Annotated in this window: 371 protein-coding genes, 4 tRNA genes, 1 pseudogene and 1 riboswitch (2 of these 377 running past the window's edge); of the genes and pseudogenes, 172 read left to right on the top strand and 204 right to left on the bottom strand. The window is 69.1% G+C overall.

Annotated features, from left to right (window positions below; genetic code table 11):
- From truB to rimP, 8 genes are all read right to left on the bottom strand, one after another.
- Window positions 1-276: the beginning of a tRNA pseudouridine(55) synthase TruB gene (truB, locus tag ABC319_RS14430; protein ID WP_413070891.1), read on the bottom strand. It extends 636 nt beyond the left edge of the window; only the first 276 of its 912 coding nucleotides appear in the window; it begins with the start codon at window positions 274-276; the stop codon falls past the left edge of the window.
- A gap of 1 nt (window position 277) precedes the next feature.
- Window positions 278-877: a thymidine kinase gene (locus ABC319_RS14435; RefSeq protein WP_413070892.1), complete on the bottom strand. Its 600-nt coding sequence runs from the start codon at window positions 875-877 to the stop codon at window positions 278-280.
- A gap of 7 nt (window positions 878-884) precedes the next feature.
- Window positions 885-1,271 carry a 30S ribosome-binding factor RbfA gene (gene rbfA / locus ABC319_RS14440; protein ID WP_413070893.1) on the bottom strand — a complete coding sequence of 129 codons (387 nt, stop codon included), beginning with the start codon at window positions 1,269-1,271 and terminating at the stop codon, window positions 885-887.
- A gap of 106 nt (window positions 1,272-1,377) precedes the next feature.
- Entirely contained in the window at window positions 1,378-4,191 is a 2,814-nt protein-coding gene (gene infB / locus ABC319_RS14445) for a translation initiation factor IF-2 (protein ID WP_413070894.1), read from the bottom strand.
- A complete protein-coding gene (locus ABC319_RS14450; protein ID WP_413070895.1) occupies window positions 4,188-4,964 on the bottom strand; it encodes a DUF448 domain-containing protein in 777 nt (258 codons plus the stop codon). Before ABC319_RS14450 ends, infB begins: the two co-directional genes overlap by 4 nt.
- Window positions 4,965-5,015: 51 nt before the next feature.
- The gene (locus tag ABC319_RS14455) at window positions 5,016-5,258 is read right to left on the bottom strand and encodes a tautomerase family protein (RefSeq protein ID WP_413070896.1); all 243 of its coding nucleotides are present in this window, start codon (window positions 5,256-5,258) and stop codon (window positions 5,016-5,018) included.
- Complete coding sequence (gene nusA, locus ABC319_RS14460) at window positions 5,258-6,919, bottom strand: transcription termination factor NusA (RefSeq protein WP_413070897.1); 1,662 nt, start codon at window positions 6,917-6,919, stop codon at window positions 5,258-5,260. The genes ABC319_RS14455 and nusA overlap by 1 nt, the downstream gene beginning before the upstream one ends.
- The gene (gene rimP, locus ABC319_RS14465) at window positions 6,919-7,545 is read right to left on the bottom strand and encodes a ribosome maturation protein RimP (protein ID WP_413070898.1); all 627 of its coding nucleotides are present in this window, start codon (window positions 7,543-7,545) and stop codon (window positions 6,919-6,921) included. Before rimP ends, nusA begins: the two co-directional genes overlap by 1 nt.
- Window positions 7,546-7,729: 184 nt before the next feature.
- Here rimP and ABC319_RS14470 point away from each other — a divergent pair, with 184 nt between their 5' ends.
- Entirely contained in the window at window positions 7,730-8,887 is a 1,158-nt protein-coding gene (locus tag ABC319_RS14470) for a PQQ-dependent sugar dehydrogenase (protein ID WP_413070899.1), read from the top strand.
- 28 nt (window positions 8,888-8,915) lie between these two features.
- Window positions 8,916-10,073: a PQQ-dependent sugar dehydrogenase gene (locus ABC319_RS14475; protein ID WP_413070900.1), complete on the top strand. Its 1,158-nt coding sequence runs from the start codon at window positions 8,916-8,918 to the stop codon at window positions 10,071-10,073.
- Between the two features lie 8 nt (window positions 10,074-10,081).
- Here the strand turns inward: ABC319_RS14475 and ABC319_RS14480 are convergent, their stop codons facing one another.
- The 5 genes from ABC319_RS14480 to ABC319_RS14500 all read right to left on the bottom strand — a co-directional run bounded on the left by ABC319_RS14480 (window position 10,082) and on the right by ABC319_RS14500 (window position 14,861).
- Window positions 10,082-10,483 carry a PaaI family thioesterase gene (locus ABC319_RS14480; protein ID WP_413070901.1) on the bottom strand — a complete coding sequence of 134 codons (402 nt, stop codon included), beginning with the start codon at window positions 10,481-10,483 and terminating at the stop codon, window positions 10,082-10,084.
- Window positions 10,480-10,932 carry a PaaI family thioesterase gene (locus ABC319_RS14485; RefSeq protein ID WP_413070902.1) on the bottom strand — a complete coding sequence of 151 codons (453 nt, stop codon included), beginning with the start codon at window positions 10,930-10,932 and terminating at the stop codon, window positions 10,480-10,482. The genes ABC319_RS14480 and ABC319_RS14485 overlap by 4 nt, the downstream gene beginning before the upstream one ends.
- Before the next feature lie 3 nt (window positions 10,933-10,935).
- Window positions 10,936-12,054, bottom strand: coding sequence for a serine hydrolase (locus ABC319_RS14490; protein ID WP_413070903.1), 1,119 nt, complete (start codon window positions 12,052-12,054; stop codon window positions 10,936-10,938).
- A gap of 121 nt (window positions 12,055-12,175) precedes the next feature.
- A complete protein-coding gene (gene nadB / locus ABC319_RS14495) occupies window positions 12,176-13,765 on the bottom strand; it encodes an L-aspartate oxidase (protein WP_413070904.1) in 1,590 nt (529 codons plus the stop codon).
- Between the two features lie 169 nt (window positions 13,766-13,934).
- Window positions 13,935-14,861 (bottom strand): ABC transporter ATP-binding protein, encoded by a 927-nt coding sequence (locus ABC319_RS14500; protein ID WP_413070905.1) that lies wholly within the window; start codon window positions 14,859-14,861, stop codon window positions 13,935-13,937.
- A gap of 60 nt (window positions 14,862-14,921) precedes the next feature.
- On the opposite strand from ABC319_RS14500, the gene ABC319_RS14505 reads away from it, so the two are divergent.
- Window positions 14,922-15,155: a zinc-finger domain-containing protein gene (locus ABC319_RS14505; RefSeq protein ID WP_413070906.1), complete on the top strand. Its 234-nt coding sequence runs from the start codon at window positions 14,922-14,924 to the stop codon at window positions 15,153-15,155.
- Between the two features lie 164 nt (window positions 15,156-15,319).
- Window positions 15,320-16,741, top strand: a complete 1,422-nt coding sequence (tldD, locus tag ABC319_RS14510; protein WP_413070907.1) for a metalloprotease TldD — start codon at window positions 15,320-15,322, stop codon at window positions 16,739-16,741.
- A 13-nt stretch (window positions 16,742-16,754) separates the two neighbouring features.
- On the opposite strand, the gene ABC319_RS14515 is transcribed toward tldD, so the two are convergent.
- Both ABC319_RS14515 and ABC319_RS14520 read right to left on the bottom strand, forming a co-directional pair.
- On the bottom strand, window positions 16,755-17,045 hold the full coding sequence (locus tag ABC319_RS14515) for a CcdB family protein (RefSeq protein WP_413070908.1): 291 nt from the start codon (window positions 17,043-17,045) through the stop codon (window positions 16,755-16,757).
- Window positions 17,045-17,326 (bottom strand): type II toxin-antitoxin system CcdA family antitoxin, encoded by a 282-nt coding sequence (locus tag ABC319_RS14520; RefSeq protein WP_413070909.1) that lies wholly within the window; start codon window positions 17,324-17,326, stop codon window positions 17,045-17,047. The genes ABC319_RS14515 and ABC319_RS14520 overlap by 1 nt, the downstream gene beginning before the upstream one ends.
- Window positions 17,327-17,338: 12 nt before the next feature.
- Between ABC319_RS14520 and ABC319_RS14525 the strand changes: the two genes are divergently transcribed.
- The 4 genes from ABC319_RS14525 (at window position 17,339) to ABC319_RS14540 (ending at window position 20,523) form a co-directional block, all read left to right on the top strand.
- Window positions 17,339-17,536 (top strand): putative signal transducing protein, encoded by a 198-nt coding sequence (locus ABC319_RS14525; protein ID WP_413070910.1) that lies wholly within the window; start codon window positions 17,339-17,341, stop codon window positions 17,534-17,536.
- A gap of 135 nt (window positions 17,537-17,671) precedes the next feature.
- Window positions 17,672-18,010, top strand: a complete 339-nt coding sequence (locus ABC319_RS14530) for a P-II family nitrogen regulator (protein ID WP_413070911.1) — start codon at window positions 17,672-17,674, stop codon at window positions 18,008-18,010.
- Window positions 18,011-18,027: 17 nt separating this feature from the next.
- Window positions 18,028-19,452, top strand: coding sequence for an ammonium transporter (locus tag ABC319_RS14535; RefSeq protein ID WP_413070912.1), 1,425 nt, complete (start codon window positions 18,028-18,030; stop codon window positions 19,450-19,452).
- Window positions 19,453-19,608: 156 nt separating this feature from the next.
- Window positions 19,609-20,523, top strand: coding sequence for an alpha/beta fold hydrolase (locus ABC319_RS14540; protein WP_413070913.1), 915 nt, complete (start codon window positions 19,609-19,611; stop codon window positions 20,521-20,523).
- Between the two features lie 152 nt (window positions 20,524-20,675).
- On the opposite strand, the gene ABC319_RS14545 is transcribed toward ABC319_RS14540, so the two are convergent.
- The 4 genes from ABC319_RS14545 to recQ form a co-directional block, all read right to left on the bottom strand.
- Entirely contained in the window at window positions 20,676-21,047 is a 372-nt protein-coding gene (locus tag ABC319_RS14545) for a hypothetical protein (protein WP_413070914.1), read from the bottom strand.
- The gene (locus tag ABC319_RS14550; protein WP_413070915.1) at window positions 21,044-21,457 is read right to left on the bottom strand and encodes a hypothetical protein; all 414 of its coding nucleotides are present in this window, start codon (window positions 21,455-21,457) and stop codon (window positions 21,044-21,046) included. The genes ABC319_RS14545 and ABC319_RS14550 overlap by 4 nt, the downstream gene beginning before the upstream one ends.
- Entirely contained in the window at window positions 21,454-21,882 is a 429-nt protein-coding gene (locus tag ABC319_RS14555) for a protein tyrosine phosphatase family protein (protein WP_413070916.1), read from the bottom strand. The genes ABC319_RS14550 and ABC319_RS14555 overlap by 4 nt, the downstream gene beginning before the upstream one ends.
- A gap of 61 nt (window positions 21,883-21,943) precedes the next feature.
- Window positions 21,944-23,716: a DNA helicase RecQ gene (gene recQ / locus ABC319_RS14560; protein ID WP_413071707.1), complete on the bottom strand. Its 1,773-nt coding sequence runs from the start codon at window positions 23,714-23,716 to the stop codon at window positions 21,944-21,946.
- Window positions 23,717-23,945: 229 nt separating this feature from the next.
- On the opposite strand from recQ, the gene ABC319_RS14565 reads away from it, so the two are divergent.
- Window positions 23,946-24,218: a GNAT family N-acetyltransferase gene (locus ABC319_RS14565; protein WP_413070917.1), complete on the top strand. Its 273-nt coding sequence runs from the start codon at window positions 23,946-23,948 to the stop codon at window positions 24,216-24,218.
- Window positions 24,219-24,224: 6 nt separating this feature from the next.
- On the opposite strand, the gene ABC319_RS14570 is transcribed toward ABC319_RS14565, so the two are convergent.
- A complete protein-coding gene (locus tag ABC319_RS14570; protein WP_413070918.1) occupies window positions 24,225-26,051 on the bottom strand; it encodes an ABCB family ABC transporter ATP-binding protein/permease in 1,827 nt (608 codons plus the stop codon).
- A gap of 133 nt (window positions 26,052-26,184) precedes the next feature.
- On the opposite strand from ABC319_RS14570, the gene ABC319_RS14575 reads away from it, so the two are divergent.
- The gene (locus tag ABC319_RS14575) at window positions 26,185-26,415 is read left to right on the top strand and encodes a hypothetical protein (RefSeq protein ID WP_413070919.1); all 231 of its coding nucleotides are present in this window, start codon (window positions 26,185-26,187) and stop codon (window positions 26,413-26,415) included.
- Between the two features lie 13 nt (window positions 26,416-26,428).
- Here the strand turns inward: ABC319_RS14575 and ABC319_RS14580 are convergent, their stop codons facing one another.
- Both ABC319_RS14580 and ABC319_RS14585 read right to left on the bottom strand, forming a co-directional pair.
- On the bottom strand, window positions 26,429-27,403 hold the full coding sequence (locus ABC319_RS14580) for a phytoene/squalene synthase family protein (protein WP_413070920.1): 975 nt from the start codon (window positions 27,401-27,403) through the stop codon (window positions 26,429-26,431).
- The gene (locus ABC319_RS14585) at window positions 27,400-27,981 is read right to left on the bottom strand and encodes an LOG family protein (protein ID WP_413070921.1); all 582 of its coding nucleotides are present in this window, start codon (window positions 27,979-27,981) and stop codon (window positions 27,400-27,402) included. The genes ABC319_RS14580 and ABC319_RS14585 overlap by 4 nt, the downstream gene beginning before the upstream one ends.
- Before the next feature lie 158 nt (window positions 27,982-28,139).
- Between ABC319_RS14585 and ABC319_RS14590 the strand changes: the two genes are divergently transcribed.
- Window positions 28,140-29,693: a glycosyltransferase 87 family protein gene (locus tag ABC319_RS14590; protein WP_413070922.1), complete on the top strand. Its 1,554-nt coding sequence runs from the start codon at window positions 28,140-28,142 to the stop codon at window positions 29,691-29,693.
- 26 nt (window positions 29,694-29,719) lie between these two features.
- On the opposite strand, the gene ABC319_RS14595 is transcribed toward ABC319_RS14590, so the two are convergent.
- From ABC319_RS14595 to ABC319_RS14605, 3 genes are all read right to left on the bottom strand, one after another.
- On the bottom strand, window positions 29,720-31,195 hold the full coding sequence (locus ABC319_RS14595) for a phytoene desaturase (protein WP_413070923.1): 1,476 nt from the start codon (window positions 31,193-31,195) through the stop codon (window positions 29,720-29,722).
- Window positions 31,192-32,355: a lycopene beta-cyclase CrtY gene (gene crtY, locus ABC319_RS14600; RefSeq protein ID WP_413070924.1), complete on the bottom strand. Its 1,164-nt coding sequence runs from the start codon at window positions 32,353-32,355 to the stop codon at window positions 31,192-31,194. The genes ABC319_RS14595 and crtY overlap by 4 nt, the downstream gene beginning before the upstream one ends.
- A gap of 148 nt (window positions 32,356-32,503) precedes the next feature.
- On the bottom strand, window positions 32,504-35,002 hold the full coding sequence (locus tag ABC319_RS14605; RefSeq protein ID WP_413070925.1) for a PhoX family protein: 2,499 nt from the start codon (window positions 35,000-35,002) through the stop codon (window positions 32,504-32,506).
- Between the two features lie 238 nt (window positions 35,003-35,240).
- On the opposite strand from ABC319_RS14605, the gene ABC319_RS14610 reads away from it, so the two are divergent.
- From ABC319_RS14610 to ABC319_RS14620, 3 genes are all read left to right on the top strand, one after another.
- A complete protein-coding gene (locus ABC319_RS14610) occupies window positions 35,241-37,625 on the top strand; it encodes a TonB-dependent receptor (RefSeq protein WP_413070926.1) in 2,385 nt (794 codons plus the stop codon).
- 74 nt (window positions 37,626-37,699) lie between these two features.
- Window positions 37,700-38,455: a polyphosphate kinase 2 gene (ppk2, locus tag ABC319_RS14615; RefSeq protein ID WP_413070927.1), complete on the top strand. Its 756-nt coding sequence runs from the start codon at window positions 37,700-37,702 to the stop codon at window positions 38,453-38,455.
- A gap of 177 nt (window positions 38,456-38,632) precedes the next feature.
- Window positions 38,633-38,914 (top strand): DUF7957 family protein, encoded by a 282-nt coding sequence (locus ABC319_RS14620; protein WP_413070928.1) that lies wholly within the window; start codon window positions 38,633-38,635, stop codon window positions 38,912-38,914.
- Between the two features lie 493 nt (window positions 38,915-39,407).
- On the opposite strand, the gene ihfB is transcribed toward ABC319_RS14620, so the two are convergent.
- The 5 genes from ihfB to aroA all read right to left on the bottom strand — a co-directional run bounded on the left by ihfB (window position 39,408) and on the right by aroA (window position 44,757).
- On the bottom strand, window positions 39,408-39,686 hold the full coding sequence (ihfB, locus tag ABC319_RS14625) for an integration host factor subunit beta (RefSeq protein ID WP_413071708.1): 279 nt from the start codon (window positions 39,684-39,686) through the stop codon (window positions 39,408-39,410).
- 123 nt (window positions 39,687-39,809) lie between these two features.
- Window positions 39,810-41,531 (bottom strand): 30S ribosomal protein S1, encoded by a 1,722-nt coding sequence (rpsA, locus tag ABC319_RS14630; protein ID WP_413070929.1) that lies wholly within the window; start codon window positions 41,529-41,531, stop codon window positions 39,810-39,812.
- A 323-nt stretch (window positions 41,532-41,854) separates the two neighbouring features.
- Entirely contained in the window at window positions 41,855-42,616 is a 762-nt protein-coding gene (locus tag ABC319_RS14635; protein ID WP_413070930.1) for a PEPxxWA-CTERM sorting domain-containing protein, read from the bottom strand.
- A gap of 180 nt (window positions 42,617-42,796) precedes the next feature.
- A complete protein-coding gene (cmk, locus tag ABC319_RS14640) occupies window positions 42,797-43,423 on the bottom strand; it encodes a (d)CMP kinase (RefSeq protein ID WP_413070931.1) in 627 nt (208 codons plus the stop codon).
- Window positions 43,420-44,757, bottom strand: coding sequence for a 3-phosphoshikimate 1-carboxyvinyltransferase (aroA, locus tag ABC319_RS14645; protein WP_413070932.1), 1,338 nt, complete (start codon window positions 44,755-44,757; stop codon window positions 43,420-43,422). Before aroA ends, cmk begins: the two co-directional genes overlap by 4 nt.
- A gap of 108 nt (window positions 44,758-44,865) precedes the next feature.
- On the opposite strand from aroA, the gene ABC319_RS14650 reads away from it, so the two are divergent.
- Both ABC319_RS14650 and ABC319_RS14655 read left to right on the top strand, forming a co-directional pair.
- Window positions 44,866-45,189 carry a TIGR02300 family protein gene (locus tag ABC319_RS14650; protein WP_413070933.1) on the top strand — a complete coding sequence of 108 codons (324 nt, stop codon included), beginning with the start codon at window positions 44,866-44,868 and terminating at the stop codon, window positions 45,187-45,189.
- 96 nt (window positions 45,190-45,285) lie between these two features.
- A tRNA-Ala gene (locus tag ABC319_RS14655) sits at window positions 45,286-45,361 on the top strand.
- A 642-nt stretch (window positions 45,362-46,003) separates the two neighbouring features.
- On the opposite strand, the gene ABC319_RS14660 is transcribed toward ABC319_RS14655, so the two are convergent.
- Both ABC319_RS14660 and ABC319_RS14665 read right to left on the bottom strand, forming a co-directional pair.
- Window positions 46,004-46,077 (bottom strand) — tRNA-Gly (locus ABC319_RS14660).
- A 47-nt stretch (window positions 46,078-46,124) separates the two neighbouring features.
- Complete coding sequence (locus ABC319_RS14665; RefSeq protein ID WP_413070934.1) at window positions 46,125-46,712, bottom strand: NADPH-dependent FMN reductase; 588 nt, start codon at window positions 46,710-46,712, stop codon at window positions 46,125-46,127.
- Window positions 46,713-46,812: 100 nt separating this feature from the next.
- On the opposite strand from ABC319_RS14665, the gene ABC319_RS14670 reads away from it, so the two are divergent.
- Both ABC319_RS14670 and glpK read left to right on the top strand, forming a co-directional pair.
- On the top strand, window positions 46,813-48,318 hold the full coding sequence (locus ABC319_RS14670; protein WP_413070935.1) for a glycerol-3-phosphate dehydrogenase: 1,506 nt from the start codon (window positions 46,813-46,815) through the stop codon (window positions 48,316-48,318).
- A complete protein-coding gene (gene glpK, locus ABC319_RS14675) occupies window positions 48,315-49,793 on the top strand; it encodes a glycerol kinase GlpK (protein ID WP_413070936.1) in 1,479 nt (492 codons plus the stop codon). Before ABC319_RS14670 ends, glpK begins: the two co-directional genes overlap by 4 nt.
- A gap of 37 nt (window positions 49,794-49,830) precedes the next feature.
- Here the strand turns inward: glpK and ABC319_RS14680 are convergent, their stop codons facing one another.
- The 9 genes from ABC319_RS14680 to ABC319_RS14720 all read right to left on the bottom strand — a co-directional run bounded on the left by ABC319_RS14680 (window position 49,831) and on the right by ABC319_RS14720 (window position 60,075).
- A complete protein-coding gene (locus ABC319_RS14680; RefSeq protein ID WP_413070937.1) occupies window positions 49,831-51,555 on the bottom strand; it encodes a DEAD/DEAH box helicase in 1,725 nt (574 codons plus the stop codon).
- A gap of 67 nt (window positions 51,556-51,622) precedes the next feature.
- Window positions 51,623-52,783, bottom strand: a complete 1,161-nt coding sequence (locus ABC319_RS14685) for a BaiN/RdsA family NAD(P)/FAD-dependent oxidoreductase (protein ID WP_413070938.1) — start codon at window positions 52,781-52,783, stop codon at window positions 51,623-51,625.
- A gap of 811 nt (window positions 52,784-53,594) precedes the next feature.
- Window positions 53,595-53,774 (bottom strand): hypothetical protein, encoded by a 180-nt coding sequence (locus tag ABC319_RS14690; protein WP_413070939.1) that lies wholly within the window; start codon window positions 53,772-53,774, stop codon window positions 53,595-53,597.
- Entirely contained in the window at window positions 53,774-54,229 is a 456-nt protein-coding gene (locus ABC319_RS14695; protein ID WP_413070940.1) for a GreA/GreB family elongation factor, read from the bottom strand. Before ABC319_RS14695 ends, ABC319_RS14690 begins: the two co-directional genes overlap by 1 nt.
- A 309-nt stretch (window positions 54,230-54,538) precedes the next feature.
- Window positions 54,539-55,627, bottom strand: coding sequence for a c-type cytochrome (locus tag ABC319_RS14700; protein ID WP_413070941.1), 1,089 nt, complete (start codon window positions 55,625-55,627; stop codon window positions 54,539-54,541).
- Window positions 55,624-56,220 (bottom strand): cytochrome c oxidase assembly protein, encoded by a 597-nt coding sequence (locus tag ABC319_RS14705; RefSeq protein WP_413070942.1) that lies wholly within the window; start codon window positions 56,218-56,220, stop codon window positions 55,624-55,626. Before ABC319_RS14705 ends, ABC319_RS14700 begins: the two co-directional genes overlap by 4 nt.
- Window positions 56,217-56,597: a hypothetical protein gene (locus ABC319_RS14710; protein WP_413070943.1), complete on the bottom strand. Its 381-nt coding sequence runs from the start codon at window positions 56,595-56,597 to the stop codon at window positions 56,217-56,219. Before ABC319_RS14710 ends, ABC319_RS14705 begins: the two co-directional genes overlap by 4 nt.
- Complete coding sequence (gene ctaD / locus ABC319_RS14715; protein ID WP_413070944.1) at window positions 56,594-59,146, bottom strand: cytochrome c oxidase subunit I; 2,553 nt, start codon at window positions 59,144-59,146, stop codon at window positions 56,594-56,596. The genes ABC319_RS14710 and ctaD (ABC319_RS14715) overlap by 4 nt, the downstream gene beginning before the upstream one ends.
- On the bottom strand, window positions 59,143-60,075 hold the full coding sequence (locus ABC319_RS14720) for a cytochrome c oxidase subunit II (RefSeq protein WP_413071709.1): 933 nt from the start codon (window positions 60,073-60,075) through the stop codon (window positions 59,143-59,145). Before ABC319_RS14720 ends, ctaD (ABC319_RS14715) begins: the two co-directional genes overlap by 4 nt.
- A gap of 242 nt (window positions 60,076-60,317) precedes the next feature.
- Between ABC319_RS14720 and ABC319_RS14725 the strand changes: the two genes are divergently transcribed.
- Window positions 60,318-60,707 carry an acyl-CoA thioesterase gene (locus tag ABC319_RS14725; protein ID WP_413070945.1) on the top strand — a complete coding sequence of 130 codons (390 nt, stop codon included), beginning with the start codon at window positions 60,318-60,320 and terminating at the stop codon, window positions 60,705-60,707.
- A gap of 408 nt (window positions 60,708-61,115) precedes the next feature.
- Here the strand turns inward: ABC319_RS14725 and ABC319_RS14730 are convergent, their stop codons facing one another.
- The 6 genes from ABC319_RS14730 to ABC319_RS14755 all read right to left on the bottom strand — a co-directional run bounded on the left by ABC319_RS14730 (window position 61,116) and on the right by ABC319_RS14755 (window position 68,811).
- Window positions 61,116-61,292 carry a Trm112 family protein gene (locus tag ABC319_RS14730; protein ID WP_413070946.1) on the bottom strand — a complete coding sequence of 59 codons (177 nt, stop codon included), beginning with the start codon at window positions 61,290-61,292 and terminating at the stop codon, window positions 61,116-61,118.
- 10 nt (window positions 61,293-61,302) lie between these two features.
- Window positions 61,303-61,929, bottom strand: coding sequence for an LON peptidase substrate-binding domain-containing protein (locus tag ABC319_RS14735; protein ID WP_413070947.1), 627 nt, complete (start codon window positions 61,927-61,929; stop codon window positions 61,303-61,305).
- A gap of 4 nt (window positions 61,930-61,933) precedes the next feature.
- Window positions 61,934-62,827, bottom strand: a complete 894-nt coding sequence (locus tag ABC319_RS14740; protein ID WP_413071710.1) for a tetratricopeptide repeat protein — start codon at window positions 62,825-62,827, stop codon at window positions 61,934-61,936.
- Window positions 62,828-62,890: 63 nt separating this feature from the next.
- Entirely contained in the window at window positions 62,891-66,292 is a 3,402-nt protein-coding gene (locus ABC319_RS14745) for an error-prone DNA polymerase (protein ID WP_413070948.1), read from the bottom strand.
- A 220-nt stretch (window positions 66,293-66,512) separates the two neighbouring features.
- Window positions 66,513-68,018, bottom strand: coding sequence for a Y-family DNA polymerase (locus ABC319_RS14750; protein ID WP_413071711.1), 1,506 nt, complete (start codon window positions 68,016-68,018; stop codon window positions 66,513-66,515).
- Window positions 67,978-68,811 carry an ImuA family protein gene (locus tag ABC319_RS14755; RefSeq protein ID WP_413070949.1) on the bottom strand — a complete coding sequence of 278 codons (834 nt, stop codon included), beginning with the start codon at window positions 68,809-68,811 and terminating at the stop codon, window positions 67,978-67,980. The genes ABC319_RS14750 and ABC319_RS14755 overlap by 41 nt, the downstream gene beginning before the upstream one ends.
- Before the next feature lie 142 nt (window positions 68,812-68,953).
- On the opposite strand from ABC319_RS14755, the gene ABC319_RS14760 reads away from it, so the two are divergent.
- Both ABC319_RS14760 and ABC319_RS14765 read left to right on the top strand, forming a co-directional pair.
- Window positions 68,954-69,028 (top strand) — tRNA-Gly (locus ABC319_RS14760).
- Window positions 69,029-69,566: 538 nt separating this feature from the next.
- The gene (locus ABC319_RS14765) at window positions 69,567-72,518 is read left to right on the top strand and encodes a TonB-dependent receptor domain-containing protein (RefSeq protein WP_413070950.1); all 2,952 of its coding nucleotides are present in this window, start codon (window positions 69,567-69,569) and stop codon (window positions 72,516-72,518) included.
- 77 nt (window positions 72,519-72,595) lie between these two features.
- Here ABC319_RS14765 and ABC319_RS14770 read toward each other — a convergent pair whose 3' ends face one another.
- The 5 genes from ABC319_RS14770 to ABC319_RS14790 form a co-directional block, all read right to left on the bottom strand.
- Window positions 72,596-72,847: a hypothetical protein gene (locus ABC319_RS14770; RefSeq protein ID WP_413070951.1), complete on the bottom strand. Its 252-nt coding sequence runs from the start codon at window positions 72,845-72,847 to the stop codon at window positions 72,596-72,598.
- Window positions 72,848-73,093: 246 nt separating this feature from the next.
- Window positions 73,094-73,405, bottom strand: coding sequence for a hypothetical protein (locus ABC319_RS14775; protein ID WP_413070952.1), 312 nt, complete (start codon window positions 73,403-73,405; stop codon window positions 73,094-73,096).
- Complete coding sequence (locus ABC319_RS14780) at window positions 73,402-73,626, bottom strand: hypothetical protein (RefSeq protein WP_413070953.1); 225 nt, start codon at window positions 73,624-73,626, stop codon at window positions 73,402-73,404. Before ABC319_RS14780 ends, ABC319_RS14775 begins: the two co-directional genes overlap by 4 nt.
- Window positions 73,601-73,858, bottom strand: coding sequence for an Arm DNA-binding domain-containing protein (locus ABC319_RS14785; protein ID WP_413070954.1), 258 nt, complete (start codon window positions 73,856-73,858; stop codon window positions 73,601-73,603). Before ABC319_RS14785 ends, ABC319_RS14780 begins: the two co-directional genes overlap by 26 nt.
- A gap of 150 nt (window positions 73,859-74,008) precedes the next feature.
- Window positions 74,009-74,084: transfer RNA gene (locus ABC319_RS14790), tRNA-Thr, on the bottom strand.
- Between the two features lie 152 nt (window positions 74,085-74,236).
- Here ABC319_RS14790 and ABC319_RS14795 point away from each other — a divergent pair.
- The 8 genes from ABC319_RS14795 to ABC319_RS14830 all read left to right on the top strand — a co-directional run bounded on the left by ABC319_RS14795 (window position 74,237) and on the right by ABC319_RS14830 (window position 90,901).
- Entirely contained in the window at window positions 74,237-75,469 is a 1,233-nt protein-coding gene (locus ABC319_RS14795; RefSeq protein ID WP_413070955.1) for a PAS domain-containing protein, read from the top strand.
- Between the two features lie 59 nt (window positions 75,470-75,528).
- On the top strand, window positions 75,529-80,121 hold the full coding sequence (locus tag ABC319_RS14800; RefSeq protein WP_413070956.1) for an NAD-glutamate dehydrogenase domain-containing protein: 4,593 nt from the start codon (window positions 75,529-75,531) through the stop codon (window positions 80,119-80,121).
- Between the two features lie 172 nt (window positions 80,122-80,293).
- A riboswitch (cobalamin riboswitch) is annotated at window positions 80,294-80,521 on the top strand.
- A 113-nt stretch (window positions 80,522-80,634) separates the two neighbouring features.
- The gene (gene metE / locus ABC319_RS14805; protein WP_413071712.1) at window positions 80,635-82,938 is read left to right on the top strand and encodes a 5-methyltetrahydropteroyltriglutamate--homocysteine S-methyltransferase; all 2,304 of its coding nucleotides are present in this window, start codon (window positions 80,635-80,637) and stop codon (window positions 82,936-82,938) included.
- Window positions 82,939-82,942: 4 nt separating this feature from the next.
- Window positions 82,943-83,719: an acyl-CoA thioesterase gene (locus ABC319_RS14810; RefSeq protein ID WP_413070957.1), complete on the top strand. Its 777-nt coding sequence runs from the start codon at window positions 82,943-82,945 to the stop codon at window positions 83,717-83,719.
- A gap of 74 nt (window positions 83,720-83,793) precedes the next feature.
- Entirely contained in the window at window positions 83,794-86,937 is a 3,144-nt protein-coding gene (locus ABC319_RS14815) for an autotransporter outer membrane beta-barrel domain-containing protein (RefSeq protein ID WP_413070958.1), read from the top strand.
- A gap of 135 nt (window positions 86,938-87,072) precedes the next feature.
- A complete protein-coding gene (locus ABC319_RS14820) occupies window positions 87,073-87,573 on the top strand; it encodes an RNA polymerase sigma factor (protein WP_413070959.1) in 501 nt (166 codons plus the stop codon).
- A complete protein-coding gene (locus tag ABC319_RS14825) occupies window positions 87,573-88,502 on the top strand; it encodes a FecR family protein (RefSeq protein WP_413070960.1) in 930 nt (309 codons plus the stop codon). The genes ABC319_RS14820 and ABC319_RS14825 overlap by 1 nt, the downstream gene beginning before the upstream one ends.
- Window positions 88,499-90,901, top strand: a complete 2,403-nt coding sequence (locus ABC319_RS14830) for a TonB-dependent receptor (protein WP_413070961.1) — start codon at window positions 88,499-88,501, stop codon at window positions 90,899-90,901. Before ABC319_RS14825 ends, ABC319_RS14830 begins: the two co-directional genes overlap by 4 nt.
- Here ABC319_RS14830 and ABC319_RS14835 read toward each other — a convergent pair.
- The 5 genes from ABC319_RS14835 to ABC319_RS14855 all read right to left on the bottom strand — a co-directional run bounded on the left by ABC319_RS14835 (window position 90,873) and on the right by ABC319_RS14855 (window position 98,794).
- Complete coding sequence (locus ABC319_RS14835) at window positions 90,873-92,273, bottom strand: PepSY-associated TM helix domain-containing protein (RefSeq protein ID WP_413070962.1); 1,401 nt, start codon at window positions 92,271-92,273, stop codon at window positions 90,873-90,875. The genes ABC319_RS14830 and ABC319_RS14835 overlap by 29 nt on opposite strands.
- Window positions 92,274-92,288: 15 nt before the next feature.
- A complete protein-coding gene (locus ABC319_RS14840) occupies window positions 92,289-94,463 on the bottom strand; it encodes a TonB-dependent receptor (RefSeq protein ID WP_413070963.1) in 2,175 nt (724 codons plus the stop codon).
- A 79-nt stretch (window positions 94,464-94,542) separates the two neighbouring features.
- Window positions 94,543-94,971 carry a hypothetical protein gene (locus ABC319_RS14845; RefSeq protein ID WP_413070964.1) on the bottom strand — a complete coding sequence of 143 codons (429 nt, stop codon included), beginning with the start codon at window positions 94,969-94,971 and terminating at the stop codon, window positions 94,543-94,545.
- A gap of 133 nt (window positions 94,972-95,104) precedes the next feature.
- On the bottom strand, window positions 95,105-96,616 hold the full coding sequence (locus ABC319_RS14850; RefSeq protein ID WP_413070965.1) for a cation:proton antiporter: 1,512 nt from the start codon (window positions 96,614-96,616) through the stop codon (window positions 95,105-95,107).
- A 96-nt stretch (window positions 96,617-96,712) separates the two neighbouring features.
- Window positions 96,713-98,794, bottom strand: coding sequence for a TonB-dependent siderophore receptor (locus ABC319_RS14855; RefSeq protein ID WP_413070966.1), 2,082 nt, complete (start codon window positions 98,792-98,794; stop codon window positions 96,713-96,715).
- Window positions 98,795-98,986: 192 nt separating this feature from the next.
- Between ABC319_RS14855 and ABC319_RS14860 the strand changes: the two genes are divergently transcribed.
- The 5 genes from ABC319_RS14860 to ABC319_RS14880 all read left to right on the top strand — a co-directional run bounded on the left by ABC319_RS14860 (window position 98,987) and on the right by ABC319_RS14880 (window position 106,272).
- The gene (locus tag ABC319_RS14860) at window positions 98,987-99,598 is read left to right on the top strand and encodes a TetR/AcrR family transcriptional regulator (RefSeq protein ID WP_413070967.1); all 612 of its coding nucleotides are present in this window, start codon (window positions 98,987-98,989) and stop codon (window positions 99,596-99,598) included.
- A 318-nt stretch (window positions 99,599-99,916) separates the two neighbouring features.
- Window positions 99,917-100,327 (top strand): hypothetical protein, encoded by a 411-nt coding sequence (locus ABC319_RS14865; protein WP_413070968.1) that lies wholly within the window; start codon window positions 99,917-99,919, stop codon window positions 100,325-100,327.
- Window positions 100,324-101,583 (top strand): efflux RND transporter periplasmic adaptor subunit, encoded by a 1,260-nt coding sequence (locus ABC319_RS14870; RefSeq protein WP_413070969.1) that lies wholly within the window; start codon window positions 100,324-100,326, stop codon window positions 101,581-101,583. The genes ABC319_RS14865 and ABC319_RS14870 overlap by 4 nt, the downstream gene beginning before the upstream one ends.
- Before the next feature lie 100 nt (window positions 101,584-101,683).
- On the top strand, window positions 101,684-104,857 hold the full coding sequence (locus tag ABC319_RS14875; protein WP_413070970.1) for an efflux RND transporter permease subunit: 3,174 nt from the start codon (window positions 101,684-101,686) through the stop codon (window positions 104,855-104,857).
- A gap of 11 nt (window positions 104,858-104,868) precedes the next feature.
- Window positions 104,869-106,272, top strand: coding sequence for an efflux transporter outer membrane subunit (locus tag ABC319_RS14880; RefSeq protein WP_413070971.1), 1,404 nt, complete (start codon window positions 104,869-104,871; stop codon window positions 106,270-106,272).
- A gap of 13 nt (window positions 106,273-106,285) precedes the next feature.
- Here the strand turns inward: ABC319_RS14880 and ABC319_RS14885 are convergent, their stop codons facing one another.
- Window positions 106,286-109,360 carry a glycosyl hydrolase family 28-related protein gene (locus ABC319_RS14885; RefSeq protein ID WP_413070972.1) on the bottom strand — a complete coding sequence of 1,025 codons (3,075 nt, stop codon included), beginning with the start codon at window positions 109,358-109,360 and terminating at the stop codon, window positions 106,286-106,288.
- A 256-nt stretch (window positions 109,361-109,616) separates the two neighbouring features.
- Here ABC319_RS14885 and ABC319_RS14890 point away from each other — a divergent pair, with 256 nt between their 5' ends.
- A complete protein-coding gene (locus tag ABC319_RS14890) occupies window positions 109,617-110,114 on the top strand; it encodes a gluconokinase (protein ID WP_413071713.1) in 498 nt (165 codons plus the stop codon).
- Window positions 110,115-110,143: 29 nt separating this feature from the next.
- On the opposite strand, the gene ABC319_RS14895 is transcribed toward ABC319_RS14890, so the two are convergent.
- Window positions 110,144-110,821 (bottom strand): FadR/GntR family transcriptional regulator, encoded by a 678-nt coding sequence (locus tag ABC319_RS14895; protein WP_413070973.1) that lies wholly within the window; start codon window positions 110,819-110,821, stop codon window positions 110,144-110,146.
- Window positions 110,822-111,064: 243 nt separating this feature from the next.
- Between ABC319_RS14895 and ABC319_RS14900 the strand changes: the two genes are divergently transcribed.
- The gene (locus tag ABC319_RS14900; protein ID WP_413071714.1) at window positions 111,065-111,310 is read left to right on the top strand and encodes a helix-turn-helix domain-containing protein; all 246 of its coding nucleotides are present in this window, start codon (window positions 111,065-111,067) and stop codon (window positions 111,308-111,310) included.
- 82 nt (window positions 111,311-111,392) lie between these two features.
- Window positions 111,393-113,702, top strand: coding sequence for a glycoside hydrolase family 31 protein (locus ABC319_RS14905; protein WP_413070974.1), 2,310 nt, complete (start codon window positions 111,393-111,395; stop codon window positions 113,700-113,702).
- Between the two features lie 390 nt (window positions 113,703-114,092).
- On the opposite strand, the gene ABC319_RS14910 is transcribed toward ABC319_RS14905, so the two are convergent.
- From ABC319_RS14910 to ABC319_RS14920, 3 genes are all read right to left on the bottom strand, one after another.
- Window positions 114,093-114,566 (bottom strand): cupin domain-containing protein, encoded by a 474-nt coding sequence (locus tag ABC319_RS14910; RefSeq protein ID WP_413070975.1) that lies wholly within the window; start codon window positions 114,564-114,566, stop codon window positions 114,093-114,095.
- Window positions 114,563-115,672: a Gfo/Idh/MocA family protein gene (locus ABC319_RS14915; protein WP_413070976.1), complete on the bottom strand. Its 1,110-nt coding sequence runs from the start codon at window positions 115,670-115,672 to the stop codon at window positions 114,563-114,565. The genes ABC319_RS14910 and ABC319_RS14915 overlap by 4 nt, the downstream gene beginning before the upstream one ends.
- Window positions 115,673-115,772: 100 nt before the next feature.
- Window positions 115,773-117,104 carry an MFS transporter gene (locus ABC319_RS14920; protein WP_413070977.1) on the bottom strand — a complete coding sequence of 444 codons (1,332 nt, stop codon included), beginning with the start codon at window positions 117,102-117,104 and terminating at the stop codon, window positions 115,773-115,775.
- Between the two features lie 98 nt (window positions 117,105-117,202).
- Between ABC319_RS14920 and cyoA the strand changes: the two genes are divergently transcribed.
- The 7 genes from cyoA to ABC319_RS14955 all read left to right on the top strand — a co-directional run bounded on the left by cyoA (window position 117,203) and on the right by ABC319_RS14955 (window position 124,110).
- Window positions 117,203-118,360 carry a ubiquinol oxidase subunit II gene (gene cyoA, locus ABC319_RS14925; RefSeq protein ID WP_413070978.1) on the top strand — a complete coding sequence of 386 codons (1,158 nt, stop codon included), beginning with the start codon at window positions 117,203-117,205 and terminating at the stop codon, window positions 118,358-118,360.
- Entirely contained in the window at window positions 118,360-120,357 is a 1,998-nt protein-coding gene (gene cyoB / locus ABC319_RS14930; protein WP_413070979.1) for a cytochrome o ubiquinol oxidase subunit I, read from the top strand. Before cyoA ends, cyoB begins: the two co-directional genes overlap by 1 nt.
- A complete protein-coding gene (gene cyoC / locus ABC319_RS14935) occupies window positions 120,354-120,980 on the top strand; it encodes a cytochrome o ubiquinol oxidase subunit III (protein ID WP_413070980.1) in 627 nt (208 codons plus the stop codon). Before cyoB ends, cyoC begins: the two co-directional genes overlap by 4 nt.
- The gene (cyoD, locus tag ABC319_RS14940) at window positions 120,977-121,354 is read left to right on the top strand and encodes a cytochrome o ubiquinol oxidase subunit IV (protein WP_413070981.1); all 378 of its coding nucleotides are present in this window, start codon (window positions 120,977-120,979) and stop codon (window positions 121,352-121,354) included. The genes cyoC and cyoD overlap by 4 nt, the downstream gene beginning before the upstream one ends.
- On the top strand, window positions 121,351-122,052 hold the full coding sequence (locus tag ABC319_RS14945) for an SURF1 family protein (protein ID WP_413070982.1): 702 nt from the start codon (window positions 121,351-121,353) through the stop codon (window positions 122,050-122,052). The genes cyoD and ABC319_RS14945 overlap by 4 nt, the downstream gene beginning before the upstream one ends.
- Before the next feature lie 151 nt (window positions 122,053-122,203).
- The gene (locus ABC319_RS14950; RefSeq protein WP_413070983.1) at window positions 122,204-123,577 is read left to right on the top strand and encodes an ATP-binding protein; all 1,374 of its coding nucleotides are present in this window, start codon (window positions 122,204-122,206) and stop codon (window positions 123,575-123,577) included.
- The gene (locus ABC319_RS14955) at window positions 123,577-124,110 is read left to right on the top strand and encodes a response regulator transcription factor (RefSeq protein WP_413071715.1); all 534 of its coding nucleotides are present in this window, start codon (window positions 123,577-123,579) and stop codon (window positions 124,108-124,110) included. Before ABC319_RS14950 ends, ABC319_RS14955 begins: the two co-directional genes overlap by 1 nt.
- A 96-nt stretch (window positions 124,111-124,206) precedes the next feature.
- On the opposite strand, the gene ABC319_RS14960 is transcribed toward ABC319_RS14955, so the two are convergent.
- Window positions 124,207-124,647 (bottom strand): hypothetical protein, encoded by a 441-nt coding sequence (locus ABC319_RS14960; protein ID WP_413070984.1) that lies wholly within the window; start codon window positions 124,645-124,647, stop codon window positions 124,207-124,209.
- Between the two features lie 127 nt (window positions 124,648-124,774).
- Complete coding sequence (locus ABC319_RS14965; RefSeq protein ID WP_413070985.1) at window positions 124,775-125,278, bottom strand: PilZ domain-containing protein; 504 nt, start codon at window positions 125,276-125,278, stop codon at window positions 124,775-124,777.
- Between the two features lie 197 nt (window positions 125,279-125,475).
- Here ABC319_RS14965 and ABC319_RS14970 point away from each other — a divergent pair, with 197 nt between their 5' ends.
- The gene (locus tag ABC319_RS14970; protein ID WP_413070986.1) at window positions 125,476-126,261 is read left to right on the top strand and encodes an enoyl-CoA hydratase-related protein; all 786 of its coding nucleotides are present in this window, start codon (window positions 125,476-125,478) and stop codon (window positions 126,259-126,261) included.
- A 15-nt stretch (window positions 126,262-126,276) separates the two neighbouring features.
- On the opposite strand, the gene ABC319_RS14975 is transcribed toward ABC319_RS14970, so the two are convergent.
- The 4 genes from ABC319_RS14975 to ABC319_RS14990 form a co-directional block, all read right to left on the bottom strand.
- Window positions 126,277-127,056: a hypothetical protein gene (locus ABC319_RS14975; RefSeq protein ID WP_413070987.1), complete on the bottom strand. Its 780-nt coding sequence runs from the start codon at window positions 127,054-127,056 to the stop codon at window positions 126,277-126,279.
- Window positions 127,053-127,277 (bottom strand): helix-turn-helix domain-containing protein, encoded by a 225-nt coding sequence (locus ABC319_RS14980; RefSeq protein ID WP_413070988.1) that lies wholly within the window; start codon window positions 127,275-127,277, stop codon window positions 127,053-127,055. The genes ABC319_RS14975 and ABC319_RS14980 overlap by 4 nt, the downstream gene beginning before the upstream one ends.
- The gene (locus ABC319_RS14985; protein WP_413070989.1) at window positions 127,277-127,801 is read right to left on the bottom strand and encodes a DUF2975 domain-containing protein; all 525 of its coding nucleotides are present in this window, start codon (window positions 127,799-127,801) and stop codon (window positions 127,277-127,279) included. The genes ABC319_RS14980 and ABC319_RS14985 overlap by 1 nt, the downstream gene beginning before the upstream one ends.
- 193 nt (window positions 127,802-127,994) lie before the next feature.
- A complete protein-coding gene (locus ABC319_RS14990) occupies window positions 127,995-128,720 on the bottom strand; it encodes a PEPxxWA-CTERM sorting domain-containing protein (RefSeq protein ID WP_413070990.1) in 726 nt (241 codons plus the stop codon).
- Window positions 128,721-128,985: 265 nt separating this feature from the next.
- Between ABC319_RS14990 and ABC319_RS14995 the strand changes: the two genes are divergently transcribed.
- The 3 genes from ABC319_RS14995 (at window position 128,986) to ABC319_RS15005 (ending at window position 133,556) form a co-directional block, all read left to right on the top strand.
- Window positions 128,986-130,416: an amidohydrolase gene (locus ABC319_RS14995; RefSeq protein ID WP_413070991.1), complete on the top strand. Its 1,431-nt coding sequence runs from the start codon at window positions 128,986-128,988 to the stop codon at window positions 130,414-130,416.
- Window positions 130,417-130,484: 68 nt separating this feature from the next.
- Window positions 130,485-131,777, top strand: coding sequence for an amidohydrolase family protein (locus ABC319_RS15000; RefSeq protein ID WP_413071716.1), 1,293 nt, complete (start codon window positions 130,485-130,487; stop codon window positions 131,775-131,777).
- A gap of 426 nt (window positions 131,778-132,203) precedes the next feature.
- A complete protein-coding gene (locus ABC319_RS15005) occupies window positions 132,204-133,556 on the top strand; it encodes a chymotrypsin family serine protease (protein ID WP_413070992.1) in 1,353 nt (450 codons plus the stop codon).
- Window positions 133,557-133,631: 75 nt separating this feature from the next.
- Here ABC319_RS15005 and ABC319_RS15010 read toward each other — a convergent pair whose 3' ends face one another.
- Window positions 133,632-135,041 (bottom strand): UdgX family uracil-DNA binding protein, encoded by a 1,410-nt coding sequence (locus ABC319_RS15010; protein WP_413070993.1) that lies wholly within the window; start codon window positions 135,039-135,041, stop codon window positions 133,632-133,634.
- Between the two features lie 181 nt (window positions 135,042-135,222).
- Entirely contained in the window at window positions 135,223-136,470 is a 1,248-nt protein-coding gene (locus ABC319_RS15015; RefSeq protein ID WP_413070994.1) for a putative DNA modification/repair radical SAM protein, read from the bottom strand.
- A gap of 97 nt (window positions 136,471-136,567) precedes the next feature.
- Between ABC319_RS15015 and ABC319_RS15020 the strand changes: the two genes are divergently transcribed.
- Window positions 136,568-137,326 (top strand): outer membrane protein, encoded by a 759-nt coding sequence (locus ABC319_RS15020; protein ID WP_413070995.1) that lies wholly within the window; start codon window positions 136,568-136,570, stop codon window positions 137,324-137,326.
- Window positions 137,327-137,485: 159 nt separating this feature from the next.
- Here ABC319_RS15020 and ABC319_RS15025 read toward each other — a convergent pair whose 3' ends face one another.
- From ABC319_RS15025 to ABC319_RS15035, 3 genes are read right to left on the bottom strand one after another with little or no spacing between them, the layout of a single operon-like run.
- Window positions 137,486-138,223 carry a thioredoxin domain-containing protein gene (locus ABC319_RS15025; protein WP_413070996.1) on the bottom strand — a complete coding sequence of 246 codons (738 nt, stop codon included), beginning with the start codon at window positions 138,221-138,223 and terminating at the stop codon, window positions 137,486-137,488.
- Between the two features lie 20 nt (window positions 138,224-138,243).
- Entirely contained in the window at window positions 138,244-138,921 is a 678-nt protein-coding gene (locus ABC319_RS15030) for a DsbA family protein (protein WP_413070997.1), read from the bottom strand.
- Entirely contained in the window at window positions 138,921-139,490 is a 570-nt protein-coding gene (locus ABC319_RS15035; protein ID WP_413070998.1) for a DUF721 domain-containing protein, read from the bottom strand. Before ABC319_RS15035 ends, ABC319_RS15030 begins: the two co-directional genes overlap by 1 nt.
- A gap of 26 nt (window positions 139,491-139,516) precedes the next feature.
- Between ABC319_RS15035 and ABC319_RS15040 the strand changes: the two genes are divergently transcribed.
- The 3 genes from ABC319_RS15040 to nudC are packed head-to-tail and all read left to right on the top strand — an operon-like array spanning window position 139,517 to window position 142,895.
- Complete coding sequence (locus ABC319_RS15040; protein WP_413070999.1) at window positions 139,517-140,638, top strand: A/G-specific adenine glycosylase; 1,122 nt, start codon at window positions 139,517-139,519, stop codon at window positions 140,636-140,638.
- On the top strand, window positions 140,635-142,017 hold the full coding sequence (locus ABC319_RS15045; protein ID WP_413071000.1) for a serine hydrolase domain-containing protein: 1,383 nt from the start codon (window positions 140,635-140,637) through the stop codon (window positions 142,015-142,017). Before ABC319_RS15040 ends, ABC319_RS15045 begins: the two co-directional genes overlap by 4 nt.
- Before the next feature lie 8 nt (window positions 142,018-142,025).
- A complete protein-coding gene (gene nudC / locus ABC319_RS15050) occupies window positions 142,026-142,895 on the top strand; it encodes an NAD(+) diphosphatase (RefSeq protein ID WP_413071717.1) in 870 nt (289 codons plus the stop codon).
- Window positions 142,896-143,822: 927 nt separating this feature from the next.
- Here the strand turns inward: nudC and ABC319_RS15055 are convergent.
- Window positions 143,823-144,713, bottom strand: a complete 891-nt coding sequence (locus ABC319_RS15055; RefSeq protein WP_413071001.1) for a prephenate dehydratase — start codon at window positions 144,711-144,713, stop codon at window positions 143,823-143,825.
- Between the two features lie 98 nt (window positions 144,714-144,811).
- Between ABC319_RS15055 and ABC319_RS15060 the strand changes: the two genes are divergently transcribed.
- Window positions 144,812-145,525, top strand: coding sequence for a c-type cytochrome (locus tag ABC319_RS15060; protein ID WP_413071002.1), 714 nt, complete (start codon window positions 144,812-144,814; stop codon window positions 145,523-145,525).
- 91 nt (window positions 145,526-145,616) lie between these two features.
- Window positions 145,617-146,147, top strand: a complete 531-nt coding sequence (locus ABC319_RS15065) for a GAF domain-containing protein (protein ID WP_413071003.1) — start codon at window positions 145,617-145,619, stop codon at window positions 146,145-146,147.
- Here ABC319_RS15065 and ABC319_RS15070 read toward each other — a convergent pair.
- Both ABC319_RS15070 and ABC319_RS15075 read right to left on the bottom strand, forming a co-directional pair.
- On the bottom strand, window positions 146,117-146,992 hold the full coding sequence (locus ABC319_RS15070; protein ID WP_413071004.1) for an LOG family protein: 876 nt from the start codon (window positions 146,990-146,992) through the stop codon (window positions 146,117-146,119). The genes ABC319_RS15065 and ABC319_RS15070 overlap by 31 nt on opposite strands.
- A gap of 82 nt (window positions 146,993-147,074) precedes the next feature.
- Window positions 147,075-147,710, bottom strand: coding sequence for an extensin family protein (locus ABC319_RS15075; protein ID WP_413071005.1), 636 nt, complete (start codon window positions 147,708-147,710; stop codon window positions 147,075-147,077).
- 185 nt (window positions 147,711-147,895) lie between these two features.
- On the opposite strand from ABC319_RS15075, the gene ABC319_RS15080 reads away from it, so the two are divergent.
- The 6 genes from ABC319_RS15080 to ABC319_RS15105 all read left to right on the top strand — a co-directional run bounded on the left by ABC319_RS15080 (window position 147,896) and on the right by ABC319_RS15105 (window position 154,775).
- The gene (locus ABC319_RS15080; protein WP_413071006.1) at window positions 147,896-149,053 is read left to right on the top strand and encodes a phosphoserine transaminase; all 1,158 of its coding nucleotides are present in this window, start codon (window positions 147,896-147,898) and stop codon (window positions 149,051-149,053) included.
- A gap of 126 nt (window positions 149,054-149,179) precedes the next feature.
- Complete coding sequence (serA, locus tag ABC319_RS15085; RefSeq protein ID WP_413071007.1) at window positions 149,180-150,757, top strand: phosphoglycerate dehydrogenase; 1,578 nt, start codon at window positions 149,180-149,182, stop codon at window positions 150,755-150,757.
- Between the two features lie 98 nt (window positions 150,758-150,855).
- Window positions 150,856-151,065, top strand: a complete 210-nt coding sequence (locus tag ABC319_RS15090) for a hypothetical protein (RefSeq protein ID WP_413071008.1) — start codon at window positions 150,856-150,858, stop codon at window positions 151,063-151,065.
- Window positions 151,066-151,195: 130 nt separating this feature from the next.
- Complete coding sequence (locus tag ABC319_RS15095; RefSeq protein WP_413071009.1) at window positions 151,196-152,200, top strand: MlaA family lipoprotein; 1,005 nt, start codon at window positions 151,196-151,198, stop codon at window positions 152,198-152,200.
- Between the two features lie 63 nt (window positions 152,201-152,263).
- Entirely contained in the window at window positions 152,264-153,370 is a 1,107-nt protein-coding gene (locus ABC319_RS15100; RefSeq protein WP_413071010.1) for an ATP phosphoribosyltransferase regulatory subunit, read from the top strand.
- 115 nt (window positions 153,371-153,485) lie between these two features.
- Window positions 153,486-154,775, top strand: a complete 1,290-nt coding sequence (locus ABC319_RS15105) for an adenylosuccinate synthase (protein WP_413071011.1) — start codon at window positions 153,486-153,488, stop codon at window positions 154,773-154,775.
- A 57-nt stretch (window positions 154,776-154,832) separates the two neighbouring features.
- Here ABC319_RS15105 and ABC319_RS15110 read toward each other — a convergent pair whose 3' ends face one another.
- The 6 genes from ABC319_RS15110 to ABC319_RS15135 all read right to left on the bottom strand — a co-directional run bounded on the left by ABC319_RS15110 (window position 154,833) and on the right by ABC319_RS15135 (window position 160,050).
- The gene (locus ABC319_RS15110) at window positions 154,833-155,345 is read right to left on the bottom strand and encodes a hypothetical protein (RefSeq protein WP_413071012.1); all 513 of its coding nucleotides are present in this window, start codon (window positions 155,343-155,345) and stop codon (window positions 154,833-154,835) included.
- Between the two features lie 85 nt (window positions 155,346-155,430).
- Entirely contained in the window at window positions 155,431-156,498 is a 1,068-nt protein-coding gene (gene aroC, locus ABC319_RS15115) for a chorismate synthase (RefSeq protein ID WP_413071013.1), read from the bottom strand.
- A 288-nt stretch (window positions 156,499-156,786) separates the two neighbouring features.
- A complete protein-coding gene (locus tag ABC319_RS15120; protein WP_413071014.1) occupies window positions 156,787-157,311 on the bottom strand; it encodes a GNAT family N-acetyltransferase in 525 nt (174 codons plus the stop codon).
- A 5-nt stretch (window positions 157,312-157,316) separates the two neighbouring features.
- Window positions 157,317-158,120 carry an enoyl-ACP reductase FabI gene (gene fabI / locus ABC319_RS15125; RefSeq protein ID WP_413071718.1) on the bottom strand — a complete coding sequence of 268 codons (804 nt, stop codon included), beginning with the start codon at window positions 158,118-158,120 and terminating at the stop codon, window positions 157,317-157,319.
- 12 nt (window positions 158,121-158,132) lie between these two features.
- Window positions 158,133-159,083 carry a YihY/virulence factor BrkB family protein gene (locus ABC319_RS15130; protein ID WP_413071015.1) on the bottom strand — a complete coding sequence of 317 codons (951 nt, stop codon included), beginning with the start codon at window positions 159,081-159,083 and terminating at the stop codon, window positions 158,133-158,135.
- Between the two features lie 7 nt (window positions 159,084-159,090).
- Entirely contained in the window at window positions 159,091-160,050 is a 960-nt protein-coding gene (locus ABC319_RS15135; protein ID WP_413071016.1) for a DnaJ C-terminal domain-containing protein, read from the bottom strand.
- 99 nt (window positions 160,051-160,149) lie between these two features.
- Here ABC319_RS15135 and ABC319_RS15140 point away from each other — a divergent pair, with 99 nt between their 5' ends.
- The gene (locus ABC319_RS15140) at window positions 160,150-160,401 is read left to right on the top strand and encodes a hypothetical protein (protein ID WP_413071017.1); all 252 of its coding nucleotides are present in this window, start codon (window positions 160,150-160,152) and stop codon (window positions 160,399-160,401) included.
- 173 nt (window positions 160,402-160,574) lie between these two features.
- Here ABC319_RS15140 and ABC319_RS15145 read toward each other — a convergent pair whose 3' ends face one another.
- A complete protein-coding gene (locus tag ABC319_RS15145) occupies window positions 160,575-161,480 on the bottom strand; it encodes a transglutaminase family protein (RefSeq protein WP_413071018.1) in 906 nt (301 codons plus the stop codon).
- 153 nt (window positions 161,481-161,633) lie between these two features.
- Window positions 161,634-164,117, bottom strand: a complete 2,484-nt coding sequence (locus tag ABC319_RS15150) for a circularly permuted type 2 ATP-grasp protein (RefSeq protein WP_413071019.1) — start codon at window positions 164,115-164,117, stop codon at window positions 161,634-161,636.
- Window positions 164,118-164,461: 344 nt separating this feature from the next.
- On the opposite strand from ABC319_RS15150, the gene glgX reads away from it, so the two are divergent.
- Genes glgX through treY form a run of 4 tightly spaced genes read left to right on the top strand, consistent with a single transcriptional unit; the run spans window position 164,462 to window position 172,635 of the window.
- Complete coding sequence (gene glgX, locus ABC319_RS15155) at window positions 164,462-166,564, top strand: glycogen debranching protein GlgX (RefSeq protein WP_413071020.1); 2,103 nt, start codon at window positions 164,462-164,464, stop codon at window positions 166,562-166,564.
- Window positions 166,561-168,258, top strand: a complete 1,698-nt coding sequence (gene treZ / locus ABC319_RS15160) for a malto-oligosyltrehalose trehalohydrolase (RefSeq protein WP_413071021.1) — start codon at window positions 166,561-166,563, stop codon at window positions 168,256-168,258. Before glgX ends, treZ begins: the two co-directional genes overlap by 4 nt.
- A 10-nt stretch (window positions 168,259-168,268) precedes the next feature.
- Complete coding sequence (gene malQ / locus ABC319_RS15165; RefSeq protein WP_413071022.1) at window positions 168,269-170,248, top strand: 4-alpha-glucanotransferase; 1,980 nt, start codon at window positions 168,269-168,271, stop codon at window positions 170,246-170,248.
- Complete coding sequence (gene treY, locus ABC319_RS15170; protein WP_413071023.1) at window positions 170,245-172,635, top strand: malto-oligosyltrehalose synthase; 2,391 nt, start codon at window positions 170,245-170,247, stop codon at window positions 172,633-172,635. The genes malQ and treY overlap by 4 nt, the downstream gene beginning before the upstream one ends.
- A gap of 53 nt (window positions 172,636-172,688) precedes the next feature.
- Here the strand turns inward: treY and ABC319_RS15175 are convergent, their stop codons facing one another.
- On the bottom strand, window positions 172,689-174,659 hold the full coding sequence (locus ABC319_RS15175; RefSeq protein WP_413071024.1) for an AI-2E family transporter: 1,971 nt from the start codon (window positions 174,657-174,659) through the stop codon (window positions 172,689-172,691).
- Between the two features lie 109 nt (window positions 174,660-174,768).
- Between ABC319_RS15175 and ABC319_RS15180 the strand changes: the two genes are divergently transcribed.
- Both ABC319_RS15180 and ABC319_RS15185 read left to right on the top strand, forming a co-directional pair.
- Window positions 174,769-175,908, top strand: a complete 1,140-nt coding sequence (locus tag ABC319_RS15180) for a YihY/virulence factor BrkB family protein (RefSeq protein WP_413071025.1) — start codon at window positions 174,769-174,771, stop codon at window positions 175,906-175,908.
- 72 nt (window positions 175,909-175,980) lie between these two features.
- Window positions 175,981-178,443, top strand: coding sequence for a TonB-dependent receptor (locus ABC319_RS15185; RefSeq protein ID WP_413071026.1), 2,463 nt, complete (start codon window positions 175,981-175,983; stop codon window positions 178,441-178,443).
- Window positions 178,444-178,494: 51 nt separating this feature from the next.
- On the opposite strand, the gene ABC319_RS15190 is transcribed toward ABC319_RS15185, so the two are convergent.
- The 15 genes from ABC319_RS15190 to paoA all read right to left on the bottom strand — a co-directional run bounded on the left by ABC319_RS15190 (window position 178,495) and on the right by paoA (window position 192,821).
- Window positions 178,495-178,767, bottom strand: a complete 273-nt coding sequence (locus ABC319_RS15190; RefSeq protein WP_413071027.1) for a hypothetical protein — start codon at window positions 178,765-178,767, stop codon at window positions 178,495-178,497.
- A complete protein-coding gene (locus ABC319_RS15195; protein WP_413071028.1) occupies window positions 178,760-179,779 on the bottom strand; it encodes a chemotaxis protein CheB in 1,020 nt (339 codons plus the stop codon). The genes ABC319_RS15190 and ABC319_RS15195 overlap by 8 nt, the downstream gene beginning before the upstream one ends.
- A 23-nt stretch (window positions 179,780-179,802) precedes the next feature.
- Window positions 179,803-180,237 carry a chemotaxis protein CheW gene (locus ABC319_RS15200; protein ID WP_413071029.1) on the bottom strand — a complete coding sequence of 145 codons (435 nt, stop codon included), beginning with the start codon at window positions 180,235-180,237 and terminating at the stop codon, window positions 179,803-179,805.
- A gap of 10 nt (window positions 180,238-180,247) precedes the next feature.
- Entirely contained in the window at window positions 180,248-180,613 is a 366-nt protein-coding gene (locus ABC319_RS15205) for a response regulator (protein WP_413071030.1), read from the bottom strand.
- An 11-nt stretch (window positions 180,614-180,624) separates the two neighbouring features.
- Window positions 180,625-181,173 (bottom strand): chemotaxis protein CheD, encoded by a 549-nt coding sequence (locus ABC319_RS15210; protein WP_413071719.1) that lies wholly within the window; start codon window positions 181,171-181,173, stop codon window positions 180,625-180,627.
- A gap of 56 nt (window positions 181,174-181,229) precedes the next feature.
- On the bottom strand, window positions 181,230-182,255 hold the full coding sequence (locus ABC319_RS15215) for a protein-glutamate methylesterase/protein-glutamine glutaminase (protein ID WP_413071031.1): 1,026 nt from the start codon (window positions 182,253-182,255) through the stop codon (window positions 181,230-181,232).
- Window positions 182,252-183,100, bottom strand: a complete 849-nt coding sequence (locus tag ABC319_RS15220; protein ID WP_413071032.1) for a CheR family methyltransferase — start codon at window positions 183,098-183,100, stop codon at window positions 182,252-182,254. Before ABC319_RS15220 ends, ABC319_RS15215 begins: the two co-directional genes overlap by 4 nt.
- Window positions 183,097-185,193: a chemotaxis protein CheA gene (locus ABC319_RS15225; RefSeq protein WP_413071033.1), complete on the bottom strand. Its 2,097-nt coding sequence runs from the start codon at window positions 185,191-185,193 to the stop codon at window positions 183,097-183,099. Before ABC319_RS15225 ends, ABC319_RS15220 begins: the two co-directional genes overlap by 4 nt.
- Window positions 185,180-185,458 (bottom strand): STAS domain-containing protein, encoded by a 279-nt coding sequence (locus tag ABC319_RS15230; protein WP_413071034.1) that lies wholly within the window; start codon window positions 185,456-185,458, stop codon window positions 185,180-185,182. The genes ABC319_RS15225 and ABC319_RS15230 overlap by 14 nt, the downstream gene beginning before the upstream one ends.
- A 74-nt stretch (window positions 185,459-185,532) precedes the next feature.
- On the bottom strand, window positions 185,533-186,948 hold the full coding sequence (locus ABC319_RS15235; protein WP_413071035.1) for a methyl-accepting chemotaxis protein: 1,416 nt from the start codon (window positions 186,946-186,948) through the stop codon (window positions 185,533-185,535).
- 142 nt (window positions 186,949-187,090) lie between these two features.
- On the bottom strand, window positions 187,091-187,957 hold the full coding sequence (locus ABC319_RS15240; RefSeq protein WP_413071036.1) for a helix-turn-helix transcriptional regulator: 867 nt from the start codon (window positions 187,955-187,957) through the stop codon (window positions 187,091-187,093).
- 74 nt (window positions 187,958-188,031) lie between these two features.
- Window positions 188,032-188,745 (bottom strand): response regulator transcription factor, encoded by a 714-nt coding sequence (locus ABC319_RS15245; RefSeq protein ID WP_413071037.1) that lies wholly within the window; start codon window positions 188,743-188,745, stop codon window positions 188,032-188,034.
- A 259-nt stretch (window positions 188,746-189,004) separates the two neighbouring features.
- A complete protein-coding gene (paoC, locus tag ABC319_RS15250; RefSeq protein WP_413071038.1) occupies window positions 189,005-191,224 on the bottom strand; it encodes an aldehyde oxidoreductase molybdenum-binding subunit PaoC in 2,220 nt (739 codons plus the stop codon).
- The gene (locus ABC319_RS15255; protein ID WP_413071039.1) at window positions 191,221-192,189 is read right to left on the bottom strand and encodes an FAD binding domain-containing protein; all 969 of its coding nucleotides are present in this window, start codon (window positions 192,187-192,189) and stop codon (window positions 191,221-191,223) included. The genes paoC and ABC319_RS15255 overlap by 4 nt, the downstream gene beginning before the upstream one ends.
- A complete protein-coding gene (gene paoA / locus ABC319_RS15260) occupies window positions 192,186-192,821 on the bottom strand; it encodes an aldehyde dehydrogenase iron-sulfur subunit PaoA (RefSeq protein WP_413071040.1) in 636 nt (211 codons plus the stop codon). Before paoA ends, ABC319_RS15255 begins: the two co-directional genes overlap by 4 nt.
- Before the next feature lie 229 nt (window positions 192,822-193,050).
- Here paoA and ABC319_RS15265 point away from each other — a divergent pair, with 229 nt between their 5' ends.
- Genes ABC319_RS15265 through ABC319_RS15280 form a run of 4 tightly spaced genes read left to right on the top strand, consistent with a single transcriptional unit; the run spans window position 193,051 to window position 197,789 of the window.
- The gene (locus ABC319_RS15265; RefSeq protein WP_413071041.1) at window positions 193,051-193,983 is read left to right on the top strand and encodes a bifunctional riboflavin kinase/FAD synthetase; all 933 of its coding nucleotides are present in this window, start codon (window positions 193,051-193,053) and stop codon (window positions 193,981-193,983) included.
- Window positions 193,980-196,793 (top strand): isoleucine--tRNA ligase, encoded by a 2,814-nt coding sequence (ileS, locus tag ABC319_RS15270; protein WP_413071042.1) that lies wholly within the window; start codon window positions 193,980-193,982, stop codon window positions 196,791-196,793. The genes ABC319_RS15265 and ileS overlap by 4 nt, the downstream gene beginning before the upstream one ends.
- Window positions 196,790-197,347 carry a signal peptidase II gene (gene lspA / locus ABC319_RS15275; RefSeq protein WP_413071043.1) on the top strand — a complete coding sequence of 186 codons (558 nt, stop codon included), beginning with the start codon at window positions 196,790-196,792 and terminating at the stop codon, window positions 197,345-197,347. The genes ileS and lspA overlap by 4 nt, the downstream gene beginning before the upstream one ends.
- Window positions 197,340-197,789, top strand: coding sequence for a DUF3035 domain-containing protein (locus ABC319_RS15280; protein ID WP_413071044.1), 450 nt, complete (start codon window positions 197,340-197,342; stop codon window positions 197,787-197,789). Before lspA ends, ABC319_RS15280 begins: the two co-directional genes overlap by 8 nt.
- A gap of 100 nt (window positions 197,790-197,889) precedes the next feature.
- Here ABC319_RS15280 and ABC319_RS15285 read toward each other — a convergent pair whose 3' ends face one another.
- From ABC319_RS15285 to ABC319_RS15305, 5 genes are all read right to left on the bottom strand, one after another.
- The gene (locus ABC319_RS15285) at window positions 197,890-198,762 is read right to left on the bottom strand and encodes a TorF family putative porin (protein WP_413071045.1); all 873 of its coding nucleotides are present in this window, start codon (window positions 198,760-198,762) and stop codon (window positions 197,890-197,892) included.
- A 211-nt stretch (window positions 198,763-198,973) separates the two neighbouring features.
- On the bottom strand, window positions 198,974-200,182 hold the full coding sequence (locus ABC319_RS15290) for a mechanosensitive ion channel family protein (RefSeq protein WP_413071720.1): 1,209 nt from the start codon (window positions 200,180-200,182) through the stop codon (window positions 198,974-198,976).
- Window positions 200,183-200,238: 56 nt separating this feature from the next.
- Window positions 200,239-201,447 carry a cystathionine beta-lyase gene (metC, locus tag ABC319_RS15295; RefSeq protein WP_413071046.1) on the bottom strand — a complete coding sequence of 403 codons (1,209 nt, stop codon included), beginning with the start codon at window positions 201,445-201,447 and terminating at the stop codon, window positions 200,239-200,241.
- A complete protein-coding gene (locus ABC319_RS15300; protein WP_413071047.1) occupies window positions 201,444-202,286 on the bottom strand; it encodes a sulfurtransferase in 843 nt (280 codons plus the stop codon). Before ABC319_RS15300 ends, metC begins: the two co-directional genes overlap by 4 nt.
- Before the next feature lie 7 nt (window positions 202,287-202,293).
- On the bottom strand, window positions 202,294-203,838 hold the full coding sequence (locus ABC319_RS15305; RefSeq protein WP_413071048.1) for a cryptochrome/photolyase family protein: 1,545 nt from the start codon (window positions 203,836-203,838) through the stop codon (window positions 202,294-202,296).
- Between the two features lie 29 nt (window positions 203,839-203,867).
- On the opposite strand from ABC319_RS15305, the gene queF reads away from it, so the two are divergent.
- The 3 genes from queF to ABC319_RS15320 all read left to right on the top strand — a co-directional run bounded on the left by queF (window position 203,868) and on the right by ABC319_RS15320 (window position 208,063).
- On the top strand, window positions 203,868-204,314 hold the full coding sequence (gene queF / locus ABC319_RS15310; protein ID WP_413071049.1) for a preQ(1) synthase: 447 nt from the start codon (window positions 203,868-203,870) through the stop codon (window positions 204,312-204,314).
- Between the two features lie 140 nt (window positions 204,315-204,454).
- Complete coding sequence (locus ABC319_RS15315) at window positions 204,455-206,725, top strand: glycosyltransferase family 4 protein (protein WP_413071050.1); 2,271 nt, start codon at window positions 204,455-204,457, stop codon at window positions 206,723-206,725.
- Between the two features lie 54 nt (window positions 206,726-206,779).
- Window positions 206,780-208,063 carry a glycoside hydrolase family 130 protein gene (locus tag ABC319_RS15320; protein WP_413071051.1) on the top strand — a complete coding sequence of 428 codons (1,284 nt, stop codon included), beginning with the start codon at window positions 206,780-206,782 and terminating at the stop codon, window positions 208,061-208,063.
- Between the two features lie 722 nt (window positions 208,064-208,785).
- On the opposite strand, the gene ABC319_RS15325 is transcribed toward ABC319_RS15320, so the two are convergent.
- Window positions 208,786-210,741, bottom strand: coding sequence for an OPT family oligopeptide transporter (locus ABC319_RS15325; RefSeq protein ID WP_413071052.1), 1,956 nt, complete (start codon window positions 210,739-210,741; stop codon window positions 208,786-208,788).
- A gap of 154 nt (window positions 210,742-210,895) precedes the next feature.
- On the opposite strand from ABC319_RS15325, the gene ABC319_RS15330 reads away from it, so the two are divergent.
- Window positions 210,896-212,185, top strand: coding sequence for a homoserine dehydrogenase (locus tag ABC319_RS15330; RefSeq protein ID WP_413071053.1), 1,290 nt, complete (start codon window positions 210,896-210,898; stop codon window positions 212,183-212,185).
- Between the two features lie 33 nt (window positions 212,186-212,218).
- Here the strand turns inward: ABC319_RS15330 and ABC319_RS15335 are convergent, their stop codons facing one another.
- From ABC319_RS15335 to ABC319_RS15345, 3 genes are all read right to left on the bottom strand, one after another.
- Entirely contained in the window at window positions 212,219-212,566 is a 348-nt protein-coding gene (locus ABC319_RS15335) for a hypothetical protein (protein WP_413071054.1), read from the bottom strand.
- Between the two features lie 126 nt (window positions 212,567-212,692).
- On the bottom strand, window positions 212,693-213,130 hold the full coding sequence (locus ABC319_RS15340) for a CoA-binding protein (RefSeq protein WP_413071055.1): 438 nt from the start codon (window positions 213,128-213,130) through the stop codon (window positions 212,693-212,695).
- Window positions 213,131-213,182: 52 nt separating this feature from the next.
- Entirely contained in the window at window positions 213,183-214,118 is a 936-nt protein-coding gene (locus ABC319_RS15345; protein ID WP_413071056.1) for an Mrp/NBP35 family ATP-binding protein, read from the bottom strand.
- Between the two features lie 70 nt (window positions 214,119-214,188).
- Here ABC319_RS15345 and hflK point away from each other — a divergent pair, with 70 nt between their 5' ends.
- The 5 genes from hflK (at window position 214,189) to ABC319_RS15370 (ending at window position 220,778) form a co-directional block, all read left to right on the top strand.
- Window positions 214,189-215,301: a protease modulator HflK gene (gene hflK, locus ABC319_RS15350; RefSeq protein ID WP_413071057.1), complete on the top strand. Its 1,113-nt coding sequence runs from the start codon at window positions 214,189-214,191 to the stop codon at window positions 215,299-215,301.
- Window positions 215,298-216,164, top strand: coding sequence for a protease modulator HflC (gene hflC, locus ABC319_RS15355; RefSeq protein WP_413071058.1), 867 nt, complete (start codon window positions 215,298-215,300; stop codon window positions 216,162-216,164). The genes hflK and hflC overlap by 4 nt, the downstream gene beginning before the upstream one ends.
- A 94-nt stretch (window positions 216,165-216,258) precedes the next feature.
- Window positions 216,259-217,791: a Do family serine endopeptidase gene (locus ABC319_RS15360; protein ID WP_413071059.1), complete on the top strand. Its 1,533-nt coding sequence runs from the start codon at window positions 216,259-216,261 to the stop codon at window positions 217,789-217,791.
- Window positions 217,792-217,880: 89 nt separating this feature from the next.
- Window positions 217,881-219,530 carry a helicase HerA-like domain-containing protein gene (locus ABC319_RS15365; RefSeq protein ID WP_413071060.1) on the top strand — a complete coding sequence of 550 codons (1,650 nt, stop codon included), beginning with the start codon at window positions 217,881-217,883 and terminating at the stop codon, window positions 219,528-219,530.
- A gap of 12 nt (window positions 219,531-219,542) precedes the next feature.
- Window positions 219,543-220,778, top strand: coding sequence for a M20 metallopeptidase family protein (locus tag ABC319_RS15370; protein WP_413071061.1), 1,236 nt, complete (start codon window positions 219,543-219,545; stop codon window positions 220,776-220,778).
- A gap of 66 nt (window positions 220,779-220,844) precedes the next feature.
- Here the strand turns inward: ABC319_RS15370 and ABC319_RS15375 are convergent, their stop codons facing one another.
- Window positions 220,845-221,825 carry an isopenicillin N synthase family dioxygenase gene (locus ABC319_RS15375; RefSeq protein ID WP_413071062.1) on the bottom strand — a complete coding sequence of 327 codons (981 nt, stop codon included), beginning with the start codon at window positions 221,823-221,825 and terminating at the stop codon, window positions 220,845-220,847.
- 89 nt (window positions 221,826-221,914) lie between these two features.
- Between ABC319_RS15375 and ABC319_RS15380 the strand changes: the two genes are divergently transcribed.
- From ABC319_RS15380 to ABC319_RS15410, 7 genes are all read left to right on the top strand, one after another.
- Window positions 221,915-223,144 carry a multidrug effflux MFS transporter gene (locus ABC319_RS15380; protein WP_413071721.1) on the top strand — a complete coding sequence of 410 codons (1,230 nt, stop codon included), beginning with the start codon at window positions 221,915-221,917 and terminating at the stop codon, window positions 223,142-223,144.
- Between the two features lie 70 nt (window positions 223,145-223,214).
- Window positions 223,215-223,556 carry a DNA primase gene (locus tag ABC319_RS15385; RefSeq protein WP_413071063.1) on the top strand — a complete coding sequence of 114 codons (342 nt, stop codon included), beginning with the start codon at window positions 223,215-223,217 and terminating at the stop codon, window positions 223,554-223,556.
- Complete coding sequence (locus ABC319_RS15390) at window positions 223,553-224,065, top strand: hypothetical protein (RefSeq protein WP_413071064.1); 513 nt, start codon at window positions 223,553-223,555, stop codon at window positions 224,063-224,065. The genes ABC319_RS15385 and ABC319_RS15390 overlap by 4 nt, the downstream gene beginning before the upstream one ends.
- A gap of 244 nt (window positions 224,066-224,309) precedes the next feature.
- A complete protein-coding gene (locus ABC319_RS15395; protein ID WP_413071065.1) occupies window positions 224,310-224,936 on the top strand; it encodes an opacity protein in 627 nt (208 codons plus the stop codon).
- 635 nt (window positions 224,937-225,571) lie between these two features.
- Window positions 225,572-225,898 carry an HNH endonuclease family protein gene (locus tag ABC319_RS15400; RefSeq protein ID WP_413071066.1) on the top strand — a complete coding sequence of 109 codons (327 nt, stop codon included), beginning with the start codon at window positions 225,572-225,574 and terminating at the stop codon, window positions 225,896-225,898.
- Window position 225,899: 1 nt separating this feature from the next.
- Complete coding sequence (locus tag ABC319_RS15405; RefSeq protein WP_413071067.1) at window positions 225,900-226,118, top strand: hypothetical protein; 219 nt, start codon at window positions 225,900-225,902, stop codon at window positions 226,116-226,118.
- Window positions 226,108-226,395, top strand: coding sequence for a type II toxin-antitoxin system RelE/ParE family toxin (locus ABC319_RS15410; protein WP_413071068.1), 288 nt, complete (start codon window positions 226,108-226,110; stop codon window positions 226,393-226,395). Before ABC319_RS15405 ends, ABC319_RS15410 begins: the two co-directional genes overlap by 11 nt.
- 523 nt (window positions 226,396-226,918) lie before the next feature.
- Here the strand turns inward: ABC319_RS15410 and ABC319_RS15415 are convergent.
- The 3 genes from ABC319_RS15415 to ABC319_RS15425 are packed head-to-tail and all read right to left on the bottom strand — an operon-like array spanning window position 226,919 to window position 229,324.
- Window positions 226,919-227,983: a ribonucleotide-diphosphate reductase subunit beta gene (locus ABC319_RS15415; RefSeq protein ID WP_413071069.1), complete on the bottom strand. Its 1,065-nt coding sequence runs from the start codon at window positions 227,981-227,983 to the stop codon at window positions 226,919-226,921.
- Window positions 227,984-228,008: 25 nt separating this feature from the next.
- A complete protein-coding gene (locus ABC319_RS15420) occupies window positions 228,009-229,118 on the bottom strand; it encodes an acyltransferase family protein (protein WP_413071070.1) in 1,110 nt (369 codons plus the stop codon).
- A gap of 2 nt (window positions 229,119-229,120) precedes the next feature.
- The gene (locus ABC319_RS15425; protein ID WP_413071071.1) at window positions 229,121-229,324 is read right to left on the bottom strand and encodes a hypothetical protein; all 204 of its coding nucleotides are present in this window, start codon (window positions 229,322-229,324) and stop codon (window positions 229,121-229,123) included.
- Window positions 229,325-229,380: 56 nt separating this feature from the next.
- On the opposite strand from ABC319_RS15425, the gene ABC319_RS15430 reads away from it, so the two are divergent.
- Window positions 229,381-229,632 (top strand): DUF2171 domain-containing protein, encoded by a 252-nt coding sequence (locus ABC319_RS15430; protein WP_413071072.1) that lies wholly within the window; start codon window positions 229,381-229,383, stop codon window positions 229,630-229,632.
- 77 nt (window positions 229,633-229,709) lie between these two features.
- Here ABC319_RS15430 and ABC319_RS15435 read toward each other — a convergent pair.
- From ABC319_RS15435 to ABC319_RS15450, 4 genes and pseudogenes are all read right to left on the bottom strand, one after another.
- Window positions 229,710-229,910: pseudogene (locus tag ABC319_RS15435) on the bottom strand (DUF559 domain-containing protein); the annotation flags it as partial.
- Window positions 229,911-230,029: 119 nt separating this feature from the next.
- On the bottom strand, window positions 230,030-231,901 hold the full coding sequence (locus tag ABC319_RS15440) for a ribonucleoside-diphosphate reductase subunit alpha (protein WP_413071722.1): 1,872 nt from the start codon (window positions 231,899-231,901) through the stop codon (window positions 230,030-230,032).
- Window positions 231,902-232,283: 382 nt separating this feature from the next.
- Window positions 232,284-232,721 (bottom strand): HNH endonuclease, encoded by a 438-nt coding sequence (locus tag ABC319_RS15445; RefSeq protein ID WP_413071073.1) that lies wholly within the window; start codon window positions 232,719-232,721, stop codon window positions 232,284-232,286.
- 84 nt (window positions 232,722-232,805) lie between these two features.
- A complete protein-coding gene (locus ABC319_RS15450) occupies window positions 232,806-232,964 on the bottom strand; it encodes a Flp family type IVb pilin (protein ID WP_413071074.1) in 159 nt (52 codons plus the stop codon).
- 267 nt (window positions 232,965-233,231) lie between these two features.
- On the opposite strand from ABC319_RS15450, the gene ABC319_RS15455 reads away from it, so the two are divergent.
- A complete protein-coding gene (locus ABC319_RS15455) occupies window positions 233,232-234,071 on the top strand; it encodes a hypothetical protein (protein WP_413071075.1) in 840 nt (279 codons plus the stop codon).
- Between the two features lie 63 nt (window positions 234,072-234,134).
- On the opposite strand, the gene ABC319_RS15460 is transcribed toward ABC319_RS15455, so the two are convergent.
- Window positions 234,135-234,428 carry a DUF6894 family protein gene (locus ABC319_RS15460; RefSeq protein ID WP_413071076.1) on the bottom strand — a complete coding sequence of 98 codons (294 nt, stop codon included), beginning with the start codon at window positions 234,426-234,428 and terminating at the stop codon, window positions 234,135-234,137.
- Window positions 234,429-234,493: 65 nt separating this feature from the next.
- Window positions 234,494-237,064, bottom strand: a complete 2,571-nt coding sequence (locus ABC319_RS15465; RefSeq protein WP_413071723.1) for an EAL domain-containing protein — start codon at window positions 237,062-237,064, stop codon at window positions 234,494-234,496.
- 192 nt (window positions 237,065-237,256) lie between these two features.
- On the opposite strand from ABC319_RS15465, the gene ABC319_RS15470 reads away from it, so the two are divergent.
- The 4 genes from ABC319_RS15470 (at window position 237,257) to ABC319_RS15485 (ending at window position 240,853) form a co-directional block, all read left to right on the top strand.
- Window positions 237,257-238,777 carry a fumarate hydratase gene (locus ABC319_RS15470; protein WP_413071077.1) on the top strand — a complete coding sequence of 507 codons (1,521 nt, stop codon included), beginning with the start codon at window positions 237,257-237,259 and terminating at the stop codon, window positions 238,775-238,777.
- 28 nt (window positions 238,778-238,805) lie between these two features.
- Window positions 238,806-239,525 carry a hypothetical protein gene (locus tag ABC319_RS15475; protein WP_413071078.1) on the top strand — a complete coding sequence of 240 codons (720 nt, stop codon included), beginning with the start codon at window positions 238,806-238,808 and terminating at the stop codon, window positions 239,523-239,525.
- Between the two features lie 16 nt (window positions 239,526-239,541).
- Window positions 239,542-240,372, top strand: coding sequence for a hypothetical protein (locus ABC319_RS15480; protein ID WP_413071079.1), 831 nt, complete (start codon window positions 239,542-239,544; stop codon window positions 240,370-240,372).
- A 64-nt stretch (window positions 240,373-240,436) separates the two neighbouring features.
- Window positions 240,437-240,853, top strand: coding sequence for a DUF2501 domain-containing protein (locus ABC319_RS15485; RefSeq protein ID WP_413071080.1), 417 nt, complete (start codon window positions 240,437-240,439; stop codon window positions 240,851-240,853).
- A gap of 3 nt (window positions 240,854-240,856) precedes the next feature.
- On the opposite strand, the gene ABC319_RS15490 is transcribed toward ABC319_RS15485, so the two are convergent.
- Complete coding sequence (locus ABC319_RS15490) at window positions 240,857-242,086, bottom strand: ABC transporter permease (protein ID WP_413071081.1); 1,230 nt, start codon at window positions 242,084-242,086, stop codon at window positions 240,857-240,859.
- A gap of 426 nt (window positions 242,087-242,512) precedes the next feature.
- Entirely contained in the window at window positions 242,513-243,076 is a 564-nt protein-coding gene (locus tag ABC319_RS15495) for a hypothetical protein (protein ID WP_413071082.1), read from the bottom strand.
- 101 nt (window positions 243,077-243,177) lie between these two features.
- On the opposite strand from ABC319_RS15495, the gene ABC319_RS15500 reads away from it, so the two are divergent.
- Entirely contained in the window at window positions 243,178-243,549 is a 372-nt protein-coding gene (locus ABC319_RS15500) for a PRC-barrel domain-containing protein (protein ID WP_413071083.1), read from the top strand.
- A gap of 16 nt (window positions 243,550-243,565) precedes the next feature.
- Window positions 243,566-244,027, top strand: coding sequence for a DUF3597 domain-containing protein (locus ABC319_RS15505; RefSeq protein ID WP_413071084.1), 462 nt, complete (start codon window positions 243,566-243,568; stop codon window positions 244,025-244,027).
- Window positions 244,028-244,122: 95 nt separating this feature from the next.
- Here the strand turns inward: ABC319_RS15505 and uvrB are convergent, their stop codons facing one another.
- Window positions 244,123-246,321, bottom strand: a complete 2,199-nt coding sequence (uvrB, locus tag ABC319_RS15510) for an excinuclease ABC subunit UvrB (RefSeq protein ID WP_413071085.1) — start codon at window positions 246,319-246,321, stop codon at window positions 244,123-244,125.
- A gap of 134 nt (window positions 246,322-246,455) precedes the next feature.
- Here uvrB and ABC319_RS15515 point away from each other — a divergent pair, with 134 nt between their 5' ends.
- Window positions 246,456-247,274 (top strand): ferredoxin--NADP reductase, encoded by an 819-nt coding sequence (locus ABC319_RS15515; protein WP_413071086.1) that lies wholly within the window; start codon window positions 246,456-246,458, stop codon window positions 247,272-247,274.
- A gap of 76 nt (window positions 247,275-247,350) precedes the next feature.
- Here ABC319_RS15515 and ABC319_RS15520 read toward each other — a convergent pair whose 3' ends face one another.
- From ABC319_RS15520 to trmB, 4 genes are read right to left on the bottom strand one after another with little or no spacing between them, the layout of a single operon-like run.
- Window positions 247,351-248,616 (bottom strand): MBL fold metallo-hydrolase, encoded by a 1,266-nt coding sequence (locus ABC319_RS15520; protein WP_413071087.1) that lies wholly within the window; start codon window positions 248,614-248,616, stop codon window positions 247,351-247,353.
- A gap of 52 nt (window positions 248,617-248,668) precedes the next feature.
- The gene (locus ABC319_RS15525) at window positions 248,669-249,076 is read right to left on the bottom strand and encodes a DUF4345 domain-containing protein (protein ID WP_413071088.1); all 408 of its coding nucleotides are present in this window, start codon (window positions 249,074-249,076) and stop codon (window positions 248,669-248,671) included.
- The gene (locus ABC319_RS15530) at window positions 249,073-249,525 is read right to left on the bottom strand and encodes a DUF2721 domain-containing protein (RefSeq protein ID WP_413071089.1); all 453 of its coding nucleotides are present in this window, start codon (window positions 249,523-249,525) and stop codon (window positions 249,073-249,075) included. Before ABC319_RS15530 ends, ABC319_RS15525 begins: the two co-directional genes overlap by 4 nt.
- Before the next feature lie 10 nt (window positions 249,526-249,535).
- On the bottom strand, window positions 249,536-250,216 hold the full coding sequence (gene trmB, locus ABC319_RS15535; RefSeq protein WP_413071090.1) for a tRNA (guanosine(46)-N7)-methyltransferase TrmB: 681 nt from the start codon (window positions 250,214-250,216) through the stop codon (window positions 249,536-249,538).
- 62 nt (window positions 250,217-250,278) lie between these two features.
- Between trmB and ABC319_RS15540 the strand changes: the two genes are divergently transcribed.
- Window positions 250,279-251,094: a formate/nitrite transporter family protein gene (locus ABC319_RS15540; protein WP_413071091.1), complete on the top strand. Its 816-nt coding sequence runs from the start codon at window positions 250,279-250,281 to the stop codon at window positions 251,092-251,094.
- The gene (locus tag ABC319_RS15545; protein ID WP_413071092.1) at window positions 251,087-251,701 is read left to right on the top strand and encodes a phosphatase PAP2 family protein; all 615 of its coding nucleotides are present in this window, start codon (window positions 251,087-251,089) and stop codon (window positions 251,699-251,701) included. The genes ABC319_RS15540 and ABC319_RS15545 overlap by 8 nt, the downstream gene beginning before the upstream one ends.
- Here ABC319_RS15545 and ABC319_RS15550 read toward each other — a convergent pair whose 3' ends face one another.
- A complete protein-coding gene (locus ABC319_RS15550) occupies window positions 251,702-252,049 on the bottom strand; it encodes a DUF6481 family protein (protein WP_413071093.1) in 348 nt (115 codons plus the stop codon).
- A gap of 136 nt (window positions 252,050-252,185) precedes the next feature.
- Here ABC319_RS15550 and ABC319_RS15555 point away from each other — a divergent pair, with 136 nt between their 5' ends.
- A complete protein-coding gene (locus ABC319_RS15555; protein WP_413071094.1) occupies window positions 252,186-252,857 on the top strand; it encodes a spermidine synthase in 672 nt (223 codons plus the stop codon).
- A gap of 51 nt (window positions 252,858-252,908) precedes the next feature.
- On the opposite strand, the gene metK is transcribed toward ABC319_RS15555, so the two are convergent.
- Window positions 252,909-254,126 carry a methionine adenosyltransferase gene (gene metK, locus ABC319_RS15560; protein WP_413071095.1) on the bottom strand — a complete coding sequence of 406 codons (1,218 nt, stop codon included), beginning with the start codon at window positions 254,124-254,126 and terminating at the stop codon, window positions 252,909-252,911.
- A 40-nt stretch (window positions 254,127-254,166) separates the two neighbouring features.
- Window positions 254,167-255,705, bottom strand: coding sequence for an apolipoprotein N-acyltransferase (gene lnt / locus ABC319_RS15565; protein WP_413071096.1), 1,539 nt, complete (start codon window positions 255,703-255,705; stop codon window positions 254,167-254,169).
- Between the two features lie 332 nt (window positions 255,706-256,037).
- Between lnt and ABC319_RS15570 the strand changes: the two genes are divergently transcribed.
- The 3 genes from ABC319_RS15570 to ABC319_RS15580 all read left to right on the top strand — a co-directional run bounded on the left by ABC319_RS15570 (window position 256,038) and on the right by ABC319_RS15580 (window position 258,375).
- Complete coding sequence (locus ABC319_RS15570; RefSeq protein WP_413071097.1) at window positions 256,038-257,555, top strand: O-antigen ligase family protein; 1,518 nt, start codon at window positions 256,038-256,040, stop codon at window positions 257,553-257,555.
- An 89-nt stretch (window positions 257,556-257,644) separates the two neighbouring features.
- Complete coding sequence (locus ABC319_RS15575; protein WP_413071724.1) at window positions 257,645-258,067, top strand: VOC family protein; 423 nt, start codon at window positions 257,645-257,647, stop codon at window positions 258,065-258,067.
- Window positions 258,068-258,072: 5 nt separating this feature from the next.
- Window positions 258,073-258,375 (top strand): polyhydroxyalkanoic acid system family protein, encoded by a 303-nt coding sequence (locus tag ABC319_RS15580; RefSeq protein ID WP_413071098.1) that lies wholly within the window; start codon window positions 258,073-258,075, stop codon window positions 258,373-258,375.
- Window positions 258,376-258,381: 6 nt separating this feature from the next.
- Here the strand turns inward: ABC319_RS15580 and ABC319_RS15585 are convergent, their stop codons facing one another.
- Together ABC319_RS15585 and katG are read right to left on the bottom strand one after the other, a co-directional pair.
- Entirely contained in the window at window positions 258,382-259,722 is a 1,341-nt protein-coding gene (locus ABC319_RS15585) for a PQQ-dependent sugar dehydrogenase (protein WP_413071099.1), read from the bottom strand.
- A gap of 337 nt (window positions 259,723-260,059) precedes the next feature.
- The gene (katG, locus tag ABC319_RS15590) at window positions 260,060-262,276 is read right to left on the bottom strand and encodes a catalase/peroxidase HPI (protein ID WP_413071100.1); all 2,217 of its coding nucleotides are present in this window, start codon (window positions 262,274-262,276) and stop codon (window positions 260,060-260,062) included.
- Window positions 262,277-262,379: 103 nt separating this feature from the next.
- Between katG and ABC319_RS15595 the strand changes: the two genes are divergently transcribed.
- Window positions 262,380-262,844 carry a hypothetical protein gene (locus tag ABC319_RS15595; protein WP_413071101.1) on the top strand — a complete coding sequence of 155 codons (465 nt, stop codon included), beginning with the start codon at window positions 262,380-262,382 and terminating at the stop codon, window positions 262,842-262,844.
- A 6-nt stretch (window positions 262,845-262,850) separates the two neighbouring features.
- Here ABC319_RS15595 and ABC319_RS15600 read toward each other — a convergent pair whose 3' ends face one another.
- From ABC319_RS15600 to miaB, 6 genes are all read right to left on the bottom strand, one after another.
- Window positions 262,851-263,750 (bottom strand): hemolysin family protein, encoded by a 900-nt coding sequence (locus ABC319_RS15600; protein WP_413071102.1) that lies wholly within the window; start codon window positions 263,748-263,750, stop codon window positions 262,851-262,853.
- Between the two features lies 1 nt (window position 263,751).
- Entirely contained in the window at window positions 263,752-264,261 is a 510-nt protein-coding gene (gene ybeY / locus ABC319_RS15605) for an rRNA maturation RNase YbeY (RefSeq protein ID WP_413071103.1), read from the bottom strand.
- The gene (locus ABC319_RS15610) at window positions 264,262-264,660 is read right to left on the bottom strand and encodes a type II toxin-antitoxin system VapC family toxin (RefSeq protein WP_413071104.1); all 399 of its coding nucleotides are present in this window, start codon (window positions 264,658-264,660) and stop codon (window positions 264,262-264,264) included.
- The gene (locus ABC319_RS15615) at window positions 264,657-264,911 is read right to left on the bottom strand and encodes a type II toxin-antitoxin system VapB family antitoxin (RefSeq protein ID WP_413071105.1); all 255 of its coding nucleotides are present in this window, start codon (window positions 264,909-264,911) and stop codon (window positions 264,657-264,659) included. The genes ABC319_RS15610 and ABC319_RS15615 overlap by 4 nt, the downstream gene beginning before the upstream one ends.
- A 46-nt stretch (window positions 264,912-264,957) precedes the next feature.
- A complete protein-coding gene (locus ABC319_RS15620) occupies window positions 264,958-265,953 on the bottom strand; it encodes a PhoH family protein (RefSeq protein WP_413071106.1) in 996 nt (331 codons plus the stop codon).
- 66 nt (window positions 265,954-266,019) lie between these two features.
- Window positions 266,020-267,342 (bottom strand): tRNA (N6-isopentenyl adenosine(37)-C2)-methylthiotransferase MiaB, encoded by a 1,323-nt coding sequence (miaB, locus tag ABC319_RS15625; protein ID WP_413071725.1) that lies wholly within the window; start codon window positions 267,340-267,342, stop codon window positions 266,020-266,022.
- Between the two features lie 91 nt (window positions 267,343-267,433).
- Between miaB and ABC319_RS15630 the strand changes: the two genes are divergently transcribed.
- A complete protein-coding gene (locus tag ABC319_RS15630) occupies window positions 267,434-268,237 on the top strand; it encodes a MipA/OmpV family protein (protein ID WP_413071107.1) in 804 nt (267 codons plus the stop codon).
- On the opposite strand, the gene ABC319_RS15635 is transcribed toward ABC319_RS15630, so the two are convergent.
- The 6 genes from ABC319_RS15635 to ABC319_RS15660 all read right to left on the bottom strand — a co-directional run bounded on the left by ABC319_RS15635 (window position 268,219) and on the right by ABC319_RS15660 (window position 271,909).
- Window positions 268,219-268,932 (bottom strand): lysophospholipid acyltransferase family protein, encoded by a 714-nt coding sequence (locus ABC319_RS15635; protein WP_413071108.1) that lies wholly within the window; start codon window positions 268,930-268,932, stop codon window positions 268,219-268,221. The genes ABC319_RS15630 and ABC319_RS15635 overlap by 19 nt on opposite strands.
- A 118-nt stretch (window positions 268,933-269,050) precedes the next feature.
- A complete protein-coding gene (locus ABC319_RS15640; protein ID WP_413071109.1) occupies window positions 269,051-269,473 on the bottom strand; it encodes a Fur family transcriptional regulator in 423 nt (140 codons plus the stop codon).
- A gap of 77 nt (window positions 269,474-269,550) precedes the next feature.
- Window positions 269,551-270,018: a GNAT family N-acetyltransferase gene (locus ABC319_RS15645; protein WP_413071110.1), complete on the bottom strand. Its 468-nt coding sequence runs from the start codon at window positions 270,016-270,018 to the stop codon at window positions 269,551-269,553.
- Window positions 270,015-270,629, bottom strand: coding sequence for a tRNA (adenosine(37)-N6)-threonylcarbamoyltransferase complex dimerization subunit type 1 TsaB (tsaB, locus tag ABC319_RS15650; protein ID WP_413071111.1), 615 nt, complete (start codon window positions 270,627-270,629; stop codon window positions 270,015-270,017). Before tsaB ends, ABC319_RS15645 begins: the two co-directional genes overlap by 4 nt.
- 99 nt (window positions 270,630-270,728) lie before the next feature.
- Window positions 270,729-271,334, bottom strand: coding sequence for a malonic semialdehyde reductase (locus tag ABC319_RS15655; protein ID WP_413071112.1), 606 nt, complete (start codon window positions 271,332-271,334; stop codon window positions 270,729-270,731).
- On the bottom strand, window positions 271,334-271,909 hold the full coding sequence (locus ABC319_RS15660) for a NifU family protein (RefSeq protein WP_413071726.1): 576 nt from the start codon (window positions 271,907-271,909) through the stop codon (window positions 271,334-271,336). Before ABC319_RS15660 ends, ABC319_RS15655 begins: the two co-directional genes overlap by 1 nt.
- Before the next feature lie 139 nt (window positions 271,910-272,048).
- Between ABC319_RS15660 and ABC319_RS15665 the strand changes: the two genes are divergently transcribed.
- Window positions 272,049-274,997: a M16 family metallopeptidase gene (locus ABC319_RS15665; protein ID WP_413071727.1), complete on the top strand. Its 2,949-nt coding sequence runs from the start codon at window positions 272,049-272,051 to the stop codon at window positions 274,995-274,997.
- Between the two features lie 45 nt (window positions 274,998-275,042).
- On the opposite strand, the gene ABC319_RS15670 is transcribed toward ABC319_RS15665, so the two are convergent.
- Genes ABC319_RS15670 through ABC319_RS15680 form a run of 3 tightly spaced genes read right to left on the bottom strand, consistent with a single transcriptional unit; the run spans window position 275,043 to window position 279,685 of the window.
- Entirely contained in the window at window positions 275,043-276,830 is a 1,788-nt protein-coding gene (locus ABC319_RS15670; protein ID WP_413071113.1) for an AMP-dependent synthetase/ligase, read from the bottom strand.
- Window positions 276,831-276,864: 34 nt separating this feature from the next.
- Window positions 276,865-278,604, bottom strand: a complete 1,740-nt coding sequence (ggt, locus tag ABC319_RS15675; RefSeq protein ID WP_413071114.1) for a gamma-glutamyltransferase — start codon at window positions 278,602-278,604, stop codon at window positions 276,865-276,867.
- 37 nt (window positions 278,605-278,641) lie between these two features.
- Entirely contained in the window at window positions 278,642-279,685 is a 1,044-nt protein-coding gene (locus ABC319_RS15680; protein ID WP_413071115.1) for a quinone-dependent dihydroorotate dehydrogenase, read from the bottom strand.
- 319 nt (window positions 279,686-280,004) lie between these two features.
- Between ABC319_RS15680 and ABC319_RS15685 the strand changes: the two genes are divergently transcribed.
- The 8 genes from ABC319_RS15685 to ABC319_RS15720 all read left to right on the top strand — a co-directional run bounded on the left by ABC319_RS15685 (window position 280,005) and on the right by ABC319_RS15720 (window position 287,610).
- The gene (locus ABC319_RS15685; RefSeq protein WP_413071116.1) at window positions 280,005-280,460 is read left to right on the top strand and encodes an SUF system Fe-S cluster assembly regulator; all 456 of its coding nucleotides are present in this window, start codon (window positions 280,005-280,007) and stop codon (window positions 280,458-280,460) included.
- A 2-nt stretch (window positions 280,461-280,462) separates the two neighbouring features.
- Window positions 280,463-281,947 (top strand): Fe-S cluster assembly protein SufB, encoded by a 1,485-nt coding sequence (sufB, locus tag ABC319_RS15690; RefSeq protein ID WP_413071117.1) that lies wholly within the window; start codon window positions 280,463-280,465, stop codon window positions 281,945-281,947.
- A gap of 85 nt (window positions 281,948-282,032) precedes the next feature.
- Window positions 282,033-282,878, top strand: coding sequence for a Fe-S cluster assembly ATPase SufC (sufC, locus tag ABC319_RS15695; protein WP_413071118.1), 846 nt, complete (start codon window positions 282,033-282,035; stop codon window positions 282,876-282,878).
- Window positions 282,875-283,948, top strand: a complete 1,074-nt coding sequence (locus ABC319_RS15700; protein WP_413071119.1) for a SufD family Fe-S cluster assembly protein — start codon at window positions 282,875-282,877, stop codon at window positions 283,946-283,948. Before sufC ends, ABC319_RS15700 begins: the two co-directional genes overlap by 4 nt.
- Window positions 283,949-284,096: 148 nt before the next feature.
- Window positions 284,097-285,308: an aminotransferase class V-fold PLP-dependent enzyme gene (locus tag ABC319_RS15705; protein ID WP_413071120.1), complete on the top strand. Its 1,212-nt coding sequence runs from the start codon at window positions 284,097-284,099 to the stop codon at window positions 285,306-285,308.
- A 13-nt stretch (window positions 285,309-285,321) separates the two neighbouring features.
- Window positions 285,322-285,783, top strand: a complete 462-nt coding sequence (locus ABC319_RS15710) for an SUF system Fe-S cluster assembly protein (RefSeq protein WP_413071121.1) — start codon at window positions 285,322-285,324, stop codon at window positions 285,781-285,783.
- Between the two features lies 1 nt (window position 285,784).
- Window positions 285,785-286,138 (top strand): HesB/IscA family protein, encoded by a 354-nt coding sequence (locus tag ABC319_RS15715; RefSeq protein ID WP_413071122.1) that lies wholly within the window; start codon window positions 285,785-285,787, stop codon window positions 286,136-286,138.
- A gap of 47 nt (window positions 286,139-286,185) precedes the next feature.
- Window positions 286,186-287,610 carry an amino acid permease gene (locus ABC319_RS15720; protein ID WP_413071123.1) on the top strand — a complete coding sequence of 475 codons (1,425 nt, stop codon included), beginning with the start codon at window positions 286,186-286,188 and terminating at the stop codon, window positions 287,608-287,610.
- Between the two features lie 19 nt (window positions 287,611-287,629).
- Here ABC319_RS15720 and ABC319_RS15725 read toward each other — a convergent pair whose 3' ends face one another.
- Together ABC319_RS15725 and acnA are read right to left on the bottom strand one after the other, a co-directional pair.
- Window positions 287,630-288,037, bottom strand: a complete 408-nt coding sequence (locus ABC319_RS15725) for a DUF2147 domain-containing protein (protein ID WP_413071124.1) — start codon at window positions 288,035-288,037, stop codon at window positions 287,630-287,632.
- A complete protein-coding gene (gene acnA / locus ABC319_RS15730) occupies window positions 288,034-290,721 on the bottom strand; it encodes an aconitate hydratase AcnA (protein ID WP_413071125.1) in 2,688 nt (895 codons plus the stop codon). The genes ABC319_RS15725 and acnA overlap by 4 nt, the downstream gene beginning before the upstream one ends.
- A gap of 199 nt (window positions 290,722-290,920) precedes the next feature.
- On the opposite strand from acnA, the gene ABC319_RS15735 reads away from it, so the two are divergent.
- Window positions 290,921-291,190, top strand: coding sequence for a hypothetical protein (locus ABC319_RS15735; RefSeq protein WP_413071126.1), 270 nt, complete (start codon window positions 290,921-290,923; stop codon window positions 291,188-291,190).
- Between the two features lie 47 nt (window positions 291,191-291,237).
- The gene (locus ABC319_RS15740) at window positions 291,238-291,573 is read left to right on the top strand and encodes a phasin family protein (protein WP_413071127.1); all 336 of its coding nucleotides are present in this window, start codon (window positions 291,238-291,240) and stop codon (window positions 291,571-291,573) included.
- 74 nt (window positions 291,574-291,647) lie between these two features.
- Here ABC319_RS15740 and ABC319_RS15745 read toward each other — a convergent pair whose 3' ends face one another.
- Genes ABC319_RS15745 through ABC319_RS15755 form a run of 3 tightly spaced genes read right to left on the bottom strand, consistent with a single transcriptional unit; the run spans window position 291,648 to window position 297,770 of the window.
- Entirely contained in the window at window positions 291,648-293,243 is a 1,596-nt protein-coding gene (locus tag ABC319_RS15745; protein WP_413071728.1) for an efflux transporter outer membrane subunit, read from the bottom strand.
- Window positions 293,244-293,281: 38 nt separating this feature from the next.
- Window positions 293,282-296,536 carry an efflux RND transporter permease subunit gene (locus ABC319_RS15750; RefSeq protein WP_413071128.1) on the bottom strand — a complete coding sequence of 1,085 codons (3,255 nt, stop codon included), beginning with the start codon at window positions 296,534-296,536 and terminating at the stop codon, window positions 293,282-293,284.
- A 4-nt stretch (window positions 296,537-296,540) separates the two neighbouring features.
- Window positions 296,541-297,770 carry an efflux RND transporter periplasmic adaptor subunit gene (locus ABC319_RS15755; protein ID WP_413071129.1) on the bottom strand — a complete coding sequence of 410 codons (1,230 nt, stop codon included), beginning with the start codon at window positions 297,768-297,770 and terminating at the stop codon, window positions 296,541-296,543.
- A gap of 187 nt (window positions 297,771-297,957) precedes the next feature.
- Between ABC319_RS15755 and rpiA the strand changes: the two genes are divergently transcribed.
- The 7 genes from rpiA (at window position 297,958) to ABC319_RS15790 (ending at window position 306,780) form a co-directional block, all read left to right on the top strand.
- A complete protein-coding gene (gene rpiA / locus ABC319_RS15760) occupies window positions 297,958-298,662 on the top strand; it encodes a ribose-5-phosphate isomerase RpiA (protein WP_413071130.1) in 705 nt (234 codons plus the stop codon).
- 56 nt (window positions 298,663-298,718) lie between these two features.
- On the top strand, window positions 298,719-300,824 hold the full coding sequence (gene tkt / locus ABC319_RS15765; protein WP_413071131.1) for a transketolase: 2,106 nt from the start codon (window positions 298,719-298,721) through the stop codon (window positions 300,822-300,824).
- 4 nt (window positions 300,825-300,828) lie between these two features.
- A complete protein-coding gene (gene tal / locus ABC319_RS15770) occupies window positions 300,829-301,956 on the top strand; it encodes a transaldolase (protein WP_413071132.1) in 1,128 nt (375 codons plus the stop codon).
- A gap of 58 nt (window positions 301,957-302,014) precedes the next feature.
- A complete protein-coding gene (gene gnd, locus ABC319_RS15775) occupies window positions 302,015-302,998 on the top strand; it encodes a phosphogluconate dehydrogenase (NAD(+)-dependent, decarboxylating) (RefSeq protein WP_413071133.1) in 984 nt (327 codons plus the stop codon).
- Window positions 302,995-303,816 carry a Cof-type HAD-IIB family hydrolase gene (locus tag ABC319_RS15780; RefSeq protein ID WP_413071134.1) on the top strand — a complete coding sequence of 274 codons (822 nt, stop codon included), beginning with the start codon at window positions 302,995-302,997 and terminating at the stop codon, window positions 303,814-303,816. Before gnd ends, ABC319_RS15780 begins: the two co-directional genes overlap by 4 nt.
- Complete coding sequence (locus ABC319_RS15785) at window positions 303,813-304,559, top strand: HAD-IIB family hydrolase (protein ID WP_413071135.1); 747 nt, start codon at window positions 303,813-303,815, stop codon at window positions 304,557-304,559. Before ABC319_RS15780 ends, ABC319_RS15785 begins: the two co-directional genes overlap by 4 nt.
- Before the next feature lie 82 nt (window positions 304,560-304,641).
- Window positions 304,642-306,780: a histidine kinase dimerization/phosphoacceptor domain -containing protein gene (locus ABC319_RS15790; protein WP_413071136.1), complete on the top strand. Its 2,139-nt coding sequence runs from the start codon at window positions 304,642-304,644 to the stop codon at window positions 306,778-306,780.
- Between the two features lie 171 nt (window positions 306,781-306,951).
- Here the strand turns inward: ABC319_RS15790 and ABC319_RS15795 are convergent, their stop codons facing one another.
- Together ABC319_RS15795 and ABC319_RS15800 are read right to left on the bottom strand one after the other, a co-directional pair.
- Window positions 306,952-307,461 carry a biliverdin-producing heme oxygenase gene (locus ABC319_RS15795; protein ID WP_413071137.1) on the bottom strand — a complete coding sequence of 170 codons (510 nt, stop codon included), beginning with the start codon at window positions 307,459-307,461 and terminating at the stop codon, window positions 306,952-306,954.
- Window positions 307,458-308,765, bottom strand: coding sequence for a dicarboxylate/amino acid:cation symporter (locus ABC319_RS15800; RefSeq protein WP_413071138.1), 1,308 nt, complete (start codon window positions 308,763-308,765; stop codon window positions 307,458-307,460). Before ABC319_RS15800 ends, ABC319_RS15795 begins: the two co-directional genes overlap by 4 nt.
- A 141-nt stretch (window positions 308,766-308,906) precedes the next feature.
- On the opposite strand from ABC319_RS15800, the gene ABC319_RS15805 reads away from it, so the two are divergent.
- From ABC319_RS15805 to ABC319_RS15815, 3 genes are read left to right on the top strand one after another with little or no spacing between them, the layout of a single operon-like run.
- Window positions 308,907-311,444, top strand: coding sequence for a PAS domain-containing protein (locus ABC319_RS15805; RefSeq protein WP_413071139.1), 2,538 nt, complete (start codon window positions 308,907-308,909; stop codon window positions 311,442-311,444).
- A complete protein-coding gene (locus ABC319_RS15810) occupies window positions 311,441-311,905 on the top strand; it encodes an MAPEG family protein (protein ID WP_413071140.1) in 465 nt (154 codons plus the stop codon). The genes ABC319_RS15805 and ABC319_RS15810 overlap by 4 nt, the downstream gene beginning before the upstream one ends.
- Window positions 311,906-311,943: 38 nt before the next feature.
- On the top strand, window positions 311,944-312,264 hold the full coding sequence (locus tag ABC319_RS15815; RefSeq protein WP_413071141.1) for a DUF3140 domain-containing protein: 321 nt from the start codon (window positions 311,944-311,946) through the stop codon (window positions 312,262-312,264).
- 24 nt (window positions 312,265-312,288) lie between these two features.
- Here the strand turns inward: ABC319_RS15815 and ABC319_RS15820 are convergent, their stop codons facing one another.
- The 6 genes from ABC319_RS15820 to ABC319_RS15845 form a co-directional block, all read right to left on the bottom strand.
- Entirely contained in the window at window positions 312,289-314,637 is a 2,349-nt protein-coding gene (locus ABC319_RS15820; RefSeq protein ID WP_413071142.1) for a putative bifunctional diguanylate cyclase/phosphodiesterase, read from the bottom strand.
- 74 nt (window positions 314,638-314,711) lie between these two features.
- On the bottom strand, window positions 314,712-315,311 hold the full coding sequence (locus ABC319_RS15825; RefSeq protein WP_413071143.1) for a nucleotidyltransferase family protein: 600 nt from the start codon (window positions 315,309-315,311) through the stop codon (window positions 314,712-314,714).
- The gene (locus ABC319_RS15830; protein ID WP_413071144.1) at window positions 315,298-316,221 is read right to left on the bottom strand and encodes an XdhC family protein; all 924 of its coding nucleotides are present in this window, start codon (window positions 316,219-316,221) and stop codon (window positions 315,298-315,300) included. Before ABC319_RS15830 ends, ABC319_RS15825 begins: the two co-directional genes overlap by 14 nt.
- Window positions 316,222-316,349: 128 nt before the next feature.
- Entirely contained in the window at window positions 316,350-318,584 is a 2,235-nt protein-coding gene (locus ABC319_RS15835; RefSeq protein WP_413071145.1) for a xanthine dehydrogenase family protein molybdopterin-binding subunit, read from the bottom strand.
- Between the two features lie 4 nt (window positions 318,585-318,588).
- The gene (locus ABC319_RS15840; RefSeq protein ID WP_413071146.1) at window positions 318,589-319,572 is read right to left on the bottom strand and encodes an FAD binding domain-containing protein; all 984 of its coding nucleotides are present in this window, start codon (window positions 319,570-319,572) and stop codon (window positions 318,589-318,591) included.
- Complete coding sequence (locus tag ABC319_RS15845) at window positions 319,569-320,114, bottom strand: 2Fe-2S iron-sulfur cluster-binding protein (RefSeq protein ID WP_413071147.1); 546 nt, start codon at window positions 320,112-320,114, stop codon at window positions 319,569-319,571. Before ABC319_RS15845 ends, ABC319_RS15840 begins: the two co-directional genes overlap by 4 nt.
- Window positions 320,115-320,153: 39 nt before the next feature.
- On the opposite strand from ABC319_RS15845, the gene ABC319_RS15850 reads away from it, so the two are divergent.
- Both ABC319_RS15850 and ABC319_RS15855 read left to right on the top strand, forming a co-directional pair.
- Window positions 320,154-321,194 (top strand): glycerophosphodiester phosphodiesterase, encoded by a 1,041-nt coding sequence (locus ABC319_RS15850; RefSeq protein ID WP_413071148.1) that lies wholly within the window; start codon window positions 320,154-320,156, stop codon window positions 321,192-321,194.
- 2 nt (window positions 321,195-321,196) lie between these two features.
- Window positions 321,197-321,496, top strand: coding sequence for a hypothetical protein (locus ABC319_RS15855; RefSeq protein ID WP_413071149.1), 300 nt, complete (start codon window positions 321,197-321,199; stop codon window positions 321,494-321,496).
- Window positions 321,497-321,604: 108 nt separating this feature from the next.
- Here ABC319_RS15855 and ABC319_RS15860 read toward each other — a convergent pair whose 3' ends face one another.
- Window positions 321,605-322,795 (bottom strand): N-acetylmuramoyl-L-alanine amidase family protein, encoded by a 1,191-nt coding sequence (locus ABC319_RS15860; RefSeq protein WP_459565475.1) that lies wholly within the window; start codon window positions 322,793-322,795, stop codon window positions 321,605-321,607.
- A gap of 578 nt (window positions 322,796-323,373) precedes the next feature.
- On the opposite strand from ABC319_RS15860, the gene ABC319_RS15865 reads away from it, so the two are divergent.
- From ABC319_RS15865 to ABC319_RS15875, 3 genes are all read left to right on the top strand, one after another.
- A complete protein-coding gene (locus tag ABC319_RS15865; protein ID WP_413071151.1) occupies window positions 323,374-326,067 on the top strand; it encodes an Rne/Rng family ribonuclease in 2,694 nt (897 codons plus the stop codon).
- 174 nt (window positions 326,068-326,241) lie between these two features.
- A complete protein-coding gene (locus ABC319_RS15870) occupies window positions 326,242-326,709 on the top strand; it encodes a dihydrofolate reductase (protein ID WP_413071152.1) in 468 nt (155 codons plus the stop codon).
- A 117-nt stretch (window positions 326,710-326,826) separates the two neighbouring features.
- Complete coding sequence (locus ABC319_RS15875; protein ID WP_413071729.1) at window positions 326,827-329,184, top strand: penicillin acylase family protein; 2,358 nt, start codon at window positions 326,827-326,829, stop codon at window positions 329,182-329,184.
- Between the two features lie 141 nt (window positions 329,185-329,325).
- Here the strand turns inward: ABC319_RS15875 and ABC319_RS15880 are convergent, their stop codons facing one another.
- From ABC319_RS15880 to ABC319_RS15900, 5 genes are all read right to left on the bottom strand, one after another.
- Window positions 329,326-330,033, bottom strand: coding sequence for an NTP transferase domain-containing protein (locus ABC319_RS15880; protein ID WP_413071153.1), 708 nt, complete (start codon window positions 330,031-330,033; stop codon window positions 329,326-329,328).
- 1 nt (window position 330,034) lies between these two features.
- A complete protein-coding gene (locus ABC319_RS15885; protein WP_413071154.1) occupies window positions 330,035-331,126 on the bottom strand; it encodes an inositol-3-phosphate synthase in 1,092 nt (363 codons plus the stop codon).
- Complete coding sequence (locus tag ABC319_RS15890; protein ID WP_413071155.1) at window positions 331,126-331,941, bottom strand: CDP-alcohol phosphatidyltransferase family protein; 816 nt, start codon at window positions 331,939-331,941, stop codon at window positions 331,126-331,128. Before ABC319_RS15890 ends, ABC319_RS15885 begins: the two co-directional genes overlap by 1 nt.
- Window positions 331,942-332,123: 182 nt before the next feature.
- On the bottom strand, window positions 332,124-334,178 hold the full coding sequence (locus tag ABC319_RS15895; RefSeq protein WP_413071156.1) for an NAD(+) synthase: 2,055 nt from the start codon (window positions 334,176-334,178) through the stop codon (window positions 332,124-332,126).
- Window positions 334,179-334,313: 135 nt separating this feature from the next.
- Window positions 334,314-334,613: a hypothetical protein gene (locus ABC319_RS15900; protein WP_413071157.1), complete on the bottom strand. Its 300-nt coding sequence runs from the start codon at window positions 334,611-334,613 to the stop codon at window positions 334,314-334,316.
- 314 nt (window positions 334,614-334,927) lie between these two features.
- Between ABC319_RS15900 and ABC319_RS15905 the strand changes: the two genes are divergently transcribed.
- From ABC319_RS15905 to ABC319_RS15930, 6 genes are all read left to right on the top strand, one after another.
- Window positions 334,928-335,275: an arsenate reductase gene (locus tag ABC319_RS15905; protein WP_413071158.1), complete on the top strand. Its 348-nt coding sequence runs from the start codon at window positions 334,928-334,930 to the stop codon at window positions 335,273-335,275.
- A 320-nt stretch (window positions 335,276-335,595) separates the two neighbouring features.
- On the top strand, window positions 335,596-336,468 hold the full coding sequence (panB, locus tag ABC319_RS15910) for a 3-methyl-2-oxobutanoate hydroxymethyltransferase (protein WP_413071159.1): 873 nt from the start codon (window positions 335,596-335,598) through the stop codon (window positions 336,466-336,468).
- An 81-nt stretch (window positions 336,469-336,549) separates the two neighbouring features.
- The gene (locus ABC319_RS15915; protein WP_413071160.1) at window positions 336,550-337,263 is read left to right on the top strand and encodes a tetratricopeptide repeat protein; all 714 of its coding nucleotides are present in this window, start codon (window positions 336,550-336,552) and stop codon (window positions 337,261-337,263) included.
- A complete protein-coding gene (locus ABC319_RS15920; protein ID WP_413071161.1) occupies window positions 337,260-338,591 on the top strand; it encodes an outer membrane protein assembly factor BamB family protein in 1,332 nt (443 codons plus the stop codon). The genes ABC319_RS15915 and ABC319_RS15920 overlap by 4 nt, the downstream gene beginning before the upstream one ends.
- A gap of 47 nt (window positions 338,592-338,638) precedes the next feature.
- Entirely contained in the window at window positions 338,639-340,009 is a 1,371-nt protein-coding gene (der, locus tag ABC319_RS15925) for a ribosome biogenesis GTPase Der (protein ID WP_413071162.1), read from the top strand.
- A 91-nt stretch (window positions 340,010-340,100) separates the two neighbouring features.
- Window positions 340,101-340,538: an Hpt domain-containing protein gene (locus ABC319_RS15930; protein ID WP_413071163.1), complete on the top strand. Its 438-nt coding sequence runs from the start codon at window positions 340,101-340,103 to the stop codon at window positions 340,536-340,538.
- On the opposite strand, the gene ABC319_RS15935 is transcribed toward ABC319_RS15930, so the two are convergent.
- Together ABC319_RS15935 and purL are read right to left on the bottom strand one after the other, a co-directional pair.
- Window positions 340,532-341,746, bottom strand: a complete 1,215-nt coding sequence (locus tag ABC319_RS15935) for a DUF418 domain-containing protein (protein ID WP_413071164.1) — start codon at window positions 341,744-341,746, stop codon at window positions 340,532-340,534. The two genes, ABC319_RS15930 and ABC319_RS15935, sit on opposite strands and share 7 nt — an antisense overlap.
- A complete protein-coding gene (gene purL, locus ABC319_RS15940; protein ID WP_413071165.1) occupies window positions 341,739-343,958 on the bottom strand; it encodes a phosphoribosylformylglycinamidine synthase subunit PurL in 2,220 nt (739 codons plus the stop codon). Before purL ends, ABC319_RS15935 begins: the two co-directional genes overlap by 8 nt.
- A gap of 505 nt (window positions 343,959-344,463) precedes the next feature.
- On the opposite strand from purL, the gene ABC319_RS15945 reads away from it, so the two are divergent.
- Window positions 344,464-345,798, top strand: a complete 1,335-nt coding sequence (locus ABC319_RS15945) for a chloride channel protein (RefSeq protein WP_413071166.1) — start codon at window positions 344,464-344,466, stop codon at window positions 345,796-345,798.
- A 493-nt stretch (window positions 345,799-346,291) separates the two neighbouring features.
- Here ABC319_RS15945 and ahpF read toward each other — a convergent pair whose 3' ends face one another.
- The 3 genes from ahpF to map form a co-directional block, all read right to left on the bottom strand.
- Window positions 346,292-347,872, bottom strand: a complete 1,581-nt coding sequence (ahpF, locus tag ABC319_RS15950; protein WP_413071167.1) for an alkyl hydroperoxide reductase subunit F — start codon at window positions 347,870-347,872, stop codon at window positions 346,292-346,294.
- 69 nt (window positions 347,873-347,941) lie between these two features.
- Complete coding sequence (gene ahpC / locus ABC319_RS15955; protein ID WP_413071168.1) at window positions 347,942-348,505, bottom strand: alkyl hydroperoxide reductase subunit C; 564 nt, start codon at window positions 348,503-348,505, stop codon at window positions 347,942-347,944.
- A gap of 100 nt (window positions 348,506-348,605) precedes the next feature.
- Window positions 348,606-349,433, bottom strand: a complete 828-nt coding sequence (gene map, locus ABC319_RS15960; RefSeq protein WP_413071169.1) for a type I methionyl aminopeptidase — start codon at window positions 349,431-349,433, stop codon at window positions 348,606-348,608.
- Between the two features lie 51 nt (window positions 349,434-349,484).
- On the opposite strand from map, the gene ABC319_RS15965 reads away from it, so the two are divergent.
- Window positions 349,485-350,243: a competence/damage-inducible protein A gene (locus ABC319_RS15965; RefSeq protein ID WP_413071170.1), complete on the top strand. Its 759-nt coding sequence runs from the start codon at window positions 349,485-349,487 to the stop codon at window positions 350,241-350,243.
- Between the two features lie 94 nt (window positions 350,244-350,337).
- Here the strand turns inward: ABC319_RS15965 and mnhG are convergent, their stop codons facing one another.
- The 7 genes from mnhG to ABC319_RS16000 are packed head-to-tail and all read right to left on the bottom strand — an operon-like array spanning window position 350,338 to window position 356,933.
- Entirely contained in the window at window positions 350,338-350,670 is a 333-nt protein-coding gene (gene mnhG / locus ABC319_RS15970; protein ID WP_413071171.1) for a monovalent cation/H(+) antiporter subunit G, read from the bottom strand.
- Window positions 350,667-350,969 carry a monovalent cation/H+ antiporter complex subunit F gene (locus tag ABC319_RS15975; protein ID WP_413071172.1) on the bottom strand — a complete coding sequence of 101 codons (303 nt, stop codon included), beginning with the start codon at window positions 350,967-350,969 and terminating at the stop codon, window positions 350,667-350,669. The genes mnhG and ABC319_RS15975 overlap by 4 nt, the downstream gene beginning before the upstream one ends.
- Window positions 350,966-351,292 (bottom strand): Na+/H+ antiporter subunit E, encoded by a 327-nt coding sequence (locus tag ABC319_RS15980; protein WP_413071173.1) that lies wholly within the window; start codon window positions 351,290-351,292, stop codon window positions 350,966-350,968. The genes ABC319_RS15975 and ABC319_RS15980 overlap by 4 nt, the downstream gene beginning before the upstream one ends.
- On the bottom strand, window positions 351,289-352,734 hold the full coding sequence (locus ABC319_RS15985; protein ID WP_413071174.1) for a proton-conducting transporter transmembrane domain-containing protein: 1,446 nt from the start codon (window positions 352,732-352,734) through the stop codon (window positions 351,289-351,291). The genes ABC319_RS15980 and ABC319_RS15985 overlap by 4 nt, the downstream gene beginning before the upstream one ends.
- A gap of 25 nt (window positions 352,735-352,759) precedes the next feature.
- Complete coding sequence (locus ABC319_RS15990; protein ID WP_413071175.1) at window positions 352,760-353,140, bottom strand: sodium:proton antiporter; 381 nt, start codon at window positions 353,138-353,140, stop codon at window positions 352,760-352,762.
- Window positions 353,137-355,863 (bottom strand): hydrogen gas-evolving membrane-bound hydrogenase subunit E, encoded by a 2,727-nt coding sequence (gene mbhE / locus ABC319_RS15995; RefSeq protein ID WP_413071176.1) that lies wholly within the window; start codon window positions 355,861-355,863, stop codon window positions 353,137-353,139. The genes ABC319_RS15990 and mbhE overlap by 4 nt, the downstream gene beginning before the upstream one ends.
- A gap of 59 nt (window positions 355,864-355,922) precedes the next feature.
- Window positions 355,923-356,933 carry a sensor histidine kinase gene (locus ABC319_RS16000; RefSeq protein ID WP_413071177.1) on the bottom strand — a complete coding sequence of 337 codons (1,011 nt, stop codon included), beginning with the start codon at window positions 356,931-356,933 and terminating at the stop codon, window positions 355,923-355,925.
- 319 nt (window positions 356,934-357,252) lie between these two features.
- Between ABC319_RS16000 and ABC319_RS16005 the strand changes: the two genes are divergently transcribed.
- From ABC319_RS16005 to ABC319_RS16025, 5 genes are all read left to right on the top strand, one after another.
- Entirely contained in the window at window positions 357,253-357,591 is a 339-nt protein-coding gene (locus ABC319_RS16005) for a DUF2934 domain-containing protein (protein WP_413071178.1), read from the top strand.
- 12 nt (window positions 357,592-357,603) lie between these two features.
- Window positions 357,604-359,616 carry an alpha-1,4-glucan--maltose-1-phosphate maltosyltransferase gene (locus ABC319_RS16010; protein WP_413071179.1) on the top strand — a complete coding sequence of 671 codons (2,013 nt, stop codon included), beginning with the start codon at window positions 357,604-357,606 and terminating at the stop codon, window positions 359,614-359,616.
- Window positions 359,613-362,837 carry a maltose alpha-D-glucosyltransferase gene (treS, locus tag ABC319_RS16015; RefSeq protein WP_413071180.1) on the top strand — a complete coding sequence of 1,075 codons (3,225 nt, stop codon included), beginning with the start codon at window positions 359,613-359,615 and terminating at the stop codon, window positions 362,835-362,837. The genes ABC319_RS16010 and treS overlap by 4 nt, the downstream gene beginning before the upstream one ends.
- Window positions 362,838-362,918: 81 nt before the next feature.
- Complete coding sequence (gene glpX / locus ABC319_RS16020; protein WP_413071181.1) at window positions 362,919-363,884, top strand: class II fructose-bisphosphatase; 966 nt, start codon at window positions 362,919-362,921, stop codon at window positions 363,882-363,884.
- A complete protein-coding gene (locus tag ABC319_RS16025; RefSeq protein ID WP_413071182.1) occupies window positions 363,881-364,558 on the top strand; it encodes a CPBP family intramembrane glutamic endopeptidase in 678 nt (225 codons plus the stop codon). Before glpX ends, ABC319_RS16025 begins: the two co-directional genes overlap by 4 nt.
- Before the next feature lie 48 nt (window positions 364,559-364,606).
- On the opposite strand, the gene ABC319_RS16030 is transcribed toward ABC319_RS16025, so the two are convergent.
- Genes ABC319_RS16030 through ABC319_RS16045 form a run of 4 tightly spaced genes read right to left on the bottom strand, consistent with a single transcriptional unit; the run spans window position 364,607 to window position 368,356 of the window.
- Entirely contained in the window at window positions 364,607-365,368 is a 762-nt protein-coding gene (locus ABC319_RS16030) for an ABC transporter permease (RefSeq protein WP_413071183.1), read from the bottom strand.
- Window positions 365,365-366,309, bottom strand: coding sequence for an ABC transporter ATP-binding protein (locus ABC319_RS16035; RefSeq protein ID WP_413071184.1), 945 nt, complete (start codon window positions 366,307-366,309; stop codon window positions 365,365-365,367). The genes ABC319_RS16030 and ABC319_RS16035 overlap by 4 nt, the downstream gene beginning before the upstream one ends.
- Complete coding sequence (locus ABC319_RS16040) at window positions 366,306-367,001, bottom strand: DsbA family protein (RefSeq protein ID WP_413071185.1); 696 nt, start codon at window positions 366,999-367,001, stop codon at window positions 366,306-366,308. The genes ABC319_RS16035 and ABC319_RS16040 overlap by 4 nt, the downstream gene beginning before the upstream one ends.
- Complete coding sequence (locus ABC319_RS16045) at window positions 366,998-368,356, bottom strand: M48 family metalloprotease (protein WP_413071186.1); 1,359 nt, start codon at window positions 368,354-368,356, stop codon at window positions 366,998-367,000. The genes ABC319_RS16040 and ABC319_RS16045 overlap by 4 nt, the downstream gene beginning before the upstream one ends.
- Window positions 368,357-368,514: 158 nt before the next feature.
- Here ABC319_RS16045 and ABC319_RS16050 point away from each other — a divergent pair, with 158 nt between their 5' ends.
- On the top strand, window positions 368,515-368,706 hold the full coding sequence (locus ABC319_RS16050; RefSeq protein WP_413071187.1) for a B-box zinc finger protein: 192 nt from the start codon (window positions 368,515-368,517) through the stop codon (window positions 368,704-368,706).
- Window positions 368,707-368,735: 29 nt separating this feature from the next.
- Here the strand turns inward: ABC319_RS16050 and ABC319_RS16055 are convergent, their stop codons facing one another.
- The 5 genes from ABC319_RS16055 to ABC319_RS16075 form a co-directional block, all read right to left on the bottom strand.
- Complete coding sequence (locus tag ABC319_RS16055) at window positions 368,736-369,530, bottom strand: thymidylate synthase (RefSeq protein WP_413071188.1); 795 nt, start codon at window positions 369,528-369,530, stop codon at window positions 368,736-368,738.
- A gap of 4 nt (window positions 369,531-369,534) precedes the next feature.
- Entirely contained in the window at window positions 369,535-370,233 is a 699-nt protein-coding gene (locus ABC319_RS16060) for a class I SAM-dependent methyltransferase (protein WP_413071730.1), read from the bottom strand.
- A gap of 100 nt (window positions 370,234-370,333) precedes the next feature.
- Entirely contained in the window at window positions 370,334-371,461 is a 1,128-nt protein-coding gene (gene prfB, locus ABC319_RS16065; protein WP_413071189.1) for a peptide chain release factor 2, read from the bottom strand.
- 113 nt (window positions 371,462-371,574) lie between these two features.
- Entirely contained in the window at window positions 371,575-374,064 is a 2,490-nt protein-coding gene (locus ABC319_RS16070; protein WP_413071190.1) for a penicillin-binding protein 1A, read from the bottom strand.
- Between the two features lie 108 nt (window positions 374,065-374,172).
- The gene (locus tag ABC319_RS16075) at window positions 374,173-374,466 is read right to left on the bottom strand and encodes a 4a-hydroxytetrahydrobiopterin dehydratase (RefSeq protein ID WP_413071191.1); all 294 of its coding nucleotides are present in this window, start codon (window positions 374,464-374,466) and stop codon (window positions 374,173-374,175) included.
- A 64-nt stretch (window positions 374,467-374,530) separates the two neighbouring features.
- Here ABC319_RS16075 and ABC319_RS16080 point away from each other — a divergent pair, with 64 nt between their 5' ends.
- From ABC319_RS16080 to ABC319_RS16090, 3 genes are read left to right on the top strand one after another with little or no spacing between them, the layout of a single operon-like run.
- Complete coding sequence (locus ABC319_RS16080) at window positions 374,531-374,953, top strand: metallopeptidase family protein (RefSeq protein ID WP_413071192.1); 423 nt, start codon at window positions 374,531-374,533, stop codon at window positions 374,951-374,953.
- Window positions 374,950-375,525: a heme ABC exporter ATP-binding protein CcmA gene (gene ccmA, locus ABC319_RS16085; protein WP_413071193.1), complete on the top strand. Its 576-nt coding sequence runs from the start codon at window positions 374,950-374,952 to the stop codon at window positions 375,523-375,525. The genes ABC319_RS16080 and ccmA overlap by 4 nt, the downstream gene beginning before the upstream one ends.
- Window positions 375,522-376,166, top strand: a complete 645-nt coding sequence (locus ABC319_RS16090) for a heme exporter protein CcmB (protein WP_413071194.1) — start codon at window positions 375,522-375,524, stop codon at window positions 376,164-376,166. The genes ccmA and ABC319_RS16090 overlap by 4 nt, the downstream gene beginning before the upstream one ends.
- Before the next feature lie 151 nt (window positions 376,167-376,317).
- Here the strand turns inward: ABC319_RS16090 and ABC319_RS16095 are convergent, their stop codons facing one another.
- The 11 genes from ABC319_RS16095 to coxB form a co-directional block, all read right to left on the bottom strand.
- A complete protein-coding gene (locus ABC319_RS16095; RefSeq protein WP_413071195.1) occupies window positions 376,318-377,187 on the bottom strand; it encodes a class I SAM-dependent methyltransferase in 870 nt (289 codons plus the stop codon).
- An 11-nt stretch (window positions 377,188-377,198) separates the two neighbouring features.
- Window positions 377,199-378,593, bottom strand: coding sequence for a threonine synthase (gene thrC / locus ABC319_RS16100; protein ID WP_413071196.1), 1,395 nt, complete (start codon window positions 378,591-378,593; stop codon window positions 377,199-377,201).
- A gap of 11 nt (window positions 378,594-378,604) precedes the next feature.
- On the bottom strand, window positions 378,605-379,189 hold the full coding sequence (locus tag ABC319_RS16105; protein ID WP_413071197.1) for an SURF1 family cytochrome oxidase biogenesis protein: 585 nt from the start codon (window positions 379,187-379,189) through the stop codon (window positions 378,605-378,607).
- Complete coding sequence (locus ABC319_RS16110) at window positions 379,186-379,584, bottom strand: DUF983 domain-containing protein (protein WP_413071731.1); 399 nt, start codon at window positions 379,582-379,584, stop codon at window positions 379,186-379,188. Before ABC319_RS16110 ends, ABC319_RS16105 begins: the two co-directional genes overlap by 4 nt.
- A 63-nt stretch (window positions 379,585-379,647) precedes the next feature.
- A complete protein-coding gene (locus ABC319_RS16115) occupies window positions 379,648-380,559 on the bottom strand; it encodes a cytochrome c oxidase subunit 3 (protein WP_413071198.1) in 912 nt (303 codons plus the stop codon).
- 95 nt (window positions 380,560-380,654) lie between these two features.
- Window positions 380,655-381,230: a cytochrome c oxidase assembly protein gene (locus ABC319_RS16120; protein ID WP_413071199.1), complete on the bottom strand. Its 576-nt coding sequence runs from the start codon at window positions 381,228-381,230 to the stop codon at window positions 380,655-380,657.
- A complete protein-coding gene (locus ABC319_RS16125; RefSeq protein ID WP_413071200.1) occupies window positions 381,227-381,364 on the bottom strand; it encodes a hypothetical protein in 138 nt (45 codons plus the stop codon). The genes ABC319_RS16120 and ABC319_RS16125 overlap by 4 nt, the downstream gene beginning before the upstream one ends.
- On the bottom strand, window positions 381,361-382,263 hold the full coding sequence (locus ABC319_RS16130; protein ID WP_413071201.1) for a heme o synthase: 903 nt from the start codon (window positions 382,261-382,263) through the stop codon (window positions 381,361-381,363). Before ABC319_RS16130 ends, ABC319_RS16125 begins: the two co-directional genes overlap by 4 nt.
- 75 nt (window positions 382,264-382,338) lie before the next feature.
- On the bottom strand, window positions 382,339-383,217 hold the full coding sequence (locus ABC319_RS16135) for a type 1 glutamine amidotransferase (protein WP_413071202.1): 879 nt from the start codon (window positions 383,215-383,217) through the stop codon (window positions 382,339-382,341).
- A 185-nt stretch (window positions 383,218-383,402) separates the two neighbouring features.
- On the bottom strand, window positions 383,403-385,067 hold the full coding sequence (gene ctaD, locus ABC319_RS16140) for a cytochrome c oxidase subunit I (protein ID WP_413071203.1): 1,665 nt from the start codon (window positions 385,065-385,067) through the stop codon (window positions 383,403-383,405).
- 1 nt (window position 385,068) lies between these two features.
- Window positions 385,069-386,244, bottom strand: coding sequence for a cytochrome c oxidase subunit II (gene coxB, locus ABC319_RS16145; RefSeq protein ID WP_413071204.1), 1,176 nt, complete (start codon window positions 386,242-386,244; stop codon window positions 385,069-385,071).
- 275 nt (window positions 386,245-386,519) lie between these two features.
- Between coxB and pyrE the strand changes: the two genes are divergently transcribed.
- The 6 genes from pyrE to ABC319_RS16175 are packed head-to-tail and all read left to right on the top strand — an operon-like array spanning window position 386,520 to window position 391,290.
- Window positions 386,520-387,101, top strand: coding sequence for an orotate phosphoribosyltransferase (pyrE, locus tag ABC319_RS16150; RefSeq protein ID WP_413071205.1), 582 nt, complete (start codon window positions 386,520-386,522; stop codon window positions 387,099-387,101).
- Window positions 387,098-388,138: a serine hydrolase domain-containing protein gene (locus ABC319_RS16155; protein WP_413071206.1), complete on the top strand. Its 1,041-nt coding sequence runs from the start codon at window positions 387,098-387,100 to the stop codon at window positions 388,136-388,138. Before pyrE ends, ABC319_RS16155 begins: the two co-directional genes overlap by 4 nt.
- Window positions 388,135-388,863, top strand: a complete 729-nt coding sequence (locus ABC319_RS16160) for a pyridoxine 5'-phosphate synthase (protein ID WP_413071207.1) — start codon at window positions 388,135-388,137, stop codon at window positions 388,861-388,863. Before ABC319_RS16155 ends, ABC319_RS16160 begins: the two co-directional genes overlap by 4 nt.
- Window positions 388,860-389,270 (top strand): holo-ACP synthase, encoded by a 411-nt coding sequence (gene acpS, locus ABC319_RS16165; protein ID WP_413071208.1) that lies wholly within the window; start codon window positions 388,860-388,862, stop codon window positions 389,268-389,270. The genes ABC319_RS16160 and acpS overlap by 4 nt, the downstream gene beginning before the upstream one ends.
- A complete protein-coding gene (lepB, locus tag ABC319_RS16170) occupies window positions 389,267-390,220 on the top strand; it encodes a signal peptidase I (protein ID WP_413071209.1) in 954 nt (317 codons plus the stop codon). Before acpS ends, lepB begins: the two co-directional genes overlap by 4 nt.
- Complete coding sequence (locus tag ABC319_RS16175; RefSeq protein ID WP_413071210.1) at window positions 390,217-391,290, top strand: AI-2E family transporter; 1,074 nt, start codon at window positions 390,217-390,219, stop codon at window positions 391,288-391,290. Before lepB ends, ABC319_RS16175 begins: the two co-directional genes overlap by 4 nt.
- A 4-nt stretch (window positions 391,291-391,294) precedes the next feature.
- On the opposite strand, the gene ubiG is transcribed toward ABC319_RS16175, so the two are convergent.
- Window positions 391,295-392,023 (bottom strand): bifunctional 2-polyprenyl-6-hydroxyphenol methylase/3-demethylubiquinol 3-O-methyltransferase UbiG, encoded by a 729-nt coding sequence (gene ubiG, locus ABC319_RS16180; RefSeq protein WP_413071211.1) that lies wholly within the window; start codon window positions 392,021-392,023, stop codon window positions 391,295-391,297.
- Between the two features lie 54 nt (window positions 392,024-392,077).
- Here ubiG and ABC319_RS16185 point away from each other — a divergent pair, with 54 nt between their 5' ends.
- Window positions 392,078-393,334 carry an aspartate kinase gene (locus ABC319_RS16185; protein ID WP_413071212.1) on the top strand — a complete coding sequence of 419 codons (1,257 nt, stop codon included), beginning with the start codon at window positions 392,078-392,080 and terminating at the stop codon, window positions 393,332-393,334.
- 3 nt (window positions 393,335-393,337) lie between these two features.
- On the opposite strand, the gene ABC319_RS16190 is transcribed toward ABC319_RS16185, so the two are convergent.
- Window positions 393,338-395,851 carry a putative bifunctional diguanylate cyclase/phosphodiesterase gene (locus ABC319_RS16190; protein WP_413071213.1) on the bottom strand — a complete coding sequence of 838 codons (2,514 nt, stop codon included), beginning with the start codon at window positions 395,849-395,851 and terminating at the stop codon, window positions 393,338-393,340.
- 414 nt (window positions 395,852-396,265) lie between these two features.
- Here ABC319_RS16190 and ABC319_RS16195 point away from each other — a divergent pair, with 414 nt between their 5' ends.
- Both ABC319_RS16195 and ABC319_RS16200 read left to right on the top strand, forming a co-directional pair.
- On the top strand, window positions 396,266-397,252 hold the full coding sequence (locus tag ABC319_RS16195; RefSeq protein ID WP_413071732.1) for an NAD(P)H-dependent flavin oxidoreductase: 987 nt from the start codon (window positions 396,266-396,268) through the stop codon (window positions 397,250-397,252).
- 226 nt (window positions 397,253-397,478) lie between these two features.
- A complete protein-coding gene (locus tag ABC319_RS16200; protein ID WP_413071214.1) occupies window positions 397,479-398,258 on the top strand; it encodes a hypothetical protein in 780 nt (259 codons plus the stop codon).
- A 41-nt stretch (window positions 398,259-398,299) separates the two neighbouring features.
- On the opposite strand, the gene ABC319_RS16205 is transcribed toward ABC319_RS16200, so the two are convergent.
- A complete protein-coding gene (locus tag ABC319_RS16205; protein ID WP_413071215.1) occupies window positions 398,300-398,707 on the bottom strand; it encodes a VOC family protein in 408 nt (135 codons plus the stop codon).
- 123 nt (window positions 398,708-398,830) lie between these two features.
- On the opposite strand from ABC319_RS16205, the gene ybgC reads away from it, so the two are divergent.
- The 8 genes from ybgC to ABC319_RS16245 all read left to right on the top strand — a co-directional run bounded on the left by ybgC (window position 398,831) and on the right by ABC319_RS16245 (window position 404,727).
- On the top strand, window positions 398,831-399,289 hold the full coding sequence (gene ybgC / locus ABC319_RS16210) for a tol-pal system-associated acyl-CoA thioesterase (RefSeq protein ID WP_413071216.1): 459 nt from the start codon (window positions 398,831-398,833) through the stop codon (window positions 399,287-399,289).
- Window positions 399,286-399,978: a protein TolQ gene (gene tolQ, locus ABC319_RS16215; RefSeq protein ID WP_413071217.1), complete on the top strand. Its 693-nt coding sequence runs from the start codon at window positions 399,286-399,288 to the stop codon at window positions 399,976-399,978. The genes ybgC and tolQ overlap by 4 nt, the downstream gene beginning before the upstream one ends.
- A gap of 16 nt (window positions 399,979-399,994) precedes the next feature.
- Entirely contained in the window at window positions 399,995-400,423 is a 429-nt protein-coding gene (tolR, locus tag ABC319_RS16220) for a protein TolR (RefSeq protein ID WP_413071218.1), read from the top strand.
- Complete coding sequence (locus ABC319_RS16225) at window positions 400,423-401,376, top strand: cell envelope biogenesis protein TolA (protein ID WP_413071219.1); 954 nt, start codon at window positions 400,423-400,425, stop codon at window positions 401,374-401,376. The genes tolR and ABC319_RS16225 overlap by 1 nt, the downstream gene beginning before the upstream one ends.
- Before the next feature lies 1 nt (window position 401,377).
- On the top strand, window positions 401,378-402,766 hold the full coding sequence (gene tolB / locus ABC319_RS16230; RefSeq protein WP_413071220.1) for a Tol-Pal system beta propeller repeat protein TolB: 1,389 nt from the start codon (window positions 401,378-401,380) through the stop codon (window positions 402,764-402,766).
- 49 nt (window positions 402,767-402,815) lie between these two features.
- Complete coding sequence (gene pal / locus ABC319_RS16235; RefSeq protein WP_413071221.1) at window positions 402,816-403,334, top strand: peptidoglycan-associated lipoprotein Pal; 519 nt, start codon at window positions 402,816-402,818, stop codon at window positions 403,332-403,334.
- A gap of 371 nt (window positions 403,335-403,705) precedes the next feature.
- Complete coding sequence (locus tag ABC319_RS16240; RefSeq protein WP_413071733.1) at window positions 403,706-404,518, top strand: SPFH domain-containing protein; 813 nt, start codon at window positions 403,706-403,708, stop codon at window positions 404,516-404,518.
- A complete protein-coding gene (locus ABC319_RS16245; protein ID WP_413071222.1) occupies window positions 404,518-404,727 on the top strand; it encodes a type II toxin-antitoxin system antitoxin in 210 nt (69 codons plus the stop codon). The genes ABC319_RS16240 and ABC319_RS16245 overlap by 1 nt, the downstream gene beginning before the upstream one ends.
- Window positions 404,728-404,737: 10 nt before the next feature.
- Here ABC319_RS16245 and ABC319_RS16250 read toward each other — a convergent pair whose 3' ends face one another.
- Together ABC319_RS16250 and ABC319_RS16255 are read right to left on the bottom strand one after the other, a co-directional pair.
- The gene (locus tag ABC319_RS16250; RefSeq protein ID WP_413071223.1) at window positions 404,738-405,592 is read right to left on the bottom strand and encodes a S1/P1 nuclease; all 855 of its coding nucleotides are present in this window, start codon (window positions 405,590-405,592) and stop codon (window positions 404,738-404,740) included.
- A complete protein-coding gene (locus tag ABC319_RS16255; RefSeq protein WP_413071224.1) occupies window positions 405,589-406,530 on the bottom strand; it encodes an isoaspartyl peptidase/L-asparaginase family protein in 942 nt (313 codons plus the stop codon). The genes ABC319_RS16250 and ABC319_RS16255 overlap by 4 nt, the downstream gene beginning before the upstream one ends.
- A gap of 99 nt (window positions 406,531-406,629) precedes the next feature.
- On the opposite strand from ABC319_RS16255, the gene ispG reads away from it, so the two are divergent.
- The 4 genes from ispG to ABC319_RS16275 are packed head-to-tail and all read left to right on the top strand — an operon-like array spanning window position 406,630 to window position 409,480.
- Complete coding sequence (gene ispG, locus ABC319_RS16260; protein ID WP_413071225.1) at window positions 406,630-407,754, top strand: flavodoxin-dependent (E)-4-hydroxy-3-methylbut-2-enyl-diphosphate synthase; 1,125 nt, start codon at window positions 406,630-406,632, stop codon at window positions 407,752-407,754.
- Between the two features lie 15 nt (window positions 407,755-407,769).
- Complete coding sequence (locus tag ABC319_RS16265) at window positions 407,770-408,660, top strand: DMT family transporter (protein ID WP_413071226.1); 891 nt, start codon at window positions 407,770-407,772, stop codon at window positions 408,658-408,660.
- Window positions 408,657-409,127, top strand: coding sequence for a GNAT family N-acetyltransferase (locus ABC319_RS16270; RefSeq protein ID WP_413071227.1), 471 nt, complete (start codon window positions 408,657-408,659; stop codon window positions 409,125-409,127). The genes ABC319_RS16265 and ABC319_RS16270 overlap by 4 nt, the downstream gene beginning before the upstream one ends.
- Window positions 409,124-409,480, top strand: a complete 357-nt coding sequence (locus tag ABC319_RS16275) for a TfoX/Sxy family protein (protein WP_413071228.1) — start codon at window positions 409,124-409,126, stop codon at window positions 409,478-409,480. The genes ABC319_RS16270 and ABC319_RS16275 overlap by 4 nt, the downstream gene beginning before the upstream one ends.
- A 3-nt stretch (window positions 409,481-409,483) precedes the next feature.
- Here ABC319_RS16275 and ppa read toward each other — a convergent pair whose 3' ends face one another.
- Complete coding sequence (gene ppa, locus ABC319_RS16280) at window positions 409,484-410,068, bottom strand: inorganic diphosphatase (protein WP_413071229.1); 585 nt, start codon at window positions 410,066-410,068, stop codon at window positions 409,484-409,486.
- Window positions 410,069-410,238: 170 nt separating this feature from the next.
- Window positions 410,239-410,883 (bottom strand): DUF1345 domain-containing protein, encoded by a 645-nt coding sequence (locus ABC319_RS16285; RefSeq protein WP_413071230.1) that lies wholly within the window; start codon window positions 410,881-410,883, stop codon window positions 410,239-410,241.
- Between the two features lie 51 nt (window positions 410,884-410,934).
- On the opposite strand from ABC319_RS16285, the gene hisS reads away from it, so the two are divergent.
- From hisS to ABC319_RS16305, 4 genes are all read left to right on the top strand, one after another.
- Window positions 410,935-412,212: a histidine--tRNA ligase gene (gene hisS, locus ABC319_RS16290; RefSeq protein WP_413071231.1), complete on the top strand. Its 1,278-nt coding sequence runs from the start codon at window positions 410,935-410,937 to the stop codon at window positions 412,210-412,212.
- On the top strand, window positions 412,209-413,288 hold the full coding sequence (gene prfA, locus ABC319_RS16295) for a peptide chain release factor 1 (RefSeq protein ID WP_413071232.1): 1,080 nt from the start codon (window positions 412,209-412,211) through the stop codon (window positions 413,286-413,288). Before hisS ends, prfA begins: the two co-directional genes overlap by 4 nt.
- Window positions 413,281-414,123 carry a peptide chain release factor N(5)-glutamine methyltransferase gene (gene prmC, locus ABC319_RS16300; protein ID WP_413071233.1) on the top strand — a complete coding sequence of 281 codons (843 nt, stop codon included), beginning with the start codon at window positions 413,281-413,283 and terminating at the stop codon, window positions 414,121-414,123. Before prfA ends, prmC begins: the two co-directional genes overlap by 8 nt.
- 261 nt (window positions 414,124-414,384) lie before the next feature.
- Window positions 414,385-415,325: the 5' portion of a DUF4167 domain-containing protein gene (locus ABC319_RS16305; RefSeq protein WP_413071234.1), read on the top strand. The gene runs 46 nt beyond the window's last position; 941 of the gene's 987 nt are visible here — the first part of the coding sequence; it begins with the start codon at window positions 414,385-414,387; its stop codon lies beyond the right edge, outside the window.

Here is a 415,325-nt window from a genome sequence, read left to right on the forward strand (position 1 = left end):
CGCGATCACCTTGCCTTCGGCGTCGAGCGTATCGGTCTGCTCGCCGAAGCGGATCGTGAAGGCATAGACCTTGTCGCTGTCCAGCAACCGCCCGGCCAGCTTCGTCGCCTCGCCGATCGCGATCGGCAGCACGCCCGTCGCCAGCGGGTCCAGCGTACCGCCGTGGCCGACCTTGAACTTGCCGTAGCCACCGTCGCGCAGCGCCCGCTTGACCGCCGATACGCCCTGCGTCGAGCCGAGCCCCAATGGCTTGTCGAGGATGATCCAGCCGTGCACGTCAGCGGCACGCCGACGAGGGGCCGTCGCCCAGCGCCTCGCTGAAGTGGCGGCGGCACAGCGCCACATAGCGATCGTTGCCGCCGATCTCGGTCTGCTGCCCTTCCGCGATCGCATGGCCGGCAGCGTCGACGCGCAGGTTCATCGTCGCCTTGCGCCCGCACACGCACACCGACTTGATCTCGATGAGCGCATCGGCCAGCGCCAGCAGCCGCGCCGACCCGTCGAACAGCGCGCCGCGAAAGTCGGTGCGCAGCCCGTACGCGACCACCGGGATATCCGACACGTCCGCCAGACAGGCGAGCTGGTCGACCTGCGCTGCCGTCAGGAACTGCGCCTCGTCGACCAGTACGCAGGCGATCGTGTCGCTGCGATGCCGGTCGAGGACGCAGGCGGCGATGTCGGTCGCCGCATCGAACGGCGTGGCCTGTGCCTCCAGCCCGATCCGGGAGGTGATCGTCCCGGCCGCGAACCGCGTGTCGATCGCCGCCGTGAACAGCATCGTCGCCATCCCCCGCTCGCGATAGTTGAAGTCGGCCTGGAGCAGGTTGGTCGACTTTCCGGCGTTCATCGACGCATAGTAGAAATAAAGCTTCGCCACTCGAAGATCAGTCGGTGCCGAGATCGCGCGCGACGGTCGGCTGGCGGAGCAGGGTGTCGATGTGGCTGCCCTCGTCGAAGCTCTCGTCCGCCAGGAACTTCAGCCTGGCCGCATATTTGTTCTGGACGCGGTGGGCGACCTCGCGCTGGAGATAGGCGGTGTTGGTGCGCAACGCCTTCAGCACCGCCGCCTCGTCCTTGCCCAGCAGCGGTTTCACGAACACCGTCGCGTGGCGGAGATCGGGGGACATGCGCACCTCGGTCACCGACACCATGTGGCGGGCCAGCGTCTCGTCGTGAACGTCGCCGCGCTGCAGGATCTCCGACAGCACGTGACGCACCTGCTCGCCGACGCGGAGCGTCCGGACCGACTTTTCCTGGGGTTCTTTGTTCATCGCAGCATTGCCATTGCGTCACCCCGGCACCGGCCGCGGTCTCCCGCCATGACGGCCGATGCCTTCATGGCGGGAGAAGCCGGCATCGGCCGGCACGACGTGGGGATCAGAGGGTCCGCTCGCGCATCTCGACCTCGAAGGTCTCCAGATAGTCGCCCGCCTTGATGTCCACGAAGTTCTGCGTGAACGTCACGCCGCATTCCAGACCGGCCCTGACCTCGGGCACATCGTCCTTGAAGCGACGCAGGGACGCGATCTCGCCCTGGTAGATGATGACGTCGTTGCGCGTGATGCGTGCCTTCAGCGCCTTGCGGATATTGCCCTCGACCACCAGCAGGCCGGCGGCCTTGCCGTGCTTGCCTGCCGAGAAGACCTCGCGGATCTCCGCGCGACCCACGACCGTCTCGAACGCCTCGGGGCCGAGCTCGCCCGCCATGCCGGCGCGGATCTCGTCGACCAGATCGTAGATGACGTCGTAATATTTCAACGCCACCTTCTGCCGATCGGCGATCTCGCGTGCCTTGGCATTGGCGCGAACGTTGAAGCCGATGATCGGCGCGCCGCTGGCACCCGCCAGCGTCACGTCGCTCTCGGTGATGCCGCCGACGCCCGAATGCAGGATGCGTGCCCGGATCAGGTCGGTCGAGATCTTGTTGATCGATCCCACGATCGCCTCGACCGTGCCCTGCGTGTCCGCCTTCACGACCAGCGGATACTCGATCGCCTGCTTGTCCTTCAGCGCGGAGAACATGCTCTCCAGGCTGGCGGGCGCCGTCGTCGTGCGCTTCTGCGTCAGTACGCTCTGGCGATACTCGGCGACTTCGCGGGCGCGCGCCTCGTTCTCGACGACCTGCAGCGGATCGCCCGCCTGCGGCACGCCGGACAGGCCCAGCACCTCGACCGGCATCGACGGACCGGCCTCCTTCATCTGGCGACCCTTGTCGTCGACCAGCGCACGCACCTTGCCGCTCTCCGCACCGACGACGAACACGTCGCCGACCCTGAGCGTGCCGCGATTGACGAGGACGGTCGCGACCGGGCCGCGGCCCTTGTCCAGCTTCGCCTCGATCACCGTGCCTTCGGCCGGACGATCGGGATTGGCGCGCAGTTCGAGCAGGTCGGCCTGAAGCTGAATCTTCTCGATCAGCGTCTCCAGCCCGGTCTTCTTCAGCGCGGATACCTCGACGTCCTGCGTCTCGCCGCCCATTTCCTCGACGACGATCTCATGCTCCAGCAGGCGCTCGCGCACCTTCTGGGCATTGGCCTCGTGCTTGTCGATCTTGTTGATCGCCACGATCATCGGCACGCCGGCCGCCTTGGTGTGGTTGATCGCCTCGATCGTCTGCGGCATCAGCCCGTCGTCCGCCGCCACCGTCAGCACGACGATGTCGGTGACGTTGGCACCGCGCTGGCGCATTTCGGTGAATGCCTCGTGGCCCGGCGTGTCGAGGAACGTCACCTTCGACTTGTCCTTCAGCGTGACCTGATACGCGCCGATGTGCTGGGTGATGCCACCCGCCTCGCCGCGCACCACGTCGGTGCCGCGCAGCGCATCGAGCAGCGACGTCTTGCCGTGGTCGACATGGCCCATGATCGTGACGACCGGCGGACGCGGACGCAGCGACTCCGGCGCGTCCTCGACCGTGTCGATCGCCAGATCGATATCGGAGTCGGACACACGGACGATGTTGTGGCCGAACTCGGTCACCAGCAGTTCGGCCGTATCCTGGTCGATCGTCTGCGTCATGGTGACGGGCATGCCCATCTTGAACAGCGTCTTGACCAGGTCGGCGCCCTTTTCCGCCATGCGGTTGGCGAGTTCCTGGACGGTGATCGCCTCCGGCACCTGCACGTCGCGGATCTGCTTGATCTGCGGCTCGCGCGGGCCGCCGAAGCCACGCTTTTCCTTCTCGCGGGCACGCTTCAGCGCCGCGAGCGAACGGGACCGGGCACTGTCGTCGCCCAGCGCACGATTGACGGTCAGCTTGCCGCCGCGACGCTCGTCACCCTTCCGGTCGCGCTGTTGCGGACGGCTGGGGGGCGCATTGCGCGGGGTCGCGGCACCGGAGGTGAAGCTGCGCGGCTGCGACGCTCCGCCACCGGCCGACGAGGCGGTTGCGGCGGGCGCCGGTGCCGCGGCAGCGGGCTGCTCGACCGGCTTGGGCTGCGGCTTCGGAATCTCGGGCCGGGCGACAGGCGAGAAGCGGCGGGGTGCCGGCATCGACGGATCGCGCGCCAGCTCCACGGTGGGTGCGGGCGTGGGCGCAGGCGCCGCCGCGCGCACCGGTGCTGCGACGGGCGCAGGAGCAGGGGCTGGCTCGGGAGCGGGAGCCGGTGCATCGGCCACTGGCGCCACCGGAGCCGCCTCCGGCTCCGGAGCAGCGACCGGTACCGGCCGCTCGACCGGGCGGAAGCCGCGGCCGGCAGGGGTCGGCACAGTCGGCGTCGCAGGCTCTGCTGCCTGTACGGGAACCGGTGCGGGCTCGGGCTCGGGGGCAGGAGCTGGCGGCGGCGGCGGCGCGGCGGCACGGGCACGCTCTTCCTGCGCCACGCGGGCACGCTCCGCATCCTCACGGCGGCGGGCGTCCTCCAGCGCATGCATGCGCTGTTCCTCGGCTTCCCGCAGCATACGGGACTGGCGCTCCTGCGCGCTCTCGTTCGACGGCGCGGGGCGCGGTGCCGGACGGGGTGCCTCCTGCACGGCGGCGGGAGCGGGGGCTGCCGCTTCCTGCGGCGCCTCGTTCGCGGGCACGGGATCGCCCGGGCGACGGAACGTCCGCGCCTTCTTCGTCTCCACGATCACGGTATTGGAGCGACCGTGGCTGAAGCTCTGCTTGACCTTGCCGGTCTCGACCGTGCGGCGCAGCCCCAGCGGCGCGCGCATGCCCAGCTTCGGCTTGTCGTTGTCGGTGTCGCTCACTCAAATTCCTCGTGCGTAGTCGCGGCCGGTGACGCGTCGTCTTCGTCCATGGCGGGAACGAAGCCGGGCGCCGATGCGCCTTGCGAGGCCGTTTCGCAAGGGGCCGATAGGGTTTCCGGCGTCGTCTGCCGCCGGGCACCCGGAATCTCTCCGGGTCGATGGGGTTCGGGTCCGATGAAGTGCAGCCAGCGGTCGAGCGCCTCGCTCACCCGCTTTGCCGCAGCGCGGTCCGTCAGGGCGATGTGTACCACATTTTCCCGCCCCAGCGCCAACGACAATATGGGGCGGGCTACCGGCAACGCCAAGCCCCTCAGGTCGGAACCTTCGCGGTCGCTGCCGACCCGCCACGCCTGCGCCAGCTTGCGCATCCCGTCGTCGCCGGCGTCGGCGGCGTGGTAGAGCGCATGGAGCTGCCCCGAACGGGCGGCCGTCTCGATCTTGTCGGTACCGGTCAGCAGCATGCCCGACCGCGCCTCGAGGCCCAGCCGGTCGAGCGCGTTGCGCTCCAGTGCCGCCTCGATCATCGCGGGCAGCTCGTCCGACAGCGCGAACTCGCCGGTCTTGAACGCACGCGCCAGCGCGCCGCGCAACCGACCCCTGGCATAGGCGGCGGTCAGCTCGGCACGGTTCACCCCGATCCAGGCGCCGCGCCCGGGCGCCTTGGCGCGCACATCGGGAAAGATGCCGCCATCGGGAGCCAGCGCGAGTCGCACCAGATGGCCCGGCGCGGCGCGATCACGCGTCAGGATGCAGGAGCGGACGGGATCGTTCATCGAGCGACCCCCGTCCGTCCGGCATGACGACGATAGTGGACGTCTAGCGAATCATTGCGAGGGTTCCGCATGCGCGTCCTCCCTCGCTGGCGATGCCGGTTTCCCTGCATCGCGGTCGGCGATCAGCTGGCCGCCGGCGCCGTAATTCTCGGTGTCCACCTCGTCGATCACGATCTGGACGGCGGCCGGGTTCTTGCCCAGCCGCTCGACCAGCGAGCGCGTGACAACGGCGACGATGGCGGACTTCTGGTCCTTCGTCGCCGACCCGGCGAGGCGGATGCTGACGAACGGCATCAGGCCTTGTCGCCCTCCGCATCCATCGCATCGCCGTCGACCGGCTCTGCGACGGCGTCGTCCGCCGCCGCCTCGTCGCCGGCTTCCGCCGACTCGTCCGCGAACCAATGCGCGCGGGCGGCCATGATGATCTCGTTACCCTGCTCGTCCGACAGGCCGTACTGCGCCAGGATGCCGCCCTTCGGCTCGGGCCGCTTGGGCGCGTCCTCGTTGCGGCGGCGCGGTTCGGCGCGCTTCTTCTCGACCAGTTCGTCGGTCGCCAGATCGGCCAGATCGTCGAGCGTCTTGATCCCTGCCTTGCCCAGCGTGACCAACATCGCCTCGGTCAGGTACGGCATGTCGACCAGCGCGTCCTCGACGCCCAGCGCGGTCCGCTCCTCGCGATTGGCCTGCTCGCGACGCTCCAGCGCCTCCTGCGCACGGCTCTGCAGCTCCTGGCCCAGATCCTCGTCGAAGCCCTCGATCGCGGCGATCTCGTCGAGCTCGACATAGGCGACCTCTTCCAGGCTGGTGAAGCCCTCGGCCACCAGCAGCTGCGCCAGCGTCTCGTCGACGTCCAGCTCGTTCTGGAACAGGTCGGAATTCTGGACGAACTCCTTCTGGCGCTTCTCGCTGGCATCCGCCTCGGTCAGGATGTCGATCGCCTTGCCGGTCAGCTGGCTGGCGAGGCGGACGTTCTGGCCGCGGCGGCCGATCGCCAGCGACAGCTGGTCGTCGGGCACCACCACCTCGATACGCTCCTCTTCCTCGTCGATCACGACGCGGCTGACCGATGCCGGCTGCAGCGCGTTGACGACGAAGGTAGCGATGTCGGGGGACCAGGGGATGATGTCGATCTTCTCGCCCTGCATCTCCTGCACGACGGCCTGAACGCGGCTGCCCTTCATGCCGACGCAGGCGCCGACCGGGTCGATCGACGAATCGCGGCTGATCACGCCGATCTTCGCGCGCGAGCCGGGATCGCGCGCGGCCGCCTGGATGGTGATGATGCCGTCGTAGATCTCGGGCACTTCCTGCGCGAACAGCTTCTTCATGAAGTCGGGATGCGCGCGGCTGAGGAAGATCTGCGGGCCGCGATTCTCGCGCACCACCTTCAGGATCAGCGACCGGATGCGGTCGTTGACGCGCACCACCTCGCGCGGAATCTGCGCGTCGCGGCGGATGACGCCCTCGGCACGGCCCAGGTCGACGACGATGTGGCCGAACTCGACGCGCTTGACGACGCCGGTGATGATCTCGCCCTGGCGGTCCTTGAACTCTTCATACTGCCGCTCGCGCTCGGCGTCGCGGACCTTCTGGAAGATGACCTGCTTCGATGCCTGCGCCTGGATGCGGCCGAACTCGATCGGGGGCAGCGGATCGACCAGGAAGTCACCGATGACGGCGCCCGGCTTCAGCTTCTGCGCGTCCTTCAGCGACACCTGCTTGTACAGGTCGTCGACCAGCTCGACGACCTCGACGACGCGCCACAGGCGCAGGTCGCCGGACGTCGCGTCCAGCTTGGCGCGGATGTCCATCTCCTGCCCGTAACGGGTACGGGCGGCACGCTGGATCGCGTCCTCCATCGCCTCGATCACGATCGCGCGATCGATCATCTTCTCGGTCGCGACCGAGTTGGCGATCGCGATCAGTTCGGCGCGGTTGGCGGTGGCCGTGGCCATCAGTGATTATCCTCTGCTGGCGCCGCTGTCGGCGCGTCTTCACTAACCTGCGCCGCTGTCGGCGCGTCCTCATGGTCCTGCGTCTCGCCGGACGCATCCTCTAACTCGTCCGCCCCCTCCATCGACAGGGGGGCCGTGGCGGCGATCAGCCGGTCGGTCATGACCAGCTTGGCATTGTCGATCTGGTCCATGGTCAGCGTGACGGTGCCGTGCTGGCCTATGTCGACCGTGATCCGGTCGCCGTCCACGCCGGCCAGGTCGCCGGTCACCTGCTTGCGTCCGTCGACCGGCGCGGCCAGGCGGATGCGGGCCTCGTGCCCGGCCCAGTCGGCAAAGTCGGCCAGGCGCGTCAGCGGCCGATCTATGCCGGGCGACGACACCTCCAGCCGGTACGCCTCGGGGATCGGATCGCGGCCATCGGCCTCCAGCTCGTCCAGCCGGTCGGAGATGCGGTGCGACAGGGCCGAGCAATCGTCGATCGTCAGCTGGCGCGTGTCGGGTCGCTCCGCCATCACCTGCAGCGTCGGATCCGATTTGCCGCCCGTCATCTTCACGCGCACCAGGGCGAAGCCGAGCGCCTGCGCTTCGGGTTCGATCAGGGCGGTGAGGGCGGCGATGTCGACCAAGCGGAACTCCAGACGGGGCGAACCCCAAGCAGCGATGCCGCCGCGGAGCCGGGCCCCGCGACCTCTTCACCTGACGATGTAGAGAAAGCGAGGCATGATATACGCCGATCGGCACGATCCGACAAGCCTCGCATCCAAAATGGCCGGATCGGCGTTTCCTCATGTCCATGGTTCGGGAGTCATCATGAACAATCGCCTTCTCGCGGCCCTGCCGCTCGCCCTCATCGCGTGCAGCGGCAATGCCCCGGCGCAGGGTGGTGGCACCGCCGGGCCGGCGGCAGCTGCCGCCGACGCCAAGCCCTTTACCGAGACGGTGGTCGCCGACTTCGACTCTCCCTGGGCGATGACGTTCCTGCCGGACGGGCGCATGCTGGTGACCGAGAAGCGCGGCGAGATGCTGCTGGTGTCGGCCGACGGCAAGCAGCGGCAGACGGTGGCGACGATCACCGTCGATTCGGCCGGGCAGGGCGCACTGATGGACGTGGCGCTCGCCCCCGACTTCGCGACCAGCCGGCGCGTCTATTTCAGCTATTCGGCGGCGGGCGAGGGCGGCAAGGGCGTCGTGCTGGCGCGCGGCCGGCTGCGGCCGGACGGCGGCGGCACCGGTGGGGAGCGGCTGGGCGAGATCGAGGCGCTGTTCCGGGCCGGCCCGCTGGTCGAGGGCGACGGCCATTATTCGGGCCGCATCGCCTTCTCGCCCGATCGCCGGCACCTGTTCTTCACCGCGGGTGACCGGCAGAAATTCACCCCGGCCCAGGATCCGAAGGCGACATTGGGCAAGGTGCTGCGCCTGACCCTCGACGGCAAGCCCGCACCCGGCAATCCGCTCGTCTCGAAGGGCTTCGCGCCAGAGGTCTGGTCATATGGCCACCGCAACCTGCTCGGCATCGCGTTCGATGCGCGGGGCAATCTGTGGGAACAGGAGATGGGGCCGAAGGGCGGCGACGAGGTCAACCTGATCCTGCCCGGGCGCAACTATGGCTGGCCCAATGCGTCCAACGGCTCGCACTATGACGGGCGCGACATTCCCGATCATCGGGCCGGCGATGGATACGAGGCGCCGAAGGTCTGGTGGAACCCGGTCATCTCGCCCGGCGGGCTGATGATCTATTCGGGCAAGCTGTTTCCGCAGTGGCGCGGCGACGCGTTCATCGGTGGCCTGTCCAGCCAGTCGCTGGTCCGCGTCGACCTGAACGGGACCACCGCGGCGAAGGGCGATCAATGGCCCATGGGCGCCCGCATCCGCGAGGTGGAGCAGGGGCCGGACGGGGCGATCTGGCTGCTGGAGGATGGCGGCCGTGGCTCCGGCGGGCGCCTGCTGAAACTGACGCCGCAAAGCTGAACGAAAAGGTCCATCGGGAGGACGAGTGATGCGTAGATCGATGCTGAAGGCTTTGTGCCTGCCCATGCTGGCGGTCGGATGCGGTGACGGCGACGGCTCTGTCGAGGGTCCGGCGCCCACCCCCACGCCGACCGCGACCGCCACCCCCACGCCGACCGCCACGACGGCGGCGGTCAGCCGTACCAACGTCGCGATGCTCGACAATGGCTGGGCGATGACCTTCCTGCCCGATGGTCGTCTGCTGGTGACCGAGAAGCCCGGCCGGCTGCGGCTGGTGACGACCGCCGGCGTGGTGACGACGATCGCCGGCACGCCGGCGGTCGATGCGGCGGGGCAGGGCGGCCTGCTCGACGTCGCGCTCGATCCGCAGTTTGCCAGCAACCGCTACGTCTATCTGAGCTTCGCGGAGGCGGGCACCGGCGGCAGCGGGCTGGCGGTGGCGCGGGGCACATTGTCCGCGGACGCGGCATCGCTGGGCGATGTCCGCGTATTGTGGCGACAGGTGCCCAAGATCGGCGGCGGTGAGACCCGCCACTATGGCGGCCGGATCGCCTTCGCCGCCGACAACACGATGTACGTCACCGCCGGCGAGCGGCACCAGGGCGCGCCGGCGCAGGACCTGACGGTCACGCTGGGCAAGATCATCCGCATCAACCGCGACGGCAGCATCCCCGCCGACAATCCCTTCGTCGGCAGCACCGGCGCGCGGACCGAGATCTGGTCGCTCGGTCATCGCAATCCGTACGGCCTCGTCTTCGCCGGCGACGGGCGCCTGTTCGAGAGCGAGATGGGGCCGGAGGGTGGCGACGAGTTCAACCTCATCAACCGCGGCGCCAATTACGGCTGGCGGACCGTGTCGGAGGGCAATGACGGCGAGGTGCTGCCGCGGCATTCGACCAAGCCGGAATTCGCCGCGCCGCTGGTCAGCTGGACGCCGGTGATCGCGCCGGGCGGGATGATCCAGTACCGCGGCTCGCGCTTCCAGGGCTGGGACAACGACTTCGTCCTCGCCGGCCTCACCGCGCAGGGACTGGTCCGTGTCCGCGTCAGCGGCAGCACGGCGACCGAGGTCGGCCGGATCGGCCTCGGCACCCGCATCCGCGAGGTCGAGCAGGGGCCCGACGGCTCGATCTGGGTGCTGGAAGACGGCGCCAACGGCCGGCTCGTGAAGCTCGATCCGGCCTAGCACGGGCGTCAGCCGCCTGTCCGCTCCACCTTGAAGTTCAGCCGGGCGGTGGCGATCGGGCGGGCGGCGTCCTCCTGCCACGCCGCCGCCTCGACATTGGCGATGCGGGTGCCCAGCCGGGTTATCGTGCCCGCCGCGATCGTCGGTCGATCGCGCCCGCCGCGACGATAGTCGATGGTGATCGTGATCGGCTTGATCCGGGTTCCCATCTCCGCCGCCAGCGCATGGCGCAGCGCAGCGATCGCCGCTGCCTCCAGCAAGCCCGCGATCGCGCCGCCATGGAGGAAGCCGGGCCGCCCCAGTACGTCGTCGGCGAACGGCATCACCAGCCGCGGCGCGCCGGCCTCGTCGCACTCCACGGTCGCGCCGAGCAGCCGGACATAGGGCGGCAGTGCCGCCTGTTCCGTCACGTCCAGTCGTCCATCAGCATGAACGTGCCCGCGACGTGCGCGATCGGGTCGGCGGGATCGCCGTCATACGCCTGGCCGCGGACGAAGGCGACCGAGCGGGTCAGCCGGTAACAGTCGCCGTGGCCGATCACCGTCCGCTGCGGCGTCGCCGCGCGCAGGTAGTCGATCCGCAGGTCCAGCGTCGCGTGCGGGCTGAACCGGCCGCGCCGGCTCCACACCGACATGCTCGTCGCCATGTCCATCAGCGCGGCGATCGGCCCCGATGCGATGATGCCGGTCGCGGGATCGCCGACCAGATCGGGCGCATAGGGCAGGGCCAGCTCCACCCACGGATCGTCGCCGCCGGGCCCGTGATCGTGATGGACGATCCCCAGCCGCCCGCCATGCCCCAGCTTCAGCGCGGCGGCGAAGCGGCGGACGTCGAAGCCGCTCCGGTCGCCATCCGCCACCGGTCAGTTGGCCAGGGTGAAGGCGGCGCCCGGTGCGCTGGTCGAATAGTCGGCGACGGCGGCGGCGGCGGCCTGGATCAGCTGCTGCCGCTCGCGGATCGGGCGGCGCGTGTCACCGATCATCACCGCCAGCGCGTAACGCCGTCCGTCCGGTGCGGTCAGCAGCCCGACATCGTTGAAGCCGGCGTTGCGCACGCCCAGATCCTGTCCGGTGCCGGTCTTGTGCGCCAGCTGCCAGCCGGCCGGCAGCGCGGCGCGAAGCCGCGCATGCCCGGTGCGCGAGGCCGCCATCGTGTCGAGCAGGATGCGCGTCGACGTTTCCGACAGCAATTCGCCGCGCGCCAGCCGGGCCAGCGCATCGGCGATCGCCAGCGGCGCCGCGCCGTCGGGCGGATCGGCGACGTAGCGGTCGAGCGCGGCGGTCCGCGCCTCCGCCGACAGGCGCGACCGTGCGATCTGGAATCCGTTGCCCACCGCATAGGCCGGCTGCCACACCAGCCCGGCGGTGCCCGCCTGCAGCTGCCGTTCGCCCGGGCCGAAGCGGATGTCGCCCAGCCGCTTGGCCGTGATCATCCGCCGCACCGCCTCGGGTCCGCCGACATAGGTCAGCAGGCGGTCGTTGGCGGTGTTGTCGCTCTGCGTCAGTGCGCGGGTCAGCAGCCCGCCGACCGTCGTCTGGAACCCCTCGCCCTTCACCAGATAGGCGATCGGCTGGTGGAACAGCGTCAGGTCCTCCTGGCGCACCATGATCGGCTCGTCCAGGCGGGCGCGGCCCTGGTCGCGCAGGTCGAGCAGGGTGATCGCCACCCACAGCTTCGACACCGATTGCTGGGGCAGGCGCTGCCGCCCGCCGGCCTCGACGGTCCAGCCCTCGTCCACCGCGCGCACCGCGATGCCCATCCGGCCCTCGAAGCTGCGGGCGAGCTGCTCGATATTGGCTTGCAGGCGGCGGGGCACGTTCGCGGTCTGGCGCGGGGCGGGCGGCGGGATCGCGATCGAGACCTCGGGCGGCTCCTCGCGCCGCGGCGCCAGGCCGCTGGCGCCCGGCCGCGACGGCGCGCCGCACGACCCCAAGGAGATCGCGATCAGGAAGCCGAGAGCCGCAGCTCGTGGAAAACGCATCGATTTCACCCGCACCGTCCGCGAACCATATCGGCAGACACGCCGCGCGAAACATCGCAGACGCCCCCATGCGGTGAACCGAAACCGCCGCACGGTGAGGCGAGTCGCGGATGCGGATCGATCACGGCACCAGCACCGTATCCTCCGCCTTCGGCAGCAGCTCGGGATAATCGAGCGTATAGTGCAGCCCCCGGCTCTCCTTGCGATGCAGCGCGGAGCGCACGATCAGGTCGGCGGTCTGGAGCAGGTTGCGCAGTTCGATCAGGTCGGGCGTGACGCGGAAATGGCCGTAATAGTCGGCGACCTCGTCGGTCATCAGCCGGATGCGGCTGGCGGCGCGTTGCAGCCGCTTGGTCGTCCGCACGATGCCGACGTAATTCCACATGAAGCGGCGGATCTCGGTCCAGTTCTGCTTGATGACCACCTCCTCGTCCGAATCCGTCACCCGGCTCTCGTCCCAGGCGCGGATCGCCGGCGGCGCGGGCAGCTCGTCCCAGCAGGTCGCGATATGCGCCGCCGCCGCCTCGCCGAACACGAAACATTCCAGCAGCGAGTTGGACGCCAGCCGGTTCGCGCCGTGGAGGCCCGACTGCGTGCACTCGCCGGCCGCGTACAGCCCCGGCAGGTCGGTCCGCCCGTCGCGATCGACGACGATGCCGCCGCAGGTGTAATGCTGCGCGGGCACCACCGGGATCGGCTGCGTCGTCATGTCGATGCCGAGGCCCAGCAGCTTCTCGTGGATGTTCGGGAAGTGCGCCCGCACGAACTCGGGCGGCTGGTGGCTGATGTCGAGATGGACGTAATCCAGGCCGTACCGCTTGATCTCCGCATCGATCGCGCGGGCGACGACGTCGCGCGGGGCCAGCTCGGCCCGCGGGTCCAGATCGGGCATGAAGCGGTGGCCCGTATTGGGGTTCTTCAGCTGCCCGCCCTCGCCGCGCACCGCCTCGGTGATCAGGAAGTTCTTGACGTCCAGATTGTACAGGCAGGTCGGGTGGAACTGCATGAATTCCATGTTCGATACCCGCGCGCCGGCGCGCCATGCCATCGCGATCCCGTCCCCGGTCGCGCCGCGCGGCGCGGTGGAGAACAGATAGGTGCGGCCTGCGCCGCCCGTCGCCAGGATCGTCGCGCGCGCGGTATGCACCGCGACCTTGCCGGTGCGACGGTCCAGCGCATAGACGCCCCAGACCCGGCCCGCACCCGAATAGCGTTCCTCGTGGCGCCCGGTGGCCAGGTCGATCACCACCTGATCGGGCACCAGCGTGATGTTCGGGTGCGCCTCCGCCGCGCGTTGCAGCGCCTCCTGTACCGCCCAGCCGGTGGCGTCGGCGACATGGACGATGCGACGATGCGAGTGCCCGCCCTCACGCGTCAGGTGCAGCGCGCCCCCTTTCTCCGGCCCCTCCTCGGCGAAGGGGACGCCCAGCTTGCGCAGCCGCTCGATCGCGGCGGGCGCCCGCTCGACCACGAATTCGACGATCGCCCGGTCGTTCAGGCCGGCGCCGGCGATCATCGTGTCCTCGATATGGCTGTCGAACGTATCGCCCGGCTCCAGCACCGCCGCGATGCCGCCCTGCGCCCAGGCCGTCGACCCCTCGTTCAGCGCGCCCTTCGCCAGCACCGTGACCCTGAACCGGTCGGCGAGGTTCAGCGCCGCGGTCAGCCCGGCGGCCCCGGACCCGATGATCAGGACATCGCTGCTGGTCATGCCCGGACCTCGCGAATGTTGAGGAAGTTGCGGGATGTGGAGGGTGCATGTGCCGGCGCGCCGGGCGCCTCAACATTCGCAGGCTGCCGGGAAGCATCAAGAGGGGCGGGCGTCATCAGCCTGCTGTGCCATAGGGCTGCGGGGTAGGACAGCGTGGTTTTTCCCGCCCTCAGTTTCCCGCCGATCCTCTGGTCAGGCTGAGGAACACGTCCTCCAGATCGGCTTCGCGGGTCGAGACGTCGACGATGCCCAGGCCGCCGGCTTGCACCGCGGCCAGTACCTCGCCGGCGTTCACCCGGTCCTTCGAATAGGTGATCTCGATCACCCGCGGGCTCTTCAGGGCGATCTTCTCGAAACAGGGCGCGACCGGCGCCTCGGCCAGGTCGCGATCGACGGTGACCGACACGACCTTCTCCTGCGCCCGCCCGACCAGTTCGCGCGTCGGCTCGTCGGCGACGACGCGGCCGTGGTTGATGATCGCGATCCGGTCGCACAGCTGCTCGGCCTCCTCGAGGTAATGGGTGGTCAGCACCACCGTCACCCCGCGCCGGTTCAGCTCGCGGACGTAATCCCACAATTGCTGGCGCAGCTGGATGTCGACGCCGGCCGTCGGCTCGTCCAGCACCAGCACGGGCGGCGAGTGGACCATCGCCTTGGCCACCATCAGCCGCCGCTTCATCCCGCCCGACAGGGTGCGGGCATAGGCGTTGGCCTTGTCCTCCAGGTGCACCGCGCGCAGCAGTTCCATCGAGCGGCGCTGCTTCTTCGGCACGCCGTACAGCCCGGCCTGGATCTCCAGCGTCTCGATCGGGGTGAAGAAGGGATCGAACAGGATCTCCTGGTTGACGATCCCGATCGCCGCCTTGGCGTTGCGCGGATGCGCGTCGATGTCGAAGCCCCAGATCGTGGCGCTCCCCTCGGTCTTGTTGACCAGCCCGGCCAGGATGTTGATCAACGTCGACTTGCCTGCGCCGTTGGGCCCGAGCAAGCCAAAGATCTGGCCGCGCGGTACCGACAGGTTGACGCCGTCCAGCGCGCGCTTGCCGCCCGCATAGGTCTTGCACAGGCTGGTGATGGAGATTGCCGCTTCGCTCATGCACGATCCGATAGGCTGCGGCTTGCCTCGCGACAATGCTCCTTGCTATCTGCCTGCGCCATGCACCCGCCGCTCGAAATCGCCCGCGTCAGCCAACCCCGTGTCGCCTGTGACGGTGCCGCCGACATCCCGGGCGGGGCGGCGCTCGGCCATCCGCGCGTATGGCTGCAGATCGACGAGCATGGCTATGTCGATTGCGGATACTGCGATCGGCGGTTCGTGCTGATCGGCGGGCCGGCCGACGGCAAGGACCAGGCGATCCTGCCCGACATCAGCGAAGGCGCCAGCCTCTAGGCAAGACGCCGGCAATACGGCTCGCCGATCGGCCGACGGCGGGCATCGCCCTGCCGTTCGACGTCACGGCTTTGCCGTGACGCCACCACGTTCTCCTGTTTTCTCCAACGGGCAAACCGACGCTTTCGCTGGCACCCGGCCGCGCGCGCTCTATATTCGCTTTCATGACCTATCAGGACCCCCGCTCGTTCCTCTACCGCGAACTGACGCCCGAATCGGCGCAGTCGCTGACCGCCGACGCGCTCGGCCGCGCCGATGACGGGGAGCTGTTCCTGCAATATCGCCGGACCGAGGCGTTCGGCTTCGACGACGGCCGGCTGAAGACCGCCAGTTACGACACCAATGCCGGCTTCGGCCTGCGCGCGGTATCCGGCGAGACCACCGCCTTCGCGCACGCCAGCGAGCTGACCGAAGCGGCGATCAGGCGCGCCGCGCAGACCATGTCGCTGATCGATCCGTCGACCGCCGTGCGTGCGCCGGCGCCGCAGGGCACCAACGCCCGCCTCTATACCGACACCGATCCGCTCGACCTGATCCCGTTCGCCGACAAGGTGAACCTGTGCCAGACGATCGACGCCGCCGCGCGTGCCCGCGATCCGCGCGTCGCGCAGGTCTCGGTCGGCCTGTCGGGATCGTGGAGCGTGGTCGAGATCGTCCGCCCCGATGGCTTCGTCGCCACCGACGTGCGTCCGCTCGTCCGCCTGAACATCCAGATCGTCGTCGAGCAGAACGGCCGCCGCGAAACGGGTACCTTCGGTATCGGCGGCCGCTATCTCTACGATCGCCTGTTCGAGGAGCCGACATGGCGCCGCGGGATCGAGGAGGCGTTGCAGCAGGCGCTGGTCAATCTGGACTCGGTGCCCGCCCCGGCCGGTGAGATGACGGTGCTGGTCGGCCCCGGCTGGCCCGGCGTGCTCCTGCACGAGGCGATCGGCCACGGGCTGGAGGGCGATTTCAATCGCAAGGGCACCAGCGCCTTTTCGGGCCGGATCGGCGAGCGGGTGGCTGCGCCGGGCATCACAATCGTCGACGACGGCTCGCTGCCCGATCGCCGCGGCTCGTTGACCATCGACGACGAAGGCACGCCGACCCGCGAGACGGTGCTGATCGAGGACGGCATCCTGAAGGGCTATATGCAGGATCGCCTCAACGCGCGCCTGATGGGCATGGCCGCGACCGGCAACGGCCGCCGCGAAAGCTATGCGCATGCACCGATGCCGCGGATGACCAACACCTTCATGAAGGCGGGCCGCGACGATCCCGCCGAACTGCTGTCGCGGGTGAAGCGCGGCATCTTCGCCAAGAGCTTCGGCGGCGGGCAGGTCGACATCGTGTCGGGCAAGTTCGTGTTCAGCTGCACCGAGGCGTACATGGTCGAGAACGGCCGGATCGGCGCCCCGATCAAGGGCGCGACCCTGATCGGCGACGGCCCGACCGTGCTGACCCGCGTGACCGGCATCGGCGACGACTTCGCGCTGGACGAGGGCATCGGCGTCTGCGGCAAGGGCGGGCAGGGCGTTCCCGCCGGCGTCGGCCAGCCGACGCTGCTGGTCGAGGGGCTGACGGTGGGCGGGACGGCGGCATAAGCCCCTTCGGCCTTCAGAAGCCTGTCACCAGCATGTCGAGCGCCGTCTTGATCTCATACTCGTGATCGGAAAGACTCGCCACGACACCGAGAATATCGCGCTTGTCGATGCTTCGGGCGAACGGTGTCACCATGGTCAGCAGATGTCCGTCGACGTCGAACCGTGGAGTCAGTCGAGGCAGGTCGACCTGCTTGGTTGCGCGCAGCGGTACGACGAACCGGGTCGGAAGATCGGCCAGGAAGTTCGACTGGCAGTCGAGCACGATAACCCCGCCGGTGACACGTACCGCATCGAACTGCGCCATCAGAGTGCCGGGAGATGGGCGAGAGGATCGCCGTTTTCCGCATACCACGCGTTGAACTGTTCGATCCCGGCGCGATTGTCTTCACGCCATTGCCGCTCCTGTGCCTCCTTGACTGCCACGCGCAGAGCCGCCTCCGTCACCCGGGACAGATTAATGCCGACCTTGCGCGCCGCCTCGACGATGCCCGTGTCGAGAGACACATTGACCGGTTGCCGGCGATTGGGTGTAATGTCTGCGTGTTTCATGCAGGCAAAACTATGCGCATGCATGATGCGCGTCAATCGGGATAAGCCATGAGCCTCGTCGAACTCGGACGCTACGATCGCAACCTTGCCAACATCCTGGTCGGCCGGCTGGATGCGGAGGGGATCGATGCGATCACCTTCGACGGCGGCGCCAGCATCGCCGATGGCAGCTGGCTGCTGATCCCGGTGCGGGTGATGGTGGACGAGGACGACCTGCCCGCCGCGCAGGCGATCGTCGCTGCCTGAAAAAACGGCAGTGTAACCGAACTGCCTAAAATGTCCGCCGCTAACGTCGGCGACGCCACCTTCCCCTCTCCGCGACGATGCTGGCACGTCTCTTGCGATGCAGCATGCGGACACACATCCGACAAAGGGGGCGGGATGAAGCTGGTCATTGCGGTCATCAAGCCGTTCAAGCTCGACGAGGTGCGCGAAGCCCTCACGACGCTGGGCGTGGCGGGCATGACGGTCACCGAGGTCAAGGGGTTCGGGCGCCAGAAGGGGCAGACCGAGATCTATCGCGGGGCCGAATACAGCACCAACATGGTGCCCAAGATCAAGGTCGAGGTGGTCTGCGCCGCCGGCATCGCGCCCCGTGTGGTCGAGGCGATCCAGCAATCGGCGAACACCGGCGCGATCGGCGACGGCAAGATCTTCGTGCTCGACGTCGGTCAGGCGGTGCGCATCCGCACCGGCGAAACCGACGACGCGGCGCTCTGATGATGAAGGGGGGTTCCATGAAACTAGCGAAGATCGCCGGGGGCCTGGCTCTCGGCGCGGCGGCACTCGCCGCCCTGCCCGCCGGGGCGCAGGAAGCGGCCGCCGCCGCACCGGTCGTGCCGACCGCGGCGATGGTCAGCAAGGGCGACACCGGCTGGATGCTGATCTCGGCCGCACTGGTGCTGATGATGTCGGTACCGGGCCTGGCCCTGTTCTACGGCGGCCTGGTCCGCGCGAAGAACATGCTGTCGGTGCTGATGCAGGTGCTGACCATCGTCTGCGTCGCGGCGCTGGTCTGGGTCTGCTGGGGCTATTCGATGGCCTTCACCAACGGCGGCGGGCTGAACAGCTTCGTCGGCGGCTTTTCCAAGGTGTTCCTGAAGGGCGTCGACGTGAACACGTTTGCGGCGACCTTCTCGAACGGGGTCTATCTGCCCGAATTCGTCTTCGTGATCTTCCAGATGACCTTCGCGTGCATCACGCCCGCGCTGATCGTCGGCGCCTTCGCGGAGCGGGTGAAGTTCACGCCGCTGATCGTCTTCACGGTCCTCTGGCTGACTATCGTCTATTTCCCGATGGCGCACATGGTCTGGTACTGGCCGGGTCCGGACTTCCAGCCGGGCCTGCCCGATGACCATGGCCTGCTGTGGGGCTGGGGCGCGCTCGATTTCGCCGGCGGCACCGTCGTCCACATCAACGCCGGCATCGCGGGCCTGATGGGCTGCCTCGTGATCGGCAAGCGCCGCGGCTACAAGGTCGAGCCGATGCCGCCGCACTCGCTGGTGATGACCATGATCGGCGCCAGCCTGCTGTGGATCGGCTGGTTCGGCTTCAACGCCGGATCGAACCTGGAGGCGAACGCCGTCACCGCCGTCGCCTTCATCAACACGGTCGTCGCCACCGCCGCGGCGGGTGCCGCCTGGGCCATCGTCGAGCAGATCGTCCACAAGAAGCCGTCCCTGCTGGGTGCGGCATCGGGTGTGGTCGCCGGGCTGGTCGCGATCACCCCGGCGGCGGGGTTCGCCCATCCGATGACCTCGATCGTGCTCGGCGCGGTCGCCAGCGTCGTCTGCTTCTTCTTCGTGACGACCGTGAAGAACAAGCTCGGCTATGACGACAGCCTCGACGTGTTCGGCGTCCACTGCATCGGCGGCATCGTCGGCGCGATCGCCACCGGCATCGTCGCCGCACCGTCGCTCGGCGGGCAGGGCGTGTTCGACTACAACGTGCTGCCGGCGGCGTTCGACGCGTCGACCTACAGCATCTCGGCGCAGGTCCTCATCCAGATCAAGGCGGTGGTGTTCACCCTGGTCTGGTCCGGCGTCATCTCGTTCATCCTGTTCTACGCGCTCGACAAGACGATGGGCCTGCGCCCGACCGCCGAGGTCGAGGCCGAGGGTCTCGACATCGCCGAGCATGGCGAGCGCGCCTACAACATGTGACCAGTCCGGGGGCGGTCCGGCAGAAGGCCGCCCCCCACCGACGTTCCTCCTGCGGACGACCTCGAGCCCGGTACGGCAACGTACCGGGCCTTTTTTTGCGGCGTCCGCCCTGTTCTGATATGACCGCGCACGGGGACGGAAATGGGAGGGGCACCCATGCGCAAGTGGCTCTGGCGGATCGGCATCGTCGTGGCGGTGCTGCTGGTCTACCCGCTCTGGAACGCCGGCTATTTCGCGTGGCGCCTCTACTTCCACGGACCCGGCGCGCTTGAGCGACTCCCGGCCAGCGAGCCGGGCTTCACCTATCGCTATGGCCCGGCGGCCAAGCAATATGCCGACCTGCGGATGCCGGCGGGCAGGGGGCCGTTCCCGATCGCGGTGCTGATCCATGGCGGCTGCTGGGATGCGGAATATGGCAGCAGCCGGGGCATGGCGCCGCTGGCCGATGCGCTGACGAAACAGGGTATCGCCACGCTGAACGTCCAGTACCGCGTGGTCGGCGACGCCGGGGGCGGCTGGCCGGGGACGATGCAGGACGTCGGGGCCGCGATCGATGCGGTGCGCGCGCTCGCCACCCGCTATCCGATCGATCCCGCCCGGCTGGTCGTCGCGGGCCACTCGGCGGGCGCGCAGCTCGCCCTGTGGAGCGCGATGCGGAACCGGCTGTCGCCCGGAAGCGAGATCGCGCGTCCCGATCCGCTGATGCCCGCTGCCGTCGTCGCCATCGACGGTCCCGGTGCGCTCGCCGAATTCGTCGGCGAGGACAGCGAGGTATGCGGCAAGCCCGTGATCGTGCCGTTCATGGGCGGCACCCCCACGCGCTATCCGCAGCGATACCGCGATGCATCGCCGCAGGACCACCTGCCGCTGGGCGTCCGCCAGTATCTGGTCCAGGCCGCGCTGGGCGACCTGATGCAGCCCTATGTCGATCGCGCGCGGCGCTCGGGGGATCCGGTCGCGATCTACGAGCCGGCGCAGGGCAAGCATTTCGATATCGTCAATCCGACCGAGGAACAGGGCCGCGGCACGATCGGAATGATCGTGCGCGCCGTCCGCGACGTGTCGCAGTAGCGATCCTGCGGTCCGCCGGTAGCTACCGCCCCCGGCGGCAGTCGATCATCACCGGCCCCGGCGCCGGTCGATCATCACCGCCCCCGGCGGCAGTCGATCATCACCGGCCCCGGCGCCGGTCGATCATCACCGCCCCCGGCGGCAGTCGATCATCACCGCGCCCGGCGGCGGTCGATCATCGGGCGCAGCCGGATGCCGACGCAGATCGCCAGCGGCCAGAACAGCGTGTTGGCGATGTCGCCCAGCGTGTCGGGCCAGCGCCACGAATGATAGATCAGCCGGTCCATCACCTCGTTGAACAACTCGGCCACCACCACCACCGACAGCGGCACCAGGCTGCCCAGCGACCGGCGCGTCACGACGCGCGCGATCATCAGCACCGCCATGCCGGCATGGATGTGCAGGATCGTGTCGGACAGCCCGGTGCCGTCGCCGATCCACTGGATGAACCGCTGGTAGTGGAACGGCGCATGGCTCGCGCCGTTCACCGCCTTGGTGGCGACCGTCGCCGCGTTGATCGTCATTTGAAGCTCCGTGGGGCCAGTCGGCGGATGTCGAGCGCGTCAACGCCTGCCAGCGCCACCTCACCCAGCCGGGGGTCGCCCGTTTCGACCAGGATACCTTGCGCGGTGGAGCGGATGCTGCGCCACGCCACCTCCCGCGCGATCAGCCGTCGCCCGCGCCGCTTCACCGCGGCGACGCGGCCATCCTCCGTCACCGCCAGCGCGCCGATCCCGTCGGCACCGACCACCGCGCCCGACACCCGCGCGCCGACCAGCGTCTGCTCGACGATCGTCGCGGCGTCCTCCGGGCTTTCGATCCGGCTGGTGCCGCGGCGGCGGATCAGCAGCCAGGCCATGCCGGCCAGCACCACCAGGCCCGCCGCGACCGCGGCGAGCACCGCGTGGCCGGTCGCATCGAGCCCCGGGATCATCGTGGTCCCGCGAGCGAATCCAGCATCGGACGGATCCCGCCCAGGTCATAGCCGGCGCCGGCGGCCTGCGCGACCAGCAGCGTCGGATCGCGACCCGACCGCGCGGCGGCGAGCGCCCACAGGTTGCACGACCGTGTACCCGACCGGCAATAGGCCAGCACGGGGCCGTCCGCCGTGGCCAGCGCCGCGGTCATCGCCTCCAGCTGGGGCAGCGAGAAGCCGGACTGGTCGATGGGGATCGCGGTATAGCTCAGCCCGGCGGCCTCGGCCGCGGCGCGGATGTCCTCGCCCGTCGGCTGGCCCGGCTCCTCGCCGTCGGGGCGATTGTTGACGATCGCGACATATCCCGCCGCGGCGATCGCCGCCACATCCTCGGGTGCGATCTGGGGGGCGACGGCGACGCGGTCGTTCAGGGGGCGGATCATGACCCGCGCCTAACCGATCCGGCCGCTCCCGTCAGCCCCGATCATGCGGCGGCGCAAAGGATTACGCCGCCTGACGGATCACCGCCAGGAACGCGTCGCCATAGGCGTCCAGCTTGCGGGCGCCGATCCCCGACAGCAGGGCGAGTTCGGCGCGTCCGGCGGGCCGCTGCGCCGCCATGTCGCGCAGCACCGAATCGTGGAAGATCACGTACGGCGGAACGCCCGCTTCCTGCGCCAGTTCGCGGCGCCGCGTCCGCAGCGCCTCGAACAGTGGATTGTCCGCCGGGTTCGCCGCCGCCGGCGTGCCGCGCTTCCCGCGCCGCTCGCGCTTGGGCGGCAGCGCGACCGACAGCGTCGCCTCGCCCTTCAGCAGCGGCCGTGCCCCCGGCCCGAATTCCAGCCCGCCATGGTCGTTGGCGCGCAGCGCGTCGCGCAGCAGCAGCGCGCGCACCACCGGCTTCACCAGCGCCGCCTCCTCGGGCGGCACGATGTTCCACACCGACAGCGCCTCGTGCCCGTTCATCAGGCTGCGCTCGGTCGACTGGCCGGTCAGCACCTGCTCGATATAGGTCGCGCCGAACAGCTGCCCGGTCCGGAACACCGCCGACAGGAACTTGCGCGCCACCTCGGTCGCATCGACGGCGGTGCCGCTGCCCAGGCAATTGTCGCAATTGCCGCAGGGCTCGACAGGGTTCTCGCCGAAATGGCGCAGCAGGACGTGGCGCCGGCATCCGCCCGTCTCGACCAGCGCGCCCATCGCGGCCAGCCGCTGCCGCTCGCCCGGCTGGCGTGCCGCCTCGACCTCGCCGATGCGCTGGCGGGCGCGGGCGAAATCGTCGGCGCCCCAGAACAGGTGCGCGACCGACGGGTCGCCGTCGCGACCGGCGCGGCCGGTTTCCTGGTAATAGGCCTCAATCGATTTCGGCAGCCCGGCATGCGCGACGAAGCGGACGTCGGGCTTGTCGATCCCCATCCCGAACGCGACCGTGGCGCAGATCACCATGTCCTCGGACGCGACGAAATCCGCCTGGTTCCGCGCCCGCACCGCCGCGTCCAGCCCGGCATGATAGGCGCGCGTCGGCCGCCCGGTCGACCGGCCCAGCGCCTCGGCCAGCTTCTCGGTCTGCGCGCGGGTCTGCGCATAGACGATGCCGGGGCCGGGGGTGGCGGCGATCAGGTCGGCGATCTGCCGCGTCGTCTGGTCGCGCGGGGTGATCGTGTAGCGGATGTTCGGCCGGTCGAACCCCGACACGATCATCCCGTCTTCGGGAATGCCCAGCTGGCGGGCGATATCGGCACGGGTATGCGCATCGGCGGTCGCGGTCAGCGCCAGCCGCGGCACGTCCGGAAACGCATCCATCAGCGGCCCGAGCAGGCGATAGTCGGGGCGGAAGTCGTGCCCCCATTCGCTGACGCAGTGCGCCTCGTCGATCGCGAACAGCGACAGCCGCGTCTCCGCCAGCAGCTCGCGGAAATGCCCGCCGGAGGCGCGTTCGGGCGCGACGTACAGCAGGTCCAGCTCGCCGCCGCGCAGCCGCGCCATCGTCTCCGCCCGGTTCTCGTCGACCGAGGTCAGCGTCGCCGCGCTGATCCCCACCGCGGTGGCCGCGCGCAGCTGGTCGTGCATCAGCGCGATCAACGGCGAGACGACGACACACGTCCCCTCCAGCATGGTCGCCGGCAACTGGTAGCAGAGCGACTTGCCCGCCCCCGTCGGCATCACCGCCAGCGTCCGCTCCCCCGCCAGCACGCGGCCAACGACATCGGCCTGCACGCCGCGAAAACCGGGAAAGCCGAACACGCGTTGCAGGGTGGGGAGCGGGTCGGGGACCATGGCCGGCCATGTAGGGGAGCGGGGCGGCGGGGTCGAGGGCAACATCGGTCCTCTGTCCTACACGCGTCGGTTCGCCTACCACTCTCGCGCACCGCTCTTTCCCACGTTGAACCCCTTCACTGCGCCTGGCTCCGCCGTGCGCCGGAAACATGTTCTTGCCCTTACCTTAGCCTTACCTTCCGCGGTCACAGAGCCGGGAGCCGGACGGGCGGCCACGCGTTGGCGCCCGATGCAACAGGTCCGTAACCTCCGCTCCGAACAGGAATATGTGCTCGACATCGACGGCGAACGTGCCGTCGCGGCCTATCAGCGGGAGGGCGACACGATCGTCTTCACCCACACCGTCGTGCCGCCGGCGATCGAGGGGCGCGGCGTCGGCAGCCGGCTGATCCGCGCCGCGCTCGACGATGCGCGCGACCAGGGGCTGAAGGTCGTGCCCCAATGTCCGTTCGTGGGCGCCTATATCGAACGGCATCCGGAATATCGCGACCTGCTGCGATAGGGTGTTCTACTCCGCCGCGACCGCCTCGTCGCCGCGCGCGCGCTCCGCCGCCTGCCGGTTCCACATCGCCGCATACAGCCCGCCGCGCCGCAGCAGCTCGGCGTGGCGGCCGCTCTCCGCCACCCGCCCCTCGTCGAGCACGACGATGCGGTCGGCGCCGACCACCGTCGACAGCCGGTGCGCGATCACGATGGTGGTGCGGCCGCGCTCCACCGCCTCCAGCGTGTCGAGGATGTCCGCCTCGGTCCGGCTGTCGAGCGCGCTGGTCGCCTCGTCCAGGATCAGGATCGGCGGGTTCTTCAGCAGCGTGCGGGCGATCGCCACGCGCTGCTTCTCGCCGCCGGACAGCTTCAGCCCGCGCTCGCCGACCCGGGTGGCGTATCCGTCGGTCTGGCGCTCGATGAAGCCGGCGATGGCGGCGCCCTCCGCGGCGCGGCGCACCTCGGTCTCGTCGGCCCCCTCGCGACCATAGGCGATGTTGTACCCGATCGTGTCGTTGAACAGCACCGTGTCCTGCGGGACGATGCCGATCCCGGCGCGCAAGGAGGCCTGCGTCACGTCGCGGATATCCTGCCCGTCGATCGTGATGCGCCCGCCGTCGATGTCGTAGAAGCGGTACAGCAGCCGTGCGAGCGTCGACTTGCCCGCCCCCGACGATCCGACCACCGCGACCGTGCTGCCGGCGGGGATGTCGAGGTCCAGCCCCTTCAGGATCGCACGATCGGGGTCGTAGCCGAAGCGGACGCCCTCGAACCGCACATGCCCGCGCGCGATCGCCAGCGGCCGGGCGCCGGGTGCGTCGACCACCTCGGCCGGCGTGTCGATCAGGTCGAACATGCTGCCCATGTCGATCGCTCCCTGCCGGATCGTGCGATAGACCATGCCCAGCAGGTCGAGCGGCCGGAACAGCTGTGCCAGCAGCGTCGACACGAACACCACGTCGCCGGCCGAGAAGGTGCCGCGGCTCCATCCCCACGCCACGAACGCCATGCCGCCGCCCAGCATCAGGTTGGTGATCGCCGCCTGCCCGACGTTCAGCCACGCCAGCGAATTCTCCGACTTGGTGGCGGCGCGGGCATAGGCGTCGACCGCCGCCTCGTACCGCCGCGCCTCGCGCTCCTCCGCCCCGAAATACTTCACCGTCTCGAAGTTCAGGAGCGAATCGACCGCATGCGCGACCGCCCCGGTGTCCAGATCGTTCATTCGCGTGCGCAGCGCGTTGCGCCAGTCGGTGACGATGCGGGTGAACCAGATGTACAGCACCACCATCGCCACGGTCGCACCGACCAGCCACAGCCCGAAGCCGGTCCAGAAGATGCCCAGCACGAGCACCAGTTCCAGAATGGTCGGCGCGATGTTGAACAGCAGGAAGTACAGCATCGTATCGATGCTCTTGGTGCCGCGCTCGACCACCTTGGTCACCGCGCCGGTGCGCCGCTCCAGATGGAATCGCAGCGACAGGCCGTGCAGGTGGCGGAACACGTCGGCCGCCAGCCGCCGGGTCGCGTCCTGCCCGACCCGCTCGAACACCGCGTTGCGCAGATTGTCGAACAGCGTCGTCCCGAACCGCGACGCGGCATAGGCGACGACCAGCAGGATCACGAGCGTCGCTGCCGACCGGTCGCCCACCGCCATCCGGTCGACCGCGTATTTCAGCGTATAGGCGGCGCCGAACACCTGGATAAGCTTCGAACAGACCACCAGCGCCATCGCCCCGGCGATCCGGGCGCGTAGCATCGGCTCCCCCGCCGGCCACAGATAGGGCAGGAAGCGGCGCAGGGTCGGCAGCAACGGCTGGTCGGAGGCGGACGGAGTGGCGGTCTGTGGGGGCATCTGCGCCCCATGTCGGACTGCAGGCCTCGCTGTGCAATGCCCCGCAGCGGGACGGGCGCGTTCGAAAGCGTCAGTCGTCCTGCCGGAACCGTTCGCCGCATCCGGCGGTTCTCATCGCGAAGGGAAATCGACCATGGGCCCGATGTTCTTCGTGATGGCGATTCTGGGATGCGCCGACGGCAGCGAGCAGTGCACCGAGGCACGGCTGGTACCCGTCCGCTACTCCACCATGGCCCAGTGCCGTGCCGCCCTGGCCGACCAGATCGCCCGCAACACCGACGTTCCCTACCCCGTCATCGGCGCCGACTGCCGCCGCATGGGCGCCCAGATCGCGGCCGTCGACGGTCGCAAACCCCGTAGCTGAACGGTCGCACCCGCTACATCGTGGCAGGTCCCGGTCCAGCCTGACGCGGCCGGGTCCAAAGGGTCGGGTCGCGGGGTGCGGGCGGGTATAGCCGGGCGCGGGCGCGTGCCTCGCCGGCGGCGCGGGTGATGAAGGCGATCTTCTGCCATTTGCTGGTGGTGACGCGGCTGTCCCAGGCGCGTTCGCCGCGCGCCGCGACGGTCCGGCCGATCGTTCCATAGATGTGCGCCGCCGCCAGTACCGCCCAGGCCGCGCGGCCGGGCAGGGCGGGGGTACCCAGCCGGGCGCTCGCCTCGTAGCGCGCGGCCCGGTCGGTCAGGCGGCGGGCCAGCACCGCGACTTTGCCACGGTGCGCAGGGTCGAACAGCGTCCCCGGCGCGATCTCCAGCTCCGCCAGCCAGTCGGCGGGCAGGTAGCATCGGCCGGCGCGGTCGTCCTCGTCCAGGTCGCGCGCGATATTGGCCAGCTGGAAGGCGAGGCCCAGGTCGCAGGCCCGGTCGAGCGTCGCATCGTCGTCGGGCGATACCCCCATCACCACCGCCATCATGCAGCCGACGACGCCCGCGACATGATAGCAATATCGGTAAAGGTCGTCCTCGGTCTGCGGGCGCCACTCGTCTGCATCCAGCGCGAAGCCTGCGACCAGATCGCGCGGCCACGCCTGCGGCATCGCCGTCTCCGCCGCGACGATGCGCAGCGCGTCGAACGCCGGATCGCCGACGACCTGGCCGGCCAGCGCCGCCTCCGTCTTCGCCGACAGCTCTGCCAGCCGTTCGGGGGCGCCGGGCAACAGCGTCATGCCATGGCCATGGTCCTGCCCGTCGGCGATGTCGTCGCAGCGCCGGCACCAGGCATAGAGCAGCCACGCCCGCTCGCGCGTCGGCCGGTCGAACAGCGTGCTGGCGGCGGCGAAGCTCTTCGACCCCAGCGCGATCGACTCGCGGGCGGCGGCGACGATCGCCGCGCGGGGGGGTGGGGCGTCCGTCACAGGTCGGCGGCGGACATCCGCACGATCGGTTGGGTCGGGCGATGCGCGGCCATCCGGTCCAGCAGCGTGTCGAGGGTGTCGGCGACGATCAGCAGGTCGCGGTGCTGCGGCCTGAGGAAGCCTACCGTGCCCATCTTCTCCCAGAACGCGATCAGCTCGTCATAATAGCCGGCGACGTTCAGCAGCCCGACCGGGTCGGCATGATAGCCCAGCTGCGCCCAGCTCAGCGCCTCCCACAATTCGTCCATCGTGCCGGTGCCGCCGGGAATGGTGACGAAGCCATCGGCGAGATCGGTGAACGCCTGCTTGCGCTGGTGCATGCCGGCGACGACGTGGAGTTCGGTCAACCCGCGATGCGCGACCTCGGCATCGACCAGCGCCTGCGGGATCACGCCGATCACCTCGCCGCCCGCCGCCAGCGCACCGTCGGCGATCGCACCCATCAGGCCCAGTCGCCCGCCGCCATAGACCACGCCGATACCCCGTTCCGCCAGCGTCCGGCCGACGTCGCGGGCATGGTCGATATAGATGGGGTCGGCGGGCGTGGCGGAGCCGCAATAAATGGCGAGGCGCTTCATCCGGGCAGCGCTAGGCGATGGCGGGGATAGCGGCAAGCGTCTGGCCGTGCGCGAAGCCGGTCGGATTGACGAACGATTGCTGTCAACATGGCCGGTTTGTCCGTACCGCGCGGGATGGGTGCAACATGATGGCAACATGAACCGGTCAGGGCACCACGATGAACGCTGATCCCATGGCGGTCGCGACGTCGATCGGCCGCGTATCGCGCGGTCGGGCAGGTCTCGCGCCGATCGATGTCCGCGGCGCGTGGCTGCCGCTGGCCGTGGCGGCGGTGATCCTGTGGTTCGTCGGCCGCGTGTTCGTCGCGCCGCTGGACCATGACGAATCGCAGTATGTCGCCACCGCGATGCTGGTGCATGGCGCCCTGCCGTACCGCGATTTCGTCTCGCTCCAGCCGCCGCTGCAGAGCTGGTTCTATGCGCCGCTCGGCATGCTGCCGGCGGGCTATATCTTTCCCGGCATGCGGCTGCTGACCGCGGCCCTGGCGATCGCGGCTCTCGCGATCCTCTATGCGGGCCAGCGGGCGGCGGCGATCGATCGCCGGGCGGCGGCGGCGACCACCCTGGCGATGGCGGCGTGTTCGTCGTTCCAGTTCTCGTCGTCGATCGTCCGCAACGACATGCTGCCGCTCGTGCTGCTCGTGGCGGCGACGTTCCCGGCGATGCGGATGGCCGATGCCCGCGGGCGGGACGGCGTATCGCCGGCGTTCGGCTGCGGCGTGTTGCTGGCGCTCGCGGCGGCGACCAAGCTGTCCTATGTGCCGATGATCGTGGCGGTCGGGCTGTGCCAGATCGCGCTCGCCCGGCGGATCGTCGACCGGCGGATCCTCGGCTATGGCGCGGGGCTCGCGATCGGGCTGGTGCCGCTGCTGGTCGCGGCGCGGGTCGCGCCCGGCAACTTCCACTGGGGCGTCTACACCTTCGCGCGCACCGCTCCCTATGACTGGTACGCGACGATCGGCCGGGCTGCGGAACTGGATACGACGGTCAAGCTGGCCATGCTGGCGCGCTACATGGCGACATCGCCGGTCGGGGTGGCGCTGGCGCTGGTCGCGATCGGCTGGTGGCGGTGTCGGGCGGGGCCGAACCGGCCGGCGCTGATGCTGATCGCGATGTGTGCCGCGGGGCTGGCCGGGGCCGCGATGCCGACGCCGGCGCATCGGCAATATCTGCTGCCGCTGCTGCCGCCGCTGTTCGTCCTCCTGGGTCTGATGCTGGCGCGGGGCCGTGCCGGCAGGGGAGCGTGGCTGGCACTGGCGATCACCGCTGCGCTGGGGCTGGTGCCGACCGCGACCGCGCTGGCCCGCCTGCCGGTCGCCGGATCGCCGCTGTTGACCGCGCAGGCGCAGTCCGCTGCCATGCGCTGGATCATCTCGTCGACGGGCACGACGGGCCCGGTCGCGACGCTGTCGCCGGACCGGGCGGTGGACAGCGGCCTGCCGCTCGATCCGCGCTTCGCCGCCGGGCCGTTCGTGTTCCGCAGCGGCGAGCTCCTGTCGCCGCGTCATGCCCGGCGGCTGAACGCGACGACGCCGGATACGCTGGCCCGCGACTTCGGCCGTCACCCGCCCGCCGCCGTCCTCGTCGGGTACGAACGGCAGGTCCGCCACGGCGACATCCAGGTCGATCGCCCATTGGAGGAATGGGCGGTGTCGCACGGCTATGCTGCCTATGCGCTGCCCGATCGGGTCGGGCGGCTATACGTTCGGTAGGGGGCGATCGACCGCCCCCCGTCGTCCTATCGCCCGTCCAGCATCAGCGCGGCGGTCGCCTTGGCGCTGCCGACGACGCCCGGGATGCCGGCACCCGGATGCGTGCCCGCGCCGACGAAGTACAGGTTGGGGATCGCGTCGTCGCGGTTGTGAACCCGGAAATAGGCGCTCTGCTGCAGCACCGGTTCCAGCGAGAAGGCGCTGCCCAGATGCGCCTTCAGGTCGGTGGCGAAATCGGACGGGGCATAGCTGAACTTCGTCACGATCCGCTCGTGGATGTCGGGGATCAGGCGGCGGCCCACCTCGTCCAGGATGCGGCGCTCCAGCACCGGCGCGATCTCGTTCCAGTCGACCGGGAACTTGCCCATATGGGGCACCGGCGCCAGCGCGTAGAAGGTCGAATGCCCCTCCGGCGCCATCGACGGATCGGTGACGGTCGGGTGGTGGAGGTAGAGCGAGAAATCCTCCGACAGCACGCCGTGGTCGTAGATGTCCTCCAGCAGGCCCTTATAGCGCGGGCCGAACAGGATCATGTGGTGCGGAATGCCCGGCCACGCGCCCTTGATCCCGAAATGCACCACGAACAGCGACGGCGAGTAGCGCTTGCGCTCCAGCCGGTTCTTCGTGCGCTGCGCCGATCGCGAGGTGCCCAGCAGGTCGCGATAGGTGTGCATGATGTCGCTGTTCGCGGCCACCATCTCAGCCTCGGCGCGCCAGCCGCTCTCGGTGACGACGCCGGTCGCCCGGTCGCCCAGCGTCTCGATCTGCGCGACCGGATCGCCCAGCCGCAGGCGTCCGCCCAGCCGCTCGAACTGCGCGACCAGCCCGGCGACCAGCCGGTTGGTGCCGCCCTTGGCGAACCACACGCCGCCGTCGCGCTCCAGCTTGTGGATCAGCGCATAGATCGCGCTGGTCGTCATCGGATTGCCGCCCACCAGCAGCGTGTGGAAGCTCAGCGCCTCGCGCAGCTTTTCCGATTTCACGAAGCTCGATACGATCGAATAGACCGATCGCCACGCCTGGTACTTGGCCAGCGCCGGCGCCGCCTTCACCATCGATGCGAAGTCGAGGAACGCGACATGGCCCAGCTTCTCGTACCCCTCGCGGAACACGCCGGCCGAATAGGTCAGGAAGCGCTGGTATCCCTCCCAGTCGCCGGGATGCAGCTTCTCGATCTCGGCGCGCAGCACCGTGTCGTCGTTGGTATAGTCGAAATTGGTCCCGTCGGGCCAGTTCAGCCGATAGAAGGGGCTGACCGGCACCAGCTCGACATCGTCGGCCATGTGCCGCCCGGTCAGTGCCCACAATTCTTCCAGACAGGCGGGATCGGTGATGACGGTGGGCCCGGCATCGAAGGTGAAGCCGTCGCGCTCCCAGTAATAGGCCCGCCCGCCGGGCTTGTCCCGCGCCTCGACGATGGTGGTGTCCACCCCCGCCGACTGCAGCCGGATCGCGAGCGCCAGCCCACCGAAGCCCGATCCGATGACGACCGCGCGCCTCATGCCGCGGCTCCGCCGGCCAGTGCGCGGACGGCGCGGGAAATGGGCACCGGCGGTTTGCCGACCAGCACGCGGGCCTTGTCGCTCATCGTCGATTCACCAGCATAGAAGCGGCCGATCAGGCCGGGAGAGAGGCGATAGAAGCGTTCGAGCACGCGGTAGCGTTCCTCCGGAAAAGCCGCACGGAATAACATCGTGTCCAGCATGCGATAGAAACCGCGCCCGCGCCACGCCTTCGCCGCCAGGTCGCGGGTCACGTCGTGGAGCGCGGCCCCGTCGAAGTCGCGCCGGGCGGCCAGCATCGCGGCGGTCCGCACCGCATCGGGCAGCGAATAGCCGGTGGTCGGGTGGAACAGCCCGGCGCGCATCCCCGCCTTCGCCACCGCCCCCGTTGAGCGCCAATAGGCGTCGAAGTCTCCGCCCAGCGCCACCGGCAGCACGCCGTGCTCCTCGCCCGCCGGCTGCTCCACGGTCCAGCCGCGCGCCGCGGCATAGTCGTGGATGCGATCGGCCAGCAGCGGCCGGTCCAGATCGGGCGTGTCGCTGTAATAGGTGTCCTCGACGAACATGCGCGTGCGCCCCAGCGGCAGGCAGTAGACGAAGCGATAGCCGTCGATCTGCGGCACCGTGGCGTCCATGATGACCGGATCGGTCATCCCGTGCGGCGCCGCCAGCCGCAACTCGCGCCCGACGAACTTCTGCCAGCCCAGCTCCAGCGTCGACAGGTCGCCCGGCCCGCGGGCGTCGATCACCCCGCGCGCCTCGATCCGCTCGCCATCGGCCAGCACCACCGTGGTCGCCGACACCTCTTTCACCGCGCGGCCCAGTACCAGCGCCTCCGCGGGCAGGGCGGCGCGGACCACCGCGTCCAGCCGCTCGCTCTCGATCGAGTGATAGGGCGCGGCGATCGTCCGCGCATGCCCCGGAAAGGCGACGCTGTGATTGGCCCATGCCTGCGTCACCAGCGGCGCCACGATCCAGCGGTCGCGCGCCGCGACATCGGCGCCGAAGAACGACCAGCGATGATTGCCGCCGATCACCGGCGCCGCATCGATCAGCCGGATCGTCATGCCGGGGTGCCGCGCCTGGATCGCCAGCGCCGCCAGCCCGCCGGCCAGCCCGGCACCGACGATCGCGAGGTCGCAAGGAGAGGGGCGGGCCATCGCCCCCTGCTAGGCCAAAGCGCTCGGCGGGGAAATGCCCTTCCGGTCGCCACGGTGATGCGGATCATCTTTGCCGCCCGCGCACGGCATGCGGAACACGACGACGCCCCCCGCCCGCAGGCGGGGGGCGCCGTCCCGTCCGTCGGTCCTACAGCCCCACCACGCCGCCGTCGTCGCGGGTGATGACGATCGTCGCCGACCGCGGCCGGGTCGTCGCCGGGGCGGCCGCGCCACCCTGGTTGGTCGGCCAGTTGCTGGTCGGGCTGCCCGCGCTCGACGCGCCTTCGCCCGGATGCTGGATGTTGACGAAGACCGAGCGGCCATCCGGCGTCGAGTGGATGCCGGTGATCTCGCACTGCTTCGGCCCCACCAGGAACCGGCGCAGCGTCGCGCCCGGCGCCTTGCCGATCCGCGTCGTCGTGGTGCCGGTCGCCCCGTTCAGCGTGCTGGTCACGGTGCGCGTGCCGCCGTCGCCGACCGTGCCGGGGATCGCCGCCAGCATCATGCAGTTGGTGACGTCGGTATAGGCGCCGTCGTCGGTCTGGATCCACATCACCGGGGTGACCTGGCCCGACGGGTTGCTCGGCAGGCCGAACCACAGGCCGTCGGGGGACGACAGGTCGTTGCTGGCGTCCAGCCCCGACAGGTTGATCGTCGCCGGATCCAGGTCCGATCCCGAACCGAAGGCATAGATGTCCCAGGTGAAGCCGGTCGCTTCCGACGTGTCGCCCGTCTCGCGCAGGCGGATGACATGGCCGTTGACGTTGCCCGTGCCCGGCCCGCGTCCGTCGACCTTGGGATCGGTATAGGCGCGCGGATTGGCCGGATCGACCGCGCGGGTGCCGGTCGGCGTGCGGGACGAGTTGTTGGTCAGCGTGCAGTACATCTCGCCCGTCGCCGGGTTCACCGCGGTCCATTCCGGCCGGTCCATCGGCGTCGCGCCCAGCGCGTCGGCGGCCAGACGGGTGTTGATCAGCACGTCCGCCTGGCTCTCGAACGCATAGGTGGCGTTCGCCGAGGTCAGCGGGCCCTGCCCGAACACCAGCGGCAGCCACTGGCCCGATCCGTCCGCATTGAAGCGCGCGACGTACAGCGTGCCGGCGTCCAGATACTTGTCGCCGATCGCCAGCCGGTCGGTCGCGGTCGCGTCCGCCGCGGCCCAGGCGGTGTTCGACACGAACTTGTAGATATACTCGTTCTGCGCGTCGTCACCCATGTAGAAGGCGGGCTTCACCCCCGCCACGGTGCGGCCGATCTGGCAGCCCTCGTGGTTCATCCGGCCAAGCGCCGTACGCTTGCGCGGGGTCGACTGCGGATTGAACGGATCGATCTCGACGATCCAGCCGAACTGGTTGGGCTCGTTGCGGAAGTCGCCGGTGCCGTCGGCCGCCGTGCCGGCGCGCAGCGTGGCGTTCCACCGTGAGAAGATCGTGCTGGTCGCATCCGCCGGCACCACCGACGTCCAGCGATAATTGCCCGCGCGACCCTGGCCGATGCCGTACCGCGCCAGCGCCACGTTCTGGCGCGCCAGCCCCGCGGCCGTGCGCGCCGCGACGTCGCCGGTATCGCGGCGGAAATAGCCGGCCCAGTTCTCCTCCGCGGTCAGATAGGTCTGCCACGGCATGGTGCCGTTCGCGCAGTTGTTGATCGTCCCGCGGCCCGCGGTGCCGTCGGCCGAGAAGGCGGTACGCAGCTGTGCGTTGCCGCGCACCGGCCCGCTGAAGCTCATCGGCGTGTTGGGCGTGATCCGCCGGTTGAAGGTGGAGGTGGGGACATAGGCCCAGGCGGTGCCGGTGCGGGACACCTCGACCACCGATACGCCGTGGCACTCGATCTCCTTGATCACCTCGGCTTCCGGACGGGGGGCGGTCGCGCCGCTCTCCAGCCCGGTCGGGCCGTTCGGGTGCAGGTAGATCTCGGTGATGTTCTCGTGGTTCATCGCCAGCAGGCCGCGCGTGCTGCTGGTCGCATCGGGTGCACCCGCGCCGGACAGTCCGAAATAGCTCATGCCGTCGTGATGGTCGCCGGCGCGCTGGGCGAAGTTCGTGTCGCTGCCGTTATTGGCATAGGCGGGGACGCTGGCGGCGATCGGATCGCCCAGCCGGTACAGCACGGTGACGCTGTAGCCGGTCGGCACCGCAACGGTGTCGGCCAGGCTCTTGGCGACCGCGGTGAAACCCAGCGCGGGGGCGCCGACCGTCACCGCGACTGTGGCGGACGCAGGCGCGCCGCCCTTCAGCGCGGTGAAGCGGAACGTCATCTCGGTGCCGGTCGCGACGGCGGGCGCGATGAAGGTCGCGGTGTTGGTCGCCGCACCCGACAGCGTCACGGTCGGGCCGGATACCTGCGCCCAGCCGGCCGAGTCGGCGGCCCCGGTGACGGTGCCGGTCAGGGTGACCGGGCGACCGGCGGTGGTGGCGGCGGAGGCGGTGGCGCTGACCGTCAGGTCGGCCGCCTCGCTCTCGTCGTCGCCGCACCCGGCCAGCAGCGCGCTGCCGAATACCGCCGTGCTCATCGCAGTCAGGCCGTTCATCAGCGTCTGGCGCCGCGAATAGCGGATCTGCACCAGATCGCCCAGGCTGGGCGCGGTGCTGGTGTTGGTGTCGATATCGCCATCGTCATAGGCGATCAGGTCGTTCGTATTCATGGACAATCCCCCGGTGGCGCGGCGCTGGCGCCGGCGTGGGGGCTATGTGGCCGCGCCGTGCGACGGCACGGTTGCAGTTCGACGACGATGACAAGTCGTTCACGTTACCGATCCGCGACAACGGCTTCCGGGCCGCAACCGAACCGTCGCGGAACCGTCAAGATCGTGACTTGCCGCGCCGCTAGCGGCCGGTGCGCAGGCGGATCCCGACATGGGGCCGTCCCAGGGGGAATCATCGATGAAGACCGTCTATCGCCGCGCGGCCCTGTCCGCCGGCGTCGCCCTGCTCGCGCTGGCGCCGGGCATCGCCGCCGCCGATCCGCTTGCGGCTGCCGCGCCGGCCGATGCTTCCGCCCCCGCCGACGACCAGGCGGCGTCCGCGCCCGAGGATATCGTCGTCACCGGCACCGTCACCCGCTCGGTGACGCAGATCACCGGCGCCGACATGCAGAAGGTGCTGCCCGGCATCAATCCGCTCCAGGCGCTCCAGACGCTGCCCGGCGTCACCTTCCTCACCGCCGATCCGTGGGGCAACAACGAACAGAACATCTCGCTGTTCGTCCACGGCTTCAACGCGCAGCAGCTGGGCTACACGCTCGACGGTGTGCCGCTGGGCGATCAGCAATACGGCAACTATAACGGCCTGTCGCCGCAGCGCGCGATCATCAGCGAGAACGTGTCGCGCGTGTCGCTGGCCTCCGGCGCCGGCGACCTCGCCACCGCGTCGACCAGCAACCTGGGCGGCACCATCTCCACCTATTCCAGCGATCCCCGCGACACCTTCGGGGTACAGCTGAACCAGACGCTGGGCAGCTACGACGCCAGCCGCCTGTACGTGCGCGTCGACAGCGGCGAATTCGGCAACGGCAATTCCGCCTATATCGCCGGCGTGCGGCACAAGGCGCGGGCATGGGATTTCGACGGTATCCAGGGCGGCTATCAGGCCAATGCGAAATTCGTCCATGACGACGCGATGGGGCGACTGACGCTGTATGGCGCCTTCTCGGACAAGATCGAGCCCAACGAGGACGCGACGGTCATCACCCCCGCCAACCGCGCCACCGCACCCTATACCCGGCCCTTCCTCTATCCGGATTTCGGCGCCGCGCTGAACTATCTGGCATCGGGCGCGTACCGCGCGGCGGGCTCGAACTATCGCAACTTCTACTCGGATGCGCAGCGCACCGACTATCTCGGCTATGCCAAGTATGAGTGGCGGGTCGACGAGCGTACCACGTTCGATAACACCGCCTATTTCCACCACGACGACGGCGTCGGCGTGGTGGCGGGGCCGATCGACGTGGCCGGTCTGCCGCGCCTGTTCTCCTTCTATTATCCGGGCCGCGACCTGACCCAGGTGTTCGGTGGATCGGGCTTCGCGACCCGGACGACCGAATACCGCATTGATCGCGGCGGCATCGTCTCGGCGCTGCGCCTCGCGCTCGGCGATCACCGGGTCGAATTCGGTGCGTGGTACGAACATAACAGCTCGTCCGCCTATCGACGCTGGTATCCGCTGCTGCGCAACGATCCGTCGACGCCGTACCAGCGCCCGCGCGACGATCTCGACCCGCTCATCACCCAGTATCACAGCGAGATCCGCGTCGACGTGCTGCAGGCGCACCTGCAGGACAGCTGGCACGTCACCCCCGCGCTGACCGTGCAGGCGGGTTTCAAGAGCACTTTCCAGAATGCGGAGCAGCGCGTGCCGGTGCAGCCGATTCCCGGATCGTTCACCGGATCGGTCGCGCTGCCGGTCGGCCGGCTCAACACGCATCGCTGGTTCCTGCCGCAGGCGGGCGCGCTGTGGGATGCGACCCCGACCGAACAGGTGTTCGTCAACGCGCAGAAGAACATTCGCCAGTTCCAGACCAGCGCCGCCGCCGGCCTGTCGCCCTTCGCGCTCGGCAGCCAGGGCGCGTTCGAGCTGTTCCGTGCCGATGTCGACCCGGAAACCAGCTGGACCTACGAGGCGGGGATCCGCACCCGCCGCACGCTGAACCTGGGTCCGGTCACCGCGATCGAGGGGCAGGTCAGCTACTACCATGTCGACTTCTCGAACCGCCTGCTCGGGATCAGCCCGAATGCGGCGATCAACGCGATCGTCTCGGGCGCGGCGCTGCTCCAGAATGTCGGCGGGGTGAAGACCGACGGCGTCGATCTGGCCGCGACGATCCGGTTCGGCTCGGCCTTCTCCTTCTACGACGCGCTGTCCTACAACAATTCGCGCTATCAGGACGATTACGTCACCGGCACCTCGACCATCGCGACCGCGGGCAAGCAGGTGCCCGGCAGCCCCAAATGGCTCAACAAGTTCGTCGCCTCCGCCAGCCATGGCCCGGTCGAGGCGCAGCTGGTCGGCGACTATATCGGCAAGCGCTATGCCACCTACACGAATGACTTGACGGTCAACGGATACTTGACGCTGGCCGGACGGGTCGCGGTGCGCGTTCCGCTCGCCGACGGGCAGGTCATCCGGACCGCGACGATCAGCCTGAATGTGACCAATATCACCGATAAAAAGGCCGCATCGTCGCTGTCGATCGGCGCCGCATCGGGCACCTTCAACCAGTTCCCGCTCGCCCCGCGCCAGGTGTTCGGTACGATAAGCGTAGGGTTCTGAATGGCTTGGGGAGGGTCGGTGCCGCCGGCCTTCCCCGTGCGTTGTGCCCTGTCGAACCTGATGGGAGCCGACAGATGGGCGACAAGCACGACGACGACCTGGCCGCCCTGCAACTCGCCCTGGTCAAGACCCAGGCCGCCGCCGCCGCTTCCGGCGAACGCATCGTCCTCGTCATGGAAGGCCGCGACGGCGCCGGCAAGGACGGCTCGATCAAGCGCATCGTCGAGCATCTTTCGGTCCGCTCCACCCGCGTCGTCGCCCTCCCGAAACCGTCCGATCGGGAGCGGACGCAATGGTATTTCCAGCGCTATATCAATCATCTGCCATCCGCCGGCGAACTCGTGATCTTCAACCGCTCCTGGTACAACCGCGCCGGGGTGGAGGTGGTGATGGGGTTCTCGACGCCGGCGGAGCAGGCCGAATTCCTCCGCGATGCCCCCGATTTCGAACGCATGCTGGTCGAAAGCGGCATCAAGCTCGTCAAGCTGTGGCTCGACATCTCGAAGGACGAGCAGAAGAAGCGGCTGGAGGCCCGCCGCACCGACCCGTTGAAAATGCTCAAGGTTTCCGACATGGACGCGGTCGCGCAGACCAAATGGGCGGATTACTCGGCCGCTCGCGACACGATGCTCACCCGCACCGATACGCCGCTCGCGCCCTGGTTCTGCGTCCGCGCCGATCACAAGAAGGCGGCCCGCAAGGCGATCATCCGCCACATCCTCCACGCCGTCGCGCCACCCGATATCGCCAGAGACGTCAGGCAGGCTGATCCGGAAATACTCTTCCCCTTCGATCTGCGCGCAACGGAGGACGGTAGACTGGCCCGCTGATCCTGCGCCCGCCAAACCTCCGACATCGAACGAGTGTCCCGAAACAGGTCATTGGGAACGCGGATAATTCCGGCAACCAGTGAACTGCCCGATCGTTGAGACGGGATGAACCGATAGCTACGGGGCGCACGCGACGCATCCGGGGATCGGTCGAGCAGGTGAGGACAAGCGCGGAACATGACGGCAGCGACGAACAGGCCGTACCGGACGGTAAAACTGGCAGACCAGGCGCGGGTCGTTCTGACTTTCTGGGCAACCGCAAAGGAAGACAAGCTTCAGAACATCATGTGCGTCGATCAGGACGGCGCCGTCAGATGGCGCGCTGCCCTGCCCAGTGCTGCCGCGACGCGCGACTGCTTCGTCTCGCTGAAGCAGGTCGGCGAGCGGCTGGTGGCGAAGACATGGAGCGGCTTGGTGGTCGAACTATGCCCAAGCACCGGTGCCCATGTAGCTGCCTGAGCCGGTCTATGTCGTTGGTTTGGTCAGGCGGACGCGACGGTGGTTCAAGCAGGTCGAGACGACTTCCGTTCTGATGTTGCCGTAGATCGCAGTAGCTAGACGCAACTGGGTACGATCCACGCGGCGCGAACTTGGAACTACTTTCTGGGAAAACCTGTCCCTCATTTGGGACCCAAGACGTGTGCGATACGCGTCGTCCCGATAGCTGTCGAACTGGACATTCACGTCTGCAGAAGGGAGCTGTTGGTGGAACGGATCACCTCAGCGATGTCGCACTATTCTCGCATGCCATTTTCGCCACATCACCGATTGCGATAGGGCTGGAACTGACCTATTCGGTTCGGATGCGTGCACGATCGGCGTGCTGAAGGCAAAAGCCACGGGGCGGCATAGTAGGGAACGCTCGGAGTTCACCTCTGGCCGGCGCCTGCCGCGGTGTGCGAGCAACCATCACTGCAAGGCGAGGATCGACCCTCCGCCCAAACGCCTTCGATCAGACGTTCAGCCGGGCGCGCATTTCCTTGCCCGGTTTGAAATAGGGGACGCGCTTGGCGTCGACATCGACCGATTGTCCCGTGCGCGGATTGCGACCGGTGCGGGCCTCACGACTGCGGGTCGAGAAGGCACCGAAGCCACGAATCTCTACCCGGCCACCTTTGGCGAGCCGATCGACGATCTCGTCGAAGAAGGTAGACACAATGGCCTCGACTTCACGCGGACTAAGCGCCGGGTGCTGGCTCGAGATCTGCTGTATCAGTTCTGATCGAATCACGACGGACACTCCCCGTGCCAATCACTGACCCAGAAGTTAATGCAAGTCAACTTGCAAAGGCAAAATCTATACTGGCATTGTAACGAAAAGGCCGGGGTTTTGTACCCCGGCCTTCCGTATCGCTTACTTCTTGGTCTGGTCGCCCTGCGCCTTCAGCGCGGCACCCAGGATGTCGCCCAGCGAGGCGCCCGAGTCGGACGAGCCGTACTGCGCAACGGCCTGCTTCTCCTCGGCAATCTGCATCGCCTTGATCGAGAAGGTGGGCTTCTTCGAACGATCGAAGCCGGTGACCATCGCGTCGAACTTCTGGCCGACCTGGAAACGCTCGGGACGCTGCTCGTCGCGGTCACGACCCAGGTCCGTGCGCTTGATGAAGCCGGTCGCGCCATCGTCGCCCTGCTGCACTTCGAGGCCCGCATCGCGGACTTCGAGGACGGTGACGGTGACGACCTGGCTCTTGCCCAGGCGATCGCCCGCTGCCGCCACGCCGCCGGCCACCGGCCCGCCGCGCTCCAGCTGCTTCATGCCCAGCGAGATGCGCTCCTTCTCGGCATCGATGTCGAGCACGACGGCCTGCACCATCTCACCCTTGCGATGCAGCGCCAGTGCGTCCTCGCCCGACACGCCCCAGGCGATGTCCGACATGTGGACCATGCCGTCGACGTCGTTGTCGAGACCGATGAACAGGCCGAACTCGGTGGCGTTCTTGACTTCGCCCTCGACGGTCGAGCCGACGGGATGCGCGGCCAGGAAGGCCTCCCACGGATTGGCCTGCGCCTGCTTCAGGCCCAGCGAGATGCGGCGCTTCTCCTGATCGACCTCGAGCACGACGACATCGACTTCCTGCGAGGTCGAGACGATCTTGCCCGGATGGACGTTCTTCTTGGTCCAGGACATCTCGGAGACGTGGACCAGGCCCTCGATGCCCGGCTCCAGCTCGACGAACGCACCATATTCGGTGATGTTCGTGACGCGGCCCGACAGCTTGGCGCCAACCGGATACTTCGCGCTCGCGCCGTCCCACGGATCCGACTCGAGCTGCTTCATGCCGAGCGAGATGCGCTGCGTGTCCTTGTTGATGCGGATGATCTGCACCTTCACCGTGTCGCCGATGTTGATCATCTCGGACGGGTGATTGACGCGCTTGTACGACAGGTCGGTGACGTGGAGCAAACCGTCGATGCCGCCCAGGTCGACGAACGCACCGTAATCGGTGATGTTCTTGACGACGCCGTCGATGATCTGGCCTTCATGCAGCGACTGGATCAGGCCCGAACGCTGCTCGGCGCGGGTCTCTTCCAGCACGGCGCGACGCGACACGACGATGTTGCCACGCTTGCGGTCCATCTTCAGGATCTGGAACGGCTGCGGGATGTCCATCAGCGGGGTGACGTCGCGGACCGGGCGGATATCGACCTGCGAACCCGGCAGGAACGCCACGGCGCCCGACAGGTCGACGGTGAAGCCGCCCTTGACGCGGCCGAAGATCGTGCCCTCGACCCGGGCCGACTTGGAGAATTCGAGTTCCAGCTTGTCCCAGGCGGCCTCGCGCCGGGCGCGGTCGCGGCTGAGCATCGCTTCGCCGTGCATGTTCTCGACGCGGTCGACATAGACCTCGACCTCGTCGCCGACCTTCAGTTCGGCCTTCTGGCCGGGGGCGGGGGCGAACTCGCGGAGCGGCACGCGGCCCTCCGACTTCAGGCCGACGTCGATGACGGCCATGTCGTTCTCGATCGCGGTCACGGTGCCGTGGACGACGCGACCCTCGAAGCTGTCGGCGCCGCCGAACATGTCATCGAGCATCGCCGCGAAATCGTCGCGGGTGGGCTGTACCTGGGTAGCCATAAAGAGCGTAGTTCCTCGGTCGTTGTTTCCGGCCAATCGGTTGGTTCCGATGGTCTTGGCCAAAACGCCGCCCCGACCCCATGCCGCGGCGGCATCCATCTTGCAGGCGTGCGGAGGGCAGGACGCAATGCTGTTGGGCTATGCGAAAAGGGCGCGTGAAGACATGCTTCCGCGCCTACCTCTGCGAGCGCCTGCCCGCCGGATGGCGTGGCTATAACGAAAAAGCCGGCGGACCGCAATCGCGCTCCACCGGACTATTCAAGCCGTTCGTCCAGGTTTGCCGGGGCAGCCGACATGACGCCCCGGCAATCGGATGATGATGATCAGGCGATCGCGGCACCCGTCTTGCGACGGCGATAGCGAGCTGCGGCGCCGACCATCGCAAACCCTGTCAGCATCATCGCCCACGTCGCGGGCTCGGGCACCGCGGTCACGGTGAGCCGCGACAGCTTGAACGCGTCGTTCAGACCGTCCGGGCCGTTGATCGATGCGCCGATCAGCCACACGTTGCTGCTGGTGCCGTTGACGTTGAAGTTCACCATGCTGCTGGTCGACGGCCCGTCGTTGCCGACGTTCTTGCTAATGGTGAAATATTCCGACAGATCCATCCCGCTGGTGCTATCCCAGGCAAGGCCGCCGAGCGGCAGATTGGTGTTCCACGCATAGGGGCTGGAGCCGGTAGCGGCGATGAACGCGTCATTATCCAGCGGCTTGCCGCCGTACGAGAACATGTTGAGCTGCGCAGACTGGAGCGTAACGCTGCGGTCGAACTGCAGCACCAGGAATTCCCAGCCGTTCACGTTGTCGATCTGGTGCGAGTTGGACGCGGTTTCGCCGGGAACGAGGGCACCGAGCCCGTCCGAGCCGAAATATCCTACTTCTGCCGCTGCGATCCGGTTGTCGCTGAGCTGACGGTTCCAGGCCGTCACGTGCACGTTCAGCTTCTCGTTACCAACGGTGCTGCCGATGGTGTAGTTGCGCGCATTGCCCGCGCCCGAACCAACCGCCGTGCCATTCGCTTCCGATTTCAGAACGAATTCGGCTGCCTGCGCAGGCAGTGCGGCGAGCGTCGCCGTTGCGGCCATAGCGAGTGGAAGAAACTTGTTCATATCGTGCCCCCGTCTGTCTGCGGTCCTAATCACAAGCATCGATTGCCGACGCAATTGTGAGTTTCGGGTCGGTTTTCCCATCTTGAAACGGCAGAGACTAAAGTGGCTGAATTAACGAAATGCCTTTCGCGACCGGAGGTCATCGCCATCGAGACGCTATTTGCGCGTGCGCTGCGCCTCTACGATCTCGATCGCGCGACGTACCGACGCCTCGATCGACAAGGAGCTGGTATCGAGCGGCGCGGCGTCGGCTGCCTGGACCAGCGGTGCGGCGGACCGTCCCTCATCGCGCGCGTCGCGCGCCCGGATATCGGCGAGCACCCTGTCGAAGCTGAGCGTGGATCCGGCGGTGTGCAGCTCGGCATGCCGCCTTCTGGCACGGATCTGGGAGGTCGCCTTCACGAACAGCTTGGCGTCCGCATCCGGCGCAATGACCGTTCCGATGTCGCGCCCGTCCAGAACCGCGCCGCCCGGTTGCGCGGCGAAGCGCCGCTGCCGCTGGAGCAGTGAGGCACGCACGAGCGGATGGGCCGACACGATCGAGGCAATCTGTCCGACCTCATCCGAGCGCAGCGCCGGATCGGCGAGGGTGCGGTCCTCGAAATCGCAGGCGGCCACCGCATCCGCCTCGATCGCGGGGTCGAGGCCGAGATGCATCACCGTTGCCGCAACGGCGCGGTACAGCAGCCCGGTGTCGAGGTGCGGCAATCCGTAATGCCGCGCCAGCGCGCGCGCGATCGTGCCCTTTCCGCTGGCGGCCGGGCCATCGACCGCGATGATCACTGCGCCTCTCCCGCCAGTTGATCGAGCGAGGTGAAGAAATCCGGGTAGCTGGTCGCGACCGGTGACGCATCGTCGATGGTGACGGGCGCGCGGGCGTGGAGACCGGCGACCGCCATGCTCATCGCAATACGGTGATCCAGTTTCGATGCGATGGTCGCGCCGCCGGCGATCGGGTCGCCACCGCTGCCGGTGACGGTCATGCCATCCTCATGTTCCTCGCATGCGACGCCGCACGCGCCGAGCGCCGCTGCCATCGCGGCGATCCGGTCAGATTCCTTCACGCGCAGCTCGTGTGCGCCACGCGCGACCGTCCGCCCTTCGGCGAAGGCGGCGGCGACGAACAGCACCGGATACTCGTCGATCATGCTCGGCGCCAACTCGGCCGGCACCTCGATCGCGCCCAGGGGTGCGTGGCGGACCCGCAAGTCCGCAACCCGCTCACCGCCGACCACGCGGGCATCCTGCTCGACGATGTCCGCCCCCATCAGTCGCAGCGCCGCGATCAGGCCGGTTCGCGTGGGGTTCAGGCCGACATTGGCGACCAGCACGTCCGATCCCGGAACCACCGAGGCGGCCACCAGCCAGAAGGCGGCCGACGAAGGATCGCCGGGTACCACGATGGACTGCGGCCGCAACTCGGCCTCGCCGTGAATACTGATGACGCGGCCAGCGAGGCCGGGCTCCACCGTCAGCACTGCGCCGAACCCGGCCAGCATCCGTTCCGAATGATCGCGCGTCGCCACCGGCTCGATGACCCGCGTGATACCCGGCGTGTTCAGGCCGGCGAGCAGGATGGCGGACTTCACCTGCGCCGAGGCGACCGGCAGGGCGTATTCGATCGGCACCGCCGGACAGAGCCCGCGCACCATCAGCGGCAGTCGGCCACCCGGCGACGCGGTGAAGTCCGCCCCCATGCGCGACAATGGGTCCATCACGCGCCCCATCGGGCGACCGGACAGCGAGGCATCGCCCGTGAAGGTGGCGGTGATCGGGTGGCTGCTGACCAATCCCATCAGCAACCGGGTCGACGTACCCGAATTGCCCATCTCGAGCGCCTGCGCCGGCTGGAGAAGGCCGCCGACACCGACGCCGTGCACGCGCCAGATGCCGTCGTCGCCGCGCTCGATCGTGGCGCCCATGGCCCGCATCGCGGCTGCGGTGGCGAGGACGTCTTCACCCTCCAGCAGGCCCTCGATCCGGCTTTCGCCGATCGCCAGTGCCGATAGCATCAGCGACCGGTGACTGATCGACTTGTCGCCGGGGACCGCGATCCGTCCGCGCAGCGGACCACGAGCGCCGACGGCCAGGGGACGGGGGGTGGCATGGTGGTTCATCGGGCCGGCGCTTTGACAGCCGGGTTGTCGTATGGCAAGGCGCCCCCACTTTCGGGGGAGGAGCTTGCTTCTCCTCGCGATTCCCAATTCCGAAAGGCACGAGACGGCATGATCAAGCCGGAATGGGGCACGAAGCGTACGTGCCCGAAATGCGCGACGCGTTTCTATGACCTCGAGAAGGACGAGCCGGTCACCTGCATCAACTGCGGTTATGCATGGGAGCCCGAGCCGATCCTGAAGTCGAAGCAGCCGCTGCCGTTCGAGGTGGCCAAGCCCGACCAGCAGAAGCCCGACCAGGATCTGGAGGGCGACGAAGAGGACATCGAGGCGATCACCGGCGAGGACGAAGAGCCCTCCGCCGATGACGAAGTCGATCTGGGCGGCGACGACGATCTGGGCGTGGAAGCGCCGACCAACGACGACGAGCACTGATCGTACGATTGATTTGACGACTTGCGGCAAGCGGCACGAAACGCCGCTTGCCAAGGTCGAGGCGGCCCGCTAGTGGAGCCGCCTTCCCGCGGGATTGGGGCCGTAGCTCAGCTGGGAGAGCGCTGCAATGGCATTGCAGAGGTCAGGGGTTCGATCCCCCTCGGCTCCACCATCCCCCTCCTCGCCAGGCATTTGCCGGCGAGTTTTTCGGCAAACATCGGCTAGCTCGCAGTGCTGCACCGAAGTCCGTCACGGCCTGTTGCGATAGAACGCAGCGGGTAGGTTTTCGGCTGCCTCCTGCCGGACCGGGTAGCCAGTTGACGGCGGGCATTCGCCATTATCAGCAGGTCGATGCGGTTGAACAAGGCATCGCTATCTGCGCGGCATCGCGTCGTGGGGGAGCGACAGTTTCCGGCAACTCGATGCGCGGCTCGCGCTGGTGTCTGGACAGTCTTGCCATGACGGCTTCGCCGCGCCGAAGGATACGTCAGCGGCCATCTAAATGGCGATCGCCGCGTCTCTGAAGAGAGCAGGCTCTGCCGTCATCCTTCCGTCGGGGCGCAACTGAATAAGATTGGGACCGCTCCTTGTGGACGCAGAGCAGAGCGATGCCTGCCGTTGCGGCTACGGCCGTCAGGATCCAAGCCATCGGACCGGCATCACAGGGAAGCCTGCAGAATGGCAAACCCAACCGGTGTAACGATACGAGCACACTCCGGACGCGATCCAGCCTCTACAGCACGGCGGCCTTCGACACAGAAATACTGTGCGGTCGACGCCGGAACGACGGACTGGCGGGGGTTCAGCGCGTATGTGGAGCGGGTGAAGGGAATCGAACCCTCGTCGTAAGCTTGGGAAGCTTCTGCTCTGCCATTGAGCTACACCCGCGTCGGCTGGCCAAGTGCCACGGCGGCCCCGCCGTCGTCAACGATCAATCAGCCTCGTGGTGTCGGGCGGAGGAAGCCGGTCATCTGGTCGGCGATGATGCCGAGCTGGCGCAGGACCGCGGGATCGTTGCAGCCGCCCTCCGCATCGAAGCGGGTCGCCTGGCTGTTGATGGCCGCGGCGAACGGTGTCGGCCACCCGCGCAGTGCATGGGCGATCGAGCGGAGGGCCGCGATCGTGCTGCCCGTCGCCTGCCAGCCATAGGCGGTCGCGATCAGGCCGACGGGCATGCCCGAGAAATAGGGACGGGGGTCGCTCGCGGTTTCCTCGACCAGGTCGAGCGCGTTCTTGACCAGACCGGAGATCGAGCCGTGATAGCCGGGCGAGGCGATCACCACGCCGCTGGCGCGACGGATGGCGGCGACGAACTCCCGCTCCTCGGGCGTACGATCGGCGGCACCCGGGACGTAGAGCGGCAGCGTCGCCAGATAGCTGCCATCGAACATTCGCGTCGGAATGCCTGCCCCTTCGATCACCGACAGGATGTGCATCACCGCCCGCTCGGTCGAGGAGCCGGGCACTGTCGTGCCGCCGATCCCGACGACGAAGTCGCCGTCCGCTGTCTCCGCGCCCGCCATGTATCCGTCTCCATCCATCCCGGCCGTCGCGGCGCAGGGATTGCCTATCGCCCCGCAGCGCCTACGACAATCGTCACGCGACCGACAGTGAGGGAGAGCGATGCCCGGTCCGATCATGGCGACCACGCCGTGCGACCTGCTGGTGATCGGCGGCGGCATCAACGGCGCCGGTATCGCCCGCGATGCGGCAGGACGCGGCCTGACGGTCGTGCTGGTCGAGCGCGACGATCTGGCGGCCCATACCTCGTCCGCGTCCACCAAGCTGATCCATGGCGGCTTGCGCTATCTGGAATATTACGAGCTGCGGCTGGTGCGCGAGGCGCTGATGGAGCGGGAGCGGCTGCTGGCGATCGCGCCGCACATCGCCTGGCCGCTGCGCTTCGTCCTGCCGCAACCACCGGGTGGTCGTCCGGGCTGGCTGATCCGGCTGGGGCTGTTCCTGTACGATCACCTGGGCGGGCGAGGAACGCTGCCGGGATCGGAGTCGGTGCGATTGGCCGGTTCGCCGCTCGGCGCGGGATTGAAGCCCGGTGTGATCCGCGGCTTCGCCTACTCGGACTGCTGGGTCGACGATGCACGGATGGTGGTGCTCAACGCGCTGGATGCGGCGGAGCGGGGGGCGACGATCCTGACGCGGACCAGCATGGTTGCCGCGGCCCATGACGGGGAGCGCTGGAACGCGACGATCGAGGATGCCGCAGGACGCCGGACGATCGCCGCCCGTGCGATCGTGAATGCGGCCGGGCCGTGGGTTCACGGCGTACTCGACCGTGTGACCGGCGCCGCGGCCGAGCCGCCGCCCCGGCTGGTGAAGGGCAGCCACATCGTCGTGCGGCGCCTGTTCGAGGGCGAGCACGCCTATATTCTCCAGAACGTCGATCGCCGGATCGTCTTTGCGATCCCATACGAGCGCGACTTCACGCTGATCGGCACCACCGACATAGCCTGGTCGGAAGAGGCCGGGCCGCCCGCCGCGTCGGCGGCGGAGGTGACGTATCTCTGCGACGCGGTGAATGCCTATCTGGCGAAGCCGATCGGGCCGGGCGATGTCGTCCACAGCTATGCCGGCGTCCGGCCGCTCTACGACGACGGGCGGGCGGATGCGTCCGCGGTGACCCGCGACTATGTGTTGCGGCCGGGCGGCGCCGACGCGCCGGGGTTGCTGTCGGTCTTCGGCGGGAAGATCACGACCTATCGCCGGCTGGCCGAGCATGCGCTGGAGCAACTCGGCGACGTGCTGCCGCCGATGGGCGATCGCTGGACCGATCGCGTGCCGCTGCCCGGGGGTGACCTGCCGGGGCGCGATGCGGATGCGTACATCGACACCACGAGGCGACAATGGCCGTTCCTGAGCGACCATGACGCGCGTCGGCTCGTCCGCAGCTATGGCACGCGGGTCGGGCAGATCCTGGGCGAAGCGCAGGCGTGGGGCCAACTCGGCGAGGACTTCGGCGGCGGGCTGACCGCGGCGGAGGTCGACTATCTGGTCGCCACCGAATGGGCGCGGACGGCCGAGGACATCCTGTGGCGGCGATCGAAGATCGGCCTGCATACCGGTGCCGCGACCGCCGCGGCGCTCGCCACCTATCTGGAGAGACGTGCATGAGCGCCCGGCATATCGTCGCGATCGATCAGGGGACTACCTCCACCCGGGCGATCGTCTTCGACGACCGGGCGAAGCCGCTGGCCATGGCGCAGACCGAATTCGCGCAATCCTATCCGGGCGAAGGCCGGGTCGAGCACGACCCCGACGAGATCTGGCGTGACGTTCGCCGGGTGGTCGCCGCGGCGATCGCGGAAGCCGGACTGGCGGCGCGCGACGTGGCCGCCATCGGCATCACCAATCAGCGCGAGACGGTGGTGGTATGGGACCGGCGCACCGGCGCGCCGATCCATCCCGCGATCGTCTGGCAGGATCGCCGCACCGCCGACCGATGCGCGGCGATGAAGGCGGCCGGACACGAGGCGCTGGTCCGTGCGCGCACCGGACTGCTGCTGGATCCGTATTTCTCTGCGACGAAACTGGCCTGGATCCTCGACAATGTCGACGGCGCGCGCGAACGGGCGGTCGCGGGCGAGCTGGCATTCGGCACCATCGACAGCTTCCTGCTGTGGCGGCTGACCGAGGGCAGGGTGCACGCCACCGACGCGACCAATGCCAGCCGCACCCTGTTGTTCGACATCCATGCGCAGCGCTGGTGTCCCGACCTGCTGGCGCTGTTCGACATTCCCGCCGCGCTGCTTCCGGATGTCATGGATTCGAGTGGCGTCTTCGGCGAGACGACCTTGTTCGGTGCGGCCATCCCGATCGCGGGCATCGCGGGCGACCAGCAGTCGGCATTGGTCGGGCAGGGGTGCTTCGCGGCAGGCGATGCCAAGGCGACGTACGGCACCGGCTGCTTCGTGCTGCTGAACACCGGGACGAGCCCTGTCTCGTCGGACAACCGGCTGATCTCGACGGTCGCGTACCGGCTGGGCGGGCAGGCGACCTATGCGCTGGAAGGATCGATCTTCGTCGCGGGCGCGGCGGTGAAGTGGCTGCGCGATGGCCTCGGCCTGATCACCCACGCCTCGCAGACCGACGACATGGCGACGCGGGTGGCGGACAATGGCGGGGTGTACATGGTGCCGGCCTTTGTCGGGCTGGGCGCGCCGCACTGGCAGCCGGGCGCGCGGGGAGTGATCGCGGGACTGACGCTGGCGACCGAGGCGGCGCATGTCGCGCGCGCGGCGCTGGAGGCGGTGGCGTACCAGACGCTCGACCTGGTCGACGCGATGGATGAGGACGGTGCGCCGATGGGTGCGGCGCTGAGGGTCGATGGCGGAATGGCGGCGAACGACTGGCTGTGCGGGTTCCTGGCGGGGATGCTCGACCGGCCCGTGGAGCGGCCGGCGATGCTGGAGACGACGGCGCTGGGCGCGGCGTTCCTGGCCGGGCTGGGCGTCGGGTTGTGGCCGGACCTGAAGGCGCTGGCCGACCTGAGGGGCGAGCCGGATGTCTTCACGCCGGCGCTGGACGGCCGGGAGCGCGAGCGGTTGCTGACGGGGTGGCGGCAGGCGCTCTCGCTGGCGCTGCGATGACCGTCACCCCAGCGGCGGGCCGGGGTGACGGTTGCGATCAGCGCTTCGGCCGGGTGGGCCGCGCCTGGTAGCGCGGCTTCAGCGGCATCGGCGGGCGCCCGGCGTTCGGGGCGCGGCCGCGCCCACCCGGACTGCGGCTGCCGCCGCCGGCGCTGTTGCCCTGCGCGGGCGGACCGTCGGACTGGGTGATGGTGATCCCGCTCTCCTCGGTATCGGCCGAGCCGGTCCGCTGGACCGCGGCGGCGAACTTTGCGGCGGCGTTGCGGGGGATCTGGACGTAGGTTTCGGCCGGACCGATGCGGATCGCGCCGATCTCGTCGCGGGTCACATGGCCGCGACGGCAGATCAGCGGGAGGAGCCAGCGGGGGTCGGCGTTGTGGCGGCGGCCGATGTCCATGCGGAACCAGACGGTGTCGTCGAAGCCGGGACGGTGGACGCTCTCGCGCCGCTGCGGCTCGGACGAGGCCTCCGCCATCTCCTCGGGCGCGGGCATGCTGGCGCGCAGGGCGCGGACCAGCATCGCGGCGACCTCTTCTGGCGACTTGCTCTCGAGCAGGCGGGTGCCCAGCGCGCGATCCTCGTCGTCCAGCTCGACCGGCTCGGCCAGCTTCGTCAGCAGCCGCTCGCGATCGGCGTTCCGGATGTCCTCGGCCGAGGGGACCGGGCGCCACTCGACGGCGATGCGCGCCGAGCGCAGCATCATGTCGACGCGGCGGCGCTTGGGATAGGGGACGACGAGGATCGCCGTGCCCTTGCGACCGGCGCGGCCGGTACGGCCGGAACGGTGCTGCAGCGTCTCGGCATCACGGGGCAGCTCGACATGGACGACCAGCGACAGGCTGGGCAGATCGATGCCGCGCGCGGCGACGTCGGTGGCGACGCAGACACGCGCACGGCCGTCGCGCAGCGCCTGGAGCGCCTGGTTGCGCTCGTTCTGCGAATGCTCGCCCGACAGCGCGACGGCGGCGAAACCGCGCTCGACCAGGCTGGCGTGGAGGTGGCGGACGTTATCGCGGGTGGCGCAGAACAGCATCGCCGTCTCCGCCTCGTGGAAGCGGAGCAGGTTCACCACCGCATGCTCGATGTCCGACGGGGACACGGCGAGCGCCTGATACTCGATGTCGCCGTGGCCGCGATCCTCGCCCACCGTCGAGATGCGGAGCGCATCGCGCTGGTAGGTGCGGGCGAGGGCGACAATCGGGCGGGGCAGGGTGGCGGAGAAGAGGAGCGTGCGACGCTCGGCCGCAGTGGCGTCGAGCAGCTGCTCCAGATCCTCGCGGAAGCCCATGTCGAGCATCTCGTCGGCCTCGTCCAGCACGGCGGCCTTCAGGTTCGACAGGTCGAGTGCGCCGCGTTCCAGATGGTCGCGCAGGCGGCCGGGGGTGCCGACGACGATGTGCGTCCCCTCGCGCAGCGAGCGGCGTTCGCGCACGGCGTCCATGCCGCCGACGCAGGTGGCGACGCGGGCGCCGGCATAGAGCCAAGCGAGTTCGCGGCTGACCTGCAGCGCCAGTTCGCGGGTGGGGGCGATGACCAGCGCCAGCGGCTTGGCGGGCGGCGGCAGGGTGCCGTCGACGAACAGCTCGCCGGCCATGGCGAGGCCGAAGGCGACCGTCTTGCCGGATCCGGTCTGGGCCGAGACGAGCAGGTCGCGGCCGATCGCCTCTGGCGCGACGACCGAGGCCTGGACGGGAGTGAGGGTGTCGTAGCCGCGCGCGGCCAGCGCCTCGGCAAGCGGGGTGGGGAATTGTTCGGGTAGCATGGCGTTCCAGATGGTGACGGCGCGGCAGTTCAGCCAGCTCGTCCGGCCATTTCACGCGCTATAAGTGTCAGATCGACTGTCCCGTAGCCCATCCGCTCGCCCACGCCCACTGAAAATTATAGCCACCCAGCCAGCCGGTCACGTCCACCGCCTCTCCGATCGCATGGAGACCGGGGACTTTCCGTGCCTCCATCGTACGTTGCGACAATTCCGCGGTGCTGATCCCGCCGACCGTCACCTCCGCCTTGGCATAGCCCTCGGTCCCGCTGGGGCGGAACAGCCACGCCTTCAGCCTGGCAGCGGCGTCGCGCAGGGCGCGGTCGGGGACGTTGCCGAGTTCGGCGGCGATGCCGAGCTTCGCCGCCAGCGCCTCCGACAGGCGATCGGGCAGGTCGAGCATGCGGCGGAGGCCGGCACGGGGGTTGGTACGCTTGGCATCGACCAGCCAGTCGGGCGCGCGGGCGGGGGCGAAATCGATCGCCACCGCCTCGCCGTGGCGCCAGTAGGACGAGGCCTGGAGGATGGCGGGGCCGGACAGGCCGCGATGGGTGAACAGCGCCGCCTCGCGAAAACCGGTGCCGCCCGCAGTCGCCACCACCTCGGTCGCGACGCCCGACAGCTCGCGGAACAGCGCCTCGTCCGGGCCGAGCGTCAGGGGGACGAGCGCGGGGCGCGGCTCGACCAGCTTCAACCCGAAGCAAAGGGCGAGGCGATAGGCATAGTCGGTCGCGCCGAGCTTCGGGATCGAGGGACCACCGGTGGCGATCACCAGCGCCGGCGCGGTGGCGATGCGATCGCCGATCGCGACGCGGAAATGCGTGCCGTCATGCTCGACCTCCGCCGGTCGGCCCAGCGCGAGTTCGACCTGACCCTTCGCGCATTCGTCGAGGAGCATGGCAACGATCTGGCGCGCGCTGCCGTCGCAGAAGAGCTGGCCGAGCGTCTTCTCGTGCCAGGCGATGCCGTAGCTGTCGACCAGCGCGACGAAGTCGGCGGCGGTGTAGCGGCCGAGCGCGGATTTGGCGAAATGCGGGTTGGCCGACAGGTAGCGATCGGCGGTGGCGTCGACGTTGGTGAAGTTGCAGCGGCCGCCGCCGGAGATGACGATCTTCTTCCCCGGCTCGTCGGCATGGTCGACGAGCAGCACCCGCCGCCCGCGCTGGCCGGCAGTGGCGGCGCACATCAGCCCGGCGGCACCGGCGCCGAGGACGATCGCGTCGTGGGTCATGCCGCTCGCGTCCGCGAATGTTGAGGAAGTTTCGGGTTGTGCGGGGTCAAGGCAATGTCGGGGGTGATGGTGGCGCGGGGTGAAAAGGCAGCGATCGCAAGGGGATGTGGCTGCGAAGCCGGACCGGTGGGCGAGTGGATGCGGGTGGCGAAGTTTCGACAGTGGTGCTGACGTAAGATCGGGGAGTTTCGACAGTCATACTGTCGTAACTTCGTCGCAGGCGCGGTGATCGGGTGCGGGGGCATGGGGTTGCTTTACGCCGTCAATGGGATCGTAGGACATCTGAAATGCGGCGGCGGCGAGAGCGTCGGCAGACTGCGGTGTGCGCCGGTGCCTGTTCGCTCTGTGTCCCCGCGAAGGCGGGGACCCAGTACTGGGCTCCCGCCTTCGCGGGAGCACACGGGTAGGGCGGGCGCAGCGTTGTCGTCAGCGGCGTTCCACGACTGGGCCCCGGCCTTCGCCGGGGAGCAGCAAGGGGCGGGGTGACGGGCTTGAAACGGGGTTGTGGTGACTGTGCCTGTCCGTCCCGTGTCCCCGCGAAGGCGGGGACACGGCACTGGGCTCCCGCCTTCGCGGGAGCACACGGATGGGGCGGGCGCAGCATTGTCGTCAGCGGCGTTTCGCGACTGGGCCCCGGCCTTCGCCGGGAAGCAGGAAGGGTCGGGGTGACGGGCTTGAAACGGGGGCGTGGTAACTGTGCCTGTCCGCCCTGTGTCCCCGCGAAGGCGGGGACCCAGCACTGGGTTCCCGCCTTCGCGGGAGCATGCGGGTGGAGCGGAGATGGGGCAACCGCTCGGGCCGCCGGGGAGACTCAGCGCAGCTTGGCGATCGACAGGCCGTCTTCCTTGGCGCGGACCTTGATCGATTCCTCGCTGCGGGTCATCGCCTTGCTGATCGCCTTCAGCGCCATGCCCTTCTTCGCCAGCGTGTGCAGCTTCTGGATCTCGTCCTGCGTCCAGGGCTGGCGGTGACGTTCGAACTTCTCGGCCATCAGTCATTCTCCACGGACAGGACCTCGATCGCGTCGGACCGGCCCTGGAAATCGGCGAGGTCGCCGGCGCCGGTGCCGATCAGCGCGCGGGCGAGGGGCGCGGCGTAGGTGATGCGGGCGTCCGCGTCCGCCTCGTCATGGCCGACGATGGCGATGGTGCGGGTGGCGCCGTTCAGGCGGAAGGTGACGCGACTGCCGATGCCGGCGGTGTCGTCCGCAGGCGGCGCGACGACCTCCGCCGTGGCGGCGCGGGTGTTCCAGTAGCGCAGGTCGCGGCGCAGCGCCTCGCGGTCGTCGTCGCTGGCGGTTTCGACCTGCGCCTCCAGCGCAGCGATGCGCGCGGCGATCAGCGCGGGGCCGGCGGGAGTCATCAGGTTGGGGCCGGTCGGGATCGGAACCTCGAATTTCGGCTCCAGATGTTCCTCGTCGCTCTCGCGGCGGAAGGCGACGCTCATGATGCGGTACTCATGTCAGGGAGATAGGAGGAGGCGGCGGCGGGCGCCATAGGGACGCCCCCGCGGCGGCGTCCCAAAGGGAGCATCAACCACTTCGTCATCCCCGCGCAGGCGGGGATCCATATACGCTGAGACTGGTGGTTAAGTCGCGACGTCGGCGCGTCTGGATCCCCGCCTTCGCGGGGATGACGGGAGGGCGCTCGTCTTTACCCCGGACTTGGTCCCGAGGCGGGCATGCGGTGAGGGGAGGAGCGGGGCCCCGGCTCGAGGCCGGGGCGACGGGGTGTTTGGTGGCAGGCCCGTCGGGCCCTACCGCGCGCTGCCCGCCAGGTAGCGGGCGAGGGGGTCGATCATCTCCTCGGGGATGCGGCGGGCAATGACCGGCATGGTCGCCTGGCTCTTGCGGGCGTCGACGACCTCCTTCTCGCCGCGCCACTGGCGCAGGCGCTGGGCGATGTAGTCGGCGCGCTGGCCGGCGAGGACGGGGTAGGGCTTGCCGGGGGCGTGGCAGCTGGCGCAGGCGGGCAGCTGCTTGTCGGGCAGGCCACGGTCGACGATCGTGCGGGCGGCGGCGGGGCCGGCAGGCGCCGCCGTGCCGATGCCGGGCAGGGCGGCGAAGTGGCGGGCCAGCGCCTGCATCTCGTCCGGGCGGAGCGCGGCGGCGGCGTCGCCCATCACCGCGCTGTGGCGGGTGCCGGTGGCATAGGCCTGGAGGCTGGCGAGGAGATAGGCGGGCCGCTGGCCACCCAGCACCGGGATGTCGGGCTGGCCGCGGCCGCGGCCGTCCGTGCCGTGGCAGCCGGTACAGCCGGCCAGCACGCCGTCGCGGATGCCGGCCGCGCCTGTGGTGCCGGCGCCAAGGGGTGTGCCGGCGACGCCGGCGGGCGCCGCATCCTCGGTCAGGGTGCGATACTCGGCCGGCGTCATGGTCGGCAGGCGGCGGACGAAGGCGGTCATGCGGCGCACCTCGTCCGGGCGATCCTGCACGGCCCAGGCGGGCATGCCGGTATATTTGACGCCGTGCTGGAGGATCCAGAAGATCTGCCTGTCGGTCCACTCGCGCGCGTTCACCGCCAGGTCGGGGGCGGGGGGCGTGGCGCCCTGCATCACGGGCGAGGGACGGCGACCGGGGGCGCCGTGGCACGAGGCGCAGGAAGCGGCGAAGTGGCCGGCGGCGCTGACCAGCTCCTGCCGGGCGGCGGGATCGTCCGGCGCGGAGAAGGCGGCGTGGGTACGGACCGAGTTGCGCATCGTCCAGTGCAGGAACCAGTCGGTGATCGGCCAGTGGCCCGACGAGGCGGCGATGTTGAACACGCCGGACCAGGCGAAGAGCAGGCCGGCGGCGATCAGGCCGGCGAGCGTGGCGGCGGCGCGCGCCCAGGTGATGCGGATCGTCATGCGGTCGCGCCCTTCTGGCGGAGCAGGGTGGCGAGCATGGCGAGCCCGCCGAGGAAGTAGCTGGCCGCGCCGACCATCAGCATGACGACGCCGCCCAGCTGCTGGTCGGCGAGGGCGTGGTCGCCATGGGTGGAGAAATGGCCCGCATAAAGCGGTCTGGGTGCGAGGCCGATCAGCGCGCCCAGAAGGGTCATGTGCATCGAGGTGAGCAGCAGCGCGCCGACCCCGCTCGCGCGGCGTTCGGGCCCGGTGCCGAGAACCGACGCCCAGAGGAGGAGCCCGGCGGCGAGGAACATCGCCTGCTCGACCACCAGCGCCGCGCCGCCGCGATCGGCCAGGGCGCGGGCGGCAGGCAGGTGCCAGCCCCAGACCACCGCCAGCTCGACCACCATCGCCGGCATCGGGCGGGCGAGGCGGGGCAGCCGGTCGGCCAGGTCGAGGCGGGTGCCGACGAGGCCCCAGGCGATGAGCGGCGCGGCGACCGCGACGGCGAGCATGTGCCCGGCCATGTGCCCGGTCATCCCGCCCGTCGCCGCGGCCCACCAGCCGAGCGGGAGCAGCGCCATGCCGGCGATCAGGCAGGCGCGCTTCACCGGCAGTCCGTGAGGAAGACGACGGGGGTGGCGGTGAAGATCACGCCGACGAAGCTGAGCGCGGCGAGCAGCAGCGTGGCGGTGGCGATGAAGCGGAGGCGGTCGATGCGCGTGCCCTGTTCGTGCGGCGGATCGTCACCGGGGGTGCGCTGCTGCACCCAGGCGATGACGCCGGCGGCCGAGATGACGAGCAGCGCCACGACCGTGCCGGCCGCGAACAGGGTGGGGAAGGTGGCGAAGCGGCCGACCTTCGCACAGTTCAGCGCGGCCCACAGGTAGGAGAACAGGAAGTGCACCGCCCACACCGTCGGCGGGACGATCAGCGTCCACAGCGACGCGTCGAGCGTGCGGATGCGGTCGGCCAGCCGCTTCCTCACGAGGCCGCCTCCGGGAACCAGCCGATCGTCGCATAGGTGACGATCGCGGTGAACAGCAGGAAGTGCATGTAGACGGTGATGTTGTGGATGTCGGCGTCGTAGGCGGGGGTCATCTTGCCGGCGATGCTGCGCGCCAGCGTGTAGGACTGGCAGATCGCGCCGATGCCGGCATGCGCCGCGGTCCAGATCGCCAGCGTCCAGACGATCGCTGGATAGACGTGCGCCTTGGGGTCCATGCCGGCCAGCCACGGCCCGGCGAGCCCGGCGAACAGGCTGGCGACGGTCGCCGCGATGCCGATCGCCAGCAGCGTACGGGCGACCGCGACATGGCCGCGGGCGTGGAGCTGGCGGGTGGCGATCGTCAGCGCCCAGCCGATCGAAGTCAGCGCGAGGGCCGCCATCGGCCAGACAGTGCCGGGATCGGGCATGTCGGCGGGCGGAAAGTCGGGATGGATCGTCCAGAAAAAGTAATAGCCGAAGACGAGGCCGGAAAAGGCGGTGGCATCGGCCAGCATGGTGATGAACATCGCCCACCAGCCCGACGCCGCCGGCCCCGACAGATAGAGCGGCACGGTAAGGCCGTGGCCGATCGGCTTTTCGGGCTTTTCCGGGATCTCCGCGGTGCCGGTCCACAGCCAGGTGAGCACGCAGACCAGCGTCGCGGCGGCGCCGGCGAGCGCCCACCAGTAGAGGTGGTAGGTGGTCAGGATGAACACGCTGCCCAGCGCGATCGCGGTCAGCATCGGGATGACGCTCGGCGTGCCGAGCCGCACGACCTGGATGGGCCGCGCGTCGATGACCGAGGTGATGATCGTCTCGCGCCGCATCTCCTCCGCATCGGGCAGGAAGAAGCGGCCCTCGTCGACCTTGCGGACGAAATCGGGCTGGTCCCAGATCGGGTAGCGCGTCTCGATCAGGGGGACCGAGCGGATGCCCCAGTCCTCGTCCTCGGGCTTGGCGAGCCATTCGAGGGTGCCGGCCGCCCAGGGATTGCGCGCCGCCTTCGGCCGGGTCGGCGACAGGCACAGGTCGATGCAGACCATCAGCACGCCGGCGGCGAACAGGAAGGCGCCGATGGTCGAGGCCATGTTGAGCCCGCCGATGCCCAGTTCGGCCGGATAGGTGAAGACGCGGCGCGGCATCCCCTCCAGCCCCGACAGGTGCATCGGGAAGAAGGCGAGATTGGCGCCGACGAACATCACCCAGAAGGCGCTGCGTCCGATCCGGTCGGACAGCTTCTTCCCCGTGACCAGCGGCCAGTAGTAATAGAGGCCGCCGAACAGCGGCAGCAGGGTGCCGCCGATCAGGACGTAGTGGAGATGCGCGACGATGAAATAGGTGTCGTGCGCCTGCCAGTCGAACGGCGCGACTGCGACCATCACCCCCGTCAGGCCGCCGATCGTGAAGATCGCGAGGCTGCCGACCGCGTAGAGGAGCGGCGTCGACCATTTGACCTTGCCCGCCCACAGCGTGGCGATCAAGGCGAAGACCTGGACACCGGTGGGGATCGCCACCGCCTCGGAGGCGGCGGAGAAGAAGGCGAGGCTGATCTTGGGCAGGCCGGTCGCGAACATGTGGTGAACCCACAGGCCGAACGACAGGAACGCGGTGCCGACCGCGGCCAGCACGATCCACGGATAGCCGAGCAGGTGGCGCTGCGCGAAGGTCGGGATCAGCATCGCGAAGAGCGCGATCGACGGCAGGAAGACGATGTAGACCTCCGGATGGCCGAAGATCCAGAACAGGTGCTGCCACAGCAGCGGATCGCCGCCCTTCGACGCGTCGAAGAAGGGCCAGCCGAGCAGGCGCTCCATCTCGAACAGCACGTCGCCCGCGATCAGGGGCGGGAAGGCGAAGAGGATCATCACCGCCACGACCAGAATGTACCAGGCGTAGAGCGGCATCAGGTTCAGCCGCATGCCGGGCGGTCGGCACTTCAGCACGCCGACGATCAGCTCGACCGCGGCGGCGACCGACGACACCTCGATGAAGGAAAGGCCGAGCATCCAGATGTCGGCGCCGAGGCCCGACAGGTCGGTGCGGGTCGTGAGCGGCGGGTACATGAACCAGCCGCCGTCGGGCGCCGCGTCGAAGAAGATCGAGCCGGTGACGAAGACGCCGCCGATCAGGAAGCTCCAGTATCCGAACGCCGACAGCCGCGGAAAGGGCAGGTCGCGCGCGCCGAGCAGCTGGGGCAGCAGGATGATCGACACCGCCTCGAACATCGGGACGGCGAACAGGAACATCATCGTCGAGCCGTGCAGCGTGAACAGCTGGTTGAAGGTGTTCGCGGTGACAAGGTCGTTCTGCGGCACCGCGAGCTGCGCGCGCATGATGAGGGCGAGGATGCCGGCGAACAGCATGAACGCGAACGCGGTCAGCGTGTACCACACGCCGACCCGGTTGTTGTTCACGTCGGTCCAGCGGAAGAAGAGGCCCGATGGCGGCTTCCACACCGCGCGCAGCCGCTCCTCCTGCGCGGCGCGGACCGCGGGATCGTTCTGGTCGGTACGGTCCTGCGCGTAGAGGCCGGGGGCGATGTCGCTCATTTCAGGCCTTCGAGGTAGCGCGCGATCTGCACCGCGTCGGCGTTCGACATATGGGTGAAGGCGGGCATGCGGACGCCCGGCTTGGTCCTGCCCGGATCGCGGATGAAGCCGGCGACATTGGCGGTCGTCATCGGCAGGATGCCGGCGGCCAGCGTGTGACGGCTGCCGAAATGGGTCAGGTCGGGGCCGATATGGCTGGGCGGGCCGGCGCCGCGGATGGCGTGGCACCCGCTGCAGCCATAGCGTGCGAACAGCGCCGCGCCGGGTCCGGCGGCAGGCGAGGCGGGCCGGCGCTGGGCGGCGAGCCACGCGTCGAACGCGGCCGGCTCCATCGCGATCACGTCGAACGCCATCAGCGCGTGGCTGAGCCCGCAGAATTCGGTGCAGATACCGCGGTAGCGGCCGGCCTTTGTCGGGCGGACGACGAGGGTGTTGGTGCGGCCGGGGATCATGTCCATCTTGCCGGCGAGCCCGGGAATCCAGAAGCTGTGGATCACGTCGCCACCGCCCAGTTCGAACAACGTGGTGCGACCGAGGGGCAGCCGGATCTCGTTCGCGCTCATCACCGGCGGCGCATCGGCAGGACGATAGGCGACGCGCCACCAGAACTGCTCCCCCTCCACCTGCACGCGCAGGTCGGCATCGTCGACCGGCGCGGGGCGCATCAACGGCAACGACGAGGCGAGGAGCGCGAACAGGACCAGCGTCGGCACGACCGCACCCGCCCACAGGACCAGCCGCATGCCCTGGCGATGGGTTAGCCGGTCGCCGGGCGTGCGGATCGCGTGCTGCATCAGCGCGGCGACCGCGACCGCGATCACGACCGCGCCGGCCAGCAGGACGATGGTCAGCGTGCGGGTGCTCGACGCCTCTTCGCCGAAGGGCGAGAGCGCGGACTGGTGACGATTGCAGGCGGCCAGCGCCAGCATGGCGGCGCACGCCACGCGCGAACGACTGGCAGATTTCCCTTTTATCGATCGTACTCCCTGGCCGGTCCGTTCGGCGACCGATCCCTCCACCCCCGAACGACGATGGGGTGGCGACGTTCCCGAGGGTCAGGGTTGCTGCCGCGATCGTGACGGACGTGTCATCCGGCGCGCGATCGGTTCGCCGCGTCGGGTTGTTGACATAGGTGTTAGCGCGCCGGGTGCGGGCATGCTATGGCAAGGCCATGACGGCCATACCCCATCAATTCGCGATCGCGGTCGATCCGGCCGACATCGATTTCATGGGGCATGTGAACAATGCCAGTTACCTGAAATGGGTGCAGGACGCGGTGGTCAGCCACTGGCAGAAACTGGCGCCGGCCGAGGCCGTGGCCGAACATCTGTGGGTCGCGCTGAAGCACGAGATCACCTATCGCAAGCCCGCCTTCCTCGACGACGAGGTCATCGCGACGGTGATGCTGGAGAAGGTGCAGGGCGCGCGCGCCTTCTACGAGACGGTGATCCGCCGGGGCGAGGAAGTGCTGGCCGAAGTGAAATCGAGCTGGTGCTGCCTGGACGCCGAGACGCTGCGGCCCGCACGGCTGGCGCGGAGCGTGATCGACCGGTTCTTCTGACGAGGGCGCTGCAGCCGGGATCGATCGCGGTCCGGAGGGCTGGTGGAGTCGTCTTCCCGGACTTTCCGAGGATCATCCCCGGGGCGGATCGACCTCTGGTATAATCGGGCCGTTTCTCGTCACCGCGCAGGCGGGGATTCAGAATCACCGGCGTCGCGGCTCTGCAAGCAGCCTCAGCGTGTCCGGATTCCCGCCTTTGCGGAAATGACGAGGGAAGTTCGGGGCTTGCCTGACCGTCGCGCTCCCCCCGGATTCGATCCGGGATCCCGCTGGACGCGGGACAAGCGGGACCCCGGATCAAGTCCGGGGTGACGATCCTGTCGACCAGACCCGATCAAAATTCAGTCTAGCCTGCGGACAGGCGCCACCCCTGAAGGGAAGGGGGTGCAACTCCGATCGCGTTCGGCTCTACCTGCCGTCCAGCGGGCGGGCTTCCTCGACCAGCATAACGGGAATGCCGTCGCGGATCGGATAGGCAAGGCCTGCGGCGTCGGAGACGAGTTCCTGCGCGGCTTCATCGTAGCGGAGCGGGGTGCGGGTCGCGGGGCAGACCAGCCGGTCGAGGAGCCACGGATCGAGGGTCATGACGGGGCCCTTATTGCAGGGTGACGCGCTCGTCACCGTCGTGACGGCCGAAGAACTGCATCAGCTGGATGGTCAGCTCGGCCCGAGTCTCGATGTCGGGGGCCTCGAGCAGCGCCTGCTTGGCGGCGACATCGAACGGGGCGATCTGGGCGATGCCGTTGACCAGGCTCTGGTCGTCGAGCCGGCCGACCGCCTTCCAGTCGACGGCATAGCCCTGCTGCTCGGCGAAGCGGCGCGATTCCATCTCCAGCGAGGCGCGGCGGCCGAGCGACAGCGTCTCCTCCGCCGGGGCGGGGATCAACTCGGCCTCGATCTGGCGGAACGCGGTCGCGACGTCGAGTTCGCGGATCATCCGGAAGAGCGACAGCCCCTCCAGCACCAGGTTGTAGCGGCCGTCCTCCAGCGCTTCCACCTCGGCGATCCGGCCGACGCAGCCGATCGTGTAGAGCGCCGGTTTCTCGTCCTTGTCGGCCGCCTGCATGCCGCTGGGCTGGATCATCCCGATCCGCCGGTCGCGGGCCATCGCGTCCGACACCATCGCGCGGTAGCGCGGTTCGAAGATGTGGAGCGGCAGGTGCATGCCGGGGAACAGCAGTGCCCCCGGCAGCGGGAAGATCGACAGGCGGGTGACGGTCATCCGATCAGCCGAACAGGACCGCGGACAGGCGGCGGCGCTGGGCCGACACCCACGGATCCATCAGGCCGACCACCTCGAACAGGGTCAGAAGCTGCTGGCGGGCGGCCCCCTCGTTCCACTCGCGGTCGGCGGTGACGATGTGGAGGAGATTGTCGGCGGCACCGTCGCGGTCGCCGACCGCCATCTGCGCGTTGGCGAGGGCGAAGCGCGCGGCGTGATCGTCGGGCGCCGCCTGGACCGCGGACACGAGCGGCGACAGGTCGTCGACCGGCGGTGCTGCACGGGCGAGGGCGAGGGCGGCCTTCGCCCGGTCGATCCCGGCATCCTTCAGGTCGGCGGGGAGCGCATCGATCGCGGCCTGCGCCTGATCGTTCAGGCCGGCGGCGACCAGCGCGCGGATATGGCCGGACAGGACGGCGGGGTGATCCGGCGCCATCTCGACCAGCTGGGCGAAGATGCCGAGCGCGCGTTCGTGGTCGCCCTCTGCCAGCACCTCCTCTCCCATCGCGATCAGCGGTTCCAGCTCCGCCTCCTGTTCGGCACCGGCTCCCTGTACGGGCAACTGGCGGAGCAACTGGTCGAGCATGGTGCGCAGCGCGCTTTCGGTACGGGCCGGCGTAAGATCGGCGACCAGCTGGCCCTGGAACATCGCGTAGACGGTGGGGATCGACTTGATCTGGAATTGGCTGGCGATGAACTGGTTCTTGTCGGTATCGACCTTGGCCAGCACCACGCCCTTGTCGGCATAGGCGGCGGCGACCTTTTCCAGGATCGGGGTCAGCGCCTTGCACGGCCCGCACCATTCGGCCCAGAAATCGATGATGACGAGGCTCGTCATCGACGGCTCGACGACGTCGCGGCGGAAGGCGGCGACCGCGTCCTTCTCGGCAGGCGACATTCCCAAGGTGGCCAAGTGCTGCTCCCGTTTACAAGATGGCGGCTATGTGGGGCGGACGCGCCCTCAATGGAAGTCCCGCGATTTCGGCAGGACGCGCACGTCGCGCGGATGGCCGTGGCGGGGGGTGTCGTGGCGCGTGGGATCGGTGCGCGCCGCGTAGCGCGCCGGCGTCTGTTCGGGCCCGACGTTGCGGCCGCGCGGATGCTGGGGGTGGACGAACTCGTCGGCACGCGACAGCGCGATGGTGGGCTGGTGATCCTCCGACAGGCGGCGCAGCTCGTGGGTGCGATCGTCGACGCGCGCGGTCATCAGGTGGACGACGCCCTCCTCGCTCCGCTGGATCACGCCGTGGAGGACCATCAGCCGCGAGGCCATGATTGCGCGGCGGTTCGCCTCGAAATCGCGAGCCCAGATCAGCGCGTTGGTGATCCCGGTCTCGTCCTCGATCGTGACGAAGATGGCGTTGCCCTTGCCGGGGCGCTGACGGACCAGCACGACACCGGCGACGCTGGCGCGGCGGCCGTCCTTCATGGCGCCGGCCTCTGCGCTGGATTTCACCCCCTCGCCGCGGAACAGCGGGCGCAGGAAGGTCATCGGGTGATCCTTCAGCGACAGGCGGGTCATCTGGTAATCGGCGGCGACCTGTTCGCTCAGCGGCATGGCGGGGAGCGCCACGTCGGGCTCGCGGCCGAGCTCGGGGGCATCGGCGGCGGCGAACAGGGGCAGCTGCGCGGGCGGGGTGCGGCGCACCTCCCACCCCGCGGCGCGGCGGTCCTGCCCCAGCGAGCGGCAGGCATCGGCATCGGCGAGCAGCCGCAGCGCGCGCGGCGGCAGATCGGCGCGGCGGGCGAGATCCTCGATCGAGGCATAGGGGGCGTGGGCGGCGATCTGCGCGCCCCAGGTCTCGCGGAAACCGTCGATCTGGCGGAAGCCCAGGCGGATGGCATGGGGGTGGGGATGCCCAAGGGGAGAGGAGGCCTGCTCCAGCGCATTGTCCCACTGGCTGGCGTTCACGTCGATCGGGCGCACGTCGACATCGTGCTCCACCGCGTCGCGGACCAGCTGGGCCGGGGCGTAGAAGCCCATCGGCTGCGAGTTGAGGATCGCACAGCCGAACACCGCCGGGTGGAAGCATTTGATCCACGACGAGACATAGACCAGCCGGGCGAAGGACAGCGCATGGCTTTCCGGAAAGCCGTAGGAGCCGAACCCCTCGATCTGCTTGTAGCAACGCTCGGCGAACTCGCGTTGATAGCCGCGGCGGACCATGCCCTCGATCAGCTTGTCCTGGAAATTGTGCATGCCCTCCACCCGCTTGAAGGTCTGCATGGCGCGGCGAAGCTGGTTGGCCTCGTCCGGGGTGAAGCCGGCGGCGACGATGGCGAGCTTCATCGCCTGTTCCTGGAACAGCGGCACGCCGTACGTCTCGCCCAGCAGGTCCCGCAACTCGTCGCGGTGGCCGAAGGCGGGTGAAGGCGCCGGATATTCGACCGGCTCCTTGCCGCTGCGCCGGCGTAGATAGGGGTGGACCATGTCGCCCTCGATCGGGCCGGGACGGACGATCGCGACCTGCACGACGAGGTCGTAGAGCCTGTTCGGCTTGAGGCGGGGCAGCATGTTGATCTGTGCCCGGCTCTCGACCTGGAAGACGCCGATGCTGTCGCCCTTCTGCAGCATCTTGTAGACCCGGGCGTCGTCGTCTGCGGCGATGGTGTCCAGTTGCTGTTCGCCCAGGCCGTGCAAGTGCATCAGGTCGAACGCCTTGCGGATGCAGGTCAGCATGCCGAGCGCGAGGATGTCGACCTTCATCAGGCCGAGGATGTCGATATCGTCCTTGTCCCACTCGATGAAGGTACGGTCGGCCATCGCGCCGTTGTGGATCGGCACCATCTCGTCGAGCCGCCCCTGGGTCAGCACGAAGCCGCCGACATGCTGCGACAGGTGGCGCGGGAAGGTGAGCAGCCGGTTCACCAGCCCCGACAGGCGCGTCATCTGGGGATTGGCCGCATCGAAGCCGGTATCGCGGAAGCGCTCCTCGCCGAACCGGTCCGAGAAGCTGCCCCAGACCGTGCTGGTCAGCCGCTGGGTAACATCCTCGCTGAGGCCAAGCGCGCGGCCGACTTCGCGCACGGTGCTGCGCGGGCGGTAATGGATGACGGTCGAGACGATGGCGGCACGATCGCGACCGTAGCGGCCATAGATGTACTGCATGACCTCCTCGCGGCGCTCATGCTCGAAATCGACGTCGATGTCGGGTGGCTCGTCGCGTTCGGCGGACACGAAGCGCGAGAACAGCAGGTCGTGCTTGGCCGGATCGACCGAGGTGACGTGAAGGACGTAGCAGACCACCGAGTTCGCCGCCGACCCGCGGCCCTGGCACAGGATCGGAGGATCGCAGCTGCGGGCAAATCGCACCACGTCGTGCACCGTCAGGAAGTAATGGGCGTACTCACGCTCGCGGATGAGGTCGAACTCCTCGCGCATGCTGGCGCGGATCTTCTCCGGCACGAAGCCGTCGTAACGGTCGATCGCGCATTGCCACGCCAGATGCTCCAGCCACTCCTGCGCCTGCCACCCGGCCGGCACGGGTTCGTGCGGATATTCGTATTTCAGCTGGTCGAGCGAGAAGCCGATGCGGTCGAGGAGGCGCAGGCTTTCCGTCACCGCGTCGGGGCGGTCGCGGAACAGGCGGGCCATCTCGGCCGGGTCCTTCAGGTGGCGCTCGCCGTTCGCCGCCAGCAGCCGGCCGGCATGGTGCACGGTCACGCCCTCGCGGATGCAGGTGACGACGTCGTGCAGGTCGCGGTCCTCCCGGTATGCGTAGAGGGCGTCGCAGGTGGCCAGCAGCGGCACGCCGGCCGTATCGGCGATGGCCGCCAGCGCCGCGAGCTGGCGCCGGTCCCGGCCACCGCGCGGCATGGTGACGCCAAGCCAGACGGCGCCGGGATCCAGCCGCCTGACCGCCGCCAGCGTCGCCGCCAGCTCGGCATCGGCGCGCGGCGGCGGCAGGTCGATGTCCGGCACCGGTGTCGCGGGGCGGGCGGTGGAGGCGGGCAGCACGATCAGCAGCAAGTCACGGTGCAACGCCACCAGATCGCCCAGCCCCAGGATGCAGCCGCCCTTCTCCGCGCGGCGATTGCCGGTCGTCAGCAGCCGCGTCAGCCGGCCCCAGCCGGTGCGGGTGGAGGGATAGGCGACGATGTCCGGCGTACCGTCCGCGAAGACCAGCCGCGCACCGACCGCCAGCTTGAAGGCGAGCGGCGGCAGCTGCGCGCCGAGCAGGCCGGCCCGGGCGCGCTTCATCGCGTCATGGGCGCGGACGACGCCCGCCACGGTGTTGCGGTCGGCGATGCCGATGCCGGCATGACCCAGCTCGACCGCGCGCGCGACCATGTCGCCGGGCTGGCTGGCCCCGTCGAGGAACGAGAAGCCGGTCGCGGCGACCATCTCGGCAAAGCCGGTCATGATAGTGCGGGGACCAGGTAGGCGCGATCGCGCCCGGGCATCACCGTCATCCAGGTGCCGGTGGGAGCTTTGCTGCAATCCGCAGCCCACGCCGGGTGGTGCAAAGCTCCTGCCTTGAGCATCAATCCCGCTTCTACACGATCGAAGAACGCAGCGGGATCCCGGCTCAAGGCCGGGAGGACGGAAGCGTGGGGTGACGTGCGAGGATGCGGTGCCCCCCTCACGCGAACAGGCCGTGGACGTACCAGCGCGGCTGGTCCACCTCCCCGAACAGGCCGTGGCGGAAGATCCAGAAGCGGCGGCCGCGGCGATCCTCGATCCGGTAATAGTCGCGGGTCGGCACGGCGGCGTCGTGGCGGCGCCACCATTCGCCGGCGATCCGCTCCGGCCCCTCGGCACGGGCGACCTCGTGCAGGGTGCGGCGCCAGCGGAAGCGGGCGGGGGGACCGTCCGGCACCTCGGCGACGACATGGTCGATCGGCTGGGGCGGGTCGAACAGGTAGATGGGGCGAAGCGGCGGCTCCCCCGGCTGGGCGACGGGCCAGGCGGGCGCGGCGGCGGGCACCGGCGCGGCGGCGGGCAGCATCAGCTCGGCCTGTTCGGGGATGTGGCTGTCGCGCGCGGCGAAGCGGCGCACCCGGCCGCGGCCCAGCCGGGTCGAGAGGCGATCGACCAGTTCCGCCACATCGTCGGTCGCGCTCCGCTCCCGCGCCTCGCCGCCCTCCAGCCGCAGCTGCGCCGCGTCCAGCCGCTCGGCCAGCACCACGTCGAGCCGGATCAGGTCGTAGCCGAAGCCGGGATCGAGCGGATCGGCGAGCGCGTCGATCCGCTCGCGCAGCAACCGCAGGAGGAGCGCCACGTCGCGCGTCGGCCGGCCGGTCTCGACCCGCAGCAGATGGACCTCGCCATCCGCCCGGAACAGCCGGACCTGCCAGCGGCGGCCGCCCTCGTGCCGTTCGGCGAGCAGCGCGGCCGCCTGTGCCGCCAGTTCGCCGATCACGGTCAGCGCGAACTCGGTGCGGGCGACCGGCTCGGCGAAGCGACGCTCGACCGCGACCGGCGCCTGGGTGCGGCGGGGGATCAGCGGTGCGCCCGCGGTATCGCCCGACAGGCGGCGGACCGCGGTCGCCGCCTCCTCGCCGAAGCGCGCCGCCACCGTCGCCAGCGGGCGCGCCATCACGTCGCCCACCGTCTTCAGCCCGGCACGGACCAGCGCCGCGGCATCCTCCGCCTCCAGCCCCAGCGCGGCGACCGGCAGGCGGCGGACGGCGCCCCGCTCGTCGGGGGCGGGTGCCCCGGCATAGCGGGCGAGCGCATGGGCGATCTCCGCCGTGTCGCCGAAGGCGTGGCGGACCAGCACGCCGCGGCGCGCGAACCGCCCCTCGACATCGGCGGCCAGCGGCCGCTCGCCATCGAACGCGTGGGTGCAGCCGGCGATGTCGAGCAGCAGCGCATCGGGCGGATGCGCCGCGACGACGGGGGTGTAGCGCTGGCAACTGGCGGCCAGCCGGTCGAGCCAGTCGAAATCGGCACTGGCATCGTGCGGGAACACCTCCAGCCCGGGCAACTGCGCGCGGGCATCGGCCAGCGTCATGCCCGGCCGCAGCCCCATCGCGGTCGCCGTCCGGTCCAGCGCGGCCAGGCGCACCGCGTTGCCGATCGTCTCGACCAGCGCGACCGGCGCCTCATCCCGCCCGACGAACAGGTGCGGCCGGTCGCTGCGCAACCGCTCGATCGGCAGCCACGGGAACACCAGCGCCAGGTAGCGGCGCGCTACGGGGCGCGGGGCCGTCCGTGCCGGGGCGATCGGCTGGCGCTCGATCGACTGGCGCCGGGGGGACAAAGCATCGCGCATCACGGTTCCACTCCACTCGCCCGCACGACCCGGCGGGCGCGCCACGACGGCGCAGGCATTCGATTTCGAAGGCGGGCCAGCCGGGCGCGTCGGCGGGCATGACGGTCGACCCGGCCGCGGTGACCCGCCACCGGGTCGCCGCGGCGCTGGGCACCGGTTCGGCATCCAGGCGGATGCTGAGCACGGTCGCACCCGATGCCTCCGCTCCCAGCATCAGCCGGCGCGTCGCCGTCAGGTCCAGCCCCGGCGCCCGGCCCCAGCTCTCGATCAGGACCGTGCCCAGCCCGGCACAGCGGGCGGCGTCGGCGGCGGTGCGAAGCAGGGCGGGCTCGTCCGCGGTCACCACCAGCATCAGCGCATCGGGCGGCAGGCCCAGATCCGCCAGCCCGCCCGCCAGCATCCGGCCGGTGCGGCCCTCGGCCGCCTCCGTGCGGATCCACAGCAGGGGCAGGGCACCCGCGGCGAGCGCCTGCGCCACCGCGAAGCCGATCGCCGCCGCGGCATCCTCCGCCTCGCCGGCATAGACCTCGTGCAGCTGCCCGCGGGCGAGCCCCCGGGCCAGCCATCCGTCCGCCGCGACTGCTCCGGCTTCCCCCCGCGAACGGGTGGCGCCACCGGCGGCGATGCGCCGCAGATCGGCGAGAAGGGCGGACGAGTCGCTCATGCATGTTCTTGTAATGTTCTAATCAGTGAGTCGCCAAGCGCAAAAATCCAAGAAAGGGTGCTTGCGGCCTTGCGAACCTGCTGCTAGTGGCCGCGCCTCACCCAGCCGGTAGCTCTCGCAGCCACCGGAACATGGCGCCAGAGCGGGCGTAGCTCAGGGGTAGAGCACAACCTTGCCAAGGTTGGGGTCGAGGGTTCGAATCCCTTCGCCCGCTCCAGTTTTTCCAGCATGATCGCGTCGCCTAGGGCCTTTCACAGGGAAGGTTGCGTGCCGACGTGGCTGGCCATCGACTTCACTCGAAATCGGCGGCGTGTCTGCCGGCGGCGGCCGGCCGGAGCGCTCATGAAGATGTCGCCTGCGCGTAGCGATCGTCGATGCGCCGCGCGTTCGATCCCGTCTCCGGCGCCATACCGCTGTCATCCTAAAATGGCATGACGAGGAGTGCTGATGCCGCGCGCGCAGTGCGGGATGGGCGATCGTCGAAACGCCAATTCGTACAGCGTCATGGCTGATCGATCGGCATCCAGGTCCGTCCGCTCCGACGGCCGCCGGGCATCGATGAAGATGTGATTTTTCGGACACATGGCAGCATCTTTCGGCGGTAGCCGCCGTGCGGACGCTTTACAGTCCGGAGCCTGCCTCGCATCAACAATGTCATGGTCACTGCACCAATCGTCAGGGCGATTGGCGGGGACGACGCGGCCACCGCATGTCAGCCAGAGCGGCGGCGGTGGCGAAGCTGAGGGATGAATATCATGCAAATTGTGAAGCTTACGCGAGGCCGCTTGCTGATGGGCGCGGCGTTCGTCGCCGCCGCCGCTGCCATGCCGGCGATGGCGCAGACCGAGCCGCAGACCGATCCGCAGACGACGACGGCGTCGGCCGATGCGGCGCAGGACCAGACGGCGGAGACCACGGGCGGCGACATCGTCGTCACCGGCACGCTGATCCGCAACCCGAATCTGGTCTCGTCCAGCCCGGTCAACGTGGTCGGCCAGGCCGAGCTGGCGCTGCGCCAGAGCAACGTCGCGGAGGAGGTGCTGCGCACCCTGCCCGGCGTCGTCGCGAGCATCGGTTCGTCGGTGAACAACGGCAATGGCGGCTCGTCGTTCGTCGATCTGCGCGGCCTGGGCCCGCAGCGCAACCTGGTGCTGCTGGACGGCGCCCGCATCGTGCCGGCCGATTTCAACGGCCAGGTCAACCTGAACATCATTCCGCTCGCGCTCGTCGACCGGGTCGACGTGCTGACCGGCGGCGCGACCACCACCTATGGTGCGGATGCCGTATCGGGCGTCGTCAACTTCATCACGCGCAAGGACTTTTCCGGCCTTGAGCTGACCGCGTCGGAGCAGATCACCGAGCGGGGCGACGGCAACGTGTTCCGTGCCGACCTGACCACCGGTGCCAATTTCGATGGCGGCCGCGGCAACGTGACGGTCAGCGTCGGGTACCAGAAGGCCAAGCCCGTGTTCCAGGGCGACCGCGACTTCTCGGTCGAGCAGATCGATTCGGTCTCGGGCGGGACCAGCGGGTCGGGCACCACGGCACCGATCCGCCTGAACCTGGGCGACGGCAACGGCACGCAGCAGTTCAATCCGGCCACCGGCCAGCTGGTGCCGACCTTCGCGCTGTTCAACTTCAACCCGTACAACGTCTTCCAGACGCCGTTCGAGCGGTACAACCTGTTCGTCAGCGGCCGGTACGAGGTGACCGACGGGATCGAGGCCTATACCCAAGGCCTGTTCTCGAAGACCAAGGTGTCGACGGTGATCGCGCCGTCGGGCACGTTCAACCTGCCGTTCGACATCAACTACGGCAACCCGTACCTGCCGGCGTCGATCCGCAACGCGGCCTGCGCGGCGAACGGCGTGAACTGCGCGACGGTCGACCCCAACGCGACCTTCAACATCCCGGCGGTCGCGCGGCGCTTCGTCGAGGGCGGCTCGCGCATTTCCGAGTATACGACGCAGCTGTTCCAGTTCCGCACCGGCCTGCGCGGCGACATCACCGACAAGCTCAGCTTCGACCTGTCCGGCGCGTATGGCGAGAGCGAGAACAGCAACCGCAGCACCGGCCAGGGCCTGCGCTCGCGCGTGCAGGCGGCGCTGCTCGCCAACAACGTCAACACCTGCACCAACGGCAATTCGGCCTGCGTGCCGCTGAACCTGTTCGGCGCGGCGGGATCGATCACGCCGGAGCAGTTCGCCTATCTGAACGTGCCCACCACGGCCGCGACGAAGACGTCGCTGGCGACGGTGCGCGGCGTCATCTCGGGCGACCTGGGTTTCGCCAGCCCCGGCGCGACCGACGCGGTCGGCATCGCGATCGGCGGCGAATATCGCCGCTACGTCGCGGAAAGCTCGTCGGATCTGCCCAGCCAGACCCCGGACGAGGTGCTGGGCGCCGGTGCGGCCAACCCGGACTCGCGCGGCACCTACAACGTCAAGGAGGCGTTCGCCGAGCTGATCGCGCCGCTGGTCCAGAACAAGCCCTTCATCCACAACCTGACGCTGGAACTGGGTGCGCGCTACTCGGACTATTCGACCGCGGGCAGCAACTGGACGTGGAAGGCCGGCGGTAACTGGGAGCCGACCAACTGGCTGAAGTTCCGCGGCAATTACCAGCGTGCGACCCGTGCGCCGAACATCAACGAGCTGTTCGGCCCGCAGATCACCGGCCTCGACAATTTCGCGACCGATCCGTGCCAGGGCGCAGCCCCGACGACCAATGCGCAGCTGCGGGCGATCTGTCTCGCCCAGGGTGCGCCGGCCTCGTCGATCGGCAGCATCGAGGCGGAACCGGCCGCACAGCCGAACAACCGGACCGGCGGCAACCTGGACCTGGGCGTGGAGCGCGCCACCACCTGGACGGCGGGCATCGTCCTCAATCCCGATTTCGTGCCGGGCCTGACGATCACCGCCGACTATTACAACATCAAGGTGCGCGACGCGATCAGCCAGCCGTCGTTCGGCGATGCGCTGAACGCCTGTTTCCTGGTCGCCAACAATCCCGGACTGGATCCGACCAACCCGGCCTGCACGGCGATCCGCCGCAACGCCGCCACCGGCGCGCTGTTCGGCACCGCCGCCGCCTTCGTGCCGCTGCCCTATTCCAACTCGGGCCGGATCAAGACCGACGGCGTCGACCTGACGGTGAATTACCGCCACGACCTGCAGTTCGCGAAGCTGGACCTGAACTTCAGCGGCAACTGGACCAACTCGTCACGGTTCCAGGCGACACCGGTGTCGGTGGTGCGCGAGTGCGTCGGCTATTACAGCAACAGCTGCGGCAGCCCCGGCGCCGGCTCGGCGTTCCGCGGGTCGATCCAGCCGAAGTACAGCTTCAACCAGCGCACCACGCTCAGCTTCGACAAGATCGATCTGTCGCTGCTGTGGCGCTACATCGACAAGGTGCGGTACGAGCCGATCGCCGTCGACGAGTTGCTGAACGACAACAACGCGGATACCGATCCGCCCGCCGAGCAGTTCCGCACCATCGGCGCGGCGCACTATTTCGATCTGGCGACGCGCTTCGCGGCGACCGACAATTTCGACCTGACGTTCACGGTGACCAATCTGTTCGATCGTCAGCCGCCGATAGTCGGCAACACGATCGGATCGACCTCGTTCAACAGCGGCAACACCTATCCGTCGACCTACGACGCGCTGGGTCGCCGTTATGCGATCGGGGCGAAGCTGACTTTCTGAACGGCGCCATCGGCGACACGACGGACGGGGCGGGCAGCGATGCCCGCCCCGTTTCGCGTCCGGCGCGCCGTGATCGCTCAGCCGACCGGGCGTTGCGAGTTGACGGGGGTGCGGTCGCGCATGCGGTCGAGATCCAGGTCGCTGCGCCCCTGCGCGGCGCGCCATTCCGCATCGGTGCGACAGACGCGCCTGGACCGGGCGAAGGAGCCGGTGGTCTCGATCCGGCGACACCGCAGCTTGGCCGGTGCGGTGGCGGCGGGCGCAGTGGCCGGCGGAGTGGCCGGCGGGGCGGCTGCCTGGACGGCCAGGGACAGGGCAAGGGCGATCACGTGAACCTCCATCGACGCTGCCGCGCAGTGTGGCACCGGATGACCCGCCGCGACAAGGCCTCCGCCACGCGGGCGCGAGCCGCTGCGGGCGATCGACTTCAATGATAGGTCGGCAGCCATGGTGCCCCACCGGAGACAAAGCGGGCACGCGGATGGTGGAGAACTTCCGTCCATCGCTGCTGATGGGTGAGCGTCGACCTTGCGCTTGCGGGACCTTTCGTCTGTCCCGTCCACGCATGTCAGGGTTCAATCCCTCGCGTCGCGCAGTGCCTCCAGCTCGGCCAATCGCACCGGATCATCGGCCGCAAGCACCTCTTCAAGATAGAAGCTATGCGCTATATTGCGCACAACGTCGTGGGCCTCGCCGCTATATCCCGCCGCCACAACCGGAAATGCATCCACCAATTCCCGGAGAAATCCCTTGTCCATCTCTTGGAGATGGCCGGCGAGAGCTTCGGTCATCTTTACGGCAGTGTCGAGATTGAGTTCTTCCTCGTCTGTCAGCGTGAGAAACACGACATACTCCGCGATGAGATCCGCGATCTGCATGGCAATCATGGTTTCACGACCCTTACCTTGATATTGGTGACCTTCATCTTCTTGAGAAGCTTTAGCGCCTTGCCCTTCTGAGTGGGCGTCGGAACGTCCCATGTCCCGATCAGGCGATGTTCCGCCAACACTTCCGACTGCCGCAAAAGCTGGGCGCGCGCGTTGGGTTCATCAACCACCTTCCACTTGCGATCGATAACGTAATCACCTTGGATCCCGTCGAACTTCACGGGCCGCGTCGAGTTCTGCCTTGGCCTCGTCCCGCTTCCTGCGCGCCTGCACCAGGGTGACATCGGGAAAACTGCCCAGCGAAAGTTTCCGCTCGATGCCGCAGCACCGGTAGCGAAAGCGCCAGAGCAGGGCGCCGGACGGCTGCACCAGCAGATACAGTCCATCGACATCGGCGACCTTGTAGGGTCGCTCTGCTGGTTTAAGCGCCCGAGTCTGTACCACCGTAAGCATGGGGCCACGCCTCCTGCACCGTTCGTGGCCCCATGATTCGTGGCCCCTTTTGAGTGGGCCACGGCGGAACAAAGTGAGATTTGGTGGGACCGCCGGGAGGCAGTTTACCGAAGATTTCCGCGGTTTTCTAGGTCTGTTCCCAGTATGTACTGGTGCCGCTTACAGGACTCGAACCTGTGACCCCCGCATTACGAATGCGATGCTCTACCAGCTGAGCTAAAGCGGCGTGCCGGTCCGGCGATGCCGGGTGAGGGGTGGGCGATTATCAGCGGATCGGCGTGCTGACAAGCGGCTGCGTATCTGCGCCGCCGATTTACGGCTCGTTTACCACGGATGGTCCACAAGCGCCTTCTGACAAGGCGGGAAATGACGGGGCCGATGGACATGCGCCAGGAAGCGGAAGTGCTGGAGCTCGACGCCGAGGACGCGATCGATGCGGGGGGCGGCGACGCGCTGTTCGAGCTGGGCGGCGACGAGCGGCGCATGCACGTGCGTGCCTATAATCACTGGGTCTCGCTGTTGAAGGGGCGTCCGTTCCCGACGATCGCCGATCTCGACCCCGCCCACGCCGCCGATTTCGGATCGAACGGCGTGTTGCTCGACTTCGCGCAAGATGTCGACGATCCCGTGATCGTCTATCTGGGCGAGCGGCTGGCCGGGGAGTGTGCGCTGGACGGACCGATCACCCGGGTCGCCGACGTGCCGCCGCGATCGCTGCTGTCGCGGCTGACCGATCACCATCTGCAGATCATCGCGAACCGCGCGCCCGTGGGGTTCGAGGCCGAGTTCGTCAGCATGCGCGGGCGAACGACGTTGTACCGCGGCATCCTGATGCCGTTCTCGTCGACCGAGGCGGGGACGATCGATTTCATCTACGGCGTCATCAACTGGAAGGAGATCGCCGAGCCGGCGATCCAGGCCGGGCTCGATGCCGAACTCGCCGCCGCCGTGCGCGAGACGCCGGCGGTGACCGCACCTGAGGCGCCGGTTTGGGCCGACGGTCCGGGCGCGGAGGCCGATGTCCGGGCGCTGCCCGAGGGGACGCTGGCCGATGCGCTGATGATGGCGCGCGAGACCGCGTCGGCGGTGCGTGCCGCCGACACGCGCAGTCGCGCCACGCTGTACCGCGCACTGGGCCGCGCCCATGATTTCGCGCTGGCCGCCGATGCGGATCGTGACGGATACCAGCGGCTGGTGGCGGAGGCGGGCATCGCGGTACAGCCGCGCGCGCCGATGACGCCGGTGGTGAAGCTGGTCTTCGGCGCCGATTACGACAAGACGCGCCTGGCCGAGTTCGCCGCGGTGCTGGGCCATGCCCGTCGCCATGGCATCGCGGTCGGGCGGCTGCCCAATTTCCTGGAAGGATTCGAGGGCGGCATCAAGGCGATCGTCGCGGCCGAGCGCCAGGCGCGCCGACCTGCACCGGCGGTGCCCGCGCCGTCGATCGCACTGGCCGAACGGCCGGTCCTGGCGCGGCTGCCATTGTCGATGAAAGCGGCTGCCGGCGACGCGGTGATACTGGTGGCGCGAATGGGCGCGGACGGGGTGCTGGATATCGTGGGCAGCGTTGCCGATGCCGGGCTGGCCGAGCGCGTCCTGCGGCGCGGCTGACGACGAGCCGGGCGCCCACAAGCCTTGAGAAGCATGCCCACCCGGCGCATACGCCGGGCATGGAGAAGGATACCAACATCACCGCGCTCGCCAGCCGTCTGACGGCGGGAGCGCTGCCCGGCGAACTGCGCGACTTCGGCCCTGCCGAGGCGGAGGCCGCCGCCCGCTTCCTAGCGAGCACGGCCGAGCGGCGCGTGCCCGGCGAGCCCGCCATCGCGCTGGAGCCGATCGCGACCGACGACGTGCATCGCCGGATGCGCGTCGCGATCGTCAACGACGACATGCCGTTCCTGGTCGATTCGGTCGCCGCCGCGATCACCGGCCACGACATCGCGATCGACCGCATCATCCACCCGGTCGTGCCGGTCGTCCGCGATGCCGATGGCCTGTTGCGATCGGTGGGCGAGGGGCCGACCCGCGAGTCGATGATCTATCTGGAGATGGAACGCGCCGATGCCCGCGAGCGGCGCGACCTGCTGGCCGACCTGGCCGCCGCGCTGGCCGATGTGCGGGCCGCCGTCACCGACTGGGAAGCGCTGAAGCGGACGCTGGCGCAGGATGCCGACGCATTATGGTCGGGCGAGGGCGCCGCGTTGCTCCGCTGGTTTCTCGACGGCAAGCTGACCCTACTCGGCCACGAGACGTGGCATCGCGACAACGGGACGGTCGACGTGCTGGGCATCGCCCGCAACACCCAGCCGCGCCCGATCCTGGCCGATGGGTCGCGCAAGCTGGCGCTGGAATGGTTCGAGCGGGGCGGACAGCCGCCGCTGTTGCTGAAATCGAACCTGATCGCCAGCGTCCACCGCGCCGTGCCGATCGACCTGGTGGTGATGCCGCTGCGCGAGGGCGGGGCGGTGACCGGCCTGTCGATCCATATGGGCCTGTGGACCAGCGCCGCGCTGGCTGCCGAGCCGCGATCGGTGCCGATGCTGCGAGCGCGGCTGACCGCGCTGGAGGAGAAATTCGGCTTCGACCCGCGCGGCCATGCGGGCAAGGCGCTGACCCATGCACTGACGGCATTGCCGCACGACATCGTCGTCGCGCTGGACGCCGACCGGCTGGAGGAACTGGCGCTGACCGCGATGTCGATCGCGGACCGCCCGCGCCCGGCGCTGGTGCTGGTGCCGTCGCCGTTGGGCCGGCATCTGTTCGGGTTCGTCTGGCTGCCGCGCGACGAGGTCACCGCCGGGCGCCGCGTCGCCATCGCGGACATGCTGGCCGAGGCGGCGGGGGCGGACCTGCTCAACTGGTCGATCGCGCTGGAGGACGGCCAGGTCGCACTGATCCGGTACATGCTGGAGCCGGTCGGTCGCGGCCGGCCGTTGCCCGATATAGAGGCGCTCGGCGGCCGGCTGGAGCGGATGGTCCGCGGCTGGGTGCCCGATGTCGAGGCGGCGCTGGCGGAGATCGTCCCGGCGCAGCGCGCCGCGCGGCTGGCACTGCGCTGGGCGGATGCGTTTCCGCCCAATTACCGCAACGTCAGCACCGCCGGGGAGGCGGCGGCGGACGTGCTGCGCCTCGCCGCGCTGGACACCGACGAGGGACGCGGCGTCCGCATCCTGCCCGCCCCCGAGGGCGAGGACCGCCAGCTGAAGGTCTACAAGCTGGGTGGCGCGCTGGCGCTGTCCGATGCGGTGCCGGTGCTGGAGAATTTCGGATTCCGGGTGATCGGCGAGTTGCCGACCCGGCTGCGCGAGGCGAGTGGCGCGTTCGTCCACGACTTCGTGGTCGACGCCGTGGCGGCGCAGGACGGCGACCCGGCCATCCTCGAAGGGGCGATCACCGCGGTGCTGGAGGGTCGCGCCGAGAACGACGAGTTCAACCGGCTGATCGTCGAGGTCGGGCTGGCGCCGGACGCCGTGGTGCTGTTGCGCGCGTGGTTCCGCTATCTCCGCCAGGCCGGCCTGCCCTATGGCCTGACGACGGTGGTCGACGCGCTGCGCCGTGCGCCTGCCGTCGCGCGTGCGCTGATCGAGCGGTTCGCCGCCGCGCATGGCCCGGCCGCGGGCGACACCGACGCGGCCGACGCTGCGCTGGACGCCGGGCTGGACGCGGTATCGGCGATCGACGACGACCGGGTGCTGCGGGCATATCGCAGCTTCGTCGAGGCGTGCCTGCGGACCAACGCCTATGCCGCGGCAGGGCAGGAGGCGCTGGCGTTCAAGCTGGACAGCCGCCTGATCCCCGGTCTGCCCGCGCCGCTGCCCTGGCGCGAGGTATGGGTCTATTCGCCGCGGGTGGAGGGTATCCACCTGCGCGCCGGGCCGGTCGCCCGCGGTGGCTTGCGCTGGTCGGACCGGCGCGACGATTTCCGCACCGAGATTCTGGGCCTGATGAAGGCGCAGCGGGTGAAGAATGCGGTGATCGTGCCGACCGGGGCGAAGGGCGGCTTCTATCCCAAGCTGCTGCCGTCGCCCGCGATCGATCGCGACGCGTGGCTGGCGGAGGGGACCGAGAGTTACCGCGTGTTCATCCGCGCGTTGCTGTCGATCACCGACAACATCGTCGACGGCACGGTGACGCACCCGGCCGATGTGCGCATCCTGGACGGCGAGGACCCGTATTTCGTGGTCGCCGCCGATAAGGGGACCGCAACGTTCAGCGACGTGGCCAACGCCCTGGCGCTGGAGCGCGGCTTCTGGCTGGGCGATGCGTTCGCGTCGGGCGGTTCGCAGGGGTATGACCACAAGGCGATGGGCATCACCGCCAAGGGGGCCTGGGTCTCCGTCCAGCGACATTTCGCCGAGCGCGGGGTGGACGTGCAGTCCGACCCGATCAGCGTCGTCGGCTGCGGCGACATGTCGGGCGACGTGTTCGGCAACGGCATGCTGCTGAGCCGCACGATCAAGCTGGTGGCGGCGTTCGATCACCGCCACATCTTCCTGGATCCGGACCCCGATCCGGCCGTGTCGTTCGAGGAGCGCGCGCGGCTGTTCGCGTTGCCGCGGTCGTCATGGGCGGACTATGCGGCGCCGGTATCGGCCGGTGGCGGGGTGCACAGCCGCGCTGCCAAGTCGATCGCGATCACGCCGGAGGTGGGCGCCGCCCTGGGCATCGATGCCGACAGCCTGGAGCCGACCGCGTTGATCTCTGCAATCCTGCGTGCGCCGGCCGACCTGCTGTGGTTCGGCGGCATCGGCACGTATGTGAAGGCGGCGGCGGAGAACAACGCCGCGGTCGGCGATCCGGCCAACGACCGGCTTCGGGTTGATGCCGAGGAACTGCGGGTCACGGCGATCGGCGAGGGCGCGAACCTGGGCGTGACCCAGGCGGCGCGGATCGCGTTCAGCGCGGCGGGCGGACGCATCAACACCGACTTCATCGACAATTCGGCAGGCGTCGACTGTTCCGACAACGAGGTGAACATCAAGATCGCGCTGAACCGCGAGATGAACGAGGGCCGGCTGGCGGAAGGGGACCGCAACGTCCTGCTCGCCAGCATGACCGACGACGTGGCGCGGCTGGTGCTGGAGGACAATCGCCTGCAGACGCTGGCGCTGTCGATCGCCGAGCGGGGTGGCGCGACGGCGATGCCGCGCTTCGTCCGCGCGATCGAGACGTTCGAGGCGGCAGGCCGGCTGGACCGGCGCGTCGAGGGGCTGGCCGGCAATCAGGAACTGCTCCGGCGCGGGCAGGACGGACGCGGGTTGACCCGGCCGGAGCTTGCCGTGCTGCTCGCCACTGCCAAGCTGTCGTTGCAGGACGCGATCGAGCAGAGCGGACTGGGGCTGGACGAGGCGCTGGCACCGGACCTGCACGCCGCGTTCCCGGCGGCGATGCGCGAGCGGTTCGCCAGGGCGATCGACGAGCATCGCCTGCGCGGCGAGATCGTCGCGACCAAGCTGGCCAACCGGCTGGTCAACCGCCTGGGCATCCTGCTGCCGTTCGAACTGGCGGAAGAGGAGGGCGTCGGGCTGGCCGACGTCGCGGCGATGTTCGTCGCGGCGGAGCGGCTGTTCGGGCTGAACGCGCTGTGGGCGGATATCGAGGCGGCGGCGATGCCCGAGCCGGCGCGCCTGGCGCTGTTCGACGAGGTCGCGTTGGCAGCCCGGTCGCACATCGCGGATCTGGTGCGGATCGGTCGTGCCGAAGGCGGGATCGCCGCGATCGTCGCGCGCGTCGAGCAGGGCATCGCGACGCTCGACCGGCAAACCGAGACGCTGCTGCTGGAAGAGGCACGCGCGGGCAGCGCGCGAATCGCCGCGCAACTGCACGAAACAGGAGCGCCCGACGACATCGCGGCGCGCGTCGTCCGGCTGTTCGAACTGGACGGCGTCGTCGGTCTCGCCGATCTGGGCGTGCAGCTGGGCCTGGGTGAGGAGGCGCTGACCCGCGCCTATACCCGGCTCGGCCAGGCGCTGGGCCTCGACTGGGCGCAGGCGCACGCAGCGCGGCTGGCGCCCGCCGATCCATGGGAGCGCCTGCTGGTGGCGGGATTGGTCCGCGACTTCGAGCAATTGCGGCTCGACTTCCTGTCGCGCCGGGCCGGGGCCGATCCGCAGGCCGCCGTAGAGGCATGGCTGGCCGACAATGCCCCGCGCGTCGGGCAGTTCACGACCATCATCGATCGCGCCCGGCATGCCGCCACGCCCAGCACCGCGATGCTGGCACAGGTGGCGGGGCAGGCCCGTGTGCTGCTGGCGCGCTAGATCGTGACAAGGGATCGATCCACGCCCGCACGCCCCGAGCGAAGTCGAGGGCATGTCGCACGCGATCCGCTGGCGGCCTGTGCTTCGATTGCACTATCACGAACGAAACCGCTTCCCAAGCATCATATAAAGATTTCTTTATATGATGCTTGACCGGTCGGCGCGAAGCTGGGACATGCATCGCCGTCAAGGTTCTTCGGCCGCGTTCGCGCGCCGAAGCTAAGACGGGAAGCCGGTGCGGACCTCCTTTCAGGATCACGGTTCAATGCCGGCGCTGCCCCCGCAACTGTAAGCGGCGAGTGGCGGTCGATACGTGTCACTGGCGGTGCGAATCGCCGGGAAGGCCAGACCGCCATGACGACCCGCGAGCCAGGAGACCTGCCTTCGACGCGATAACGTCCACCGGCGGGGATCCCGGGCTGGCCGCTTGCATGCGCGCGGCCGGCCCTGCCGATTCGTGCAGCCTGTCTGTGACCATCCGTCTTCCTCGCCCTTCATCGGGGTATGAAGACCATGACCGTCACGATCGCCACGCTCGGCTTCCCGCGCATCGGCCCACGCCGCGAACTGAAGTTCGCTCTCGAGAAATACTGGTCCGGCCAGTCGACGCAGGATGACCTGCTGACCGCCGCCGGCGCGCTGCGCACCGCCGCCTGGGCACGGCAGCATGCACTGGGGTCCGACTGGTTGCCATCCAACGACTTCTCGCTCTACGACCATGTGCTGGACACCAGCGTGATGTTGGGCGCGGTCCCCGCCCGCTACGGCGCGGCCGACGGGCAGGCCGGCCTCGCCACCTATTTCGCGATGGCACGCGGCACGACGCCGGACGGCGAAGGATGCGGCCACGCGCAGGCCAGCCTGACCGCGTGCGAGATGACCAAGTGGTTCGACACGAACTACCATTACATGGTGCCCGAACTGGTGGCGGGGCGGCGCCTGGCGCTGAACACACCCAAGATCGTCGACGAGTATCGCGAGGCGAAGGTGCAAGGGTACGAGACGCGACCGGTGCTGCTGGGCCCGGTGACCTGGCTGAGCCTGGCGAAGGGGCAGGGTGTCGATCCGTTCGACTTCCTCGACGAGGTGCTGGGGCTCTATGCCGTCGTGCTGGGCCATCTGGCGGCAGCGGGTGCGGACTGGGTGCAGATCGACGAGCCGGTGCTGGTCCTCGACCTCGACGATCGGCAACGGAGGGCTCTGACCCGCGCCTATGCGAAGCTGTCACGGGTGGGCGTCAAGCTGATGCTGACGACCTATTTCGGGGCGCTGGGCGACAATCTCGGCTTCGCTACCGCGCTGCCGGTCGCCGGGCTGCATGTGGATCTGGTCCGCGCGCCGGAGCAACTCGACGCGGTACTCGCTGCCGCACCGCGATCGCTGCTGCTGTCGCTGGGTGTCGTGGACGGTCGCAACGTCTGGCGTGCCGATCTGGAGCGGCTCCTCGACCGGCTGGAGCCGATCGCCGCGACCCGCAACGTGGTGCTGGCCCCGTCCTGCTCGCTGCTGCACGTTCCGGTCGACCTGGCGTCGGAGACCCGGCTGGACCCGGAGATCGCACAATGGCTGGCGTTCGCGGTTCAGAAGATCGAGGAACTGGCCGTGCTGAAGCGCGCGCTGAACGAAGGGCGCGACAGCGTCGCCGGCGCACTGGCGATCGCATCGACCGCGGCAGCGGCGCGCCTTACCTCGCCGCGTATCCACGATGCCGCCGTTGCCGGGCGGGTCGCCGCGGTGACGCCGGACATGGCGGAGCGGCAATCCGGCCACGCCGCCCGGACCGCCGCGCAGGCGGCCGTGCTCGACCTGCCAGCCTATCCCACGACGACGATCGGATCGTTCCCGCAGACCGCGGAGGTCCGCCACATGCGGGCCGAGCATCTGCGCGGGCGACTGGACGATGCCGCCTATGATCGGTTCCTGCGCGAGGAGACGGAGCGGGCGATCCGCTGGCAGGAAGAGGTCGGGCTCGACATGCTCGTTCACGGCGAGTTCGAGCGCAACGACATGGTGCAGTATTTCGGCGAGCGGCTGTCCGGCTTCGCGTTCACCGTCGGCGGATGGGTGCAGAGCTACGGCTCGCGTTGCGTGCGGCCGCCGATCCTGTTCGGCGACGTGTCGCGGCCGGCGCCGATGACGGTCGACTGGTGGCGATATGCGCAGGGGCTGACCGATCGCCCGGTGAAGGGCATGCTGACTGGGCCGGTCACGATCCTGAACTGGTCCTTCGTGCGCGACGACCAGCCGCGGGCGGCGAGCTGCCGTCAGATCGCGCTCGCGATCCGCGACGAGGTGATGGACCTGGAAGCGGCGGGTGCGAAAGCGATCCAGATCGACGAGGCGGCACTGCGCGAGGGGCTGCCGCTGCGCCGGGGAGAGTGGAGCCACTATCTGGACTGGGCGGTCGCCTGCTTTCGCCTGTCCGCCGCCGGCGTGGCTGACGAAACCCAGATCCACACGCACATGTGTTATTCGGAGTTCAACGACATCCTGCCGTCGATCGGGGCGATGGACACCGACGTGATCTCGATCGAGACGGCCCGCTCGCAGATGGAGTTGCTGGAGGGGTTCGCGCTGTATCGCTATCCCAGCGCAATCGGGCCCGGCGTGTACGACATCCACGCGCCGCGCGTGCCGTCCAGCGAGGAGATGGTCGAATTGATGCGGCTCGCTCGCCGGCATCTGCGGCCCGAGCAGCTGTGGGTGAACCCGGATTGCGGGTTGAAGACGCGCAAATGGGCGGAGGTGAAGCCCGCGATCGAGGCGATGGTGACCGCGGCACGGCTGCTGCGCACGGACGTGGCGGCGGGGGCCTGATCGCATGACAACGAAGGATGCGTCCGCGGCGGGCGGCGCCGTTCGGCTGATCGACATGATCTTTCCGGGCGACACCAACCATCACGGCACGCTGTTCGGCGGCGTGGCGCTCGCCCATATGGACAAGGTGGCCTTCCTCGCCGCATCACGCCACGGCCGCGCATCCTTCGTCACCGCGGCCTGCGAGCGCATCGACTTCGCCGCGCCGGCGCTGAAGGGCGAGCTGGTCGAGGCGACGGGCCGGGTGGTCCGTGTCGGCACCAGTGCCTGCGACGTCGAGGTCGATCTGGTCGCCGAGGCGTTGCTGACCGGAGAGCGCAGGCTGTGCACGCGCGGCCGGTTCACTCTGGTCGCCGTCAGGGGAGAGACGACGGTGCTGCCGCTGCCACCGCTGTCGCCCGATCCTCCGGAGCCCGACGACGGCACGGTTCGGATGATGGACATGGTGTTCCCACCGCAGACCAACCACTACGGTACGCTGTTCGGCGGCGACGCGCTGCGCATGCTGGGCAAGGGCGCGTTCATCGCGGCGACCCGCGCGTCGCGAGCAGTGATGGTGATGGCGGCATCCGACCGGATCGATTTCCGCACGCCGGTACGCGAGGGCGACATGACCGAGGTGATCGCGACGGTGACGATGACGGGGCGCAGCTCGATGCGCGTGAACGTAGCCCTGTGGTCGGAGGTGTTGCTGACCGGGGTGCGTCACTGCGCCGCCACGGCAGAGTTCGTGATGGTGTCGGTCGACCCCTGCGGCAGGCCGGCACCGATCCGGGTGTAGCATCTCGCTCGACCAAGGGTTCGGCGCCGCGTCTCCGTCTGGGTGTCAGAAGACATCCGAAGGGGATTCCATCCGTGTACCGCCTGCTCCTTGCCTCCTCAGCCACGCTTTCCCTGGTCGCCGCCACCTCCGCCGCCGGCCAGACGGTGATCGACACCAAGCGGACGACGGCGGTGCGCACCTCCACCGTCAGGAACGGGGCGGCGGACAACATCAGCATCGTGGCCGCCGGCAGCGTGGCGCCGGCGAGCGGCACCGCGGTGACGGTCGACAGCAACAACAATGTCGCCAACGCCGGCACGATCCAGATTACCGATGCCAACGGCGCGACCGGTATCCTGGCGCAGTCGGGCGTGCGTGGCGACATCACCAATACTGGCAAGATCATCGTCGATGAAACCTACACGGCGACGGATGCCGACAAGGACGGCGATCTGGACGGCCCGTTCGCGCAGGGCACCGGCCGCACCGGAATCCGGACGGCCGGCGCGTTCACCGGGACGATTTCCAATGCCGGCGAGATCACGGTGGAGGGCAACGACTCCGCCGGGCTGTTCCTGGGTGGCACGCTGACCGGGAACCTGACCCATGCCGGCAAGACGATCGTGACCGGCGATCGCAGCGTCGGCGTGCGCGCAGAAGCGGTGACCGGCACGGTGACGCTGGGCGGCACGATCACCGCGGTTGGGCGCGACGCAGTCGGCGCAAGGCTGGACGGCAATATCGGCGGCGCGCTGGTGATCGAGGGGCTGATCGGATCGACCGGTTTTCGCTCGACGGTGGCCCCCGCCGACGTGTCGAAGCTGGATGCCGACGACCTGCTCCAGGGTGGATCGGCACTGATCGTCGGTGGCGACGTCGCCGGTGGCATCACGCTGTCCAACGCCACCGGCAAGGTCGCCGACATCGTCACCTTCGGCTCGGCGCCCGCGTTCCAGATCGGGGCGGCCGGCCGGGCGGTGACGATCGGGGCGGTGTCGGGCGCGAACCCGGCGGCTGGACTGGTCGTCAATGGCAAGGTGACCGCCAGCGGGGTCTATAGCGGCAACACGGCGACCGCGCTGGCGATCGGCGGGCTGGGCGGCGGCGTGACGATCGCGCAGGGCGTCGCGATCGGCGGCGCGGTGCAGGCATCGGCGGTCGGGGCGGCAGCCACCGGCATCCGGTTCGGCGCGGGATCGACCACGCCAGAGCTGCGCATCACCGGTACGGTGGGCGCGGCGGGCGGCGGCGTGGCCGATACCCGGTCGGCGGCGATCCTGATCGACAGCGGCGCGGCGGTTCCGATCATCCGCAACACCGGAACGATCCGGGCAACGGCGACCGGGGCCACCGCCGTGGCCATCCTCGACCGGACCGGTGGCGTAACGCTGATCGAGAACAGCGGCACCATCGGTGCGGCGGGTACGGATGCCAGCCGGTCGATCGCAATCGACCTGTCGGCGAACACCAGCGGCGCGGTGATCCGCCAGACCGCCGCGACCGGCGCCGCCGCACCGGCGATCACCGGAGCGATCCGCTTCGGTGCGGGCAGCGACCGTCTGGACCTGGGTGCCGGTGCCGTATCGGGTGAGGTGTCGTTCGGCGGCGGCAACAACCGCCTGGACATGAGCGGCGCCAGCACCTTCGCCGGCACCGCGACCTTCGGCGGCGGTGTCGACACGCTGGCGATCGGCGGTACCGCGCGGTTCGACGGGATCGCCGATTTCGCCGGCGGCGGGCAGGACGTGCTCGCCATCACCGGCAAGGGCGTGTTTGCGGGGCGGCTGGTCAATGCCGGCAACCTGGCGGTGACGGTCGCGGCCGGTGGCGGCACCTTCGCCGCGAGCGGGGGTGGAACGATCGGATCGCTGTCGCTCGGCGACCAGTCGATCCTCAGCGTCGCCCTCGACAAGGCGAACCCGACCGGCAACCTGATCCAGGTGGCCGGTGCCACGACGATCGGCGCGAACAGCCAGCTGGCGCTGCGCGTGACCGGCGGGACCGACATTGCCGGGCGCTATGTCGTGCTGCGATCGGGTACGCTGACCGGCGCGACGAACCTGACGCTGGCCTCGGCTGCGGTGCCGTTCCTGTACAAGGGCGCGATCGTCGCCGGGGCGGCGAACGAGATCACCGTCGACGTGGTGCGCAAGCTGCGGAGCGAACTGGGCCTGAACGCGGCCGGTGCCGGCGCCTTCGACGCGATCGATGCCGCGATCGGCAGCGATGCGAAGGTCGCCGCGGCGATCCGGGGCCTCTACGACGGCGGCGAGTTCCGCAACGCGATCGCGCAGATGCTGCCCAACTACGCCGGCGGCGTGTTCGAGAGCGTGACCCTGGCCTCCCGCGCGGCGGCGGGGCAGCTGCGCGAACCCGCCGGCGAGTTCACCGAGGAAGGCACCTGGGGCATGTGGCTGACCCCGGTCGGCTGGGACGCGTCGAAGGGGACGCGCAGCACCACCAGCTACGACGTGCGCGGCTGGGGTCTCAGCGGCGGGCTGGAACGCAAGTCGCAGATGGGCAATTTCGGTGTCTCGCTCGCCTATCTGCGCGGGCGTGACAACGAAGGGCTGGCCGTCAACCGGGTCAATCACAGCCAGTACGAACTGGCCGGTTTCTGGCGTGGCCACTGGGGCGGATTTGCCGCACAGGTACGCGGATCGGCAGCGTTCCTGTCGTTCGACGCCCGACGCCAGTTCGACGGGACGATCGGTTCCGAGGCGGTGCAGCGCCGCGCCGTCGCCGACTGGAACGGTATGCTCTACTCGGGCGCGGGCGCGGTGTCGTACGAGCACGTCGTCGGACAGTTCAGCCTGCGCCCCATCATCGCCCTCGACTACTACAAGCTCAACGAGGATGCGTATCGCGAGACGGGGGGCGGCACGGCATACGACCTGACCGTGAGGAAGCGCAGCAGCGACGAGCTGGCGGTATCCGCCACGCTGGCGGCAGGCATCAACTTCGGCGGCGACAACCGGTACGATCAGTGGAGCCGGATCGAGCTGGAAGGCGGCCGGCGCGAGCGGATCGCCGGGGCACTGGGTCGCACCACCGCCAGCTTCGGCAGCGGCACCGCCTTCACGCTCGACCCCGAGGAGCGGGGCGGCGGGTGGACCGGCCGGATCCGCGCGATCACCGGCACCACCGAGGTGCGGCTGAGCGGCGAGGTAGGCGCCGAGCAGCGGCTGGGTGACGTCGCGCTGTCGGCGCGCGCGGCGCTGCAGTTCGCGTTCTAGGACGACGGGAAGGTGCGCTCCTCCAGCCTGTGCGGTGTTCCCGCCCTGCGCCCCGATCCCGGGCGGAGCGTCTTCTTTCCTCCGTCGGGATCCGCTAGAGGGGCCGTCCTCTGCACCATTCGACCGGTCAACGCCATGCCGCCCCCCGGGTCTCCCACAGGGATCGAGGCCGTCTTCCTCGCCAATCGCGACAAGCTGGTCCGCTTCCTGCTGGCGCGCGGGGCGGGGGATGCGGCCGAGGATCTGGTCCATGACCTCTGGCTGAAAGTGGCGGGGCGGATGGAGGGGCCGATCGGCAATCCGCTTGCCTATCTGTTCCGGGCTGCGGACACGCTGATGATCGATCGCTACCGTGCCCGCCGGCAGGCGGAGCGACGCGATCAGGCATGGTCCGACCAACTGGTCGACGAAGAGCCCTCCGTCGACCGCGCGGTCGCGGCGCGGCAGGAAGCCGCGGTGGTCGCTGCCGCGCTGGCGGCGCTCGGAACTCGCAAGGAAACGGTCTTCCGGCGGGTCCGCATCGATGGCGTGGCCCAACGCGTGGTGGCGGCCGAGCTGGGGATCAGCATCAGCACCGTCGAAAGTGATCTGCGTCTGGCCTGTCGCGCACTGATCGACCTTAAGGAGCGGTTGTGATGGCCGACGAAGATGACGAGGCGATCGACTGGGCGATCCGCATGACCGAGCCCGACGCCGACTGGGACGCTTTCACGACGTGGCTGGAGGGCGATGCCGGTCGGTCCGCGCGTTATGACCGGGCGGTGACGGCGTTGCAGGATGCCGAGCAGGCGCTGGCCGAGCTGACGCCCGCCGCGAACGACGATGATCCTGACCTCGCCAGCCGGTCTCGCCGGTCTCGCCGGTCTGTGGGACGATGGTTCGGTGGCGCGATCGCCGCTGCGCTGGTCGGTGCGGTCGGGCTAGGTCTGTGGAACGAGGGTCCGCGGCCCTATACGATCGAGACCGCGGCGGGGGAGCAGCGCACGCTGACGCTGGCCGACGGCAGCCGCATCGTGCTGGCCGGCGCATCGGCGGTGCGGCTGGACCATGACGATCCACGGGTGGCGACGGTGGAGCGGGGCGAGATGCTGTTCCGGGTTCGGCACGATGCCGACCGTCCGTTCGCGGTACAGGTCGGGGCATTGCGGCTGGTCGATCTGGGCACGGTGTTCAACGTGAAGAAGGCGGGCGGCAATACCCGCGTCGCCGTCGCGGAGGGTGCGGTGATGGTGGATCCGGACGGCGCCGCGTTGCGGCTGGATCCGGGGCAGACGGTGATCGCCCGCGGCGCGTCGCTGGTGCGCGGATCGATCGATCCGGCGGATATCGGAGGCTGGCAGCAGGGACGGCTGTCGTTCGACGGGGCGTCGTTGGACGAGGTGGCGGCAGACCTGTCTCGCCAGCTGGGCTGGCCGGTAAAAGCGGCGCCGGCAATCGCGCGGCGGACGTTCCGCGGTACGCTGGACACCCAGACGCTGAAGGATCGGCCGACACTGCTGGGACAGTTGCTGGACGTGTCGGTGCGGCAGGACGATGGCGGCTGGACGCTGGAGGCGCATCGGTGATCCGAGCCGCGGTCGCAGGTGCGGCCATGGTGGCGATGATGTCGTCCGCCCCGGCAATCGCCCAGACGATCGCGATCGACCTGCCCGCCGGCACGGTCGGTGGGCAGGTGATGGCGCTCGGCAGGGTCGCGCGGGTCAGCGTCGTGGTGCCGGAAGGGCGGCTATGGCGACAGCGTGTGCCCGCGCTTCGTGGCCGGTGGGAAGCCGCGCAGGCACTATCCGTCATCGCGCGCCGGGCGGGGGCGGAGGTGATCGTGATCGGCCCGGACAGCTGGCGGCTGATCCCGCGCCGCCGTGCAGCGCCGCGGCCCAAACCCGCACCCGTCGCTCCGCTACCCGAACCCGCCGCCGACCCGGGCGGCGACATCGTCGTCACCGCCAGCAAGCGCGACACGACGCGCGATCATTTTGCCGGCCAGTATGCGCGCGTTGCCGGGATCGACCTGGAGTTCGGCGGCGCGGGCGGCACCGATCGGCTGGCCGACCGGCTGACCAGCGTCGCCTCCACCTATCTGGGGGCGGGCCGCAACAAGCTGTTCATTCGCGGCATCGCCGATTCCAGCTTCACCGGGCCGACCCAGGCGACCGTGGGCCAGTATTTCGGCGACCTGCGGCTCAGCTACAATGCCCCCGATCCCGACCTGCGGCTGGCCGATCTCGCCGCTGTCGAGGTGTTGGAAGGGCCACAGGGGACGTTGTACGGAGCGGGGTCGCTGGGCGGATTGATCCGGCTGGTGCCCAACGCGCCCGATCCTTCGCGATTCGCCGGATCGGCCGTGCTGGGCGGATCGGCAACCACGCACGGATCGCCCGGGGCGGATGCGCAGCTGGTCGCCAACCTGCCGGTGGTGACGGACCGACTGGCCGTCCGGATCGTCGCCAATGCCGCGAGCGAGGGCGGCTATATCGACAAGCCGTTGCTCGATCGCACCGACGTGAACCGCACCCGGATCGAGGGCGGCAGGGCCGCCGCGCACCTGGATCTTGCCCACGACTGGAGCGTCGAGATGATCGGGATCGGCCAGCGTATCCGCGGTGCCGACAGCCAGTATGCCGATCGCGAGGGGCGGCCGCTCACCCGCTCGGCACCGGTGACCGAAGGCTTCAGCGCCGATTTCGGGCAGGCGCAGATCGTGCTCGCCGGATCGCTGGGGCGGGTCCGGTTCCGCTCGACGTCCGGCGTGACCGCCCACGACCTGATGGAACGATACGACGCAACGACGCCGGGCGAACCGGTGCAACTGTTCGCGCAGGCGAACCGCACGCGGATGCAGGCGAACGAGACGCGGATCTGGTCGTCGGCCGCCGACGGGTCGGGCTGGCTCGCCGGGTTCAGCTACATCCACAATCGAACGCGGCTGACCCGCCTCCGTGGTACGCCGGGAGCGTTGCAGCCGACCACCGGCGTCGTCAACGCGATCCGCGAGGCGACGCTGTACGGCGAAGGAAGCGTACGCCTGCTGCCCGGCCTGCTGACGACGGCCGGGCTGCGGGTCACGCGGTCGGTGCTGGGCGGCGAGGGCGAGGATGCGCCGTTGCGGCTGGAACCGGCGGCGCTGGCCATGACCGCGCAACGGAGCCAGACGATCGTCCTGCCGTCCGCCGCCGCCCTGATCGATCTGACCGGAAGGATGCAGCTGTTCCTGCGTTATCAGCAGGGCTTCCGGCCGGGCGGCCTTGCGATCGAGAGCGATTTCGTTCGCCGGTTCCGCAACGACCGGGTGGCGACGATCGAGGCCGGGATACGCACCGGACGGGCGCGGACGTCGCGGCTCGACGCCGCGCTGACGGTCGCGCACACGTCTTGGCGGGACATCCAGGCGGACTTCATCGACGGATCGGGACTGCCCAGCACCGCGAACATCGGCGACGGGCGGCTCTGGACCGTCGAGGCAAGTGTGGGCGCGCGGATCGGCGATGCCCTGCGGCTGGAGGGGGCGGTGTCGTACAATGACGGCCGCATCGACGATCCATCGACCGTGCGGCTGTTCGATCTCGTCGCAAGCCAGGCTGTCGATCCGGCGAGTACGCGGGCGCAGATCCTGGCACGGTTGAGCCAGATACCGAACATCGCCCGGGTTACCGCACGCACCGGCGCGACGTATCGGCGCCGATTGGGAACGGCCACCGATCTGAAGGTGGACGGCTGGATCCGGTATGTCGGATCGTCGCGCCTGGGTGTCGGCCCGGTGCTCGGCCAACAGCAGGGCAGCTACCTTGATACCGGCATTACCGCGCGCCTCGGCCTGGGGGACATCGGGATCACAGCGGGCATCACCAACGTCGCCGATGTCCGGGGCAACCGCTTCGCACTGGGCACACCGTTCACCACCGGGCGCGATCAGGTGACGCCGCTGCGCCCCCGAACGTTCAGGCTGGGGCTGGATACCCGCTTCTAGCGCGGCGGCGTCGCACCGCGAGGATCAGCCGGTCGACGATCGCCACGACCAGCACCGACGCACCCAGCACCGGGAACAGGATCGACGCCACGACCAGGATCGCGATCGCGCCGCCGATGCGCGCATCGGGGGTGCGCGGCGGGGCGGCCAGGCGGGCGGTCGGCCGCCGCTTCCACCACATCGCGATGCCGCTGACGACCAGCAGGACGATGGCGATGCAGGTCGCCAGCATGACGATCTGGTTGGCCAGTCCGAAGTAATTGCCCATGTGGAGCTGCACGCCGAGTTCGATCGCCTTGCCGGCCGCGCCATAGTCGCGATAGCCGACCTGGCGGATCAGGCGGAAGCTGTAGCGGTCGAAATACAGGCTGCGCTGTCCCTGCGGCCGATCGGGATAGGTATAGGCGGTGTAGACTCCGGTCTGGCCGGCGGGCGGGAAGAGGCGGTAACCGCCGGGCAGCGCATAATCTTGCGCCAGCATCGCCGCGACCCGGTCGAGCCCGGCGATGGCGGATCGATCCACCGGGCCGGCCGGCATGGTATGCCCGGCATGGCCGCTGCCCGGCGACGAGGCGGGCATCGGTGCGGCCTCCATCGTCCACGGCGCGGCGCCCAGAGCCGTCTTCATCGGCGTGCTCGATGGCGCTCCATAGGTGGAGTGCGAGCCGGGATAGCCGATCCCAAGCCGGGTCGTGATCGACTGGAGCAGCGGCCCCTGAACCTGCGCCCAGGGCAGACCGGTCAGCAGCAGGAAGGCGATGAACGCCGTCGCCCAGAAGCCGGTCGTCGCATGCAGGTCACGCCACAGCGGCCGGCCGCGGTTCCGCAGCCGCGGATAGAGGATGCCGCCCAGCCTGCGCCGTCCGCGCGGCCACCACAAGTACAGGCCGGTGGCGATCAGGACGAGCGCCCAGCATGCCGCCAGCTCCATCGCGACGCTGCCCCATGTTCCCAGCATCAGCGAGCCGTGTATCGTATCGGCGAGCCCGACGAGCGTGCGGGTATAGACGAACGAACCCAGTACCGTGCCCGTGCCCGGATCGACCGCGACCCGGACGGGGTCGCCGTGCGGCGGGGTGACGAACACCACTGCCGGCCGGTTTGCCGCCGCCGGCAGGTCGATCCGCGTGGCGGTGCCGGGATGCGCATCCAGCGCCGCCCGCACCATTTGCGAGGGAGGCTGTGCGGCGGCATGGGCCGCGACGAAGCGCCGTTGGGGATAGAGCGCGTCGTCGATCTCGTCGTTGAACAGATAGATCGCGCCGGTCACGCTGAGGATCAGCAGGAACGGGGCGACGAAGAGGCCGGCATAGAAATGCCATCGCCAGATCGCGCGATAGGAGCGTGACGCGGTGGCGTTCGCATTGACCATCGATACAGCTCCGGATCAGAACCGGGAGGACAGGGAGACGTCGATGCCGCGCGGCGCGCCGACATAGACCTGCGTGGCGCTGTAGCCCGACCAATAGGCATAGAAGCGGTTGGCGAGATTACGCGCTCTGACCGTCACGACGGTCCATGGCAGGCGATAGGCGATCGCCGCGTCGAGCACCGTGTAGCCGCCGATCCGCACAGCGTTGGCGGGGCTGGTGTATATGTCCCCGACATGACGCACGCTGCCGCTGGCCGTCACCGGCAAGGCGTCGACATTGTAGAACAGCGTCAGGTTCGCCAGCTGCTGCGGCACGTTGTTCGGGCGATTGCCGGACAGATCGATGCCGCCCGCGCCGGTCAACTTGTCGTACCGCGCCTTCAGCAGCGCGCCGTTGGCGTCGATCGTCAGGTGGCGCGTGATCGTGCCGGTCGCCGAGAACTCGATCCCGCGAGACGACTGGGCGCCGCCCTGCACCTGCACGCCGGGCCGGGCCGGGTCGCGGGTCAGGATGCCGGTCTGCCGGATCCAGTATGCGGCGCCGGTGACCGTCAGCCGGCCGCCGAAGAGATCGGCCTTGATGCCGCCTTCCACCGAATCGCCCTTCGTCAGGTCGACGCTGGCGCGCAGCACGTTGGACAGGATCAGCGATCCGACCGGCGTGATTGCGTGACTGTACTGGGCATAGAGCTGGGTGTCGGCCGCAAGGTGGTACACCGTGCCGATCCGGCCGGAGACCGCCTGGAAGCGGCGGCCGAACCGCTGGACGGTCCCGGCGTTCAGGTCGTCGATGCGGCGATCGAGGTCGATATGGTCGAACCGCAGGCCGCCGAGCAGCAGCCACTTGTCGTCCAGATCGACCGCATCCTCGCCGAATACCGCCCAGCTCCTGACCTGCGATGCGAAGTCTGCGCGGTTGCCGGAACCGGGGAAGTTGGCCGCGTCGTCGGCGGGAAATCGTCCGCGTACCGGATCGAACAGGCCAACCGACGTCATCGTGCCGAAGCGGCGGATGGTTCCGAAATCCGTCCGGTTATACTCGGCGCCGATGTTCACCCGGTGCCGCATGCCGCCGACATGGACATCGCCGGTCAGATACGCACGGTTCGACCAGCTGTCGTGGTCGTGATCGATCCGGGTGGTGCCCCGGTCGAGCAGACCGGTCGCCTCGTCAAAGGTGAAATCCTCGGAGTTCGCCCACTCGCGCCTGCCACGATAGAGGCTGGCCTCGTCGGTCAGCGTCCAGCCGCCGCCGAGGTCATAGGCGATGCGGCCACGTCCCCAATAGCTGTCGGAATCCATCCGCCCGTCGGCGACGTTGTAATTCCGGTCGCGCATCGCGCGATCGAGAACATAGCCGTTACCGGTATGAACGACGGACGATGCGTCGAGCGCCACGGCTTCGGGGACCAGCGGCGTGCCCTGATAGGGCGTCTGGTTGCGATCCTGGAAATAGTCGAAGGCCAGCATGACCGACAGCCGTTCGACGGGCCTCAATGCGAGACTGGACGTCGACTGGACGGTTCGCGTGCCGGTGTCGTCGACATATCCGTCGCTGCGCGACAGCCCGAGATCGGTGCGGAACGCGGCACCGGTCGCGAGCGGCTGGTTGATGCCGATGCCAAGCCGCGCCGTACCGAAGCTGCCGTAACTGGCGAGCGCATCGACATGGGCGGCATCGAACGCCGGCTTCTTGGGAACGAGGTTGATCGCGCCCGCGAGCGCGCCGTCGCCGTACAGGATCGATGCCGGACCCTTCAGCACCTCGATCCGGTCGAAGTTGAAGCTGTCGTAGTTGCGGTTGAGGATCGACGAATCCACCGCCCGCATGCCGTCGAAGAGGTAGGAGACGGCACCCGTCGTGAAGCCGCGGATCGTGGCGCTTGCCGGCTCGCCCGGAAGCAGGCCTGCGACGATGCCGGGGACGCTGTCGTAGACCTCGACCGCGGTTCGCAGCCCCTTGGCCTGCATCGCGGCCTGGGTGACGGTGTCGAGCGTCGCCGGCGTCTCGCGGTTGGAGAGGGACAGCCGGCTGCCCGTGTCGGCCGGCTGGTCGAGCCGGCGGAGATCGCGTTGGCCGGTGATGACGATATCGGTGTTGGCGACGCCCGGCGCGCGCGACTGGGCGAACGCCGGAGCGGCGAGAAGGCAGGGCGCGACGGTCCCTGCCAGCAGGAGGTAACGGAACATGCAGGAACCCTCGACCGTCTGCGCGTGGGCGCAGACCAACATACGGGATCGCCCCCGGTACGGGACGATCATCGATCGGTCAGTCGCGGGCGGGCGGTCCTATCGGTGGCGGTCGGAGATGCGAGGCATCCAGTGGCGCGGATGGGTGGACAGAGCGGAAACCGGTCGCCGCGATAAAGGCGAGCAGCCCGGCCAGCTGCACCGGATCGATCGCGCCGAGCGTCGCGGCCGACAGGCCGGCATAGGCACAGGGCGCATCCGCCTGATCTGCCTTGCGATGGCCCCCCTTGTCGCCATGCCCCATCGAGGCGGCGTGATCCGTCGCCATGCCGTGCATCCCATGCATGACCATCGCGGCGGGGGCCGGCGCGACGCCCGGACAGATCGTGATCGTCGGCAGGCCGTGATCGTTCGTGATCATATAGCCGGTGGGCACCAGCAATTTCAGCAACAGCGCCGCCACGCAGAGTAGCACCGCGAGGTCGCGTCGAAGCAGAAGGCGGCGCATGACGGGCACCGGGGGGCGTTATCCTGCTGCCGCCATCCTGTCACTGTGACATTCCGTCCTACCGGGCCGCGTGGAATCGCCAACCTTGCCCGAGGGTTGCGGCAAGGCGCCTGCACGGAGCGAGTGCCGCCACTCAGGCCGAGCGCAGGACGTTGTCGGAAAAGGATCGCGCCTCGACCTCGGACCAGTCGAGTTCCTCCAGCAGTCGGCGGTATACGTCCTCGGCGATGTCGCCGCCATCGCGCATGGCGTTCAGGGCGGCGCGCTGTCGGTGGACGACGTCCAGGTGCAGCCGGTCGAATTCAGATGGTGCCTGCGGATCCTCGCCGCTCGCCACCACGGCGCCGGCGGCACCGTATCGGACCCGCAAGGCGTTCGCCGCATCGCCCCGATCGTCGCCCAGGGCGGCGAGCCCGGCATCGATCAGGCGTCGGCGAGCGGCGCCGACTTTGCCTGCGAGCCCGGCATCGTCGCCGATCGCCAGCCAGCGGATCAGCGGGCCGAGCGTCAGGCCTTGGACGACGAGCGTGCCGATGACGACGGTGAACGCGGCGAGCACGATCTGATCGCGTCCGGGAACCGCCGCCGGCAGGGCGAAGGCGGTCGCCAGCGTGACCAGCCCCCTCATCCCCGACCAGCCGAGCACCAGCGACGCCCGCCAGGGCGGCGGCGCCGGCAGCCAGGCGGGCCGGTAGCGGCGGGTGATGAAACCCTCGACCGCACGGACCACGAACACCCACGCCATCCTGGTGCCGAGTACCGTGCCCAGCACCGCCAGCGAGAAGCCGATCGAGGGCAGTCGCTCGGCGCTGGTCAGCCGGATCAGGACGTCGCGGGATTGCAGGCCCATCAGCATGAATGCCACGACGTTCAGAACCAGTACCGCGGCGGCCCATACCGCCTTGCTCTGGATACGATCGCGGGCAGGCTGGCCGGTCGGCCGGCGTTGCGCGACGAGCAGCCCGAACGCGACGACCGCCAGGACGGACGACAGGTGCAGCCGTTCCGCCAGCAGCCAGATCGCGAAGGTGACGGCGAAATCCGCGAGGCTGGATCCCAGCGTACCCGAGAAGAGAGGGACGATGCGCAGATACAGCCAGGCCGCACCGAGTCCGAACAGGATGCCGCCCGGCGCCGCCGCAGCCAGAACCCATGGGGTGGTGGGATCGTCGGTGTGGGTCGCCAGCGCAACCGCCAGGCCGAACAGCAGCAGCGCCGTCGCATCGTTCAGCAGGCTTTCCCCCTGCAGCAGCAGCAGCCCGCGTCGCGGAATGCCGATCTCGGACAGCACGGCTTCCGCCGCCGCGGCATCGGGTGGCGCCACGATCGCGCCCAGCGCAAAGGCGGCGGCGAGCGGTAGCCCGCCGACCACCACGCCGACCCAGGTCACCGCCGCGGTCGTCACCAGCACGGCGAAGACGGCCAGCGCCAGCAGGGGGAACCAGTAGCGGCGCAGCCCGCGCAGGCTGGTGTGATAGGCGGCGTGGAGCAGCGCGGGCGCGATGAACAGCGCCATCGCCAAGGGCGGATCGACGTCGATATCCGGCGCGAAGGGCAGCAGCGCGAAACCGATCCCCGCCGCGGCCAGCAGGGTAGGATAGGGGATGTTGAGCTTGCGGGCGACCACCAGCAGCAGGAGAGCCACCAGCAGTATCGCGTCCAAGCCTTCGAACAAGTGCATCGGCGTCAACGGATCGGGCAGCCCTTCGGCTCCTGACCTATGACATCGATGCCCCCGGCGTCAGATTCCGAAGCGGGCGGAGAGGCGCACGGTCCGCGGTTGTCCGGGATAGATCCAGACGGGGCTGTAGGAACTCTGGGCGTAGCGTGCGTCCAGCAGGTTGTCGGCCTCGAGCCGGAAGGTGAGTTGGGTTGAAAGGGCGTATTCCGCCGCCGCCTTCACCTTGACATAGTCGGGCAGGACGAGCCCGCTGGCGTCCACCGCGCCCGCACGGTTTCCGACATAGGCGGCCCCCGCGCTGATCGATATGCCGCGGCCGCCGTCATCGAGAAAGCGGCCGAGCGCGAATATTGTCCCGCTGTGCGCCGGCACGTTCAGCACCCGATCGGTGGCGAAGTTGCGGTCGTCCGTCCGGGCATGCGTCCAGGCATAGTTGGCGACAAGCTGCCAGTGGGGAGCCAGCCTGATCGACGCGTCCGCCTCCAGCCCGCGGCTACGAAGGCTGCCGACGGGCGCGAGGAAGTTGGCGTCGAGCGGGTCGTTGGTCAGGATGCCGCGTTTGCGGATGTCGAACCAGGTCACGGCGAGGTCGATCCCCGGCCATCGACCGGCAACCCCCAGTTCGTACCCCTTGCCGGTCTCGGGCGCGAAACCCTGTCCGGCTCGATCGGTACCGGAGTTCAGGACGAAGTTTTCTCCCCAGTTCGCATGTACCGCGACGGCATCGGTGACCTGATAGCGTCCGCCGACCCGGAAGGTAACGGGTCGATCGATGGTACGGCCGACGGTGCCGGTACGATTGTTCCTGATCCGCTGGTTGTAGGCATCGAGCCGGGCGCCGCCTGACAGGGTCAGCCTATCGGTGACATCCCACATGTCCTGCACATAGAGCGTTCCCGACCAACGCCTCTCGTCGTTGTTGGTGAAGGGAAGCAGGACGGGCGGCGTTCCGCCATAGACCGGCTGATAGACATCGATGGCGTAGGGGAAGGCGGCGGTCGGGTTGCGGCGCATCCACCGCTCGCCATAATCGAGGCGATATCCCTTGATCCCGATGGCGGGACGATGGGCGCCGATCCGCCCCGAAACCTCAAGGCGGGCGGAGAGATCGTCGACGCTGAAATCGCGCGAGCGACGCTGCCGCCACAATGTGCGATCGCCGACCAGACGCGACTGGTCCGACGAGAAACCCCTCAGCGTGCCCGTGCGCCACGCGATGCCGCCGTTCAACGTCCATCCGCTGCCCAGGCCGGCGAGCCCGGTAAGCTGATGCCGCTCGTTGCGGAACCGGGTCACGCCATCGGCCGGTTCGCCATAGAAGGTGCGTTGCGGCGCGCCGTTGGCATCGCCACCGATCGCCGGAACGCCGCGATCGAACGGCGCGTCGAAATGGTTGATTTCGGCGAGATAGGTCAGCCGCACCGCGTCGCTCGGCTGCCACGTGAGAGAGGGCGATACCGTTCTGCGCCGGAGATCGACGAAGTTGCGCCAGCCATCGGAATCCTCCGCAGCCACCACGATGCGGGCGGCGATCGTCGCGGATAGCGGTCCGGTGGCGTCGAGTTCCGCCCGCCGCGTATTGAACGAGCCATAGGTCAGGATGGCGGTGGCGCCGGGTGCGAAGCTGGGCGTCTTGCTGACGATATTGACGCGCCCCGCCGGGTCGATGTCGCCGAACAGGGCTCCTGCCGGTCCCTTCAGCAACTCGACCCGCTCCGCCGTGGCAGGATCGCGCGGTGGTGCCATGCCGCGATTGGCCAGGAAGCCGTCGACATAGTATTCGGCACCGCCATCGGGTGTGCCCAGAAAGCCGCGGATCGCGAAATTGTCGATCACGCCGCCGCGGTTGTTCTGGTTGCTGACGCCGCTGACCAGCTCCAGCGCATCCGCCAGACGGTACGTCCCCGCCGCGGTCAGCAGGTCGCGTTCGATCGACCGGCTCGACTGCGACATCGTCTCGGTGACGATGTCGGACGAGATGGTCTGGTCGGCCCGGGCGCGCCGCGTGCCGAGAACCACGATCTCGCCACCGTTCGCTTCTTCGGCGGCGATCTCGGCATCCATCGCCGGATCCGCTGTGGCGGGCAGGGAGCAGAGCAGCAGCGAAAAGGCAAAGAGCGACGACGATGATTTGATACGCACGGACCTGCCTAATCAGATATGTTGTATCATCACGAGTGCAGTATATCGAACGGAGCCGTCAACCCTGCACGATGTTCTTTCTACATCCGGTATCTCGATGCCATCGCCGTCGCCTGCCGCGCTGGCGCTCGGTGAGGATGGTCGTCCGCAAACGCTTGCATGCCCGGTGCAATTACTTATATACCGGGCGTTATGGAAACTGTCGCCTGTACCGTGTCCAAGGGACGCCCGCGTGAGTTCTGCGTTGATATGGCGCTGGCGGCTGCCCTGCGTGTCTTCTGGACGAAGGGGTATGAGGGTGCGTCGATGGCGGACCTGACCGAGGCGATGGGCATCACCAAGCCCAGCCTCTATGCGGCCTTCGGTAACAAGGAGGCGCTGTTCCACAAGGCACTCGACCTGTACGAGGCCGAGAAGCTGGAATATACCCGCGTCGCGCTGGAGCAGCCGACCGCGCGATCCGTCGCTGAGTATTTCATGCGCGGCGCACTGGAAACCCAGACCAGCAACTGCGATCCCAAGGGCTGTCTGGGGGTCATCCATTCGATGGCCTGCGGGGCCGAGGCCGAGTCGATCAAGGCCGATGTGCTGAAGCGTCGCGCCTCGTCGCAGCAGGCGCTGGTCGACCGGATGGAGCGGGCGAAGGCGGACGGCGATCTGCCGGCGCACGTCGATGTGCAAGGGCTGACAAGCTATCTGTATGCGATCCTTCAGGGGATGGCGGTGCAGGCTGGTTCCGGCGCGAGCCGTGCCGAGCTGGAACGCCTGGTCGAGACGACGCTGGCGGTGTGGCCGAGCAAGTGATTCCGCGCGATGCGCAGCGTTCGAGAAAAAGTTACCGGCCGGTACAGAAAGCCATTGACGAACAGAACCGGCGTTAATATACCAGTCAGTATAGAAGGTGGCCGCCGAAAGGAACAGCGCCATGGACCGACTGACCAGTATCGTACCACCGTCCAGTAGCTGACGGACTAGTAACCCATCATCGCAGGCGCTGACGCCGGGCATGCCGCCCGGCGACCGCATCCGCCTGTTCCGTTTGACCAATCACGTATCTGCCACGGGCGACGCCCGGTGGGCCTGTGCCCCGCCGTGCCCGGACGATCGATCAGGGAGATCATCATGGCCTATCTCGCATTTTCCGAAGCCGGTGTCGGCGCCACGGGCGAAGTCACCACCCACCCGGTAGCAGATCCGATCGCCACCGCGGGCAAGCCGCAGCTGTCGGCGCTCGAATGGTCGGTGATCGCCCTAGCCCGCAAGGACCGGCTTGCCTCGCTCCGTACACCCGGCCGCATCGCTACCGCGATGGGCGCATTGTTCGGCGGTGTCCGTGATCCGCGGCTGGCCGATCCGCGGCTGGAGGCGCTGCGCCGCATCGCGGTGCTGAGCTGGCACCACGGCTACACGGTTCCCTCACACGCCGTCCGGCGCTTCCTGTCGGCAGGCTTTTCGCCCGCGCAGTACGAGTTGCTGGTCGACAGCATCGACGCCGGTCGCCGGCGGCAGCAGCAGGAAAGGCTGCGCGCATGAACATGTTCACGAAGATCGAGCCGGCGGCGGGTGACGCGACGACGTCGTCGCCTGCCGCGCAGACCCGTTGGCGACGTGGAGCGCTGGTGCTGGTCCCGGTTGCCGTGGCCGGCATCGGCTACACGCTGTTCCACCGCGAGGCGCCGGCGATCGCCGCACCGCCGCCGCCGACCGTCACCGTGGCCCAGCCGCTGGTGCGCGAGGTGAACGAGTGGGACGATTATGTCGGCCGGTTCGAGCCGAGCCGCAGCGTCGAGGTACGGCCGCGGGTGTCGGGCGCGATCACCGCGGTGCACTTCACCGATGGTGCGATCGTGCGCAAGGGCCAGCTGCTCTTCACCATCGACGCTCGCCCCTTCGCTGCCGCCCTGGCGGAAGCGCGGGCCGGGCTTGCCAGTGCCCAGAGCGACGTGGCTCTGGCGCGCGCCAATCTGGAGCGGGCGAACCGGCTGGCCGCGGATGATGCGGTGTCGAAGAGCGATCTCGACCAGCTGAATGCCCGCCTGCGCGCGGCCAATGCGTCGCTTGCGGCGGCGCAGGCGCGCGTCCGGTCGCGGGCGCTGGACGTGGAGTTCGCACAGGTGCGGGCGCCGATCGGCGGGCGGGTCTCCGATCGCAGGATCGATGCCGGCAATCTGGTGGCGGCAGGCGATGCGAATGGCACGCTGCTGACCACGATCAACGCGCTCGACCCGATCTATTTCAGCTTCGACGGATCGGAGGCCCTGTTCCTGAAGACCCGTCGCGCGGCCGAAAACGGCGGGCAAGTGTCTGCGGTGCAAGTGAAATTGCAGGACGAGGGCGAGTATCGGTGGCAGGGACGGCTGGATTTCACCGATAACGGGCTGGATCCACGGTCCGGAACCATCCGGGGCAGGGCCGTGCTGGCCAACCCGAACCTGTTTCTAACACCGGGTATGTTCGGCAACATGCGACTGGCGAGCGGCGGCACGGCCCGCGCGCTGCTGGTTCCCGATGCCGCGGTGCAGACCGACCAGGCACGCAAGACCCTGCTGACCGTGGCGCCGGACGGATCCGTCGCGGCGAAGGCGGTCGAGCTGGGACCGATCCTGAACGGCCTGCGCGTGGTGCGCAGCGGCATCGCGCCGGGCGATCGGATCGTCATCAGCGGCACGCAGATGGCGATGCCGGGCAGCAAGGTACAGGTCAGGCCGGGCCGGATCGCACCGGCCGCGATCACCGCCGTGCCGACCGGTGCCGCACCGCTCAGCGGCGAGGCGACCTTCGCCCGGTAATCCTGTTCCCTGACTCACCCGTCCGTCGACCGGCCCGCTGCCGGGCGGACGGGTGAGACCTCGTTCGACCGAACTCCATCCTCTTTCCGGGGAGCCTATCATGCGCCTGTCGCGCTTCTTCATCACACGCCCGATCTTTGCCGGGGTGCTGGCGGTGGTCATCACCATCGTCGGCGCGATCGCCTATTGGGGCCTGCCGATCTCGCAATACCCCGATATCGTGCCGCCGACCGTCACCGTCACGGCCAACTATCCCGGCGCGTCGGCGGAGACGGTGGCAGAGACCGTCGCCGCCCCGATCGAGCAGGAGATCAACGGCGTCGACAACATGCTCTATCAGAGCAGCCAGTCGACCGGCGACGGCACGGTGACGATCACGGTCACTTTCAAGCTGGGCACCGACCTGGATGCGGCGCAGGTGCTGGTGCAGAACCGCGTCGCCGTCGCGGTGCCGCGCCTGCCCGAAGAGGTGCAGCGGCTGGGCGTGGTGACGCGCAAGACGTCGCCGGACTTCCTGATGGTCGTCAATCTGGTGTCGCCGGACAACAGCCTCGATCGCGGCTACATCTCGAACTACGCCCTGACGCAGGTTCGCGACCGGCTGGCGCGGATCGACGGGGTCGGCGACGTCCGGCTGTTCGGCGCCCGCGATTACGCAATGCGGGTGTGGATCGATCCCGGCCGCGCCGCCGCGTTGAACCTGACTGCGGGCGAGATCGTCGCAGCGCTGCGCGCGCAGAACGTGCAGGTGGCGGCCGGTACGCTGGGTCAGCCGCCCTATAACCAGGGCAACGCGTTCCAGCTTAACGTCGAGACGCAGGGGCGGCTGGTCGACCCTGCGCAGTTCGGACGGGTGGTGATCCGCACCGACGCGGACGGCCGGCAGGTGCGCGTGTCCGACGTCGCCCGCGTGGAACTGGGCGCGGCCGATTACGCGTCCAACACCTATCTGTCGGGCGAGCCGACGGTGATCGCGGCGGTGTTCCAGCGCCCCGGATCGAACGCGCTCGCCGCCGCCGAGGCGGTCAGTGCAGAGATGGAGACGATGGCCAAGTCCTTCCCCAAGGGGCTGGAATACCGCGTCATCTATAACCCCACCGAGTTCATCGCCCAGTCGATCGACGCGGTGAAGCATACCCTGGTCGAGGCGATGATCCTGGTCGTGCTCGTCATCCTGGTCTTCCTGCAGAAATGGCGGGCAGCGGTGATCCCGATCGTCGCCATCCCCGTGTCGCTGATCGGCACCTTCGCGGTGCTGGCGGCTCTGGGATACAGCCTGAACAACCTGTCGCTGTTCGGGCTGGTGCTGGCGATCGGCATCGTCGTCGACGACGCGATCGTCGTGGTCGAGAATGTCGAGCGCAACCTGGAACACGGCCTGTCGCCGCTGGAGGCGGCGCGCACGTCGATGGACGAGGTGTCGGGCGCTCTGGTGGCGATCGTGCTGGTGCTGTGCGCCGTGTTCGTGCCGACGCTGTTCCTGACGGGGCTGTCCGGCGCCTTCTATCGCCAGTTCGCGGTCACCATCTCGACGGCGACGGTGATCTCGCTCGTCCTGTCGTTGACCTTGTCGCCGGCGCTCGCGGCGATGCTGCTGAAGGCACACGACCGCGAGCATCGCGGCAATCGCGCCCAGCAACTGGTCCGCCGCGCCGGCGATGCGTTCAACCGCGCGTTCGAGCGGATGAGCGCCGGCTATGCCCGGCTGACCGCCGCGCTGGTCGCCCGGCCGAAGCGGATGATGACGGTCTATGCCGGACTGATCGCGGCGACCGCCGCGCTGTTCTGGGCGACGCCGTCCGGCTTCATTCCCGCGCAGGATCAGGGATATTTCCTGACCGTGGTCCAGCTGCCCTCCGGCGCATCGGTCGAGCGGACCGATGCGGTGGTGCAGAAGGTCGCCAAGCGCATCCTGCCGCTGGCCGGCGTGAAGGGCGCGGTGATGCTGGCCGGGTTCGACGGCCCGTCGCAGACGCTGGCCCCCAACGCTGCGGCGGCGTACATCCCGCTGAAGTCGTTCGAGGAGCGGCAGGAACTGGGCGTGACGCTCGCCAGCATCATGGCCGAGGCTCAGAAGGTGACCGCCGACATCGACGATGCGCGCATCCTGGTGATTCCGCCGCCGTTGATCCAGGGGATCGGCTCGGCCGGTGGATACCGCCTGATCGTGCAGGACAAGAATGGCGGCAGCTATCAGAAGCTGGGCGAGGAAACCGGCAAGCTGATCGGCAAGGCGAACACGACCGAGGGGCTGGCCCAGGTCTTCACCTTCTTCGACAGTGCCACCCCGCGCATCTTCGCCGATGTCGACCGGACCAAGGCCGACATGCTGGGCGTCCCGCCGGAACGGGTGTTCGAGGCGTTGCAGGTCTATCTGGGATCGGCGTTCGTCAACGATTTCAACCTGCTGGGGCGTACCTATCGCGTCACGGCACAGGCAGATGCACCGTTCCGCACGACGCAGGCGGACATCGCCAACCTGAAGACGCGGTCGAATTCGGGTGCGATGGTGCCGATCGGATCGGTGTCGACGTTCCGCGACAAGACGGGCCCGTACCGGGTGACGCGGTACAATCTGTTCCCGGCGGTCGAGGTGGATGGCGACACAGCCCCGGGTTATTCGTCGGGACGGTCGCTGGTGACGATGGAGAAGCTGGCGGCGGAAACCCTGCCGGCCGGATACGGCACCGAGTGGACCGGCATCGCGTTCCAGCAGAAGGCGGCGGGAAGTACGGCGGCGATCGTCTTCGCACTGGCGGTGGTGTTCGTCTTCCTGGTGCTGGCGGCGCAGTACGAAAGCCTGGTGCTGCCGCTGTCGATCATCCTGATCGTGCCGATGTGCCTGCTGGCGGCGATGATCGGCGTGAACCTGCGGGGGATGGACAACAACGTCCTGACCCAGATCGGGCTCGTCGTGCTGATCGCGCTCGCCGCCAAGAACGCGATCCTGGTGGTCGAGTTCGCCAAGCAGGCGGAGGAGCGCGACGGCCTGTCGCCGGCAGAGGCGGCGGTACGCGCGGCGCAGGACCGGTTGAGGCCGATCCTGATGACCAGCTTCGCCTTCATCCTGGGCGCGGTGCCGCTGTTGATCGCCAAGGGCGCCGGTGCCGAATTGCGCCAGGCGCTGGGCACGGCGGTATTCTTCGGAATGCTGGGCGTGACCGGGTTCGGGCTGATCTTCACGCCCACTTTCTACGTCGTCTGCCGCGCGCTGGGCGAGCGGCTCGGCCGGCGCCGGGCAGCGCCCGCCGCGCAGCTTCAGCCGGCGGAATGAGGAGAATGACGATGCGTGCGTTCCTGACGGCTGCCTCTGCCCTGACCCTGGCGGCCTGTGCGGCCGGCCCGGACTATGTCGCGCCGCTGCCGCCACCCACCGCGACGGCCGCATTCTCGACCACCGGCGCGGCCGTCGATGCGGCCGCTCCCGCGGTCGATCGCTGGTGGCAGCTTTACCGCGATCCGGCACTCGATCAGCTGGTCACCGAGGCGCTGGCGGCCAATACGGACCTCCGCGTGGCGGCGGCGCGGCTGGCACGCGCCCGTGCCGCGCTGCGCGAAGTGCGCGGCGACCGGCAGCCGCAGGCGACGGTTAGCGCGCAGGGCACCTATGGCCGCCTGCCGGCGATCCAGACGCTGCCCAGCATCGACCGCGAGGGCTGGCGCGTGGATGGCGGGCTGAACGTCGCATACGAGGTAGACCTGTTCGGCCGGCTGAGCCGCAACGTCGAGGCGGCGCGCGGTGACGTCGCGGCAGCCGATGCCGATCTGGCGGCGGCGCGCGTCGGGATCGTCGCGGAGACGACCCGCGCCTATGCCGATGCGGTCGCCGCCGCCGAGCGGCTGGCCGTTGCCGAGCGGATCGTGGCGCTGATCGACCGCTCGCTGTCGGTGACCGCGCGTCGCGAGGAGGTGGGAATGACCACCAAGCTCGACACCGCGCGTATCGCCGCCCTGCGCGACCAGCGCCGCGCCGACATCCCGACGATCGCGGCGGAGCGGCAGGCGGCGCTGTTCCGGCTGGCGACGCTGACCGGGCGGACGCCGCAGACGCTGAACCCCCTGGCAGCCGCGCGGACGACCACATTGCGGCTCGATCAGCCGATCCCGATCGGCGACGGGGCCGGTCTGTTGGCGCGCCGGCCCGACGTGCGCGCGGCGGAGCGGCGGCTGGCGGCAGCGACCGCGCGGATCGGCGTGGCGACGGCGGATCTGTACCCGCGCATCTCGCTGGGCGGATCGATCGGGCAGACCAGCACCGGGCTGGGCGATCTGTTCGGGGCCGGGCCGCTGCGCTGGCTGCTCGGCCCATTGATCAACTGGACCGCGAACCCCACCAAGGCGCGGGCGCGGATCGCGGGGGCGGAAGCGGATAGCCAGGCCGCGCTGGCGACGTTCGACGGTACGGTATTGCAGGCGCTGGAAGAGACCGAGACCGCGCTGTCGAATTACACACGGGCGATCGAACGGCGCCGCGCACTGGGTTCGGCGCGCGACCAGGCGGCGGTTGCCGCCCGCATCACCCGTGCGCAGCAGCGCGAGGGACAGATCGACAGCCTGGCCCAGTTGGATGCAGAGCGGACGCTGGCCGACACCGAGGCCGCGCTGGCGCTGGCCGACGCGCGGATCGCCGGCGCGCAGGTCGATCTGTTCAGGGCGCTGGGCGGGGGCTGGGGCGCCGAGGCGTCATGACCGGTCGCCCTGGCTAGGGGCGGACACGATAGAGCGAGCGATGGGTCAGGACGAAAAGCGTCCGCCCGTCCTTGCCGCCGAACAGCAGCTGGATGGGGCGTTCGGGTATGTCGATCCGACCGACCGCGCGCCCGTCCCTGTCATGCACGAAGACCTGGCCATTGGCGATGAACACCCGTCCGCGGGCATCGACGGCGACGCTCTCGCCGCCGCGATCGGCGAACGGCTTCACGTCGGTCAACGTGCCCGACGGGCCCACCAGCGCGCTGTACGTCCGCGTTTCGGAGGCATTGCTGACATGGATGCGCGTGCCCGGCTGCCCGGTCACGAAGCCATAGGTGTCCAGCGCGTCGGAGAAGCGGCGCGCGCGAAAGTCGGGCGGTCCCTGCTGGAAGGTGCGGAAGGCGGGGATGACGATGCTGCCGTCGGGAGACACATATTCGCTGGCGCGCGGACGGGCCACGTCGCGAGCGAACATTTCCGCGAGGGTAGTAAAGCGATAGGTGGCGGTGTCGAGCTGGTCGCGGAACTCGCCATTGTTCCACCAATTGCCGGGCATTGCCGTGGCGGCCGTCGGGTGCGGGGTGGCGGGTGTGGCGGGGATCACCGCGATCTGCAACTCGGGCGTACCGGGCCGGAAGCTGTAGACGGTACCGTCGCGTCCCGCCGACGACAGGACGAGCAGGTTGCCCGAAGCGTCGGCCGCCAGGTTGACCGGATCGAGCGTGTTGTCCCGCTCGATCCCCAGTCCCTTCGCCTCCGACCAGCGATAGATGCGCTGCTGCGTTCGATCGACGAAATAGAGCGTGCCGTCGGGCGTGACGGCGCCGCCGCCCAGCGCATCGAAATCGCCGGCGACCTTTTCGACCTGCGCGTTGCCGATCGTTGCAGGCTGCGGCGGGGCGGCAGGTTCGTCGGGGATGTCGAGCGTGGCGAACTCGCGCTCGCGAACCTGCCCGCCGCGCGCCATGTCGACGATGGCGTTCTCGTAAGGGAATTTGTTGGCCCGCAGGAAGGTGGCGCAGCCATTCTCGTCGCAGGTGCCGAGCCCGCTTTCTGCATTCACATGGACGTTGCGGAAGCGGATGTTGCGCGCATTGTACAGGGTGACCGCGGCCGGCTTCGCCTTGGCGGTGCGGGTCACGCGATAGGCGTGGAGGTTGCCGATCAGGATGTCGCGGGAATCGCGGATCTCGAGCGCGACGGCATCGCGGCTCTCGCCACCCTCTTCTTCGGTCTGGGGGGCGAGCAGTTCCCAGTTGGCGACGCGGTCCAGCGCGATCTCGACGCGGCCGTGATGCTCGGCCGACATCTGGTAGACATGGCCAGGCGTCTGCGTGTCGGACACGTACAGGCCTGCCTGCGCATAGGTGTTGGGCGTCCAGATGTTGTTGAACGTGCCGCCGCCGCCGCGCGTGACCCACAGGCTTGGATATTGCGCGTCCCAGCGCTTGGCCGGATCGGCATCGCCGGTCGCGTTGGCGTTGTAGGGGTTGAAGCGCTTTCCGCCGGCCAGGTCGGTGCCGTGGCCGCCCTGAAACTTTACGTCGTCGACCAGCGAACCGGCGCCCGCCGTCCACAGCAGGGCGGTCGCCCGCTGGTTGATGCCGCCGGTGAACAGGCCGATGCCCGACACGATGTTGTCGCCGCCGGGCGCCGATTCCACCAGCGCCTTGGGCGCGCCGATGCCCTGATAGGCGGGAGTGCCGTCGGGCAGGATGATCTGGGTCAGGTTGGGATGCAGCGCGACCAGCACGCTGTCCGGACGCAATCGCAGCGTGTCGGTGACGATGTAGCGGCCGGTGGGGAAGTACACGACCCGGTGGCCGTCGATGGCGCGCTGGATCGCCGCGGTATCGTCGGTGCGATCATCGCCCTTCGCGCCGCCGCCGCGGACATTGTACCAGTCGCCGGCGGCGGGCAGCGCCCGGATCGCCGGGGCGGCACGGGCGGGCAACGCAGGGATCGCTGACGCCTTCATCACCGTCGCGAACCGGCCCATCCGGTCGAGTCCCGGCACGGCGAGGCCGTAGTTGAAGCTGGCGACGCGGTAAGCCGCGCCGGTGCCGGGCACCGCCTTCCCGCTGTCGCGGAAGCGCGCGAAGGTCGGCGTGCCGGCAGCGACCGCATTCTCGAACGCGATCTGCGTGTAGGCATTGTCCTCGTTCGAGATGACGACCGCGGCGCGCGAGACGTTCTCGAAGCGGACGTCCTTGCCGAACAGCCAGTCGCCATAGCCCTTGTCGATGTCGATGCCGACCGGCGTGTCGCGGATCGCGACATTGACCATGGTCAACCCGGCCTCATGCTCGCGGATCGCAGCCTCGCGCTGCCCCTCGAACGTCGCATCGATCAGCGCGAACGGCCAGGCGGGGGAGGGCTTCTCGGTCAGGATACCGTAGCGGCCGCCGCGGAAGTGCAGGTCCTGGCCGATGTTGCCGACCTGATAGAGCCCGGCGAGGCCCGACCCGATATCGAAGTCCATGTGGCTGACGAACGCATGCTGCGCGGCGTGGAAGCGGATCGCAGTAGCGGCGGGGTTGCCGTCGCCAATCCGGATGTCGATGTTGCCGATCGCCGAGTAGAAGGTGCCGGGGTTGGCGTCGGCGACCTGCGGATCGAACGGCACGCTGCCCGGCACCGGAAAGGGCACCTGGCGCGGTGGCGGCGGGGCGCCGGCATTGCCGCTGCCGCCACCCTCGGTCCGGTCGCCCTCTCCGCTGCGGCGTGCACCGGCGAAGACGATCATGTTGGCGAGGCCGCGCTGGAAACCGGGCGTTCGATCCGCCAGTATGATGCGCGGCCGCTGCTCGCCGACGCCGAACAGCCGGACGCCGGGCCACAGGAACACGGTACGGGTGATGCGGTAGGTGCCGGCGGGCAGGAAGACGATGCCGCCGCCGCCCTTGTCGGCCGCCGCGTCGATCGCGCGCTGGATCGCGACGGTGTCGTCGGCGCGACCGTCGCCCTTGCCCTTCACGACGATGGCGGCGGGGTCGTTGGGGCGGATGGTCAGGGCGGAGGTGGCAGCGAGGGCGGGCAGGGGGACCGCCAGCATCGTCACGGCCGTCAGAATGCCAGCGCGCATGCCATTTTCCTTCTTGCGGTACGGACTTCGCCAACGGCCATGTCACCGTCCGTCCGTATATTCGTGAGTAGATGCCCGGCGACAGGCGGACATCCACGACCATGGTCGCGGTTATGACCACTATGCCACCGACATAGAAGATTTCGACCGCCGGTGAGGAATGCGACGTGCACGCCGCTCGAGCGTTGGAGGGGGTATGCCGGACGTGAAACGATCTCCTGCGGAGCAGCATGCCGTGCCCCTGGCGATCGTGGTCATGGGCGTCAGCGGCAGCGGCAAGTCGACGCTGGGTATCCGTCTGGCGGACGCGTTTCATTGCCCATTCTTGGAAGGCGACGATTTCCACGATGCCGCCGCGGTCGAGAAGATGCGGAGCGGTGAGCCGCTGACCGACGACGACCGCTGGCCGTGGCTCGACCGGCTTGGCCGGGCGCTGGCCGTCGCGGCGCAGGAGCATGGGCGCGCGGTGGCGGCGTGTTCGGCATTGCGCCGGGTGTATCGCGAACGGCTGGAGGCAGCGGTGGGCGGCGCGACCCGGTTCGTGCTGCTGGACAACGATCGCGACGTGCTGGCGCGGCGCATGGCGGCGCGACCCGGCCACTACATGCCCGCCAGCCTGGTCGACAGCCAGCTGGCAACGCTCGAGCGCCCGGAGGCGGACGAGCCGGCCATCACGCTGGATTCGAACGCCCCGCCGGACCGGCTGTGCAGGGAGGCGAGGGCCTGGATCGACGGCGGCGCGCCCCGGGCGTAGGACGCCGCCCGCTACGACGGCGGATGCCGCTACGGCATCAGGCGCTTGCGTCCTTCCGACAGGTGCCACCGCATCGCCAGCGCCGCGGCGTCGCCATCCTGCGCGCGGATCGCGTCCACGATCATCTCATGCTCGCGCATCATGACGCCGATCACCTCCGGCGGCCGCGAACGCGAAATCTCGACACCGGCGCGCATGATCCGGTCGACGTCGGGAAACAGCGCATCGAACGTCGCCGGGAACGCCGGATTGGCGGTCGCCAGTGCGATCTGGCGATGGAGTTCCATATCCTCGTCATGCGCCGGTGCGCTGGACAGGAGGGCACCGCGTAGCGTCGCCAGCGCTTCCTCGATCCGCACCATCGCCTCCGGCGAGCGTCGGATGGCCGCCAGCCGGGCGGTCTCCGCCTCCAGAACGAAGCGGACCTCGAAGGTGCCGAGTGTCGCCGACAGTCCTGCCGCAGGCAGATGGGCGAGCATGCGATCGGAGGGGCGGCTTTTGACGAAGGAGCCGGCGCCGCGCCGCGCCTCGGTAATGCCATCGGATGCAAGGCGGGCCAGCGCCTCGCGAACGATCGTTCGGGACATGCCGAACCGCTCCGCCAGATGCGCCTCCGACGGCAGGCGGTGCCCGACGGCCAGATCGTCGACCGCGATCAAGTCGACGATGCCGGTATATGCCCGGTCTGCCAGCCGTTCCTGCGTCATCCCCACCCCCGATCCCGGCCAAATCTGTAGGACAGCATCTACCCCGATCCAATCGCGAAACAGCGGACAATCAGGAAAAATTAGTAGAAGTCGCTTGAATCTGTCCAACCACTTCATCTACCCTCGTGACAACGACCCCGTAACCGACGTGCCGCACGGCACGTCGTCGTCAAGGGCGGGGCGGGATCAGGGAGGCTGGCGGCGACCGTGAAGGGGCATCAGGATCTTGAGCGACCGGGCGGCGTGACCGCCGATGGTGGACCGGCAGCGGCGACGATCGCCGCGCGACTGACACCGACCCAGTTGAAGGTCATGCAGGGCGTTCATTCGGGCTTGCTGAACAAGCAGATCGCCTATGACCTGGGCATCGCCGAAAAGACGGTGAAGGCGCATATGACCGCGCTGATGCGCAAGCTGAACGTCAGCAATCGCACGCAGGTGGCGATCGTGGCGCAGTCGCTGGGCGAGGAACGGCGTCTGGCGGGTTGATCTTGCCTGCGACCTGGGTCATTCGGACGATCGATACGGCGCGGGACACATCGTAGCCGGTGCAACAAGCGGGAGAGGCGGGATGAAGTCGGGCAGATTTTTGGTAGCGCTATCATTGTTGGCGCCGGCGGTGGCGTCCGCCGACCCGATGGCGACCGTCGACCGGCATGGCAGCAAGGTTTCCGTCGAACCTTACGCCCCCAACATTGTCCGCGTGACCATCGCGCTGGATCATGACGGGTCCGCCGCCGCACCGGGATATGGCATCACGGCAAAGGCCGCGCCGGCGGGATGGCGGCACAGCGCGGATGCGACGGGCGACGTGTTCGCGTCGAACGCCATGACCGTCACGGTCGCGCCGCAGCCGTGGCCGGGTGCGCCCAGCCAGATGGCGCGGTATTTCGCGCCCTCGCTGCCGCCGGTGGGGGTGACGATCCGCACCGCCGACGGACGCGAGATCGCGATGAAGGGGTGGGAAATGGCCCCCCACGACGTGGCGGGCGAGCACACGTTCCGCGCCGGTGCCACCTTCGCCGCCGACGAGGACGAGCATTTCTATGGATTGGGGCAGAACCAGGAAGGTTTCCTGGACCTGAAAGGCCGCACGATCGACTGCCGCCACTGGTACGATGCGCCGGCCGGCGAACAGGTGTGCGTACCCTATCTGGTCAGCAGCAAACGCTACGCGATCCTGTGGGACAATCCATCGGCGCTGCGCGTGTCCCCCGGACTGCACGGCAAGACCCGCTTCCAGTCGGAAGTGGGTGAGAAGGTGTCGTTCTTCGTCATCGTCGCGGACAAGGCGAACGACCTGTATGCAGGCTATGCGCAGCTGACCGGACGCACCCCGCTGCCGCCAAAATCGGCGTTCGGCCTGATCCAGTCGAAGGCGCGGTACGAGAGCCAGCAGGAACTGACCGGCATCGCCGACGGCTATCGCAGCCGCAACTACCCGATCGATATCATGGTGCTCGACTGGTTCTACTGGACGCGGATGGGCCAGATCGACATCGATCGCAAATACTTCCCCGATCCCAAGGCGATGAACGACCGGCTGCACGGGCAGGGGATGGAATCGATCATCTCGGTCTGGCCGCGGTTCGAGAAGGAAAGCCGCTATTTCAGCTATCTGGCCAGCAAGGGCTGGCTGCTGAAGGACAAGGACGGCAAGCCGGCCGACGGGCTGGCCGAACGATACGACCGTGCCGGCGCGCTGATCGATTCGACCAATCCGGAGGCCCGCAGCTGGTTCTGGCGGACGGTGAGCGACAATATCCTGAGCCAGGGGTTCGATTACCTGTGGCTGGACGAAACAGAGCCCGACCTGGTGCCGGACGGCTATTTCTACTCGATCGGATCGGGCGACCGGTACCATAACCTGTTCCCGCTGCTGCACACGCAGGGTGCCGCCGACGGTGCCGCGCGCGACATGCCGAACAAGCGCAACCTGATCCTGGCGCGTGCCGCCTATCTGGGCGCGCAGGCGAACGGCGCGCTGTTCTGGTCGTCGGACGTGGAATCGACGTGGGAAGCGCTGCGTCGGCAGGTGCCGACCGGGCTGAACATGACGGCATCGGGCATCGCCAACTGGTCGAGCGACACCGGCGGGTGGCAGTGGCCGTCGGGGCCGAAGGCGAAGCATGCGCCGCTGGTCGATCCGGCCGGCGCGACCGCGATGGGCGCCGACTATGCCGATTATCCCGAGCTGTTCGTCCGCTGGTTCCAGTACAATGCCTTCACCCCGACGCTGCGCATCCATGGCCAGCGTCCGGCTGCGGCGATCTGGGAATATGGCAAGGCGGCGGAGCCGATCCTGGCCGACTGGCTGCGGCTGCGATACTCGCTGATCCCGTATATCTATCCGCTCGCGCGGCAGACGTACGACAGCGGCGCTCCGTATATGCGGGCGCTGTGGATGGATTTCGCCGCCGATCCGGCGGTGGCGGCGATCGGCGACGAGTATATGTTCGGATCCGCCTTCCTGGTGGCGCCGGTGACCGAGCAGGGGGCGACCAGCCGCCGCGTCTACCTGCCTGCCGGGACCGAGTGGTACGACTGGTGGACGAACCAGAAGCATGCCGGCGGCACCTGGATCGACGCCGCCGCCCCGATCGCGCGGATGCCGCTGTTCGTGCGCGCCGGATCGATCGTGCCGCTGGGCAAGCAGGTGCCGAGCACGGCGACGCGCCAGCTGCTGGAGGAGGTGCGCGTGTTCCCCGGCCGCGACGGCACCGCGACGCTGTACGACGACGACGGCCAGACGCAGGACTACAAGAAGGCGACAGGCGGCGTCACGCTGAAGTGGGACGACCGTGCGCGCAAGCTGACCGCCGGCGGCAAGCTGCCGACCGGGCAGGCGCTGGAGCCGCTGGTGCGGGTCGTCGGGGGGTAGGGAGCGGATCGATCCGGCTTCACCGAATTCGCGTAAAGGGCGGGGGGTCGAGGCCGAGGGGCAATCGACCACCGGAAGAAGGCTCCGATCCCCTCCGTCATTCCCGCGCAGGCGGGAATCCAGACACGCCGGGGCTGCTTGCAGAGCCGCGACGGTGGGGGTTCTGGATCCCCGCCTGCGCGGGGATGACGGGAACTGGTTCGGGTGGATGCGGCTACAAGCGGCGCATGGGTGGAGAGGCCCCTTCCCTTGAAGGACAGGGGAGTTGGGGTCCGTTACGCTGGGTAGGATGCCGGAATGGCTTCTGCCTCCCTGCCGTCCATCCCCGGCCGATCCGACGATCTTTAAGCCGGTCCGGTGATGAGCAGCGGCGGGTCGTCGTCCGGACCCTTACTCCCCGCGCGGCAGTTTCATGCCCAGCAGCACCAGCTTGCCGCCGGTGATCCCGAACCAGTGCGGCACCCCGGCCGGTACCAGGATCACGTCGCCGGGAGCGAGTGGGCGCGTGGTGCCGCCGTCGATGCGGCTGCCCTCGACCAGGTCGGGGCGGTTGGCCTTCGCATCGACCATCGTGCCGCCCGAGACCAGGGTGCCCGCACCCTCGATCACGATCGCATATTCGGCCTGATCGGGATGGACGGCTGGCTTGCCGGGGCGCTTCCAATATTCGAGTGCCGCGACGGTGCGGCCGTCTTTCAGAAGCGGGCGATAGTGGAAGCCGCGGCCATCGCGCATCTCGGTCGCCATGGCGGCGACGGCGGCGCGGATTTCCGCGCTGGTCGCCAGTCCGGCGGGTGCGGCCGGGGTTTGCGCCGCCGCCGGTGACGACAGCGCGGCGATCGCGAGCAGGACGGTGCGGGTCATGCGCGGCCGTCCAGCCGGATCGTCCGCCCCTCGCGCGCGGAGCGGTAGATCGCCTCGACGATGCGGATGTCGCGCAGGCCCTCCTCGCCCGAGACGATCGGCTCGCGCCCGCTGGTCGCGCACTGCGCCAGGTGATCGAGCTGGCCGACGAACTGGTTGACAGCGGGGCCGGCAGGCGGGGCGGTGATCTCGCGCTCGCGACCGTCCTTGCCGGTCCACATCCGGTTGCCCTCGTACCGGGTCGCCGGTTCCAGTTCGATGCGGCCCTGATCGCCCATCAGCAGGATGCGGTTCTGGTTGGCGCTGTACATCGACTGGCACCCGGCGAGCGCGCCGGAGGGGAATTCGAGCGTCCAGTCGATCATGTCCTCGACCTCGGTGAAGCGCGGGTCGCGGCGATCGGTGGACTCGCGCGCGGTGACGGCGATCGGCTCCTCGCCCGTCATGTAGCGCGCCGCCTGAAGGCTGTAGACGCCCATGTCCATCAGCGAGCCGCCACCGGCCAGCGCCTTCTTCAGGCGCCACGCGTCGGGGCTGCGTTGCACGAAGCCGTGTTCGGACCGGACGTAGCGGATCTTGCCGGCACCGCCGGTGTGCGCCAGCCGCATCGCTTCGAGGTTATACGGCTCGAAATGGCAGCGATAGCCGATCATCAGCTTGCGGTTGGCGGCTTTGCAGGCGGCGATCATCGCCTCGCATTCCGCGACCGAGACGGCCATCGGCTTCTCGCACATGACGTGCTTGCCGGCCTTCGCGGCGCGAATCGAATATTCGGCATGCATCGAGTTGGGAAGGCAGACATAGACGATGTCGACGTCGGGATTGTCGCGGATGCGGTCGAAATCGGCGTAGGAGTAGATCGCACGGTCGGACAGGCCGTGCTCCTTCGCGACCTGCTTCGCCTTGGCGGGATCGCCGCTGACGACGGCGGCGAGGCGGCTGTGCGTGCAGTTGGCGAATTGCGGGATGATGATGCGCAGCCCGTAATAGCCCAGCCCGACGATCGCGTAGCCCAGCTTGCGCGGCGGCGCGGCGCAGGCGGGCGCGGCCATGCCGACCGCCAGCGCCGCAGCAGAGAGCAGCAGATCGCGTCGTTCGATGTCCATCGCCGTTCCTCCCGGTCGCATCCTGTCGCCCGGATCGTACAGGGGCGGGGGAGGGGTTCAACGCTTTCATGGTCCTAGAGGAAGTAGCGGTGGGGCGCGATCAGGCGCGCTGGCGGGCCCATTCCTTGTTGGTCGCCAGCGCGACGAGCGTGCAGATCGCGCCCGACAGCAGGTACGCGCCGACCGCCCACAGCCCGAACCGGTCGGCCAGGAACAGCGCGACCAGCGGCGCGAAGCCGGCGCCGATCAGCCAGGCCGAATTGGCGACGATCGCCGCGCCGGTATAGCGGTGCTGCGAGGGAAAGCGGTCGTTGACCAGCCCCGACGACTGTCCGAAGGCGAGGCCGAGCAGCGCGAAGCCGCCGATCATATAGGCCGCCTCTCCCCAGCCGCCGGCGCCCAGCAGCTGCGGTGCGAAGCCCGAATAGGCGCCGATCAGCACCGCTGACACGCCCAGCACGGCGCGGCGGCCAACGCGGTCGGCGATCAGCCCCGACGCCAGGATCGCGATCACGCCGACGACCGCGCCGACCGCCTCGATCAGGAGGAAGCGCACCGGATCCTCACCCGCCGACAGCGTCACCCACGACAGCGGGAAGACGGTGACGAGGTGGAACATGGCGAAGCTGGCTAGCGGGGCGAAGGCGCCCAGCACGATCGTCCGCCATTCGATGAACAGCGTGGCGAAGGCGGGCGAGGGCTGCAACTCGCGGCTCTCGAACAGCTGTGCGAATTCGGGCGTGGCGACGAGGCGCAGGCGCGCGAACAGCGCCACGACGTTGATCGCCAGCACCACGAAGAACGGGTAGCGCCAGCCCCAGGACAGGAAGTCGGCCGGGGTGAGAACGGCGAGCAGATAGGTGAACAGCGCCAGCGCGACGAGCAGGCCGAGCGGGGCGCCCAGCTGCGGGATCATCGCGTACCAGCCGCGCTTCTCCTCGGGCGCGTTCAGCGACAGGAGCGAGGGCAGGCCGTCCCACGCGCCGCCCAGCGCCATCCCCTGCGCGAAGCGGGCGAGGCCGAGCAGCACGGCGGAAACCGCGCCGACCTGCGCGTAGCCGGGCAGCAGCGAGATCGCCATGGTCGAGCCGCCGAGCAGGAACAGTGCCAGCGTCAGCTTGACGCCGCGCCCGTAGCGGCGGTCCAGCTCCATGAAGAGCAGCGTGCCGAACGGCCGGGCGACGAAGGCGAGCGCGAAGACCGCGAACGAGTAGAGCGTGCCGGTGACCGCATCGACATACGGGAAGACGACCCGCGGGAAGACCAGCACCGACGCGATCGCGTAGACGAAGAAGTCGAAGAACTCCGACGTGCGCCCGACGATCACGCCGATCGCGATCTCCGCCGGGGCGACGCGATGCTCGCGCGCGTTCACCAGCCGCGCGTCGCGTTCCAGAGGCGTCGAGTTCGCCGGGGCGGTGGATGCCGTCATGTCCGTCATGCCTTCCCTCTACCCGCCGATAGCCGACCGGCGGGATTGGACAAAATGTCCAATGTAGCGGGCCGCCGCCGGGGCCTATCCGGCCGGTCATGCGAACAGCCACGCCCCTTTATCGCCGGTTCGTCCCCGCGGCCCTGCCGCTTCTCGCCGGATGCAGCCATGCGGTGCTGAATCCGGCGGGTGACGTGGCGTTGCAGCAGCGCAACCTGATCTATGCGTCCACCGGATTGATGCTGCTGATCATCGTGCCGGTGATGATCCTGATCGTCGTGTTCGCGTGGCGGTATCGCCGGGGTAACGAGCAGGCGACGTACGATCCGCATTTCGATCATTCGACCAGCCTGGAACTGGTGATCTGGTCGGCGCCGCTGCTGATCATCATCGCGCTGGGTGCGCTGACCTGGTCGAGCACGCACCTGCTGGATCCGTTCCGGCCGCTGGACCGGGTGGCGGCGGGCAGGCCGGTGGCGGCGGGAACGAAGCCGATGCGGGTGCAGGTCGTCGCGCTCGACTGGAAATGGCTGTTCATCTATCCCGAACTGGGCATCGCGACCGTCAACGAACTGGCGCTGCCGGTCGATCGGCCGGTACGCTTCGACATCACGTCGACCAACATGATGAACAGCTTCTACGCGCCGACGATGGCGGGGATGGTCTATGCCATGCCGGGGATGCGCAGCACGCTACACGCGGTGCTGAACAAGCCCGGCAGCTATCAGGGCATGTCCGCCAATTATAGCGGCGCGGGCTTTTCCGACATGAAATTCAAGCTGTTGGGGCTGGATCGCAGCGGCTTCGACCGCTGGGTCGCGCAGGTGCGGGCGAGCGGGCGGACATTGCCGACCGATGCGTTCCTGCGGCTGGAGCGACCGAGCGAGAAGGTGCCGGCGATGCGTTTCGCGGCGGTGCAGCCGGGGCTGTTCGACAAGGTCGTCGAACGGTGCGTACGGCCGGGCACGCCGTGCATGAGCGACGTGATGGCGCGCGACCGGCGGGCCGGTGGCGGCGATCCGCACGACGTTCGCGCGGGCGCCGGTATGCCGCAGGGCCGCGACGCGCCGCCGCCGACGGGCGAGAAGGCGGAAGGTGCGCTGTTCAAGGATACCGACGAGATCGCGCCGGCGCCGAACGTCACCAAACCGCGCAAACCGGGCGCGCCGGGTTCAACCGACCCGAACAGCCCGCGCAATCGCGACATGTCCTTTCTCCAGAAGCCGACGCACGGCGTCGCCGGGGTTCTCGCCTGATGTCCGACCATCTGATCAAGACCATCTTCGGGCGGCTGAGCCTGGAGTCGTTCCCGATCCACGAGCCGATCCTGCTCGGCACCTTCGCCGTCGTCGTGCTGCTCGGCGCCGGGCTGCTGGGCGCGGTGACCAGGTACCGGCTGTGGGGCTGGTTGTGGAGCGAGTGGTTCACCTCCGTCGACCACAAGAAGATCGGCATCATGTACATGATCCTGGGGATCATCATGCTGCTGCGCGGGTTCGCCGATGCGATCATGATGCGCCTGCAACAGGCGATCGCGTTCGGCGGCAGCGACGGGTATCTGAACGCGCACCATTACGATCAGGTATTCACCGCGCACGGCACGATCATGATCTTCTTCGTCGCGATCCCGCTGGTCGTCGGGCTGATCAACTATGTCATGCCGCTTCAGATCGGCGCGCGCGACGTGGCGTTTCCGTTCCTGAACAATTTCAGCTTCTGGCTGACGGTGGCGGGTGCGCTGCTGGTGATGGTGTCGCTGTTCGTCGGCGAGTTCAGCCGCGCGGGCTGGCTGAACTACGTGCCGGTCGCGAACCTGCAGAACTCGCCCGATACCGGCCCCGACTATTATCTGTGGGCGCTGCAGATCGCGGGGGTGGGCACCACCCTGTCGGCGATCAACATGGTGACGACGATCATCAAGATGCGCGCGCCCGGCATGACGATGATGAAGATGCCGGTGTTCTGCTGGACCGCGCTGTGCAGCAACGTGCTGGCGGTGGCCATTTTTCCGATCCTGACCGCGGCGTTCGCGCTGCTGATGCTGGACCGGTACGTCGGCACCAACTTCTTCACCAACGATCTCGGCGGCAATCCGATGATGTACTGGAACCTGGTGTGGATCTGGGGCCATCCGGAAGTGTACGTGCTGGTGCTGCCGGTGTTCGGCATCTTTTCCGAGATCACGTCGACCTTCTCCGGCAAGCGGCTGTTCGGCTATACGTCGATGGTCTACGCCACCGTCGTCATCACCATCCTGTCGTTCCTGGTGTGGCTGCACCATTTCTTCACGATGGGATCGGGCGCCAGCGTCAACAGCTTCTTCGGTATCGCCACGATGGTGATCTCTATCCCGACGGGCGCGAAGATCTTCAACTGGCTGTTCACGATGTACCGCGGGCAGATCCGGTTCGAGCTGCCGATGATGTGGGTCGTCGCGTTCCTGCTGACCTTTACGGTCGGCGGCATGACGGGCGTGCTGCTGGCGGTGCCGCCGGCCGATTTCGTGCTGCACAACTCGCTGTTCCTGGTGGCGCATTTCCACAACGTCATCATCGGCGGCGTGGTGTTCGGGCTGTTCGCGGGCATGACCTACTGGTTTCCCAAGGCGTTCGGTTTCCGCCTCGACCCGTTCTGGGGGAAGGTGAGCTTCTGGGGTTGGGTGATCGGGTATTGGGTCGCGTGGACGCCGATCTACATCGTCGGGCTGATGGGGACGACGCGGCGGGTGCGGCATTTCGACGACCCGACGCTGCAATCCTATTTCATCGTCGCGATGATCGGCGTGCTGATCATCGCCGTCGGGATCGCGGCGTTCCTGATCCAGATCGCGGTAAGTATCCGCAATCGCGAGGCTTTGCGCGACACGACCGGCGATCCGTGGGACGGCCGTACGCTGGAATGGGCGACGACGTCGCCGCCGCCTTCGTATAATTTCGCGTTCACGCCGGTGATTCACGACCTGGATGCCTGGTACGACATGAAGGGGCGCGGGGCCGCGCATCCGACCAGCGGATACCGGCCGATCCACATGCCCGGAAACACCGGTACGGGCGTGATCCTGTCAGGGCTGGCGCTGGTGCTGGGGTTCGCCATGGTGTGGTACATCTGGTGGCTGGCGGCGGTGGCGTTCGTCGCGCTGATCGGCGTCGGCATCGGCCACACCTTCAATTACGACCGCGATTACCACATCCCGTCCGAGGAGGTGACCGCGACCGAGCACCATCGCCTCGCGGGCGGCGGGAGCCTGACATGAGCAGCGTAGCGACGACCGACGAGCCGACCTTCTACCTGGTCGAGACGGAGGACCACGATCACGGGACCGGCGGCGCCACGGCGCTGGGGTTCTGGATCTACCTGATGAGCGACGCGCTGATATTCGCCACGTTGTTCGCGACTTACGGAGTGCTGAGCACCAGTTACGCGGGCGGGCCGGCGCCGCGCCAGATCTTCGAACTGCCGCTGGTGGCGGTGAACACGGCGATGCTGCTGCTGTCGTCGATCACGTTCGGGATGGCGGCGATCGAGGTGGAGGCGGGGCGGCTGCGGCCGGCGCAGGTGTGGCTGGGCGTCACCGCGCTGTTCGGCGCGGGGTTCGTCGGGATCGAGCTGTACGAATTCTCCACCCTGATCGCGGAGGGTGCAACGCCGCAGCGCAGCGCATTCCTGTCGGGCTTCTTCGCGCTGGTCGGCACGCACGGGCTGCACGTGCTGTGCGGGCTGATCTGGATCGCGGTGACGCTGATCCAGCTGGGCAAGTACGGGTTATCGCACGACAACAAGCGCCGCGTCATGTGCCTGGGGATGTTCTGGCACCTGCTGGACGTCGTCTGGATCGGCGTGTTCACCTTCGTCTATCTGCTGGGAGTGCTGCGATGAGCGCCGATCACGATGCCGCGCTGCACGCCGGCGACGCGGGCCATGGCCACGCCTCCCGCAAGGGTTATCTGATCGGCTTCGCGCTGTCGGTCGTGCTGACGGCGGTGCCGTTCTGGCTGGTGATGACCGGCGTGCTGGCGAGCGCACCGGCGACGGCGCTGGCGATCATCGCGCTCGCGTTCGTGCAGATCGTGGTGCACACGCTGTTCTTCCTGCACGTCAACGCCAAGGCGGAAGGGGGGTGGACGCTGCTGACGCTGATCTTCACCACCGTGATCGTGGCGATCGTCATATCGGGATCGCTCTGGATTATGTTCCATCTTAACAGCAACATGATGCCGATGGACGCGGGCGGCATGACCGAGATGCGATGAAGCGGATCCTGTTCGCCGCGCTGTGCCTGATGCTCGCGATCGGCTTTGCCGCGCTGGGCGTGTGGCAGGTCGAGCGGCGGGCGTGGAAGCTGGCGCTGATCGACCGGGTGGAGGCGCGCATCCATGCCGCACCGGCCGCGCTGCCGCCGCGAGCGGCATGGGGCGGGGACCTGGTCTATACCCGGATTCGAATAAACGGTACGTTCGATCACCGGGCCGAGACGCTGGTGCAGGCGGTGACCGATTACGGGCCGGGGTGGTGGGTGATGACCCCGTTTCGCACCGTCAACTGTACGTTGACCGTCAACAGAGGCTTTACGCCGTCAGACCGGCGCGATCCGGCGAGCCGGGCGGCGGGGCAAGTCGCCGGGCCGGTGACGATCACCGGGCTGATCCGGGCGAGCGAGCCGGGTGGTGCGTTCCTGCGATCGAACGATCCGGCGAACGACCGGTGGTATTCGCGCGACGTCGCCGCGATCGCGCGGGCGAAGGGATTCGGGAGCGGCGGTTCTGCATCGGGCTGCGTGGCGCCGTTCTTCGTCGATGCGGATGCGACGGCCAATCCGGGCGGGTTGCCGATCGGGGGGCTGACGGTGATCGCGTTTCCCAACAACCATCTGGTCTATGCGCTGACGTGGTTCGGGCTGGCGGCGTTGTCGCTGGGAGGCATGGTGATGGTGTGGCGGAAACGGGCGTGATGGGGGTGGGTGCTGCGGTCTTCGTCGAGCAGGGCCACCCCGGCGAAGGCCGGGGTCCAGCAGGGGAACGGCCGCGATCGAGCCACTGCGACTTTCCCAACGGGGCCCCGGCCTCCGCCGGGGCGGAGCATGGGGGTGAAGCGCGCGCCTGTTGTCCGGCGTCGCGGCCGGACGGACTGATGCCGGTGCGGCGTCGGAGGGGCGCGGCGTGATGGATGCGCCGTTGCTGGCGCTGACGCGGCGGGGGGACGTGTCCGTCGACGGACCGTCGCCCGAGGCGACGGCGGCGGACAATATGCGCCAGCTGGTGCAGCTGCGCTGGCTGGCGGTGGGCGGACAGCTGGTGACGATCCTGCTGGTCCGCTTCGCGCTGGACGTGCCGCTGCCGCTGGGGCCGATGCTGGCGGCCGTCGCGGCGCTGGCGGTGGCGAACCTGGCCAGCCTGGCGCTGCTGCCGCGCCACCGGGTGACCAATATCGAGATCATGGCCGCGCTGCTGGTCGACATGGGCGTGCTGACCGTGCAGCTGTACCTGAGCGGCGGGGCGGGCAATCCGTTCGTGTCGCTGTACCTGCTGCAGGTGGTGCTGGGCGCGATCCTGCTGGAGGCGTGGTCGGCATGGGTGCTGATCGCGGCGACGGCGGCGTGCTATGCCGGGCTGACGGTGAGGAGCGTGCCGCTGGTCTATCCCCGCGGACTGCTGGCCGATACCGCCGACCTGTATACGACGGGGGCGTGGATCAGCTTCGTCCTGATCGCGACGCTGCTGGTGATGTTCATCGGCCGGATCAGCCGCAACCTGCGCGCGCGGGACCGCTATCTGTCCGACCTGCGCCAGCGCGGCGCGGAGGAGGACGGGATCGTGCGGATGGGCCTGTTCGCGAGCGGCGCGGCGCACGAGCTGGGCACGCCGCTCGCCTCGCTGGCCGTCATCCTGAGCGACTGGCGGCGGATGCCGCGGATCGCGGGCGACGCGGAGCTGGCGGGCGAGGTGCGCGAGATGCAGGCCGAGGTGGAGCGGTGCAAGTCGATCGTCACCGATATCCTGCATTCGGCGGGCGAGCCGCGCGGCGAGGCGATGGAGAGCATCCCGGCCGGACCGTTCCTGGACGCGGTGGCGATGGAGTGGCGTGCGACCCAGCCCGCCGTCCCGTTCGGCTATATCCGCGAACTGGGCGGCGCGGCGGTGGTGGCGGGCGCGTCGCTGCGCCAGGCGATCTGGAACCTGCTGGACAATGCGGCCGAGGCGTCGCCGGGCGGGATCGAGCTGATGGCGGAGCGGCACGACGGCGAACTGGCGATCGCGGTGCTGGACCGGGGCAGCGGCTTCACCGAGACGCAGCTGGGCGGGATCGGCAAGGCGTACCAGTCGAGCAAGGGCGCCGGGCACGGACTGGGACTGTTCCTGGCGAGCAACGTCGCGCGGCGGCTGGGCGGGCGGCTGGAAGCGGGCAACCGGCCGGGCGGAGGCGCGCGGGTGGCGCTGGTGCTGCCGGCGGTGGCGGGGCGGACGGAGACGCGATGATGGACGGCGAGCGCCACCTGCTGATCGTCGAGGACGACGCGACCTTCGCCCGCACGCTGCAACGGTCGTTCGAGCGGCGCGGCTATACCGTGCAGCTGGCGGCGGGGCCGGGCGAGCTGGATGCGCGGCTGGCGGGGTTCTCGCCCGGTTACGCGGTCGTCGACCTGAAGCTGGGGACGGCATCGGGGCTGACCTGCGTCGAGCGGCTGCATGCGCACGATCCGGCGATGCTGATCGTGGTGCTGACCGGGTTCGCGAGCATCGGCACCGCGGTGGAGGCGATCAAGCTGGGCGCGTGCCATTACCTGGCCAAGCCGTCGAACACCGACGATATCGAGGCGGCGTTCAACCGCGCGTCCGGCGACGCCGCGGTGCCGATCGACGGGCGGACGACGTCGATCAAGACGCTGGAATGGGAACATATCAACGAGACGCTGGCGGAGACCGGCTTCAACATCTCCGAGACCGCGCGGCGGCTGGGGATGCACCGGCGGACGCTGGCGCGCAAGCTGGAGAAGCGGCCGGTGAAGTAGGGCGGGAGGTTGTCCCAGCTGCCCCCGTCCGCCCGTTTCAGGCGGAAGCGGGACCCGGCTCAAGGCCGGGGAGACGGAGTGTGATCGACGTCCGGCTCAGCCGTGGTCGGTCGCGGGACGACCGGCGTAGTCGCGATAGACGTGGAGCTGCTGCACGATCGCGAACTCGCGGATCAGGGCCAGCCGGATCTGGTCGGCCATCGCGAGCGTCGCGCGGCGATAGGTCTCGAACCCGCCCGAGGCGCCGGCACGGGCCGCGGCGTCATAGGCGCGATAGTCGTCGGACAGGGTGATGCAGTCCGCCTTGAGCGCGGCGGCGGCGGCGGCATCGTCGCCGTCACCGGCAACGATCGGATCGTAGACGTCGTGGTGCTTGAACGCCTGATACGATGCCAGCGATTCGCCGATCCCGGCGCGGCTCTCGTCGAGCGATGCGGCCGGCGGCGCGACGGGCGCGGTCAGCAGCACGCGCGCGTCGTCCAGCCGGTCGAGAATGCCGGTCTGGTGGTCACGGAACGCGGCAGCGATGGTACGCACTACGATGATGCTCCTGATTTTCTTCGACTCGGAAGGCTGAACCTGCCTTGCGCCCGCGAATGTCCATCGAACAGCAGGAATTTGCGGTCAGCAGCGCAGAAACGGGACTGAGCCGACGCCGGATGCGTCACCGTCCCGATCCGGCAAGGGCGAGGCCGATCACCGCGAGCGGTCGCTGGAGCAGATCGAAGGCGGTGCCGGCCATCAATGCCGCACCGCCGAGCGCAGCGGCGCCGAGCCCGGCGAACTGGAGCAGGCGCGATGCGTGGCGGCTGCGGTCGGCCATGCTGCGGCCGGAAGGCTGGTCGCGGGGGCGGTGGCGGCGATCCTGCGGCGGGCGATAGTCGGCGAGCGCCGGTCGCGCGACGATCGCGTCGACATCCATCCGGTCCTGCGCGAGCACGCCGAAATGGTCGCCGCTGCTCCACACCGCCCGCCCGACGATGATATGGGCGTCGCGCCGGATCTCGACATAGGTGCCGCGCCGGACGGCATGGCCGCTGCGGATCAGCAGGCCGCGCGTCGAGATGTTGCGAATCGAGACGTCGACCCAGCCGCCGCCGGTCCGCATCCGCGCGGGCAGCAGGACGGCGCGTCGCGGCTCACGCTGGCGCATGGCGATGTCCGGCAATTGCCATGTCCGGACGATCGCGCGACAGGGTTGCCGGAAGATTAGCGCCGCGCGCGGAGCCGGCGGCGATTCGACCAAAGTCGCAGGCGCGCGGCCCGTGGTGCGGGCGGATCGCGGAAGCGGTGGGCGGACGACGCCCGCTGCGCTAGACATGCATGACAGGCGGGCAGCGATCCGCGGGAGCGAGGAGAGCGCGCATGAGCTATACGACGATCAGGCTGGAACAGACCGGACGGGTCGCGACGCTGACGCTGGACCGGCCGGACCGGATGAACGCGCTGACCCCGACGCTGTTCGCGGAGGCGACCGATGCGATCGACCGGGCGGTGGCGGACGGTGCGCGCGCGCTGGTGATGACCGGGGCGGGGCGCGCCTTCTGCTCGGGTGCCGACCTGATCGGGGATGGCGGCGGGCCGTCGCCCGACCGCGACCTGGGCGAGTCGCTGGACCGCGACTACAACCCGTTCGCGCGCAAGGTGGCCGGGCTGGACATCCCGGTGGTGACCGCGATCAACGGGCCGGCGGTGGGTGCGGGACTGGGGCTGGCGCTGCTGGGCGACATCATGGTGATGGCGCGATCGGCCTATGGCCTGCTCGCCTTCGTCAATATCGGGCTGGTCCCCGATGCCGGATCGACCTGGCTGGTGGCGCAGGCGGTGGGCCGGGCGAAGGCGCTGGAGATGGCGCTGCTGGGCGAGCGGCTGTCGGCGGAAGACGCGCTGGCGGCGGGGCTGATCACCCGGATCGCCGAGGACGACGCCTGCCTGGCCGAGGCGCAGGCGATCGCGGCGCGGCTGGCGGCGGGGCCGGCGGTGGCGGTGGGGATGATCCGCCGGCAGGTGGCCGCCGCGCTGACCGCGACGCTGGACGAGACGCTGGCGATCGAGCGCGAGAACCAGCGCGCCGCCGGCCGTACCCGCGACTTCGCCGAGGCGGTGCGTGCGTTCGGCGAGAAGCGCGCGCCGGCGTTCGAGGGGCGGTAGGCGGCTAGAGCAGTTTCAGTCCAGCGGGCGTTCCCAGCCGCGCCAGCCGGGACCGTCGTGGAAGCCGACGTACAGCGCCGACCCGACCAGCGCGGCGAAGAGGCCGACGAACAGGCCGTCCCACAGCATGGCCAGCCAGACGAGCGGCACGGGCGCGCCGATCGCGAGCTTGTGGTTCGCCATGTGGAGCAGCTGTGCCGGGCCGAACGCGACCGCCAGCAACAGCAGCATGAACAAGGCGCGCGGGATACCGGCCGTCGCGCTCCAGCGGAGCGTCGATCGCCCGTCGCCGAGCAGCGCGCCGACGATATAGACGAACAGGATCGCCTGCACGACGGTGGAGGCGAGATCGAGCGCGGGGGCGAGCGGCGCAGCCTGCGTCTTCAGCCACTCGGTGAGGAACGCCGTCGCGGCGATGGCGACGAGGCCGAGCGCCAGCCGCGCGACCATCGGCCAGCCGGGACGGACCAGCCGCGACAGGCTGCACCCCACCGCCCAGAAGCGCGCGACGGCGAGGATCGCGAGCCAGAAGCCGGCGATCTTGGCATAGCCGAAGCCCCAGCGCAGCGGATCGTTGGCCAGCGCGCGGAACGCGTCGGTCGAGGCGAACATGCCGAGCTTGATCTCGACGACATGCTGCGCGAGTTCGGGCACGATCGCGAGTGCGACGAGGAGCGGCGCGGCGACGATCGCGCGGCCGCCCAGGCGATAGGTCTTCAGGATGCGGCGCGCGGTGCCGAGCAGGGCGCTGCTCGCCCGGCCGGATGGCGCGGTGGTGGCGGTGGTCGTGGTCATCGGTCTTCCCCCTCTTCGGCGTCGTCGACGCGCAGGATGTCGCCGGGCTGGCAGTCGAGCGCGCGGCAGATCGCCTCCAGCGTTGAAAAGCGGATCGCCCTGGCCTTGCCGGTCTTCAGGATCGACAGGTTGGCGAGCGTGATGTCGACGCGGGTGCTGAGCTCGGTCAGGGTCATGCGCCGGGCGTGGAGCAGGTCGTCGAGCCGGATGCGTACCGGCATCAGATGGTGCCGGCCAGATCGTCGCGCATCGCGGCACCGGCGGCGAAGACGCGCGCGAGGACGAACGCGATCAGCACCGCGAGCCAGCCGGTGAGCGACGGTTGCCAGTCGAGCACCTCCACCCCGTGGCGCTTCCCCCACCACATGGCGGCGCCCATCGCCAGGTCGATGACCTGAAGCGCCAGCATGGACCAGCCGACGACGCGCAACCGGGTGGCATTGGCGGTGGCGAAGGGATCGCCCGCCCCGATCGTCGCCAGCATCGCGGCGAGCGCGGCGAACAGCCGCTCGACCGGCCAGACCGCGACGCAGCCGGCGACGCAGAGCAGGCGGATGAAGACGACGACCTCGCCGGCATCGATCGCGGCGCCGTATTTGCGGGCGATCTGCGCGGTGAGCGGGGCGGCGAGGACGAACGTGCCGGCGAGCGCGAGCAGGCCGGCGGCGAGGAACAGCCAGTTGGCCCAGCGGAGCGCCCGCACCAGCCAGGTGAAACCGCCGACCAGCTTGTCCCGTCGCATCATGTTCTCCCTCTTCGATGAGGGAGATCGTGTCGCGATTATCGATAAAAGGCAAGTGCCATATTGTTTATCGATGTGCATCGGTGCGAGCCGCCGCAGCGAAAGGGCGGCATCGGCCTGAGTCCACCGTCGCGAAAACGAGAAAGGCCGCCGGGTGGATACCCGACGGCCTTTCCCCATGCCCTTGGGAGGGAGATCAGGCGTAGGCGACCTTGGTGCCGCGGCGGCGGTAGCGGGCGGCGCCGCCGACCATGCCGAAACCGACCAGCATCATCGCCCAGGTGGCCGGCTCCGGCACGGCGGCGACGGTGGCGGCGGTGACCGAGCCGAGCTTGAAGCCGTCGACGTTGCGGTCCGGGTTGGCGGCGGAGGCGGCGATCAGCCAGATGTTGCCCGGCGTCGAGAAGTTGTAGGTCTGCGTCGCCTTGCCGTTACCGGTGATGTTGGTGCTGCCTGCGAAAAGCGAGAGCAGGCTCGAGTTCAGATCCTTGTTCCAGGCGCCGGTCGCCGTGCCCCAGGCGACGGTCGAGTCGTTGTCGGCGATACCGCTGATGTTGAACGCGTTCAGCACCGACGAGGTCAGCGTCACCGCCTGGCTGAACTGCAGCACGACGAAGTCGATGCCGTTCTGGTTGTCGATCGTGTGGGTGTTGTTGTTGACGTTGTCGTACGCGTTCACCACGCCGAGACCCTGCGCGTAGTTCTTCAGCGACGAGCTGTAGGCGGTCGAGCTGTTGTACACGGTCCATGCCGATGCCTTCATCGACAGCGCTTCCTTGCCTACCGTCGTGCTGTAGGTCTGCGCCGATGCGGAGTTGACGGTGCCGGCCTTCGTCGTGTCGAAGGTGAAGCTGGTCGCCGACGCGGGAACGGCGGCAACAATCGTGGTGGCGGCGGCGGCGATGGCAAACAACTTGTTCATGATGTGCGTCCCTCTGTTCTGTGTTGCGTCGAATTCTGTTGGGACATCCTTTCGTTCAACTTCCGGTTTGTCGCAATATGGCAAAATACTCCAGTTTTCCCGCCGCGAAACAGAAGATAGTTAATGGTCGGCGTTGTTAACTTCTTGCATCGTTTGCAGCACGCGCCCGCTGTTCCGCCGTCGCTTCCGTCGCTTTCGTCGATGCGCGGTGGACGGTGGGGCGGCACCTGCCTATCGTTCCGGCCAGACGATATCGGGGGATTACATGGCGGCACGGATCTGGGCGTCGACGGCGATGCTCGCCATCATGCTGGCGGGATGCGCGAGCAGCGGCGGGGCGAAGGACCGGCCGGAGACCGCATCGAGCAAGAAGGCGCCGGCACCGGGGCGCAACAAGGGATATGCGCATGATCCCTTCCCCTCCACCTACCACGTCTATCCCGGGGTGCCGACGCTGGTGACCGGCGTGACGATCTATGACGGGGAGGGTGGCCGGATCGAGCGCGGTTCGGTGCTGTTCGCGGACGGCAGGATCGTCGAGGTGGGGCAGACCATCCAGGCACCGGCGGGCGCGACGGTGATCGACGGCACCGGCAAGTGGGTGACGCCCGGCATCATCGATATCCACAGCCACCTGGGCGATTATCCCAGCCCCGGCGTCGATGCCAATTCGGACGGCAACGAGGCGACCGACCCGGTGACGGCCGACGTGTGGGCGGAACACAGCGTCTGGCCGCAGGATCCCGGCTTCGGCCGGGCGCTGGCGAACGGGGGCGTGACGACGCTGCAGATCCTGCCGGGATCGGCCAATCTGTTCGGCGGGCGATCGGTGGTGCTGAAGAACGTCTATGCCCGGACGATGCAGGCGATGAAGTTCCCGGGCGCGCCATATGGCCTGAAGATGGCGTGCGGCGAGAACCCCAAGCGCGTCTATGGATCGAAGAACCGCAAGCCGGCGACGCGGATGGGCAATATCGCGGTCGACCGGGCGACCTGGGCCAGGGCGGCCGAGTACAAGCGGAAGTGGGACAAGTACGAGGACGACGGCGGCGACCCGCCGGCGCGCGACATCGCGATGGATACGCTGCGCGGCGTCCTGTCGGGCGAGATCCGGGTGCAGAACCACTGCTACCGCGCCGACGAGATGGCCATCGTCATGGATATGGCCAAGGAGTTCGGGTACAAGGTGACGGCGTTCCACCATGCGGTGGAAGCGTACAAGATCGGCGACCTGCTGAAGCAGAACGACACCTGCGCCGCCGTCTGGGCCGACTGGTACGGGTTCAAGATGGAGAGTTACGACGGGATCGGCGCCAATCTGGCCCTGCTGGAAAAGGCGGGGGCGTGCGCGATGATCCATTCGGACGACGCCAACGGCATCCAGCGGCTGAACCAGGAGGTGGCGAAGGCGCTGGCCGCCGGGCGGCGCGCGGGGGTCGACGTGTCCGACGCGGCGGCGTGGCGCTGGCTGTCCTATGCCCCGGCCAAGGCGCTGGGGATCGAGGACCGGACCGGCAGCCTGAAGCCGGGCAAGATGGCGGACGTGGTGCTGTGGAACGGCAATCCGCTGAGCGTCTATACCCGGCCGGAAAAGGTGTGGGTGGACGGCGCGCTGCTGTACGACGCGATGGACCCCAACCGGCGACCGGTGAGCGATTTCGAGCTGGGCCAGCCGGGCGAAGGAGACGTGAAGTGAAGGGCTCCTTTTCGGCAACGCGCCGTGGCGCGTTCGGCGGCACCGGCCCGACACGCGATCTTCCTCGCATGTTCAAGCTGGCGCTTCTCGCCGCCGCAGCGCTGGTATCGGCGCCCGTTGCCGCCCAGACGATCGCGATCACCGGCGGTACCGTGGCGATCGGCGACGGATCCCAGCCGATCGCGGGCGGCACGGTGGTGATCCGCGACGGACGCGTGGTCGCGGCCGGGCGGGGCGTGGCGGTGCCGGCGGGCGCGCAGACGGTGGATGCGACCGGCAAGTGGGTGACGCCGGGGATCGTCGCCGGGATCGGCAGCCTGGGGCTGGTCGATGTCAGCGGCGTACGCGACAGCAACGATTCGAGTGCGCGGACCTCGCCGTTCAACGCGGCGGTGGACGTATCGACCGCGATCAACCCCAACGGCGTCATCATCGGCAACGAGCGGGCGGGCGGCGTGACCCGCGCGATCGTGACGGCGGATGCGGCGGGATCGATCTTCGCCGGGCAGGGCGCGATCATCGACCTGGGCGACGATCCCGATCCGGTGACGAAGCCGCGCGCCTTCCAGTTCGTCGAGCTGGGCGAGACGGGCGCGAGCCGCGCGGGCGGCAGCCGGCCGGCGGCCTATGCCGCGCTGTACGACGCGTTCGAGCAGGCGGCCGATTTCCGCCGCAACCCGGCGGCGTTCGGCGGGCGGAGCAGCGACGCGCTGCTGAAGCGGGCGGATGCCGCGGCGCTGTTGCCGGTGCTGGACGGCGCGATGCCGCTGGTCGTCCATGTCGAGCGGGCGAGCGACATCCGCCAGGTGCTGACCCTGCCGCGCCGCTTTCCCCGGCTGAAGCTGGTGCTGGCGGGCGCGGGCGAGGGATGGATGGTCGCGGCCGAGATCGCGGCGGCGAAGGTGCCGGTGATGGCCAGCGCGATCGCCGACCTGCCCGCCTCGTTCGAGCAGCTGGCGGCGACCGAGAGCAATGTCGGGCGGATGCAGCGCGCGGGCGTGACGGTGGGCGTGCTGTTCGACGGCAGCGGCGGCGAACACGGGCTGACCCAGTTCGCCGGCAATCTGGTGGCGATCGGCAAGATCCCCGGTGCCGCCGGGCTGGACTGGGGACAGGCGTTCGCGGCGATCACGTCGAAGCCGGCGCAGGTGATGGGGGTGGACGACCAGATCGGCTCGCTGCGCGCGGGCCGGCGGGCGGACGTGGTGCTGTGGGACGGCGATCCGCTCGAGCTGTCGTCGCTGCCGGTCGCGGTGTGGATCGACGGCAAGCCGCAACCGACCCGCTCGCGCCAGAACCGGCTGCGGGACCGGTACCTGACGCCGGTCGAGGGGGCGTTGCCGAAGGCGTATAGCCGGTAGGGCGGTGTTTGCGCGCGGGCGGGGATCCGGCGTTCGCTTGCGCCCGCGGCCGAAGGCACTGGGCTCCCGCCTGCGCGGGAGCACGGGCGGGGGTGCGTCATGCGGTGACGGGGTCGGTCGTTGCGACACACTCCTGCGCTACCCGAAGGAGGGCGGGCCGCTGCTGAATTCCTTGGTCATCGCGGTGAACGCCGGAACCTGGAGTGCGACTCTCCCGAGATGAAGCACCACCCCGGCGAAGGCCGGGGTCCAGTCAGGATGGCCGTGGTGATCGAAGGCGAACCTCCCCCAACTGGGCCCCGGCCTTCGCCGGGGAAAGAGGGGGGGGCGGAGAGACAGGCGATCTCCCCTCCCCTTCAGGGGAGGGGCCTTGTAGCAGGCATGCCATTCACGAGCCGTATATCGCCTGTCCGGCATGGCAGGCCGGTGCCCGACCTGTTGCGATCGACGATGTTGCTGGCTGCCCTTGCGTTCGGGTTGCCGGCCGCCGCCGCCCCCCTGCGCATCCAGTCCGCCGGGGAGGCGCTGGCGCAGGATGCGGCGGCCTATGCCGCGGTGGAGGGCTTGCCGCTGGACGAGGCGGTGCGGCGGGTGCGGGCGCAGGAGGAGAGCGTGGCGGCGACCGACGCGCTGGCGGCCGAGTTCCGCACCCGGCTGGCGGGGATCGCGATCGACCATGCGCCGTACCGGATCGTCGTGCTGCTGACCGGCACCGCGCCGGTGGCGCCGCGCATCCTGGCGGCGGGCGGGATGACGGTGCCGGTGATCTTTCGCACCGGCGCGCTGGCGACGCGCGAGCAGCTGGTCGCGGCGCTGGCCACGCATCAGGCGGCGATCCGCGCAGCCCTGCGCCGGCCGCCGGGGATCGGGGTGGATCCGCGCAGCGGACAGCTGGTGGTGATGGTGTCCCCGGCCGATCTGGTCGACGAGGATGCCGCCTCGCTCGCCACCCGGCTGGCGGCGATCGCCGGGGTGCCGGTGCGCATCCGGGTGATCGGGCGGCCCGACCTGGAGGTGCCCGAAGCGGACATGGCGGCGGCACAGGATCCGCAAGGGGAGGCGGCCGCGCCGGTGCCCGGTCCGGCGCGGCTGGCGGTGGTGCGCGGCGGCGGACGGGTGGTGGGGATCAACCCGGTCGATGGCCGGCGCTATGCCTGCACGACCGGTTTCGCGGTGACCGACGGCGTGCGCGCGGGAATGGTGACCGCGGCGCATTGCCCGGACGAGGTGCGCTATATCGACAAGGGCGCGGACGACGTGTCGCTGGATTTTTTGGGCCAGTGGGGCTGGGCCCATCGGGACGTGCAGCTGCACGGCACGGCGGCGCCGGCCGCGCCCTTCTTCTACGCCGACACGGCCAAATCGCTGGTGCGGCCGGTGGAGGCGGTGCGGCGGCGCGCGGCGACACGGGCCGGCGACCTGGTGTGCCACCGCGGCGAGCGGACCGGCTATAGCTGCTCGACCGTCGAGCTGACCGACTTCGCGCCCGCCGGCGACCTGTGCGGCGGGCCGTGCACGCCCACCTGGGTGACGGCGTCGGGGCCGACGTGCAAGTCGGGCGACAGCGGCGCGCCGGTGTTCGTCGGCACGACCGCGCTGGGGATCGTAAAGGGCGGCAGCTACCGCGCGGATGGCAGCTGCGTGTTCTATTTCTACATGTCGACCGATTACCTGCCCGACGGGTGGCGGGTGATGATGGCGCCGCTCGTTGCGCCTTCCGTTCAACGTGTCGTCCCGGCGGAGGCCGGGGCCTGGCCGGGGCACGCTGCGATCCGGTAACCGGAGCCTTTCCGACCGGGTCCCGGCCTGCGCCGGGGTAGAGTCGGTCAGGGGTGCTGGTGGGTGCGGGCCGGCTTACGTCACAAGTGCGTGGGCGGCCTTCAGGTCGTCGACGAAGCGGGCGAATTCGTCCTCGGCCTGCGCCTTGTCGGGGAGGCGCAGGAGGTAGCTGGGGTGGACAGTGATCCACGCGGTGCCGCCGTCGGGCAGGGTGAGCGCGCGGCCGCGTTCGCGGCCGATCGTGACGACGCGACCGAATAGCGAGCGGGCGGCGGTGGCGCCCAGCGCGACGGTGACCTGCGGGCGGACGATCAGCTGTTCCTGTTCGATCCACCAGCGGCAGGCGTCGATCTCGCCACCGCCGGGTTTGGAGTGGATGCGGCGCTTGCCGCGCGGCTCGAACTTGAAGTGCTTGACCGCGTTGGTGACGTAGACGCGGCTACGGTCGACACCGGCGGTGGCCATCGCCCGGTCGAACACCTGCCCGGCCGGGCCGACGAAGGGACGGCCGGCGAGATCCTCCTGATCGCCCGGCTGCTCGCCGACGAACATCATCGCGGCATCGACCGGGCCCTCGCCGAACACGGTCTGCGTCGCGGGCTTGTAGAGCGGGCAGCGGGTGCAGCCGGCCGCCTCGTCGCGCAGCGCCTCCCACGCCATCAGGCTGTTGCCGCCGATGCCGCCGTCGCGGGGGGCGGCGCGTGCCGTGTCGATCATGCCGCTCTCCCGCGCCTGCGCCCCTGCGATCAGTTGCGGCACCAACGCGGTTTCGGGCATGTTTTTCCAGTATTTGCGCGGCATCTCCTTCAGCATCGCGCCGATCTTGACGCGGGCGGGGTTGAAGATCGACGCGTAATAGGTCTTCCACACCTCCTCGGTCGGATCGCCGTCGGGCGCGTCGCCCTTCGCGGCGCCGGGCCCCTCGGACAATGCCTTGCCGTCCCAGTGGAGCGACACCGCCGGCGTCAGGATCGACCAGCGCATGCTGGCGAAGCGGTTGACGAAGAAGGCGGCGTTGCTGCGGACGATGTGATGCTCGGGCTCGAACCAGGCGACGAACCGCGGCGTGCCGTCGTCGTCGGCGACCTCGCGGAAGCGGAGGAAGGCGCGCATCTTGTGGACGTCGCGGCGGACCTGCTTGGCCAGCTCGTCGAGCCGGCGGACGAGGCGATCGGCGCGGTCGTCCATCAGCTTCGGCTCGCGGCGGAGGCGGAACAGGAGGGTGTAGATGAGGGCGAAGCGCTCGGCATCGTTCGACAGGATCGCGCTGCGGGCAAGGTCGATGAAGGCGCGCGGGACCGAGAAGCCGGTGGCCGACGGCGGCGGGGCGGGGCGGCCGTTGTCCTCGCCCGCGAACAGGTCGGTGGGAACGTCGCCGACCTGCCAGACGACGTCCTCGGGCGGAACCTCTGCCGCGGCGAGATCGCGTGCGGCATCGCGCCACGCGTCGAAATCGTCGGGCTGGGGGAGGGTTACGACGCGCATGGGATGTCGCGCCTGACCTTCCGGTAAACGGTGCGGCGACCGCCTGCTCCCTTGCCGTCATCCCGGACCCGATCCGGGATCCCGCTGTTCCACTTTCCGCTGCCGGCTGCGGAGGAGCAAGCGGGATCCCGGCTCAAGGCCGGGATGCCGGGTGAGGGGCCGGGAGCGACACGCCGTGCCGTCACGCCGCGAAGAGTTCCAGCTGTTGCTTCTTCGGGGCGACCAGCGGTTTCAGTTCGGCGCGATCGGTGAGGAGGACCGGGCGCCAGTCGTCGGTGACGATGAAGGGACGCAGTTTGGCGATCGAGACGGTCAGGCGCGCGACGTCGTCGAGGCGGAGGCGGCGCCAGCGGCGGCTGGTCAGGATGCCGTTGACCGCCTTCACGCCCAGGCCGGGGACGCGCAACAGCATCTCGCGCGGGGCGCGGTTGATGTCGACGGGGAAGCGATCGCGGAACTTGAGTGCCCAGGCGAGTTTCGGATCGATGTCGAGCGGGAGCATGCCGGTGGCGTCGTCGGCGGCGGCGACGACCTCGTGCGGCTGGAACTCGTAGAAGCGCATCAGCCAGTCGGACTGGTAGAGGCGATGCTCGCGCATCAGCGGCGGACGCTGCAGCGGCAGCACCGCCGATGCGTCCGGGATCGGGCTGAACGCGGAATAATAGACGCGGCGGAGGCCGAACCGGTCGTAAAGGGTCGAGGCGCGCCTGACGATGTCGCCATCAGTCGCCGCATCGGCGCCGACGATCATCTGGGTCGACTGGCCGGCGGGGGCGAAGCGGGGGGCGGACTTGTACTTCTTCGTGGCGTCGCGATTGTCGGCGATCGACGTTTTCACGTCGGCCATCGCCCCCTCGATCCGGGTGCCGTCTTTTTCGGGGGCGAGCCGCTTCAGGCCGCCGGCGGTCGGCAGCTCGACGTTGATCGAGACGCGGTCGGCGTAGAGCCCGGCCTGATGCACCAGTTCCGGATCGGCGTCGGGGATCGTCTTGAGGTGGATATAGCCGCGGAAATGGTGATCCTCGCGCAGCGACCGTGCCACCTCGACCATCTGTTCCATCGTGTAGTTCGAGGATTTGATGATCCCCGAGGAGAGGAACAGCCCCTCGATATAGTTGCGCTTGTAGAAGGAGATGGTGAGGTTCACGACCTCCTGCGCGGTGAAGCGGGCGCGGCGGACGTTGGAGCTCTTGCGGTTGATGCAATAGTGGCAGTCGAAAATGCAGCTGTTGGTCAGCAGGATCTTCAGGAGCGAGATGCAGCGGCCGTCGGGGGCGTAGGCGTGGCAGATGCCCATCCCCTCGGTCGAGCCCAGCCCCTTGCCGTCGCGCGAGTTGCGCTTCTGCGTGCCCGACGAGGCGCACGAGGCGTCGTACTTGGCCGCATCCGCGAGGATCGCCAGCTTCTCGCGGGTGTCGAGTTGCGCCATCGCGTTCGATATACGTTCCCGCACCCCCGCCAGCAAGGCGGGAACGTCCGCGATGTCCGATGCTTATCACCTGGATCAACAGGGAAGGTGGTATTCGATGCGGGCTTTGGCGATGCTGGCGGGAGGGATGACGGCGCTCGGCGGGACGATGATGGCGGGCCCGGCGGGGGCGCAGACCTTTATCGACGTGTTCGCCGGGCGATCCTTTCCCGAGAAGACCGCCGCGACGATCACCGCCGACGAGGCGCGGGTGAACGGCACGATCGTGCCGGCGCAGTTGCGCATCGACGTCGAGAGCCTGGAGCCGACCCGTTCGACCAGCTACGGCGCGCGGGTGGGGCACTGGTTCGGCGCGTTCGGGATCGCGGTGGACGCGGCGACGCTGAACCCCGACGTGAAGCGCCAGACGATCCGGGCGACCGGCAACCTGCGCCTGGACGAGGAGCTGTTCGGCGAGGAGGTGGTGATCGACCCCGGCGACTCGGTGTCGGTCGACATCCCGCGGGTGAAGGTGCCGACCACCGCGACGATCGCCGCGCTGGCGATGGTGCGGATACCGCGCGGCGGGGTGGAGCCTTATGCGTTCGCCGGGCCGGCCTATCTGATCACCGACAGCGACATGAGCGGCGACTGGGGCCTGCGCGCGGGCGGGGGCGTGAAGCTGATGCTGACCCGTTCGATCGGGCTGTTCGGGGAATATCGCTACACGCGGGTGTCGGCGGATGCGGTGGCGGGCCGGATCGGCGGGACGGTCAGCGGCGACCGTGGGAGCGTCAGCGGGACGACGGGCGATATCCGGGTCGACCTGAACGTGCGCAACCACAGCGCGGTGGGGGGCGTGAGCTTTTCGTTCTAGGGCGGATCGACGTCTGGTCGCCCGGCCGTCATCCCGGACCTGATCCGGGATCCCGCTGGTCCTGCTTTCGCCGAGAAGCGGGGCCCCGGCTCGAGGCCGGGGCGACGGAGGGAGGGGTTGGCGGGATCTCGCCGGCGGAGCAATCGCCGGCTGCCGGGCTTATGCGCCCGCGCGCTTCAGCGCGGCTTCGAGCTGGGGCCAGGTGACCACGCCCTGCACGTTCTCGCCGTTGATGAGGAAGGTGGGGGTGCCGGTGACGGTGCCCGCCGCGGTCGCGGTTTCGGTGGGCTTGGCGATCGCCTCCAGCTTCTTGCCGTCGGCGAGGCAGGCGCGCGCCTTCGCCTCGGGGATGCCGCGCTGCTTGATGAAGTCGATCGCGCCGATCCGGTCGGCCAGCGTGCCGACCGCCTGGATCGGCGTCTGCGACTGCAAGGCCTGCTGGGTGGCGGGGTCGAGCGCCTGGAGCTTGTCGAGGAAGGTCGACTGGACGGCGTAGGTCTGTTCCAGGATCGGGAAGAAGGTCGCCTCGCTGCCGCAGGTGCCGAGCAGCGCCAGCGCGATGTCGGGCGCGCCGTGGACCATATAGTCGCGGAATTCGAAGCTGACCTTGCCGGTGGCGACATAGTTGTTGGTCAGCGGCTGGAACCCCTCACGCGCGAAGGCGCCGCAGGTGGGGCAGGTGCGCGAGCCGTATTCGACCAGCTTGATCGGCGCATCGGGATTGCCCATCCGGTATCCCTCCTCGGTCTTCGCCACCGTCTCGGTCCAGTTCTGGCCGGCGGGGGCGGGGACGGCGGCGACGGGGTCGCCGGCCGGGCCGCTGGCATTGCCGCCGGCGCCGTTGCCGGAGCAGGCGGCGAGCATCATCGCGGCGGCGAGGGGGAGAACGTGCTTCATCGGATCACTCCTGGGAAAATTCAGCGGGCACCGGCCGCGGCGAGCGCGGGCTGGACCTGCGACCAGCCGCCCGGGGGCAGCAGCTTGCCGTTGAGGAAGAAGGCGGGCGTGCCGGTCACCTCCGCCGGCACCTTCGCACTCAGCGCGAGCAGCCTGTCGAGCGCGGGCTGGTCGGCGAAGCAGGCGGCGACCTGCGGCTCGGTCAGCCCCTGTGCCCTGGCGACCGCGGTCAGTCCGATGCCGTCGGCGAGCTGGCGCAGCGCGACCGGGCGGGGCAGCTTGTCCAAACGCTCGCCATTGGCCTGTAGCCAGGTCTGCGCCTGACCCATCCAGCGGTCCTGCGCGGCGAAGACGGCGAGATTGGTCGCGGCGAAGCGGCGCGGGCCGGCGCAGCGGACGGTGATCGCCGCCGCCAGATCGACCGGATCGCGGATCAGGTGGCGCAGTTCGAGGCTGGTCGAGCCGGAACGGATCAGCCGGTCCTTCAGCACCGGCGCCGATTCGACGGCGAAATGGCCGCAATGCGGGCAGGTGTAGCTGGCCCATTCGACCAGCTTCACCTTGGCGGCCGGATTGCCGACGACATAGGCGCCGTCGGCGTTCATCGCCGCGACCGTCGACCAGTCGCGCGCGGGTGCCGCGGCCGTTACGGCCGGGGCGAGCAGGAACAGGGCGAGCAGGCCGGGTTTGAGGCGCATCAGGATACTTTCGGAAGCCCGCGGGTCGCCGCGACGCCCGCGGCCAGCGATTCCAGCACCGCCCGGAGTTCGGGATCGGCGATCGATTTCAGTCCCTCGCCCATCTCGTCGGGCACGGCGCGGACGGACGGCGGGGCGCGACGCAGCGGCCGTGCGGCGGCGACCTCTCCCTGGCGGATCTGGATGCGGGCGACGGCGGTATAGCCGAAGAAGCGGTTCACCCGCTCGACGATCTCGGGCACGACGTGCTGGATCATCACCGCATAGGCGCCGTGGACGGTCAGGGTCAGCGTGCCCTCCGCCTTTTGCCCGACCGGGAAGCGGATCGATTCGGGGGCGGAGGCGCGGGCCAGCTTCTCGCCGACGATCTCGGGCCAGCGGCTGACCAGCGACGACTGGACGAAGCCGAATCGGCGAAAGGCGGCGCCGCCGATCGACGGCAGCAGTTCGGCCACCGCGCGCGAACGGTTCGAGCGCACGGGCTCGGCCGGCGGCGCCTTGCGCGCCGGGGCGGGCCGGGTCGCGGCGGGTCGCTTGATGACAGGGGGGGCGCCGTCGCGCTTGCTCATGCCGATCCCCATGCCATAGCCGACCGGTGGACGCCAAGCGCTCTTCCGCCCGGACCGCCCCCCTCGGCGACCCCAACGTCGCCGCCGACCTGCTGCGCTGGTACGACGCGCATGCCCGCGACCTGCCGTGGCGGGCGAAGCCGGGCGAGGCAGCGGACCCGTACCGGGTGTGGCTGTCCGAGGTGATGCTGCAGCAGACGACGGTGGCGACCGTGCGCCCGCGCTTCACCGCATGGGTGGCGCGCTGGCCCGACATCGCCGGGCTGGCGGCAGCCGACGAGGGCGAGGTGATGGCCTCCTGGGCCGGGCTTGGCTATTATGCGCGGGCCCGCAATCTGGTGAAGGCGGCGCGGGCGATCGCGGGCGAGCATGGCGGCCGCTTTCCGACGACCGAGGCCGGGTTGCGCGCGCTGCCGGGACTGGGCGCCTATACCGCCGCGGCGGTGGCGGCGATCGCGTTCGGCGAGCGGGCGGTGGTGGTCGACGCCAATGTCGAGCGGGTGGTGGCGCGACTGTTTTCGATCGAGACGCCGCTGCCCGCCGCGCGCGTGCCGATCCGCGCGGCGGCGGACACGATCACGCCCGACCTGCGCGCCGGCGACTTCGCGCAGGCGATGATGGATCTGGGATCGGGCATCTGCACGCCGCGGCGGCCACGCTGCCTGCTCTGCCCGGTACGCGCGCACTGCCGCGGGTTCGCGGCAGGCGAACCGGAGCGGTTGCCGGTGAAGGCCGCCAAGAAGGCGCGGCCGGCGCGATTCGGGACGATCTTCTGGCTGGCGCCGGTCGGCCCGTCCTCTCCTGCCGGGATGGGCGAAGGGGGAGGGGGCGGCGCGCATGTCTGGCTCGTCCGCCGGCCGCCCAGGGGGCTGCTGGGCGGGATGCGGGCGCTGCCGACCGGGCCGTGGCGCGACGAACCGCCGCTGCTCGCCGAGGCACCGGCCGATGCCGCGTGGCGCGTCCTGCCTAAGACGGTGTCGCACGGCTTCACCCATTTCGACCTGACGCTGTCCCTTGCGGTCGGGCGCGGAACGCCGCAGGGCGACGGAGAGTGGTGGCCGGTCGCCGACATCGAGGCGGCGGGGCTGCCGACGCTGTTCGCCAAGGCCGCGCACGCGGTGCTGGCCGAGATGGAGAGTGACCGATGATGCGGAATGCCCTGCTCTTCCTGACCCTGCCGCTGATCGTGGCGGCGCCGACCATGGCGCAGCAGCCGCAGCCGCAGCCCCAGCCCCAGCCAAGGGTCCAGTCCGCACCACGGCCGCCGCTGCCCCGCACCGCCCCCGCCGCGAGGCTGCTGCCGAACATGCAGGCGCTGTTCGACGGGTATGTCCGCGACGACAAGATGCCGGGCATCGTCGGTGCGTTCGGGGTGGGCGATGCGCCGACGCTGTTCCCCGCCGCCGGCCGGATCGCCGACGATGCCGGAGCGGCGGCGGCCGGGCCCGACTCGCTGTGGCGGGTCTATTCGATGACCAAGCCGATCACCGGCATGGCGGCGATGATCCTGGTCGAGGACGGCAAGCTGCGGCTGGACCAGCCGATCAGCGACTTCTTTCCCGGTTTCGCCCGGATGCGCGTGCTGACCAGCCCGGACACCAGCCTGGATTCGGTGCCGGCGACGACGCCGATCACCGTCCGCCACCTGCTAACCCACACCGCCGGGCTGGGATACAGCATCATCACCAAGGGGCCGCTGCTGAAGGAATATGAGCGGCTGGGCATCGTGCCGGCGACCGTCAACGCGACAGTCGAGGCGAAGGCGCGACCGACGCGTCCCGCGACGCTCGCCGCCTTCGCCGAGCGGGTCGCGACGCTGCCGCTGATCGCCGAGCCGGGGACGAAGTGGAGCTATTCGATCGGGCTCGACGTGCTGGCCGCGGTGGTCGAGAAGGCAAGCGGCGTGCCGTTCGAGCGGTTCGTGCAGACGCGGATCTTCACGCCGCTGAAGATGACGTCGAGCTACTGGACGGTGCCGGCCGCCGAGGTGGGACGGCTGGCGACCAATTACTCCTTCACCGGCGACGTGCGCGCGCCGATCGATCCGGCGGCGACCTCGGTCTGGCTGCGGCCGCCCAGCTTTCCCTATGGCGGTGCCGGGCTGGTGATGTCGGCACGCGATTACGACCGCTTCCTCCACATGCTGGCCGATGGCGGCAGCCTGGACGGCGCGCGGGTGATGAAGCCGGAGACGGTGCGACTCGCGATGTCGAACCTGCTGCCCGCGGGGGTGACGTTCGGGGGGATCGGCGGCGGTACCGGGGGCACCAACGCGCCGGTGCCGATGGGCTTCGGCGCGGGCGGATCGGTGTATCTGGCGGACGGGCCGGGCGGGTTCCCGGCCAAGGGCACCTATGGCTGGGGCGGCGCAGCGGGCACGATCGCGTTCGTCGATCCGGTGAGGAAGGTGCGCGGCACGGTGATGGTCAATTACTTCCCGTCCGACAAATACCCGTTGCGCGAGGAGATGGGCCGGGCCTTGGTCCGGGATTCGATGCGGCTGCACGGGACGGCGGCGCCGCGGTGACGGGGCCGATGATGCCCGGCTTCACCGGCGGCTACCTGGACCGCGCCGACGCATTGCGCCACGATCCGGCGGCGCTGGCCGCGATGCTGGGGCCGACGACGCGGTTGCTGGTGCTCGACGGGCTGATGCCGCAGGTGACCGACGAGGGGCGTCTGGCCTGGACGTCGCTGGCCGATGCGGCGGACGGGGCCGAGCTGGTGCTGCTGGGGCTGGACGAAGGCCGCGCGCATGTCGCCGCGCTGCTGCCGGCGACCGGGAACGGCATGGCGCCGGCGATGCGCAGCCCCGCGCTGATGGCCGCGCTCGCCGGGTTGCGGCCGGGAGAGGCGGCGATCTACGCCGCGGCGCGCAGCCTGCTCGACTGGCATGCCCGGCACGGTTTCTGCGCCAATTGCGGCCACGCCACCGCGCTGTTCCGGGCGGGCTGGGGACGACGCTGTCCGCACTGCGCGGCCGAGCATTTCCCCCGGGTCGATCCGGTCGTCATCATGATCGCGGAGCATGACGGGTGCGCGCTGCTGGGCCGCGGCAGGGGATGGCCGGAGGGGCGCTATTCCGCGCTGGCGGGATTCCTGGAGCCGGCCGAATCGATCGAGGAGGCGGTCGCGCGCGAGATCGCGGAGGAGGCGGGGGTGAGGGTGACCGACGTCCGCTACGTCGCCAGCCAGCCATGGCCGTTCCCGTCGCAGCTGATGATCGCCTGCATCGCCACCGCGCAGGACGACGCGCTGACGGTGGACGAGAACGAGCTGGAGGATGCGATGTGGGTGACGCGCGCGGAGGTGCGCGCGGTACTGGCGGGCGAGCCGGGCCGGTTCCTGCCACCGCCGCCCTATGCGATCGCGCACACGTTGCTGACGGAATGGGCGGGGATGTGAGCGATCAGGAAGGCGATGGACGCTGCTCCGATCGATGGTGAGCCTTGGGCGGTCAGCTTTACTACAGTCCGTCAATCATATGACCGATAGGGGCGGCCACGCCCACGTTCACGGGCGGTTTGGTGAGGTAGCCGCGTCTCAAACCGTTTGAGCTGTTTCAGATGATCGGGGTCGAAGCGAACCGCACGTCGCAACCAATGTCTGTAGGATGCGAGATCGCCTCGATTGAAAGCGTCCACGGCAAGGTGTTGTGCGGCATACTCATAGCCGGCCCTATGCGCTCGATAGTACAGGCCAGCCCTGCTGAACCGGTCCGCTATCCGTCCCTCCGTAGCGAAGGTGTCGGCGAGCGTGACCACTGCCGAGAAGTCGCCACCTAAGGCCAGATGCCACAAGATGGGCATATACAATCCACACCCGTGCTCGTCCTTGATCGACCAATACCGCTTCCAAAGGGCATCACGTTTTGCGGGGCTGTTGCGCGGGATCATTCACCAAAACTACACCGCAGCTTCGAGATCGCAACGCCCGCTTCTGGACGCTATCGGCTGTCCTCATGAGTCAACCGGCATACCGTCTCGGGTGGCGCAAGGCCGTTCATCCACAAGCCACATGCCGATCTGCCGAGGGTTCGTAACGGTGCGTGCGATGGGCGACGCGCGACCCGATGCCATGTCCTACATGGGGCGCGAGGCGTAAGGCCGGATCATGGTCCAGCGATCGTCCGACGCCGCCTCTACACCTGGTTGTGACAGTTTTGCTGTCGCAACGTCCGCGACCGTTGCTAATGACGATCCGTGGCGGATGTTTTTCCGTAAGAACTGGGAATGTCAGGGATTTCCGCGCGGTGGATGTCGGACGAGGACCCGGCCTGTTCCCGTCGCAACCCGCAACTTCCTCAACATTCGCGCCGCGATCGGCAGCGGCTCACCCCCGCGTCCGCGCCTGGCGGTAGGTGCCGAGCAGGCGGACCCATTTCGAATGGAAGCCGAGTTCCTCGATCGCGCGGTCGAAGCCAGGGTCGCCCGGCTTGCCCTCGACATCGGCGTAGAACTCCGTGGCCGCGAAGCTGCCGCCGCGCTGGTAGCTTTCCAGCTTGGTCATGTTGACCCCGTTGGTCGCGAAGCCGCCCATCGCCTTGTAGAGCGCGGCGGGAACGTTCTTCACCTCGAAGATCAGCGTCGTCATCCACGGGCCGTCGCCGATCGCCGGACGGCCGCCGCGGGCGAGGGTGACGAAGCGGGTGGTGTTGTGGTCGGCATCCGCGATGTCGGTCGCCAGCAGGTCGAGACCATAGAGCGCCGCCGCACCTGGAGGGGCGAGCGCGGCGATCGTGGGATCGCGCAGGTCGGCGACCATCGCGGCGGCGCCGGCGGTGTCGGGATAGGTCACCGGATCGATGCCGTGGGCGCGCAGCCAGTGGCGGCACTGGCCCAGCGCCTGCGGATGGCTCATCGCCTGGCGCACCCCGTCGATCGGGCCGAGGCCGATCAGCGCATGGCGGATCGGCAGGAAATGCTCGCCGGTGATCGCCAGCCCCGATTCGGGGAGCAGGAAATGCATGTCCGCGACGCGGCCGTGCAGCGAATTCTCGATCGGGATGACGGCGCAGTCGGCCCGCCCGTCCTTCACGGCATCGAGCGCATCGACGAAATCGAAGCAGGGCAGCGGCAGCCCGTCCGGAAACGCCTCGCGCGCGGCGACGTGGCTGTTGGCGCCGGGCGCGCCCTGGAACGCGACGGCGCGCTGCGGTTCGGCGGCGGCGGCGGCGGCCATCGCCGCGACGAGATCCTGGGCGGGGGCGGCGAAGTTCTGCATCGTGCGGGTCTGTGGACGGCGGACCGCGGACGATCAAGCGCGGCTTGCGGTGACGCCCGCGCTTTCCTAAGGGACGGCAAAGCATTCTGGGGCAAACGATGGACCTGAAGACCAACACGATCGCCGGATGGGCGCTGGGCGCGGGGATGGTCGCGCTGGGCTCGGCGATCGTCGGCACGATGATCTTCGACGGGCACCGCCCCGAGAAGATGGGCTATGCGATCGAGGGCGTCGAGGAAGAGGGCGCCGGCGGCGGCGCGGCCGAGGTGCCGATCGCCTCGCTGCTGGGCACCGCCGATGTCGCCAAGGGCGCCGAGGTGTTCAAGAAGTGCGCCGCCTGCCACACGATCAACCAGGGCGGCGCCAACGGCATCGGCCCGAACCTGTACGCGACGCTGGGCGAGGCGATCGCGCAGGGCAAGGCGGGCTTCGCCTTCTCCGACGCGCTGAAGGCGGTCGGCGGCAACTGGACCTTCGATGCGATGAACGCGTGGCTGACCAGCCCGCGCAAGTTCGCCGCGGGCACCAAGATGACCTTTGCCGGCCTGTCGAACCCGCAGGACCGGGCCAACGTCATCGCCTATCTGAACAGCCAGGGATCGAACCTGCCGCTGCCGGCCGCTCCCGCGGCGGGTGCCGCAGCAGAGGGGGCGCCGGCGGCGGATGCCGGTGGCAACGTCGCCGCAGCGGCGAATGCGGTCGATGCCGACAACAGGGCGGAAACCGGCGACATCGCCAACACCGGCACGCCGGCCAGCGGCGCGCCGTCGGTCGATCCTGAGGCGCAGCGCAAGGGTGCGCGGAACGATTGATCCAGATCGAACCGGTTGTAATCGGCCGTTTTAACCAGTCGTTAACCGAGCGGGAATACGTCCGTAGTCCAGACCAATAAAGGCTGGACCGATGATCGAGACGCTGAGACTGTCGACGCTGAAAAGCTACGGCGTTCTCGACACCCCTGCCGAAGCCGCCTTCGACGCGATCGCGTTCGAGGCGGCACGCGCGCTGCATGTACCCAGCGCCGTCGTCTCGTTCATCGACGAGGATCGCCAGTGGTACAAGGCGAAGGTGGGGATCGAGGGGGCGTTCGTGCCCCGCGCCATCTCGTTCTGCACCCATGTCCTCGATTCGGACGAGGTGACGGTGGTGGCCGATGCGCAGCTGGACCCGCGTTTCGCGCGCAATCCCTTCGTCACCGGCGCGCCGTATATCCGCTTCTATGCCGCGGCGCCGATCAAGGCGCTGAACCGCCAGCGGGTGGGGACGATCTGCGTGTTCGACACGACGCCGCGCGCCGGCACCACCGATCGCGAGCGCCGGCACCTGTCGGCGCTGGCCGCCCGAACCGTCGAACTGCTGGAGCAGCGCCGCTGGGCGAACCCGGCGTGCCGCCCCGCGGTGCCTCAGCCCTCGTTCCTGGCGCGATCCTCGTAGAAGGCGAGGACGACGTCCCATGCCTCCTCGGCGGTCTCGACATAGGTGAAGATGCCGAGGTCGCGTTCGGACACCACGCCCTCCTCGACCAGCGCCTCGAAATTCACGACCTTTTCCCAGAACTCGCGCCCGAACAGCAGGACGGGGATCGGCGCGATCTTGCCGGTCTGGATCAGGGTGAGCAGCTCGAACAGCTCGTCGAACGTGCCGAAGCCGCCGGGGAACGCGGCCAGCGCGCGGGCGTGCAGCAGGAAGTGCATCTTGCGCAGCGCGAAATAGTGGAACTGCAGCGACAGTGACGGGGTGACATAGGGGTTGGGCGCCTGCTCGTGCGGCAGGACGATGTTCAGCCCGACCGAATCGGCGCCGACATCGTGTGCGCCGCGATTGGCGGCCTCCATGATCGACGGCCCGCCGCCCGAGCAGACGACGAAGTGGCGATTGCCCTCGTGATCGCGGGGCAGGCGACTGGTCATCCGCGCCAGTTCGCGCGCGACCTCGTAATATTTGCTCTTGGCGACCAGCCGCTCGGCGATGCGGCGCGACTTGTCGTCGCTCGCCATCTCGAGCAGCGCGTGCGCCTTGTCGGGTTCCGGGATGCGGGCCGAGCCGTAGAAGACGAAGGTCGAGGCGATGCGCGCCTCGTTCAGCAGCAGTTGCGCCTTCAGCAGTTCCAGCTGGAAGCGGACGGGGCGAAGATCCTCGCGCAGCAGGAAGTCCATGTCCTGGAACGCCAGCTTGTACGCCGGGCTCTCGGTCTGCGGCGTGGAGATGACGGTCTTGGCGCTCTCGGCGTCCTGGCTGGCGCGCGGGAAGACGCGGCTCGGTACTCGTGTGTCGGTCATCCGAGGGGGGTAGAGCAAGATTTCGTGACATTCCAGTGGCAGGCCGGCCAGTGGCAGGCCGGCGGCAGGCGCCGATCCCGCGTCACCGGCAGAAGCGGGCGTTGTCGTCCTCCAGGTGCAGATGGTTGCGGTGCGCGGCGTTGTAGTCGGGAGAGAGGACGGTGCCGTAGCGCCGGCAGGCCGAGGCGCGGATGGTGCGCAGGAAGCGGTTCACCTGCGGGTCGGTGGTGTTCCAGTCGTTCAGGATGGTGATGCGTCGCCCGTCCTTCAGCACGAAGCCGCCGATGTCGACCGCATTGGCGAGGGCATGGCCCGACCGCCGATCCCCCATGCCGCGGGTGCCGACGATGTTGCGGCAGGCATAGGTGCCCATCCCCTCCACCTTCGCGAGCGGCGAGCCCAGCATCTGCCACGCGGCGGGCGCGACCGCATTGCGCACCCAGGCGGCGAAGGCGCGGGCATTGCCGCAGCGCATGGCGGTGACGCCGGTGACGGGCACGCCGATATCGGTCAGCTGCACCGCCCCGTAGAGGCCGCAGCCCTGGCCGAAATCCTGTGCCGGCAGGATGCGAAAATCGACCCCCTCCCGCCGCAGGTCGGCATGGCACTGCGCGGTCTCGCCGACCGGAGGCTTCAACGGCTCGCGCGTGATGAGCGGTGGATGCGGCGCCTCCGACCGGCCGCAGGCGGCGAGCAGCGCCACGCCCGCCAAGTTCACGCTGTGCCGTCGCCACCCCACGGCCGCCTTGTGCGCCGGACCGCCCCTGCGCCGCAAGCCGCCGCGTCCGGCGAAAGGACCGGTTTGTCCCAAGCTTCGCTTGCCACGGTGCCGCCGCGCCCCTAGGGCCGTCGACGGGCCACGCCGCCCCAACGCGGCGCGTGCTCTCTGTGAGGAGAGATACATTGACGGATACCGCCACCGCCCCCGACGTTCGGGGTGCGTCAAAGCCGGGCACGACGCCCGCACGCCCCTTCTTCAGCTCCGGTCCCTGCGCCAAGCCCCCGGGCTGGGATGCGTCGAAGCTCGCCACCGCGTCGCTGGGCCGCTCGCATCGCTCGAAGATTGGCAAGCAGCGCCTGGCCTATTGCATCGACCTGATGCGCCAGGTGCTGAAGCTGCCCGACACGCACCGCATCGGCATCGTACCCGGTTCCGACACCGGCGCGTTCGAGATGGCGATGTGGACGATGCTGGGCGCGCGTGGCGTGACGGCGCTGGCGTGGGAAAGCTTTGGCGAGGGCTGGGTGACCGATGCCGTCAAGCAGCTGAAGATCGATCCGACGGTGATCCGCGCCGATTACGGGCAACTGCCCGATCTGGCCGCGATCGACTGGTCGACCGACGTGCTGTTCACCTGGAACGGCACGACCAGCGGCGTACGCGTGCCGAATGCCGACTTCATCCCGGCGGAGCGCGAGGGGCTGTCGTTCGCCGACGCGACCAGCGGCGTCTTCGCCTATGACATCGACTGGGCGAAGATCGATGTGGCGACGTTCAGCTGGCAGAAGGTGCTGGGCGGGGAGGGCGCGCACGGCGTGCTGATCCTGGGCCCGCGCGCCGTCGAGCGGCTGGAAAGCTACACCCCCGCCTGGCCGCTGCCCAAGGTGTTCCGCCTGGTGTCGAAGGGCAAGCTGGCCGAGGGCGTGTTCAAGGGCGAGACGATCAACACGCCGTCGATGCTGGCGGTGGAGGATGCGATCTTCGCGCTGGAATGGGCGAAGGGGCTGGGCGCAGGCGGGCTGATCGCACGATCGGACGCCAATGCCGCGGCGCTGGACCGGATCGTCGAGGCACGCGACTGGCTGGGGCATCTGGCGGCCGACCCGGCGACGCGGTCGAAGACCAGCGTGTGCCTGACCGTCGAGGGCGCGGACGAGGCGTTCATCAAGAAGATGGCGTCGCTGCTGGAGGCCGAAGGCGCGGCGTACGACATCGCCGGCTATCGCGATGCACCGGCGGGGCTGCGTATCTGGTGCGGCGCGACGGTCGACACCGTCGATATCGAGGCGCTGGGGCCGTGGCTGGACTGGGCCTATGCGGCGGCGAAGAACCCGGCCTGATCCGTTAATCGTCATTCCCGCGCATGCGGGAATCCATACACGCAGGTCGTCGAACGAGCCGCACCGTCAGCGGCTCTGGATCCCCGCCCTCGCGGGGATGACGGCTGGTATTCGAAGGAATTTCACATGCCCAAGGTACTTATCAGCGACAAGATGGACCCCAAGGCCGCGCAGATCTTTCGCGAGCGCGGCGTCGAGGTCGACGAGATCACCGGCAAGACGCCGGCCGAGCTGATCGCGATCATCGGCGAATATGATGGCCTGGCCATCCGGTCGTCGACCAGGGTGACCAAGGAGATACTGGAGCATGCCACGAACCTGAAGGTCGTCGGCCGTGCGGGGATCGGCGTCGACAACGTCGATATCCCCGCCGCCAGCGCAAAGGGCGTGGTGGTGATGAACACGCCGTTCGGCAACTCGATCACCACCGCCGAACATGCCATCGCGCTGATGTTCGCGCTCGCGCGCCAGCTGCCGGAGGCGGATGCGTCGACGCAGGCGGGCAAGTGGGAGAAGAACCGGTTTATGGGCGTCGAGCTGACGTCGAAGACGCTGGGCCTGATAGGGGCGGGCAATATCGGATCGATCGTCGCCGACCGCGCCCGCGGGCTGAAGATGAAGGTGGTGGCGTTCGATCCCTTCCTGACGCCGGAGCGCGCGGTGGAGATGGGCGTCGAGAAGGTGACGCTGGACGAGCTGCTGGCGCGCGCCGACTTCATCACGCTGCACACGCCGCTGACGGACCAGACCCGCAACATCCTGTCGGCGGAGAACATCGCCAAGACCAAGCGCGGCGTGCGGATCATCAACTGCGCGCGCGGCGGCCTGATCGACGAGGCGGCGCTGAAGGCGGCGCTGGATTCGGGCCAGGTCGGCGGCGCGGCGCTGGACGTGTTCGTCGAGGAGCCGGCCAAGGCATCGCCACTGTTCGGCACGGCCAACTTCATCTCCACCCCGCATCTGGGCGCGTCGACGACCGAGGCGCAGGTGAACGTGGCGATCCAGGTGGCCGAGCAGATGGCCGACTTCCTGGTATCGGGTGGCGTCACCAATGCGCTGAACATGCCGAGCCTGTCGGCGGAGGAAGCCCCCAAGCTGAAGCCGTACATGGCGCTGGCGGAGAAGCTGGGATCGCTGGTCGGCCAGCTGTCGACCGGGGCGATCGACCGCATCTCGGTCCATACCGAGGGTGCGGCGGCCGAGCTGAACCAGAAGCCGATCACCAGCGCGGTGCTGGCCGGGTTCCTCCAGACGCAAACCGCGACGGTCAACATGGTCAACGCGCCGCTGCTGGCGCGTGACCGCGGCATCGAGGTGCGCGAGATCCGCAGCGAGCGCGAGGGCGATTACCACACGCTGGTCCGCGCCGCGGTGCGCACGGCGGACGGCGAGCGATCGGTGGTAGGCACGCTGTTCGGCGACCAGGCGCCGCGCCTGGTCGAACTGTTCGGCATCAAGGTCGAGGCCGATCTGGTCGGATCGATGCTGTACGTCGTCAACGAGGACGCGCCGGGCTTCATCGGGCGGCTGGGCACCGCACTGGGCGAGGCGGGGGTGAATATCGGCACCTTCCATCTCGGCCGGCGACAGGCGGGCGGCGAGGCGGTGCTGCTGCTGTCGGTCGACGAGCCGGTGACCACGGAGCTGCTGGCCAAGGTGAAGGCGCTGCCCGGCGTGAAGACCGCGATGGGGCTGTCGTTCTGAGCGAGCAATCGAGCGGGGACTCGCTCCACAACCGCGCCAAGGTCTGGCTGGCGAACACCACCGGGCTCGACCACGCGACGCTCCACGTCCATGTCGGTATGCTGATATGGGTCGTGGGGGTCGCGATCGCCGGCGATGTCGGCGCCGTGTGGCCGCTGGTCGTGACGGTCGCCGCCGAACTGGTGAACGAGGTGTTCGACCGGGTGCGGACGGGATCGTGGCGGCTGCCCGATACGGTGCAGGACATCGTCAATTCGATCCTGTGGCCGGTCGTGCTGTTCCTGCTGGCGCGCGGGGGCGTGATTTAAGGCTTCCCCTACCAATTTCGCCTAGCCTGCATATTGGGCACTCGAAGGTGCGGGTTTTTCGCTACACCCGCCCCGCCGCGCGTCTATGGTTCCGGACGCGTCGGCAGTGACGCTCAGGGGGTTGGTGGACGTGCTGGTGTTGACGGTCGCATTGCTGTGGTCCGCGTCCGTTGCCGGCCAGGGAGTGCCGGAGATGGTCGCGCCGGCCGCGCCCGTCACCGCCGATCCCGTGGTGCAGGACGCGCCACCGCCGGTGCCCCCGGCCCCCCCGCCCGCCGATCCGAACGACATCGTCGTCACCGGGCGCGGCGCGTGGGAAGCGCCCGATCCGATGAGCGGCGCCAACAAGGAGGCGTACAAGGCGACCCAGGCGGTCGACAAGGCGGTGATCGGCCCGGTGTCGCGTGCGTACAAGAAAAAGGTGCCGGGCCCGATCAAGAGCGGCATCCACAACTTCCTCTACAACCTGCGCGAGCCGGTGGTGTTCGTGAACTTCCTGCTCCAGCACAAGATCGGCAAGGCGGCGGAGACGGTGGGCCGGTTCGCGCTGAACTCGACGATCGGCGTGGCCGGGCTGTTCGACATGGCCAAGCGCAAGCCGTTCAAGCTGCCGCGGCGGAGCAACGGGTTCGCCAATACGCTGGGCTTCTACGGCGTGCCCAACGGACCGTTCATGTACCTGCCGCTGGTGGGGCCGACGACGGTGCGCGACCTGTTCGGCGGTGCCGTCGACCGGATCGTGCTGCCGATCACGCTGGGGCAGGGGGTGACCGATCCGAAGTTCGCGATCCCCGCCGGCGTGCTGGGCGCGCTGGACCACCGGGCCGAGTTCGACGACACGCTGGAAAAGCTGGAGAAGGCGCCGGGCGATCCGTACGTCAACGCGCGCGATTTCTACCTGCAGCGGCGGCAGGCCGAGATCGACCGGCTGCACGGTCGCGCCATCGGGACGACGGGCGGCATGACCGAGGCACCGACCGGGCCGATCAAGGTCAAGCGCCGGTCCGATGCCGCTGAGGTGCCGCCCGTTCAGCCGACGCCCCCGCCCCCGCCGACGCGCACGCCGGTACTCGACATGCCGCCCGCCGCCGCCCCCGTCGTGGTACCGGAGCCCGCGCCTGTTCCCGTGCCATAGACCGGGCGGCCATGGCGGGATTCGCGATGGCGCTCCCGTCTGCGCACGGCTATCGCGCGCGGCATGACCAAGCCCGGCCTGCTCCCCGAGGGATTCCACGATCGCCTGCCCCCGTTCGCGGATGTCGCCGCCGGGCTGGAGGCGCGGGTGCTGGAGGCGGCACGGCTGCACGGGTATGAGCGGGTCGACCCGCCGCTGGCCGAGTTCGCCGAGGAACTGGCGGCGCGGCTGAAGGCGGGCGGCCTGCGCAACGCGGTGCGCTTCGTCGATCCCGTGGGGCAGGCGACGCTGGCGATCCGGCCCGACCTGACCGCGCAGGTGGCGCGGATCGCGGCGACGCGGATGGGGCACCATCCGCGGCCGGTGCGGCTGTCCTATGCCGGGTCGGTGCTGACGCTGCGCGCGTCGCAGCTGGCGCCCGCGCGGGAGCGGCGGCAGGTCGGTGCCGAGCTGATCGGGCTCGACTCGGTCGATGCCGCGGCCGAGGTCGTCGGCGTCGCGGTCGAGGGGCTGGCGGCGGCGGGCATCGCCGACATCTCGATCGACTTCACGCTACCCGATCTGGTCGACACGTTGGCGGCCGGGCCACTGCCGGTGGCGGCCGGCGCGATCGAGGCGCTGCGCGAACGGCTGGACGCCAAGGATGCCGCGGGTGTCGCCGCGATCGCGCCCGCCTATCTGCCGCTGATCGAGGCGGCGGGGCCGTTCGCGCCGGCGGTGGCGCGGCTGCGCGCGTTCGACGCCGAGGGAGTGCTGACCAGCCGGCTCGACGCGCTGGAGGCCATCGCCGCGACGGTCGGCGATGCGGCGGCGCTGACGCTGGATCCGACCGAGCGGCATGGCTTCGAATACCAGACCTGGCTCGGCTTCTCGCTGTTCGCGGCCGGCGCGGCGCGCGAGCTGGGGCGCGGCGGCACCTATCTGATCGTCCATCCGGACGGGGCGGAGGAGCCGGCGACCGGATTCTCGCTCTATGCCGATGCGCTGGCCGCGCCGGGCGGGCCGGTGGAGCGCCGGCGGCTGTTCCTGCCGCAGGGGACGACGGCGGCCGACGGCGCGATGCTGCGGGCGCAAGGATGGATCACGGTGCGCGCGCTGGCACCGAACGATACCCCGGCCGCCCAGCTGGCGACGCATATCTGGCAGGACGGCAGCGCCCGGCCGCTGTAGCGTTGACACTGCGGGGGCAGCCCGGCTAGTCGCGCCCCGCATCACTGGCATCCCCGTCGCACCGAGTCCTGTCGAAGGGCGCGGCGGGTTCCTCCGGCAGGGGGACAGTCATATCATGGCGAATGTAACGGTCATCGGCGCGCAGTGGGGCGACGAGGGCAAGGGCAAGATCGTCGACTGGCTGGCGGAGCGTGCCGACATGGTCGTGCGGTTCCAGGGCGGGCACAATGCCGGCCACACGCTGGTGGTGGGCGACAAGACGTACAAGCTGTCGCTGCTGCCGTCGGGGATCGTGCGGGGTACGCCGAGCGTGATCGGCAACGGCGTGGTGCTGGACCCGTGGGCGCTGAAGGCGGAGATCGAGCGGCTGGCGGAGCAGGGGGTGTCGGCGACGCCCGAGACGTTGCGCATCGCCGATACCTGCGCCCTGATCCTGCCGTTCCACCGCGATCTGGACGGCCTGCGCGAGGATGCGTCGGGTGCGGGCAAGATCGGGACGACGCGTCGGGGAATCGGCCCCGCCTATGAGGACAAGGTCGGTCGCCGCGCCATCCGGGTGTGCGACCTGGCGCATCTGGGCGCGCTGGACGCGCAGCTGGACCGGCTGTGCGCGCATCACGATGCGCTGCGTGCCGGGTTCGGGGTCGACCCGATCGACCGGGCACGCCTGATCGCCGACCTGACCGAGATCGCCGGGTTCGTCCTGCCGTTCGCCAAGCCGGTGTGGCGCGACCTGAACGAGGCGCGGGCAGGCGGGAAGCGCATCCTGTTCGAGGGCGCGCAGGGCGTGCTGCTGGACGTGGACCACGGCACCTATCCCTTCGTCACCTCGTCGAACACCATCGCCGGCACCGCGGCGGGCGGATCGGGGCTGGGGCCGTCGGCGGTCGGCTTCGTCCTGGGGATCGCCAAGGCCTATACGACCCGCGTCGGATCGGGCCCGTTCCCGACCGAACTGGAGGACGAGACGGGCGAGCGGCTGGGCGTACGGGGGCACGAATTCGGCACGGTCACGGGGCGCAAGCGGCGCTGCGGGTGGATCGACACGGTGCTGCTGCGCCAGTCGGCGGCGGTGGGCGGGATCACCGGCATCGCGCTCACCAAGATCGACGTGCTCGACGGGTTTGACGAGGTGAAGATCTGCACCGGATACCGGCTGCGCGGCGAGACGCTGGACTATTTCCCGTCGCATGCCGCCGATCAGGAAGCGGTGGAGCCGGTGTACGAGACGATGGAGGGCTGGTCCGAATCGACCGCCGGGGCACGTAGCTGGGCGGACCTGCCGGCGCAGGCGATCAAGTATATCCGCCGGGTCGAGGAGCTGATCCGCTGCCCGGTGACGCTGGTGTCGACCAGTCCGGAGCGGGCGGACACGATCCTGGTCCGCGATCCCTTCGCCGACTGACGCGAAAAGGGCCGCTCCCGAAGGAGCGGCCCCTGTCTTTACCGTAATACCCGGCGATCAGCGCGGCGGCGTGGCGCCCGTCGACGTTGCGGTACCGGTGGTGCTGCCGGGCTGGACGGTGTCGCCCGGCATCGTCGACATGCCGCCTGTCGCACCTGCGTTGGCGCCGCCATAGGTGCCGGCCGTACCCGGGCTGGTCGTGGTGGTGGTGCCCGGCATGCCGGCCGTGCCGGTGCCCGTCGTTCCGGCGGTACCGCCGACGCCTGTGCCGGTCGTCGTCCCGCGTTGCGTCGACCTGGTGGTTGAGCGGGTGTGCGGGTTCGTGGTGGTGGTGGCGCCGCTGCCGGTCTGATCGACCGTGGTCGTGCCCATCGGCGTGCTGCCGGCACCCATCGTGCCCATCGATCCGCTGCCCTGGGCGCCCGTCGTGCCCGAACCCATCGCGCCGGCGCCCATCGAACCGGACGTCGTGCCGCCCATCGAGCCGCCGGTGCCGGTCTGGGCGGTGGCCATCTGGGTCATTGCCATCGCGGGCAGCGCCAGCGCGGCGATCATCAGAGTCTTGCGCATGACATTCTCTCCTGTTTGATTACCGACTACAACGGTCAGGGAGTTGAGATCGTTCCGTTTTGGGGCGGTCGATCAGCCGCGCCCATCATCCGCATTGCGCCCGGTGGAGCAATGCCTGGTCCGCCAGCACCAGCGCCACCATCGCCTCGACCACCGGCACGCCGCGGATCCCGACACAGGGATCGTGCCGGCCACGGGTGGCGATCTCGGTCGCGGTGCCGTCGCGCGTGATCGTCTCCACCGGGGTCAGGATCGAGCTGGTCGGCTTGAACGCGGCCCGCACGCGAACCGGCTGGCCGGTGGCGATGCCGCCCGCGATGCCGCCGGCGTGGTTGGCGAGGAAGGTCGGCCCGTCGGCGCCCGGGCGCATTGGATCGGCATTGGCCTCTCCCGACAACATGGCCGCGGCGAAGCCGTCGCCGATCTCGACACCCTTCACGGCGTTGATCGACATGATGCCGCTTGCCAGCTCTGCGTCGAGCTTGGCGTAGAGCGGCGCCCCCCAGCCGGCGGGAACGCCGGTCGCCTCGCACGCCACGACCGCGCCCAGCGACGATCCCGCCTTGCGCGCGGCATCGACCAGCGCCTCCCAGCGCAGGGCGGCGGCGGCATCTGGGCAGAAGAAGGGGTTGGCCTCGATCTGCCCGGCGTCGAAGGCGGCCGGATCGATCGCGTCGCCGCCGATCGATTCGACCCAGGCGCGGATGCGGACCTGCGGGATCACGAGCCGCGCGACGGCGCCGGCCGCGACGCGCGCTGCCGTCTCGCGAGCCGACGAGCGCCCGCCGCCGCGATAGTCGCGAAACCCGTATTTGGCATCATAGGCGTAGTCGGCATGGCCGGGGCGATAGGCCTTGGCGACCTCGCCATAATCCTTCGACCGCTGGTCGACATTCTCGATCATCAGGCTGATCGGGGTGCCGGTGGTGCGGCCCTCGAACACGCCCGACAGGATGCGCACCGCGTCGGGCTCACGCCGCTGCGTGGTGAAGCGCGACGTGCCGGGGCGGCGCTTGTCGAGCCAGGGCTGGATGTCGTCCTCGGTCAGGGCGATGCCCGGCGGGCACCCGTCGACCACTGCGCCCAGCGCAGGGCCGTGGCTCTCCCCCCAGGTGGTGAAGCGGAACACGCGGCCGAAGCTGTTGTAACTCATGCGATCCGCTCTCCGACGATGCGCGAATGTTGAGGAAGTTGCGGGTTGTGAAGGGTTGGCGCCGTCGCCTCAACGTTCGTCCGTGCGCCGGCGCCGGGGACGAAGGGCTGGACGGTCGGGAGAGGGACGGACGACATGCCGCACGCCATGGCAGATCATCGCCGGGTAGGACATAGGCCGGCGAGGTTGCTGGCGACGTGAAGGGGTGGTGCGGGGAGACGACGCGGCGCTCTTGCCCGGGGACGTGATGATGATGGCGGATGCCGGCAGGGCACATGCCGCGGTCGGCTATTCGGTCCCCAGCATCGCGAACGCCGGCGCATGCGTCGCGTCGCCGCGGGTGCCGCAGGGCATCAGGCCGCCCTGTAGCGGCAAGGCCATCAGATAATCGCCGGCATAGGGTGAGGCGAAGTTGCTTGCGTAATCTGGGTGGAAGCCGAAGCGGGTGTAGTAAGCGGGTTCGCCGAGGACGAAGCAGAGGACGATGCCGGCCTCCTCCAGCTGTTCCAGCCCGGCATGGATCAGCGCCTCGGCCACGCCCTGGCGACGATGAGCCGGCGCGACGGCGACCGGGGCGAGGGCAACGGCGGCGACGGGCTTGTCCGCGACGGTCACCGTCATGCGGCTGAACGCGACGGTGCCGGCCAGTGCGCCGTCATCCTCGTCGATCGCGGCCAGTACCAGGACCATGTCGCCGTCGATGCACAGCGCGCGGACGAGATCCGCCTCCTCGCCGCGCGGGAAGGAGGCGCGGAGGAGAGCGTCGAGCGGCACCACGTCGGCGGCGCCCGCCGGGCGGATGGCGATCGCCATGACGGTCAGGCCAGGGCGATGTCGGGAGCGTCTTCCGCCTTCATGCCGATGACGTTGTAGCCGGCGTCGACATGGTGGATTTCTCCGGTCACGCCGCTTGCGAGATCGGAGAGCATGTAGAGGCCGGCGCCGCCGACATCCTCGATCGTGACGGTGCGGCGCAGGGGCGAGTTCAGCTCGTTCCATTTCAGGATGTAGTTGAAATCGCCGATGCCGCGCGCGGCCAGCGTCTGGATGGGGCCGGCCGAAATGGCGTTGATGCGGATGTTCTCCGGACCGAGATCGACGGCCAGATACTTTACGCTCGTCTCCAGCGCCGCCTTGGCGACGCCCATGACGTTGTAGTGGGGGATGACCTTCTCGGCGCCGTAATAGGTGAGGGTGAGGATAGAGCCGCCGTTCGGCATCAGCCGGCGCGCGCGCTGGGCGACGGCGACCAGGCTGTAGGCCGAGATGTTCATCGTCATCAGGAAATTGTCGAGCGTGGTGTCGTAGTAGCGGCCGCGCAGCTGCGACTTGTCGGAGAAGCCGATCGCGTGGACGACGAAGTCGATCGTCGGCCATTCGGCCGCCAGCGCTTCGAACGTGGCATCGAGCGCGGCCATGTCGGACACGTCGCAATCGTAGAGCCGGGCGATGCCGAGCTGTTCGGCGAGGGGGCGGACGCGCTTCGCCATCGCCTCTCCCTGATAGCTGAAGGCGAGTTCGGCGCCCGCTTCGCTCAATTGCTTCGCGATGCCCCAGGCCAGCGACTTGTCGTTGGCGAGGCCCATGATGAGACCCCGTTTGCCTGCCATCAATCCGTTCACGCTGCCCATCGTCTACGCCGTCGCCATTGCTGTTTCGGCGCGGTGTAGCGCCGGTTCGGGCGGTTCCGCCAGTGCGGCGTTGAAATGGGCGCCGAAAACCATGCCGAGCCCGATCAGATAGAAGAACAGCAGCATCACGACGACGCCTGCCAGGCTGCCATAGGTGAGGTCGTAGCCGCCCAGCTGGCCCAGCGCGAAGGGGAGCAGTGCGGTCATGCTGACCCACCACAGCGTGGTGAAGAGTGCCCCCGGCCATTTGCGGCAGTTGCCATAGCGGTATTTGGAGGGCGTGACCGAGTAGAACAGCATGTAGAGCGCGCCGAACATGATCACGCCCGGCACCAGCCGCGACAGCCCGATCAGCCCCACCCAGTCCTGCGCGAAGGGCAGGAGGCGATAGACGAACTGCTCGGCGGCGGTCAGCAGTCCCTGCGCGATGAACGACAGCAGGACGACGACGACCGACAGGATGATGATACCCGACGAGGACAGGCGCGATTTCCAGAAGGGGGCGGTCGCCTTCACGCCGTAGGCACGGTGGAAGATGTCGCGGATCGTCTCGACGAAGCCGCCGACGGTCCACAGGCCGACGAGACCGCCCAGCCACAGCAGGTTGCCGGTGCGCGCGGTTAGCACGTCGGCGATCGGTTTCTGGATGACCGAGGCGACGTCGGGCGGGAGGACGCGGAGGAAGCCGTCGACGGTCCGGACCGTCTCCTCGCTCTGGCCCAGCAACGACAGCACCGCGGCGGCGGTGATGAAGAAGGGGAACAGCGTCATCAGCGCGAGGTAGGCGAGGTTGCCGGCATGGGTGAAGCCGTCATTGAAGACGCCCAGCGCCGCCCGCTTCATCACCTCGAACGCATAGCTGCCGGGCTTCACCTTGGCGAGCTGGTGGTCGAGGCGGGCGCGGGCGCGATTGTGCGCGCGGGCCTCCGGCGTCAGAGAATCGAGATCGTCCACAGGGCGTTCAGACGCCCATGGCCGCCCGCGGGTTCCCCGTCGCGGTGGCCGACCACTCCTCCACGAAGCTGCGGAGCGCCGCATCGTCGGCCGGAACGTCGACCATCAGGGTGACCAGCTGGTCGCCGCGCTCGCCGCCCTTGCGATGGAAGCCCTTACCCTTCAGGCGCAGGGTGCGGCCCGAGCTGGTGCCGGCCGGGATGGTGAGCATGACCGCATTGTCGACGGTCGGCGCCTTCACCTTGGCGCCCAACACCGCCTCTGTGAGGGTGATCGGCAGGTCGAGCCGCACGTCGTCGCCGTCGCGGGTGAAGAAACGGTGCGGCTGGACCTCGATCGTCACGATCGCGTCGCCGGCGCCCCCGGGACCGGGCTGGCCCTTGCCGGCGAGGCGCATCTGGGTGCCCGATTGCAGGCCGGCGGGCAGCTTCAGCTCGATCGACTTGCCGTCGCCCAGCGTCACCCGCTGGGGCGCGAGGGCAGCGGCATCGGTGAAGGGCACTTGCAGCCGGTACTGGATGTCGGCGCCCTTGGGCTGCTGACGGCCGAAGCCGCCGAACCCGCCCGAGAAGCCGCCGCCGCCGCGACGACCCTGGGCGCCGCCGAACAGCCCCTCGAAGATGTCGCTCATGTCGGCGGCGTCGCCGCCGGGACCGGCGCCGAACTCGAACCCGTCGCTGCGGAAGCCGCCGCCGGGGCCGCCGGGGCGGGGGCCGCCGCCGCCGAAGCCGAACGGCGCGGCGGGGTTGCCGTCGCCGTCGATCTCGCCGCGGTCGAAGCGGGCGCGCTTGGCCTTGTCGGACAGCAGGTCGTAGGCGCCGGTGACCTGGCTGAACCGCTCGGCCGCCTTGGGATTGTCCTTGTTGCGGTCGGGATGCAGCTCCTTGGCGAGCTTGCGGTACGCCTTCTTGATGTCGGCCTCGGTCGCGGTCCGCGCGACGCCGAGGGTCTGGTACGGATCGGCCATCGATTACCCCTGGTGTATTACCGGCCTATGTGGGGCAGGCTTTCCGGGAGCGCAACGCGGTTGGTGGATCGCGCGTTGGGACCCGCGAGGAGAATGGCCATGAGCGACAAGCAACCGATGCAGGCGAGCGGCGGCGACGGGCACAAGGGCGCCGACGACGGGGTCGGCGACGCACCGGCCAAGCATGGCGGCGGGGAGAGCGGCGGCGGCACCTATCCCAACCCGCAGACGGGCAAGAAGCCGACGTCCCAGGAATTCATGGGTCATGGCGGACAGACCGAGATCGATTATTCGGGACCGGGCGGCAAGGACCAGAAAGGCAGCAATGCCAATGCGATAGCGAAAGAGTGAAGGCGGAAGGTAAGGCTAAGGTAAGGGCTGCGCGATGTTTTCCGGCCTTGCCCTTGGCGGAACCAGCATTCCTGACCAACGCCCCGGACCTGATCCGGTCCAGCTATCCACGAGCGGCGGTATAAGCGGGACCCCGGATCAGGTCCGGGGTGACGAACTTTGTTCGAAGCGATCTACACCAGTCCGGTGTCCGTAGGACAGGGATCGACCGGCGCGACGTCGACGCTGACGTCCATCGCCTGCGCGCCGGAGCCAAGGACGACGCCGTCGACGGGCGCGATCTCCGCATAGTCGCGGCCGACCGCCATCAGGATATGGTCCGCCGCCATCCAGATGCCGTTGGTGGGATCGACGCCGACCCAGCCGCGCGCCGGCCCGCACCACAGCAGTACCCAGGCATGGGTCGCGTCCGCACCGACGAGGCGGGGCTGCCCGGGCGGCGGGATGGTGCGGATATAGCCCGAGGCATAGGCGGCGGGCAGGCCGTGCGCGCGCAGGCCGGCGATCATGATCTGGGCGAAATCCTGACACACGCCGCGGCGCTGGCGGAAGGCGTCGATCGGCGGCGTGTCGACGACGGTGGCCGATCCGTCGAACGCGAACTCGCGCTGGATGCGGCAGGCGAGCGCGATCGCGGCGTCGAGGCTGTTGCGACCGGGATCGAGATCGGGCGCGCACCAGTCGGCGATGGCGGGATCGAGCGGGATGAGGGGCGAGGGATAGAGGTAGCCGGCGGGGCCGACCGGCGACAGGTCGCGGCTGTCGCGCGCCATCGCGGCGATCTGCGCCAGGGTGGGATCGGTGGCGTCGGGGACGGGGATCAGCCGGTCGACGGTGACGCGCGCGACGCTTTCGATCGACAGCTCGCGGACGGGAGTATCGATGACGAGGCGGGTGACGTTGGCGAGCCCCGCCTCAGCCCGCGCTGCGCTGAGCCGGCCGACGGGACGGGCGATGAGATCGTAGCGGTCGAGCCGCTGGCCGGGCCAGTCGACCGGCTTCAGCCGCAGGTTACAGCGCGCGAACTTCACCTGCGCGCCGTAATCGAAGCGGGTGATGTGGCGGATGTCGTAGATCATGGCGTGATCCTCCCCGGCACGGGGAGGGGGACCGTTCGGCGTAGCCGAATGGTGGAGGGGGTTCTCCACCAGCGGTATCGTCTGCGGCGCTCCCCCTCCACCATGCTGCGCATGGTCCCCCTCCCCGCAAGCGGGGAGGATCTGGCGCTCGCGCTATGCAAGGGTCAGCCCCACCGCGCGCAGGGGTTCGGCACCCTGGAGGAAGTAGCGGCGGGCGATGGCGTCGGACACCGCGGCGAGGCGGCGTTCGAGGTCGCCCAGCAGATCGGCGTCGAGCGTCGCGGCGTCGGCGGTGGCGATGATCGCCTGGAGGGCGGCGGCCTGCGCCTGTTGCGGCTCCGCCATCTCGTCGTCGCCCAGCACCGGCAGGCGGGCGAGCCGCTCGGCGATGCGCCGTGCCTGAAAGGCGAGCGCGCGCGGGTTGTTGGGATCGAGCGCGACGAGATCGACGACGGCGATGCGGGCGAGGCCGCTGGGGTAGCGCTGGCGATAGCTGATCTGGCTGTCGGCGAGGTCGAGCAGGGTCGACAGGTCGTCGGTCGAGGCGCCAGGCATGCCGAACAGGCGGATGACGCGGGCGGTGGCGATGGCGCGCTCGATCCGCCGACCGAGATCGTGGAAGCGCCACGAGTCGTTCCGGACCATGTGTTCGGCCGACAGCCCGGCGATGGCGGCGTAGCGGCGCTGGAGCGAGCCGGCGCGTTCCAGCATGCCGCGCTGGGTGGGAAAGGGTGCCTCCAGCAGGCGGACCATGTCGGCCGACAGGCGATCGCGCGACGCCTCGCCGATGTCGCGGGCGTGGCGGTTGAGTGCGGCGACCGAGGCGCCGGCGGCGTCCTCCATCGCGGCGCGGGCGAAGCCGGTCAGGGCGGCGCGGCCGAGGCTGTCGGGATAGGGCGCGGCGCCGCTGCCGGCGATCATGCCGACGAGGCGGGCGACCGTGGCGGGCGGCAGGACGGCGCCGCCATCGGCGTCGATCGAATTGCCCATCAGCACGCGGATCGCGCCGAGCAGCGCCTCACCCCGTTCCAGATAGCGGCCCAGCCAGTAGAAATTGTCGGCGACCCGGCTGGGCAGCGTGCCGGGATTGCGGCGGACCTGAAGCGAGTCGGGTGCCGTGAGGAGCGACACGGGCGCGACCTTGTCGTCGCCGTGGACGCAGACATCGGCCGACCACAGCCCCTCGCCGATCGCGGCCGCGCTGTCGGACGGTGCCTCGCCGATGCGGCCGAAGCCGCCTGGCATGACCGTCCAGCCGCCGTCGCCGTCGCGCCCCACGAACACGCGCAGGGTGAAGGGGCGGGCTGCAAGGCGGTCGCCGACCACGGTGGGCGTGGTCGACAGCCGCACCTCCTCCTGCCCGACATAGTCCTGCGGGCGGCGGGCCATGTCGGCGAGGAGCGCGTCGCGCGCGGCGCCGGTGATCGTCGCGCCGGCGGTGGCGCCGCCGGGCAGGCCGAGCGGCAGCGGGCCGAAGGCGGGGGCGATCGTCAGCCGGTCGAGCCGGGCTGCGACGTGCGCCTGCTCCGCGTCGCCGCCGCACCACCATGTGGCGATGGTCGGCAGCTTCAGCGGCTCGCCCAGCAGGACGCGCGACAGGGTGGGCATGAAGGCGGCGAAGGCGCGCGCCTCGACCACCCCGGCGCCGGGGGCGTTGGCGAGGACGACGCTGCCCGCCTCGTACGCGTCGATCAGGCCGGGAACGCCGATCTGGCTGTGGGTGTCGAAGGCGAGGGGATCGAGGAGCCGCGGATCGAGCCGGCGCCAGAGCGCGTCGACCCGCTTCAGCCCGGCGACCGTCCGCACATAGACCTTCCCCTCCAGCGCGGCGAGGTCCGCGCCCTCGACCAGCAGCAGGCCGAGATAGCGGGCGAGGTGCGCCTGTTCGGGATAGGTCGGGTTGTAGCGGCCGGGCGTCAGCAGGCCGATGCGCGGATCGGCGCGGCGGCACAGCGCGGCGAGACCGGCGCGGAAGGCGGCGAAGAAGGGGGCGTGACGCTGGATGTTCAGCTTCGCCTGCAACCCGCCGAGCGTGCGGCCGACCGCGAGCCGGTTCTCCAGCGCATAGCCGGCGCCGGCGGGCGCGCGCAGATGGTCGGCGATGACCCGCCACTCGCCGGTCGGCCCGCGGGCGAGATCGATCGCGATGAAGTGGAGGTGCTTGCCGCCCGGTGGCTCCAGCCCGACCATCGGGCGCAGGAAATACGGGCTGCCGGTGGGCAGCGCGGCGGGGATGACACCGTCGGCGACCAGCCGGCCGGGGCCGTAAAGATCGGCGACGATCCGCTCCAGCAGCTCGGCGCGCTGGACGGCGCCGGCGGCGATCCCGGCCCATTCCCCCGCCTCGATCAGGAGGGGAACGGGGGAGACGGGCCAGGGCCGCTCGTCCGCCTCGCCGATGATGCGGAAGCCGGTGCCGATGTCGGTGGCGTGGCGCTGAACCCGCTCGCGCGCATGGCCGAGATCGGGGGCGACGGTCGCCAGTTCCTGAAGCATCGCGCGCCACGGTGCGTGGTCGGCGGCGGCGCAGAGCAGGTCGCTGGCGCCGGCCGTGGCGCAATAGTCGCGGAACCAGCGGGCGGCGTGGGCGGCGGGATCGGGCGCGTCGCCAAGTGGAAGGGCGGGCTGCGTCGCCATGTGTTCTGCCCCCCTTCGCCCGTTGCGGCGCGGTCGTCCCACACACGGGCGGTGGGGGCAACATCAATCTTGTTGCGGTGCAGGGGATGGGGCTTGCCATTCTCCTTTTACCGTCATCCCGGCGGACGCCGGGACCCATGGTCGCGAAACGTCGGGTGGGTAGCACCATCGCCGGGTTCGACGTGTCCATGGGTCCCGGCTTCCGCCGGGATGACGGAAGGGGAAGGAACGGCGCGGAAAATAGGTGTGCGTGGACAACGCGCATCCATATCGCCGCAGTGCGGGAACGGGGGCGGGTGCGTCTCGTTGTGGGGCGGCTGACAATCCATTGTGGGGGCCAACCATTGACTTCACTGCCTGACCGGCTCGAACCCGGCTCTCCCTATCCGCTGGGCGCGACGTGCGTGGGCGGGGGCGTGAACTTCGCCGTATTCTCCGCCAATGCCGAGAAGATCGAGCTGTGCCTGTTCGACAATGGCGGCAAGCGCGAGTTGCAGCGGTTCGCCCTGACCGAGTGCACCGACGAGGTGTGGCACGGCTTCCTGCCCGATGCCGGCCCGGGGCTGTTGTACGGATACCGCGCCTATGGCCCGTACGAGCCCGAGCAGGGGCACCGGTTCAACCCGCACAAGCTGCTGCTCGACCCCTATGCGCGCAAGCTGCACGGGCAGATCAAGTGGACCGACGCGCTGCACGGATATCAGGTGCGGTCGAAGCGCGAGGACCTGAGCTACGACAAGCGCGACAGTGCGCCGGCGATGCCGAAGGGCGTGGTGGTCGACGATCATTTCGACTGGTCGCAGGACCGGCGGCCCAACACGCCCTGGGCCGATACGGTCGTCTACGAGGCGCACGTCAAAGGGCTGACCAAGCTCAACGAGCTGGTGCCCCCCCAGGAGCGCGGCACGTACAAGGCGCTGGGCCATCCCAAGGTGATCGACCACCTGAAGCGGCTGGGCGTGACCGCGCTGGAGCTGATGCCGATCCATGCCTTCACCCAGGACCGGTTCCTGGTGGAGAAGGGGCTGAGCAATTACTGGGGATACAACACCCTGTCGTTCTTCGCGCCGGAACAGCGATACTTCGCGACCGACAGCCAGGACGAGCTGCGCCGCGCGGTGCGGCGCCTGCATGCGGCGGGGATCGAGGTGATCCTGGACGTGGTGTACAACCACACCTGCGAGGGATCGGAGAAGGGGCCGACGCTGTCGTGGCGCGGGCTGGACAACGCGACCTATTACCGGCTGGTCAAGGATGAGCCGCGCTATTCGATCAACGATACCGGCACCGGCAACACGATCAACACCGACAAGTCGCGCGTGATCCAGATGATCGCCGATTCACTGCGCTACTGGGCGACCAGTTACGGGATCGACGGGTTCCGGTTCGATCTGGGGCTGACGCTGGGGCGGACGGAGAACGGGTTCGATCCGGGCCACGCGTTCTTCGACGTGCTGCGGCAGGATCCGGTGCTGGGCCGGCTGAAGCTGTCGACGGAGCCGTGGGACATCGGGCCGGGTGGATACCAGCTGGGCAATTTCCCGCCGGGCTTCGCCGAATGGAACGACAAGTATCGCGACACGGTGCGCAAGTTCTGGCGCGGCGATCCGTCGCAGCGCGGCGACTTGGCGGCGCGGCTGTCCGGGTCGGGCGACCTGTTCGACCGGCGGGCGCGGCGGCCCTGGGCCAGCGTCAACCTGCTGGCGGCGCATGACGGGTACACGCTGTACGATACCGTCGCCTACGAGCAGCGGCACAACGAGGCCAACAAGGAAGACAATCGCGACGGGCACTCGGAGAACTATTCGCGCAACTGGGGCGCCGAGGGCGAGACCGACGATGAGGGAATCAAGGCGACCCGCGCGTCGGTGCAGCGATCGATGCTGACGACGCTGTTCGCCTCGCTCGGCACGCCGATGCTGGTGGCGGGCGACGAGTTCGGGCGGTCGCAGGGCGGCAACAACAATGCGTACTGCCACGACGACGATATCAGCTGGCTCGACTGGTCGAAGATGGCGACGCCCCAGGGCAAGTCGCTGTTCGATTTCACCGCACGCCTCACCGAGCTGCGCCGGCGCTATCCGGCGCTGCGGTCCAAGTCGTTCCTGTACGGCGAGGATGCGGCCGGACAGGGCGTCAACGATATCGAGTGGTGGGACGAGCGCGGCGAGCAGCTGTCGTCCGACGACTGGAACAATCCCGACGGTCGCGCCCTGGTGATGCGCCGGGCGGTGAAGCTGGACAGCGGCGAGGTGGAGGCGGTGACGCTGCTGCTGAACGGATCGGACGACACGATCGCGTTCCGCCTGCCGCCGCCGGAACATGCGACGCGTACCGTGCTGATCGACAGCACCGATCCCGACATCCGCGATGTCGAGGTGGAGGACGAGTATCAGCTGGGGCCGCACGGCGCGGCGCTGATCGCCTGGACGATGGAGGCCGAATGAGCCGGTGGGGTCCGGAGGCGGTCGACGGCGGTACGCGGTTCCGGCTGTGGGCGCCCGATGTCGATGCGGTGATGCTGGAGATCGACGGGCGCGGCGGGCAACCGATGGCGGCGACCGGCGACGGCTGGTTCGCGGCCGAGGTGCCGGTGGGCGCGGGCACCCGGTACCGCTTCCGCATCGGCGACATGGCCGTGCCCGATCCCGCCAGCCGCGCGCAGGCGGGCGGGGTGAACGGGTGGAGCGTGGTTGTCGACCCGCACGCGCATGACTGGCGCAGCGCCGGCTGGCGCGGGCGGCCGTGGGAAGAAATGGTGATCGAGGAGGTGCACGCCGGCGTGCTGGGCGGCTTCGCCGGCGTGACCGAGCGGCTTGCCTCGATCGCGGCGTGCGGGGTGACCGCGGTGCAGCTGATGCCGGTCAATGCGTTCGGCGGCACGCGCAACTGGGGTTATGACGGGGTGCTGCCCTATGCCCCCGCCGAGAGCTACGGATCGCCCGACGAGCTGAAGGCGCTGGTCGATCGTGCGCACCAGCTGGGCCTCTGCGTGTTCCTGGACGTCGTCTACAATCACTTCGGGCCGGACGGGAACTACCTGGGCGCCTATGCCAGCGAGTTCTTCCACCCCGAGGTGCAGACGCCGTGGGGCGGCGCGGTGGCGGTCGACGAGGAGGCGCCGCGCCGCTTCTTCATCGACAACGCGCTGATGTGGCTGACCGAATACCGGATAGACGGGCTGCGCTTCGACGCGGTGCACGCGATCGCCAACGATGCGTTCCTCGACGACATGGCGGCGGAGATCCGGGCGACGGTGACTGATCGGCCGGTGCATCTGGTGCTGGAGAACGAAAAGAACGACGCCGAGCGGCTGGCGCCGGGCAAGTACGACGCGCAGTGGAACGACGATTTCCACAACGTCCTGCACGTGCTGCTGACCGGCGATGACCATGCCTATTACGCCGACTTCGCCGAGGGGGCGACCGGGCGGCTGGCGCGGTGCCTGGCGGAGGGCTTCATCTATCAGGGCGAGGAATCGACCAACCATCCCGGCAAGATGCGCGGCATGCCGAGCGCGCACCTGCCGCCGATCGCGTTCGTGTCGTTCCTGCAGAACCACGACCAGATCGGCAACCGGGCGATGGGCGAGCGGCTGACCGTGCTGGCCGATCCGGAGCGGCTGCGTGCCGCCACGTTGCTGCTGCTGCTGTGCCCGCAGATCCCGCTGATCTTCATGGGCGATACGGCCGGATCGCGCACGCCGTTCCTGTTCTTCACCGATTTCCACGACGAGCTGGCCGATGCCGTGCGCGAGGGGCGGCGATCGGAGTTCAAGGGCTCGCCCGGGTTCGACGATCCCGAGCAGGTGAAGGCGATACCCGATCCCAACGACCGCGCGACGTTCGCGCGATCGCGGCCGGAGGACGGACGTGACGCGGCGGCGTGGGCGGCGTTGTACCGCGACCTGCTGGCGGTGCGGCGCGAGGCGATCGTGCCGCGGCTGAAGGGGGCGATGGCGGACGGCGCCGCCGCGATCGGCGACAAGGCGGTGCTGGCGCACTGGCGGATGGGCGACGGCCGGCGACTGACGATCGCGATCAACCTGGGCGAGGATACGGTGGACGTGCCGGGCGAGCCTCCGCTGGCGATGATCGGCGTGCCGGGCGCGCCGGCGAGCGCGGCGGCGTGGTTGGCATGAGGGAGCTGGCATGAGCGGGCTGCACGAACTGGCCGCGGCGGCGGGCCTGCAGGTCGACTGGACCGACGCGAGCGGTCAGGCGAAGCGGGTCGGCGACGATGCGCTGATGCGGGTGTTGGGCGCGATGGGCCATGCCGCCGACGACGAGCGCGCCATCGCGGCATCGCGCGAGCGGCTGCGCGAGGAGCGGGTGGCGGACGGCGCGTCGTTCGCCTCGGCCGACGTCGGCACGCCGATCAGGCTGACGGGGATCGACGGCGGGCGGGGCGAGCTGGTGTTGGACGACGGCACGCGGGACGACGTGACGATCGACGGCGGCATGCTGCCCGCGATCGAGCGACCGGGTTACCACCGGCTGGTGCTGGACGATCGCGAGATCGTGGTGGCGGTGGCGCCCGCGCGCTGCTTCGCGGTGGGCGACGCGGCGCCGGGGCGGCGCATCTGGGGTCCGGCGGTGCAGATCGCCGGGCTGCGCGACCGTCGCCAGACCGCCTTCGGCGATTTCGGTACGCTGGCGAAGACGGCGGAGAGTTTCGGCCGGCATGGCGCCGATGCGGTGGGGATCAGCCCGGTCCATGCGCTGTTTCCGGCCGATGCGGGACGGTACAGCCCCTATGCGCCGTCGAGCCGGCTGTTCCTGAACATCCTGTACGCAGACCCGGCGATCGTCGGCCATCCGGTGACCGGCGAGGACGCGCCCGACCTGATCGACTGGGCGGCGGCGATCCCGCAGCGGGTGGCGACGCTGCGCGCGGCGTTCGATGCGCGGACCGATGCGATCCGCGACGCGGTGGCGGCGTTCGCAGCCGCGGGTGGCGAGGAATTGTTGCGCCATGCCCGCTTCGACGCGCTGGACGCGCAGTTCCGGCCGGACGGCGCCTATGGCTGGCAGGCATGGCCCGACGCGTTCCACGATCCCGCCGGGGCGACCGTTACCGAATGGGCGCGGGCGCATGCCCACGAGGTCGACTTCTACCTGTTCTGCCAGTGGCTGGCGGACCGCAGCCTGGCCGAGGCGCAGGCGGCGGCGACGGGCGCGGGGATGACGCTGGGCCTGATCGCCGATCTGGCGGTGGGTATGGACGCGGGCGGTAGCCATGCGTGGAGCCGGCCGGAGGACCTGATCACCGGCCTGTCGATCGGCGCGCCACCCGACATCCTGGGCCCCGAGGGACAGAATTGGGGTATCACCGGCTTTTCCCCGCAGGCGTTGCGCGCGCGGGGCTTCGAGCCGTTCCGCGCCACCATCCGTGCCGCGCTGCGCCACGCCGGCGGCATCCGCATCGACCATGCGATGGGATTGCAGCGGCTGTGGGTGGTACCCGACGGCTGCGACGCGTCCGAGGGTGCGTATCTGAGCTATCCGGTCGACGACATGCTGCGCGTGCTGGCGATCGAATCGCACGCCGCCTCCGCGATCGTGATCGGCGAGGATCTGGGCACGGTGCCCGAGGGGTTCCGCCCGAAGATGGAGGCGCGGGGCATGCTGGGCATGCGGGTGATGCCGTTCGAGATGGACGGCGACATGCTGACCCCGCCCGAACGCTACGATCCGCAGGCGGCGGCGATGACCGGTACCCACGACCTGCCGACGATGGCGGGCTGGTGGTGCGGGCGCGAGCTGGACTGGAACGAGAAGCTGGGCCGCGGCCGGCCCGACCACGCCGCGAACCGCCGCGAGCGCGAGGAGCAGCGTGGCGGCTGGTGGCGCAGCTTCGTCGCCGCCGGGGTGGCCGAGGGGGAGCAGCCGCCGGCCGACCGGCCCGAGCCGGTGGTGGATGCCGCGATCGGCTTCGTCGGGCGGACGCCGTGCGACCTCGTCATCCTGCCGATCGAGGATGTGCTGGGGCTGGTCGAGCAGCCGAACCTGCCGGGCACGACGACCGAACATCCCAACTGGCGCCGCCGCATGCCCGGCGACACCGACGAGCTGCTGGCGGACGCGCGCGTCGCCCGCCACCTGAACACGATCAATAAGGCCCGCTCATGACCCCTCGCGCGACCTACCGCCTGCAGATGCACGCGGACTTCACCTTCGCCGATGCGACCGCGATCGTGCCGTACCTGGCCGATCTGGGGATCAGCCACGCGTACCTGTCGCCGATCACCGTGGCGACGAAGGGATCGACGCACGGATACGACGTGGTCGATCCGACGCGCATCAATCCCGAACTGGGCGGCGAGGACGGTTTTCGCGCACTGGTCGCTGCGCTCCGCGAGCACGGCATGGGGACGATCATCGACATCGTGCCCAATCACATGGGTGTCGCCGGCGGCGAGAACGCGTGGTGGAACGACGTGCTGGCCAGGGGTGAAGGCAGCGAGTTCGCGGGCGTGTTCGACATTGATTTCTCGACGCCGATCGTGCTGCCGGTGCTGGGCGATCCGTTGCCCAAGGCGCTGGCGGATGGGGCCATCGCGATCGAGGGCGATGAGGTGGTCGCATATGGCGAGCATCGCTTCCCGCTGCGCCCGGAAGATCGCGGCACGGGCGCGGTGGAGGGCGACGCGCTGGCCGAGCTGCTCGACCGGCAGCATTACCGGCTGGCGTGGTGGCGGACGGCCGACGACGAGCTGAACTGGCGGCGCTTCTTCACGGTCAACGAGCTGGCCGGTGTGCGCGTGGGGCAGGAGCCGGTGTTCGAGCGGACGCACGCGCTGTTCTTCCGCCTGTGGGAGGAGGGGCTGATCGACGGGGTCCGCATCGATCATGTCGACGGGCTGACCGATCCCGCCACCTATTGCCGCCGCCTGCGCGAGCGGTTCGCGGCGATGCCCCGCGCCGATGGCGTGCCGGCGATCATCTGGGTCGAGAAGATCCTGGGTGCGGGAGAGCCGCTGGCCGACGATTGGGGCATCGACGGCACCAGCGGATATGATTTCATGGAGGAGGTCGCGGCGCTGCTCCACGATCCCGCGGGCGAGGCGCCGCTGGCGGAGGCGTGGGCGGCGCTGAGCGGGCGGAGCGCGGACTTCGCGACCGAGGAATTGCAGGCGCGCCAGGACGTGCTGGCCTGGCAGTTCGAGGGGCAGCTGAAGGCCTGCGTGCGATCGTTCGTGGCACTGGCCGAGAGCGACCCCGCCAACGTGCTGACGCCCGAGATGCTGCGGCGGAATATCGAGCGGCTGTTGTGGGTGTTCCCGGTCTATCGCACCTATGGCACCGGCGATGCTGCCCCCGCCGCCGATGCGGCGATCCGCGCCAAGGCGCGCGAGCGGGTCGCGCCGCTGATCCCGCCGGGCGAGGACTTCGTCGTCGATGCGGTGCTGGCGTGGCTGGCGGGCGAGGGGCCGGGCGACGCGACGCTGGCGGCCGAGGCGGTGCGGCGCTTCCAGCAGCTGTCGGCGCCGGTCGCGGCGAAGGGCGTGGAGGATACCGCCTTCTACCGGTACGGCCGGCTGCTGTCGCGCAACGATGTCGGCTTCGACGCCGAGCGGTTCGCCGGCACGATCGAGGAGTTCCACGCGGCGATGATGGCGCGGGCGGGCGAATGGCCGCGCGCGCTGCTCGCCACGGCGACGCACGACCACAAGCGTGGCGAGGACGTGCGCGCGCGGCTGGCGGTGCTGAGCGAGGTACCGGAGGCGTGGTCGCGCTATGTCGAGCGGTGGACCGGAATGGAGGCGGATGCACTGGAGGGCGTCGATCCGGCGGACGCGTACATGCTGTACCAGACGCTGTACGCGGCATGGCCCGAGGAGCTGGAGACGACCGACGCGGCGGGCCTGCGCGACTTCGCCGCGCGGGTGAACGCGTGGCAGGAAAAGGCGCTGCGCGAGGGCAAGCTGCGATCGTCATGGGAGGCGCCGCAGGAAGAGTATGAGGCGCACGCGAAGGCGCTGGTCGAGCGGTTGCTCGACCCCGCGCACTCGTCGGGCTTCCTCGACGATCTGGCGCAGCTGCGGCGCGAGCTGGCGGTGCCGGCGCGCGCGAACGTGCTGGCGCAGACCGCGCTGCGGCTGACCGTGCCCGGGGTGCCGGACACCTATCAGGGGACCGAACTGGCCGATCTGAGCCTGGTCGATCCCGACAACCGCCGGCCGGTCGACTACGATGCCCGGCGGGCGGCGCTGGCGGCGAGGCGCGATCCCAAACTGGCGTTGATCGCCGAATTGCTGGCGCTGCGGCGCGACCGGCCGGCATTGTTCGCGGACGGTGCCTATGTGCCCGCGACGGTGACCGGCGAGCGGGCCGGCCATGTGCTGGCGTTCACGCGCGAGGCGGACGGCGAGCGGCTGTTCGTCGCGGTGGCGCTGCGGATGGCGGGCAGCGGCGGTCCGGGCTGGTGGGGCGACACGGCGGTATCGGTCGGCAGCGAGCGGATGAGCGCGGGCGAGCTGTTCCGGGAGCGGACGGTGGCGGTGCGGCTGGTCTAGGTTTTCGTCCGATCGTCATCCCCGCGCGGGCGGGATGACGATCGTTTCGCTCGTTACGCCGCCACCTCCGCCACGGGGCGGCCGGACAGGGCCAGTGCCTCCTCGACCGCGTGGGCGAGCGTGCCGACGTACAGGTCGGCGCCCAGCAGGCGCTGGATCTCGTCGTCGCTGAGCGCCGCCTCTCCGTCGGGCCACAAGCCGACCATGATCGTGGCCGATGGCGCGTGCCGACGGAGGCGACGGAGCAGGTAGCGGAGGTGGCTCGGCGTGCCGCCGATCTCGAGATAGGACAGGCAGACGAGACGGGCGGTCGCCAGTTCCGGGCGCGGCGATACGTCGCGCCCGACCTCCGAATGGTCGATCCGCACCGTGCCGAAACCGCGCTTGGCGAGCAGTTGGGCGAGCATCGCCGTCACCGCCTCGTCGAGGATGCCGCGACCGGCGATGCACGCGACGGTGCCGGAGGCGGCCCAGTCGGCGGGGGCATGGGGGAGAGTGGTCGCCGCGGTCTCGTCGATGGCGTCGCCGGGATGCGGCATGGGGTTCAGGCGGCGGCTGGGCGTGGCGGCGGCCGGCGTGGCGCTGTCGTCATGTTCGTCCAGCTCGTCGATCACCGCCATCATCGAGCCGACGATGCGGGTCGCGCCCTGGCGCTTCATCGCGCCGCGCCGCGCGTCCTCGGCCGCCAGCTTCAGCCCGCCGAGCGCGACCTCGTCGTAATAGGCGGTGAGCGAGCGGTCGGCGAGCAGTGCCTCGGCCTGTTCCAGCGCCTCTTCGGGATCGGCGGCGAGCATACGCTGGTAGAAGCTCTCGACCGGGGTCAGCGCGGGACGGTCGCCGAGCAGGATGTCGAGGAACTCGAGCGCGGGGACGTGGCGGCCGAGCACCACCAGGCACAGGGTCAGCGGCATCGACAGGACCAGCCCGACCGGGCCCCAGATCCACGTCCAGAACACCGCTGCCAGCACGACCGACAGCGGCGACAGGCCGGTGGAATGGCCGTAGAGGAGCGGCTCAACGACGTAGCCGACCAGCGGCTCGACGACGGCGAACAGGACGGCGACGGCGATCACCATGCCCCAGCCCGGATCGACGCCGGCCGCGAGCGCGAGCGGCAGCGCGGCCCCGAGCAGCGCGCCGATATAGGGGACGAAGCGCAGGATGCCGGCTAGGACGCCCCACAGCGCCGGCACGGGCAGCCCGATCGCCCACAGGCCGACGCCGATCACGGTCCCGAAGCTGGCATTGACCGCCAGCTGCGACAGGAAATAGCGGCTGAGGCGGACGCCGGCATCGTCCATCGCCAGCGTGGTGCGATGGAGATCGGACGAGCCGAACAGGCGGATCATGCGGTCGCGCAGATCCTCCTTCTGCATCAGGATGAAGATGGCGACGACGAGGACGATCAGGAACGTCTCGAACGGTGCCGCGACGGGCGCGAGCACCTGGCCGACGACGGTCAGCGCATCGGGTTCCTGTTCCTGCACGGTGACGGGCACCGGCTGGCGGGCGCGGCTCGCCAGGATGCGTTCGGCATTGGTGCGCGGCGGGCCCGACACGGCGGCAGGAGCAGGCGCCCGGTCGCGCGCGAAGAAGGCGACGCGGTCGGCCGCGAACCGCTTGGCACTGTCGATCTTCTCCTCGATCGTCCGGGCATAGGCGGGGGCGTCGCCGGCCAGCGAGGCGGCCTGGGTGCCGACCAGCGTGCCGATGCCGCCCAGCACGCCAAGCGCGGCGAGGACCGAGACCATCACCGCCAGCCCCTTGGGCACGCGGATCCGGCGCAATCCGGCGACCAGCGGCGACAGGACGAAGGAGAGCAGGATCGCCAGCGTGATCGGGATCAACACGTCGCGGGCGAAGAAGAGCCCGGCGATTACCACCACGAACACCGCCAGCCCGAGGAGCCCGTTCATGCCCGGCACCTGCGCCGGCGACACCTGCGCCGCGCCGCCGAGCGGATCGATCGCGGGCGGCGGTGGAAGCGTCGTGCGCTGGGCCAGTCGGCGGTCGGTCCGGTCCACGCACATCCCCTTGATCGTATAGCGGCCCAACGTGCCGTGACGCCGGACGATCCGGAACAGCCCGGCAACGGGCGGCGTTCGTCGTTAAACGTGAAAAGGGGGCAAGGACATGGCCGACGAAACCGCCGCGACGGCGGATCAGGGCGCGCATGCGCGCAGCCCGTGGGCCATCCCGGCGGCGGGGTGGAAGACGGTGCTGATGCGCACCTGGAACGAAGCGGGCGAGGACAATATCGGCCTGGTCGCGGCCGGGGTCGCCTTCTACGCCTTCCTGTCGATCGTGCCGCTGCTGGCGGCGGTGGTGATGACGTACGGGCTGGTCGCCGATCCCGCGACGGTCAGCGACAACGTCAACGCGCTGACCGGGATCATGCCGCGCGAGGTGGCCAGGCTGATCGGCGAGCAGCTGCTGCAGGTCGTCACCACCTCCGGCGGGGCCAAGGGCTTCGGACTGGTCGTCGCACTCGTGTTCGCACTGTACGGCGCAATGAGCGGCGCGGGCGCGATCGTGACCGCGCTGAACATCGCGTACGAGGAGCATGAGGATCGCGGCTTTTTCGCGGTGAAGCTGATCGCGCTGATGGTGACGCTGGGCGCCGTCGTGCTGATGCTGGCGGCGATGACGACGGTGGCGGCGGTCGCGTTGCTCGACGACCTGATGCCATGGGCGCCGGGGTTCGTGCGGGTGTCGATCCGCTTGGCCAGCTACGTCGTGCTCGCCGGACTGGCGGCGGCGGGAGCGGCCAGCCTGTACCGCTATGGTCCCGACCGGGCGCACGCGCAGTGGGCGTGGCTGACCCCCGGATCGGTCGCCGCGACGCTGATCTGGTTGGCGATGACGACCGGTTTCGGCCTCTACGTCGCCAATTTCGGCAATTACGACGCGACCTATGGCTCGCTGGGGGCGATCGTGGTCATGCTGACCTGGCTGTCGCTGTCGGCCTATGTCTTCCTGCTCGGCGCGGAACTGAACGCGGAGCTGGAGCGGCAGACCGGTGAGGATACCACGACCGGCCCGGCCCGCCCGCGCGGGCTGCGCCATGCGGCGGTGGCGAATGCGCCGGCTGCAGGTGGGGCGCAGGCGATCACGCCGCTGCCGCGCGATCGCGCACCGGTCGCCGTCCGGCGCGGGGGCGGGCTGTGGCCGGCGCTCGCCGCGATGGCGGGGCTGGTACTGGTGCGCCGGGGGCGGGGCTGGGGCATCGCGCTGGTCGGGCTGGCGCTGGCGGCGAACCGGCGCCGGCGTTGAAGGAAGGGCGGTCGCAGGCACATTCTTGCGACAATAGCCTGATAGCGGCGCCGGCTGACGGGAGACGGGACGATGCGGGCGACATGGTGGTTGATGACGGCGGGGCTGACGCCGATGGCGGCCGCCGCACAGCAGGCGGTGCCGCCGCCCGCCGCCACGGGCGCGCAGGCGGCCCCGGCGGAGCCGGAGGAGGAAGAGCCGGCCGAGGGCGAGGACATCGTCGTCACCGGATCGCGCACGCCGCCAGGATCGGTCGTCGGCGACATCCCGCCCGATCAGACGCTCAGTCCGGCGGATATCCGGTCGTACGGCGTCAACTCGGTGCAGGACCTGCTGACCGAACTGGCGCCGCAGACCACCAGCGGGCGCGGCGGCGCGCCGGTGGTGCTGCTGAACGGCAAGCGCATCTCCGGCTTTCAGGAGATCCGCGACATCCCGACCGAGGCGATCCAGCGGGTCGAGATCCTGCCCGAGGAGGTCGCGCTGAAATACGGCTATCGCGCCGACAGCCGGGTGGTGAACATCGTCCTGCGCCGCCGTTTCCGCGCGGTGACGGCGGAGCTGGAGGACCGGGTGGCGACCGAAGGCGGCCGGCACCTGCCCGAGGCGGAGCTGGACGTGCTGCGCATCCAGCGCGACGGGCGGGCCAATGTGCACCTGGAATATGAGGGCGCGACCGCGTTGCTGGAATCGGAGCGCGACATCCGCGCGGCGACCAGCGACGATCCGGCCGATCCCGGCTTCGACCAGCGGCGGTTCCGCACGCTGCTGCCGTCCAGCCGCAATCTTAGCGCCAACGGAGTCTATGCCCGCCCGGTGCTGGGCACGTCGGCGACGGTGAACGCGCGCATCGAGTCGACCGACACCAAGGCACGGCTGGGGCTGCCCGATGCGGGCGCGACGTCACCGCTGACGCAGGATCGAAACGCCCTGTCGCTGCATCTGGGCAGCACGGTGAACGGCGATTTCGGGTCGGCGTGGCGATGGTCGTTCACCGGCAATTACGACCGCGACCGGACGACCACCGCGACGCAGACGGTGGCGGACACGGGCGCCGGGACGGCGGTGGGGCTGAACCGGGCGCGCTCGGTCAGCTCGCAGGGGGGCGGCGATTTCCTGCTGAACGGATCGCTGTTCGCGCTGCCGGCGGGTACCGCATCGACCAGCATCCGGCTGGGCGCCAGCACCAGCGATCTCGACTCACGCTCGGAGCGGGGCGGGGTGGTGCAGGTCGCCGGGATCGAGCGCGACGTCGCCAGCGCGCAGGCCAATCTGGACCTGCCGATCGCCAACCGGACGCGCGGCGGGCTGGAGATGCTGGGATCGCTGTCGGCGAACCTGAACGTCGAACTGGAGCAGCTGTCGGATTTCGGCACGCTGCTGACCACCGGCTACGGGCTGAACTGGTCGCCGATCGAGGGGGTTCGCCTGATCGGGTCGGTCACCGACGAGGAGCAGGCGCCGAGCGCGCAGCAGCTGGGCGCGGCGACGGTGGTGACGCCGGGGGTGCGGGTGTTCGATTACGTCCGCGGCACCACCGCCACGGTGACGACGGTGACCGGCGGCAACCCGTTCCTGTCGTCGAACGACCGCCATGTCGAGAAACTGGGGCTGACGCTGAAGCCGTGGAGCGACCGCGACCTGGTGCTGACCGCCAATTACGTCCGCACCGCGATCGACGATCCGATCGCGACCTTCCCGGCGGCGATCGCCGCGATCGAGGCGGTGTTCCCCGACCGCTTCGTCCGCGACGGGGCCGGCACGCTGATCCGGCTGGACACGCGGCCGGTGAACTTCGCCAGGACCGAGGAGTCGCAGCTGCGCTGGGGCATCAATTTCTCCAAACCGCTGAAATCGCGCGTCCAGCGCGAGCTGGAGGCATATCGTGCCGGCACCGGGCCGAACCCGTTCGAGGGGCTGCGCCCGCCGGGTGGCGGCGCCCGTCCGCCCGAAGGTGGGCCGCCGCGTGAGGCCGGTGCCGGTCGCGGGGGCGGCGGCGGCGGTCGCGGCTTCGGTGGTGGTGGTTTCGGCGGCAGGGGCGGCGGGCAGGGCGGTGGTCGCCTGAACTTCGCCGTGTACCACACCGTGCACCTGACCGACCGGGTGCTGGTGGCGGACGGCGGCCCCCGCTTGAACCTGCTGGACGGCGACGCGATCGGCGCGTCGGGCGGCCAGCCGCGCCACGAGCTGGAGGGGCAGGCGGGTTATACCAACAACGGGCTGGGTAGCCGCCTGTCGGTCAATTACCGCAGCGGCACCGAGGTGAACGGGATCAGCAGCACCGACGCGCTGCGCTTCGGATCGCTGGCGACGGCGAACCTGCGCTTCTTCGCCGATCTGGGCGGACGGATCGACTGGGTGCGCGCGCACCCGTGGATGCGCGGCGCGCGGGTGACGCTGTCGGTCGACAACCTGTTCAACACGCGCCAGCGGGTGACCGACGCGGCAGGGACGACGCCGGTCAGCTACCAGCCGGACTATCTCGATCCGCTGGGGCGGACGGTGCGGGTGTCGTTCCGCAAGCTGTTCTTCTGAGGGGCGACGGCAGGCGGCCGGGCCAGGTCACCGGTCGCGCTTCGATCCCGCTCAGGCGCCGGCCGCCATGTCGCACGCCATGGTCAGCCGCTCCCGCAACGCGTCGAGCCTGACCGTGCCCAGAGCCGCGGCGGGATCGGCGTGGTGGCGGAGGAGGGCGGCGACCTCGGCGATCACCTGCGCCAGCCGGTCGAAGCACTGCAGCGGCTCGGCGTGGCGGGTGAACACCGCCGGATCGAGGCAGAGCGATACCGCCGCGTCTTCCAGCGACGCCTTCACCGCCTCCAGCTCGCCGGCCAGCGCATCGTGGAACGCGTCAGCCACGACACAAGCCAAGGACGGTGGACGCGATGTCGCCGGGCTTGATCGGCTGCACCGCCATGCCGCGACCCATTTCCAGCTGGCCGGAGCCGTCGTCGGCGGGCGCGATGGCATGGCCGCGCGCACCGCGCAGTGCGGCGGCACCCTGGCCGCCATCCTCGCCGCCGGCCAGCATCACGCCGATCGTCTGGTCGGCCGCCGTCTTCGCCAGCGTCGCCAGCATCAGCGAGATCGACGGGCGCTGCCCGGCGAAGGGCGGCTTGTCGAGCAGGCGGATGGTGCCGCCGGGCCACTGATCGACATAGACGTGGCGCTCGCCGGGGCGCGCGAAGACGACCATGCCCTGCTCCAGCTTCAGCCCCTCGGTCGCCTCCACCACGCGCGGTGCGATCGTATCGGCCAGCTTGGCGATCATGCCGTCGGCCAGTTCGGGCCGCATGTGCTGGATGACGATCACCGGCGGGCCGTCGGCGGGCCAGCCGCCCAGCACGTCGAACAGCGGCTTGGTGCTGGCGACGTCGCAGCCGATCGCGACCAGCTTGCCGTTCCACTTGAACGGTTCCGTCGAGACGGGCTTGGCCGGCGCCTTGCCGGCGGTGTCGTGGAGCGCGGCGAAGCGCTTGGGCGCCTCCTTCACGGTCTTCGCCAGCTTGCCGATCGCGGCCTGCACCTCGTCCGGCGTGGCGCGGGTCGGCTTGGGATAGCAGTCGAGCGCGCCCAGGCGCAGCGCCTCGATCGAGCTTTCCGCACCCTTGGCGGTCAGGGTCGAGAACATGACGACCGGCATCGGGTTCTTTTCCATGATCTCGGCCAGATACTCGATCCCGCTCATCCCCGGCATCTCGACGTCGAGGGTCATCACGGTCGGTTTCAGGTCGATGCACATCTGGCGCGCCTCGGCGGCGCCGTCGGCCAGGCCGACGACCTGGATGTCCTTGTCCTTTTCCAGCATGCCGGCGACCAGCGCGCGCATGGTAAGCGAATCGTCGACGACGAGAACCCTGGCCTTGGCCATCATGGAATCTTTCTGTTGGGTGTTCAGGCGGCCTCGGCCAGCGGCGGAGCCAGCCGGTCGAGGTCGAGGATCAGGATCATGCGGTCGTCGACGGTCGCCAGCCCTTCCAGCAGGGCGGCGGCCTGGCTGGATCCGACGTCGGGCAGCGGCTGCATGTCCTCCATCTTGATGGTGACGATGTCGTTCACCGCATCGACGATGACGCCCTGCAACTGTTCGCCGATGCGCACGACGATGATGACGTGGCGCGTGGTGGGATCGGTCAGGCCCCAGCCCAGCCGCATGCGCAGGTCGAGCACCGGCAGCACGACGCCGCGCAGGTTGACGACACCGCGGATGTGCGCGGGCACGTTGGGCAGCGGCGTGGCGGGCGACCAGGCGCGGATCTCGCGGATGGCCATGATGTCGATGCCGAGCGACTGGTCGCCCAGTTCGAAGGTGATGAGCTGGCGGGTCATGGGGGCTCCTTCAGACGAGCACGCGGCGAACCGCGGCGGAGAGTTTGGCGGGATCGAACGGCTTGACGATCCAGCCGGTGGCGCCGGCGCTGCGCGCCCGCAGCTTCTTCTCGTCCGAGAACTCGGTCGACAGGACGAGGATCGGCAGGTTGCCCCAGCGCCGGTTGGCCCGCACCGCCTCGATCAGCTCGAACCCGTCCATGCGCGGCATGTTGATGTCGGTGATGACGAGATCGGGCGCGGCGTCGTCGATCCGCTCCAGCGCGTCGACGCCATCCTCGGCGGTGGCGACGGTATAGCCTTCGCCGGCCAGCGCGTGGCGCAGCAGCGCGCGCATGCTGGGCGAATCGTCCACGGTCATGATCGTTCGGGTCATGGGGTCTCTCTTCAGAACAGGTCGAGGTCGCCGCTGTCGACGGCGGCGGGTGGAGGAAGGGGGCGACGGGGCGGCGGCGGCACGGCGGTGTCGCGCACCAGCTTGGCGCGCGACCGGCCGAGCGCCGGCTGGAAGTCGACGCGCCGGGCAGAGGTGCCGCCCAGATCGCGGACGATCAGCGGGATGCGATCCTGCTGGAGGAAGCGGATGGCGAAGGCGGCATTGTCGCTGCCGATCGCCCGCATCCCGGCATGGAGGTTGGCGCCGCCGTACAGGTGCGCGCGCAGCCGCTCTCGACGGGCGCCGTAGCGGAGCATGTCGTTGATGAGCAGCTCCATCGCATGGACGCCGTAACGGTGCTGCGCGGCCGGATCGACGATCTGGCCCGGCTGCGGCTCGCCGAGCAGGAAGTGGTTGATGCCGCCGACCTTCGCCTCGGGATCGTAGAGGCAGGCAGCGACACAGCTGCCGAGCACGGTCGAGTACATGATCTGCGGGTCGGCGGAGACGCCGCGATCACCCTGGATGATGCCGACGTGGCGGAACCCGTCGGCGCGCATCGCGCCCGGCTTGGCGGCAGCGGCAGCGGCGTGGGCGTGGGCGGGGGCGGGGGCGTTCATGCCGCCATCTCCATCGCGGCGGCGGCGACGCGGTCCATCGGCAGCTGGAACTCGACCGCGCCGATCGCCTGCGCGGCGGCGGGCATGCCGTAGACGACGCAGCTCGCCTCGTCCTGCCCGATCGTGCGGGCGCCGGCCTGGCGCATCTGGAGGAGGCCGGTGGCGCCGTCCTGTCCCATGCCGGTCAGGAGCACGCCGACGGCGGGTCGCCCCAGCCGCGCGACCGAGCGGAACAGGACGTCGACCGACGGGCGATGCCCGCTGACCGTCTCGCCGGCATAGAGGCGGATGCGCGGGGCGGCGGTGCCGACCACCTCCATATGCTGGTCGCCACCCGGTGCGAGATAGACGTGGCCGGGCTTCAGCAGGGTGCCGCTGCGTGCCTCCTCGACACGGGGCGGGCAGAACCGGTCGAGCCGGTCGGCGAAGCTGGCGGTGAACAGCGCGGGCATGTGCTGGACGATCACGGTCGGCGGGCAGTTGGACGGGAAGCCGCCGATCACCTCCAGCAGCGTCTCCACGCCGCCGGTCGAGGCACCGATCGCGATCAACCCGGCGCCGCCCGCCGCCGCGGTCTCGACGCGGCGGCGATCGTGCGTGCGCCCGGCGCGGTTGGGGCAGCGGGCGGCGGCACGGATCATGCGTGCCAGCGTCGTGTCCTCGCGGATGGCGATCAGCGAGGCGGGTTTCGGGAAGCAGTCGAACGCCCCGGCGGCCAGCGCCCGCACCGTCGCCGCCGCGCCACGCTCGGTGATCGACGAGACGATGACGACCGGCATCGGCCGCAGCGCCATGATCTTGTCGAGGAAATCGAGGCCGTTCATGCCCGGCATCTCGACGTCGAGGGTCAGCACGTCGGGATCGAGCGCCTTGATCTTCGTGCGCGCCTCGGCGGCATCGGCGGCCTCTCCGACCACCTCGATGCCGGGATCGCGCCGCAGGATGGCGGACAGCAAGCCGCGCATGGTCGCCGAATTGTCGACGATCAGGACGCGGACGGGCGGGGCGGGCGACGGCGTCATGCGCGCCGCCGGTAGATGGTGTTGCCGACCGGCTCGAACGCATCGGTGGCGGGCCCGATCACGCGTTCGGAATGGCCGATGTACAGGAAGCTGCCGGGCGCCAGCAGCTCGGCGAAGCGCTCGATCAGGCGCGCCTTGGTCGGCTCGTCGAAATAGATCATCACGTTGCGGCAGAAGATCGCGTCGAACTTGCCCTGCATCGGCCAGGGATCGAGCAGGTTCAGCTGGCGATAGCTGATGATCCGCTTCAGCTCGGGTGCCATGACCATCTGGTCGTCGGCGTTGGCCGTCCAGATCCGCCGGAAGCGATCGGGCACGTCCTTCGCCATCTCGGCCGGGTAGCGACCCGCCTTCGCCACCGACAGGACATGCGGGGCGAGATCGGTGGCCAGCATGGCGATGTCGCGCTGCGCGAGCCTGGCGCCGACGGCACGGTTGTCGCCCAGCAGCGTCATCGCCAGCGAATAGGGTTCCTCGCCGCTGGAACTGGCCGACGACCACAGCCGGACGGGCCGGCCGCGTTCCGCCGCGCGGACGAGTGCGGGGCGGACATGGGCGGCGAAATGATCGAAGTGATGGTTCTCGCGGAACAGCTTGGTGTGATTGGTGGTCAGCGCGAAGATCGCCTCGCGCCGGATCGCGGGATCGGTCTGCATCAGCGCGACGAACTCCGGAAAGCCCGACAGGCCGCGCTTGCGGATCTGCTTGGCGAGGCGCGAATAGACCAGTTGCCGCTTGCCGTCGTTCAGCGTGATGCCGGCATGGGCATGGGTGATCCGCGCGATCGTCTCGAAACTGGCGGTATCGAGGGCGTAGTCGCCCGCGACGTTGGTCATCGCGTTCATGCCGCCAGCGCCCGCAGGGTCTCGCCGCGATGGCGCTGGACCAGTGTCTCGACATCGATGATGAGCGCGACCCGGCCGTCGCCCAGCACCGTCGCGCCGGCCAGGCCGGGTACGGGCGCGTAGTTCGCCTCCAGGCTCTTCACCACCACCTGGCGCTGGTCCTGAATGCCGTCGACCATCAGGATCGACTGGCCGGCATCGGTCTCGACGACGACCAGTACCGCCTCGGTCGGCTCGGCACAGGCATCGCCGACGCCCAGCAGCCGTCCGACCGGCAGGATCGGCAGATAGGCGCCGCGCACGTCGAGCACGCCGGCATCCGGGCCGAAGCCGCGAACGTCGCCGGGCAGCGGACGCAGGCTTTCGACGACATGCGCGAGCGGGATGACATAGGTCTGGCCGCCGACGCTGACGACCATGCCGTCGAGGATCGCGAGGGTGAGCGGCAGGGTGAGGGTGAAGGTCGATCCCCTGCCGAATTTCGACGAGATGCCGATCCGGCCGCCCAGCGCCTGGACGTTGCGGCGGACCACATCCATGCCGACGCCGCGGCCCGAGATGTTCGACACCGTCGCCGCGGTGGAGAAGCCGGGGGCGAAGATCAGGTTCTCGATCTCCTCGTCCGACAGGTTGGCATCGGGGGCGATGATGCCGCGCTCGACCGCCTTGGCGCGGACGCGGGGCAGGTCGATGCCCTTGCCGTCGTCGGCGACCGAGATGACGATCCGTCCCGAGCGATGCTCGGCGGCGAGGCGGACGACGCCCTCCGCCGGCTTGCCCAGCGCGACGCGCTCGTCGGGCATCTCCAGCCCGTGGTCGACGGCGTTGCGGATCATGTGGGTCAGCGGCTCGCCGATCCGTTCGACCACGGTCTTGTCGACCTCGGTCATCTCGCCTTCCACCTCCAGGCGGACGCGCTTGCCGGTGCCGGCCTCCAGCTCGCGGATGATGCGGGGCACGCGATTGAACACCGATTTGACCGGCTGCGCCCGGATCGACATCGCGCTGTCCTGCAATTCGCGGGTCAGGTGATCGAGGTCGGACAGTTCGTCGATCGTGCCGGCGCCGTGGAGCGACAGGCGCTGCGCCAGCATCGCCTGGGTGATGACCAGCTCGCCGACCAGGTTGACCAGCCGGTCGAGCTTGTCGAGCTCGACGCGGATGGTGGGCGAGGCGGATGCGCCGCCGCGATCCTCGCCGGCGGGTGCGGGTGCGGGAGCGGCGGCCGGCGCCGCAACGGCAGGAGGAGGTGCGATGGCGACCGGCGCCGGGGCGACCGGCACCGGCGCTGCGATGGAAGCGGGCGGCGACACGTTGGCAACATCGTCGCCCGTCCGGGCGATCGTCAGCGTGCTGGTGTCGGCGACGAAATCGAAGATCGCCTCGATATCGTCGCGTGCCACGGTGCCGGGCAGCGCATAGGTCCAGCCGATCCAGCATTCGTCGACGGCGAGAAGGTCGAGCGGCGGCAGCAGGACCTGGTCGAGCGCGACGACGCGGCCGCCCATCGCCTCCATCTCGCGGAGAAGCGGCAGCGGATCGCCGCCATTGTCGAACGCCCCGCGGCCGGGATGGAAGGTGACGCGCCAGTCGGCGGTGTCGGCGGGTGTGCTGTCGGCGGGAAGGTCGATCGAGGCGAGCAGGGCATCGAGGTCGAAATCCATCGGCTCTTCGCCCGCGTCCACCTCCGCCACGGGGACGGAATCCGTCGAGGCGGGGGCATGGGCGACCGCCTCCAGCCGCTCCAGTACCGCCTCGTCGGCGGGCGCGGGGCCGCCATGCTGGGCACTGGCGACATGGTCGCTCAGCACGTCGAAGGCGGCGAACAACAGTGCGATCAAATCGGACGTCGGCGCCCGCTCGCCGGTGCGCAACAGGTCGAGCACGGTTTCGAGATGATGCGAGAAGCTTTGCAGCGCCTCCAGCCCGAAGGCACCGGCACCGCCCTTGATCGAGTGAACGGCGCGGAAGATCGTGTTGATCGTCTCCGGATCGGGCGCCGCATCGCGCGCCTCGGCCAGGTTGACCTCGATCGTGGCCAGCCCTTCTTCGCATTCCTGGAAGAAGATGGCCTGAATTTCATCGAGTTGCATCGGCTGGTCCTTCGGCGAACAGGGCGCCGGCACCGGCGGTCGCGGCGGCGGCGAGCAGCGGCCCGCTGGGCGTGTCGATCGTGAGCGGGTGGCCCGCGGCGGTGACGGTGGCGCGCGCGCTCAGCAGCAGCTGGAGCCCGGCCGCCCCGATCCGCTCCACCACGCCGCCGTCGATCGCGACCGGGCCGGGCGCGGCGCGCAGCGTTTCAGCCAGCTGGGCAGCGGCGGCCAGGTCGATCACGGCGGGCAAGACGATGACGGTCATCGATCAATCCTTCGATCGGCGGATGTTGGCGGGGTCGGGGAGGCTTGCGGAGCAGCCCGGGGCAAAGGGGCCGATCAGAATTTCGACCAGTCGTCCTCCTCGGACGCGATCGCCAGCGCGAGCGCACCGCGCGTCTGGGGCCGCTTGGCGACGACGCGGGTCGGCGCCGCGGCACGGGGCGCCTGCGGGGAGAAGGACACCGGCGCGACGGTCCGGGTATCGCTGCCGAGGCGGAACCGCGCGACATGGTTGGCCAGCTCGTCCGCTTCCCCTGCCAGGCTGCGCGCGGCGGCGGTCGACTGCTCGACCATCGCCGCGTTCTGCTGCGTCACGCTGTCCATTTCGCCGACGGCGGTGTTGACCTGCTGCAAGCCCGACGCCTGCTGCTCGGCAGAGGCGGCGATGGCGGAGACCAGCGTGCTGATCTCGTTGATCCGGCTGACGATCCGCTCCAGCGACTTGCCCGTCTCGCCGACCAGCTCGACCCCGTTCTCGACCTGCTCGGAACTGGCGAGGATGCGCGTCTTCACGTCCTTGGCGGCATCGGCCGAGCGCTGGGCGAGGGCACGGACCTCGGATGCGACGACCGCAAAGCCCTTGCCCGCATCGCCGGCACGCGCCGCCTCGACGCCTGCGTTCAGGGCGAGGAGGTTGGTCTGGAAGGCGATGCCGTCGATCACGCTGATGATCTCGGATATCTCCTGGCTCGAGCGCTCGATCCCGCCCATTGCGGTGACGGCCTGGCGGACGACGCGGCCGCTCTCCTCGGCATCGTTCTTCGCCTCGCCGACGACGGCGTTGACGCGGGCCGCACCGGCGGCGGTCTCGCGAACGGTCGAGGTGATCTCGTCCATCGACGCCGCGGTCTCTTCCAGGCTGGCGGCCTGCTGCTCGGTGCGGTGCGACAGATCGTCCGACGCCGCGCTGATTTCCGACGAGGCGGTGCGAATGCCGGTGGTGGAACGGGTGACCGCGGTCAGCGCGTCGCTGAGTGCGTCGACCGCGGCGTTGAAGTCGTTGCGCAATTGCGCGTATTCGGGCGGGAAGCTCTGGTCGATATGGCCGGACAGGTCACCCTTGGCCAGCCGGCCCAGCCCATCGCCGAGCGACCCGACGATGACCTCCTGTGCCGCGCTGGCCGCGGCGATCGCCTGCGCATTGTCGCGAAAGACGGTCATGGCCCGGGTCATCCGGCCGACACAGTCCTTGAACTCGTGATAGGCGATCGGCGTGGTCAGGTCGCCGGCGGCGAGGCCCTCCATCCGCACGACGGTGTTGACATAGGGCGTGGTGACCAGCTTCGCGGTGACGACGCCCATCAGCGCCGTCAGGCCGAGCACGCCGCCGCCGATCGCCAGCGCCTCGGTCGGGTGACCGGCATTGGCATAGGCGATCGCGCCCAGCGAGGTTGCCGACAGGCTGGTATAGCCGACCAGCATGAACCGGAACTTCGTCCGGATGGGTGCATCTTTCTCGAACCAGCTGAGCACGTTCTGTGTCCCCTTTTGCGATGAAGCGGGCACAGGCTGGTGAATGCCGGGCCGCCGATGCGACCTGTTCGGGCTGGAAGAGTAAAAGAGTTGGAAAGGTTATTTGCGGACGCAGTAAAGTCTCGAAGATGATGCCGGAAGTTTACAGTTCACGACCTTCCGTCCGGAAACGACGGGGCGTCACGCCAACTTCGCGGCGAAAGCAGCGGGCGAAATAGCTCTGGTCGTCGAATCCGCAGGCAAGGGCGACGCTGGATATCTGGCGCCGCGCATTTACCGGATCGAGCAATAGTCGCTTGGCCAGTGTGAGACGCGCGTTGAGAATCGCCTGCGACGTCGTCGTGTTGACGCGTGCGAACAACGAGGACAGGTGGCGGGCGGACACCCGCATCAGCGCGGCGAGTTCGGCGACGCCGAATTCGGGGTCCGAGAGATGGGCGGCGATCAGCACCTGAGCCCGTTCGATGGTCGCGGCATCGTGGCTGGTAAGACGGATGTCGACCACCTGTGCCGCCAGCCGAGCGGCCAGATCGGTCAGGATCTCGATGATGCGCGCCTCGACCAGATCGTCGCCGGTTTCGCGACGACCGAGCTGCAGGCGGGTCATGTCCTCCAGCATCAGCCACAGGCGCTTGACCACCTGGGCGATATCGCTGCTGCCGTCCATCGCCAGTCCGACGAAGCGCTGGCGGTCGTCGATCCGCGCGCCGATGCGCCGATCGCCGAGTTCCAGCAGCGTCGCCTGCCAGCCGGCCGGACCCTGGCACGACAACGGCAGCGACCGGTCGATGATCGCCAGGTCGCCGCCGCGCAGCTCGACGTCGCGGCCGCCATGCTGGATGCGGATGCCGTCGGCGGGCCATAGCAGGGCGAAGCCGTGCGCCGGTTCCATCGGCGCCGACGTCGCGGTAAGCGACGCCACCGACCATCGGCCGATCCGATGCGCGATCTGACGAACATACGGCGGCACATCGGCCGGCGTTACGAGGCGGGCGAGAGAGCTAGACACCGTACAATCGTTATCATTTGCTCCAGATTGGTCCTATACGTAGCATTCCCTAATGTCCGACAATTCTGCCGATTTTACCGTGTTTGCCACGGCGGTCGCATTTCCGCGGCGATGGCAGTGCGGATTAACTGGGCGAGCGAGCCGGCCTCCAGCTTCGCCATCACCCGCGCCCGGTGGATCTCGACGGTACGCGCGGAGATCGCCAGGTCCTGGGCGATCACCTTGTTCGATGCGCCGGCCAGCAGCCCGTCGAGCACCTCGCGCTCGCGCGGCGACAGAAGGGCGAGGCGGCGGCAAGCGTCGCGCGTGATCGCGGCCTGCCGCTGCCACTGGTCCAGGCACCCGGCCGCATCCTCGATCGCCACGCACAGCGCGTCCGGATCCGGCGGCAGGTCGAGAAAGTCGATCGCCCCCGCCTTCATGATGGCGGTTGCCTGGCGTGTATCGCAGCACCGCGACAGGGCGACGAGCGACAGCGCGCAGGGTAATTGCGCCAGCCGCCGGACCATCGCCGGCCCGTCGACGCCGGCGGCGCACAGGAAAAGGACGAGGCAGCCGGGCTTCGCCGGGTCGAGCCCCGACCGGAACGCATCGACCGAGCACCACGATCTGGTCGGATAATCGCTCGCCTGCAGCATGGCATCCACCGCGTCGCGGTCCTCGGCGGCGCCGTCGACGATATGGACCAGCGACCGCCTCCGCTCCCCGGCCGGATTCCGCGTCCGGTCGCCCGCGTGCCGGCACGCGGGCGATCCTTGATCAAGTGTCAGGTTATCGCGGTCGAACAAGCAACCACGCTCCGTCTATCAGGGGAAATATCTATTCGTTCGGGCAAACGAGCATGGCAGCACAGCTGCCGATTGCCCATTGAGAACGATAACACCGTCTAGACTAGAAGTATTCGTACCAATGTTTAGGATATTACGGTGAGCGTCGAAGGATGTCCTACGCAGCATTCAATGATGTTAGCAGAGTGACGTCGTTGAATGCAATCACGGTCCTGCGGGCGATCCGGGCGGCAACGGCGCGTGCCGCCCGGATCGCCGATCACGCGACCTCCGGCAATCTCGCCAGATGCTTGTCCAGGGTGATCGGATAGTCGCGGACCCGCACGCCGGTGGCGTTGTAGATCGCGTTGGCGACCGCGCCGCCGACGCCGCACATGCCCAGTTCGCCGACGCCCTTCGCCTTCATCGGCGACGAGGTGGGATCGACCTCGTCCAGGAAGATCACCTCCTGATGCGGAATGTCGGCGTGGACCGGCACCTCGTACCCGGCAAGGTCGTGATTGACGAAGAAGCCGAAGCGCTTGTCGACCGCCAGTTCCTCCATCAGCGCCGCGCCGGCGCCCATGGTCATCGCGCCGATCACCTGGCTTCTTGCCGCCTTCGGGTTCAGGATCCGTCCGGCCGCGCAGACCGCCAGCATGCGGCGGATGCGGACCTCGCCTGTCCAGCCGTCCACGCCGACCTCGACGAAGTGGCCGGCGAAGGTCGACTGCTGGTACTTCTTGTCGAGATCGCCGTATTCTATGCCGTCCTCCGCCGACAGGCCGTCGGGGCCCGCCGCCTCGGCCAGCGACACGCTGCGGTTGCCGGCGCGGACCTTGCCGTCGGCGAAGGTCACGTCGCCCGAGTTGAAGCCCAGCCGCTGCGCCACGCTCTCGCGCAGCTTCATGCAGGCGGCATAGACGCCGGCCGTCGAGTTGTTGGCACCCCATTGGCCGCCCGAGCCGGCCGATTCGGGGAAGCTGCTGTCGCCCAGCAGCACGATCACCTTGTCCAGCGCCACGCCCATCGTCTCGGCCGCGGTCTGCGCGATGATCGTGTAGGTGCCGGTGCCGATATCGGTCATGTCGGTGGCGACGGTCACCATCCCCCTGGCATCGATGCCGACCCGCGCCGCCGACTTCATCAGCAGGTTGTTGCGGAAACCGGCGGCGACGCCCATGCCAACCAGCCAGCGACCGTCGCGCACCTGTGCCGGCTTCGCGTTCCGGTTCTGCCAGCCGAAACGGTCGGCGCCCAGCTTCAGGCACTCGACCAGCTGCCGCTGCGAGAACTTGCGCTCCGGCTTCTCGGGATCGACCTGCGTATCGTTCAGGATGCGAAAGCGGATCGGGTCCATGCCCAGCTTCTCCGCCATCTCGTCCATCGCGATCTCCAGCGCCATCAGGCCCGGCGCCTCGCCGGGGGCGCGCATCGCGTTCCCCTCCGGCAGGTCGAGCACCGCCAGCCGCATCGCGGTCATCCGGTTGGCGCCGGCGTAGAGCAGCTTGGTCTGCGATACCGCCGTCTCCGGACCACCGCCGGGCAGGTCGCCCGATCCGCTCTCGTGGGCGATCGCGGTGATGCGGCCGTCGCGACCGGCACCGATGCGGATGCGCTGGACGGTGGCGGGGCGATGGGTGGTGTTGTTGGCCATCATCGGCCGGGTCAGCGCGACCTTCACCGGGCGCCCGGCCGCCTTTGCCGCCAGCGCCGCCATGATCGCATCGGCGCGGACGAACAGCTTTCCGCCGAACCCGCCACCGATATAGGGGGAGATCAGGCGGACATTCTCCTTGGGGATGCCCAGCGTCCTCGCGACGTCGCCGCGGCCCCAGGCGATCATCTGGTTGGACGTCCACAGCGTCAGCTTGTCGCCTTCCCATGCGGCGATGGTGGCGTGCGGCTCCATCATCGCATGCGTCTGGTCGGGGGTCGTGTAATGCCCGTCGACCTTCACCGGTGCCGCGGCGAACGCCTTCTCGAAATTGCCGACGCGGTCGATCGGCGGCGCCGAGCTGCCCTCGCCGCTGCTGTCGCCCTTCAGCGGCGCGACCTTCAGCGCGGCGTCTAGATCGAAGCGGCCCTTGGCGCGTGCATAATCCACCCGGACAAGGGCCGCTGCGGCGCGCGCCTGCTCGAACGTCTCGGCGACGACCACGGCGATCGCCTGGTGGTAATGATCCACCTCCGGCCCGCCCAGCAGCTTGGCGGTGTTCATCCGGCCCTTGGCGAGCGTGCCGGCATTGTCGGCCGTCACGATCGCCAGCACGCCGGGTGCCGCCTTCGCCTCGGCCAGGTCGATCGAACGGATCCGCCCCTTGGCGATACCGGCTCCGATGACGTAACCATAAGCCTGACCGGCAACGACGTCGTGCCGCTCATAGGCATAGGGTGCCGTACCGGTCGTCTTCAGCGGGCCATCGATGCGATCGGTGGGTTTGCCGACGACCTTCAGCTGGTCGATCGGGTTCTGTCCGGCGGGCGTGTCGAACTTCATGCGGTGGTTCCCGTCATGTTGCGGGCATCGGCCATGGCGGCGGCGAGCGTACGTTCGACCAGCGGCACCTTGAACGCGTTGTCCTGGGTGGGCTTGGCACCGGCGAGCAGGGTTGCGGCGACCGCCTTCGGCCCCTGCGCCATCTGTCGCTCGGCGGCCTCGACCCGCCACGGCTTGTGGGCGATCCCGCCCACCGCGACCTGGCCGCTACCGTCCTTCTGGATCACCGCGGCGACCGAGACGAGGGCGAAGGCATAGGACGCGCGGTCGCGGACCTTGCGATAGACGTGCGTGCCGCCGACCGGCTTCGGCAGCGTCACCGCCGTGATGAGTTCGCCCGGCGCCAGTGCCGTCTCGATATGCGGGGTATTGCCCGGCAGCCGATGGAAATCGGCGATGGGGATCGTCCGCGTCGTGCCCGCCGGGTTCACCGTCTCGACCGTGGCGTCGAGCACGCGCATCGCCACCGCCATGTCGCCCGGATAGGTGGCGATGCACGCGGGGCTGGACCCGATCACCGCCAGCTGCCGGCTGTATCCGCCGATCGCCGCGCAGCCGGAGCCGGGCCGGCGCTTGTTGCACGCCTGGTTGGTGTCGTAGAAATACGGGCAGCGCGTCCGCTGCAGCAGGTTGCCCGCGGTCGTCGCCTTGTTGCGCAACTGTCCGCTGGCCCCCGCGACGATCGCACGCGACAGGACGCCGTAATCACGGCGTACCCGCTGGTCGGCGGCCAGATCGGTGTTGGTGACCAGCGCGCCGATGCGCAGCCCGCCCTCGGCCGTCGGCGCGATCGTGTCGAGCCCCAGGTCGTTCACGTCGATCAGGTGGCGCGGTACCTCGATCTCCAGCTTCATCAGGTCGAGCAGGTTGGTGCCGCCCGCGATGAACTTGGCGCCCGGGGTGCGGACGGCGGCGGCGGCGGCATCGGCGGGCTTCGCCGCGCGCTCGTAGGTGAAGGGCTTCATGCGCGCACTCCCGCGACGTCCGACATCGCCTCGAGGATATTGGAATAGGCACCGCAGCGGCAGATGTTGCCGCTCATCCGCTCTCGCATCTCGTCGTTGGTGACGGCGGGCTTCGCGGTCAGGTCGCTGGTGACGTGGCTCGGCACGCCGGCCTTGATCTCGCCCAGCACCGCCACTGCCGAGCAAATCTGGCCCGGAGTGCAGTAGCCGCACTGAAATCCGTCGTGGCGCACGAACGCGGCCTGCATCGGGTGGAGCTTGTCGGGCGTGCCCAGCCCCTCGATCGTCGTCACCTTGTCGCCCTGGTGCATCACCGCCAGCGTCAGGCACGAATTGATCCGCTTGCCATCGACCAGCACCGTGCAGGCGCCGCACTGGCCGTGATCGCAGCCCTTCTTGGTGCCGGTCAGCTGCAGGTTCTCGCGCAGCGCATCGAGCAGCGTGGTGCGCGTATCGACCTGCAGCTCGCGGCGACGGCCGTTCACCTCCAGGCTGAGCGGCATCATCGTCGGCTGCGCGGCCGGCCGGACGTTCTGCGCATCGGCAGCGGGCACCGCGGTCACCGCGACACTCGCGGCGCCGCCGACCAGCACGCCGCGACGCGACACCGCCAGTTCTTCGCGGTCTTCCATGGGGTCATCGTCCTTCTACCAACAGGTCGTTCCTCGTCGATTCCAGCATGCAACATCCACACGGCCTTCGAATAGCCCGGCACAAGTACATGAAGTGGTGAGCGACATTCATCAATGCGCGACCGACATCCGGCACGACAATGAAGCTGGCGGCAAAAGGGTCCGCGGCGGGACCGCACCGGCTTCCAATCCCCTCGCCAACCGTCATCCGCAAAGCTACAGGGCGCGGATGCAGCGGCTAGACGGCGGCGTGCCCATTCCTCCGCACCTGGCCGGCGGGATCGTCGCGCTCGGCAATTTCGACGGGTTCCATCTGGGGCATCAGGCGGTGGTCGGCGCGGCGGTCGCCCGCGCCCGGGAGCAGGGCCGCCCGGCCCTGGTCGCGACCTTCGATCCGCATCCGGTTCGCCATTTCCGGCCCGAGTCCCCCGCGTTCCGCCTGACCACGCTGGACCAGCGCGAGCGGCTGTTCGCCGCGGCGGGCGCCGATACGATGGTCGTCTTCCACTTCGACGGCGGCCTGGCGCGGATGACGGCCGATGAGTTCGTTGCCGACCGCCTGATCGGCGCGCTGCGGATCGCCGGCGTGGTGACCGGTGAGGACTTCACCTTCGGCCGGCACAAGGCGGGTAACGTCGCCGCGCTGCGCGACGCGGGCGGGCGTCACGGCTTCACTGCTGCCGCGATCGGCCCGGTGGCGCTGGACGGGGAGCCGGTCTCGTCCAGCCGGATCCGTGCGCACCTGCGCCTGGGCGAGACGCGTGAGGCGACGCGACTTCTGACGCGGCCGTTCGCGATCGAGGGGGTGGTGCAGCACGGCGACAAGGTCGGCCGTACCATCGGCTATCCGACCGCCAATCTCGATCTCGGCAATTATCTACGCCCCGCTTACGGCATCTATGCGGTGCGCGGGCGACTGCCCGACGGGCGCATCCTGAACGGCGCCGCCAATCTGGGCATCCGCCCGCAGTTCGAACCGCTGAAGGAACTGCTGGAGCCGTATTTCTTCGATTTCGACGGCGACCTGTACGGCCAGACGATCGAGGTGGAACTGGTCGAATATATCCGGCCCGAGGCGATGTTCGACGGCCTGCCTGCCCTGATCGCGCAGATGGACGCGGATTGTGCCCGCGCACGGGACATTCTAAGCGCGACCGGATGACCGACACCGCTGCCGCGGGCAAGGACTGGCGCGACACCGTCTTCCTGCCCAAGACCGACTTTCCGATGAAGGCGGGCCTCGCCGCCAAGGAACCCGCGATCCTCGATCGCTGGGCGCGGATCGGCCTGTACCGGCGCCTTCGCGAAGAGCGTGCCGGGCGCGAGCGTTTCATCCTCCACGACGGTCCGCCCTACGCCAATGGCGACATCCATATGGGACATGCGATGAACAAGGTGCTGAAGGACATCATCGTCCGCAGCCAGTCGCTGATGGGCAAGGATGCGCCCTATGTTCCGGGCTGGGACTGCCACGGCCTGCCGATCGAGTGGAAGGTCGAGGAGGCGTATCGCGCCAGAAAGCTGAACAAGGACGACGTGCCGGTCGACCAGTTCCGCGCGGAATGCCGCGCCTATGCCGAGAAGTGGGTGGCGGTGCAGCGCGGCCAGTTCGAGCGGCTGGGTATCATGGGCGACTGGGACGATCCCTATCTGACCATGACCTTCGCCGCCGAGGCGGCGATCGTCGGCGAGCTGCTGAAGTTCGCCGGGTCGGGCCAGCTGTACCGCGGCGCCAAGCCGGTGATGTGGTCGCCGGTCGAGAAGACCGCCCTGGCCGAGGCGGAGGTGGAGTATGAGGATATCGTCTCTACCCAGATCGACGTGGCGTTCGAGATCGTGTCGGCCGGCTGGGACCAGCTGATCGGCGCGAAGGCGGTTATCTGGACGACGACGCCCTGGACGATCGCGGTCAACCAGGCGCTCGCCTATGGTACCGCGCACGACTATCTGCTCTTCCGCAGCGGCGACCAGCGCTACGTCGTCGCCGAGGCGCTGTTCCCCGCCTTCTCGAAGCGGACCGGCCTGGCGATGGACGAGTTCATCGGGCTGGTGAAGGGCACCGAGTTCGACGGCGCGACCGCCAGGCACCCGATGCACCATCTGGGCGGCTTCTTCGCCCGGCCGCGGCCGTTCCTGGCGGGCGACTTCGTGACGACCGACGCCGGCACCGGGCTGGTCCACATGGCGCCCGATCACGGCGAGGACGATTTCCTGCTGTGCAAGCAGAACGGGCTCGATCCGGTCTTCGCGGTCGATGCCGCCGGCCTGTACCGCGCCGACTGGGCATGGCTGGGCGGGCAGGGCAGCGTCATCAACAAGAAGTTCGTCGCTGCCGACGGCCCGATCTGCACCGATCTGCGCGCCGCGGGCGCGCTGTTGTCGGCAAGCGACGATTTCGCCCACAGCTATCCGCATTCGTGGCGGTCGAAGGCCAAGGTGATCTTCCGGGCGACGCCGCAGTGGTTCATCCCGATGGATGTTTCGACTTCGCTCAGCACGAACGGGAAGGCCGTCGCCCCTGCTTCCGCAGAGGCGGCGGGTGGTGGCAATGGCGCCTCCCTGCGCGAGATCGCGCTCGACGCGATCGCCGCGACCCGCTGGGTCCCCGCCCGGGCGGAGAACCGCATCACCTCGATGGTGCAGGGCCGGCCCGACTGGGTCATCAGCCGCCAGCGCGCTTGGGGCGTGCCGATCGCGCTCTACGTTCATCGCCAGACCGGCGAGTATCTGAACGACGCCGCGGTCAATGCCCGCATCGTCGACGCCTTCCGCGCAGGGGGCGCCGATGCGTGGTTCACTGCCGATCATCAGGCGCTGCTGGGCACCGACCATGCGCTCGCCGATTACGAGCCGCAGAAGGACATTCTCGACGTCTGGTTCGATTCGGGCTGCACCCACGTCTTTACCGTCGAGGCGCGGTTCGGCGCGGACGTGCGCGCGAACCTGTATCTCGAAGGCTCAGACCAGCATCGCGGCTGGTTCCAGTCGTCGCTGCTGGAAAGCTGCGGCACGCGCGGCCGCGCGCCCTACGACGCGGTCCTGACCCACGGCTTCGCGCTGGACGGGCAGGGGCGCAAGATGTCGAAATCGCTCGGCAACGTCGTCGATCCGCTGAAGGTGATCGGCGAGAGCGGCGCCGACATCCTGCGGATGTGGGTCGCCTCCACCGACTATTTCGACGATGTGCGGATCGGCAAGGAGGTGCTGGCCACCGCGTCGGACGCGTATCGCAAGCTGCGCAACACCTTCCGCTACCTGCTGGGCGCGCTCGACGGCTTCACCGATGCCGAGAAGGTCGCGGTCGACGACATGCCCGAGCTGGAGCAGTACATCCTCCACCGGCTCGGCATGCTCGACGTCGAGCTGCGCGAGGCGGCGACCGGGTATGAATTCAACCGCTACCTGCGCCTGCTGACCGATTTCGCGAACGAGGACCTGTCGGCCTTCTTCTTCGACGTGCGCAAGGACAGCCTGTACTGCGACGCCGCCGACAGCGTGAAGCGGCGCAGCTATCGAACCGTGCTCGACGCGCTGTTCCACGCGCTGGTCCGCTATGCCGCGCCGGTGATCTGCTTCACCGCCGAGGAGGTGTGGCAGGCGCGCTATCCGTCCGACGAAGGTTCGGTCCATTTCCTCGAATGGCCCGAACTGCCGGCCGTGCCCGGCGACGTGCCGCTCGGCACCCGCTGGCAGGCGGTGCGCGCCCTCCGCGAGCAGGTGACCGAGGCGATCGAGCCGCTGCGCCGCGAGAAGACGGTGCGCTCCAGCCTGGAGGCGGAGGTCACCGTGCCGTCGCTGCCGCTCGATGGCGACGCGCTGGCGGAAATCTTCATCGTCGCCGATGTCGCATCGGCCGATGCGATCACCGTTACGCGCACCGCGCGCCACAAATGCGGTCGCTGCTGGCGCCACCTGCCTGAGGTGGATGAGGACGGCGCCCTGTGCGCCCGTTGCAACGAGGTGGTGGCGTGACGCTTCCGATCCGCGGCCTGGCCGCCGCCCTGATCCTGTTCCTGGCCGACCAGATGTCGAAATGGATCGTCACCCGCCCGCTCGGCATCAGTCATCTGGGCGCGGGGCGCGAGGTGACGGACTTCTTCGCGCTGCGTTTCGTGCCGAACATCGGCGTGTCGCTCGGTCTGCTGCCGGCCGATGGCGATGCGACCCGCTGGGCGCTGGTCGCGTTGACCGGCGCGATCGCCGCCGGGGTGGCGGTGTGGATGACGCGCGAGCGGCACCCGGTCGACCAGATCGCGCTGGGGATGGTGCTGGGCGGTGCGCTCGGCAACATCCTCGATCGCATCCGTTTCGGCTATGTCGTCGATTTCGCCGATCTCCACTTCGGGGACTGGCGCCCGTTTTTGGTCTTCAATGTCGCGGACGCGGCGATTACGGTGGGGGTTCTGGTGCTGCTCGTGCGTGCGCTTCTCACCCGCGACAAGACCCCGCCCGTTGCGGCCGGATCGCCTGCTTCGGCCCCGTCGTCTTCCTCGGTCCCGTCTTCCTCGGAGAGTCCCCATGCGTAACGTCGTCATCCCCGCCGCCGGGCTCGCGCTCCTGTCCGGCTGCGCCAGCGGCAGCGCGCTCGATCGCAATCGTCCCGATGAGTTCGCGGTGGCGCGTCAGGCGCCGCTGGTGATCCCGCCCGATTATGCGCTTGTCCCGCCGCAGCCCGGCGCCGCGCGTCCGCAGGATTCGGTCGGGCAGCAGCAGACGCTGGACGCGATCTTCGGCCCCGCGCCGCGCAGCGCCGCCGAGAACGCGACGCTGGATCAGGCGGGCAGCGGTGCCGCCGATCCCGGCATCCGCTCGTCGGTGGGCGATCCCGGCACCAATGTCGTCAACAAGGGCACGACCACCCGCGACATCGTCGCCGCGCCCGCCGGCGATGGCCAGGACGCAAGGGCGAGTGCCGGCGGCGCCGCCCCGGCGCCTGCCCCCACGCCGACGCCCACGCCGCAGAACTGACCGGACCAGCGCCGCGGCGCTATGGTATCAGCGACGCGGCCCGGGCCGGATCCCAGGAACTTAGCGGCGCTCTCCCCCCGAAGAGCGCCGCCGTCCCCGTTCAGAACGCGGCGGTCAGCGAGAAGACGACCTGCGCGTCGGCGATCGAGCCGAACCCGTCCTGCCCGCGGCTGAAGCTGGGCTGCAGATACGCCGCATCCGCCCGCGAGATGTCGGTGTCGACATAGGCGACTCCGACCGTCAGCGGCGTCCCCTTGATCGTGTAGTCCGCCCCGACCAGCCAGTCGAAATACTCGCCCGTCGGCGCGACGCTGGTCGCGAACGGGCCCAGGCCCTTGTTGCCGTTCGAGTAGCCGATATGGCCCTTCAGGGTCAGCCCGGTGTCCGGAACCGCGCTGCTGACATCGCCCCAGAGGTACAGGTTGTCGTTCTTGTCGCCGGGATTGTCGTAGCCGGTGCCGTTGTCGTAATCGACGTTCGCGGCGATCGTCCCGTTCGACGACCATGCGCCCAGCGCCTCCTGCTTGGGGGCATAGGCGACACCCGCGGTCAGGGCGACCGGCCCCACCGTGCCCGACAGCTTGGCATAGGGTTCGATGAAGTCGGTATTGTTGAAGCCCGACGGGTACATGTACCAGGTCGCGCCCACGTCGAGCGTGCCACCGCCCACCGGCAGCTTGAAGCCCGCGATCAGGTCGAGTTCCATGTTGGCGCCGCCGAAGGTGCCCCAGCCGGCCAGGTTCGATCCCCAGGTGCCGATGTACAGGCCGCTCTCGTGCGCGATCGTGATCCCGCCCTGCACGGCCAGGTTCTTGTCCGATTGCGACACGCCGCGGAAGCGATAGTCGGAGACGAGGCCGACCGAGCCGCTGACGGTAACGGGCGCCGGGGGCGCGGTATCCTCCTGCGCGAACGCGGGAGAGGCGGTCGCGGCCAGACACAGGCCACCAACCAGAAGGTGCGAGAAGCGCATCGTTTTTCCCTTTATTGGGATGGATCCGATGTCCCCGCCTGCATGTATCGCAGATGCCGCGTCTGTTCGGGCCGGAGCCCCGCACGATCCGTCTGGCGATGACGGATGGATGGCAGCCTCTTCGCACCTGCACAAGAAGATTTGTCCGGCGACCCGCGCTATCGCGCCAGTATGTTGCGCGTTCATCACAGCCCGTGTGGCTTTGCTGTGCTCAGCTGCGGCGATCGATGATCCGGATATCGCGCTGCGGAACGGGGATGGCGATCCCGTTGTCCTTCAGCAGCCACCATAATCTGTTCAGCACATCCGACCGGACGTTGCCGACGCCGCTCTCCGGATCGCTGATCCATGCCAGTATCTCGTGCTCGACCGCGTAATCGCCGTAGGAGGTCAGCCACACGTTCGGTTTCGGACTGTCGAGCACCCGCGGCGACTCGCCGGCCGCCTGCAGCATCAGCTGCTGCGCCAGTCGCAGGTCGCAGTCGTATGGCACGCCGACCGGGATGCGCACCCGGACGTTGCGATCGCTGAACGACCAGTTCTCCACCTCCTGCGTCATCAGGTTTTCGTTCGGGATCAGGTGCTCCTTGCCGTCGCGGGTGATGATCGACACCGCACGCACGCCGATCCGGTTCACCCGGCCGGCTTCCTGGCCGACCACGATGACGTCGCCCGGCTTGATCGACCGGTCCATCAGCAGGATGATCCCGGCGATCAGGTTGCCCACCGTCTTCTGCAATCCGAACCCCACCGCCAGCCCCAGCGCGCCCGAGAAGACGGCGAAGGTCGTCAGGTCGATGTCGAGCAGGTCGATCCCGAAGAAGAAGGCGGCGACGACGATGCCGATTCCGACCAGCTTCTGCGCCAGCAGCTTCTGCGTGGGATCGAGCCCGCCGGACCGCGCGATCGAGTGCGCCGCGACCCGGTTGATCAGCCGGACCGCCGCGAACAGCACCACCACCGTCAGCAGCATCGTCGTCAGCGACAGCAGCGACAGGCGCCGCCGGCCGATGTTGATGCCGATCCGCTCCATCGCGTCGGTGATCGGCGCCAGCCCGCCGACCGCGTGGCTGAATAGGGCGACGAAGACGATGCCGGCCACCGTCCATCCGATCCAGCGCGGCATGCCCAGCCCGCGCAGCACCTGATGCACGGCCAGCGCCGTCGCCAGGCCCAGCGTCAGCCCCAGCGGCAACGCCGCGAACGATCCCCACGGCCATGCCGCCAGTGCGATGCCGAGCAGCAGGGCCGCGGTGCCGTGGCGCACGATCGCGCACGCCCGCGTCCACACCCCCTCGCCGTGGCCGGAGGCGTGGGTGCGCCACCAGTCGGCGATGCGCGGGCCGGCCCGCCTGCCGGCGATGACCCCGATGGCCAGGCAGGCCAGCATCAACCCCAGCGCCACCGCCACCTCGGTCATGTCGGTGCGGTCGGGGGTGTCGAACCCGGTCGCATGCCACCATGCGACGAACGGGTTCACGCTGCGGCCGCCCCGCGATGGGCGCGGAACCGGTCCAGCCCGCGTGCCAGATCGTCGATCAGGTCGCCGGCATCCTCCAGCCCGATCTGCAACCGCACCATCGGCCCGGCCGGGGCGCGCCGCGTGACGCTGCGGTGACGGTGCGGATCGATCGGGATCGCCAGGCTCTCGTACCCGCCCCAGCTGTACCCGATGCCGAAATGGTCCAGCCCGTCGATCAGCGCGGCGCGCGCCGCCTCGTCGCCGCCATCCAGCGCGAAGGCGAACAGGCCGGTGCTGCCGCGGAAATCGCGGACGAACAGGTCGTGGCCGGGAAAGGAGGGCAGGGCGGGGTGCAGCACCTGCGCCACCTCCGGCCGGGTCTCCAGCCAGCGGGCGATGGCGAGCGCCGTCTCCCCCTGCGCGCGCAGGCGCAGCGCCATGGTGCGCAGGCCGCGGCTGCCGAGCCATGCATCGTCGGCGCTCAGATGCTGCCCCAGCGCGAAACTGGTGTCGCGAAGCGCCGCGAAACGGCCGGGGCCGGCGGTCACCGATCCCATCATCACGTCCGAATGGCCGACGACATATTTGGTGCAGGCCATGATCGTCAGGTCGACGCCCCGCTCGATCGCCGGGAACAGCAGCGGCGTCGCCCATGTATTGTCGAGCAGCGTGACGATCCCCCGCTCGCGCGCCACCGCGACGATCGCGGGCACGTCCTGCACCTCGAACGTCAGGCTGCCGGGGCTTTCCATGAAGATCGCGCGCGTCGCCGGGCCGATCAGCCCGGCGATCCCGGCGCCCACAATTGGGTCGTAGAAGCGCGTAGTGATCCCGTATCGCGCCAGCAGCCCGGTCGCCAGCGAGCGGGTCGGATCGTACGCACTGTCGACCAGCAGCAGCTCGTCGCCCGGCGACAGCACGCTCATCAGCGCCGCGGCGATCGCCGCCACGCCCGACGGATAGAGGAACGTGCCCTCCGCGCCCGGCTCCAGTTCGGTCAGCGCATCGGCCAGCGACCACTGCGTCGGCGTACCCCGCCGGCCATAGAACAGGCGATGATGGGTGTCCCGCCCGGCGGCCTCGCGCAGGTCGGCGACACTGTCGTACAGGATGGTCGACGCCCGCCAGACCGGCGGGTTGACGATGCCGCCGGTCCATTCCGGGCGACGGCCCGCCTGCACGACCCGGGTCGCGGGCTTCACCGGACGATCGCCGCCGCTCATGCTCCCGTCACTCCCGGGCCCAGTGCCTTGGGCGTGGCGGGATCGCTGCCCCATTCGCTCCAGCTGCCGTCGTAGATCGCCGCCTCCCGTCCCAATAGATGTGCCCCGAACGCGATCACCGCCGCGGTCACGCCCGACCCGCAGGTCGCCACCAGGGGCGCGTCGAGATCGATGTCGTCGAACACGGCCTTCAGGGCATCGCCCCGCTTCCACGTCCCGTCTTCCGCGAAGAAGCGGCCATAGGGGATCGACCGTGCGCCGGGGATGTGGCCGGGAGCGGCGCCGTGCGGATCGGCCTCCTCGCCGGTGAAGCGCGCCGTCGACCGGGCGTCCAGCAACTGCTCGGCCCCGCTCGCCAGGTTGCCGCGAATCTGGTCCTTCGTCCGCAGCCGCGCCTCGTTGAAGACGGGGTGCAGCGGTCGGGGCAGCGCCGTGTCGTCGCCGGTCGCCAGCGGCCGCCCCTCGGCACGCCACTTCGCCAGCCCGCCGTTCAGGATCGCGACGTCGCCGATGCCGTAGCTGCGCAGCAGCCACCACGCCCGCGCCGCCGTCCGCCACGGCGAATCGTCGTACAGCACGATCCGCGCACCCTCGCCGATGCCCAGCGGGGCGAGATGCGCCGCCATCGTCGCCTCGTCGGGCAGCGTGTTGGGCAGGGGCGACGCCGTGTCGCGCAGGCCGGCGAGATCGAGGAACACCGCGCCCGGTATGTGGCCGGCGCGATACTCGGCACGGGCATCGCGGCCCGTGTCGGCGGCCAGCAGCGTCGCGTCGACGATCATCAGGTCCGGCGTGCCGAGCGCCCCCGCCAGCCAGTCTGTCGATACCAGAGAGTCCATGCCCGCCTCAGTAGTCGGGCGGTCCCTCCGCGTCGAGCGTGGCGAGAAACCGCGCCGCCTGCGCCCGGATCTCCTTGCGCACGTCCGGGCTCTGTTTTGCCCAGTTACGGTACGGCATCGCCATCCGGCGATTGTCGCCCAGCTTGTCCTCGTGCCGCGCCGTGAAGTCCCAGTACAGCGCGTTGAACGGGCACGCGTCCGGCCCCGTCCGCTGTTTCACGTCGTACCGGCAATGGCGGCAATAATCCGACATCCGGTCGATATAGGCACCCGACGAGACATAGGGCTTGGTGCCGACCAGCCCGCCGTCGCCGAACTGGCTCATCCCCAGCGTGTTCGGCAGCTCGACCCATTCATACGCATCGATGTACACCTCCAGATACCAGAGGTGGACCTGCTTCGGGTTTGCACCGATCAGCAGCGCGAAATTGCCCGTCACCATCAGCCGCTGGATATGGTGGGCGTGCGCGGTCGCCAGCGTCTGGCCCAGTGCCTCGGCCATGCAGTGCATGTCGGTCTCGCCCGTCCAGTAGAAGCCGGGCAGCGGGCGATGATGGTCGAGGAAGTTGCGGTCGACATAGTCGGGCCCCTCGCGCCAGTAGATGCCGCGCATGAACTCGCGCCAGCCGATGATCTGGCGGACATAGCCCTCGACCGAGTTGAGCGGCGCCCGCCCGGCGCGATACTCCGCCTCGGCGCGTCGGCACAGGTCGACCGGATCGAGCAGCCCCGAATTGATGTACGGGCTCAGGATCGAGTGCCACAGATGCCGCTCGCCGGTCAGCATCGCATCCTCGTAGTCGCCGAACTTGGGCAGGGCGTCGCGGAAGAACGCCGCCGCCTGCCTCTCCGCATCGGCGGCGGTGACGGCGTGGTCGAACCCGTCCAGCGTACCGGGATGGTTGCCGAACCGGGCCGCGACCAGCGCCAGCACCTCCTGCGTCGTCGCATCGGGCGCGAACGACAACGGCCGTGGCATCAGCAGGTCGGCCTTCGCCGGCTTGCGGTTGTCCTTGTCGAAGTTCCAGCGCCCGCCCGCAGGCTCCCGCCCGTCCATCAGCAGCCCGGTCTTGCGCCGCATCTCGCGGTAGAACCACTCCATGGTCAGGTCGGATCGCCCTTCCGCCCATGCGTCGAACTCGGCGTGGGTGGCGACGAAGCGGGTGTCGGGGCGGATCTCCACCGGCAGGCCGAAGATCGTCTCCCACGCCTCCAGCATCGCCGCGACCCGCCACTCGCCCGCCTCGGTCACGACGATGCGGTCGGGCGCGTGACGCTCGACCGCGCGGGCGATCTCGCCGGTAAAGCTGCCGCTGTTGTCGGGATCGTCCAGCGCGACGTAATCGACCGTCCAGCCGGCATCGCGCAGCGCCGCGGCATGGTGGCGCATCGCCGACAGGATGTACGCGATCTTCTGCTGGTGATGGCGGACGTAGCGCGTCTCGTCGGCCACCTCCATCATCAGCACCACCGCGTCCGCCTTGCGCTGTCGCCGCAGCGACGACAGCGTCATCGACAGCTGGTCGCCCAGCACCGGGATCAGCGTTTTCATCTCACTCGCCTTTCCCTACATGAGCCGGCATGACCCCGAAGCATCTTGGCCAGTCGACGCCGCTGCCCGCTTCTCCGGAAGCGGCCGAGCTCGATTATGTTCCCAATCCGCGGCCCGGCCGCCTGTATCTCGTCCGTTTCGCCGCGCCGGAGTTCACCTCGCTCTGCCCGGTCACCGGCCAGCCCGATTTCGCGCATCTGGTGATCGACTACACACCGGGCGACACGATCGTCGAATCGAAGTCGCTGAAGCTGTTCCTCGGCGCCTTCCGCAACCATGCCGCCTTCCACGAGGATTGCACCGTCGGCATCGGCGAGCGGCTGTTCGACGAGATGAAGCCCGTCTGGCTGCGCATCGGCGGCTACTGGTACCCGCGCGGGGGCATTCCGATCGACGTGTTCTGGCAGTCGGGTGCGCCCCCCGCGGGGCTGTGGCTGCCCGATCAGGGCGTCCAGCCGTATCGCGGGCGCGGTTGAAACGACGCATCCCTGCGGCAAAGCGCGGCAAATTCCTGTTGCGCTGCATCAATTCATGCAACCTTCGTCGCGATGAACGGTTCGTTCAGGTGGCATGGTGAGGCAGATTGTGCCTCCCGTGCATCGGCAAGGGATCGGCGATGGTAGAAGCGGCAGGCCTGGGTTCAATCAAGCATCTGGCATTGATCGGTAATTTCCTGCCGCGCCAGTGTGGCCTCGCGACCTTCACCACCGATGTCTACAATGCCGTGCGCGACCGGTTCCCGGACGTGAAGGTCGATGTCTGGGCGATGGACGACCATCCCGGCCGCTACGCCTATCCGCCCGCCGTCACCGGTGCGATCGCGCAGCACGATCTGTCCGCCTATTTCACCGCCGCCCGCGCGATCGAGGCGAGCGGCGCGCAGGCGATCTGGCTCCAGCACGAATACGGCATCTATGGCGGGCCGGCGGGCGAGCACATCCTCGCCCTTCTCGACCGCACCACGCTGCCGCTGATCGTCACGCTCCACACGGTCCTCGAAAAACCCAGCGCCGACGAGCGCCGCGTGCTTGAGGGGCTGCTCCAGCGTGCCTCGAAGATCGTCGTGATGGCGGAGCGCGGCCGCGACATCCTGCAGCGCGTCTACGGCGCCAACCCGCGCCAGATCGTCATGATCCCGCACGGCGTTCCCGATCGCGCGTTGGTCGATCCGGAGACGATGAAGGCGCGGTTCGGCTGGGCTGGCCGTCAGGTCGTCCTCACCTTCGGCCTGCTCGCTCCCAACAAGGGGATCGAGACGATGATCGAGGCGCTGCCCGCCGCGGTCGAGCGTCACGCCGACCTGCTCTACGTCGTCCTGGGCGCCACCCACCCGAACCTCGTCGCCCATGAGGGCGAGCGCTACCGCGACCGGCTGAAGGCGCTGGCGGCGAAAAAGGGGGTGGAGGGCAATGTCCTGTTCGTCGACGGCTTCGTCGAGCATGACGAGCTGATCGACTATCTCCAGGCCGCCGACATCTATGCGACGCCCTATAACAACCCCGCCCAGATCACCTCGGGCACGCTGTCCTACGCGATCGGCGTCGGGAAGCCGGTGGTGTCGACCCCGTATGTGCATGCCACGGAGATCCTCGCCGACAATCACGGCGTGCTGGTCGGCTTCGGCGATGTCGCCGCCTTCTCGCACGAGATCGACCGGCTGCTGAGCGACGATCGTGGCCGGCTGGGCCTGTCGGCGCGCGCCTATGCACGCGGTCGCACGATGATCTGGCCGCGCCTGGCGGAGGCGACCATGGCCGAGACCGTGGCGGCGGTCGCCGCACGCCCGCGCCGCATCCCGACGCCGTCGGCGGTCATCAAGCCGCTCGCCCCCGATTTCGCTGCGGTCGAGCGGATGAGCGACGCGACCGGCATGCTCCAGCATTCGATCTATTCGGTCCCCGATCGTCGCCACGGCTATTGCATCGACGACAATGCCCGCGCGCTGATGCTGGTCAGCGCGATGGCCGATCTTGACGACGAGCGGCGCGACAAGTGGACGACGATCTACGCCTCGTTCCTGCAATATGCGTGGAATCCCGAAAAGCGCCGCTACCGCAACTTCATGAACTTCGACCGGACCTGGTGCGAGGACGAGGGGTCGGAGGATTCCAACGGCCGCACGCTCTGGGCGCTGGGCATCACCGCCCGCGATGCGAAGGCGTCGAAGCACCGCGACTGGGCGGGGGCGATGTTCGACACCACCGCCAGCATCGGGATGGAACTCCAGTCGCTCCGGGCGCAGGCGTTCGCGATGCTAGGCGCCGCGGCGATGCTGGAGGCAAAGCCGGGGCACGAGCTGTCGCGCACCATCCTGCAGCGTTTTCCCGACATGCACCTCGACCTGCTGGCCGAGGCGCGCCGCCCGGAATGGCAATGGTTCGAGATCGTGCTCGCCTATGACAATGCCCGCCTGCCCGAGGGGCTGATCCGCGCCGGCCAGGCGCTGGGCCGCGACGATCTGGTCCGGTGCGGCCTCCAGACGCTCGACTGGATCTGCGGTAAGCAGACCTCGCCTGAGGGGCGGTTCCGCGCCGTCGGCACCGAAAGCTTCGGTCGTCCGTATTCAGAGCCGCTGCAGTTCGACCAGCAGCCGCTGGAGGCACAGGCCACGGTCGATGCCTGCCTCGCCGCGCACCGCGCCACCGGTGACGCGCGCTGGTTGGACGAGGCGCACCGCGCCTATGGCTGGTTCCTGGGCGCCAACGATCTCGACCTGCCGCTCGCCAGCCCGGCCGATGGCGGCTGTTTCGACGGACTGATGCCGACCGGGCTCAACCGAAATCAGGGCGCGGAGTCGATTTTGGCGCTACAACTCGCCAATTGCGCCATTTCTGGGCTGGTACGACGGTCGCTCCCCGTGGCAGGAGCGTCGCGCGCCGCCGCGTAGCCTCGCTCGCGGCGGCGCGAGACGTTCGACCAGCCAGCGAGGCCATAGTCGCCAATGAATCTGTTCACTCACGAGCTGCGGCTGCATGCCGATCCCTCGCGCGTGGTCGTGCGGCCGTTCCACATCGCGTTCGGCGGTGTCGGCGGCCCGCCGAACCGGACGGAGCGACTGGTGGCGGAGGTGCTGGCGATGTCGCCCGGCCAGGCGCGCGAGCAGCTGGAGGTCGTGCTGAAGGATTTCGAGGCGCGCCACTGGCAGACGCGCCGCGTGTTCATGACCCGCTACGACGAGATCGAGGAGCTGCTGGGGCTGAACAGTGCCGAGATCGGTGACGAGAAGCGGCAGCTGATCGGCGCCTATTTCTGCCACGAATACAGCTATGCGGCCGCCGCGCTGATGAACCCCAGCGCGGTGCCGCATTTCGACCAGTCGGGCATGCCACCCGGATCGCTGCGCATCCTGATGTCGATGCGCGCGGTCGGGGAGGGGCACATCTCGTCGGTCGCCTTTCGCGAAGGCATCATCACCGACGACAACCAGATGAAGCTGGCGCCGGAACCGCCCTTCGCCACCTCGACCGACGCCGTCGGGCGCGAGCAGGAGGAGGCGCTGGAAGGTCCGATCACCGTCTATCGCCACCGCGATTCGACGCTGTCGGGTACCGTCATCTTCCCGATGACCGCCGCCCAGTCGAAGGGGCTGGAGGACATGCGGATCGTCCAGTTCCAGCACGACGACGGTTCGTTCGAGTGGATCGGCACCTACACCGCGTACAACGGATCCCAGATCCAGTCCGAACTGATGCGCACCCGCGACTTCCGCGCGTTCGATCTGGTGCCGATGACCGGCACCGCCAGCCACAACAAGGGCATGGCGCTGTTCCCGCGCAAGGTCGACGGGCAGTATATGATGATCGGCCGGTCGGACGGCGAGAACCTGTTCCTGCTGAAGTCCGACGACCTGGCCCACTGGGACAATGGCGAGAAGATCCTGACTCCCGTCTATCCGTGGGAACTGGTCCAGATCGGCAATTGCGGCCCGCCGATCGAGCTGGACGAGGGCTGGCTGCTCCTGACCCACGGCGTCGGCGCGATGCGCAAATACTCGATCGGCGCAGTCCTGCTCGACAAGCGCGATCCGTCGAAGGTGCTCGCCCGCACGAGGGAGCCGCTGCTCGCCGCCAAGGACCAGGACCGCGAGGGATATGTTCCCAACGTCGTCTATTCCTGCGGCGCGATCCGCCACGGCGACACGCTGTTCCTCCCCTATGGCATCGCCGACAGCTCGATCGGCTTCGCCTTCGTCGGCATCCGCGACATGCTCGCCGCGATGGAATGACGGGCCTCCGTCCGGAGGCATGAACCGTCACCCGAAGGGGCCGTCGCGATACGTAGCCAACGTCCCCTCCGAAGGGCCGTCGCGATATACTGCCAACGTCGCCCCCGAAGGTGCCGCCGCGATATACCGCCAGCGTCGCCTGCGAAGGGGCCGTCGCAATATACCTCCAACGTCGCCCCGGCCTTGAGCCGGGGCCCCGCTTCTTCTGCCGACAGGGGAAAGCGGGATCCCGGGTCAAGTCCGGGATGACGTCCGGAGCGACCGTCAGTGCGACCCATCCAGGATGTGGCACCGCCCCGGCGGAGGCCGGGGCCCAGCCGGGATAGCCGGCTTGACGATACGCAACGCCCCTCCGCCGGAACCCGCCAGCGGCCGATGTGGCGCCGCCAGTGGTTTGGACCACACTCCGGGGGTGCTCGCGGCGGATTTCCCCACCGACGCTGGAGCAGCGGACCAAACCCCGGGCGACACAGAAGCCTGTCCTACACACCCCCGCGAATGCGATACCTCCGCCGCCGCGACCAGACCGCGGCAGGGGAGCCGCAAGCATGCGCCACACGCCTCAACATTCGCGCACCCGCAACCCGCACGCGTCTCAACATTCGATCTCAACTTTCACGCTCGAAACAGCGCAAGCTATTGCGAAGTCATGCTTTCGTCGCAAAACGCGCTGCGCCGAAAACCCCCGCAACCCGAAACTTCCTCAACATTCGCGGGCGTCGTCACCCCCGCGCCTGCCGCCGGGCATAACGGTACAGCACCGCCACCAGCACCAGGAACACCAGCGTGCCGCCGGCGAGCGCCGCGCTCTCGAAATCGGCACCGACCAGCGCCAGCGGCGCATCGCTGCCGGTGCCATAGACGATCCCGGCGAACGCCACGCCCCACAGGCTCTCGCCGACGATCATGCCGGTCGCGGCCAGCACGCCCATCCGCTCGGCCGCCTCCGGGTCCGCCTGTCGCCGCGCCCAGCGGTCGTAGAACGATCCGATCACCGCACCCAGCACCACCGGCAGCGTGACCGCCATCGGCAGGTACACGCCCAGTCCCACGCCCAGCGGCGGCAGGCGCAGCTTGCCCGCACGACCCAGCAGTTCGTCGACCAGGATGATAGCCGCGCCGGCCAGCGCGCCGTAGCCGATCATCGACCAGTTCAGGTCGCCGCCCAGCACGCCCTTGGCCAGGGCGGAGATCAGGGCAGCCTGCGGCGCCGCCAGCGCGTTGGCGCCGGCACCGGGCATGCCGACGAACCCCAGCGTGGAGCCCAGCAGGTTCAGGACCGGCGGCACCACGATCGATCCGAAGATCACGCCGAAGATCAGCGCGACCTGCTGCTTCCACGGCGTCGCGCCGACCAGCTGGCCGGTCTTCAGGTCCTGCAGGTTGTCGTTCGAAATGGTGGCGACGCCGAACACGATGCCGGTGACGATCAGCGCATAGGCGACCAGCGCCTGCGTCGTCTCCGGCGGGGTGCCGCGCCCGAACAGTCCAACCAGCATCAGGCTGGCCGCGAGGACAGAGAGGATGCCGATCCCCGACACCGGCGAATTCGACGCGCCGATCAGGCCGGCCATGTACCCGCACACCGCCGCGATGACGAGGCCGATGACCAGGATGAACGCCAGCGCGCCGCCGATCAGCGCGACCTCCGATCCCGCCAGCGGTCCGCCGCGGATGACGGTCCAGAGCAGGATGCCGATCGGCAGCAGCATGCCGACCGAGACGATGCCGACGATCCCGATCGGCATGTCCCGTTCGCCCACCGCGATCGCCGCGCCGTCGCGCCGGGCGGCGGAGGCGTCGATAGCGGATCGGATGCCGCGCACGACCGGGCCGATGATCCGCACCAGCGTCCAGATCGCCGCCACGCCGATCACGCCGGCGCCGAAGAAGCGCACGTCGCTGCGGAACACGGTGCCGGCCCATGTCGCCACGTCGGCGCCCGCCATCGGTGCGGCGGCGGTCAGGATCGGCAGCAGGATCCACCAGCCGATGACGATCCCGGCCAGCATCGCGCATCCCACCGACAGGCCGACCAGATGGCCCGCCCCGATCAGCGCGAACGACAGCCCGCCCGCGATCCCGGTCGCGCCGCCGCCGGCACGGAACCACAGCGCCGCCTCCGCGGTCGCGATCCGCGTCTGCGTCAGGATGGCGAAGCCGGCCGAGGTGATCGCGCTCCACACGATCATCCACAGCCCGCGCGCACTTTCCGCCGCCCCCTCGCGGCCGCCCGCACCGATCTTCAGCACCTCGGCCGCCGCGCGTCCCTCGGGATAGGGCAGGGTGGTATCGACGACCAGCGCGCGGCGCAGCGGGACCGAGAACATCACGCCCAGGATGCCGCCGAACGCCGTGATCGCCGCCGTCGTCAGATAGGGGAAACCCTGCCACCAGCCGATCATGACCAGGCCGGGCAGCACGAAGATGATCGCCGCCAGTGTTCCCGCCGCCGAGGCGACGGTCTGGACGATGTTGTTCTCCAGGATCGTCGCGCCCGGCAGATAGCGCAGGATCGCCATCGAGATGACGGCAGCCGGGATCGACGTCGCGAAGGTCAGCCCGACCTTCAGTCCCAGATAGACGTTGGCCGCGGTGAACAGCAGCGTGATGAGCCCGCCGAGCAGAACGCCGCGGACGGTGAGTTCGGCGATGGGGCGATCGGGAGCGGTGGCCATGGGCGGAGCATGGCGGAAGGGGACCGCTTTGCAAAGCGGCAGTCTCTGTCCTACGGGCATCGGCGATCCGGCCACCAGGCCGTCGTCACGAATTTGGATTCCCGCCTGTGCGGGGATGACGGCGGGGTTGGCGCGGCGCGGGAGGAACGGGACGATGGCGGAAGCATTGCGGGTGGCACTGGCGGGGCTGGGCACGGTCGGCGGCGGCGTCGTTCGCCTGCTCGATACGAACCGCGACCTGATCGCCCGTCGTGCCGGCCGGCCGATCGAGGTGGTCGCCGTCTCCGCGCGCGATCGCACCCGCGATCGCGGTATCGACCTGACGCGCTTCGCGTGGCTCGACGACACCTCGGCACTGGCCACGCAGCCGGATGTCGATGTCGTGGCAGAGGTGATCGGCGGGTCCGACGGGCCGGCGCTGACCCTCGCGCGCTCCACCCTCGCCGCCGGCCGCGGGCTCGTTACCGCGAACAAGGCGATGCTCGCGCACCACGGGCAGGAACTGGCGGAACTGGCGGAGGCGAACGGCGCCGCGTTGAAGTTCGAGGCGGCGGTGGCGGGCGGCATCCCCGTCATCAAGGGCCTGCGCGAGGGGACGGCGGCCAACCAGATCACCCGCGTCTATGGCATCCTGAACGGCACCTGCAACTTCATCCTGTCCAAGATGGAGGCCGAAGGCCGCGACTTCGCAGAGGTGCTCGCAGAGGCGCAGGCGCTGGGCTATGCGGAGGCGGATCCGACCTTTGACATCGACGGGATCGATGCCGCGCACAAGCTCGCGATCCTCGCCAGCATCGCCTTCGGCACCCGTCCGGCCTTTGCCGGCGTGGCCGCGCAGGGCATCCGCCACGTGCTGGGCGCCGATATCGCCGAGGCGGCGTCGCTCGGCCACCGCGTCCGACTGGTCGGGCTGGCAGAGGCGGGACCGCACGGGCTGTTCCAGCGCGTTCACCCCCATCTGGTGCCGCTGGACCATCCGCTGGCGCATGTCACCGGCTCGACCAACGCGGTGGTGGCCGAGGGCGATCATGTCGGCCGACTGCTGTTCCAGGGCCCCGGCGCCGGCGAGGGGCCGACCGCCAGCGCGGTGGTGGCGGACCTGATCGACATCGCCCGCGGTGTCGCCGGCCCGCCCTTCGCGATGCCCGCCGCGCTGCTGACGACGCCGGTCGTCGCCGACAGCGGCGAGCGGCGTGGCCGTGCCTATGTCCGCTTCACCGTCGAGGATCGCGTCGGCGTGCTCGCCGAGATCGCGGCGGCGATGCGCGACGCGGGCGTGTCGATCGAGAGCCTGATCCAGCGCGGCGTCTCCGTCGACGGCCATGCACTGGTCGCGATCGTGACGCACGCAGGGCCCGAACGCTGCGTCACCCAGGCGCTGGAACGCCTGCGCGGCTCACAGAGCCTGGCCGGCCAGCCGCTCTGGATGCCGATTCTAGGGTAGCACGCGGCTCCCCGGCCGCGGGTACCGCGAGGATTACGGCGCCAGCTTCCGTGCGCCCATTATTGTCGTGCCGCGGCTGCTGGTGGTCATGCGGACACCCGCAAAGCCGCAGCCGGCGGCGATGGCGCGGCGTTCCTGGCAGTTGTTCGTGCGGGCAAGCAGGCGTTCACGCTCCGCCGGCACCCCCTCTGCACGGGGATCGCCCGGTTCGTAGCCGACGAAGGGGACGCGGAAACGGTCGGCGTTGCGCAGGCCGCAGACCGTGACGTCGGTCGTATCAGCGCTTGCGACGCAGCGGTGGTCGGCGGCGGTCAGCCGTCGGGCGGTGTCGATCAGGGTGAGGGGGTCCGCAGCGGCGAGCAGGAGCATGAGCAGTGGCATCGACGACCTCCCGGAAACCACATGGTGGACCAAGCACGGGAGGAGGTAAAGCCGGGGACGGAGGCTGGCGTAATGCTGGGGCGCGAGTCACGCCGGATCCTCGCCGCGACGCTCCCGATCGTACAATCAGCTATCTGGATCGACCCGGGCCACCCCCAGTCGCGGTATGTCGATCGCGGGACAGCGGTCCATCACCACCTTCAGTCCGGCCGCCTCGGCCCGTGCGGCAGCCTCTTCGTTGACGACACCCAGTTGCATCCACACCGCCTTCGCACCGATGGCGATCGCCTGATCCACCGCCTCGCCGGCGGCGGCGGGGCGGCGGAAGATGTCGACGATGTCGATCGGGTCACCCAGCTGCGCCAGCTCGCGGAAGACGAACTCGCCATGGACATGCTCGCCCGTGATCTGCGGATTGACCGGGATGACGCGATAGCCGTGCCGCTGGAGCATCGCCATCACGCCGTAGGAGGGGCGATCGGGTCGATCGGAAGCGCCGACCATGGCGATCGTGCGCGACGATTGCAGCAGTGCCTTGATCTCGGCATCGGTCGTCGGCGGCATCACACTCTCCTGATACGTACACCGGCAACGCGTGCCGCGCGGCCGGGTTGCCTCAGCGCGATGCCAGCCAGTCGACCACCTTTGCGGCGAGCGGAGCGAAGACGATGTCGTCGGGTGCGGCAGCCGGCGGATCGCCTGCGTCCGAAGCTGTCCGGATCGACACGGTAAGGGGCACGCGGCCCAGGAACGGAATGTCCAGCCGCTCGGCCGCCGCCTCCGCGCCGCCGTGACCGAAGGGGTCGGAGGCTTCGCCGCAATGCGGGCAGACGTAACCGGCCATGTTCTCGATCAGGCCGATGATCGGCACTCCCGCTTTCTGAAACAGGTCGATCGCGCGGGTGGCGTCGATCAAGGCCAGATCCTGTGGCGTGGAGACGATGACCGCACCAGCGGGCCGGTATTTCTGCACCATGGTAAGCTGGACGTCGCCGGTGCCGGGTGGAAGATCGATGACCAGCGTATCGGCGGCGCCCCATGCGCCCTCGACCAACTGGCCCAGCGCACCCGCGGTCATCGGCCCGCGCCAGGCGATGGCGCGGCCAGGCTCGACCAGCTGCCCCATCGACAGCAGCGGAACGCCCCATCTCGTCGCGACCGGTATGAGCTGCTTTTCCAGCGCCTCCGGCCGCGTGCCCTCCACGCCCAGCAGGCGGGGTTGCGAGGGGCCGTAGATGTCGGCGTCGACAAGGCCGACGCGGCGACCCGCACGCGAGAGGGCGATCGCGAGATTGGCGGCAAGCGTCGACTTGCCGACCCCGCCCTTGCCGCTGGCAACCGCGATCAGCGCGCGCGCGGCCCGTTCGGCGGTGACGATCACGCGCGCCCCGGGCGCTGCGGCACGTACCGCCTGTTCCATGGCGTCGCGCGCGGCGGGCGACAGGCCGGTCGCATCGAGGACGACACCGATCCGCTCGCCATCCGCCCGGACGGTGGCGCGCTCGCCCGCGATCGCAGCGACCGCCGCGGCAACTGTTCCATTGTCGGCCATGTCGCGCAGATAGGGTGCCGGCGCGCGCTTGCCACTGTTTTTCGTGGATCACGCTTCCTATAGAGGGTCCATGAAAATCCTGCCGCGCTGGGGGAAGCGCCCGATTATCCTCACCGCCGACAATTCCGACGGAGCCGGGCCGAAGGGTCCATGGGGTGGTGGCGGTGGCGGCGGTGGCAGCGACGGCCCCCGCAATCCATGGTCGCTGCCGCCCGCCGGCCGTCGCGGCGCAACCAAGCCCACGGCGCTGGACGAGTTCCTGAAAAAGGCGCGCGGCAGTGGCGGTGGTGGCGGCGGCGGCTTTCCGGGCTTGCCCGCGGGCGCCAATCCACGTGTCCTATGGGCGATCGGCACCGCGCTGCTGGTCGGCGCATGGCTGATCTTCACGTCGTTTCACCAGATCGGGCCGCAGCAGCGCGGCATCGTGACCTATTTCGGTCGCTATGCGGGGACGTTGCCGCCCGGCATCCAGCTGACCCCGCCGGCGCCGATCGCGCGGGTGCAGACGGTGGACGTCCAGCGGTTCCGCACCGAGAACTTTCCGCGTGGCGATGGCGTCAACCTGACGCTGACGGGTGACCAGAACATCGTCGACCTGACCTATTCGGTCAGGTGGAACATCGAGAATCCGCGCGACTATGTCTTTCAGCTCGCCGAGCCTGAGGAGACGGTGCGGGCCGCCGCCGAGAGCGCGATGCGCGCGGTGATCGCGACGACCACGCTGGATCAGGCGCTGGGGGCGGGCCGTACCACGATCGAGCAGCGGGTGGCCGAGACGACGCAGAGCATCCTGAATAGCTATCGCTCTGGCGTGCGCATTCAGGGTGTGTCGATCAACCGTGCCACGGCGCCGCAGCAGATCGTCGACGATTTCAACAAGGTGACGGCGGCGCAGCAGGAAGCGGTGGGCGCGGTCAACAAGGCGCGGTCCTACGCACAGCAGGTCGTCGCCAGTGCACAGGGCGAGGCCGCGGCGTTCGACCGGGTGTACGAGCAGTATCGACTGGCTCCCGAGGTGACGCGGCGCCGGATGTATTACGAGACGATGGAGGCCGTGCTGGCCAAATCCGACAAGACGATCGTAGAGACGCAGAACGTCGTGCCATATCTTCCGCTGCAGGGTGCGAAGCGGGCGCCGGAGCCCGATGCGGCGCCCGCGCCGCAGGCGGGAGCAGGCCAGTGAACCCCGCGTTGTTCCGCAATCCCGTGGCAATCGGCATCGCCGCCCTGCTGCTCGTCATCCTCGCCGCCGCGACCTTCGCGATCGTTCCCGAGACCAAGCAGGCGGTAGTATACCGCCTGGCCCAGCCGATCCGCGTCGTGAACCAGTACCAGCCCAACCAGCCGCTGGGGCAGACCGGTGCCGGACTGGTGATGCGGGTGCCGTTCATCGACCGCATCACGTGGGTCGACAAGCGCGTGCTGGACCTGGACCTGGAGAATACCCAGGTGCTGTCGACCGACCAGCTGCGGCTGAACGTCGATGCCTTCGCCCGCTTCCGCGTCGTCAATCCGCGACTGATGCTGGCGACGGCAGGCAGCGAGGAGGGCGTCGCCAACCAGTTGCGGCCGCTGTTCGGGTCGACGCTGCGCAACGAATTGGGCAAGGTGCCGTTCACGGCGCTGCTCAGCCCGGAGCGGACCGAGGTGATGGACGCGATCCAGAACGGGCTGGACGGCCGGGCGCGCCAGTACGGCGTCGAGATCGTCGACGTCCGGATCAAGGAGGCCGAGTTGCCCGACGGCACGCCCCTGGACAGCGCACTGCGCCGCATGCAGACCGCACGCCAGCAGGAGGCGATCACGATCACTGCGGAGGGGCAGCGCCAGGCACGGATCGTCCAGGCGGATGCCGATGCCGCCGCCTCGCGCATCTATGCGCAAAGTTTCGGCAAGGATCCGCAGTTCTACGACTTCTATCGCGCGATGCAGTCGTATCGACGTACATTCGGTGCCGATGGGAGTACCGATGGCCGTGGAGCGACCTCGATCATCTTGTCGCCGAACAATTCGTATCTACGTGAGTTCGAGGGACGGACCCGCTGACACCAGCGGCCTGCCGTTCATATTCAACCATCGTTCAGCCGATTTCGGCGATGAACCGCCGGGTTCGAACGACGAACGAGAGGAACTGATACACGTGCGCTACGCCTACGCCATCACCAGTGCACTTCTGCTCGGCGGAGCGACCGCTACGCTCGCCCTGCAGCCGACATCCGCGCAGACCGCCCAGAACGAGCCGGGCGCGATCCAGGCCGCGGCACCGCGGGCGGGCGCGCCGGGCAGCTTCGCCGACATGGTCGCGCGTCTGCAGCCGGCCGTGGTCAACATCTCGACCAAGCAGACCATCCAGGCGCCTCGTCAGCAGACCAATCCGTTCGCCGGCACGCCGTTCGAGAATTTCTTCGGCCAGATGCCCGGGCAGGGCGGTGGCCAGCCGCAGAAGCGCGAGGGCCAGTCGCTGGGCTCCGGCTTCATCATCTCCGCCGATGGCTATGTCGTGACGAACAACCATGTCGTCGCTCCCGCGCAGGGTGCGACGGTGGAGTCGATCACCGTCACGTTGCCCGATCGCAAGGAATATACCGCGCGCCTGATCGGCCGCGACGAGGCGTCGGACCTCGCGCTGCTCAAGATCGACGCCGCGAACCTGCCCTTCGTCAAGTTCGGCGACTCGGCGCGTGCGCGGGCCGGCGACTGGGTGGTGGCGATCGGCAATCCGTTCGGACTGGGCGGATCGGTGACCGCCGGCATCGTCTCGGCGGTGCACCGCGTCACCGGCCAGGGCGGCGCGTACGACCGGTTCATCCAGACCGATGCGTCGATCAATCAGGGCAATTCAGGCGGCCCGATGTTCAACCTGAACGGCGACGTGATTGGCATCAACAGCCAGATCTTCTCGCAGTCCGGTGGCAATATCGGCATTGGCTTCGCTATCCCGGCAGAAGAGGCCAAGCCGATCATCGACACCCTGATGAAGGGTGGGAAGATCGAGCGTGGCTATCTGGGCGTGACGCTGGGTGGCCCGGTTGACGCCGATGCGGCGGCGGCGCTGGGAATCGCCAAGAACCAGGGTGAGCTGATCGCGGGCGTGACCGCTGATGGTCCGGCGGGCAAGGGCGGGCTTCGCCCGGGCGACGTGGTGACCAAGGTCAACGGGCGGCCGGTGACGCCGGAAAACACGCTTTCCTATCTCGTGGCGAACGTGCAGCCGGGCCAGACGGCCAAGCTGGACGTGCTGCGCAACGGCCGTCCGCAGACGCTGAACGTGACCGTGGCGGCGCGCCCGACCGATCAGCAACTGGCGGCGCTGACCGGTCAGGGCGACACGTTCGGCGACGACAGCAACGACGGCCCGACCGCCGCCGTGCCGGCGTCGAGCCCGCTGGGCCTGACGGTGCAGCCGCTGACGGCGCAGATCGCCCGCCAGGTAGGTGTCGACTCGACGGTGCAGGGCCTGGTGGTCGCGCAGGTCGATCCGGCCAGCGATGCGGCGAACAAGCTGCGGCGAGGCGACGTGATCTCCGCCGTCAACGGCACGCCGGTCCGCACCGCGGCCGAGCTGGCGTCGATCGTGCAGCAGGCGAAGGCGGCGGGCCGCCCGCAGGTGTTGTTGCTGGCACAGCGCGGGCGCGGCGCCCCCAGCTTCATCCCGGTGCGGGTCAAGAGCTGAGCCCGTCTCGGCGTAGATGACAGTAGGGCCGTCGCTCGGGTGAGCGGCGGCCCTTTCCTTTTGGGTGATGCCGGGCGTAGGCTGGCACCATGAACGACGTCATCTTCATCGGGCTCGGCGGCGGCAAGCCGCAGGCGCTCGACCTTCGCCGCGCCAACCGCCACGGACTGATCGCGGGGGCGACCGGCACCGGCAAGACGGTGACCCTTCAGGGGATCGTCGAGGGTTTCTCGGCGGCGGGCGTGCCCAGTTTCGTGTCCGACGTGAAGGGCGACCTGTCGGGACTGGCGATGGCCGGATCGCCGCTGGCCAAGATGCACGCGACCTTCGCGGCGCGGGCGGCGGAGGTGGGCGAGACCGACTGGGCGTACCGCGACAATCCGGTGCAGTTCTGGGATCTGTTCGGTGAGCAGGGCCATCCGGTGCGTGCGACCGTCAGCGAGATGGGGCCGCTGCTGCTGGCACGACTGATGGACCTGAACGAGGTGCAGGAGGGGGTGCTGACCATCGCCTTCCACCTGGCGGACAAGGAGGGGCTGCTGCTCCTCGACCTCGACGACCTTCAGGCGCTGCTGGCGCATTGTGCGGAACGGGCGGCGGAGCTGACGACGACGTACGGCAATGTGTCCAAACAGTCGGTCGGCACGATCCAGCGCGCGCTGCTGCAGTTGCGGACGCAAGGCGGCGAACATTTCTTCGGCGAGCCGGCGCTTGAGCTCGCCGACATGATCCGCACCGACGACAACGGACGGGGGATCGTCAACATCCTGGCCGCGGACAAGCTGATGGCGTCGCCCAAGCTGTACGCGACGTTCCTGCTGTGGCTGCTGAGCGAGCTGTTCGAGCAGCTGCCGGAGGTGGGCGATCCCGACAAGCCGGTGATGGCGTTCTTCTTCGACGAGGCGCATCTGCTGTTCGACGAGGCGCCGGACGCCCTGCTGGAGAAGATCGAGCAGGTCGTGCGGCTGATCCGGTCGAAGGGGGTCGGTGTCTATTTCATCACGCAGAACCCGCTCGACATCCCCGACAAGGTCGCGGGGCAGCTGGGCAACAGGGTGCAGCACGCCCTGCGCGCTTTCACGCCGCGCGATCAGGCGGCGGTGCGTGCGGCGGCGGAGACGTTTCGCGCCAATCCGGGCGTCGACGTCGCAACCGCCATCACCGAGCTGAAGGTAGGCGAGGCGCTGGTGTCGCTGCTCCAGCCCGATGGCGCGCCGTCGCCGGTGGAGCGGACGCTGATCAAGCCGCCGTCCAGTCGCGTCGGCCCGGTGACGCCGCAGGAGCGCAAGCTGCTGATCGAAACGGATGCGGTGGGCGACAAGTACGATCACGTCATCGACCGCGAGTCGGCCGAGGAGTTGCTCGCCGCGAAGACGGGCGAGGCGGCGGCCGCAGCCGCAGCGGCCAAGGCCAACGACCAGGCGGCCAGGGACGCCGCGATCAAGGCCAAGGACGATGCCCGCGCCGCCAAGGAGGCCGAACGGGCGAGGCTGGCGGCGCAGCGCGAGGCCGACCGGCAGGCAAGGCTGGAGGAACGGCAGGCGGCGAACAGCTCCTGGACGAAGATGGCGAGTTCCGCGACCCGCGCGGCGAGTTCGTCGATCGGGCGGCAGGTGGCCAACGAGATCGGCAAGCAGGTATTCGGAACCGCAACGCGCCGTCGCTCGTCGGGAGCGGGAGGCGGCGGGCTGATCGGGCAGATCGCCCGCGGCGTGCTCGGCAACCTGTTTCGCGGCTGACGGAGATTATCGATGACCCTCGACCTCGACTGGACCCGCAGCGAGTGGGCCGATGCGGCGGACACGGTATTCGACGAGACGGTGGCGCTGCGCCGGGCGATCCATGCGGAACCTGAGATCGGACTGCACTGTCCGCTGACCACCGCGAAGATCAAGGCGGCGCTGGCCGGCCTGCCGCTGGAGTTTCGCGAAGGTCCTTCGACGACGGGGCTGGTGGCGATCCTGCGCGGGGGGGCGGGGCGGGCGGGCGACAATGGCCGTACCGTGCTGCTGCGCGGGGATATGGACGCGCTGCCGATGAGCGAGGAGACGGGGCTGCCGTTCGCCAGCACGATCGACGGCCGGATGCACGCCTGCGGGCATGACTCGCACACGGCGATGCTGGTCGGCGCGGCGAAGACCCTGTGCGCGCGGGTCGAGAGCTTGCCGGGCACGATCGTATTCATGTTCCAGCCGGGCGAGGAGGGCCATCACGGCGCGCGGTTCATGCTGGAAGACGGGCTGCTCGGCGATCCGGCGCCGGACGTTGCGTTCGCGCTCCACATCTCGCCGAACATGCCCTCGGGAGTGGTCGTGACGCGGCCGGGCCCGCTGCTGGCATCGGCGGAGACGATCCACGCGCGCATCGTCGGGCGGGGCGGGCACGCGGCGATGCCGCACGAGAATGTCGATCCGACGCCGATCGCGTGCGAGATCGTGCTGGCGTTGCAGACCTTCATCGCGCGGCGGATCCCCGTGCAGGATCCCGCGGTGCTGTCGGTCACCTCGCTCCACGCGGGCGGAACGGCGCATAACATCATTCCCGACTCGGCGGAGATCCTGGGCACGCTGCGAACCCTGTCCGAGGAGACGAGGGTAGCGATGCATGCCGGGTTCAAGCGGATCGTCGAGCATGTCGCCGCCGCGCACGGCGCGACGGGAGAGGCGTGGATCGACAAGGGCTATCCGGTGACGATGAACGATCCGCGCGCTGCGGCGATGTTCCGACGTACCGCGATCGATCTGGCGGGCGAAGGAGCGTACCAGATGATGAAGGCGCCGATGATGGGCGGCGAGGATTTCGCCTATGTCCTGCGGGAGATTCCCGGCGCGATGGCCTTTATCGGGGCAGCACCCGCGGGGAGCGATCCGGCCGCCAACCCGCCGCTGCACAACACGCGGATGACCATCGACGAGAGCGTGATGGCCAAGGGGATCGCGCTCCACTGTGCGATGGCGACGAAATTTCTGGAGCGCGGCTTCGACTGAGCGTCGGGCCACCTCATCATGATGCCGATCAGGTCCGACATCGTGAGGAAGTGAAAGCCGGTATCCCTATTTCTTGATCAGCCCGATCTCGACCAGCCGTTCGTGGAGATAATCGTGCGCGGTGATCGGGGTGGGATAGCGATCGGGATTGGCTGCGGTGACGGTCTGCGGCAGCGTCTTGATCAGGAAATCGGGCGCCGGATGCAGGAAGAAGGGCATCGAATAGCGCGAATGGCCGCGCCGCTCGGGCGGTGGATTGACGACGCGGTGCGTGGTCGAGGGCAGGACGTGGTTGGTCAGCCGCTGGAGCATGTCGCCGACATTGACGACCATCGCACCCTCCGGGGGCTTCACCGCCAGCCAGCGTCCAGTGGCACGATCGAGCAGTTCCAGCCCCGCCTCCTCGGCACCGAGGAGAAGGGTGATGAGGTTGATGTCCTCATGTGCGCCGGCGCGTACGCCCTCCGCATCGGCGGGGATCGGCGGATAGTGGAGCAGGCGCAGCACGCTGTTGCCATCGCGGACGGCGGGATCGAACCAGTCGGGCGCCAGGCCCAGATGGCGGGCGATCGCCGATAGCAGCCGGTCGCCCGCCCGGTCGAAAGCGGCGAACAGCTCGACGAAGGTGTCGCGAAACCCCTCCGGACGGGCGGGCCATATGTTGGGCGGCATCTGCCCGGCGAAACGGTGTCTTTGCGGCAGTTCGCGGCCGACGTGCCAGAATTCCTTGAGGTCCACCGCGGAGGCGCCCTTGGCGATCTCGGTCTTGAACGGCGTGTAGCCGCGCGCGCCGCCGCCACCGGGAGTGTGGTAACCGCGCTTCTCGTCGTCGGGCAGGGCGAACAGGGCCTGAGTCTCGGCCCAGGCGCGATCGATCAGGTCCTGCGGCACGCCGTGATCGGCGACGATGGCGAAGCCGAACCGCTCGAACGACTGGCCGAAGGCGGCGGCGAAGCCGGCGGGATCGCTGTCCTGCTGGGCGAGGCTGAGCGTCGGAACGTCGGCGGTCGTGTCTTCGGCGACAGGGGCGGCGGGGGTGTCGAGCATGGCCTGCTATCCTCTTGAATACGTCGTCATACCGCGCAGCCATGCCCGATGATAGGGTTACGCCGATCTCGCCCGCCGGCGCGGGGATCATGACCGATGCGGACCACCCCACGCCCGACCTGCCGGGTGCGCCGATCGGCTTCGTCGAGTTCGTCTGCCTGGTCGCGGCGCTGATGGCGCTGGGCGCGCTGGGTACCGATGCAATGCTGCCGGCGCTGCCCGCGATCGGCGAGGCGCTGGGCGTCGCGGACGAGAACCGGCGGCAATTCGTCGTCTCGGCGTTCCTGGGCGGGTTCGGCGTCGCTCACCTGATCCACGGGCCGCTGGTCGACCGTTACGGCCGGCGACGCGTGCTGCTGTGGGCGATCGGCGCGTATGTCGTGGCGAGCATCCTGGCGGCGGTGTCGGCCAGTTTCACGCTGCTGCTGGCGGCGCGGATCGCCGGCGGTGCGACGGTGGCGGCGACGCGGATCGCCACGGTGGCGCTGGTCCGCGACTGTTATCACGGGCGGGCGATGGCGCGGGTGATGTCGATCGCGTTCATGGTGTTCATGGTCGTGCCGATCCTGGCGCCGAGCGTGGGGCAGCTGGTGCTGCTGTTCGGCGACTGGCGGGCGATCTTCTGGGTGATCGCGGGGACGGCCGCGGCGCTGCTGGCGTGGATCTGGTTCCGCCTGCCCGAGACGCTGCGGCCGCACGCGGTGTTGCCGATCGCCCCGGCGCGGATCGTCGGCGGGTGGCGCATCGCGCTGACCGACCGGATGTCGCTGGGCTATACACTGGCGTCGACGATGCTGATGGGCGGGCTGTACGGGTATCTGAATTCCATCCAGCAGATCATGTTCGACATCTTCCAGCGGCCGCAGCTGCTGGCGGCGGTGTTCGCCGGGACGGCGGCGACGATGGCGGCGGCGAACCTGCTGAACGCGCGGATCGTGATGCGGCTGGGCACGAGGCGGATCGCGCACAGCGCCGTCATCGGATTGATCGTGCTGGCGGGCGTGCACCTGGCGCTGGCGGCGGCGGGGCGGGACAGCCTGATCGTGTTCGCGGTGCTGCAGGCGTTGACGATGGCGTGTTTCGGGCTGGCCACCTCGAACTTCTCGGCGATGGCGATGGAGAATATGGGCGCCATCGCGGGCACCGCATCCAGCGTGCAGGGCTTTATGAGCATCACCGCCGGCGTGGCGATCGGCGCGGTCATCGGGCTGGCGTTCGACGGGACGACGATGCCGATGGTCGGCGGGTTCCTGGTGGTCGGCATCCTGGCGCTCGGCGCGGTCGGCCTGACCGAACGCGGGCGGCTGTTCGGCGGCTGACGCGCGCGCCCACGGAACCCGGGCACCCCGCCTGCCGTTCGCCCCCTGTATCAAGCAAGGAGAGCGCGAGATGGGCGGTCATCAGGTACCCGGCATGGGATCGGGCGACGACGGATATGACGAGGAAGGCTATGACGAGAGCCAGCGTGCCGAGATACTGGAGGCGACGCGCAACGGGCCGAGCGACGGCCTGGTCCTGACCGATCTGAACCCCGACCTGGGCGACGACGACGAGGAGGACGAGCCGATCGACGAGCTGGACATGGACTCCGAGGAGGTCGGCGAGACCGACGCCAGCGTGACCATGGACGAGGACGATATGGACGAGGACGACGTCCAGGGCGATTTCGACAATGGCGAGGTCGACGAAGACGAGCTGGACGACAGCGACGACGCCGCCCTGAAGCCGTGAGGACGATCGCCGCGGCGATCGCGGCGGCGACCGTGCTGGCCGGCTGCTCGGGCGAGCAGCCGGTTGCCGGCGATACTCCCGCCGCATCGGCCCCGACGAAGGCCGCCATCAGCCCGACACCCGCGCCCGCCGCCACCGTGCCGCCCGCCGCCATCGACCCTGCCTCGCCACAGGCGGCGGAGGGAGTCGTCCGCCTGTTCCTGACCCGTGCGGTCGCCGGCGACCAGACTGCCGCACTCGACGGGTGGGACGGCGATCCGGACGCTGGCGCCGAGGTGCTGGCCGCCATCGCCGCCGCCGGACGGAACGCCGGGCAGGGCGCCCCGATCCGGGTGGACGCGGCGGTCGACGGCGACGCCGGCATGGGCCAGCGCTACCTGACCGTGCCGTTCGCGATCGGCTCGGCGCGGGGCCGGGCGGTGGTGCACCGGGTGGCCGACGGCATCGATGCCGACGATCCGCGCGTCCACGACTGGCGGATACGATCGGTGGATCTGGAGCGGCATTGATCTTCTCCCGATCGTGTCAGACTTAGCAAATTCTTGCAGTGCAGCGCCGCCTTTTTGCCCGATTTCCGCCAGCATTCGTTCATGGGAACGACAGAAACCGTGGTGTTCCGGCAACAGATGGAAGTTTGTCGAGGTTAACCGCTGCTGCGGTGCAACCTTCATGAGGCTGGTGGCTTCTGCGATGCCTGGATCAGACGGAGTGCCGTCACAATCCGGTTGTTGAAGCAGATCAAGGTTACATCACATGCGTAACATCCTCCTCGCCGCCGCCGCCCTGACCACTGCGGTCGTCGCGGCCCCCGCCATGGCGCAGGACGCCTATCCGGCGACCACCGCCGACGCCCCTGCCACGACCGAGACGGGCGCCCCCGACGGCACCGGCGCGTTCGGTTTTGAGCCCTATGTCGCCGTCATGGGCGGCTGGGAAGGTTTCGACCGCAACCCCGGCCACGGCATCCCCTCCACCCCGATCGGCGGCAGCAAGCTGCAGGGCGCGACCGTGACCGGCATCGTCGGCGCCAACGTGCCGCTGGGCCCCGTGTTCGTCGGTGCCGAGGGTGAAGTCACCAAGGGCGTCGATGGCGCGATCGACTGGGGCTACGGCGCCGCCGGCCGCTTCGGCTTCCGCGCCGGCGAGAGCGGCCTGTTCTATGGCAAGGTCGGCTATCGCTGGGTGAATTTCGACCGGTTCGGCAAGAACAGCCCCGATTACGACGCCATCACCTATGGCATCGGTGCCGAAGTCGGCCCGAAGGACATCGGCCTGGGCGGCCTGACCGGCAATTCGGGCGTGCGCCTGCGCTTCGAGGTCTCGACCTTCGGCAGCGCCGACAGCTTCCGCCCGCAGGCGGGCCTGGTCGCGCACTTCTAAACCGCGCCTGATCGAACGACCGGACGGGGCGGGGTGGCCGATGGGCCGCCCCGCCCTTTTCGCGTGTCCGGCACACGGCGAATGTTGAGGAAGTTGCGGGCTGCGCGGGTCGGCGCGCAGGGGCGAATGTTGAGGGTGGCGTGCGGCCTTCCGCCGGGCCTCGGCCTGCGAATGTTGAGGAAGTTGCGGGATGCGCGGGGTGGCGCGTAGCGGCGAATGTTGAGGGTGGCGTGCGGCCTGCCGCCGGGCCTTGGCCCGCGAATGTTGAGGAAGTTGAGGACCGCGTGGGGTTGCGCATGGCCGCGAATGTTGAGGGTCGTTCGGGGTAGTGTCCTGCGGCGGACGTCCGAGCGACCCAGCGACGCGCGCGGCGGCCTGCGGCAAGGAATGCCGGGCGTTTCCGGGGCGGCACCCGGCGGGGCGTTGTGGCGAATGGCGAGGAAGGCGACCGATCGCGGGAGCCGGCGAACGGCCCTGGCCGCGCGGCCTCGCGGCGCGGTGGTGATCGTGGACACGCATGGCGAAGGCTCCCCCTGGACCGACCGTCCTCCCTACGCCGATGGCCCCGTGTAGGACAGGCGCGGGGGCTTTCGCCCGCGCGTGCCGCTACCCACATCCGCTGGATGACGGGCCGGGTGAAGCGCAAGGCAGGACTGGCGGCAGCCGCGGCCCGCGCCGCCGCCGAGGCCGCGCCGGCAGAGGCGTGCGCGCTATGCGAGCGGCCGTTGGGCCGGCGGGTGGAGTGGCACCATCTGGTCCCCAAGAGCGAGGGCGGCCGCGCCACCGCGCCGGTCCACCCGATCTGCCACCGGACGATCCACGCGACGCTGGCGAACGCGGAACTGGCGCGGGACTATGCCGAACCGGCGGTGCTGCGCGCGCACCCGGCGATCGCGCGGTTCGTGGCGTGGGTGGCGGACAAGCCGGCTGACTTTTCGGTGCCGGTTAGACGGGGGCGGTAGGATGAAGTGGGCTGGCAATCGGTACGCATCGACCTATTATGCCGGCATGGCATCGTCGATCGATCAGCGCGAGAAGGTGGAGCCGGAGCCGGCATCGCAGGATGCCGGATACGACGCATGGAAGCGCGCGAAGGTCGAGCGGGGATTGGCGCAGAGCCGCGATCGGGCGACGATGATCCCCGTCGAACAGGTATTACGCGACCTGTCGCTTGAGGGTTAGTTTCACGCCGCAGGCACGCGACGATCTGCGTGCAATCCGTGACTGGATCGCCGACGACAACGTCGCGGCGGCAGATCGCGTAGTCAGCCGGATCGTACAAACGGCCATGATGTTCGGGCAGTTTCCGTTGCTTGGCCGCGCAGGTCAGGTCGAAGGAACGCGCGAGTTCTCGGTCGTCGGCTTGCCGTATCTGATCGTCTATGCGGTGGCATCGGAGAGCGAGGTCGACGTGCTGACGGTGTTGCACACGCGGCGACTGTATCCGCCAGTGCGCTGATGAAGTCGCGTCGTGGCAATTTGTTCAATACCGAGCGAAGTCGACAGTCTGGTATATCAGACGACGTGTCGACTTCGGTTGGCAGGATCGAGCCAGATCGTGTCCGCTCAATCAGGTCGTGTGACAGCTGGGAGAGCATGTCGCGCAGCCATTGGCGCGGGAATGCGTTTTCCGCGCTTCGGTAACGGCCGGACCGCATGAAGCAAAGTTCCCAAGGTATTTCCGGTCGCTCGGAAAATAGCGGCAGCCTTCAACATGCACTTCATGATCGCCATTCGATTGCTGTCGGTTATTCACATAATAACTTGCCATCCCGCCTATTCCTTTTGACGTTGGAAGGGCAGACTAGAAGTAAAGGCAGCGCAGGTCAGATACAGAAAAGTCCGAATTGGACGACATGTTGTTACACTGAACCGGCATGGGCAAAAGCCCATCCCGTCGGTCGGCGCCCGAAGCGCCGCCGGCCGGGCGCACCGCCGGACACGCAGGTCAGCGCAGGCGCTGACCCGACGCGCGGCGCGCCTTACTCCGCCGCCACGCCAGCCCGCGAGAACATATCACCCATGTCTCCGGCCGCACCCAAATCCTCGTTGGCCGGCTTCACCACCTTCGCCTTCTGGCGCTTGTCGAACGAGTCCCACACGTCGTTCCACTGGCCCTTGGTCGCGGCCTTCGAATATTCGGTGGCGCGCTGTTCGAAGAAGTTGGCGTGCTCGACGCCGTTCAGCATCGGGGCGAGCCAGGGAAGGGGGTGCTCGTCGATCATGTAGATCGGCTTCAGGCCCAGCTGGCCCATCCGCCAGTCGGCGATGAAGCGGATGTACTTCTTGATCTCCTTGGGCGTCATGCCGTTGACCGGGCCCATCTCGAACGCGAGGTCGATGAAATTGTCCTCGAGCCGGATCGTCGTCTGGCACACGTCGGCGATGTCGTCCTTCACCGCCTTGGTCAGGCACTGGCGCTCCTGACAGAAGGTGTGGAACATCTTGATGATGCCCTCGCAATGCAGGCTCTCGTCGCGGATCGACCAGGTGACGATCTGGCCCATGCCCTTCATCTTGTTGAAGCGCGGGAAGTTCATCAGCATTGCGAAGCTGGCGAAGAGCTGCACCCCCTCGGTGAAGCCGCCGAACATGGCGAGCGTGCGGGCGATGTCCTGATCGTTGTCGACGCCGAAGTTCTGCATGTAGTCATGCTTTTCCTTCATCTCGGCGTACTCGAGGAAGGCGCCATACTCGCTCTCGGGCATGCCGATCGTGTCGAGCAGGTGGCTGTAGGCGGCGATATGCACCGTCTCCATGTTGCTGAACGCGGTCAGCATCATCTTGATCTCGGTCGGCTTGAACACGCGGCCGTATTTCTCGTGGTAGCAATCCTGCACCTCGACATCGGCCTGGGTGAAGAAGCGGAAGATCTGGGTGAGCAGGTTGCGCTCGTGATCGGTCAGCTTCTGCGCCCAGTCGCGGCAATCCTCGCCCAGCGGCACCTCTTCGGGGAGCCAGTGGAGCTGCTGCTGACGCTTCCAGAACTCGAACGCCCAAGGGTATTCGAAGGGCTTGTACTGCTTGGAGGCTTGGAGGAGGGACATGGGATTACTCCGGTGAAGACGCGGCTCAGTAGCCGAGAAGGTGAAGGGTGAGGCCGCCGGCAAGGCCGATGGCCACCAGCAGATAGGCGATAATCGCGCAGGTCCTCCCCAGCGCGGGGGTGTAGAAGCGATTGCGGTGCAGCATGACGTTGCGGTCGACCAGCCACCACAGCACGATCGCGACCGAGAGGCTGGCGGCATAGACCACGCCGATGCGGACGGCGCCGGGGATGGCGAGCGGCACGATCTTCGTCGCCAGGTTGACCGCGAAGCCGCCGACCCACTGGTGCAGGTACAGCGGATACGAAACCCCGCCGGCCAGGACGCCGAGCCGGTCGCGCCGCCCCGGCGCGGTGAGCGCGAGGACCAGCGAGACGGCGAACAGGGCGCGGAACGGCTGGACGTTCCACCGCCAGGCGACCGCGAAGAACAGGGCGGCGGCCAGCGCGGCCAGCCACCGCTTGCCGGCGGTGTCGATGATCGGGCGGTCGCCGTTCAGCGCCGCTGCCCCCACGCCCAGCGCGATCGGCGTGAAGACCGACTGCATCGCCGTCAGCACCGCCGCGACGACCAGCCAGGTCGCCACCGACTTGCCCCAGCGGGTGAAGATCATCAGCAGCGGCGCGGCGAGGTAGAATTGCTCCTCTACCGAAATGCTCCAGAAATGATTGCCGGTGCCGCCGAGCGGCATCTCCGTCAGCGCGCGGGGGAAGACGGTGAAGGTGTAATGGGTGAAGGTGACGTCGTAGAACAGGTATTTGAACCAGTTGCCGTCGATGCCGCGCATCGCCGCGGCGGTGCCGTACAACAGCAGGATGGCGGTGAAATACGGTGCCCAGATCCGGGTGGAGCGATTGAAGAAGAAGCGCGGCAGATCGGCCCGGTCGCTCTTCAGGAGGATGCCGCCGATCAGCCAGCCGCTGAGCGCCAGGAACGCCGCGACCGCGAGGCTGCCGTCGATCGGGCCGGGGAAATGGACGCCCGAATGGTCGAGCAGCACGACCGACGCGAGGACGAAGCGCAGCCAGTCGAGATGCGGATAGGCATCGAGCTTGCGCGCCTCGGGATTGGCGGCGGCGGCGGCAGTGCCGTCGAGCCAGGTCGCGACGTCGCGGTTGGTGGGGGCCGTCGTCATGATTACTCCGTCACGCTCCACGACCACATCGCCGTCGCCGACATGGCGAGGACGATGCCGGCCGACAGGGCCATGATGCCGACCATGCGATAGGCATAGACCTGCCGCTCGGTGATCCGGGCCGACCGCAGGCGGAGGAGCATGAACGCGCCGGCCGCCGCGAGCACGGCGGCGACCAGATACATGATGACGACGCCATATGTCATGCGACCAACTCCTGCCCGGTGCGTTGGCGACCCGGACCCTTTGCAGGAGAATGACGATGGTCGATGCCACCCAGATCAAGGAACATGCCGAGGTGATCGGCGCGGACGGCGTGCATGTCGGCACAGTCGACCATGTCGACGGCGACCGCATCAAGCTGACCAAGAACGACTCGCCCTCGACCGAGGACGGGCAGGGGCAGAAGCATCATTACCTGCCGCTGGGCCTGGTGGCCGAGGTGGAAGGCGACACGGTGCGGCTGAGCGCGACCGGACAGAACGCCGTCGACCTGTTCGAAGAGGCGGAGTGACACCGGCTCCCCTCTCCCCTTGAGGGAGAGGGAGGTGCCCGCTGTCGCAGGCAGCGGGAGAGTGAGGGGGCCGTCCGTCACGGGCGGCCCTTTTGCATTGGTCGACGCTCCGACGCGATCGCCGTTGCGATGCCGTCGATGTTCTCCATGACGTCCGGATCGGCGAAGCGGATCACGCGGTAACCTTCGTGTTGCAGGAAGCGGGGGCGGGTGGCGTCGGCAACGATACGCAGGGCATGATCGTCTCCGTCAACGATCAGACGGCCGCCATGCGAGCAACAGTCGGCGACCGGCCGGGCCGCCCGCGTTCCCCGTCACTCCCGCACGCGGCGGCGCGGCGCGGGCTCCTTTCTCCCCCGCATGGAGAGAGGGATCCGGGGAACGCTCTTCACCCATCTTACTGACAGGCCAGGCACTCGTCGTAGTCCGTGCTTTCCAGCTCGAACTTCGGCTTCTCGATCGTGTTGTCGTTCTCGACCCCGCCGGCGAAACCGGCGCGCTGCACCGACTTCGAGCGGAGGTAATAGAGCGACTTGATGCCCAGCTCCCACGCGCGGAAGTGGAGCATCAGCAGGTCCCACTTCTCGACATCGGCCGGGATGAACAGGTTCAGCGACTGCGCCTGATCGATATAGGGCGTGCGATCGCCGGCGAGTTCGAGGAGCCAGCGCTGGTCGATCTCGAAGCTGGTCTTGTAGCAGTCCTTCTCCTCCTGGCTGAGGAAGTCGAGGTGCTGGACCGAGCCGCCATTCTCGAGCATCGAGTTCCACACCGCGTCGGTGTTCTTCGACTTCTCGTTCAGCAGCTTTTCCAGATAGGGGTTCTTGACCGAAAAGCTGCCCGACAGCGTCTTGTGGGTGTAGATATTGGCCGGGATCGGCTCGATACACGCGCTGGTGCCGCCGCAGATGATGCTGATCGACGCGGTCGGCGCGATCGCCATCTTGCAGCTGAACCGCTCCATCACGCCGACATCGGCCGCATCGGGGCAGGGCCCGCGCTCGACGGCGAGCTGCATCGACGCCTCGTTCACCTGCGCGTTGATCTGCCTGAAGATGCGCAGGTTCCACGACTTGGCCATCGCCCCCTCGAACGCGAGACCGCGCGCCTGGAGGAACGAGTGGAAGCCCATGACGCCCAGGCCGACCGACCGCTCGCGCGCGGCGGAATAGGCGGCGCGCTCCATGCCGGGTTCGTGCCGGTCGATATAATCCTGGAGGACGTTGTCGAGGAAGCGCATCACGTCCTCGACGAAGCCCTTCTCGTCCTTCCACTGGTCCCACGTCTCGAGGTTGAGCGAGGACAGGCAGCAGACGGCGGTGCGATCGTTGCCCAGATGATCCTTGCCGGTGGGCAGCGTGATCTCCGAGCACAGGTTCGAGGTCGACACCTTCAGCCCCAGCTGGCGGTGGTGCGCCGGCATCGTCGAATTCACATGGTCGGCGAAGACGATATAGGGCTCGCCGGTCGCCAACCGGGTCTCGACCAGCTTCTGGAACAGCGCGCGCGCATCGACGCGGCCGCGCTCCGACTGGTCCTTGGGGCTGCGCAGGATCCACTCGGCGCCGTCGCGCACCGCCTCCATGAAGGCATCGGGGATCAGGACGCCGTGGTGCAGGTTCAAGGCCTTGCGGTTGAAATCGCCCGAGGGCTTCCGGATCTCGAGGAACTCCTCGATCTCGGGATGCGAGATGTCGAGATAGCAGGCGGCCGAGCCGCGGCGCAGCGACCCCTGCGAAATCGCGAGCGTCAGCGAATCCATGACCCGCACGAACGGGATGATGCCCGAGGTCTTGCCGTTCAGGCCGACCGGCTCGCCGATCCCGCGGACATTGCCCCAATAGGTGCCGATGCCGCCGCCGCGCGAGGCGAGCCAGACATTCTCGTTCCAGGTATCGACGATGCCGTTCAGGCTGTCGGGCACCGAGTTCAGATAGCAGCTGATCGGCAGGCCGCGGCCGGTGCCGCCGTTCGACAGCACCGGCGTGGCGGGCATGAACCACAGGCGCGAGATATAGTCGTAGATGCGCTGCGCATGCGCGGCATCGTCGGCATAGGCGCTGGCGACGCGGACGAAGAGATCCTGGTACGATTCGCCCGGCAGCAGGTAGCGATCGTTCAGCGTCTCCTTGCCGAAATCGGTCAGCAGCGCGTCGCGCGAGTGATCGACCTCCAGCGCATAGGGCTGGGGCGCGACCGACTTGCTGTCCAGCGGGGCGTCCTTCGCCGGGGCTCCGGCCGCCGTCGGCTCGACCGTGTCGGCCGTCATGGCATCGTTCGTGAAATCCATGGCCACTCGCGCTCCTTCGTTCCCAGTTCGTTCGAATCGGGGTCTGTCACCGGTTTAGCACGCAACCACCGGCGCGTGCAGAACAAATGGAGACCATCGGTGCCGGGCCACTGCCCCGCTTCCCCGTCGATGTCGTAACGAACACACCATCTATTGGGTTCGTCGCCGATCCCTGACGCTACTGATTGTGCATTAGACGGGGCGGAGCAAGCGCATATTTCCGATCACGCCCGGCGGCGTCGCCGAACACCGCATGCCGCGGGGCAGCGACGCAAGCTTCCCTGCGGCCTCCGCGGATCGCAAGAGAACCTTTGGGGAACGTGAAATAAAAAGGCGCTATGGTACTTGGTGTGCCCGGCGGCTAAATGTTGTTGGGCACGCCACCCTTGAACGTCGGCTTGAAGCTTTTTGGCCGGTTGGCGAGCCGAGCCCTCACCACCGTCTGCCAAACCAGATCGCAACCCGTCGGCAGGCTGTTGCCGCGGTTCTGATTGCAGCGTTGGTGCTTGAGAATCCCATTGTCGAGAGTGCGCATCCCGCCATGGCTTTGCGGAACGACATGATCGAACGACGGATACTGAGGATAGTAGGGTTTAAGGCCCTTGGCACTCGGGACGGGCTTTCCGCATCCAGCGCAGATCGAACCCTGCGCCCACCGTAGTGCACGAAGCTGGTTGGCCTTTTGCGCTTTCGCTGACACGCGGACTGTGTATCTGCACCCAGTTAAAACCGGCTTACCGGACGCAAGTAGGCGGTCCGCCGAAGTGGCCCCAACATCTTTAATTCCACGCATCCTCATACGGGTACGCGTGTCCTGTTGGCAGGTATACTACCTCAATCCTGTGAGAGAGCCGGCCAGACACCCCCAAGCATGAAGCAGCGATCACTTCATGTTGGAGGAGACCATGTTGAAGGTGGAGCCGAGCTTGGTACCCAGCCGCGACATGGCGCTGATCGCCGCGACGGCGATGAGGGCGGCGATCAGGCCGTATTCGATCGCAGTAGCACCGCGCCGGTCGCGCAAGGCCTTGATGAAAAGCATGTCATGTCTCCTTCGATCAAGCACTGGCAGAAGGGGACAAACAGTTCGTTAACAACGCGATGCTCGCATCGTTGCGGACTTTCCGGTCTGGCTGGGACCGGGCCGATGCCGGCTTCGGTCCCGGTGGGGCATGCGAGGGCCGGGGTCGGCAGACAGGGCTCGACGGGGCATGACGCGCCCGGGCCGATCCCTGCAGGGTCACTGCTTGACCGGCCGGTCAGGGCTGGCATCATGGTTCGCCTGCGATGATCGGCGGGAGCGGGCGTCATGATGAAGGGGATTGCCGCGGCGGCCTTGTCGATGGCGGTCGCGCCGGTGGCGGCCCAGCAGACGGGGACCGACACGGTCGAGGTCGAGGGACGCAGCCGCGAGCAGATCCGTGCGCTGGCCACCACCATCGCCCGGCCCGGATCGTACGGCGTGATCCCCCGTTTTCGCGATCGGCTGTGCATCGACGTGCGGGGGCTGGTGCCGCGATACGCCAAGGTCCTGTCGACGAAGATCGCCGACGTCGCGCGCGAGGCGGGAGTGCGGGTCAGCGACGGGAAGTGCCAGGCGAACGTGGTCGTGCTGGCACCGGCGGATCCGGCCGCCTACATCGACTACATCATCGACGAGCACTGGCTGTTGATCGGCGACCCGGCGAACGGCGTGCCGCCGCGTTCGCTGCTGACCGAGTTGCGCCAGCCGCGGCCGGTGCGATGGTTCAGCGCCACGCGCAGCATCGCGTTGGGGAACGGGATGTGGCGGCTGGCGTCGGCGACGCGGATCGACAAGCTGGCAACCTATATCGTGATCGATGTCGGCCAGTTGCAGGGGATCAGCTGGAACCAGCTGGGCGATTATGTAGCGATGGTCGCGCTGGCCAATCCCAAGCTGAGCGATACCTATCCGCCCGCGTCCAGCGCGCTGTCGCTCTTCGCCGATCGCGATGCGGGCAGATCGATGGTGGCGGGGCGGACGGCGTTCGACCGGTCGCTGCTGTATGCGCTGTATCATGGCGACCAGAACCAGTCGGCCAGGCTGCAGGTGCAGCAGATGGTCAGCTCCATCGCGCATCAGCGCGGCGGTGGTGGTGGTGGTGGCGGGAAAGAAGAGGCGCGCTGAGCGCCGGGTGCCGTCCGCCGGCTGGCGGTGCGGCCGGGCCGGGGACGCAGGCCGTGCCGGGCGTCAGAGGCCGGTGATCGTCAGCGCCTCCGAAAAGGGAAGGAGCAGGACGACGGCGCCGTCCTCGTCCTTCACCTCGATGTGGCAGGACAGGCAGAGGCGGCCCTCGTTCACCTCGGCGCACATCACCTCGCGCGCGGCGCGCAGCGCTTCCTGGCGGACATGGTCCAGATCGGCGCGTTCCATGCCTTCGGGATCGTCGGAGACGGTGCCGCACTCGTGGAGATTGAAGAAATAGCGGGCCATCGTCGATCCTCCGTCGGTCCGGCCCGTCGCAGACTTGGTCGCGAAGGTCACGGCCAAATTATCCTGCGTTACCGGCGCGGTGGAGCGGGAAGGACGGGACGGAGCCCGATGGTGCGCTATCCGGCGCGGCGGGCGATGCGCGAGGGGACCGGCGGCGCGGCGATGCTGGCGACGTCGATCGATTCGGCAAAGCGGAGGCCGGCGCGGCCGTCCTGCGCCCAGCGGACCTGGGCGGCGATCATCCGGTCCTCGACCAGCTCGATCAACAGGTCGATGCCGACCGATCCGGCGTCGAGCTTCGTGCCGTCGATCATCGCGCCGGTGGACGAGATGTCGCGGATGCGCACGTCGCCCTGGCGCCCGTTGGCGACGATGCGGGCGGAGCGGAGCATGCGCGTGCGCGGCGCGCGGCTGACGCGGAAGCCGATCGGCTCGGCATGGACATCGCCCCTGGAAAGCCGGCCGACGATCTGTTCGGCCCGAGTGGGGCGGCCATAGACATAGCCCTGGATGTGGCTGCATCCCAGTTCGCGGACCAGGTCGATCTCGTCCTGCACCTCCACCCCCTCGGCGGTGGTTTCCATGCCGAGCGTGTCGGCGAGGGTGACGATCGCGCGGATGATCGCGGCGTTGCGGTTGCCCGGCTGGGCGATGCCGCGGACGAAGGACTGGTCGATCTTGATCTTGTCGAACGGCGCGGTGCGCAGATAGCCGAGCGAGGAATAGCCGGTGCCGAAATCGTCGAGCGCGAGACGGACGCCCAGCCCCTTCAGCGCACGGAACATCTGGTCGGTGGCGATGGTGTCGTTCAGGAACACGCCCTCGGTGATCTCCAGCTCCAGCCGGTGCGGGGCGAGGCCGGAATGCGCCAGCGCGCTGGCGACGATGCCGGGTAGCTGCGGGTTGGCGAACTGCACGGGCGAGAGGTTGACGGCGACGCGCACGCCGCCGGGCCAGCGCACCGCCTCCTCGCAGGCGGTGCGCATCACCCATTCCCCCAGCGCCTCGATCATCCCGCATTCCTCGGCAACGGGGACGAATTCCGACGGGGAGACGAGGCCGCGAACCGGATGCTCCCACCGCACCAGCGCCTCGTACCCGACGATCCGCGCATCGGCGGTGCCGACCACCGGCTGATAGCAGAGGTGGAAGTCGCCGGCGCCGAGCGCGGCGCGCAGGTCGTCCTCCAGCTGCTGGCGATGGCGGGCGCCGGCCAGCATCTCCTCGGCATAGAAGCGGTGCAGGCCGCGGCCGTCGCCCTTGGCGGCATAGAGCGCGAGGTCGGCGTTGCGGATCAGCGTTTCGGCATCCTCGCCGTCGTGCGGCGCGATGGCGATGCCGATGGAGCAGCCGATGCTGACCTGGGTGCCGCCGATCAGATAGGGTTGGGACAGGGCGTCGATCAGCGCGCGGGCCAGCGTCGCCAGCCCCTCGCGCCCGTCGGTGCCGGGGAGGAGAACCTGAAACTCGTCGCCGCCCAGCCGGCCGACCAGCCCCGCGGCGCCGACCACGCGCTCCAGCCGCTGCGCGACCGTCTTCAGCAGCGAGTCGCCGGCCTGGTGGCCGAGCGTGTCGTTGACCGCCTTGAACCGGTCGAGATCCATCAGGAACAGGCTGGTCGGGCGATGCTGGCCGGCGGCCTGCGCCAGCGTCTTGTCGAGCGACAGGCGCATGCGCTGGCGATTGGCGAGGCCGGTCAGCCCGTCGAACAGGGCGAGGCGGGTGATCTCCGCCTCGGACTTGCGCTTCTCGGTCAGGTCAGCGCCCGAGCCGATGAAGCCCTGGAAACGGCCCAGCTCGTCGACCACCGGCCGGCCCGAGATCGACCACCAGCGCGCACCCTCGCGGTCGGTCGCGGCGCAGATCGAATAGTCGGAGAAGGAGGTGCGCGACGACAGGTGGAACGCCAGTGTCCGCTCGGTACCGGGCGCGGCCGAATCCATGCGGAAGATGTCGGTCAGCAGGCGGCCGACCGGCGGGGCGTCGGCCGCCGCGATCTGCTCGGCGACCTTGGCCGAGAGATAGGTCACGCGGCCGTGGCGATCCGCCTCCCAGAACCAGCCGGTGCCCTGACCCTCGAACTCGGCGATCATCTTGACCGCGTGGCGCCCCTCGTCCGCCTTGCGGGCGAGCGCGATGGTGGCGGCGCGGTCGTGGTGCGCCAGCCGCAGCGTGGCGAGGCCCAGCGCGCCGAGCAGCACCGAAGCCTCGACGATGACCAGCGGCGCATAGACGAGGACCGCCATCGCGACGACCAGGCCGGCGCCGAAGCTGAGGATGGCGGCGCGGACCGAATGGACGGCAAGCCCGGACAGGCCGAGTGCGCCCGCGAGCATGACGATCGAGCCGAGCTGCACCGGATGCGCGGGGGCGGAGGCGGTGCTCCAGATTAGCGGCAGCAGCGTCGCCGCGATCGCCGCCGAGGTGGCGGCGAGGAAACGGGCGCGGGCATAGGGCGGCCAGCCGAACACCGGCCGGCGGACGACCAGCATCGTCGCGGCGGTGCCGCCGGCCAGCAGCAGGGCGAGCGCCAGCGTGATCCACGCGCCGCGGGTCGCGATGATGGCGGCCGCGACCGCCACGCTCTGGACCCCCGCCGCCATCGGCCATGCCGCGGCGACCTGTTCCAGCTGGTCGAGCGATCGGCCGGCGGTGTCCTGCGGATCGTCGGCGATGCCCAGCAACATCGCCACGGTGGGGCGATCCTGGTCGGATGAAGTGGAGGCGCGGCGATGCATGGTCGATGGACGTAGGATCGACGGGTTTACGATCGCGCCAGCACAACTGGTGAATGCCGCGTTAGGGTCCGTTTCGGAGCCAATGCTGGAAGGGAGGCCGGATGTTGCCTTGCGGCAGGGGCTGGCGCAAAGCGTTCGCCCATGAGCACGACCATCAACGACACCGACCTGATCGAAAGCGTCGCCGACGCGCTGCAGTTCATCAGCTACTATCACCCGATGGATTACATCCGCGCGCTGGGCGAGGCGTACGAGGCCGAGCAGAGCCCGGCGGCCAAGGACGCGATCGCGCAGATCCTGACCAACAGCCGCATGTGCGCCGAGGGGCACCGGCCGATCTGCCAGGATACCGGGATCGTCACCGTCTTCGTCAAATGGGGGCAGGATTGCCGGCTGTCGGGCGACCGGTCGTTGCAGGAGGTGATCGACGAGGGGGTGCGCCGGGCATACCTGCATCCCGAGAACAAGCTGCGCGCATCGATCCTGGCCGACCCCGCCTTCACCCGCCGCAACACGCGCGACAATACGCCGAGCGTCCTCCATGTCGAGATGGTGCCGGGCAGCACTGTGTCGGTCGACGTCGCGGCCAAGGGCGGCGGGTCGGAGAACAAGTCGAAGTTCAAGATGATGAACCCCAGCGATTCGATCGTCGACTGGGTGCTGGAGATGATCCCGCAGATGGGTGCCGGCTGGTGCCCGCCGGGCATGCTGGGCATCGGCATCGGCGGCACCGCGGAGAAGGCGATGCTGCTCGCCAAGGAATCGCTGATGGGCGCGATCGACATGGGGCAGCTGAAGGCGCGCGGCCCCAGGAACGATATCGAGGCGCTGCGCATCGAGCTGATGGACAAGGTGAACGCGCTGGGCATCGGCGCGCAGGGCTTGGGCGGGCTGTCGACGATCCTGGACGTCAAGATCCTGGACTGGCCGACCCATGCCGCGTCGAAGCCGGTGGCGATGATCCCCAATTGCGCCGCGACCCGCCATGCCCACTTCACGCTGGACGGCAGCGGCCCCGCTTATCTGGAGGCGCCGAAGCTGGCCGACTGGCCGCAGGTCGACTGGAAGCCCGACCAGGCGGCGATCCGCGTCGACCTGGACACGCTGACGCCGGAGGTGGTGCAGAGCTGGAAACATGGCGACCGGTTGCTGCTGAACGGCAAGATGCTGACCGGGCGGGACGCCGCGCACAAGCGGATCGCCGACATGCTGGCGAAGGGCGAGGAGCTGCCGGTCAGCTTCAGGGGGCGCGTGATCTATTATGTCGGGCCGGTCGACCCGGTCGGCGAGGAAGTGGTCGGCCCCGCCGGCCCGACCACGGCGACGCGGATGGACAAGTTCACGCGCATGATGCTGGACCAGGGCCTGCTGGCGATGGTCGGCAAGGCCGAGCGCGGCCCGGACGCGACGGCGGCGATCGCAGAGGCGAAGAGCGCGTACCTGATGGCGGTGGGCGGCGCGGCCTATCTGGTGGCGCGGGCGATCAAGGGATCAAAGGTCGTCGGGTTCGAGGATCTGGGGATGGAGGCGATCTACGAGTTCGAGGTCAGCGATTTCCCGGTGACCGTCGCGGTGGATGCCGAGGGACAGAATGTCCACAAGCTGGCACCGCTGGTATGGCGTGAGAAGATCGCGCGCGAAGGGCTGCTTCAGCCGGCCTGACCGCCTTGTTCCACCCGCCGGACCTGCCATGATCGGCCGGCGCGACGATGGGGAGGCGGAGATGGGCAGGGCGTGGTGGTCGGACCGGCGGGGGTGGTTGTTCGGGCGGCGGGGTGCCGTAGCGGCGGCGGCGCTGCTGATCCCCGCTGTCGTCCTGATACGCGTGCCGGCGGCGCTGGCCTTCCCGTACCGCGCGCAGATCGGCGCGACGACGATCCTGTCGGAACGGTCGCTCGACCCGCGCATGGCGATGGTGCTGGCCCGCGCGGATACCCTGCTCGCCGCCAGTCCGCTGTGGCGGCCCGGGCTGACGCGGCAGGTGGTGCTGACCGATGGCGGCTGGCGCTGGCAGGTGCTGGCGATCGGCAGCCGCGGTGCGATCGCGCTGCGCCGGCCGTTCTCCGATGCGCTGATCTTCAACCGGAGCGATGTCGGGCGGGACCGGGTGACGAACGGCGCCGCGATCGGTGGCGTGCGCACCCTGTCGGGCACGATCGCGCACGAGATGACCCACCGGCTGGTGGCCGGTCGGTTCGGCGAGCTGCACTATGCGATGATGCCGCTGTGGAAGCGCGAGGGCTATGCCGATCATGTCGCGCAGGAGACCAGCATCGATCCCGGCGACGAGGCCCGCATCCGGGCCGCGGACCCCGATGCGCCCGTCCTGGCCTATTACGAGGGGCGTCGGCGCGTGGCGACGGCATTGCGCCGGAACGGCGGGTCGGTGGACGCGCTGTTGGCACAGTGAGCGGCGGAGAGTTCCAGTGGCGTTGACGCGGAACCGTGCGTGGCAGGAGCCGGCAGGCTGGACGATGGCGGCGGTGGGGATCGGCTGCGTCCACCTGATCGCCGCCGATGCGCCGGCGACCTATCCGATGGTCAACGCCGTGGCTGCTGTGGCAGGACTGACGGCAGGTCGGTGGCTGGCCGGGCGGCGGGGGCAGGGCGCCGCGATGATCCTGGCCGGTCTCGCCGTGCTGGCGACGGCGCTGGTCGGCATCCGCGTCGACGGGATCGCGCGGTGGGTGGCGGTGGGGCCGGTACGCTTGCAGCCGGGGCTGATCCTGGTGCCGCCGCTGGTCGTCGCCTTCTCCCGGCGCGGCGGAATGGCGGCGGCGCTGGGCGTGGCGATGGCCGTTGCCGGGCTGGCGCTGGCGCCGGATCGGGGAACCGCCGGAGCGCTGGCGGCGGCGCTGGTGGTGATCGCGGCGATGCGCCGGGATGCGGTGGCGATCGCGCTGGCGCTGCTGGCCAGCGCCGGCTTCGCCCGAACGCTGCGCCTCGCCGATCCGCTGGCGCCCGCGCCGTTCGTCGAGGGCGTACTGGCGGCCGCCGCCGGGCACGGAATGCGGACCGCGCTGCTGATCGTCGGTGCCGCGGCGATGGTCGCGCCCGGCCTGTGGCGGCTGGCGGCGGGTGGTGCCACGCGTCCGGCGGCGGCGTTCGTCGCGATCTGGGCGGGGTTGCTGGCGGCGGCGCTGCTGGGATCTTATCCGACGCCGGTGCTGGGATACGGGGCCAGCGGCGTGCTGGGTTACGTGCTGGCGCTGGTCGCGCTGGGGACGGGTGGCGGCAGGGGGCGGCGGGTCGGGTAGCGGCGGGCAGAGGAACGGCGCAAGCGTGCCGGTCGTTGCGATCGGATACCATGGAGTCAACGTCATGAAATCGGTCGCAATCGCGCTTCTGCTGCTATCCAGTCCCGTCGCCGCCGGCGCCCAATCGACGGGCGGTGCCGCCGCGTCGCAGGGCGGCGGGTTGCTGGGCCAGGCGGGTGGCCTGCTGGGCGGGGCGATGCCGTCGATCGGGTCGATCGGGGCGGGCAACGCAGCCGGCCTGCTGGGCTATTGCGTCAAGAACAAGCTGCTCGGCGCCAGCGGCGCGTCGACCGGCGCGGCAGGCGTGCTGGGGCGACTGGCCGGCAAGAAGGATGTGACGACGTCGCCCGGCTACATGGCGGGGCAGGCAGGGCAGGTGCAGACGCCGAATGGCGAGGCGCTGTCGCTGGGCTCGCTGCGCGGGCAGGTGAAGAACCAGGTGTGCAGCCTGGTGTTGAGCCGGGCGCGCTCCTTCCTGTAACCGTCAGCCGTAGCGCAGCACCAGCGCCGGATCGATCTGCGCGGCGCGGCGGGCGGGGATCAACGTGGCGAGGATCGCCCCGGCCGTCACCGCGGCCAGGATGGTGGCGATGGCCAGCGGCGAAATGCTGAGCGGCAGGTCGAGAAAGACGTCGTATTCGGGCGTGCCGCCCAGCCACGGGCGGAGCGCGGCGACGAGCGGGTCCTTCGCCGCCTTCAGCCCGAGGCCGATGGCAAGACCCATGGCCTCGCCCGCCAGCCCGATCGCCAGCCCGACCGCGACGAAGACGCTTGCCATCGACGCGGCGCTGGCGCCCATCGTCCGCATGATCGCGATCTCGCGCACCTTGAACCGCACGAGCATGCCTAGCGAGGAGAGGATGTTGCCGAGCGCGATCGCGGTGACCATCGAGACGATCGCGGCCATCGCGACCCTTTCCTGCGCCAGCGCGCCGACCAGCGCGGCGTTGAGCTCGCGCCAGTCGTGCACGGTGACACCCGGCCCCAGCCGGCTGCGGAGGGCGGCGGCGAGCGATCCGACGGCGCGTTCGTCGGTCGCGACCACGTCGATCCGCGACGCCACGTCACCGCGGGCGAACAGCCGCTGCATGTCGTCGATCGGCAGCACGACGCGGCGGCCGTCGATATCGGCATGATCGGTGCGGAAGATGCCGGCGACGGTCAGCGCGGTGGTGCGGACCTCCAGACCGCCATCGTCGGCGGCAACCGCGGTGGTCACCGCCAGCGGGTCACCGGTGATGACCCCCAGCCGTTCCGCCATGCCGATGCCGATCGCGACATCGCCCTTCGCGGGGAGACGACCGGACACCATGGCGCCGTCGCCGTGCAGCGCGGGCAGGTGCGCGATGTCGGCGGCGCGCAGGCCCTGCAACTCGGCGGGCTGAACGCGGCCGGCCGCGGTGACGAGGCTGGATTGCACGAGCGCGGGGGTGGCGCGGGCGACGCCGGGGACGGTGGCGATACGGGTCGCGAGGCGGCGCCAGTCGGGCAGGTCGTGCCCGGCGCGCGTGACCGCCAGATGCCCGTCGATCGATGCGACCTGCCTCGCCAGCCGCGCCTCCGCGCCGTTCATGAAAGCGATGACGAGGATCAACGACGCGACGCCGATGGCGACGCCGGCACACCCGATCGCGGCGACCAGCAGCATCAGTCGTCCGCCGGGACCCGGCAGCAGATAGCGGCGGGCGAGCAGGCGTTCGTGCGCCGTCAGCATCGTTCCGTTGCTTCCCCCGGATAACGATCCATCCCGCCGGCGGCGCGGGCGCATGACGGATCGCAGAAATGAGAAGAGGTTGCCGGGCGTCTCCCGACGACCCGACAACCCCTAAACATGGTCAGCGGCCGGAGAGCTCCAGCCCGGGAGACCATGAGGCCTCTTCGATCCCGGCCACGTCGTTGATTGGGGGAGGATACCCCCCGACGCCGCCGATCGGATCCTAGAGGCCAGTCCCCCGAACGAACTGAACCGACCCCACTGCTGAACCATGAGACATCGGATCACCTCCTTTCGCTTGTTGATAGCCAAATGCCGCCGGTTACCGGCGACACCAGCAATGTGTGCGATCACGGGGGTGGTTACAAGACTTGTATTGCGGGCGAAGTTGATCGACACTCCGCCGCTGCGCCGCTTTCGCCCGGCCTAGCGGCAATCCTCGATCACCCGGCCTACCTCCGCCCATGACGGCAGGACCAGCGGCGGCTGGCCGGCCTGTTCGAGCGTGAAGGTGCCGCGGCTGAAGGCCATCGCGTCGAGCAGGCGGTCGTCCGCCCCCAGCACCGCGTCGAGCATCACCAGCGGTGCCGCATCGGCGGGCGCGCGGGCCTGCACGGGCAGCGACCGGACCGTGCTGGTGGTGCGGACGGTGAGTGCCGTGGCGGCGGCGGGCGACGGCCGGGTCAGGATCAGGCGGCGCCCGGGGCGGTCGCACGAGACGGTGACGAGCGGGCGGCCGTCCGCGGTGGCGTAGCGGGCGATGCCGGCACCCCCGGGACGGGCATAGGACCAGTTCCCCGGCGTGCGCGGCCAGTCGCGCCAGTCGCTCGCCAGCGGTGGTGGCGGCGGCAGGGCGACAGCGACGGGGGTCGGCGCGGGCGCGGGAGCCGGCGGCGTCGCGGCGGGAACGCAGCCTGCCAGTACCGCCAGGGCGATGCCGATCGTGGCAGGCGCGGCGAGGGGACGGTGGAGCGGAAGGGGAGAGGCCATGGTCGGGGGCTTAGGGCGCGGTGCCGCCCGGCTCAACCCGTCGGCGCGATGGAACCGGTGGACCGCGCCGCCGGTTCGACCGGCAGCAACGGGAGCACCGAATGTCCACCGAACAAGCACCAACCCAGATCCTCGCCCAGTCGAACGTCGCGCACACCATCAAGGTGGAAAGCCGCGATGGCGATGCGGTGGGATCGGTCTATTCCTTCATGGCCCACAAGGGCTCGGGCCGGGTCACGCACGCGGTGCTGTCGCTGGGCGGCTTCCTGGGCATGGGCAAGAGCTTCTACCCGGTGCCGTTCGCGCTCCTCCAGTTCGATCCGGTGCGCGACCTGTACGTCATCACCGTTGACCGCCGCCTGCTGGAAGGCGGGCCGAGCTGGTCGAACAACGCGCCGGTGTTCGATCAGGCCTATGCCGACCGGGTCGCGAGCTATTACGGGTCGGCCAGCGAAAACCTGGCGGCGGGCTGAACCAAGGAGAGACGACATGAGCATCTTCGGCAAGATCAAGACCGCCATCTTCGGCGAACACGGCCCGTTGGGCGGTCAGTTCGGTGGCGGCGCCAAGCCTGCGCCGGCGCCCGCACAGGCCCCGGCGTCCCCGCCACCCGCGGCGCATCCACCGACGACGGCCAACGAGCGGCCGGCGACGATCCCCGCCCAGCCGGCGCCCGCCGCGCCGGCGCAGGCGGTCGACGTCGAGCAGGTGCTGACCGGCATCGCACAGCGCAAGGGCAATCCCGACCTGAACTGGCGGACATCGATCGTCGACCTGATGAAGCTGCTCGACCTCGACTCCTCGCTCGACAATCGCAAGGAGCTGGCGACCGAGCTGGGCTATTCGGGAGCGAAGGACGGATCGGCCGAGATGAACATCTGGCTGCACAAGGCGGTGATGCGCGAGCTGGAGAAGAACGGCGGAACGGTACCGGCGGGATTGAAGGACTGACGCGTCGGGCGGCGCGCGGGATCGTCCCGGCGCGTCGCCCCCTTTTCCGACGTTCGTAGACATATCACCTACCGTCGGCGGCCCGGACGGCCATGCTACCGCCCCCCGCGGCGACCGCCCATGCGCATCTTCGATTCCTTGCCGTAGCGCGTCTTGCGCGTCCCCGGCTTGCCTTCGTTGCTGCGGCCCATGATCGGGGCCTTGTGCTGTTCGACGGGCAGGCCGAGCTCCTCGTTCTCGAGCTGGCGGATCTCGTCGCGCAGGCGGCCAGCTTCCTCGAATTCCAGGTCGGCGGCGGCCTTGCGCATCTTCTTTTCGAGGTCCTCGATATAGGCGCGCAGGTTGTGGCCGACCATGTGCGGGCGATCGTCACCGATATCGACCGTCACCTGATCCTTCGATGCGACATGCGCGATGATGTCGCCGATGTTGCGGCGGATCGTCGTGGGCGTGATGCCGTGTTCGGTGTTGTATGCCTCCTGCTTCTCGCGGCGACGCGACGTCTCGTTCATCGCCCGCTCCATCGATCCGGTGATGCGGTCGGCATACAGGATCACGCGCCCGTCGACGTTGCGGGCGGCGCGGCCGATCGTCTGGATCAGCGAGGTCTCGGAGCGTAGGAATCCCTCCTTGTCGGCGTCGAGGATCGCCACCAGCCCGCATTCGGGAATGTCGAGCCCCTCGCGCAGCAGGTTGATGCCGATCAGCACGTCGTACACGCCCAGCCTGAGGTCGCGGATCAGCTCGATACGCTCAAGCGTCTCGACGTCCGAGTGCATGTAGCGGACCTTGATCCCCGCCTCGTGCATATATTCGGTCAGATCCTCGGCCATCCGCTTGGTCAGCGTGGTGACGAGGGTGCGGTAACCGGCCTCGGTCGTCTTGCGGCATTCGACGATCAGGTCCTGCACCTGCTCCTCGACCGGCTTGATCTCGATCGGCGGATCGATCAGCCCGGTCGGGCGGATCACCTGCTCGGCGAAGACGCCGCCGGACTGCTCCATTTCCCACGGGCCCGGCGTCGCGGAGACGCAGACCGTCTGCGGGCGCATCGCGTCCCACTCGTTGAAGCGCAACGGGCGGTTGTCGATCGCGGAGGGCAGGCGGAAGCCGTACTCGGCCAGCGTGATCTTGCGCCGATGGTCGCCGCGCGACATGCCGTTGATCTGGCCGATCGTCTGGTGGCTCTCGTCGACGAAGAGCATCGCGTTTTCCGGCAGATACTCGAACAGCGTGGGCGGCGGCTCGCCGGGCAGGCGGCCGGTCAGGAAGCGGCTGTAGTTCTCGATGCCGTTGCAGCTGCCGGTCGCCGCGATCATCTCTAGGTCGAAGTTGGTGCGCTGTTCCAGCCGCTGATGCTCGATCAGCTTGCCCTCCGCCTCCAGCTCCTTCAGCCGCTCGGTCAGTTCGTGGCGGATCGCCTCGGTCGCCTGCTTCATCGTCGGGCCGGGGGTGACGTAGTGCGAATTGGCGTAGATGCGGATCGAATTGAGGCTGGCGACCTTGCTGCCGGTCAGCGGATCGAACTCGACGATCTCCTCGATCTCGTCGCCGAAGAACGAGACGCGCCACGCCGAATCCTCGTAGTGGGACGGGAATATCTCGAGATTGTCGCCCTTCACGCGGAAATTCCCGCGGACGAAGGCGGCGTCGTTGCGCTTGTACTGGAGCGCGACGAGCTTGCGGACGATCTCGCGCTGGTCGACGCTCTGGCCCTTCTTCAGGTCGAAGATCATTGCCGAGTAGGTCTCGACCGAGCCGATGCCGTACAGGCACGACACGCTGGCGACGATGATGACGTCGTCGCGTTCCAGCAGCGAGCGGGTGGCCGAGTGGCGCATCCGGTCGATCGCCTCGTTGATCGACGATTCCTTCTCGATGTACGTGTCCGAGCGGGGGACGTACGCCTCCGGCTGGTAATAGTCGTAATAGCTGACGAAATACTCGACCGCGTTGTTCGGGAAGAAGGACTTGAACTCGCCGTACAGCTGCGCCGCCAAGATCTTGTTGGGGGCCAGGATCAGCGCCGGGCGCTGCATCTCCTCGATCACCTTGGCCATGGTGAAGGTCTTGCCGGAACCGGTCACGCCCAGCAGCACCTGATCCTTCTCTCCCTCCTTCGTCGAGGCGACGAGTTCGGCGATCGCGGTCGGCTGGTCGCCGGAGGGGGTATATTCGCTGACCAGTTCGAACCGCCTGCCGCCTTCCACCTTGGGCGGTCGGGCAGGGCGGTGGGGGACGAACTCCTCGCCGGTTTCCGGTTCGGCGAGGTTGGTGCGGATCTGGATGGCCATGCGCGCGAATATGGGGAACGGGAAAGGAACAGGCAACGTCGACGGTGATCCTTAGGGCACCCAAGCAGACCTATGGTTGACCCCCCGCTGCCCGGTTCTTATTGCGCGAGGTTCGCAAGACACCGGGAAATTTGATGACCGTCGCCACCGACACCCGCGCGCCCGCGCTGCTCCCCGAGAACCCCGCCTTCCTGACCGCGAAGGTGCTGTGGGTGCGCCACTGGAACGAGCATCTGTTCTCGTTTGCGATCGAGCGGCCGGCGAGCTTCCGGTTCCGGTCGGGCGAGTTCGTGATGATCGGGTTGGCGGGCGAGAAGAAACCGCTGGTCCGCGCCTATTCGATCGCCAGCCCGCATTATGCGGAGGAACTGGAGTTCCTGTCGATCAAGGTGGAGGACGGCCCGCTGACCAGCCGGCTGCAGCTGATCCAGCCGGGCGACGACATCTATCTGGGCAAGAAGCCGACCGGTACGCTGGTGCTGGACGCGTTGTTGGGCGGCAAGCGGCTGTTCATGCTGTCGACCGGTACCGGACTGGCGCCGTTCCTGAGCCTGATGCGCGATCCCGACGTGTACAGCGCGTATGACCAGGTGATCGTGGTGCACAGCGTACGCCGGGTCAGCGACCTCGCCTATCAGGACGAGATGGACGGCCGGCTGGCCGAGGATCCGCTGGTCGCGGACGAGGCGGCGGCGCAGTTCCACTACGTCCCGACCGTGACGCGAGAGCCGTTCCGCAACACTGCCCGGATCGGCGCGCTGATCGACGACGGGACGCTGTTCGCCGGCCTTTCCGGCGCCGGGGCGCTGGATCCGGAGACGGACCGGGTGATGTTGTGCGGATCGACCGAGATGATCCGCGACTTCGCGCACCTGCTGGAGGCGAAGGGCTTCGTCGAGGGATCGAACGCCAATCCCGGTACCTTCGTGATCGAGCGCGCGTTCGTCGGCTGACCAACCATTCCCTTCGCACCGCCACGATGCGGGGCTGCGAAGGATAAGCTGACGGCAGGTTGTCGAACGGCGGCGGTTATTGTGCGGCGCGATTGGCAGGCGTGTCGATGCAGCGTTCCAGGCGCCTGGCATCGATCGGAGCGGTCGCCGGTGCGGCGGCACCGATCGGCGGTACGTCGACGGGACGGCCGATCGCGACGGCGGCGAAGCGGCGACCGGCGATCGACGAGCAGGCCATGGCGGCGCGGAGCAGCCGGGCCGGGGTACGATACCCCTCATAGGACAGGCGGAAGGTGCCCCAGTGGATGGGGATCGCGGTTGCGGCGTTCAGGCCGGCAAAAACCTGCACCGCCTGCGCCGGGCCGATATGGCTGCCGCTCGACATCTGGCCACGGACGAAGCGAAACGCACCGATCGGGATCAGCGCCAGTCGAATCGGGCCGAGCGCCGCCGCTTCCGCCGGCCAGCGGCCGTCGCCCAGGCCGGTGTCGCCGGCGAAGAACAGGTTGCCGCCCGGCAGGGTCACGACGAAGCTGCTCCACAGCGCGCGATTGCGATCGGTGAACCAGCGGCTGCCCCAGTGATGGTTGCGGGTGACGTGGACGCGGACCGGCCGGCTCCAGAACCGGTCGCGGGCGACGCGGGGGCGCCCCTCGACCGTTACCGCATGATGCCAGTCGGCGGCCTGGGCGGGGATGCCGGCACTGCGCAGGATGGCGTCGTTGCCCAGGCTGGTGACGATCAGCGGCCGGTCGCGTGCCCATAACCGCTTCAGCGTCGGCAGGTCGAGATGATCGTAATGATTGTGGCTGAGCAGGACCAGGTCGATGCGTGGCAGGGTGTCGAACGCGATGCCCGGCCGGGCGACGCGGTGCGGGCCAAGGCCGAACGGGCCGGTGCGCTCACTCCATACCGGATCGGTCAGGATGTTGAGGTCGGGGGTCTGCACCAGCACGCTGGCGTGGCCGATCCAGGTGGCGCGCATCGGTGTCGCCAGCGCCTCGTCTGGCGTGGCGGGGGCGATGACGATGGGTACCGGCGCGCGGTCGAGCAGCTCGGCCGGCCGGGCCGCGCGGACAGCCACCGTGTCGGGCCAGACGGGACGACCGTCGTCGCCCGTCAGATTGCGCCAGAGGAAGCCGGCGCGGCTGCCGCCGCCGGGCGGCGCGGCGGTATCCGCGTCGCCATCGGGATTGCGGAAGCGGTCGCCGTCATAATGGTCGCTGTCCGGCCCGTCATAATAGCGACGGTCGAGGAAGCGGGGGATGACCGTTACCGCCAGCGAGGCGACCACGGTCAGCCAGAGGAGCAGTTTGCCGGCAGAGCGAGCGATGGCGGCCACGTTGCTTCCTCGGGGTGCAAGGAGGCCAACAACGCAAGTTAATCGCGGATGTTCAATCGCGGCGGCGTGGCCGCCTCCATGCCTGCTCGACGCGCCACTGCCACAGCATCAGGAGCGGCACGACCACCGTTTCCATGACGAGGCCCAGCAGATGCCCGGTCGAGGGTGCGCCGACCGCCAGCAGCGACACGCCGCGCGACAGGCCGCCGACGACGATCAGCCCGCCCAGCAGGCGGAAACGGGCGCCGCGCCGCTCGATCGCCGGGATGCACGACAGGAAGCCGAGCCCCGTCGCGAAGAAGATGCCGGAAATGTAGCGGAAGTGGCTGTCCAGATCGCGCGGTACGTCGCCGGCGAGCCCGAAGGCGGCCGGGCCATGGAGGATGCCCCTGCCGCCGACCACCAGCGGCAGCAGGCATGCCACGGCGATCGCGAGCTGAAGTGCGCGCCGGCCCTTCATCCCAGCAGGTCCTTGCGGACGTGTATCGCGCGCAGCGACACGCGCACCTCGATCATGAAGCCGACCAGCGAGGCGATCAGCAGCAGCATCGACAGGATGAACGCCACCGCCACCGCACTGGCCAGGTGCAGCTTGGCAAGGGTCGCGACGAACAGGCTGGCGACGACGATCGCGGTCATTACCGCGCTGGACACGGCGAGAAACAGCGAGGCGTTGATGATCGAGATGCGCCGGTCCAGCCGCCGCAATTCCCAGATGTGGCGCTCCAGCTCCTTGCCCGTGGCATTGGCATGCAGCAGTTCCAATGCGCGGACCCGGTCGACCACCCGGCTGAGACGACCGGCCAGCACGTTCAGCAATTGCCCGATCGCGGTGAGCATGAAGATCGGCGACAGCGCCAGCGTGATCGTCTGCGCGACCGTGGTGATGCCGGGGAACAGCTGGAGCATGTATCCCTCCTTAGCGTCGGCGATAGCGGAAATACCAGACCTCGTGCCCCTTGCGACGCGCCTTGCGCTCGTAACGGGTTTCGGGCCAGTCGTCCGGCCGCACCAGGAAGTCCGGTGCCGATCGCGCCAGCCATTCGAAATCGGACCGCTGGTTCATCACCATCATCGACCAGCGGCAGTAGGTGGGATCGTCCGTGCCGAGGCGGAACTCGGCACCCGGCTTCAGCTTGGCGGCGATCAGATCCATCGGACCGTGGTTCATCATCCGCCGCTTGGCATGGCGCGCCTTCCGCCAGGGATCGGGATGGAGCAGGTAGACGCGCGACAGGCTGGCATCGGGCAGCCGCTCGATCACCTCCAGCGCGTCGCCCATGTGCAGGCGGACGTTCGCCAGGTCGCCGTCGCGGATGTGGTTCAGCGCGCCGACGACGCCGTTCAGGAAGGGCTCGCACCCGATGAACCCCGCATCGGGGTGGGCGGCGGCCTGTCCGGCGAGATGCTCGCCCGCGCCGAAGCCGATCTCGACCTGCAAGGGACGATCGTCGCCGAACAGCGTCGGAGCGTCGAGCGGACCGTGCTCGGGTACCGAGACGCGGGGCAGCATGTCCTCGACCAGCGCGGCCTGCCCGGTACGCAGCTTGTGCCCCTGGCTGCGACCATAGAGGCGGCGGATCTTCATCGGGTCGTTCATCGCGCGCCTGTAGCTTGGGCGAGAGGTGGAGCAAAGCACCTCGCCCGGATGTTGCGATACCGATGGCCCATGACGATGACGACGGTGTCGACGACCTGAAGGCGGCAGACGCCAAGGAACTGCATCGTACCGTCCGCGAGGAGGGCGAGGACGAGCTTGATCGTCCGACCGCCGCGCTGTTCTGGTCCGGACTGGCCGCGGGGCTGGCGATCAATACCTCGCTGATCGCGGAGGCGGCGCTGCACCGCGAACTGCCCGACATCGGCTGGCGGCATCTGGTGATCGCGCTCGGCTATCCGGTCGGGTTCGTCATCGTCATCCTGGGGCGAATGCAGCTGTTCACCGAAAGTACCGTCACGGCGATGCTGCCGCTGGTCACGCGGCCTTCGGCCCGGGCACTGCGCCGGACGTTGCGGCTGTGGGGGATCGTGCTGGGCGCGAACCTGATCGGCACGGCCATCGCCGCGGCGCTGATCGACGCAGGGGTGCTGGGCGATCCGGCGCTGCGGCGGTCCGCATTGGAAATATCCGCGCGCATCCTCGATCTGGGTCCATGGGAAACCTTCCTCAACGCGATCCCGGCAGGGTTCCTGATCGCGACGATCGCGTGGACGCTGCCCAATGCGCGCGAACAGGCGTTCCTGGTCATCTTCGCAATCGCCTATGTCGTCGCGATCGCCGGGTTCAGCCATTCGATCGTCGGATCGGACGAGGCGTTCCTGCTGCTCTTCGCGGGGCGGACGGGCATCGGCCAGACCGTGTTCGGGCTGATCGCGCCTGCGGTGCTCGGCAATCTGGTCGGCGGCGCCGGATTATTCGCGGTGCTGGCGCACGCACAGGTCAGCAGCGACAAGCAAGGGGACGATGGGCATGGGTAAGGCCAAGGACACCGCGCGAAAGGCGGCGCATCAGGATCGCAAGGCGACCCACCGCGCCACCCGCAAGCAGGACGGGGCGCTGGTGCGCGTTGCCGGCAAGGCAAGCGAGGTCGCGGACCAGCCGCCGCTGATCGCCCTGTCGGCCGCGACCATCCTGCTGGGGGCGGTGCTGCGCCGTCCCGCCGTCGCGCGGAGCGGCGTGAGGATGCTCGCGAGCCACCTGCTGGCGACGGGCGTGAAGACGATCCTGAAGAACGCGGTCGACCGCACCCGGCCGGCGCGCGCGGTGAAGACGGGATATCGCGCGGGCAAGGGAACGGGGGCGGACGACCCGTCGCTGAACTCGTTTCCCTCCGGCCACACCGCCGGCGCGGTCGCGGTGGCGCAGGCGGTGGCCAGCGAGAACCGCCTCGCCGCCCTGCCGCTGCAGGCGGCGGCTCTCGGCGTCGCGGCCCTGCAGCCCAGCCGCGGCAAGCACTATCTGTCGGATGTGATCGCCGGTGCCGCGATCGGCTGGGCCGCGGAGCGCGTCGCCCGCGCGGCGATCCGGGCGGGCGAGGCAGGCTTCGAAGCGGGACGCGCGCGGCTGATGCGCCGCGGCGCGTAATCAGCCGCGGACGCGGGCCTTTCGCGCGGCGTAGCGGGCGTCGCGTGCCGCCTTCATCTCCGCCTCGGTCGGCATGACCGGCGCGTACTTCTTGGCGGCGAGCGCCGCTTCCTCGGCAGCCTGGGCCTGAGCGGCCTTCTTGTCGGCGATCGCCTGCTCACGTGCCGCCTTCTTATCGGCGCTGGCCTGCAGCTTGGCGGCTTCCTTCGCCTCCGCGGCGGCGCGGCGGGCGGCGACGACGGCCTCGTCGACCGGCGGCTTGGCGCGCAGCTTCTCCAGCGCGGCCTGCTTGGCCTTGGCGGAGAGCGCGGCGCGCTCCTGAAAACTCTGTTCCTTGAACGATGGCATGGTAGGCGGGGATTCCTGTCGATGTAAGAGATTGGCGGCCCGTCGGGACGCCGGGCGCCCTCAGATAGAGCAAAACGCGCGATTCCACAAAATCGCCGCATCGACGGCATCGATAAGACAGCGGAGAACGAACCCGATGATACCCAGAGAGCTGATCGGCACGGCAAAGGTGCCGGGTGGCGAGGACCTGCGGCTGTTCCGTCGGGGCGACGACTTCATGATCGTGCTCGATCGCAACGAGCTGATGAACAGCCGGATGAGCGGTTCGGAAGAAGCGCTGGCGACGATGACGTGCGACCGGCTGAACGGCCGGCCGGCGCCGCACCTGCTGGTCGGCGGCTATGGCATGGGCTTCACGCTGCGCGCGGCGCTCGCGGTGCTGGGGCCGGAGGCGCGGGTGACGGTGGCGGAACTGGTGCCCGAGATCATCGCCTGGGCACGGGAGCCGATGGCGGCGCTGACCGCCGGCTGCCTGGACGATCGCCGCGTGACCCTGGTGGAGCGGGACGTCGCCGCGGTGATCGGGGAGGGGGCAGGGCGGTACGACGCGATCCTGCTGGATGTGGACAACGGCCCCGACGGACTGGTGCGCGATGCCAACGATCAGCTCTACTCGGCTCGTGGCCTGGCCGCGGCGCGACGGGCACTGGCGCCCGGCGGCATATTGGCGGTGTGGTCGGCGGCACCGGACACGGCCTTCACGCGGCGGCTGAAGGTGGCCGGATTCGCGGTCGAGGAGGTCGGCGTGCGGGCGCGCAGCAACGGCAAGGGCGCGACGCACACCATCTGGTTCGCGTGGATGGCGTAGCGGGTACGCCCGTCATCCCGGCCCCGGGCCGGGACGACGGGCGCAGCGTTCCTATGCGACGGCGGCCTTCAGCCGGTCGACAAGGTCGGTCTTTTCCCAGGTGAACAGGTCGCCTTCGGGCTCGCGGCCGAAGTGACCATAGGCGGCCGACTTGACGTAGATCGGCGCGTTCAGCTTCAGGTGCTGGCGGATGCCCTTCGGCGTGAGGCGGACGAGCTGCGGCAGGACCTGCTCCAGCTTCGCCTCGTCGACGGTGCCGGTGCCGTGCGTGTCGACATAGACCGACAGCGGCTCGGCAATGCCGATCGCGTAGGACAGCTGAATGGTGCAGCGCTTGGCGAGACCCGCCGCCACGACGTTCTTCGCCAGGTAGCGCGCGACATAGGCGGCCGAGCGATCGACCTTGGTCGGATCCTTGCCGCTGAACGCGCCGCCGCCGTGCGGCGCGGCGCCGCCATAGGTGTCGACGATGATCTTGCGCCCGGTCACGCCCGCGTCGCCGTCCGGCCCGCCGATCTCGAACGCGCCGGTCGGGTTGATGTAGACCTTGGTCTGCTCGGTGACGAAGCCGTCGGGCAGCACGCCCTTCAGCACGCCGGTGACGTAGGCGTGCAGCTCGTCATACTTGGCGGGATCGGCGTTCTGACCCTGCAGGCAGTATCCCGCCTTGTGCTGCGTCGATACGACCAGCGCCGTCGCGCGGACCGGCACGCCGTTCTCGTACTGCAGCGTCACCTGGCTCTTGGCGTCCGGCTCGAGGAAAGGCGCCTTGCCCGAGTGTCGATCGGCAGCCATCGTCTCGAGGATTTTGTGGCTGTAGTACAGGGTCGCAGGCATCAGGCCCGGCGTCTCGTCGGTGGCGTAACCGAACATGATGCCCTGGTCGCCGGCGCCCTCGTCCTTGTTCGAGCCCTCGTCGACGCCCATCGCGATTTCCGCCGACTGGCCGTGCAGGTTGTTCTCGAACGTGAACGTCGCCCAGTGGAAGCCGGACTGTTCGTAACCGATGCGCTTCACCGTGGCGCGGACTGCCGCCTCGATCTCGGCCAGGGCGCCATCCGCCCAGGCGCCGTTCTCGTACACGCCCTTGCACCGGATCTCGCCGGCCAGCACGACCAGATTGGTCGTCGTCAGCGTCTCGCACGCGATGCGCGCCTCCGCGTCCTTCGACAGGAACAGGTCGACGACGGTGTCGCTGATCTGGTCGGCGACCTTGTCGGGATGACCTTCCGAAACGGACTCGGAGGTAAAGATGTACGAACTGCGCATCGAAGCCTCATAAAGATATAAAGATAGCTTTATATCGGCACTAGCGGCTGCGGCGGCGGATGGCAACGGCGAGCGCCACGAACAGCACCGCGACGATCGCCGCCATCCAGTTGCCCGCGCGCGCGAACAGCGTGGGCGGCAATGGCGGCGGCACCGGCAACTCGATCGCACCCGCGGTTTCGTGCGGGACGGCGGCGAGGAGCCGGCCGTCGGCGGCGATGATCGCGGAAATGCCGGTCGGCGTGGCGCGGACGATCGGGAGCCCCTCCTCGATCGCGCGCAGCCGCGCCTGCGCCAGATGTTGAGGCGGGCCCCAGCTGCCGAACCAGGCATCGTTCGACGGATTGAAGATCAGGCGCGGCCGATGCGCCGCATCCACCACCTCGCCCGAGAAGATGATCTCGTAGCAGATCTGCACGCCGACCGCTCCGAATCCCGGCCAGGCGATCGCGCCGGGGCCGCTGCCGGGCGTGAAGTCCATGTCACCCGGGACGAGTCGGGCGAGACCCAGTGGCTTCAGCAGCCAGGGCATCGGCAGATACTCGCCATACGGCACCAGATGCGCCTTGTCGTAACGGCCGGCGATACGGGCGTCGGGGTTGATCGCCAGTACCGAATTACCCGCCGCCACGACGTTGCTGTCCCGGTCGAAATGCAGGCGGACGGCGTTCGTCATCAGCATGTCGCGCGGGCCGAGCGCGCGCGCCATCCGCTCCCGCAACAGTTCCGGCCAGCGGGAGCCGTAGATATAGTCGGGATAGCCGCTCTCGAGAAAGTCGACGACCAGCCCCTCCGGCCAGACCACCAGCCGCGGTATGGGGCCCGGCCGGCCGGACAGCCGGATCAACGCCGCCAGCGACCGCTCGCCCGCGCCGACGCGAGCATCGTTGCCGATGTTCGGTTGCACGACCCGCACGCGCGGCGCATCGGCGGCGGCGGGCGGCGCGTTCGTCCATAGCGCGGACAGCGCCGCCAGCGCCGTGGCCGGCAGAGCGATCGCCGGCAGCATCCAGCGCCGGCGCGCGAGCAGCAGCAGCGACCCCGCAGCCAAGACCGTCAAGCCGGACAGCGCATAGGTGCCCGTCCATGCCGACAGCCGCGCGACTCCGATCGCCGGCAGCCACAGCACCGCGAGCGGATTCCACGCATAGCCGGTGAACAGCACCGCGCGCAGATACTCGGTGCCAATCCAGGCGGCCGCGAAGATCAGGATATAGGCGGCGTCCGGTATGCGCCCGCGAAATCGCCACGTGATGCCGCCCGCGGTCATCGGGAAGATCGCGAGATACAGGGCCAGCGCGACGGCGGCGAAATAGCCCAGCACCGGCGGCATCGCGTCCTGAAAGTCGAAGGCGTGCTGGAACCAGTTGTTGTTCACCGTGAAATGACCGAGCCCGAACAGCCAGCCTCGCCACATCGCCGCCCGGAATGTCGGCGCCGCATGGGTCAGCGCCATCCACCCGGCGATGCAGGCGATGGCGATCGGCCACAGATCCAGCGGCGCGAAGCCGGTGGCGGCGACGGCGCCTAGAATGACGCTGATGAGCGATGGCGACAGGCGAGAGATCGGGTGAGGCACCACGTCGCTATGGGTCGCACGGCGTCGCTCCGCAATGGCGGCGCTCGCGAGGTGACGTGAACGGTGGCGCGGGGTCGCTGTGGATCCGTCACCGGCTATTCGCCGCTGGCCTGATCACGATGGGTGGAATAGGAGGCCCGACCGCCCCTGCCGGTTTCATCTTAACGGGCGGGACAGGTCTTCGGTCTAAGATCGGTGCACGTGACGGTCGATGATCCGTGCGATGCCGGATCCGGTGCGGCTTGGGTGGGGCCGCCCGGCTGGACAGTATCGATCCGATGGTCGAAGCCGTGCCGCGACGGCAGCGAATGAGGTTGTTTCCAATGCTATTCATGCTGAAGACGAGCATTGTCATCATCATCCTGTCGGCCGTCGCCCTCTATGGCCTCAAGCAGGTGGTGAAGGTGCCGCTACGTGCGCCCGTCATGGCCGCCATCTACGCTACGGTGTTTGCATTCGTGGCGCTCTCGATCAATCAGCCCTGGATCGCCTTGCTCGTCGTCGGTGTCGCGGCGGCGTTTGTGACCAGAAATCGCGCGGTTGCGGGCGGCATGGCTCTGTTCCTGATCGTCACCGTGCCGACGGTATCGCAGTGGTGGGTGATCGGCGGCCTTCAGATGATGAAGATCTATGCCACGACGTGCGTAGTTCTCGGCATGCTTGCGGCGAGCTTCGCGTGGCAGCGGTCGGGCCGCGGTGCGAGCTTCGCCTATGATCTGCCGATGTATGCGATCGTTCTGGTTCTCATCTTCAGCGCAGCGCGAGGTACCACGCCCACGAACATGTTGCGGGTGACCACGGAATACTTCATCGCCTATTCTTTACCCTATTTTCTTGTTCGGAATGCCTTGAAAGACGCTGATAGTGTCCGCAATGCGTTCCTGTTGATTGTTGCGGCCGGTGCAACGTTATCGGTCATCGCCATCTTCGAGAGTGTCAGGGTGTGGCCGATCTACCAGGTATATGGCCAGATGTTCCACTCGCTGAGCCTTGCCAACGTCAAGATGCGCGGCGGACTGTTGCGGGCGGCAGGTCCGCTGATGAACCCGCCCCTGTCCAGTACGGTCCTGGCCCTGTGCTTCGTCATTGCGCTCGCATCGCGCGATCTGTTCAGATCGCGCAGCGCACATCTCGCGACACTGGCGTTGCTCGCCGTCGGACTGTTCATGATGCAGGCGCGCGTGGGCTGGCTGGGGGCGGTCGCCGGCAGCTTCGGGGTCATGTTCTCGCGGCGCGGTGCAAAGGGCATGATCGTGCCCGTCCTGATCATGGGCATGGTGGGCGGCGCGATCTATGTCGGCGCGAAGACCAACCAGCGGTTCGGCAATCTGGTCGGTTTCTCCGCGGATGCGAAAGGAAGCAACGAATACCGCGACGCGCTCAGCGAACGCGGTTTCCAGATCATCAGGCAGAATCCCGTCATCGGTCTTCCGTACGCGGCCGTGGAGGCGCAGATGGAGTCGCTTCGGCAAGGCGAAGGCATCATCGACTTTACCAACGCGTATCTGGCGATCGGCCTGTTCTCCGGCTATCTCGGCCTGGGATTGGTCTTCATGAGCTTCATCCTGCAGATCTGGTTCTCCTTGTCCGGCCACAGGGCCGCCAAGGCGAGAGGGGCTGGGAGCTTCGCGGATGTCGGCATCGGCGTGGTGCTCGCCGCGGCCGGCATGCTGCCGTTCGTGCCGACGGACTATCGCATCATGCTGCTGATCATGCTGTTCTTCGCGGTGAGCAACGCGGTAGTCGCCCAACCCGGCATCTGGCTGGTCAAGGCGGCACGACGGACCAGAAGGCCGATCATGCATTCCGGAGACGGGCCAATACCGGTCGCCAGACTCGACCCGGCATGACGGCCCACTCCCTTGGCGACGGCCCGTGGCGATCGTGACGTCTGCCGATGGTGCGTGACGGCGTGGCAGGGAGTAGGTACGTGCCGGTCATGCCACTCCGCCCGTTCCATCTCGCCTTTCCGGTCCACGATCTCGCCGCAGCGCGTTCCTTCTACGGTGGGGTGCTCGGGTGCGCCGAGGGACGGTCGAGCGCGCAGTGGATCGACTTCGACTTCTTTGGCCACCAGATCGTCGCGCACCTCGATCCCGGCGCGAGCCCCCTGGCGGTCGCCAACGAGGTCGACGGGCACCACGTCCCCGTGCCGCATTTCGGCGTCGTCCTGACGATGACGGACTGGCGATCGCTGGCGGATCGGGTGCGGGCGGCCGGGATCCGCTTCGGGATCGAGCCGCACATCCGCTTTCCGGGACAAGCCGGCGAGCAGGCGACGATGTTCTTCACGGATCCCAGCGGCAACGCGCTGGAGTTCAAGGCGTTTGCCGATGACGCCGCACTGTTCGCCAAGGATTGATGACGATGGGCCAGCCGATCTCTCTCGATATCCCGCACTCGCTGGGCAAGGCTGGAGTTCGCCAGCGCTTGGACGGCGGCATCAGCCGCATTACCGAGAAGATTCCGGGCGGCGGTGCCGTCCAGCATCGCTGGGAAGGCGACACGATGCATTTCACCGTCAGTGCGATGGGTCAGCAGATCGCCTCGACCGCTACGGTGTTCGAGGACAAGGTGCACGCCGTGGTCGACCTGCCGGCGTTCCTGGGGCTGTTCGCCGGGCAGGTGAAGGCAGTGATCGAGCGGGAAGCGCCCAAGCTGCTGAAGTGAGGCGGATTAGCGCGTCGCGACCTGGCCGGCCTCGCTGACGCGCCAGATCGTGTTGCCGACATCGTCGGCAACCAGCAGCGCGCCGGAGTTGTCACCGATCACTCCCACGGGCCGTCCCATCGCCTTGCCGTCCGCGTCGAGGAAGCCGGTCAGCACATCGACCGGCTTGCCACCCTTCGCCGGATAGCCGCTGGCGGCGAACGGCACGTAGACGACCTTGTAGCCGGACACCGGCTTGCGGTTCCACGAGCCGTGCTCGCCGACAAAGGCGCCGCTGGCCCACTGGCCGCCCAGCCGGACGTCGCCCGAGAAGGTCAGGCCCAGTGCCGCGACATGCGGCCCCAGCGCATAATCGGGGCGCTTCGAATATTCCTGGAGGGCGGGATTGCGTGGCTCGACCCGGTCGTCGCGGTATCCACCCCAGTAATACCAGGGCCAGCCGAAATGATCCCCGAACTCGACCTGGGTCAGGTAATCGGGCGCGAGGTCGGATCCCAGCATGTCGCGCTCGTTCACGACGGTCCACAGATTGCCGGTCGCCGGGTTCAGCGCCATTCCGTTGGGGTTGCGCAGACCGGCGGCGAAGATGCGCCAGCCGCCATCCGGCGTCACCTGCAGGATGTTGGCACGATATTTCTCCGCCTCCATCCCCTTCTCAGCGATGTTCGTCGCGGAGCCGACGCTGACGAACAGCGACTTGCCGTCGCGCGCCGCGATCACGTTGCGGGCCCAGTGGTTGCCGGCGGGGTTCAGCTTCACCAGCGTCTCCGGCCTGGCATCGATCCGGGTCTGGCCCTCGCGATACGGCACCCGGACCAGCGCGTCGGTATTGGCGATGTAGAGCTGCCCCTCCATCAACGCCATACCGAAGGGCGAGTTCAGGCCGGTCATGAACACGCTGCGCTGATCCGCGACACCGTCGCCGTTCGTGTCGCGCAGCAGGGTGATGCGGTTGGCCGACGGCACCCGGGCACCGGCTTTCCCCATCAGCAGGTTCATCACCCAGCCCTGGATGCCGCCACCCTCGCGCGGCGGGCTGTTGGTTTCTGCGACCAGCACGTCGCCGTTGGGCAGGCGGTACAGCCAGCGCGGATGGTCGAGCCCTTTCGCGAAGGCGGCGACCTTCAGCCCGGCCGCGGCGACCGGCGTCCTGCCCTGCGGCCAGCCGATCGCATCGGCGACCTTGATCGTCGGAAAGGTCTGCACGCGCGGCGCGGTGATGTCGGGCCGCGATCCCGCGACCGCCTCCACCGGCAGTTTCGCGGTGTCGGGCCATGCGAGCCAGAGGACGAAGCCGCCGATCACGACGGCGAAGAGGACGATGACGCGCAGCGCGATCTTCAGCATGCCGGTACGATAGGCGGGGAGCCGCCGTGGAGCAATGGTGCGCCCGCGAGCGGCGATACCGTCTCCGCGCAGGCATGCCCGCCATCCGCCTACTCGTTAGACATAAAGGCCGCCGGCATCGCTGCCGACGGCCTCCAGGCTCCCAGGGAGGGACCGTTCGCCCGATCCAATCCATGCACCCAAGTGCATCGTCGGACCGGCTATTCCGGTGCGCGGAGTGGCACGACTGCCAGCAAAGCCCGCGCGTTACTCGTTATTCCTCCGGAACGGTGCAGAGAGCAAGAGGCTCCGTGCACCGCCCGTGCGACCTTGGTAGATCCGGCCTGAACCGGTTCGATCATGCGTGCAGATCGTATCGGTCTGCGTTCATCACCTTTACCCATGCCTTGACGAAGTGGCGGACGAACATGTCGCCGGCATCGTCGCAGGCATACACCTCTGCCACTGCGCGCAGTTGCGAGTTCGAGCCGAACACCAGGTCGGTCCGCGACGCGGTCCAGCGATGCTCGTGCGTGTCGCGATCGGTGCCGACGAACTCCTGGTCGCTTTCGTCGCTCACCTGCTTCCACGCCGTGCCCATGTCGAGCAGGTTGACGAAGAAGTCGTTGGTCAGCTGGCCGGGACGATCGGTGAAGACGCCGTGCTGCTTCGCCTTCGCATGGTTGGCGCCCAGCACGCGCAGGCCGCCGACCAGCACCGTCATGTCCGGCGCACTGAGCCCCAGCAGCTGCGCGCGATCGACCATCAACTCCTCGGTCGGCACGTTGAACTGTACCTGGAGATAGTTGCGGAAGGCGTCCGCCTTCGGCTCGAGCACGTCGAATCCCTCGGCGTCGGTCTGCTCGGCACTGGCATCGGTCCGCCCCGGGGTGAACGGTACCTCGATCGTGTGACCGGCCGCCTTCGCCGCCGCCTCGACCCCCACCGAGCCGCCGAGCACGATCAGGTCCGCGATCGATACCTTGCTGGCTCCCTTGCCGTCGAAGTCCGCCTTGATGCGGTCATAGACCGACAGCACGCGCGCGAGCTGTTCGGGCTGATTGACGTCCCAGTCCTTCTGCGGCGCCAGGCGGATGCGCGCGCCGTTGGCACCGCCGCGGTGGTCCGACCCGCGCCATGTGGAGGCGGATGCCCAGGCGGTGGTGACCAGCTCCTCGATCGACAGACCGGAGTTGGCGATCGCCCGCTTCAGTCCGGCGATGTCGCCTGCCTCGACCTGCGGATAGTCCGCGGCGGGGATGGGATCCTGCCAGATCAGGTCTTCCTGCGGCACCTCCGGCCCCAGCAGGCGGATCTTCGGGCCCATGTCGCGGTGGGTCAGCTTGAACCATGCGCGGGCCCAGGCGTCCGCGAAATAGGCAGGATCGGCCCGGAACTTCTGGCAGATCGCATTGTAGGCCGGGTCGACCTTCAGCGCCATGTCGGCGGTCGACATCATCGTCGGCACGCGCTTGCCCGCGGTATGCGCGGCGGGCGCCAGCGTATCGTCGGGGTTGCCGACCGGCTGCCACTGGTGTGCGCCGGCGGGGCTCTTCACCAGCTCGTATTCATGGTCGAACAGCATGTCGAAATAGGTCATGTCCCACGTCGTCGGGGTCGGCGTCCATGCGCCTTCCAGCCCCGACGTGATCGTGTGGTCGCCCATGCCGCTCTCATGGGTCGAGGCCCAGCCCAGACCTTGGCTGGCGATGTCCGAGCCCTCCGGCTCCTTCCCGACCAGCGTCGGATCGCCCGCACCGTGCGCCTTGCCGAAGGTGTGGCCACCGGCGGTCAACGCGACGGTCTCCTCGTCGTTCATGCCCATCCGCGCGAAGGTCTCCTTCATGTCGCGCGCCGACCCTTGCGGGTGCGGGCAACCGCCGGGCCCCTCGGGGTTCACGTAGATCAGGCCGTGCTGGATCGCGGCGAGCGGGCTTTCCAGCGCGAGGCCGGCCTCCTCGTCGATGCGGGTCTGGCCCAGCCATTCCTCTTCGGTGCCCCAATACACGTCCTTTTCGGGCTCGAACACATCCTCGCGTCCGCCGCCGAAGCCGAAGGTCGGACCGCCCATCGATTCGATCGCGACGTTGCCCGCCAGGATGAACAGGTCGGCCCAGCTGAGCGCACGGCCGTACTTCTGCTTGATCGGCCAGAGCAGCCGGCGCGCCTTGTCGAGATTGCCGTTGTCGGGCCAGCTGTTCAGCGGCGCGAACCGCTGCTGCCCGGCGGACGAGCCGCCGCGGCCGTCACCGGTGCGATAGGTGCCGGCGGAGTGCCATGCCATGCGGATGAAGAAGGGGCCGTAATGCCCGTAATCGGCCGGCCACCACGGCTTGCTGTCGGTCATCAGCGCGGTCAGGTCGGCCTTCACCGCGGCGAGGTCGAGGGCCAGGAACTCGCTGGCATAGTCGAAGTCGTCGCCCATCGGATTGCCGCTGACGCCCTTCTGGTGAAGGATGTCGACCGACAACGATTCGGGCCACCAGTCGCGCGACGTCCGGCCGAGCAGGGTGCGCAGTGCCATCGGCTGCTTGCCGGGATCGTTGATCGGGCTGCCCTCGGTAATCGCGTCCATGATCGTCTCCTAGTGCGATGTCGCGTTGGATCGACGCGGGGGGTGGCGCGCCGATCATGTGCCGCCAGAGCTAGCGCAGGTCGGATGATCGGAAAAATGTATAATGGCGAAGGTGGTGATCGGTTACGACGATCAATTCATCATTCGAGACGAGATGAGAGTGGCAGTCACCGCACCGTCGCTGTCGTCCTCAACGCGGTCCGCCGTAGCGGCGGGCTTCGACCAGTCCGCTCGTCGCCGCCGCGGCGCTTTCGGCGAATCGACGCTCCGAATCGGTGATGCCGCCGATCGCCTGTTGCTCGGCAAGATCGTCGACGCGCCCGGTCTGACGGCGCAACTCTCGCGCCTCGCGGCGGGTCAACTGGCCGGAGCGACGGCCTTCCCTGATACCTTCGCGTGCATTCGACAGCGACGGACCGACACCGGGGCCGACGACCGACTGGGCGACAGCGGGCAGGGGGCCGGCCGCGACCGGAGGCAGGAGCAGCAGGATCGCCAAACGCCGCATCGTCACCGCTCCCTTGTCGTTGCGGCACCAATGTGGCGCCGGCCGCTGAACCCGCGCTGACCGCGATCAGTCGTCCGCGATCTCGCGGGCGACCGGGGGGTGCAGGCGCAGACGATTGACGCGACGTTCGTCGGCGTCGGTCACCTCCAGCTTCCACCCCGATGGATGGTCGATGCAGTCGCCCGGCGCCGGCACCCGGCCGGCGAGCACCGCGGTCAGCCCGCCCAGCGTGTCGACGTCGTGGTCGGCGGCATCCAGCCGCGCATCGACGACCTCGGCCACATCGTCCAGCGGCGCCCGCGCATCCGCATCCCAGCCACCGCCATCGAGCGGGATCAGGAGCGCGGTCGGCGCATCGTCATGCTCGTCCTCAATGTCGCCGGTGATCTCCTCGATCAGGTCCTCGATCGTCACCAGCCCCTCGGTGCCTGAATATTCGTCGAGCACGATCGCCAGATGCACCCGCTTCGATCGCATGTCGGCGAGCAGGTCGAGCGCACCGCGCGACATGGGCACGTACAGCGGCTCGCGGATCAGGCCGGCGATCGATTCCGGCTGCTCGGCGCCGGTCGCCAGGATCGTGAAGACGTCCTTGATGTGGACCATGCCGATGATCGTATCGAGCTTCTCGCGATACACGGGCAGGCGGCTGTGCCCGGCCTCCGCAAAGATCTGGACGAGGTGATCGAAGCTGGTCCGTTCCTCCACCGCGATGATGTCCGCCCGCGGCACGCCGACATCGCCGGCGTCGCGCTCACCGAAATGGAGCAGGTTGCGGACCATCTGCCGTTCCAGCGGCGACAGGTCGCCCTTGGCATCGGGCGTCGGATCATCCTCGTGCCGGTCGATCGCCTCTTCCAGCTGGTCGCGCAGCGACTCCTCGGGCGGGCCGAAGATCATGCTCTTCAGGCTGCGCCAGATGCTGTCGCCGTCGCCACCGGCGGCGCTACTTCGGTCTTCCGCCAATTCAGTCCTCGCGTATCAGATACGGGTCCGCGATGCCGAGCGTGCCGAGCGCCTGCCGCTCGATCTCCTCCATCGCCTCCGCCTCGCCATCGTCCATATGGTCGTATCCTAGCAGGTGCAGCACGCCGTGCACCAGCAGATGCGTCGCATGCGTCTCGACCGATATGCCCCTTTCGCCGGCCTCCGCTGCGCAGACGTCCCAGGCCAGCACGATATCGCCCAGCAGCAATTCGCCATCGTCGGAGTTCTGGCTGACCGTCTGGAGCAGATCGGGCTGGACCATCGGGAAGGAGAGGACGTTGGTCGGCCGGTCCTTCCCCCGGTACTGACGGTTGAGCGACTGGACCTCCGCGTCGGTGGTCAGCCGCACGCTGATCTCGACGATCGCGGCGGTGGCGACGAGGGGCCCGTGCGGCGTCCGCTCGATCGCGGCACGCGCGGCGCGCCCGGCCAGCGCCTCCCATTCGCCCTCGGGCCATGGCTGTTCGCGCGACAATTCGATCTGGATCATTCAGGCCATGTCCGTGTGGAGGAAGTCGTCGCCCTTGTAGAGCAGGTGCGCGTCGTTGGTCTTTGCACAGGCATAGGCGAAGCAATCGCCCATGTTGAGCTGGGCGGGGTGAGAAGTACCCTTTCCATAACGTGCTTGAGCCAGAATGGCCGCGCTAGCCTCATGTTCTCCTAAGGGAACAAGGCGCACATCGAAGTCGGCAACGAACGTTTTGACCTCACCAAAAGCCAGATCGAGTGCGATCTTCCGCTTGCGCGCGATGGCCCGTGCGGTTTCCCACAGAGCGACCGGCGAGGAGAGCCGCTCGTGCGCCGCGCCGAAACGCTCCTCGAGCGGGAACGCGTCCGCCTCATCGGTCATGATCGCGACCATCGCGGATGCGTCGACGAACAGGATCAATCGTCATCCTCGTCGTTCAGGGAGTCATAGAACGCCTTGTCCGCGTCCAGACCGGTCGGCTCGCCAAGTGGATGATCCTGCCGCCATGCCTGCAGTCGCTTGTGGATGCTGTCCTGCCGCTCGGCCTGTATAGCCTGTTTGCGGTGCAGCAAAGCATCGTGCACCGCCGCTGTTTTCGACATGTGCAGCATATCCGCGACCTCTCGTGCCAGATCGGCCGTGTCGGGGTTCTTGATGTAGAGCGACGCCATCTGTCCTCCGGTATATCCTGATGATTACAGAGGATATACCATCCCGTCAATCTGCGCCCTCATACGCCTCGACGATGCGGCCGACGATCGGATGGCGCACCACGTCGGCGGCGGTGAAGCGGGTCATGCTGATGCCCTCCACCCCCTCCAGCCGGGTAACGGCATCGGCGAGTCCCGACGCCGCGACGCCGCCGGGCAGGTCGACCTGCTTGGGATCGCCGCACACCACCATCCGGCTGTTCTGGCCGAAGCGGGTCAGGAACATCTTCATCTGCGCCGGCGTGGTGTTCTGCGCCTCATCTAGGATCACGAACGCGTCCGCCAGCGTCCGCCCGCGCATGAAGGCGATCGGCGCGATCTCGATCTCCCCCGATGCGATCCGCCGCTCGACCTGCTCGGCCGGCAGGCAGTCGTACAGCGCGTCGTAGAGCGGGCGGAGATAGGGATCGACCTTCTCCTTCATGTCGCCCGGCAGAAATCCCAGCTTCTCGCCCGCCTCCACCGCCGGGCGCGACAGGATCAGCCGCTGGACGCTGCCGGTGATCAGCTGCGCCACCGCCTGGGCGACGGCGATATAGGTCTTGCCGGTACCAGCCGGCCCCAACGCGAAGATCATGTCGTGCGACACCAGCTCGCGCATATAGTGCGCCTGAGCAGGGGTGCGCGGAACGATCGTCTTCTTGCGGGTGCGGATCATGATGCCGGGCCCCTGGCCACGCTCCGCCGAGACGATGCCGTCCAGCGTCGGCTCCGCCGCCATCGCGATCGACGCGTCGACCAGTCCCGTATCCACGTCCTCGCCGCGCTGGATGCGCTGGTACAGGTCGTGCAGCACGTCGCGGGCGAGCGCGACCTGCTCCGCCGTTCCCTCCAGCCCCACCTTGTTGCCGCGAGCAGTGATGTACACGCCCAGCCGGTTCTCCAGCGCCACCAGATTCTGGTCGTATTGCCCGAACAGCTGGGCGAGCGCCTGGGGGCGATCGAACAACACCTCGACGCGGGATCGTTCGCCCGTCCGGGCGGGTACTGGCTTACGGCTCATGCGGTCCTTTCGCGTGCACGATTCGAAACCGAATGTGGGGTGTGCGGCGGCGAAAGGAAAGCGGGATCAGGCGGCCCGGGACAGACGCGGCGTACCGGTCAGCGACACCGGCCCCGCCGCGGTCAGTTCCACCTCGACCAGATCGCCGATCGCATGCGGGCCGATGATGTGGACCGACTGGAGCCAGGGCGATTTGCCGAGCATCTGCCCGGGCAATTTACCCGGGCGTTCGACAAGGACGGAGCAGGTCCGCCCGACCGAGGCGCGGTTGAACGCCTGCTGGTCGCGGCCCAGCGCCGCCTGCAACCGCTGCAGCCGCTCGTCCATCACCGCGGCCGGCACCTCGTCGGCCATCGTCGCGGCGGGGGTACCGGGGCGGGGGCTGTACTTGAACGAGAACGCCTGGGCATAGCCGACCGCGTCGACCAGGCTCAGCGTGTCGGCGAAATCCTGCTCGCTCTCGGCCGGAAAGCCGACGATGAAATCGCCCGACAGCGCAATGTCCGGCCGCACCGCGCGGACCCGGTCGAGCAGGCGCAGATAATCGTCGCGTCCGTGGCTGCGGTTCATGGCCTTCAGGATGCGGGTCGATCCCGACTGCACGGGCAGGTGCAGGTACGGCATCAGGCTCTCGACATCGCCGTGCGCGTCGATCAGCCCCTGCGTCATGTCGTTGGGATGGCTGGTCGTATAGCGGATCCGGGCCAGAGCGGGAATCCGGTCGAGCATGCGGATCAGGTCGTGCAGTCCGCGCGCACCGTCGGTCCAGGCGTTGACGTTCTGGCCCAGCAGCGTGATCTCGCGCGCGCCCGCGTCGACCAGCGCCTTCGCCTCGTCGACGATCGCATCGAACGGCCGGCTGATCTCGGCACCGCGGGTGTATGGCACTACGCAGTAGGTGCAGAACTTGTCGCACCCCTCCTGTACCGTCAGGAACGCCGACGGTCCCACCCGGCGCCGCGCCGGCAACCGTCCGAACTTCGAGGCGAGCGGCATGTCGGTGTCGAGCGCCGGGGTGCCCGCCGCCGCTTTCGCCACCAGCTCGGGCAGGTTGTGGTATGCCTGCGGCCCCACCACCACGTCCACCTTGGCGCGTGCCACGATCTCCTCGCCCTCGGCCTGCGCGACGCAGCCGGCGACCGCGATCATCGGCGTCCGCCCGCCCTTGCGCAGGCGGCCGATGTCCGAATAGACCTTGTCGGTCGCCTTCTCGCGGATGTGGCAGGTGTTCAGCACGACCAGGTCCGCGTCGCCGGCCTCCGCCGTCGCGGTCATGCCCTGCGCGGCCATCAGCTCGGCCATGCGCTCGCCGTCATAGACGTTCATCTGGCAACCGAACGACTTGACGTGGAAGGTCTGGGGGGTGGGCTTCATAGCGCGCGCCCCTATCGCAAAAGCGTCCTTGCCGCCAGTTCCGCTGCGGCGCCGCACCGCGTCGAAGCCACTGGCGGCGGCGCGGCGTTGGTGTATCGTCGCGCGCATGACGATCAATCAGTTGCGCGGGTATGCCCCGCTGGTCCTCGCCCTCCTCGCGGCCGCGGTGCCGGCCACCCTTCAGGCACAGGACCGCGACGAGCCACGCCAGCCGCGGCGTACCCGGCTGATGCTGGGGCCGCAGATCGTCCCGCGCTATCCGGGTGCCGACAAGACGACGATCGGCCCCCTCGTCAACATCGACCGCAGCAGTCGCGAGCAGCCCTTCGCGTTCGAGGCGCCGGACGAGAGCGCGGGCTTCCCGCTGCTCAACAGCGGCGGCTTCGCCCTCGGTCCGGCGATCAGCGTGCAGAGCAGTCGCCGGCGCCGCGACACCGACGGCCTGCTGCCGAAGGTCGGCTTCACGGTAGAGGTGGGGGCCGCGGTCCAGTACACCATCGTCCCGGCCTTCCGCGTACGTGCCGAGCTGCGCCAGGGTATCGGCGGGCACAAGGGATTGGTCGGCATGGTCGGCGCCGACTACATCGCGCGCGACGAGGACAACTGGCTCTTTTCGGTCGGGCCCCGCGTCACGCTGGGCAATGGCCGCTACAGCCGCGCCTATTACGGCGTGTCGACGGCGTCGGCCGCCACCTCCGGCCTGCGCGCCTATGATCCGGGCGGCGGCGTGCGCGCGGTCGGCGCGACGGCGGGACTGCTGCGCCAGCTGACCGAGCATTGGGGCGTGTTCGGCTATGCCCGCTACGACCGGCTGGTCGACGATGCCGGGGATTCGCCGGTCGTCCGCGCGTTCGGCTCGCGCAACCAGCTGTCGGGCGGCATCGCGGCGACCTACACCTTCGGCGGCTGAAGCGCCTCGATCCGGCGGCGGGCCTCGGCGGCGATCGCCTTGCGGCCGCCGGCGGGGACGAAGGGATCGGCGAAGCGCAGCGTGGCGGTGAAGCTGCCACGCCGTTCCAGCACGCGGCGCGCATGGCTCGCGCCGGCCTCGTCACCCACCCACGCCAGCTCGCGCGTCGCGGCGCCGTAATCGATGCGTACCGCCTGTACTGCCAGCCCTGCCGGTGGCGGATCGAGCGCTGCCAGCAGTGCCGGCTTGAACGGCAACAGGGTGACGCCGTCGCCAGTCGTTCCCTCCGGAAAGATCGCCACCGGCTGCGGGCCCAATGCTGCCCGTACCGCCGCCACCTGATCCCCCACCGCCATCCGGTTGCCGCGCGCGACGAAGATCGTGTGGTGCAGCGAGGCGAGCCAGCCGACCAGCGGCGCCCGCCGCAGCTCGCCGGCCGCGACGAAGGTCGCGCCGGTGCTGCCCGCCAGCAGCAGAATGTCCATCCAGCTGAGATGATTGGCCAGGATCACGACATCGCGGGTCGACGGCGTGCCGATCACCCGCACCCGCGCGCCCATGATGCGCGCCGACGTCGCCAGGAAACGTCGCGGCCATGGCGAGGGAAGGCGGCATAACCGCCAAACCCCGTGGACGGGCAGCAGCGCGGCGAGCAGCAGGGCGAGCAGCAGGAGGCGAAGCGACAGGCGGATCATGGGACCACGCCAGCATAGCAGCGGCTGCGCGGCTCGCCACGAACATCGCACCGTCCGGGACGAACGCTTCGCATCGCCATCATGCCGGCCGGCGCGGCGAGCTTTCCCGGCGCTCTCGTCAGTTCTTCCGGTCGAGGCTCACGCCGTACAGTTCCATCCGGTGATCGACCAGGCGGAACCCCAGCCGTTCGGCGATCGCCTTCTGCAACTGCTCCAGCTCAGGATCGACGAACTCCAGCACGCGGCCGGTCTCGACATCGATCAGATGGTCGTGATGCGCCTCGGGCGAGGGTTCGTAGCGGGCGCGGCCATCGCCGAAGTCGTGGCGATCCAGGATCCCCGCCTCCTCGAACAGGCGGACGGTGCGATAGACCGTCGCGATCGAGATACCCTTGTCGATCGCGGAGGCGCGTTCATACACCTTCTCGACGTCGGGATGGTCCTCCGCCTCCGACAGGACCCGGGCGATCACGCGGCGCTGCTCGGTGATGCGAAGCCCCTTCTGATTGCAGAGAGCTTCCAGATCGATGTTGCGCGCCATGGCGGGTACCCCTTCTAATGTCGCATCATGTAGGCGCGTTCGCTTGTTGCGAAAAGAGATACCGACTCGCAATAAGCTCAAAGGTCGCGGGAATAGGTGTGTGCGTCGTATTGCCGACCGTCGCGCCCGCGATAATAGCCGCGCCGTTCGCCGACCTTGGCGAAGCCGGTACCCTCGTACAGCCGCGCCGCCGGGTTGCCGCCGCGCACCTCCAGATGCAGCTTCTTCGCCCCCGCCGCCTGGCAGTCCGCGACGACCGACCGCAACAGCGTGCCGCCCACGCCGCGCCGCCGCCGGTCGGGCGCCACCGCGAGCAGCAGCAGTTCCGCCTCGTCCATGATCGTGCGGGTCAGGGCAAAGCCGGCGGGCTCGTCGGCGTCATAGGCCAGCACCAGCTGGACGCCCGGCATCGCCAGCACGCCCAGGCACTGGCTGCGTGTCCACGCCTCGCCGAATTGCGGATCGAACGCGGCTGCCATCAGGGTGTCGACGACCGCCACGTTGCGCGCGTCGCCGGGGCGCAGGGTCAGGCTGCGCGTGCTCATCGCCGCGCCGCCGGCAGCTTGGCATCGGGCGCCCGGCCATAGAGCGGTCGGGGATCGAGATCGATCAGGGCAGGGGGCAGCAGGCCGATGTCGCGCGCATCGGGCAGCGCATCCTCGCCCGCCGGCAGTAGTCCCGCCAGCCGTGCCAGTCCGCTGCCGGCCACCGGTACCGCGCCGATCCGCGCCGCCGCGTCGGCGGGGGTCAGCGACACGGCATCGCCGCGCGGCGTCATCGCCCGCCCGAAGATCTGCACGAACAACTCGCCATGTCCGGCCTCCAGCACCGCGGCGACCGCCTCGTGCGACGTGCGGTCCAGGGCGGCGGCGGCGACCAGCGCGAGCGAGGAAAAGCCGCGTACCGGCACGCCCCAGCCCAGCGACAATGCGCGTGCCGCGGCGACGCCAACGCGCACCCCGGTGAAGCTGCCGGGGCCGATATCGACCAGCAGTCGATCGGCGCGCCCGCCGTCCGGCAGTTCCGCGATCATCGGCACCAGCCGTTCGGCATGGCCGCGACCGACCACGTCGTGCCGCGCATCCACCATCCTGCCGTCGTCGATCAGGGCGACCGAGCAGGCGGCAGTGGCGGTGTCGATGACGAGAGTGCGCAATGCTTGTTCCACTGGAAGCGGCCGGTCACCGCCGATCATGCCGCTTGTATGCCGGCGACACCACTGGCGAAATGGCGGGCCCCGGACCCGCCACCCGGCTCAGGCGAAGCGGTTGAACGTCTCGAAGGGCGGTCGCGGCGACCGGCCGTGGACGGTGGCCGGATCGCCGTGGCCCAGCGTCGCGATGAAGTTCGTCCGGACCGAGGGCTGGTCGGCGAAGAACGCCTTGTCCACGGCCCCCGCATCGAAGCCCGTCATCGGCCCCGTCCCCAGCCCCAGCGCGCGCGCCGCCAGGATCAGATACGCCCCCTGCAACGACGAATTGCGGAACGCCGATGCCTCGCGCAGCTCGCGATTGCCGTCGAACCAGCTCTTCGCATCGGTGTGCGGGAACAGCTGGGGAAGATACTCGTGGAACTCGGTGTCCATGCCGATGATGACCGTTACCGGTGCAGCCTTGATCTTTTCGCCGTTGGAGCCGCTGGCACAGGCGGCCAGCCGGTCCTTCGCGTCCTGGCTGGTGCACCAGATCAGCCGGGCGGGCATCTGGTTGGCGGACGTCGGCCCCATCTTCATCAGGTCCCAAACGCGGCGCAGATCGTCGTCCGACACCGGCCGGTCGGTGAAGTGGTTGAAGGTCCGCGCCTCGATGAACAGCTGGTCGAGTGCCGCCTGGTCCAGCGGGGTGTCGAACGTCACGGTCACTACACGGCCCTCACTTCGGTGACCTCGGGTACGTAATAGCGCAAAAGCTGCTCGATCCCGTTCTTCAGCGTCGCGCTGGACGACGGGCAGCCGGCACAGGCACCCTGCATGCGCAGGAAGACCTTGCCCTTGTCGAACCCGCGATAGACGATGTCGCCACCGTCGTTCGCCACCGCGGGTCGGACGCGGGTGTCGATCAGCTCGCGGATCTGCGCGACGATCTCCGCATCGGCGGGGTCGTCGGTCGTCACCTCCTCGTCGGCGGCGGGGACCGAGAAGCCGGCACCGGTCTGGCGGAACAGCGGCATCTGCCCGCTGAAATGGTCGAGCAGGATCGACAGCACGTCGGGCTTCAGGTCGCGCCATTCGCTGCCCGGTCCGGCGGTGACCGACACGAAGTCGCGGCCGAAGAACACGCCGGTAACGTCGCCCAGCCCGAACAGCGCCTCGGCCAGCGGGCTCGCCTCCGCCTCCTCGGGCGTTGCGAAGTCGCGGGTGCCGGCATCCATGACGGTGCGACCCGGCAGGAACTTCAGCGTCGCCGGGTTGGGCGTGGTTTCTGTCTCGATCAGCATGGCAGCCATGTGGAGGATGGCGCCGGGTGGATCAAGGCGCGCGGACGAAACACTGCGTCGCCTTCTGCCGACCGTCATCGATACTGGTTGGGAAAGAGGAGAACTGGCGGTGGCGATCCCGGCACGCTACATGGCGCGGATGGCGTCTGTATCGCGCGCGTTTCGCGTTTCCCTGATCCCCCTCCTCCTGCTGTCGACCGCGCCGCTTCACGGCCGGGCCGCCGCGCCGCCGCCCCGGGCGAAGGTCGCGCCGAAGCCGGCGCCGGCAACGCCCGTCGCCGCGGCCGCACCGGCACCGGTCGCGGTCGATACCAGCGCGTGGCTCTACAAGGGGAGCGACATCGAGCCGGACGCGGCGTGGAGCTTCGGCACGCTGCCGAACGGCCTGCGCTATGCGGTACGGCGCAACGGCGTGCCGCCGGGGCAGGTGTCCGTCCGCGTGGCGATGGATGTCGGCTCGCTTTACGAGACCGAGGCGGAGCGCGGCTACGCGCACTTCATCGAGCATCTGTCGTTCCGCTCCTCCGCCTATGTCGCCGATGGCGAGGCGAAGCGGGTGTGGCAGCGTTACGGCGCCACCTTCGGCTCGGATTCGAACGCGTCGACCACGCCGACACAGACGCTCTACAAGCTCGACCTGCCCTCCGCGACCGAGGCGGGGCTGGACGAGAGCCTGCACATCCTGTCCGGCATGATGGCCGCGCCGATCCTGACCGACAAGTCGGTCGACGCCGAACGGTCGATCGTCCTGGCCGAGCGGCGCGAGCAGCCGGGGCCGCAGGTGCGCTTCCAGGACGCCCTGCGCGAAACCTTCTTCACCGGCCAGCTGCTGGCCGAACGCTCGCCGATCGGGACCGAAAAGGCGCTGACCAGCGCCACCGGCGCGACGATGAAGGCGTTCCACGATCGCTGGTATCGCCCTAGCCGCGCCGTCGTCATCATCTCCGGCGACATGGATCCGGCGCTGCTCGCCCGGCTCGTGGTCAAGAACTTCGCCGGGTGGAAGGCGAACGGGCCCGACGTGCCCGCCCCCGATTTCGGCAAGCCCGACCCCACCAAGCCGCCGACCGCGACCATCGTCGAGCCCGGTTTGCCCGCCGTCGTCGCCACCGCGGTACTGCGCCCGTGGCAGTTCAATGCCGATACTATCCTGTTCAACCAGAAGCGGATGGTCGACACGGTCGCCACGCGGCTGGTCGCCCGCCGTTTGGAACAGCGGGCGCGGGCAGGGGGCAGCTTCCTCCAGGCGTCTGTCTCACTTGAAGATGAATCGCGCTCGGCCAACGGCACCTTCACCACCATCGTTCCCGTCGGCGACCAGTGGGAAGCCGCGCTGAAGGACGTGCGCGCGGTGATCGCCGATGCGATGGCGACCCCGCCGACCCAGGCGGAGATCGACCGCGAGCTGGCCGATTACGACACCATCCTGCGCACCACGGTGGAGACGTTGCGGGTCGAGGCGGGCGGCCGGCAGGCCGACGACATGGCCGGCGCGCTCGACATCCGCGAGACAGTGACCTCACCCGCGACGTCCTACGCGATCTTCAAGGATGCGCGCGCCAAGACGATGTTCACGCCGGCCACCGTGCTGGCCTCGACGAAGCGCATCTTCGCCGGCGACGTGACCCGCGCGATCGTCAACACGCCGACGCCGGAGGCAGGTGTCGCCGCGAAGCTGGCGGCGGCGCTGAAGGCCGACGTGTCGGGGCTGGCCGGGCAGCGCCGCGTGCAGGCGGCGGTCGATTTCTCGAACCTGCCGGCGCTGGGCTCGCCCGGCAAGGTCACCTCGCGCCAGTCGATGGCAGAGATCGGGCTGGAGCGCGTCACCTTCGCCAATGGCGTGCGGCTGCTGGTCTTTGCCAACCCGTCGGAAACCGGCCGCGTCTATGTCCGCACCCGCTTCGGCGGCGGTTACGGCGAGCTGCCCGCCGACAAGTTCAGCCCTGCCTGGGCGGCCGACAGCGCGCTGGTCGAAAGCGGCGTGGGCAAGCTGGACCAAGGCGATCTTGAACAGCTGTCCGCCGGGCGGCGCATCGGCCTGGACTTCGGCATCGACGACGATGCGTTCCTGCTCGGCGCGATGACGTCGCCCAGCGATTACCGCGACCAGCTGAAACTGATGGCGGCCAAGCTCGCCTTCCCCGGCTGGGATCCCGCCCCGATCGCGCGCGCGCGCGCCGCGGCGCAGGCGGCGCAGGCCGGCTTCAACGCCTCGCCGTCGGGCGTGCTCGGCCGCGATCTCGACGGGCTGCTGCGAGGCGGCGATCCGCGCTGGACCTCGCCGACTCCCGAGCAGATCGCCTCGCTCACCCCCAAGAACTTCAGGAAGCTGTGGCAGCCGCTGCTCGCGTCCGGTCCGGTCGAGGTGATGGTGTTCGGCGACGTGAAGACCGACGAGGCGATCGCCGCCGTCGCCGCCACCTTCGGGGCGATGAAGCCGCGCGGGGACGACAGCGCCCAGCCGCGGCCGCCGGCCTTCCCCGCGCACAACGCCACACCGGTGATGCGCACCCACGACGGCCAGGACAATCAGGCCGCGGCGGTGATCGCGTGGCCGACCGGCGGCGGCATCGCCGAGATCCGCACCAGCCGCCAGCTGGACGTGCTCGCGCAGATCTTCAGCGACCGCCTGTTCGAGCGGCTGCGCCAGGGCACCGGCGCCAGTTACAGCCCCTCGGTCAGCAGCGACTGGCCGGTCGGCATGACGGGCGGCGGGCGTCTGGTCGCGATCGGCCAGGTCGCGCCGGAAAACGTCGCCCTGTTCTTCCGCCTGTCACGCGAGATCGCCGCGGATCTGGCGAAGAACCCGGTCAGCCCCGACGAGCTGGACCGCATCCTGAAACCGATGCAGCAGCAGCTGATGCGCGCCTCGACCAGCAGCCAGTTCTGGCTGGCCCAGATGGGCGGCGGCAGCTACGACCCGCGTCGTCTGCAGGCGATCCGCTCGCTCGGCTCGGATCTGGTCGGCACCACCCCGGCGGACATCCAGGCCCTCGCCCAACGCTATCTGCGCCCGGACACCGACTGGACGATGGCCGTGGTGCCGAGGGCGAAGGCTGGGGCGGCGGGAACGACGACGGCGCGGTAACCTCTCCCCTCCCTTTGCAGGGGGGAGAGAAGAGGCGGGGAATGATCAGCCCCGATACAGCGCGTCCAGCCGCTCGCCGTACACCTGTCGGATCACATGGCGCCGGATCTTCAAACTCGGCGTCAGCTGTTCGTTCTCGATCGTGAACGGCCCGTCGGCCAGCACGAAACGGCGCACCCGTTCGGTGACCGACAGGTCCCTGTTCACCCGCTCCACCGCCGCGCTCAGCGCCGCGCGATAGTCGGCATTCTCCGCCAGCCGGGCGAAGTCGCACCGTCCGCCGCCCTTCGCACACCATTCCTGCGTCCATTCCGGGTCAGGCACGATCAGCGCGACCATATAGGGCCGCCGGTCGCCGGCGATCATCGCCTGGCCGATCTCGGGTTGCAGGGTCAGCATCCCCTCGACCTTCTGCGGCGCGACATTGTCGCCCTTGTCGTTGATGATCAGGTCCTTCTTGCGGTCGGTGATCCTGATCCGGCCGCGATCGTCGATCTCGCCGATGTCGCCGGTGTGCAGCCAGCCGTCCTTCAGCACGCGCGCCGTCTCGGCCTCGTTGCGCCAATAGCCGTGCATCACCAGTTCGCCGCGCACCAGGATCTCGCCATCGTCGGCGATCCGCACCTCGGTATTCGGCAGTGGCGGGCCCACCGTGTCCATCTGCACGCCCGCCGACGGGCGGTTGCACGAGATCACGGGTGCCGCCTCGGTCTGGCCATAACCCTGCAGGAAGGTGAGGCCCAGCGACTGGAAGAACACGCCGATCTCCGGGTTCAGCGGCGCACCGCCCGACACCATCGCCTTCAGCCGCCCGCCGAACTTCTTGCCGATCTTCGGCTTGAACAGCGTGTTGACCACCAGCTGCATCGGCCGGTCGATCAGCCGCAGCCGCCCCTCGTAATGGCGACCGCCGATCCTCACCGCCTGGTCCAGCAGCCGCTGCGACAGCCCGCCCTGCTTCTCGATCGCCTTGCTGATCCGCATCCGCAGCACCTCGAACAGGCGCGGCACCACGACCATGATCGTCGGGCGCACCTCCTCGATGTTGGCGGCCAGCTTCTCCAGTCCCTCGGCGTAATAGATCTGCCCGCCCAGCCCGATCGGGAAGTGCTGCCCGCCGGTATGCTCGTATGCGTGGCTGAGCGGCAGGAACGACAGGAACACCTCGTCCCCCCAGCCGAAATCCTCGGAGATCACGGTGCAGCAGCCGTTGACGTTGTGCAGGATAGCGCCGTGATGCTGCATCACCCCGCGCGGCGCGCCGCCGGTCCCGCTGGTGTAGATGATGCAGGCCAGATCGTCGCGCCCGAACGTCGCCTGCGCCGCGGCGTCCTCGGCCGCGGTCGGATGCTGCGCGATCAGCGCGTGCCAGTCATGGAAATCGATGCTGCCGGACGGCGCGCGCATCTCGTCGATGCCGATCACTGTCTGTCCCTGGTTCGACCGCAGCACCGCGGGCATCAGTACCTTCGCCAGCTTGGCGGTCGACACGATGATCCCGCACGCACCGGAATTCTCCAGGATATGCAGGTGGTCGCGCTCGGTATTGGTGACATAGGTCGGCACCGTGATGCAGCCGGCGGCCATGATCGCCAGATCGGCGATGCACCATTCCGGCCGGTTCTCGCTCACCAGCATGATCCGGTCGCCTGGCTTCATCCCCACGGCCTTCAGCCCTGCGGCAAGGCTGGCGACCTGGCGTGCCGTGTCGGACCAGCTGGTCGATTCCCAGCGCCCGTCCGCCTTCGTCCACAGGAACGGCGCGTCGCCCTTTTCCCGCGCTCGCTGGAAGAACATGGTGACGAGGTTGGGGAAATGTTCGAGGGTTCGCATGATCTCTCCTGCCGGCCGCGTCTTCGCGTGTCCGTTATTCCGATGGCCCGTCGGGCGCCGCGCCGGCCCGCCGGATGCGGGTAACGGTGCCGTCCTCGGCCATCGCCGCGCCCTCGCTCCGCGGGTCCGCCGCGCCGACCCAGCGGCCGCCGACCCGTTCGATCGCATTCGCCTTCAGCCCCATCGGGGCGACCTGCACCGTCTCGCCCAGCGCGCGGAGGGCTGGGGCCATCGCCTCCACCGTCGTCCCCCGCTCAAGCGTCGCGGTGCGGCCGGGCGCATAGACGAGCCCCAGCGCGATCGCGTCCTGCGCGCTCAGCTGCCAGTCGAGCACGCCGACCAGCGCCTTGGCGATCTGCGCGATGATCGTCGATCCGCCCGCCGCGCCCAGCGCCAGCCGCACGCTGCCGTCGGGATTGTAGACGATCGTCGGCGCCATCGAGCTGCGCGGCCGCTTGCTGCCCTCTACCCGGTTGGCGACCAGGCTGCCGTCCTTCACCGGCACGATGTCGAAATCGGTCAGCTCGTTGTTCAGCACCGTGCCGTCGACCGTCAGGCCCGATCCGAACGCGCCCTCGACCGTCGTCGTCACCTCGACGACGTTGCCGCGCCGGTCGACCGCGACCAGGTCGGTCGTCCCCGCCACTTCGCTGACCGGCGCCTTCACCCGTCGCGGCGCGCCGGGCGGCGTTCCCGCGCTGACGCTCGCCATCGTGCGGTCGGGCGAGATCAGCGCCGATCGTCCCGCCAGATAGCGCGGATCGACCAGTCCTTTCGCCGGCACCGACACGTAATCGGGATCGCCGACGTACAGGTCGCGATCGGCATAGGCCAGGCGGCTGCTCTCGGCGAACAGGTGCCACGCCACGGGCGAGTCCTTGCCCAGCGCGGCCATGTCGAACCGTTCCAGCTGCTTCAGGATCATCTGCACGGTGATGCCGCCCGACGATGGTGGCCCCATCCCGCAGACGCGATAGCGGCGATAGCGTGTGCAGACCGGCGCGCGCACCTTCGCGTCATAGGTGGCCAGGTCGCCCGTCGTCATCGCCGACGGATTGCGGGCGGCGGTGTTGACCGTGGCGACCAGCTTCGCCGCCTGCGGCCCGACATAGAAACTGTCGGCACCCTGCGTCGCGATCCGCTCCAGCAGCGCCGCCTGCGCCGCGTTGCGAACGGTCGCGCCCACCCGATACGGCTGCCCGTCGGCACCGGTATACAGCGCCCGGCTCTCCGCCGTCAGGTGCTTGCCGAACAAGGTGACCGCGTTGGTGAAGCGCGGGCTGGCGGCGAACCCGTCGCGCGCAAGCCGGATCGCCGGCCCGAACAGCGTCGCCCAGGGCAGCCTGCCCGATTGCCGGTGCGCCAGCGCCATGCCGCGCAACGCCCCCGGCACGCCGACGCTGCGCCCGCCCGGCACCGCATCGCGGTGGCTCATCGGCGTACCGTCGGCGGCGTAGAACCAGCGCGGATCGGCGGCGGCGGGCGCGGCTTCGCGCGCGTCGATCGTCGTCACGCCCTTCGCCCCGGCCTTGTGGGTGACCCAGAAACTGCCGCCGCCGATCCCGGAGCTCTGCGGCTCGACGACATTCAGCGCCAGCATCGTCGCGATCGCCGCATCGGTCGCGGAACCGCCGGCCCGCAGCATCTCCACCCCCGCGGCGGCGGCGCGCGGGTCGGCGGCGCTGACCATGCCCTGCGCCACCGGCGTCTTCGCCGCGACGGGAGCGGCAATCGGCAGGAGCAGCGCGGCAAGCAACGGGGCAGGGGTCTTCATGGCCGCGAACCGTAACGCCATTCGCGGGCCGGACAAGTCAGCCGGCGCCGACCGCCTCCGCCACACTGGCAAAGCCGTCGCGGGCCAGCAAGGCCGCAAGCCCGCGATTGATCCGTGCGGGCAGGCCCGGCCCTTCATAAACCAGGGCGGTGTACAGCTGGACCAGACTGGCCCCGGCCAGGATGCGCCGGTACGCCTCGTCCGCCGATCCGATCCCGCCCGCGGCGATCAGCGGCAGCTGCCCGCCGGTCGCCTTGCGGAAATCGGCCAGCCGCTCTCGCGCCAGCGGTGCCAGCGGTGCGCCCGACAGCCCGCCCGTTTCGCCGGCATGGGCCGATCGCAGGGATGGTCGTGTGACGGTGGTGTTGCCGATGATGATCGCCGCCAGCCCGTTGTCGATCGCGGCGCGCGCGATTTCGTCCACCTGTCCCGGTTCCAGATCGGGTGCGACTTTCAGGAACAACGGCGTGGTTCCCCGCGCCGTCGCACAGGCCGCGAGCAGGTCGCGGAGGGGCTGGCCGCTTTGCAGGTCGCGCAAGCCCGGCGTGTTGGGAGACGAGATGTTGATCGTGACGTAATCGCCGACCGATGCCGCCTCGCTGACGCCCTGTACATAATCCGCGATCCGGTCTTCGGAATCCTTGTTCGCGCCGACATTGATGCCGAGGATGCCCCCCCCGGCAGGACGGCGCATGGACGATGCCCCGGCCCGCGCCAGCCCCGCGGCGAGCCCGCCATTGTTGAAGCCATAGCGGTTCACCACCGCGCCGTCCTCCCGCAGGCGGAACAGGCGCGGGCGTGGGTTGCCGGGTTGCGGCCGCGGTGTCAGCGTCCCGATCTCGACCGCGCCGAACCCCAGGCCGAAAAAGCCGTCGACCGCCTCGCCATTCTTGTCGGCCCCGGCCGCCAGACCGACGGGGTTGGCGAACCGCAGGCCCGCCACCGTCGTCGCCAGCGGCGCGCGATACGTATCGACCGAGTGATTTACCACGAACTTGCCGCGCAACCGCAGCGCGGCGATCGTCAGTCGGTGCGCCCGCTCTGCATCGAGCGCGAACAGCAGGGGGTGATACCAGGCCATGCTTTCGCCTTTGCACGCGTCGCGCAGGCGAAGGAAGCCGGTTCGCGCGGAGGCGCGAAGGCGCGGAGAGAAAATCGAAATGCACGCGTCGCGCTCGCCCTGGCGATGCCACAGGCATTCCGGTCGGGTTCGATCGGGGCGCCGGTGGAGATCGACCTGACCCTCTCTCGATCTTCTCCGCGTCTCCGCGTCTCCGCGAGAACAAAGGCTTCTTCACCTTCTCGCACCTGTCCCCTGCGAGACGTTCGCAAAGATAGCGGTTGATCCCGCACCGCAGCGAGCCCATTTGGCAATCGGAACGAATAGGTCCGATTAGCTCATGCGCCTCTCCTCTCTTGCCGACTATGCGGTCGTGTTGCTGTCCGCCGCCGCGCGCCACTGCGGCGGTGTGGCGCGGCTGAACGCGACGCTGCTCGCCGAGGAGACGGGCGTGCCGCTGCCCACCGCGCAGAAGCTGGTCAGCCGCCTCGCCGCGGCGGGCCTGCTGGAAAGCGCACGTGGCACCGGCGGCGGCTTCCGCCTGGCGCGGCCGCCCTCGGCGATCAGCCTGGCGGACATCATCGAGGCGGTCGAGGGACCGATCCAGATGACTTCCTGCGTCGAGGGCAGCCGCCACGACTGCGCCATCGAGGGCAGTTGCCAGGTCCGGCCGCACTGGGGCGTCGTCAACGAAGCGGTCCGCGGCGCGCTCGCCGGCGTATCGCTTGCCCGCCTCTCCCGGGCGCCCGCTCCGACCCACGATCCCATTCCCGCCCTTCTCGGCGAACAGGTGTAACCATGGCGACCAAGAACGCAGAGGCCTATGCGGCCGTGTCCAAGACCTACGAGTGGGGCTTTTCGTCCGACATCGAACAGGACTTCGCGCCCAAGGGCCTGAACGAGGACACCGTCCGCTACATCAGCGCCAAGAAGAACGAGCCCGAATGGATGCTCGACTGGCGGCTGAAGGCGTTCCGCCTGTGGCAGACGATGGAGGCGCCGGACTGGGCCAAGCTCAACGTCCCGCCGATCGACTATCAGGACGCCTATTACTACGCCGAGCCCAAGGCGAAGCCCAAGCTGGGGTCGCTCGACGAGGTCGATCCCGAGATCCTGCGCGTCTACGAAAAGCTCGGCATCCCGATCGCCGAGCAGAAGATGCTGGCCGGCGTCGAGGACCTCGACGCGGACGGCAACCCGAAGCGCCGCGTCGCGGTCGACGCGGTGTTCGACAGCGTCAGCGTCGCCACGACCTTCCGCAAGGAGCTGGAAGCCGCCGGCGTCATCTTCCGCTCGATCAGCGAGGCGATCCGCGAATACCCCGATCTGGTGCGCAAGTGGCTGGGCAAGGTCGTGCCGCAGCGCGACAATTACTTCGCGACGCTGAACTCGGCGGTCTTCAGCGACGGCACGTTCGTGTACATTCCCGAAGGCGTCCGTTGCCCGATGGAGCTGTCGACCTATTTCCGCATCAATGCGGAGAATACCGGCCAGTTCGAACGCACGCTGATCGTCGCCGACAAGGGTGCGTACGTCTCGTATCTGGAGGGCTGCACCGCCCCCATGCGCGACGAGAACCAGCTCCACGCCGCCGTGGTGGAACTGGTCGCGCTCGACGATGCAGAGATCAAATATTCGACTGTCCAGAACTGGTATCCGGGCGACGAGAACGGCGTCGGCGGCATCTACAACTTCGTCACCAAGCGTGCGCTGTGCCAGGGCAAGAACAGCAAGGTGTCGTGGACGCAGGTCGAAACGGGCAGTGCGATCACCTGGAAATATCCCAGCTGCGTCCTGTCGGGCGACGGCTCGGTCGGCGAGTTCTACTCGGTCGCGGTCACCAACAATCGCCAGCAGGCCGACACCGGCACCAAGATGATCCACCTGGGCAAGAACACCCGCTCGACCATCGTGTCGAAGGGGATCAGCGCCGGGCGCAGCGACAACACTTATCGCGGCCTCGTCCGCGTCGGGCCCAGCGCGGAAAACGTCCGCAACTTCACCCAGTGCGACAGCCTGCTGCTCGGCGACCGCTGCGGCGCGCACACCATCCCGTACATTGAGGTGAAGAACCCCAGCGCCCAAATCGAGCACGAGGCGACGACGTCCAAGATCAGCGAGGACCAGCTGTTCTACGCCATGTCCCGCGGCCTCGATCAGGAGGCGGCGGTCGCCCTGATCGTCAACGGCTTCGCCCGCGAGGTGCTGCAGCAGCTGCCGATGGAATTCGCGGTCGAGGCGCAGAAGCTGCTCGGCATCAGCCTCGAGGGATCGGTGGGCTAGGATCAACTGTCATCCCCGCGCAGGCGGGGATCCATACACTCGGCGGGGCCTATGGATTCCCGCCTTCGCGGGAATGACGGCTTAAATGCTTAAAATCGAAAACCTCCACGCCGAGATCGACGGCAAGGAAATCCTCAAGGGCCTGTCCCTCACCGTCAACGCGGGCGAGATCCATGCGATCATGGGCCCGAACGGTGCTGGCAAGTCGACGCTCGGCTATGTCCTCGGCGGCCGTCCCGGTTACGAGGTGACGGCGGGTTCCGTCCTTTTCAAACCCACCACCGTCACCCCGGCCTTGAGCCGGGGTCCCGCTTCTTCTTCTGAGGCGAGCGAAAGCAGCGAGACCCCGGATCAAGTCCGGGGTGACGAGGAGTGGATCGACCTGCTCGCCCTCGAACCCAACGAGCGTGCCGCCGCCGGCGTGTTCCTTGGCTTCCAGTACCCGGTGGAAATCCCCGGCGTGTCGAACGTCCAGTTCCTGCGCGAAGCCCTGAACGCGCAGCGTGCGACCCGCGACGAGAAGCCGCTGTCCGGCGCCGAATTCCTGAAGCTCGCCCGCGAGGAGGCGCGCAAGCTCGACATGGATGCCGAGATGCTGAAGCGTCCCGTCAATGTCGGCTTCTCGGGCGGCGAGAAGAAGCGCAACGAGATGGTCCAGATGGGCGTCGTGAACCCCAGGTTCGCGATCCTCGACGAAACCGATTCGGGCCTCGACATCGATGCGCTGCGTATCGTCGGCGACGGCATCAACCGGATCATGCGCAGCCCCGACAAAGCGGTGCTGCTCATCACCCATTACCAGCGCCTGCTCGACTACGTGAAGCCCGACTTCGTTCATGTGCTGGACGGCGGCGTGATCACCCGTACCGGCGGCGCCGAACTGGCGCACGAGCTGGAACGGCAGGGCTATGCGACGGCCGCCGTCGCATGAGCGTGCTGGAACTCCCCTCGACCCGTGAGGAGGCGTGGCGCTGGGCCGATCCGCAGGGGATCGCCACCGCCGCCGCCCTGCCGCGCACCGCGGCTGCCGATCCCGCCGGCTGGTTCCTCGACCTGCCCGGCGCGCGGATCGTCGTTCGTGACGGCGTGGTCGATCGCACCGCAAGCGACCTCCACCGGGTCACGCTGCGCCGGGTAGAGGCGAGCGACCATGCGCTCGCCGCCCGGACAGCCGGGGCGGGCTGGGCGCTCGACCTGGCGGAGGATGCCGCCGCCCATCCGGTCCAGATCGTCCATGTCGCCACCGGCGCCGCCAACCACCTGCCTGCGGACATCGCGCTGGCCGACGATGCCGTCGCGCAGGTCGTCGAGACCTATGTCGGCACCGGCTGGTCCAACCGCTTCACCCGCGTCACGCTGGGTCGCGCGGCGCGGCTGATGCGCGCGGTGCGGCTGTTGCAGGATGGCGGCTTCGTGTCGCTGCGTGAGGAAGCCGCACTCGGCACCGGCGCCAGCCTCGTCACCACCTTCCTGGGTGGCGGCGCGGCCGGCACCCGCATCGATGCCGCGATCGTCGCGGGGGAGGGGGCGTTCGCCGAATATGGCGGCGCGCTGCTGACCGCCGGCGAGCAGCGGCAGGAATGCGCCGTGCGCGTCCGTCATGCCGAGCCCAACGGCCAGTCGCACCAGCTGTGGCGCGCGGTCGCTGCCGACCGTTCCACCGCCAGCCTCGCCGCTGCGGTGGAGGTCGCGCGCGACGCGCAGAAGACCGATGGCGAGCAGTCGCTGCGCGGCCTCCTGCTCCAGCGGACCGCGACCGTGAACCTGAAGCCCGAGCTGGAGATCTTCGCCGACGACGTGAAGTGCGCGCACGGCGCCACGGTCGGCGAGCTCGATGCCCGCGCCCTGTTCTACATGCAGAGCCGCGGCATCCCGCGCGCGCGGGCGCAGGCGCTGCTGACCCGCGCCTTCGTCGCCGACGCGCTCGATCGGATCGGCGACGAGACGGTCCGCGACGCCTTCGTCGCCGATGCCGATGCATGGCTGGAAAGGGCGCTGTGACCGGTCCGGCCGCCGTCTCCCTGTCCTACATCGACGGTTCGTGCGACCACTCACGCGCGACCCGGTCGTGGGTGGCGGACCGGACGACGGCGACCGGCGCGCAACTGGTGTTTATGCCTTACCTTAGCCTTACCTTCCGGAGCGTCGCATGACCGTCACGACCGCCGCCCCGCTCGATGCCCTTGCCGATTTCCCGGCGATTCCCGCTGGTTGGGCCTATCTGGACACCGCCGCGACCGCGCAGAAGCCGCAGGTCGTGGTCGATGCCATCGCCCGCGCATATGGCGAGACCTACGCCACCGTTCACCGCGGCGTGTACCAGCGGTCGGCCGACATGACCGTGGCGTACGAGGCCGCTCGCCGGCGCGTGGCCGGCTTCATCGGCGCGGGCTCCGCCGACGAGATCGTCTTCGTCCGTGGCGCGACCGAGGGGATCAACCTCGTCGCGCAATGCTGGGCCGCGACCACGCTGAAGGCCGGCGACCGCATCATGCTGTCGATGCTGGAGCATCACAGCAACATCGTGCCGTGGCAGATGGTCGCCGAACGGGTCGGTGCCGCGATCGACGTCGCCCCGCTCACCGCCGATGGCCGCATCGACCTCGACGCGATGGCGGCGATGCTGACGCCGGCGCACAAGCTGGTGGCGCTTGCCCATGTGTCGAACGTCCTCGGCTCGGTCCTCGATGTCGCTCGCGCCACCGAACTGGCGCACGGCGTCGGTGCCAGGATCCTGATCGACGGCTGCCAGGCGGTACCGCGACTGCCGGTCGACGTGGCGGCGCTCGGCTGCGACTTCTACGTCTTCTCCGGGCACAAGCTGTACGGCCCCACGGGCATCGGCGTGCTGTGGGGCAAGCCCGAGCTGCTCGATGCGATGCCGCCGTGGCAGGGCGGCGGTTCGATGATCGACCGGGTGTCCTTTGCGAAGACCACCTACGCTCCCCCGCCGGGCCGGTTCGAGGCGGGCACGCCGCACATCGTCGGCGCCCTCGGGCTCCACGTCGCGATCGACTATGTCGATGCGATCGGCCTCGATCGCATCCACGCGCACGAGACCGCACTGGTCGCACAGGCGCGCGCCACGCTCGGCAGCATCAACAGCGTCCGCTTGCTCGGTCCCGACGATTCGGCCGGCATCGTCAGTTTCGCGATAGAGGGGGTGCATCCCCACGACATCGGCACCATCTTGGACGAACAGCAGGTCGCGATCCGCGCCGGCCATCACTGCGCGCAGCCGCTGATGGACGCGCTGGGCGTGCCGGCGACGGCACGGGCCAGCTTTGGCGTGTACAACGGCCCGCAGGATGTCGAGGCGCTGGCCCGCGGCATCGAACGCGTGACGAGAATTTTTGGATGACGGGAATGGTCGCATGAGCGGTTTCGAGGTCGAGCAGGTGGAGGGCGTCGCCCCCCCGCCCAAGGCACGCGTCGACGATGCGGCGGAGGCGGCGCCTGCCGCGCGCGAGCGCGACTATCTGGCCGGCTTCCTCGCGCAGAAGCCGCAGGGCGACAGCCCCGGCGAGCCGGGCGGCGAGTTGTACGAGGCGGTGATCGACGCGCTGAAGGACATCTTCGATCCGGAGATCCCGGTGAACATCTACGACCTCGGCCTGATCTACGGCGTCGAGGTGGCCGATGGTGGTCACGCCGCGGTGACGATGACGTTGACGACCCCACATTGCCCGGTCGCCGAATCGATGCCGGCCGAGGTCGAACTGCGCGTCGCCGCGGTCCCCGGCATCGCCACCGCCGACGTCAACCTCGTCTGGGATCCGCCCTGGGATCCGCAGAAGATGTCGGACGAGGCGAAGCTCGAACTGGGGATGCTCTGACATGGCCACCACCCTTCGTCCGCGCCCGGCGGCGCTGAACCTGACACCGACCGCAGAGGCGCGGATCGCCGACCTGATGTCGCGCGCGCCTGCCGGCACGATCGGGGTGAAGCTGTCGACCCCGCGCCGCGGCTGCTCGGGCCTCGCCTATTCGGTCGACTATGTTACCGAGGCGAAGCCGTTCGACGAGAAGATCGACACGGCGGGCGGCACGCTGTTCGTCGACGGCGGCTCGATCCTCTATCTGATCGGATCGACGATGAACTGGGTGGAGGACGACTTCACCGCCGGCTTCGTGTTCGACAATCCCAACGCCAAGGGCGCCTGCGGTTGCGGGGAAAGCTTCACCGTCTGATCCTTGCCGTGTACTGACCCCTGCAACGACGATCGGGGGAGGACGGGATGGACGGACTGTTCAGGCGCAAGGATATCACGCTACCGCAAGCGGATAGCGGCGGTCATCAGCTGGCGCGCACCCTGTCCTGGCCGCACCTCGTCGCGCTGGGCGTGGGGGCGATCGTCGGCACCGGCATCCTGACCCTGATCGGCGTCGGTGCCGATCGTGCCGGCCCCGCCGTCATCGTCTCTTTCGCCATCGCCGGCGCGATCTGTGCCTGCGCCGCGCTCGCCTATGCCGAAATGGCGACGATGATGCCCGTATCGGGCAGCGCCTATACCTACAGCTACGCCGTGCTGGGGGAGGTGATCGCGTGGGTCGTCGGCTGGAGCCTGCTGGCCGAATACACGCTGGTCGTGGCGACCGTCGCGGTCGGCTGGTCGGGCTATGCGGTCGGCTTCCTCTCCGGGCTCGGCATCCACCTGCCCGATGCGCTGGCGCACGGGCCGACCATGGCGAACGGGGCAGTCGCGGCCTGGGGCGTGAACCTCCCCGCGCTTCTCATCGTCGCCGTCGTCGCCGGCCTGCTGACGCTCGGCACGCGGGAGAGTGCGACGATCAACGCCGTGCTGGTCGTCGTCAAGATGATCGCGCTGGCGGTGTTCGTCGTCGTTGCGTTGCCCTATTTCGATGCCGCCAACCTTCACCCCTTCTCCCCGTTCGGCAGTGGCAAGACCGCGTCGGCGGACGGCGTCGAGCGCGGGGTCATGGCCGCGGCCGCGATCATCTTCTTCGCCTTCTACGGCTTCGATGCGATCTCCACGGCGGCGGAGGAAGCGAAGAACCCCGGCCGTGATCTGGCGATCGGCATCGTCGGATCGATGGTCGCCTGCGTCGCGATCTACATGATCGTCGCGGTCGCGGCGGTCGGCGCCCTGTCGTTCACCCGCTTCGCCGCCAGCCCCGAACCGCTGGCGCTCATCCTGCGCGAACTGGGGCGCCGCGGTGTCGCCACCTTCCTCGCCGCCTCTGCCGTGGTCGCGCTGCCGACCGTGATCCTGGCGTTCCTCTATGGGCAGAGCCGCATCTTCTTCGTCATGGCGCGCGACCGCCTGCTCCCCGCCAGCCTCGCCACCGTATCGCGCCGCGGCACGCCCGTGCGGATCACGCTGTTCACCGCCGCCGTCGTCATGCTGTTCGCCGGCTTCCTGCCGATCGACGCCATCGCCGCGCTGGCGAACGCCGGTACGCTCACCGCCTTCGTCGCGGTCGCGGTCTGCATGCTGGTGATGCGCCGGCGCGCGCCCGACATGGTGCGTCCGTTCCGCACGCCGCTGCCCTGGGTGGTCGGGCTCGGCGCGATCGGCGGGTGCCTGTACCTGTTCGCCAGCCTGCCGCAGCGGACTCAGATCTGGTTCCTCTGCTGGAACCTGGTCGGGCTGGCGGTCTACTTCCTCTACGCCCGGCGGCTGCGCGCCCGCGAGGGCTGATCGCCGGCGCCGGGCCGGATTACCGTGCCCGCGTCCAGTCCTGGCTGCGGCAGAACGGCCCGAAACAGCCCTTCACCTTCAACTGCCCGCCCTCGACGCGCAGTTCGGAGCGATAGGTGCGGCCGGACTCGGGATCGTAGATGCGCCCCTTCCACCGGTCGTCCGCCGGGGTGAAGCCCGACAGGATCGCGATCCCCTCGATCGGGCGATTGCGCAGTGCCTTGTCGGGGTTGTTGATGTCGACCGCCGGCCCGCCCGGCCGCGGCTTTAGCACCTTGGCGATCCGCCCGCACAGCTCGCGGCCGCAGGGAGCGATCTCGACGATCGCCTTGCCCTCGGCCGTCAGCCAGCGACCGCCGATCGGGGCGGGCGCCGCCACGGCGGCCGATGCCGCCATGGCCAGCGCGATCCCGGCCAGCGTCTTCACGCGGCCAGCTTGCGCAGGACGTACTGCAGGATGCCGCCGTTCAGGAAATACTCCAGCTCGTTGACCGTATCGATCCGGCAGCGGGTCTGGAACTTCTCGGTCGTGCCATCGGCGCGCACCATCGTCACCTCTACGTCCTGGCGCGGGCGCAGGCCGGCGACGCCGTGGATCGTGAACGTCTCGTCGCCGGTCAGGCCCAGCGTCTCGCGCGTCACGCCCTCCGCGAACTGCAGCGGCAGCACCCCCATGCCGACCAGGTTCGACCGGTGGATCCGCTCGAAGCTCTCGGTGATGACGGCGCGTACGCCCAGCAGGTTGGTGCCCTTCGCCGCCCAGTCGCGCGACGAGCCGGTGCCGTATTCCTTGCCGGCGATGATGACCAGCGGCGTCCCGTCCGCCTTGTGGCGCATCGCCGCGTCATAGATCGGCATGACCTCGCCGTCGTACCGGGTCATGCCGCCCTCGATGCCCTGCACCATCTCGTTGCGGATGCGGATGTTGGCGAAGGTACCGCGCACCATCACCTGGTCGTTGCCGCGGCGTGCGCCATAGCTGTTGAAGTCGGCGCGGCTGACCTGCCGCTCCGTCAGCCAGCGCCCGGCGGGGCTGTCCGCCTTGATCGATCCCGCCGGCGAGATGTGGTCGGTCGTGATCGAGTCGCCCAGGATCGCCAGCGGCTTGGCCTCGATGATGTCCATCACCGGTGCCGGCGTCATCCCCATGCCCTCGAAATAGGGCGGGTTGGCGACATAGGTCGATGCCGCCGGCCACGCATAGGTCGCGGTGCCGGTGACGTTGATGCCCGACCATTTGGCATCGCCCTGATATACGTTGCCGTACCGGGTGCGGAACATCGTGTCGTCGATATTGGCATCCATCACCGACCGGATCTCGTCGTTGGTCGGCCAGATGTCGCGCAGGAACACGTCCTGTCCGTCGGTTCCCTGACCCAGCGGCGTCTCGATCATGTCGGTCGTGACGGTGCCCTTGATCGCATAGGCGACGACCAGCGGCGGGCTGGCGAGGAAGTTGGCGCGCACGTCCGGCGACACCCGGCCCTCGAAGTTGCGATTGCCCGACAGCACCGACGCGGCGACGAGATCGTTCTCGTTGATCGCCGCCGAGATCGGCGCGGCGAGCGGGCCGGAATTGCCGATGCAGGTCGTGCACCCGTAACCGACCAGGTTGAAGCCCAGCGCATTCAGGTCCTCGGTCAGGCCGGCCTTGTCGAGATAGTCGGTCACCACCTGCGATCCCGGCGCCAGCGAGGTCTTGACCCACGGCTTGGCGGTCAGTCCCTTCGCCCGCGCCTTGCGGGCGACCAGACCGGCGGCGACCAGCACAGACGGGTTGGACGTGTTGGTGCAGCTGGTGATCGCCGCGATCACCACGTCGCCGTCGCCGATGTCGTGCGATGCGCCCTCGACCGCGGCGCGTTCGGGCTGCTCCTTGTGATACACCTTGAACAGGTCGCCGTTGAACACCTCGTCGACCTTGTTCAGCGACACCTTGTCCTGGGGACGCTTGGGGCCGGCGAGCGACGGCACAACCGTGCCCATGTCCAGCTCCAGCGTGTCGGTGAAGATCGGATCCGGTGCATTGTCCTCGCGCCAGAAGCCGTTGGTCTTGGCATAGGCCTCGACCAGCGCGACGTTCTCCTCGGTGCGCGCGGTCAGGCGCATATAGTCCAGCGTCCGGTCGTCGATCGGGAAGAAGCCGCAGGTCGCGCCGTACTCGGGCGCCATGTTGGCGATCGTCGCGCGATCGGCGAGCGTCATCGAGGCGAGGCCGGGGCCGTAGAACTCGACAAAGCGGCCGACGACGCCCTTCTTGCGCAGCATCTGCGTCACGGTCAGCACCAGGTCGGTGGCGGTGATGCCCTCCGCCAGCGCGCCGGTCAGCTTGAAACCGACCACCTCGGGGATCAGCATCGATACCGGCTGGCCGAGCATCGCGGCCTCCGCCTCGATCCCGCCGACGCCCCAGCCCAGCACGCCCAGGCCGTTGACCATCGTGGTATGGCTGTCGGTGCCGACCAGCGTGTCGGGATAGGCGATCATGGTGCCGCCCTGCGCGTGCTCGCCGCTCTCGGTCGACGACCAGATCGCCTGGCTGACATATTCCAGGTTCACCTGGTGGCAGATGCCGGTGCCCGGCGGCACCACCTGGAAATTGTCGAGCGCCTTCGATCCCCACTTCAGGAACTCGTACCGCTCCATGTTGCGCTGGTATTCAAGGTCGACATTGTCCGCGAACGCCTTCGGCGTACCGAACTCGTCGACCATCACCGAATGGTCGATGACGAGGTGGACGGGCACCTGCGGATTGATCTTGGCCGCGTTGCCGCCCAGCTTGGTGATGGCATCGCGCATCGCCGCCAGATCGACGACGCAGGGAACGCCGGTGAAATCCTGCATCAGCACGCGGGCCGGGCGATACTGGATCTCGCGGTTGGACCGCGCATCCTTCTGCCAGTCGACGATCGCCTGCACGTCCGCCTCGGTCACGGTCACGCCATCCTCGAACCGCAGCATGTTCTCCAGCAGCACCTTCATAGAGAAGGGCAGGCGGCTGATGTCGCCATACTTCTCCGCCGCCTTCGCCAGGCTGAAATAATCGTAGCTCTTGCCACCGGCGTTGAGGGTTGCGCGGGTCTTTAGGGTGTCCTGGCCGATGGCGGTCATGTGCGTCCTTTACCTGTTACGCCGTCGGCGTCCGGAAAAGGCGGCAAGGCCGCGCGGGCGCGAGGGCGTCGGTGAGTGCCGAATGGGCGCGCGATAGCAGGGGGGAGCAGCGAAGGGAACCGCCAGACGCCCGGATTCAGGGTGAGAATGGATCGCAACTCCCCGGCCGCTCGTTGAACCGAAACAAGGAGAGACGACGATGCCCGATGACCAGCCGAGCAACGCGCCCTATGGCGCACACCCCACCGCGCACAACCGCGATACGGCCGCCGCCGTGCTCGCCCGGACGGGGCAGGACAATGCGCCCGGCGGCGGCACGCTGATCGGATCGGGCGACGCTGAGGCCCCGGTGACGGGTGGCGGCGCGACGCCGAACAGCCCGATCGATACCGGCGTTGAGAGCAGCGGCGATCCGGAGGCCGAGGCGCGGCATCGTTCGCTGGCTGAGGACACCGCAGCACCGCGATAGGTATCGCGGTCCACGTTCAATCGTTCAACGGATGAGGAGAAATCGACATGGCGAAGAATTTCGAGGACATGGCGCAGGGCGGCGCGGAACGCGCCCGGCAGGCAGGCGAGGCGATGCAGGCATCCGGACAGAAGATGGCGGAAGGCGGATCGACCCTGGGCGTCAAGATCATCGAGCAGGCGGAAACCAACGCACAGGAAGCATTCGCCGCCATGCGCGCCGCGGCCCAGGCCAAGGACCTGAGCGAGGTCATGCGCATCCAGACCGACTATCTCCGCGATCAGGGCAGCCGGTCGATGGCGCAGGCGCGGGAAATGGGGGAGCTCATCATGCAGTTCGGCCGCGATGCGGTCGCGCCGCTGAAGGGCGGCGGACAGGGATAATCCGGGCGGCCGTTCGACCCGGCTGAAGGCGGGTCGTTCTCGCCCATCCGATCGACTGCTCTCGCCGGCTGATGCTATTCGCCTGGCGGGGCTCCGGCTTCCGCCGGCCGTGCGGCTCCGGCGGGGGTTACCGGACGCGGCCCGTCGGCCGTGCCCTCCAGCGAGGAATCCCCGCCCAGCACCCGGTACAGCGTCACCCGGTTGGACGATGCGACCAGCTGGGTAGCGACCAGTTGCCGCTGTGCGGTGTACAGCGACCGTTGCGCGTCCAGGGTGTTGAGGAACGGCGTGATGCCGCCGCGATAGGAAGCGTCCGTCAGCCGCAGCGTGTCCGCCGTCGCCGCGACGTTGCGGCGATTGGCAGCAAGCTGCTCGGCGATCGTTCCCTGCCGTGCCAGCGCGTCGGCTGTCTCGCGGAACGCGCTCTGGATGGCGCGCTCATAGGTCGCCAACGCCGCATCGCGTTGTGCCTGAGTAAATCGCACGCTCGCCCGCCCGGCACCCGCCTGGAAGATCGGGTAAGAGACCGCTGGCGCGACCGAGTAGTTGAAGGCATCACCGGTGAACAGCGACGACAACGCGGTCGAGGCGAAGCCGACCAACCCGGTCAGCGAGATGCGGGGGAACAGTGCCGCGCGCGCCGCGCCGATCTCCGCATTGGTGGCCCGAAGTTCATATTCTGCCTGCACCACGTCGGGCCGGCGCAGCAGGATGCCGGAATCGAGACCGGCGGGCAGGGCGGCGACGCTTGCTGCCGCTTCGTCCAGCATCGCCGGCAGCAGTGAGGGATCGACCGGAGCGCCGACCAGCAGCTGCAGCGCGTTGGCGTCCTGCGCCACCAGCGTCCGCTGGAGCGCCAGGTCGGATTCCGCCGTCGCCAGGATCTGCTCGGCCTGCGCGACGTCGGTGCGCGGGCTGATCCCGCCGCGCAGCCGTGCCCGTGTCAGCTCGACCGAGCGTTGTGCCGACGTCGCGGTATCCTGCGCGATGCGGAGCAGCGTCTGGTCGGCGGCATAGGTCAGCCAGGCATCGGCGATGTCGCCGACCAGTGTCAGACGCGTCGCCCGTGCACCGGCTTCGGTAGCGAAGTACCGGTCCAGCGCCGCGCGGCTGAGGCTGCGGATGCGGCCGAAAAGGTCGAGCTCGAACGCCGTGGTACCCAATCCAACCGAGAAGGCACTGTTGCCGCTCGACGTGGTCACGACGGTTCCACCGGTTCCGGTACCGCCCGTACCTCCGGTCCCCGTGCCGGTCCCGCCGGTGCCGGTACCTCCGGTTCCCGTCCCGCCGGTACCTGTTCCGCCAGTACCGGTTCCGCCGCCCGCAACGTTCGACGCGCCGCGCCCGCCGCCGGAGTAGGTGTAGCGGCCGGTCGCATCGACCTGCGGGAACAGGTCCGCGCGCTGGATGCGATACTGCGCGCGGGCGGCCTGGATGTTGGCCGCCGCGATCCGCAGGTCGCGATTGTTGACCAACGCCTGCTCGATCAGGGACTGTAGCCGTCGATCGGTGAAGACCGCCGGATAGGTGATCGCCGGCAACGCCGCCTCCGACTGGCGGAGGTACGCATCGCCCACCGGCCATGACGGCGGCACGGGAGCCTCCGGCCGCACATAGGTCGGCGCCAGCGAGCAGGCGGATAGCGTCGTCGCCGCGAGCAGCGTTGCCATCGCGATCGGCGATTGCCGGCCAAGCAGATACGCGATCATCATGCCGCCTCCGGCCGGTGAGGACCCTGCGGCTCGGGCGGGCCATAGGGATCGCCGCGGTCCTTGCCGTCGCCCTGATGTCCCGTCGGCCGGCCGCGCAGCTTCGCAATGCCGTCACGCACCCCGCGCCTGACCAGCACGAAGAACAGCGGGATGTAGAAGATCGCCAGGAACGTCGCCGACAGCATGCCGCCGATCACCGCCGTGCCGATCGCGATCCGGCTGTTCGCCCCTGCGCCGGTCGAGATCGCCAGCGGCAGCACGCCGAAGATGAACGCGAACGAGGTCATCAGGATCGGCCGCAGACGGATCTTCGCGGCTTCCATGGCGGCGTCGATCACGCGCGCGCCCTTGCGTTCCGCCTGTTCCGCGAACTCGATCATCAGGATCGCGTTCTTCGCCGCCAGTCCCATCGTCGTCAGCAGTCCGATCTGCAGATAGACGTCGTTGGTCAGCCCACGCAGCGTCACGAACGCGATCGCCCCGATCAGGCCCAGCGGGATGATCAGCAGCACCGCGAACGGGATCGACCAGCTCTCGTACAGCGCCGCCAGGCACAGGAACACGACCAGGATCGACAGGCCGTACAGCAACGGCGCCTGTCCCGCGGACAGCCGCTCCTGATACGACAGCCCGGCCCATGCGACGGAGGTGCCGGGGATCTGCGCCGCCAGCTCGGCGATCCGGGCCATCGCATCGCCCGAGCTCTTGCCCGGCGCTGCCGATCCCTGGAATTCGAATGATGGGATACCGTTGAACCGCGACAGCGTCGTCGGCGCCGTGCCCCAGCCGATCGTCGCAAAGGACGAGAAGGGCGTCATCTGCCCGTTCGACCCGCGCACGAACCACTGCTTCAGATCCTCGGGGGAGGAACGATAGGGTGCGTCGCCCTGGACATAGACACGCTTCACGCGACCCCGATCGATGAAGTCGTTGACGTACTGCCCGCCCCAGGCCGTCGTCAGGGTCGAGTTCGCATTCGACTGCGTCAGCCCGAGCGTCGCCAGCTTCTGCTGGTCCATGTCGACCTGCAGCGTCGCGATGTCGGGAAGTTCGGTCAGCCGCACCGATGCCAGCATCGGATCGGCATTGGCGGCGGCGAGCAGCTTGTCGCGCGCGGCGTTGAACTGTTCCTGCGTCAGTCCGCCGGTATTCTGCAATTCCATCGTGAAGCCGTCCGACTGGCCCAGGCCGCGCACCGCCGGCGGCACCAGCGCGAACACCTGCGCGTCGCGCAGGCCGCGGAACGCGCCGGAGGCGCGCTGGGTGATGGCATCCGCCGCGTTCTCCTTGCCCTCGCGGTTCGACCAGTCGACGAAGTTCAGGAAGCCCTGGCCGGTGTTCTGGCCGCTGACGCCGCCTCCACCACCGCCCGCGACGGTGAACATGACCTGCACGTTCTTCTGCTCGTATTTCGCGAAATACTGCTCGACCTGGCGCTGGACTTCCAGCGTACGGTTCTGCGTCGCACCGGGCGGCAGGCGGAACTGCACGATCGCCGAGCCCTGGTCCTCGGTCGGCAGGAAGCCGGTCGGCAGGCGCAGGAACAGCACCGCCAGCAATCCGACCACGGCGACATAGATCAGCAGGAACAGCCATTTGCGGTCGACCGTGTACTTCACGCCGCGCGTGTACTTGCCGACGCCCTTCTCGAAGTTGCGGTTGAACCAGTCCGCAGCGCCGGTGCCCCAGCCCGCCACCCGCGGGAAGCGACGCTTCAGCCAGTCGCCCTCATGCGCCTCCTGCGATTTCTGCTTCAGTAGCGAGGTGGTCAGCGCCGGCGAAAGGATCAGTGCGACCAGCACCGACAGCACCATCGCCGCGACGATCGTGATCGAGAACTGGCGATAGATGACGCCGGTCGATCCGCCGAAGAACGCCATCGGCAGGAACACCGCCGACAGCACCAGCGCGATGGCGATCAGTGCGACGCTGATCTCGTCCATCGACCGGATCGTCGCCTCGCGCGGCGTCAGGTCGGGATCCTCCTCCATCAGGCGCTCGACATTCTCGACCACGACGATCGCGTCGTCGACCAGCAGGCCGATGGCCAGCACCAGCCCGAACAGCGTCAGCGTGTTGATGGAGAAGCCGGCGAGATAGAATACGGCGAAGGTGCCCAGCAGCACCACCGGCACCGCGATCGTCGGGATCAGCGTCGCACGCCAGCTCTGCAGGAACACGAACATGACGATGACGACCAGGATCACCGCCTCGATCAGGGTCTTGACGACCTCCTCGATCGACAGCTCGATGAACGCGGTGGTGTCGTTGGCATAGGCGACCTTCAGGCCGGCGGGAAAACCCCTGGCGACGCGGGTGATCTCGGCCTTCACCAGCTCGGCCGTCTTCAGCGCGTCGGCACCCGGCGCCAGCAGCACCGCGATGCCCGCTCCCGGATGCCGGTTGATCCGGCTGACGGCGGCATAGCTCTCGGCGCCCAGCTCGATCCGTCCCACGTCCGACAGGCGGACCGTCGCGCCCGACGGCAGCGTCTTCAGGATGATCTGGCGGAACTGTTCCGGCGTCTGCAACCGCGATTGCGCCGTCACCGTCGCGTTCAGCATCTGTTGCGGGCCGGAGGGGAGGCCACCGACCTCGCCGGCCGCGACCTCGGTATTCTGCGCCTGGATCGCGGCGGTCACGTCGGCGGGGATCAGCTGGAAACTGGCGAGTTGCGTCGGGTTCAGCCAGATCCGCATCGCATATTGCGATCCGAACACGTTGGTGTCGCCGACGCCGGGCACGCGCCCCAGCGGATCCTGCAGGTTCGACACCAGATAGTCGGAGACATCCTGGTTCGTCTTCGTGTCGGTCTCGTCGTACACGCCTGCGATCAGCAGGAAGTCGGGGTTCGATTTGCGGACCACCAGGCCTTGCTGCTGAACCTGCTGCGGCAGGCGCGCCACCGCCTGCTGCACCTGGTTCTGCACCTGCACCTGCGCGATGTCCGGATCGGTGCCCTTGCCGAAGGTCGCGGTGATCGTCACCTGGCCGCGGCTCGACGAGGAGGAGCTGAAATACAGCAGCCCGTCGATGCCGGTCAGCTGCTGCTCGATCACCTGCGTGACCGAATTCTGCAGCGTCTGGGCCGATGCGCCGGGGAAGGTTGCGCGGATCGACACTTGCGGCGGCGCCACGTCGGGATATTGCGCGATCGGCAGGCTCATGATCGCGCCGACGCCGCCCAGCATCACGATGATCGCCAGCACCCATGCGAAGATGGGCCGGTCGATGAAGATGCGACTGATCATGCGGTCAGTTCGATCCGCCGCCCGAGCCGCCGGAGCCGCCCTTCGACTGGCCGCTGCTGGCGTCGCCATTGCCCTTGCTGCCGTCCTGCTGCGGCGGGGCGACGCGCTGGGCGCTGTTCGCGGGCACCGGCTGCACGGTCACGCCGGGGCGCAACTGGGCGCCGAGCCCCTGCACGATCACGCGGTCGTCCGCGTCCAGCCCGCCGGTCACCACCCAGGCGGTGCCCTGCGCACGGTCCGCGCGAACGGTCTTCTGCTGGACCTTGTTGTCCTTGCCGACCACCATCACCGTCGCGTTGCCCTTCGGATCGCGCGACACCGCCTGCTGCGGCACCAGATAGGCGCGGGTGTTGATCGCCTGGATGAAGCTGGCGCGCACGAACATGCCCGGCAGCAGCATGCCCTGCGGATTGGGGAAGCGGGCGCGCAGCGTCACGGTGCCCGTCTCGGTACTCACCAGCGCCTCGGAAAACTCGACGGTGCCGGTCTGTCCATAATCGTTGTCGTCCTCCAGCTTCAGCCGGATGGCCGCGCTCGCCGCCACGACGCCGTCACGCGACAGCGACCGGCGCAGCGCCAGCATGTCGCTGGCCGATTGCTGGATGTCGACGAAGATCGGGTCCAGCCGCTGGATCTGCGCCAGCGGATCGGCCTGCGTCGCCGATACCAGCGCGCCGACGGTGAACAGTGACCGGCCGATGCGGCCGCTGATCGGCGCCGGCACGGTGGTGAAGCGCAGGTTGATCCGCGCCGTTTCCAGCTGCGCGCGGGTCTGCGCCACGGCGGCGGTCGCCTGGCGCGACTGGGCGAGGGCGTTGGTATAATCCTGCTTCGAGATCGCCTCGATCTCGGCAAGCGGGCGATAGCGGTCGGCCAGCACGCGGGCGGCCTCCTGCTGCGCCTGTGCGCTCGCCAGGTTCGCCTGCGCCTCGTTGGCGGCGGCGCGGTACAGGCGCGGGTCGATCTCGTACAGCGGCTGACCCTGGCGAACGATCGCGCCCTCGGTGAAGAAGCGACGACGGATCAGGCCGGTCACCTGAGGACGCACGTCGGAACTCTCGAAGGCGGTCACCCGGCCGGGCAGTTCGGTGACGAGCGCGGCGTCGGTCGCCTTCAGCGTGACGAAGCCGACCTGCGGGGGACGGCCGCCGCCGGGGCCCCCGGCCTTGCCCTGGCCGTTGCCGCCTGCCTCCCCGCCGCCGCCGCACGCGCCGAGCAGGGTCGCCGCCATCATCGCCGCGCCGGCAATGGCCCGCCGCCCACGTCCGTTCCAACTCGCCAACTTGAGGTAAACCTTTCTTGCGGAAGGGCGTGGGCACGTCAGGCCCGCTGTCGTGAAATGCCCGATTTGCCGGCGGCTTGCCAAGCACCCATTTGTATCAATGTGTCGTTCGTTGATCTGGCGCACCATCGGAGGCGGAATGGACGAGCATGACCAGAGGACCGGCGATCCCGCCGACGGTGACAAGGCTGCCGCTGCGGCGGCGGCGGTGCAGGAGGTTCAGCAGGGAATGCTGGTCGGCCTGGGAACCGGATCTACCGCTGCGCACGCGATCCGCGCACTGGCCAGGCGCGTCGCGGACGGCCTCCGGATCCAGGCCGTGGCAACGTCTGGCGCCTCGGCCGATCAGGCGCGGGCGGCGGGCATCGCCGTCCTCGACTTCGCGGGCGTCGCCCGGGTCGATCTGACCATCGACGGGGCCGACCGCATCGATCCCCGTCTGTTCGCGATCAAGGGGGCAGGGGGCGCGATGCTGCGCGAGAAGATCGTCGCCGCCGCTAGCGAGCGGATGGTCGTGATCGCCGATGGCAGCAAGCTGCGCGACGCGATCGGCGACGCACCCGTACCCGTCGAGGTACTGCCCTTTGCTCAGGCGAGCGTCGCGGCGCGGCTGGGCCCGGCCGCGATCCTCCGCCGTGTTGGTGATCGGCCCTATGTCACCGACAACGGCAATGTGGTGCTCGACTGGATCGTCGATCTGGACGATCCCCGCGCCGTCGCCGACCTGCTCGATCGCATGCCCGGCGTCTTGGGTCACGGCCTGTTCCTGGACGAGGTCGATGCCGCCTATATCGCGACGGGCGGGGTCGTTACGCGGCTGGAACAGGCACGACACACGTATTAAGGCGCAACCCGACCCGCTGATGCGCGTTCCCCTTTCGACCAGAACGAGGCTCCTCCATGTCAGATACCAAGACCGCCGCCGCACCTGCGGACGCGTCGTTCCGTGAGGACGGCAGTCCGGAGCGACTCGCCATCGACACGATCCGTACCCTGTCGATGGACGCGGTGCAGAAGGCGAATTCAGGCCACCCGGGCACGCCGATGGCACTGGCTCCCGTCGGCTATGCCCTGTGGGCCGACCATCTCCGCTACGATCCGCGCCATGCCGACTGGCCCAACCGCGACCGGTTCGTGCTGTCGGTCGGCCATGCGTCGATGCTGCTGTACAGCCTGATACACCTGGCGGGGATCGAGGAAATCGATGCCGACGGGAAGAAGACCGGCAAGGAAGCGGTCAGCCTGGCCGATATCGAGCAGTTCCGTCAGCTCTCGTCCAAGACGCCCGGGCATCCGGAATATCGCCATACTACCGGTGTCGAGACGACGACCGGCCCGCTGGGCCAGGGTTGCGGCAATTCGGTCGGCATGGCCATCGCCGAGCGGTGGCTCGCGGCACGCTACAACAAGCCGGGCTTCCCCGTGTTCGACCACGACGTCTACGCATTATGCGGCGACGGCGACATGATGGAGGGCGTGGCGTCGGAGGCGGCGAGCCTCGCCGGTCATCTCAAACTGTCGAACCTGTGCTGGATCTACGACAGCAATCATATCTCGATCGAGGGCGGCACCGACCTCGCGTTCGACGAGGATGTCGGCCTGCGCTTCAAGGCCTATGGCTGGAACGTCATCCATGTCGACGATGCCAACGACGTCGCCGCTCTGTCCGCCGCGTTCGATACCTTCCGCAAGACTGCCGATCGGCCGACCTTCATCGTCGTCCATTCCGTCATTGGCTGGGGCAGCCCCCGCGCCGGCACGGAGAAGGCGCATGGCGAGCCCTTGGGAGAGGACAATGTCCGCGCGACCAAGAAGGCCTATGGCTGGCCCGAGGACAAGAGCTTCTACATCCCAGACGGTGTGATCCAGGCGTTCCGCGATCGCATCGGCGGCCGCGGCGGCAAGTTGCGCGACGAGTGGGTCGCGATGACCGACCGCTACCGGCAGGAGCATCCGGAACTCGGCGCCGAGCTCGATCTCATGCTGAAGGACCAGCTGCCGGACGGCTGGGACGCGGACATCCCGGTGTTCGAGGCGGATGCGAAGGGCGTCGCCAGCCGCGACTCGGGTGGCAAGGTGCTGAATGCCATCGCCAAGCGCGTGCCATGGCTCATCGGCGGCTCCGCCGACCTCGCACCCTCGACCAAGACCGATATCAAGGGTGCGCCATCGTTCGAGGCATCGAACTACGCCGGGCAGAACTTCCACTTTGGCGTGCGCGAGCATGGCATGGGGGCGGTGGTGAACGGCATGGCGCTGTCGCACCTGAAATCCTACGGCTCCACCTTCCTCGTCTTCACCGACTATATGCGTCCCTCGGTACGGCTGTCGTCGATCATGGAGCTGGGCGACGTGTGGGTCTACACCCACGACTCGATCGGCGTCGGCGAGGATGGGCCGACCCACCAGCCGATCGAGCAGATCGCGTCCCTGCGCGCCATTCCGGGCCTCGACACGATCCGGCCGGGCGACGCCAACGAGGTCGCCTGGGCCTGGCGCGCGGCGATGGAGAACAGCGGCACGCCGACCGCGCTGATCCTCTCGCGCCAGGCATTGCCGACGCTGGACCGCAGCACCTACGCACCTGCCGAGGGGCTGTTGAAGGGCGCCTATGTCCTGGCCGGCGACGAAGCGCCGGAAGTGGTGCTGATCGCGACCGGCAGCGAGGTGGCGCTGGCGGTGCAAGCCTATGAGAAGCTGAAGGCCGACGGTGTCAGGGCGCAGGTCGTCTCGATGCCCAGCTGGTACCGCTTCGAATTGCAGGACAAGGGCTATCGCGACTCGGTGCTGCCGCCCAGCACGAAAGCACGGCTCGCGATCGAGATGGCCGGATCGATGGGCTGGGACCGCTATGTCGGCAGCCACGGCGACACCGTCACCATGTCGACCTTCGGTGCCTCGGCACCGATCGCCAAGTTGCAGGACAAGTTCGGCTTCACCGTCGACCATGTCGTCGAGCAGGCACGCCGGCTGATCGCCGAGGCTGCCTCCACGGACAAGGAATAACCCCATGAGCAAGCTATCCGACCTGTCGTCCGCCGGCACCGCGGTGTGGCTGGACTTCGTCGACCGCAAGTTCCTCGAAGCCGGCGGCCTGGAGACGCTGGTAAAGGAGGACGGGCTGACCGGCGTCACCTCGAATCCATCGATCTTCGAAAAGGCGATGGGCCACGGCGACGCCTATGACCAGACGCTCGCCGCATTCGACCGCGACCATCCGGGCGCGGCGACGATCGACCGGTACGAGCATCTGGCGATCCAGGACATCAAGGCCGCGGCCGAGACGCTGAAGCCGGTGTACGACCGGCTCGACGCCAGGGACGGCTATGTCAGCCTGGAAGTGTCGCCCTACATCGCCGACGATACCGATGCGACGATCGCGGAAGCGAAGAAGCTGTGGGACGCGGTCGATCGTCCGAACTTGATGATCAAGATCCCCGGCACGCCCGCCGGCGCTCCGGCGATCTCGGCGACGATCGCGGCCGGCATCAACGTCAACGTCACGTTGCTCTTCGCGCTCGACGCCTATGTCCGCGTCGCAGAGGCATATGCGACGGGGCTCGAGGAACGCGTTCGTCAGGGCCAGCCGATCGATCACATCGCATCGGTCGCCAGCTTCTTCGTCAGCCGCATCGACACGATGATCGACAAGCAGATCGACGAGCGACTGAAGGCCGGCGATGCTGAGGCGGACGCGCTGAAGGCGCTGCGCGGCAAGGTCGCGATCGCCAATGCGAAGCAGGCCTATGCCTGGTATCAGGACTTCATCGCGTCTGATCGGTGGCAGGCGCTCGCGGCCAAGGGCGCGCAGCCGCAACGGCTGCTCTGGGCCTCGACCGGCGTCAAGGATCCGGCCTACCCCGACACGCTCTACATCGACACGCTGATCGGGCCGGAGACGGTCAACACCATGCCGCCCAAGACGATGGATGCGTTTCGCGACCATGGCACCGTCGCTCAGACGCTGACCGACGACGTCGACGACGCCCACCGCGTCCTAGACGAGGCGGAGCGGCTCGGCCTCGACCTGTCGGGCGTCACCGGCACTCTGGTGCTGGAGGGTGTCGCCTCCTTCGCCAAGGCGTTTGACGACCTGCTCGGCGCCATCGCGGCGAAGCATCCGGCGACCGGCGCCTAACCGGTGTCCCGGCCGCCGCGCCGGGACACCATTCAGTAGCGAGTAGAAGGACAGTCACATGAAGCTCGGCATGATCGGTCTCGGCCGAATGGGCGGCAACATGGCGCGGCGACTGATGGCCGGCGGTCACCAGATCGTCGCCTATGATCGCGACGCCGCGACGGTGGAGAAGCTGGTGGCGGACGGCGCCATCGGCGCCTCCTCGCTCGACGACATGCGTGCCAAGCTCGACGATCGCGCGATCTGGTGGGTGATGCTGCCGGCCGGTGAGATCACCGAGCAGACCGTGCAGACCATCGCGGCGGGCGCGAAGCCGGGCGACATCGTGATCGACGGCGGCAACAGCTTCTACAAGGACGATATCCGCCGCGCGAAGATGCTGCGCGAGAAGGAGATCGACTATGTCGATGTCGGCACGTCCGGCGGCGTGTGGGGCAAGGACCGCGGCTATTGCATGATGATCGGTGGCCGCGAGGAGACGCTGACCTATCTCGATCCCATCTTCGAGACGCTGGCACCCGGACGCGGCGACATCTCGCGCACGCCGTACGATCGCCCGGAAAGCGACGACTGGCGGGCAGAGAAGGGCTTCATCCATGCCGGGCCCGCCGGCGCCGGCCACTTCGTCAAGATGATCCACAACGGCATCGAGTACGGCCTGATGCAGGCCTATGCCGAAGGCTTCGATATCCTGAAGTCCAAGAACAGCGACAAGCTGCCCGAAGAGGAGCGGTTCGACCTGAACCTGACCGACATCGCCGAGGTGTGGCGTCGTGGCAGCGTGATCTCGTCCTGGCTGCTCGATCTGACGGCGATCGCACTGGCGAAGGACGGGATGCTCGAACAGTTCAGCGGCAACGTCGCCGATTCCGGCGAGGGGCAATGGACCATCGATGCGGCGATGGAGGAGAAGGTGCCGGCCAACGTGCTGACCGCCTCGCTCTTCGCCCGTTATCGCAGCCGGATCGAACACACGTTCGGCGACAAGGTGCTGTCGGCGATGCGCTTCGGCTTCGGCGGCCACACCGAAATCCCGCAATGACCGGCGCGCACGCAATCCGCCTCCTGGTTTCCGATGTCGACGGCACGCTGGTCGACAAGCAGAAGCACCTCACCGATGCCACCGTCGCCGCCGTGCGCCGGCTGGAAGCGGCGGGAATCGGCTTCACGATCATCTCGGCCCGTCCCCGGTCGGGGATCATGCCGCTGGTCGAGAAGCTGGGGCTCGACGTGCCGGTCGCGGCGTTCAACGGCGGGCTGATCTTCAAGCGCGACGGCTGGACCGGCGAGCATCACGTCATCGATCCCACGGCGGCGCGGGGCACGATCGCGGCAGCCGCCGACATGGCGGTCGACATATGGGTATTCGCCCGCGACCGCTGGTACGCCTCTACCGATCAGGGCGTCCACGTCGAACATGAGCGGGTCGCCTCCAACCAGGCACCTATCGTGACGCAGGATTTCGACGACCTGCTCGACGCGGCAGACAAGATCACCTTCGTCACCGACGATGCGGCGGTGATGGCGGCGATGCGCGACCGCTGCCGACCCTTCGATGCGGCCGCGACGATCGCCCAGTCGCAAACCTATTATCTCGATGTCACCGCGACCGAGGCGAACAAGGGCGCCGGCATCGCAGCGCTGGCCGCGGCGTTCGACGTGACGCTGGCCGATACCGCCGCGATCGGTGACCAGGCGAACGACCTGCCGATGCTCACCCGCGCCGGCCATGCCATCGCGATGGGCAACGCGCCTGCCGAGGTGCAGCAGGCGGCCCACGACGTCACGCTGGCCAACGACGCCGATGGCGTCGCCTACGCCATCGACAACCTCATTCTCTCCAAGGAACTTACAGCATGAAGCAGCTTGTCGCCTTCGACCTCGATGGAACGCTGGCCGAAAGCAAGCAGCCGCTGAAGGACGACATGGGGGAGGCGCTGGCCGACCTGCTGGGCGTTGCGCATGTCGCGGTGATCTCCGGCGGTGACTGGCCGCAGTTCGACAAGCAGGTGGCCAGCCGTCTCCCGGCGCGCGCCGATCGATCGCGCCTGTGGCTGATGCCGACAACCGGCACCAAATTGTTCGTTCACCGCGACGGCGGCTGGCAGACTGTCTACGCCGAGCTGTTCTCCGAGGAGAAGCGGCACGAGATCGTCGCCGCCTTCAACGCCTCGCTTGAGGCGACGGGCTTCGTCCCCGAGCAGGTATGGGGCGAACGGATCGAGGATCGCGGCAGCCAGATCACGTTCTCCGCGCTCGGCCAGCAGGCGCCGATCGACGCCAAGGAACATTGGGATCCGGATTTCGCCAAGCGCAAGGTGATCCAGGCCGATCTGCGCCAGCGCCTGCCGGGGTTGTCGATCAATATGGGCGGTGCAACCTCGATCGACATCACGCAGGAGGGCGTCGACAAGGCCTATGGCCTGAAGCGGCTCCGCGACGAGAGCGGCATCCCGCTCGATGCGATGATGTTCATCGGCGACGCGATCTTTCCCGGCGGCAACGATTACCCCGCCAAGGAACTCGGGCTGGACACGGTCCGCGTCCGCGATCCCGAAGAGACCCTCAGCGTGATCGCGGCGATCGTGGCCTGCCAGAAGTAGACCTGGATCACACTGTCTCCGGTTTGCAATGAAGGGACAAAGCGTTCATGTCGCGTGCCTGAAGGAAGAGACGGGCGCACCCATGGCATCGCAGAGCTTGACCACCGATCCCGGCGTCGATCTGACCGGGTGCGACCGTGAGCCGATCCATGTTCCCGGATCGATCCAGCCTCATGGCCTGTTGCTGATCGCCGAGGCCCGCACCCTGCAGGTGGTGGCCGGCGCCGGCGACCTCGAGGGGCGGCTGGATCCGGCGTGGCTCGGCGCCGCGCTGCCGGACCTGCTGGGGCAGGACGTCGCCGCATTGATGGCACCGGTGACGGCCGGACCGGGTGGTACCGTGGTCGGCGCGCCTGTGGTGACCGCGGCGGAGCGGCTCGACGTCGCCTTCCACCGCGCCGGCGACCTGCTGCTGGCAGAGCTGGAACCCTCCGCCCCGGAACCGCTGGCGGCCGCGACGATGCTAAGCCGGCTCGATCTCCTCGCACAGGGGTTCGAGCGGGCGAGCGACTTGCAGGCCCTGTGCGAACGCGCGGCGATCGCGTTCCGCCAGTTGACCGGGTTCGACCGGGTGATGGTCTACCGCTTTCTCGACGACGACGCCGGGCGCGTCGTTGCCGAGGATCGCGATCCCGCGCTCGGCACCTTCCTCCACCACCACTTTCCCGCGTCCGACATCCCCCGCCAGGCGCGTGCGCTCTATGTCCGCAACCGGGCGCGGGCGATCCCCGCGATCGACTATGCGCCCCAGCCGATCCGTCCCTCCGCCTATGCCGGCACCGACCTGAGCGATGTGGGTGTGCGGAGCGTCTCGCCGATCCATCTGCGCTACCTTGCCAACATGGGCGTGGGCGCGTCGGCGTCGATCTCGATCGTCAAGGACGGGTTGCTGTGGGGGCTGATCGCCTGTCACCACAACACCCCCCGCGCGTTGCCCGCCGATATCCGGCAGGCGGCGGCGACGCTCGCCTCTTCCTTGGCGCGGCAGGTGCGCGCCAAGGAAGAGGCGGAGACCTATCGCGAGCGCCTGCGCCTGCGGGCGGCGGAGGACGGACTGATCGGCCGCCTCGCCGACGCGCCGCACCTGCGCTCGGCAGTGGAGCGCACGCGCGGCGACCTGCGGGCCATGCTGGGTGCAGACGGCTTCGCGCTGGTCGAAGGTGCGTCGGTCGTCGCCGACGGCACCTGTCCGCCCGACGACATCGTCCGCGACCTGGCTGCCTGGGCGCGCGGCCATGCCGGGCTGGAACCGTTCGCCGCGCATGAGCTCGCGACGTTGCAGCCGGAAGCGGCGGCGCATGCCGATCTCGCCAGCGGCCTGCTCGCCATTCCGCTGGTCGAGAAGGGCGCCACGCTACTCTGGTTCCGTGTCGAGCAGGTCGAGGAGATCGAATGGGCGGGCAATCCGCACAAGTCGGTCTCGCTGGCGCCCGGCGACATGCTGACCCCGCGCGCCTCTTTCGAGACGTGGAGCGAGGCGGTGCGCGGTCGCTCGCGCCGCTGGACGCTGGAGGAGATCGAAGGCGCACACCGCCTTCGCCGCGCCTTCCAGGATGCCTGTCGCAGCCGCGAGCTGCGCGACGTCAACGCCCGGCTCACCCGGACGCTGGCCGACAAGGAGGCGCTGCTGGTCCAGAAGGACCTGCTGATGAAGGAGGTGGATCATCGCATCCAGAACAGCCTCCAGCTGGTCGGCGCGTTCCTCTCGATGCAGGCGCGCGCCGCGGGTCCCGGCGAGGTCGCAGATCAGCTGGCCGAGGCGCAGGCCCGCCTGTCCGCCGTCGCGCAGGTCCATCGCCGCCTGTATCGTGACGACCAGATCGAGACGATCGACCTGTCGCGCTATCTCGAGGAGCTGGTCGGCGACATGAAGAAGTCGCTGGGCGCCGAATGGGCGTCGCGCATGCGGATCGATCTGGCACCGGTCCTGATCCTTACCGACCGGGCGGTGAACATCGGCCTGATCATGACCGAACTGGTCATCAACGCCACCAAATACGCCTATGCCGGTGCGCCGGGTCCGATCACCATCGCGCTGGAGCAGCATCGCAACAAACTGCGCCTGATCGTCGCCGACGAGGGCAACGGCAAGACCGGGGTACATGCCGGCTTCGGCAGCCGGATGATGACCGCGATGGTGTCGTCGCTGGGCGGCGAGATGACCGTGTCCGACAACGCTCCGGGTCTCCGTGCCATCCTGACGGCGCCGCTGACCAGCTGACCGGCGAACGTCTTTCTACGGATTACGTACAGGCCTAAACCTGCTGTCCCGTTGCCCGCTTCGGATCAGGTCCGCGATGGCAGGCATGATCCGGGGCGGCATGCCGCGCGATCGTTGGTCGATGATCGCTGGGGAACTGCACGCGCGGCGCCCGATCACCTCGCGATGGCTCTAGGCACCCGCCGCCCGCGCATACAGGTCGAACGTCGCGGCCGCGCCGGCCATCAGCCCTGCTACCCACGCCTCGTCCGTGCCCTGCCGGTCGATGGCCGCCAGCAGGTCGCGCCACTCGCCGGGCAGGTGGCGTGCGCCGAGATAGCGCGACGGCAGCGTCGCCGGCACGCCGCGCGCCAGCATGATTCCACCCAGTCGCGATCCCTCGACGACGTACAGCGCGCCCCAGCCAGCGCCCGGCCGATCGGGCAGCGTGAACGTCGCGGGTGGTGGTGGATTGACCGCCAGGTCGCGCAGGTCAGCCGCCAGCAGGCTCGCCCGCTCGCGCCATGGCGGCAGGTCCGGCTGCGTGGCCAGCACCGCCTCGGCGGCTGGCAACGCTCGCGCATGCGCGGTCAGGAATGCGGCATAGGCGCCCGGATCGGTCAGGTCGTGTGCGCCGAACGCTGCGTCCACGGCATCGTGCGATGGCGCGGTGGCGGCGCGCAGCCGCTGGACCGCGCTCATGCCGGCACGCGGCCCGCCGGTGGATCGCCCGCGGGCAGGACGGCGGGATCCGCGGCGGCGATGTCGTCGATCAGGCCCTGCCGCCGCGCGACGATCGTCGGCACCAGCGCCTGACCGGCGACGTTCACCGCGGTCCGCCCCATGTCTAGGATGGGATCGATCGCCAGCAGCAGCCCGGCCCCTTCCAGCGGCAGGCCCAGCGTCGACAGCGTCAGTGTCAGCATCACCAGCGCGCCGGTTAGCCCCGCGGTCGCCGCCGACCCCACCACCGACACCAGCACGATCAGCAGATAGTCGGTCGCATGCAGCGGGATCGCGTGGTATTGCGCCACGAACAGGGCGGCGATCGCCGGATAGATCGCGGCACACCCGTCCATCTTGGTGGTGGCCGCGAACGGTACCGCGAACGCGGCGTAGCTGCGCGGTACCCCGATCCTCTCCACCGCCGCCTCGGTCACCGGCAGCGTCGCGATCGACGAGCGGGAGACGAATCCCAACTGGATCGCCGGCCACGCCGCTGCAAAGAACCGCCCCACCGACAGCCCGTTCGCCTTCAGCAGGGTCGGGTAAACGACCAGCAGCACGATCCCTAGTCCCAGATACACCGCGGTGGCGAAGCTGCCGAGCGCGGCGAGCGACTGCCAGCCATATTGCACTACCGCATGGCCCAGCAGTCCGGCGGTGCCGATCGGCGTCAGCCGCACGACCCACCGCAGTATCCGTCGAAAGATCGCCAGCGCGGCGGCGTTGAACGCCAGGAACGGCGCTCCCGCCTCGCCACTGCGCACCGCCGCGATGCCGATCGCCACCGCGATAACGATGATCTGCAGGATGTTGAACGACAGCCCGGTCTGCAGCACGCCGTCCGCATCGGTCTTGGTAGTGGCAGACAGGCCCAGGATGTTGGCGGGCACCAGTCCGCGAAGGAAGTCCAGCCACGATCCGGTCGTCGCCGGCCGCACGGCCGCCGCGATGTCGACGCCGTCGCGCACGCCGGGCTGGACGATGGTGCCGATCGCCAGGCCGATGGTCACTGCGATCAGCGCGGTCAAGGCAAACCACACGAGCGTGCTCGCGACCAGCCGCGCGGCGTTGCCCAGATCGCGCAGCGCCGCGATCGACGCGACGATCGCGGTGAACACCAGCGGTACCACCAGCACGCGGAGCAACTGGACGAAGGTCTCTCCGACGATGCGCAGCGTTTCGGCCGTCGCCGCGCTGCCGGTCTCGCGCGCCCAGAATCCGAACAGCAGGCCGACGGCCATGCCCACGAACACCTGCACGCTGAAGGTAAGTCGTTTCATGCTTTCGGATTCACCCACGCGCGATTGTCATGCCAGCAAATTCCGCAGTGCAGCGGTGAAGCCTTCCTATCGCCGGGCCTCGCGGCTGCGTGATCCCGTTGACTATGGCCGTGCGCGTGGCATGTCTCGACGGCGATGCCCTTGCGCCACCTCTTCGCGCCCAGCGAACCTGCCGAGGCCTGGCCGGCCGGCGGTGGCGAATGCGGACGGCTGATCCGGGATCGCGACTGGTCCGCGACCTCGCTGGGGCCGATCCAGACCTGGCCACCGGCGCTGCGGGTCACCGTGTCGAACCTGCTGGGATCGCCGGTGCCGCAGGTGCTGGTCTGGGGCGACGATCACACCGTCCTCTACAATGACGGCTATGTCGAGATCGCCGGCGCCGCGCACCCCGCTGTGCTGGGCGCGGGCATCGCCGCGCCGGACGGTGCGATCTGGCACTGGAGCCACGATATCCTGCGGCGCGGGATGGCGGGCGAGGTCGTCGCCTTTCGCGACCAGCCGCTGGCACCGCCGCGGGCGACCGCGGCCGACACGCTGTTCTTCGACCTGTTCTACACACCGGTGCGGCACGAGGACGGCATGGTCGGCGGGGTGCTGTGTACCCTGATCGACAACACCGCCCGCGTCGGTGCCGAGCGCGAGGCGGGCCGGCGCGAGGCGGAACTGCGCGAGCTTACCGATGCGCTGCCGGTGCTCATCACCTATTTCGACCGCGACCTGATCTGCCGCTTCGCAAACAGCTACTTCACCGAGTTTCTCGGTCTTCGCCCCGACGATGTGATCGGCCGGTCATGGAGCGAGATCGCCGCCGGCCAGGGGGCGGCTGCCCGCCTGCCGCTGGTCCGCCGCGCGCTCGCCGGGGAACGCGTGTCGGCAGAGGCGATCATCACCCACCGCAACGGCAGTCGCCGTCGGGTGGAGATCCAGTACGTCCCCCGGATCGAGGCGGACGGCACCGTCGCCGGCCTTCAGTCGCTCACCTTCGAGGTCGAGAAGCGCGTCCGTCGCGAAGAGGCGTTGAACGCCAGCAACAATCGCTTCCGCGCGGCGATGGACGCGGTGCACGGCGTCTTGTGGACCAACGATGCGGAGGGGCGGATGACCGGCGAGCAGCCGGGCTGGACCGCGCTGACCGGGCAGGGGCCCGACGACTATGCCGGCTATGGCTGGACGCGCGCGATCCATCCCGCCGATGTCGAACCGACAGTGGTCGCGTGGCGCCGTTCGGTGGAGAGCAACACGCCGTTCGTGTTCGAACACCGCGTTCGCCGCTTCGATGGGCAGTGGCGGGTGTTTCTGATCCGGGCGGTGCCGACCCCCGACGATGCGGGCGTCACCAACGGCTGGGTCGGCGTCCATACCGACATCACCGAACAGCGGGCCGCCGAGGAAGCGCTGCGCGAGCATGCCACCGCGCTGACCCGCCAGATCGCGCAGCGCCGGCATGCCGAGGAGCAGCTCCGCCAGCTGAACGAGACGCTGGAGGCGCGCATCGCTGCCGAGATCGCCGACCGGCGCCAGGCGGAGGCTGCGCTGATCCAGGCGCAGAAGATGGAGATGATCGGCCAGCTGACCGGCGGCGTCGCGCATGATTTCAACAACCTGCTCCAGATCGTCTCGGGCAATTTGCAACTGCTCGACCGCGATCTGGCAGGGCAGGAGCGGGCACGGCGGCGCGTCACCAATGCGATGGCCGGAGTCGAGCGGGGGGCGAAGCTCGCCGGCCAGCTTCTCGCCTTTGGCCGGCGCCAGGCGCTGGAGCCACGCATCGTCGATGTCGCCCGGCTGGTCGATGGCATGGACGAGATCCTGCGCCGCGCGGTGGGCGAGGGGGTGGTGATCGAGCGGTCGGTGGTCGCCGCGCCGTGGAACACCTTCATCGATCCCGGCCGGATCGAGAACGCGTTGCTCAACCTGGCGATCAACGCGCGCGATGCGATGGACGGTCAGGGCCGGCTGACGATCGAGATCGGCAATGCCACGCTACCGGCGCAGGGCGACGTCGCGGCCGGCGACTATGTCCGCTTGGCCGTCGGCGATACCGGATCCGGCATGCCGCCGGCCATCGCCGAGCGGGTGTTCGAGCCCTTCTTCTCCACCAAGCGCGAGGGGAAGGGCAGCGGGCTCGGCCTGTCGATGGTCTATGGTTTCGTGCGCCAGTCGGGCGGCCATGTCGAACTGCGCACCGTGGAGGGGGAGGGGACGGTCTTCGCCCTCTTCCTGCCGCGTGCGACCGGCGAGATCCAGGCGGACCGCGCCACCGTCGCCGTCGCGGCGATCGGCGGGGATGAGACGGTGCTGGTCGTCGAGGACGACGAGGGCGTCCGCACCACCGTGGTCGAGCTGTTCCGCGATCTCGGCTACACGGTCCTGACCGCGGCCGACGCGGTTCAGGCACTTGGGGTGCTCGATGGTCCGGAGCAGATCGACCTGCTCTTCACCGACGTCATCATGCCCGGCCCGCTGACCAGCGCGGCGATGGCGCGGCAGGCGCGCGAGCGGCGGCCGGACCTCGCCGTACTGTTCACCTCGGGCTATGCGGAGGATGGCATCGTCCATGGCGGGCGGCTCGATCCCGGATTGGCGTTGCTGCCGAAACCCTATAGCCGCGAGGTGCTGGCCCGGCGCGTCCGGCAGGTGCTGGGCGAACGGGCGCGGGGAGAGGCCGATCGATGATCCTGCTGCACATCCTGTGGCCCACCTTCGCCTTCGTGGCGCTGGTCTTCGCGGTGTGGACGACGCTGCTCGTCCAGCGTCTCGGCCACCTCCGCCGCAGCCCGCCGCGGCGCGAGGATTTCGCGACCGGCGCCGCGGCGACCCGCTATTTCGAGCCGGTCGGCCTCGCCGGAGACAATCTGCGCAACCTGTTCGAGCTGCCGGTGCTGTTCCTGGCGCTCGTCCCGCTGCTGATGGGCACGCGGCAGGCGGGCATCGCGCAGGTGCTGCTGGCGTGGATCTTCGTCATCCTGCGTGCCGTCCACAGCTGGCTGCACATCGGCAACCACGTCCGGGCCCGCTTCCGCGCCTATCTTGCGTCCACCGTGGTCCTGTCGGCGATGTGGCTGGGATTCCTCATCGATTTCGTCGCCGCCGCCGCGCGCTACACCGCCATCCTCGATGCCGCGATGAAACCCTGATCCCCGCCCTCGCGTTGGCGTGGGAACAGGAGGATCGGATGGCCGACGAGGACGACCGGGAACAGATATGGAAGGATTTCGACGAGGCGGTCAACATGACCCCCGCCGAGCTGGAGAAGTGGCTGAAGACCGACGACAGCCGCGCCGTCGGCACGGGCGTCGGCCACGACGAGGGCGACCGCATCGTCCGGATCAGGCACAAGAAGAAGGCCGACCTGACCGACGACGACTATCGTCACATGAAGAAGGTCGTCGGCTATGTGCATCGCCACCTGGCCCAGAACGGGCCGGCGGATGATCGCGAACATTCGCCGTGGCGCTACTCGCTGATGAACTGGGGCCATGACCCCCTGAAATAATCCGGTGCCCTACGGCGCGCGTGATCAGGCGGCCTCGCGCGCCCGCCGCGTCGCCAGCGCACGCGCCTCTTCGACGACCAGCGGGCGGCTGAAGAAGAAGCCCTGCACCTTCGAGCAGCCGAAATCCTGCACCATCTTGTGCTCGGCTTCGGTCTCGACGCCCTCGGCCGTGGTCGCCATGCCGAGGCTGCGGGCGAGCGCGACGACCGCGTGGATGATCGCCACCGCCTCGTTGGTGCCCCTGGCGGCGCCCTGTACGAAGCTGCGGTCGATTTTGATCGTCGAGAACTTGGTCCGCGACAGATAGCCGAGCGAGGAATAGCCGGTTCCGAAATCGTCCAGCGACAGCCGCACGCCCAGATCCAGCACCCGCTCCAGCACCTTGGTCGCGCCCAGTCCCTCGTGCATGAACACGCTCTCGGTGACTTCCAGTTCGAGCCGCTCGGCCGGCAGCCCGGAATTGGCGAGCGCCGACGCCACGGTCGTCACGAAGTGCGGGTTGTGCAGCTGCTCGGGCGACACGTTCACGGCGACCCGGATATGCGCCGGCCACCGTGCCGCCTCGTCGCACGCGGTGCGCAGCACCCAGTCGCCGATCGGGCCGATCAGCCGCGCATCCTCGGCCAGCGGTACGAACTTGGCGGGGGAGACGTTGCCGAACTCCGCGCTGTTCCACCGTAGCAGCGCCTCGAACCCCATCAGTGATCCGCTGCCGGCATCGACGACCGGCTGGTACGCCAGATGCAACTCGCCCTTCTCCAGCGCCTTGCGCAGCGCCTGTTCCAGCACGCGCCGCTCCTCGGCCTGTGCGTGCAGCCGCGGCTCATAGGCGTGGAATACCCCGCCGCCCGCGTCCTTGGACTGGTACAGCGCCAGATCGGCCGACCGGATCAGCGTCTCCGCGGTCTTGCCGTCGCGCGGCCCCACCGCCAGCCCGACCGACGCACCGATGTGCAGCGTGTGCTGGTCCATCTCGTACGGCCGCGACAGCGTCTCGATGATCTGGCGGGCCAACTGCTCGACGACGGCCAGATCCTGCGCGTCGCGCACGACGACGGCGAACTCGTCGCCGCCCAGCCGCCCGCACATCGCGTTCTCGCCCATCAGTTGCGCCAGCCGCTCGGCGACCCGGCCCAGCAGCCGGTCGCCGACCTGATGGCCCAGCGTGTCGTTGACCGCCTTGAACCGGTCCAGATCGATCATCATGAACGCGCACCGGCCGCGCCACTTCTCGGCCTCCACCATCGCACGGACCAGCGTTTCGTTGATCGACAGCCGGTTCGGCAATCCGGTCAGCGTGTCGCAGCGGGCCATGCGGTTGATCTTGTCGGCGGCGCTGCGCTGCTCGGTGACGTCGGAGCCGACCCCGCGAAACCCCGAAAACGCGCCCCGATCGTCGAACCGCGGCGACGCGGCGAGTTCCCACCACCGCTCCTCGCCATTGACGTGCACCGGCAGGCGCAGGTCGCGAAAGCTCTGCCGCTCCTTCAGCTTCTCCGACAATTGGCGCAGTCCCGGCGCGAAGTTGCCGTCATCCCAGTTCGCGCCCGCCAGCACCTGCAGGAACGGCATGCCGTTGATGCTCACGGGATCCAGCCCGCACGCGACCGCGAATCGCGGACTCGCCTTGATCACGCGCCGGTTGGCATCGGTCTCCCACAGCCAGTCGGCGCCCGATTCCTCGAACTCGCGCAGCAGCAGGCTGACCGTCTCGTCGCGCTCTTCCAGCGCCATCTCGGCCGCGCGGAGCGCGACCAGCGACCCGGCCCTGCCGATGCAGATCGCCGCCAGCAGCAGCGAGAATGTCGCGACCCCGCCTGCGGCGGGCAGCTTGCCGCTCACCGCCAGTTCAATCGCGGTTATTCCACCCAGCCCCAGCACGAACGCCAGCGTCGCGATGATCAGCGGCGCCATGGTGAACGCGGCGGCGGTCATCAGCAGGGCCAGGATGATGCCCGTCCCCGGCGCACTCACCACCGGCGCGTGCTGGCAGAACCACAGGGGCACCGCCGACCAGGCGGCGGCCAGCGCCAGTCCCTCCCACGCGGTCGCCCGAATGTCGGCCAGGCTGGCATAGCCGTCCTGGCCACGATGCGAGTGGAGGCGCCGGAACGCCGCCGTGCCCGCCACCGTCGCCGTCGCCGTACCCCAGATGCCCAGCTCCACCATCTCGACCCAGCGGGACAGCAGGATCACCAGCGCGGTGATCGCGATCAGGTTGGCACCCAGCATCGACAATGCCAGCTTGCGCCCGGCGAACAGCTGGGTCGCGCGGATGCGGCCCCAGGCGACCCGGTCCTGCCCGTCGCGCAGCGCCAGCAGATGGGCGAGAGCGATCCGGACCGGCGCGCTGGAGGTGCGATGATTGCTCACGATAGCAGTCGTTAGCACGAACTGGTTATCGGAAGGTTTCCCCAAATGCGGGACGCCGTCCGATCCCCTCACCGTCACGGCACCAGCCGCTCGGGCGCATGTACCAGCTGGCGCAGCTTCTCCAGATCCTCGGGCGTGTCGATGTCGATCAGCTCCGCCGGGCTCGTCACCACATGGCGCCCGGCCTGCACCAGCTCGCGCGCGCCCTTGTCTCCGGTCAGCGACAGCAGGAAGTCGAACCGGTCGCGCCCGAACAATACCGGTGGTTTGGGCTCGTGTCCGTCGCTCGACGCGACCACCGCATCGCTCGAATCGGCAGCGTCGAACAGGCGATAGATATGGGCGGCGGTCACTCGCGGCATGTCGGCCAGCGCGATCAGCACCGCGGCGGCGTCCATTTCGCGCGCACGCGCCACGCCCAGCTTCACCGATTCGGACATGCCCAGCAAAGGCTGCTCGTTGCGGATCTCGGTATAGCCGCGCGTGGTGAAATCCAGGCTGCATCCGTCGCGCACCACCAGTCGCTCGCGAAAGGGGATGTTCTCCAGCGCGGTGACGACGTGGAACCCGACCGGCCGCCCCAGGAACTCCGCCTCCAGCTTGTTCTGCGGCCCGAACCGCTCGGATTGCCCCGCGGCCAGCAGGATCAGCACACAGTCCTTAGCGTCGATCATGAAAAGCTCCCACCATGGCCGCCGCGATCGACAACGCGATCTCGGACGGGCCGATCGCGCCGATGTCGATGCCCACCGGGCCGTCGATCCGGTCGATCTGCGTCGGGGCAACGCCCGCCGCGGCAAGTCGCTCCCGCCGCGCCGCATGACTCTTGCGGCTGCCCAGCGCCCCGACATAGGCGGCATCGCTGGCCAGTGCGGCGATCAGCGCCGGATCGTCGATCTTGATGTCGTGGCTGAGGGTGACGACCGCCGTCGCTGGTCCCGGTCGCCACGCCGCGATCGCCTCGTCCGGCCAGCGGTCGTCCAGCGTCGTACCCGGAAATCGCTCTTCGGTCAGGAAGCGTGCGCGCGGATCGATCACCACCGTGTCGATTTTCAGTTCGCGCGCCAGCCCCGCCAGCGCCTGCGCGATCTGCACCGCGCCGACGATCAGCAGCCGGCGCGGAGGATCGTACCGGTTCACGAACACCTCGCCGGTCTCCAGCGGGCGCAGGTCGGCATGGCCATTCGCCAGGTCGGTATGCACGACCAGCGCATCGCCGCGATCGCGCGCGTCGGCGATGCGGTCGAACAGTTCGGGGTCGAACCCCGCCGCCATGACCGGTTGCACCATCACCGCGATCTCGCCGCCGCAGGGCAGGCCGACTTCCCACGCGTCGGTATCGGCCACGCCGTACCGCTTCAGCTGGAACGGCGCACCCGCGATCACCTCGGCCGCGGTCTGCAGGATGTCGCTTTCGACGCAGCCGCCCGACACCGAACCTTCGAACCGGCCATCGGCATGGACCAGCATATGGCTGCCCCGTGGGCGCGGTGCCGACCCCCAGGTCGACACCACGGTCGCCAGTGCCATCGGCTCGCCCCGCCACGCCTTCGCCGCGGCGATGACGCTGTCATTCTCGGCCATGATCTTCCTCTGTTTTCTGTCCGCGGAAGGACATCGTTGCGGCTGGCTATGCAATCCGCTCTACCTTCATCCGACCGTGGGGATGAAGGTAGCGGGGACGTGCAACGACCCTGACCGTGAACGACCCGTCACACCGGCGGCAATCCGGCCAGCAGCTTGTCGCACGTCAGCGGCAGGTCACGTACCCGCACGCCGCATGCGTTGTAGATCGCGTTGACGACGGCGGGAGCCGCACCGGAAATGCCCAGTTCGCCGATCCCCTTGGCGTGGATGGGATTGGCATGGATGTCGCGCTCGTTCAGGAAATGCACCTCCAGCTGCGGCACGTCGGCATTAACCGGGACATGATATTCCGCCAGGTCGCGGTTCACCAGCTTGCCGTTGCGCGGATCGTGGATCAGGTCCTCGGTCAACGCGGTTCCGATGCCGAACGTCATCCCGCCCAGGCACTGCGACCGGGCCGTCTTGGCATTCAGGATGCGTCCGGCGGCGAACACGCCAAGCATCCGGCGCACCCGCACCTCTCCGGTCACCGCGTTCACCCCCACCTCGGCAAAGTGGGCGCCGTACGATGCCTGCGTGAACTGCTTCTCCTGCTTGCCCGGCACGATCTCGCCGGTCGCTTCCATGCCGTCGCCGACCAGCTCCGCGATCGGGCGCTGGCGATTGTCGCCGATCGCCTCGCCGTCCTTCAGCGTGAGCGCGTCCGGCTTCACCCCCATCGCCTCGGCCAGCTTCTCGCGCAGCGCCTCCGCGGCCAGGTACACCGCCGATCCGGCCGATGCCGCGCCCCATGATCCGCCCGAACCAGCGGCGGGGGGATCGTTGGTATCGCCCAGCTTCATCACGATCTTCTCGACCGGCAGGCCCAGCACCTCGGCGGCGATCTGCGCCATGATGGTGTAGCTGCCGGTGCCGATATCGGTCATCGCCGACGAGACGACGGCGGTCCCGTCCGGTTTCAGCTCGATCCTGGCGGCGGATTTCATCAGCTGGTTGTTGCGCGTCGCCGCAGCCACGCCGATGCCGATCAGCCACTCGCCCTCGCGCCGGCTGCCCGGCACGGCATTGCGCTTGTCCCAGCCGAAGCGCTTCGCGCCTTCCTCCAGCGATTGGGTCAGCATCCGTGACGAGAAGGGGACGTTCTTCTCCGGATCCTCGGCCGGATCGTTGATCTTGCGCAGCTCGATCGGATCCATGCCGATCTGCTCGGCCAGCTCGTCGATCGCGCATTCCACGCCGACCATGCCGACCGCCTCGCCCGGTGCCCGCATCGATCCCGACAGGCCCAGGTTCAGCCGCACCACGTCGTGGTTGATCCGCCGGTTCTCGCCGCCGTACAGCGAGTGGCTACCTATCCCGACCGGCTCGAAGAAGCTTTCGCCCGGCAGGTTCGACACCAGCGAATCGTGGACGAACGACACGATCTTGCCGTTCGGCTCGCACCCGAACCGTATGCGCTGTTCGGTGTTCGACCGGTGCGGCGTCGTCTCGAATACCTGCTGGCGCATCATCACCGCCTTGACCGGGCGGCCCAGCTGCTTCGCCGCGATCGCCGCCGCGACGCTTTCCGGGGCGATCCCCAGCTTCGATCCGAAGCCGCCGCCGATGTAGCGCGCGATGATCCGCACCTTGTCCTTGCCCACGCCCAGCGACTTGGCCAGCTGGGACGCGTCGGATGTCGGCATCTGGTACGCGCCGTACAGTGTCAGCGCGTCGTCCTCCCACACCGCTATCGATGCATGCGGCTCCATCGCCGCGGAGTTCTGCTGCGGCGTGACATAGGTCACGTCCAGCTTCACCGCCGCCGCATCGTAGCTGCCGTCGGGATCCCCCTGGCTGAAATGCGATGGGATCATCGCCTGCGGCGGCTTCTCCGCCTCGCCCTTGTGCGCCTCGAAGTCGTAGGTGCCGACCTTGTACTCATACTCGATCGGCATGCCTAGCGCCGCCTCGCGCGCGGCCTCGTACGTGTCGGCGAGCACGATCGCGACGATCTGCCCGAAATAATCGATGTCCTTCACGCCCTGCGTCGGCGCGCCTTCCTCGCCACCCTGCTGGGCATTGCGCAGGAAGGTCTTGAAGTCGATCACCACGTCGATCACGCCGGGCAGGCGCTTCGCCGCCTCGACATCGATGTTCACGACTGAACCATGTCCGATCTTCGCGCCGACCAGCACGCCGTGCACCAGCCCGTCGATCGCATATTCCGCCGCATAGGTGGCGGTCCCCGATACCTTCAGCGGGCCGTCGATCCGGTCGAGCGGGCGCGAGATCACGCCCTGCACGCCGGTATCCAGCAGGCTTTGCGGGACCGGCTCGTTCATCGTCAGGCTGTTGTTGTCGCCACCGAAACCGAACATGGCCTTATGCTCCCGTCAGCTCGCGCAGCGACGCGATCAGCGTGCGCCGGGCAAGCGGAATCTTGAAATCGTTGCTGCCATGGCCTTTGGCGTCGGCCAGCAGCGCGTCGGCGGCGGCATTGAAGCTGGTATCGGTCGCCTGCCGGCCGACCAGCGCCGCTTCCACCGCCGGGTTTCGCCACGGCATCGGCCCCAGTCCGCCGAACGCCAGCGCGGCTTCGGCCACCGTATCGCCCTCCATCCGCACCACGCCCGCGACGGACACCAGCGCGAACGCGTAAGAGGCACGGTCGCGCACCTTGCGGTACAGGTGTCGCGCGCCCCGGGTGGGGGCAGGAAGCTCGATCGCGGTGATCAGCTCGCCCGCCTCCAGCACCGTCTCCACCGCAGGCGTGTCGCCCGGCAGGCGATAGAAGTCGGCGATCGCAATCCGCCGCTTGTCCCCGTCCGCCTTCTGCATGACGATCGTGGCATCCAGGGCCATCATCGCGACCGCCATGTCGGATGGATGCGTCGCGATGCACTTTTCGGAGGTGCCCAGCACCGCCAGGATGCGGTTGTACCCGTCGATCGCCGAGCAGCCGCTGTCCGGCTCGCGCTTGTTGCACGGCATCGCGGTGTCGTAGAAATAATAGCAGCGGGTCCGCTGAAGCAGGTTGCCCCCGGTCGACGCCTTGTTGCGGAGCTGCCCCGACGCGCCGGCCAGCAGCGCGCGGCTCAGCACCTCGTACCGCGCGATCACGCGGCCGTCGGCGGCCAGATCGCTGTTCGGCACCAACGCGCCGATCGTCAGCCCGCCGTCCTCCCGCTCGTCGATGGTGTTCAACGGCAGGCGACTGATATCGACCAGCCGCTCCGGCGTCTCGATCTGCAGCTTCATCAGGTCGAGCAGGTTGGTGCCGCCGGCGATGAACTTCGTCCCCGGTGCCGCTCCCTCTGCCACCGCCGCGTCGGCGGTCGCGGCACGCTCATAGGTGAACAGCTTCATGCCCCGATCTCCCGCGCGGTTTCCAGCACCGGCTGCCGACCGCCGTCGCCGTCCATCCCGGCGACCTCGCGGATCGCATCGACGATGTTGGGATAGGCGGCACAGCGGCACAGATTGCCGCTCATCCGCTCGCTGATCTCACCGTCCGACAGTTCGACCGCGGTCAGGTCGTCGGAGGCATGGCTGGCCCAGCCCTTCTTCACCTCGTCCAGCATGCCGACGGCCGAGCAGATCTGGCCGGGCGTGCAGTATCCGCACTGGTATCCGTCGTGCCGCACGAACGCGTCCTGCAATGGATGCAGGTTGCCGGGCTGGCCCAACCCCTCGATCGTCACGATCTCGTCATCCTGATGCATCACGGCCAGCGACAGGCACGAATTGATTCGCCGCCCGTCGACCAGCATGGTGCAAGCCCCGCATTGACCGTGATCGCAGCCCTTCTTCGATCCCGTGAGCCCCAGATGCTCGCGCGCCAGGTCCAGCAACGTGGTGCGAACGTCGACCTCCGCCTCGTACGTCTTGCCGTTGATCGTCCACTTCATCGCCAGCCGCCTTCGAAATTGTTCAAGCAGGAGAACGCCATGTTCCGCCCTCGGCTCCCGTTGCGAGTGGTTATCACCCTTGCTGCGCTGGCCTCCGCCGCCGCGGTCGCGCAGGATGCGCCGATGACCCGCCTGTCCCCCCCGATCGTGATCGCCCATCGCGGCGCCAGTGGCGAGCGGCCCGAACACACGATCGCCGCCTATGAACGCGCGATCGATCAGGGCGCCGACGTGATCGAGCCGGATCTGGTCCCGACGAAGGACGGCGTCCTGGTCGCCCGGCACGAGAACGAGATCGGTGGCACGACCGACGTCGCCGCCCATCCCGAATTCGCCGCGCGCCGCGCCACGAAGACGATTGACGGCCAGACCGTCACCGGCTGGTTCACCGAGGATTTCACGCTGGCCGAGTTGAAGACGTTGCACGCTCGCGAGCGCCTGCCCGATCTGCGCCCCGCGAGCGCCGCGTTCGACGGCCGGTACCAGATCCCCACCTTCGCGGAGGTGATCGCGCTGGCGAAGCGTCGCCATGTCGGCATTTATCCGGAAACCAAGCACCCGACCTATTTCGCCGCCATCGGCCTCGGCACCGACGTGCCGCTAATCAGGCAACTCCACGTCGCCGGCTGGACCACCCCCGACGCGCCCGTGTTCATCCAGTCGTTCGAGGTCGCGAACCTCAAGCATCTGAAGACGCTGACGAAACTGCGCCTGATCCAGCTGGTCGACGCCACCGGCGGCCCGGCCGACGGTGCCGCGCCCAGCTATGCCGCCATCACCAGTGCCGACGGCCTGAAACAGGTCGCGACCTATGCCTGGGGCATCGGCCCGGCCAAGGCGATGGTCACTGCCCGCCTGGTCGCCGACGCGCACGCCGCCGGTTTGCGGGTCCATCCATGGACCTTCCGTGCCGAGAACCAGTTCCTGCCGCCCGCCTTCCGCCGTGGCGACGATCCAGCCGTGCATGGCGACGTAGCGGGCGAAATCGACGCTGCGCTACGGCTGGGGATCGACGGTTTCTTCACCGATTTCCCGCTAATCGGGGTACAAGCCCGCGATCGGGTGGTCCCGCGGAGATAGTAATGCCCCGTCTGTTTCGATCGATGCGTACCCTGCCGGTCCTTTTAGTCCTGCCGCTGACGGCCGGCGGCTGTCTCAGCACCGCCGCCTCGGTGGTGAAGGCGCCGTTCCAGGTCGCCGGCAAGGCGGTCGACTGGACGACGACCAGCCAGGAGGAATCGGACCGCAACTACGGCCGCAAGATGCGCAAGGCGGAGGCTCGCGAAGGCAAGGAACGCCGCGAATGGGAAAAGCGCTGCCGCAAGGATCCGGAGGATTGCGGTGAGTACCGTGGATACCGGGCCGGCGACGAGCGGAACTGATCGCCGCCTGACGCCACGGGAGCGATCGCGGAGGACGTCCACGGGCGGCTGAATGCCGCACACGGCCACCGCGTTTCCCGGCGGCGGCCAGTATCCGCAGATGCCGCCCTAACGCCCGGCCATGCGCCGGGCGAAATGCGCTTCCACCGCGCGACGGACGCTCTCGGCGATGCGATCGCGGCCGTTCCTCGAATCGAGGAAGGTCGCATCGGCGGGGTTCGAGATATAGCCGGTCTCGAACAGGATCGACGGCATGTCTGGCGCCTTCAGCACCATCAGGCTCGCCATGCGGTGAAAATTCGCCTTCATCGGCACCAGCGGCCTGGCCTCGCGGCCCAGCAGCCGGGCGAAGCCGGCGGAGCTGTTCATCGTCTCGCGCCGGGCCAGGTCGATCAGGATCGACGACACATCGGCGCCGGTATCGCCCAGGTCGACGCCGGCGATCACGTCGGCTTTGTTCTCGCGCGCGGCGAGGCGGGCGGCCTCCTTGTCGGACGCGACCTCGGACAGGGTGTATACGCTGGCGCCGGTCGCGTTCTCCGCGCCCGCGCTGTCGCAGTGGATCGAGATGAACAGGTCCGCCTTCAGCCGTCGCGCGATCCCGTACCGCTCGCGCAGCACCAGATAGCGGTCGTCGTTGCGGGTCAGCGCCACGCGCACCCGTCCGCCGGCGAGCAGGCGGTCGCGGATCGCGCGCGCCACCTTCAGCGTCAGGTCCTTCTCGCGCAGGCCCATGGCGGGGTTGACCGCGCCGGGATCGACCCCGCCGTGCCCGGCATCGATCACCACCAGCGGCCGGCTGTCGTCGCCGCGCACCCTGGGCAGCGCCGGCGCTTTGGCGGTGGCGGGCAGGGGCAGCGACACCTTGTAGCGGTCGGCGGCGAACGAAATGTCGAACGGGATCAGCGCCAGCGGCCCGGCGGCGCTCGCCCGGCGAAATCCCGCTGCGTCTGCGGTGGCGAGGCTCAGGGTCAGCGTGCGACCGCTCGGATCGAAGCCGCCATCGGCGACCACGGCGGGGCGCGACAGGTCGAACACCAGCCGGGTGCCGCCCGACATCGGCTGGCGCCGCAGCGCCGCGACGGGGCCGCCCACCGACACCCGCGCCCCGGTGGCCAGACCGGGTACCTCGACGGCGATCCGGCGCGGTCCGTCGAGCAGCGTGGCGCGCGCGTCGCCGACCTTGCCGTCGAAGCGGATGACGATGCCACGTGCGTCGGCGACGATGCTCGCCACGTCCGACGCGGCCAATGGCGACATCGGCCACAGGGCCGACAGGCAGGCGATCAGGAACAGCACGCCGCTCCCTTGCCGCGGACGGGCGCCGCCGGTCCAGCGGAAAGCCGCTCGACGCGCGTCCTCCGCCGCCGGGGCGGCGGGCGCGTCAGCGTGGAAGGCGGGCCGTGCGGTCATGGTTAACACCGGGTTCTGCCGACCAAATGGTTGATAGATCGTTACGCCCGCGCCGTGCCATACCCGGATGGGGTACGCGGCGTGGCGGCACCGTGGCATTCCTGTCACACCGGTTGCGATAGGTTGCACGGAATGCTAGCGAAGGTACGCGCCCGTGTGTCGTCGCCGTTTCCGGTGGCCGCCGCCGGGATCGCCCGCCCCTCGCGATCAGCTTCCTGCTGGCGCGACGGGCCAATCCAGGTTGACGCACGCAATGACGCTTATCCCGATCCCGACCAACCGCCAGGCCTTGGCCGGCGGCGTCGCGGGTGCTCGGGCGCCGCAGGGCCTCATGCCCCGGCACGTCATGCGCGCAGACGCGATTTTCCGCCACCCTGCGCCCGCCGTTCGGCCGGGCGCGCACTATCATCGCGCGCGAGGGCTCCTCTCGAGGATCGGCCCGACGCGCGCGTGGAGACCATCTGATGACCACGCGTATGCTGATCGACGCACGCCACCGGGAAGAGACCCGGGTTGCCGTCGTACAAGGTAACCGGATCGAGGAGTTCGACTTCGAATCCGCCGAGCGCAAGCAGCTCAAGGGCAATATCTACCTTGCCAAGGTGACCCGGGTGGAGCCCTCGCTCCAGGCGGCGTTCATCGAATATGGCGGTAACCGCCACGGCTTCCTCGCCTTCTCGGAAATCCATCCCGACTATTACCAGATCCCCAAGGAGGATCGCGACGCCCTGCTGCGCGAGGAGGCGGAGCATGCCGCCGAGGAAGCCGCGCTGCGCGCCGAGCAGGATGACGACGATGATCATGCCGACGAGCACGAAGACGACGATCACGACCACGATCACGACGATCTCGGCGACGACGATCACGACGACGAGGAGGCTGCCGAGGGCGACGAGGCCGCCGCGCAGGCCGGCCCGCGCCGCCGCAAGCGGTCGTCGGGGAACGACGATCAGGTAGAGGCGCTGCGCCAGCGTCGCCAGAACCTGCGCCGCCGCTACAAGATCCAGGACGTGATCCGCCGCCGCCAGGTGCTGCTCGTCCAGGTCGTCAAGGAGGAGCGCGGCAACAAGGGTGCGGCGCTGACCACCTATCTGTCGCTGGCCGGCCGCTACTGCGTGCTGATGCCCAACACGTCGCATGGCGGCGGGATCAGCCGCAAGATAAGCAATGCGGGCGATCGCAAGCGGCTGAAGTCGATCATGGCCGATCTGGCGCTGCCTTCGTCGATGGGCTGCATCGTCCGCACCGCCGGGCTCCAGCGCACCAAGGTCGAGATCAAGCGCGACTTCGACTATCTGGCCCGCCTGTGGGACGAGATCCGCGAGAAGACGCTGACCTCGGCCGCGCCGGCACTGATCTATGGCGACAGCGACCTGATGAAGCGGGCGATCCGCGACATCTACAACGCGACCGTCGACGAGGTGATCGTCGAGGGCGAGGAGGGATATCGCCACGCCAAGGACTTCATGCGGCTGCTGATGCCCAGCCACGCGAAGAAGGTGAAGCAGTATGCCGACGCGGTGCCGCTCTTCCAGCGTGCCCATGTCGAGGACCAGCTGGCGGCGATGTACAACCCCGTCGTCCAGCTGAAATCGGGCGGCTATCTGGTCATCAATCCGACCGAGGCACTGGTGTCGATCGACATCAACTCCGGCCGCTCGACCCGCGAGCACAATATCGAGCAGACCGCGACCGCGACCAATCTGGAAGCGGCGCAGGAAATCGCGCGCCAGCTGCGCCTGCGCGACATGGCCGGGCTGGTCGTGATCGACTTCATCGACATGGATCACTCGTCGAACGTCCGTAAGGTCGAGAAGGCGATGAAGGAGGCGCTGAAGAACGATCGCGCCCGCATCCAGGTCGGCCGCATCTCGTCGTTCGGCCTGATGGAGATGAGCCGCCAGCGCCTGCGCACCGGCGTGCTCGAGGCATCGACCCGCGCCTGCCCGCATTGCGAGGGCACCGGCCTCGTCCGTACCGCGTCGTCGTCCGGCCTGTCGGCACTGCGCCTGATCGAGGACGAGGCCGCACGCGGTCGCGGCTCGCTCCTGACGCTGCGCGCCAGCCAGGAGGCGGCGATCTATGTCCTGAACCGCAAGCGCGGTGACATCGCCGAGATCGAGGACCGCTACGGCGTCACCGTCGAGGTGCTGCCGGACCGGGAGGAAGAGGGCGCCCGCATGTCGGTAGAGGCCAGCGGCCCGCCGCCTGCGCATGCGCCCAAGATCGACGAACTCGTCATCGAGGACGAGGAGGACGATTACGTCGAGGAGATCGACGCCGAGGAGGAAGAGGAGGTCGAGGCCGAGCGTGCCGAGGCCGCGCCGCGCCGCAGCGACGAAGAGGGTGGCGAAGGCGGTCGCGGCAAGCGCCGCCGCCGTCGCCGCGGTCGCCGCGGTCGCGACCAGGCCGGCGAAGGCGGCGAGGAGCCCGCCGGCGCCGACGCCACCGAGGAAGACGGCGTCGAGGAAGCCGCCGGGGAAGAGGTCGAGTTCGTCGGCGAGCAGCCCGCCGAGGACGAGGACAATGGCGAGGGCGGTCGCCGTCGTCGTCGCGGTCGTCGCGGCCGTCGCGGCGGTCGCCGGATCGAGGGTGGCGACGCGACCGGCGAGGTCGGTGTCGATACGGATGCCGTCGAGCCCGAAGAGGCCGCCGATGCCGGCGATTCGGGGCCGGTGACCGACCCGATCTCGCTGCCCGTCCCCGCGCCGATCCCGGCTGAGGTCGAGCCGGTCGCCGACGCGCCGAAGACCCGTCGTCGTCCCCGTGCCCGCGCCGCCGCGCCGGAAGCCACGGCGCCCGTGGAAGCGGCGCCGGAGCCGGTCGTGGAGCCCGTTGCCGAGGCGCCTGCCGCCGACGAAGCGCCAGCCAAGCCGCGTCGCTCGCGCCGCAAGGCAGCGCCCGCCGAGGCGGAAGCGGTCGCCCCCGCCGTCGTCGAGGCCGCGCCCGAGCCGGAGGCCGAGCCGGTGAAGAAGCCGCGCCGTCCGCGCCGCAAGGCCGCAGATGCGGCCGTCGAGCCGGTCGAGGCGGCACCTGCCGTCGTCGAGGCACCGGCGGAGGCCGGGATCGATACGCCGACCGTGGCGACCGAGTCCGCCGAGGCCGAGGCAGCGGGTCCGCCGCGCCGCGGCTGGTGGCAGCGCACCTTCGGCGCCTGATCGTCCTGCCGGGGCCGCGCACCGTCGCGGTCCCCGGTTGCTCGCGGGCGAGCACCACCCCTCGGGTCCCGTCCTTGCCCTGCCGGATGGCGGCCCGGTTCGAAGCCGCCCGCCACCCTCGCTTGATCCCATAATGCGGTCGCGCGCCGCGGCGTCAGCGGGCATGATGCGGCGATGATCACCTTCCATCTCGCGCGTGCCGACAACGGCGTGATCGGCATCGACGGCCGCCTGCCATGGCACCTTCCCGCCGATCTCAGGCGGTTCAAGGCCCAGACGCTCGGTCGTCCCATGGTGATGGGCCGCAAGACCTTCGACAGTTTCCCTGCACCGCTGCCCGGCCGGCGCCACATCGTGCTGACCCGCGATCCCGTCTGGTCCGCCCCCGGCGCCGAGGTCGCCCGCACGCCCGGCGACGCGCTGGCGCTCGCCGGTGACGATGTCGCGGTGATCGGCGGGGCCGAGATCTTCGCGCTCTTCACGCCCGATCGCATCGAGCTGACCGAGGTGCATGCCGCCCCCGCCGGTGATGCCGTGGTGCCGCCGTTCACCGGCTGGCGAGAGATCGCGCGAGAGGATCATCCGGCGGCGGACGGTCGGCCGGCATACAGCTTCGTCACCCTGATCCGCCCGGAGCGCTGACGCCGCCCGCCGCGCGGGATCTACCCGGCCGGGCCGTCCGACGATGGCCAGGGTGCCATTGCCGCGATCGGCCGGACCTGCGACGAAGGCGCCTGCGGTTACGGGGGAGGTACGGTGATGCGGCGGATCGGGCGAGTCGCATTGTGGCTGGCGGCGTTGCTCGTCCTGCTCGCCGCCATCGCCGCCGCAATATTCGCCTGGCATCTCTACGGCGCCCGGCCGCGGCTGGAGGGAGAGGTGCGCGCGCCGGGGCTCGCCGCGCCCGTCGCGATCACCCGCGATGCCGCCGGCATGCCCACCATCGTCGCCACGACCCGCGCCGATGCCAGCTTCGCGCTCGGCTATCTCCACGCGCAGGAGCGCTTCTTCGAGATGGACGGCCTTCGCCGAGCCGCAGCGGGCGAGCTGTCGCAGCTGTTCGGCCCGGCGACCGAAACGGCGGATCGCCGCGTCCTGCTCCACCGCTTCCGCAGTCGCGCCCGCGCGCTGCTGGCGCAGGCGAGCCCGGCCGAACGGGCCATGCTGGCGCGTTACGCCGCCGGGGTGAACCGCGGGCTGGGCGACCTGTCGGCGACGCCGTTCGAATATCTGCTGCTGCGCGCCGAGCCCGCCCGCTGGCGGCCGGAGGATACCATCCTGGCGGTCTTCGCGATGTATATCGACCTGCAAGCGACACTGCCCCGGATCGAGCTGTTCCGCGCCCGGGCGGAGCGGCGGGGCGGGCGCGGACTGGCCGATCTGCTCTACCCGTCCGGCACGCCGCTCGATGCCCCGATCGACGGATCGGTGCTGCCGTCACCGCCGCTGCCCGCACGACTGGTGCCGCAGCGGTTCCCCGCTGCCGTCGCGCAACCGGCAGATGAGGCGACGGTCCCCGGCAGCAACAACTGGGCGGTTGCCGGCCGACTGTCGACCAGTGGCAGCGCACTGGTCGCCAACGACATGCATCTGGGTATCCGCGTGCCGGGCATCTGGTACCGGGCGCGGATCGTCGTGCGGCCGGCGGGCGCACGCACGCCGGTGCTCGACGTCACCGGCGTCACCCTGCCGGGCAACCCGACGGTGGTCGCGGGCAGCAACGGACGGATCGCTTGGGGCTTCACCAACAGCTATATCGATACCAGCGACGCGGTGGTGATCGAACCCGTCGCCGGCCGCGCCGGCTATTACCGCACGCCGGGCGGCCCGCAGCCGATCCGGCACATTGCGCAGCGCTTCTGCGTGAAGGGCGCGTGCCGCCCCTTCACGATCGACGAGACCATATGGGGCCCGATCGTCGCGATCGACGCGTTCGGGCGCCGCATCGCGATGCGCTGGACCGCGCACGATGCCGGTGCGATCCGACTCGCCCCGGCCTTCGCGCTGGAACGGGCGGGATCGGTCGCCGCCGCGCTCGCCATCGCGCACCGCTCGGGCATCCCGCAGCAGAACCTGATCGTCGGCGACCGCGCCGGGGCGATCGGCTGGACCATCGTCGGCCAGGTGCCGCATCGGTTCGGGTTCGACGGACGCGACGCCGCCAGCTGGGCGGACGGCCGGCGCGGCTGGCGCGGCTACCTCACCGATGCGGCGGTGCCGGCGGTGATCGACCCCGCGGGCGGACGGCTGTGGACTGCAAATGCGCGCGTCGTCGGCGGCGCAGCTTTCGCGGCGTTGGGCGATGGCGGCTACGACACCGGATCGCGGGCGATGCGCATCCGCGACCGGCTGTTCGCGCAGTCCCGGTTCGGTCCGCGCGATTTCCTGTCGATCCAGCTGGATACCACGTCGCTGCGCAATCGCTGGTGGCAACAATTGATGCTGGCGGAGCTGCGCCGCCGCGGGCGCGATCCGCGGCTGGCCGCGATGCTCGCGCCGGTTGCCGGATGGAACGGGCGGGCGGAGACGGCATCGGTCGGCTATCGCCTGATCGCCGGCTTCCGGCGGACGCTGCTGGCCGATGCCTATCGCCGCTACATGGGCGGCCAGCCGCCGTTTCAGGCCGATTACACGACCCCCGCCGCAGAGGGGACGTTGCGCACCCTGATCCAGGCGCGGCCACCCGCCCTGGTGCCGCCGGGCCGGCGCGACTGGGGCGCGTTCCTGGACGCCGGTCTGCGCACGGTGGCGGAGTCGGTGACGGCGGACGCGGGCGACGATCTGGACGGCTTCACCTGGGGCGCGGTGTCGCCCGCCGGCGTTCGCCATCCGCTCGCCCGTGCCATCCCCGGCCTTGGCCTGCTGACCGATCCGGCCGACCAGCCGATGCCCGGCGATTCCGGCGTAGTGCGCGCCCAGGCACCCGGCTTCGGCGCCAGCGAGCGGTTCGCGGTATCGCCGGGGCACGAGGGGGAGGGGCTGTTCCACATGCCGTCCGGCCAGTCGGGCAACCCGGTCAGCCCCTATTACCTCGCCGGGCACCGCGACTGGGTGGAGGGGCGGGCGGCACCGTTCCTGCCGGGAGCGACGAAATGGACGCTTCGGATGGTGCCTTGAAGACGATACCCGCAGGCATCACACGTCTAGCCCGTCATCCAGGACTTGATCCGGGATCCCGCAGCGCTCCTTGTCTCTGCCGGGCAAAGCATGTCGCCCGTCTCTCGCGAAAGCCTGTCCAGCCTTCACGTCAGGGGCAAATCAGGCTGCCAGAGCCTGCTGCCACGCCTCCGCCTTGGCCAAAGCAGCGGCATCGTCGACGTCGATCCAGTCCAGGTCGCTGCAGTCGACCACGCGCGCACGGCCCTCACCCGCCAGCGATCGCATGCCGTCGGTCAGCGACGGCGCGCCGAAGCTGCCCAGTGCCGCGAACAGCCCCGGCCCGATCGCGAAGACCCCGGTATCGTAACAATCGGCATCGGCCAGCCCCTTGCCGATATCGACGATCAGGTCGCCATCGGTGCGTACCCATGTGACGTCGTCGGGATCGACCCAGGCATGGCCTACCCGGCGATCGATGCCCAGCGTCGCACCGTCACCCGCTCCCGCCGCTGCCAGCCGGGCATAGAGGGCGGGGGTGACCAGATGGTCGCACATCGCCAGCACCGCCGGCTCACCCGCCAGCACCGGCGCCGCCGCCAGCACCGACACGCCGTTCGGCTCGTGATGGTCGCGGGTCATCACCGTTTCGATCGCGATCGGCCAAGACCGGGCGGCGAGGTGCGCGGCGATCGCCTCCGCCCCGTACCCCAGCACCACCACCGCGCGGGTCAGGCCCGCCGCCGCCATGCCGTACAGCGCATGGTCGATCAAAGGCCGCCCGCCCACCGGGCAAAGCGGCTTGTACGGCGCGGTGGCGCGCAGCCGGCTGCCATGGCCGGCGGCAAGGAGGACCGCCGACCGGATCACCTCACGCGGCCGCGATGAACTTCTCGACCTCGATCTGGGCGAGATCGTCGGTCATCTGGGTGCGCGGGTGCTTGCAGAAATAGGCCGAGGCGGGGTCGATGACGCCGCCGATGCCGCGGTCGCGCGCGATCTTGGCGCAGCGGACCATGTCGATCGCGACGCCCGCCGAGTTCGGCGAATCCTCCACCGACAGGCGCAGCTCCAGGTTCATCGGCACGCCGCCGAACAGCTGTCCTTCCATCCGCAGGAAGCAGACCTTGTTGTCGTTCTGCCACGGCACGTAATCCGATGGGCCGATATGGACGTTGTCGTCGTCCATCCGCTCCGCCGCGACCGACTGCACCGCCTCGGTCTTGGAGATCTTTTTGGATTCCAGCCGGCGATGGTTCGACATGTTCAGGAAGTCGGTGTTGCCGCCGGTGTTCAGCTGGTAGGTGCGGTCCAGCTTCACGCCCCGCTTGGCGAACAGGTCGGTCAGCACGCGGTGGACGATGGTCGCACCCAGCTGCGCCTTGATGTCGTCGCCGATGATCGGCACGCCGGCATCCTCGAACCGCTTGGCCCATTCGGGGTTGGACGCGATGAAGACAGGGATGTTGTTGACGAACGCGACGCCGGCTTCCAGCGCGCATTCGGCGTAGAACTCGGTCGCCTGCTGGCTGCCGACCGGCAGGTAGTTCATCAGCACGTCGGCGCCCGACGCCTTCAGCTCGGCAACCACCTGCGCCTTGTCGGGCTGGGTGTCGTTGGCGACGATGAAGGTCCGCTCGTCCTTGTAATCGGCCATGTGGTCGGCCACGCCGTCCATCACCGCGCCCATCTTGACGATGGTGCCGGTCGACGGAATGTTGGCGGCGAACACGGCGGTGCAGTTCGGCTTGGCGAAGATCGCCTCGGCCACGTCCTTGCCCACCTTGCGCGCATCGACGTCCCACGCCGCGACCACCTTGATGTCGGCGGGGCGATAGCCTCCCACTTCCCAGTGCATCAGGCCGACGACGTCGTTCGTCCCCTCGCCATAATATTCCAGCCCCTGGACGAGGCTGCTCGCGCAGTTGCCGATGCCGACGATGGCGATCCGGATGGTGCCCATTACTGTCCCTGTTCCTTGACGAAGAGCCCTGACGGCACGTCGGCCGGGGCGGTATGCGAAATGTGAATGAAGTGACGCTCGACCCGGCGATGCCAGGCGAGGCCGATCAGCGCGACGACGGTCAGCGGCCCGATCTCGAACCACCAGAACAGCCGCGGATCGGCGAGGAGACAGGCGACGAACAGCGCGAAAACGCGGACGTTGGCGGTCTGCGATGCCAGCAGCCGCATCGGCCCGACCGCGCGCGCGGCATAGCGGGCGCCCAGCGCGCGGGGATCGGCGCTGACCGACAGATGCTGTTCAAATCCGATCGCCAGCCGGTCGGGCGTGCCCGCCACCCAGTCATACAGCCGCACGAGCGGGCTGGTATGGGGGCTGGCGGCCGCGGCCTCGGGCCGGGCGATCCCTCGCGCGCGGCGGTGGAAGCGGGTGCGCTCCCCCTCGTACAGGCTGGACTGCATCGCGTGCGCCACGCCCGCGGCGATCGCTAGCAGCCACCCCTCGGTGGTGCCCACCGCGATGGCGGTGGCGATATACATGAGCGCGAAGACGCCGTGATCGCACGCGCCGTCCAGCGCGCGGCCCAGCGGGCTGGCCGTGCCCGTCGCCCGCGCCACCATCCCGTCCAGACCGTCGGCGATCAGCCAGGCGATCGACAGCGCCAGCCCCAGCAGCGCGAACGGCCAGGCGTCGAACCGCGCATAGGAGAGGGCGGCCGCCGTCCCGATCGCCAGTCCGGCGACCGACACCGCATTGGCCGACACCCCATGCGCGACCGCATGGGGCAGCAGCCTGCGGCCCAGGGGATGGATCAACCAGAGGTTGGATGGGTCCTCGATCCGGCGATCGCGCGATCCATCCGGTGGAGGCACTGTCATAGGCTGGTCACAATGCCCGTCCGGGTAGGATTTATCAAGATGGCAGAATTGTCACGCCCTTCGATTTGCGACGGACGGCCCGGCTCAACTGGCGGCGCAAAGTATCGGCCGCCACGACATCACGGGCAATTCGCCGCGATTTCGTCCAGCCACAGCCGCGCCGTGCCGTCCGACGGCGCCCGCCAGTCGCCCCGCGGACTAACCGCGCCGCCCGCCGACAGCTTGGGCCCGTTGGGCAGCGCCGACCGCTTGAACTGGCTGATCTGGAAGAACCGGTGGCAGAACCGCTCCAGCCAGTGGCGGATCGTCGGCAGGTCGTACGCCACCCGCGCGTCGTCCGGAAGGTCGGCGGGCCAGCGCCCGGCCGCCGCGTCGCGCCACGCATGCCAGGCCAGGAACGCGATCTTCGACGGTGCCAGCCCGTGGCGCAGCACGTAATGCGCAAAGAAATCGTTCAGCGCGTACGGCCCGATCATCGCCTCCGTCGATTGCAGCGCGCCGGTCTCCGCATCGGCCGGCACCAGCTCGGGGCTGATCTCCTGGCGCAGGATCGCGGCCAGGATCCGGTCGGTCGCCGCATCGTATTGGCCGGTCCGGATGCACCAGCGAATCAGGAACTGGATCAGCGTCTTGGGCACCCCGGCATTGACCGCGTAATGGCTCATCTGGTCGCCGACGCCGTACGTGCACCAGCCGAGCGCGAGTTCGCTCAGGTCGCCGGTGCCCAGCACCAGCCCGCCGCGCTGGTTGGCCAGCCGGAACAGGTAATCGGTGCGCAGGCCCGCCTGCACATTCTCGAACGTCACGTCGTACACCGGCTCGCCGCGGCCGAACGGATGGTCCATGTCGGCCAGCATCTGGCGCGCGGCGGGGCGGATATCGATCTCGGCCGCGGTCACGCCCAGCGCGCGCATCAGCGCCCAGGCGTTCGCCTTCGTCCCCTCGCCGGTCGCGAAGCCGGGCATGGTGAAGCCCAGGATCGTGTCGCGCCCGCGGCCCAGCCGGTCCATCGCCTTGGCCGCGACGATCAGCGCATGGGTCGAATCCAGCCCCCCGGACACGCCGATCACCAGGGTCGCCGCCCGCGCCGCCTCCAGCCGCTTGGCCAGTCCCTCGACCTGGATATTGAACGCCTCGTAACAATCGGCGTCGCGCCGGTCGGGATCGTTCGGCACGAACGGGAAGCGGCGGATGTCGCGCTCCAGCCCGCGATCGGTTTCGTCGATCCCGTGGGTGAACCCGATCCGGCGGAACCGCGTCTCCGGATGCCCGGCCTCGCGCGCGGCGTCGTTGAAGGTGCCGAACCGTGTCCGCTCCTGGATCAGCCGCCCGCCGTCGATATCGGCCACCGCAACCTCCGGCCCGCGCACGAACCGGTCCGATTCGACCAGCAGTTCGCCCAACTCGTACACCATGCCCTGGCCGTCCCACGCCACGTCGGTGGTGCTCTCCCCGATCCCGGCGGCCGAATAGACATAGGCGCACACGCCGCGTGCCGATTGCGCCGCGCACAGCATCGCCCGCTCGCGCGCCTTGCCGATGACGATGTTGGAGGCGGACAGGTTGCAGCAGATCACCGCCCCCGCCAGCGCACCCGCGGTGGAGGGCGGGGTGGGGGCCCAGTAATCCTCGCAGATCTCGGCATGGAAGGTGAAGAAGGGCAGGTCGTCGGCCGCGAAGACCTGGTCGGTGCCGAACGGCACCGTGCCGATGCCCTCGCCCAGGTCGATCGAGAGGCCGGTCAGGCCGCCGCCGCTCGCGAACCAGCGCTTCTCGTAATATTCGCGGTAATTGGGCAGGAACGTCTTGGGCACCACGCCCAGCACGCGCCCGCGCGCGATCGCCAGCGCGCAATTGTATAGCCGCCCGTTCCGGACCAGTGCCGCGCCGACCAGCAATACCGGCTTCAGCTCCGCCGTCGCCGCCGCCACCGCGCGGATCGCATCCAGCGTTCCCGCCTGCTGTGCCGATTGCAGGTGCAGGTCGTCGATCGCGTAGCTCGTCAGGTTCAGTTCGGGAAACACGACCAGATCGCAGCCCCGGTCATGCGCGGTGTGGGCCAGCGCGATCGTCGCATCGGCGTTGGCGCGGGTGTCGCCGACGCTGGCCGGCGGCGTCGCCGCTGCGACGCGGACCATCTGGTGGCGGTGAAGCGAGAAGAACGGGTGGGCCATCCACCCACTAACCACCGAATGCGCAATTTGCACCATCGGCGACGGACCCGCGCGGCTCCGCCATCCCGCATGACGCAGAAAGGGAGGCGCCCCATCGCTGGAGCACCTCCCGATCCGAAAAAGCGTCTGCCCGTCTTAATTCTTGGGCTTCTTCTTTTTCTTGTTCGACGAGCTGTCGTCCGTCGTCGTGGCCGCGCTGTCGGTCGTCGATGCGCTGCTCGCCGATGCCGGGTCGGCAGCCGTGCTGTCATAGGTCGACGGGGCGGCCGGATCGGCTGCCGGTGCTGGTGCCGTGGTCGCCGCCGGATCGCCTGCCGGCGCCGGCAGGGTCGTGGTCGACTGGTCGGGCGCGCCGGTCTGGGCGGGGGCCGTCGTCTGGGCAGTGGCGCCAGTCGCCAGCAGGGTGGCGGCAGTCAAGCTCAAGATCATCTTCATGCTAGATCCTTTCCGATTTCGCAGGATCAGAGATAGGAAGCGGTATGGCCGGTGTCATCGTGGAAGCGGCAAGGCGTGACAAATCGAGGATATGGCGATGATCCTGATATAATATGATGATTGCTTGTAGAATGCCGTGAAATAGCCGCCAAGGATATGATCCGGCGGTAAAAGATCGGAGGGAATGTGATCGGATCCTGCCGATGTTGCTTTCCGATTTGTCGAACCGGTGCAGGGAGCGTCCGCCGCTTTCGGGGCTGCGACCATGGCCTGCCATGGTCTATCGCGCGCCGGAGCAAGGAAGCGAGGACATCATGACGGTACAGTTGTTCGGAATCCGGTCGTGCGACACGATGCGCAAGGCCATGGCGTGGCTGGAAGCGGCAGGCGTGTCGTACGCCTTCCACGATTACAAGAAAGAGGGCGCCGATGCGGATATGGTCCGCGGCTGGGTGGATCGGCTGGGCTGGGAGGCCGTCCTCAATCGCGCCGGCACGACCTTCCGCAAGCTGCCGGAGGCGGAGCGGACCGGGCTGGACGCGGACAGGGCGGTGGCGCTGATGCTCGCCCAGCCGTCGATGATCCGGCGGCCGATGCTGGTGCACGGCGCCGTACTGGAGGCGGGGTTCAAGCCGGACCGCTACGCGGCGATCTTCGGATAGCGAAGGGGGCGGCGACGGCATCGCTTCCCCGGCTCGTCATCCCGTGAAAGGCGGGGATCTCCGGAGGAACGCACCGCCCAGGCCCCGCGTCACCCCCGCCAACCCTGTCCTACGCACCCCGCGCCATGGCATACCCGCCGCATGACCCGGCATCCCCTTCATCCCCGCGCTCGCCGTCCCTCAACATTCGCCGTCCGAACCCGTCACAGTCCGCAACTTCCTCAACATTCGCGCGGGCAGATCAGGCGTTATCAACCACTTGCCGTCTCAACATTCGCCGCGCTGGCCGTGGCCGGCACCGCGCGCTAGAACCTTCGGCCATGTCCACGACCTATACGATCGACACCGCCACCAGCCGCGCCAATCCCACGCCGGCCCCGCTGAAGCGGTTGACGATCCCCACCATCCGCGCGCGCAAGGCGGACGGCGCCACCGCCGATCCGCTGGTGATGCTGACCGCCTATACGGTCCGCACCGCCCAGCTGCTCGATCCGCACTGCGACATGCTGCTGGTCGGCGACAGCCTGGGACAGGTGGTCTACGGCCTGCCGTCGACCGTGCCGGTCACGCTCGACATGATGGCGGCGCACGGGGCGGCGGTGGTCCGCGGCAGCTGGCACGCGGTCGTCGTCGTCGACATGCCGTTCGGCAGCTACGAGACCTCGCCCGAAAAGGCGTTCGAGAGTGCGGCGTGGCTGTTGAAGCAGACCGGCGCCGCCGCGGTGAAGCTGGAGGGCGGGGAGGCGATGGCGCCCACCGTCCGCTTCCTCACCGATCGCGGCATTCCGGTGATGGGCCATGTCGGCCTGACGCCGCAGGCGGTGAACGTGCTGGGCGGCTACGGCGCGCGCGGTCGCACCGCGGCGGAGGCGGACAAGATCGCCGCCGATGCCCGCGCGGTCGCCGATGCCGGCGCGTTCGCGATCGTGGTCGAGGGGGTGGTGGAGCCGATCGCGATCGCAATCACCCGCGATCTGCCGTGCCCGATCATCGGCATCGGCGCGTCGGCCCGGTGCGACGGGCAGGTGCTGGTGGCAGAGGACATGCTGGGCCTGTTCGACCGGGTGCCCCGCTTCGTGAAGAAGTACGACGATCTCGGCACCCGCATCGGCGACGCCGCCGCCCGCTATGCCGCCGAGGTGCGCGAGCGGTCGTTTCCCGGGACGGAACAGGTCTATGCGCCCAGAAGCTGACCCGCTTCCGTTTCGACGCGCGTCCGGCTAAGGGCGCTGGTCGCCCATCCGATCCCGATCGATTTTTCCCGGAGCCGTTCCTTGGCGCTGTCGCCCGAATCCAATGAAGCTTTCCTGCGCGAAGTCGATGACGAGGTGCGCCGCGACCAGCTGACCAGCTTCTGGAAGCGCTGGGGCCTGTGGATCGGCGCGGCGGTGGTCCTCGGGCTGGCGGCGTTCGGCGCCTATCTGTTCTGGCAGCACCGCCAGCGCGAGACGGCGGGGCAGGAGGGCGAGCAGCTTCAGGCCGCGTTCGATGCGCTCGGCACCGGCCAGGCCGCGAAGGCGACGCCGATCCTGGCCGAGCTGGCGGGCTCCAGCCGCGACGGTTACCGCGCGCTGGCCAAGTTCAGCCAAGCCGACGTGCTCCTGCGCGCCAACGATCTGAAGGGTGCTGCCGCCAAGTTCGCGGAGGTGGCGAACGATGCCGGTCTGGCGCAGCCGTTCCGCGATCTGGCGCTGATCCGCCAGACGGCGGCCGAATACGATACGCTGCGCCCGCAGGTCGTCGTCGACCGGCTGCTGCCGCTGGCGGTCCCCGGCAATCCATGGCTCGGCAGCGCCGGCGAGATGGTCGCGCTGTCGCAGCTGCGCCTCGGCCAGCGCGGTCCCGCCGGACAGCTGTTCGGCCAGATCGCCCGGGACGAGGGCGCACCTGAGTCGATCCGTCAACGTGCGGTTCAGATGGCCTCCGTACTGGGTGTCGACGCGACCCCGGCAAAGTCGCCGCTCAATCAGGACGGTCCCTCGCAATGACGAAGCATTTTCGCGCGCCCGTGATGGTCGCCGCGCTGATGGCGCTCAGCGCCTGCGGCATCTTCAAGGGCGGCGGTCCCAAGAAGACGCCTACGGTCGGCCAGCGCGTGCCGATCCTGGCCTCGGAGAACGGCGTGGCGACCGATCCGGCCATGGCCGAGATGGCGGTGACCCTGCCGGCGCCGGAGGCCAACGCGGCCTGGGCGCAGCCGGGCGGCAACGGCCCCAAGTCGATGGGTCAGCTGGCGCTGGGTGCCAGCCCGGCACGGCTGTGGCAGGTGACGATCGCCGGCGGTTCCCCGCGGGAGCGGCTGGCCGCATCGCCGGTGATGGCCGACGGCAAGCTGTTCGTCGTCGACGTCAACGCCACGCTCCATGCCCTGTCCGCCGATACCGGCGCGACGCTGTGGACCGCCAGCCTGCCTGCCGACGCCCAGAACCGCCCGGCGCGGTTCGGTGGCGGCGTCAGCTATGACGACGGCAAGGTCTATGCCACCGACGGGCTCGGCGACGTCGTCGCCCTGAACGCCGCGGACGGCAAGGAAGTCTGGCGCGCCAAGCCCGGCGGCCCGCTGCGCGGCGCACCGTCGATCGATGGCGGCGACGGCGTCCTCTACGTCTTGACCCAGGACAACCAGATCTTCGCGCTCAGCCTGGCAGAGGGCAAGGTGCAGTGGGCGCAATCGGGTACGCTGGAGACGCAGGGCGTGTTCGGCGTCGCCGCGCCTGCGGTCAGCCAGGGCTCCGTCGTCGCCGGCTTTTCGTCGGGCGAACTGTCCGCCTATCGGTACGAGAATGGTCGCGTGCTGTGGCAGGATGCGCTGTCGCGGAGTTCGACGACGACCGCGGTCGGCAGCCTCGCCGATATCGACGCCTCGCCGGTGGTCGATCAGGGCCGCGTCTATGCGGTCGGTCAGGGTGGACGCATGGTCGCCCTCGAACTGTCGACCGGTCAGCGGCTGTGGGAACAGAATCTTGCCGGTATCTCGACGCCGTGGGTCGCGGGCGACTGGCTGTTCGTGATGACCGACGACGCCCGTCTCGCCTGCCTGTCGCGCGCCAGCGGCAAGGCGCGCTGGATCGCGCAGCTGCCCCGCTTCCGCAACCAGAAGAAGAAGTCGGGGCCGATCACCTGGTTCGGCCCGGTGCTGGCCGGCGGCCGGCTGGTACTGACCAACTCGGAGGGAGAGATCGTCTCCGCCTCCACCACCGACGGCAGCGTCGTGCAGACCGTGGATACCAAGGTTCCCTTCGCCCTGCCGCCGATCGTCGCCAACCAGACGCTCTACACGCTCGACCAGAAGGGCCGGGTGACGGCGTACCGATAGGACGCGGTCACCGGGCGCCGGCTGGCGTTTTCCGTTAAAGGCGCATCATGCCCAAGCTTCCCGTGGTCGCGATCGTCGGCCGGCCCAATGTCGGCAAGTCGACTCTCTTCAACCGCCTCGTCGGCAAGAAGCTGGCGCTGGTCGACGACCGTCCCGGCGTGACCCGCGACCGGCGGGAGGGTGACGCGCACCTGATCGGGCTCGACTTCCGCGTCATCGATACCGCCGGCTACGAGGATCACGACGCCCAGACCCTGCCCGGCCGCATGCGCCTTCAGACGGAGGCGGCGATCGGTCAGGCCGATGTCGCGCTGTTCCTCTTCGACGCCCGCGCCGGCATCGTGCCCCTCGACGAGGAGATCGCCCGCTGGCTGCGCCAGTCGTCCACCCCCGTCGTCCTCGCCGCCAACAAGGCCGAGGGGCGCGCCGGCGAGCAGGGGATCCTCGAATCGCTGAACCTGGGGTTCGGCGATCCGGTGCAGCTGTCGGCCGAGCATGGCGAGGGCATGGGCGACCTGTTCGAGGCGCTGTTGCCGCACCTCGAGGGCAAGGTGACCGAGGACGAGGAGGAAGACGACGATCGCCCCGATGCGCCGCTGAAGCTGGCGATCGTCGGCCGCCCCAATGCGGGCAAGTCGACGCTGATCAACCGGATGCTGGGCGAGGATCGCCTGATCACCGGTCCCGAAGCCGGGATCACCCGCGATTCGATCGCGGTCGACTGGGTGTGGACCGATCTGGGCGGCGGCACCCACCCGGTGAAGCTGATCGACACCGCCGGCATGCGCAAGCGCGCCAAGGTGCAGGACAAGCTGGAGAAGATGTCGGTTGCCGACGGGCTCCACGCGGTCGATTTCGCCGAGGTCGTGGTGCTGCTGCTCGATGCGACGCTGGGGCTGGAGGCGCAGGACCTGCGCATCGCCGACCGCGTCCTGCAAGAGGGGCGGGCGCTGGTGATCGCGCTGAACAAGTGGGACGTCGCCGAGAACGCATCGTCGCTGTTCAACGGCGTGAAGAAGGCGCTGGAGGATGGGTTGAGCCAGGTGAAGGGCGTCACCGTCATCACCGTGTCCGCCGCCACCGGCAAGGGCGTCGACCAGTTGATGGGCGCGGCGTTTGAAGTGCGCGATGCCTGGTCGAAGCGGGTCGGCACCGGCGAGCTGAACCGCTGGTTCGAACGCGCGATCGAGGCCAATCCGCCACCCGCACCCGGCGGCAAGCGCATCAAGATGCGCTACGTCACGCAGGTGAAGACACGGCCGCCCAGCTTCGTGATCTTCGGAACGCGGGTCGACCAGTTGCCCGCCAGCTACGAACGCTATCTCGTCAATTCGATGCGCAAGGAACTGGGATTCGGGGCAGTGCCCGTGCGCGTCATGATGCGCGCGCCCAAGAACCCGTTCGACAACAAGGACTGACCACTCCTACCTTCGTCGCAGCGGCAACGGCCTGTTTACCTCCCCGCACTACGACGCGACCGGATAGATGAGTTCCAGCCGGAGTTGTGCCGTGTCGTTCGAGGGAAGCACATTGGTGGATTGGGCGGCCTATGGCGCCGCCCGCGCCGAGCTGGGTAGCGGGTTCGTCCGCATCCTCGGCTATTTTCGCGAGGACGGGGTCAAGTCCGTCGCCGCGATCGAGGCGGCGATGCGGGCCGGCCAGTCCGCCGCGCTGGTGATCCCCGCCCACACGCTGAAGGGAGAGGCGCGGCAGTTCGGGGCGGAGCCGCTGGCGACGCTGGCCGAGACGATCGAGGTCATCGCGCGCGACTGCGTCGAGCGTCAGGACACGCCCGAACAGGCGCTGGAAGACGTCACCAAGCTGCGCCCGCTGTTCGAGGAGACGCTGGCCCTGCTGGAGCGGGAAGCGAGTCCGCTGGTCGCGCGGCGCCCCGTGACGCCGGGCGTGGGCGGCTTCGGTCGCCGCGCGGTACCGTCGGGTCAGTGACGGCGGCGTAGCGGCTGCCACTCGGCACGGGCCAGGCTGCGCCACAGCCATTCGAGCGGGCCATAGCGATAGCGGCGGAGCCATGGTTCGCTCCATGCCAGCATGACGAGCCACGCTGCCGGTGCCAGCAGGTAAAGCGAGGCGCGGCTCCACGTACCGAACTGGGAAAGGCCCCAGCCGAACACGAACGTCATCGCGATGCTGGTGGCCAGATAGTTGGTGAATGCCGCCCTGCCGGCGGCGGCGATACGCGTGGTCAGCCGACCAGCCGACCGCATCGACAGCATGACCAATGCAGCGATGCCGAACACGCCCGTGATCCTGAAGGGTGCCGTGGTGACGAGCGCGTTGGCGTAAACCCATTCCATCGCGAAATCGTGACGCATCGTCAGGATGCCCGCCGCGGCATATGCGGGCAACGCGGTGCCGAGGCCGACGATCGCCCAGCGGCGATAGCGTGCCCGCGGCCAGACGCCGGTCAGGAAGCCGTTGCGATAGGCCGCCATGCCGAGCAGCATCGTCCCGATCGTCTGCGGGCCGATGACGATGAGGGCCTGGAGCGGGCCCATGTCGTGATGCCAGCGCCACGCGACGCCGGTGGCATACCCGCCACGGTACGCGGCCGCCTCGCTGGCGAGCTCGCTGGCGGGGGGCGTGCCGAAGGCGGTGGCGAAGCCGTTCCATGTCGCGATCGCCTCGGGCGTGTCTCGGCCAGCGCTGTCGATCAGGACCTGTAGCCCGGCCGCCGACAGGATCGTGCCGAGGACGAGGAGGCCGATGCCGATCGTCGCGAGCGGTGTCGCGCGGAGGCGGGCGAAGGGATAGGCCAGCATCCCGCACAGGGCGTAGTGCGCCAGGATGTCACCCCACCAGATCAGATAGAGGTGGAACAGGCCGATCACGAACAGTGTCGCCATGCGGGCCATGTGGACCGACACGGGCTTCTCGCCGGCAACGGCGGCGCGGTCGATGACGAGCAGCATCGAGGCGCCGAAGAGGAGCGAGAACAGGCCGCGCATCTTGCCTTCGATCAGCACGAAGTTGGCGAACCACAGCGCGAGATCGGCAGGGCCGGTGCCGCCGGCGGCCATCGGCGAGAAATAGGCGGCCTCGGGCAGGGCGAAGGCGGGGAGGTTGGCGGCGAGGATGCCCATCACCGCCACCCCCCGGATCACATCCAGCGTCAGGAGGCGCTCGCCCTCAGGCAAGGGCGGCGTCCGCCCCCATCAGCGCCGGGAAGAAGCCCTCGTGCGCGCGGCGCAGATCGTCGAGCGCCACCACATCGTCGCGGTCCGGCCGTTCGAAGATCAGGCGGCGACCGCCGGTGCGGCCCTGCGGCTCCACCTCGACCCCGGCGGCATGCGCGGCACCGAGGAAGTCGAGCAGGGCATGGTCATGGACGGTCACGATGTAGACGCCCTGATCCTCTGCGAAGAAACTGCGCGCGCAATCAAAGGGTTGCTTGCGATCGATCATCGCGCCGACATCGCCGGCCAAGGCCATTTCGGCAATCGCGACGGCAACACCGCCGTCCGACACGTCGTGACAGGCGGTGACCTGGCCGCCGCGGATCGCGGTGCGGACGAAGTCGCCGGTGCGGCGCTCGGCGGCGAGGTCGACGGGCGGGGGCGGCCCTTCCTCCCGGCCATGGCATTCGCGCAGCCAGAGCGACTGGCCGAGATGGCCGCCGCGGGTGCCGACCGCGAGGATGATGTCGCCGGTGCCCTTGAACGCGATCGTGACGTTCTTCCGCCAGTCGGGCAGCAGGCCGATCGCGCCGATCGCGGGCGTCGGCAGGATGGCGGAGCCGCCGCCGGTCGCCTTGGATTCGTTGTAGAGCGAGACGTTGCCGGACACGATCGGGAAGTCGAGCGTGCGGCAGGCGTCGCTCATCCCCTCCAGGCAGCCGACGATCTGGCCCATGATTTCGGGGCGTTGCGGGTTCGCGAAGTTCAGGCAGTTGGTGACCGCCAGCGGATCGGCCCCGACCGCGGTCAGGTTGCGCCATGCCTCCGCCACCGCCTGGCGCCCGCCCTCGACCGGGTCGGCGAAGCAGTAGCGCGGGGTGCAGTCGGTGGTGATGCCCAGCGCCTTGTCGGTGCCGTGGACGCGGACCACGGCGGCGTCGCCACCGGGGCGCTGGACGGTGTCGGCGCCGACCATGTGGTCGTACTGCTCCCAGATCCAGCGGCGGCTGGCGATGTCGGGCGAGCCCATCAGCGTCAGCAGGTCAGCGGCGATGTCCTTCGATCCGGGCACGTTCGCCAGCGGCGCGGGCTTCGGCGTCGGGACATGCGGACGATCATAGAGCGGCGCGTCGTCGGCAAGGGGGCCGAGCGGGATGTCGCAGACCGTCTCGCCCCTGAAGGTCAGCACCATGCGGCCGGTATCGGTGACGCGACCGATGACGGCGAAATCGAGTTCCCACTTGCGGAAGATCGCCTCCGCCTCGGCCTCGCGACCGGGCTTCAGCACCATCAGCATCCGCTCCTGCGATTCCGACAGCATCATCTCATAGGGGGTCATGCCCTCTTCACGCTGGGGCACGTCGTCCATCACCAGTTCGATGCCGACGCCGCCCTTCGACGCCATCTCGACCGAGGAGGAGGTGAGGCCGGCGGCGCCCATATCCTGGATGGCGACGATCACGTCGGTCGCCATGAGTTCCAGACATGCTTCGATCAGGAGCTTTTCGGTGAAGGGATCGCCGACCTGCACGGTGGGGCGCTTCGCGTCCGCATCCTCGCCGAAGTCCGCCGAGGCCATGGTCGCGCCGTGGATGCCGTCGCGCCCGGTCTTCGAGCCGACATAGACGATCGGATTGCCGATGCCGGATGCGGCCGAATAGAAGATTTTGTCGGTATCGGCGATGCCCACGGTCATCGCGTTGACGAGGATGTTGCCGTCATACGCCTTGTGGAAGTTCACCTCGCCGCCGACGGTGGGAACGCCGACGCAATTGCCATAGCCGCCGATGCCGGCGACGACACCGGAGATGAGGTGGCGCATCTTCGGGTGGTCGGGCCGGCCGAAGCGGAGCGCGTTCATGTTGGCGATCGGCCGCGCGCCCATCGTGAACACGTCGCGCAGGATGCCGCCGACGCCGGTCGCCGCCCCCTGATAGGGTTCGATGTAGGATGGGTGGTTGTGCGACTCCATCTTGAAGATCGCGGCCTGCCCGTCGCCGATATCGACCACGCCGGCATTCTCGCCCGGGCCGCAGATAACCTGCGGGCCGGTGGTAGGCAGTTTCTTCAGGTGGATGCGGCTGGATTTATAGCTGCAATGCTCGGACCACATGACCGAGAAGATGCCGAGTTCGACCAGGTTCGGCTCGCGGCCGAGCGCGTGGAGGACGCGGTCATATTCGTCCGCGGACAGGCCGTGTTCGGCGACGATCTCGGGCGTGATCTGGCTCATGCGCGGGCCATAGCGGGGCGGCACGCGCGCGTCACCCCGGCGGGTGCGGATGGGCGCGAATGTTGAGGAAGTTGCGGGTTGCGAAGGGTTGCGGCCGGTTCGGGTTTAGGGCGGTTGTCGTGCTCGTTCAACGGGATGGCCAAAATGGGCGCGATGATGCGAGACGAGAATGTTGCGACAAGATTACTGTCGTAAGGGCGATTGTTGAGACGGTGACGGGCGGGGGCGGGCATGGCGGGAGGATACACCCGGAGGGTGGGCGTAGGACAGGGTGGGGTGTGTAGGGCATCGATTCCATCTGCCGTCGCCCCGGACTTGATCCGGGGTCCAGCGGTCTGCGCCGGCCGCGGTGAAAGCGGGACCCCGGATCAAGTCCGGGGTGACGGTTCGAACGGCGCGGCGTTTGTGGAAGTGCTCCACCCCCGGCCCCCTCCCCTGAAGGGGAGTTTTGTCGGCTGGCAAATCGCCATAGCCGGCCGGTAGCGATCCGGCGTAAGACTTCGGCATGGCCGGCATCATCGATCGTTTCCTGCCGGCGAGGCGCTGGACGCCGGGGCGCTACCGCGCGCTGCTCAGGGCACGCGGGCCGCGGTCGGTGCAGTTCCGGACGCGGGCGGCGATCCTGAGCGGCGCGATCCTGGTCGGGATCGTCGCCACGCTGTTCGCCGAAGCATCCGACCGGGCAGGCGGCGCCTTCGCCCGCTATGCCCGGGCGTGGCACTGGCTGCCGCTGGCGACCACGCCGCTGACCTTCATGGCGCTGATCTGGATCACGCGGCGCTTCGCCCCGCTGGCACGCGGATCGGGCATCCCGCAGGTGATCGCCGCGCAGGCGGATCCCAACGGCGCCATCCGATCGCTGATCTCGATCCGTACGGTGGCGGCGAAGGCGGTGCTGACGATCGGCGCGGTGCTGGGCGGCGCATCGGTGGGGCGAGAGGGGCCGACGGTGCAGCTGGCGGCGGCGGTGATGGGGCTGACCCACCGGATCGTGCGCGTGCCGCTGCGCGGGGGTGTGGTGATCGCCGGCGGGGCGGCGGGCGTCGCGGCGGCGTTCAACACGCCGCTTGCCGGGCTGTTGTTCGCGATCGAGGAACTGGCATCCGCGTACGAACAGCGGGTGACGCTGCTGGTACTGGCCGCGATCGTCATCGCGGGCATGGTCGCCCAGTCGGTACAGGGCGACTATATCTATTTCGGGGCGATCGGCGCGCACCTGCCGCTGCTGTCGGCGCTGATGGTGGCACCGGTCGCCGGCGTGGCGGGGGGCATGGCGGGCGGATGCTTCTCGCGGATCGTGCTCACCATGGCGCTGGGCCGCAACCAGGTGACGCAGTGGGCGCGCGTGCATCCGGTGACGTTCGCCGGGCTGTGCGGCGGCGTCGTCGCGCTGCTCGGCGTGTTCACCGGACTGACCTGGGGCACCGGGTATCCGGCGGCGCGGGCGATGATCGTCGGGGTGGATGCGCCGCTATGGTTCGGCCCGGCCAAGCTGGTCGCCACCGCGGCGACGGCGATCGCCGGGCTGCCCGGCGGCATCTTCGCCCCGTCGCTGGCGGTGGGAGCCGGGGTCGGCAACCTGCTGCGCGAGGCATTCCCGGGCGAGCCGGCCAGCGCGGTCGTGATCCTGGGCATGGTCGCCTATTTCACCGGGGTGGTGCGCGCGCCGCTGACCGCGGTCATCATCCTGTCGGAGACGACCGCCAGCCGCGGGCTGATGCTGCCGATGTTCGCGACGGCGTTCATCGCCGATGCCGCGAGCCAGTGGATGTGCCGGGAAAAGCTGTACCACGGCCTGTCGCGGACGTTCGCGATGGAGGTGGCGGGGAAGGCAGGGTGAGGGTGGGGTCGTGGGGCTGGCGGCTGACCATGTCTCTGCCTCTACGGTCCGTGCAGTCGTCAGGGTTTCAAGGTGCGGTCGTCGCCTGCGGCCGAAACGTGGCCTGTCCGATTTGAGGTTCCTTCCCGGCGAAGGCCGGGGTCCAGTCGGGTGGTCGTCGTAACGATGCGCGGCGTGCCTCTCTGCCGTCCCCCGACTGGGCCCCGGCCTTCGCCGGAGAGGTGGTGGTGGGGCGGCTGGGAGGTGCGAGCCCTGACCCGACCGGGATTGCGTTCGAGGGTGCCGGGAAGCTTGGGCAGCAGTCGGGCACGATGCTGCGATCAGTCCAGCATGACATAGCGGGTCTTTCCGACGAGGGCCATCCAAGCTGGGGCACCTCCCCGGCGAAGGCCGGGGTCCAGTCGGGATGGCCGTCGTGACGATGCGCGGCGTGCCTCTCTGCCATCCCCCGACCGGCCCCCGGCCTTCGCCGGGGTAGTGGGGTGGCGACCGGCTAGGCCGCGACCGACTCCACTTCGGCGGGCAGGCGGATCATGTAGTCGAAGGAAGATAGCGACGCCTTCGACCCCTCGCCCATGGCGATCACGATCTGCTTGAAGGGGACGGTGGTCACGTCGCCGGCGGCGAAGATGCCGGGGATCGAGGTTTCGCAGCGGTCGTCGATCTCGATCTCGCCGTGCAGCGTCATCGCGACCGTGTCCTTCAGCCATTCGGTGTTGGGGACGAGGCCGATCTGGACGAATACACCCTCGAGATCGACCTGATGGACGGTGCCGTGGTTGCGGTCCTTCCACGTCAGGCCGGTCACCCGCTCGCCGTCGCCGGTCACCTCGGTGGTGAGCGCGGAGGTGACGATGCTGACATTGCGGAGGGTGGCGAGCTTGCGCTGGAGCACCGCATCCGCCTTCAGGTCCGACGCATATTCGACCAGCGTGACGTGGGCGACGAGGCCGGCGAGATCGATCGCCGCCTCGACGCCCGAATTGCCGCCGCCGATCACCGCCACGCGCTTGCCGCGGAACAGCGGGCCGTCGCAGTGCGGGCAATAGGTGACGCCCTTGTTCCGGTACGCGTCCTCGCCCGGCACGTTCATCGAGCGCCAGCGCGCGCCGGTCGACAGGATGACGGTGCGCGCCTTCAGCGTGGCGCCGCTTTCGAGGCGCACCTCGTGCAGGCCGCCGGGGCTGCGGGCCGGCGTCAGCTTCTCGGCGCGTTGCAGGTTCATCACGTCGACGCCGTATTCGGCGACGTGCGCCTCCAGCTGCTGGACGAGCTTCGGCCCCTCGGTGTGCTGCACCGAGATGAAGTTCTCGATCGACATGGTGTCGAGGACCTGACCGCCGAACCGCTCGGCGGCGATGCCGGTGCGGATGCCCTTGCGCGCGGCGTAGATGGCCGCCGATGCGCCGGCCGGGCCGCCACCGACGACGAGCACGTCGAACGGGTCCTTGGCGGCGATCGTCGCGGCGGTGCGGGCGCCGGCGCCGGTATCGAGTTTCGCCAGGATCTGCTCGACCTCCATGCGCCCCTGCGCGAAGGGCTCGCCGTTCAGGAAGATGGCGGGGACCGACAGGATGTTGCGGGCGGCGACCTCGTCCTGGAACAGCCCGCCCTCGATCGCGGTGTGGCGGATGCGCGGGTTGATGGTGCTCATGACGTTCAGCGCCTGCACCACGTCGGGGCAGTTCTGGCAGGTGAGCGAGAAATAGGTCTCGAACAGATAGTCGCCGTCCAGCGCGCGGATCTGCCCGATCACGTCGTCGGACAGCCTGGGCGGATGGCCGCCGACCTGCAGGAGGGCGAGGACCAGCGAGGTGAATTCATGGCCGAGCGGGATGCCGGCGAAGCGGACCGCGACGTCGGTGCCGGTGCGGCGGATCAGGAAGGACGGCCGGCGCGCGTCGTCGTCGGCATTCGTGACCGACACCTTGTCGGACAGGGCCGCGATCTCGCCCAGCAACTCGACCATCTCGCGCGATTTCGCACCGTCGTCGACGGTGGCGACGAGTTCGATCGGCTGGCGGATATTGGCGAGGTAGGTCTTCAGCTGGGTCTTGAGATTGACGTCGAGCACGGACGGCCTCCGTTGTCGTTCTTGGATGGAAACGGATCCGGGCGGAGGCGAGCCCCCGCCCGGCGCCGGTCAGATCTTGCCGACGAGATCGAGCGAGGGGGCGAGCGTGGTCTCACCCTCTTCCCACTTGGCCGGGCACACTTCGCCCGGGTGGGCGGCGATGTACTGGGCGGCCTTGATCTTGCGGAGCAGCTCCATCGCGTTGCGGCCGACGCCCTCGCTGGTGATCTCCATCAGCTGCACCACGCCGTCGGGATCGACGACGAAGGTGCCGCGGTCGGCCAGGCCCTGACCCTCGCGCATCACGCCGAAATTATTGGTGACGACGCCCGCCGGGTCACCCAGCATGGTGTAGGCGATCTTGCCGATCGCCGGCGAGCTGTCGTGCCATGCCTTGTGGCTGAAATGCGTGTCGGTCGAGACGCTGTACACCTCGACGCCCATTTTCTGGAAGGTGGCGTAGTTGTCGGCCAGATCCTCCAGCTCGGTCGGGCAGACGAAGGTGAAGTCGGCCGGGTAGAAGAAGAAGACCGCCCACTTGCCGAGAACATCGGTGTCCGAGACGGTCAGGAACTTGCCCGCCTTGAACGCCTGGACGGTGAAGGGCTTCAGCTGGCTACCGATGATCGACATGCATGGAACTCCATTGTGCAGTGCAGTGTGGAGTCCATGTAGGATGCCGCAGTGCAGCGATAAAGCCGATTATCGCTGCCAGCTTGAGTGGAAATTCCGATCAGGCGAACGGTGGCTGGTGATGGCCGGCGGGGCTGAGCGTGAAGATCTCGCAGCCCGTATCGGTGATGCCGATCGAATGCTCGAACTGCGCGGACAGCGAGCGGTCGCGGGTGACGGCGGTCCAGCCATCGTCGAGCAGCTTCACGTCGGGACGGCCGATGTTGATCATCGGTTCGATCGTGAAGATCATGCCCGGCTTCAGCTCGGGGCCGGTGCCGGGGCGGCCGACATGGACGACCTCCGGCGCGTCGTGGAACAGGCGACCCAGGCCATGGCCGCAGAAGTCGCGGACGACGCCGTAGCGGTGCCGCTCGGCATGGGTCTGGATGGCGTGGGCGACGTCGCCCATCCGGTTGCCGGGCCGCGCCTGCTCGATGCCGAGCATCAGGCACTCGTACGTCACCTCGACCAGCCGGCGCGCCTTCAGCGGCACGTCGCCGATCAGGTACATGCGGCTGGTGTCGCCGTGCCAGCCATCGACGATCGGGGTGACGTCGACATTGACGATGTCGCCCGATTTTAGCGTCTTCTCCGACGGAATGCCGTGGCAGACGACGTGGTTGATCGAGATGCAGGTGGAATGCGAATAGCCGCGATAGCCGAGCGTCGCCGGCACGCCGCCGCCCGCCAGCACGAAGTCGTAGATCAGCCGGTCGATTTCCGCCGTGGTGACGCCGGGCACCATATGGGGGACGAGCATGTCCAGCGTCTCGGCGGCGAGGCGCCCGGCCTTGTGCATGCCGGCGAAGGCGGCGGGGCCGTGGAGCTTGATCGCGCCGGTGCGGCCGAGCGGGGCATCGGAGGTGACGGTTACGTAATCGGTCATGGCGGGGCATATAACGTGGCGGCGGCGATTTTGCGAGGCTATGGCGAGGCCATGGCAAGCGAACGCATCTGGACCGCCGCGCTGATCGTCATCGGCGACGAGATCCTGTCCGGGCGGACGCAGGATCGCAACATCGCGCAGCTGGCGGCCTGGCTGAACGTGCAGGGCATCCGGCTGGCCGAGGTGCGCGTGGTCGGCGACCGAGAGGACGCGATCGTCGAGGCGGTGAACGCGCTGCGCGCCCGCAACGACTATCTGTTCACGACCGGCGGCATCGGGCCGACGCACGACGACATCACGGTCGACGCGATCGCCGCCGCACTGGGCGTGCCGGCGGTGCATCATCCCAAAGCGATGCGGGTGCTGGAGGCGTATTACGCGACGCGCGGCGGCCTGACCGAGGCGCGGGCGCGGATGGCGCGGGTGCCGGAGGGCGCCGGGCTGATCGAGAACCGCGTCTCGGGCGCGCCGGGCATCCGGATCGGCAACATCTTCATCATGGCGGGCGTGCCGCACATCACCGCGGGCATGCTCGACACGCTGACCGGCACGCTGGAAGGCGGTCGCCCGGTGGTGTCGAAGACGATCGGCTGCTGGGTGGCGGAGAGCGAGGTCGCCGACCTGCTGCGCACGACCGAGAAGCGGTTCGAGGGGGTGGCGATCGGCAGCTATCCGTTCTTTCGCGAGGGGCGGACGGGAGCGAATTTCGTCGCGCGCAGCCCGGACGAGGCGGTGGTCGACGCCTGTCTGGCGGACCTGACCGCGGCGCTGGAGAGCGAGGGGCGGGAGGTTACCGCGGGCGGGATCTAGCGCCGCTCGTGTTCCCGCGAAGGCGGGGACACAGTGCTGGGCTCCCGCCTTCGCGGGAGCACGGGGTTGCGCTGAGTTGGCCGGGAGTGCGGGGTTACGAGCCGGCGTTTTCCTTCTCCAGCTCCCCCGCCAGCGGATCGTCGTCGATGCCCTCCAGCGTGGCGCCGGACAGGTAGGTGGCGCGGCCGAGGAGTTGCGCGCCGAGCGGCAGGGTCAGGAGCAGGAACAGGATCGTCAGCATCCCCGTCGACGGCCGTGCGACGTCGCCGATCAGGAGCACGCCCAGCACGACCAGCGCCGTGCCGAGCGTACCCGCCTTGGTGGCGCTGTGCATGCGCTGGAGCGGATCGGGCAGGCGGACCAGCCCGATCGCGGCGATCAGGAGGAAGGCGACGCCAATGGCGGTGAGGACGAGGCCGGCGATCATCGCCGCTCCTCCCGCGCCCGCGCCTTGCGTTCGAGGAAGAGCGCGAAGGCGGCGGTGGCGACGAAGTTGATGAGCGACAGGCCGAGCGCGATGTCGAGGAACGCGCTGCGCCCGGTCGCGACCGCGGTCAGCGCGGCGAACGCGACGGCGACGGCGGTCAGCATGTCGAAGGCGACGAACCGGTCGGCGAAGCTGGGTCCCCTGACCATCCGCCAGCCGGCAAGGGCGAGGGCGAGGCACAACGGCAGGGCGAGGATGGCCGCGGCGGCGGGAAGGTCGATGGCGGCGGGATCGATCATCGCTCCAGCTCCAGCAGGCGGCGTTCGTAGAGGCGGGTGAACTTCGCGACGGCAGCGGCGGGATCGCGGCCGTCGAGGACATGGAGATAGAGGCGCCGCCGGTCCTGCGACACGTGGAGGCAGGTCGATCCCGGCGTCAGCGAGGTGCAATAGGCATAGAGGACGACCGCCCACGGCTTGTCGAGGTGCACCGGCACGACGAGGATCGCGGGCCGGGTATCGACGCGGGGGGCCAGCACGATGCGGGCGACGAGCAGCGACGAGACGACGAGGTCCCACACGAAGCTGGCGGCGAGCGCGACGGCGGCGATGAGCTTCCTCATGCGCCGGCCCCCATCCTTGCGAGTGCTGCGGCGGACATCCGCGCGACGCGTTGCACCGGTTCCGGCATCAGCCCGATCGCAATCGTGGCGGCCGACAGGATCGCCATGCCGGCCAGCATCGCCGGCGGCACGCGGCGGACACGGCGACCGCGCAGCGACTTCCAGCATGCCTCCGACCACAGGATCGCGACCGAGGTGATGGTGAGGAGCGCCGACAGCAGCGCGGCGACCGACAGCCACGGTGCCGCGTCCAGGCCGGCGCGGATCACCAATAGCTTCGCCCAGAAACCCGACAGCGGCGGAATGCCGGCGAGCGAGAGCATCGGCACCGCGAACAGGAAGGCGAACAGCGGGTTCGACCGGATCATGCCGCCGGTATGGGCGAGGTTCCAGCTGCCGGTGGCGCGACGGATCGCGCCGACGCCCAGGAACAGGTTGGCCTGAACGATCATCGAATGGATCATGTAGAACACCGCCGCGGTGACGCCCTGCGCGGTGCCGGTGGCGAGGCCGGCGGCCATGTAGCCGACCTGTGCGGCGACATGATAGCCGAGCAGGCGGCGCATGTCGGACTGCGCGAGCGACGACAGCGCCGCCAGCACCATCGTCGCCGCGGCGATCAGCCCCAGCGGCAGGAGCAGCATCGCCGCGCCCGCACGGCCGGCGGCGATCCCCCACACCCCGGCGAGCACCATCAGGAGCGCGTAGAAACCCATCTTGGTCAGCAGCCCGGCGAAGACCGCGGCGGCGGTGACGGGCGCGGCGGCGTAGGACGAGGGCAGCCACTGGTGGAACGGGAACAGGCCCGATTTCAGCGCGAGCCCGCCCAGCAGCAGCGCCGCGGCGGCAGCGGTCGCGACGGACGGCGGCGCAGCGGCGAGCAGCCGGGCCAGCGTGACGAGGTCGAGCGTGCCGGTAACGCCGTAAAGGATCGCGATGCCCGCCAGGATCGCCGTCGCGCCGACCATGCCGAACGCGGCGTAGCGCATCGCGCCGCCGATCTGCGCCTCTCGCCGGTCGAGGGTGACGAGGCCGAGCGCGGCGACGAGCGCGAGTTCGAACCAGACGTACAGGTTGAACAGATCGGTGGTCAGGAACGCGCCGTTCACCGCCGCCAGCAGGGCCAGCGACAGGGCGTCGTAGCCCGCGGCGCGGCGGCGGGCGCCGATGTCGGCGAGCGAGTAGACCGCGCCGGCCAGCGCGACGAGCGCCGCGACGACCACCAGCACCGCACCGGGCAGCCGCGCGGCGAAGCCGACGGCGATGCCGGCGGGCCAGCCGCCGAACAGCGTGGCCGCCAGCACGCCGCCGTCGAGTGCCCGGGCCAGCAGCAGCGCGGCGCCGGCCAGTATCGCGGCGTGGACGGTGACCGACAGGCGGGCGACCGCCGCCGGCCGGTGGCGCAGCATCGCGGCCGGCCCGGCGACGAACAGCGGCAGCACGACGGGCAGGATCAGGAGGAGGGCGTCAGTCAGCGTCCGGCTCCCGGATCTCGGGATCGTCGGGCTGCTCGGGCGCGTCCAGCCCGCGCACGTCGAGCGTGCCGGTGGCGCGCCAGCCGCGGATGACGATGGTGGCGAGGACGATCGTGAGGGCGAAGCCGATGACGATCGCGGTCAGGATCAACGCCTGCGCCAGCGGGTCGGCGGCGTCGCCCAGCGCCTGCTCGCCCGCGCGGACCAGCGGCGGTTGGCGGCTGGAGAAGTCGCCGGCGAGGAAGATCATCAGGTTGACCCCGGTGGACAGCAGCGCGAGCCCGAGGAGGATGCGGATCATGTTGCGCGAGAGGATCATGTAGAGCGCGGCGCCCATGATCGCGGCGGCGGTGAAGGCGTAGAGGATCGTCATCGCGCCGCCTCCCGCTGAAGCCCGAACAGGAAGGTCAACACGGCGCCCAGGACGACGACATAGACGCCGATGTCGAACAGGATGGTCGTGCTGAGCTTCGGCAGGCCGCCGCCCGGCTCCCACCACAATTGCGACAGGAAGGGCGCGCCGCCGATCATGCCGGGCAGGCCGCTGGCGACGGCGAGGCCGAGGCCGGTGGCGACCAGCGTGACCGGCGCGGTGCGCAGCGTGCGCGCGGCGTCGCCGACGCCGCGTGCCAGCGAGAGGACGGCGAAGGCGAGCGCGGCGACCAGCCCGCCGACGAAGCCGCCGCCCGGCTGGTCGTGCCCGCGCCACAGGATCATCACCGAAGCGGCGAGGAGCAGCCAGAACAGCGGCCGGCTGGCGGCGTGGAACGAGTAGTGGACCGATCGGCGCGCCGCGCCGTCGTCCACGCCGCGCGCGCGCAGCAGCGACGCGCCCAGGAGCGCGGCGACCGCGATCACCGTCGTTTCGCCCAGTGTGTCCAACCCGCGGAAATCGACGAGGATGACGTTGACGACATTGTGCCCCTTGCCCGCGGGATAGCTCATCCGCCCGAACCAGTCGGCGGCGGGGGTGGCGTTGACGACGCTGCCCATGTCGAGCATCGCGACGAACATGACGGCGGCGAACGCCGTGGCGAGGGCCGCATGGCCGATGCGTCGGCGGGGCGAGCGCGTGTGCGGAGCGTCGAGCGGGACGACCAGGAGCAGGGCGGTGAGGAGGACGACGATCAGCGCCTCGACCGTGAACTGCGTGATCGACAGGTCGGGCGCGCCGTTCAGCATGAAGGTGATGGCGACCGCGAACCCGGTCAGCCCCACCGCGATCATCGCCGCCAGCAGGTTGCGCGCGCGCGCCGCCGCCAGCGCGCCGGCGATGCCGGTCAGGGCCACCGCCGCCTCTGCCAGCCGGACCGGCTCCGCCGCGGGCAGGCGCAGGCCGGCGCCCGCCTGCCACATCGCCCAGCCGACCAGCGCGACGAAGCCGGTGAGCGCGGTGGCCAGATAGCCGCTGAGGTCGCCATGCTCGACCCGCGAGGTGATCGCGGCCGACAGGCGCAGCATGCCGCGGATCGATCGCTCCCACAGCCGTTCCAGGCCGATCTGCTCGATCGCCGCATGGCGCCGCAGGACGAGGTGGAGGGGACGCCAGAAGATGACGATGGCGGCCCCGATCGTGACGACCACGGCGCTGAGCGCCAGCATCGGCGTCAGCCCGTGCCACACCGCGACGTCGACGCTGACCGGCTGGCGATAGACGGCGGCGACGGCGGGGCGGATGGCGACGCGGGTGATCCAGTCCGGCTCGAGGCTGATGACCAGACCGGCGAAGGCGAGGAAGAGTGGCGGCGCGACGAGCGAGAAGCTCTCGCCATGTTCGATCCGCACCTCCTTCTTGGGCGCGAGGAAGAAGGGGCGCAGCGTGATGACGCCGGCGACGCCGACCATCACCGCATTGACCAGCACCGCGACCGCGAGCGGCGCCAGTTCCCAGCTGCTTTCCAGTTGCGCCTCGAACAGGAATTCCTTGGTGATGAAGCCGAGGAAGGGGGGAATGCCCGCCATCGACAGGCTGGCGAGGGTGCAGGCGAGCGCGGTGAACGGCAGCGAGCGGCGCAGGCCGCCGAGCGAGCGGAGCGTGCCGGTGCCGGTCGCGTGGAGGACCGAGCCCGCGCAGAAGAACAGCGCCGCCTTGTAGAGCGCGTGGGCGAGGAGGAAGCCGACCATCGCCACGGTCGCCGCCGGCCCGTCGAGCCCGACCAGCAGGACGAGGATGCCGAGCGAGGCGATGGTGGAATAGGCGAGGGCAGACTTGAAGCTCTCCGCCCGCAGCGCCTGCAGGCCCGCTACCAGCATCGTCGTGCAGGCGACCAGGATCATCACATTGCGGCCCCAGCCGGTGCCGGCGATCAGCGGCTCGAACCGGGCGAGGAGATAGATGCCGAGCTTCACCATGGTCGCGGAATGGAGGAAGGCGCTGGCCGGGGTGGGCGCCTGCATCGCGTTGGGCAGCCAGAAATGGAACGGGAACTGCGCCGATTTGGTGAAGCCGGCGATCATGATGCACACGACGATCGGTGCGCCCCAGGGGCTGGCGAGCAGTTCCGGCGCGCGGCGGACGGCATCGGCCATCGAATAGCCGCCCAGCACCTGGCCGATCATCGCCACCGCCGCGATCAGGGCGAGCCCGCCGCCTGCCGTCACCTGCAACGCCATGATCGCGGCGCGGCGCGAGCGGGGGCTGCGGCTGTCGAAGCCGATCAGGAGGAACGACAGAATGCTGGTCGCCTCCCAGAAAAGGATCAGGAGGAGGAGGTTGTCGGCCAGCACCGTGCCGAGCATCGCGACCATGAAGAGCAGGATCAGCGTCAGGAAGCGGGAGCGCTCGTCGCGCGGCTTGTCGGTCAGGTAGCCGCCCGAATAGATTGTCACCAGGCCGCCGATACCGGTGATCAGCAGGCAGAACAGGAACGAGAAGCCGTCGAGCCGGAGCGTGACATCGAGCCCGAGCGACGGCGCCCAGCGCCATCCCTCGCTGCGGACCCAGCCGCGCTCGACGACCGAGGCGAAGGCGACGAAGGCGGCGAAGAGGCCGAACGGCACGACCGAGACGATGAGGCCCGCGCCCTTGCCGACGACGCGCGCGACCAGCGGAACGATGCAGGCGGCGATCAGGGCCAGGACGAGGAGCGACAGCATTTCCCCCCTTCTAACGCCGGACCGGCCGGAGGGAGCCATGGAAACGTCGTTGGCGTGCGTCAGGCCGCGACGCCGACCTCCTGCCGCCCGGCATCGTGCGGGAAGGCCAGCGTGACTTCCACCCCATCGGTCTGCCAGCCGATCGCGATCGAGCCGCCGCGGGTCCGGACGATGCGTTCCATCAGCCGGATGCCCTGGCCGCCCTGTCGCGAGTGGTGGGTGACCGCACGAAGCGAGCGTTCGGACCAGGTGACGGTGAGCAGGCCGCCGGACAGCGCGGACCCGACATGGATCTCGCCGCCATGGCCCAGCGCACCGTGCTTGGCGGAATTCACCGACAGTTCGCCCAGTACCAGTGCGATCGCGTCGGCGATCCCCTGGTCGACGATGACCGGCGCCTGATCGTCGATCACGACCGGGCAATTGGGATTGTCGAACGGGGCCAGCAACGCCGGGATCAGCCGGGCGATCTCGCAATGCGCCTCGTTCGACAGGAACAGCGACTGCGCCGTGCCGAGCGCGCCGAGCCGGTCGGTCATGCTGCGGGCGAACGCCTCGTTGGCGGGATTGCCGCGGGCGAAGGCGGTCAGCAGGCTGCTGACCATGGTATAGGTGTTCTTCAGCCGATGCTTGACCTCTGCCGACGAGATCTCCAGCGCCTCGCGCGCGTTCTGCGCGTCGGTCACGTCGCGGGTGACGCAGAGATAGCCGCTATGCACGCCGTCCAGATCGGTGACGGCGGAGATGGTCACATCCCACCAGCGCGGCATTCCCGTCCGAGTCGGGCAGAAGGCGCGGAAGCGGGTCGACTGCCCCTCGGCCGCGCTGGTGTAGGCCGCGGCGATCGCCTGCATCGTCACGTCGGGCCAGAGACTCGCCCAGGAGCGGCCGGCGACATCGGCGAGCGAGCCGAACTCCATCATGCGCAGCCCGCTGCGATTGATGTAGCGGAGCACGCCGTCGAGTCCGATCAGCTTCACGCAGTCGATGCTGTTGTCGAGTACGGCGACAAGCGTTTCCGGCGACAGAGCGTCGGCGATCGCGAACCGCGATTCAGATGCGTCCGACATCCACGGCCCCCCGCGGCACGGGTGCCCCACGCACCCATTATCCCGATCCGGACCTTACACCCGCCCGAACGCATTAGGAAGAAATGCTTTCGTCCAGATAGCAATTTACTGCATCAAACTGCCTGATCGACATTAACGACGATCACCCCCGCCTCGAAGTGCCGCGCCGATCGGTCGGGCCGTCGGCGAAAGCGCATGGTGGCAGGAAAGCATGCAACCCGCGCGCCCACCGGCCGTTCCGCTGGTGCTTGCCCGCGATCCTGTCATGTCCGAATGACAGGCCGACGCCCGCGAGCGTGAGAAGGAGGAGAATCCGACAATGTCCGACGATCGCCACGAAGCCGTCAGCCGCCGCGCCTATGAGTTGTGGGAGAAGGAGGGCGGGGGCCACGGCCGTCACGAGGATCATTGGCATCAGGCCGCGTCGGAAGTCGGCGGCGACGCGGACGGCAATACCGCGGCGCCAGACGGCACGACGCTGGCCGGGGCACCGGCCGACCAGACCCCCGTCGACGGCCCGGCCGCACCGCCGGTGAAGAAGTCGGCCGGTCGGGCCGCGGCATCGACCCCGGCCGACCAGACGCCCGTCGGTGCACCCGCCGCGCCGCCGGCCCGTGCCGCCGCGACGAAGCCGCGCAAGCCGAAGACGGCCAAGTAAAGCGTGGCATCCATGGCTGACGACCTTGCCGCCGTGCCCGCCACGGCGATCCGTTCCGCGTCGCCCCTGTCGGCGGCAGACGCCGCGCGCACCATGCCGCGGCTGGTGGTGGAGGACGTCAGCCCGAGGGTGGATGGCGGTGCCTTTGCCGTGCGGCGCGTCGTCGGCGAGACCGTCGTCGTCGAGGCGACCGTGTTCACCGACGGCCACGAGCAGCTGGCCGCGGAACTGCTGTGGCGTGCGATCGACGAGGAGGAGTGGCGGCGGGTGCCGATGGCCGCGCTGCCCACCGACCGCTGGACCGCGTCGCTGACCCTGGAACGGCTGGGCCGGCACGAGTTCGTGGTCGAGGGATGGCTGGACCTGTGGGGCGGGTTTCGCCGCGACTTCGCCAAGAAGCGCGACGCGGGCGTCGCCCAGCCGGTGGATGCGATGGAGGGTCGCGGGCTGGTCGCGGCCGCGGCCGACGCAGCGCCTGGAGAGATCGGTGCGCGGCTGTCTGCGTGGCAGCGCCGGCTGGAGGCTGCGCCCGACGATACCGCGCTGCTGCTCGATGACGATCTGGCAGCGGCGATGGCGCTGGCCGACGCGCGCCCGTTCGCCCTCAGATCCGAACCCCAGCTGCTGGACGCGGAGCGGATCGCCGCGCGGTTTTCCAGCTGGTACGAGCTGTTCCCCCGATCGATCACCGACGATCCGGCGCGGCACGGGACGTTCGACGACGTGATCGGACGGTTGCCGCAGATCCGCGATATGGGGTTCGACACGCTGTATTTCCCCCCGATCCACCCGATCGGCGAAACCAATCGCAAGGGGCCGAACAACACGCTGACGCCGGGGCCGGGCGATCCCGGCAGCCCGTATGCGATCGGATCCGCGGATGGAGGGCACGACGCGGTCCATCCCGAACTGGGCGGTTTCGACAGCTTCGCCCGTCTGGTCGAGGCGGCGCGGGGGCACGGGCTGGAGATCGCGCTGGACTTCGCGATCCAGTGCTCGCCCGATCACCCGTGGCTGACCGAGCATCCGGGCTGGTTCGCGTGGCGACCGGACGGGTCGATGAAATATGCGGAGAACCCGCCCAAGAAGTATCAGGACATCGTCAACGTCGATTTCTATGGCCCCGATGCGGTGCCGGGTCTGTGGACGGCCCTGCGCGACGTGATCCTGCTGTGGATCGACAAGGGCGTGACGACCTTTCGCGTCGACAATCCGCATACCAAGCCGCTGCCGTTCTGGGAGTGGATGATCGCGGACGTGCGGGCGAAGCATCCGGAGGCGATCTTCCTGGCCGAGGCGTTCACCCGGCCGACGATGATGTACCGACTGGCCAAGGCCGGCTTCTCGCAGAGCTACACCTATTTCACATGGCGCGACACCAAGGCGGAGCTGCAGGAATATATCACCGAACTGACCACGGAGGCGCCGCGCGAGTTCTATCGCCCGCACTTCTTCGTCAACACGCCTGACATCAACCCGGTCTATCTGCAGACGTCGGGGCGGCCGGGATTCCGGATCCGCGCGGTGCTGGCGGCGACGCTGTCGGGGCTGTTCGGCGTCTATTCCGGGTTCGAGCTGTGCGAGGCCGATCCGGTGCCGGGCAAGGAAGAATATAACGACAGCGAGAAGTACATCGTGAAGCCGCGTGACTGGAATGCGCCCGGCAACATCATCCAGGACATCGCGATGCTGAACCGGCTGCGCCGCCGCTATCCGGCGTTGCAGACGCACCTGAACACCAGGTTCTTCGTCGCCGGTGACGACAACATCATCTGGTACGGCAAGCCCGATCCGGACGGGAAGGGCATGATCTGCGTGATGGTGAACATGGACCCGCATCAGGGGCACGAGTGCGTGTTCCAGGTTCCGCTGTGGGAGTTCGGCATGGGTGACGACGGCGATATCGCGGTCGAGGATCTGGCGGAGGGTTACCGGTTCCGCTGGTACGGCAAGGAACAGTCGATCCGGATCGAGCCGGACCAGCCCTATCGCATCTGGCGCCTGACCGCGGAGCACGAAGCATGAGCGCGCCCGACACGATGACCGGGAACAGCCAGGCGCATATCGACGGCGTGGGGCAGGACCCGCTCTGGTACAAGGACGCGGTGATCTATCAGGTCCACATCAAGTCCTTCTACGATTCGAACAATGACGGGATCGGCGACTTCAAGGGGCTGATCCAGAAGCTGGATTACATCGCCGATCTGGGCGTGACGTGCATCTGGCTGCTGCCCTTCTATCCCAGCCCGCGCCGCGACGACGGGTACGACATCGCCGAGTATCGCGAGGTGTCGCCCGATTACGGCACGATGGAGGATGCCAAGGCGCTGATCGCGGCGGCGCACGAGCGCGGCATCCGCGTGGTGTTCGAACTGGTCATCAACCACACATCGGACCAGCATCCCTGGTTCCAGGCCGCACGCAGGGCGCCGCCGGGATCGCCCGAGCGGAACTTCTACGTCTGGTCGGACGACGACAAGCTGTATTCGGGCACGCGGATCATCTTCCTCGACACCGAAAAGTCGAACTGGACGTGGGACGAGGAGGCGGGTGCGTATTTCTGGCACCGTTTCTACAGCCATCAGCCCGACCTGAACTTCGACAATCCGGCGGTGCTGGAGGAAGTGCTGCAGGTGATGCGCTTCTGGCTGGACATGGGCGTCGACGGGCTTCGGCTCGACGCGATTCCCTATCTGATCGAGCGGGACGGCACGTCGAACGAGAACCTGTCGGAGACCCACGACGTATTGAAGAAGATCCGCGCGGCGCTGGACGCGGAATATCCCGACCGGATGCTGCTGGCCGAGGCGAACATGTGGCCGGAGGATACGCAGCAATATTTCGGCGACGGCGCCGACGGGAAGGGCGAAGAATGCCACATGGCCTTCCACTTCCCCCTGATGCCGCGGATGTACATGGCGGTGGCGCAGGAGGATCGCTTTCCGATCACCGACATCATGCGCCAGACGCCGGATATTCCCGAAAACTGCCAATGGGCGATCTTCCTGCGCAACCATGACGAGTTGACGCTGGAGATGGTGACCGACGCCGAGCGCGATTACCTGTGGAACACCTATGCCGCCGACCGGCGGGCGCGGATCAACCTGGGCATCCGCCGCCGGCTGGCGCCGCTGATGGAGCGGGACCGCCGGCGCGTGGAGCTGATGAACGCGCTGCTACTGACCATGCCGGGCACGCCGGTGCTGTATTACGGCGACGAGATCGGGATGGGCGACAACATCCATCTGGGTGACCGCGACGGGGTGCGCACGCCGATGCAATGGTCGCCCGATCGCAATGGCGGCTTCAGCCGCTGCGACCCGCCCAGCCTGACGCTGCCGGTGATCCAGGACCCGCTGTACGGATACCAGGCTGTGAACGTCGAGGCGCAGGAGCGCGATCGCCATTCGATGCTGAACGCGGTCAAGCGGATGCTGGCGGTGCGGCGCGAGCATCCCGCCTTCGGTCGCGGGGCGCAGACGTTCCTCAGGCCCGCCAACCGCAAGATCCTGGCCTATGTGCGCGAGCATGAGGGGGACACGATCCTGTGCGTGTTCAACCTCGGCCGGACGGCGCAGGCGGTGGAGCTGGACCTGCCGGACCATGTCGGGCGGACGCCGATCGAGCTGACCGGCGGCACGCCGTTTCCGCCGATCGGGCTGACCCCCTATGTTTTGACGCTGCCTCCCTACGGCTTCCTGTGGTTCGCGCTGTCGACCGAGGCGGATGCGCCCAGCTGGGCCTCCGCGCCGGCGCCGCTGGAGGCGGAGCGGTACACGTTCGTGCTGCGGCCCGACTTCGCCGACATCGCGATCGGATCGAACCGGTCGGTGCTGGAGCGCGACGTGCTGCCCGCCTATGTCGCGCAGCGCCGCTGGTTCGGGGCCAAGGACGAGAGCGTCCGGGCGGTGCGGATCGTGCGGCTCGATCCGCTGCCGGGCGTGCAGGACCTGCTGCTCGCCGAGATCGAGGTGGAGACCGAGAAGGCGGCGCACCGCTACGCCCTGCCGCTGGGCATCGCGTGGGAGGGGGAGCCGCAGAGCCGCTTCGCCAGCGGGCTGGCGCTGGCCCGGGTGCGGCGCGGGCGTCAGGTCGGCCTGCTGACCGACGGTTTCACCGCCGCCGAGTTCGGCCGCTCGGTACTGGCGGCGATGCGCGCGGGGGCGACGCTGGGCACCGGCGACGACGCGATGGCCTGTTCCGCCGAGGGGCTGGACGTCGACGACGATGCCGAGATCGAGTGGCTGACGGCCGAACAGTCGAACAGCTCGCTGGTGATCGGCCAGTCGGTGGTGCTGAAGCTGCTCCGCCGGCTGGAGGCGGGCGTGCATCCGGACGCGGAGATGGTGCGCCACTTGGTCGCAGGCGGGTTCGAGGCAGTGCCGCCGGTGCTGGGCGAGGTGCGCCGGGTGGCCGACGACACGCTGCTGATGCTGGCGCAGCGGTTCGTCCACAACCAGGGCGATGCCTGGAGCTGGACGCTGGGCGTGCTGGAGCGGCTGGCGACCGAGGACGAGACGACCTTCGCCAATTACCGCAACTTCGCCGAGACGCTGGGCCGGCGGCTGGCTGAGATGCACGGCGTTCTGGCGCAGCCCACTGACGACCCCGCCTTCGCGCCCGAGACGATGGACGCGGCCGGAACCGGGCGGCTGGCGGAACAGGTGCTCGCCGACGTCGACAATGCGCTGGCCCAGATCCGCGCGGCGGGGCTGGAGGGAGAGGCGGCCGAGTGGCTGGTGACCCATGCCGACGCGCTTGCCGACCGGGTGCGCGCGGTCGCCGGCAGCGCGGTGGGTGAGCGGCGCACCCGGATCCACGGCGACCTGCATCTGGGGCAGGTGCTGGTGACCGGCGGCGACGTGATGCTGATCGATTTCGAGGGGCAGCCGGCGCAACCGCTGGCGGAGCGGCGGGCCAAGGACCTGCCGCTGCGCGATGTGGCCGGCATCCTGCGCTCGTTCGACTATGCCACCGCGGTCGCCGACCGGTCGCGTCCGCCGGGTCCGGATACCGAGGCGCTGCGGGCCGAGCATCGCTACGCCAACTTCTGTCACCGCGCGCGTGCCGCGTTCCTCGACGCCTATACCGCGGCGAGCGACGGCGAGCCGGATGCGGCGCTCCTCGACCTGCTGCTCGTCGCCAAGGCGGCGTACGAGGTGGGGTACGAGGCGGCGAACCGGCCGGACTGGCTGGAGGTGCCGGTCGACGGGCTGTTCCGGGCGGGGCGACGGCTGGTCGGTTGAGGTCGGCGGCTGGCGGGGATTGCTCCCGGCCGCCGCCCGGCCTATCTGGTGTTTAACATGTTCAACGCGCCGGAGAGCTCCATGACCACCACCGTCAGCAATATCCTCGACCGCGTCCTCGTACTGGAAATGGTCCGGGTGACCGAGGCGGCGGCGATCGCGTGTTCGACGATGGTGGGGCGCGGCGATGAGAAGGCGGCGGACGCCGCGGCCGTGGAGGCGATGCGCGCCGCGCTGAACGAGCTCGACATGGACGGCACCGTGGTGATCGGTGAGGGCGAGCGCGACGAGGCGCCGATGCTGTTCATCGGCGAGAAGGTGGGGACCGGCAACGGCCCGGCGATCGACATCGCGCTCGATCCGCTGGAGGGCACGACGATCTGCGCGACCGCGGGGCCGAACAGCCTGGCGGTGCTGGCGATCGCGGAGGCCGGCGGGCTGCTGAACGCGCCCGACGTCTACATGGACAAGATCGCGATCGGGCCGGGCTATCCCGACGACCTGATCGATCTGGACAAGTCGCCGACCGAAAACGTCACCGCGCTCGCCGCGGCGAAGGGCGTGAAGCCGGGCGAGATCATCGCCTGCGTGCTGGATCGCCCGCGCCACGAGAAGCTGATCGCGGAACTGCGCTCGATCGGCTGTGGCGTGATGCTGATCGGCGACGGCGACGTGGCCGGCGTGATCGCGACGACCAACCCGGACACGACGATCGACATCTATATGGGATCGGGCGGCGCGCCGGAGGGCGTGCTGGCGTGCGCGGCGCTGCGTTGCGTCGGCGGGCAGTTCAAGGGCCGCCTGCTGTTCCGCAACGACGACGAGCGCGCGCGCGCCGCCAAATGGGGCGTGACCGACCTCGACAAGCAGTACGACCTGACCGAGCTGGCGCGCGGCGACTGCATCTTCGCGGCGACCGGCGTCACCGACGGATCGCTGCTGGAGGGCGTGAAGCGCAAGGGCGGCAAGATGACCACCGAGAGCGTGGTGATGCGCGCCTCGTCAGGCACGGTACGCTGGGTGAAGGGCGAGCACCGGCTGGGGTGACCGGGCAGGCGGCGGCGACGCTGTTGCTGGCCGGGGCGCTGGCGGCGGCATGGTGGTTTCTGCGCGGCCGCGGAATTCGGCGCGGTCCCGCGAACCGGTACGTCCGGTGGATGCTGCACACCGGTCTGGCGTTCGTGCTGCCGGTGGTGGTGGCGCTGGCGGTGCTGGGGCGGATCGACGCCCTGTGGCGGATGCCGGCCGAGTTCGACGGGGTACGCGCGTGGCTGCCGGTGATGGCGGCGGACGACCTGATCGCGGGGGCGATCGGCGGCGTGCTGCTGGGGCTGGCCATCGCGGCATGGCGAGCGCGCCGCGGGGCGCTCCCGATCGGCCGGCCGGGGGCGCTGATGCCCCGCACGTCGGGCGAGCTGCCATGGGGGGCGGCGGTGGCGCTGGTGGCGGGGGCGACCGAGGAGCCGTTCTTTCGCCTGCTGCTGCCGCTGCTGATCGCGCTGGCGACGGGCAGCGCGGCGCTGGGCTTCGCTGCGGCGACGCTGCTCTTCGGGGCGATGCACGGGTATCAGGGCTGGCGCGGCGTGGTGGCGACGACGCTGTTCGGCGCGGTGATGGCAACGGTCTATCTGGTCAGCGGGGCATTGTGGCTTGTCATGCTGCTGCATGCGCTGGTGGACCTGAACGGACTGGTGGTGTGGCCGGCGCTGCGGCGGCCATAGCCATCGGGCGTCATCCGGTCTGCGCGGGGATGACGATCTGGCGTGCGGTCAGCTCTTCAGGCGCCAGCCGGTGCGGAAGATCCAGCCGATCCAGGTCAGGCACAGCAGCAGGAAGCCCGCGGTCACCGCCAGGCTGATCCCCAGCCCGACATCGCTCGTCCCGAAGAAGGTCCAGCGAAAGCCGTTGATGAGGTAGACCACCGGATTGAACAGCGTCACCGTGCGCCACGGTTCCGGCAGGATGTCGACCGAATAGAACGCGCCGCCCAGGAAGGTCATGGGCGTGACGACGAGGAGCGGGATGACCTGCAGCTGCTCGAACCCGCGCGCCCAGATGCCGATCGCGAAACCGAACAGGCAGAAGGTGGCGGCGACCAGCACCAGATAGCCCGCCGCCGCGAACGGGTGGACCAGCGGCAGATCGACGAACAGGTGCGCGGTGGCGAAGATGACCAGGCCGATGATGACCGACTTGGTCGTCGCCGCGCCGACATAGCCCAGCACGGTTTCCAGCGGCGACAGCGGCGCCGACAGCAGTTCGTAGATCGTGCCGGTGAATTTCGGCATGTAGATGCCGAGCGAGGCGTTCAGGATCGATTCCGAGAAGATCGCGAGCAGCATCAACCCCGGCACGATGAACGCGCCGTACGGCACGCCCGACACCTGGCTCATCTGGCTGCCGATCGCGGTGCCGAACACGACGAAATAGAGCGAGGTGGTGATGACGGGGACGAGCAGGCTGGTCCACACCGTCCGTCCGAACCGCGCCATTTCGAAGCGATAGATCGCCCAGATGCCATGGAGGTTCATGCCCGTTCGCCCACCAGATCGACGAAGATATCCTCCAGACTGGACTTGGACGTCTCCAGATCCTTGAACTGGATGCCCAGGTCGGCAAGCTTGCGCAGGAACGACGGGATGCCGGTCCGCTCGCCGGTGGCATCGAAGACGTAGCGCAGCGTGTGGCCGTCATGCTCCAGCGTCGGCTTCCATTCGGCCAGTTCCGCAGGGACCGCGTCGAGCGGCTCGACCAGCGACAGGTCGAGCTCGCGCTTGCCCAGCTTCTTCATCAGCGCGGCCTTGTCGTCGACCAGCAGCAGCTTGCCCTTGGCGATCACGCCGACCCGGTCGGCCATCTCCTCGGCCTCCTCGATATAGTGGGTGGTCAGGATGATCGTCACGCCGCGCTCGCGCAGCGACAGGACCAGCTTCCACATGTCGCGGCGCAGCGCCACGTCGACCCCGGCGGAGGGTTCGTCGAGGAACAGGATCTCGGGCTCGTGCGCCAGCGCCTTGGCGATCAGCACGCGGCGCTTCATCCCGCCCGACAGCTCCATGATCCGCGCGTGGCGCTTGTCCCACAGCGCTAGGTCGCGGAGCAGCTGTTCGATATAGGCGGAGTGGCCCGAACGCCCGAACAGCCGGCGCGAGAAGGTAACGGTGGCCAGCACGCTCTCGAACGCGTCGGTCGACAGTTCCTGCGGTACCAGCCCGATGCGGCGGCGCGCCTGCTTGTAGTCGGCGATCGCATCGTGCCCGTCGACGGTGATCGTGCCGGCCGACGGCGTGACGATGCCGCACACGATCGAGATGAGGGTCGTCTTGCCCGCGCCGTTCGGGCCGAGCAGCGCGAAGATCTCGCCGCGCCGGATGTCGAGGTCGACGGGGTGCAGCGCGGTCACCTCGCCCTGCTTGCCGCGCGCGGCATAGGTCTTGGCGACCCCCGCCAGCGACAGGATCGCGTCCGTCATGCGCCCCGTGCCTCCTTGATCGCGCGTTCCAGCTCCTCGATCGGCAACGCGCCCGACAGGACGCGGTCGCCGACCACCCAGCTGGGCGTGCCGGACACGCCCAGCTTCGCCGCGACTTCCATGTTGCGGCCGATCTCCGCATCGATGCGCGGTGCCAGCGCGGCAAGGTTGCCGGTATCGACCTGCGCGGTGCGCGCGGCGGCGGCGATGCTCTCGTCCGACACCCGCCCGGCGGCGTACAGCGCATCGTGGAAGGCGTTGAACTTGCCCTGCGCCGCCGCGGCCAGGCTGATGCGCGCCGCGCTGCGGCTGCTCTCGGCCAGGATCGGCAGCTCGCGGAACACCACCTTCAGCTTCGGGTCGCGCTCGATCAGCTGGCGGATCAGCGGCAGGCTGGCGCGGCAGTAACCGCAATTATAGTCGTAATATTCAACCAGCGTGACGTCGCCCTGCGGGTTGCCGGCAAAGGCGCTGGCGAAGGGCGTGACGATCGCGGCGCGGTTGGCGGCGACGACACTGCCCGATTCCTTCTGCTGGAGCCGCTGCATCGCCTCCGGAATCACCTCGGGATGGGCGAGGAGATAGGTGCGGATGTCGCCGCCGTTGCCCGTGCCGGCATAGGCGAGCATCGTGCCCGCACCGATCACCCCGCCCGCCAGCGCCGCGGCGGCGGGGACCAGCCACACCCTCACCGGCGCTTCTTCTTCATCGCAGCCGCAGCGTCGCCGGCGGTCATCGCGATGTCCTGCGCGCGGATCCAGTCGGCGGTGTTGCTGGGGATATTGGCCATCGCATATTTCGCGGAGATCACGGCGGTACGCTGGTCCCCGGTCATCTGCGCGCGCTCCGCGGTGGCGAGGGCGGCGCGCGCGGTGTCGCCGCTCTGCTCGTACGCGGTGCCCAGCTGCATCCAGGCCCAGGGATTGTCGTCGTCGCGCTGCGTGGCGACGCGCAGCACGCGGATCGCCTCCGGCACGTTGGCCTTGTCCTCGGTCGCGATCAGCGCATGGCCGAAGGTGGTGGCGATCAGCGGATTGGAGCGTGACCCCTCGGTCGCGCGACGCAGCGGCACCAGCGCGGCCCTGGGCTGCCCGGATTCGAGGAGGATCTGGCCCTGCATTTCCAGGAAATAGGGATCGTCGGGCTTGGCCGCCACCAGCGCCTCCGTCTCGGCGGCGGCTTTCTCGGGGAAACCGGCCTTGTGATAGGCATAGGCACGCGCATAGTGCGCGTAGATCGACCGGTTGGACGGCGGGAAATCGGCCAGCGTCTTCTCCGGCGGGGCGACATAGCCCTCCAGCTTGGCCTTCACCCGGCGGAACCGCTCTTCCATCGCGGGGTCGGACGGCTTCGCCCAGGCGGGCGATTCCTGCATCGTGTCGGTCAGGTTCGCGATCCGCTCGCCCGATACCGGATGGTCGAGCATGAAGCCAACCTTGCGCGTGATGCCATAGCGATATTCCAGCTGCTGCATCTTCTTGAAGAACGATAGATAGCCTTTGCCGCTGATCCCCGAATCGTTCAGGAACCGCGCCCCGGCCGCGTCCGCCGACGCTTCCTGATTGCGCGAGAAGGCGAGATAGCTGCCCTGCGCCGCCTGCTGCCCCGCGGCGATCATGCCCATCCCCGCCTCGGCACCACCGACCGCCATCGCGGCGACTCCGGCGAGCAGCGAGATCAGGCTGATCCCCATCGGCCCGCGCGCGGCGCGATCGGCCAGCGCGACGTGGCCGCCGACGATATGGCCGACCTCGTGCGCGATCACGCCCTGCACCTCGTTGGCGCTGTCGGCGGCGGCGATGGTGCCCGAATGGACATAGACGACCTGTCCGCCGGCGACGAAGGCGTTCACCGAATCATCGTTGACCAGCACCACCTTCACGTCCCGCGGATCTAGCCCGGCGGACTTGACGATCGGCGCGGTCATTTCCTGGAACAGCGCCTCCGTCTCGGCATCGCGCAGGATCGATTGCGCGGCCGCCGGCTGCGTCCAGATCAGGAGCGAGGCGGCGAGCGTGGCGGCCAGACGGGCGACGGGTCGCTTCATGGGGGCTGCTATCCGCTAAAAGGCGCGACGGATCAACGCCGCGGGCCTCGCCCGGTGGCCGATCGGCGCTGAACGGAGGGTGAAGCGCAGCGGAATGGCGCGCCCCGCTGGCGGATATACATCCGAAATGAAGCAAAACCCTTGCTTCCCGATCCTAAATGCGAATGCTGCGGGCGATGAAGGCGTTGCTGCTCGCCCTGCTGCATGCTCCCCGGCGGATCGGCGAACGCTATGCGGCGATCCGGCGGATGCAGGACCGCGCCGTCGACGGTGAGTGCCGCTTCTGCGGGGCGCCGGCGGTGGAGGGCACCGACCGGTGTGCGGAATGTCGCGACACGATCGTGCTGTAGGGCAGGGGGTCCCGACGGGCACTCGCCGGTCAGACCGCGACGGGCGCCTTGATATGCGGCTGGGCGGCATAGTCGTGCAGGACGAAATCCTCCAGCACATAGCCGTCGATCGCGTCGGGCCGGCGGACGATCTCCAGCCGCGGCAGGGGGCCGGGCTGGCGCACCAGCTGCGTGCGCGCCTGATCGAGATGGTTGGTGTAGAGGTGGCAGTCGCCGCCCGTCCAGATGAAGTCGCCGACCGCCAGGTCGCACTGCTGCGCGATCATGTGGGTCAGGAGCGCGTAGCTGGCGATGTTGAACGGCACGCCCAGGAAGATATCGGCGGAACGCTGGTACAGCTGGAGCGACAGCCGGCCGTTCGCAACATGGGTCTGGAACAGGCAGTGGCACGGGCTGAGCGCCATGGCGTGCAGCTCGCCCGGGTTCCACGCGGTCACCACCTGCCGGCGGGAACCGGGATCGCGGCGGATCGTGTCGATCAGGGTGGCGATCTGGTCGATGTGGCGACCGTCCGTCGCCACCCAGTCGCGCCACTGCTTGCCATAGACGGGGCCGAGGTCGCCGGCCTGGTCCGCCCATTCGTCCCAGATGCTGACCTTCTGCTCCTGCAGCCAGCGGATGTTGGTGTCGCCGCGCAGGAACCACAGCAGCTCGACGATGATCGAGCGCAGGTGCAGCTTCTTGGTCGTCAGCACCGGGAATCCCTGCGCCAGGTCGAACCGCATCTGGTGGCCGAAGACCGACAGGGTGCCGGTGCCGGTGCGGTCGCTCTGCGCGGCGCCGTTCGCCAGCACATGATCCATCAGGTCGAGATACTGGCGCATCGCGTCACCCCATCCGGCAGGGTTTGATGGTCTTCGGGTCGGGGCGCGGCCCCTCCGGACGGAAGGTCGCGATATAGCCGCCGGCAGACGGCATCGGCTGGGTCGCCACCATCGTATAGCCGACCGCGGCGAATTCGCAGCGGAGCAGTGCCGGCGGGGTGCCGTGATCCTGGGTGCGGCGATCGGCATCGACTACGACGACACGGCCGTCGGGCTTCAGCGCGGGGCGCAGCCGCCACAGGAACTCGTACGGCTGGGCGATCTCGTGATACATGTGGACCATCAGCACGCGATCGAAGCTGTTGCCGGGCAGCTTGGGATCGGCGGGTTCGCCCAGCCGCACGCTGACATTCTCCAGCCGCTCGCGTGAGACGCGCTCGGCCAGTTCGTCGCGGACCGCGGGAACGACGTCCTCCGCCAGCACCCGGCCCTCCTCGCCGACACGGGCGGCCAGGCGGATCGTGTAATATCCCTCGCCCGCGCCGATATCGGCGATCGTCATGCCAGGGCGGATCGCCGCCCGGTCCATTACCAGTTCCGCCTCGCGCAGCCGGTCGCGGGCGTCCTCGTTCGACCAGCGCGACGACACGATCCGGGCGACCGGCCGGTCGGCGGCGGGGAAGGGGCCGGGCCGCTCCGGCTCGCGCTTGATCAGCGGCTTCGAGCCGTCGCAGGCCGCGAGGGCGAGAAGGGCGACCGCCAGCCAACGTCCGTCCCGCGATGGAGCCGCGGACCCGGTGCGTCCGGATCCCCGCCTGCGCGGGGATGACGAAGGAGTGAGGAGAGGCTCGAGGCTCGCCACCTTACTCGACATCCTCCACGGCCACCGCCTCGCCGGTCACGCGCTGCGACAGGGCGGCGGCCATGAACGGGTCGAGGTCGCCGTCCAGCACGTCGGACGGTGCGGTCGAGGTGATGCCGGTGCGCAGGTCCTTCACCAGCTGGTACGGCTGGAGGACGTAGCTGCGGATCTGGTGGCCCCAGCCGATATCGGTCTTGGTCGCATTCTCGGCATTGGCCGCTTGTTCGCGGATCGCCAGCTCGCGTTCGTACAGGCGCGCGCGCAGCTGGTTGTACGCCTCCGCCTTGTTCTTGTGCTGCGAGCGCTGGTTCTGGCACTGGACGACGATGCCGGTCGGGATATGCGTGATCCGCACCGCCGAATTGGTGGTGTTGATGTGCTGCCCGCCGGCGCCGGACGCGCGGTAGGTGTCGATGCGCAGGTCGCTCTCGTTGTAGTCGACCTCGATATTGTCGTCGACCACCGGATAGACCCACACCGACGCGAACGACGTATGCCGCCGCGCCGCCGAGTCGTAGGGGCTGATGCGGACCAGCCGGTGCACCCCGCTCTCGGTCTTGGCATAGCCGTACGCGTTCTCGCCCTTCAGCAGCAGGGTCGCCGACTTGATGCCCGCCTGCTCGCCCGAATGCTGGTCGACCAGTTCGACCTTCAGCCCGTGGCGCTCGCCCCAGCGGGTGTACATGCGGCTGAGCATGCCGGCCCAGTCCTGGCTCTCGGTGCCGCCGGCGCCGGCGTTCACCTCGATATAGGTGTCGTTGGCGTCGGCCTCACCGGCCAGCAGCGCCTTCACCTTGTCGCGGTCGGCCCGCGCGGCGAGTTCGGCCAGGCTGGCGACACCCTCGTCCGCCAGCTGCGTGTCGCCCTCTGCATCGGCCAGTTCGATCAGCTCGACCGTGCCGTCCAGCTCGCTCTCGATCGCGCGGGTGGCGGTGATCGCCTCGTCCAGCCGGCGACGCTCGCGCATCACCTCCTGCGCGGCCTTCGGATCGTTCCACAACGCCTGATCCTCGACGCGCGCGTTCAGCTCGTCCAGCCGGCGCAGCGCACGGTCCCAGTCGAGGAAGCGGCGCAGCAGCGCCAGCGCGTCGTTGATGGTGTCGACATGGGCCTGCGCTTCAGCGCGCATCACTCTTCTCCAAAACTCGTCCGTCATCCCTGCGCATGCAGGGCTCCTTCGCCACCGGGTCCGTCCTCGCGGCACGAGATCCCGGCCGTCGCCGGGATGACGATATAGGGCGGCTAGTAGATTCCGCCTTCCTTTTGCAAGAAATCGCTGTCTTGCGGTGCAGCGGGCGCGGCGGTGGCGGCGGCCGTCGGCCCGGCGGCGGGGCCGGCGCGGCGCGAGGCACGGCGCGGCTCCGTCTCGGGCTTGAACGCCTCCCAGATCACCGCGGGCTTCGGATCGTCGCCGGTCGGGAAGGTGCCGAACACCGGTCGCCCGCTCATCCGGTCGATCCGCACCATGCGGATGCCGGGGGGCGCGCGGAACGGCAGCTTGTCGAGCCCCTCATACGCCTTGGCCGCGAACTGCTTGAAGATCGGCGCCGCCACCGTCCCGCCCTCCGCCGCGCCCAGCCGGCGGGGATTGTCGTAGCCGATGTACAGCCCGCCGATGAACTGCGGGGTGCCGCCGATGAACCACACGTCGGTCGGGCCGCTGGTGGTGCCGGTCTTGCCGAACATCGGCCGGTCCAGATCGCGCAGCACCGTGGCGGTGCCGCGCTGGATCACGCCCTCGGTGATGTGGACCATCTGGAACGCGGACTGCGCGTCGATCGCCTGGCGCATGCGGACGGGCGGACGCGGCATCGGCTGGCCGTTCCACGCCGGCATGTTGCAGCCGTCGCAGGCGTGCCAGTTCTCCGGCCAGATCACCTTGCCGTGCCGGTCCTGGACGAAATCGATCAGGCTGCCCTCGTTCAGCCCGCGCCCCTGGTTGGCGAGCATCGCATAGGCGTTGACCATCCGCGACACGGTGGTCTCGCCCGCGCCCAGCGCGATCGCGAGATAGGGCGAATAGTCGCCGACGCCCATCCGCTTCATCGTGTCGACGACGCGCGGCATCCCGACCTGTGCGGCGGTGCGCACCGTCATCAGGTTGCGCGACTGCTCGATCCCCCAGCGCATCGTCTTGGCCCCGGCGGAGCGCATGTTGGCGAAGTTGCGGAAGCATTTCTGGCCCAGCCGCGCGCCCTGGTAGACGCAGAACGGCCCGTCGACGATGATCGACGCCGGCGACATCCCGTTCTCCAGCGCCGCCGAATAGACGATCGGCTTGATCGTCGATCCGGGCTGGCGCATCGCCTGGGTCGCGCGGTTGAACGCCTGCAGCCGGCTGTCGAAGCCGCCCTGCATCGCCAGCACCCGGCCGGTCGCCGGCTCCTCGACCACGAAGCCGCCCGAGATGCGCGGGACCGAGCGGAGCGCCCACTGGCTGCCCGACGGTGCGACGGCGAGGACGTCGCCCGCCTTGATGCTGCCGAACGCCGCCGTCTGGGTGCCCCGCCGCGGCATCTGCGCCAGCCCGCGCGGCAGCGTGCCGGTGCGCCCGTCGGCGAAGCCGATCGACCAGCCGTCACCCTCTCGCGCGATCGCCACCGCGGCGCGCCAGTCGGCATAATCGATGCCCAGATTGGCGTTCAGCAGCGCCTGCTGCCAGTTGCCGTCCACCACCTCCAGCTGGCGGATCGGGCCGGACCAGCCGCGCCCGCCCTCGAACCGGATCAGCCCGGCGCGCAGCGCGTCGGCGGCAAGCCGCTGCAGCCGCTGGTCGAGCGAGGTGCGGACCCACAGCCCGCCCTCGTACACGCTGGTCGGCGTCGCCTTCGCCGTCTCGCCGAACTTCGCGATCAGCTGGCGGCGCACCTCCTCGACGAAATAGCCGCCGGCGGGATCGACGCGCGGCGTGCGGCGGAGCACGGTGCCCAGCGGCTCCGCGCTCGCCTCGGCATATTGCGCGCGCGTGATGAAGTCGTTGCGCAGCATCTCGTCCAGCACATAGCCGCGCCGCTCCAGCGCACGATCGGGATGGCGGACCGGATCGTAGTTCGCCGGCCCCTTCGGCAGGATCGCGAGATACGCCATCTGCGCCAGCGACAACTCGTTCAGTTCCTTGTCGAAATAGGCGTGGGCCGCCGCCTCGACGCCGAACGCGTTACGGCCGAGCGCGATCTGGTTGAGATAGAGTTCCAGGATCTGCTGCTTGGTCAGCGCCTCCTCGATCTTCCAGGCGAGGATCGCCTCCTTCAGCTTGCGGGTATAGCTCGCCTCGTTGCCGACCAGCAGGTTCTTCACCACCTGCTGCGTGATCGTCGACGTGCCGCGCGGGGTATTGCCGCTGGTCACGCCCTGCCACGCCGCCCGCGCCAGCCCGGGATAGTCGAGGCCGTGATGGTCGAAGAAGGTGCGGTCCTCCGCGGCCAGGTACGCCTTCACCAGCAGCGGCGGATATTCGGCATAGGCCAGCTCGACCCGCCGTTCGCGGGCATAGGACTGGATCGGATTGCCGTCGCCGCCCCGCACATGCGTGGGCAACGGCGGCTCGTAGGTGCGTAGCTGCTCGACCGAGGGCAGGCCGCGCACGACCAGCAGCCACAGGAGCAGGATCGCAACGACCCCGAGCCCGGCGAGGATCGCCAGCCCCTTCACCCACCAGCGCCGCCACGCCCCGCGCAGGAACGCGCCGATGCGGCCGGGAACGGAGGACAGGCGGGTGGCAAGGGCAGTCATGGGAGGTGCGCCGCTTCTAGCAGGTTCGCAGGCGCGCGCCAGCGCGGGGTTGCGGGGGCGCGGGCGACGGCGCGCGGCCCTGTCATCGCCGCGCCGTGCCGGACAGCCTCACTCCTCCACGATCGCGTCGATCGCCTGCGCCATCTCGATGTCGCGCGACGACAGGCCGCCTGCGTCGTGGGTGGTCAGCAGCACGTCGACCCGGTTGTACACATTCGCCCATTCCGGATGATGGTTCATCCGTTCCGCGACCAGCGCGACCTGGGTCATGAAGCCGAACGCCTCGATGAAGTCGGCGAACACGATCGTCCGGGTGATCGCATCGCGCGCCTCGTCGTGATCCCACTCGGGCAGGCCGTCCAGCGCGTCCGCCCGCTCGGTTTCGCTCAGCGCCTCGATCATCCGTCGCTCCCGTCATCGTCGCGACGCTTGCCGCCGCCGAGCCGCAACGCCTATGGCGGGGCGGATGGATCGGCAAGGCTTCACCGGCACGGCACCCGATGCCGACCTGATCGAGCGGATCGCCCGCGACACCATCGCGCGCCTGCCCGCCGCCTTCGCCCGGCACCTGGGCGACATCGTGCTGATCGTCGAGGACGTGGCGGACGAGGCGACGCTGAAGGCGCTGGGCATCGATCACCCGCTCGACCTGACCGGCATCTATTCCGGCCGCCGGGTCGGCGACAAGTCGTCGATGGAATCGGGGGCGCTGCCCGATCGCATCCATCTCTATCGTCGCGCGATCCTCGACGAGTGGGTCGATACCGGCGTCCGCCTCGACGACCTCGTCGCGCATGTCACCATCCACGAGATCGGCCATCATTTCGGCCTGTCCGACGACGACATGCACGCGCTGGAGGATGCCGTCGGCGACGAGGACGCGGGGTGACGCTGCTGGCGTTGCGCGGCGTCGGCTGTACGCGGGGCGGCCGGCGCCTGTTCGCGGGGCTCGACCTCGTGCTCGCGCCCGGCGACGCGGCGGTCGTCACCGGCCCCAACGGCATCGGCAAGTCCAGCCTCCTCCGCCTCGCCGCCGGCCTGCTCCGCCCCGACGCTGGCACCGTCGACGCCGCGCCCGCGGCGCTGCTCGACGAGCGCAGCGCGCTCGATCCGGAGCGGTCGCTCGCCGACGCACTGCACTTCTGGGCGGCGATCGACGGAACGCCCGACCGGGTGGCGCCCGCGCTCGCCGCAGTCGGCCTCGCGCCGCTCGCCGCGGTGCCGGTCCGCCTGCTCTCCACCGGCCAGCGCCGCCGTGCCGGGCTCGCCCGGATCGCCGCCGGCGCGGCGGCGCTCTGGCTGCTCGACGAGCCCGCCAACGGGCTCGACGCGGCGGCGATCGTCCTGCTCGAGGCGATGATCGACCGGCATCGGCGGCAGGGGGGGGCGGTGCTGATCGCCACCCACCTGCCGCTCGGCCTCGACGATGCGGTGCCGGTGGTGCTGGAGGGGGCGACATGATCGCGCTGATCCGCCGCGACGTCCGCCGCGGCTATGCGGGCGGCGGCACGACCCTCGTCGTCATCTTCTTCCTGCTCGTCGCGACGCTGTTTCCTTTCGCGATCGGCCCCGATGCGGCGCTCCTCTCGCGGGTCGGCGGCGGTGTGGTCTGGGCCGCCGCGCTCCTCGCCGCTATCCTGCCGGTCGAGCGGCTGGTCGGCCCCGATCTCGATGCCGGGGTGATCGACCAGTTCGCCGTGCGCGGCACCCCGCTGGCCTCGGTCGCCGCGGCGAAGATGGTCGCTCACTGGCTCGCGTTCGCGCCGGCGCTGATGGCCGCGGCGGTGCTGGCGGCGGGACTGCTGGGATTGCCGGGCCGTACGCTGGCGCTGGTCGAACTCGGCCTGCTGCTGGGCACCCCCGGCCTCGCCGCGCTGGCGGTGGCGACCGCCGCGCTGACTGCCGGTCTCCGCAGCGCCGGCGCGCTTGCCGGCCTCCTCATGCTGCCGCTGGCGCTGCCGCTCCTGATCTTCGGTGCCGGCGCGCTCGCCGATACGGGCGGCGGGGCAGGGGGGCTGAAGCTCCTCGCCGCGACCAGCCTGCTGCTGGTGGCCGGCGCCCCTTTCGTGGCGGCGGCGGCGATCCGGGCGGGGATGGACTGATCCTGTCCTACAAGGGCCGTTCCGGGCTAGGAAAGGCTGTCGTCTATCCGATCCCGCCGGGCGGTCCGCGCAAACCGTGTTTACGCCTTACCTTAGCCTTACCTTCCACGCCGGAAACAGTGATATCCTGTTGTAAACGCAGGAAATAGCCTCACCGGCTCCACCGCGCCCAGATCGCGGTCGGCAACACCAGCCCGCGCGCTTCCTCGCGCACGCCCAGTTCGCCCATCTCGATCGTCCCCGGCAGGTCTGCGAATGCCTGCCGCACCAGTTCCCCGATCGCCAGCGCCGACATCCGCACCGCATAGACCGTCAGGAACAGGAACCGCGACCGCTCGTCCAGCAGCCGGCGACAATCGGCGATCAGCTTGGGCAGGTCCTCCTCCAGCCGCCACACCTCGCCCTCCGGTCCCCGGCCGTATTTGGGCGGGTCGAGCAGGATGCCGTCGTACCGCCGCCCACGCCGCACCTCGCGCGCGACGAACTTGGCGGCATCGTCGACGATCCAGCGCACCGGCGCGTCGTTCATCCCCGACAGTGCGGCATTGGCGCGCGCCGCCTCGACCGACTTCTTCGATGCATCGACATGCACCATCCGCGCGCCCTTCGTCGCCAGCGCCAGCGTGCCGACCCCGGTATAGCCGAACAGGTTCATGCACTCCGGCGCCTCGACCCCGTCGATCCGCTCGCGCATCCAGTCCCACACCGGCGCCATGTCGGGGAAGAAGCCTAGGTGCCGGAACGGCGTGTTCTGCGCCCCGAACGTCACCTCGTTCCACTTCAGCCGCCATCCCTCGCGCGGGACCGGCTCGGCATAGCGCCACTGCCCGCCGCCATCCTCGTCGGATCCCGGCACGAACTCGGCCGCGGCGCGCCAGTCGTCGCTGGCCGGCGCCCACATCGCCTGCGGCTCGGGCCGGATGAAGCGGAACCGGCCGTACCGCTCCAGCTTGCGGCCATGGCCCGAATCGACCAGCCCGTAATCGGCCCAGGGTTCGCCGGTCAGCGTCGTCAGCGTCATCGCATGTGCCCTCAAGCCGAGGGGGTCGCCCGCGCGGCGACATAGTCGCCCACCGCCTCCAGCGTGGCGGGCAGGGTGACGAAGCGCTCTTCGCGATCGAACAGGTCGCCGACCCGTGCGGGCAGGGCGGGGCGCATCCCCGTCGCCCGCTCCACCGCGTCGAGGAACTTGGCCGGATGCGCCGTCGCCAGCGTGACGACCGGCGCGTCCGTCTCCAGCCCCCGCGCCGCGCTCAGCGCGATCGCGGTATGCGGGTCGATCACCTCGCCGGCATGCTCGCATGCCCAGCGCATCGCCATCGCCATGCCGTCGCTGTCCACCCGGGCGCTGGTGAACAGGCCGGCCGCGCCCTGCTGCTGCGCGTTGGTCAGCCGCATCGCGCCGGTCGCCTCGAACCCGGCCATCTGCGCCGCCATGGCATGGCCGTCGCGGCCGCCCAGGTCGAACAGCAGCCGCTCGAAATTGGACGACACCTGGATGTCCATCGACGGCGTCGCCGTCTGCTCCACCCCGCCCTTGCTGTAGTCGCCCGACGACAGCGCGCGGTGCAGGATGTCGTTGACGTTGGTCGCCACCACCAGCCGCTCGACGGTCAAGCCCATGCGGCTCGCCACATAGCCCGCGAACACGTCCCCGAAATTGCCCGTCGGGACCGAGAAGGCGATCGCCCGTTCCGGCGCACCCAGCCGCACCCCGGCGTAGAAGTAGTACACCACCTGCGCCATCAGCCGCGCCCAGTTGATCGAATTGACCGCCGACAGCGCGAACCGGTCGGCGAGCGCGGGGGTGGCGAACATCGTCTTCACCAGCGCCTGTGCCTGGTCGAAATCGCCGTCGATCGCGATGTTGTGGACGTTGGGCGCCAGCACCGTCGTCATCTGCCGCCGCTGCACGTCGGATACCCGACCCGCCGGGTGCAGCATGAAGATGTCGATCCCCTCGCGTCCCGCCACCGCGTCGATCGCGGCCGATCCGGTGTCGCCGCTGGTCGCGCCGATGATCGTCAGCCGCTTGGTGCTGCCGGTCAGGAACCGCTCGAACAGCAGGCCCAGCAGCTGCAGCGCCACGTCCTTGAACGCCAGCGTGGGGCCGTGGAACAGCTCCAGCAGCCACTGGTCGTGGTCCAGCTGCACCAGCGGCGTCACCGCGGCGTGGCTGAACCGGCCATAGGCCCGCTCGCACAGGTCGCGCAGCTCCTCCTCGGTCAGCGAGTCGCCCACGAACGGCAGCATGACCCTGACCGCCGTCTCGGCATAGGAGAGCCCGGCCAGCGCCTCGATCTCCTCGCGCGTCAGGGTCGGCCACCGCTCCGGTACGTACAGCCCGCCGTCGCTCGCCAGTCCGGCCAGCGTCGCGCCGCGAAAGTCCAGGATGGGGGCTGCCCCGCGAGTGCTCTGATACCGCATGGCGGAACCGCCTAGCGTCCCCGTCGCCGCACGGCCAGTACATAGACGATGGCGGCGATGGCGGCGAAGAAGAACCACTGCCCTGCATAGGCCAGATGGTTGTTCGGCACCGAGTCGAGATCGGGCGGGCTGTTGGCCGTCAGCCCCGCGGCCGGCGGCATCGCCACCAGCAGCGGCCGCGCCGCGCGGTGGCTGAACAGCGATCCGATCAGCGACTGTCCCTCCGGCGCATTGGCGACATAGCCCGCGACCGGACCACCCCGCCATGTCACTGCCGCCATCGGATCGCGGGTGGTGCCCAGCTGCACCATCATCCCTCCGCCGCATGTCGCGATGGCGCGGAACCCCGCCGCGCCGGCGCCCGCCAGCCTGACCGTGACCGGCGCGGTGCAGGTCGCTGTCGTCCGCCGGAACAGCAGCCGCTCGTCGGCTCGCGCGGGGAAAGGGACGGGCGGCCGCGCCGGGTTGTCGACCAGCTGCGCCAGGAACGCCTCCTTCCGGGGCAGACGGTCGAGCAGCTGCCACAGCCCCAGCGCGATCATCGCCGCCACCGCCACGGTGACCAGCAGCGTCGGCACGATCGGCCAGCGCCTCATGCTTCCGGCTCCACGATGCGGCCTTCCCGCGCGGCGTTGCGATACTCCGACGCCAGCAGCGCGCCCTTCGCCAGGCGCAGGCTGCCGACGACGCCGGCGGCGGTGAAGGGAATCCACAACATCATATGCACCCACAGGGGCGGGCCGACCGCCAGTTCCAGCCAAACCGCGAGCCCGACGACGATCGCACCCAGGATCAGCGTCAGGAACGCCGCCGGTCCGTCCCCGACGTTGAACTGCTCGAAATCCAGGCCGCACGCCCCGCACCGCGGCGCGAAGCCGAGCAGCGAGCCGAACAGCGTCCGCGCACCGCAGCGCGGGCATGCCCCCTTCAGCGCCACGTCCGCCAGCGTCGGCGCGGCAGGAGCGGAAACGGAAGAGGCGCCCGGCGGCATGTCTGCCGCGGGCGCCTCGATCGGGTCTGGCACGGGCTCGCTCACCCGCGCCCGCTCACCGGATCAGCCACCGTGGACCGGTGCGCCCCAGCCGCCCCAGACATAGACGGTGACGAACAGGAACAGCCACACGACATCGACGAAGTGCCAGTACCAGGCCGCCGCCTCGAACCCGAAATGCTGCTTCGGCGTGAATTCACCGCGGTACGCACGAACCAGGCAGACGATCAGGAAGATCGTTCCGACCAGCACGTGGAAGCCGTGGAACCCGGTCGCCATGAAGAACGCGGCGCCATAGTTGATGCCCTTGAACGGGAACGGGGCATGCGCATACTCGTACGCCTGGATCGCGCTGAACACCGCGCCCAGCACCACCGTCAGCCACAGGCCCTTAAGCACGCCGTCACGGTTGCCGACGCCCAGCAGGCCCCAGGCACCGGTCTTCTCGCCGCCGCGCTGGTTGTGGATCAGGGCGTGGTGCGCCCAGGTCACCGTGGTGCCCGAAGTCAGCAGGATGAGGGTGTTGAGCAGCGGCAACTCGAACGCGTCGATCACCTCAAGCCCCTTGGGCGGCCACGTCGCGGCGATCGCGGCGGCGCCCTCGGCGGCCCGCTCCACCTGCCCGTCGACGAACTGCATCGCCGTCGGGAACAGCGAGAAGTCGAAGAACGCCCAGAACCAGCCGACGAAGAACATCACCTCCGACGCGATGAACAGGATCATGCCGTAACGGAAGTGGAGCTGGACGACGGGAGTGTGATCGCCGGCATGCGCCTCGCGGATCACCTGCGCCCACCACATGTACATGCCGGACAGCACGGCCGCGAAGCCGATCAGGAAGATCCAGCCGCCGCCGGCGCCCTCATGCATGTACATGATGCCGCCTGCCGCCATCACCAGCGCCGCCATCGACGTGTACAGCGGCAGGATGCTGGGGGGCAGGATATGGTAATCGTGGTTCTTGGCGCCGGCCATGGTCGCTTCCCTGTTGGCTTATCGCGACCGCTCTACGGTGCGGTCCCGCGAATCGCAATGGCGGGAAACGCGTCCGTCAACAGGTTGGTGGCCGGTCAGGATTCCTTGGCCGGCACCGCGGCGGGAGAGTCGGACGGATAGAAGGTGTAGGACAGGGTGATCGTCTCGATGTCCGACGCGTCGGGATCGGTCAGCATCTTGGGATCGACGAAGAAGATCACCGGCATCCGCGCGGTCTCGCCGGGCTTCAGCGTCTGCTGGGTGAAGCAGAAGCACTGGATCTTGGTAAAATACTTGCCCGCCTGCGCCGGGGTGACGTTGAACGTCGCGGTACCGGTGATCGGCCGGTTCGACGTGTTGGTCGCGGTGAAGAACGCCATGTCGCGCGCCCCGACCGCCACCGTGTCGGACGGGTTCTCGGGCCGGAACCGCCATGGCAGCTTGGGGCTGACGTTCGCATCGAAATCGACCCGCACCTGCCGCGTCGTGGCGCCCGGCGCCTCCAGTCCGCGCTGCGTCGTGCCGTTCAGTCCGGTCACCTGGCAGAACAGCCGGTAGAGCGGCACGCTGGCCCAGGCGAGCCCGGTCATGAAGCAGATGCCCAGCACCGCCAGCAGCGCCGTGCGGCCGCGGCGGTCGATACGCTGGCCAGCGTTTCCGGACGAGGTCATCCGTGCATGCCCAGCTGGATCTTGGCGATCGAGATCGCGAAGATCAGTAGCACCAGCCCACCCAGCAGCAGTGCCATCACGCGCGCACGGCCGGCCTGGCGGCGGCGGATCAGTTTCTCGTCATCGGGGGTCATGCGATCATCCATCGATCGGCGACCAGCGCGCCGAACATCATGAAAAGGTACAGGATCGAGTAGCTGAACAGCTGCTTCTCGGGCTTCATCGCGTCGCCCTCGACCTGTCGCCTCGTCGCCACTCGCAGCGCGAGCAGCGCGAAGACACCGGTCAGCACCAGCGATGCGATGCCATAGATGGGGCCGGTCAGGCCCAGCGGCCAGGGCGCGACCGCGGCGACCGCCATCGGGATGGTGTACAGGCCGATCTGGTGCCGCGTGACCCGCTCGCCCGCCACCACCGGCAGCATCGGCACGCCGGCATTGGCGTAGTCCGTCTTCACGAACAGCGCGAGCGCCCAGAAATGCGGGGGCGTCCACAGGAACACCAGCATGAACATCAGGAACGGCAGCATCGCGACGTCGCCGGTCGCCGCGGCCCAGCCGATCATCGGCGGGAAGGCGCCGGCCGCGCCACCGATGACGATGTTCTGCGGCGTCCGCCGTTTCAGCCAGACGGTATAGATCAGGACGTAGAACAGGATCGACACCAGCAGGATCGCCGCCGCGGCCAGGTTCACGGCCAGCCCCATCAGGATCACCGAGAAGACCGACAGCCCCACCCCGAACTGGAGCGCGGCCGGCCTGTCCATGCGCCCGGCAGGCAGCGGCCGCTTCTGCGTTCGGCGCATGGCGGCGTCGATATCAGCCTCGTACCACTGGTTCAGCGCGCCGGCCGCGCCGGCGCCCAGTGCGATGCACAGGATCGCGGTGAAGCCGATCACCGGATGCACGCCCACTGGTGCCGCGAGCATGCCGCAGAGCCCCGTGAAGACGACCAGCGTCATGACCCGCGGCTTGGTCAGGGCCAGGAAGTCGCGCCAGTCGGCCGGTGGGAGGAGGGGTGTCGTCGTGTCCATGATCCGGGGCCGCCTATACCCGTGCAGCGGAGCGAGGGACAGCCGAAGTTGCAGCGATCTCACGTCGATGGCGATCTACGCCACCTCGCGGCGTGACGCCCTTGTCGGGATGACCAGCCGCTCGATGAAGGCGATCAGTTCCGTTCGCCGCCGCGGCTCCTCCGCCATCTGGCCGTCGATGCCCAGCAACCAGCGGACCGCGTGATCGTCGGGCGCGTCGTGCAGCCGGTCCAGCAGTGCCGCATGGGCCTCGACATCGTCGCCGTCGCGCGCAAGACCGGCATCGATCAGGTCGCCGGACTGCCGACGCAGCGCGGCGGCGATCTCGCCGGGGGCCAGTTCGGGATGGTACTGGACACCCCAGAAGATGCCGGCATCGTGGCGGATCTCCACCGCCTGCACCCGCACGCCGACGCTGGTGGCGAGCAGGGTCGCACCCGCGGGCAGCTCCTCCACCTCGTCGCCGTGGATCGCGGGCGCGTCCCAGACGGGCGGCCGGTCGGCTAGCATCGGATGCTCGCGCCCGGCGTTGGTCGCGAGCAGGCGACGGGCGATCCCCGCCTCCTGCCGGGAAGGCATCGCGCGCACCCGCCCGCCCGCGGCCGCCACCGCGACCTGCAGGCCGGCGCACGACCCGAAGCTCGGCGTGCCGCTCGCATAGACGGTCTGCATGAACGCGATCTGGCGCCGCGTCTCGGGCGTATCGTCATAGACGTGCAGCGGCGATCCCGACAGCAGCACGCCGTCGAACCCGGCGATCTCGTCGGCGTTCATGATCGCGGCGGCTTCGTCGGACGGCGTGACCAGCTGCGTCGTGCAACCGGGCGCTAGTTGTTCCAGCGTGGCCGCGAAGCTTTCGCCGGCGCTCTTGCCCGCGCTCTCGCGACGCGTCTGGCGTTCTTCGGCGGTCTCGCTCTCCACGACCAGGAAGCGGAGCAGGGGGGATTGATGCATGTCGGGATCTTCTATTGAGAGCTATCCCGCTCAACGCGCCGCGTCCCGGAACGACCCGTCGCCGTCCGGGGTAATCGATGGCGAAGGACGAGAGGCGCCGAAACGAAACAGCGCCCCAGGAGCGATGCTCCGGGGCGCTGCTTTCTGCCGATCGGATGGAAGCCATCCGGATGGCGGGTCGTGCCTCAGTCGATCTTCGGCAGCGTCTCGAACTGGTGATACGGCGGCGGCGAGGACAGCGTCCACTCCAGCGTCGTCGCACCGGCGCCCCAGGGATTGCCCTCCGCCTTCTTGCCGGCGAGCAGCGACCAGATCAGGTTGACGAAGAAGATCGCCATGCCCGCGGCCATGATCATGTAGCCGATCGTCGCGATCGTGTTCCAGTGCGCGTAGGCGTCCGGATAATCCGGGTAGCGGCGCGGCATGCCCTGCAGGCCCAGGAAGTGCATCGGGAAGAACATCACGTTCACGCCAACGAAGAACACCCAGAAGTGCAGCTGGCCGAGGAACTCGTTGTACATCCGGCCCGACATCTTCGGGAACCAGTAGTAGAAGCCGGCGAACAGCGAGAACACCGCACCCAGCGACAGCACATAGTGGAAATGGGCGACGACGTAGTAGGTGTCCTGCATGTAATCGTCGATGCCGCCATTGGCGAGCACGACGCCGGTCACGCCGCCGACGGTGAACATGAAGATGAAGCCGATCGCCCAGACCATCGGGGTCGGGAAGCGCATCGATCCGCCCCACATCGTCGCGATCCACGAGAAGATCTTGATGCCGGTCGGTACCGCGATCACCATGGTGGCGGCGGTGAAGTACATCTTGGTGTTCACCGACAGGCCGGTGGTGAACATGTGGTGCGCCCACACGACGAAGCCGACGACGCCGATCGCGACCATGGCATAGGCCATGCCGAGATAGCCGAAGACGGGCTTGCGGCTGAAGGTGGCGATGATCTGGCTGACGATGCCGAAGCCCGGCAGGATCATGATGTACACTTCGGGATGGCCGAAGAACCAGAACAGATGCTGGTACAGCACCGGATCGCCGCCGCCGGCGGGATCGAAGAAGGTCGTGCCGAAATTACGGTCAGTCAGCAGCATGGTGATCGCCGCGGCGAGCACCGGGAGGGCCAGCAGCAGCAGGAAGGCGGTGACCAGCACCGACCACACGAACAGCGGCATCTTGTGCAGGGTCATGCCCGGCGCGCGCATATTGAAGATGGTGGTGATGAAGTTGATCGCCCCCAGGATCGACGACGCGCCGGCCAAGTGGAGCGACAGGATCGCCATGTCTGTCGACGGCCCCGGCTCGCCATAGGTCGACAGCGGCGCGTACAGCGTCCAGCCATTGCCCGCGCCGCCGAAGAAGGGCGAGGCGAGGAGCAGCGTGAACGACGGGATCAGCAGCCAGAAGCTGATATTGTTCATCCGCGGGAAGGCCATGTCCGGCGCGCCGATCATGATCGGTACGAACCAGTTGCCGAACCCGCCGATCATCGCCGGCATCACCATGAAGAACACCATGATGAGGCCATGCGCGGTGATCAGCACGTTCCAGAGGTGCAGCGACTGGTCGAGGCTCTGCGGCCCGCCATGGAGGAGCGAAGCCCAGGTGCCCAGATACTGGATGCCGGGATGGGCCAGTTCGGCCCGCATCAGGCCCGAGATCGACCCGCCGATGATCCCCGCGATGATCGCGAAGATCAGGTACATCGTGCCGATGTCCTTGTGGTTGGTCGACATGAACCAGCGGGCGAAGAACGCCGGCTTGTGATCGGCGTCGTGGTGGTGGGCGTGGTCGTCGTGCGCCTGGAACGCGGACGGGTGAAGCGCGGTGTCGGTCATCTTACTGTCCAGCGTTGCCGGTGGCGGGATTGTTGGTCGCGCCCTGCGGGGAAGTGGGAGCCGCGACGGTGGCGTTCTCGACCGGACCGGTCGCGTTCGCGGTGGCAGCGGCGGCATCCTGCTCGGCGGCGGAGCCGTTGGCACCGGGCTGCGGGATCACCTTGTCGGAAGCCTGGCCGGGGGTCGGCATCGTACCGCCCTTGGCACGGACCCAGGCGGCGAACTGCGCCGGCGACACCGCCTCGACGGCGATCGGCATGTACGCATGGCGCGCGCCGCACAGCTCGGAACACTGGCCGAAATACAGGCCGGGCTTGTCGATCGTGAAGCTCGTCTCGTTCAGGCGGCCGGGGATCGCGTCGAGCTTGATCCAGAAGGCGGGTACCGCCCAGCTGTGGATCACGTCGTTCGCGGTGGTGATCAGGCGGATCGGCACGCCCACCGGCAGGACGATGCGGTTGTCCGCCGCCAGCAGGCGGGGGCCGTCGGCATCGGTGCGGAATCGCTCGCCGGCGGCGACCTCGTTCTTTTCCTTCAGCAGGTTGGCGGTGACTTCGAAGCCACCATGATCGGGATACTGATAGGTCCAGTACCACTGGTTGCCGATCGCCTTCAGCGTGACGGCACCGGCGGGGGCCGGCTTGAACTGTGCCTGGAGCAGCCCGATCGACGGTACCGCGATCAGCACCAGGATCACCACCGGCAGCAACGTCCAGAGCACCTCGATGAAGGTGTTGTGGCTGGTCTTCGACGGCGTCGGATTGGCAGCGGCGCGATAGCGGACGACGACCCAGACCAGCAGCGCCAGCACGAACAGCGAGATCAGCGTGATGACCGGGAACAGCACGGCGTTGTGCATCCAGTGCGCGAACTCGCCGTTGCGGGTCACCTGCGGCTGGAGGCCGAAGACGCCGTCGGTCGGCTGACCGATGCCGGCGACCGGCAGCGCGCCGGGCGCGCCGTCGACGGCCAGCGACGGGCTGTTCGGGGCGGCCGGCGGGGTTGCCGCGGCGGTGGTGGGTGCGATGTTCGACACGTTGCCCGGCTCCGCGGCCGCCTGCGGCGTCGCCGTCGAGACGGGGGCCGCCGGGGCCGCCGCATGGCTCGCCACCGGCGACAGGCCCGCCAGCGCGAGCCCCGCCGCGATCGCGATTCGCTTCAACCCCTTGATGGACATCGTTCGTCGTTACCCCGTTGTTCGTTGGGCCGGCCCGAGGGATGGACCGGGTGGTCGGGCAGGCGATCCATGCCCGCTTTGGGCACGGCCTATACGCCGGGGGTGCCCGTCCCTCAAGCGGCTGCGTCGAAAATGGCGTGTCGCTTGCGGGGGTGCGATGCAATCGATGTTGCCCAAAGCGCATTCGGGCACGTTCGGGCGGCGTTGCGGGGGACGGGCGCGCGGCGTATGGCGCGCTCGTCCGCGGCAGGACGGCCGCAAGCGGGGAAGCGTGAATGACCGAAGACGATGTCCTGGCCGAGTTCCGCGCGGCCGACGCCCTGCTGGAGGGGCACTTCATCCTTTCATCGGGCCTGCGGTCGCCCCGCTACCTGCAATGCGCACGCGTTCTGATGGATCCGCGCCGCGGCGCCCGGTTGGCCGAGGCACTGGCCGCCCGCATTCCTGCCGACGTACGCGGGCGGATCAGCGCGGTGGTGTCGCCGGCGATGGGCGGCGTCATCGCGGGTCAGGAGATGGCGCGGGCGCTGGGCGTGGAGGCGATGTTCGTCGAGCGTCCGACCGGCACGTTCGAACTGCGCCGCGGCTTCCGCCTGGCACCGGGGCAAGAGGTGTTGATGATGGAGGACGTCGTGACCACGGGGCTCTCCAGCCGCGAGGCGATCGGCGCGATCGAGGCGGCGGGCGGCAGGGTGATTGCCGGCGCGGCGCTGGTCGACCGGTCGAACGGGACGGCCGATATCGGCGTACCCTTCTATCCGCTGATCCGGCTCGACGTGCCCAGCTATGCGGCCGACGCGCTGCCTCCCGCGCTGCAGGCGATCCCCGCGATCAAGCCCGGCAGCCGCGCGGCATGAAGCGGGCGCTCGCCGCGGCCGCACTGGCGCTCGCCGCCCCGGCCGCGGCGCAGCAGGACGTGGCGGCGCTGGATGCCGCCGCTCGCGAGCGGGTGACGGCCGCGATTACCGCCAGCGGCTTCGCCGGCACCTATGCCGTCTATGCCGGCCCGCGCCGGATCGCCGGCGGCAGCGTCGGCGCCGCGGTGCCGGGGACACCCGGGGGTTTCGATTATCAGGCGGTATGGCCCTTGGCATCGGTGACCAAGCAGGTTGTCGCGATACTCGTGATGCAGGAGGTGGAGGCAGGACGCCTTTCGCTGGACGCGCCGGCCTCGCGCTACCTGCCCGCTCTGGCCGGCGGGCCGCAGCCGACGGTGCGGCAGCTGCTTCAGCATCGGGCCGGGCTGCGCCGGCCCGACGGTGCGCCAGAGAACCTGTCGTGGTGCCTGTCCGGCCGCACCGCGCCCGGTGGCGCCTGGTCGTACAACAATTGCGACTATCAGGTGCTCGGCGCACTGCTGGAACGGACGACGCGGACGCCGCTGCCCAAGCTCTTCGCCGATCGCATCGCCGGGCCGCTGGGCCTTACCGCCGGCTTCATCGCTCCACAGGCGAGCGCGCCCGACGCCGCATGGCCGGGTGGTCCGACCCCGGCGGAGCGGCAGGAGATCGCCCGCTACGGAGCGGCGGGGGCGCTGGTCGGTACCGCCGTCGACCTCGTGACCCTCGACCGTGCATTGCTCGCCAACACCCTGATCACGGCCGATGCGCGCGACCGGATGTGGCGGGGCGATGCCGCGCTCGGCTCGATGGCGCTCGGCCAATGGTCGTTCACCGCGCCGCTGGCCGGCTGTAGTGCGCCGGTCCGCATCGTCGAGCGACGCGGGGCGATCGGGCGGTTCGCGGTGCGCAACCTGATCCTGCCGAATGCGGGCATGTCGGTCGTGCTCTTCACCAACCGGGGCGATCCCGACGACGGACCGGGCAGCTTCGGCGAGATCTGGCAGGGCAAGGGCATCTCGTACCGTGTCCTCTCCGCGGCGGTCTGCGCATGAGCGGGCAGCTGCGCCTGGGCGTCAACATCGATCACGTCGCGACGGTCCGCAACGCGCGGGGGGCGGGCTATCCCGATCCCGTCCGCGCTGCGCTCCTGGCGGCCGAGGCCGGCGCCGACGGCATCACCGCCCACCTGCGCGAGGATCGCCGCCACATCACCGATGACGACATCGCCCGCCTGTCGGAGACGCTGACGATCCCGCTCAACCTGGAAATGGCGGCGACCGACGAGATGCTGGCGATCGCGCTGCGTCACCGGCCCCACGCCGCGTGCATTGTGCCCGAACGGCGGGAGGAGCGCACGACCGAGGGCGGGCTCGACGCGGCCGGCCAGCACAATCATCTCGCGCCGCTGGTCGGGGAACTGTCCGCCGCGCGGATCCGGGTGTCGCTGTTCATCGAGCCCGACCCCCGCCAGATCGAGGCGGCGATCCGGCTGCGGGCGCCCGTCGTCGAACTCCACACTGGCCGCTATGCCGAACTCGACGGCGAGGCGCGGGCGGAGGAGCTGCGCCGGCTTGCCGACGCGGCCGCGCTGGCGGCGAAGAACGGGATCGAGGTCCATGCCGGCCATGGCCTGACCTATGACAATGTAGGGCCGATCGCCGCGATCCCGCAGGTCCGCGAGCTGAACATCGGCCATTTCCTGATCGGCGAGGCGATGTTCGTCGGGTTGGCCGAGGCGGTGCGCCGGATGCGCGCGGAAATGGATGCGGCGCGGTGATCCTGGGACTGGGCTCCGACCTTTGCAACATCGACCGGATCCAAGCGTCGCTCGACCGGTTCGGCGCCCGGTTCGAGAACCGCGTCTTTACCGAGGTCGAACTGGCGAAGGCGCGCCGCCGCCCGTTCACCTATGCCGCCACCCTGGGGAAGCGCTTCGCCGCGAAGGAAGCGTTCTCGAAGGCGGTCGGCACCGGCTTTCGCGCCGGCGTGTTCATGCGCGACATCGGCGTGGTCAATGCCGCCTCCGGTGCGCCGACCCTCGCACTGACCGGCGGTGCCAAGGCGAGGCTTGACGCGTTGGTACCGCATGGCATGGCGGCACGCGTACACCTGACCATGACCGACGATCTTCCCTGGGCCCAGGCCTTTGTGGTGATCGAGGCGATTGCGGAAAAGCCCGAATGAAGGAAGCGACGTTGAACGGCAACGAGGCACCACCCACCGTCGCCGAGCCGACGCCGCCCCTGGAAACGAAGCCCCACAAGCGTGCCGGCACCGACTGGTGGGCGGAGGCGAAGGGCATCGTCTGGCTGATCCTGATCGTGCTCGGCTTCCACAGCTTCGTCGCCAAGCCCTTCTACATCCCGTCCGAATCGATGCTGCCGGGCTTGCAGGTCGGCGATCGGCTGGTGGTGTCGAAGTTCGCCTATGGCTGGTCGTTCGTCTCGCCGACCATCCCCAACCCGGTCGCGATCGTCCGCAACGTGGTGCTGCGCCAGCCGGTCGACAGCTGGAGCGTGTCGCTGCCCGAATGGCGCGGGCGGCTGCTCGGCTCGCTGCCGACGCGCGGCGACGTGGTCATCGTCACGCCGCCGGGCACCCGGACCGATTATATCAAGCGGGTCATCGGCCTGCCGGGCGACCGGCTGCAGGTGCGCGACGGTCTGGTCATCATCAACGGCCAGCCGGTCCGCCGCGGGCCGCTGCACGACACGCTGATCCCGGTCGACACCAACAGCCCCTGCTCGCCGGGCGACTATCCGGGCGCGCGGGAGACGCTGCCGGGCGGGCGCATGGTCTGCCGCCTGCCGACGATCACCGAAACCCTGCCCAATGGCCGCCGCTACGACACGATCGAGCTGGGCTGGAGCCCGGGCGACAATTACGGCCCGATCACGATCCCGGCGAACCGCGTGTTCCTGATGGGCGACAACCGGGACCGCTCGGCGGACAGCCGCTATTCGCTGTCGGAGCTGGGGCTGGGCGGGCCGGTGCCGTACGAGAATATCGGCGGCCGGGCCGAGTTCGTGACCTTCAGCCTGGACGGCGATGCCACGCTCAATCCGCTGACCTGGTGGAGCTCGCTCCGGTCGGGCCGCGCCGGCACGTCGCTCCACCCGGCCGCCGCGGAATGACCGGGCCGGCGCCGACGGTCGCGACCGCGCCGGCGCCGGCGGAGTTACGCAGCCGTCAGGTGCGGCGCGAGATCCGCCGCGCGGCGGTGTGGATCGGCATGGTCGCCGGGCTCGCCTTGGCGGTGCTGCTGATCCAGCCGCTGCTGATCATCTTCGCGGGCATCGTCGTCGCGGCGCTGTTCGACGGGGGCGTGCGGCTGCTGGGCCGGGTATTGCCGATCGGGCGCGGCTGGCGGCTGCTGATCGTCGTGCTGCTGACGGTCGCCTTCATCATGGGCACCTTCTACCTGACCGGCGTACAGGTGACCGCGCAGGTGACGCAGCTTCGCGCCACGCTGGAGGCGCAGGCGCTGGCCTTTACCGGCTGGCTGACGAACCAGGGATTGATGCCCGGGGCGTCGGACGTCAGCGGCATCGTCCGGCAGGCGCTGGGATCGGTCGGCCGGATCACGTCGTGGGTCGGCACCGCGGTCGGTGCGCTGACCAGCATGTTCATGATCCTCGTCCTCGGCCTGTTCCTCGCGATGGATCCCGGCGTCTATGTCCGTGGCCTGCAATGGATGGTGCCCAGCGACAAGCGGCCGGAGTTCGCGGTCGTCCTGCAACGGATGGGGTTCACGCTGCGCCGCCTGCTCGCCGGACGATTGCTCGGCATGCTGGCGGAGGGCATCCTGACCTGGCTGGCACTGATGCTGGGCGGCGTGCCGATGGCGATGATCCTGGGCATCCTGACCGGCCTGCTCGCCTTCATCCCCAATATCGGGGCGTTCATCTCGGGCGCACTGATGATCGCGGTGGGCTTCTCGGCGGGCAGCGACATCGGCTTCTGGGCGATCGGCACCTATGTTGTCGTCCAGACCTTCGACGGCTATGTCCTGCTGCCGATCGTCGCCAAGAAGACGGTAGACCTGCCGCCGGCCCTGACGCTGGGCGCGCAGATCCTGGCCAGCGCCTTGTTCGGGATCATGGGCCTGGCGCTCGCCGATCCGTTCACCGCGATGGTCAAGGCGGCGCTGGAGCGAAGCTCGGAACGGAGCGGCGAGAAGGCGGAGGGCGATCCGGCCGCCTGATCCGTCAGGCGTGGGTGATCGTCATCAGATAGTCGAGTGCGGTGGACGACCCCAGCACGAAGCCATGGGCGACGGAGAAGGTCAGCCCGCGCAGATCGCGGACGCTCAGGCCCTGGCTCTCGACCAGCACGGTCAGTTCCTCCGGCGTCAGGAACTTGTTCCAGTCATGCGTGCCGCGCGGGATCGCGCCTGTCCCCTCGGCCAGGGTGATCATCGCCAGTCGCGACAGCGGCGTGCGGTTGGGTGTCGACAGGATCATCAGCCCGCCCGGCGCCAGCGCCCCCGCCAGTCCGCGGACGAAGGCGGCGGGATCGGCGACATGCTCGATCACCTCGAGGCTGGTGACGAGGTCGAACGTCTCGCCCGCCACCGCCTCGACCCCGCCGGCGCGATAGTCGATCGACAGGCCGGCTCCGGCCGCATGGGCCTGCGCCACGGCGATGTTCTCCGCCGCAGCGTCGATCCCGGTCACCGATGCGCCGAGCCGGGCGAGCGGTTCGGCCAGCAACCCGGCGCCGCAGCCCACGTCCAGCGCGCGCCTGCCCGCCAGCGGGCGGAAGCTGGTGGCATCGCCGTCCCAGTGGAGATCGACCGCCTGGCGCAGGTAACCCAGCCGTACGGGGTTCAGCCGGTGGAGCATCGCCGACGAGCCCTTCGGGTCCCACCAGTCCGCCGCCATCCGGCCGAAATGAGCGGCCTCCGCCGCGACGATCGTGCTGCTTGCGCTCACCATGGCGGCTACCTATCAGGACGGCCACTTTTCCCCAAGGAGGCAATCGACCCGTCCATGGCGCGTATCGTGATGAAGTTCGGCGGCACCTCGATGGCGGGGATCGAGCGCATCCGCACCGTCGCCGCGCGCGTCAAGCGCGAGGTGGCGGCCGGCAACGAGGTTGCGGTGGTCGTGTCGGCGATGGCGGGCGAGACCGACCGGCTGGTCGGGTTCTGCCGGGAGGCATCGGCGCTGTACGATCCGCAGGAGTACGACGTCGTCGTCTCGGCGGGCGAGCAGGTGACCAGCGGACTGCTGGCGATCGCGCTGCAGGCGATCGGCGTGCCCGCGCGGTCGTGGCTGGGCTGGCAGTTGCCGATCCATACGTCGGACGCGCATGCCCGGGCCCGCATCGGCACGATCGACATGGCCGCGCTGGATGCCAGCCTGTCCGCGGGCGAGGTCGCGGTGATCCCGGGTTTCCAGGGCGTGACCGAGGATGGGCGGATCACGACGCTGGGGCGTGGCGGATCGGACACGTCGGCGGTCGCGGTGGCGGCGGCGATGAAGGCGGAGCGGTGCGACATCTATACCGATGTCGACGGCGTCTATACCACCGACCCCCGCATCGTGCCGCGCGCCCGCAAGCTGGCGCGGGTGACGTACGAGGAGATGCTGGAACTGGCCAGCGTCGGCGCCAAGGTGCTCCAGACCCGCTCGGTCGGGCTGGCGATGAAGGAACAGGTCCGCGTCCAGGTGCTGTCGTCGTTCACCGGCGACGATGCGCCGATGGCGGACACATTGCCCGGCACGATGATCGTGGGGGAAGAGGAGATTACCGACGTGGAACGCCAGCTCATCACCGGCATCGCGCACGACAAGAACGAGGCGAAGATCACGCTGGCCTCGGTCCCCGACAAGCCCGGTGCGGTCGCCGCGATCTTCGCGCCGCTGGCCGATGCGGGCATCAACGTCGACATGATCGTCCAGAACGTCGCCCACTCGACGGGATCGACCGACGTTACCTTCACCGTCCCTGCCGCCGACCTGGCGCGCAGCCTGGACGTGCTGGGTCAGGCGAAGGGGGCGATCGGGTACGAGAAGCTGGTCCACGACACCCGCGTCGCCAAGATCTCGGTGGTCGGGGTCGGCATGCGCAGCCATGCAGGCGTCGCGTCGACCATGTTCACGACGCTGGGCGAGCGTGGCATCAACATCCAGGCGATCACCACGTCGGAGATCAAGGTCAGCGTGCTGATCGAGGAGGATTATACCGAGCTGGCGGTACGCGTCCTCCACACCGCCTATGGCCTGGATGCCGAGGCCGCCTGATCCTCAACGGGCCGTGCCGTATGCCGGCACGGCCGGGAAGAGCGGGATCGCGCTGACCCAGGGACGCGGCAGGGGTTCGGGTTCGGGCCTGCCGTAGAGGAAGCCCTGGCCCAGCTGGCAGCCCAGCTGGCGTAGCTGGTCCGCCTGCGCCTCGGTCTCGATCCCCTCGGCGACGACGACCTTGCCCAGGCCACGGCCGAGGCCGATGATCGCCTGGACGATGGCGGCGGCGCCGCTGCCCGGCTCGGCCAGCCCCGCGATGAACGAGCGGTCGATCTTGATCCGGTCGACCGGCAGGCGGCGGAGATGGACGAGCGAGGCATAGCCGGTGCCGAAATCGTCCAGGGCGATACACACCCCGGCCCGGTGCAGCGTCCGGAGCGTCGCCAGGATGTGGTCGGCGGCGCGATCGAGCATCACGCCCTCCGTCACCTCGATGCACAGCGACGAGGGCGCCACGCCGTGGTGCGCCAGCCGTTCCAGCACGCGCCGGGCGGCACCGGGCCCCGCCAGCTGCGCCGCGGTGAAGTTGACGCTGAGCATCGCGATCGTGTCGCCCGCGCCGCGCAGGCGGCGGAGCGCCATGTCGAGCACATGTTCCTGGATGCGGGTGCCGACTTCCTCCGCGACCAGCAGGTCGGCGAAGCGGTGCGGCAGCATCAGCCCATGATCGGGATGATCCCAGCGCAACAGCCCCTCATACCCGCAGCACACGCCCGAGGAGAGGGTGACGATCGGCTGGAGGAACAGGCGGAATTCACTACGATGGATCGCGCCATCGATGTCGGCGGTGAATTCCACCTGCGCATCGCGCAGGACGCGGAGCGCCGGTTCGTAGCGCTGGTGGCGCCCGCGACCGATCCGCTTCGCCTGATACAGCGCCAGGTCGGCGCTCTGGTAGAGCAGGTCGGGCTGATCGGCATCGTCGGGCCAGCGGGCCGAGCCGATGCTGAGCGACAGCGTGCGCCGCTGCCCCAGAAAGGCCCACGCCTGGCCCTGCAACGCGCCGATCCGGTCCGCCGCCAGCGCCTCCGTCGACCGATCGCCGGGCACCAGGATCGCGAATTCGTCGCCGCCGATCCGCGCGACGGTCGCATCGAGGGCGAGGGCGGTCGCGGCCAGCGCGTCGCCGATCCGGCGGAGCAGCGCGTCGCCGCCGGCATGGCCCAGCCGGTCATTGGCATCCTTCAGGAAATCGACGTCGATCAGGAACAGCGCGAAGGGTGCGCCCCGCTTCGTGCGCTCGCGGATATCGTGCTGGAAGCTGCTGCGGTTGCCCAGACCGGTCAGGAAGTCGGTCGCCGCCGCCAGCCGCAGCGCCTTCGCCTCGACCAGGTCGATCTCGCGCCGTTGCCGCACGATGTCGAGCTCATGGGCCAGCAGGCGGAACCGGTCGGCGATGACGAGCGACAGCACCAGCGCCTCGAACGCCAGTGCGGCGAAGGTCAGGATGTCGACCAGATCGTTGTGCGGCAGCAGGCCGAAGTTGCGGCCCAGCCGCGCCAGGAACACGGCGATGACCGGCCCCCAGCCGATCAGATAGAACCAGATCACCCGGCTGCCCCGGCGGATCGCGACGAGGCAGGCGATCGCCACCCACAGCGTCGACGCGGCGACGGCGACGTTCAGCCAGCGGTCGGTAACGATGGCGGGCACGGGCGTGTCCAGCACGGCGACCACGCCGATCGCCGCGCCTGCGATCGCCAGCAGCCGGCCGCCGGCCAGCATCGGCCGGGGGAGCAGGCCGGGTTCGACGACCGCGAACAGGAACAGGTTCCCCGTAGCGATCATCAGGCCGACCAGCACATAGTCCAGCCGGACGGCAAGCGGGCCGACCAGACCGGGCACGACGAAGGCGGCCATGTTGCTCCACACCATGCCATAGCCGAGGGCAAGGACGAGCCAGATCAGGTACAGGCGCTGGAAGGCGTGACGCCGGCCGGCATGGATGACCAGGTTGTAGAGCAGCGCCGACAGCAGGGTGCCGGCGAACAGCCCCATCATCGCCAGCCAGCGGGCATCGGCCGCACCCTGTTCGATGGCGGGCAGCGCCTGTACCTTGCGCATCAGCGACAGGTCGTCGATGTGGCGGAAGCCCAGATAGAGACCGCGGATCCGCCCGCCCGCCGGCCCCATCACCAGCTTCAGAAGCCCGCCCGGCGCCCACCGGCCGTCCAGATCGTTCGCCGCCACGGTCGTCCGGCGGCTACCCTCCGCCGTGCGGACCAGCGTCGCGATCCGGTCGAACCGCGTCTGGTCGACCAGCAGGTGCCAGCCGGGCGGCAGGCCGCCCAGCCGATCCGCGTCCAGGCGCAACCACAGCCAGCCGTCGCCGCGTGCCGGTGCATCCGCGCCGCAGCGATAGGGTGCGCCGACGATGTCGCGGTTTGACGCCCCGTCGGGCAGGACGGCGGTGCAGATGTTCCGGCGCAGGTCGACGCCCCGCGCCGTGGCCCGGCCGGGCAGGATCATCAGGCAGATCAGCACCAGCACCGCCAGCTTGATCGAGGGTCGCACGCACATCCTTTCGGGACGGATCACCCGGTGTCCCGTCACCAGCCGATAGGGGGCGGGTGTCAACAATATGTGACCATCGGAACGGCAGAACCGCGGTTTTCCGCCACTTCGGTTCGGAAGGTAAGGCTAAGGTAAGGCATAAATCATGTCGCCGGCGACGGCGACGGCGATGGGGCCGGGGTCTGTCGGGCCGGGCACGCCGGCGGTCGTCGCCTGTCCACCCGATTGTCAAGGATCGCGGTGGAGGGGATAGTCGAACGGTGCGGTGTAGGACAGGGCAGGCGGGGCCCGGCGGCATGGCGCTTGCCGCTTCACGGCCACTCGCGCTAGGCGAGGAGGATGACCGACACGCTCTCCCCCGCGATCGCCGCCGCCGCTCCCTCCAGCGTGGGCACCGGGCGGCTGGCCCGGCGCATGGCGCGCGGTGCGGCATTCCTGGGGTCGGAGGTAGCGATCCTGGGCGGCGCGATGTCGTGGGTGAGCGAGCGCAACCTGGTCGCGGCCATTTCCGATGCGGGCGGTTTCGGCGTGATCGCCTGCGGCGCGATGACGGTCGAGCTGCTCGACCGCGAGATCGCCGCGACGAAGGAGCTGACGACCAAGCCGTTCGGCGTGAACCTGATCACGATGCACCCCGACCTGATGGAGCTGATCGCGGTATGCGGGCGCCACGGGGTGGGCCATGTCGTGCTGGCCGGCGGGCTGCCGCCCAAGGGATCGCTGGAGGCGATCAAGGCGACGGGTGCCAGGGTGATCTGCTTCGCCCCCGCGTTGTCGCTGGCCAAGAAGCTGATCCGGTCCGGCGTCGATGCGCTGGTGGTCGAGGGGATGGAGGCGGGCGGCCATATTGGGCCGGTGTCGACCAGCGTGCTGGCGCAGGAGATCCTGCCCGAGGTCGCCGATCAGGTGCCGGTCTTCGTCGCCGGCGGGATCGGCCGGGGCGAGGCAATCGCCGGCTATCTCGACATGGGCGCCGCCGGCGTCCAGCTGGGCACCCGCTTCGTCTGTGCGACCGAGTCGATCGCGCATGCCAATTTCAAGAAGGCGTTCATCCGCGCGTCGGCCCGCGACGCGGTCGCCAGCGTCCAGATCGACCCGCGCCTGCCGGTGATCCCCGTGCGCGCGTTGAAGAACGCCGGTGGCGAGCTGTTCACCGCCAAGCAGCGCGAGGTGGCCCAGTCCCTCGACGAGGGCGGCGTCGCGATGGCCGAGGCGCAGTTGCAGATCGAGCATTACTGGGCGGGCGCGCTGCGCCGGGCGGTGATCGACGGCGATGTCGAGCACGGCTCGGTCATGGCCGGCCAGTCGGTCGGGATGGTCACGCGCGAGGAGCCGGTGGCGGCGATCATCGCCGAGCTGATGACCGAGGCGGCGACGGCGCTGGACCGCCGCGCGATCTGAGTTCGTAACGGTATCGAAACGGGTTATCGGCTGAACCAGATCAGGACGGGAAAGACGGATAGAAGGTGGCGATCGGCGAAGATCGGTACGGCTGACCAGCCGCCGTCATCGGCGGCGCGTTCTTTTGACGGTGAACGACAGATGAACGCTGTTTCGTAAGCTCCGGTAGAGGTCGATCGCCGACACTCAACCCCGCGGAATTGAACGCAATTCAGGGGTCGGAGCAATGGGGCACGGGATCGTACGGGCGGTGGGGACCGCAGTGGCGCTGGTGACCGGAATGGCGGCCGCGTCCGCCGCCGGGCAGGACGTGGCGGCGGCCGCGCCGGCGGCGATGGCGGTCGCGGTGGTGGATGAGGCGGAACCGGCGATGCCGGCGGGCGGATCGCCCAATTTCCAGCCGCCGGTGCGCGACGCGTTCGGCTATGTCACCCCCAACCGCAACCTGTCGCCCGAGGAGACGATCTGGCACATGCGCGTCGCGCTGAACGTCGCCGCGCTCGGCTGTCGCGGGGCGGACGCGGCGGAGATGGTCAATGGGTACAACGCGCTGCTGACCGCCGACAAGGAACTGCTGGCGACGGCCTCGACCGCGATGGGCGCCCGCTACAAGGCGCGGTACGGCAGCGCGTGGCAGGCACGCCACGACGATGCGATGACCAAGCTGTACAATTTCTGGGCGCTGCCGCCGGTGCAGGGCAAGTTCTGCGGCATCGCCCTGCAGGTGCTGCGCGAGGCGGCGGCGGTGCAGCCGGTGGCGTTCAGCGGCTTCGCGGCGCAGGCGCTGCCCCGGCTGGAGGCGCCGATGATCGCCTTCTTCGGCGAGTTCGAGACCTATATCGCCGCGCGCGAGGGATGGCGGACGCGGCGGGCGCGGGCGATGATCGCCGCCGCGGTGCCGCCGGTGCCGGTCGCGGCGGAGGCCGTGCAGGCGGCGGCGCTGCCGGCCGGGCTGGTGCGGACCGCGGCGACGGTGCCGGTCCGTGCCGGCGCCGGCGAGCCGTGACGCGGTAGCAGGCGGGCGAGGGGCCGGCCGCTTGCGGGCGATCAGCGCAGGGGCGATCCGATCGACCAGCGATGGCCGAACGGATCGATCACCTGCCCGTAACGGTCGCCCCAGAACTGGTCGGCGACCGGCATGGTCAGCACGGCGCCCGCCGCCACCGCGCGGGCGGCCCAGCGATCGGCATCGTCGACCTGCAGGTGGATCGTCACCCCGTGCGGCGGCGGTTCGTCGCGGCCGACCCATTCGGGGAACTCGTCCGACAGCATCACCCAGCCGCCGTTGATCCGGAGTCCCGCCTGCATCAGCCGCTGGCCGTCCTCGGCGACGTTGCGCTCGACGACCGCGGCGGCGAAGGCGCGCTGGTAGAAGTCGAGCGCCTCTACCGCGCGCCGCCCGCGGATCGTCAGGAACGGCGTCACCCCGGTCACCGGCCTGTCCGCCACGCGCATCCTCCCCCTCGCCACCGTCGACCGAGTCGGTCGGCCGATGCTACGCCGCCGCGCGGGCCGGCGAAACCCGGATCGGCGGCAAGCGGGTTCCTTCCGCGGCGCGAACAGGTTAACGGGTCCGTCATGACCGGCGAGGATCAGCCGACGGAGGGACGTTTCGTGGACCGGGAGCACCGCTTTCCGGTCCGCGTCTATTTCGAGGACACCGATCTGTCCGGCGTCGTCTATCACGCCAACTACCTGCGCTACATGGAGCGTGCCCGGTCGGACATGCTGCGCGCCGCCGGCATCGACCAGCGCGCCTTCCACGAGGCGGGGGAGGGCGCATATGCGGTCGTCGACCTCCATATCCGCTACCGCGCGCCCGCCCGGCTGGACGATGCGCTGACCGTCGCGTCGCACGTGGCGGAAAGCGGACCGGCGAAGGTGGTCATTCATCAGACAGTCAGGCGCGAGGCGCTTGTGCTCGCCGACGCTCGCGTCGTCGTCGCGCTGGTGACGCCGGGCGGACGGCCGCGGCGCCAGCCGCGCGCGTGGACGGACATCTATCAGCGGCTGGTTTGGCAGGGGGCCCAAGAATGAATCCGGTGTTCAACATGGAAGCGGCGACGTTGTCGCCCGTCGCGCTGTTCCTCCAAGCCGACTGGGTGGTGAAGGCGGTGATGCTGGGCCTGCTGCTCGCCAGCATCTGGACCTGGGCGATCATCATCTCCTTCTCCGCGCGGGTGCGCCGTACCCGGCGCGAGATGGCGAAGTTCGAGCGCGATTTCTGGAAGGCTGACGATATCGACGCGTTCCACCGCGTGCAGCAGGATGCCGACCTGCCGTCCGCACGCGTGTTCGGCGCCGGCGTGCAGGAGTGGCGCCGGTCGACCGCGGGCAAGACGATCGACCGCGACGGCACGCGCGAGCGGCTGGCCACGTCGATGGGCGCCGCCGTCGCGCTGGAGGTGGAGGCGCTGTCCGACCGGCTGAACATCCTGGCGACGGTGGGCTCGGTCGCGCCGTTCGTCGGGCTGTTCGGCACGGTGTGGGGCATCATGCGCAGCTTCACCAGCATCGCGCAGGCGCAGAACTCGTCGCTGGCGGTGGTCGCGCCGGGCATCGCCGAGGCGCTGTTCGCGACCGCGATCGGGCTGTTCGCGGCGATCCCCGCGGTGATCGCGTACAATCGCTTCAGCCACGGGGTGAACAAGGTCGAGGCGGGGCTGAACCGCTTTGCCGACGGGTTCCACACCACGCTGTCGCGCCAGCTCGACGACCAGCGCTGAGGAAGGGGAACACGCGATGGCGATGAACCTGCCCTCCCACCGCCGCGGCCGGCGCGCGCCGATGGCGGAGATCAACGTGACCCCGCTGGTCGACGTGATGCTGGTGCTGCTGATCATCTTCATGGTCACCGCGCCGCTGCTGACCGCGGGCGTCCCGGTGAACCTGCCCGACGCGCGGGCCAAGGCGCTGGATCAGGACCAGAAGCCGGTCCAACTGTCGCTCGACCGGCAGGGCCGGCTGTTCCTGGGCGAGGACGAGGTGACCGAGGCGGCGCTGCCCGACCGGCTCGCCACGCTGCGCGCCGAGAGCGGTGAGGGACAGCCGCCGCAGGTCTATCTGCGTGCCGACCGTTCGCTGGATTACGGCCGGGTGATGCGGGTGATGGGCGAATTGAACCGGGCCGGGCTGAACCGCGTCGCACTGGTGACGGTGGAGGGCAATTGATGGAGCGGGGCGAGAAGCTGGCGCTGGGAGTAGCGGTCGTCGGGCACGCCGTGCTCTTCGGCCTGCTCTCGGTCGGCTTTCTCGCCACCCCCAATCCCGAGGAGCTGACGGCGAAGCCGATCGAGGTATCGCTGGCCGAGGACGTGGCGCTGGAACAGGCGTCTCCCAACCCGACCGCGGAGGCCGCGCCGTCGGTCGCGCCGGAGCAGGGGGCGCCCGAAGATGCAGCCGCGCCGGAGCCCTCTCCCGCCGCGCCGGAACCCGAGGCGGCGCCGCAACCGGCACCCGCGCCACCGCAACCCAAGCCGCAGCCCCAGCCGGTGCCGCGTCCGGCCAAGCCCGCGCCGGCCCCGACGCCCGCACCCCGTCCCAAGCCACAGCCACCCCGCCCGACGCCGGCGGCCGAGCCGAAGCCGGCGCCGGCGAAACCCGCTGCCAAGCCCGCGCCCGCGAAGCCCGCCGCCACCGCGCCGGCCAAGCCCGCTGCCACCAAGGGGAGCGGCAAGTCGCCGACCGCCACCGCGTCGCGCCCGCGCGGCTCGCGACTGGGCGACGATTTCCTGAAGGGGCTGAGCGACCGCGATACGCCGAGCCGGACCGAGGCAGCGCCGGCTGCCAAGATGGGCGCGCAGGCGGCGGCCGATATCGGGTCGGCGATCCTGCGCCAGGTCCAGCCCTGCGCCAACCGCCAGGTGACGCCGGGGCCGGGCGCGGAGCGCATCCGCGTCGCGATCAACCTGAAGCTGAACCGCGACGGGAGCCTCGCCGCGCGGCCCCGCGTGGTCGGCCACAGCGGCGTTGACGACGACAATTCACGCTATGTCGCGCGGGTCGACGACCTCGCCATCGCCACCTTCGTCGGGTGCTCGCCGCTGCGCGGGCTTCCCGAAGAGCTGTACGACGTTCAGAATGGCTGGAGCAGCTTCACGCTCCGCTACAAGCTGCCAGGATAGGATGCCCATGTTCCGCCTCTCTCTCGCGCTCGCGCTTCTCGCCTCCACCGCCGCGACGGCGCAGCAGCCGGTACCCGCCGCGCCCGCACCGCAGGGCGCGCCGCAGGGACCGACGGCGGGCGGGGACAGCGGGCTGGTCGTGGATGTCGAGGGCGGGATCAGCGCGCCGACGCCGATCGCCATCCCGGTGATGCCGACCGCCGCGGTGGTGAACACGCCGGCCGGATCGACCGATGCGCTGGGCCGGCAGCTGTCGGACATCATCGCCAATGACCTGCGCGGATCGGGGCTGTTCACGCCGCTGGCGCCGTCGCAGCTGCGGCCGGTAGCGTTCGCGGAGGTGCAGGCGCCGTCGTTCGATTACTGGCGCTCGACGCAGGCGCAGGCGCTGGTCCAGGGCTATATCCGCGCCAATGCGGACGGCACGCTGACCGTCGGCTGCTACCTGTTCGACGTGTCGGCGCAGCGCGAACTGGTGAAGCAGGGCTTCGTCGTGCCGCCCGCCGACTGGCGCCGCGCCGCGCACAAGTGCGCCGACGTCGTCTATTCGCGGCTGACCGGCGAGGGACCCTATTTCGACAGCCGCATCGTCTATGTCTCCGAGACGGGACCGAAGGCGAAGCGGATCAAGCGGCTGGCGATCATGGACCAGGACGGCGCCAACCACCGCTTCCTGACCAACGGGCAGGCGATCGTGCTGACCCCGCGCTTCGCGCCGAACCAGCAGTCGATCGTGTATATGAGCTATGCGGGCCGCATTCCGTCGATCTACGTCTACGACATCGGGTCGGGGCGGCAGCGGCTGGTGGCGCAGAACGTCGCCACCACCTTCGCGCCGCGCTTCTCGCCCGACGGCCGCTGGATCCTGTTCTCGATGGCGACCAACGGCAATACCGACATCTACCGCGTGTCGAGCCAGGGCGGCACGCCGCAGCGGCTGACGACGTCGCCGGGGATCGACACCGGCGGCAGCTATTCGCCCGACGGCAGCCGCATCGTGTTCGAGAGCGACCGGTCGGGCGGGCAGCAGATCTATGTGATGAACGCCGACGGATCCAACCAGCAGCGGATCAGCTTCGGCGGGGGCCGCTATGCCACACCCGTATGGAGCCCGCGCGGCGACCTGATCGCGTTCACCCGGCTGGCGGGCGCCTTCCGCATCGGCATCATGTCGCCGTCCGGCGGGGGCGAGAAGCTGCTGACCAACGACTGGTCGGACGAGGGGCCGAGCTGGTCGCCCAACGGCCGCGCCATCACCTTCTATCGCTCCGGCCGCGGCGCCGGCGGCACCGCGACCCTGTGGGTGGTGGACCTGACCGGCGTCAACGAGCGCCGGGTACCGACGCCGCTCAGCGGTTCCGATCCGGCCTGGGGTCCGCTACGTCCGTGATCCGCACCTGCTATTTCAACGATGACCATCATTCGAGGGAGACAATGACATGGCCAAGCTGAAGACCACGCTGCTGATCGCCGCCTGCGGCCTCGCGATCGCCGCCTGCGCCAAGAAGCGCCCCGAGCAGCTGCCGCCGCCGCCGGTCGAGACCCCGGCCAGCGAGACCCCGGCATCGACCGGTCCCACGACCGGCGACGTGACGCCGGGATCGAACGCCGATTTCCAGCGCTCGGTCACGTCCAACACCGTGTTGTTCGGGCTGGACCAGTTCGACATCGACCCGGCCGCGCGCGCGATCCTGGACAACCAGGCCGAGTGGCTGCTCCGCTATCCGCAGGCGCGGATCACGATCGAGGGGCATTGCGACGAGCGCGGCACGCGCGAGTATAACCTGGGTCTGGGCGACCGCCGCGCCAACGCCGCCAAGAACTACCTCGCCGCCAAGGGCGTGGCACCCGCACGGATGACCACGATCAGCTATGGCAGCGAGCGTCCCGCCGCGACCGGATCGGACGAGAGCGCCTGGGCGCAGAACCGCCGTGCGGTGACGATCGTGCTCAGCTGATCCCACCGGCATCGTGCCTGTCCTACATGCGACCGGTCGGGTTATCCCGGCCGGTCGTTTTCATGTCGGGCACGGGTCATCATGCCGTCTTCGCACTCTCACTCTTCCCCGCCCTGCGCCATCGTCTCTCCCGTCCGGAAAGCGAAGGGGGGCGCATGGCGAATGTTGATGCCCCGGCCACTACCCCTCGCATGTCGCAACTTCCTCAACATTCGCGCGCCCGTCCCGGCTTGCCAACGCCGAAATTCGATATTAAAGTGATATCACATTAAAGGGAGGCGATGGTGGCGATCGACAACAGGGACCTGACATCCTCGCGCGAGATCCGCGCGGCGACGGCGAGCGGGCTGGCGATGCTGGGGCTGCTCGCGATGATCGCGGCGGCGGCGGCCTATGCGGTCGTCCAGCTGGCGGGCGAGGCGTGGCCGCCGGTCATGGCACTGGTGCCGATCGTGCTGGTCGCCGGGGCGGTGTTCATCGCCTGCGGCTTCTACATGCTCCAGCCCAATCAGGCCGCGGCGATCACCCTGTTCGGCGCGTATCGCGGGACGGACCGGACGGCGGGGCTGCGCTGGGTGCTGCCATGGCTGATCCGGCGGGTGATCTCGGTGCGCGCGAACAACGTCATCTCCGAACGGATCAAGGTGAACGACCTGCGCGGCAATCCGATCGAGATGGCGGCACAGGTCGTCTGGCGCGTCACCGATACCGCGCAGGCGCTGTTCGACGTCGACGATTACAAGGCGTTCGTGAACGTGCAGATCGAGGCGGCGGTGCGGACGATCGGCTCTCGCTACCCCTATGACGACTACGAGCATCAGGAGGTCACGTTGCGCGGCAACCACGACCAGGTCGGCGGCGAGTTGCGCACCGAGCTGATCGCGCGGTTGTCGGTGGCGGGCATCACCGTCGACGAGTGCGGCTTCACCCACCTCGCCTATGCGCAGGAGATCGCGGGGGCGATGCTGCGCCGGCAACAGGCGCAGGCGGTGGTCGCGGCACGCCAGACGCTGGTCGAGGGCGCCGTGGGCATGGTCGAGATGGCGCTGGCGCAGCTGTCGGCGAAGAACGTCGTCGAGCTGGACGACGAGCGGCGGGCGGCGATGGTGTCGAACCTGATGGTGGTGCTGTGCGGCGAGCGGGACACGCAGCCGGTCGTCAATGCGGGATCGCTGTACCAGTAATGCCGGACGCGCCGCGCAAGTCCTTTCCCCTCCGCCTCGATCCGGCGCTGCATGCCGCGATCGAGCGGTCGGCGGCGTGCGACCTGCGCAGCGTCAACGCGCAGGTCGAATGCCTGCTGCGCGAGGCGCTGGCGCGGCGCGGGGTGAAGCTGGACGCGCCGGTCGCGGTGAAGCGGGGGCGGCCGCGGAAGGAGGAGGACGGCGGCTGACGCCGGCGCCTCAGCCCAGTGCCTCGTCCAGCAGTCGGGCGAGGCGCAGGCCGCCCTTCACCACCTCCGCCCGCATCACCGGCACCAGCTCCGCGACGTCGGCGTCGGTCAGCTTCAGGCGCGCCGGGGTCGGCTGGCACGGGTTGCCGTGCATCGCGACGGCATAGGCGCGGTGGGCGACCTGCCAGCTCTCGCGGCTCCAGTCGGTGACGGAGCCGGCGGCCAGCCGGCGGCGGTCGCCTGGCGGATAGCGTTTCACGAGCGGTGGCGGGGTCGAGATGGCACGTTCGGCGAGCAGCCCGTCCCAGATCGAATGAAGATTGCCCCGCTCGGGTGCGTAGATGCCGTAATCGGCCTTGGCATCGTTACCGCCGCGATCGCCCTTGTCGCCGGCATGGAGCGGCTGGTGCAGATCACCGACGAAATGGACGAGGAAGGCGAGCGCCATCGCCCGCTCCTTCGCCGTGGCGCGGCGGTTCGCCAGCACCACCTTCTGCCGGTCGATCTGGGTCGACACGCAGTCGCCGCCCTTGCAGGCGGGGACGAGGTCGAACGGCTCGCAGATGTTCACGTTCTGATAGTGCCAGCTGTACGCATAGCCGAACCGCGACTTGCCGGCGGCGTCCTTCAGCTGCTTGACGCAGTCGGGCCAGACGCTCGCCTGCTCGATCGTACGGGCGGGGCAGGTGGGGGTGTCGAGCGTCTTCTCCGCCGCCAATATGCGGCGGATCGCGACGCGGGTCGCTGGCTTCGCATTAGTATAGGCGATGGCGGCGACCGTCTCGTGGCCATATTCCCAAAATGCCGCGGCGGGGCTGGCGATCATCGCCGCCGCCAGCGCGACCAGCGCGCGCACCCGGTTCATGCCTCGTCTCCGTAGATGGCGATCGTCCGCCGTCCATCGGCACCCGTGGTGGCGCGGTACATGCCGGGGGTGGTGAAGCGCCACGCCGCCGACCCGTCGGGCGCGGCGACGATGACGCCGCCGGTGCCGCCCATCGCCCGGATCTCGGCCAGGACGGCGTCGGCGGCGGTGCCGACGTCTTCGCCCAGCCAGCGGACGCGAGCATCGACGGCATGGCCGGCGGCGGCGCGGACGAAGAACTCGCCCGATCCGGTCGCCGACAGCGCGCAGCCGCGATCATCGGCCCAGGTGCCGGCGCCGATCAGCGGCGAGTCGCCGATCCTGCCCCAGCGCTTGCCGGTGACCCCGCCCGTCGAGGTGGCCGCGGCGACATGGCCGTGCGCGTCGCAGGCGACCGCGCCGACGGTCCCGAACTTCATGTCGACATCGAAGCCGTCGCCGCCATCGGCCAGCATCGCTTCCAGCTGCGCGCGCCGCTGCGGAATCTCGAACCAGGCTGGATCGACCTGTTCCAGCCCGTGCTGCGCCGCGAATCCGTCCGCGCCCGCGCCGGCGAGCAGGACGTGCGGGCTGTGCTCCATCACCGCGCGCGCCAGCGCGACCGGGTTGCGGGTACGGGTGACGCCGGCCACCGCGCCGGCCCGGCGGTCGCGCCCGTCCATGATCGCGGCGTCCAGCTCGATCCGGCCGTCATGGCCCAGCGCTGCGCCGTGGCCGGCGTTGAAGTGCGGATCGTCCTCCAGCACGCGGATCGACGCCTCGACCGCGTCGACCGAGGCACCGCCGCCGGCCAGCACCGCCGATCCCGCGTCGAGCGACCGGCCCAGCGCGGCGCGGGCGCCGGCATCGGCCGCCGCGTCGAGCGTGCCGCGCTCGATCCGGCCCGATCCGCCATGCACCATCAGCGTCCACCGGGCGGGGGAGGGGGTGTCGGTCATCGGAACTCCGCAAGTCGTTGGATCGACGCGGCGACTAGCAGATCGAGGCGGCGCCGCCACGGTCTTCCTGTTGTCACGCGAGAAGGGTATAGAGGCGTCATGTCTATCAGGCCCTGGCGCGATATCGCGCGCCGCCCCTGCCGCCAGATCATGGTCGGCAACGTTCCCGTCGGCGGCGATGCGCCCGTCACCGTGCAGACGATGACCAACACGCCGACCAGCGACGCGGTCGCGACGATCGACCAGATCCGTCGCTGCGAGGAGGCGGGCGCCGATATCGTCCGCGTCTCGTGCCCCGATGTAGAGAGCACCGCTGCGCTCGGCAGGATCGTGCGCGCGGCGCGGGTGCCGATCGTCGCGGACATCCATTTCCACTACAAGCGCGCGCTCGAGGCGGCGGACGCGGGTGCGGCCTGCCTGCGCATCAATCCCGGCAACATCGGATCCTCGGCGCGGGTGGCGGAGGTCGTCCGGGCGGCGAAGGCCAATGGCTGCGCGATCCGGATCGGCGTGAACGGCGGATCGCTGGAGAAGCACCTGCTGGAGAAATATGGCGAGCCGTGCCCCGATGCGCTCGTCGAATCGGCGCTAGACCATATCAAGCTGCTGCAGGACCACGATTTCCACGAGTACAAGGTCGCGGTGAAGGCGTCGGACCTGTTCCTGGCGGTGGCGGCGTACCAGCAGCTGGCCGAGCAGGTCGATTGCCCGCTGCACCTGGGCATCACCGAGGCGGGCGGCTTCGTCGGCGGCACGGTGAAGAGCGCGATCGGGATGGGCAGCCTGCTCTGGTACGGCATCGGCGACACGATCCGCGTCTCGCTGTCGGCGGAGCCCGAGGAGGAAGTGCGCGTCGGCTTCGAGATCCTGAAGGCGCTGGGCATCCGCAACCGCGGCGTTCGCGTGGTGTCCTGCCCCAGCTGCGCACGGCAGGGGTTCGACGTGATCCGCACCGTGCAGGCGCTGGAGGAGCGGCTGGTCCATATCCGCACGCCGATGTCGCTGAGCGTGCTGGGCTGCGTCGTCAACGGCCCCGGCGAGGCGCGCGAGACCGATATCGGCATCACCGGCGGCGGCAACGGCAAGCATATGGTGTACCTGTCCGGCGTGACAGACCATCACGTGCAGGACGAGGGGATGATCGAGCACATCGTCCGCCTGGTCGAGGCGAAGGCCGCCGAGATCGAGGCGGCGGATCAGGCGCGGCTGGTCGCCGCCGCGTAGGCGGATGGCAGCCCGATGAGCAGACCCGTGTCCTCCAGCGTGGCGCTGTGCGTGGCGGCGGCCGGGATCGGCAGCTATGCGGCGATGGACACTGCGATGAAGGGCCTCTCGCTCGCGAGCGGCGCGTATAGTGCGGTATTGTGGCGCTCGATCGCCGGCGTGGCGATGTTGGCGCCGATCCATCTGATGCGAGGCGGGCGTTGGCCGGGCAGGCCGGCGCTTGCGCTGCACGTGGCGCGCGGCGCGATCGCGGGTGCGTCGGTCATCCTGTTCTTCTGGGGGCTGGTGCGTGTGCCGATGGCGCAGGGCGTGGCGCTGACCTTTCTGGCGCCGCTGATCGCGCTGTTCCTGGCGGGCGCGATGCTGGGCGAGCGGATCAGGCGGGCGGCGGTCGGCGGCTCGCTGATCGCGAGTCTGGGCGTGCTGGCGATCGCTGCCGGGCAGGTACAGGCGCGGGCCTCCGAACAGGCGGTGCTGGGCAGCGTCGCGATCCTGATCGCCTCGTTCCTGTATGCCGGCAGCCTGATCCTGTTGCGGCGGCAGGCGCAGATCGCCGACCCGCTGGAGGTGGCGCTGTTCACCAGCATCGTGCTGGGCATGCTGCTGCTCGCGGGGGCGCCGTGGTTCGCGGAGGTGCCGGCGGCCGGGCAGGTGCCGATGATCGTGCTGACCGGCGTGCTGGGATCGGCATCTGCGGTGGCGCTGGCCTGGGCGTACCGGCATGCCGAGGCGCAGGTGCTGGCGCCGGTCGAATATACCGCCTTCGCCTGGGCGGCGCTGTTCGGATGGCTGGCGTTCGGGGAGCGGGTGTCGCCGTACACCGTCGCCGGCGCCGTGCTGATCATCGGCGGCTGCCTGGTCGCGGTGCGCCGGCCCGCCATACCGCCAACGGAGCTTGCCGCGTGATCCGTCCAGCCAGGCCGGCCGATGTCGGCACGATCCTGCGCTTCGTCCGTGATCTGGCAGCGTTCGAGCGGGAGCCCGATGCGGTCACCGCGACCGAGGCGATGCTGACCGCGGCGCTGTTCGGCGAACAGCCGGCGGCGGAGGCGGTGATCGCCGAGCGCGCGGGCGAGCCCGTCGGCTTCGCCTTGTTCTTCCACAATTTCTCGACATGGGAAGGGCGGCGCGGGCTGTATCTGGAGGATCTGTACGTGACGCCCGAGGCGCGGGGCGCGGGCGTGGGAGCGGCGCTGCTGAGGCACCTGGCCGGGATCGCGGTGGATCGCGGCTGCGCGCGGTTCGAATGGTCGGTGCTGGACTGGAATGCCGATGCGATCGCATTCTATCGTGCGATGGGTGCCGTCGGACAGGAGGAGTGGACGGTCCAGCGGGTCAGCGGCGATGCGCTGGGAAGGCTGGCGGGGCGGTGAGCGTCGACATGGGACTGGTCGAGTGGGCGGCGGAGGCGGTCACGCCGCTGGGTGCGCCGTCATTCCGCCGCATGATGGGCGGTGCCACCCTGTACTGCGACGGCATCGCCTATGCGATCGTCGCGCTCGATTCGCTGTGGTTCAAGGCCGATGTCGCAAGCGATGCGGCATGGGACGCGGTCGAGGCGGAGCGGTTCACCTATCCGCGCAAGGACGGAACGGTCGCCACCATGAACTATCGCCGCGCGCCCGACGCGTGCCTGGACGATGACGAGGCATTCCGCGAATGGGCAGGGCTGGCCATCGAGGCGGGCCGCCGGGCCGCGGCCAAGAAGGCGACCCGGCGGCGATGAACGTCAGGCTTCGCGGCCGGCGACCTCGGGCGAATCATGGGGCTCGTCGCCCTCCGCCTTGGCGGCGTTGTAGCGGTCGATCGCCTCCATGGTGATGCGGCGCGCCTCGTCCGCATCGCCCCATTTGCCGACCCGGACCCACTTCTTCTTCTCCAGGTCCTTGTAGTGGGTGAAGAAGTGCTCGATCTGCTCGAACACGATTTCCGGCACGTCGCCGCGACCGCCGACGTTCGAGTAATAGGGGAACACGGCGTCCACCGGCACGCAAACCAGCTTCTCGTCGCCGCCGGCCTCGTCCTCAAGGTTCAGGACGGCGATCGGGCGTGCGCGGACGACGCAGCCCGGGATGAAGGGCGAGCGGGCGATGACCAGCGCGTCGAGCGGATCGCCGTCCGGCGACAGGGTGTGGGGTACGAAGCCGTAATTGGCCGGATACCGCATCGGCGTGTGGAGGATGCGATCGACGAACAGCGCGCCGCTGGCCTTGTCGAATTCATACTTCACGGGCTCGCCGCCGGTCGGCACCTCGATAATGACGTTCAGGTCGTCGGGCGCATTCTTGCCCACCGGAATCAGGTCGATACGCATCATTTCCCCTGTAGTGTTGGCGTCGCCGGCCGATCCGACCGGATAACGGCCTTCGGTTAGCGTGCCGTTACGGCGATTTGTCGCTGCCGGTAGCCGCACCGCGGCGGTTAGTCGATGTCCTGTGGCGATTTCGTCCCGGAATCACGTCCGATCCGTCGCAACGCAGCCACTCAGCCGCCGATCACGTTCACGGTGAACGCCAGAACGCCCAGGTTGAACACGAAAGCCGCCATGCTGTGCCCCAGCACCACCCGGCGCAGTCCGGGCGAGGCGATGGTGACGTCCGATGTCTGGAAGGTCATCCCCAGCGTGAAGCTGAAATACAGGAAGTCCCAATAGTCCGGCGTCGGGTCGCTGCCCGGGAAGTCCAGCCCACCCGCATCGCGCCCATCCGCATCGGAATACCAGAGATGGGCGTAATGGAGCGCATAGACGATGTTCGAGAACAACCAGGCGAGGATCAGCGTGGCGATGACGAGACCGATCGTCGCCGCGTCGTTGCGACCCTTCAACTCCCCCGCGACCGCGACGAGGATGACGACGGTGATGAGCGCGGTGAAGCCGAGCAGCACCGCGCGATTGGCATCGTTGTCGCGCGCCGTCCGGCGCATGCGGGCCGGTTCGTCGTGCGCAAGGAGCGGCGCCAGCGACAGGAGAAAGACGACCGCGGCGCCGTCGAACGCCGCCATGATGCCCCGTCCACGGCCGAGCCACGCGATAGCGGCGGGCAAGGCGCCCGCCAGCACCAGCGTGAACAGCACGAATCGCGGTGGTGCCACCCGCCGCCCGAGGCCCCACCATGTTCGGTCCGTCATGGCAGGGGTGCTAGCGCTTGGGCCCTCGCTCGCCTAGAGACCGCCGCGTCTATGGCACGGATCGAAACACCCAAGCGCGTGCGCGGCACGCAGGACATCTTCGGCGACGAGCAGCGCCGCTTCGCGCACGTCCTCGCCACGTTCGAGCGGGTGAGGGGGCTGTATTGCTTCCAGCGCGTCGACATACCGGTGTTCGAGGCGACGGAGGTGTTCGCCCGCTCGATCGGCGAGACGACCGACGTCGTGTCGAAGGAGATGTACACCTTTCCGGATCGCGGCAACGACAGTCTGACGCTGCGGCCCGAGTTCACCGCCGGGATCGCGCGCGCCTATCTGACCGAGGGATGGCAGCAATATGCGCCGTTGAAGCTGGCGACCAGCGGCGCGGTGTTCCGGTACGAGCGGCCGCAAAAGGGACGGTATCGCCAGTTCCACCAGATCGACGCCGAGGTGATCGGCGCGCCCGAGCCGGCGGCGGACGTCGAGCTGCTGGTGCTGGCCGACCAGCTGCTGCGCGAACTGGGCATAGCCGGTGAAGAGGGGGGCGTGACGCTCCAGCTGAACACGCTGGGCGATGCCGAGACGCGGGACGCGTGGCGGCAGGCGCTGGTCGATCATTTCGAGGCGCATCGCGCCGACCTGTCGGAAGACAGCGTGGTCCGGCTGGCGAAGAACCCGCTGCGCATCCTCGATTCGAAGGATCCGCGCGACCGGCCGGCGGCGGACTCGGCGCCCGACATCGACGCGTTCCTGACGGACGAGGCGCGGGCCTTCTTCGATGCGGTCACGGCGGGGCTGGACGCCGCCGGCGTGGCGTGGACACGCAACCCGCGGCTGGTGCGGGGGCTGGATTACTACCGCCACACCGCGTTCGAGTTCGTAACCGACCGGCTGGGCGCGCAGGGGACGGTACTGGCGGGCGGACGATATGACGGACTGATCGAATCGCTGGGCGGACCGGCGACGGCGGGGGTCGGCTGGGCGGCGGGGGTCGAGCGGCTGGCGATGCTGATTGACGCTTTACGGTCGGATGATGGACCTGTGATTATTGTTGCAGAGGCCAGAGAGCGTGAACTGGAGTCCATCGGATTGGCGGCGCGAATGCGCCGGGCTGGAGTAGCCGTTGAACTGATCGTGACGGGCAACACGCGTAAAAGGTTCGACAAAGCAAAGAAGATGGGGGCCGAAGCCATCATTTCCCTGGATGTGCGTGACGGACATCGAACTCATGGGATGCAGGTTTTCCGATCATCCGACGCCGCTGCCCGTATCGAACAGATCTACAAGCGTGAATACGCCAATCTGCAGGAAGGTGCCGATTGGGAATGACGCCCATCTCACCCGACCGGATCGCGCAGATCGAGGCGCGGCGCGACGAACTGTCGGCGCTGATGGCGACCGGCGACTTGCCCGGCGATCGCTTCGTGGCGGTGTCGAAGGAATATGCCGAGCTTGAACCGGTCGCGCAGGCGGCGGGCGAGGTGCGGCGGCTGCGCCAGGAGGCGGAGAGCCTGGCCTATATGGCCGAGGACTCGGACGACGACGAGCTGCGCGCCATGGCTGCCGAGGAGCTGCGCGACAATGGCCGCGCGCTGGAGCAGGCGCATCATCGCCTCGCGCTCGCCCTGCTGCCGCGCGATGCGGCGGACGAGCGGGCGGCCATGCTCGAGATCCGTGCCGGCACCGGCGGCGACGAGGCGGCGCTGTTCGCGGGCGACCTGTTCCGCATGTACCAGCGCTATGCCGAGCGGCAGGGCTGGCGCGTCGAGCTGATCTCCGCCAGCAGTTCCGACGCGGGCGGGTACAAGGAAGTGGTCGCCAGCGTGACCGGGCAGGGCGTGTTCGCCCGGCTGAAGTTCGAGAGCGGCGTCCACCGCGTGCAGCGCGTGCCGGCGACCGAGAGCGGCGGGCGCATCCATACCTCCGCCGCCACCGTCGCGGTGCTGCCCGAGGCGGAGGAGGTCGACGTGCAGATCGACGAGGCCCGCGACCTGCGCATCGACGTCTATCGCTCGTCGGGGCCCGGCGGCCAATCGGTCAACACCACCGATTCGGCGGTGCGCATCACCCATCTGCCGACCGGTCTGGTGGTGATCCAGCAGGACGAGAAGTCGCAGCACAAGAACAAGGCCAAGGCGCTGAAAGTGCTTCGCACCCGGCTGTACGAGGCAGAACGCGAGCGGCTGGCGGCGGAGCGATCGGGCACCCGGCGGGCGATGGTCGGGTCCGGCGACCGCTCGGAACGGATCCGGACGTATAATTTTCCGCAGGGGCGGGTGACCGACCATCGCATCAATCTGACGCTGCACCGCCTGCCGGAGATCATGACCGGCGAGATGGACGAACTGGTCGGCGCGCTGATCGCGGAGGACGAGGCGGAGCGGTTGGCCAGCCTGGATGGCTGACGATCGGTTCGCGACCATGTCGGCACGATCGGCGCTGAACGAGGCGGCGGCCCGCTTCGCGTTCTCGCCCACGGCGCGGATGGATGCGGAACTGCTACTCGCCCACGCACTGGGCATCGAGCGGAACGCCCTGCTGCTCGACCTCGATCGCCGGGTACCGCCGGGCTTCGCCGCGCTGGTCGAGCGGCGCGCGCGACATGAACCGGTCGCCTATATCACCGGAACGCGCGGATTCTGGACGCTGGACCTGGCGGTCGGCCCCGGTGCGCTGGTGCCGCGAGCGGATAGCGAGACGCTGGTCGAGGCGGCCGTGACACGTCTGGCAGGGCGGCCACCCGCGACGATCCTGGATCTGGGCGTGGGACCGGGCACGTTGTTGCTGGCGCTGCTCGACGTGTGGCCGACGGCGCGTGGTTTGGGGGTCGACCGATCGGCGGCGGCGCTCGGCTATGCGCAGCGTAATGCGACCCGGGTCGGGGGGCGGGCGCAGCTGGTGCAGGGGGACTGGACGACGGCGATCGCCGGCCGGTTCGATCTGGTCGTGTCGAACCCTCCGTATGTCGCGACCGATGCGGTGCTGCCCGAGGAAGTGAGCGGATTCGAGCCGGCGGGCGCGCTGTTCGCCGGGCCGGACGGGCTGGACGATTATCGTCGGCTGGCCGCCATGCTGGGGGACGTGCTGTCGCCCGACGGGCTGGTACTGCTGGAGATCGGCTTCGATCAGGCGGCGGCGGTCGGACATCTGCTGGACGAGCGGGGTTTCAGGACCGAGTTGCACCGCGATCTGGCGGGCCATGCGCGCGTGATCGCGGCGACATGGATCAACGCCGGTTGAAGCTGTATGACGACACACCCATATTTCGCTTGTCGGGCAATGCCTGCGGTCGCTATGGAAGGACCGGGGCACGCGACATCGACAGCATGTATTGGGACATGATGTCCGGCCGCGACCCGCACCCGTAAACCCGATGTCGCCGCGATATGGCGGCTCCGGATCCGGTGGCGCCGACGCGCAGCCGGGCAGGGTAGCGAGCCCACGTGGCCGGGAGCCCGTTTTGCATATGGCACCGTCGAATGTCTGGAAGGGACTATCAGCTTGATCAATAATCGGCAGGCCGGTCGCCGTCGCGGCCGTGGTGGCAACGGGAATGGCGGCAACGCTCCGCGCCAGGGCGGGCAGGGACGTGGCGATAACGGCAATCGGATCGACAGTCGCGCCCGCGGCAATGCCAGCCAGCTGTACGAGAAGTACAAGAACATGGCGGCGGATGCGCAGCGGCAGGGCGACCGCGTGAACACCGAATATTACCTCCAGTTCGCCGATCATTATTTTCGCGTGCTGAGCGATCAGCGCGGCCGCTTCGAGGAGCAGCCGCAGCGTCGCCAGCAGTTCGACGACAATGACGGCGACGAGGATTTCGGCGACGAGGGCGAGCCGATCCGCGCCGGCGAGCAGGCGGAGGCGCCGCGCGGCGATCGTCAGCAGCGGGACGGCTATCGCGAACCGCGCCAGCAGAACGATCGGCAGCAGGGTGACCGGCAGCAGGGTGACCGGCAGCAGGGTGACCGGCAGGCGAACGATCGTGGCGGCGACCGCTACAACGGCGATCGCCAGAACGGCGAGCGGTCATCCAACGATCGCCAGAACGGCGAACGGTCGTCGAACGATCGCCAGGGGGCCGATCGGCACAATGGCGATCGCCAGGAGCGGCCGCGCCGATGGGAGCGCGAGGAGCGTGTCGCCCGCCCGGTCGAGGTGGAGACCGAGATCGCCGGTCAGCACCGTGCGGATCCTATCGCCCCGGGCGAGGATCTGGCGGCGCGAGCAGACACGGTGATCGCAGCGGACGGTCCGCTGGGCGTCGAGCCCGCACCGCGCCGCCGCGGTCGCCCCCGGCGCGATGCCGCTGTCGCGCCCACGACCGAGACGACGGCTGCCGAGTCGAACGGCTTCGAGGCCGATCGTCTTCCTCCGTCGCTGGGAACGACGGCGGCCAACGACGCGGACGGCGACACCGATGCGCCCAAGCCGCGCCG

The sequence above is a fragment of the Sphingomonas phoenicis genome, assembly GCF_047238005.1.
GTDB lineage: Bacteria > Pseudomonadota > Alphaproteobacteria > Sphingomonadales > Sphingomonadaceae > Sphingomonas.

What these genes read in the sequence shown, in the direction of transcription:
- ABC319_RS15875 (WP_413071729.1), top strand. Translation starts at nt 326,827, where the DNA reads ATGCGGCGGATCGGGCGAGTCGCATTGTGGCTGGCGGCGTTGCTCGTC.
- tolQ (WP_413071217.1), top strand. Translation starts at nt 399,286, where the DNA reads ATGAATCCGGTGTTCAACATGGAAGCGGCGACGTTGTCGCCCGTCGCG.
- ABC319_RS15530 (WP_413071089.1), bottom strand. Translation starts at nt 249,525, where the DNA reads ATGCTCCAGCTGTTCCCCGGCATCACCACGGTCGCGCAGACGATCACG.
- ABC319_RS15225 (WP_413071033.1), bottom strand. Translation starts at nt 185,193, where the DNA reads ATGCAACTCGATGAAATTCAGGCCATCTTCTTCCAGGAATGCGAAGAA.
- ABC319_RS15780 (WP_413071134.1), top strand. Translation starts at nt 302,995, where the DNA reads ATGACCGGCGCGCACGCAATCCGCCTCCTGGTTTCCGATGTCGACGGC.
- ABC319_RS16245 (WP_413071222.1), top strand. Translation starts at nt 404,518, where the DNA reads ATGCCGGACGCGCCGCGCAAGTCCTTTCCCCTCCGCCTCGATCCGGCG.
- ABC319_RS14505 (WP_413070906.1), top strand. Translation starts at nt 14,922, where the DNA reads ATGCACCCGCCGCTCGAAATCGCCCGCGTCAGCCAACCCCGTGTCGCC.
- ABC319_RS14915 (WP_413070976.1), bottom strand. Translation starts at nt 115,672, where the DNA reads ATGGACATCGAACGACGCGATCTGCTGCTCTCTGCTGCGGCGCTGGCG.
- trmB (WP_413071090.1), bottom strand. Translation starts at nt 250,216, where the DNA reads ATGAACGACCCGATGAAGATCCGCCGCCTCTATGGTCGCAGCCAGGGG.
- ABC319_RS15800 (WP_413071138.1), bottom strand. Translation starts at nt 308,765, where the DNA reads ATGAAACGACTTACCTTCAGCGTGCAGGTGTTCGTGGGCATGGCCGTC.
- ubiG (WP_413071211.1), bottom strand. Translation starts at nt 392,023, where the DNA reads ATGGTGAGCGCAAGCAGCACGATCGTCGCGGCGGAGGCCGCTCATTTC.
- sufB (WP_413071117.1), top strand. Translation starts at nt 280,463, where the DNA reads ATGGCGACCAAGAACGCAGAGGCCTATGCGGCCGTGTCCAAGACCTAC.
- treY (WP_413071023.1), top strand. Translation starts at nt 170,245, where the DNA reads ATGACCCCTCGCGCGACCTACCGCCTGCAGATGCACGCGGACTTCACC.
- ABC319_RS14555 (WP_413070916.1), bottom strand. Translation starts at nt 21,882, where the DNA reads ATGATCCGCCCCCTGAACGACCGCGTCGCCGTCGCCCCCCAGATCGCA.
- nadB (WP_413070904.1), bottom strand. Translation starts at nt 13,765, where the DNA reads ATGACCAGCAGCGATGTCCTGATCATCGGGTCCGGGGCCGCCGGGCTG.
- ahpC (WP_413071168.1), bottom strand. Translation starts at nt 348,505, where the DNA reads ATGTCGATCATCGGTAGCCAGCTGAAGCCCTTCACCGTCCAGGCGTTC.
- ABC319_RS16120 (WP_413071199.1), bottom strand. Translation starts at nt 381,230, where the DNA reads ATGACCTCGTCCGGAAACGCTGGCCAGCGTATCGACCGCCGCGGCCGC.
- ABC319_RS15720 (WP_413071123.1), top strand. Translation starts at nt 286,186, where the DNA reads ATGGACGGACTGTTCAGGCGCAAGGATATCACGCTACCGCAAGCGGAT.
- metE (WP_413071712.1), top strand. Translation starts at nt 80,635, where the DNA reads ATGACCGTCACGATCGCCACGCTCGGCTTCCCGCGCATCGGCCCACGC.
- ABC319_RS14795 (WP_413070955.1), top strand. Translation starts at nt 74,237, where the DNA reads ATGGACATGCGCCAGGAAGCGGAAGTGCTGGAGCTCGACGCCGAGGAC.
- ABC319_RS15290 (WP_413071720.1), bottom strand. Translation starts at nt 200,182, where the DNA reads ATGACCGAGGTGGCGGTGGCGCTGGGGTTGATGCTGGCCTGCCTGGCC.
- ABC319_RS15440 (WP_413071722.1), bottom strand. Translation starts at nt 231,901, where the DNA reads ATGACGGCCGACACGGTCGAGCCGACGGCGGCCGGAGCCCCGGCGAAG.
- ABC319_RS14885 (WP_413070972.1), bottom strand. Translation starts at nt 109,360, where the DNA reads ATGCGCGCTGGCATTCTGACGGCCGTGACGATGCTGGCGGTCCCCCTG.
- ABC319_RS15795 (WP_413071137.1), bottom strand. Translation starts at nt 307,461, where the DNA reads ATGAGCGCGGTCCAGCGGCTGCGCGCCGCCACCGCGCCATCGCACGAT.
- ABC319_RS16050 (WP_413071187.1), top strand. Translation starts at nt 368,515, where the DNA reads ATGCGAATGCTGCGGGCGATGAAGGCGTTGCTGCTCGCCCTGCTGCAT.
- ABC319_RS15865 (WP_413071151.1), top strand. Translation starts at nt 323,374, where the DNA reads ATGACCACGCGTATGCTGATCGACGCACGCCACCGGGAAGAGACCCGG.
- ABC319_RS14570 (WP_413070918.1), bottom strand. Translation starts at nt 26,051, where the DNA reads ATGCCCCCACAGACCGCCACTCCGTCCGCCTCCGACCAGCCGTTGCTG.
- ABC319_RS14545 (WP_413070914.1), bottom strand. Translation starts at nt 21,047, where the DNA reads ATGACGATCAACGCGGCGACGGTCGCCACCAAGGCGGTGAACGGCGCG.
- ABC319_RS15485 (WP_413071080.1), top strand. Translation starts at nt 240,437, where the DNA reads ATGAAATCGGTCGCAATCGCGCTTCTGCTGCTATCCAGTCCCGTCGCC.
- mbhE (WP_413071176.1), bottom strand. Translation starts at nt 355,863, where the DNA reads ATGCTGTCGCTCCTCGTCCTGGCCCTGATCGCCGCCTGCATCGTTCCG.
- ABC319_RS14695 (WP_413070940.1), bottom strand. Translation starts at nt 54,229, where the DNA reads ATGAGCGTCGCCTTCCGCCGCGAGAGCGACGAGGAACATCTGGAGCCG.
- ABC319_RS15450 (WP_413071074.1), bottom strand. Translation starts at nt 232,964, where the DNA reads ATGCTTTTCATCAAGGCCTTGCGCGACCGGCGCGGTGCTACTGCGATC.
- ABC319_RS15025 (WP_413070996.1), bottom strand. Translation starts at nt 138,223, where the DNA reads ATGAAGCACGTTCTCCCCCTCGCCGCCGCGATGATGCTCGCCGCCTGC.
- ABC319_RS15280 (WP_413071044.1), top strand. Translation starts at nt 197,340, where the DNA reads ATGCGTAACGTCGTCATCCCCGCCGCCGGGCTCGCGCTCCTGTCCGGC.
- ABC319_RS14800 (WP_413070956.1), top strand. Translation starts at nt 75,529, where the DNA reads ATGGAGAAGGATACCAACATCACCGCGCTCGCCAGCCGTCTGACGGCG.
- ABC319_RS14980 (WP_413070988.1), bottom strand. Translation starts at nt 127,277, where the DNA reads ATGCCGGTACGCATCCGGCTCGACGACCTGCTCCACGCCCGGCGCATG.
- der (WP_413071162.1), top strand. Translation starts at nt 338,639, where the DNA reads ATGCCCAAGCTTCCCGTGGTCGCGATCGTCGGCCGGCCCAATGTCGGC.
- glpK (WP_413070936.1), top strand. Translation starts at nt 48,315, where the DNA reads ATGAGCGCCCGGCATATCGTCGCGATCGATCAGGGGACTACCTCCACC.
- pyrE (WP_413071205.1), top strand. Translation starts at nt 386,520, where the DNA reads ATGACCGAAGACGATGTCCTGGCCGAGTTCCGCGCGGCCGACGCCCTG.
- ABC319_RS15815 (WP_413071141.1), top strand. Translation starts at nt 311,944, where the DNA reads ATGGCCGACGAGGACGACCGGGAACAGATATGGAAGGATTTCGACGAG.
- ABC319_RS15810 (WP_413071140.1), top strand. Translation starts at nt 311,441, where the DNA reads ATGATCCTGCTGCACATCCTGTGGCCCACCTTCGCCTTCGTGGCGCTG.
- tolR (WP_413071218.1), top strand. Translation starts at nt 399,995, where the DNA reads ATGGCGATGAACCTGCCCTCCCACCGCCGCGGCCGGCGCGCGCCGATG.
- aroC (WP_413071013.1), bottom strand. Translation starts at nt 156,498, where the DNA reads ATGAGTTACAACAGCTTCGGCCGCGTGTTCCGCTTCACCACCTGGGGG.
- ABC319_RS16125 (WP_413071200.1), bottom strand. Translation starts at nt 381,364, where the DNA reads ATGACCCCCGATGACGAGAAACTGATCCGCCGCCGCCAGGCCGGCCGT.
- ABC319_RS15330 (WP_413071053.1), top strand. Translation starts at nt 210,896, where the DNA reads ATGGCGGAAGCATTGCGGGTGGCACTGGCGGGGCTGGGCACGGTCGGC.
- ABC319_RS15335 (WP_413071054.1), bottom strand. Translation starts at nt 212,566, where the DNA reads ATGCCACTGCTCATGCTCCTGCTCGCCGCTGCGGACCCCCTCACCCTG.
- ABC319_RS15680 (WP_413071115.1), bottom strand. Translation starts at nt 279,685, where the DNA reads ATGGCCTGGTATCACCCCCTGCTGTTCGCGCTCGATGCAGAGCGGGCG.
- ABC319_RS15370 (WP_413071061.1), top strand. Translation starts at nt 219,543, where the DNA reads ATGACCCTCGACCTCGACTGGACCCGCAGCGAGTGGGCCGATGCGGCG.
- ABC319_RS15445 (WP_413071073.1), bottom strand. Translation starts at nt 232,721, where the DNA reads ATGAGGATGCGTGGAATTAAAGATGTTGGGGCCACTTCGGCGGACCGC.
- hflK (WP_413071057.1), top strand. Translation starts at nt 214,189, where the DNA reads ATGAAAATCCTGCCGCGCTGGGGGAAGCGCCCGATTATCCTCACCGCC.
- ABC319_RS15210 (WP_413071719.1), bottom strand. Translation starts at nt 181,173, where the DNA reads ATGCGCGCCGACGGGTTCCGCCACGTCGGCATCATCCAGGGTGATCGC.
- prfA (WP_413071232.1), top strand. Translation starts at nt 412,209, where the DNA reads ATGACGCCCATCTCACCCGACCGGATCGCGCAGATCGAGGCGCGGCGC.
- ABC319_RS14880 (WP_413070971.1), top strand. Translation starts at nt 104,869, where the DNA reads ATGCGTGCGTTCCTGACGGCTGCCTCTGCCCTGACCCTGGCGGCCTGT.
- ABC319_RS15705 (WP_413071120.1), top strand. Translation starts at nt 284,097, where the DNA reads ATGACCGTCACGACCGCCGCCCCGCTCGATGCCCTTGCCGATTTCCCG.
- ABC319_RS15230 (WP_413071034.1), bottom strand. Translation starts at nt 185,458, where the DNA reads ATGACCGTCATCGTCTTGCCCGCCGTGATCGACCTGGCCGCCGCTGCC.
- ABC319_RS15575 (WP_413071724.1), top strand. Translation starts at nt 257,645, where the DNA reads ATGCCACTCCGCCCGTTCCATCTCGCCTTTCCGGTCCACGATCTCGCC.
- ABC319_RS15615 (WP_413071105.1), bottom strand. Translation starts at nt 264,911, where the DNA reads ATGGCGTCGCTCTACATCAAGAACCCCGACACGGCCGATCTGGCACGA.
- ABC319_RS15180 (WP_413071025.1), top strand. Translation starts at nt 174,769, where the DNA reads ATGGCCGACGAAACCGCCGCGACGGCGGATCAGGGCGCGCATGCGCGC.
- aroA (WP_413070932.1), bottom strand. Translation starts at nt 44,757, where the DNA reads ATGAACCACCATGCCACCCCCCGTCCCCTGGCCGTCGGCGCTCGTGGT.
- panB (WP_413071159.1), top strand. Translation starts at nt 335,596, where the DNA reads ATGTCCACGACCTATACGATCGACACCGCCACCAGCCGCGCCAATCCC.
- ABC319_RS14450 (WP_413070895.1), bottom strand. Translation starts at nt 4,964, where the DNA reads ATGAACGATCCCGTCCGCTCCTGCATCCTGACGCGTGATCGCGCCGCG.
- tolB (WP_413071220.1), top strand. Translation starts at nt 401,378, where the DNA reads ATGCCCATGTTCCGCCTCTCTCTCGCGCTCGCGCTTCTCGCCTCCACC.
- ABC319_RS14730 (WP_413070946.1), bottom strand. Translation starts at nt 61,292, where the DNA reads ATGACCCTCGATCCGTGGCTCCTCGACCGGCTGGTCTGCCCCGCGACC.
- ABC319_RS15595 (WP_413071101.1), top strand. Translation starts at nt 262,380, where the DNA reads ATGGCGAAGGTGGTGATCGGTTACGACGATCAATTCATCATTCGAGAC.
- ABC319_RS14605 (WP_413070925.1), bottom strand. Translation starts at nt 35,002, where the DNA reads ATGAATACGAACGACCTGATCGCCTATGACGATGGCGATATCGACACC.
- ABC319_RS15425 (WP_413071071.1), bottom strand. Translation starts at nt 229,324, where the DNA reads ATGACATATGGCGTCGTCATCATGTATCTGGTCGCCGCCGTGCTCGCG.
- ABC319_RS14875 (WP_413070970.1), top strand. Translation starts at nt 101,684, where the DNA reads ATGCGCCTGTCGCGCTTCTTCATCACACGCCCGATCTTTGCCGGGGTG.
- ABC319_RS15340 (WP_413071055.1), bottom strand. Translation starts at nt 213,130, where the DNA reads ATGCCGCCGACGACCGATGCCGAGATCAAGGCACTGCTGCAATCGTCG.
- ABC319_RS14775 (WP_413070952.1), bottom strand. Translation starts at nt 73,405, where the DNA reads ATGATTGCCATGCAGATCGCGGATCTCATCGCGGAGTATGTCGTGTTT.
- ABC319_RS14525 (WP_413070910.1), top strand. Translation starts at nt 17,339, where the DNA reads ATGAGCCTCGTCGAACTCGGACGCTACGATCGCAACCTTGCCAACATC.
- ABC319_RS15110 (WP_413071012.1), bottom strand. Translation starts at nt 155,345, where the DNA reads ATGCGCAAGACTCTGATGATCGCCGCGCTGGCGCTGCCCGCGATGGCA.
- tkt (WP_413071131.1), top strand. Translation starts at nt 298,719, where the DNA reads ATGTCAGATACCAAGACCGCCGCCGCACCTGCGGACGCGTCGTTCCGT.
- ABC319_RS15140 (WP_413071017.1), top strand. Translation starts at nt 160,150, where the DNA reads ATGAGCGACAAGCAACCGATGCAGGCGAGCGGCGGCGACGGGCACAAG.
- ABC319_RS16095 (WP_413071195.1), bottom strand. Translation starts at nt 377,187, where the DNA reads ATGACGCTGACGACGCTGACCGGCGAACCCTGGGCCGATTACGGGCTG.
- ABC319_RS15365 (WP_413071060.1), top strand. Translation starts at nt 217,881, where the DNA reads ATGAACGACGTCATCTTCATCGGGCTCGGCGGCGGCAAGCCGCAGGCG.
- ABC319_RS14725 (WP_413070945.1), top strand. Translation starts at nt 60,318, where the DNA reads ATGACGGCCATACCCCATCAATTCGCGATCGCGGTCGATCCGGCCGAC.
- ABC319_RS15545 (WP_413071092.1), top strand. Translation starts at nt 251,087, where the DNA reads ATGGGTAAGGCCAAGGACACCGCGCGAAAGGCGGCGCATCAGGATCGC.
- ABC319_RS15015 (WP_413070994.1), bottom strand. Translation starts at nt 136,470, where the DNA reads ATGGCGCAACTCGACACCCGCGAGAAGCTGGCGATCCTCGCGGATGCG.
- ABC319_RS14970 (WP_413070986.1), top strand. Translation starts at nt 125,476, where the DNA reads ATGAGCTATACGACGATCAGGCTGGAACAGACCGGACGGGTCGCGACG.
- ABC319_RS14610 (WP_413070926.1), top strand. Translation starts at nt 35,241, where the DNA reads ATGAAGACCGTCTATCGCCGCGCGGCCCTGTCCGCCGGCGTCGCCCTG.
- ABC319_RS16130 (WP_413071201.1), bottom strand. Translation starts at nt 382,263, where the DNA reads ATGGACACGACGACACCCCTCCTCCCACCGGCCGACTGGCGCGACTTC.
- ABC319_RS15700 (WP_413071119.1), top strand. Translation starts at nt 282,875, where the DNA reads ATGAGCGTGCTGGAACTCCCCTCGACCCGTGAGGAGGCGTGGCGCTGG.
- ABC319_RS16250 (WP_413071223.1), bottom strand. Translation starts at nt 405,592, where the DNA reads ATGAACCGGGTGCGCGCGCTGGTCGCGCTGGCGGCGGCGATGATCGCC.
- ABC319_RS15525 (WP_413071088.1), bottom strand. Translation starts at nt 249,076, where the DNA reads ATGAAGGGCCGGCGCGCACTTCAGCTCGCGATCGCCGTGGCATGCCTG.
- ABC319_RS15195 (WP_413071028.1), bottom strand. Translation starts at nt 179,779, where the DNA reads ATGGCCAAGGCCAGGGTTCTCGTCGTCGACGATTCGCTTACCATGCGC.
- ABC319_RS15045 (WP_413071000.1), top strand. Translation starts at nt 140,635, where the DNA reads ATGATGCGGAATGCCCTGCTCTTCCTGACCCTGCCGCTGATCGTGGCG.
- uvrB (WP_413071085.1), bottom strand. Translation starts at nt 246,321, where the DNA reads ATGGCCATCCAGATCCGCACCAACCTCGCCGAACCGGAAACCGGCGAG.
- ABC319_RS14535 (WP_413070912.1), top strand. Translation starts at nt 18,028, where the DNA reads ATGAAACTAGCGAAGATCGCCGGGGGCCTGGCTCTCGGCGCGGCGGCA.
- ABC319_RS15285 (WP_413071045.1), bottom strand. Translation starts at nt 198,762, where the DNA reads ATGCGCTTCTCGCACCTTCTGGTTGGTGGCCTGTGTCTGGCCGCGACC.
- ABC319_RS15570 (WP_413071097.1), top strand. Translation starts at nt 256,038, where the DNA reads ATGCTGAAGACGAGCATTGTCATCATCATCCTGTCGGCCGTCGCCCTC.
- ABC319_RS16200 (WP_413071214.1), top strand. Translation starts at nt 397,479, where the DNA reads ATGGGGCACGGGATCGTACGGGCGGTGGGGACCGCAGTGGCGCTGGTG.
- ABC319_RS16010 (WP_413071179.1), top strand. Translation starts at nt 357,604, where the DNA reads ATGGCTGACGACCTTGCCGCCGTGCCCGCCACGGCGATCCGTTCCGCG.
- ABC319_RS15785 (WP_413071135.1), top strand. Translation starts at nt 303,813, where the DNA reads ATGAAGCAGCTTGTCGCCTTCGACCTCGATGGAACGCTGGCCGAAAGC.
- ybeY (WP_413071103.1), bottom strand. Translation starts at nt 264,261, where the DNA reads ATGATCCAGATCGAATTGTCGCGCGAACAGCCATGGCCCGAGGGCGAA.
- ABC319_RS15475 (WP_413071078.1), top strand. Translation starts at nt 238,806, where the DNA reads ATGATCGGCCGGCGCGACGATGGGGAGGCGGAGATGGGCAGGGCGTGG.
- ABC319_RS16045 (WP_413071186.1), bottom strand. Translation starts at nt 368,356, where the DNA reads ATGAAGCGACCCGTCGCCCGTCTGGCCGCCACGCTCGCCGCCTCGCTC.
- ABC319_RS15870 (WP_413071152.1), top strand. Translation starts at nt 326,242, where the DNA reads ATGATCACCTTCCATCTCGCGCGTGCCGACAACGGCGTGATCGGCATC.
- recQ (WP_413071707.1), bottom strand. Translation starts at nt 23,716, where the DNA reads ATGGTCCCCGACCCGCTCCCCACCCTGCAACGCGTGTTCGGCTTTCCC.
- ABC319_RS15945 (WP_413071166.1), top strand. Translation starts at nt 344,464, where the DNA reads ATGGCCGGCATCATCGATCGTTTCCTGCCGGCGAGGCGCTGGACGCCG.
- ABC319_RS14585 (WP_413070921.1), bottom strand. Translation starts at nt 27,981, where the DNA reads ATGAAGCGCCTCGCCATTTATTGCGGCTCCGCCACGCCCGCCGACCCC.
- ABC319_RS15835 (WP_413071145.1), bottom strand. Translation starts at nt 318,584, where the DNA reads ATGTTCGGTTTCGGTGGCGACAACAACAGCCTGACGATGAACGAGCCG.
- ABC319_RS14985 (WP_413070989.1), bottom strand. Translation starts at nt 127,801, where the DNA reads ATGATGCGACGGGACAAGCTGGTCGGCGGTTTCACCTGGCTGGTGCGG.
- ABC319_RS16115 (WP_413071198.1), bottom strand. Translation starts at nt 380,559, where the DNA reads ATGGCCGGCGCCAAGAACCACGATTACCATATCCTGCCCCCCAGCATC.
- thrC (WP_413071196.1), bottom strand. Translation starts at nt 378,593, where the DNA reads ATGCGGTATCAGAGCACTCGCGGGGCAGCCCCCATCCTGGACTTTCGC.
- ABC319_RS14635 (WP_413070930.1), bottom strand. Translation starts at nt 42,616, where the DNA reads ATGGCCGCAACGGCGACGCTCGCCGCACTGCCTGCGCAGGCAGCCGAA.
- ABC319_RS14785 (WP_413070954.1), bottom strand. Translation starts at nt 73,858, where the DNA reads ATGCTTACGGTGGTACAGACTCGGGCGCTTAAACCAGCAGAGCGACCC.
- rpsA (WP_413070929.1), bottom strand. Translation starts at nt 41,531, where the DNA reads ATGGCTACCCAGGTACAGCCCACCCGCGACGATTTCGCGGCGATGCTC.
- ABC319_RS16075 (WP_413071191.1), bottom strand. Translation starts at nt 374,466, where the DNA reads ATGATCGAGGCGCTGAGCGAAACCGAGCGGGCGGACGCGCTGGACGGC.
- ABC319_RS14735 (WP_413070947.1), bottom strand. Translation starts at nt 61,929, where the DNA reads ATGACCGTCACCCGCCTGTCGATCTTCCCGCTGCCGGGGGCACTGCTG.
- treZ (WP_413071021.1), top strand. Translation starts at nt 166,561, where the DNA reads ATGAGCCGGTGGGGTCCGGAGGCGGTCGACGGCGGTACGCGGTTCCGG.
- lepB (WP_413071209.1), top strand. Translation starts at nt 389,267, where the DNA reads ATGAAGGAAGCGACGTTGAACGGCAACGAGGCACCACCCACCGTCGCC.
- ABC319_RS14975 (WP_413070987.1), bottom strand. Translation starts at nt 127,056, where the DNA reads ATGACCACGACCACCGCCACCACCGCGCCATCCGGCCGGGCGAGCAGC.
- ctaD (WP_413070944.1), bottom strand. Translation starts at nt 59,146, where the DNA reads ATGAGCGACATCGCCCCCGGCCTCTACGCGCAGGACCGTACCGACCAG.
- ABC319_RS15740 (WP_413071127.1), top strand. Translation starts at nt 291,238, where the DNA reads ATGGCGAAGAATTTCGAGGACATGGCGCAGGGCGGCGCGGAACGCGCC.
- ABC319_RS16105 (WP_413071197.1), bottom strand. Translation starts at nt 379,189, where the DNA reads ATGAGGCGCTGGCCGATCGTGCCGACGCTGCTGGTCACCGTGGCGGTG.
- ABC319_RS15470 (WP_413071077.1), top strand. Translation starts at nt 237,257, where the DNA reads ATGAGCACGACCATCAACGACACCGACCTGATCGAAAGCGTCGCCGAC.
- ABC319_RS15840 (WP_413071146.1), bottom strand. Translation starts at nt 319,572, where the DNA reads ATGAAGCTGTTCACCTATGAGCGTGCCGCGACCGCCGACGCGGCGGTG.
- paoA (WP_413071040.1), bottom strand. Translation starts at nt 192,821, where the DNA reads ATGGAAGACCGCGAAGAACTGGCGGTGTCGCGTCGCGGCGTGCTGGTC.
- metC (WP_413071046.1), bottom strand. Translation starts at nt 201,447, where the DNA reads ATGAGCGGCGGCGATCGTCCGGTGAAGCCCGCGACCCGGGTCGTGCAG.
- ABC319_RS15640 (WP_413071109.1), bottom strand. Translation starts at nt 269,473, where the DNA reads ATGGCGCGCAACATCGATCTGGAAGCTCTCTGCAATCAGAAGGGGCTT.
- katG (WP_413071100.1), bottom strand. Translation starts at nt 262,276, where the DNA reads ATGGACGCGATTACCGAGGGCAGCCCGATCAACGATCCCGGCAAGCAG.
- nusA (WP_413070897.1), bottom strand. Translation starts at nt 6,919, where the DNA reads ATGGCCACGGCCACCGCCAACCGCGCCGAACTGATCGCGATCGCCAAC.
- ABC319_RS14590 (WP_413070922.1), top strand. Translation starts at nt 28,140, where the DNA reads ATGAACGCTGATCCCATGGCGGTCGCGACGTCGATCGGCCGCGTATCG.
- ABC319_RS15990 (WP_413071175.1), bottom strand. Translation starts at nt 353,140, where the DNA reads ATGACGATCCTCTACGCCTTCACCGCCGCCGCGATCATGGGCGCCGCG.
- ispG (WP_413071225.1), top strand. Translation starts at nt 406,630, where the DNA reads ATGTCTATCAGGCCCTGGCGCGATATCGCGCGCCGCCCCTGCCGCCAG.
- ABC319_RS15000 (WP_413071716.1), top strand. Translation starts at nt 130,485, where the DNA reads ATGTTCAAGCTGGCGCTTCTCGCCGCCGCAGCGCTGGTATCGGCGCCC.
- cyoD (WP_413070981.1), top strand. Translation starts at nt 120,977, where the DNA reads ATGAGCGCCGATCACGATGCCGCGCTGCACGCCGGCGACGCGGGCCAT.
- ABC319_RS14920 (WP_413070977.1), bottom strand. Translation starts at nt 117,104, where the DNA reads ATGACGGCATCCACCGCCCCGGCGAACTCGACGCCTCTGGAACGCGAC.
- ABC319_RS15345 (WP_413071056.1), bottom strand. Translation starts at nt 214,118, where the DNA reads ATGGCCGACAATGGAACAGTTGCCGCGGCGGTCGCTGCGATCGCGGGC.
- ABC319_RS15515 (WP_413071086.1), top strand. Translation starts at nt 246,456, where the DNA reads ATGACCGTCGCCACCGACACCCGCGCGCCCGCGCTGCTCCCCGAGAAC.
- ABC319_RS16185 (WP_413071212.1), top strand. Translation starts at nt 392,078, where the DNA reads ATGGCGCGTATCGTGATGAAGTTCGGCGGCACCTCGATGGCGGGGATC.
- ABC319_RS14490 (WP_413070903.1), bottom strand. Translation starts at nt 12,054, where the DNA reads ATGCGTTTTCCACGAGCTGCGGCTCTCGGCTTCCTGATCGCGATCTCC.
- ABC319_RS15855 (WP_413071149.1), top strand. Translation starts at nt 321,197, where the DNA reads ATGCCCCGTCTGTTTCGATCGATGCGTACCCTGCCGGTCCTTTTAGTC.
- ABC319_RS15825 (WP_413071143.1), bottom strand. Translation starts at nt 315,311, where the DNA reads ATGATCGACGCTAAGGACTGTGTGCTGATCCTGCTGGCCGCGGGGCAA.
- ggt (WP_413071114.1), bottom strand. Translation starts at nt 278,604, where the DNA reads ATGAAGACCCCTGCCCCGTTGCTTGCCGCGCTGCTCCTGCCGATTGCC.
- ABC319_RS14840 (WP_413070963.1), bottom strand. Translation starts at nt 94,463, where the DNA reads ATGTTCCGTTACCTCCTGCTGGCAGGGACCGTCGCGCCCTGCCTTCTC.
- ABC319_RS15900 (WP_413071157.1), bottom strand. Translation starts at nt 334,613, where the DNA reads ATGAAGATGATCTTGAGCTTGACTGCCGCCACCCTGCTGGCGACTGGC.
- ABC319_RS15020 (WP_413070995.1), top strand. Translation starts at nt 136,568, where the DNA reads ATGCGGGCTTTGGCGATGCTGGCGGGAGGGATGACGGCGCTCGGCGGG.
- ABC319_RS15455 (WP_413071075.1), top strand. Translation starts at nt 233,232, where the DNA reads ATGATGAAGGGGATTGCCGCGGCGGCCTTGTCGATGGCGGTCGCGCCG.
- ABC319_RS15430 (WP_413071072.1), top strand. Translation starts at nt 229,381, where the DNA reads ATGGTCGATGCCACCCAGATCAAGGAACATGCCGAGGTGATCGGCGCG.
- ABC319_RS15630 (WP_413071107.1), top strand. Translation starts at nt 267,434, where the DNA reads ATGACGATCAATCAGTTGCGCGGGTATGCCCCGCTGGTCCTCGCCCTC.
- glpX (WP_413071181.1), top strand. Translation starts at nt 362,919, where the DNA reads ATGACCACCACCGTCAGCAATATCCTCGACCGCGTCCTCGTACTGGAA.
- ABC319_RS16090 (WP_413071194.1), top strand. Translation starts at nt 375,522, where the DNA reads ATGATCGCGCTGATCCGCCGCGACGTCCGCCGCGGCTATGCGGGCGGC.
- ABC319_RS14890 (WP_413071713.1), top strand. Translation starts at nt 109,617, where the DNA reads ATGGGCGTCAGCGGCAGCGGCAAGTCGACGCTGGGTATCCGTCTGGCG.
- ABC319_RS15685 (WP_413071116.1), top strand. Translation starts at nt 280,005, where the DNA reads ATGCGCCTCTCCTCTCTTGCCGACTATGCGGTCGTGTTGCTGTCCGCC.
- ABC319_RS15645 (WP_413071110.1), bottom strand. Translation starts at nt 270,018, where the DNA reads ATGAGCACGCGCAGCCTGACCCTGCGCCCCGGCGACGCGCGCAACGTG.
- ybgC (WP_413071216.1), top strand. Translation starts at nt 398,831, where the DNA reads ATGACCGGCGAGGATCAGCCGACGGAGGGACGTTTCGTGGACCGGGAG.
- ABC319_RS16240 (WP_413071733.1), top strand. Translation starts at nt 403,706, where the DNA reads ATGATCGCGGCGGCGGCGGCCTATGCGGTCGTCCAGCTGGCGGGCGAG.
- ABC319_RS16195 (WP_413071732.1), top strand. Translation starts at nt 396,266, where the DNA reads ATGGCGCGCGGTGCGGCATTCCTGGGGTCGGAGGTAGCGATCCTGGGC.
- ABC319_RS14820 (WP_413070959.1), top strand. Translation starts at nt 87,073, where the DNA reads ATGCCGCCCCCCGGGTCTCCCACAGGGATCGAGGCCGTCTTCCTCGCC.
- queF (WP_413071049.1), top strand. Translation starts at nt 203,868, where the DNA reads ATGACCCCGAAGCATCTTGGCCAGTCGACGCCGCTGCCCGCTTCTCCG.
- ABC319_RS15735 (WP_413071126.1), top strand. Translation starts at nt 290,921, where the DNA reads ATGCCCGATGACCAGCCGAGCAACGCGCCCTATGGCGCACACCCCACC.
- ABC319_RS14530 (WP_413070911.1), top strand. Translation starts at nt 17,672, where the DNA reads ATGAAGCTGGTCATTGCGGTCATCAAGCCGTTCAAGCTCGACGAGGTG.
- ABC319_RS14455 (WP_413070896.1), bottom strand. Translation starts at nt 5,258, where the DNA reads ATGCCGTTCGTCAGCATCCGCCTCGCCGGGTCGGCGACGAAGGACCAG.
- ABC319_RS14955 (WP_413071715.1), top strand. Translation starts at nt 123,577, where the DNA reads ATGGACGGCGAGCGCCACCTGCTGATCGTCGAGGACGACGCGACCTTC.
- ABC319_RS15205 (WP_413071030.1), bottom strand. Translation starts at nt 180,613, where the DNA reads ATGACCCGAACGATCATGACCGTGGACGATTCGCCCAGCATGCGCGCG.
- malQ (WP_413071022.1), top strand. Translation starts at nt 168,269, where the DNA reads ATGAGCGGGCTGCACGAACTGGCCGCGGCGGCGGGCCTGCAGGTCGAC.
- ABC319_RS15885 (WP_413071154.1), bottom strand. Translation starts at nt 331,126, where the DNA reads ATGGGCACCATCCGGATCGCCATCGTCGGCATCGGCAACTGCGCGAGC.
- acnA (WP_413071125.1), bottom strand. Translation starts at nt 290,721, where the DNA reads ATGACCGCCATCGGCCAGGACACCCTAAAGACCCGCGCAACCCTCAAC.
- nudC (WP_413071717.1), top strand. Translation starts at nt 142,026, where the DNA reads ATGATGCCCGGCTTCACCGGCGGCTACCTGGACCGCGCCGACGCATTG.
- ABC319_RS16255 (WP_413071224.1), bottom strand. Translation starts at nt 406,530, where the DNA reads ATGACCGACACCCCCTCCCCCGCCCGGTGGACGCTGATGGTGCATGGC.
- ABC319_RS15670 (WP_413071113.1), bottom strand. Translation starts at nt 276,830, where the DNA reads ATGCGAACCCTCGAACATTTCCCCAACCTCGTCACCATGTTCTTCCAG.
- ABC319_RS15065 (WP_413071003.1), top strand. Translation starts at nt 145,617, where the DNA reads ATGATCGAGACGCTGAGACTGTCGACGCTGAAAAGCTACGGCGTTCTC.
- ABC319_RS15315 (WP_413071050.1), top strand. Translation starts at nt 204,455, where the DNA reads ATGGTAGAAGCGGCAGGCCTGGGTTCAATCAAGCATCTGGCATTGATC.
- ABC319_RS15030 (WP_413070997.1), bottom strand. Translation starts at nt 138,921, where the DNA reads ATGCGCCTCAAACCCGGCCTGCTCGCCCTGTTCCTGCTCGCCCCGGCC.
- ABC319_RS16005 (WP_413071178.1), top strand. Translation starts at nt 357,253, where the DNA reads ATGTCCGACGATCGCCACGAAGCCGTCAGCCGCCGCGCCTATGAGTTG.
- cyoC (WP_413070980.1), top strand. Translation starts at nt 120,354, where the DNA reads ATGAGCAGCGTAGCGACGACCGACGAGCCGACCTTCTACCTGGTCGAG.
- ABC319_RS14905 (WP_413070974.1), top strand. Translation starts at nt 111,393, where the DNA reads ATGAAGTCGGGCAGATTTTTGGTAGCGCTATCATTGTTGGCGCCGGCG.
- ABC319_RS15845 (WP_413071147.1), bottom strand. Translation starts at nt 320,114, where the DNA reads ATGAAGTGGACGATCAACGGCAAGACGTACGAGGCGGAGGTCGACGTT.
- ABC319_RS15325 (WP_413071052.1), bottom strand. Translation starts at nt 210,741, where the DNA reads ATGGCCACCGCTCCCGATCGCCCCATCGCCGAACTCACCGTCCGCGGC.
- ABC319_RS14680 (WP_413070937.1), bottom strand. Translation starts at nt 51,555, where the DNA reads ATGCTACCCGAACAATTCCCCACCCCGCTTGCCGAGGCGCTGGCCGCG.
- ABC319_RS15980 (WP_413071173.1), bottom strand. Translation starts at nt 351,292, where the DNA reads ATGAGGAAGCTCATCGCCGCCGTCGCGCTCGCCGCCAGCTTCGTGTGG.
- paoC (WP_413071038.1), bottom strand. Translation starts at nt 191,224, where the DNA reads ATGAAGTTCGACACGCCCGCCGGACAGAACCCGATCGACCAGCTGAAG.
- ABC319_RS14995 (WP_413070991.1), top strand. Translation starts at nt 128,986, where the DNA reads ATGGCGGCACGGATCTGGGCGTCGACGGCGATGCTCGCCATCATGCTG.
- ABC319_RS15495 (WP_413071082.1), bottom strand. Translation starts at nt 243,076, where the DNA reads ATGGCCTCTCCCCTTCCGCTCCACCGTCCCCTCGCCGCGCCTGCCACG.
- ABC319_RS16205 (WP_413071215.1), bottom strand. Translation starts at nt 398,707, where the DNA reads ATGCGCGTGGCGGACAGGCCGGTGACCGGGGTGACGCCGTTCCTGACG.
- ABC319_RS16000 (WP_413071177.1), bottom strand. Translation starts at nt 356,933, where the DNA reads ATGTCGGACGCATCTGAATCGCGGTTCGCGATCGCCGACGCTCTGTCG.
- ABC319_RS15790 (WP_413071136.1), top strand. Translation starts at nt 304,642, where the DNA reads ATGGCATCGCAGAGCTTGACCACCGATCCCGGCGTCGATCTGACCGGG.
- ABC319_RS14575 (WP_413070919.1), top strand. Translation starts at nt 26,185, where the DNA reads ATGGGCCCGATGTTCTTCGTGATGGCGATTCTGGGATGCGCCGACGGC.
- ABC319_RS15620 (WP_413071106.1), bottom strand. Translation starts at nt 265,953, where the DNA reads ATGAGCCGTAAGCCAGTACCCGCCCGGACGGGCGAACGATCCCGCGTC.
- ABC319_RS15905 (WP_413071158.1), top strand. Translation starts at nt 334,928, where the DNA reads ATGACGGTACAGTTGTTCGGAATCCGGTCGTGCGACACGATGCGCAAG.
- ppk2 (WP_413070927.1), top strand. Translation starts at nt 37,700, where the DNA reads ATGGGCGACAAGCACGACGACGACCTGGCCGCCCTGCAACTCGCCCTG.
- ABC319_RS15420 (WP_413071070.1), bottom strand. Translation starts at nt 229,118, where the DNA reads ATGACGACGGCCCCCACCAACCGCGACGTCGCGACCTGGCTCGACGGC.
- ABC319_RS16030 (WP_413071183.1), bottom strand. Translation starts at nt 365,368, where the DNA reads ATGAACCTCCATGGCATCTGGGCGATCTATCGCTTCGAAATGGCGCGG.
- ABC319_RS14670 (WP_413070935.1), top strand. Translation starts at nt 46,813, where the DNA reads ATGCCCGGTCCGATCATGGCGACCACGCCGTGCGACCTGCTGGTGATC.
- ABC319_RS14500 (WP_413070905.1), bottom strand. Translation starts at nt 14,861, where the DNA reads ATGAGCGAAGCGGCAATCTCCATCACCAGCCTGTGCAAGACCTATGCG.
- ABC319_RS14945 (WP_413070982.1), top strand. Translation starts at nt 121,351, where the DNA reads ATGAAGCGGATCCTGTTCGCCGCGCTGTGCCTGATGCTCGCGATCGGC.
- ABC319_RS15850 (WP_413071148.1), top strand. Translation starts at nt 320,154, where the DNA reads ATGTTCCGCCCTCGGCTCCCGTTGCGAGTGGTTATCACCCTTGCTGCG.
- cyoA (WP_413070978.1), top strand. Translation starts at nt 117,203, where the DNA reads ATGCGAACAGCCACGCCCCTTTATCGCCGGTTCGTCCCCGCGGCCCTG.
- ABC319_RS16285 (WP_413071230.1), bottom strand. Translation starts at nt 410,883, where the DNA reads ATGACGGACCGAACATGGTGGGGCCTCGGGCGGCGGGTGGCACCACCG.
- ABC319_RS14620 (WP_413070928.1), top strand. Translation starts at nt 38,633, where the DNA reads ATGACGGCAGCGACGAACAGGCCGTACCGGACGGTAAAACTGGCAGAC.
- ABC319_RS14700 (WP_413070941.1), bottom strand. Translation starts at nt 55,627, where the DNA reads ATGACGATCCGCATCACCTGGGCGCGCGCCGCCGCCACGCTCGCCGGC.
- ABC319_RS15635 (WP_413071108.1), bottom strand. Translation starts at nt 268,932, where the DNA reads ATGATCCGCCTGTCGCTTCGCCTCCTGCTGCTCGCCCTGCTGCTCGCC.
- cyoB (WP_413070979.1), top strand. Translation starts at nt 118,360, where the DNA reads ATGTCCGACCATCTGATCAAGACCATCTTCGGGCGGCTGAGCCTGGAG.
- ABC319_RS15745 (WP_413071728.1), bottom strand. Translation starts at nt 293,243, where the DNA reads ATGGCAACGCTGCTCGCGGCGACGACGCTATCCGCCTGCTCGCTGGCG.
- ABC319_RS16070 (WP_413071190.1), bottom strand. Translation starts at nt 374,064, where the DNA reads ATGACTGCCCTTGCCACCCGCCTGTCCTCCGTTCCCGGCCGCATCGGC.
- ABC319_RS14540 (WP_413070913.1), top strand. Translation starts at nt 19,609, where the DNA reads ATGCGCAAGTGGCTCTGGCGGATCGGCATCGTCGTGGCGGTGCTGCTG.
- ABC319_RS15585 (WP_413071099.1), bottom strand. Translation starts at nt 259,722, where the DNA reads ATGCTGAAGATCGCGCTGCGCGTCATCGTCCTCTTCGCCGTCGTGATC.
- ABC319_RS14565 (WP_413070917.1), top strand. Translation starts at nt 23,946, where the DNA reads ATGCAACAGGTCCGTAACCTCCGCTCCGAACAGGAATATGTGCTCGAC.
- ppa (WP_413071229.1), bottom strand. Translation starts at nt 410,068, where the DNA reads ATGCGTATCGACCTGATTCCGGTGGGCAAGAATGCGCCCGACGACCTG.
- ABC319_RS14595 (WP_413070923.1), bottom strand. Translation starts at nt 31,195, where the DNA reads ATGAGGCGCGCGGTCGTCATCGGATCGGGCTTCGGTGGGCTGGCGCTC.
- ABC319_RS15490 (WP_413071081.1), bottom strand. Translation starts at nt 242,086, where the DNA reads ATGCTGACGGCGCACGAACGCCTGCTCGCCCGCCGCTATCTGCTGCCG.
- ABC319_RS15405 (WP_413071067.1), top strand. Translation starts at nt 225,900, where the DNA reads ATGAAGTGGGCTGGCAATCGGTACGCATCGACCTATTATGCCGGCATG.
- ABC319_RS14745 (WP_413070948.1), bottom strand. Translation starts at nt 66,292, where the DNA reads ATGACCGGCTTTGCCGAGATGGTCGCCGCGACCGGCTTCTCGTTCCTC.
- ABC319_RS15255 (WP_413071039.1), bottom strand. Translation starts at nt 192,189, where the DNA reads ATGAAGCCCTTCACCTACGAGCGCGCGGCGAAGCCCGCCGATGCCGCC.
- ABC319_RS15555 (WP_413071094.1), top strand. Translation starts at nt 252,186, where the DNA reads ATGATACCCAGAGAGCTGATCGGCACGGCAAAGGTGCCGGGTGGCGAG.
- ABC319_RS15755 (WP_413071129.1), bottom strand. Translation starts at nt 297,770, where the DNA reads ATGATGGCGGCGACCCTGCTCGGCGCGTGCGGCGGCGGCGGGGAGGCA.
- ABC319_RS15895 (WP_413071156.1), bottom strand. Translation starts at nt 334,178, where the DNA reads ATGGCCCACCCGTTCTTCTCGCTTCACCGCCACCAGATGGTCCGCGTC.
- ABC319_RS15265 (WP_413071041.1), top strand. Translation starts at nt 193,051, where the DNA reads ATGCAGCGGCTAGACGGCGGCGTGCCCATTCCTCCGCACCTGGCCGGC.
- ABC319_RS15660 (WP_413071726.1), bottom strand. Translation starts at nt 271,909, where the DNA reads ATGCTGATCGAGACAGAAACCACGCCCAACCCGGCGACGCTGAAGTTC.
- ABC319_RS14810 (WP_413070957.1), top strand. Translation starts at nt 82,943, where the DNA reads ATGACAACGAAGGATGCGTCCGCGGCGGGCGGCGCCGTTCGGCTGATC.
- ileS (WP_413071042.1), top strand. Translation starts at nt 193,980, where the DNA reads ATGACCGACACCGCTGCCGCGGGCAAGGACTGGCGCGACACCGTCTTC.
- ABC319_RS15060 (WP_413071002.1), top strand. Translation starts at nt 144,812, where the DNA reads ATGGACCTGAAGACCAACACGATCGCCGGATGGGCGCTGGGCGCGGGG.
- ABC319_RS14690 (WP_413070939.1), bottom strand. Translation starts at nt 53,774, where the DNA reads ATGGCCGAGAAGTTCGAACGTCACCGCCAGCCCTGGACGCAGGACGAG.
- ABC319_RS14870 (WP_413070969.1), top strand. Translation starts at nt 100,324, where the DNA reads ATGAACATGTTCACGAAGATCGAGCCGGCGGCGGGTGACGCGACGACG.
- ABC319_RS15375 (WP_413071062.1), bottom strand. Translation starts at nt 221,825, where the DNA reads ATGCTCGACACCCCCGCCGCCCCTGTCGCCGAAGACACGACCGCCGAC.
- ABC319_RS14550 (WP_413070915.1), bottom strand. Translation starts at nt 21,457, where the DNA reads ATGATCCCGGGGCTCGATGCGACCGGCCACGCGGTGCTCGCCGCGGTC.
- ABC319_RS15120 (WP_413071014.1), bottom strand. Translation starts at nt 157,311, where the DNA reads ATGGCGATCGCCATCCGCCCGGCGGGCGCCGCCGACGTGGTGCCGCTC.
- ABC319_RS14845 (WP_413070964.1), bottom strand. Translation starts at nt 94,971, where the DNA reads ATGCGCCGCCTTCTGCTTCGACGCGACCTCGCGGTGCTACTCTGCGTG.
- ABC319_RS15920 (WP_413071161.1), top strand. Translation starts at nt 337,260, where the DNA reads ATGACGAAGCATTTTCGCGCGCCCGTGATGGTCGCCGCGCTGATGGCG.
- ABC319_RS15300 (WP_413071047.1), bottom strand. Translation starts at nt 202,286, where the DNA reads ATGGACTCTCTGGTATCGACAGACTGGCTGGCGGGGGCGCTCGGCACG.
- ABC319_RS15465 (WP_413071723.1), bottom strand. Translation starts at nt 237,064, where the DNA reads ATGTTGCTGGGCATCGCCGACGATCCGCAGGACACCGCCGGCCGATCG.
- ABC319_RS15385 (WP_413071063.1), top strand. Translation starts at nt 223,215, where the DNA reads ATGGGCGGTCATCAGGTACCCGGCATGGGATCGGGCGACGACGGATAT.
- tldD (WP_413070907.1), top strand. Translation starts at nt 15,320, where the DNA reads ATGACCTATCAGGACCCCCGCTCGTTCCTCTACCGCGAACTGACGCCC.
- ABC319_RS15070 (WP_413071004.1), bottom strand. Translation starts at nt 146,992, where the DNA reads ATGACCGACACACGAGTACCGAGCCGCGTCTTCCCGCGCGCCAGCCAG.
- ABC319_RS15550 (WP_413071093.1), bottom strand. Translation starts at nt 252,049, where the DNA reads ATGCCATCGTTCAAGGAACAGAGTTTTCAGGAGCGCGCCGCGCTCTCC.
- ABC319_RS15975 (WP_413071172.1), bottom strand. Translation starts at nt 350,969, where the DNA reads ATGATCGATCCCGCCGCCATCGACCTTCCCGCCGCCGCGGCCATCCTC.
- ABC319_RS15830 (WP_413071144.1), bottom strand. Translation starts at nt 316,221, where the DNA reads ATGGCCGAGAATGACAGCGTCATCGCCGCGGCGAAGGCGTGGCGGGGC.
- ABC319_RS15415 (WP_413071069.1), bottom strand. Translation starts at nt 227,983, where the DNA reads ATGTCCCTCCTCCAAGCCTCCAAGCAGTACAAGCCCTTCGAATACCCT.
- mnhG (WP_413071171.1), bottom strand. Translation starts at nt 350,670, where the DNA reads ATGATCGCCGGCCTCGTCCTCACCGCCATTGGCGTCGCCTTCCTCCTG.
- rbfA (WP_413070893.1), bottom strand. Translation starts at nt 1,271, where the DNA reads ATGAACAAAGAACCCCAGGAAAAGTCGGTCCGGACGCTCCGCGTCGGC.
- ABC319_RS16225 (WP_413071219.1), top strand. Translation starts at nt 400,423, where the DNA reads ATGGAGCGGGGCGAGAAGCTGGCGCTGGGAGTAGCGGTCGTCGGGCAC.
- ABC319_RS14515 (WP_413070908.1), bottom strand. Translation starts at nt 17,045, where the DNA reads ATGGCGCAGTTCGATGCGGTACGTGTCACCGGCGGGGTTATCGTGCTC.
- ABC319_RS14990 (WP_413070990.1), bottom strand. Translation starts at nt 128,720, where the DNA reads ATGAACAAGTTGTTTGCCATCGCCGCCGCCGCCACCACGATTGTTGCC.
- ABC319_RS16265 (WP_413071226.1), top strand. Translation starts at nt 407,770, where the DNA reads ATGAGCAGACCCGTGTCCTCCAGCGTGGCGCTGTGCGTGGCGGCGGCC.
- coxB (WP_413071204.1), bottom strand. Translation starts at nt 386,244, where the DNA reads ATGTCCATCAAGGGGTTGAAGCGAATCGCGATCGCGGCGGGGCTCGCG.
- ABC319_RS15750 (WP_413071128.1), bottom strand. Translation starts at nt 296,536, where the DNA reads ATGATCAGTCGCATCTTCATCGACCGGCCCATCTTCGCATGGGTGCTG.
- ABC319_RS15965 (WP_413071170.1), top strand. Translation starts at nt 349,485, where the DNA reads ATGGCAAGCGAACGCATCTGGACCGCCGCGCTGATCGTCATCGGCGAC.
- ABC319_RS14865 (WP_413070968.1), top strand. Translation starts at nt 99,917, where the DNA reads ATGGCCTATCTCGCATTTTCCGAAGCCGGTGTCGGCGCCACGGGCGAA.
- map (WP_413071169.1), bottom strand. Translation starts at nt 349,433, where the DNA reads ATGACCGATTACGTAACCGTCACCTCCGATGCCCCGCTCGGCCGCACC.
- crtY (WP_413070924.1), bottom strand. Translation starts at nt 32,355, where the DNA reads ATGGCCCGCCCCTCTCCTTGCGACCTCGCGATCGTCGGTGCCGGGCTG.
- ABC319_RS15135 (WP_413071016.1), bottom strand. Translation starts at nt 160,050, where the DNA reads ATGGCCGATCCGTACCAGACCCTCGGCGTCGCGCGGACCGCGACCGAG.
- ABC319_RS15540 (WP_413071091.1), top strand. Translation starts at nt 250,279, where the DNA reads ATGGCCCATGACGATGACGACGGTGTCGACGACCTGAAGGCGGCAGAC.
- ABC319_RS15665 (WP_413071727.1), top strand. Translation starts at nt 272,049, where the DNA reads ATGGCGTCTGTATCGCGCGCGTTTCGCGTTTCCCTGATCCCCCTCCTC.
- ABC319_RS14765 (WP_413070950.1), top strand. Translation starts at nt 69,567, where the DNA reads ATGCAAATTGTGAAGCTTACGCGAGGCCGCTTGCTGATGGGCGCGGCG.
- ABC319_RS14860 (WP_413070967.1), top strand. Translation starts at nt 98,987, where the DNA reads ATGGAAACTGTCGCCTGTACCGTGTCCAAGGGACGCCCGCGTGAGTTC.
- ABC319_RS14650 (WP_413070933.1), top strand. Translation starts at nt 44,866, where the DNA reads ATGATCAAGCCGGAATGGGGCACGAAGCGTACGTGCCCGAAATGCGCG.
- sufC (WP_413071118.1), top strand. Translation starts at nt 282,033, where the DNA reads ATGCTTAAAATCGAAAACCTCCACGCCGAGATCGACGGCAAGGAAATC.
- prfB (WP_413071189.1), bottom strand. Translation starts at nt 371,461, where the DNA reads ATGCGCGCTGAAGCGCAGGCCCATGTCGACACCATCAACGACGCGCTG.
- ABC319_RS16175 (WP_413071210.1), top strand. Translation starts at nt 390,217, where the DNA reads ATGACCGGGCCGGCGCCGACGGTCGCGACCGCGCCGGCGCCGGCGGAG.
- ABC319_RS16035 (WP_413071184.1), bottom strand. Translation starts at nt 366,309, where the DNA reads ATGACGGACGCGATCCTGTCGCTGGCGGGGGTCGCCAAGACCTATGCC.
- ABC319_RS14755 (WP_413070949.1), bottom strand. Translation starts at nt 68,811, where the DNA reads ATGAGCGACTCGTCCGCCCTTCTCGCCGATCTGCGGCGCATCGCCGCC.
- ABC319_RS14665 (WP_413070934.1), bottom strand. Translation starts at nt 46,712, where the DNA reads ATGGCGGGCGCGGAGACAGCGGACGGCGACTTCGTCGTCGGGATCGGC.
- ABC319_RS15305 (WP_413071048.1), bottom strand. Translation starts at nt 203,838, where the DNA reads ATGAAAACGCTGATCCCGGTGCTGGGCGACCAGCTGTCGATGACGCTG.
- ABC319_RS15380 (WP_413071721.1), top strand. Translation starts at nt 221,915, where the DNA reads ATGACCGATGCGGACCACCCCACGCCCGACCTGCCGGGTGCGCCGATC.
- ABC319_RS15395 (WP_413071065.1), top strand. Translation starts at nt 224,310, where the DNA reads ATGCGTAACATCCTCCTCGCCGCCGCCGCCCTGACCACTGCGGTCGTC.
- ABC319_RS14720 (WP_413071709.1), bottom strand. Translation starts at nt 60,075, where the DNA reads ATGCTGGCGCTGGCCGCCTGCAATCGTCACCAGTCCGCGCTCTCGCCC.
- ABC319_RS15105 (WP_413071011.1), top strand. Translation starts at nt 153,486, where the DNA reads ATGGCGAATGTAACGGTCATCGGCGCGCAGTGGGGCGACGAGGGCAAG.
- ABC319_RS14740 (WP_413071710.1), bottom strand. Translation starts at nt 62,827, where the DNA reads ATGTCGCCTGCCGAGAAGGACGCGGTCGCCGCCTTCCGCCGCGACGTC.
- ABC319_RS15200 (WP_413071029.1), bottom strand. Translation starts at nt 180,237, where the DNA reads ATGACCCGCCAGCTCATCACCTTCGAACTGGGCGACCAGTCGCTCGGC.
- ABC319_RS15505 (WP_413071084.1), top strand. Translation starts at nt 243,566, where the DNA reads ATGAGCATCTTCGGCAAGATCAAGACCGCCATCTTCGGCGAACACGGC.
- ABC319_RS14910 (WP_413070975.1), bottom strand. Translation starts at nt 114,566, where the DNA reads ATGACCCGCACCGTCCTGCTCGCGATCGCCGCGCTGTCGTCACCGGCG.
- ABC319_RS14825 (WP_413070960.1), top strand. Translation starts at nt 87,573, where the DNA reads ATGGCCGACGAAGATGACGAGGCGATCGACTGGGCGATCCGCATGACC.
- ABC319_RS14835 (WP_413070962.1), bottom strand. Translation starts at nt 92,273, where the DNA reads ATGGTCAATGCGAACGCCACCGCGTCACGCTCCTATCGCGCGATCTGG.
- gnd (WP_413071133.1), top strand. Translation starts at nt 302,015, where the DNA reads ATGAAGCTCGGCATGATCGGTCTCGGCCGAATGGGCGGCAACATGGCG.
- ABC319_RS14685 (WP_413070938.1), bottom strand. Translation starts at nt 52,783, where the DNA reads ATGACCCACGACGCGATCGTCCTCGGCGCCGGTGCCGCCGGGCTGATG.
- prmC (WP_413071233.1), top strand. Translation starts at nt 413,281, where the DNA reads ATGGCTGACGATCGGTTCGCGACCATGTCGGCACGATCGGCGCTGAAC.
- ABC319_RS15100 (WP_413071010.1), top strand. Translation starts at nt 152,264, where the DNA reads ATGACCAAGCCCGGCCTGCTCCCCGAGGGATTCCACGATCGCCTGCCC.
- metK (WP_413071095.1), bottom strand. Translation starts at nt 254,126, where the DNA reads ATGCGCAGTTCGTACATCTTTACCTCCGAGTCCGTTTCGGAAGGTCAT.
- ABC319_RS16160 (WP_413071207.1), top strand. Translation starts at nt 388,135, where the DNA reads ATGAGCGGGCAGCTGCGCCTGGGCGTCAACATCGATCACGTCGCGACG.
- purL (WP_413071165.1), bottom strand. Translation starts at nt 343,958, where the DNA reads ATGAGCCAGATCACGCCCGAGATCGTCGCCGAACACGGCCTGTCCGCG.
- ABC319_RS15090 (WP_413071008.1), top strand. Translation starts at nt 150,856, where the DNA reads ATGCTGATATGGGTCGTGGGGGTCGCGATCGCCGGCGATGTCGGCGCC.
- ABC319_RS15055 (WP_413071001.1), bottom strand. Translation starts at nt 144,713, where the DNA reads ATGCAGAACTTCGCCGCCCCCGCCCAGGATCTCGTCGCGGCGATGGCC.
- ABC319_RS15010 (WP_413070993.1), bottom strand. Translation starts at nt 135,041, where the DNA reads ATGCGCGTCGTAACCCTCCCCCAGCCCGACGATTTCGACGCGTGGCGC.
- ABC319_RS14475 (WP_413070900.1), top strand. Translation starts at nt 8,916, where the DNA reads ATGCGTAGATCGATGCTGAAGGCTTTGTGCCTGCCCATGCTGGCGGTC.
- ABC319_RS15580 (WP_413071098.1), top strand. Translation starts at nt 258,073, where the DNA reads ATGGGCCAGCCGATCTCTCTCGATATCCCGCACTCGCTGGGCAAGGCT.
- ABC319_RS15185 (WP_413071026.1), top strand. Translation starts at nt 175,981, where the DNA reads ATGCGGGCGACATGGTGGTTGATGACGGCGGGGCTGACGCCGATGGCG.
- ABC319_RS15710 (WP_413071121.1), top strand. Translation starts at nt 285,322, where the DNA reads ATGAGCGGTTTCGAGGTCGAGCAGGTGGAGGGCGTCGCCCCCCCGCCC.
- ABC319_RS15320 (WP_413071051.1), top strand. Translation starts at nt 206,780, where the DNA reads ATGAATCTGTTCACTCACGAGCTGCGGCTGCATGCCGATCCCTCGCGC.
- ABC319_RS15145 (WP_413071018.1), bottom strand. Translation starts at nt 161,480, where the DNA reads ATGATCTACGACATCCGCCACATCACCCGCTTCGATTACGGCGCGCAG.
- hisS (WP_413071231.1), top strand. Translation starts at nt 410,935, where the DNA reads ATGGCACGGATCGAAACACCCAAGCGCGTGCGCGGCACGCAGGACATC.
- ABC319_RS15215 (WP_413071031.1), bottom strand. Translation starts at nt 182,255, where the DNA reads ATGACGCCGTCGCCCGCCCCGCCCGTCCGCGTCCTGATCGTCGACAAT.
- ABC319_RS16155 (WP_413071206.1), top strand. Translation starts at nt 387,098, where the DNA reads ATGAAGCGGGCGCTCGCCGCGGCCGCACTGGCGCTCGCCGCCCCGGCC.
- ABC319_RS16135 (WP_413071202.1), bottom strand. Translation starts at nt 383,217, where the DNA reads ATGCATCAATCCCCCCTGCTCCGCTTCCTGGTCGTGGAGAGCGAGACC.
- ABC319_RS14470 (WP_413070899.1), top strand. Translation starts at nt 7,730, where the DNA reads ATGAACAATCGCCTTCTCGCGGCCCTGCCGCTCGCCCTCATCGCGTGC.
- pal (WP_413071221.1), top strand. Translation starts at nt 402,816, where the DNA reads ATGGCCAAGCTGAAGACCACGCTGCTGATCGCCGCCTGCGGCCTCGCG.
- ABC319_RS15715 (WP_413071122.1), top strand. Translation starts at nt 285,785, where the DNA reads ATGGCCACCACCCTTCGTCCGCGCCCGGCGGCGCTGAACCTGACACCG.
- tal (WP_413071132.1), top strand. Translation starts at nt 300,829, where the DNA reads ATGAGCAAGCTATCCGACCTGTCGTCCGCCGGCACCGCGGTGTGGCTG.
- serA (WP_413071007.1), top strand. Translation starts at nt 149,180, where the DNA reads ATGCCCAAGGTACTTATCAGCGACAAGATGGACCCCAAGGCCGCGCAG.
- ABC319_RS15220 (WP_413071032.1), bottom strand. Translation starts at nt 183,100, where the DNA reads ATGAACGCGATGACCAACGTCGCGGGCGACTACGCCCTCGATACCGCC.
- ABC319_RS16080 (WP_413071192.1), top strand. Translation starts at nt 374,531, where the DNA reads ATGGATCGGCAAGGCTTCACCGGCACGGCACCCGATGCCGACCTGATC.
- ABC319_RS15150 (WP_413071019.1), bottom strand. Translation starts at nt 164,117, where the DNA reads ATGGCGACGCAGCCCGCCCTTCCACTTGGCGACGCGCCCGATCCCGCC.
- ABC319_RS14895 (WP_413070973.1), bottom strand. Translation starts at nt 110,821, where the DNA reads ATGACGCAGGAACGGCTGGCAGACCGGGCATATACCGGCATCGTCGAC.
- treS (WP_413071180.1), top strand. Translation starts at nt 359,613, where the DNA reads ATGAGCGCGCCCGACACGATGACCGGGAACAGCCAGGCGCATATCGAC.
- ABC319_RS15500 (WP_413071083.1), top strand. Translation starts at nt 243,178, where the DNA reads ATGTCCACCGAACAAGCACCAACCCAGATCCTCGCCCAGTCGAACGTC.
- ABC319_RS16110 (WP_413071731.1), bottom strand. Translation starts at nt 379,584, where the DNA reads ATGCCGCCGGGCGCCTCTTCCGTTTCCGCTCCTGCCGCGCCGACGCTG.
- ABC319_RS16055 (WP_413071188.1), bottom strand. Translation starts at nt 369,530, where the DNA reads ATGCGCCAGTATCTCGACCTGATGGATCATGTGCTGGCGAACGGCGCC.
- rpiA (WP_413071130.1), top strand. Translation starts at nt 297,958, where the DNA reads ATGGACGAGCATGACCAGAGGACCGGCGATCCCGCCGACGGTGACAAG.
- ABC319_RS15035 (WP_413070998.1), bottom strand. Translation starts at nt 139,490, where the DNA reads ATGAGCAAGCGCGACGGCGCCCCCCCTGTCATCAAGCGACCCGCCGCG.
- ctaD (WP_413071203.1), bottom strand. Translation starts at nt 385,067, where the DNA reads ATGACCGACACCGCGCTTCACCCGTCCGCGTTCCAGGCGCACGACGAC.